The sequence below is a fragment of the Legionella taurinensis genome (assembly GCF_900452865.1).
Taxonomy (GTDB): domain Bacteria; phylum Pseudomonadota; class Gammaproteobacteria; order Legionellales; family Legionellaceae; genus Legionella_C; species Legionella_C taurinensis.
In genome coordinates this window covers 345,338-806,710 of record NZ_UGOZ01000001.1, presented here as the reverse complement: position 1 = coordinate 806,710, position 461,373 = coordinate 345,338, and the positions used below count along the sequence as shown (strand labels likewise).

Below are 461,373 nucleotides of genomic sequence, written 5' to 3'. Positions count from 1 at the left end.
CGGATCCAGGCTCCCACACCGGGTACCCATGGGCAGGCCGTCAAGCGCAGTCATGCCCATGGTGGTATCCACGCTGCAGCCATTGTTCATGGCGCACAGGCTGGCGCCATTCCCCAGATGGGCGGCGACCAGGCGTTTTTTAATCAACTCCGGTTCGTTCTGGCGCAATGAATGAGCCAGCCATTCGTAGGACAGACCATGAAAACCATAACGACGAATGCCCTGATCACGAAGGGTTTGCGGGAGCGCATAGGCCGTCAATAAAGGATCATGCCCCGCGTGAAAGGCGGTATCAAAACAGGCAATTTGCACTAATTCCGGCTTAAAGGCGCTGAAAATATCGACCGCCATCAGGTTGTGCGGCTGGTGTAAGGGGGCTAAAGGACATAATTGCCGCAAATAAGCCATTACTTCTGGCGTGATCACCACACTGGATGTGTAGCGTTCACCGCCATGGACGATGCGATGCGTCACCGTGTTAATCGGCCCTCCCTGATTCTGCTCCTGAAACCAACGGAAGAGAAAATGCAAGGCCTCTTCGTGATTGCAATCGGCCGGAAGGGCAAGAGTCTGTGCCTGATTTGCACTATCCATGGCCATAAAGGAAGGGTTTAAGCCTAAATCAACAATCTTACCCTTGCGCAGGCATTTTAACACGGGCCTGCAGTTGAATACCTGAAATTTAATGCTCGAAGACCCTGTATTAATCACTAAAATCGAGTCGCTCATTTAATTTTCCCCGCTTTGCGGGCAGCGGCCATTTTAACCGCCAACGCGCAGGATAAAAGCCGGGTGCGCAGGGAGTCGGCACGGCTGGTTAAAATAATGGGAACACGCGCCCCCAAAACAATACCGCCCGCATCGGCATTCCCTAAGAAGGTCAGCTGTTTGGCCAGAATGTTTCCTGAATCAATGTCGGGAGCGAGCAGAATATCGGCATCCCCCGCCACCAGCGAGACAATGCCCTTCTCTTCGGCGGCCTGCCTGTTGATGGCATTATCAAAGGCCAGCGGTCCATCCAGAATGCCATCCACGATTTGGCCGCGATCCGCCATTTTGCACAGGATGGCCGCATCCACGGTCGCCTGCATGATCGGATTAACCGACTCAATGGCGGCTAAAATAGCCACTTTGGGCTTTTCCGCCTCGCCAAATAAAACCCGCCAAAGACTAATTGCATTTTGACAGATGTCCGCCTTCTCGAGCGCATTCGGTGCGATATTGATAGCCGCATCGGTGATAATGAGCGGTTTATGGTAGGAGGGTACATCCATGACATAGGCATGACTGATGCGGTATTTGGTTCGCAGGTTGGCGCTGGCTGGGACAACGGCGGTTAATAACTCGTGAGTACTCAACGACCCTTTCATGATGGCATCGGCATTTCCCGCCGCGGCCAGTTCCACCGCTCTGCCCGCGGCAGCGTCACTGTGCGGTGTATCAATCAACTCCCATTGACTGATATCAATCCCCGCCAGCCTGGCGGCGTCCTGAATTTTAACCTTTGGACCGATGAGGACAGGGGTAATCAGGCCGGCTTTCACGGCATCCGCTACCGCGGCAAGCACTGTGTCCTTGACAGGATGAACCACCGCCGTGCGCACAGCCTCCATCGTCTGGCAGGATTGGATAATGGCCTGAAAGCGGTCATGGTTATGAATTTCAACATGCGGCAAATCCGCTTTGGCCACGCGGATTTTTTTCGTCGGTGCAAGCACGGTGGCTAATCCTTCAATCACCGTCTCCCCGCGTTGGTTTACCCCTCGGCAATCCAGCGTCACAATGGATTTCGCCGGGAATTTATCCCGTACCGTAAGGGTAATGGTGACGGTGTCGCCTAAGCGGACTGGCTTTCGAAACTGGATATCCTGCTCAAGGTAAATGGTCCCCGGCCCTGGCAAGACTGTGCCAAGCAAGGCGGAAATGAGCGAGCCAGACCACATGCCATGGCCAACGATGCCGCGAAACATGTCGCTTTTGGCAAAATCAGCATCGAGATGAGCCGGGTTAACATCCCCTGACATCACCGCAAACAGGGCAATGTCATTCGGATTCAGCGTTCTGCTCAAACTGGCCTGCTGGCCCGGCATGAGCTCCTCAAAGGTGATGTTTTCCAGAAATTCCTTGTCCATTGACCCGTCCTTTTTTCATAACCTGACCCTGATTTAAAGATGATTTGACAGGATCGTGAGCGGCTTGAGGGAGGTGTTGTATTTTTCCAACCACTGCCTCTTGCCTGGTTACCTTATTATTTTCTTATATGATTATATTCCATATGGCGTTAATCCAAGCAAACAAACGAGAGATTTGTTCAACGCCAGCCTAAACGCCTTACCACGCTGTCATCGTAAAGGAGCTCCAAAACTGACAATGACTTTAAACTGTTCAAAAAAGAAGCTGACAAGCCCATTGCAGCGAAGGGCTATTTTGAGAGTGGACACGATGCCACGTTGTACCTATGCCGCAAAGACAAGTAATTAATTACGTTTGACTTAATCCAACCCATCCTGAAAATAGGGTAGAGAACGCCTCTATGGTAACTTATCGAGCGCGTCATGATCGCAGTTGAAATTAACATTTTTTTTACAAATTAATAATTTCTTAATCTAAGTCAGGTAATCTATTCATCTGCAATTAACTAGTCGTTAACAAATCCCTTAAGGGCGTAAACGAACGGAGGACTGGTAACTTATTAAAAATTTCTTATCTACGCTGGATTGTATTGAGAGATTTTAAGTTATCCGGTTTTTAAGACCTTCTTAATGCCAGTCATTGCAAGTCAATGTGACTGTGCCTGCCTTATTCTCACGATCAAAATCCAGTCTGACTTAATTTTAAATTCCAAGGTGCAAAATGACGATACGGTATTTATCTTTTGCTTTTGATGGCTGTTTATTGAATACGAGGTATTTAGAGCGTGTTTCCAAACAAGGCATCGGCAAAGCGGTTCAATCCGCCAATAAAATGCTTCTTAAACAATTAAAAAAAGAAGGCAAGGCTTTTACTCAAACGAACGTCTTCATTGGCTCGACGCGACGTGATTTTAACCCCAGCCATTGCCCGGCAGCGCTGGCAATCAGCAAGGCCCTGGGTGCCAGGCCAGACCCTTTGTTAATGGACGACATCCTCAAGGAGCGTCAGCCTGGAGAATCGTTTCATCGCACCATCAAAAGCCTGATTGACAACACCTTCAGCATCCCGCAGCCCGCCGAGGGAAAGGCTGGTCATTCCATTATCCCCCTGCTTTTTGCGCAACTCTACAAAGCAGCACAGGATAATCCGGATGAGGCGATTGTTTTTGAGGTATGGACAGGACGTCGTGAAGACATCGATCAAATTGAACAAGTGTTTGGGAATTATCGCAATTTTATTCCCTCCGGCATTCAACTACACATCAGACTGTATGATGGTGAAATGTATGAACTGGACATAGCATTGGACAGCAATGACTCCATTACTGCCCTTCCGGGCTACCTCCGTTTAGCCGCCATCATGGACATGAACCTTGAGCGGCTGGCTTTGTTTTCAAACGGGCTGCCTGATTTTGTGCAATCGGTATCCTCCGCCATCTACCCTCAGGTTAAAACCCTGTCACCCCCGACGCATGCGGATGACGACGACACAGTCGAAACCATTTCTTCCTGCCTTTTCTTTTCGCATAAACCGTCAAAACACCGCGACATTGACACAACCACCCTGTCCGCCCCAGGACCGAAGTAATAAAGCCTCCCCACTGCAAAAGCCTGATACATCAGGCTTTTGCCCATCATTGCCCGGTTCGTTTATTACATAAGGTATGGTAATGCTTTTCGAGCGATTTTAATTCCTCATCACTGAGTTTATTCAGATCAATCGAGGTATTGCTTGCCCCCTTATGGGATTTGATTAACTCATCGAGCTTCAAATTGATTATTTTGGTTTCGCGGTTCTGAGTGTTCTGAATTAAAAAAACCATCAGGAAAGTCACAATGGTTGTGCCGGTATTGATGACTAATTGCCATCCTTCGGAAAAATGAAACAGAGGGCCTGTCACCACCCAGAGCAACACAAAGCTTAACGCCAATAAGAAACACCAAGAGGTACCCACCGCCACGGATACTTTTTCTGCAAACGTGGCAAAATCAGTGTTCCCCTTCTTTTTCCGTCGTTTAGGTTGTTTAGCCATCACCTTTCCTTTCCATGATTGATTTCCTATCTTATGAAATTACGGACGAAAAATGAATGGCTATTCGCCCCCCCAATACTCATCCCAGAGGGTCAATTGGTGCGGGCCTTCCTTTTCAGGCCGTTTTCTAAAGTGATGCAGGGCCAGTTCCGATGCAGGCTGGCAATTTAACTGATAGCGTTTACAGGCCAGACGAAAGCGGGTTTGCAGTAATTTCGCGTACTCCCCCTCCCCGCGCATGCGTTTGCCGAATGTCGCATCGTAATCCTTGCCGCCGCGCATCTGGTTAATCAGGCTCATCACATGGTCAGCCCTGTCGGGAAAATGCTCAGTCAGCCATTCACGAAACAGGATTTTCACTTCATAGGGGAGACGGACAAGCACGTAACTGGCGTAACGAGCGCCGGCATCGCTTACCGCGTTAAGGATCTGTTCCAGTTCCATGTCATTGATCATCGGAATAACCGGCGCCACCATGGCCTGCACCGGAATACCTCGCTCAGTCAACTGGCGGATGGCGCGAAGCCTTCCTGACGGCGCTGACGTACGCGGCTCCATGATGTGTTTTAATTGGGGGGATAATGAGGTGACACTGACAGCGACTTTCACCAGATTCAGACGAGCCATTTCCGATAAAAGATCCAAGTCACGTTCAATCATGGCATTTTTGGTAATAATCACCACTGGATGACGGTGATCAAGCAACACCTCAAGAATACGGCGGGTAATGGTTAATTTCGACTCTGCCGGCTGATAAGGGTCGGTATTGGCGCCTAAGACCAGAGTCTCACACCGGTATCGCGGTGCATTAAGGGCGTTTTTAAGCAGCGTGGCTGCGTCCTTTTTATAAACGATTTTGGTTTCAAAATCGATCCCTGGCGAGAAGTTCATGTACGCATGGCTGGGACGGGCATAGCAATAAATACAGCCGTGCTCACAGCCGCGATAAGGATTAATGGATTGATTAAACCTCAGGTCGGGTGAATCATTGTGGGTAATGATGCTTTTGGAGGTCTCCGGTATCAACAGGGTTTCAAGCGGCGGCAACCGCTCCTCTTCCAAATCCCAACCATCATCAAACCGCTCGGAAACTGTTTTTTCAAAACGACCTTCGGGATTGCTGATCGCACCGCGATTTTTGAGCGTCTGATTGTATTTCACAGCGAGAAAACATGGCGATTTATTTACCATATTGAATCATATGGTCGCTTTATTTGGAACTCTTTTTTTATTATTTACGTCACAGGCAGCGTGAATACGAAGCACGCGCCCTGCGCGACTTTGTGTACCGATAAAACCCCGCCATGGGCCATGATGATGGTCCGGCAAATGGACAGACCCAGCCCTGTGCCTTGTGGTTTGGTGGTGAAGTAGGAATGAAGAATCTTATCCTGGATTTCGGGTGGAATACCCGGGCCATTGTCCTGAAAATACACCACAATATGATCGTTGGTTAAATGAGTGGCTAACGTGATTTCAGGATTCTCGACATCAGCCCCTTTCAACGCTTCAATGCTGTTACGGCCCAGATTTAAAATCACCTGCATGATTTTAACCCGATCCACCATGGTACTGGGTATGTTACTCAAAAAATTAAAGTTGAATTTTAACCGGGCTAAATCATGGTATAAAAAGCCAATGGTCTTGCGGATTAAATAATTAATGTTCGTTTGCTCAAGATAAAGCACACCCTCTTTAAAATTTCGCATTTTATGAATAATTTCTCCGGCATGTTCTGCCTGGCGTTCAATTTGTTTAAGCGGAAATTCAAGCGGATGTTCCTCACTGTCCTTTACTTTTTTTAAGCAGCTGCGAGTGTAGGCTTTGATGGCTGTCAATGGCTGGTTAATCTCGTGGGCCAGTGCAGACGTTAATTCGCCAATGAGATTGAAACGACTGACACGTTCAATTTCAGCCCGTTGTTTGCCGTCCTGGTAATCTTTTAACCGGGCATGGCTTAAATCGCTTATCTTAAAAATAATTTCATTTTTATGGGTTGATTTGTCAGGCAGGAAAAAATGAAATTCATAGCAGTAATAGGCATCGGCTTTATGCGTTTTATTTTCAACCAGAATAAAATTCCTGTGGCCGCGAGCCGCCTGTGAACAGGCCGCAACGACTTTATTTTTCAGCTCAGGAAAATCAGCCAGAACCCTCATGAGGTTATCATTTACCTTGATTCTGCATGAAAAAATTCTTGAAAAGGCCATCGCGAAAGCCTGATTTAAGGTTTGCAAATAAAAATCCTTATCCAGGAGAGCAATCGCGCTGCTTATGTTTTGATAAATACTATTGAGGGAATTAACCGATTTCTCTAGCTCCATGAGTTTTAATTCATGCAGTTTTTCCTTCGTGACATCAAATAAGTAGCCGTGAATGAGCTGCTTTCGGCAAAGAATAAATTGCAACTGCACGTATTTAATTCCCTTAGCCGAAAAAATTTCAAGCTCGTATTTTCGGCTGTATTTTTCTTCCAGAAAAACCTCGACGCACCTCATCAATTTGGCAGCGGAATTCTCACTTAAAAAATTAAGAAATGATTTCCCTACCAGGCCATTGGCCTCTCGACCCAGCAGTACGGTGGTTTGCACATTAATTTCATGAATAACAAACGAACGATCAAAGACCAAAAACCCACAGGGATTAAATGCCTGCGCTTCTTTAGCTATGCCTTTTACTTCATGCAATTCCGAGCTGAGTGTCTGAATTTCATCCGACTGCCTTTGTATTATTTTTTCGTAGAGGGTCAGTTTTAAATTCAGTTCATTTACTTTATTTTCGTCCAAAGAATTAACTAGCATATACATCCTTAAACCATCTAAATTAACTCATTGATTGGATAAATAGTGTTATTGCCCTCATACCTCGTCAAACAGACAAAGCAGTATCATTGATTGAGGGTATTTATACGTGCTCACCAACTTGCTTTTATTATTAAAAATGTTAATTTTATTATCCAGATTCTCCGGCAATTGCGTTCCCTGATTCAGTAATTGCTTCAATTTTTCGTGATCCCAATTTATTTTTAACTTAAACAAGGAGTACCCCGTTAACTTGCTGTTAACGAGGCCCGCTAAACTTTCAAATTTGGGGTTAGCAAAAACCACTTTGTAGTCTGAGGTTAATAACACAGCCGCTTCCGGCAATCTGTTCAATAACATTTGGTTGATTTCACTGAGCGTCAGCACCTCTTTTTCTAATGCAAGGGATGCATTTTCTGCTTTCTTTTGCGCATGGATATTAAGGAAGGTGATGACGACGCCATCAATCACATTGGTTACCGTGCGGTAGGGAATGATGCGAACCACATACCAGTGTTCACTTTTATCCATGACTTCCCTCGTCGTCGGTTCCAGGGTCTGTAACACCGTCCTCGCATCATCAACCAGATTGTCGTATTGCAGATTGGAGACAATATGGCTGATGGGGCGGCCAACATCGGATGAAATCAAATTAATGATTTCCGTGGCTTTGGGGGTAAATCGCTTAATGCACAAGTCTTTATCAAGAAAGATGGTAGCGATTTCGGTATTATCCAGCAGGTTTTTAATGTCGTCATTGGCGCTGGATAATTGTTCGATACGGCTTTCAAGTTCTGCATTGACCGTGGTCAATTCCTCATTTAATGACTGCAATTCTTCTTTGGACGTTTCAATCTCTTCATTGGTACTCTGCAGCTCTTCATTGGTACTCTGCAGTTCCTCATTACTCGATTTCAGTTCTTCATTGGAAGTTTCCAGTTCTTCAATGGTCGTCTGCAGGCTTTCCTTGGTGTATTTTAATTCCTGATCAAGCTGGGTAATCTTTTTTTCAAGTTCATCCTTGGTTTCCAGCCGTCTGCGCCCTTTTTCATGGTTTTGCCCAAAAGTCGCTATTTCTTCAAAAACAATCATCAGTAATTTTTTATGCAATGCCTCGGCTTCAAAAATAGGCCTGACCTTGAGATTCAGGTATTTAATTTCTGCATGGTCTTTGTATTGCAGGGCATTAAAAACAATTTCCTTTTTTTGAGAGGCCGCATTGCGTATGGCTAACGATACTTTGGCCTTCAGTTCGGGGCGAACCATTTCCAGGAAATGCAACCTCGCTTCTCCTGCAGCGAACTCCAGAAAGCGGCTTGTCCGACCGTAGATGTAGACAATACTTCCGTCGTCATCGATAACCACACAAGGATGCGTGTACTTTTTAAGCAACAATTGCTCAATAATTAATGTCAGATTGGGTTCATTTTCGTACATAATCTTTTCCGTAACTTTCATACTCGAAAATTCAGATAATGGCGTGCTCGAAGGCAAATCAATGACTGCCTGAAATGATGTGGCGCCCCCTTTTCGTTCAAAAATTTTCCATCGCCTATCCAGAATAGTAAATAAATCCCCAGAGCCTCCAATCGTCTCGGATGTGCCAAGAAACAACACGCCATTGGGTTTTAAACTGTAATGAAATAAAGGCAGAATTCTTTTTTGAAGCTGCGATGTTAAATAAATTAATAAATTTCGACAACTCAAAAGATCGAGTTTGGTAAACGGTGGATCTTTTATCAAATTCTGTGCCGCAAAAATGATCATTTTGCGTGTGTCGATATTGATTTTATAAGTGTCTCCTTCCTTTACAAAAAAACGCTCCAGCCGCTCTTGGGAAACTTCGGAAGAAATGCTGGATGGAAACACGCCTGTTCTGGCAATTTCAATGGCATCCTGATCAATATCCGTCCCGAAAATCTGTATATTAAACCGCTGCTTTACCCTATCCATACACTCCTGTAAAAGGATAGCGATGGAATACGCTTCCTCGCCAGTGGAGCACCCGGGTATCCAGACCCGTAACGAATAATCCTGGGGCTTGTTGTCCATGACTTTTTCAAGGATGATTTTTTTAAGAACCTCAAACGCCTCAGGATCCCGGAAAAAATTCGTAACATTGATTAATAATTCTTTAAACAAAGTATCCAGTTCATTGGGATTTTGATAAAGGTATTTGATATAAAAGAAAAGATCATCAATCTGCAGAATATGGAGTCGCTTTTGGATGCGGCGAAAAATAGTGTTCGGTTTATAGAGGGAAAAATCATGGCCGGTATGGTTATTCAATAACACCAGTATCTGGTTGATTTCTTCCGCCACGCTATCGAGTAATACAATGTTCTTATCGTGGAAATGCGCAATGTAATCCAACAAAAAGGGATACATTTTTTCTGGCAGCAAAATATAATCAACAAGGCCGGTATTAATCGCGCTTTTTGGCATGCCGTCATAGCGGGCAGACGCGGCTGATTGAACAATAATTAGTCCGCCCTGTTCCCTCAACGTTCTTAATCCGGCTGTGCCGTCATTGCCAGTACCTGACAGGATAATACAAATCCCTTTTCCTTTTTTATCCAGCGCCAGAAAGCGAAGAAAATAATCTATGGGCATTTTTAATTCATCGGGTGTTTTAGGCTCGATAAGCCTTAAAATACCGTGATGAATCATGACATTCTTACCCGGAGGGAGTACATAGACATGATTGGGCCGTACGACTTCCTCGTTACTGATGGACACAACCGTCAAAGCAGTGCAACTCTGCAAAAGTTCAGGCAGCATACTCGGTTGCTTTGGATTTAAGTGGGTTATAACAACAAACGCCATATTCGCCTGAATGGAGGGGCAAGAGAAGAATGTTCTTAAGGTCTCAAGGCCACCGGCTGAGGCGCCAATCGTCACAATAAAAAGATCATCATCCGGTGTTGTTAATTCGTTTACCATACTGTCCACATCAAGGTCGTTTTTTTGGTTATTTTATTCCCCATCCAAAGTCATCACTACAGGGCGATAAAGGTCTGGTATCCTACTTTAAATCAGTAAGAGCAGCACTACGGGTAACCCGAGTCAATTACTTATTGAGTAATAAGCCCCGGATGGTGTCTACATACCGTCGAGCCTCTTCCGCTTTTTGGGCAAAGTATTTTTCATTTTCTGATTTCATTTCCCGTGCTTTTTCAGCCACATTGTGAGCCAGTTTTTCTTTTTCTTCCAATGCCCTCAACGCGGCCCACAAGGCCGTTTCAGTACTTTGTTCATAAGCGTCCACCAAACCGTCCCTGCTGAAGGCATGCCCAACATGGCAACGGTATCGCTCAAAATTGTCGTCTTTAATTTTCCATAAGACACCCTGGCAATCGGGGCAGGTAAAAACCGAAGGCGTAGCAATTTCATCCATATTGACTCGATGCGCAGGCATGTAATTCATGGCAAACTCCAGTTCCAGCATCTGGATATCCGAGGAGGGCGCGCTGTTGTTTTTTATTTTTTTGGTGACTAATTCGATGAGCAGAGCAGCCATTTCCCTGACGTTAAGGCAATAATCGATAGGCACGTTTTTTAAGGCGTTTTTAGGCATATCCGGGTATTCCGCTTCCTTTAAATCCTGAACAAGAGTAATACCCCCGCATTTTTTAATGGCTAAAAGACCGGCACTTCCGTCATCGAGCATGCCGCTTAACAAAATACCAATGGTTTTTTCTTTATAATGCAGTGCCGCGGAATAAAAAAGAGGGTCAATGGCCGGACGCGAATGGTTAACCTTTGGACCTTCCTGCGTTGCAATATGGCCGTCGTCAATCACCATATGAAATTTAGGGGGAGCAATATAAATATGGCCTGGTTGAATGGGTTGATTATTGCGGGCTTCAATGACGGGTAATTTACAAATTCTGCCCAAAAGGGAAGGCAACATATTCTCCACAGTGGACGAAATGTGTTTAACAATCAGAATAGGCGCTGGAAATTCCGCCGGAAGTTCGCTTAAAAGATTTTTTAAGGCATTTAAACCGCCTGCAGATGTCCCGATAACTACAATCGCATTTTCCATACAATGCCCCAGTTCATTTGTTAGCGCTACCTTGAGTTATCAGTAACAACAGGACAAGCATAATACTGTCTGAACCACTTAACAATGGAAAAAAATTGTTTTTCTTCCGGCGGATTGGCATAAAACCCTAACTCGCCAGGGTGATCACATCGCCTGGCTCTTTTTTTTCTTCATTGTTCAGGGGATTTTTACCAAAAAATCCCTGAGATGCGCTCGATTTAGTCCCTTGTAAAAAAGGACTGCTTTGCGATAAGGATTCTTCCTTGAGACCGACCACGGATACTTTTTCATTCGCTGTCGTTGCCTTCAAAAAGGACGGTGATTTTTCCAAAAAATAAGGCGGCTTTTGTGCAACAAAATGCACGGCTTTTTCATTCTCTTTCTCATAGCGTTCTTTATGCTCAACCGTACTTAATGATTGTTGCTCATACTCGCTTTGTGAAAGTTGACATTGTTCTAAAAAAACATTGCCGCTCCACATCGCTGCCTCGTGGGCGATTTGATTGCCGCCATGGCCGTCATAGACGCCAAGAAATACCGGCTCCCCGTACACCAGGGTTTGAACCGCGATGGAGATGTTGTCCGTTGAGTGGGATTCGATGGCACAGGCTGCAAGGAATGCCGCAATATCAGCTTCTGTCTTGAAGCCCGGCTTATTCATCCGTGCAAGGCAGGTCAATAAATACATCACCTGACTTTCAGTGCTGGTGTCTTCAGCACCATCGGTGAAACCATCGCAGGTTGAAATCAGTTGAATTTTGCTGACAGGCTCTTCCTCCTCGTGCAATAGCTGACCGATACTGGCAATGTCCACCGCGGCGTCAGATATCGCTAATTTTTTCCCGTGGATATCGAGGGTATCGTAGTCGCCAATGGCGCGGGAAACCGAAAGAACCCCATTGATTTTGTTGGCATCCATACTGCCGCCGGCTTTAAGAATGCGTTCTTTCTCTGACTGGACAACAGGGTGATGAAGGGTGGCATTTAATCGGGTTGCACTGATGACGTCTCCTTTTTTTCCATAGGCGACCAAAAAGGCAACACTGTCGCCAACGGAGGCAGTAATCACACTGTCCCTGCCATCAAAAACGGTCATGCAGGCCGTTGTTCCTGCTTCCTCAGGCAAGTCTTTCGCCCGCTCATCGAGCAGCTTGCAGGTTGTCCAGAGGCGTTGTCCTATCTGTTGAGGGCTTAATGATCGCAGCTGATTCTCACCCAGGGTATGCCAGGCCAGCGCATCTTCCTGATCGGATCGCTCGTTTTGGGTTTCAAAGTAAGCAAAATGATGTTCCCTGTCTTCACCTTCAACCACCCCTTTTGAGGGTGTGGATATAATCTCTGGCATGGCCAAACCTCATGGTTGGGTCTTCAGGGATTGACGATTACTTTTTTACAATCCCTTGAAAAACCGATAATGTAGACACACTTGATACCATTTTTTATGTTCATAAACAACCACTTTGATCAAAAATGAATAAATTTGAATGGCTCCACCGCCTGATAAGTTTTAATACTGTATCCAGCAACAGCAACCTGGAATTGATTCATGAAATAGCAGGCTGGTTTCAATCTCATCAAATCGAGGCCACCATCATTCCTGGCACAGCGGATGATAAAGCCAACCTGCTCGCCACCCTGCCTGCCAGTGACGGCAGCCGCCAGGGCGGGCTGTTATTATCCGGTCATACCGATGTGGTACCGGTGGCCGGCCAGCTCTGGGAAACGGATCCTTTTCAAGCGGTTGAAAAAGACGGCCGAATTTACGGTCGCGGCGCCTGCGACATGAAAGGGTTCCTGGCTGTCGTGTTGGCCATGGTGCCTGAACTCAAACGCTCCACCCTGAAAAAGCCGGTGCATTTTGCTTTCACCTGCGATGAAGAAATCGGCTGCCTGGGCGTTGATTTTGTGGCCGACTACCTGAAACAGATCACGCTTCAACCCGAAGGCTGCATCATTGGTGAACCCTCCGGCATGAAACCGATTGTGGGGGAAAAGTCGCGGCGTGTTTACCATTGCCAGGTCCAGGGCAAAGCCGCGCATTCCTCCATGGTCACCGAAGGCTGTAATGCCATCGAGTATGCAAGCCGGCTGATTACCTATATCAATGATTTATTTAATCATTTAAAAGCCATAGGGCCTTTCGATGACGCATTTAATATCCCTTACTCCACCATATCCACCAATTTAATCAGTGGCGGTAATGCCTCCAACATCATTCCCGGGATCTGTGAATTCATGCTGGAAGTTCGCTACATTCCCGAATTTCCTTTAGAGCATTTCCGAAGCCAGGTGGAGAACCACATTAACGAGCAATTGTTGCCCGAGATGCAAACGACCTATAAGGAAGCAGCGATTTATTTTGATCAGGTCTCTGACGCCTCCGGTTTTACAGCACGCGAAGACGCACCCATTACCCATTTATTAAGGACTGTTACCGGCGTGAAAGAGCGGCTTAAAGTCTCTTATGCAACCGAAGCCGGCGCCTTTCAGGACATGGGAATTCCCACCATTATCTGCGGTCCGGGCGACATTGCCGAGGCGCATCGCCCCAATGAATTTGTGACATTGGATCAATTGATTATCTGTGAGCATGTCTTAAAAAATGTCATCCAGTTCTTTTGCGGGCAGGCGGGCAGCTAGCGATTGCGAATGCGATAAAATTTGCAATCCATGCCTAGAAAATGCGCTTCTTTATAAAACCGCATACCGCATTTTTGCATGACACGGAATGACGCCACATTCTCTTTATCCGCATACGCAATAATGTAATCCGCCTTGATGTTTTTTTTCGCCCAGTTGAGCAGGGCCTTTAGTACCTCCGTGGCATAGCCGCGATTCCAGAATTGACGATGGAACAGGTAACCGACCTTAATTTCACCGCTTTCGAGCTGGTCAAAATACGCCTCGCCTACGAAACGCCTGTCCTTCAAACGAAAAATCACAAAGCAGGGCAAATTTTTATTTTCATGATTTTCAAGGCTTTCCTGAATAAATTCCCTGATTTCACGCCGGCTTAACGTTCCTTCAGGAAAATATTCTTTAACCACTGGATCCTTGTCAATTTCTTCCAGGTACTTCACATCCTCTTCCCGGATGGGTCGTAACCCTAATTTTTGCGTTTTAATCACATAAGGCTGCATACGTTCTCCTGATCCTTAGGGCTGGCCTCGTATGGCATGACCAACCTTGTGCAAAATAGGCTATTCTTGTAATTATCGCAAAACAAAAGGATTTGAATTGTGAACCACAAGTTAATGGCCTTTATTGTGCTGTTCCTCCTTTTTTGCGCCCATGCCAAAACAGGTCCTCACAATGTCACGGCCTGGGTACAGCAAACCCTGATGGATACCCTGTCTGCCAGTTATGGCGACACCCCCACCGACATCGACAAGGTCAAACGAAATTACTACCCTGCCGCCTGGTGGCCAATGAACCATTTTTTCAGGGACAGGCTTGAGCTCATTAAAGTTAAAAAACTCATTCTTCATCCCAAACCCCTTACCGCCGCCCGCATCACTGCCTCCGGACCTTGCGGTACTTCCCAATGCTGGCGAATCAATCAATCGTATCAAATACCGGAGCTGTCAATCATTATCGATTTTTCACTCTTGGTCGTGCCCGCGAACACCATGTTAAAATCGAAATCGCCATTCCTCATTCAGAGTTTGTCGTTAAAAATCAATGATTATTAACCGACAGGTTTAGGTATCGCGCGTCTGCCTGGTTAATTCGACGGCCAGCGTCGTTTTAATGACAGTGAAATCGGCCAAAAGCCGGGACGATCCGTTCAGCAGATAAGCCCTCTGACGCAATTCCGCATCCATCATTCCATACCGGGTGGATTCCACATTTTGAATGACGCGATGGGTGTGGTTAATCCATTGACTGTCTACGATTAAGCGATTAACCTGCCTGTAAGACGTGGTGGTGATAAACAACAACACAGCGACTGCCAAACGAAGGACGGCATTCAGAACGCCTCGATTCCGGCGTGATTTTTTTAACAACGCGACGGCAAAAGACGAATATGTGCTTGAATTCTGGTTCATCCCTGATTCTTCGAATTCAATGATCCTTAGCAAAGTATAGCTGAATTATATATGGTCAGATTGGGTAAATTTCATTAGTTATGGTCCATGCGGTTTCACACCTTTTAAAGGGCTTGACTATACTGTTCATGAAAAGTCCAATCCATGTGATTAAGCAGGGAGACTCCCATGAGAAATGAGCACCATGTCGTACCCAATGCCAAAGGCGGTTGGGATATTAAAAAAACCAATGTTCAGTCAACCCTTGGCCATTATTCAACTAAAAAAGAAGCGGTAAATCAGGCAAGAATCATGAGCCGAAGCACCCAGTCTGAACTGGTGATTCATAACAAAAACGGACAAATAGCCGTTAAAGACAGCCACGGGCACGATCCGCGCTCCTCGAAAGGATAAGGGATTTAACTGCCCCGGTTAACCCAGAATAAAGAGGGCATTGATGAAAAAACTGCTGGTCATTTCAGTGGTGGCGCTCAGCCTTTGCGGCTTGATTTATTTAAGTCTGCCACTGTTGGGATTTAATATTGCCCTGGGGGAATTAGTTGGCAGAGCCCTTCCTTTTTTAAAAGCAAGCCCTACAGCACTGGCCTCCAAGGCTCAGGTTACGATTAAGCCCTACATTAAACATCTTGAAAATCCACGTTTTATGCACGTCACCAGCACGGGCGATTTACTGGTTAGCGAACCCTTTAAAGGCCGTGTGCTTTTAATCCCTTATCAACAACCACAACAACGGCGGGTTTTGATTGAAGGCCTGCAAAAACCCCACAGCATGGATGTTCATGACGGTTACCTGTACGTGGCTGAAGAGAATGCCATTGGACGCATTGCCTTTCAGGAAGACACCGGAACTACCGTTGGGGAGTATAAGCGACTCATTACCGGCCTGCCCTCCGGCAGCGGGCACTGGACGCGCACGATTCGATTTGGACCTGACGGCTACGCTTATGTCGCTATTGGCTCCTCCTGCAATGCCTGTCTTGAAAAAAATCCGCTGCGCGCCACCCTCAGCCGTTTTAAGCCCGGCGAGTCGCAACTGAGCATTTATGCCCGCGGTCTGCGTAACTCCGTGGGTTTTGACTGGTCGCCTGAGGATGGCAAATTGTATGCCACCGAAAATGGCCGCGATTTATTAGGCGATCATTTCCCCCCTGAGGAACTCAATGTCATTTTAGAAAATCAATTTTATGGCTGGCCCTATGCCAACGGTAACCGCGTACCCGATCCTGACTACGGCCAGGGGCATGAGCAACAGATTAAACAGTCCCTCCCCCCGGTGTTTGAATTTGACGCACACCAGGCGCCTTTAGGCCTGACTTTTATTAAAAACCGGCAATCCCCCTGGTACGGCAAAGCCTTAGTCGCCTTGCATGGTTCCTGGAACAGCTCGGTGAAAGTCGGTTATAAAGTGGTAATGCTCACCGTCGCAGGAGGACACGTAAGCGAAGAGGATTTCATCACCGGCTTTTTAAAGAATGGAAAAGTCATGGGCAGGCCGGTCCACGTGGTGGAAGGTAAAGCAGGGGTGCTTTACCTGTCAGATGACTACAACGGCATCATTTACCTCATTCAAGCCATGAAATAACAGCATTTAAACGAAATAAACGAACAATTATTCATCCACTTGGAAAATAGCTATACTAAGAAAAGCAGAATGGCTTCATGATGAGGCCAGCCACACTAGAGATGACTATGAAAATGGATTTGAACTGGTTCCACACAGGCCCTCTGCCTGACGATCTATTAACAGGCCGCTATGATCTGAAACTCGTCATTTTATCCTATGTCATTGCTGTTTTAGCCTCTTACGTTGCCTTAGACTTTGTGGGCAGGCTTCGCGCGGAAAAATCCCCACAATATAAAATTTACTGGATAACAGGCGGCGCCTTTGCCATGGGCGCCGGCATCTGGTCCATGCACTTTATTGGCATGCTGGCTTTTATCATGGCGATGCCCATGAGTTACGAGCTGATATGGACTATTTCCTCCATGCTGGTTGCCATTGCCGCATCGGCTTTTGCCCTCTATATCTTAAAGGATCAGAAACGTCCCTTCGCCGATATCGCCAAAGGCGGCGTCCTCATTGGGTTGGCGATTGCCACCATGCACTACATGGGCATGGAGGGCATGAAAACCCATGTCAATATTCAATACCTTCCCGGTTTATTTACCCTCTCTATTCTGATTGCTCTTTTTGCCTCGGAAGCGGCCTTATGGCTGACCATTGAAAGCACAAAACGAACCGGAAGGCAGCAGTTACTGTTTAAAACAGGCAGCGCACTGGTCATGGGGATCGCCATTTGCGGCATGCATTACACAGGCATGGCCGCTGCTCTCTTTACCCCCTTGGCCGGCATGAACATGGAGCACGCCACCACCATCCATCCAACCTGGATGGCACTCTTTATTGCCGGAGTGACCAGTTTGATTATTGCACTTGCCCTCACTGTCTCCACCTATTACCGAAAAATGCTCAATGCCATACAAAATGAGAAGGAATTTCTAAATGCCATGCTCAATAATTTGGATGACGGCATCATCGCCTGCGATGCGCAGGGGCGGATTACGGTTTTTAACCAGGCCCTGCACAAATTTGTCGGCGAGATGAAAAACCCGCAGGTGATGGAACAAGTCGATTATTTTGAACTGTATGAATTGAACAAGGAGACGCCACTTGCAGCGGAAGACACGCCGCTTTGCCAGGCACTGCGAGGAAAACGCATCCATGGCAAGGAACTTGTACTGCGATTCAAAAATGGCATCTCCCGCAACGTGGTGATTGACGGACAACCCATTATCCGTGAAGACGGCTATGCCTTAGGGGCAGTGATTGCCATTCACGACATCACCGAACTGAAACAGACTGAAAAAATCAAAAGCGAATTTGTCTCCGTGGTCAGCCATGAATTAAGAACGCCGCTGACGTCCATTTTAGGTTCACTGGGTTTAATCATGGGCGGTACTGTGGGGGAATTTTCAGACAAGGCTAAAAAACTGCTGGACATCGCCAATAAAAACTGCGAGCGCCTATTGCTGCTGATTAACGACATCCTCGATATGGAGAAAATTGAAAGCGGCAAGATGGTGTTTGACATCCAGTCCGTCGAATTAAACAAACTGGTCAACGAAGCCGTCATCGCCAACAAAGCCTATGGCGAAAAATACGGCATCGACATTGAACTCAAAGACGGCCTGCCGGATACCTATGTCCAGGCCGATCCCCACCGTCTCATGCAGGTTTTGGCCAATTTAATTTCCAATGCCGTTAAATTTTCCAACCAGGGCGGTAAAGTGTCCATTTCCTTATCCACCCACGGCGAACAGGTTCGGGTTTCAGTGACGGATCAGGGATCAGGTATTCCGCTTGAATTTCAGCCCCGGATTTTTCAGAAATTTTCTCAGGCTGACTCCTCCTCCACACGCGGAAAAAGCGGTACCGGCTTAGGTTTGAGTATCAGTAAAATCATTATTGAGAAGCTTGGGGGCAGCATCAATTTCAGCAGCCAGCCGGGTGAGGGTACGACCTTCTACTTCGACTTGCCAAGCAGTGCTTACATGCCAGCGGGAGAAATCAGTACGCCTGCCGCCGATGAGAAACGGTTTCTAATCTGCGAAGATGACCTCGACCAGGCGAAGTATTTAAGCCTGCTCATGGAAGCGTCCGGCTGGCAATGCGACATCGCCGGGTCTGTTGGCGAAGCGAAAGTGCTGCTCGAAAAACACAATTACGAAGCCATTCTGCTTGATTTAATCCTGCCGGACCAGGATGGTATTACCTTTATCCGTGAATTGCGCAATTCACCGAAAACCCATGATTTACCCATTATTGTCCTCTCCATCATCGCCGAAACAGGGCAGGCAATCATTAACGGCGATGCCCTCTCCGTCATTGACTGGCTGGAGAAACCCATCAATTTTGGCAAGTTAACGCAGGCCATTTCGCGCATTCACCATCCGCAATCAAACAGTCTGCCCGTGGTTTTACACATTGAAGATGACGCCGATACCCAGAAAATCATTCACGAGGTCTTAAGTAAAACGGTCAATCTCATTGCCGTGGATACCCTTAAAAAAGCCAAGACTCAATTGCTGCAAACCAAGGTGGATGCCGTGATTCTTGATCTCCTCCTGCCTGACGGCAATGGCAGTTCGCTGCTGCCGTTACTTGCCCAGCGCCAGATTCCGGTTATCGTCTATTCAGCGACCGAACTGGATAAGGATTTCTCGCGCTATGTCATTGATGCACTGGTGAAATCAAAAATCACCAATAATGAACTGTTGACTAAAATTAAGAATCTGTTTCCTGAACCATTAAAGGAAGATCACTATGTCCAACAAAACTCTTAATACCATTCTTTATGCCGAGGACGAGTCGGACATCAGGGAAATCGCGCAAATCGCGCTGGAAGATTTAGGCGGCTTTGAGGTGATTTATTGCACGAATGGCTTTGAGGTCCTTAAAGCGGCTAAAGAAACAGCACCCGATTTATTGCTTCTCGACGTCATGATGCCCGGCATGGATGGCCCAACAGCCTTAAGCGAACTGCGTAAAATGCCAGGTTATGTGCAAATCCCAGCGATTTTCATGACCGCAAAAATCCAAAGCGAAGAAATACAGCACTACATGTCCATGGGTGCGTTGGAAGTGATTTCCAAACCTTTTGATCCGATGACATTGGCCGATAAGATTAAATCGGCCTGGGAAAGACAGGCATGAACGAAGATGTACAGCATAAGTTAAACGCGTTATTTGCAACGTATCGCCAAAGCCTGCCCGGTAAAATCGAGACCCTGCGGGAGGAATGGACCGCTTTGCTGAAAGAATGGGATAAAGCGCGTCTGATTGATTTTCATCGCAATGTCCACAGCCTGTGCGGCTCGGCAGGAACCTATGGCTATACTGAATTGGGAAAAGCCGCCCGCGCGCTGGAAGTTTATTTAAAATCCCTGCTGGAGCGCCCTGATCCTCTTTCGTTGAACGAACAACGCGAGATAGAACAATTACTGAAATACCTGGAATTGATCCTGACTGACTGTATCGCCGAGACCCCTTCCCCGGGTCCGGTGAAGGTTGCAAAAAAGCCGCAGGAATCACTGGTGTATTTATTAAGCAATAGCGATTCGCTGGCAGAAGAATTAAAAAAAAATCTGGAGGAATCAGATTTAAAATTACTCAAAATAACTCAGGCGGTATCGCTCAAGGACATGATTGAAAAAAAGATACCCGCAGCCATCCTCATTGATCTGGATTCCCTAAGAGAGAAAGAGACCGAATTCTTAACCGATTTCTTAAGCCAATTTAAACGGTCCATCCCTTTGTTTTGCTTAGCCCGTCAGGGGGATATCCTAACCCGGCTTAGAGCCATCCGTCTTGGCAGCACGGATTTTTATCAAAAACCCCTCGATCCTTTTCTGCTGGCTAAAAAATTAATTCAAATCACCATCGGCCAACCGCGGGAGCCTTACCGCATCCTCATCATTGATGACTCGATCTCGGTTGCGGAATACTACACCCTGATTTTAAAAGAAGCCGGCATGGAGGCGCGCTTTATTACCAACCCGCTGGCACTCATTGAATCCATTGAAGATTTTCAACCGGATTTGCTGCTTATGGATATCTATATGCCGGAATGCACAGGCCTTGAACTGGCCGTCCTGCTGCGGCAGGAACCGCAATACACCGGGATTCCCATTGTTTTTCTCTCCAGCGAAGGCGATCGCGTCAAACAATTGTCCGCGTTGAACCTTGGCGGTGATGATTTCCTGTTAAAACCCGTTGAGCCTCAGGATTTGATTCATGTCCTGACGTCCCGTGCCAAACGGGCCCGGGTACTGGGATCACTCATGGTCAAAGACAGCTTTACCGGACTGTATAACCACACCAACATTATCCAGCGTCTTGAAAATGAAGTATCGCGTGCTCAGCGTAATAAAAGGCCCCTGTCGTTTGCCATGCTGGACATCGATCATTTTAAATTAATCAATGACAATTTCGGCCACCCCGTGGGCGATCAGGTCATCCGTAAAATTGCTATTCTGCTGCAGAATTCCTTTCGGCGCTCAGACATTATCGGCCGTTATGGCGGTGAGGAGTTTGCTGTCGTCCTGCCTGAAGTGCAGCAGGCCCATGCCATTCGCATCTGCGACAATTTTCGTCACCAGGTGTCCCAGTTGCAATTTGAGGCCGACAATCACCATTTCGTGGTCACGCTCAGCGTGGGGATTGCCTGCTGCCCGCCGCTCAAGGAGGTTCAACCCTTGATTAATGCCGCGGATAAAGCGTTGTATATCGCCAAACACAATGGCAGAAATCAGGTCGTTGCCTTCAATGAATCAATCGATTCGCTCTAAGGCCCGCAGCGGCTATCTCAAGCCTTTAGGTTGTTTTATCAATTGTCTGGGTGTTTTTTAAGGTGCTTTGCTTTATTTTGTCCATAAGCGCCCCGAGCTTCTTATTTTCCACCTCGGATAACAGCTCCTGACTCTGTAATTGGCTATAATTGATTTCTGCTTCTTCCAGTTTGGCCATCACCTGTTTATCCGGTGTTTCTTTTTTCGCTTCATTCGCTATCTGCGTCAGGATGCCTTCACAATGATTATACCGGATCTTATCCTTTAATTTTTTAACCTCAGGTAAGGACTCATCCTGACGCTTTAACCATTGTAAAGCCAGATTATTGTAATTTTCCAACAAGTTATATTGCTCTTGTTGTTTGGCAATGATTAATAAATTGGAATATATTTTCACTAACTCCAAGGAGTATTCCGCTGAAAAAAAGGTGCCTAACAGGTTAGCCGCGGCCTTGTAATAAATCTTCGCAGTCGCTTTCTGGTCATTTAGAAAAAGCCGGCCGGCAACCTCCTTGTAACTCCTCGCCAAATCAAGCAATTCGTCTTTAACAACGTTCTGTTTATGGGCTGGCATCAATTCCAGGGCACTAAATAAGGCTTTCTCGCAATCGCGCAAGGCTTCCTCCTGAAGAACGACACTGGTTTTGGATAGACGAATTCGTCGGATAGGCTGTTGGTCGCTTTTTTCATGTGCGGCAATCGCAAAATGCTCTCTGGCCAGAGCCAGCTGTTCCAGTGCGAGTTGTGTATTGATGTCATCCAGGCCAGCCTCAAGCGTTAACCGGTCGATATCGGTCTCGGCCTGGGATAAAGCCGCCATGTACATTTTTTTCGTTTGGGGCAGGGCATTTTTTATTTTTTCTTTCTCCAGGCGGTACTCCGATTGCAGGGTCTGCTCATGCCATCCCATGGGATTTTGCACCAACACCTCATAGGGTTTTAATGCCCCAGGTATAATTCCGCCGCTTTTAACCAATGCCGTAATAAACGATTCTGCTCTTAAAACGCCGCTGCGAATTCCTATTCCCAGGCGAAAATCCGGTTTGATGTGCGCATCACCCATAGGTAACGCAATGAAGGGCAAGGCACTGGTTTGCAGATAGACTTCATTCACCTTGTCCGGATCGACAACAAAAGCGCTGAATTTCAGAGGATCGTCTTCGACGTGGAACTTAAGCGCATGGCCTGTCTTGAATTCGATTAACGCCGACAACCACTCCTTCTGTTTGGATTGGGAAATCGAATTAAACTGCGGCGGGGTTTCATAATAAAGATAAAAAAGCACCGACTCGTCAGTGGTGTAGCGGCGTTGACTGAGTTCCGGCTCAACAAATTCAGGCCATTTAAATTCACTGCGCAAACGCTGCAACCCCAATGCACGCTGCAAAGGATCCCTTTTGGTGTCTTCAATCATTCGTGCAGCATTGGTGGTATCCATGGTCACATAGGCAACAAAATGATTTTTCCTGGGATTATCAGCCACCGTTGAAACCGTGAATTTGGTCCCAGGTGACAACTGGCTGTTGACTGAGGAAATCAGTTTGCGCCTTGCTCCCGTGCAATCAAACGCGTAATCACACGTCAGGCGCTGGCCATTATCAAGCAGTAAATCCCCCTGCGGGCTCATGCCGGTCAGAGCGGCTTTTACAAACTGGATGGGGTAATGCTTTGCCTCCTTGAGCAAAGCCGCTTCCAGCCGGCCGATGAAGATGGAACTGTCACTGTCATCACTGGCTTTCAGTACCTCATTACCGAGTTTGATGTGCCGTTCAATCAAGTCCAGCACATTCTTTGCAACAATGCCCGGCCGATTGTAATCATTGAGTTTCGGTTCAATGATGATGATTTTAAATTCACTCAATTGACTGCCTAAGACCTGGCTCAACCGGATGGCCAGATACAAACCGATGGGACCGCCGCCTACAATAGCAATTGTTTTCATTTTTGCAACAAAATAATCAAAACATAATCTAATTGTAATTAAAAATTATTATGTGATTATTAACAGATCAAAATGTTGCCCTGTCGCCCGCGGCTCGGCCCCAGCGTCTATAGTTATAAAAAGGACTTCTTGCAGGCTCATCATGGAAAAAAAGGGGGTTCATATCGGCACGTCAGGCTGGAGCTATCCTGGCTGGATAGGGATTTTCTATCCTGAAAAAATAAAACCCGACCAGGTTTTGCCCTGTTATACCCAGACGTTTGCTTCCGTTGAACTCAACAACAGTTTTTATCAGGTTCCCAAAGAAAAAAATGTCAGGAAATGGGTGGCCATGACGCCACCGGACTTTGTTTTTTCCTGCAAAGCCAACCGTTACATCACCCACATCAAGCGTTTACGCGACATAACTGAAAGTACCGTCAACCTGCTCCAGGCATTCAGTCATTTTGAGGAAAAACTAGGGGCCATACTTTTCCAGTTTCCACCCTATTGGCCTGTCAATATCCCGGTACTTCAGGCTTTTGTTGAAAGTCTGCCCAAGCAATACCTGTACACCTTTGAGTTTCGTCATAAAAGCTGGTTTTGCGACGCGCTTTATGAATTACTGCACCAGCATGGCATGAGCCTGTGTTTTTATGACTTTAAAACTTACCAGTCTCCGGAGGTGGTGACCGGCTCCTTTATCTACATTCGCATGCACGGCCCTGACCCTTCGGCCTATCAGGGTTCTTACGACGACGAGACGCTCAAACGTTACGCCAGTAAGATAGTCGCCTGGCACGACGAAGGAAAACCGGTCTTCTGTTATTTTGATAATGATGAAAAATGTTGCGCCCCCAACGACGCCTTTCGACTTAAAACGTTAATCCATTCAATTGCCTAGCGGTCTTCACACCTCCTCCTGGAAAAGAAGTGTAGATTTTTTTACCTAACCCCTTTACATTAAAACGAGGGATGATCTAAAAGGACTGATGATGATTTCGATGACTGTTTATTGGCAATGCTTTAAAGACGTAATCAACCAACTCCCCCAGGTCAAAACCAATCCAGAGTACACACGGCAAATTCAAATCGCCAGGAACTTAATTCGTATCGGGCTTCAGATCGAGACGCAGGGGATCACCGAAATTAAGGAAGTGGCTAATCACCTGCATCAAGAGGCAGTGAAATTTAACAATAAAATCGCATTCAAAACAGAAGAAGCGGATTACGAATTTCATTTACCGAAGATCACCAGCCGGGAAAGCTTAATTTTTGCCATTGTCTACTACCAGCACCTGAAAAATTACCGCGACGTTCAGTATGAAGGCACGATTTGGATGCTTCGCTCGTTTGTCGTTAAATCCGTCGAGGACAAGAAAAAATCGACCGCCTGCCAAGCCTTAGCCCTTCTCGATGAGATTAAACCCTATTGCGTACAGAATGGCATTCCTCTCATCAATGAGCAGTTAGACAGGGGAGATACGGAAAGTCCCAAGGATTACATTACCCGGCTGGTCAAGCTGTTCGCTTCCGTGCCCGCCCCGCAAGAAAAAGAAATACTACCCATTGAACCCATTGAGCTCAAGCCTTTATCGATCCCTCCTGAAGACACCTCAGGACTTGAAGCCTGCAAAAAACTTGAAAAAAAGCTCACCGTTTTTGCGTCCCAACGTTCCGAAATTCAGGCAAAGATTGCCTCATTCGAACAAAAAATAAATCATTTCAACGCAGCCAGTAAACATTATTACTCCTGCCGAAGCCGCTGGGAGCAACTGTCCTGGTACACACAATGCTATTACTGGATAAAATCCTGTTTTTTTTCTGTTGAACTCATCGAATCACTCCAGGACTCCGCCCTGCACTACGAAAACGCGGAAAAAGCCCTGCATCTTGAAATCAATGACGATGAACTCAAGCAAATTACCATCAGCCAAAACGAGGAATTGTCCTCGGCCAGGGATTGGGAACGATACCGCCATCAATTGCAATACCATCTTCAGGAGGTACAGAAAAATTATGAACAAACCCACGAGCGACTTCAAAAGGTTAAATTAACCCAACAGGAACAAAAAAATCAGGCACTGCTCCAGCAATTGCGCGATTTACAGGAGGAAAAGCAACTCCTTAAGGATCAATACCACAAACTGCTGGCCCAACAGGCGATGCAAACGCCGACCACACAGGAGGAAACGGCAGATACCCAACAAGGCCTCAGCGAAGAAGCATCAGAGACAAGCACTGATGATGACCTCAACGAATTGCACACCAGCCCCCCGCCGAATGAACCCGATTATTATGGCTTTTTTAAAAGCTACCTGCCGAGCAATGCCACGATAAGCCACATTACGGTGGCATTGGGCGCCATTGCTACCCAGCAGTTGATGACTTAATGACGCTTGGGCGTGAATCATTTTTCACGCCCGCACCTTAGGGCTTGAAGGGTTGGCCATTGACCATCAATTGCTCATTTTCCAACTTAAAGGTTAACACGTAGTCTTCCCCTTCCTGTTTTAAAATACCCCGGCTGACGTAATCCTTAAGCAGTTGATCGGCCTGTTGTTCGACATCCGGGTGTTCATTGGCAGGGACAGGGTTAGCCGCCTCTAAGGTCAGGGCCTGCTCCCTTGAAGCCGCAGGGACAGACGTCTTAGCATGCTGTGTCAGTGACGCCATCAACAGGGCTTTGACAACCTTCGCCGGCGCGCGGAATTGCCCTTCACCGTGCACTTTTTTCATGAATGTTGCATCGTCTTTGGGATGAACCTCAGGGAAAATCACTTTAAAATGGCCAAGAACCTTGCCCTCAGGCAGGGTTAAATCAAACGCCGACAGTTCGATAACAGGCCCTTTGGCGAGCAAGTCAGGCAATGCCATCATGACGGCCATCATCGCCCTGTCCGGGTTGCTTTGCGCCGCGGAATTCCATAGCTGCTGGTTGATTTTCGCAAAAGCGGCCATATCCACCCTGCGAATGCTCAATTTCATCGTGGCCGGACCATAGGTCTTGTTGTTTGCAAACAGCGATTGCAGGGACAATTGCCAATCAAAGCGCAGGCTGTCATCTTCCACCTGATTGGTGACGGTCAAATCAAAGTGCTTCAGATCAAACCACGTCTGCCCGGGGGTATTAAAGCTTAGGGAAGGAAGGAAAAGCCGGGTTTTCCCCACCCACAACCACTCCTGATAGCGTGTTGATTCCGTCTCACTGACGATTTTCTGAAGTTTTAACTTAAAATCCTTGGAGTGAATGGTTAAACCACCCGCCTTAAGATGGCTTTCAAACCCGTTTAAATGCGGCGACAACCCCAGCCAGAGGCGAAGCCCTTGCCAATCGAACTGAAAACCGCCCAGCGAAGGATTGATCTCCGTGTACAGCGTCATCGCAGGCAGGGTATATGTCATGATGGTTTTGTTCAGGTAACTGATCAATGCGCCATAATGGGTTGCGGGACGGGTCGTTACCTGCGCTGTTCCAAAACGAAGGCCCGTCTCGGTCACGATGACAGGGCCATGCTGAATCAGCAGAGGAAATCCAAGCCGAATGGTCACAGGCGGCCCCATGGTCGTCTGCCCATCCGCCCCGGTGATGGCCTGGGGTGGAACATGGAGCTTGAAGTGCAACAGAGCATGCGATGAAAACCAGCCGCGATGGTATTTTTCCAGTTCGATGGTAAAGACAGGGCTGTCAGGCAGGGCGTTGATATTTTGGCTTAACGTACGCATGGCCATCCATCCCATCACGTAATAAGCCCCCAAAACCATTATCGTCAGCACGATAAGAAAACCAGTCCATTTTTTCATGCGGTACTTAATTGGATTTCCTTGGTATATTATTTGGTTGAGATCGCGCATTTTGCAAATTAAAGCTTAAACCCCGGTAAAAGGCCAGGATATACTCTCACCAATCTGCATTAAAAAAAACTGACTGTATTTCTATTGACCGTACTCCGAGAGAACAATATAGTGCTTAGACGTTGACTGACCGATAGCACAGGAAGAATAGATGAAGCTGTACCGCTCCCTTTCAGAAACAATGGCCGTTTTGCAACGCAAACCCAACGAAGTGATCGCCATCATTAGTTTAAACGGGCAGGCTTATTTTGTTTTTCGAAGTAATCCATCCCCGCAAATTGCCACTCTCAAACAGGCTAAAGCCAAAATAGGCATCAGCAACGAATTGTCAGGTCCGACCTCAAAGCATGAGGATGAGGAAAAAACACAACGCCTTTATCGGTTCATGCTGGCAGATAACGTACCCTCAGTATTTCCAGAGTCCAATCACGCAGAAGAAAATCTGATTCGCGGTTTTCCTGACGTACTAACCCAGTTTAAAGCCACGTTTCCCGAACAAAAAATCATTAACATCACCATTTTTCTGTCGCATTCCCCCTGCGCTGCAGAGGGTGAAAAAAAACACAGCGAGGCACGCAGTATTAATGGTTTTTTCCTTCCACCCGGCTGCAATAAAAAATTGTCAGCGTTCTTTGACAAGGGGAATTACAAGGCGATTGATGAGCCGTTGTTTGTAAACACCAAATTTAAAGTGCAATACCTTTATCGGTTTAACCACACCGTTGAAGAGCAAGCCCCGTTTATTCAACAGGCGGATCCGCTTCTTCATAGCGTATTGGCAAAAATGGAACGTTGCGGGCAGTGAATTTTAATCTTTTTATACTATGCTTAAATAAGTCAAGAAACTTGGATTAACAGTATGAAAAAGACACCCGCTCACTCCCAAAAACGCTTAAATAAAACCAAAAAAATTGCTGAAAAAGATCTTCAAAAAATTTCTGGCGGCTCCGGAAAATGGAACGACAGCTGGAGAGAAGATCAGCGAAGCAAAGAAGAAAATGACTACAACAATACCCATTTTAAAGATTAGTCGCGTTCTCTTCATGCTCATTGCACCGCCCTCTTCCCCGCAAGAGGGTTATTCCTATTCCGGCAAAAGTGTCTGGAAATTCCTTAATTCGACAGCCAGATAACCCCATTGAGGTAAGCTGCAAACGCGAGCCAGACCAGGTAAGGAATTAACAAGACGGCAAGGGTCCTTTTTTCAGGATACAGCCGATAAATCATTATCCCTGTCAGACTGGCAATGAGAATAATCCACAGCAGACTAAAACCTGTCCAATGCCACTGAAAGAAGAAAGGCGTCCAACTCCAGTTCATAACCAGTTGTAACAAATAAAGGTAAAACAATGGCCTGACACGCGGCTCTTTCCTATCAGTCCACAAGGCCCATCCGACGATGGCAAGCAGCAGGTACAACAGACTCCAGACCGTTGGAAATGCCCAGGGCGGAGGCGTTAAACTCGACTTATTCAAGTGTTCATACCAGGAAATATTGGCTTTGGTTAACAGGCCGAAAAGAAACCCCATGCCCTGAATGGCAATAATCCAGAGAATGAATTGAACTCCCTTCTTTATTTTCAACTGTTTCTCCTGTAAAGGTTTGACAAAAAGCCTGTTTACCCCTGCTTAAACAGGCGGAAGGAATAAAAAAACCACACCAGCGTGAGCAGGCCATTAAAAATGAAGAGGGCATGCAGCGAAAAAAACTGATCAATTACCCCCGCACATACTCCGCCAAGGAAAAAGCCAAAAAACTGATAGCTGTTAAATAAGCCAAGCACCGTTCCGCGGGTAGCAGGTGAACTATGGTTCGAAATGAAAGCGTATAAATTGCTTTCAATGAAATTAAAGGCGACAAAATACAGCGTAAACAACAAAATAAGGGTGAGAATTCCCGGCTTAAAACCCATGCTGAACTGAATGACACTGTATATCGCAATGGCTAAGAGAAAAAACGGTTTGGCCAGCCGGTATTTTTCAGAAAGTCGGATGAGGGGGACTATCAAAACAAAGCTCAGACTCAGCGCAGGGGCATAAAAATAAAACACACTGCTTAACTCACCTCGTTGGACTAAATGTTTTAATACAATAGGAACTGCATAAAACGTCGAACACACCAGCAGGTGCTGAATCAAAATACTGTGGTTAAGAACCGATAATTTTTTGTCCTTAAGCAAGTCCCTTATCGAAGCGCGCTCAATACTCGGAATAAGGTTTTTGCCCGGATTGGGGATGACATACTGATTAATCATAAGCCCTATCAATGACAACCCTGCCAGAATATAAAATAAAACCGATAAACCGAAATAATCCACGAGAAGCGGCGAGGTAACCATACACACCATGAACAAAATAGCAATCATAATGCCGATAAAAACAAACGCTCTCAACCGGACAGATTCAGGAGTCAAATCCACCATCAAAGCGCTTAAAACAGCCGAAATGGCGCCCAACCCCTGAACAACGCGGGCAAGGATCAGCGTGTAGATCGAGCCCGCCATAATCCCCAACACACTCCCCAGCAGGTAACTGTACAAACCAATGTTGATTAATTTTTTCCTGCCGAATTTATCCGACCACAGACCAAAAGGGATTTGAAGGATGGCTTGTGTCAAGCCGAATATTCCTATCGCCACACCCACTAAAAAAGGGGTGGCGTGAGAAATGTTTTCAATCGAAGCAGAAAAAATAGGCGTAAACAAAAAAACACCCATTATCCTTACGAGGTAAAGGTAAGTAATCGGGAAGACTATGCCTGTCCATACGTTCGTCATACACTATTCCGCTTAAGGTTGACTTAAACTGTGCGTTTAAGCGTTTAACTTTATGAAGCGTCTTATCCATTGTCAATTTAAATCGATTTACACCTTAAGACTCGCTCTGCCGCAGGCAACACAGGTTGGGCCAGGGTTTCTGCCAGGATTGATTGAAACCTGGATGATTTCCAATGACAACCCTACACAGTCTGGATCGGTGATATTTAAAATTTCCCCATAACTGACTTGTCCGCTGTCTTTACTGAATCAGCGTCATTTATTCTTTTCTCTGCTGCCGCAAAGAGTTTCTCCACGGCCTTATTTGAATCGGTTTTAAGGTTAAGTTTGTGCGTGAATTTACCTTGTGGCGTATTCAGAATGTCCATTTCGGGCGAGCTTAAGAAGCGGGTTTTAATTCCCAGAAGCTCCTCTTTTGTCTCTGCTTCAGCCAGTTCATCTTTAAGGGCTCTAAGAATGCTTCTTTTTAAAGCATCGCCTTTTATCCCCTTGTAGTCGCTTTTAAAGCGATCATGAGTCGTATCTTCCACGCTGACTTCATGAAAAGCATGGGTCCTGTTTTCTTTGCTTCCAGCACGGTATTCCTCCACTGCCTTCTCTGAATTTTTAAGATGAAGTTCATTGACAATGCTGGCAGGTAAAGCAATTTTGCCTTGATGATGAAGCGTTAACAGCGCTGGAAGATGATCAGACAGCGCCTGCCCTTTGTGTTTGTTATACCAATTTTCAATTTCCTGGCGCCATTGATTATGTACCGTGTTTTCAGGAGGAAAGCGATAGTTATAAACATACAACCATTGATCTCTGCCAAACACTTTCTTTTCGTCACTGGACTCATTGGAACAAAATCCTTCATCCAAATCAATTGCCTTAATGCCCTCAGCGGTGGGAAGCAGATTTTGCGGGCTGGTATGCCAGGGATGATTGGCTAAATCAGGATGATGATAACCCCGCTCGTTTAATTTTTTCAGACCAAGAACAAACTGCTCATACAGGGGTTTTAAATGGTCTTTCGTTGGGTTCTTAAGCGACAGCTTCGGCATATTAAAAACCACATGGCTTTTGTCTTTAATGTTCCAGAGGCCTAAGACAAAATACTCGTCAATGCCCTGCTCCTTCAGTAAAAATTTCTGCTCGAGAATAGTCAGGTTTTTTTTAATTTCCGTCCCTTTGTAGTGTCTGGAGCCTAGTTCTTTAAACGCTTTATCCTCTGTTTTCTTAAATACCTGACCAAATACTCCCGCACCCAGGTATTCATTTTTACTCTGCATCTCCCCTTTATGACTCCCCCAGAGGTGGACAAAATCAATCGCGTCCTCGCCGTCATAACGGACTGCATAAACCGCTTTTTCGTAGCGAAAAATTTTAAACGACTGATTCTCACTCCCCAGGTAATGAGGGGTTACATCGACTCCGTAGGAGGTAATGTTTTTGGCTGACAGAGGCATAAATACTCTGCAATAAGTGAATCTATTAAAATTGTAGTAAAAAAATGCAATTAATCAAAAAATTGATATTTTTTACCCTATTCGACTCCCTTCTTGACAACGTGGCAGCACCCAATGATTGCTTTTCAGTTGACACTCCTAAAGACCCGCCGCCGGACTTGGCTTAATCGCCTCTTTTTCATCCTGCGCTTTAGTACTCATAAAATCGGCAATCTTTTCCAGCACGTGCGCCCTTTCTTCAGGCCGTGGCAATTGACTGTGAACCGCCTTGACCAGATGAATTCGGGCTTTATTGAATTGGATTTGGTTTAAATCGAATTGATCCAGCGCGGATAATGCGGCATTGAATTCGTTAATCAAGGAATCAGGGACTGGTAACGAATTGGCTTTAAGAATGGTATTTATTTCTTCCGCATAAGAAGTTAATCTAAGGTAGCCTTTATGTTCTTGCGAGTAGTAGGAGTAAAAAGGCGACGTCAATTGCGCTTCCTCAATCAGCTTCCCAGCCATTTCACCCAATCGGTCGCTTAGGATTTTCAATTGTGATTCTGAAAACTGGTGATTCTTTGTCAGTCCCTCCAATTCTTTGATTAACTTAAACCAATAGGAAAGCTGCACATAAGGCCTGGGTTGCATGTTGTAATGGAGTTTTTGCACCAGCACGTTGAACAATTCCAGGTTCTCGTCGTTGAACGTAAAATCTAAGTTTTTAAAGGCAATCAGCAGTTCCTCCCCATTGTAAATCTTGTCTTCATACTCGGCGATCCAGCGGGTAATCACGGGGGCTGGCTCTTCTTTTAATAATTTGATTACCTTGACGTAATAAGTCCAGTCCGACGGACGAAGCGCCGGGAGCACCTCATTCACTTTATCAAAAACAACACGGAAGTCGTCTTGATACTGAGACCTGGGGTAGCCCGCCGCGTGAAGGGTTTTTATCAGCAGATGACTTGATTGCAAATAGGATTTGTTACCCGCATACTCAGTGATTAGTTGACTAACCAACGCCTGCACGCTGGCATCTATCGCCGGTAATAACGGATTTTCAGGATCCATTAACATCATCAACTGCCGTAACTTAAGCCGTTTATTCAGTGCTGATTCGCCCGAATCGTTATTACTCAGAAGTTGTTCGGCCCACTCACCCAGTTTATTGCGAATCAGTTGAGCTTCATTGTCTAATCCTGATTGTTGACACAAAATAAAGGCTTTTATCAGCTTACTTTTACAAAAGGCATTCCTTGCTTTTGCATTGCAGTGAGGGATATCCAGGGTCGAAATCGGTACATCCGGCAGGCTTATGCTGGCTAGTTGGCAGGCATCCAACTCTCCTGAATAAACAAAGTCAAGCAGATCCGCTTTGATTTTATCGGCAGCCTGTTCCCTGAGGTGCGGGCTGTATTGGAGCACTAAAAAGCCTGTTGTGGATAAGGCAGACTCTTGATTGTTCCCCAGTTTTTCTAACAGGCTGTGTTCGTATTCAGCGACTATGTTCTCTCTGGCCTTTTCAATGGCATCCGACACCTGTTTTCTTAGAGGCTCATCGTAACTTAAATCAGCCGGTTGATTTTTTTGTGCGAGGGTGTTTACCTTGATCTTGTACATACTGCACACCTTGATGTCCTCGACGTTTAACGAATAGAAAAATGAATCATGAACATAATGGCTCGTGTCCTCATCCAAATGGAGCAGGCTATCCCTCATGAAATCAGAGCACATGTCCACCCACATGTGCACAATGTTTTCCTCTGTCAATAACGCCGCATCACAAGGAACCAGGCTATTGTTTAAGCCGGAATATTCATGAATGGGCAACCGTGGGTCAGAGCCAAATCGTTGGAGGAACAATGCCTCACCTTCTTCACCGTAGCGTTCGCGATAGGCCGCCCGTGTGGCTTCGTATTGCCTTTCGTATTGTTTCTGTAAATAAACAGCCTGCAATAATGGCGAGAACCGGTGAGCAGGATTAAAATCATCATAAGCAATGTAATTGCCTATGGTTGGATCGTTGGTAAAGAAAATCGCGTCGTACCGGTCGATGTCATATAAAATTTCAACGTAATTTGAACCCTGCTGGTTTTTTTTGCCAAATAAACCCAATTTCATTTTCTGGCGAAGATCGTCCAGTTCCTGCCCGACCATCTCTTGGGATTCGTTGTATTCTTTCTCCTGCAAATGGGCTAAATGCGCTTTTTGACCTCGGCCGCTGTCAAAATCTTCGATTGACACGCGCCGGATCTGCTTCAAGTTGGGGTTAAAAATTAACAGGCCCGCCGCGGGATAAACGCCGCTCCCGTACCCCAGAATGGATGTAGAACGCAGTGGGTTTTTGTCTTTTGGGTTTGGAGGCTCTTTTCTGCTTTTGGTGTTAATTCCATCAGCGCGCATTGATTTTCTTATTTCTTTTTCAGCCAGTGTTTCGTCAGGCAGGATCGGCTTATTGGCTTTGGGTTTCGGCAAAGCGCTCGGCGTGGTAACGCCGCGAGCCAGAATCCGTCCTTCCCTGAGCGCCGCCGTCAGGTTTTGTTCAGTCATCGGCGCTGTTTCATCAAAAGGCGTGAGATCAACCAGAGTAAGGGTTTGCAATTCTTCGACGGATAATAATCGCTCGTGCAAGGCCTGAAGGACAGGGTAAGCGCCGGAATCCATGTCTGCAATGATTCGTGCATGCGCCTCTTCATTTTCATATTCAAGCTTACTCGCCTCGTCTTTGGTGATATAGGAATCACCCTGGTGATGAATAAGACCCCTGGCTTCAATAATGAGTTCAGCCATTTCTTCCAAAGCCAGCTCATTCTGGCTGGCGATCTCCTTATAAAAATCAAGGTAGTTGGCATCGTATTGGTTTCTCGCCCTGATAATATCAAGGCAATCGCAGTCATGAATTATTTTTTGATAAATGGTTTTTGGGGGGAACAATCCCTCTTCAAATTGAGAAAACTGCCAGGAGAGTTGTCCGTCTTCGTCCTCATTGAGTTCAAAATAGCCTTTCTCAGGACTGGGGTCCTTATTGGCAGTGGCTTCAGCAACCTGCTTTGCTGTCTGTCTATCCACATGCAAAACGCGGGTGAGATAATAATACAACAGAATGGCACTTTCGTGGTCCCATAAATCCTCGTTATCTCCTTCGCGCGCCGAATCATGAAATAACAGAGCAATTTGAATGAGCTTTATATCGTTTTCGGTTAAATGCTGTGCTTCCTCATCACCGTATTTCCTGTACAAATTAGCAAATACACGCGCATAGTTAGCCGCCCGGGTCACATGCTGGATGCCATGATGGAATCGTGCAATGGGGGTTTCTTCGTACGAGGTGGGATAGGCGTACTGATAAATATAATTGTAGGCCCATTGCACATGCTCGTGAAGGTCATGCTCAAGCGTTAAATCCGTTTCAGCGGGATCAAACAAATTACCCGGAATCCCTTTGGATTCAATGAGCTCTTGAACAGAAGGGCAAACCCACGTTTGTTCATCGACGTATGGCTCCCTCTTCTCCGTAAGGATATCCACGGGTGAGGGTGTAATCAGGCTACTTTCCCGCATGGAAAAATCAATCGAACCCTCTTCTTGTATTACGTAATTAAATAATTGCTGGGTTTCGCCCTTTTTTGATAATTCGTTACACTGAGTTCCCAATATATTGAGCATTTTAAGACGGGTTTCGGCTGTCTCTCCCTCGCGCTGGTAATCCTCACTGGCTTTGAGCGCATTTAACTGGTCAATGATCGTGCCTATAATGGTTATATTTTTTTGTGTGACTTTCGGCTGAAAAAAAGGATTTTTGTCGAACCGTAATCCGATCCCAAAGTACCCAAGCTTATTCTGGTTAATCCAGTCTTCCCGGTTCTGCTTTAGGGTATTTAAGGTGAGAAGAAGCGAATCAATGGTCGAATGCCCTTCGTATTTATGCTGTTCATAAAGCTCAATGTACTCGTTCACCTTCATTACCCCTGAATGCCTAACCCATTAAAATAGTAGCACCAAGGAATATTATTGGGCAAATTATTCTTTTTTTGGTCAACTGCAAAATCCCTACTCCTTTGAGCCAGGACAGCATTTCCACGCCTAGCGATCGAGCCCCTTTGGCCAATCGTTGTCTGCCTTCTCGGAGGGCATGAACGCCCTGCCCGCGCAGGCGGGCATCCATCAGGTCAGTAAATTAGAATAACTGGCGGTCAATTCCTGGAAGAAGCCGGTATCCAAACGGGTAAGGGCCAACAGGCTGTCTAGTTCGCTTAAGAATTCTTTCCCCAAGGTGTATTCCATTTCTTTTTTATCCATTACCTGAAGCGCTGAAGTCAACTGCAGCAAATGACCATCGCCTTTAAATTGTTCAAATAATTTCTTGATTTGAATGAGTAGCGTGTTATTTATATGCGTTGAGAACAGACGTTGATCAGACGCTGACTGTTCCAGCATTTTTTCCAGTTTTTTAAGATGCGCTTCATACCGCTGCGTAAACTCAGCGATTACGTTATTGAGTTTGGTTGACAGGTTCTCGTAAAGTTCAGCACTGGATTTTTTCCCCAACCAGTCGGCATTCATTTCCCCTAATTCACTGGCCTCAGCGATTACATAATCAAAACGATGCATGCCTTGCTTTACCTGTTCTTCAAGCTCTGCAACACTGTACAAATCCAAACGATTGGGGTTGTAAAGCATGGTGGCTTTCAGGCCGAGTTTGAGCAATGCCTCGTTAAGCAGGAAATAATTGGTACGGCAATTGGCATCATGGAACAGGTGGAGCAACTCCAATTCATGCACCAGGGATACAATGCAGCGAATCGCCTCGTCGGGGGTTCTTACGTTAATGAGGTCCTTGTTATATTGCTCAATGGCTTTTTGTGCCAGAGACACCGCTGTTTTAGCTTCTGGCGTTAAAATGGATAACGGTTGTCTGCTCAATTCAGCCATTAAGGTTTTGGCCATGGACTCCAGTTCTTCATCCGTTTTTTTCGCTACAACGCCAGGATTGACCAGAGCATGTTGACGGGCAAGCGCCAATTCCATTTTTAACTCTGACTGAGACGGCCTAACTTTGGTTTGTGAAGCCAGGTGTAACAGGTGAAACGATGTAGAATCGAACAAGCTTAAGCCATGCTTTTTGTATTTTTCTTCATTGAGGCATCCGTCCTCAATCCGGTTGGTTTGCCACTCCGATAAAATCACTTCTCTTATCACGGATTCGGAGACATGTGGATGCTGTCGAGTAATTGCCTTGACTGTGTCTTTCACAACCCGTTCTTTTAATTCAATAAAAACCTTGCTGTAAGCCGTAAAGGATAAGGGGGTTTTGGTTTGTAAATAGAATACACGCAACGCATCGGACATCGCAGTGTAAAACTGGCTCATGACGTCAAGTTGTTTTAACTCGCCAATCATAAAACCATCGTCATTATTATCGTTTCTTATCCTTTTTAACAGTTCAATCAACCCCTTGAGCGACACGGCATCCCTAAGAATTGGAAATGAGTTATGTCCTTCACGCAGAGCGCCGCTTCGGCTCGTGACTTCTTTAGCGAACAAATTCTGACTCAATGCCGATTGCAATGCCTGAATGTATTTTAAGGTTAATGGCTCTGACTGCCCGTCTAAAAAAAGCCGTTGACATAATTGAGCATGGGCATTAAACAAGTCCCGTACGGATCCGGGTTCCCGCTGATGGTAAGCCGTCCAGGTCTCATTAAAATGATGAAACAACGCATAATCTATAAAACAAAGGAAACGCAGGGAAGCCGGCATCCTGGATAAAACACGCAGGTAAGGTTCTTTAAGCAACAACTCTTCTGACTTAAAAGCCTGGTACTTCATGTCCATTAATTGCTGTTTTTCATGCTCTTTAATGTCAAGCCACTGTGCATTCATTCGTTTTTCTTTAACAATGAAAGCACTCAGAGCTTTCTCAAGGTGTTCAGGCTGGGATTGTATGATTTTAAAATCGTCTTTGTGCTTTACATCCAACTCCACAAACCCATAACTGTACTTTGCCCGGTAATCAGGGGACATTAACTTGAATTCGTTATCGATGTAGGTACGAGCGCTCGCAAAACTATCAAAAACCAACTTTGGTTTTACTTTAGAAACGGCTTCATTGATTGCCTGCTGGGGATCATTACCGGCTAACAGTTCCGGTAAATTTTTAATTAAAACATAGACCATCGTGATTTCTGCCCACCCATTAATGGATTAAAATTAATCATTGCGGGCCATTTTATTATACTATGAGCAAAGTGTCTGCAAAAATAATGCCTACGCATTCTGTATAGAAAAATAACGAATAAGGCGTTGCTCTAATACCGTGAACGCAGCATACTCGTTGCCTCAAAGGCACCGTCTCAGGACGGCTAATTAACCAGGGAGCTGTTGATGTTATCCAGTATGGAAATAAAGCGATTGTTAACCTCTGACCCGAAAGCGTTTGAAGACCTGCTTAAAACAGAAGAAAACGCCTTAAGCCCAACGTTTGCGTCAGAGCTGGACAAGAACGATCCTCTTAATTTAAACAAGTTATTTGATTTAGGGCCAATCACGCCTTTTGCCGGTCACTCCTTAGGACCGGTATTTGTACCGGCTATCCATGCCATCGAAGCCATTTTAAAATTGCAGCGTGAACAACTTCACTCAGGCCATTTTCCTGACACCGCATCCATTGGGGGTAATTGGTTTGATTGCGATGAAGACCCGGAATCCATTTTAGCCATGCAAAAGCTGTTGGGTTTTAACGATCCCTGCGAGTTTGTCTTTACCCAGGCAGGATTATCCACCAATTTAGGCAATCTGCTGGACACGTTTTACAAGCCCACCTTAAAAGACTGGAAAACAGGAAAAACAAAAATCTGCCATCTGGCAACCGAATTTTTTTCTGATCAGGCTGTTGTTCATTCCGTCATTAAACGGCAAATACAAACTGCAAAAAATTTTGAATTGTTTCAGGATAATCAGGCTCCCACTCCGGATGCACTCACATTAAAATTGGCAGCGGATGAAAATGGATTGTACAGTTCACAAGCCATTATTGATTTTGTAAAGCAACACGCTCATGAAATCCAGGTATTGCACTTATCGGATCTGGTCTTTAATACAGGACAGCGTCTTAATCTTGCCGCTATTTTAGCGGAACTGAAAAAGACCATCGAAGAAAACCACATTATCGTGGGCCTTGATTTAGCCCACACCGCAGGCAATCGCTCCATTGACCTTAAAAAACTTGAGATAGTCACTTATGCTGTAGGCTGTAGTTATAAACATTGCAGCGGCACGGCCGGCAGTCCTTTTGGTATTTATGTTAACCAAAACACGGACCTCAATGCGTATCCTCCAATCCAGGGCTGGAAAGCCGCTGAGTCCGGAAAAGTGTTTAGCTGTATTAACGGCTTCACACCGGCCATCATGGCAACAAAGGGGGCTAAGGCTTTTCGGACAAGCAATGCGTCTCCTGTCACCTTGGCCCCTATTCAAACCTATGTCAAAACCATGTCTGCCATTGGGTGGGATAAATTAATGGCCAAGTCGGAATGCCTCACCCTCTACCTGCTCGCGCTTCTCAAGAAGCATTTGGGGGATACGATTCAACTGATCACCCCTGAACAGCCCGAAGAGCGAGGGGCTACCATTGTATTTCGCATTAAGGGACTTAAAAATGTCAGCCTTGTGGAAGAGGAATTGAAAAAACCAAGCTCGCTGGGTCAGTTTGAAGTGGACACCAGACCCCCCAATAATATTCGTATCACGGCCCATTACGGCTACATCGGGTTTAGCGATATTCAAAAGATGACCCTGCGACTTAAGGAAGTCGTGGCTCAGGTCCTTGAGGCGGAGGCGAAAGTGGCAAGTTCTCTCAGTAAAGTCGGTTTATTTCATGAGGTAAAACCGACTTCTTCATCGGATGAAGTTAAGCAACCCGGTAACTCGCCCGTTAACCATTAATGGCGAATGCAGAGCCAACAGGCTAAGAAGAACCTTTTTAACGCCAGGATAACGCCTGTTGCCCTGGCTGTTATTCCATTGGATTTGTTCTCGCTGCTTCAACCCTGTCAAAAATAACAGTAACCCATCCATGGTCTAAAAAACTACAATCGGCTCCATGCAAACGACTGAGAATGACCGATGACTATTTTCCGGCGGCCCCTGACTGCCTTGATACTGAGCCTGGCGACTCCGGTTGCCCTGGCATGGACTCCGTACTGCGCTGTGCAACAACAAAACCACCAGCGGGTCATCGCCTATCTGGGCGCTGATTCATCCTGGGGATTGAAAGACAAGGACCTCGCTAAATTAAACGAGCAATTAGATAAAGTCACCCTGGTGAATTATGCCTTTGCACGTTTTGCCAGAGACGAGGCAGGCAATACAGTGGTTAAGCTCAATGCTGACGACGTTCAAACCATTCAACAATTACGCCAGTTAAGGCCGAATTTACCCATCATGATTGCCATAGGCGGATGGGGTGACCGCGACAGCTTTCGATTTTTAGAGAATGACGAGCAAATCACGGTGTTCGTGAATTCAGTAAAAAAAATACTTGAGCACTATCAACTCGATGGAATCGATGTCGATTGGGAAAACGAGTTATTGGCCAGTGAAAATGAAATCGCGGGGGTAACCACCCTGCTTCAACAGTTACATGAGGCGCTTCAGGATGACGGCTACTGTGTCAGTAATGCCGTACCCGCCACCCGCGCTTATTGGCGCCACTACCCCCATGCGCGGGAATGGCAAGCCTATGTGAACTGGACAACAATAATGGCCTATGATCATTACGGTACATTTGGCCCGCGTACCGAGCTTGGGGCAGCGCTCTATGAGACTCATCGTCAGGAAGACACAACCTACCCCTACCCAGGGACTTCCGGTAATAAGGCGGTCAATCATTATTACACCCAGGGATTGGCGGCCGATCAGCTGATTTTAGGATTGCCTTTTTATTGTCACTCCTATTATGTGGAGAATCATCAAATAAACGCCAATACCCGCTATCCAGGTCTTCATGTGCCTGTCCTGGATGCCAACATCAGCAGCCAGATCAGTTACGATGACGCCTATCAACGGTATGGAGACCAATTGTTTAACCAGGCAATCCATGAGGGTAACAACGGTAGGCAGGCGGTGACTTTTTACGGTTTGATCGCCTTGGAAAATACGTCGAAAACCCGCTTCCTCAGTTGCGACAGCCCCCAATCCGTGCTGGCTAAAATTGATTATGTTGAAGGGAATAATCCGTTGACTGACAAAGCAAACGAAACGGTGCGCCTGGGCGGGGTTTCATTCTGGAGTCTGCAGCAGGACCTGCCTTTTTCCAACGAAAAATCCTTATTGCGTGCGCTGACTCGTGGTTTTGCCGGAAGAGGCGACTCATGAGGGGACCTGTTCGACCATTGCACAGTACCCTTGAATGATTTTTACATCGAGGTGGTTATCAATCTTTGGAGTATAAAACACCGGTTGAGGTGTATTTTATTGGGAATATCAACCAGAATTTAAATGAAGCGCTTTTTTTTACTGGATTTTTTATGGAAAATTCGCCTTGTTTTTTTTCTCGAGACGGTAAAAAACAGTTGGCTTATGCTGAATTTGGCGATCCCCACGGCTATCCCATCATTTTTGCCCATGGCGCTCCAGGGTGTCATGTCGAAGGGGCGCTTTTCGATACGGAAGCGAAAAATTATGGGTTTCGCTTTATTGTGCTTGATCGACCGGGAATGGGGTCTTCTGATTTTAACCCTGCACAAACCCTGTTGGCTTATCCATTGGATGTCAAGGCCCTGGCAGACCATCTCGGCCTGAAACGCTTTGGGGTCATGGGGTGGTCTGGCGGCGGCGCTCCGACAATGGCCTGCGGATATGCCATTGCGGATTTAATTGATTTCTGTATTGTGCTGGCGGGGTATACACCGCTTGATACGCCTGAACTGCTCGCCTTGCTTCCCAAGGCTGATCAATTCGGTTATCGGTTACTCAACAAACCCTGGCTATTTAACAGTATGTTCTGGCTCATGCAGTGGATGGTTCAATGGACTCCGGGCAGGTATTACGCGCTTATCAAAAAAGCCGTCAACGAGTCGGACCTTGCCCTCTTAATGGATCCTGTCACTCAACAGCGTTTTATGCTGGATCAAATTCATTGCTTTAAAAAAGGCTATCAGGGAACAGCGATGGATGCGCGTTTGACTTATCAGCCATGGAACTACGATATACGGGCCATGATGACCCGGATTGATATTTTTCACGGCACCGATGACAAGCTAGTGCCCTTTGCTTTTGCGGAACGTAACGCATCACTGATACCCAATTGCCATTTACACCCATTGCCAAAACAAGGGCATTTATTTCCTTTCTCGCATCAACAATTGATTTTTGACCAGGCAAAAGCGTGTGAGCAATTATCAAAAGCGAGGTCAACGTAACTGGAAAGGCGGATTCAACTTACCAATGCACATTACCGGTAATCCACCTCCTCATTAGCCTGCGCGAGCAAGACAGGAGGCGATTAGCGAGGACCCCATTTTTGTCATGATTTTTTTACATACTGTGATTTCAGTTTCATCGCGCCGATACCCTCAATTTTGCAATCGATATCATGATCACCTGATACCAGGCGAATGTTTTTCACTTTGGTTCCCACCTTGAGAGTAAGGGATGAGCCTTTAACCTTTAAATCCTTAATGACCGTCACGGTATCACCGTCTTGCAAAATGTTGCCATGGGCATCTTTTATAACTGATTCTGATTGCGTGTCGGGTTGTTCCACAGTGTGGACCCATTCATGCGAACATTCGGGACAAATGCATTGGGCACCGTCCTCGTAAGTATACGTTGAGTGGCATTGAGGGCATGGGGGTAAGTTTGACATGATTATCCTGGTTGGTTTAAGGGAGAGGGTCAAAAGGAGTAAGGTGAATTATAATCGGTCAATCACGGATACACCAGATCAGCTCCCACACGCAAGAGGGCTCTATTCCAGAGTATTAATAGACATACCGGAGGACAGGGTAAGTCTCGTTAATAGCCGCTTCTTAATCTAGAAATAATAATATTGCACAATATAAAATTGATCTGTGTTTATAATAATTAGCGTGGCACTTCCTGCAGATCAAAATTGGCTCAATGAATAAACAACTATCGTCTTTCCTTCATATTCATCTTGTCTCAAATAAATCATCCCGGATTTTCTTAATACCTCAATTGAAGCGTTATTTTCCGGGTCAGCGAATGCTATTAGTGGGCGTTGGATATTGGCCTTTCCCCAAGCCAGCAAGGCTTGCAATACTTCAGTAGCAAATCCATTTCCCCAATATTGGGGAAAGAATTTAAAACCGACTTCAACCTCACCCGTTGTGTCCATCGAAGCCCAACCAGCTCGCCCTATAAAATCACCGGTGTCTTTTAAAAACACAGCCCATTTGCTAAAACCATGATTTTCTTGATGGGCAATATCGTCATGGAGATCAAGCCATGTTTCCTCCATTGTTCTTATTCCGCTAGGGATGTATTTCATTACAGTTGGATTAGAGTGAAGGTGGTAGAGCAATTTCAAATCACTTAATGTGAATGGTCTTAACGTGAGTCGTTTTGTAGATATATTCATATACTTTTATTGGGAAAGTGGGACTTCTGTTACTCTACAATTTTAAGTTAAACAACGGTAAATAGGGTAGCGCATTATCTTAGTATACCTATAAATCACTAACTCAAGATAGAACTACTGTGGTTCTTAAGTTCTTATGCAGCAATAGTCAAGTGATATAAAACCGATCACCATGGCTTTAGCGGTTTGCGTTTACGTCGAACCCAGAACCCCCGCCGTAGTGAAGCCTCTCTATGCCTCAAGAATAAGAAGCGCCCTTTCTTAAAGTGCAGATTAAAAAGGAGTTGCAAAAGCGGATTAGCCATTACACTATCGGCACACCCAGATTTCAAAAAAAGAAAGTAAGCATTAAATCCAGGGTTTCTGATGACCAATGTATTAAATTGTAACCTTATTGCACGAACGGGATTGAGTGGACGGGAACAACTCATTGCACTAACCGAGAAACACGCTGCCATTTCAAAACACAGGGTCTTTCATTTCGATTTTGAAGGGAACTGCTACGTTGTTAAAAAGCAACTCATGAAGCGCAGTAAAATTGGATATTCTATTTTAACCCTGATAACAAAAGCCCTTTCCATCCCTGCTCTACAAGGCATTCCTGTTCCTGGCGGCAAACTCACTCAAGACATTGAAATAAAACGCTTGATTTCATTGTCTGCTGCGGGTGTCCCGGTACCGAAGGTGGTTTCTGTGGGGAACGACTACTTTGTGATGTCTTGTCTGGGGCACTCTAACGTCGAGGCTTGTTTGAAAAATCCCGGTGAAAAGTCTTTCCTTGTTTATTGGGAACAAGCACTGGCCGCGATTCTTGAGGTTCATCGCAAAGGAGCCTACTTAAGCCAGGCCTTTATTCGTAATATGATTGCCGAGCACGGGGCTGTTGCCTTTGTTGATTTTGAAGACGACCCCGGTGCGGTAATGCCTGTCCATTGCGCCCAGGCACGTGACTGGTTATTGTATTTGTTGTCCTCTTCTCTGCGGCTCAACCTCAGTCCCCAGGCGCAGGCTGATGTCATTTTAAGTTATTTGCAACAAGAGCGCATTGAAGTGGTGGAGGAAGTGTTCGCCTGCGCATCTAAAATTGCGTTGTTTCGTTTTATTTTTCGAAGAAAAAAGCCCTACCATAACCGCGATCTGCAATCATTTAAAGTATTCATTCAGCTGATGCAAGCGCTCAGTTCTCGTCGTTCCACAACGGGTTAAACTCATAAGCACGCATGCCCGCATTACAAGATAACCTGGGATACGGGGCTGTGCCCTACTTCCCAGGCTTCGCTGGCTAGAGCTACCCCGGGATTCGTCCGTCTAACCCTTTGAATGCAGGTTTTTTCCGTTATTTCCTTATTGGCAACTGAGAGTGGCCGATCGTTTGCATCGGCTTAAGCGAGAAACTCAGGTCTGAACGAATTAACCGCTGGCGGGGGGGAGTTTGTGCATGAAATTAATGTATGGAATTAAGAATTTCATTTAACTTACGCACGACATCTCTAATTGAGGAAAACCGGGTTTGTTTAGGAGGTAGCGAATGATTTACAGGCAAGCGCCCCCCCTCGTCATAAGTCTCCAAATACCTAATGATTTCTTGTAGAGACTCCCTTATTTGTTTATTTTCCATGATATCAACCTTTACATCCATTCATTTAATTATAGATCAATAAAAGACCTGTTTGAACTTAAATAATACTATAATTAAAGTATGAAGGGTTGCTTTAAGGAAAGCCATCATGTTAGGAACAATTTTACTCATTCTGCTCATCCTGTTGCTTTTAGGCAGCGCACCGAGATGGGGATATAGCAGAAGCTGGGGATATACACCGATGGGTCTTATTGGACTTATCCTGGTTATCTATCTGATCCTTGTTCTACTGGGTAGAATACCTATTGGGTTCTAATTGAAATGAGCCTTATACACAACCAGGTAGACCATGCAATAGATACAATTGCAGTAACGCACTGTATCCAATCGTGCAGATAATGTGGTACAAGGGTTGACTTAAGCACAGAGAATGGAGGCTCCCCCATGATTTTTGGTATTTTAAACATGACAGTTTGGGGGTATATTTTAGCAACTTTTGTTCTAACTCAAATCACCATTGCTTCGGTCACTCTTTACTTGCATCGTTATCAAACCCATCGTGCTCTAACCATGCACCCAATCGTGAGCCATTTTTTCCGATTCTGGATTTGGTTAACAACGGGCATGGTAACAAGAGTATGGGTTGCTATACATCGTAAACACCATGCAATGACCGATGTTGAGGGAGACCCGCATAGCCCACAACTCTTTAGTATTAAAAAGGTCTTTTGGCAGGTTCCTGAATTGTACCGGGAAGCAGCAAAAGATAAAGACATGATTGAAAAGTATTCCCATGGCACTCCAAACGACTGGATTGAGCGCAATCTGTACTCTCGCTATTCCAACAAGGGTTTATTACTTATGTTTTTCATTGACTTGCTGCTGTTTGGTTTGCCTGGAATTACTATTTGGGCAATACAAATGAGTTGGATTCCGCTCTCTGCAGGTGTAGTGAATGGCGTGGGGCATTATTGGGGATATCGCAATTTTGAATGCTCTGATAGATCAACCAATGTATTTCCTTTGGGCTTACTGATAGGGGGGGAAGAACTTCATAACAATCACCATACCTACGCTTCGTCTGCAAAATTTTCGGTGAAATGGTGGGAATTCGATTTAGGCTGGTTTTATATCCGTTGCCTATCCTTTTTAGGGCTTGCCAAGGTAAAAAAACTACCCCCCAAATTGGCAAGAGTCGATACCAAAGAGTATGTTGATTTAAATACCATAAAAGCCATTATCAGTAATCGTTTTCAAATTATGTCGGATTACTACAAAAAGGTTACTATTCCCATCTTGAAAAATGAAAAACGTAACTATACCCGTATTAAAAATAAAAAAGATTGGTATTTATTTAAGGGGGCTAAACGTTTATTACGTCAGGAAACCACAAACGCTAATTCTCATTTGCTAGCCCTACTCAATCGCTTTGAGCAATTACAGCTTGTTTATAATTATCGTCAATCATTGCAGCAAATTTGGTTAAAAAAAGTATCGTCTCAAAAGGAGTTAATTGACTCGTTAAACCAATGGTGCAAAAAAGCGGAAGAATCAGGTCTGGATGTATTGCATCAATTTTCTCTGAGGATAAAAAGCTACGTTTTGCGCGAGAGTTTACTGGAACTGGAAACAGGCAGGGATTTCTAAGGCTTGGCTGGTGAATTTTGCGACCTGGGATAGTGTTGCAGATAAAAAGCAAGTAGTTTAGGAACTTGTGGTGCCAAACATGACTGTCGTCGATTAATAAATCGTTGCAGCACATAGGTCAAATGTTACGATACATTGACACCCCATATCCATCATCAAGTATTACTCGATCAATTTTCCTATATCTATCAATGGCACTCATGGATTAAATGGCTCCTCATGATCTATAGTGTATGAAAACGATAAAGAAATTTACTATTTATTCAGGCCATGGAATGAAAAAAATTTTAAGCAAATTTTTATTATTCAAGCATCAATTCGATCAGAATGAGCAAAATATAAGACATCAGTCTATTTTTCTTAATAATGTTTTCTCCTTTGCCGGTATTGTAGCGTTTGGGATGGGTTTTTTACGTTGGCAACATAGTGTACTCATGGGGATGATTGATTTTGGATTTTCAATTGTTTGTTTTAGTGTGCTTTACTATTATCGCCGTCATAGAGAGCAAATAGAGTTCATAAGTACCCTGGCCTTGGTTCTGACGTTCATCATTTTTTATTCAATTTATCTATTAGCACCCTACAATACATCCCGATTATCTCTTTTTCTGCTCTTATCTGCCTCAGCGTATTTTTTAAAAGGCCGAAGAATAGGCTTTCGATGGATACTCTTTATTATGGTTGCAATCGTCTTAGGGCGCATGGTTCCATTTTTTGATACCGCCTATTCATGGTTTGATATCCTGTTTATTTGTATCAATCTAATCGGATTGTTTTTTATCTTTGATAATTATGAACTCATAAAAGAAGAGCAAACCGAGCGATTAGAATCTCTAAATCATCGGCTTGAGGAAAAAGTACGTGAACGAACAAAAGAGTTGCATCGGGTCAATCAAATTTTAGCAGAAAGTGAGAAACGATTTCGTTCGGCCTTTGATTATGCAGCAATCGGTATGGCTTTAGTTTCCTTGGAAGGACGCTGGCTTAAGGTTAATAAATCGCTGTGCCAAATAACAGGCTATACAAAAGAAGAGCTGTTACAACTCGATTTTCAGCGGATAACCTATCCTGACGATTTGCAAACCGATTTAAGCCATGTACGCCAATTGTTGAATGGCACAATCAAATATTACCAGATGGAAAAACGTTATATTCGTAAAAATGGAGACATAGTTTGGATTTTATTAAGTGGTTCATTAGTTAGGGATGCACATGGTGCTCCCCTGTATTTTATTGCTCAAATTCAAAACATTGATGCTCAAAAAAGGGCCGAACACGAGCTGGTTAGGATGGCCTACCATGATGCATTGACAGGACTGGCAAACCGCAAGCAATTGGAACAATCATTTCAATTATTTATGGCGTATGCAAAGCGCCATAAACGTAGCATCGCCTTGTTGTTTATGGATCTGGATGACTTTAAAAAGATTAATGATACGTTTGGTCATGATGCGGGCGATTTGTTATTAATAGAGATCGCATCTCGTCTAACAGCATCCGTGCGCTCTTCAGATGTCGTGGGGCGACAAGGTGGGGACGAATTTTTAATCATCCTGTCAGAGATTAGTAATCAAGAAGAAGTGTGTACCGTGATTAATCACGTGTTTCATGCTATTCAACAGCCTGTCTTTATAAAAGAACAGGCTATCTTTATCTCGTTGAGTATGGGAGTTAGCCTTTATCCTCAAGACGGCTCTGATTTGGATACGTTGATTCAACATGCGGATGCTGCTTTATATCAAGTGAAATCTAAAGGAAAAAATAATTTTGAGTTCTATAAGCCCTCCCATTGATTTGAAAACACAGCGCGCCCCCCGGAGCAACTACGTTAAATGTTCTGTAACGTTGGCCACCCATCAACGCATCACCCATAAAGCCCATACTAGATGCTGGTATACTCAAGGATTCAGGCGAGCGATTGATGTTTACAGGCAGGCACGTACACTGGGAGATCTTTCAATATCTAACTGTACACTAAGAAAAACAGGATAAAGCAACGGTCTCATGACAGTTGCTTGCTATGGGCTCAACTGGAAATAAAGCGTTTCTTTTCATGCTCAGACGACGTTAAAACTACAGAAGAATTAGCCTTTTGTTGTTTAGGAAAAAATTCGAAAGGATTATTTTGATTTTCTAAGTGACTCTCCGCCTCACTCAGTTTTTCTTTTATTGGACCTTGAAGCCGTTCAAAAAACCAGCTTGTTTCATCAGTGCTTTCTTGTTTAATTTGTTTAAACGCGGAAACTGATCGTTTATAATCCTTGTTGTTAAGATAATAACAACCAACAAAAAAATAATAAGCAGTTAAATAAGTAGGAAGACTGATTTGAGTTACATATTTCTCATCAATTTCAAGCATCAACTGCTTTGCTTTATCTTGGTCCTGCATGTAATTTGTATATAGCCAGAACCGACTTAACATAACACCAAAAAGCATGTCTGCATTGGCTTGTCGATTCACTTTGTCTTCAGCAAGTAATTTTAAAAGAATTTTTTCACTTTTAAGGAAGAATTCCTCACTTAACTTAAAATCTTCCTTTGGCTTATAATTTCGATATTGGTAAGCTAATGTATCAAAATATTGTGCGGCGATTCTATCATTTTGGAACGCTGAAATTTCATCGCTACAATCCTTTAATTGATTTATAATTCCAGCATGAATAAAATCACAAACGTCAAAATTTCGCATGCAACTATAATAATTAAATAACTTCACTCGTAATGTCAAAATAGATTTAGCAGGATATTTTGCTTCATCTTCAAAATACCTGGCTATCTCAGGGAGTAGAGCATTGTTGTTTATATGCCCGGTCATGGTCACATCATCTTGTGATAAATGTTTTTCGATAAATTCGTCTATTGAAATTAAATCCTTCATTCGCTTCATTCCTAATTTGACAATGTGTTAATAATTAATCTTGCGAGCCTATGGGTCAATGATTTCTATCGCTTCATTAACGCATAGTATTATCTCTGATAGGCATTATCGAACTCTCTAACTTAGTGGCGGAAGGTTCGATAGCGTAAATCGTTTCCTTCGGACACAAGATTTCTACACTATTTATTTTGTGAAATCGACTCCCTCAAGCAGCGCACGCGCCGTCCAGTTAAAGGATGGGCTGTTCCTGGTTACCCAGAAATCAAGTACAGACGACATGATTGCTATCTGGAAAAAAACTCGTGGGCAATTGCGGAGAGCCACCCGTGTCCTGCCCGCGGAGGCGGGCATCGATCAGGTACTCTTGAGCTTAGTCCCGGGGCAAGAAAACAACCGGGATCCGAATGGTTGCCCGCCTCCGCGGGCAAGACAGGGTTCTCTCAAGTAACCATCGATTTGCAATCCGTACAAGTGATTCTCACCGTCCGCTAAAGCATTCTGTAGCTCGAGTTTACAGTTTTATCTGCCCATCTTTTCGGACAGGTTTCATTAGTTCGTCCATTACAGGATTGGCTGTTAAAGCCGCGCGGATTTTTCGAAAATCGCAACAGCTTGGTTTGGCAAATGCCTGGACGATGTCGTTCGCATGCTCATTGTAATGATTGTCGTTGTTTTCAGCTATTTTCCTTTTGATTTCAATAAGAGCATTGCTTATATTTTCTTCTTTAGAAGGGTCGATATTCGCCACCATGTCGCGTATGGTCTTGATAATCGCTGGGACGGTTCCATTGGCATCCCTTAGTAATTCATCATTCGTTAACACCGTATAAACCGCCAAAATATTTTCTTCTCTTTCATTCAATGGGATCTTCGTAATACTCATGGTCACTTTATTTTTATTGGGTATAGTGGAACTCTCTTGTTTACTGTCGGTATCATGTTTAATTGCAATAGTTTCAAGCTTGGGGAGGACTATTCTATCGGGTTCCCCTTTTTCTGTTTTAGCAATTTCCTTTGCAGCCTGCTCCCAACGTTCAATTGTTTTCTCGTCCGTGTTTTCTGGATTTACAAGTCCATTACTCTTGATAACGTTTAACGCATTATTAATTACTTTCTCCTTATCCATCGTGTCCGTGCAACTAATAAAATTATCCCGACAAATTTGTTTTGCAATATCGAATTGTAAATTTTTATTTTTAGAAAACTGCAATATCGTCAAAACAAGGAGAGTTTTTTGTTCCGGGCTATCCGCTTTGTTAAAGAGAGAAAAATAATAATTTGATGTTTTGGCTAATAAATCTTTTTGTGGATTCAAAAAAGTTAATACGGGTGGTTTATTATTCGTTGCATGGTCTTTTAGTATGCTGTTAATTGCCATTTCATCGAGTTCATACCGACTATTGTCTGGTTGTCGTTGGAATTGGGTAAATAAACAGTGCATTTGTTGCGCGATAGAGCGTTTTTCTAAATCAGGTAGATTAGTAAATGACCTCAAGTGTTTAGGAATAGTGGATGAATCAAAAAAGTAGGGGAAAATTTTTTTATAGGTTTCTAATGGAAATGTAATGTTTAATACGTCCAATTGTGGAAAATCATTTTTGAGAACAGGCGGGTTTAAACCATGATGAACATGCATCAATGCAACTACCGTTTCAGCAAAGCTACCCGTGCCGCGTTGCAGAGGTTGGGTGTTTCCAATTAACCACGATAATTCGGCCAGTTTCTCATAAAACACCGTTAGCTTATCCTGATAGTCAGAATATTTTCCCGCAGCAGATAAATCCATAGACCAGATTTCTGCAAACAAGTTTTCAATAGTAGGCCAGGTGGCATTTAAGGATGCCATCCCATGTCTCCATTGTAAGTTGGGTTTTGCTATAACATCCTCAGCATCCCCACTCCAGATCGATTTAGTTTCCTCAACATTATTCACTTGCAGATCATTATAAAACAGGCCATAACTGACCGAGAAATCCTGTTTACGTATTCTCACATGATCTGAAGAATGGAACACTGTTGTAATAAGAGGTAGTGCAAAGGCATACTGCGATAGAACAGGTGTGCCATAATCATTAGACTCTCGTAATTCACCTACTGCTTTACTTCGTCCCGTCTGAAGAAGCTGATCGGATACTTTTTCAAGAACGAAAGCCGCGAATTGCGACTTACTGCCGGGGGGTAAGGTGTCAAAAGGTGGCTTGCTGGGTGTGGCCCGTGTTGAATTAGATAATAAACGATTAAGTTCATGAACTAATTCCATGCGTTTAGCGCCAAATTGGATATCCTCGTTGATACTCCCTGCATTTTTTCCGTAAAACTGTTTAAGTTTCTTGGTATGATTCGGTTTAACATAGCGCGAAAAACAGGGCGCCGCACCACAATATTTCGTTTTAACCTCTTCATAAACTTCTATGATGGTTTGCCGATGCGGATGATCTTTAGGAATGGAGTTAACTAATTCTCTTATTTTGTCGAAAGAAGTAGATGAAAATAAATTTAAAAATGGATATTCCATTGCCTCCTTTACTTTTTTTGTATCATCTGATTTTATTTCAGATAAGTTAAACAATTCAATTGCTGCAAGGCGATAGTTATTTTTAAATAGAGCAAGTAAAATCTCACCATTATGCCTAATTTTAAATCGTGTAAAATCACCTGTCCTCATGGCATTAAATTGATCTTTAGAACTTATTGTTCTTAAATTGTGAATGTGCTTTATGACTTCGTCATTGATCTCTAAATTTTCCATAACCACTGCAAGACATTTATAGGCTTGATCATGATAAAGCGCCGTAATTTTAGAAAAAATTTGCTCCTGAGTCCTGTTTTTCATGTTCTCGAGCCAAATTTTCCTGAATATCTCAGGATTGTCCTCTTGTATAGCCAGCCCTTCCCAAACCTCTATTGATCGTGCGAGAACAGGAAATTCGCGGAGTGATTGGAACGATATCAGGCTATCACTTTTCACGATAGTTTCCATTAAATGCCAAAAAGAGGACTGATAACCTTGCAAAAATTCAAATTCAGGTGCCTGGGTATAATCGATTTGATTTTCTTTTAAAAAATTAAAAATAAGGTCTAAACATTTTTTAAAAGCAGGGCCATTTTTATCCGGGAAGCCTAATACGGAATAGCTGTACAGCATCGCACGAAGATTTTTTTGCAGAAAATCACTGTAGACCGGGAATGAAACGGTATCGATTTTTTTTTGGAAATTATCAATAATCTTATACGCTGTATCAGGATATTCCATAAACAAACGATGAAAAATACCCTCAGGTAATGTGTAAATGTCAAGCGACAATCCTTGGTCAATCAGGCCGCCTAAAATCTGAACTGCCTTGCCGAACGAGCGACGGTGTTCATTAATTTTAGAATCAGTGAGAATGCCCGTAATTAATTCTGAAAATTCATTTATATCACTTACTTTGTTCTCATTTAAAAGGTCGTTACACTGTTCAACATCAAGATTCATAATCGCAGTGTAAATCAAGGGATTCGATGCGGAGGGGTTATGCATTATTGCTCCTGGAAACACATTATTAGTTTAGTATAGTTGCATCATGTGGTTTTTCTAGGTATCCGTTAAGGGTTGCCGCGTGTGAGAGTTTAGCCAAACACGCTGAGTCAGGCTTTCACTCATCACCCCCCCTCCTCTTTGCACCAGCTTTTTACTTAAATAGACTCGGTGCATCGATGGTGTAGAGGTGGTTAACGGATGGGTCACACTTGTTTTTTTCCGCTGTAAATTCTCTTTAAGCTCGGATAAACGTTGCTTCATGCCCTCAAAAGAAATACAAACATCCTCGTATTTATGCCAACGTTTGTTATGGGCTTTAACTAACCATTCGATTTCTGTCTCTGGGATGAGCGTCATGAATTCAGCAAATTGTTTTGAATGCCTAAGTGCTCTTAGCAAATTATTTTTACGCCTAACAACATGTTCAATGATTTTTTCACTGTAACTGGGTTTAAAAAAAAGCGTCCCCATTGAACGAATCGTTGATCAGGTGTGACTGCGATAGCAAGCCAGGTGGTGTAAGCGCGCTTTTTAAATTCTTCCTGGTCCAGCAACTGATGGAACCAATCCGGGTAATAATTATCATCCTCACGGGAAGGCCAAAACCGTGGAGGATTGGTTCGCTTGGGAAACTCATCAATATCCTGGGATGAAATGGATTGGTGATTAGCAATGACTCCCTTACTCTTTGGCTCATATAAACCCATGTCGACTAATAAAGTATGACTGATTTCCCATAAGCAACGTTCGTGATCAATTTTTAAAATCTTATACTCTTTGGTATCAACAAGAATGTCACGCGCTTTAAAACTCCATTCCCCCAAAGCGTAACCCACTGCCATAATTTCAGGTAGACCGTTTTTCATTAAATAATGTTCATAATTTTTTATCAGTTCAACCTTAACAGGATCGAGTTGCTTCTGACAAAAATCTTCCAAAGCGGTGTTATAATAGGCTCTCAGCTTTTCATTTATTTCGTAAGCAGACAAATTGCCTTCCTTGGTAAACTGACTTTCGTATTCCGCTAACATGAACAACAACGCGTGTTTTGTTTTTCCCAGGAAATCCACAAACGTCGCTTTCAGCGCCAGGAAACCCTTTTCCTCCATCACCCTTTGATAGGGATCCAATGTTTCATGGGTACGCTGAATTGCACGCTCATGCCACTCATCCATTTGTTTTATGGCGTTGACAAAATAGTTTTTCTTATCGGCCTCACCGTAATAGTACCCGACGTAGGGCGCGCTAAAGGGGACACCATCATTTCCCAAATACCTCAGAAATTTAAAAACCTGCTCAAGAGTAAGCGAATTCTCAATTTTTTGAGTAATAAAGCGTTCTGAAACATAATCATCAAATAGGTGGTAATGCGTGCTGTAGGTACCAAATACTAACGCGCGTCGTCTATCATAAACAGAACGGTATTTTGGACTATGACCATCGGTAAAAAGCCGATAATATTCACTCGCAAACGCCGATATTTCACTTTTTAGACTGTAATATTTTGCATCACTGGTGCCGTCTTTTTTCCCAAAAAATCCAAATAACCAAGGCTTTTTACGGTAAGTTAGCTCACAGAAAGCATTGTCTGATTCCAGAGATTGCTTTACTTCCGCAGCCGTTATTTCATCAGGTAATTTTGCTTTAGGCGGTAAATCGTTACTGAATCTTGTACGGAACATCGCTGTCAATCCTTAATACTTATCAAGTCATCTACTCGTTTAATTTGAATTCTTGCCAATTCGTTCGTTGTCGCTAAGTTTTTCATTATACTGCAATAAAGTTAAGCAATTCCAAATGATTAAGCGGTTGTGTGTTGAAAATGGTTGACTTGCTGTTGGTCCTGGGAGCCTCATTGAAAGTGCGAAGAGCGGCGTTCTATTTGATAACATCGCCAGTTTTGTTATCGCCGGTGCATCCTCATTTCGACCCAGGGACAAGTGGAAACGCATTTCTCGTTTTTCTTATGTCATTATCGTATACAATACCCACATAATGATTACTTAATAAACTTTTAGTACAATAAATACTCTTAAATCCTAAGGACGACCCCATGAATAGAGAAATAATTGCTCAGTTAGTCAACGAAGCACTTACTATACGTTTTAAACGCTACTCCGCTGAGTCGCATGACTGGCATGATTCGACTCTGTACGGATATTACGGTGCCAAGATGGTTAAAAAAACCATGAGAACATTAGACAGTGGCGATATCGACACCATCCTCTTACTGATTAAAGAAATTACTAAACGTATCGGGGTCTGCGAAGAAAATGACTATGTCTTTTATGAAGAGTTATATCAATATCAGCGTGTTTATGATGTGGCGCGCCATAACCCCGTGACCTATTATACTCATAAGCCAGCTCATCTGATTGAATCTCATCAAAAAACCATGGCACGATTGAAAGTCATTTCTGCTCAATTAAAAACGGAATTAACTATTCCAACGGCGCAAACTCAAGAAGAGCAAGGGACTGAAAATAAAAATTATATTATTTCTTTACTCATGGAAGCGATTTATCAAGTCCGCATGCCTGCGCTTGGCAACTCAAGGCAAGCCAACGATTTTACTCAAATAAGAGATTTAATTTCTTTTGAACAAATTGAGCATGCCATTGAAGCTTTACACGATGGGAATCTGGACCCTGTCCTTGATTTAATTCGACTGATTGGTCAAACCATTTCTGACCATGTTGAAAACGAACCGCTGTTTTTGCAAGCTCTCGAAGAATACAGAGCGAAGTATAACCCTGAATTTTACATTGCAACTACCTCACCTGATGAGGTAGCCAGGACTCATCAGGAAAGCCTGGCGCGATTGAAAGAAATTCATGCTTTATTGCAGAGCGCAGCGCTTGCTCCATCCTTGCAATTCTTAGCCGTAGTCGGCGATAACCAGGCGGATAAATCCAACCCCAACCCAGCCCATTTATTTTTCAAAGACGGTGCTAATCACGATCTTCTCAAAATGGTTATGCAATACGCAGGTTTCTTTAAAATGAGGCTTGCCGAACAATCAAGTATGGACACTCCGGGAATAAACACCTCACTCCAAGGCTGAGTATCCCTGTCATCTTTCCTAACTACCGGGTCTGGGTCAGCGATATGGACAAACTCAGCCTGGTAGCAAGGAGCCTGTATTGATCCCGTTCGGGCTTGAAAAAGCTCGTTGTGCAGGTTTTTCAGGGTATTGCCGTGTTCCTAATTCACCTCATCGCTGACATAGGCTGTTTTAATCCCAACCAGGTGGTTACTTGCCATTGCAGACCGAGTCTATTTTATACTGCTATACCTAACAGTGAGCCAATGCCTGCACTTACAATCATCGCTATTGTCCCCCAGATTACAACGCGCAATGATCCTAATGCTATTGGAGCTCCGCCAACTTTTGCAGCCATTGCTCCGAGTAATGCTAAAAATAGAACCGCCATTATTGATACGGATGGAATAAGGTAGATTCTAGGAACAAGAAAAATAATTAACAAAGGTAATAATGAGCCAAGCGTAAAACTGCCGGCAGAAAAAATTGCAGCCTGAAGTGGGCGCGCCGTTGTTATTTCTGTAATACCAAGCTCGTCGCGAGCATGAGCGCCCAGTGCATCTTTGGACATCAATTGTTTCACAACTTCCTGGGCAAAACTGCGTTCCAATCCACGATTAACGTATATAGCGGTTAACTCTTCAACTTCATTCGGTAAGCTCTCTTCGAGTTCTTTCTTCTCACGCTGTAAAGCTGATTTTTCTGTATCCGCTTGAGAGCTTACTGATATATATTCACCTGCAGCCATCGACATGGCCCCCGCAATTAAACCGGCAATCCCTGCTACAAATATCCCATTATAGGGCGTATGGGCAGCAGCAACACCAATCAACAAGCTAGCTGTAGAGATAATACCGTCATTCGCACCCAAAACTGCAGCACGCAACCAGCCAATTCGTTCTATTCGATGATATTCTTCATGTTTCATATATAAGAACTCCAAGAGGGAATCGATTTAAGCCAACTTGATCACATTCATGTGTTTCGAATAGCCAATCTGATTGTTGAGGTTGGTCATGAAGTGATATTCATCAAACTGCGCGTCGTTACCAATCACCCGTGCTAACCTCCCGTTTTCAGAGCTGCCTCAAGACCGCCATACCCCGGTGATTCGGTCTGTGTGCCGAACCCCGGCTTAGCACGGTAGTGCCGCAGCCATCTCCTCTTTCCCGGCAGAATAATTCTTCTCAGGCTTATTCATTACTCGCTTCTCGTCAAAGCCAAAATCCTTACAGAGTTTTATCACCAGGGCATGGGAGCTTGTCTCATGAGGTTTAAAGAAACGGCCTGTCTGTTGAGTAATTGGCTGATTTATTGTTTCACCGTATTTAAGGTACCACTGCCTTAGATCATCTTCGATAAAGGTATCCTGCTCAAAGAGAATGGTTTTAAGTATAACGCTTCTATTTACCGTCCGCTCTGCTTCGAAACAGGTAGAATGTCATAATGAATGGATCAGGATACCATAAGGATTTAATGAGTTCTTGAGATTTTTTATCCAAGTGCACTGCTTGCCCATTGTTTATCTGATTGTCTGGTGGTCAATGAGGGTGCAAATTCTGGCTTCATGTGCTGACTGATTTAAAACGCATTTTTCAGTGCAAATACGCTCATTGAGGCTGAAATGGCATTGGATGCTATAGTTGTAATATTGAGCCAGTAGTCCCGAGGAGCTGAGTAATGAGTAACAAAACAGATGAGACTGACTTTGCAAACCGCGTGAGGTCTCATTTTCCTGAAGGATTAACGGGAGTAATCAGCCCAGGAGGAACCCGTTCAGCCTACATACTGGCGTATAATAGGCACAACAAAAACCCAGGTAAAATCGATTTTGCCGATTATGCTGAAAAAACGTTTATCTCGTATTGTCAATTGCTTCTCAATTTTTTTGAACTCGGGGGCCAAAACATCATCGATGCCGCTCCCCCCCTTGGCCTTGCCTTAACTAGAAGTCCAGAATACATCCAGACGATGACCCGTTATTATTTGACCTACATTAGCCAACCCTTGCAAGACGCTTATAAAAAAATGCAAATTGATCCTTATTTTGTTGGCCTGGAGGCCATAATGGATAGCAATTCGACTTCAGTACTACATCAATATGGGCAACGTTTAATTGATTTTATGCAAACCTGGCCTTACAACGCTGGTAATCGAAAATTGATTTTTGAAATCTCCCCTATTCCTTTATATTCCCTTTGGCATCGTTTCCAAGCCATGTCGGCATCAGACCGCGAACACCTCGATAACCAATTACGCTCTGAAGTGGAGACTGATTTTAATAAAGTGAACAACACCTTGTATCGCTATTTTATTCGAGCTATCTATGGTTTTGAATTACCACCTCCCCATTTTACCTTATCGACCAATGCCAAAGGGTCCTGCAAGGCCTATCTCTCCATGCCAACCTTGTTTTCAAGTGGCATCAACATGAAATTTTTCTACACTCCCTATTCCCCTATTCATATGAAGCGAGGGGCATTAAAACGTATTATCGAAGATCTGATTGCGCCGAAACAATCCGTATCACATGAGATGGATTACAGAACCCAGAGCCTCTCTTCACAAAATATGGCAACAGCCTTTGTGGCGATGCAAGAGCTCATTGATGATTTCGATTCTATTCTTGGGCTGACTAAATAGTCACCTCTCCCCCCTAAAAAACAAGACCATAAAATGATGGGATTTCCATTAAAACGGCACCATTGGCTGATTGTAATTGATGATTCGTTTGGTCCGGCTGTCTTAGGTGGAAATGAATAAAAGTAAGGTATGGGAGCAGGCAGCTCAAAAAAGAATGCCACTTAAGCTGTGCCCCCAAATTTGACAATAACTCTCCAAAGACCCACACTTTTGAAAGGTTATATTAACTATTCAAGTGTATGAATGTACAACAACCGCCAGATGGCCAGAGCGCCGAATTAGCTGATCATTTGTTAGAAAATAAACAAAAATTACAACAACTTATTCAACAGTTAAATGATGCTGATAAATTAGATCAGCAGGCTGATTGTGTTAAATTAATGCAGCAACTCATCACGGAAATCCTAAACTATATTCCATCTCCAAAAATGAGTCCTGAACAAATTGAAACGATGGCATTAGCTTATGATTGGGGAGGTGAGACAAGTCCAAATAAAGCACTATTTGGTAGAGTTATTAATACAATAGTTGAAGAAATAATTGCAACCAGGGGAAAAAATGAACCCGTTTTAATCTATGAAATGGGTAGTGGAGAAGGTCAGATTACACTTGAAATAGTAAGTAACAGAAGCCAAACAAGTGCGGTACTTGTAGAAATTTATCCGCCTTTGGCTGAAAAAGCTGCAGCAACTATAGATAAACGATTACTTTCTAAACGGGCTAAAGCCTACAATGCAAGATATGATGAGTTACCCGACGTTGTGGCAGGTTTAGTGAATGGTAAGGCAGACTTAATAATAAATGCGGGTTCTACCGATTTTCAGAACTTTACAAAATTTCTTGCTTTACAAATGATTGCCGGAAAATTTGGTGCGAGAATTATAAATATTGACTACTACAAAGGAAATGATACAGCTGTAGATGGAGTGAATGCAAAAGAAGCGCTAAAGGCTGCAAACCCAGGGAATTTACTAGGCTTATATCGTGAATTTGGAGTACCTCATCGATTCCGGAGTGTACTTGCCAGTTACTGGAATCTACTCGCTAGTTATGGTAGAGCATGGCTTAAGCAAGATGCAAATGGTAAGGCCAGATGGCAAAAACTTTCAGAAATGATAAAGGCAATCCCAGCTCCTTCAAAAGATGAGATTTTTCAAATGAAAGGGATTGCTAAACGAATGATGGAAGTTGATCTTGCGTTGTTTCATCCAATCGTTTCAGAATTTGTTGTTGACAAAAGAACGGTCAAAACCATTTTGGAAAAGCTTATTTTAACGCATAAAGGCAATATTCCAGCGGAAGTATTCAGTGAATTGACACAGGCATTAAAAATTACTGAAGCCTAGTCTTCAAATTTTTTCGATTTAAATAATCGACCACTGTTATCAACACCTAGATTACTGACAGGCAATTTTCAAATTATTCGAATTAGTTACAAATCCGAATGAAACACGAGTTGATTAATAATGTTCGGAAATTTGGACGGTTTACATTACGCCTAAACCTCTTCTTGGCCTGGTGTATACGTACCCCCATTCCCTGTCAAAATCATAGGTTGTTTCTCACACATAATGCTGAGTGTTTATATTTTGGAATCTTAGTTAACTTCGACTCCTTTAGCCAACCGTGGTGTTTGTCGATGAGTACAATCGATTCAGAGAAATTCGCTCCGAGGTGTTGTCGGATTTATGTGAAGCATAAAAAATCCCTCCCACCAGGAAGGGATGATGCTGTTCAATCACCAACTGCTGGAGCAGCCATAGGTGGAAATTTTAACTAATACAAATACGGGTTTATGTTTAATTTCAGCAGGTTGTGATAATAAAGAGGGCCGTGCACACATCCCAAGACAATGATCGCCTGGCGGAAAGATTATGTTAGACGGTTGGGAGGAATAGAAAGCCCGAGGATGGCCAACGAAAAGAAAGATGTCATGCATTGGCGAACATTGAAAGGATAAGCTACACTTAAAATCATGTGTGAATAAAATTTAAACAAAAAATAAAAGATTATTCAGTAAACCATTTGAGTTATTGATTTTTCTTCAAAATAAGGTTGTTAATGAACATGATGAGAGGAAACAAGGCATTTGTTCAGTGTTGTCAGGAAAACAATATTCCTTATTTTGATAAGGAAATTGACTTAAGGATCCAGGATCTACCTCACCCCTCCAAAATTGAATGGTGGTATTTCAATACCCACTTTCATGAAAAAGTAAGTTTGAAAAAATACAGTTTTTTCTTTAGTTTTTTCAAAGTCAAAGCGCAAAATTCACTCGATGACAACCTGTTTATTATTTACGTTCTGGTTGACCATGAAACTAAAACTCATCAGCACTGGGCGATTTGCGATGAAGAAATACCCAAACGGTACAGCAAAAAAATCAGAGAAAGCACAGGAAAAAATGAACTGTTGGATTACCTTGCGGATATGATGGAGCAAAATAGAGAAATTTATCCTGATGTGTCTATGCCTATTGACTTTGAAGTGAATGAAGAAAATTTTGCCGCACACTTTGGTGAATCCAGTTTTTTTAAAAAAGACGGTTTGTATTGCATTGAAATTAATCATGACTCGCAGGTGCTCTATTTAGAGTTTTGCATGGATAAAAAAACGATTCGGCATGGTCAAGAGGGTATCGCTTTATTGGGTGATTATGACAATGTTGATCAGATGTTTTATTATTTTATCCCCCACGGCTCAGTCAAGGGGAGGTTAAATAATAAGGAAATTGAAGGCATGGGCTGGTACGATCATGAATTCAGTCTTAATAATAAAAAATCCACTAAAGCCATCGGAGACAAAGGTTGGATATGGTTTTCCATTCAACTGGAGGATGGTCGTCAACTTTCCATTTATCAAGTGTTTGATAAAGAAACAGCAGAGGTCGTTGAATCCATTGCTAAAGTGATTGACGAGGTAGGTAATTATAAAACGTATACCCATTTTTCAATTCAAGTGCTCGATACCTGGCAGAGTAACCGCACGTTAAATACCTATCCTGTGAAATGGCAAATCAAACTCGATGAGTGCGATGCAGAATTGTATATTGAAGCCTTGATTGATAACCAGGAGGTGATCACAATCCTCACTGCGTTCGCTTTTTACGAGGGTGTTATCAACATTCGTTACCGAGAGAACATGAAAGAGACCGAGGGAGTGGGATTTGTTGAGATTTATGGAAACAACGAAAAAATTCTCCGAAGTAAGACCCGGTTGATGGAGGAGATGGCGGGATTAGTCTTGAACGAGATTAACCGTTACTATTTACCCGCACAGGCAAGCGATCTCGGGATGACCTTGGTTAAAGATGAACAGTTGCAACAAATTATTCACAATGTGTCTGCTGTTAAAATTTACGATGCGGGGGTCAATCCTTTGCGCGACATGCTACTCCGTAAAGGCAAAGGCTGGCGCTCTTTCTTTTGTCTTGTGGTGATCAATGCAGTAGGTGGTAACTCTGAGCAGTGCCGGGAGTGGCCAGTAATCGCAGAAATACTGCAGTCTTCCACGCTGATTTTTGATGACATTCAGGATAATTCCAAATTAAGGCGTGGTAAACCAACGGTTCATGAATTATACGGGATAGACAGAGCCATCAATGGGGGGTTATTGGGGTATTTTCTTTTCAATCGCCTTATGAACACAACGAACTTAACCCCAGAGCAACTGTTAAAAATTTATAAAATTTATTTTGATACCGCTGTTTCGTCTATTGTGGGTCAATGTGCAGACATAGCCGGTATGCAGGATCTGCTGCTCCAGGCTGTTGATCAGGGTGATAATACCGACTTATTAAAGGCAATCGAGGCTACGCACAATTTAAAAACGGGGCTCAATATCAAATCATTGGCGGAAATCGGTGCTATTTTGGGGCATGCGTCAGAGGAACAAGTGACCCAAGTGGGTCATTATGCACTGAATGTAGGTTTAGCCTACCAATACATGGATGATGTGAGGGCTTACCGCGGCGATGCGCGCGCCCTGGAAGAAGATGTCATGTCTGGGAAAATTACCATACCGATTGCTCTTGCCATCACGCAATTAGACGCGTCTCAGCGGCGGTGGCTCTATGAGAGTTTAATTCATAAAAAAAGAGAGGCGTTGAATCAGGTGGTCGTTTTGCTGAATGAAATAGGCGTCATTGATCATTGCGTTCAAACTGCAAAAAATCTTGTGGCGGAGGGCTGGAAAGCGGTAGAACCTGTCATTGACCTATCCCCCAAAAATAAGCCCATGACAAAGATGAGAAATCCATTAAAATTGTGACAATGGAGAACTCAAAATGAAAAGACGTTACAGCGAAGAGCAGATAATCAAAGCAATCAAAGAGCATGAGGCTGGCGCTAAGGTTGGTGATATCTGTCGTAGTATGGGGATAACAAGCGGTTGCTTCTATAATTGGCGTAGCAAGTATGCGGGCTTAGAGGTCAACGAAGCGAAGCGCTTACGCGAGCTGGAATCAGAGAACCAGAAGCTGAAAAAACTTCTTGCAGAAAAGCTACTGGAGAATGAAGCGCTAAAGGACGTTGTTTCAAAAAAGTGGTAAAGCCCACCAGTAAGAAACGTGTTGCAAAGCATTTGGTAACTCACTTTAAGCTCAGTGAGCGAGTTGCCTGCAAACTGGTTGGGCTAAGTCGCACGGCGTACCGCTACCTAAAGAAAAAACGCTCGGATGATGGGTTGAAAGCACGTATGAAAGAGTTGGCCGTTCAATATCCTCGTTATGGCTATTTGTTGCTGCATAGCTTGTTACGAAGAGAAGGTTTAGTTCAGAACAAGAAGCGCACCTATCGGATTTACCTTGAGGAAGGTCTGCAGATTCGTACTAAAACACGAAAAAAACTCCAACGTCCTCGCTTGATTATGGATGTGCCAACTCAGAAGAACAAGCGTTGGTCGATGGACTTTGTCTCGGACCAATTGGCGAGTGGTCGTCGTTTTCGTGTATTGAACGTCATTGACAATTTTAACCGCGAACTGTTGGGGCAACTTGTTGCACTCTCTATTTCTGGACAACAAGTTACACGCTTTTTAGAACAACTTGGTGAAGAGCGCGGTTACCCTGAACAGATTGTCTGTGACAATGGCACCGAATTTACCTCTAAGGCTATGTTTTTCTGGTCTAAATCAACCAATGTACGGTTGAACTTTATCCAGCCTGGCAAACCAACACAAAACGGTTTCGTTGAAAGCCTTAATGGGAAATTCCGTAACGAATGCCTCAACCAAAATTGGTTTAGAACATTGGAAGAGGCGCGTTTTGAAATTGGTAAATGGCGGCATCATTACAACCATGTGAGGCCACATAGTGCATTAAATTATTTTCCACCAGTGGACTTTGCTCAACAGGTGGCTTAATGTTGGTTTTCTCATCGAGAAACTGGTACTAATTGAGGGGATAGGTCAGTTCGAAGCCTATACTCCTTTTATAATTTACAATAAAATCAATAACTTGCGATGCGTCACAACCCCTAAAAAACAGCCAAAAATGACCAAAAACAGCGTTATACTGTCACAGTTACGTCACGTTTTCGGCACTGCAAATTGTGGAACTGGCAGGGGCGAAAGTCTGCTTACGCATTGAATCCCTAGTAAATATCGGAGTTAAAAAATTATCTGAAGAAGGGGGGCTCTGTTCTCTCGTTGTTATAATTCTTATAAATTGAAATTTAATATTTTTATCATTTAAGCCAATCAACGTGTTGAATATTAAGTCAAATACACTTTTATCTATCAGCCAAACATTCTGTCCAAAACCAGAACTATAGTGATTAAACATCATTTGGCTGGGCGTTTTTTCATAATAGCTGTTAAATACATGCATAACATCTCTGTTAAATTGGGAAAACATGAATCCATATGCGTTAATCCTATCTAGATAGCAAACAGTAATGACTAAAGGTTTGTTTCTAATTTTTTTACAATTATCTTCGTATTGTTTACGATTAATTTTTGCAATGGCGAATATTAACTCTCTTTTTTCTTCGCCCTCTTGTTTGTTAATTTTTTTGGCAAATCCTATTGGATCTTGCGCTCCCTTTTTGAAATTACATGTTGGACAGGATATAACGATATTTTCAATACAATTAGGCCCCCCAAGTGCCAAAGGAACATAATGGTCTGCATGCCACATTTTATTTCGGGTACACTGCCCACACCAATAACAATACCCCTTTACGTCAGTATATAATTTGCCTAATTCATAATCATCAAATTGTCCCCCTGCACTTTTTATGCGCGCCCTCCGTCTATGGCCGCTTTCTCTGTTAGTGGGTGGACGGGAAGAGTGGTAAGCGTTAAATCGAAGAGCGGATCTAAACTGTCCTATGTAATTTACTAAAACAACCTTTCTTGTGTCCCTTAATGCCATCTGGTCCTCAGCTGATTCATTAGCTGGAGTTTTAATCTAATTAGAAACTGGAAAATTAAACTCGTTATCATCCATTGTTTGATTTAATTCGGCCCGATTTAATTGGATTGTGTAGGATAATTTGCCCTCACGGTAATGCTGCAAACGAAATGGTAACTTAATGTTACCTACACTCCGCCAGTCATCAACCAAGCGGTATTCTTCATTACTGCCAAGAGCACTTAATAAACCAGTTTTAGAATCAAAACAATAAAGGCGCATCTCAGATTCCTTTCGTTTTGTTCCTTTAATGCATTGATTATTAATAGGTACCCAATCGGGCTGTTCTGTGGTGATTTGTAGATGAACATATTCTTTTTCTAACCATAGCAGATCGCGATTAGCACGCTCAATGGTCTCCAACATATAATCCTTTAACCACTCCTCATTAACATAATCGTATTGGCTGCCCGTCCAAAACCAAAAGACATTGCCATCGGTACCCCGATCAACAACGATGTTACGGCCTTTGATTTCCTCATGCAGTTTTTTAAAGTAAATAAGGGCGGTATGGTAGTTATATCGTTCTGGTATGCCTCCCTTATACAACGTGATAGAACCATACCGAGATATCGACTGCATCTGCATTAACGCATCCTCACCACCAGCAGCATCAATACCACGACTGATTAATCGCTCAACCTCGGATGATGCCGTGAATACAGGCAGAGCTTTTACGGTAATAGAAAAGATGGAAAGAAGTAGAACCAGTATTAAAGGCATCTTTTTACCTAAATAATTAAGCTGCATTTTCCACATCGACAATTAGTGTCAAGCCTTCTCGATCAAGCAAATCCTGCAAACAAAGTCGAACGAATTGCTTTTTGGAGTAACCTAACTTCTCAGCATATTCGGCTGCCATTTTAGGACTTACAAATCGCCGCCCATGCTCAATGTCACATAGATTTGACGTGGTCAACCAAATTTGTACACTCCAGTTAAGCCACTTTTTTCAATAGCCCCCAATAGTGGTTTTCAAATTGATTTGGGCTTTGATAATCCAAAGACGAATGTAATCTTTGATTGTTATAAAAGATAGTAATGTAATCGAGGATATCCTGCTTTGCCTCCTTCCGGGTTTGATAATTACGCCAATGTACTCGCTCGTCTTTCAAGCGACCGAAAAAACTTTCAGCAACGCTATTGTCCCAGCAGTCACCTTTTTTGCTCATGCTGCCCACTAGACCATATTGATTGAGAAGGTCACGATATTGTTTACTGGCATATTGTGAGCCTCTGTCGGAATGCACAATAAGGCCTGAACTTGGATTTCTCTGCCAAATGGCCATTGTTAATGCATCACAAACCGTATCAGTCTTCATTCTCGAACTCATGTTCCAACCCACTACTTTCCGAGAAAACAAATCAATCACCACGGTCAGGTATAACCAGCCCTCATGGGTTGAGATATAAGTAATATCGGACACATAGGCACGATTGGGCTCATTGACCTGAAACCTCCTGTTTAACACATTATCAAAAACAGGTTGCTTGTGATTGCTGTTTGTTGTCACTTTGTATTTCTTTTTATATCGAACAAAAATACCAGCCTCACGCATCAAACTACGGGTTTTTCTTCGACCAACCGGATAACCAAGAGCATTCAGTGCTTTCCTTATCCTGCGATTTCCATACGAGAACTTGCTGGATTCCGAGATTTTTTTAACCCACTCCAATAGCTCTTGATGTTCTGGTTCATTGTTCGGGTTTGTTTGTTTCCGCTTTTGATAACTATAGTATCCAGAAGGAGTAACGCCCATGAGGTGGCACATCATGCCAACCGGCCAGGTCTTCTTGTGTTGGGCGATAAACGAATATTTTATTTCGCTTCTTTCGCAAAGAAGACCGTGGCTTTTTTTAGTATTTCTTTCTCCATTGTCAGCCTTCTGACTTCTTCTCGTAACTGGCGAATCTCAAGTTGCTCTTCCGTCAATTTACCATTTCCACGAAAAGCATTTTCATTATTCTCTGCTGCCTCTCGAATCCAGCGACTCAAAATATTCGAATTAATTCCCAAGCTCCTGGCAGCGTCTAAACATGCGTATCCTTGTTCAGTTACTAAGCTAACCGCATCCAGTTTAAATTCCTTTGTATATTTTCTTCTTGTAGACATTGTGACCTCCAATTAAGCAAATTATCTCTTAACTGGTATGTCCAAATCAATTGAACCACATCAATTTTGTCGTGATATACCCAATGTTTTAGCAAATGCGGCCTGGATCTCTCCGTCGCCTTGGCGAATAGACATGAGAAAACTGCCAAGAGTAAGCTTTTGTCCCACTAACGATTCAATGTATTGCATTGAATCTTTGGATTGTTTAGTAATCATGTTTATTCACCTCCACAATTTCAACGATCTCCATTTTGCCTTGTTGGCCTAGCTCATAAATAGCTCGGTAGGCTCTACTTAATCGTATTGAACGCTGCCCTACTCTGTTTCCCTTAAGTGGCTCGTCATGAAAGCCAGGAATTTTTCTAACCTCCATTAAACCATTCTCGGCTCGTTCATCGGGAAGAAAATCGAGGGTTTTGGTGAATGATGATTAATATCAATCCTCGTCAAATTCAAATTGTGCATTTTCAAACTGAGGATACATGGAATTTCGTATCTCTTCCTCAAAGGAGATATCCTTTCGCCCAAAATAGGTATTAATGATTTGAGGTAATGAGGGAGGATAATGTAGTCCTGAGTCAACAATCTGCTGAATAGCTTCCGTCAGCTTTCTTTATCGGTTAATTTATTGCGCATGAATTTTAATTTTTTAATATATCAGACTGGATATGCGCGAAACCCTTCATTCAAATTCTTCTTTAAAAAATTGGTGGTGTTTTCTACACAGAACTTCATCTCGAGTAAATTCAATAATATTTTGATTCGCAATACAACGCCAATTTTGCATATCTGCTATATATTGATTATCCTTCATCTTAAATACATCTGGTGTAAATGCAGCCACATTTTTTCCAAACGTCTTATCTCTTGCTGAAGTAAAAATAAAAGCTTCTATATTTGCATCCCTCATCTCTGCACCCAGCTTCTGACTATCCGCATAACTTGTTTTATTAGAAATTCTATCTTGGTATTTTTTAAAATGAGGTGTTGTTAGATCAATACCATTTTCTGTTTGTATATATGCTTTAAAAGCTGTCATTGGAATTTCAATATACTCGAGATCAGCTGAAGTATCAGCAAAAAATTTTAGACGGTAAAAGGCAACTTCTGCTAATGCCGTAAGGAGATTTATAGAACCATACCAAAGAGATTGTTCATAAGTATTACCAAATCTAGATCCATACTTAAGTGGTGGATATCTGAAAGGAGTATAGATTAAATAGTGCTTATTATTTGCTATTCTCGGCTTTGAATTTTCTAGCAATTCCTCTAAGAGATCGTGCTCTTCCCTACTTTCAACCAAGTCTCGGGAACTTGAAATATGTTGAGACTCAACCATTCTCCATGGTTCCAAATTAAGGCTTTTAACTAATTTTATTCCTTCAGATTCTGTCCATATACTCATAGTTTTCCGCGCATTGCATCTAGATAATTAAGTACACCAATTAAACCTGGAATAGTTTTTATTTCCTCAATTGGTGTATTTCTAAAGTATTTATTCTGACTATTCAGCCATAACTTAGCCTTTTCGTGATTATTTCCAACCATTGCATTTAGACTTCGGTATACTCTTAAAAGTAATAAAGCCATTTCGCCCTCCTTAGTATGAGGTGAAATTAATTTAGTCCCTTGACTAATACGGGAGGCACTAGATTCGCTTATACCAATTATTTTGCTTAAATCCTTTCCAGTTAAAGAATAAAATTTTGCCACGTTGCTTACAGCTTTAGTCAAAACATTTTCTTCTTGATGAAGTATATTATTTGAAGTTTTCATTGGCACACCTCCTTTCAAATGAAATTATAGTCAAATTTAATTTCATTTGCAAATTGCGTAGCATTAAAATCACTTATCCCAATAAATAATTTGATATTTGAGCGCTAATAAACCGAAGGAAAAAATTACACAACCAATTCTAACCCTAAAACCTTTCTAGTGGTTGTTTATAGCCTCACGCAGGGAATCCTGGTTAAGTAATGATCATTTTGTTGCGATTCCACCTCTTGCTGTGTATTATTATTGACCTTTCTATTATCACTTGGTCTTTTTATGTTATGGGGTGGAAGTAAATGATAAATATCTGCAAAGATCGAGAGCTTAAGCTATGGCTCAACATAGCCTTATTTACTTTGCTTATTTTTTATATCTCCTTGTGCCTCATAGATTATCAATCACGAAATAAATTATACAACTCTCGAATATCGGTACGATTAATGAGTTTTTGTAATCAAATACTTCAAGACACATATGGTCAAAATCTCGGTCCTAGTAGGGCCGACACCAGCGAACTAAGCGAAGGCACTTATAGACAAGTAGCCGAGGTCTACTTCCCTGATATAGCTCCGCAAACTGTCTCGTGTTATATTCAGCAAGATAAAACTTGGATTGGCTACAATGCAAAAACCAAAGTTTATATAAATCTCAATGGGGTTCATTATGCCCCAGCATGGTTTGACCAGCATAGAGAATTAAGATATTCAGGACTAAAGATTGCACTGGAAAAACTAGAGAAGAAATATATTACGCTACCAATAGAACCAACAAAGAAGCCTACATTTCGATTCCTTTCTCCAGTAGAGTTAATATTTGCCCTTATATAATGACGTGGTCAACCAAATTTGTACACTCCAGTTAAGCCACTTTTTTCAATAGCCCCCAATAGTGGTTTTCAAATTGATTTGGGCTTTGATAATCCAAAGACGAATGTAATCTTTGATTGTTATAAAAGATAGTAATGTAATCGAGGATATCCTGCTTTGCCTCCTTCCGGGTTTGATAATTACGCCAATGTACTCGCTCGTCTTTCAAGCGACCGAAAAAACTTTCAGCAACGCTATTGTCCCAGCAGTCACCTTTTTTGCTCATGCTGCCCACTAGACCATATTGATTGAGAAGGTCACGATATTGTTTACTGGCATATTGTGAGCCTCTGTCGGAATGCACAATAAGGCCTGAACTTGGATTTCTCTGCCAAATGGCCATTGTTAATGCATCACAAACCGTATCAGTCTTCATTCTCGAACTCATGTTCCAACCCACTACTTTCCGAGAAAACAAATCAATCACCACGGTCAGGTATAACCAGCCCTCATGGGTTGAGATATAAGTAATATCGGACACATAGGCACGATTGGGCTCATTGACCTGAAACCTCCTGTTTAACACATTATCAAAAACAGGTTGCTTGTGATTGCTGTTTGTTGTCACTTTGTATTTCTTTTTATATCGAACAAAAATACCAGCCTCACGCATCAAACTACGGGTTTTTCTTCGACCAACCGGATAACCAAGAGCATTCAGTGCTTTCCTTATCCTGCGATTTCCATACGAGAACTTGCTGGATTCCGAGATTTTTTTAACCCACTCCAATAGCTCTTGATGTTCTGGTTCATTGTTCGGGTTTGTTTGTTTCCGCTTTTGATAACTATAGTATCCAGAAGGAGTAACGCCCATGAGGTGGCACATCATGCCAACCGGCCAGGTCTTCTTGTGTTGGGCGATAAACGAATATTTTATTTCGCTTCTTTCGCAAAGAAGACCGTGGCTTTTTTTAGTATTTCTTGGCTCTTTCTCATTTAAGGGGGCACTTTAATCTAAGTTAGAGTAATCTAACTCCTTGATTTGACGATCAAAAGGAGATTAAAGTGCCGAAGTATGATCTTATCCTAAATTTACCCGGATTTTCTATAAGGAAAGTGAAAGGTTATCAACCATTGTGGTTAGAACTTTCTTATAATCGACTTCCTCGTTGTGGTCATTGCAAAAGTAAGGTAGTTCGTAAAAAAGCTTCTTATATGAGAAAAGTTCATCATGAACTTATAGGGCATCGAAGAAGTATCTTAAGTTTTAAGGCTTATAAATTGTATTGCCACACCTGTAAGCGTTATGGCAATCAACAGTTCCCTGGAATTAATAAGCATCAACGTTCAACATGGCGGCTCCAAGCCGCTGTCTTTCATGAGCATACGCGGGGTGTTTCGCAAAAAGATTTGGCTGAGCAATTCAAAAAAGGTAAGGCCACAATTGAGCGTTGGTATCAAAAACAATACCAAGAGCAACATAAAGAGCTAAGCAATGCATTATGTCCTACAGTCCTTGGGATAGACGAACATTTCTTTAGTCGTAAGCAAGGATTTGCAACAACCTTGTGTGATTTAAAAAAAAGAAAAATATTCGATATTGTAAAAGGCAGGAGCGAGAGTACGCTCAAAAGCTATCTGTCTTCTCTCCCGGGAAAAGAAAGAGTTAAAGTCATTTGTATGGACCTAAGTAGCACCTATCGTTCCATAGTTAAAAAATACTTTCCCAATGCCAAAATAGTCGCAGACCGATTCCATGTCATACGACTATTACAGCATCAATGCATGCTAACCTATCGGGAACTATCAACAAAAATAAAAAGTAATCGGCTCTTTCTCATTTAAGGGGGCACTTTAATCTAAGTTAGAGTAATCTAACTCCTTGATTTGACGATCAAAAGGAGATTAAAGTGCCGAAGTATGATCTTATCCTAAATTTACCCGGATTTTCTATAAGGAAAGTGAAAGGTTATCAACCATTGTGGTTAGAACTTTCTTATAATCGACTTCCTCGTTGTGGTCATTGCAAAAGTAAGGTAGTTCGTAAAAAAGCTTCTTATATGAGAAAAGTTCATCATGAACTTATAGGGCATCGAAGAAGTATCTTAAGTTTTAAGGCTTATAAATTGTATTGCCACACCTGTAAGCGTTATGGCAATCAACAGTTCCCTGGAATTAATAAGCATCAACGTTCAACATGGCGGCTCCAAGCCGCTGTCTTTCATGAGCATACGCGGGGTGTTTCGCAAAAAGATTTGGCTGAGCAATTCAAAAAAGGTAAGGCCACAATTGAGCGTTGGTATCAAAAACAATACCAAGAGCAACATAAAGAGCTAAGCAATGCATTATGTCCTACAGTCCTTGGGATAGACGAACATTTCTTTAGTCGTAAGCAAGGATTTGCAACAACCTTGTGTGATTTAAAAAAAAGAAAAATATTCGATATTGTAAAAGGCAGGAGCGAGAGTACGCTCAAAAGCTATCTGTCTTCTCTCCCGGGAAAAGAAAGAGTTAAAGTCATTTGTATGGACCTAAGTAGCACCTATCGTTCCATAGTTAAAAAATACTTTCCCAATGCCAAAATAGTCGCAGACCGATTCCATGTCATACGACTATTACAGCATCAATGCATGCTAACCTATCGGGAACTATCAACAAAAATAAAAAGTAATCGCGGCCTATTAGCTCTACTTCGCAAGAAACCCGACAAATTAACCATTCAGCAACTCATTACCAGAGACGCTTTCTTTAAAGAGAATCCCGCTATTGAATCCATCTATCATTTTCAACAAAGTCTTTATGAAATATTAATGAAGAAAACATTAGATAAGCCTCGCTGTCGTCAGCTCATCCCTCAATTCCTGGACATGCTCAACTCACTAAAAAACAGCGCTTTCAAATCATTATGCGCTCTTGGTAAAACCTTAGATTCTTGGAAAGAAGAGATCGTGAGAATGTGGCGATTCAGCAAGTCTAACGGCATTACCGAAGGCTTCCATAGAAAAATGAAATTGATTCAAAGACGAGCCTATGGCTTTAAAAACTTTGAAAATTATAGAACCAGAGTTAGAGTACTATGCTGTTGATTGAGTGCCCCCGTAATTGGGAAAGACCCAAAGACCCGAAAGACCCCGTAATTGGGAAAGACCCCCCATTTTAAATGGCGCGCTCGGAGGGACTCGAACCCCCGACACCTTGGTTCGAAGCCAAGTACTCTATCCAGCTGAGCTACGAGCGCAAAGGGGAAACTGGTGGGCCGTATAGGATTCGAACCTATGACACAAAGGTTAAAAGCCTTCTGCTCTACCGACTGAGCTAACGGCCCGATACGGGTGTACGACAACTTTTTATTTTGGGACTTTTGTCCACCAAAACTGGTGGGCCGTATAGGATTCGAACCTATGACACAAAGGTTAAAAGCCTTCTGCTCTACCGACTGAGCTAACGGCCCAAAGAGGCTGGAATAATACCTTATCAGGGTAAAATTTCAAGTGTTTTAGGTGGATTATTTTTTAAAAGGGCTTTGCCGGTGTGTAATTCATGATTGCTGGCTAAGACCGTCCACCCTTCTTCAATTAATTTCTTTTGTTGTTCAACCAAGGATTCGCTGGGTACAATGAGCAATAAAACATCCGCCCCCATGGCGCCGCAGCCCTTGGCCGCCAGGATTTGATTATTGGCTCTCAAGGTCTGCAGGTAATTGAGCGTATGGGGCGCCATTAAACGCAATTCCGTCAACTGCTGCTGGTAGTCATTCACGGCATGGAGCAATTTTTCGTCATCAGCCTCGATAAAGGCCTGGCGCGCCGTTTCAGCGATGTCCGATAGCCTGGCCGTCGACTGCGGCAAGGCCACGCGTTGCAAATGGTAATGCGTGGCCAGCTTCTGACCGCTGTGCAGCAACAAAAAAGACAGGCTTTTAAAAGGCCAATCGTAATTTTCAATCACGTCTTTCTGGCGATGGATGTAAACACAGCGATGCTGGGTTTGGGCCACCACATCATAACCACTGGGGCGAATCCCCTCCCCTCGCCAACTGGTCTGATAATAGGCTTCCAGTAACACCTGACGACTGGCTTTGACATGCAGCAGACCGCAACTGGCGAGGTAGGCCCCGATGAATTGGGCGCTCGAAGCGCCAAGGCCGCCTTTACCGGCATAGGGATCATACCAGAGAAGACTTTTTGCCGGGATGCGATGCGTCGCCCACCAGTGACCTGCCGGGGAATCCGGATGAATCCCCTCATGGCGATCCCCATCCACCAGGGTCATTTCAAAACAGGGAAACGTGGTTAACACCATGGCCGGACCGCCGGCGACGGCGGCGTATTCACCGACCAGAAAGGTTTTTGCCGGGATAGACCATTTCATATTAGCCCGCCGCCTGCCGGATTTCCGCCAGCAATTCGCAGGCATTATTCACACTGATTCGTTTATTAATACGAAGCCAGCTTTTTAATTTTTCTTTCAAAACCGGCATTTCCTTGTCGGTGGCACCGGCAACCAGCACCAGATTATCAATGTGCAGTTTCATATGCCCCTGAATAATCCCTTCCGTACAAAGTGCCCGTAAAGCGCCTAAGTTTTGCGCCAATCCCACAGCGGCAATAACACGGGATAAATGGTTGGCTGATTCAATCCCCATCATGCGCAAACACATCTTTGCCGTGGGATGAAGAGCGGTTACGCCCCCGACAGTGCCCACCACAATGGGTGCCGTGAGCTGTCCAATCAATTGCCCCTGCTGGTAACGCCACTGTGAAATCGCCTGGTAACGACCAGAACGGGTAGCATAGGCATGAACACCCGCCTCAACCGCCCGCCAGTCATTGCCCGTGGCAATCAATACGGGATCGATGCCATTCATAACCCCTTTGTTATGCGTAGCCGCCCGATAGGGATCCGATTCTGCGAATAAAGACGCTTCCTGCAGGCGCTCGCCCAGTTCCGGATCAATGCTGTTGATGGTCACCCTGGCCGTCGTTAATTTCTGATCATTTAAATTGGACAGGATGCACATGGTCACCTGTTCGCCGGTTAGTCGTTCAAGCGGCGTTTTTAAATACTCAAGCACCTGATTGATAATGTTTGCACCCATGGCATCGCAGCTGTTCATGGTCAGGTGAATAATGGCCATGTCGCCGCCGTCTTCACGGGGTAAATGACGCAGCGCCAGATCAACCACGCCACCGCCGCGCTTCACCATGGTCATGGCCACGTCTTCGTTCGCTTTTTCAATGAGAAATTGCTTGTTTTCCTCGAAGATAGCTGCAAGATTGGCAAAATTTTTCACTTTGGCGAACTGGATTTGGCCCAGAATACATTCCCCTTCCACCCAAGTCTCAATCTCACCGTATTGCCTTATCCACTTGGCCGTTTTCGACAGGGCGGCGATAATGGAGGTTTCTTCCACGGCAAGGGGAATCACGTAATCGCGCCCATCAATGCGGAAGTTGGTGGCCACACCGAGCGGCAATTGAAAATAACCAATCACGTTTTCAATCAATTTATCAGCAAGCAGGGTATTCTGCACCCCGCCTTCACGGAGAAAATGAATATCTTCTTTGGTTAATGCACCGAGTTGGAGCAACCGTTGAAATCGCTCTTCACGGTTTAACCTGGAGAAGCCCTGAAATAACTCATCAGCCAAATGGTTCATGGACATGCCTTCCCCTTTAAATCAGACAAATGTAAGCTACCCGTACAAAACATAGCGACTTTTAACTCGTATTCTATTGTGGTCATGCGTTCCACTACCTGCTCAAACCCCTTTAACGCCACCTCAAGCATGGGCTTGGCAAAGCCCACCGTCGAGGCGCCCAGCGCAATTAATCGGGCCGCGTCCAACCCATGGCGTACCCCGCCGGAACCCCATAGTTCATATTGAGGATTCAGCGCTGCCGCCTGCCGAACGCTGGCGACGGTGGTAATGCCCCAATTGGCAAATGTTTTTGCCGCCTGTTGCCGTTTTGGCGAAGCCGCCGCGCGATGGCCTTCAATGCGCCCCCAGTGCGTGCCGCCCAAACCACTGACATCCACCGCGGCAATCCCCAGATTGTTCAGACGGCTTAAGGTGGAAGCCGAAAAGCCACAACCGGTTTCTTTGATGACCACGGGAATGGTTAAAGCGGCCACCACACGCTCAATGGCCTGCCAGCATCCTTTAAATTGCGGCGTGCCTTCCGGCTGAATAACTTCCTGTAAAGGATTGCAATGCACAATCAAAGCCCGGGCCTCAAGGGCTTCCGTCAACTGTTGGATGCGCTTAACCGGCGTATCAATCAGCTGGGCGATGCCAATATTGCTCATTAACGTGACCTGCGGGTAATCACGCCTCAACGGCAACCATTCAAAAGCCGCCTCATCATCCATCAATTCCCGGCGTTGTGATCCCACCCCCATTGCCCAGCCCTTGTCTGCACAGGCCGCAATCAGGCAGCGATTAATGCGGGCAGCGTCCTGATGCCCTGCGGTCATGGAACTGACCAGAAAAGGGGTATTGACCGGTTCGCCAAAACGGACGCCGCGCAAGGAAATGTCGGCAAAATCAAGATCAGGAAGCGCTTCATGGACCAAGTGAATGGTATCAAGATCATTCATTTCATCAGTCTGGTTACACGGCATGAGGGCCAGTTCAATATGGTCCTGCTTGCGTTTTTCAAATTGGCTGTAACGATTTTGCATGCTGGCTCACAACGCCACAGAAAATGGTAGCGATCTTATCACAATCGGCGGGCATCAACCATAAAACTACAAAACTAATCCTTGCTTTTGTCAAGCAGCCTGTAAATGTCATTTAAACGGGTATTTAACCGGGTGAAAAAATGCATCAGATTAAAATAACCTAACCCCTGATTGTCGAGATGAGCAAAGCGTGTCGGGTCTTCTTCAATGGCCTTAGTCACCAGGTCAATCATATCACAGGGCGGCTTCATGGCGTCATGCGGTTCCTGTTTTAACTGTTTGATTAGGGTTTCAATATTATGCTGGGTCGTTTCCACCACTTGCCGGATACGCTGTTTGTCTTCCCTGCTTAAATAATTCATCAGCCACTGGTACGCATCGAGCACCCCGACAACGTATTGGGTGCAAATCGCCGTCTGGGTTAACAGCACACCAAAATCATGGCGATTAATGTAATGAAACAACACTTCGTAACGTATGGCGATGGCCTTTTTGCGAATGGCCTGGAAGTCAGCGGCCAAAGGGAAACTGATAACGGGCAAGCTAAGCGGCGATTGATTGAGAAAGCCAAGGCTTAACGATGCCTTCATTTTTTCGAAATGGCCGATAAACAAGCCGGCAATGTCGGTTTTAACCGGTAAAAAAAAGCAGCCAACCAGCACGGCAATCAATGCGCCCAAGGCCGTATCAAGAATACGCTCCTCCAGTAAAACCAGATTCCAGGCGCCGATCATGGCAAACAAAAAGACAATAAAGCCGGTCAGGGCAAAGACGGCAAGCAGGTGGTAGATGGGGAAAAAAAACACGGTAAAAAACACAAAAATTAACAGTATCACTGGAATCAGGGCACTTTCAGTCGGGAGTAGAAAATAAAGCATTGTCCCGGCCACGCCGCCTAAAATGGTCATGCTGACCCGTTCAAGGGAGCGTTTCACGCTTTCTCCCCAGGTCTGGGTGGTCAGCACCATGGCGGTCAGGGTGGTCCAGTATCCCCGTTCCAGATTCAGAGTCAGGCTGATTAACTCCGCAATGCTGATGGCAATGGCTGCCTGCCAGGCCATGCGTGTTGTTCCTCTAAGTTCCATTATGGCCCCGTACCAATTCACAGAGATGCCGGTTAATCAGGGTAAAGCTTAATTTGAGATGCAAAAGGGCAATCACCAGCGTGGGATCGCGCAGTGACACGTCATTGAATTTTTCAGCGAGCGTGTTGATGTCGACTTTGATTGTGCTGCCTGCTACCAGGAAATTACCTCGCATGCGCATCATGAAAAACAAACGAGCAAACTGCTTGCTGATTCGACTTAAGCAGCAACGGCCGGCGCGTGACAGAGGGTACGCTTTGGCATGCAGGGCACGATAAGCCTCAAGCATCATCAGGTAAGCGTTAACCAGGACGTAGAGATGAATAAGGATATCATCCACCCTTTTTTGATCATCCAGGTCGCAGTTTTCTTCAATGGTCTGATTGCTGTCGAGCAGGTGATGCAAATTGGTTTTAATTTTCGCAAAAGGCAGGGTCTCAAAATCCGTGGCCTTCACCCCGAGTAACAGGTAACGGCGCACATCCAGCATGCCCTGTCCCAAGGTTTTAAACAGCTGATTGCTATTACTAACGAATAAACGCCGGTAATTTTGCGGAAACAACAGCATCATCACCGCGGCCGCGATTAGCAAACCAGCCAATAACCCGTAAATATGCAACAGGGCCTGGGTCGTTGATTGAAACGGCAGAATTGTGGCCACAAAACAAAGCATCCAGGCAATCATCGGCGCCATGCTGGTTTGCAGGCCAAAACGCCTGGCATAGTTCACCGCAAATCCTAAAATCACAAGGACAACGGCAGTGAGCTCCTGCGAGTCTCGTATCAGCAGCCCCACAAGGAACAGGGCAAAATAAAGGCTGTTAAATAACAAAACCTGATAAAGACGCGACAGCCAGGTGGTCGCGACGATGCCCTGCATGGACATCCCGGCAGCAAAAGCCGCCATGACCTGCGTTAACTGGGTTTCATGACGCATAAACCACAACGCGATAAGAATGGCCACCAGTGTTTTAACGGCTTGTTTTAATTGAAAATAACCCGGATCGATACTCCAAAGCAGGGTTTGCCAGCGTTTTAAATAAATCACGTCGTTTTTTGCGAACGCAGGGGATTTCGTATTATCCTAGGCTATTTCTCGTGTAAATGACAATTATGGCTAAACGAGCGGCTGCGGCTGAGTTTGTTTTCAACAAGAAAAAAAAGGCGTTCCTCTGCAAAGGCCCCTGGTCTGTTCTCAAACTGGATGGGCTGGTCGACTCCTTTCATACCATTGAATTACCCGATGACCCGGAGGTGACCGTCAGCGGGGCGGACTTGTCTCAGTTCGATAGCGCAGGGGCTCTGGCGTTGGTCGATTGCATGGCCATATTTAAATCACGCGGCAAAGCAACCCAACTGGTTGGTTTTAATCAAGAGCAACACGCTTTACTGGAACTGATTCAATCCAAGCAGGAGGCCATTGAATACAAAATTGCACCCGTGAAACAGGAGAATATTCTCCATCGTATCGGGAAGGAGACGGTCCATAAGCTCACTCAGGCAGATGGCTTTATCATCCTCTTGGGTGATCTAACCACTAAATTCTTCGAAGCCTGCGCGCAATGGCGGCGTTTTCAATTTCCCAGCATCGCCTCCATCATCGATTCAGCGGGGATTCAGTCGCTGCCCATTGTCGGCCTGCTGTCTTTTTTGATTGGGGTGGTACTGGCCTACCAGATGGGGCTACAGCTTCAGACCTATGGCGCCAACATTTTTATTGCCTACCTGTCGGGCATGGCTATTTTTCGTGAATTTGCTCCCTTAATCACCGCCATTATTGTCGCCGGCCGCACCAGCTCAGCCTTTACTGCGCAAATCGGCAGCATGAAAATCAATGAGGAAGTGGATGCCCTGCTCACCATGGGCTTATCGCCGGTAGAACTGTTAGTCATGCCCAAAGTCATGGGCCTTTTACTCATTTTCCCTTTACTGATTTTCTGGTCCGATATTTTCAGCATCATCGGTGCGATGATGATGTCGAAATCCATGCTCAATGTCAGTTACGTTGATTTTCTTGCACGCCTTAAAGACTCCGTGGGCCTTGATCAATTGATGCTTGGGCTCTATAAAGCACCGGCGTTTGCTTTAATCGTGTCATTAGTGGGCTGCTTTCAGGGTTTTCTGGTCGAGGCCAATGCCGACAGTGTCGGCAGCCAGACCACCCGCAGTGTCGTGCAGGCTTTGTTTCTTATCATTATTGCCGATGCCATTTTCTCCGTGGTTTACAGCTGGATGGGTATTTAAATGGCCGAACCCATCATTGAAATTGAAGGATTAAAAAATTGCCTCGCCGGACAGTGGGTGCATACCGATGTCAATTTAACCGTGGAAAAAGGGGAAATCTTAGCCATCATTGGCGGCAGCGGCAGCGGCAAGACCACGATACTTCGCAGTTTATTGATGCTGCTTAAGCCCACAGCGGGCACACTTAAAATTTTTGGCGAGGATTTATCAACGCTGGACAGCCGCCAGGCAGACGCCCTTCGCAGGCGTTGGGGCATGCTCTTTCAGCACAGCGCCCTCTTTTCAGCCATGACGGTACTGGAAAACATCACGTTCCCCATGCGCGAATTTACGGATCTTGAGAAAAATTTCATGGACGAACTGGCCATGCTTAAAATCGCCATGGTCGGCCTTCCCAAAGAGTCTGCCAGCAAATTTCCAGCCCAGTTAAGCGGCGGGATGCAGCGGCGGGCAGCGGCGGCCCGGGCCATTGCCATGGATCCCGAATTGTTGTTTCTTGATGAGCCGACAACCGGTCTTGATCCCCGAAGCGCAAGGCAGTTTGATGAACTCATCCGTTTTTTGCGGGATGCATTGAATCTCACCGTGGTGATGGTGAGCCATGATATCCAGTCGTTAAAAAACATCACCGATCGAGTCGCTTTTGTCGGCGAAGGCAAGATTTTATGTGTCGCACCGATTGAAGAATTGCAGAAAAATCCTCATCCGCTGATTGCTGATTACTTCAGTAAACTCTAAACTGGTGGGATAGAACTACAGGAGCATCCTTTTGGAAGCGAAAACCAACTACACCATGGTCGGCTTAACCGTGCTGATCCTGACCGCGGCGCTGCTTGCAGCCGCGCTGTGGTTATCGGTTGGATTTGACCAGAAAAAATACACCATTTACGCCGTCTATATCCATGAGGCCGTATCGGGTCTAAGTGAAGAATCACCGGTTAAATACAATGGGGTGCAGGTGGGTTATGTGCGAAAAATTGAATTAAACCGCCTTGACCCGCAACAGGTCAAAATCCTGCTCGACATTGAAGACGGTACTCCCATTACCACCAGCACCACGGCCACCTTAATTTCCCAGGGCATCACCGGCACCACTTACGTGGGGTTGTCAGCCACGTCGTCTGATCTGACGCCCTTAAAAAAAATCCCCAAGGAGCCCTACCCGATTATCCCAGCCCGCCCGTCCCTGTTTAATCAACTCGACAGCGTGCTTAAAGAAGTGTCTGAGAATATCAACAGCGTGAGTGTCGAGATTAAACGCATTTTCGATAAAAAAAATGCCGAAAGCCTGCACAATACCCTGGTTAACCTCGAAAAATTTACCGGTGTGCTGGCTGAAAACAAACAGCACATTGACCGCACCCTTGAAAATACCGACATCATGGTGAAGAACATTGCTCAGGTCAGTAAAGAATTGCCGCGATTAAGCCAGGATCTGAAAATCAGCATCACCCACATTACGCGCATGGCTGACAGCATATCCAATGCCGGCGACAGGGTGTCTTTGGCCATGGATTCCGGCAAATCCACCATCGACAAGATCTCGCAGCAGACCATTCCGCCAGCCATTATTCTGTTAAGGCGATTGAATGCCATTGCTGCCAATCTTGAACAAGTCAGCAACCAGATGCGGCAAAATCCGTCCGTACTCATACGGGGCACCAAACCCTTAAAACCAGGTCCGGGAGAATAGACGTGAAAAAAGTGCTTATTGCTTCACTGATTCTCACCCTGCTTGGGGGATGTTCCGTCAAGCAGTCGGTGACCAACCAGTACAAACTCGATGCTTACAGCCAGAAACAGTATGGACGCCCTGCGGGCCGCGTATCCATTCTGGTGACCGCACCGGAAGCGGTATCCGGATACGGCACATCGCAAATGGTCTATGTCAAAAAACCCTTTGAAGTCTTGCCTTTTGTTCACAATGCCTGGATAGAGCCGCCCGCGGACATGCTGTTCCCGCTCATTTCGCAAAGCCTGCAGCGCAGCGGCTATTTTTACGCCGTCGCCACAAGCCCCATCTCGGATAAAACCGATTACCGTCTCGATACTCAGTTAATCGAGCTTGAACAAAGTTTCCTGACCTGCCCCAGTACAATGACTTTCGTCGCCAAGGCGGTTCTTACCCGCATCAGCGACAACCAGGTCTTAGCTTCGCGCGATTTTCGCTTTAAAATCCCCTGTCCAGCCGATACGCCCTACGGTGGGGTGCTGGCCGCCAATCAGATCACCGTGCGGTTTACGGAAGAGCTGACGGAATTTATTGTCAGCCATATCCGGCATGATCGGCACAAATAACAAAAACCTGGCCTGATTTGCGTTTGTTGATGGCGAAATCGTTAAAACAATTGTACAATGACCCGCCATTGTGGCGCTTTAACTTATCTGTATATTACGAATAACAAGGAGAAAAGGATGAAAGGCAAATCGTTTCTAAAACTGGGTCTTGTTGCTGCTAGCATCGTCCTGCTCGCTGCCTGTGCGAAAAAAACACCAGGTAGTGCAGACATGATGGGTGATAGCGAAGCATCAGCTCACGGTTTGGGGCAATTTAGTCGATTTGCAGGTCAAGAACCTGGTGAATCCTACACGACCCAGGCACCTCATAACCAACTGTACCTGTTTGCTTATGATGACAGTACTTTCAATCCGAAATACATGGCTTCTCTCGATGCTCAGTCTGATTACCTGAAATCCCATCCAGGCGCACGCATCCTGCTGGCCGGTCACACCGACGAGCGCGGCAGCCGCGAGTACAACATTGCCCTGGGCGAGCGACGTGCCAACACCGTGGCAGAACTGATGCGTATGGCCGGTGTAAGCCGCAGCCAAATCCGTGTGGTCAGCTATGGTAAAGAGCGTCCGGCCAACTACGGTCATGACGACGCCTCACACCGTCAAAACCGACGTGTTGAGCTCACTTACGAGGCCACCCGATGATGAGCGCACATCAACGCTTACTTGCACTGTTTTTCTGTTGTCTCCTGCCTTTGCATAGCCATGCAGAAGCACCCGTGGTGGATGACAGCGAAAACTTTGCAATTCTTGATGAACAACAGGCTGCCATGGAGCAGTCTGTTGCCAAAGCACAATTGGACATGGACGAAGAAATTCCTCTGGCTAAGGATGACAACCAGGGTAACGGCGACAATGCTGAACTCTTAGACAAAATTCAAGGCATGCAGCAGGAAATTCAAGAGTTGCGCGGTCAACTCGAAGTGCAGGCCCATGATTTAAAATTATTGCAGCAACAACAATTGGCTTTTTATAAAGATTTGGACGCCCGGTTGAGAAATAATCCCGCCGTGGCCAAATCAGCCCAGGCTTCAACTCCGGCGGCCCCCACTGAATTATCCATGGGCAGCACGGCACCGGCGGTTAAAACACCCGAACCGGCCCCAACACCGACGGCAACACCCGCTACTCAGCCCACACCCACGCCCGTTGCAGCCGCCGTTCCCGGTAAAAGCAACCCCGCTGATGAGCAAATCAGTTACCTTGCCGCTTACGAACTGGTTAAAAACAAACGGTTTGATGAAGCGTTAATCGCCATGAAAAATTTTGTGACCAGTTACCCTCAGGGAGGTTACACTGCCAATGCGCATTATTGGTTAGGCGAACTGTACATGGTCAAGAAAAACTACCCTGAGGCTATCCAGCATTTTGACGTGGTACTGAAACAGTTCCCCACATCCAGCAAGGCGGCCGCTTGCAGCTTGAAAATTGGTTATGCACTCGCTGCTTCCGGCAAACCCGCTGAAGCGAAAAAACGCTTACAGCAGGTTATCAGCAATTACCCTGACACCCCCACAGCCCAATTGGCTGCGGCAAAATTAAAATCGCTTAATGCCTCATGAGCCGTACAGCCAGTCAATTACGAATTACGGAAATATTTCACTCATTACAGGGCGAATCCACCACGGTAGGTCTTCCTACCGTGTTTATTCGTTTAACCGGCTGCCCCCTACGCTGCCAGTATTGCGATACGGCTTATGCGTTTTCGGGCGGGGAATTAAAGCCCATCACCGGCATTCTTGACGAAATCAGCCGTTATCGCTGCCGCCATGTCTGTGTCACTGGCGGCGAGCCCCTGGCACAACCTGGCTGCATTCCTCTGTTGACGCATCTCTGCGATGCAGGCTATCAGGTCTCCTTGGAAACCAGTGGCGCACGAGACATTGCAGAGGTAGACTCTCGGGTCATGGTGGTCATGGATCTTAAGACACCCGATTCCAACGAGTGCACTAAAAACCGCTTTGACAACATCCCTTACCTCAAAGCCACCGATCAAATCAAATTTGTCATCTGCAGCCGTGAAGATTATCTTTGGGCATGCGAAATCATCAAAAAATACCAGTTGACTGAGAAGGTCCAGATTCTTTTTTCACCGAGCTGGGAAGAAATGAATCCCACCACGCTGGCCGATTGGATAATACAGGATCAATTGCCTGTCCGCTTCCAGATTCAATTGCATAAAATTTTATGGAATGACGCCAAAGGCCACTAAGCGAAGGAGACTACCAATGCCCTGGTTTGCCCAAGCCCCAGCAAACATTGCACTGATTAAGTACATGGGAAAACAGGATGAGGGAAACAACATTCCTGATAATCCATCCCTGTCTTATACACTGAATAACCTCCTCACCAGTGTACAACTCGAACACCATCACGGCAAAGACGACATCTGGGAACCTTTGCCATTCCCTGGCCAAAAACCGTTCAGTCTTTCTGAACCGGCGCAGCAGCGCTACCTTAAACACCTCGCCTTTCTAAAAAAGAGCTTTGATTACGAAGGTGCGTTTCGCGTGCGTTCGTCAAATAATTTTCCTCATGGCAGCGGCCTTGCCAGCTCAGCCTCCAGTTTTGCAGCCCTGACCTTGTGTGCGGTGAAAGCCTTAAGCGAATTAAGCGGCAAACCGCTGCCGCCCATCGAAGATCAGGCAAAGCTAAGCCGTGTAGGCTCCGGTTCTTCCTGCCGCTCCTTTTTTTCACCCTGGGCCATTTGGGAGGGGGAGACGGTGAAGGGGATAGCATTACCCTACCAGGAGCTGATTCACCAGGTTGTGATTATCAGTCATGCCGAAAAGGAAGTGCCCTCAAGCCAGGCCCACCGTAGGATAAAAAGCAGCCCGTTTTATCCCAACCGCAGTCACCGGGCTTCAGACAACTTAAACGCCTTATTGAATGCCTTTCATGCGAAAGACTGGAAAAGCGCCTATGAAATTTGTTGGCGGGAATTTCAGGACATGCACCGTCTGTTTTCAACCTGCGAAAAACCCTTTACCTACATGACTGAACAAGGGGATAAAATCCTTAACGAATTGCAGGATTTTTGGCAGCGTGAGGGTGACGGCCCGCTGGTGACCATGGATGCAGGGCCAAACATCCATTTGCTCTACCGTGTCGATCAGGCAGACCTGGCCAGGCAATTCAAGCAGGATCATTTAGCAGGACATTACGATGTATTATGATTTTGACACAGCAACCCATGGTAAATGGATACTCGCTGGTGAGCATGCCGTCTTACGCGGCAAGGGCGCCCTGGTCTTTCCAATCAAGGAAAAAAAACTGTCCCTGCGATACACGCCCTCTCCCTCAAAACTAAGTGCGGACAGCGAAGGCAGCAGCGGTGCTGAAATGCGGATGTTGTTCTGGAGTGTTCTCGAGCATGGTCATCAACTCCTTGGGACGTCGCTTCATCAACTCACCGGGCATTTTCACCTGGACAGCAACATTCCTATCGGCGTGGGAATGGGCGCTTCCGCGGTTCTATGCGTGGCCATGGCGCGTTGGTTTGCCGCACAACAATTGATTCAATCAGAGGACATTGCCCGTTTTGCCCAACAACTGGAAAATTTATTTCATGGTCAAAGCAGCGGCCTGGACATTGCCGGTGTGGCAGCCAATAAGCCTGTTTTTTTTCAAAATGGCCGGGTTGAACCCGTTCAACAAAGGTGGCAGCCTCATTGGTATTTATCGTCATGCGGCCAAATTGGCATTACCTCGCATTGCATTCAACAGGTGAACTCCCTTTGGGCTAAAGATAAACAGCAGGCTCAACGGATTGATGCGTTAATGGAAGAGGCCGTCAATAAAGCTCGACAAGCGCTTGGCCGCGTCGATGACCATGCGTTGCCCTTACTGGCCGAGGCAATTCGTCTGGGTGGGGAGTGCTTTAAACAATGGGGATTAGTCAGTGAAACGCTGCACCAGCACATGGCCATGCTCTATGATCATGGGGCGCTGGCTGTCAAACCAACCGGCTCCGGCAGTGGCGGCTATGTATTGAGTTTATGGCAGACCCCGCCTGCTACTGTACCCGTTGAACTAATAAATGTTTAAAATTTTTGCAAATGCCTTGAGTACAAATCAACCACAGGTTACCATCATCATCAATTCATTCTGGCCCAGATGGTTAACTGACCCTGTCCGATAAGGAATCCTCATGTTTGAATGGCTTACCACCTATTTTTCTGGCACCAAAAAGAGACACGGCACGCTTGGTACTGTTCATGACAAATCAATCGCCCAACCATTAGAAAAAAAAATCGCAGATAAACAAGACTATCCGCCAAACGGTAATGCCGCTTCCACCGACGTACCGCCGACACAGCCTCCATCAAAAAAGCAGCAGAATTCCTATGTTTACATATGGCTTAAAACCTTAAATGGGCCAGGACATGCCGCGATTCAAATTGGCGGTTCAGAACCTAAACTCAATGCCGGTGATGAAGGCGATTATGGCAGCATCCACCCCCAAAACCTTCCCTCCATGGGCCCACTGGCTGTCCTGCCGCTTAAAGCCGATATGGCGGAATCATTGACGCAGGATATGCTATTGGAAGCCAGCGCCGATCAAAAAATGGTTACAAACGACATGGATACACCCCCGTTTTTCACACAGGAAGAGAGAATGCCCAAACAACCGGATTTGACATTCGAAATTGATCATCTTGATACCAACGCCATGCATCAACGGCTTCAGCAGCTCAAAGCAGACATTGCTGAAGGTCGCATGCGTTACCAATTACTGCCCCGGGTTGATGTAGCCCGATTTTTTCAGGACACGCCTCATTTCATTGCTTATGATCCCATCGATATTCATTTGCAGATGGTGAAACAGCGGCAATTGCCTGCCCCGCCGTCTAAGGTAACCAATTGCAGCACACTGGTGGCTGATGTTTTAAATGCCGGGGGAGCCAGCATTCAAACGAATAAACCCTGGGGAATTACGCCTGACAGCCTCGCGGATGCGCTTCAGCATTCAGGCGCTAAATTAAACTGAGAGCCAGGCTATTCACCCGTCTGCGAACGGGTGAATAGCCAATCATTACAGGCTGGAGGAGAAAGGCGTGGGTGCGCCTGGGAAACTCGAAGGCGTCTCAGCGGTTGACGTCTGGCTGTCGAAGAACCGGCCGGTAAACTCCTTCTTGTCCATGCGGGTAAAACCAGTATTTTCCAACCTCGGTGTATAAAAAGAAGGCACTAAAGTCTCAGGTACTTCCACACCAGCGCCACGCAACACTTCTCCCACGGTGGAAGTGCAATTATGAACCTCGACGGGTTCGACAACATGGGAATGATTCGGGTAAACAACTATACCGCACATGTCCTCCGGGGGATGCACGCCTAAATGCTCCTGGTAGCGTCTGATGGTTTTATGAGCACTTTTATGCGCTTCAAACAGTCTGGAAGTCATGGTGGCAAGGGGATTGAATCGACCAAATACACCATACATCGTATGCCCATTGGAAGCACGATGTTCAATCTGCTGTTGGGTGGCTTTGGCTTCTTTATAGGCTGTTTCATCCACGGACTTCAACAGCACATGATCCGATTCATCCAAATCCTGTTCATGCGTTGTCGCCAACATAGCCCGCACCGGAACAGAGCCAAAAAGCATGCCGTTAATCAAAGAACCCACCGGGCCAGGATAAATGCTGGTGTGCGTGACTTTGGTTTCGCCATCCGCTTTTTTTTTCACGGTACAAACAGAGGCATGGCCAGGACCTTCTTTGGTGTCTTTAATAAACACGCCGATAAAATGTTGATCATCTCTCGTTTCTTCTGATTTAGTCTGCATAGTACCTCCCTGCGCCAGAGCCTTTGCTTTAAAGGACTAAGACGGCATTTAACGAAGCGGTTATTTTATTGCCTGAACATTACGTAAACCTTAAGGAAAGGCGACATCTGCGCATTTAATTGGCGAATTGTTATTTCCTTTGATTTTATTTGAGCGCAGACAGCCTCTTGCCGAAGCCTGATTTAGGTTTTATCTCGTTATGAATTTAGGTAAAATCAACTTATTCTTTGCACTATGACAATTGAGATGAACAGGAATAATCGGAAAAAAAACAGGCATGCGATTTTTTCTGTCGGGTTGCTTTTAGCAACACTGTCGTTGGCCGGGTGTCTGGATCTGGCGACTACCCGGAGCACCATTGCAGGGAAATCCAATGAGAGCAACCAGGCGGCGAGAGTGTATGTCATGCGGGGCGGTCTGGGAGGCATCTTCAGCACCGGCATGAATCAACTGCAGGCTACTCTTGAAAAAAAACATCACATTAAAACGGAAAGTACGGTTTGGTTTCGATCCAGTGAATTAGGCAGAAGCATCGTGCAGCAATACCGCGCCGGCCATTTACATCCCCCGGTTATCCTAGTCGGCCACTCCCTGGGCGCCAATGACCAGATTAAAGTAGCCCGTATCTTAAATGCCGCCAATATTCCGGTCGCTTTGTTGATTACCGTCGATGCCGTATCGCCTTTAGCCGTACCGCCCAACGTCAAGCATGTGATTAATCTTTACAAGCCGTCTTTTGTTCCCATGTTTAGTGGCCTTCGCGTCAAGGCTGCCGATCCTCGGTATACCCAGGTGGATAACATCGACGTCACCACCTTAAAAAACGTCGGCGTTAACCATTTCACCATTGAGAAAAACAAAGAGATTCAACAGCTCATGCTGAATAATATTCTGGCTGTCATGCACAAGTCTCAAAAGACTCGACAGCACTAACATTTTAAATTGAAATAAGTATTTTTATGAAACCAGGTAATGATTCACCCAGTATTTGTGTGGTGGGCGCAGGCCCAAGCGGTATCACAACGGCTAAAAATTTACTCGAGCAGGGGTTAACCAATTTTCAGGTTTTTGAAAAAAACGCACGTCTCGGAGGCAACTGGGTGTTTGATGAAAACAACCAGCATTCCAGCGTCTATGAAACCACGCACATCATCAGTTCCAAATACCTTTCACAATTCGAAGACTTCCCCATGCTGCCGGGATACCCGGAATACCCCTCCCATCAGCAAATTCTGACCTATTTTGAAAAATATGCCGAGCATTTTGGGATTGGTGAATACATCGCCTTCAATACCACCGTTGAAAAAATACAGTTGCGACAGGATAAAAAATGGCAGGTCATTTATCGCAATCAGGACGGATTACATGAGCGCGAGTTTGATTACTTGCTGATTGCCAATGGTCACCATTGGGATCCGCGCATGCCGGAATACCCCGGACAGTTTAGCGGCGAGATCCTCCATGCCCATCATTATAAAAAAGCAGCACCCTTTAAAGACAAGCGGGTTCTGGTTGTCGGCGGCGGCAATTCCGCCTGCGATATTGCCGTAGAAATCTCACGTCTGTCCCCCAAAACCTGCATCAGCATGCGCCGGGGTCAGCATATTTTTCCGAAATTCATTTTTGGCAAACCGACGGACATCGCCTTTAACAAAATCCGCTGGATACCCGATTGGCCCAAACAGCTTCTGGCTGCGGGTATTATCCGCATCCTGCAGGGCCGCTACCCGAAATACAAATTACAAAAGCCGCATTGCAGGCCCTTGGCCATTCATCCCACCATCAATTCTGAATTGCTTTATTTTATTCGTCACGGCAAAATTTTTCCGAAGCCGGGCATTGCCCGTTTTGAAGGCAACACTGTGCATTTTGTGGATGGCCGTCAGGATGAGTTTGATGTGATCATTTTTGCCACAGGCTACCAAATCAGTTTCCCTTTTTTTGACAAAGCGTTTCTTGATTACAGCCAGCTGACCCACATTCCGCTTTACCGCAAGATGATGCATGCCACCTGGGATAATCTGTATTTTATTGGCTTGTTTCAGCCACAGGGATGCATCTGGCCTCTGGCGGACTACCAGGCCAAAATTGCGGCCAAAATCATCGCCGGTACCTTGCCCCGTCCCGCGGATTTGAGTACTAAAATCAGCCGGGAAATCAAAGCGTCCCGCTCCCGTTTCAAGACCAGTGTACGTCATGCGCTGGAAGTGGATTATCAGAAATTTCGCAGGCAACTGAAACGCGAATTAAAAAAAGCAACATCAGATCTTGGGGAATGACGGGATAAGCCTCCCTCGGTGTGCCCGGTCACAGAGGGGGGGGAGATAAAATACGCCACATGGCGCTGTCCCCAATCCAGCATAACAATGCTTAGATGGTCGCCCCAGGACGAATTACTCTACAAACTGATAATACACTTCGTCATTTTTAATCATGCCCAGTTCATACCGGGCCTGCTCTTCCAGGGCCTGCTCACCACTTTTGAGCTCGAGGATGTCGGCTTCAATGGCGCGATTGCGAGCAGCCACTTTTTTATTTTCTTTTTGCTGTTCGACTATTTTTTGCTCAAGTTGTCGCCACTGTAAAACACTGCCATCGCCTAGCCACAATTTGTATTGCAGGCCGATGAGTGCCAGTATCAAAATGACCACAATGGATCGCATGGATTAGCCAGAAAGAATTGTTTTCTTCATTATACACGCGCAAGTGACCGTTTGGCGAGAATTTGTACCTTTTCGATGGGCTTATCCGATCCTTTTACCTAAGCTTTTGATTTTTAATTTTTTCCCTGAGTTTGGCTGCCGGTTAATTCTGGCAGCCAGAATACCAAACCCTCTCTTAGCCCCTGGCCAAGGCCGTTTTTCCGGCATAGGGTAATTTTGCCAACTCATCAATTCTTAATAACTGGTTGTACTTCGCCACTCGATCCGTGCGGCATAGGGAACCGGTTTTAATTTGGCCGCACCCCGTGGCGACAGCCAAATCAGCAATAAATGCATCTTCCGTTTCGCCGGAGCGATGCGACATAATGCAGCGATACTGGTTCGCCTGCGCCAAACGAATTGCCTCACGCGTCTCAGTTAAAGTGCCGATTTGATTGAGTTTGATTAAAATGGCATTGGCCAGTTTCTGATTAATCCCCTGCTGCAGGATGGCTGGGTTTGTTACGAACAAATCATCGCCAACCAATTGGATTTTCTCGCCCAATGCAGCAGTTAGACGCTGCCACCCTGCCCAATCGCTTTCATCAAGACCGTCTTCGATACTGACAATGGGGTAGCTATCCACCAACTCCTGGTAATAAGCAATCAATCCATCACTATCCAGTTGCTTATGATCCGAGGCGAGATGATACACTTCATTGGTGTAAAGTTCGGACGCAGCGACATCGAGGGCAAACACCATGTCACGGCCTAACTTGAATCCAGCCGTTTCCACAGCCTGCGATAACACATCCAGTGCCTGACGATTTGATTTTAAATCGGGTGCAAAACCGCCCTCATCGCCAACGGCCGTGTTTAAACCCAGCTTTTTGAGGACCGATTTCAATACATGGAAGGTTTCCGTGCCCATCTGCAACGCCGTCGTAAAATCAGGCGCACCCACCGGCATAATCATGAACTCCTGAATGTCAACGTTATTGTCGGCATGGGCTCCGCCATTGAGTACATTCATCATGGGGACCGGCATGGTCATCATTTCACCTTGGTTTAAGGCGACAAACAATGGCTGCTGTCTGGCCTGGGCATAGGCGCGGGCGCACGCCAAAGACACCGCTAAAATGGCATTGGCGCCGAGGCGTGACTTATTTTCCGTGCCATCGAGTTGGCAGAGTTGCTGATCAATGGCTTCCTGTCTATCCACTGACATGCCTTTTAAGGCCTGGTTTATTTCCTGATTAATATGACCAACCGCACGCCGCACGCCTTTGCCCAGATAACGATTGGGCTCGCCATCCCGTAATTCGCAGGCTTCACGGCTGCCTGTAGACGCGCCAGAGGGAACACAGGCTCGGCCCATGAGCCCATTTTCAAGATAAACATCGGCTTCAACGGTGGGATTTCCCCGTGAATCAAGAATTTCACGCCCTGAAATACTGGCAATTTGCATCATCATCCTCTTGCTGTCTGCTCATTAGGAGGATCATTGTTTTGCCATTGGTTTCTCTTGTCAAGTTAACAGACTGAAAAACGTGTTATCTACGTTGATATTTCTTATAAGGAGCAATAAAAATCATCACAACCCAGGCAATAAAGCTCACTATCGTACTCCACAAGGCCGCCGTGTACAGCGCTCTTAGTCCCGGATTGGCTTTTTTTACAATGGTAAACTGCGATAAATAGATGGTTTCACAGGCCCCATTACCGGTATCATCGCGGCTGACGCTGGTTCCACGTTTAAAGCGGGTGTCCTGATTGGCATACTCAGCCAGCACGCCGCGCAGACGAATCTGATCGCCAACTTCAGCCTGCATCAATGCTCTTTTAATGGCCAGATTGTCCGTAAGCAAATGATTGTTAGACAAAGCATTGCCTTTAAACAGTTCTCCGGTCTGACGGTCTGACCAGGACACCCAGCACGTCCAGCTGTCGCTGTTGAACTGCACTTTTTTATAAACCCCGGTACGGACATTGTCGCCCCACACCACGCAAAGATCGCGAAGATTAATAAAATCCTGCCAGCGCTTATGATGCCAGATATCCCCAAAACCATCCGAATTGTTATACGACACCACCACCCCGTTCAATTGGTATTCATACTGCGGACGAATAACATAATGCTGATGATTCACGCTTAGAGTAAACGCTTTCTGGCTGGTTGGTTCCTGCAGGGGCGGCGACAGCGTGGTCATATCATAATAACCCGGCTCGGGTAATCGATCCTTTAATAAATAAGTTGCCGTTAACACCAGTAGGCTTAGGAAAAACAACATTCGGCAATACTTTTCGGTGGTTAGTGAAATCAAATTGCCCCCGCCTATTCCTTGTTAATCCCCGAACTTTTCTTCGAGAGGATCTTAACCTTGATGTAGAGCGTTGAATTTTGCGCAAAAGGTGTTCCTGCGCGAATGACTTCCGTTCCCGGCTCCGCCGGGGCACTACCCTGCGCACTGGCCAGAGCGACCCATTGATCAAGGGGAATCAGCATGGTCGTTTCCACTTTCTGTTCATGAAACACCTGATTACTCATGTTACTGGTCTGCTCCCGAACCCGTTTGATTACTATTTTCACTCGATTGCCCTGCAGAATCGGTTCAATAAGCAAGCCGCTTTGCACCAGCCGGCGATCGAAACTGACGCCTGTCCATAATCCCAGACCCACTGAACGAATCACCGGCTGATTTTCACCCGTACTGACAAAGGCTGATTCACCGTTCATCACGGTAATGGATTGGCGGCGACGCTGGTTGATTTGGGAAGGGGTACTGATGGTCATGGTTTGGCCGTCCTGAGTGGATAACCAATCAGGGTCACCCTGAAAAACGGTAATTTCAAACACCACGGGCGGTGTATCGAGTTTATGAAGTATCACGCGAAGCGTCGTCAGGGTATCGGGCGACACCTTGACAATTAAGGTTTGTCTTGTACCCGTAACCTGCTCCCCCGCTTTCAAGAGCGGTTTAATCAATGGAATCACCTCGGCGGCATTCTGATAATGCAGCTCAATCACCTTGGTTATCATTGGCTCTGCAAAAACGCTGCCGACAACCAGTGAGAACAACAGATACCATTTTTTCATGATGCCCACTCCTGTGAGATATTATTAGTGTAGCAGGACAAATGCCCGAATCGCGCGAATTTTGCAGTAATGGTTTAGTTCTTACAAAAGTTTCGCTATAATCAGCCCAACTCTTCCAGCGTGCATAATGACTATGGGTAGCATATTTAATATGTTTGGGCCTTCTCCAATCCGGCCTATCGAACAGCACATGCGAAAAACCTATCATTGTGCCAAGCAGCTGCATCCTTTTTTTGAGGCGGTACTCAAACTGGACTGGCCTGCCGCTGCAGCCATCAAAGAGAAAATTTCCCAAATTGAAAAAGAAGCCGATTTAATCAAGCGCGACCTGCGTCTGCATTTACCCACTGGCCTTTTTCTTCCTGTGTCCCGTACCGATCTTCTTGAACTCCTCAGTGCCCAGGATCGTATTGCCAACCGCACTGAGGACATTGCCGGGCTCATCGTCAGCCGGCAAATGGTGATTCCTGAAGCCCTTTCTTCAGTCTTCATGCCTTTTCTGGAGCGATGCCTTGATGCCGCCAAACAAGCCTGCAAAGCCATCAATGAACTTGATGAATTGCTGGAAAGCGGTTTTCGCGGCAGCGAAGTCAAAATTGTTGAGGAAATGATTGTCACCCTCGATGAAATTGAACACGACAGCGACGAAAAGCTTGCTGACATCCGTCACCGCATTTTTGAGTTGGAAAAAGAACTGCCCGCGCTCGAGATTATTTTTCTCTACAAGCTGGTTCAATGGATTGGTGACTTGGCAGATTATGCTCAAACAGTCGGCGGCCGTTTACAGATTTTAATTGCCCGGTAATTTTGTCTATGGATTATTCTATTTATCTGTTATTTGCTGCGCTTGCGCTTTGTTTTTTAATGAATTGGGGCGTGGGCGCCAATGATCTCGCCAACGTCATGAGTACAACCATGGGTTCCAAAGCGGTTACTGTCCGCCAGGCCATGTTCATTGCCATTGTGTTTGAGTTCGCCGGCGCTTTTCTGGGCGGCAGCGGCGTGACTGAAACCATGCGTGACGGCATCATTACCAGCAGCGAGTTATCCAGCCAGCCCTTAATACTCATTGAAGGCATGCTGGGCGTCTTACTGGCCTGTACCGTATGGATGAATCTGGCCAGCTATCTTGGCGTACCCGTATCGATTACCAATGCCCTGGTGGGTTCCATGGTAGGATTCGGTGCCGTGGTACTCGGCCCTGAAGCCATTCAATGGAGCCAGGTTTACCATATTGCCATTGGCTGGGTTACGTCGCCGCTGATTGCCGGTATTACCGCGTATACCCTGTTTATCAGCATTCAGCAAACCATTTTTGTCAAATCTGACCCGTTGGAGAAAGCCAAGCTTTACATTCCCATTTACCTGTTTTTAGTCGGATCGGTTCTGTCGTTCATTACCGTCTTTAAAGGCTTAAATCATTTTGATATCCATTTGAATTTAAAGCAGGATTTGGCAGTTACCCTGGCGACCAGCATCACCATCACCATCATTGGGGTTCTTTTCATTAAACGCATCCCTGAAATGCCGCGAATTCGCCGCCGGGAACGCTTCATTCAGGTGGAAAAGTATTTTGCCGTGCTCATGGCCTTAACCGCTTGCGCCATGGTCTTTGCCCACGGCTCCAATGACGTGGCCCTGGCTGTCGGGCCGCTGACTATTGTCCATAGCCTGGTCATGCATCCGGATAATTCGTTTGCAGCGACCAATTACCCGGCCTGGATTATTTTTCTGGGTTGTTTTGGCGTCGTAACCGGATTTCTCATGTATGGGCGCCGCGTCATCGAAACGGTAGGCAGTTCCATTACCGCCTTAACACCCAGCCGCGCATTCGCTGCGACTTTGGCTGCCGCGACAACCGTGGTTGTCGCAACCAGCACGGGAATCCCGGTCTCCGCAACTCAGACGCTGGTGGGCGCCGTCTTAGGGGTGGGGTTGGCACGCGGTATTGGCGCGTTGAATTTAATTGTGATTCGTAATATTTTTATGTCCTGGGTACTGACTCTGCCGGCGGCGTCATTGCTGACCATCATGGCTTACAAGCTGTTGCACTTGATGATTGGTTAATGCCCCTCACAAGTCACTGAACAAACGGACTGTCTCTAAAAATCACGCCAGATTTCGCTTTCTACTTCAGGCAAATCGGGATTATCACGCAGGGCATTGAGGCGCTCGTATTTCCTGATTTCTTTCAATTGCGATGCTGATTTTTCATGATCGGCGTCAAATTGATACAAAAATTTGTCTATTGGGCTGACATAGGCTTTATCAAGGTCATGTTTGTTCATAATGAATCCTACAAAATTTAGCGAACCATTTTAGCGGTTTTTATGGTAAGTTACCATTGATTATACATTAACTCAGGGATTATCCGTATGACCATTAAAAAAGCCGAGTTGCATGTTCATCTGGAAGGAACCATCAGCCCGCAATTGGCGCAAAAGCTGGCCAACCGCAATCAGCTGCAATTGCCAGCCGGCCTCATTAATGCCAATGGCACCAGTTACAACTACGGCGATTTCATGGATTTTTTAAAAGCCTATGATCAGATTGCCGCCCTTATTGCCTCTCCTCAGGATTACTATGATGTAACCTTTGAATACCTCAAAGACAGTGCCTTAGGCGGCGGCATTTATACCGAAATGATGTATTCGCCCGATCACGCGGAAATGGTCAGCGGCATTCCATCGAGTGAACACCTGAAAGCCATTCAGCAAGCCATTGACGATGCCGAACATCAACACGGCATTGTCGGGCGTATCATTATCACGGCGGTGCGTCATTTCGGCGAAGAAGCCGCGGTAAAGGTGGCAAAACAAGGCATTAAGGAAGATTTACCCTGCATCGTGGGTTTTGGCCTCGGCGGTGATGAAGTCAACTATCCTCCCAAACGCTTTGCCGAAGCTTATCAGATTGCAGTCGATGGCGGCCTTCAGGCCACGGTGCATGCCGGAGAATTTGCCTCGGCGGATGGCATGAATGAGGCCATGGATTATTTGCCGATTAAACGCATTGGCCATGGCGTGCAGAGCATTCATTCGCCTGAAACCATCGCACGCCTCAAAGACAACCAGATTGCGCTTGAAATCTGCCCATCCAGCAATGTGCGGCTTGGCCTCTTTAAGGATATCCCCAATCACCCCATACGCCGTCTTAAGGATGCCGGATTGATGTTAAGCATCAATTCCGATGATCCGCCCTTTTTTAATACCAACCTGGCCAATGAGTACGAGCGTGTACAGCAGACCTTCCATTACTCGGATAACGACATGCTTCATTTTACACGCATGGCCCTTGAAACCGCCTTCGTTGATGAGGCGACGCGCAAAAGACTCTTGCAGCATTTGAATTAGAAGTTCGGAGAAAGAGAGCTTTGTAAACTGATTTGGCTGTTCCTGTAAAGGCAGGAACAGCCTGATAACATGAACATGTTGATATTGGCAGTATAACGCGCTGAAGCTGAATCGCTTATGCCCTGGCGGGCATAAGGCTTAGGCAGACACTTCTTCCATGTATTGACGCAGTTTTTTCATGGCATTTTTTTCCAGCTGACGCACGCGTTCAGCGGAAACGCCGTATTTATCAGCGAGATCATGCAGGGTGACTTTGTCATCGGCTAACCAGCGTTGCTGTAGAATGTCCTGGCTGCGCTCATCCAGGCAGTCGAGCGCTTGGAATAACTGATCGCGTCCCTGAACCCCGCTGCGCTCCTGTTCAATCAGCAGAGCCGGATCATTACTGCTGTCATGCAGATAATGCACGGGGGCTTTAAACGCCTCATCGTCCTCGTCATTGGCTGAAGCGTCATAAGACGCATCCATGGCATTCAAGCGCTGTTCCATCATCACCACGTCTTCGCGGCTGACACCCAGATCATTGGCCACCGCATCAATTTCCTCGCTGTTAAACCAGCCGAGGCGTTTTTTCATTTGTCTTAAATTAAAGAACAGCTTGCGTTGTGCTTTGGTGGTCGCGATTTTCACGATGCGCCAGTTACGCAACACGTATTCATGGATTTCCGCTTTAATCCAGTGAACGGCAAACGAAACCAAACGGACTCCCATTTTGGGGTCAAACCGCTTGACGGCTTTCATTAAGCCAATATTACCTTCCTGAATTAAGTCGTTTAAGGGTAAACCGTAACCCAGATAGCCTCGGGCTACCCGAACGACATAGCGTAAATGTGCCAGCACGAGCTGACGGGCGCTCTCAATGTCGCCTTCGCTATGGTATTTTTCAGCATAGTTCAATTCTTCTTCAGCAGAAAGCATCGGAATCTGATTGACCCGATAAATGTACGCATCAATACTGCCTATAGGCAAATTTAACGATGCCAATTGCAGTTGTTGACTCATAGGGTACTTCCTCCAGTTATCAAAACCATAACAGGGTTAATGAACTGTCTGTCGGTTTCCTTACAGACAGCCTTATTATACACGAATTTAAACGGTTATTGAATTTAACCCATCAATTAAGTATAGATTGTTTTTTGTACAATTCAAATACTTTTAATAGATTAAACTTTGCTAGTATCTGTTGATGCGGGTTAATCTCACTGCCACTTCCATTGACGCAATAACTTAAAAACCATTATAGAACCATCAAATGACTAGAAATTACCTTGAATCTTAGAATTAACTTATAATGAGGATATATTTTGTTTAATCTATGGCAAGCCCATTATTAGAAGTGAGGATACAGTTGCCCAAAATTCTCCTCTCAGATATTAGACATGATAAATCTGGTTTTGAAGAACTTACCAATTTATATGCTAAAGCAAAAGAGTATACTTTTGAAACCATTCAAATTGACATGAGCACCACAGCCTGGCTTGATGCAGATATGTGCTCATCATTTGGAGCCATACTCTATCATGTGACAAGTAACCTCAATAATGTCGACTTAGTTAATTTACAGCCACAGGTAGAAAGCATTTTGTTGAAGAATAGATTTCTTAGCCATTATGGTAAAAAAAGCATCGTTGATAGCTGGAAAACCACGATAAAATATCGTCATTTTGACGTTAAAGATGGGCGTTCATTTGCAGAATATGTAGAAAGTGAATTTATTGACCGAGACGAAGTACCTAAGATGTCTATTGGACTGAAAAAGAAATTCAAAGAAAGTATTTTTGAAATATTTAGTATTCGGTGCTCCACTCAAAAACGAAACTAGGGATTTTCACCTGTGGTCAATTTTTCCCAAAACGTAATAGCTTAAATTTTTCTATTTCCGATCTAGGTATAGGGATTCGCACGAATATTAAAGAAAGCATAGGTATTAATTTGCAGGCTGATGAGGCAATTGTTTGGGCTACGAGAGGTAGTAATACTACAAAAAAAGGCGAAATTCCTGGGGGACTGGGACTCAAACTGTTATGCGAATTTATTGATTTAAATGGTGGTAGAATACAGATAGTCTCAGAAAATGGGTATTTTTGTAGAGAAAATAGCTCATATAGGGCAAGTCAATTGCTACACCCATTTCCTGGTACAGTAGTAAATATTGAAATTGCTACCCATGATGATGTTTCCTACACTTTATCAGAGGAAATATCACCCACTGATATATTTTGAGGACTAATAATGAAATCAACTATTACAATTTCAGTATACGAAATTGTTGGCAGTCCCTTATGTGTTGCCGCTGATGATGGGCAAAAAGTTTATGAGCGGATTTGCCCAGCATTAAGAGAGGAACGAAAAATTGAACTTTCTTTTCTCAATGTGCAGCTTTTGACATCAGCATTTTTAAATGCAGCTATTGGTCAATTGTATGGTGAGTTTAGTGAAACACAGATACCCAAGTTATTAAGCGTCACAGATTGTAATAAGGATGATTTAAGGTTATTGAAACGTGTAGTAGATACTGCCAAGCAATATTTTAAAAATCCCAAAAAATTTAAAGATTCTTTAAAAGAAGCTGGGGAAATAGATGAAGAATGTACAAAACATAGATAACTATAATTTTAAACCCTCTGATAATGTGATTTTAGATACAAATATTTGGCTATATAACAATGGTCCCCAACCTCCTAATGAACCATACGTGGGCATATACTCACGAGCACTTTTTAAGATTTTAAATGCCAAATGTCAAATCTTTATTGATGCATTAATCCTTTCTGAATTTATAAATAGGTATTCAAGGATTAAATATAGGTTGCATTTGGATGCACATCAATTAAAGGAGAAAGACTTATCCTTTAAAGACTTCAGAAAAACTTCAGATTTTACAACTATTGCATCCGATATAGGATCGGATGTTCGAAAAATATTAAGATTTTGCAAATGCATTGAAAGTGGTTTTGAATTGTTAGACATTAATCAAGTTATGTCAGAGTTTGAGCAAGGAAACACTGATTTCAATGATCAAATTTTGTCTGAGCTGTGCAAAAACAAGGGAATTACCTTTGTTACTCATGATAGTGATTTTTGTAACTCTCATATTCACATTTTGACAGCGAATACTAAATTATTACAACGTACCTCATAACCTATAAGTTATCATCCCTAACATTGATTAGAATAGAGACCGCTTACGGCAGCCTCTAAACATTTTAATGATAAGGCTCTATCGCCGCCAACTGCCTTTTGACCGACAATCGCGCCCCCAACCAACCGAGAAGGATGGCCGCAAAAACGATGAGATAAGCCTGCTTGACCGACAAGCCAAGCAGCGGGTAGTGCATTTGATAGGATGAAGCCAACTCCTGAACGGCGACCGCGATGCTTAGCATGAAAATATTAACCAGCAACACGGCAAAGATAGCCCCGACCAGACCATACCAGACCCCGGAATACAGAAAAGGACGGACAATAAAGGCATCGGTGGCGCCGATCAGTTTCAGAACCTGAATTTCCTCATGACGGTTATGAATGGCTAAACGCAGGGTGTTGCCAACGATAAGGACTACCGCGCAGGCAAGCAGCGCCATTAAGGCATGTGCCGTTTTGGAGGCAAACCCGAGAATGGCATGAAGCCGGGTTACCCATTCAATGTCAAGCTTGGCCTGCTCCACGTCGGGTAAGGCCTTCAAGCGGGCATAGAGCTGATCCACCTTAAGCGGTGTGTCTATCCCCACCGCCGGAATCACCTCAATCACTGCCGGCAGAGGATTTTCAGGAAGGTAGCGCATGATGTCATTCATCCCTTCCTGTTTTTGCAGTTCCTGCATGCCTTCTTCCGGTGTTTTCAGGGTGGCGTGGCCGACTCCCTCGGTTTCCTGAATCTGAATCAGGGTTTTATTTTGATCCGCTGCGGTTAAAGGCTGTTTTAAATAAAGAGAGATGTGGCCGCCACGCTGCCAATCGGCGGTCAATTGATTCAAGCTGTCGCTGAAAACCCAAAAGAGCGCAGGAAGAGCCAGGGCAATGGCGATCACAATCACCGTCATCATCGTCGCCAGCGGGCGGCGACAGAGAAAATTAAAGCTGTTGGTTGCTGCCTGCAGGTGATAGGCTGCCTGTGCGCGGATGCTTTTTAACATACCCGCCCTCCCTTCAACATGATGATACGATGCCTCATGCCGGCTATCAGAGCCAAATCATGGGTAGCAATCAAGACACTCACCCCCACCTGATTAAACTGTTCAAACAGTCTCATGATTTCCGATGATAGGCTGGGGTCTAAGTTTCCAGTCGGTTCGTCAGCCAGCAGCAAGGCAGGCTTATGCACAACAGCCCGGGCAATCCCGACACGCTGCTGCTCCCCGCCGGACAGATGAATGGGTTGCATTTTTTCCTTAGTCAATAAGCCGACCATGTCCAGCGCTGCATGCACACGCTTGGCGATCATGGCGGGTTGCACGCCCTGAATCTGCAAAGGCAAGGCAACATTATCAAACACGGTGCGATCATTTAGAAGGTTGGGCGATTGGAACGTAATGCCCAGACTGCTGCGATAATAAGCGATTTCCCGTTTTTTAAGCTGGTTAAGCCGCACGCCATTGACCGTCAGCTGCCCGGAAGACGGGGACTCCAGCTTGGCAATTAATTTAAGCAGCGTGCTTTTGCCCGCTCCCGAATGACCGGTAATAAAGGCCATCTCGCCTTTCTGCAGGGTAAAGTCAACCTGACTTAGCGCTTCAAAGCCGCCGGGATAACGTTTGCTCACTTGATCGAATTTAATCATCATTGAATATGGCTCTGACAAATTGTTCTGCGTCAAAGGGACGTAGATCGTCAATCCCTTCACCAATCCCCAGATAACGAAATGGTATCCCTAATTCATTGGCAATGGCAAACAGTATTCCTCCTTTTGCCGTGCCGTCGAGTTTCGTCATGGTAATTCCGGTTAAACCGATGGCCTGATGGAATTCACGTGCCTGATTAAGTGCATTTTGCCCAATACTGGCATCCAATACCAGCATTGTTTCATGCGGCGCCTGGGGTTCAAGCTTCTGAAGCACCCGTTTGACTTTTTTCAACTCGTCCATCAGATTGCCCTGCGTATGCAGACGCCCCGCCGTGTCGGCAATCAGAATATCAATACCACGCGCTTTAGCCGCCTGCAACGCATCATAAATGACAGACGCGCTGTCCGCGCCGGTATGCTGGGCAATGACCGGAATCTGGTTACGCTCCCCCCAGACCTGTAATTGTTCAACCGCCGCGGCGCGAAAGGTATCGCCAGCGGCCAGCATGACTTTTTTCCCCTGCTGCTGGAACTGCCTGGCCAGCTTGCCAATGGTGGTGGTTTTTCCAGCGCCATTGACCCCAACCGTTAAAATAACAAACGGGGTACCCTCATTGGTCTGCGGGATTAAAGGCTGGCTTTTTGCCGCCAGCAAGGCGGTGAGACGCTCCTTCAGCAGCCCAAACACGGCCTCTCCGTCTGCCAGCTGTTTGCGGGCAAGGCTCTCACTTACCTGCTTCAACACAGCCTGTGACGTCTCAATGCCCAGATCCGCACTGAGGAGCAGGGTTTCGATATCCTCCATCAGCGACGCGTCAAGTTCCTTGCGGCCAAGCAGCAGACGGCCAATGCCCTCGCCCAATTGATGGCGGGTTTTGCTCATGCTTTGCTTCAGGCGGGCGTAGAATCCCGGTTTGCTCTGCGTCTCGTTGTCAGCAGGCAGCGCCTGTCCCGCGTCGGTGGGCAACTTTTCTACAGTCAAATCCTCGCCCTGTGCTGCATCAGCCGCAGACGGTGGCGTGGTCCCATCCTGATTTCTTTTAAACCATTTAATCATAAGGTGTACAAAACGAAGGAAATGTGAAATTCTATCACTTTTTTTGGTTCGGAGTTAATCCATGCGGCTTGCATTATTGCTTTTTTGCGCTGCTTTATCCTCTTATGCGGCTGACAATGTTCATCAGTACACCCTGGATAACGGCTTGAAAATTGTTGTCAAGGAAGATCACCGCGCGCCCGTGGCCGTGACAATGATTTGGTACAACATTGGCTCGGCGGATGAGCCGGGCGGGATCACCGGCGTTTCACATGCGCTGGAACACATCATGTTTAAAGGGACAGAAAAATACCCCCTGGGCACCTTTTCGAAAACCATTGCCAATGTCGGCGGGGAAGAAAATGCCTTTACCAATTATGATTACACCGCCTATTTTGAAAAAATAGCCGCGTCGCAATTACCGACAACCTTTGAACTCGAAGCCGATCGCATGCGCAATCTGCTGCTTGATAAAGACGAATTCGCCAAGGAAATGAAAGTCATCCAGGAGGAACGCCGCCTGCGTACGGACGATAATCCCCAGGCGTTAACGTTTGAACGTTATCTCGCGGCGGCTCACCTGGCCGATCCTTACCATCACCCGGTGATTGGCTGGATGAGCGACATTAAACAAATGAATATCGAGGATTTAAAATCCTGGTATCAAAATTTTTACGCACCCAACAATGCCACCCTGGTGGTGGTCGGCGATGTCAACGCCGACAAGGTGTATGAACTCGCCAAACTGTATTTTGGTCAGATTCCAAGACGGCCTGACTTCATTCGTAAACCTCAGCAGGAGCCGCCAGCCTTAGGCACCAAGTCGGTTGAAATCCATGCGCCAGCTAAACTGCCCATGCTGATGTTCGGCTACAGCGTGCCCAGTGTAAAAACAGCCGAAAACGAGTGGGAGCCTTATGCCCTGGAAGTCATTGCGGCGATTCTTGACGCCGGTGAGAGCGCCCGTTTCGCACGCAATCTGGTGCGCGGTTCGCACGTGGCCAGCAATGTTGATGTTTACTACGATCTTTATACCCGTTACCAGACGCAGTTTACACTGTTTGGTATTCCAACCCAGTCGCACAGCATTGCAGAACTGAAAGCCGGGATACTGAAAGAGTTGCAGCGTCTGCAGAAAGAACCGGTCAGCGCCCAGGAACTGCAACGGATAAAGACCCAGATCATTGCTCAGAAAACCTTTGAAAAAGACTCTATCTTTGGTCAGGCCATGGAAATTGGCGTTCTGGAAACCTTAGGCCTGGGCTGGAAAACCGCCGATGTCTACACGGATAGAATCAACAGCATTACTCCCCAACAGATTCAGGACGCGGCAAAAAAATACTTCCGCGCTGAATCCATGACTGAAGCCCAGTTATTCCCAGTGTCCCAACCTGAGAGACGATAATGAAACGATTGTTTTTGATTGCCTTCCTTTTTTCATGCGCCGCTGCGACAGAGGCTAATACATTCAAGACCAAAAAATGGGAAACCAGCCATGGCGCCAAAGTGGTCTTTTATCAGGCGAAAGAAGTACCGATGCTGGACATCAATGTCGCCTTTGCCGCCGGCTCCGCTTACGATGACCGGCAATTTGGCCTGGCTTCGCTGACGGCCAGCATGCTCGATCAGGGCAGCGGCCGCCTGGATGCCTCGCAGATTGCAGAAACCATCGCAGACACCGGGGCCCAGTACAATTATGAAACCAGCCGGGACATGGCGGTATTCCGTTTGAAGACTCTGACCTCGGAAGCGGCGTTAAAGCAGTCGGTCGACGCCTTTTCCCTCATCATTAATAAGCCCGCTTTCCGACAGGAAGCCTTTAACCGCCAGAAGAATCAGTTATTGATGACCATTGCGCAAATGCAGGAATCACCGGATGACGTCGCTAACATGACATTCTTCAAGCAGCTTTATAAAAATCATCCCTACGCCCATCCGGTCAATGGCACTACAGAAACCGTAAGAATGCTGAATGCCTGGCAGGTGCGCAATTTTTACAAACGTTACTATGTCGGCGCCAATGCCGTCATAGTTCTGGTTGGCGCCATCGATGAGGAAAAAGCGCATCAGATCACGGAGCAGCTGACTGAATTTTTACCCAAAGGCGAACACGCGGCCCCGATTCCAAAAGCCGAGTCATTGGCCGCAGCAGAAAAAGTGGATGTTGTTTTTCCCTCATCCCAGACCATGCTGCGCCTGGGTCAGGTGGGTATTAACCATGCCTCCCCCAATTACTTCCCGCTCATGGTGGGCAATTACATTCTTGGCGGTGGCGCCCTGGTGTCTCGACTGGCCACTGAGGTTCGGGAAAAACGCGGATTAACTTATGGCATTTACAGCCAATTTGTCCCCATGCCGGGTGACGGTCCGTTTATTATCAGCCTGGCAACCGAAAATAATCAGGCGAACACGGCGTTACAGGTTACCCGTGAAACGCTGGACGGCTTTTTAAAAATGGGGCCGAGCGAGGACGAATTGACGGCCGCCAAGCAATACTTGGCCGGTAATTTTCCTTTATCCTTAGCCAGCAATAACAGCATTGCCGGCATGCTGCTTCGCATTGCTTTTTACAATCTTCCCGATGATTATTTAGACACGTATGTGGCTCGAATTGAAGCCGTCAGTGTTGAAGACATTAAAAAAGCATTCGATGAAGCGCTGAAACCCTCGCAAATGCTGTTAGTCACCGTAGGGAAAAAGTGAAACAGCAGATTCGCATCATCGGCGGCAAATTTCGCGGGAGAAAAATCGATTTTCCCGATGCACAGGGGTTAAGGCCCACCCCGGACAGGGTGCGCGAAACCCTGTTCAACTGGTTGATGCACGACATCCGCGGCGCCCGTTGCCTTGATGCCTTTGCCGGCAGCGGCGCCCTGGGTTTTGAAGCCCTCTCCCGCGGGGCTGCCCGGGTCACCCTGGTGGAGCAAAATCGCCTTGTTTTTAATCACTTATTGACCGTCAGTCGCTCGTTCGATGCGTCCCATCTGTCGGTTATTCACAGCGATGCCCTGGCGTTTTTAAGCAGTACGCGGGACACCTTTGATCTTGTTTTTCTCGATCCTCCCTTTGCCAAATCCCTCCATGCGGCGTGTTTCACCCTCCTTGAGCAGCATGATTGCCTGCCTTCGGGCGGTTTGGTTTATGCAGAATCGCCCGAATTAATCGCCCTTGATCCAACCAAATGGCAGACCTTGAAAAGCAAACAGGCAGGCCAGGTTTTTTATGCCCTCTACAAAAAGAGCTAAGAGTTTGAAATACCGTGACTTGTGCTTGACAAGGGGGGCATGCTCCTGTTTCAATCAATGCAGTACTTATCGATAATAAAGCACCGACGATGAACAACAAGCTTGTTATGCTTTTAGCCACCTCTTTTTTATTAGCAGGTTGTCATAGCACGTTTAAAAAACCCCCCATTAACGCCCCTGCCGATGATGCCAGCATCAAACTCGCCGAAGCCGCTTCCTCTGTCAGTGATTCCATGCTGGAAATGGCTCGCGTCGAAAAAGTCATTACCCCCCCTGTGCGGGATAATACCCTGACCATTCCTAACGCCTACACTTTGCAGGCACGGGCATCAGTAGACTGGTCCGGACCGATTGAAGAACTTACTGCACGCATTGCCAAAGCCGCTCACTTTCGCATGCGGATTCTTGGAAAAGAGCCGGCTGTCCCGGTACTAATCAGCATTACCGCCAAGGACGAGAGCCTGGCTGAAATTCTGCGTGATATCGATTATCAGGCAGGTCGAAAAGCCAGCATTCACGTTTACCCTAACAGTCAGGTTGTAGAATTACGCTATGCTAAAATTTATTCCTAGTCTTGCTTTGACCTGCGCAACCGCCCTGCTGGCGAGTTGTTACTCTTCTTCGCATCAGACAACCGTAGTGATCAATGGCGATACAGCCTCATTGGCTGGCCTGCAGGCCATGGCCAATACACGCGGCGTCACGTCCAATAAAAACGGCATGAGTAAGATTCGCGAAATGGCGCTTCGAGAAACGGCCTTGAGTCTCGGCGCACAATCCGGTTTAGCCTGCCGTGCCAAGATCATTGACGAAGAATTAACCCAAAAGGCCCGCGACCTGGACGCTGTGTTTGATTTCAATGCGCTGGTCCTTGAGCACAATATTCTGCCGCCTGTATTACTTGAGGGACGCAATACCCTTAACCTGGCGGACATGCAAACCATCCGAATTTCTGACCGCACCTACAAGGTGGCGAAGCAGGCGCATTTTATAACCACGCCGCCCAATTGGCGCCAGTACCTGTGGATGGATTATAAAAAACCCGAATACCCCAACATTACCCTTCTGCCCAAAACCAAAGAAGAGCGGCAGTTGTGGAGTTTTTATGTCGCCAAAGGGTGGAAAAACGGCATTGAGCAGGCCAATACCATTCTTGAAGAAAGCGTAGCCCGAATCAAAGAAGATTATAACGGCATGATTTTGTACCGTAAGCTGTTAGCCATGAACATGGTATCGCCCCCCTACGTTTCACACACCGACCTCGGCGTAACCGGCGATGGTTCGGAAATTCACATCGATGATCGTGTACTGCGCATCACAGCGCTGCCAGCCCTTAATATTAACAGCAAGGAGTGGCGTGCGGCGGTGGCTAAGGACGAGGAAGCGCTAGAGCATTTCCGCACCATGGAAAAACTGGCGCAAAATGCCAAGATTGTGATTACCAACAAGTCCTGGCAGCCTACTATTGCCCCGGTCAATAAGGACATTACCCCCGTTAATTAGCGATTTCGCCATGCTTGCAACCCTTGTTAGTATATACTTTTAACAACAAGGGGTTATCCCTGACCGGCCTTGCAGTGCGGCTGCAAGGTCAATAAACCCGTTTCGATTCATTATTCTATTCAGCCAAGGCTAATTTATGAGCAGCAATATTAATTTAATGCCCGATGAACCCACGCGATTTACACCGGTCTTTATGGACAAAATGCTTGAACATGCGGAGCGTTTAAAGGCCTCGGATATTACCATTCAAACCGGCTCGCCCATTTTTGCTGAAGTGTATGGCCGCCTGCTTAAAATCACTAACCGCAGCCTTTCCAACACCGAGTTGGGCGATTTGATTAACTCCATTTACGGACCGAACGCCACCACGCAATTACTCTCCGGTAAGGACATTGATACCCATTACGAATTCCGACCCAATCGCGGCGTGCGTTACCGCTATCGGGTAAACGCGACCTCCTGCCTGGTGGAAGGGCATGATGCCATTCAGATTACCTTACGAACCATTCCCACCACGCCGCCAAAACTGGAAACCATGGGTTTGCCCGATAATATCATTAAAGCCATTGCTCCGCAGGAAGGCATTGTGTTCATCACCGGTGCTACGGGTTCGGGTAAATCGACGCTGCTGGCATCCATTATCCGTGATTTGATTGAAAAGGATGATTCTAACCGCAAAGTGCTGACGTATGAGGCGCCGATTGAATTTGTCTATGACGAAATTGAAACCATTTCTTCTGTCGTCAGCCAATCCGAAATTCCCCGCCACCTGCCTGACTTTGCTGACGGGGTGCGTAACGCCCTGCGCCGCAAGCCTCGCCTCATCATGGTGGGGGAATGCCGGGATGCTGAAACCATCAGCGCGGCACTGGAGGCGGCATTAACAGGCCATCCGGTCTATACCACACTGCATACCTCCGGCGTAGCAGAAACCATGCGCCGTCTGGTAACCTCCTTTTCCGGCGAAGAGCGCCTGGGCCGCACCATTGATATTCTTGAAACCATTCGTCTTTGTATCTGGCAAAAGTTGGTACCGACAGTGGATGAAAAACGGGTCGCCTTACGCGAATACCTGGTTTTTGATGAAGAGGTAAGGGATATCCTGCTGGAAAGCGATCCCAATGAAGTGACGTCCACCACGAGGAAACTGGTCAGGCAACGCGGCCAGTTAATGACCATTGATGCCAAGGATAAATTTGAGCAGGGCATCATCAGTGAGCGGGTTTATAAACTCATATTGGCCGGTACCAAGGAGCAATACGACTAGAGAGACACCCTTTGGATAGGGGGCTGTTAAACCCTTCATACACCAGCGACTCCTTTCATCAGCAATAAAGCCAGTTGAAGCTGGCTTTATGCGGGATTCCGTTACTCAACCGGAGGTTTGCTAGGAGTCGCTTCCGTCTTTTTTGAGCTATCTCCTCCTTTACCACTGACACTGGCACCTTTGGAAGCCCCTTGGCCAGTGAGTTTCTTCATACCCTTCATTGCATAACCCTGCAGCTGTTGATCCATTTGACCTGCAGCCTTCATCGTGCTGGAACCGGCACCCTCGACTTGTTTTTTGCCTTCTTCAGCCCATTGCGACGTTTCCTGGCCGATGCTCTCACCCTGACCGCCAATCCAGCGCAACACCTTGTCGGGGAGGTAGGTAATCAAGGTAAACGATTTCTGCACCGCCGTAATGTACATGGTGGTATAGATGAGAATGGCAAAGAAGAACCCGTAAATGCCCGCCCAGCCCGTGTAACCAATGGTCGTATCAATTCTTGCTGCTTTCTGAGCTGCATAATTTTGATTGGGTTGATAGGACGAGCCATTGCCAGTAGGCGCCCCGGCAATGATGGAGTTGCCAAAATCAGAAGCCCCGGTGACATTCCAGGTGGGTGCATTGGGATCGCCCTGAACGAACGTGACCGCATTGGCAAAACCGGCATTAATCACCCACACCGCCACATAGGAGAGGGCAATGGCTGAAATATAACCGATGATCATCATGGCGGGTCTCAGGAAAACGTTCATCAGGATCATGATCGCCTGCTCGCCCTTACCGAAGGCATCATGCCCTTCAGGGTGAGTCACACCCAAAGCAACAATGGGTGCAGCCACCATGGCTTCAATCACCGCAATCAGCCAGGCGATGGTTCCAAAGGTGAAAATCATGTACGGCAGGAACGGAATGTAGTAGGCCGTCAGGAAACCGATGCTCACCATGGTGCTTAACCAGGCAAACAGCAGGGGCATGACCATGGCCAGCAAGGGGAAAATAAAGATACCGAACCAGGGAATAATGGCGCTCATGATGGCAAGACCCATCAGGTAAATCCATAATTCATTAGCGAAGTTAATGTAGTTAACTCCCATGTTGGCCAGCGCCACCACGGGGTTAACCGTCGGCTGCTGAATGAAGGACACCCCGTGCTTGAAGATTTCCGCCATACCGAGTAACGGCAGGGACAGGAACGACATGACAATCATGTTAATAATGGTTGACATCATGGTCAGGAAGAAGTTGAACAGGTTCCTGATGATGAGGTTGTAGAAGATGTCCCCTAACAATTGCCCCAGGCAGAATTTAAAGAAGACAATCTTGACTTCACCACAAGGGAAATCCTGCGATTTTAAGTACATGGGTCCAGGCGACAAATCCATATTAAACTTCATGGCAAACTGGGGCGGATTCAGTCCGGGTTGGCCCGGCAGATTGACCATAACCGAGTTATTGATGAAGCCATAAACGGTTGAGGAAAGAACCCCGCTTTGTGCTTTTTGAGCCGCATTGTTACCAAAGGTCGGTGGGCTCAGCGGCGGGTTATTGGGACCGACCAGTGTGGAACCGTTAATCAATCCCACCATGTTCTGGATTGCCGTCTGGTTACCGCCTAACCATTGACACAAGGCCGCATAGGTCCCGCTGCATTGCTTGTTCTGGCTAAACGCGTTGAGTGGAATCTGACTGTCAAACTGGCTACCCTCCAAGCCGGTGTTGGTGTCGGTCTGATTGGCGGTCTGCAAATCAGAGGCATTCAGACGGGCCAAGTCAAAGAAGTAGCTGCCGGCCATGAGCCACCCCTGTTGCTGCGCCTGGGCAATAAAGGCGCGCTGCTTATTGGCGTTACTGCTGTCCTGGGCCTGTCGGATAAGATTCAACGTAGGCATCATGATGCCGTTATAATCCGTTATGGCGCCCTGAAATTCGGTGCCGCTAAACAAGGGGGCGTTGGAATTGGAGGAATCAGGACCCCAACTGACGCAATCGGTCGAAGGGCTATCGCAGGCCGAACCGGAGTTGAGGTAAGGCACGCCAAACTGTTGCTGGGCAACACCGGGTGCGAAGGGTTTATTGTTGGTGTTCGCGCCAGACGAAGAAGGGTTCAGCGAAGGGTTATTATTGACCATTACCTGGGCCACCATGGCCAAGTCCAGGTACATCTGCTGAATAGCAATGGCACGGGACATTTTCGCGGTTTCCAGGTCATTGTTCTTCACCACGCCGGACACCGTATTGATGTTGGCAATCGAACTCCAGGTGATCGAGCCGCAAATCCCGTTTAAAACCGCATAGGGATTATTGGAATCAAAATTTGGCATCTTGGCCGTGAACGTGTTTTTGGAAGGATCCGCATTCTGAACCGCGACCATGTTCACGGAATTTATGAAGTCAGGCACAGCTGTATTACAGAAAGGCGCCATGGCTGCAGAAGGCGTACCGGAACACACCCCTTCGCCGCTGCTTTTTTGACTCATTAAGGTTTGACGTTGACTCTCCAGGGCTTGTTGAATGCCGGCCATGCACACCTGACCGGCCAAAATCTTGGATGCCCCGGTAGCCACACTGTTACCACCGGCCTGCAACGACGTCAATGGATTAATCTGGGTCTGAACAATCACACCCCCACGGTTTAAATAGCTTAAGGCCGCTTCCCACACTTTATCCGCGGCGCCCACGCCCTGCAGCACCACCCACATCACAAAAATTTGCATCAGACAATAGCCGGAAGCCTTGGGAATTAATAAGGCCAAACCTAAAGTCGAACGAACGGGAACCCAGATGGATGACCATTTCTGGCCAAGCATCTGCCCTTCCTGCGCGGTATTCATAGTCGATACCAGCAGGGTATACATGATGACAATACCGCCTAACGCCAATACCGCCGAGTTAAACACGGAAAACATACTGCCCATGATCTGACTGCCGCTGCCATGCAGCACGCCGTCGACAATACCAAAAATATTGCCAAGGAAAACCACAGAGTAATCACTGGGAGGCGGGGCAAAACTCAGTGAACCAGAGGAACTGTCTGCCGCTAAAGCCAGCGCAGGGAACAACGTCATTAACAACGTACTAACAATTTTATTCATGGTTTTTCACCCATCAAACCTTGCCTGAACCATTCCCTGAAGGTGCATCCAAGTTTTCGTACTTTAATCTGGTAATACCAAAAATGATAACGAAATGCCAAAGTCAGGGCGATGAGCATCACCACGAGGCTGATGATAACCGCGCTGATTGATCCATAAATCACATGATAAACGGCGTAGGAAAAGACCAGAATGGCCGCAATAAACATTAAAACACTCAATCGGAAAAGCGCTTTTTGTTGAGCGATTAAATCTTTTTCAGAGAGATTGTATTTGGCCATGGCCATCTTAAATGACTCACCGCTGCCGGTTGTTTTTTGCGGCACGAAAAGCCGCTTGAAGCCATCTCCCAGATACAATGTAAACGACTTCATTCTGTCGAAATCAGACCATTTGCGAACATCAAAAATGTTCTTTAAAACAGTCACTATTCTTGACGGCGACTCTTTTTTCATAAAATTTACTTTTCACTATTAGACTTTTACCCTTCTTACTATACTATAGTAGTTAGAACATGCGCAGTCCATCAATTCATAACACCGTAAAAAAAGAGTAAAATATGCCCGATCTCAGCCACCAGGCCTCCGCTCAATACTGGTTTGAATACGTGGATCCGATGATCTATCGGGTGATCACTTTTATGGAAAGTGTCGAAGACTGGACCCTGGATGGTGACCCGGCTCTTGAAGAAGCGTTAAACCGTTTGGGAAACGAACTGGATGACATCGAAAAAATCGATTTAGGCGTCCTTGGCCAGGAAGATGTCTTTATCCGTCTGGTGGGTAATATCAAGGCGGGACGCGGCCTTCGTTTGCTGCAAGCCATTGACACGGTCCATCCGGGCAGTGCCTCACGCATTTTAATTCACGCCGAGGAAAACAGCGCCGGCAGCTTTGACCCCGCCGGATTTTTTCTAAAGCGCAATATCACATTTGAACGGCTGCGCCTGCTTGCCCGTGTATTTTCTGAATATCGCTTAAAACTTGTTGCACGCGCTCTTGAAGGGGAAGAATGATGAAAAAAACGTTGCGCCACGTTGTACTGCCCGGTCTGTTGGTATTGAGCTCCTATGCCGGTGCCCAAAATCCCAACGACAATAACCAGCAAAGCATCGATGGTTTATCCCATCGCCTTAAAGTACTGGGTGAATACCTCGGGTATGATTTAAATTCATTCTGCCCCACAGTAGGCGGCCAATGCCAGCTGGAGCCGAATCAAACCCAGAGCGCTTTCAGTAATTTCCTCATCGACACCAATACCGCTTCCCAATACCAGATTAATCTGCTGGCCTCCTACATTGGTGCGTTGTTGCCAGCCAACAGCACCTCAGGCGCCACCCAGGATCAGGGCAGCCAATCGTCCTTGATTCCGGCCACCATGACGACTTATCAGTCGCTGTTTCAAAACTTTGCCAGTAAAACGTTTCCCAATTACAACTCGCCGTCCAATGCGAACGTTTCCGTCTCCCAGTTAGTCGATCAGACTCCCTACCAAACGGATCCGGTTAATCAGGCCATTTTAAACATCCTCTCAACCCCCGATGCCAGTTACTGCATGGATCAAAACGGTGGTTATGTACAGGGCGATTGCTTCACCGGCCAAAACAATTCCGGCAACAATGGCGGCGGACCGGTTATTTCACAAAACCAGGTGATGATCAATGTGATCGGCACACCGCCGGGCACCGGGTTTTTCCCTCTGGGTAAACAAAACGAGAATTTGGTTGCGCAATTGAGCATGGACAGTTTGCTTGGCCCGCTGTTATTCAGCACAGGCAGTTCATCCAGTCAACCCGGCAGCAATACCGGGTTAGTGGCCAACAATCAATTGCAGACGGCGACTAATTTTATCCGTTACGCCTCCGGCATGGTGGCTCCTCTGACATTGCCAAGCCGTGATGCCTACAGCCAACTTTACCTCACGGCCACCACACCGGTTGATAAGAATAACCCCAACCAGACTCAGGCCCTGAAAGATCAGGCCATGGCGACTTTATCCAACTACCTGACTAACCTGAGAATCTACGCGGCACAGAGCTCTGTCGGCATCAGCAACCTGTATTACATCCTCTCCAAGCGCATGCCTCAACAAAGCGCCGCGTCCGGTCAAAATCAGGGGCAGACAAGCAGCCAGGCCTTGAATGAATTCAACATGGCCACCTGGCGGCTTTACAATACCAATACGACCTCCGGCTCTGAAAACCAGCAATGGATTCAGCGCATTAATACCGCGTCGTCAGCCACCGTCCAAAAAGAGATTGCCATTCTTCTGGCAGAAATTAATTACCAGATGTACTTAAGCCGTCAGCAACAGGAGCGTATCCTGTTAACCAACACCATGCTGCTGATTCAAAACGCACGCGCCGCTCAACCCAGCCCATCCCTGTCTTCATCGGCTCTGGATGGCGGTAACAGCACAGGCAGCAGCCAATAACCCGAAAAATCAGCAATGGACAGCAGGAACCTAGGTTCCTGCTTTTTTATGTGCGGGTAATGAGTAATACGTTGTAAAGAGCTGTTCAAGTTTAGCCAACACCGCTTCAACACTCACTAATTTCATGGTGTCTTCACCGTGGGCATGCGTTCCCCAGACATTGGTCTCTTCGGTTTTTTTAAGGACGTCAGTCACGGCCTGCGGATAACAATCGACAGCCAAATGGCGAAAAGTATAGGGGCCGGAGACATTGGAACTGGTCACAGCGTGCAAGGCCACAACCGGAGTACCCACGGCCGCCGCCATGTGCGAGGGGCCGGTATCCGGACAAAGCATGGCCTGGCTCTGTTGAATCACCGCCAATAACTGTTTTGGTCGGGTTTTACCCACCAGATCGATGCAGTGAACCTGCTGCAAAATGGCGTCAGCCAGTTGCCGATCATAATCCCCAGGACCGCCCGTCAGAACCACCTGCACGTTCCATCGCTGCTGTGCTTCGTTAATAACTGCCACATACCGATCAACTGGCCAGCTGCGCTCGGGTTTACTGGCCGCCGGATTCACCAATAAAATCGGTCCCTGTGAAGGCAAATGTTCACGTGCCCATTGCGCCTGCTCGTCAGCGATAGGCAAATCCCAGCGAATAGTCATAGAAGATAAATCAAGCGCTTGCGCAAAACGCAAAAAGCCGTCAAGCGTGTGATCATGACCTGGCGTAATGGTTTCTTTGATAAACAGAGCATGACCATCCTTCGCGCGCAGGCGGTCATAACCAATTTTACGCTTCGCTTTAATAAAGGGGTAAAGCAGGTTGGCGCGAAAACTGGATTGAATGGCCAACAGCACATCAAATTGCCGATGACGCATTTGTTTTCGGAAATGCCAATAGTCCTTAAACGTATCGGGTTTGGGAATTACGATGAATTCAACGCCGTCCATGCCTTCAACCAGATCATAGGCCGGGCGGCAGATAACCCAGGTGATTTTAGCCTGAGGATAATGCGTCTGCAGGGTGCGTATCAATGGCACCGCCATTAAGACATCACCCAACGCCGAAATACGAACAACACAAATGGAATTAATCATCTTGCAACAAAAATCGGGATCCGCAATAAGGGCATACTTCCTGGCCTGTTTTTTCAATGGGCAAATACACCTTGGGATGCGCATTCCATAATTGCATTTCATCCGTTGGACAGCTCAACGGCAGATCACCGGGATGAACCACATACATTTTTTCAGTGCAGGCAGGCTGTTTTTTTTCATTTTCCGACATGTCTATCCTCATTAATCATTCGTTTTTTGCGGGCTATTATCCAATATTTCCGCAAGCTTTGCCATGAATTCGCCGGTGATGTCCGGTTTGTCACAAGAAAAAAAACACCCGTCCGGCCATCCGCGCAACCAGGTTAACTGGCGCTTGGCCAATTGCCGTGTCGCGGCCATGCCTTTGTCGCGAAACTGCTCATGATCATCCCTTCCCGCAAGATAATCCAACGCCTGACGGTAACCCACCAGACGCATCGAAGGGTTGGCCGGCGTTAACAGCGGCCAGCGCGCCATCAATTGCCTGACTTCCTCAACAAAACCCTGTTTAAGCATGGCATCAAAACGCAGAGCAATGCGTTCATGCAGCCAGGCGCGTTCATTTGGAAAAAGAATGCAATTGACAAAATGATGGCGCGGTCGGCCTTTTCCCTGTTCTAAAAAATGGGACAAGGGTTTACCCGTTAAGTAAAAGACCTCCAGGGCCCGTTGAATCCGCTGCGTATCATTGGGGTGTATACGCGCGGCAGCGACGGCATCGACATCAGCCAATTCACGGTGCATGGCCGCCCACCCTTTGTCCTCGGCCTGCTTCAGTAATTGCTGACGCAACAGATCATCGGCTTCGGGTAAATCAGACAATCCCTGTTGCAAGGCATGGAAATACATCATGGTTCCGCCGACGAGCAGTGGAATTTTTCCACGGGCATGAATGCCCTCAATCAAGTGATTCGCCGCCTGGCAAAACTCAGCGGCAGAAAACGAATCAGGCGGATCAAGAATGTCCAGCAACTGGTGCGGTGCGCGCAGCAGTTCATCAGGAGTGGGCTTGGCTGTACCAATGTCCATGCCGCGATAAATCATGGCCGAATCCACACTGATGATTTCCACAGGAAACCGTTGCGCCAGATCACAGGCTAAGGCGGTTTTTCCCGAGGCCGTCGGCCCCATTAAACACAACACCGTCTCAGGCATGCAGCAATTCCCGGCAAAACAAAGTCGACAAGGGTTTACAGAATAACGTCTCTGCGGCCAACGTTTCAGCCTGGTGATGCAGGAAGTCTTTAAAATCGCCGTGTGCGCTGCTGTTAAGATCCGGCAATTTCTGACTCGCTGTCAGTAAATGAATTAATTCGCTCTCAGTCGGCATGGGTGCGTTCAACAACCTGGAAAAAAAATCGCTAATGGCCAGATGCGGGGTTAACAAGGGCAGGGTTTGAACGAGGATTTGCGACTCGTTAAACCACTCCACCCGGATACCGATTTGACCGAGCAGCTGACTATAGCGTTGCCGCTGCAAATTGTCCATTATTTTTTCATATTGATAACGAACTGGTACAAGCAGCGGGCGAAAGGCCAAGGGCAGGGGTTGAACCGCCAATTGCTTCAACAGCCATTCCCGATAGAGGGCTCGCCAATCGGCGAGATACACCTGCCCCCTGGCGCTTTGAAACACCATAAATTGTTCATCGATAGCCAGCATGGAGCAAGGGGTCGTCGCGGCGGGCATCGCCGCCGACGTCAAAAAAACGGGGATCTTTTCCTGAAGCGGCGGGACAGGGTTCTTCCTGCCTAACGCGTTTGACAAATCAATACCAGGGCTTTCACGCCGATCCAGGACTTTTTGCAATTGAGATACCAGAAAATCATGGATGAATCGCGGTTGTTGAAAACGTATCTCGTGTTTGGTGGGGTGAACATTGATGTCGATGTCCGCCGGATTAAGGGTTAAATACAGCAGGCAGGACGGATGTTTACCCGGATAAAGCACCGGTTCATAGGCGAGTTTGATGGCATGATGAATCAACTTGTCTTTGACCATGCGCCCATTAATGTACACCCATTGCTTGTCGTTTTGATTGCGCTGGTAGTCGGCTTTGCCCACCCACCCCCGCAAGCGGACACCGGCATGTTCCACGTCCACGTACACAGCCTGTTCAACGAATTCCTTGCCAAGGATTTTTCTGATGCGCCACAACGCCCCCTGCTCGTCCTTTGCCGCAGGTAAATCGACGTGCTTTTTACCATTATGGGTTAAGTGAATGGCTAAATGCGGTGCGCTTAAGGCAAACCGTTTAATCAATAATTCGATGGCTTGAAATTCCTGCCGTTCGCCCTTTAAAAATTTCTTGCGTACCGGCGCATTAAAAAAAAGATCCTTCACATCCACAGTCGTGCCCTGGCTGCGGGCGCAGGGGTTGATTTGCAGGATGCCGTTTTCAGCCGTCAATTGCATGGCATGCGCCTGTTCTGCCGTTTTCGAGGTAATGCTTAAACGACTGACCGAAGCAATGCTGGCTAACGCCTCGCCGCGAAATCCCATGCTGTGGATCATGTAGAGATCATTCAGTTGACTGATTTTGCTGGTGGCGTGAGGGGCAATGGCCAAGGGCAAATCGTCCGCGACAATCCCTAAGCCGTTATCACTGACTTTTATCTGATTCAAACCGCCAAAACCAATGTCCACATGAATGGTATCGGCCTTTGCATCATAGGCATTTTCCAGTAATTCCTTTACCACCGATGCCGGGCGTTCAATCACCTCACCCGCCGCGATTTGATTAGCCACGGTAATGGGCAGTTCCTTGATCCTTACGACCATGATGAAGGAATAACCAAACGTTGGCCGGCTCTTACCTGATTTCCTGACAAATGATTGGCACTTTTTAAAGCGGCCATGGACACATGGTATTGAGACGCGATAGTAGGCAGGGTTTCACCCCGTCTGACCAGGTGCAGGCTGTTGCCGGACATGGCTTCAATGCGGCTGCCGTGCGGCGGATAATCCCAGAAGTAGCGTTTAAGACCCTGGAAAATGGATTGCGTTAACCGCGTTTGGTAACGGGAATCGGTTAGGTTTCTCTCTTCTCTGGGATTTGAAATAAATCCTGTCTCAATCAGAATGGAGGGGATATCGGGTGATTTAAGCACCATAAACCGTGCCTGCTCGACTTTGTGATTATGCAGTTTAGTGACGGTATTCAGATTGCGTAAAACCCGCTCGCCCATATGCAGGCTGGCACCGATGGTTGCCGTTTGCGATAAATCAATGAGCACCTCTCGCACAAGGCCGCTTTGGTCATCCAGATCTTTAAGATTAACGCCGCCTAATTCCGAATAGTTTTCCTTCTCTGCCAACCAGCGTGCCGCTTCACTGGTGGCGCCGCGTTGCGACAGGGCAAACACGGAGGCACCGCTCGATTGCTGATTAATAAACGCATCCGCATGAATGGAGACAAACACATCGCCATTGTATTGGCGGGCAATGTTCAATCGTTCACGCAATCCGACATAATAATCGCCGCGCCGCGTCAATACGGCCCGCATCCCGGGTTGCCTGTCGATGATTTGTTTTAACTTAAGGGCGATGGCCAGGGTGATGTTTTTTTCCGCGGTGCGGTGCGGCCCACTGGCCCCAGGATCTTTACCGCCATGACCAGGATCAAGCACAATGACCACGTCCCTCAAGGGTTTTTTAGGCATGCTGCGTACAGGTACGGGTTTGCTTACCGGTTGGCGAGAAACGGCGAGCGGTTTTACGCTCGGCGGGGAATAGGGTTTAACGCCATTGGCAGAAATATCCAGCGCAAAGGCATGCTTGCCCCCTTTCCAGGGATTAGCGCGCAGTTTAACCGCATCACGCACTTCAAACACCAGCCGCAGCGTGTGTGGATTAGGATGGCCGCTTCGCACCAATTTGATTAATTCATTATTGAGATTGAGCTGGTTCAGATTAAAGGCGAGGTTCGTGTTTTCAAAATCCACCACCACGCGATCAGGATTGGTTAATGTAAACACTTTATGGGCGATCGCACTGTCTAACGTAAAAAACAACGACGTCTTACCCGCCTGCTGCTTGACTTGCACGGATTGCAGGCGCGCGGCCATGGCGTGATTCGCCCAAATCAGTACCAAACTTAATAAAACAACTATTCTGCTTTTCATTGTTGGTCCGCCAGGCAAGTTAATATCGCTTCTCCAGCGACGGTTGATGCATACAAACTCATTAAACGCCCGTCCCCTTTCATTGCTAACAAACCATGTATATCCACATGCACCAAACTGTGCGGCGCCCGTTCTGGCCATTCGATACAACAAAATGACCGCCCAGTAAAAAATTCTCTAAAACCAATATAATCCAATTCAGCCTCATCATGAATACGATACAGATCAAAGTGGTGAATTGACAAGTCCTGACACTGGTAACTCTCAACCAGAGAAAATGTTGGACTTTTAATCGCCCCTGTCACACCCAACGCACGCAGCAGGGAACGCATAAAACTGGTTTTGCCTGCACCTATTTCGCCGCTTAGCGTGAGTGTCAGTGGAAAGGTTAAACACGAGGCCAGTCTAAAAGCCAGCGCCATGGTGTCATTTTCATCGGCAAGGTAATAGCTTTGTACAGTCATACATCGGTTTCTTTTTGATTCACCAGCCTTTGCAGGTAGGGCAGAAGATCACTGGCCAGCAAACCCCGTTCACCCTGCTTCGCCGCAGCCCAATCCGCCGCCTGCGCATGCAGCTGCACGCCCAGTTTCAAAGCATTGCTTAAGGACAACCCCTGAGCCGCCAATGCGGCGAGAATACCGCTTAACACATCGCCCATTCCCGGGCTCGACATGCCGGGATTGCCGGCTGCACAGAGGTAGGTTTCTATTTTATCGGTTTTAATTAACGAACCTACGCCTTTAAGAACAACATTACCGCCATAGCGTTGTTGAATCTCCGACACAGCCCCGCAACGATCACATTGGATGTCCGCTGTACTTAATCCCAACAGGGCAGCAGCTTCTCCGGGGTGAGGTGTCAATATCCAATTGTCATCATGTTGCGGGTTTTGAGCGAGAAGATGGAGGGCTGACGCATCAATGACCATCGGTAATTGCGACGCAATGACCAGATTAAACAAATGAACCGCCCATTCATCCATGCCAAGGCCTGGGCCAATCAGACAAACCGTCGCTTTGGCAAGCAGCGGCAAAAGCGCCTGCACATCATCAATGCCGACCGCCATCACCTCGGGGAATGCAGCAGGAATCATCACCGCATGTTCCGGACGTGTCGCCACGGTCACCAGGCCTGCCCCCGCACGCAAGGCAGCTGAAGCGGCCAGACAAACAGCCCCGGGCATGCCCGGCCCGCCGCCAATAATTAACACATGACCAAACAGGCCTTTGTGTGAATTGCGTGGCCGAGGAGTTAATAACGACTTTAATTGTTGGCCATGAAGCACTTCAACCTCTGGAACCAGCGAGGAAAGGCAGGTTTCCAATTGCAGCGTATCCACCAGAATAGTACCGCAATGGTCAGGGCCATCCAGGGTCATCAGCCCTATTTTTTTACCAATGAACGTGACGGTGGCCGCCGCTTTCACGCAAACCCCCATTGCTTCACCGGTATCGCTGTTTAAACCAGAAGGAATATCCATCGCCAGAACGGGACAACCGCTGCTGTTGATTTGGGTAATGGCCAAAGCCAAGGGACCTTGCACCTCACCCTGTAACCCGATCCCCAGCAAGGCATCAATAATCACATCCGTTTCTTCATCAATGGGCTCGTCCAAATCCTGGCAGAGAATGCCGGTCGCCACCGTCCGCAAGGCCGCGTGACGCGCTGTGTCAGGGAGTTGTTCAATGGCACGGTATTGATGAATAATCACGCGATAGCCCTCTGCCTGTGCCAATCGGGCCAGAACATAGCCATCGCCGGCATTGTTGCCGCCACCGCAAAAAACCGTCAGGACTCGTGCCGCAGGAAATCTGTTTTTTAAGCACCGAAAAGCAGCCTGCCCGGCTCGTTCCATTAACTCATCGGCCGAAATGGCGAGGCGATGAATCGCTTCGCTTTCACACAGGCGGATTTGTCGGGTGGTGTACAGTGAATGGGCAGGGCTGGTCATGGCAGACTCCTTTTAAGAATCAGTCTTTTTTGACCAACGTTAATGCAGGTTTGGTTTTTCCCCGATGCTCTATTTTGCCCACAGGCGGGGGGGGAGGCGGTTCACTGGTTTCAACACCAAACTCCATACCGCGGCCATTCTCTTTGGCATAAATAGCAATCACTGCGGCAGGAACCACAAAAATCTGCACAGTCTGCCCTGAAAACCGTGCGGTAAACACAATCCGATCATTTTCGAGGTGCAAACCACGGCATGCCTGCGGCGAAATGTTGAGAACGATACGCCCATTGTTCACATGAGCGACAGGGACCTGAACGCCTGGATAATCCGCATTAACCAGAATATAGGGGGTTAAATTGTTATCCACTATCCAGTCATAGATAGCTCGAATTAAATACGGCTTGTTCGGAGTCATATTCAAGCTCATGATTATGCTGCCCTTAGCTGCCTCTCGGTATCCGTTAAACTTAACTGAAACGACTCGCGTTTGAAGATGCGTTGCATGTAGGCATTCAAGGCTTTTGATTTGGCAGGTACATCAATCCCCAATTGTGGAAGACGCCAAAGCAGCGGTGCAAGGGCGCAATCAAGCAAAGAAAATTCGTCGCTGAGGAAATAGGGTTTGTCATTAAAAATCGGCTCCAAGCTGATTAAGCTTTCCAAAAGGAGCGCTCTTGCTTCATCGGCATTGATTTCGGCTCTGATATCCTGCATGAGTCGATACCAATCCTGCTCAATGCGATGCATCATTTTACGGGCTTCAGCACGCGCGACAGGGTAAACGGGTAACAGCGGAGGATGAGGGAAACGTTCGTCCAGGTATTCCATAATGATTCGGGCTTCGTACAATACCAGTTCTCTATCCAGCAACGTAGGAACAGTACCGTAGGGATTAACCGCTAATAAATCGGAAGTTGGCTCGTCACGTTTTGCCAGTAAAATTTCAGCATTGACCCCTTTTTCGGCTAAAACGATTCGAACTTGATGACTGTATACATCATCATTATCTGAATACAAAGACATAATTGTACGCTTCGCTACAATAGCCATCAGCAACTCCTCGTCAATCGTTAGTTCACGCCTAATTGCGCTCAAAGGCAAGCATTTTATCACAATTTGTCGGATGATTGCCGATTACTACATAATTTTATTCTTTTGGGCAAATTTTATTCAAAAGAATCACTTATGCAACCGGCGCCAATAGACTTTCTTGAGCAGGTAGACCAATACCAGAAAAACACCGAGGTAAATCAAAACGCCTTTGCCTATATCATAACGCACCAGCTGGGCGGGTTCTGACACATAGGCTAAGAAAGTCACCAAATCCTGAACAGCACTTTCAAATTCTGCTAAATTCATTTCCCCTTTTTCCACCTGCAGAAGATGCGAGATGGCTGTCAGGTTCGGGTTATTGTTATCATCCACAGCAATGATTTTTCCTGCCAAGGGTTCCAGTACATTGGGCATGGCCACGTCGGGTTTTAATAAATTGTTAGAACCGAAAGGCCGGGTTTTATCAGCATAAAAACTGGTCAAATAGGTATAAATCCAAAACGGTCCCTTTTCTCTTGCACTCAACGACAAATCAGGCGGAACAATACCAAACCATTGCATGGCATCTTCAGGCGGCATGCTGATTTGGATGGGGTCAAATACTTTGGCCTGGGTGAAAATTAAATTACTGAATAGTAAGTCCGTGTCCAATTCACCGTCAAAGGTGGTCAACCCCAGATCATGCGCCATGCGGTTATAACGCATAAACCGCAGGGAATGGCAACCGGAGCAATAATTCATGTACATTTTTGCACCACGCTGCAGACGCGTTTCATCCTGCACGTTGAGGTCGAAGGTTTTTAATGCCACTTCATGGCCAACCGAGGCATGGCTTACCGAAATGAACAACCCAAACAATACGGTCAATAGTCCTTTCATGATTATCTCTCTATCCTGTCAGGGACAGTGCGGTGTGTTTCAAAACGGGTATACAGGGGCATCAATAAAAAGTACCCAAAATAAATGACCGTGCAGAGAAAAGCGATTGTCTGCTTAAGCGGAGTCACAATCACCGTACCAAGGTAACCCAGGACAATGAAACTGACAATGAATGCCGCCAGGGCCAGGCGCGACAGGTTGCCTTTGTAGCGCATGGAACGGACAGGACTTCTGTCAAGCCAGGGCAGGAAAAACAGAATGACAATGGAAGCCCCCATGGCAGTAACACCTAATAATTTATTCGGTATGGCCCGCAAAATGGTATAAAATGGCGTCATGTACCAGACAGGCGCAATATGCTCAGGCGTCACCATCGGATTGGCCGGCGCAAAGTTGGCATGCTCCAGAAAATAGCCGCCCATTTCCGGGATAAAGAAGACGACAGCTGCGAAAGCAATTAAAAAGACAACCACGCCCACCAAATCCTTGACGGTGTAGTAAGGATGAAAAGGAATACCATCCAGGGGCCTGCCTTCCTCATCCACGTGTTTCTTGATGTCAATTCCTTCGGGATTATTGGAGCCGACTTTGTGCAAAGCCACCATGTGCAGGAAAACCAGAATCACCAGCAGCAGAGGAACACCAATCACGTGCAGGGCAAAAAAACGCTGCAGGGTTGCATTAGCGACGTTAAAATCGCCACGAAGCCAGGTGGCCAACGTTTCCCCAATAAAAGGAATCGCCCCAAACAGCGAGGTAATAACCTGTGCCCCCCAATAAGACATTTGTCCCCAGGGCAAAAGATAACCAAAAAAAGCTTCTGCCATCAGCAGAATAAAAATCACCATGCCAATTAACCAGAGCAATTCCCTGGGTTTTTGATAAGACCCATACAGCAGGGCACGAAACATGTGCAAGTAAATCACAATGAAAAAAGCCGACGCGCCGGTCGAATGCATGTAACGCAAAAGCCAACCGTAATTGACCTCGCGCATGATGAATTCCACGGAATTAAAGGCCTGCTCGGAACTGGGCGTATAAAACATGGTCAACCACAGGCCGGTGACAAGTTGATTCACCAAAACCAGTAAAGCCAGCGAGCCGAAAAAATAGAAAAAATTAAAGTTCTTTGGAGCATAATACTCACTGACGTGATGTTTCCACGTGCTGATGAGCGGAAAACGTGCGTCTATCCAGTTTAAAAAAGCGCCCATGCTTGATTATCCTTGTTTTTCATCTTCACCAATAATAACGACACGCTCGCTGACAAAGCGGTATGGCGGCACTTCCAGATTAATGGGAGCAGGAACCCCCTTAAATACCCGTCCGGACAGGTCAAACGTGGAACCATGGCAGGGGCAGTAAAAGCCGCCCGGCCAATCAGGACCCAGGGTATTTTCATTGGGCGTGTATTTGGGTGAACAACCGAGGTGCGTGCACACACCAATCAGCACCAGGTATTCCGGGTTGATGGCGCGGTATTTGTTCTTCGCATACTCAGGCTGCTGGTCGACCAACGAGTCCGGATCGCGTAATTGATCATTATGAGCATCCAGCTGCTTAAGCATTTCCGGCGTCCGTCTGATGATCCACACCGGTCTTCCCCGCCATTCCACTGTGGCTTGCTGACCCGGTTCAAGATGGCTCAAATCGACCTCAACCGGCGCTCCAGCGGCCTGAGCCTTGGCACTGGGAAGCCAGGAGGAAACAAAAGGGGTTAACGCACAGGCCACGCCTACTCCGCCAAGGATGCCCGTACTGGTCAAAAGAAATTTTCGTCGCTGCTCGTCAATGATTTCTTCATTGACTTCATTAGGGGGTTCAGTGTGACCGGGTATGCTGGTGTCTGTCACGGCTATCGTCCTGTTCAAATTCCCTGAAATGCTGCCTGCAGTGAGGAGCAGGTAATGTATCTTCTGTTATATCAAAGAATTAGACATTTGGAAATGCCCGGCCAGACATCCCGGGCCTAAGTAACAGAAATCAGAGCGTCGCTGTCTCGCTGCGGTTCACGCTGCCAACCGAAGATTTCATGGGCTGTGGGTTAAGTCCTTTGATGAATGGAAAAAGAGAGCTAAAAAAAACCCCGCCGAAGCGGGGTTGGAATCGCGATTAACGTTTTGAGTATTGGGTCGCACGACGTGCTTTGTGCAAACCCACTTTTTTACGTTCAACACGACGTGAATCACGGGTCAGCAATCCGCGAGCGCGTAATTTTCTACGGTAAGAAGTGGGATTGGCTTCTGCGTCTTCCGCCAGACCTTCTTCATCATAAGCGACCAATGCACGGGCTATACCCAGGCGAATAGCACCAGCCTGACCAGAGATACCGCCGCCGGTTACTGTAATGTAAAGATCAAAATTGTCTAATTGGTCAACAGTCTCAAGGGGCTGACGAACGATCATGCAAGACGTTTCACGGCCGAAATATTCTTCCAGCTTGCGATTATTAATGGTGATTTCACCTTTGCCCTGGCGTAAAAACACACGAGCCGTTGAACTTTTTCTACGACCAGTGCCATAGTATTGCTGCATTTCAGCCATAATACTTATTCCTCAATCTCTAGTTGCTTAGGTTGTTGTGCAGCATGGGGATGCTCATTGCCTGCGTAAACCTTTAATTTTCGATACATTTCTCTACCTAAAGGATTTTTAGGCAGCATGCCCTTTACAGCCAGTTCGATAATGCGCTCGGGCTTGCGGGCCTGCATTTTTTCGAAGGATTCTGACTTGATACCACCCGGGAAGCCGGTGTGATGATAATACATCTTGTTTTTGAATTTTCGGCCTGTTACTGTCACCTTTTCAGCATTTGTTACAACGATATAATCGCCTGTATCAACATGCGGGGTATATTCAGGCTTATGCTTGCCTCTCAAACGACGTGCAATTTCAGTAGCCAGGCGACCTAATGTTTTATCACTCGCATCGACTACGTACCAGTCACGTTTGACTTCGTGAGACTTGGCGCTAAATGTCTTCATTAATTAACTCCGTACCGCCTACATTGGTAATCTTTCAATCTTGGACGGGCGATTTTAACCAAAACTGCAATAACCTACAAGTCAATTACAAATAAAACTTGTAATTAATGGTCATCAATAATTAAAGTTCTTGTTTAACTCCGATACAACCTCGTCGCAGATGCCCCGCTGGAGCAGCTGGATTTGAATACAATTTGGAAGAAAACAATACTTATAAACCCTCGAAGAATACTGAACTATGAATCATTTTTCAAGTCCTGTTTTCTTTTTCCAGTTCAGAGGCGTCTAAACCGCCTTTCAATTCCCTTACCCCTGAATCAACAGGCGCTCCACCGTGCCATTCTTCAGCAAGTGAGTATCAATAATTTCATCGATGTCTTCAAAGGATGAATAGGTATACCACACGCCCTCGGGGTAAATTACAACGCAAGGCCCCTGGCTGCAACGGCCGAGACAACCGGATTTGCTGACACGGATCTTGCCGGGACCGTGAACGTCAAGTTCCAGCAATCTCTCTTTCAGATAGGCAAAATAAGGCTCGCCACCGTGATTGGCGCAGCAGGTTTTACCTGCCGGCTTCTGATTGGTGCACAGAAAAACATGTCGGGTGTAATGATTCAACGGTTACTTGCCTCGTTCTTCAATTTTTGTTTTTAACTTCAACCCGGGTTTGAAGGTCACCACCCTTCGGGCAACGACTGGAATTTCTTCCCCGGTCTTGGGGTTTCTGCCTGGACGCTGCGGTTTGTCGCGCAGGGTAAAATTACCAAAACCAGAGAGTTTCACATGCCTGCCGTTTTCTAAGGCATGGCGAATGGTTTCAAAAAACTGTTCAACCATGATTTTGGCTTCCGGCTTGGGCAGCCCCAATTCATTGCATAATGTTTCTGCGATCATTGCTTTACTTAGAGCGTTCACGATTACTCCCTCAATGTTATAGCAAATTTCTCATCCAGTTTTTTGATTATAGCACTGATTATCTCATTGATCTCATGATCAATCAGGGTGCGCTTATCGTCCTGCAGGGTCAGAGCGATGGCAATGCTTTTCTTGCCAGCCGGGATTGAACCGCCGGTGTAGACGTCAAATACATCAAATGATTTAAGCCAGCCGTTGGCAACTGTACCCTGAATCAGGGCTTCAATGTCGGCCACAGAGACATGCTCATCGACAAGGAGGGATAAATCGCGGCGGATTTGCGGGAATTTCGAAATCGGCTGATACCTGACCGGCTCTACCTGAACCAGCGATGCCAATGTCACCTCAAACAGGATGACTTCGTCGCTAACATCCAGCGCCTGTGCCAATCGAGGGTGAAGCACACCGCACCAGCCGATGGGTTGCCCATCCCGCATTAAGCGGGCAGATTTACCGGGGTGAAGCGCGTCATGTTCTGCTTTTTGGAAGGCAATGTCTTTAAGATGCAACGAAGCAAACAGCGCTTCCAAATCCCCTTTGGCGTCATAAAAGTCAAAAGCACGCGTCTGCTCAAGCCAATTTAACGCCCCGCTCTGGCCGGTTAACAGTCCGGCAAAACACGCTTGCTCGGTCAGCTTGCCGTCCTTCACGTCAAAAATAACGCCGTTTTCAAAAAATTTGATCGTTGGCTGCTGGCGATGGATGTTATACACCATCGATGCAATGAGGCCAGGCCACATGCCCGCCCGCATCTGCGACAGTTCCGAAGAGATGGGATTAAGCAGGGTCATGAACTCCTGAGCCGGGTAAAGGGCAGCCTGCAATTCAGGGTCAACAAAGCTGTAGCTGATGGTTTCATGATAACCGCGCGCCATAAAAAACTGTGATAATTGCTTGCCCAGGGTTTCCAGCGGATTAATTATGCCGGCCTGCACGGTGGTAATCATTTTATCGCCAGGAATCCGATCATAACCGTATAAACGCACGATTTCTTCAATCAGATCAACATCCAGGCGCATGTCAAAACGGTGAGTCGGTGGGGTCACTTTCCAGACGGCGCCCTGATTATCAACCGTCATGCCCAGCCCCTGCAGCATGTGCAGCATCTCCTGGGGTCCCACCTCAAGGCCAGTCAATTGTTTAACCTTGCCGGGTTTCAATTCAATGACTTTGCTTTGCGGTAAGTATTCCGCCTGGCTGACCCGCGATACCGGACCGGCCTTTCCGCCTGTGATATTCAGCAGCAATTCGGTAGCCCTTTCAATGGCTAAGCCTTGTAAAGCAGGATCCACACCCCGTTCAAAACGCTGTGAGGAATCAGTACTCAAACCGTAGCGACGTGCAACGCCAGCAATGGTAACCGGATTGAAGAATGCACTTTCCAGAAAGAGATCGACTGTGTCTTCTGTCACACCGCTGTGGGCGCCGCCCATAACTCCGGCAATAGCCACTGGCTGGCTGGCATTGGCAATGACCAGTTCATTGCCGGTCAGTTCGGCCTGCTGACCATCGAGCAACTCGATCACCTCGCCGTTCTGACTCTTTCGCACCCGGATGCCACTGTCGACCAGTCTTAAATCAAAAGCGTGCATAGGTTGCCCAAGTTCCAGCATCACGTAGTTGGTGATATCAACGACCGGATGAATGGTGCGAATCCCTGAACGGCGAAGTTTTTCACGCATCCACAAAGGCGTTTTCGCCTGCGGGTTAATGCCGCGGATAATGCGGCCGTAATATTGCGGGCAACCTTCCCTGTCGAGCAATTCGATGCTGATTTCTTCATCAATGGCGGGCGGGCAATGAGCCGCGGCCGGTTTTTTTAACGGTAACCGGCTGATGGCCGCTACCTCGCGGGCTATCCCCAACACACTCAGGCAATCCGCACGGTTGGGAGTCAAATCAATGTCCAGTACCTGATCATTAAGCATCAGGTAGTCTCTAAGATCCTGTCCTATGGGAGCGTCTTCATCCAACTCGATGATGCCCTCTGACGCATCCGCCAACCCCAGTTCAGACGCAGAGCACAGCATGCCCTGTGACAGTTCACCGCGCAGGGTCGATTCCTTGATAGTCAATCCTCCCGGGAGTGTGGCGCCCACCTGGGCCAAAGCCACCTTTAAGCCCGTGCGGACATTGGAGGCACCGCAAACCACTTTAAGTCGCTTGCTGCCTGTATCCACCTCACACAAAGTCAGCTTATCGGCCTGCGGATGGGGCGTCGTCTGCTTCACCTGCGCCACAATGACTTTATCAAAAGCCCCGGCCACCGGATTGACTGCGTCGACTTCCAAACCTGCCATTGTTAAAAGTGCAGCCAGTTCTTCTGCGTTTTTTGCAGGATTTACCCATTCACGTAACCATAATTCACTAACTTTCATCGTCAATACCTGTCCACTGTTTGGAGACTTTCCATCCGTTGCCGAGCTTGGCAACGACTAGAATTGCTTTAAAAAGGTTAAATCGTTTTCAAACATCATGCGCAGATCGTCAATGCCAAAATACAGCATGGCCAATCGGTCCATACCCATACCAAACGCCCAGCCCTGATAGTCTTCGGGTGAAATATTCACCGCTGCCAACACGTTAGGATGCACCATGCCGCAGCCTAAGACTTCGAGCCAACCGGTGAATTTGCAGGAACGGCAACCTGTTCCAGAACACTGGGTGCATTCGATATCGACTTCCGCTGAAGGTTCTGTAAAAGGGAAATAAGACGGCCTGAATCGTAATGCCAGCTCGCGGCCAAAAAAAGCAGCGAAGAAATCGTGCAGTAAACCACGGAGTCCAGTTAAGGTCGCTTCCTTATCCACCAGCAATCCTTCAACCTGATGAAACATGGGGGTGTGCGTTAAGTCGGAATCACAGCGGTAAACGCGTCCCGGCGCAATGAGACGCAGGGGCGGTTGACGGTTTTCCATAGTGCGGATTTGCACCGGGGACGTGTGCGTACGCAGTAAATGGCCATCACCAAAATAAAAGGTATCATGCATCGCGCGCGCGGGGTGATGTCCGGGAATATTCAATGCTTCGAAATTGTAAAATTCAGTTTCAATTTCCGGGCCACTGACGATATCGAAGCCTAATCGGCTGAAATAATCATTGATGAATTGCTTGACCTGGGTGACTGGGTGCTGAGAGCCATACTTGGGCTGCCGGCCTTTTAAGGTGATATCAATGCGTTCTGATTCGAGTTTTTTCTGGAGCAGATCTTCTTTTAATGCCAGCATCTTTTCTTCAATCAGCGCGCTGATGGCTTGTTTAGCCTGATTAACCAATTGACCTACGCGCGGCTTTTCCTCGGGCGTCAAGGAGGCTAATCCTTTCAGAATTTCCGTAAGCCGGCCTTTCTTACCCAAATAGTCAACACGTATTCCTTCCAGCGCATTGATATCCTGGGCCTGGCGGATGGCTTCCGACGCATGTTGCTGCAACTCGATAATATCTTGCATGATTTTGCCTACATGTAAAAAAGGAGGCCAAAGCCTCCTCGTTATTCAACAAACACTCAGTTCATTTTGCAAGGGCGGCTTTCGCTTGCTCAGCAAGAGCTGCAAATGCAGGTTTATCATAGACAGCCATGTCGGCGAGGATTTTGCGATCCAGCTCGATTGTGGCCTTTTTCAAACCATTGATCAGTTGGCTGTAAGAAATACCGCACTCACGTGCCTGCGCATTGATACGGGTAATCCATAAAGCACGGAACTGACGTTTTTTCTGGCGTCTGTCGCGGTAAGCATACTGGCCTGCTTTGATAACGGCCTGCTTGGCTACACGATAGGTCCGGCTCCGGGCACCGTAATACCCTTTGGCTTGATCTAATATTTTCTTGTGACGGGCTTTCGCAGTCACACCACGTTTAACTCTTGGCATTTTCTATCCTCCCCTTAACTACCATGCAACATACGAGCGGCCAACTTGGCATCACAATCTTTCAACCGACTGGACGCAACACGCAAATGGCGCTTTTGCTTGGTGGATTTTTTAGTGAGGATGTGGTTCCTGTAGGCGCCGCGACGCTTGATAGAACCACTCGCTGTCTTACGGAAGCGTTTACTCGCTCCACGATGTGACTTTAACTTAGGCATAAAAATATACTCCGCATTTTTATTTCGCTACATACACAATGAAGTGACTGCTGGACAACTGGGGTGATTACATCCCGGACGTCAGAAAACCACTCTACTTTTTCTTAGGCGACAACACCATCAATAACTGGCGTCCTTCACGTTTCGCCTGCTGTTCAACCACGCCGTATTCGGCGGTGTCTTGTTGCAAACGTTCCATGATCTTCATACCAATATCCTGGTGAGCCATTTCACGACCACGGAACCGCAGCGTGACTTTGACTTTGTCCCCATGATTTAGGAAACGTATCAGGTTGCGTAGCTTGACCTGATAATCCCCATCTTCCGTCGTAGGACGGAATTTCAGCTCTTTAACTTGAATCTGCTTCTGCTTTTTACGTGCTTCAGCCTGTTTTTTACTCAACTCAAAGAGAAATTTACCATAATCCATGATGCGGCAAACAGGAGGTTTGGCTGTAGGTGAAATTTCCACCAAATCTAAACCGCTTTCCTCCGCTGCGCGCAACGCTTCACGCGTTGAAATAATACCTGCTTGGTTGCCATCAGCATCAATTAAACGTACTTCGGGTACATTGATCTGTTCATTAACTCGTGCGCGATCACTATCACGCTTGTTTGTTACACTAATGGTCTTATCCTCCAAACTTGGGTTTACATGCGGCTCTTCGCAGCGATTTCCTGCTGCAGAGTTTCGCCAATTTTATCAATAGTCATTACTCCCAAATCAGCTCCTTCACGAGTCCGGACAGCAACCGAGCCGCTTTCGACTTCTTTGTCGCCTATTACCAGCAAATAGGGAACCTTTTGCAGAGTATGCTCGCGAATTTTAAAGCCTATTTTCTCATTTCTCAAGTCAAAATTTGCGCGAATGCCTTGTTTTTGCAAAATTTCGGTTACTTTCGTCGCAAAAGCATCCTGCTTTTCACTGATGGTCAGCACCATTGCCTGAACCGGCGCCAGCCACAAAGGGAACTTCCCAGCGTAATGTTCGATGAGAATGCCCATGAAGCGTTCAAACGAACCTAAAATGGCTCGGTGCAGCATGACCGGTGTTTTTTTACTGCCGTCTTCCGCGACATAACTGGCCTCCAAACGATCCGGCATGGAGAAATCAACCTGAATTGTACCACACTGCCAGATACGGCCTAATGAATCAGCCAGAGAGCATTCAATTTTAGGGCCATAAAAAGCGCCTTCGCCCGGCGCGTCAATCCAGGTAATGCCGCGGCTGCGCATCGCGTCCTGCAAAGCACCTTCCGCTTTATCCCATACGGCGTTACTGCCCACTCGTTTTTCAGGGCGCAACGCAAGACGGTACTTGATTTCATTAAAACCGAAATCAGCATAAACCGATTGCACAAGCTCAAGCATCATCGTCACTTCTGACTGAATTTGTTCTTCCGTACAAAAAATGTGTGCATCATCCTGCACCATGTTGCGTACCCGCATCAAACCATGCAGTGAGCCGGAAGGTTCACAGCGGTGACAGTTGCCAAATTCGGAAAAGCGCAAAGGCAAATCCCGATAACTCTTTAAACCATTATTGTAGACCTGAACATGGCAGGGACAGTTCATGGGTTTGACTGCGTAATGACGGTTTTCCGTCTCCGTGACGAACATTTCTTCACGGAAATTATCCCAGTGACCTGATTTCTCCCACAAGGTTCTATCCACCAATTGGGGTGTTCTGATTTCCTGATAGCCAAAATGACGCAGGCGCTCCCGCATGTACTGCTCAAGCATTTGATAAATTGTCCAACCCTTCGGGTGCCAGAATACCATTCCCGGAGCAATTTCCTGAAAATGAAACAAATCCAGGGCCTTGCCCAGTTTGCGATGGTCGCGCTTTTCAGCTTCCTCAATGCGATGCAGGTAACTTTCCAGCGCTTTTTTATCACCCCAGGCCGTACCGTAAATGCGCTGCAGCATTTCATTATTGGAATCACCGCGCCAGTAGGCACCGGCCACCTTGGTGAGTTTAAACGCTTTTAAACGGCCGGTAGAGGGCACATGCGGGCCACGGCATAAATCTTCAAAGTCGCCTTGTTTGTAAAGGGAAATCACTTCACCGGCAGGAATGTCGGCAATGATTTTTGCTTTATACTCTTCGCCTAAACCACGAAAATAGCGAATGGCTTCATCACGCGGCATTTCCCGCCGCGTGACGGGGTAATCGGCTTTGGCCAACTCGGCCATTTTCGCTTCGATACGTTCGAGATCGTCCGGAGTAAATGGACGGCCAAAGGCGAAATCGTAATAAAAACCGTCTTCAATCACAGGACCGATGGTGACCTGAGCACTGGGGAATAAACTTTTCACTGCCTGGGCGAGCAGGTGGGCAGTCGAATGGCGGATAACCTCAAGACTTTCTTCCTGTTTGTCGGTAATTAACAGCAAATCACTGTCATTTTCAATGATAAAACTGGTATCCACTAATTGATTGTTGACCTTGCCGGCGAGCGTGGCTTTAGCCAGGCCCGGGCTGATGCTGTTAGCCACATCAAAGACAGAAACAGCCTGTTCAAAATGCTTTATTTGACCGTCAGGCAGTTTAATGTTTGGCATGTTGTTCTCCTTCCCCTACCAGGCTCTCATTTATACTGAATTTAGGGATCGATAGCAATCGGGTTTTACAAACGGTCATTGGACCTCTCCCATCCATTTTTTTGTCAAACGCCAGACCAAAAAAAAACCCTGCAAAGCAGGGTTAAGATGGTAGGCACGAGTGGGATCGAACCACCGACCACCACCATGTCAAGGTGGTGCTCTACCACTGAGCTACGTGCCTAGAATTCGTCACTATTTGCGAATGGCGAGATTATATAAAAGCTATCTCGACAAAGCAAACATTATTTTCATCCCGCCATCCGCCTTATCCCTTGAAAAACAAGCCAGGCCCCAGGGCCCGGCTTGGCGAGGTTAACCGCTATGGTTAAACCACTTCGTTCTGGAAGGTGAGGCATTCCCTGCATCACCCTCCTGCTGGACTGAAACACTGGGTTTCGCGGCAATGGTAGCAAACGCCACCGATTTGTCAACCGTTGATTTCCAATCGAAACCACCGGTTTCGTTTTGTTATGATTTACAGCCAAACTCAAGCTTTGCTACACTCCATTCATTTACCCTTGAAGTTGAAGCATGGACAAAACCGGTTTAGCCAAACAATTTGCCTGTCGTCTGAAGGAGGCCATGATAAGTGCCGGCCTAACCTCCACCCGTTCGACTTCCGGCGTCTGTATTCATCAACTGGCCGAAATTACCCGTTACTCCTTACAGATTTGCCGGCGCTACCTGCGGGGGGAAGCCATTCCTGAACCGGTCAAGCTGGTTGAAATGGCCGAAAAATTAAATACTTCACCGGGGTGGTTGCTTTTTGGTGAGTCCTACCCTTCACAAAATGCGCAAAAACTGACAATTGACAAGAAACTACTTCACTATATTTTTTTACAGGCCGGGGCTTTATATAATGCCGCTGAAACGGAAGATACTGCGGCCTTTCTAACCAATCTGGTCAATGATGTCAGTTTGATCAGCGCCTCTGAGGAGCAATCAAAAAAGATCATTGATCTCGCCCTCTCTTCCGTGACTTACTTTAACCATTAGCATGGACGTCACAGGAACTCATGAATACCGGCTGCAACCCAATAACACCCCACCCCCAACTTCTGGAGATGTTGTTTGCCTGCAGGCAACGCAGCGCGCGTGTGTTTAACGATGTGCTGGGCCTGCACGACGTGGATCACCTTGCCATAAGCTTCATCAGCCCACAGCAGGAACTGCTTATCCTGTCTTCCACACCGGCTCTCGAATTTAATCTCTTCAGTCAGCCCCTGTGGCGCTTCGATCAAAGTTATTCGCTTGCCTGGATGGCCAAACAGGGCTTTGCCGGGTGGCAGAGTCTTTATCATCCGGCCTGCTACCACGAATTGTTCTACTACAAACAGGTAAAAACCCATTACCGGCGGGGGCACTCATTGGCCGTTGCCTTTAACCATCGGCCGCTGGTTTTTTCTTATGCCAGCCGCAAGGACACTGAGACAGGTGACATCAGTCGGGATCTCTGGAAAATGGGTTTTTACTGTGCGCAGTTATTGCAACCGCTGGTAGAACCATTGGGGTTTTAACACGACCAATGCAAAGCCAACCGCCTTACGGCGGTTGACTTGACGCGATCAATTCGTACAGGCATAGGAGGGGTGGGTTGCGATGACATTTTGATAGAGTTCGAGGGTTAAATCGGGAATGCCATCCCCTTGTTTCGAGTCGGGATTGCCTTCTCCGGCCTTGCTGTTAAGCGCCACAGCCACCGTGATGTTATTGCATTCACTCCAGACGTACATCACGCGGTAACCCAAGGTACTCCCCTCGTAAACCCAGAAACGGGTTTTCATTGATTTATCGTAATAGTAACCCACGCCGAGTCCAAACCCGCGCGGATCATCGGCAGTGACCGTGTCGATGGGGTTGCCCGTTTCCATAGAGACGACCGATTTTAATTCCTGCAAGGCTTTTTCACGGTGTTCAGGACGAAACAATTTGCCATGGTAGAGGAGTTGCACCCAGTGAATCACATCCGGCATGTCGGCAATGATAGCCCCAGCGCCGCCTGCCCAGGATAAATTATTTTCAGTGATGTCCACCAGCGCTTTTTTATCGGTGTCGTAAACATAGCCATGCGCCATACGCGGCATGACTTGCTCATGCACTTTCTCGCCTTCCGCACCCGCGGGGTAAAAGGTGTTTTGCAGGTGATGCGGCTTGATAATCCGCTCCTGCAATTCCTGTGCAAGTGGATTGCCAGTCACCGTTTCAATGATGAGGGCCGCGAGAATATAATTGGAATTGGAATAATCAAAACGATTCTTTGGCGGAGGCGGCAACGGTTTGTTAGGAGAAGCATAATTTAAAAGCTCCGTGTCAGTCCATTGCATTTTAAAATCAGACTCGTCTTCTTTCTTTCCAAATTCGTCACTTGCGGTGTAATTAGGGATGCCGCTGGTCATGTTCAGTAATTGTTCAATGGTGACGTCCTTCCAGTGGGGGTATTGCGGCAACCATTTACCCACCGGATCCTTAATGGATAATCGCCCCTCGCCTTCCAGTTGTAAAATAATCGCGGCCACAAACGACTTGGTTATGCTGCCAATCTCAAACAGGCTGCTTGAATTGACCGGCTTATTGTAGGGTGAGCGCCCGCTGACGCCTGCATAAAAGCCATAAACAGAGCCCTTGTCAGCCCCTTTTTGCTCAGGCAAAAAAACAGCAGCGGCAATCCCTGTGACATCTTCGGTTTTCCCTTTGTGGGCCAAATAATTGTCAATGACTTTCTGCAACCCCTGTTTCGACAATTGTTCACTGTCATGATTAGCCATTGTGGGGATCACATACCCTGCTGCGACAGTCAATAAGGCTAAACCAAGAATTTTATTTTTCATACCCTATCCTTATAGTACAAGCGACATGATGGTCGCTAAAGACGCCAAGCTCCCGTACGAGTATGGCATAACTTAACAGAGCACTCCATGTCAGCCTGAGTTGGTTGGTTTTTTTTGCGATAAGGTGCGCAGGGTTTCCAGCGACTCGGCGAGCTCCGCGGTTCTCACCTTCTCCAGACGACCAATCGCCGCAAGATCAATGGCGACCCAATCGCAATGAGGGTGCGGCAGCGCCTCAACCTGATGGCTTATCGCGCGCAGGTAGGCAACCTTAGTCCCCAGGTCGCTGGAATAAAAACAAGGATTATTTTTGCCCGTCCCATATTTGTAAAGGGAGAGTTTTCTAGGCAGTACCTGGTGAACAAAGGTGGACGATTGAAACGGCAGATCGTCCCGGCAATATTCATTGGCTACATGGACAGGTACGTCGTATTGAACCTTACCAACTTTTAACCAGGCTTGATGTTGTTCCTCCGTGTCCTCCTTGAGGCGTCTGATGTCCATGTACTCTTTCATTGCGGCTTTAAGCGGGGTGAAATTAAAACCAGTCGAGCCTTTCACTTTCACTCCGTGTTGCGTGTAACTCACCCCATTCTTATCTATGTCCTCACAGCGCTTAAGCATCTCGGCGCTCGTATTGGCATCCATGTACTTCTCAAGCATGCGGCGCATGTGGGTATCCTTTGCCCAGTAGGCGTACTCATAGGCAGTTATCTGTTTGAAGGTTCGCAAAGAATAGTCAGTGACTTTACCCGGGTCTAGCAGTAATTCAGGATGCATGGCCACGATGGCCTCTGCCTTTTTCTGGTTTCCCATGACAACATGCTGTAGTAACCGGTCAACAAGTCTCGCTGGCTGCAGGAAGGTATGGGGTTGTTTGTGGGTTGTAATAAAGGCACTGATATCCTTCTCTGTAAGATAAGAGCCAATGACATTCAGGGCATCCTTTGGCAGAGCCTGAAAATAGGGATAGCAGGTCAGATCTTTTATTGCTTTGGGTAAATTGTTAATCGCCGATAAATCACTGACTAATTCCAACTGTTCATTCGACGGCAAATTAAAAAAATCACCTATTTTTTTCCGGTATTTTTCCAATTCACTGGGAGTAAGTTCTGTTTTTCCATCCATCCATTGTACTGCTTTCTCCTGTAAGGTTTGAAAATGAAGGGAGTGTGTTTCATTTTTGGAGAGTCCCATTGCTTACCTGCCCGGCTTTATTTGTGAAGAATATTATCGAAATGTTCATTATATAACATCCAGGTAACCAAATGGTATAAAACTTGCCTGCCTTTGAGGATGACGTCTATGAACGAGGATCACGCATGAGCGACTTTAAACCCCAGCACATGAATGCCACGATGGATGACCTTCTTGGCAACGGTGACAAGGGACGCTACCTGTTCCTGACAGGTTCGGATGAGAGAGCACAGCAGATCAGCGATCGATTTACTGACCCTGTCGTCAAACGCCACCCTCGCCAGCATAATTTTTATTTAGGCACCCTACCGGGCCAAAACGGCATTATCGACGTCGGCGCCATTTCCACCGGAATGGGGGGACCGAGCGCCGACATCATTATTAATGAACTGGCTGCATTGGGCGCCCGTCGTTTATTACGTATCGGCACCGCCGCCTCCCTTCAATCTGAGCGGGTCAATGTCGGGGATCTGGTCATCGCTACCGGCGCCGTTCGTGACGACAAATCCTCCTGGGACTACATTTATCGTGAATACCCGGCCGTGGCTTCTCTGGAATTTCTAGTCGCCTCAGGCCGGGCGATTAAAAAAAAGACGCTTCCCATTAACGCCCATTTTGGCCTGGTGCATTCTAAAAGTTCGCTGTTTGCACGGGAATTTAATTTAAGCCTGACAGAAGAAAACCGCCATTACATGGAGGGGATACGTCAGGCTGGGGTGTTGGCCACCGAAATGGAATGCGCCCAGCTTTTTACCTTGTCGTCGTTATTGTCTGCACGTCAGCAGCAATTGCACCCGCAAAGCCAAGCTCAGAACATTCTGGCAGGCGCCATTCTTGCCATCATTGGCGATGACAGGGTGTCCTTTTCCGATAACAAGGAGGCAACAAGCCGCGCCGTGACTGCTGCCATTGAACTGGGTTTGGAAACCATAATGGAAATGCAGGCGATTGATGAAAACCCGCACAGCCTGTTTTAGCCGGTTCGGCCAACTAGAAGTTTTCCCTAATCCTGGCCAGTTGATCAACGCTTTCTTTGAGCATGGTACTGAAGGAGTGGAGATCATCACCGCTAAAACCGTATTGATCAGGACCAGTGGTCATGCTGACCAGGGTTTTGATCGCCTCAATGGCCTTTTGCACTTCCTCCGCGAGGGTTTGCAGGCGTTGGCGTCGTTCGTCTGTTTGTGGCGTGGCAGGCTCCATCGCCAACGCGTCCATTTTAGCTTCAATTTCAACCTGAAGGCCTTTTAATTTTTGATTAAGACGCATGATATTATCGTGGGTCTCTTTATCCACATTCTGAATTTGAACAGCTGGATTATCACTCATTCTCTATCTCCATCATCACGCAGTTTATGTATTTAGATTAGCGTATGCAGCCTGGTTTGTCAGTCTGGCAATAAATGCTATCATTGTCTTTTTTACGAACAGTGCTCATCATGTTACTGCATTTGTTATTCATTATCGGGATTTGTGTTGAGGCCATGACCGGCGCCATTGCGGCCGGGCGCAAAAAAATGGACTTTTTTGGTGTGATGGTGATTGCCTGCATCACTGCACTGGGTGGTGGAACCGTTCGAGACATGTTGTTTAATACCCATCCAATAACCTGGGTCGCTCATCCCGAATACCTGTTGTACACCTGCCTTTTTGCCTTCCTAACCATTTTTATTGCCAGCTCATTAGCCCGTATCATGAAAGTCTTTTTAATTCTTGATGCCTTAGGCCTCTCTACGTTTGTGATCATTGGTACACAAAAGGCGCTGGCCAATGGGTTAACGCCGAGTATTGCCGTCATCAGCGGCATGTTAACCGGCATCAGCGGCGGGATGTTACGCGACATTCTGTGCAACGACATTCCCTTAGTGCTTCGCAAAGAACTTTACGCCGTCATCGCACTGGCTGGCGCCGTACTGTACATTACCCTTGAACATTTTCAAGTCAGCAACCATTTGACCATTTTAATCACCATGGCGGCCATTTTTGTCACGCGATTATTGGCCATTTTCTTTCATATTGAAATGCCAAAATTTGATTACTCTGCCAGTTTAAGCAAACGGCGCAGGCAATAAACAGGTTGTTTATTGCCATTCCTTCATCAGGCTTCGCGGACCTCGCGAATGACCACGTCTTCAAGCGGCACATCGCCATGCCCCATGCGTTGGCCTGTTTTGACTTTGACGATTGCATCGACCACATCCATGCCCTCAACCACTTCGCCAAATACGCAGTAACCATAGCCCTGCGGATGCTCCCCGGTAAAATTCAGGAACGCATTATCAACCACATTGATGAAGAATTGGGAGGTGGCGGAATGCGGATCCATGGTTCTTGCCATGGCAATCGTCCCGCGCTTGTTCGGCTTGGCATTCTTTGCTTCGTTCTGGATCGGCGCATTGCCTTTTTTCTGCTCCATGTCCGCGGTCAACCCACCGCCCTGGATCATGAATTTATCAATCACGCGATGAAACAGGGTATCGTTATAAAACCCGCTGCGAACGTACTCCAGAAAATTATCGGCGGTGACCGGGGTATTTTCCTTATCCAGTTCGACATGGATATCGCCCATTGACGTTGAAATAATGACCATTGTTACTCCTCTTCAGTTAAACATGACGCTCGTCATTGGACGACGATAAAATCAAATCACGCATTTTAGCACAAACATCGTGCATGACATGAATATTATGAATACTCGCCAGGGCGGTAAATAACGTGGCTTTCTGTTTGAACAGATGGTGCAGGAACGCCCGTGAATAATGTCGGCAGGTGTAGCATTGGCATCCCGGCATGACTGGGTTATCGTCCTTGGCATAATGCGACTTTTTTATCTGGATCCGTTGATTTTCATAAGGGCTGTCAAACTTAAGCCAATGCCCTTCTTTAATCACTTCGCCGCAATACAAGGCGCCATGGCGGGCATTGCGGGTAGGCGCCACACAATCAAACATGTCAATGCCTTCTTTGACGACATCGAGTAAATCCTGGGGCGACATGCCAACCCCCATGGTATAACGCGGTTTGTTTTCGGAAAGAAACTCATGGACCCAACGGATGATTTCGACCGTTTTTTCCATATCAAAGCCAACGGTTTCCCCGCCAATTGCCACGCCGTCGGTAGTGACTGAGCTCACAAACGCGGCACTCTCCCGGCGTAACTCCTCGTAAATGCCGCCCTGGATAATGCCAAACAAGGCCTGGGAATACCCGTAGCGTGAATGGGGATGTGCCTGATGGTAGGCAATGGATTGTTCCAACCAGCGGTGGGTGCGCGTCATGACCTGCCGTGCTTCCTCCCTGCTTAACGCATCGGGTGTGCATTGATCAAAAGCCATGATGATATCCGCACCAATGATTTTCTGGGTTTCAAGCGACATTTCCGGGGTCATGTGAATAACCCGATCGCCATCAGGCAATTTAAAATGCGCCCCCTCTTCATCAATGGTACAAATCTCCTTGTTTCGTGAGAGGCTGAATACCTGGAAACCGCCGCTATCGGTCAACATCGGCCCATGCCAATTCATAAACGGGTGCATGCCGCCTGCTTTTTCAATGACTGTCATTCCGGGTGCGCAAAGCATGTGGTAGGTGTTGCCGCCCAGTATGATTTGACTGCCTGCCTGAATTAACTCTTCAGGCATCATATTATTGACGCCGGCACGGGTTCCTACCGGCATGAAGACTGGCGTGATGAATTCGCCATGGGCTGTTTTAACGCGAGTCACCCGGGCTTTATTGTGGGGATAGGCGTGCAGGACTTCGCAGTGAAATGAACTCATGATGGGTTAATGCCTGTTGTAAATAAGCCATGATAGCCAAGTGCGCGCCATTTGACCAGAAGCTCTAGCGTTTGCTCAACACTAGCCAGTTAATGACTCCGGCCAGGATCATGGCAAAAAAATAAAGTGCAGACCAGGCCGGCATGGACAATCCCAACCAGGACCAGGTAATCTCGGCACAGTCCCCAGCGCCTAAGAGCAAGGCATGCACCACATCCTGCCAGGGAAAATAGCGGATTAAGACATCCAGCCCCGGCAGGCAAGCCGGGGTTTGTTCCGGCGGCAGGGATTGCAGCCAAATCTGGCGCGCTGCAAAATAAAACCCCGCCGCCGCAAAAGCAATGATCAATCCCGCAATGTATTTTCCGCCACGGCTCATTCCCCAAAACCAGGACATCATGGTGAAAGCCAATAAGGCCATGACACTGAAACGCTGCATCAGGCAAAGGGGGCAGGGCGTCAAGTCCTTGACCAGTTGAAAATAGAAGGAGGCCGCAAGCACAAACAGGGTGACAAACACCAATAACAATTGCCAGTAACGGTAAAACGTAGAATTCATGATTGGGGCAACATGTATAAAATCGCGTTTTTAATGTCCTCGTCGCTGCAATCCACACAGGTTCCTTTCGCCGGCATGGCATTGATGCCCTTGATTGCGGAGGCTGTCAGACCATTGATGTCTTTTCGAGCGGCAATGCGTGCCTTCCATTCGGCTTCGACACGAAATTTAGGCGCCCCGGCCACACCGTCACGATGGCAGACACTGCAATACTGATCATAAACCGCCTGCCCCGGCTCCTTTTTTTCTACGGCGGCGGTCTGCACGGGCTGCGTGGATGGGGTTTGCGCCTCCCCATCTTTCTGGACGCGCACGCTGCCTACCGGTTTGATGCGATTAATGATTTGCTGCTTGTCAAAATCATCCACCGCATGGACGCCTGATGATAAGGCTATGAGCAAAATAAGAATGCCAAAGCGCATGGCGTATTCCTCATAAAATAAATTAATCAAAATGATACCGGCAAGCTGGACACATTTCCAGTCAAGTCACCCCTGAGTTGGCATTAAAGCAACAGCAATTCCTCAGCATCCACCTCTTCAAGGTGACGATGGTAAGAGAGTATTCTGTCTTCCTGGACATCAAACAATGCCTTGCCTTGGACATAGGCATAATAATAGGTGTCCTCGCCCTTGAGTGGATGGGCAGGCACGAGATTATTCTCCCAGTTTGAATTTAAACTGTTGACCTGCCAGAGGCAGGGGATTTTTTCCCCGCTTAATAGTTGCTCCAGGACCGGCCCATTCAACCCGTTGTCACGCGCCAGATCATAGTGCAACCGTAAATCCGACTGGTTTTTTACAATCAGGAAGCTCACACGGGCATCATCATCCAGTAACAGGAAACTGCCGGAATTGTCCGCAAGGTAATATTCGACAATGCCCTTTTCTTCGCGCAATTGCTTAAAAAATTCGGCAAAATGTTTATCATGAAGGCAACTTGGCGACGTCACTGACAGCATGTGCACGATCATTTCCGACATCGCCTGAAAATACTGCCATTGCAGTTCATAAATGCTCTTCGTGATCAATTCGGCTGCCAGCGGATCACTTTTCTGAATGTAGCGATGGATCAACCCTTCATTGAAGGCTTCAATTGCTACTTTTTCATCCGCCTTACCAGTCAGCAGTATTTTTTTAATGTTGGTGTCGGCAATGCGGCGGCAAAATTCAATGCCATCCATGCCGGGCATGGCATAATCCACAACCACCACGGAAATTTCCGAGAACCGCTGAGGGTTGTAAATTTCAGCGTGAATGGCCGCCAGATTCAAATTGATGGTTTGATTGGTCAGTGGGCAATGCTTGGCTTCCGTGTATTCGCTTAAGCAGCGCTGGCTCAGCATCTCGGATTCACCCCGTTTCCTGTGAATGCAATCCAGTGCATCAAACGGGGAATCGAACATGCGATAAGCCAATCCTTCATCCAGTTGCAACACGAAATTCAGCAAAAAATCGCGGCTGTCGTCTATAAACAAGGCAGTACTTGGAAAATAACAGGTGGGAATTGAATAATGTTGCATAGCTCCTCCTGAGCAAGCGTTCCAATAACAATACCAGTTATAAGCGCTGACAAAATGGTATTTACTGCGGAACAGGTGATGTCCGTGTCACCTGACTGATCAGGCCTTACAACGTGTCTATAAAAAATAACATAGGCTAATCTTTTTGCCAAATAAAAATCAGTCGTACTTGGGAAATGTCAACAAGAATTGAGTGTAGGCCCCTTCCTGCGATTCACACTGAATATCTCCCCCAAAACGCTGCATGACCAGTTTGCAAAAAGACAATCCTAGACCCGTTCCCATAAACGTGGTGGTATAAAAATGATTAAACAAACGCGCCAATTGTTGTTCAGACATGCCTTTTGCGGAATCCCTGAAATAAAGGAAATTGCACTTTTCCCCTTGCTCAGCCCAGATCACCACATCCCCTTTTTGCACCGTGGCGATGGCATACAACGCATTTTTAATGAGATTAAACAACACATGCTGCATTAACAGCCTTGACCCGTAAAAATTAAAATCGCCATGCCAGCTGATGAGCTGACGCTCTTCCGCGCTTTTGAACGGATAACGTTCCAGAGCCTGCTCAAGGCAATCCGCAATGGAGCAGGCCTCCAGTTTACAGTTTTGCAGCGAGTTTTCACGGCCGGCTTTAACCAGCAGCATGTCAATGATGGTATTGGCATAATCAATTTCACTGACGATGCGCTCATGGATGCCGGCTAATTGTTGCAATCGGTTGGGCCTAATGGCGTTGTTGAGCAACCCCTTTTCACTGGCTAAATGATAGGCTTGAACGAGTTGCGGCGAATACCGCGCCATGGCTACAGCCCCGCTTTTAATGCCGAGCAGCGGCGTTCGCAATTCATGCGCAATCATCCCGGCAGCCGCTGCCATCCCGTCCAAACGCTGCTGTTGCAGCATGGCCGTTTTGTAGTTTACCGTTGAACCAACAATAATGACAAAGCTCACCACTAAGAGCATTTCGACGTGCTCTTCGCCAAAATAGACCATGGGCGCTGACAGGTAATGGCAAAGCAGCGCCAATCCCCAACCCAGCACCAGCAGAATAATCATCGTCGGCACATCAACGAGCAGTACCAGAAGAAACACACTGCATAAAAGTGACATCGCCGATATCACGCTGGCATGGCTCATTAAAAAGAAATAGGCGTAAAAGAACGGCAACGCATAAAGAATGGTTATAAACCAATACCAGGGCAGGTACGGCTTTAATCGCAACGGCCAGTAAGGCGTTAAGGCCAGACCCAATCCCAGCAGGCTTGCAACAAGCCTTAAACTTAAATTTTCATAGGGTTGCGGGAACCAGTCTGTCCAAATCCAGTAGAATAAAGGGAATCCTGCAAAAGCAAGTATTCCTACGGCAACGAGCTGGTGTGCGGCATGCGACAGGCTGCGCTGCATTGAATGATCAAGGTAGGTCACCGCCTTTTTGAAATTGCCCATCCGCATCCCTTCAGACTGACTGTAACAGCAAGAATTGACTACCGCCCGGTCAATGTCAAGCCTAAGCCGTGACAACAGGCGCCCTTCATCTTACGTAAAAATTTGCATAAACGGCGTGGCGCAATGACCCCTTGGATATTATACTAAAGACAGGTTATAACTTCCTGTTTCTTATAGGAACAATTATCGTCCGTCACTTCACGCGATAATGGATATTCAATCAAATTCAACAAGGACTTGCCCATGACTAAACACCGTGATGACGCTCATCCCTCTTTGCCATCCGAAGCAAGGCCTGAGCGTCCTGAAGCAAAAAGCGAGTCTCGTCGTTTACACTGGTCGCCGCTTTCTTTTGCCGCCCTGGGTGTCGCAGCCCTGTCACTGATTTTAGCCTGGTATGCCCTTTCAGAGTCCCGTCAGTTCAACGAAGAGAAGCAGCGTCTCCAGACGGCTTTTGAAACCCTCAGCCAGGAGCAGCAAAGCCACGTGCAGCAGCTTAATCAGTTACAACAACAGCTTAAAAGCGCGCAAACCCGGTTGCAGGAGCGCCTGACTGAGTTAAACACCCACGTGAACACCGCCATGGCACAGCGTCTCTACCAGAAGCAGGATTGGGTCTTGCTTAAGGCGCGTTATTATCTTGAACTGGCGCAAATCAATGCGCATTGGACAGACAATCAGGCAACCACCGCCGCTCTTTTGCAACAGGCCGATGAGTTGCTGAAAACCCTATCTGATCAGCGCATCTATGAGATCCGTCAGGCCATTGCCAAAGAAATTGCCGATGTGAAATCCTCCCCCACCCTGGATATTGCTGGATTAATGAGCCAGCTCGATGCCGCGCAAAGCCTCGTATCCAAGTTACCGATTAAGCAAAGCATCAGCAGCCCTTCTGCTAATACGCTGCCCGCTGCTCAACAAGGGACACCCTCCGCCTGGCGAGAAAGGCTCAGGGAAAGCCTGAACCTCCTTGAAAAACTGGTCGTGGTCCGCCATCAAACGGACGACATCAGGCCCATTCTTTCACCGCTTCATCAGGCCTTGCTCAGGGAAAGCATCCGCATGAATCTGCAGGAAGCCCAGTGGGCATTGCTGCAGAATAATGAGCAGGTTTATCAGCAATCGCTGGCCCAGGCATTGAAAGACATCCACCGCACCTTTGAAAAAAAGGCGCCAGCCACTCAATCGTTGGTCAACGAACTGCATGCCTTAAAACAAACGGCATTAAATCCCGCCCGCCCGGTGATTGGTCAATCCCTGCCGCTTTTGAATCAATTGATTGAAAGTAACACGGCCGCCACGCCTTCTGCCGCTCAACCGGCTTCCACCCAAGAGGATAATTGATGATGATACGGCTCTTTTTCATTTTCATTGTCCTCTTAGCCTCCGTCTGGCTGGGCATTCAGTTAAGCCACGACCCGGGCTATCTGCTGATTGCTATTAACCACTGGACTGTGGAAACCACCCTGTGGGTCGCGATAATCCTGGCGTTGCTTGGTTTTTTTCTGCTTCATTACCTGCTTCTTTTGGGCGCCCGCTTAAGCCGCACTCCCCGCGCCTACAAGGCCTGGCGGCATAAACGGCGTACCCAGCATGCACAGGAACAGACCCGGCGCGGCTTGATTGAATTCAGTGAAGGCTATTGGTCGGAGGCCCGCAGTAACCTGATAAAGGCCCTTCCCAATGCGGAAACCCCTTTACTGAATTACCTGACTGCTGCGCGTGCGGCGCAGGAAATGGGCGACAATCAACTGCGCGATGATTATTTGCGCGAGGCTCAGCAATCCATGCCTGAAGCCAAAATTGCCGTTGAATTAACCCAGGCTCAATTGCAGTTGGCCAACAAGCAATGGGAACAGGCCCTGGCCACGTTAAGGCACCTGCAGGATTTAGCACCTAAACACCCTTACGTTTTAAAACTGTTAATTCATCTTTACCGGGAAGTGCGGGATTGGCCGCAATTGATTGCGCTTTTGCCGGAATTGAAAAAATACCATGTGCTAACCGGTGCCGACTATGACAATTTACGGCATCAGACTTACCTGCAGGCCCTGTGCGATCTGGCAAAAGCCGGTCAAAGCGAAGCCTTGACCCAGTTGGTAAACAGCCTGCCCAGGGCCTTGACTCATGATCCTGAACTGATGGCTGAATATAGCCGCTACTTAGCCAAACAGGGTCAGGAAACACAGGCAGAATCCATTTTAAGACAGACCCTGCGAAAACAATACAGTCCGCTTTTAGTTACCCTGTATGGGCAGTTGAAGGTCAGCGAATCCCAACTGACCTTCGCGGAATCCCTGTTAAAAAAACACCCCGACTCCCCGGAGTTGTTGCTTTGTCTCGGCCGATTAAGTACGCACAATCATTTATGGGGAAAAGCGCGCACCTATTTTGAAAAGAGTCTGGAGCTGGAACCGACACCCCAGGCTTATAACGAGTTGGGTAAATTGCTGCAGGAATTAAATGATGCAGCAGGTGCCTGCCAGGCCTATCGACAGGGGTTAACGCTGGTCATTAATAAAAAGTAATCATGGCGCGCCTGGAGTCATACGCACGACCCCGCCGGAGGCCCTGTTTTTCTGTCTCATAAAGGCCACAGCCCACCATAAGGCGCAGTAAAACAAGGCATAGAGCAACGAGGCATTTTCTGCTTTCGCCCAGCCAAACAACGTCCGGGTGATCATCAGTTTTGCACTCACCACCGTTCCGTCAGCCAGTGTCCATTTTACCATTGCCTGGAGTTTTAAAAACAGGACATGGAGAACATAAACCGCCAGCGCCTGGGTACCCAACACCCTGAGCGGTTGCCCCCAGGATTTTAAGCCTTTGACATCCATAAGCCAGTAACAACCGCTGAAAAGGAGTAAGGCCACACCACCCGTCCACAGCACGTAGGAGCTTGTCCATAACGCCTTGTTAATGGGAAAAAGCAGGCCCCAGCCCCCCCCGACAAGCATTAAACCCAACCCGCTCAGCAGGATGAGGAAGGTTTTTTGAGCAGGGCGCGATTCGCCCAGCAGCCCTACGCCTAATAAGTTTCCTATCAGGGCCGTGGCGATTGCAGGAAGGGTACTCAGTAAACCTTCCGGATCAAAAAGCCCGCTATATAAATGAGCCGGGGCAAGTAACACACGATCAACATACCCTACCCAGTTTCCCTTAAGGCTTAAGCTAATGAAACCCTGGTCAGGCACAGGAATAAAACAAAGAAGAAGCCAATACCCCAGCAATAAAGCAGCAGCGATAAAAGCTTGAGCTCTTACTGTGCAGGTTAAATACAGCAGGGACGCCGCAAAATAGCACAGGGCAATACGCTGCAATACACCATAAACGCGCAGATGCGACCAATCAAAACGGGGAAAGGCATTAAGCAGCAGACCAATTAAAAACAGCATGGCCGCACGTTGCATGATTTTTGGCAGCAATTGCCTGACAGTAAGACCGCGTGACTGGGCATATGACAAGCTGAACACAGCGGACGTCCCCGCCACCAGAATAAAAAACGGAAAAACCAGATCCGCCAGGGTACAACCATGCCAGAGGGAATGCTCAAGCCAGGGATAAGCCGTTTGGTTTCCAGGACTGTTGACAATGACCATCAAAGCCACTGTCAATCCGCGAAACACATCCAGGGCCATGCAACGCGCCAGTGTTTTCTGCAATTGTAATTAATCCTTTTTAAGTGAACGCTTCAAAGCAACGATGTGCCGATACGCCTCGTCAATGCGTTTTTCGCTGATTTCACCTGACTTGACTTTCGCCTCAATGAGATCAACCAGGGCTTTGGTTTCCTGAGGCTTATCGCTTAACTGATTACCAAACATAATCATGTCAGCGCCGGCATTAATCGCCAGCGTCACTGCCTTCTCAAGACCATAATGATCGCTGATGGCTTTCATTTGCATATCATCGGTGACAATCACGCCATCGAATTTTAACTTGTCACGTAAAAGTCCGGTTAGTACTTTATGGGACAAGGTCGCGGGTAAACCCGACTCGTCGAGTTGACGGTTAACGATATGAGCAGTCATGATCATACCGCAGGAAAACGGTTGATGCAGTAATTGTTGATAAGGGCGTAATTCCATGGTTTTCCAGGTGTGAGACACATCGACAAATCCGACATGCGAGTCAGCGGTCGAACTGCCATGACCGGGAAAATGCTTGTAGGCGCATTGCAGACCATGCGCCCGTAAATGGCTGGCCACGACACCGGCATAATGAGCCACCACCGTGGGATCAGAGGAAAAACTGCGGTGCAATTGACCAATTACAGGGTTATCCGGGTTTACATTGACGTCAATCAACGGGGCAAAATCCAGATTAAAGCCGTTGCGGGTTAAGGTCATCGCCATGGTTTCGGCGAGTTGATGCGCCTTGGCCTCGTCTAGTTTCGCGAAAGCCTCCGCTGAAGGGATAGCTGGAAAGCCGTATTTCGCATCCAGGCGGTTCACTTCGCCGCCCTCGTAATCGACTGAAATCAACAAAGGCAAGGGTAGGCGATGGTGGAGGCGGTTGGCCTTGTCTGCGGCACGCTGCAGTGTTTGGTTTAAGCGTTGAACCTGTTTGGGACTTTCAATGTTTTTATTAAAGGTCTCGGTTTGGTCGCTGTAGTCAAATAAAATCACCCCACCAATGTTTTCTTCTGCAATGGCCTGAAGGATGGGGGAGTGCGCCCCCATGGTTTTTCCCTCAAAACCCACGATAAGCATTTGTCCAATCTTGTCCCGCAAACGGCTGTCTGCTGCCGCCGTTTCGCTGATCGTGAACAGACTAAGCACCACAGCCAATGCCCTGGCTAAATAGTTCATCGCCGCCCCAAAAGGTTAAAAATTTAACAAATAATATCAAAATAAATCACAGCAGGGCAATTAAAAATTAAGAAAGAAGTTATTATTCAAGGCTTAAGGTCAGTTTCACCCGCGTATAGACACACTGAAACCCTGCTTTTTGGCAATTTAATTCAGACACCGATCCGGGTGCGGTCGTCACCGCTGCAAGCTGAACGCCCTGCTCTTTTGCAAATTGCAGCCGGCTAAAAAGCAGGGCTTTTTGCAGGCCTTTCCCCCGGTAAAGAGGCAGGGTACTGGTCACGCCCAAATCACCAATGCCATCGTGAATGGCGATCGTTCCTCCCGCCACCAGGTTGTTATCAACCAGGGCTGCAAATGCCGTGACATTCGCTGCACTGGCATAACGATAGAAGTGCTCCTCTGCTTCCAGGCAGTTGAAGCCATGCGCAACCACGCGCGCCCAGGCACTCATTTCCCTTTTTTCCACCGGGCGGATAAGGCAGGAGGTATTGTTTGAATGCCATTGCACCCCCTGCTGCCTTAAGTCAATAATCGAAATGGTATTCATTTCCGTTAACCGGTAACCCCGTTTCCCGAGTTGCAAAGGCAACCAATGAGGCACTAAGGGGCAAAGCTCGATGTCCACCTGGGGATGACCCTGTTGGCGATAAAAGTGTTCTATGTCTGCAATGTCATCACCAAACTGGTCTCTTTCAGTGGCAAACCCCCAACCAATCACCTGCGTCAGAAACGAGTCTGTTCCAGAAAAACAGGCCGCCCCGCCGGATATATTCAAAACAGCGTGCACAGGATAGGAGCAGGTGACATCGATGTGAGTCTGTTTGATGCAGTTTTCAATCAGAACAGCGGTTTGTTTCGATACCAGCATAGCATCCAAGATCACGATTACAGGGGCGATAGCATAGCATTTTCTTGAAGCCACATTAAGGGGTCGACATGAACGGCCGTGATTTTCAGATGCCATAGCCAGGGTGTAGTGCTGCAACCCAAGACTAAAAAAAAGCATGCCAATAGTCTAAAATAAAAATAGCCCCTGATCGGATTGTTGTAACGCATGGCAGTAAAAATTAACCCTGAACGGTTGATTCGCGCATCAGGAAATGGCTTAATCAACACCGTTCAATCCCTTTGCGATCCCCTTAAGTCGATTCACATTCCACAGGATGTATTGGACCAAGCCGTTTTGAGCGCCCTGCAGGGAACGGTTCATTTTAAGGACACACATCCCCTAAAAGCTGAGCAGTGCTGGCAAATTGTTGACCGGTTATGCCATGTCCGATGCAACGACCATCATGTCAGCGAGGAATGCCTCGACAAGGTTCTGCTTGCGGCGGTTGCGGCGCAACGTACCGGGATAGTCAAAAGTCTTTTGCATCTTAAGCCCCCTCCTTTGCCCAGCATTGACGCCATCCACGCTGGCTTGCAGCAAACGATCACATTGCATTCCTCACACAAATGGGAACTGATGATCGACTTATGCCGCATGGGAGTCAGCGAAGACGGGCGTACTCTGGTTTTTACAGAGCTCGCCAAAGCCTTGCAATGGCAAGCCATTGACAGTCTCTATGCTGCGGGATTAAGACCGCAGCAAGTCGGTGTCGATTTCATGCTTCATCATGCGGCGAAAAACGCACAATGGGATGCTTTTCAGACAATAATCGCCCTGCAGGAACCTGGCAGACAGGCTGCAGGTCAGTTTTTAAAAATGGCCGTCCGTGCCGGACAACGTGCGGTTGTGTTGCAACTTTGCAAGTTGACTACGGATAACGCCATTGCGAAAGACATTCTTTTGGAAGCCATGGCCATTGCCACAGCCACCAAACAACCTGCGATAGCCTTCTACCTTAAAGCCCACTTTATTGCCTCGGACTGCCTTAAACCGTTGACGGCTGTTTTTTCCCTGTTGAAAGACTATCTCCCGCCGGAAAATCACCACAGCGGGTTTTTTAAAGCAAGCGAAGATTCGATTGAACGCCTAAAAGAGGTGGTGCTTTCCATGGCCAGAGGCGATGCACAGGACGAAGAAGACAGTCAAATCATCCGCGACATCGTTTTTACTTTGAAAAGCAACCCCCTTTACCTCACCGATTTGCCCTTCATTGCGATGGTCAATTACATTGTCGAGCACTACACCGATGATCACTACGTGGGCCATTCTGGCACCCACACCTTACAGTAAATAACCGCCAAGCCTTCATCCCGGACACTCATCTCCCTGAAAATAAATATTTTTTTAGGCGGATTGACAACGCTTTCGCCCTCCCCCATTATTTATTTTCACTTTACGGAAGCGGTATTAACAACAGAAGGACCGATAATGAAAAAGAAAGCGTTGGTGTCGTTAATTTCTGGTTTGGCGTTAACTTCCTTTGTCCATGCCAGCCCTATTGGCGTGACCGTGGATATTTTCTGCCCTATGGCGATGGGAAGCAACGCGTTAACCAATTTCGGTGATTACATTGCCGGTTACGGTTATGAAAATTTATTGTCACAGAATAATCTGATTTATTTTAAATCCGATTCCGTGCCCACCGACTTACCGGCACAGTTGACTAATTATTTCAATGAGATGGTTAATTACAACAGTACCACAGGCCGTGTCACCTGCGGTTACGTCAGCAATCTGCCGACGGAACCCCGCTTTACCGTCTCCTATTACCTGACCAATGGCAAAGGCGGTGCGGTGCAATGGCAATCCGGCAACTCCATTAATATTATCCTGCCCCTGGGCATCACGGCTTAAGTTTTTTAGCGTGCCTTTCAGCTACGGAATGGCACGCGCTTACACAAGGCCGGTGTTCACATTCGATTGTTATGAAACTTTCGGCTGTAGTCATTGACTGTTTCAACCAGTGCCGTGACGTGTTCAGGCGGAATGTGAGGAAGGATGCCGTGGCCGAGATTAAAAACATGGCCAGATCCCTCACCGTAATCGTCCAGTAATTGTTTGGTTTTTTCGATTATTACAGAGGGAGGTGCCAATAAGGTCACGGGATCGAGATTACCCTGCAAGGAAACCTGCTTTCCTACGCGGCGTTTCGCGTCATTAATGTCCGTGGTCCAATCCAGCCCCACACACTGGCAACCCGTTTCCGCGATAGTCTCCAACCATCCCCCCCCGCCTTTGGTAAAAAGAATGATGGGAATATCCGGGGCATGGTGTTTAAGATAATGGACGATGTTCTGCATATAAACCAACGAAAACTGTTGGTAATCCCGCGTTGAAAGCACCCCGCCCCAGGTATCAAAAACCATGACCGCATCCACACCGTGGCTGATTTGTGCGTGCAGGTAAGACTGAATGGAGACTGTTAATTTGGTAAGCAGCCGGTGCAGGACCTCCGGAGCGCTGTAAAGCATTTTTTTAATGGCATAAAAGGCATGAGTCGCCTGCCCTTCCACCATGTACGTTGCCAGGGTAAACGGGCTGCCGGAGAAACCGATGAGCGGCAGGCGGCCTGCCAGGGAGGATTTAATCAACTGGACTGCGTCCATGACATACTTCAGCTCACTGCCCGGATCGATGGACGGCAATTCCTCAACGTCAGCCGCCGATTGAATGGTTTTCGCAAAGACCGGTCCCCGCTGTTCGATGATACTCACGCCCATGCCCATGGCATCGGGAATGGTTAAAATATCAGAAAACAAAATGGCCGCATCCAACTCATACCGGGTAATGGGCTGCAGGGTCACTTCGCAGGCCAACTCGGGCGTTTTGCAAAGCGTCATAAAATCACCGGCCTTGTCGCGGGTCTTTAAGTATTCCGGTAAATACCGCCCGGCCTGCCTCATAATCCAGATGGGGGTTTTATCCACCGGCTCTCGTTTTAATGCCCGAATGAATCGATAATTCGTATCCATACCGCTCCTCAGTAGTGTCAATGCTCAGATCGATTTAAGCCAGGCCGCAATCTGCCTGGCTGAATAGGTAATGATTAAATCCGCACCGGCTCTTTTGACTGCCAGCGTCTGTTCCAGTACCACGTCACGCTCATTAATCCACCCGGCTTTGGCTGCCGCTTTTATCATGGCGTATTCCCCCCCCACGCAATAAGCGGCCAAGGGGACATGGGGAAACGACATTTTCATTTTGGCAATGATATCCAGATAGAACAGCGCCGGCTTCACCATCACGATGTCCGCGCCTTCGGCAATGTCCAATGCGGTTTCACTGAAAGCTTGAGCACTATTGGCCGGATCCATCTGATAGGATTTTCGATTGCCCTGCGAAGGCATCGAATCCACCGCCGTTCGAAAAGGACTGTAGAGGGACGAGGCATATTTGGCGGAATAACTCATAATGGGAAGATGTGAAAAACCGGCCGCATCTAATCCTTTGCGAATGGAATCAATCATGCCATCCATCATTCCGCTCGGCGCCACGACATCCACGCCCGCTTCAGCATGGACAACGGCTTGTTTTGCCAACAGCGGCAGGGTGGCATCGTTGTTAACGTCCGGATGACCCAGCAGATTGTCAACCACACCGCAATGGCCGTGGGTGGTGTATTCGCAAAAACACAGATCGGTCATCACCACTAATTCAGGAAATTCCTTTTTGATGGCGGCAACCGCCTGAGGGATGACTTCTTCTTTATTCCAGGCACCGGAGCCCAGATCGTCTTTATGCTCCGGCAGGCCGAATAATAGAACCGCGTTGACACCCAAGGCAACGACCTCCTTCAGTTCCAGTAGCAGCATGTCTTTCGAGAATTGAAAACAACCCGGCATGGCCGATATTTCTTTTTTTATTTTTTTACCGTGAGTCACAAAAAGGGGGTAAATCAGGTGGTCTAACTGGATGTGGTTTTCTCGTACCAGGTCTCTTATACCGGGGTTGTAGCGCAGTCTTCTCAGGCGGGTAGCGGGGAAAAAAGACATAAACTCTCCACGAGAAAACATGTGGAATAATTATAGACAATAACTGATAAATTTTCTTGCTATGTGTACAATAATTGTCTATAACCTGTGTATGTCCCTTAAATCTTATCCCTAATTGCCGAGTACTTTTTAACTTTTAAGGTGGCGGTATGTATGAAGAGATTGCATTGTATCAGCTTATCTCATAAAAATTATGATATTCAAGTGCGTAGTCGATTTAGCATGTCTCCAGAACAGTGTTCAATCGCGTTGAATGAGTTATGCGAGCTTGAGACAGTCAATGAGGCGTGCATTCTTAATACCTGTAACCGGTTTGAGATTGTCTGCATCGTCTCCGATCCCGGCATTGTCTTTTCATGGCTTTCATTAAGAACGAAGACCAATCTTAATGAGTTATTGAACTATTTTGTTGATCTGTCCGGCATTGATGCCTTAAAGCACATCATGCGTGTTGTTGCTGGGCTGGAAGCTAAAATCTACGGTGAAAAAAACATCAATGGCCAGGTCAAACAGGCATTTCTGGAAGCAAAAAAGAATAACCTCATAGGCCATACCCTGGAAACCATCTACGCCTACAGCTTTCAGGTGTCAAAAGCCATTCAAAATCACATTGCGTTACCCATGTCATCCATTACGCAATGTTTTTTTCATGAGCTTGATGCGCAATACAGCGACCGGTATAACAAAAATTTCCTTTTTATAGGCACCGGTAAACTGGTCAAAGAAGTGTTGACGAACCTTATTCCTTATGAACCGAGCCAAATTGTTGTCGCATCCCATAATCCGGAAAGAGTTTGCGACGAGTTACGGCGAGTAGCCACGGTGATTCACATCAACGACATTGCACCGTATCTTTTCAATACCGATGTTATTTTTTCCGCAACGAATACCACCGAACCCATTTTAAAAGACAGTGACTATGGTCATTTTAATCCGAAAAGGCAAATTTATATCGCGGATGCGTCTTTGCCTCGCAGTTTCGACACGTCAATCCGACGTTACACCAATGTAAGGTACTTTGATGTCGATGACTTAGCCTCTCTCTCTGAAAAAGAGAATAAAAGCAAATATGGCAATCTTGACCAATACCTCGACGGGCTTATTAATAAAGAAGTCCTTTCATTGCAGCAGATACTCGACAAATCCTACATGAGTAAAATCATTGAACCGCAACGGGAAATTCTCAGACAATACCTAGACAATGTGGTGGCTAAGACCATTAACGATGCCGATTTCAAGGTGAATCCTGAAAAACATGTCAAAAAACTAACCAAAGAATTATCCGGCACCATGCTGCATTTGTGTACTATACTGTTACGGCGTTGTTGTAAAGACAATGACATGAAAACCATCAATGACTTACGGACCTTGATTGAAAAACACAACAACAGCTACTTGTTGACCCAAAAAGTCGATGACCGCTGAAGACAAGTGACCAGCAAAGGGAATGACATGCATTTAAAACAGTTGATTTACACCAGCAAAGCCTTGCCTCAGGTAAATACACAGGACATTGAAGACATCTGGGAGCAATCATCAGCGAATAATAAAAATTGCGGCATCACCGGTGTCTTACTGTTTAATAAGTTTAAATTTGTGCAGATACTGGAGGGTGATTGCGCCGCCCTTTCGAATTTGTATAATCTTATCACCCAGGATAAAAGGCATCATGATGTCTTACTGGTTGGCTGTCAAGACATCATCGAAAGGGATTTTCCCTTCTGGTCTATGGGATACATTGCTGAAATCATGGTCAATAAATCCATTATCCTGAGGTATTCGCCAGACGAGGAATTTCACCCTGAACAGATGAGATACGAGTCGTTAAGGCGCATGCTGATCCAACTGTCAGCCAGCAAGATGAACATGACTTGATTTGAATTCATCCTGTGAAGATGGTATATCATTTATAAGAATGCTCAGGCTTCGGCCTCAAGTTCCATTACTAACAATAAAAAACCATCGGTATAAAAAAAGGAACAGGTATGTGGTTTTTATGGGTTAAATCATTTCACATCGTGGCCATTGTCACCTGGTTTGGCGGCTTGCTCTATTTACCCCGGTTATTCGTTTACCATACGCAAAGCACTGATCAAATCAGCATTGAGCGTTTTAAGATCATGGAGCGGCGTTTATATTACGGCATTATTTACCCTGCCGGCATTACAGCTACTGTCTTGGGTTTAATCCTGTTGTACGCCAATTGGCCTTATTACCTGTCCCAAGCCTGGATGCATGTCAAGCTCACAGCCGTGGTGATATTGTGGGCTTATCACCTGCTGTCCGGGCATTATCGGCGTTTGTTTGCTGAGGATAAAAATACCCGATCCACCCTTTTTTTTCGGGCGTTTAATGAATTTCCAACGATCCTGTTGATATTAATCGTCATTATGGTGGAAGTCCGGCCTTTTTAAAAGCACCCTGCCATTACAAGAGACATGTGACATGAAAAAAATAGTCTTCATGGCTTTATTTCTACTGGTTGGTTTCTCCCTTTACTTTTTTCTGCGTACGAAAGAAATAGAAACCATCCAACCCCGGGTAGAAAAAGCCGAAAAAATTGTCTATGCCACGGGCGAAGTCGAGCCGGTCAAGTGGGCCAAGATTGCGGCCAGCAAAACCGCAACGGTCGAACAAATCAATGTGGTCGAAGGCCAGGAAATTAAAGCAGGCCAGGTGTTGGCCTACCAGAATAACCGGGTTGAAAAAGCCGCACTGACAAGTTTTCTCTCACGACTGGATTACTTAAAAAAGGAAAATGAACGGTATCAGACGCTGCTCAAAAAAAATTTAGTCAGCGTCACTGCCGCAGAGGAAGCGCTTAGCAATTATGAACAGGCTCTGGCCAATTATGAGGGCCAGAAGAAATTGCTTGACCGGATAACACTGGTGTCACCCATTGACGGCATCCTGTTACGAAAAGACATTGAACTCGGTGAGCTGGCAAAAAGCGGCACCACCATTTTTTGGGTGGGCAAGCCCAAACCACTGCAAATCACCGCCCTCGTGGATGAGGAAGACATTCCCTTAGTGCACATTGGCCAATTGGTCCTCATTAAATCAGATGCCTACCCCAATCAGGTCATGACTGGGAAAATAAAGAAAATGACACCCAAGGGGGATCCTGAAACCCGCCAATTCCGGGTGCGGATCAGTCTGCCCAACAACACCCCGCTATTGATAGGCATGACAGTGGAAATCAACATCGTGACCGAGGTGGTGGATGATGCGCTGATGGTTCCCTTAAGCGCCGTCTATGAAGGGAAAGTCTTTCGTAAAACCGCACAGGGTTATGAACCGATTGCCGTAAAGACCGGCATTACCACCCTGCAAAAAGTCCAACTCATCAGCGACAATGTTAAAGCCACAGACCGTTTGGTATTAAATCCCGCCCAATCGTTGAGGCACTGATTATGTTCTTCCTGTTGTCGATTGCAAACAAGTATTTAAATTATCATCGCCGGGCAACCATCGTGGCGGTGCTTGGGGTAGCGATTGGGGTGGGATTCTACATCGCACTCGCGGCCCTGCTGCAGGGACTGCAACAGTATTTTACCGAGCAGGTGATTAATAACTCGCCGCATATTGTCCTGAAAGACGAGTTCCGTACCGTGTCCAAACAACCGTCCGAACTCTATTTTACCAATCCGGATAATGTCCAGATGATGGGTTTAAAACCCAAAAACGATAACCGCGGCATCCGCGGCTCTCAAAAGATCATCAGCGGCTTGACGCAGCGGGCAGACATTGAAATATCCCCGGTATTGAGTGAGGAAATCTTTTTACAGGTGGGCAGCCGGACGGTGACTGCGTTGTTGTATGGCATCATTCCTAAAAAAGAAGAAAAGATCACCCACCTCAATGAACAACTCCTCAACGGCGCCAAATTATCGGATTTCTATACCACGCCCAATGGCATTATTCTCGGCGAGGGACTGGCCAGAAAGCTTGGCGTTAAACAAGGGGACAGCCTGTTTGCGACATCCAATCAGGGAAATAAACTGAACACCAAAGTCATCGGCTTATTCCGCAGTGGCATAGCCTCTCAGGACGATCAGCACTGTTACATGCTGCTGAATAAGGTTCAGGTGTTGGTTAAGAAAAAAAACACGTTAAACCAGATTAAAATGCGGGTGACTGGCGATGTCCAACAAGCCAACACCATTGCCAAGGAGATTGAAAACACGTATTTGTATAAAACCCAAAGCTGGCAAGAGCTTAATCAAAACATTTTTAGAGTCTTCACCATTCAGAATGGTGTGCTGTACACCTGTACCGCGGCCTTGTTGGCCATCGCTCTGTTCAGTATGTACAACATTATTTCCACCATCGTCAATGAAAAAAAGAAAGACATCGCCATACTAAAATCCATGGGTTTTCAGGTAACCGACATTCGAACCATTTTTTTACTTCAGGGCATCACCATCGGCGTGACCGGCTGTCTGCTGGGTTGGTTAATCGGTTTTACCCTGGTGGAAGGCTTATCCGCCATTCGCTTTGAGAACTCTGGGTTTACCCGAACACAAGGGTTTGTTCTGAACAAAAGTTACTCCAATTACCTCATCTCCGCTTTTTTTGCTTTCAGCATCTCCATCTTGGCGGCCATCCTGCCCGCTCGAAAGGCCTCGGCGTTATTGCCAGTCGATATTATTCGGGGGGACACCTGATGAGCCAGCAACAACCCGTACTGCAAGCGGTAGCATTAAATAAAGTCCTGGACCTGAGACCGCAACCCGTTCAGTTGGTAAGAGGGGTGGATCTGGCCATCTACCCCGGGGAATTTGTCACCATCACCGGGCCATCCGGATCGGGTAAATCCTCCCTGCTTTTTCTATTGGGGCTGCTGGACAAACCCACCTCCGGCACCTTGATCATTGACAACCAGGTCACCAATCAAATGAATGCGGAACAATTGGCGCAGTTGCGGCTTGAAAAAATAGGCTTTGTGTTTCAATTTCATTTTCTGATCCAGGAATTTACGGCCATTGAAAATGTCTTGTTGCCGATGCGAAAACTCAATCGCTACGGAGAAAGCGCAGCTTATGATCGGGCCAAAAGCCTGTTGGCTCATTTTGGGCTTGAGAAAAAAATCAACCGCCGACCCAATGAACTTTCAGGAGGAGAACGGCAACGCGTGGCCATAGCCAGAGCATTGGCGAATAATCCCGCCATTATTATCGCGGATGAACCGACAGGAAACCTAGACTCCACGAATGCCGAAATCGTCATCAATCTGTTGACGACGCTTGCGCATGAGGAACAAAAAGCCGTGCTGGTGGTCACTCACAACCTGGATTACGCCAGGACTGCCGATAAAGACATTAAGCTGATGGACGGGGCCCTCCGCGATACCGGCGGCGCTTAACTCACAGGCTTTATTTTTTCAGGGTTTCTTTTAAAGTATCTTCAGCCGCCGACAAGGTTTTTTCTATCTCCTGACGGCCATGGCAGATGGAAACAAATCCGGCCTCAAACATGGAGGGAGCCAGGTAGACTCCTTTGTTAAGCATGCCATGGAAAAAAAGGTTAAATAAGGTTTCATCGCCCTTTGCCACATCATCAAAATTGGCAATCCGTTTATCGGGGTTAAAAAAGTAACCAAACATCCCCCCTCTCGAAGCACCATGCAGAGGAACCCCCAGCCGCTCGCCCAGATCGTTAAAGCCCTGGATTAATGACTCCGTGGTTTGCGAGAGACGGTCAAAAAAGCCAGGCTCAGTCAATTGATTAATCGTAGCCAACCCCACGGTCATGACAAAGGGATTACCCGACAGGGTTCCAGCCTGGTAAACGCCACCTACCGGGGCCAGGCAGTCCATGATGTCCGCACGGCCGCCCAACGCCCCCACCGGCATCCCGCCGCCGATGACTTTACCGAGGGTAGTCAGGTCCGGCCTGATGTTAAACAGGGATTGCGCACCGCCTAAGGCCACCCGAAATCCGGTCATCACTTCATCAAATATCAATACGGCGTTGTGCTGGTCGCATAAGGCCCTAAGCCCTTGCAAAAACCCATCCTCAGGCAATACAAATCCCATGTTGCCGCAGATGGGCTCGACAATGATGGCGGCGATATCCTCACTGTAAGTGTCAAACAGCATGGCCACCTCATCCAACCGGTTGTAATTGGCAATGAGCGTATGTTCGGTCACGCTGGCCGGAACACCCGGGGTTGAGGGGATGCCTAAGGTCAACACACCCGATCCGGCTTTTGCCAGCAGGCAATCGCTGTGACCATGGTAACAGCCTTTGAATTTAATGATTTTATTGCGTCCGGTGTAGCCCCGCGCCAGCCGAATGGCGGTCATTGCCGCCTCCGTGCCCGAATTCATCATGCGGATTTTTTCAAGGGCAGGCATCAATTCGGTGATTCGTTCCCCTAATTGTATTTCCTGTACGCTCGGTGCGCCAAAACTTAAAAAATGACCCAGCGCTTCACGGGCCGCTTCAATCACCGCCTTATTGCAATGCCCTAAAATCATGGGTCCCCAGGATCCGACATAATCAATGTATTCATGGCCATCGACATCGATCAGATAAGCCCCTCGCCCTTCCTTAAAAAAAACAGGTGTTCCACCCACTGACTTAAAGGCTCTCACCGGGGAGTTCACACCGCCCGGGAAAAGGGCTTGTGCCTGTTCAAAGTATTGAGTAGATAAGGTCATGATTAATTCCTTATGCAGCGGCTTGATAATTCAACAAGTTAATTAACTATAGAACATGGGCATCACTTCCTCCATGGCAGCGAACTGTGCCTCCCCCTCTGGCTACGGGTGTTCAGCCTTCTGTTCACAATAAACCCGGATGGCTTCTATGGTCCCTGCCAGTGAACTTTCTCTGGGCAACAAGACATTGCCATCATAATAGTTGTTAATGGTTTGAAGCGTTGACTGCCCCAGAGCCACTGGAATAATGTGGGGTAATTCCCCCTGGGATTCAAAAAAAAATCTGGCAATCAGGCTGCTGCTGAACACGATAAAATCATGGTCCTTCAGTGTCAGAGGCGACGCGTGGGAGACCGGCACACTCTGGTAAACAGGGAGTGCCGTCACTTTGGCGTGGCGTTCGCGCAACACGTCTTCCAGATGCTTTCTTGAATCGAGGTTATTGGGCAGCAATATTCTCCATCCGTCCAGATTATGCGGTAAAGCCGCGAGAATGCCTTCCTGGCTGTATTCATCAGGTACCAAAGACGGCTTAATGTGCAGGGAAAGCAAATGGTTGGCTGTTTCCTGGCCTACCGGAATGATGCGGTGATTGACCAGAAGTCCCTGAGGATTGTCAGTCTCTTGTTGAAGCCGGGTAAGAAAAAAATCGACGGCATTGGCGCTTGCAAAGATGATGGTGTCATGCGCCTTGATGAACTCGCTGGTGATTTTTTCAAGAAATGATGTGGGAACTAAGTCCAGCACCGGATGAAACAGGGGCGTCCCGCCCCATTTTCTGACCATGTCGGCTATTTTCTGGCTTTTCTCCGCACTGCGAAGCAGGATAATACGCCGATTGTCCAAGGGAAGCGGGTTAGTGTCCATGCGCTTTAAGCCACTCCAAGGTGTTCCTGGCCAATTCATCGATGGCTCGTAAACGGTCTTTTTTGGGGAAATCCACTTCATTGAGATAAAAATGAGTGAGTTTTTCATTGGACAAAAACAATTTCATCCTTAATGAATCTCCCTCTTCCGTGGTATATAAACCCAGCGGCGCTTTGCAGTCGAGGCCTACATGACTTAAAAAATGAAGATCGGAGGTGGAGATCAGCTCCTGATGGCTGTCATTGATGGCTTGACAACAGTCGATGGCGAACTCATCCCCTTGACGGGTTTGCAACGCGATAACCCCTTGCCCTGGTGCCGGAATAAAACGCGTGGGATCGAGTGCCTCCTGAATCAGATCGGTTAATTCAAGGCGAATCAACCCTGCTTCCGATAACAGGATTCCCTGAACGGGCATTTCTTTTATTTTATCCAGGCGGGTCAATACATTGCCACGAATGGGAAGCGTCTGGATATCCGGACGTAAATACTTCAACAGGGCTTTGCGTCTTAAACTGCCGGTGGCAATGAGGGCCCCTTCCGGCAAGGTATCGAATGTCACATCGTTTTCTTTAAACACCAGAACATCCCGCTGCCCTTCCGGTTTTAAATACCCCGACAACTGCAACCCTTTGGCAAGATTGGTGGTAATGTCCTTCAGGCTATGCACCGCGATATCCGCCAGATCATCAAGCAATGCCTGTTCTATTTCCTTAATAAAAATCCCCTTACCGCCAATTTCATGCAGGGGTTTGGTTAAATCCCTGTCGCCTTGGGTGGTTAAAGGCACGATCGAGACGGTTGTGCGCTTGTCGAGAAACTGCTCCAGCCTGCTTTTTACAATCTCGGCCTGAATCAGGGCCAGTTTCGATGCTCGTGTAGCCAAACGAATGTTCTTTGTCATCATAAACCCTCTGGGTTATTCGCTAGAAAATGTAAGTATAGAAGGGTTAAAGATTAATCCAATCCCTGGTTTTTAAATAATAATCCACTAATTCTGCCTCAGCACTCTGTTTCTGCACTGAGTATTCATAAGACCAGCTCACATACGGCGGCAGTGACATCAGAATGGACTCCGTCCTGCCGCCAAACTGCAGTCCAAACAAGGTACCCCGGTCATAGACCAGATTGAATTCCACATAACGTCCGCGGCGGTACAATTGAAATTGACGCTCCCGCTCCCCATACTCCATGGTGTGTCTTTTGGCCACGATGGGGAGATAGGCCTCCAGGTATTTTTCGCCTACCCGTTTAACAAACGCAAACGTCGTGTCGAAATCCCAACGGTTTAAATCATCAAAAAAAAGCCCCCCTATTCCTCTCGGCTCGCGACGATGCTTAATGTAAAAATACTCATCGGCCCTCTCTTTAAACTCCAAATAACAATCCTTGCCAAAGGGTTCACACGCCTCCAGTGCTTTTTGATGCCATAACTGGCAATCCTCAACGAAACCATAGTAAGGGGTTAAATCGAAGCCGCCGCCAAACCACCAAAGCGGCGCCTTGTTTTCCCTTTCCATATAAAATAGCCGCAGATTAGCATGGGAAGTGGGTGCGTAAGGATTTTGCGGGTGAATGACAATGGAAATGCCCGTGCTGGAGAAGGGTAACCCGGTCAGGTCTTTTCGATGCACCAGGGATGCAGGCGGCAGGGTCGCTGAATGGACATAAGAGACGTTCGCGCCCCCCTTCTCAATGACTAAGCCGTGCTCCAGTACACAAGTCAATCCTTCGCCCACCCCGCTGGTCCAGGCGTCTTTTTTAAATTCCTGCTCGGGCTCAAACCGGCTAAGCTCTGCGCAGACTCTGCGTTGTAAATCCAGAAAATAGGCTTTTGCATTGGTTATCCGATCATTTCCCATACTCATTTCCTTTTAACGCAAGGCTTGACAGATTACTGAAACCAATACGATTCCAGGGCTGTGCCTCGATAATGAGGCAGGTATTGCAGGAAGAATTTCCGAGCCTCGTCTTTTTTATGCAACTTTAACAAACAGGTTAAATAAGTCTGGGTAAATAACTCACCCTGAGCATCGCTTCCCCCCAATTGATTAAATTTCATGATGATGGGCGCTAACAACTGATGCGCGCGGGGATAATCGTCGTGAGTGTAGGCATAAGTCGCCTGGCAAAAAGGCAGGATGATGTGCTGCCAGAGATAATGATTTTTCCCTTGCGGTAAATTCCTGGCGTACTCCATGACGGACTCGATGGCACGCTGTGCCTGCGCTTCCTGCTCAGCGCGGGCCAGGCAGTAGATGTAATGAATGTTATTAAACCCGGTGTACTGCTCGTAAGGATAATTATCAAGGTATTGTGCAATGTAGGTCGTGCCATAGGCCTGCGGCAGGCCGGCCAGTTCGAGCCGCCACAACAGGGAAATGCCGTCTAACTGCTCGGTACACAGTTCAGGCAGCGAACCAAAAATCTGCGGAAACAACAGCATGACCTGCTCTTCATCCCGCATGGCTAAATAAAACAAGGCGATATGCCAGGTATTGTGGCCTTTAAGCAGGGGCAGAATACTGTCCCAGGTGGGTTTAAAGTCTTCCAGGTGTTTACGCCCTGATTCAATCTGATTGGTATTTAAATAATAATGTGCAAGGGTATGATGCGCCCAGGGGGACACACGCTCAATCGCTACCGCTTCCTGAGCCACCGCACAGGCCCGCGTCAGGTGGCCGCTTAACTCCAGAGCAAAGGAATACATGGCCAGAAAATGCGGGTCGGTCTTATTTTCATTGACCATGCTTTCACAGAGCGCTAAATAGCGTTTCGCCTGATAAGCCTGACCCGTGCAGTAAAACAGCCATTCCGAAAATTTTAAGGCGAGTGTGTCGCGCGGGTACAGACGGATTAAAGCGGTCAAGCCAATGATCGCCGCGTCATAATCCAGATTCATCCAGCTTTTAACCGCTTCAAAAAACAATTGTTCCCGTAAATTAGCGCTGCTTAAATATTTTTCAGCCTTAAGCAGATGCGTGCGGGCCAGCGCCGTGGCTTCGCTGTTCTGGCCATAAAGATAAAAAGCAGCACTGTAAACCTGCACCAGCACCTCCTGAGGATTATTTTCTGCCGTAGACAGGATGTCATTCGCCAGGGGGCCAGAAGCAATAATTTGGTGGTGAAAGTGATCAAGCGCGGCCGCAATTTCCATTGAAGTGGTAGAAACAGGTAATCCAAAACGTGTATCCATATTCAATTCCGACTTACAACACTCTTTAAGAATAGTCGAGGAATTGGCATTTTGCGAACAGGGGGATTACGCGTTACATTCCGCAAAAATACCCTGAGTAGCCGCTATTCTTTGAGTGAATAAGGTCATTTATTGTTAAATACTCCCCCTGAACCCGGTTGTTGGCTGCGGATAAGCAGGCGTCCAGGAAGTGAGGCCTTCCTTGATTTTGCTGCTGGTTAATTTCTCATTCACATGGTCAATGTCTTTAATGAGTTTATCCATAGCCATTTTTAGTTCCTGACGACTATCATCGCTTAAGTCCACACTGTGTTGCAGGAAGAAGGAGGATTTTTTAATCTCAGTTAAGGTTTCATCCATAAACGTACGCGAATTGGTTTTGCGGATTTCCTTCAATACAGTGGAGAAATAGTACAGCAAGGCCGGTATGCCCGTCGTCTCATTAATGGTCTTAGGACTTAAACTGAATGCTTCTTTGTTTTTATTCCAGAAATGCGGTTTATAGTGTTTTTTAACAATGTCCATGACCGTGAGCAGGGTCTGCTTTAAATCATCGCAAACCCCTTTTTCAAACTCGCTTTCATCAAACAAACTGGCTTGATAGGCCATAACAAACCGGTTATCGGCCAAATAACTCTTGATTAAATCCTGTTTGGTCGGTCGGGTAAGGGACATGGAGATGACCATGGAGCCGAATTGGCTTTGCACATGGGGTTTATCAGCAAAGGTAGAGATGGCTTTTTCTGCGCTGATGCCGTCAACATAGGCATCGCTGACGTGACGCAGAAAAATCTGTAAACCCAATTCCTGAGGAGTGAAGGGTCTGTCTTTGAGCATGGAACTGGTGATCGCGTTGAAGAGGTACCCTTTAGCGACATCTTTTGCTGACAACGAGCCATATGATAATTGCCAATCAAAGGCACTGTTTTTTACCAGTTCATTCAACACTGGTTCAAGCAAAAGATAGATACCTTTTACGATCATTTCTCGAGGTGGGATTATCTGTTCCATGGGAATGTCAGGAATTTTCAGTGCTTTCGCTTCCGGTCCCATTACTGCGGTAATATCGGATTTTTTATCGAAGGGTCTGGATGTACGATATTCACCAGACAGCAAGGTCGTAAGATACTCTTCCAATTCCAGTTTCTCAGTCATGGCCAACTCCATTTGTCCACCATGTCTAATTATAGAACATAATGACTGCTTTTTTTATTTAAATCAGTCAAATTGTTTTATTAGTGAACAAAATATTGATTTTATCAAGCCCTTATAGATTAAAAATGACTCATAAAAGACAAAAATAAGTCACAACCAACTGGCAACTATTGACTAAATATTATACACTTATGCTTAGTGAATAAGGCTGGGAGAATTCATCATGAAAGGGATCATTTTAGCACCTATTATCATGGGCTTAACGGCCTGTGGTTACGTCAATACCTCCGTTAATGATTATGTCGTCACCAAGCCGTGTTGCGGCACAAACTACGTGTCCAGTGCCTGTTGCCCCACCACCGTCGTCAGACCCGTTGTCAAGCGATGCTGCACCTCCGTGGTCACTACACCGGTCGTGACAAACGCCTGCTGCGGCTCCACTGTTGTACGCAGTACGCCGGTTTACAATTCAGTCACCTACATTGAACAGGAACCAATGGATACTTACACGGACATCTCCGCGACCTCCATTGATTATGACTATTATTAACAGCGAAGCCGGGTTTGCGCGAGGAGTTTAGCGCGCAAACCCGTTGATTTTGCCAAGCAAGGAAACACAGTTATCACTCAAGACTCGATTCGATGGCCTGCAAGAGATTTTGTAAAAATAAACAGGCCTCGTCCTCACTGAAAAAGTGTGGGTTGAAGGCCAGTCCCATTCGGTCTCCCAATGGACTGCTTCGCACCAGCAGATTCAATTTTTCAGGGTTAGGGTAATTCCAAATGGTGACTTTCCTGTCGCCTTTTTCAAGGAGAGAAGGAATCAGGTAATCGGCTGACTGAAACAGCCGGCTTTCCTGATCCACTTTGTATTGATTGAAAATAAACGGCGGTTGCCGGTAATCCATGGTTTTCATGTCCTCTTCCAAAAACGCCTGCTGGTACTGCTCAATCAATTCAATCACCCTCATCTGGGTTTGCTTTATCTGATTCACCAAATCGAGAGAATCAGGCATGGACAGGACAGCCGGAATATTATCGGCGTAATACCCTATTCGGGTCTGCTGCGCCTTAACAAGACGGTTTGATTTGACGAGACTGATGTAAACCGCTTCCCGTCGGGTAAGGGCAGTCAGCGCCTTACAGAACAGGTGAAGATAAAAGGCATAGCTTGAAAACTGATTTTTCTGGCAGAACGCCAGTATTTTTGCCGTGAGTTCTTTGGGGATTTGCTGATAAACAACACCACTCATAAACTGAGGTTCCTGACACCCCTGCGGCAGCCAATCACCTTCAGAAAGCAGCGCATTGGTTTTGGCAAGGTAACGGGCATAGTCACTTAGATTTTGATGATAGGCCGATTGTTCCTGCTGATACTGGCTTAAATAATCCGCGTCTTTTTCGGCGCGGTCGACTGCCTCATCAGGCGCGTCATACCATCGTTCAAGCTCTTTAAGAAAGAGTTCAGCCCCCACGCCATCACAGACCAGGTGATGCAGCTTGAAAAATAAAATCCTGTTTTCCTGGTCCTTCGGCACTAGCAGACAAGCCTTAAGCAGTGGCGGTTTTTCTGGATCAATCGGTTCAGCTAACAAGCCACCCAAGGTTTCATCAAGGTTCGTGGTGTCAATGCGTTGGATAGACAAGGCCGCCTCGGGGTGAATTTGCCATTGCAGGCCGTGATTCCCCTCGCGGAAAGAGACACGCAAGGCCGGGTTGTTTTGAATGGTTTTTTGCAACGCCTTATTCAATTGAGGAATGTCCACCGAAGCGTCCAGTACTTTGAATAAGGGGATTGAATAGGGTAAGCCATTCGGGTGGTTTTTTAGTAATTGCCACAGGTTGACTTGCAAGGCGGACGCTGGATGACTGCGCCTGTTTTCCACGGCATCCTGGTTAACGGAGCCTGTTTTTTCATGGCTCTGCAAATAAGCCAGCCACTTATCCAGCAAGGCCTGCGCTGTTTCTTTCTTAATTTTATCCGCGCGGTATTTCAACGCGAATTTCAAGTGATTTTCAGCCAGGGACACTTTAAACGATAACAACCGTGGCTCGTCCCCCCATAAATAATTCTGCACATTGCTGGTTTTAAGAATGGTCATGGGCAGGCTGGTTTTAAGATTCAGTTCAATGCCGCGCTGAAAATCAAACGAAATTGTGGGTTTTTCCAATCCGAGCGCCTTTAAAAGCGCCAGACGGAAATACTGCTTGTCTTCCAATGATAAAATCTGCTCCTGCAGTAATTGGCTATGGGTAAAAATACTGGTTTCGCGCCTGGATGTGATGACCACATCGTTGGACGTATCGCCAAAAACCGTGGTGAATTCACCGTCCCCCCGACCGGAAAAAAAGACCACAATACCCAGCTGTTCCTGTTGAAAAGCGGCAAGCAACACCTCAAACAGGTTAGCCAATAAAAAATTACTCATGGACAGATTGTGCTTTTCAATTACCGTTACGCTGCGTTTTATTTTTTCCAGCGGCAGGGATTCAGAGAGGATGCGGGCCTCCATGGGTTCGTTGGTTTCCGTGGCGAGCGGAACGGTTACCGGGATCGCTTTCAGCGTTTGATACCAATGGGTTTTCAACCCCTCATTCAAGGCAGGATAGACCGTATCCCATTGCCAGGCAATGAACTCGCCGTATTGCGGCGGTTTTCCATCAAGCATTTCCCCTTCATAGGCTCGACAGGTTTCATGGATAAATGATGTCACCGTGTAGCCATCTCCGATGAGATGATGAAAATTAAGCAACCATAAATACCGCCCCTCTCCCTGCTTAATGAGTCGGGTCCGGATTAATGGGGCTTTGGCCAAATCAAAAGGCAGGCGGAAAAAAGCGGCCGCGTCCGCTTCATTGGCGGAATCCAACAATTCAAGGTGAAGCTGACAGTCTTCATGAACCTGTTGATGGACCTGTCCTGACACCTCATGAAAACTGCAGCGCAACACATCGTGACGGGCCAGGACCTGAGACAGGGCTTTCTGCAACCTTTCGCTGCATACGGTGGTTTCAATGCGTATGGCAATGGGCAGATGGTAGGCCTCTGGTTCAGGGGATTTTTTGATGAAATTCCATACTTCCTGTTGCTGTAAGGAAAGAGGGACTGTCCTTGCTAAACGGGCTCTGCCCATGGACTGCGCCGGCGAGGCCTGAGCATCCTGCAAGGCCTGATGGATTTTTTCTGCCAACTGCGCAGCGGAGGAGTAAGTAAAAATGTCTTTGGCGGTCAGGCATTTTTTTTGGTATTTTCGATTAAGCTGATGCGCCAGTTGCGCGGCCATAATCGAATCCATGCCCGCTTCAAACCAGTTGTCATGGATCGATAAATCACCGGCGGCCACGCAAAGAATACCTTGCGCCGACTTAAGAATATCCTCTGCCCTGACAACCTTGCCATCGCCCGCTTCGTCACGGCCGACCTCACTGGCCTGAGCCGCCTCGGTAACGGAATCCAGCTCATCCAAGGGTTTTAAAAAATGCCCGACAATCAGTTGCGGACAAGCCAACTGCTGTTTAACAACGGATTGAAGCTCGCTTAAGGTTATGGGCGCGATGCCTCGCTCGGCCAAATAAGCGGTCAGCGCTTTTTCATTCTTTTTAAATAAACCGGTGTTTTTTACCGGACCTAAAATCAACGACTGTGCGGCACGATGCTGATGGCGTCGTAAAGTGACCAACGCTTTTAAATACGCATTGGCAGCAGCATAAAGTGCCTGGCCCTGGTTACCGAATAACGCGCTTAGGGAAGAAATGCAAATGAACGCTTTGAGTGAATAACGGAGGGTGGCCTGATGGAGAAACCAGGCCCCCAGGGCTTTTGCCCTGAGGATGATGCTTATTTCCTCTTCGGTGGTTTTAAGCCATGGCTGGTCAATGGTGGTACCGGCCGCATGAATGATCATGGTCAGGGGAGGACAAGAGACCGGCAGATTTTTCAGCAGGTTTTCCACATCATCGGCCTTGGATACATCACAGCAACAATAATGCAGCTGCAACCCCTGAGCCCTTTTTTGCTGAATAACCACCGACCATTGCGGTTCCGTTTCGCGCCGCCCCACCGCAATCACATGGGTTAAACCAAGCGTTGACAACGCCTCGATGAGCGCTTGGCCAATATCGCCCGAAGCACCGGTAATCAAACACACATCCTCTGCCGAGAGTTTAAACTCAGTCGGCGTCACCGCATTCAGCGGCTTGATTAGTTTCCGCTCGTAGCAGCCGGTTGCACCATAGCGCAATGCCACAGACGGTGTCTGCCTGGCGAAGATGAAATCAAGCCCGGGACAGGCGGTTTCATCGGCTACCTGTAAACAACGCACCGGCCAGGCGGGGTACTCCTGTTTCACGGACTGAAGTAAGGCGCCTAAGGCGGCACCGATCAGCGAGTTGTCCGCAGTTAATAAAAGCAGGGGTTTTTTCGGGTCGTGCGTTACCAATTCCTGCGACAACGCCATCATGAACGCCGTTTCGTCTTCAACGTTACCTTCTTCTTTAAAGCAGAGATAAACAAGGAAGTCAGCCTGCTTCAGACAGGTGGACAACGCACTTCTGGGCGGCACCTCGCCGCGATAAACCAGAATGTGCGCATTGTCACCGTCTGATTTTAAAAAGGTACAGTAGTCATCCAGGCGCTGGTTTTCATTCCACCCTATCAGTAAGACCCTGCTCTGCAAAGCAGGGTGTGGCTCTGGCTGCCAGTCCAGCGTTTGCCAGCCAGGCTCATAAAGGCAGGATTTCCAGGTGTTTTCTGCAGTCTCCCTGTCGGAGTAGCGAGTCCCTTCCGGCAGCCAGTGATGTTTTCCTTTGAAGGGGTATTTAAGGAGTGGCTCGTCAACCAACGTCTGGTGTTTATCCAGAACCGGCCAATGAATGGGAACGCCTTTCAGGTATAAATGGCCCAGGGTAGTCAGCAAGCCTGGCCAGGGCCTTGAACAGTCGGAAACGGCGGCTAAACCAAGCACATCATCCATGCCCTGGAGTTGGGAAACAAGCACCGCTTTAGGACCAATTTCCAAAAAGAGTTGCATGCCTTTGTCACGAAGGGTCTTGAGCCCCCGATGGTATTCCACGGGTTGAAGCATGTGTCGACACCAATAATCCGCATTGATTTCACCCTCTTGCAGTTCAACGCCGGTGACGTTGGATATCACCGGGATTTTGGCAGGCTTGTAATGAATGGCGGCGGCCATTTTGGCAAATTCCTGAGCAACAGGCTGCATCAGGGGTGAATGGAAGGCATGCGAGGTCGCCAGTGTCTTACAGCGTAGATTGTGTTGCTGACAAGCCCGCTGACAGGCGGCTATGGCTTCATGCGTACCGGACACAACCATTTGTTCCGGGCCATTTTTTAAAGCAATCACCAGGTCGTCAATCGGTTTAATTAACGACTCCACAAGCGATTGCTCAGCAAAAACAGCCAGCATGGCCCCATCACCCGGTAATTGAGCAAACAGCATGGCCCGTTGGCAGACCAGCATCAGCGCCTCATCAAGCGACATGATTTCGGCAAAGCAGGCAGCGACATACTCTCCCAAGCTATGGCCCAACAGGCAATGCGGCCGCAAACCCAAAGCCCATAGCCATTGGGCCAGGGCATATTCATAGACAAAAAGCGCCGGTTGTGCGTATTGGGTGTGATTGATATCGACTGACTCCGGGGTCTTCAGCAGCATTTCTTTCAGATCATAAGGCAGCCATTTCTGGGAAAGCAGACAGCAGTGATCAATAATGGCTGCAAACTGGGGGATTGTGGCATACAACGGAGCGGCCACGTCAGGCCGTAAGCAACCCTGGCCGGTAAAGAGCCAGGCCATGGCATGGGACTCCGTAACCTCCCCATCGTACCAGTCGTTGTCCTTTAATTTAGCCAGCCATTGCGCCGTATTGTCTGCCACAATGAACGCACGCTGCGGCAAATGCGCCCGTGCCGTTAAGAGTTGATGGCAGAAGGAGGCGAAATGGATGGTGTCTGCCTGTTGTTGCCCGTAGGCAAGGTAATGGTTCAGGTAGGTCTGTAATGTGTCTTTGTCCTGAGCGCTCACCACCCACAAATGCGTGGAGCGAGTCACTTTTTCAACCTTTGGCGCTGCTTTGGGCGCTTCCCCTAAAATCACGTGGGCATTGGTCCCGCTAAATCCAAATGAACTGACGCCGGCATAACGGCTTTCGACATGCCAGTCGGTCAATTCCCCCGGCACCTTCATGGTGTCCTGCTGATGCAATTTGGGATTAAATTGGTGCAGGTGAAGATGAGCCGGGATTTGCCCCTGTTGAATCGCCAGGGCGGTTTTTATCAGTCCGGCTATTCCGGCCGCTGCTTCGAGGTGGCCAATGCGGGTCTTTAATGACGTGATATAAAGCGGCGTTTTGCGCGTGAGACCATAGGTGCGGCGAATGCCTTCCCACTCAATGGGATCACCCAGTTCGGTGCCTGTGCCATGTGCTTCCACATGGGTAATCTGCTCCGCTTTAAGGTTGGCCCGCTGAAGCGCCGTTTGGATCACTTCCATTTGTGCCTGCAAATTGGGCGCGGTCAAACCATTGCTTGCGCCATCCTGATCCACGGCACTGCCATGAATGACGGCATAAATGGTATTGCCATCACGAAGCGCATCCGAAAGTTTTTTTAAAATAACAATGCCGCACCCTTCACCGCGTACATAACCGTCCGCGCTGATGTCAAACGTAGAACAACGATTTTTTGCTGATAACATGTTGCTTTTACAGAAAATAATGTTGCCTTCCGGCGCTAAAATCAGATTAACGCCCCCGGCGATGGCCAAACGGCAATCGCCGTCCTGTAAGCTGCGGCAGGCCTGATGAACGCTCACCAGCGACGAGGAACAGGCGGTATCGATGGCCATGCAGGGGCCTTGGGTTCCTAAAAAATAAGCCAGACGCCCGGCAGCGGTTGAGAAACTGGTCCCCGTCGCCTGATAAAGGTTTAATTCATCAAGGGGAACCTGTTTGTGAATTAACTGATCGTAATCGTGCGTACTAAGGCCAATGTAAATCCCTGTCCTGGAATGCTTTAGACTGTCAGGAGCAAGTTTCGCGTCCTCCAACGCATGCCAGGTCACTTGAAGCAATAATCGCTGTTGCGGATCAAGGTAAGCCGCTTCCCGGGGAGAAATAGCAAAAAATTTGGCATCGAACTGGTCAATACGGCTTAAGAAACCACCGGCAGAACAATACATGTGGCCTTTTTTCTCCCGATCGGCATCGAAGTACAGACGATTATCCCACCGATCCAGTGGGATGGGGGTGATGTTATCCGTGTTGCCTTTGAGATTTTCCCAGAACGCGGCCACCCCATCGAGGTTGTTGGCGTCCTGTCCGGGGAAAAGACAATGCATGCCGATGAGTGCAATCGGCTCATACGAGGCCGTTTCCTCTTCCTGCACCTCGTGCCTGGCTTTGGCCACAAGCTGCTCACTTAGCTGGCTAATCGTGGGAAACTCCCAGACCAGCCATGGATCCAGAGGCTTTTGCAGGACGGTTTCAAGCTCGCCCACCATGGTGACCAAGGCCACCGAACTCAGGCCGTATTCAGCAAAGGCCCTGTGACTGTCAATTTGTTCCAGGGGAATTTTCATCTGCAGAGAAACCCATTGCTTCAACCAGTGAATCACCTCATTCTCGCCCCGAACCGGATTAAGGGTAATGGTGCTTTGAAGGCTTTCCTGCACGGGATGCAAACGGGCAATGACCTCAAATTCGTCTTGAAGATACGCTTTTTTACAGGCTCGGCGCTGAATTTTACCGCTGCTTGTTTTAAATATTTTTCGTGGGGGGATAAGCACAATGTCGTTGGGAACAACATCCACACTGTCAAATACCGCTTTTTTGATTTGCTGAAGAATGCGCTGATAGACTGCTTCATCAAGATCAGGGGTCACTTCCGCAATAATGACACAGCCTTCAGACTGTTCATTCTCCACGGAAAAAGCCGCCGCACTGTTCATTAATAATGCGGGATCGCATTCATAACAGGCTGCTTCGATGTCCTGAGGATAAATATTACGCCCATTGACGATCAGCAAATCTTTGACGCGGCCGCAAACAACCAGTACGCGATCCTGGGTGACAAACCCCAAATCGCCTGTCCTTAAGAACGGGCCTTCGCGGGTGTCGCTGGTCATCGCGTGGAAGGTTTCGCGGGTTTGCTCCGGATCGTTATAATAGCCTCTCGCCACAGAATCCCCCTGAACCCAGATTTCTCCCACCTGATTTGGGGAAAGGACCTGCCGTGTAGACGGGTCGACTATCCTTAACTGGTATGAATTCGGGATGACCCCGCAGCACACCAGTTCTGTATGTGCTGACTCGGGCTCGCTCTCGGTAACAATCCCCTGTTCCCATGTGCGTTTATCCACTTTAACAAAGCGTTTTTTTCTGGATTCAAACGAGATACAGAGGGTTGTTTCAGCCATACCATAACCCGTCCGCATCGTGTTTTTTGCTAATCCATACGGTGCCAGTAATTGCTCAAAGCGTTTCACGGTTTTGGGTTTAACCGGCTCAGCGCCGTTTACCAGGCAACGCACACTGGAAAAATCCAGGTGAAGAGTGGATGCATCAGTCGCTGCCAGCGCGTCAGCAGCCAAATCGTAGGCAAAATTGGGCGCCATGGTATACGTGCCTTTCTCTTGGCTTAGGGTCGTCAACCAGAAAAGCGGGTTTTTTATAAACGTCAGCGGCGCCATAAACACACTGGTGGAGCCAAGATACAACGGCAGCAGGGTGTTCCCCATGAGCCCCATGTCATGAAAAATGGGGAGCCAGGAGACGCATCGTTTCAATGTTCCTTCACCGACCAAGTCCGTCATGAGGGCGAGATTGGCAACGATATTTCTGTGCGTAACGATAACCCCTTTGGGTGTTCCGGTGGAGCCGGAGGTGTACTGTAAAAAAGCAGTCAAATCGGGACTGACAACGGGTTTTTCGCCCTCAAAATTAACCCGTTTTTCCTGTAAGGTTTCAATGGCAATCACGGTGCTGCTTTGAGGAAAGGCAAATTGATTGAGCTCACAGTAATGTTTAATCTGCTCCGTGGTTAAGACCAGCGACGTATGGGAATTTTCAATGATTTTTAACAGCCGATTTAAATGCCTTAGCTGACGAGGGGGATAGGCCGTGATGGCAATATTTCCAGAGTGTATTACCGCTAAAAAGGAAATGATGTATTCAATGCCTGAATCAAAAATCAATACTATCGATTGCTGGGTTAAAGGCAGGTTTCTTTGCTGCTGAGCTTGAAGTATGGCGTTGGTTAAAGACTCCACCTGTTCAGCAAGTTGAGCGTAAGTCAGCGTCTGGGTGGTTTTATAATCCTCTTTTAGAAATTTTAAGGCTATCTTTTCGGGTTGGGTTTGCGCATAGCGAAGGATTTGATCAAGTAACAAGGTTTCTAACTGATTGGTCATCATTAAAACCAAAACAAGACATAATGTTTAACTATAGAGCATTTTTGTCACAGAAGCTGATTCCATGCGCTTCGGCTGCATGAAGCCTGGTCACAGAATACGCTATAATCAATGCAGGTATCGGCAGAGTCAACGGCTTAGCAAAGCAAGAGAGTAGACATGATTGAGCAACCAGGTGAGAGGCAACCGGTGGCTATTTTTGATTTTGACGGGACCATCACGCGAAAAAGCACCACCGTGCCGTTTCTGCGCTTTGTCTTTGGTCCCTCTGTCTTTACCAAAGCGGCGCGTCAATTGCACGCGTTGCTGTTATATCACCTCAATCGCATGGCGCTTGATGAGTTAAACCACCGCATCGCCCGCTCCTTTTTTACCAACCTCTCCCGCGATTATCTTTTTCAGCAGGGTCAACTGTTCTCGGACACCGTGCTGCCTTCCTTGATAAGGGACAGCGCCTGTCAACGCTTAAACTGGCATAAAAGCCAGGGCCATTATTGCATCCTGGCTACGGCGGCCTACGATTTGTACATGACGCATTGGTCACTCAGTCATGCGTTTAATGCCCTGGTTTCCACAAAAATTGCCTTTGATGGAAACGGGCAGGCCACCGGGGCCCTGGAAGGAAAAAGTTGTAATGGTGAAGAAAAACTGCAACAGGTTCTTCAATTAATCGGTCATGCGCCCCGAACCGTTTATGCATATGGCGACAGCAGCGGGGACAAGGCCATCCTTGATTATGCGACCCATCCTTACTATAAGTACTTTAAATAATCAGCAAGGACCACGTCTTTTATGCTTAAACCGGAGGAACTGACGTTTATAACCCAAGCTTTGGGTTTGCCGCATCCACTCAAAATCATCAAGCCACTCGGCGGCGGCGATGTCAATTCGGCTTATCAGGCAACCTGCGGTTCAACACGTTACGTGGTCAAGACGATTAATAAAGCAAAGTACGTTCAGGATTACGCGGTCGAACTTGAAAAACTGATGGAATCGCTTCGGTTTAGCGAACAGATTGCCTCGCAGTTATCCGGGACAGGGCATGTGATGTCGGCCTATTTCGCGGGAGAGGATTGCCTTGTTCAGACAGCCAATGATTTAATTTTACTCTATCCAGAGCTTGATGCCGTGGTGCGCGAAAATCAGGACCTGTCGAGCAGCCATGTGCAGCAGATGGCTGCGTTTCTCGCTCACCTGCATCAGACGTCCTTGCAGTTTAATGAGGCCTTGGCGCAGGAAAAATTTACCGTCTACAAGCAGATTGGTGAAAAAATTATAACCCTTTCGCTGTGGGATAAACTGTCGTCATGTACTCATCCCTCTTATTTTTTCCCCAAAATCAATGCCCTCTCGACTTACCTCGTAACCCACAGAGATCGGTTACTGAATGCCCTGAGCGCGCTCAAAGGCACCGTCCTTTGTCATAATGATTTAAAACCTAAAAACGTGCTTTGGGAAAACGGCCATTTTTGGGTGGTCGACTGGGAAACGGCGGGCCTGTTTGACCCAACGGCTGATTACCTCGATACGTTGCTCGCCTGGTGCACGGTTTATGATAATCGCAGCGTGTCACTGGATACAACGAAATTGCAGGCATTCATGGAAACCTACCCTCTTCCCACAGAAAACCCGTTGTCTGAAAGCCTCTCCGTTGTTTTAATCAAATGGTATTTCTGGCTCGCCTTCTGCCTGAAGAAGTTGTTGACAAATCCCCGAAAATTCAAGACTAACCTGTGGCATATTCGCTACTCCATTCGCTTTATTTGTTTTTTGATGGATGGGGCGGTTATTTCCAGGATAGAAACACAGGGCAATCCCAAGGCTTGTAACCCAGACTAGAGGAAGAACACTTGATTGGTTTAGACTCTGTCAAGCAGACAATGGCCGTTGTCTTCCATGATAAGTTTCATGTTTTGAAACCCTTTGACCTTTATACTTATCACAATCTGATCATCCACTAACGACATGCGGTCAGTGAAAAGATAAGTAGACAAGGGTGTGTCTAATCGAGCACCAACTACTTTTGTACCGTGTATGATTAATGATTTTCCATCTTGAGACCATTGCAATTGTTTATGATCGAAATAAGTGACTTGCGGGCGTGTATTACTTTCCGAATATAAGCTATCCCCCACGATAAATAGTTTATTGCCAAATTTGATGTATTCGGCTGTATTTTTAATAATAACGGTTTCTTCCGTTTCATAATCATTGAATGCGCACTTGCCTTTCCAGGTACCTGAAAAATCGATGAACGTCGTTTGTTTGGATTGACCAACAGCAACTCCTGACGCTTTACTTTTAACTTTAACGGGGTGGATAGGTGTAAATGCAAAGGACGAATGGATCATACTACCAACTAATAAAACAATGCTTACCCCTTTTTTTGTGTTCATTGGAATCCCCGTTCGTCAATTGTTCGAGCTTATAGCAAAAGGAGGGTTGGGACCAGTGTGTGTAGGAAAATAGATGGGAGTATGGATTCGAAATCATTGTGGTGAATGATTATTATTAAAGGTTCTACTAAATGCCGCAAAAAACGGGTTAAAGAGTAATAATGCCGGCTTTATAAAATAATGTTGTACAGATTAACCTACATAAATAATCTGAATCTTGCAGCTAACAGTCGTTCTTAACGAGCGCCACCACCTTCACAGGATGCTTAAGACGATAATCATTCGGGTGTAATAAATAAGTGTCTTTACCCCAGACAGCCTCAAGAAGATAGATATGCCAATTTTCCTTACTGTCCAATAAACCTGATGCCAGTTGCGTTTTGAGTAATTGGCAGGCTTCTGCAATAGAACAAGTTACTTCCCCACCCCCATAGGAACCATCATTTTCTAAAAACGAGGGTGGTATTGCAGGCGGTACTTCCGAAGCGGGGATTGCTCCCAGTTTTGAAACCACAGCATGGCTCTCAAACGCTTCGTCGTAAGCGCCAATGGTATAAACCTGACTGCAATCACCCGCCCAGGCATTGAAAGACATTAAACCCATCGTTACTATTTGAAATAAAAAAAATTTCATTGTTATACCCAATAAAATGCAGCCCTCAATGGACTCTGTTGAGCGATAGTATGGAAAAATTTACCTAATTGCCAATTTAACGGACTACTGCAATCGCCTCTTTACCTGAATGATCATTCTCAGGATTAGCCGTGATTCGTTGCTCATCAAAGCCAAAATCCTTACAGATGTTTCTCACCAATGCGCGGGAGGCCGTTTCACGTGTTTTGAAAAAAAACCCAGTCAAGGTATTGGTTTGTCGGTTAACTGACTCTTGGTGCTCCAGATACCACTGCCGTAAGTCGTTTTCAGTAAACGTATCGGCCTTAAGGATTAATGCCTTAAGATCAGACATGGCGTGCCGTTTAAGCTGAGCCACTTTCTTGTTGATAAAACAGACGCGAAATCCAGTTAATGTCTCCGATTTAATTTTAAAGTCCAGGATTTTTCCTTTCGCGGCCAAAGCAGCATCATGTTTTAAAGGAATGCTGTTGTTATAGATTTTATAAAACTGCGCTTTGATGTCTTTCTCTGGAATACGGGGCGAAATGGCCTGGGCAGCCGTTGTGAACAGGGCTAATAACGCGTCTTTTGATAAAGGGCAGGTTCGCGCACCTGTTTTATCCTGTTGACATAAAACAGTAAAATCGTCACTCAGCTTGTTCAGTCGAAGAATGATCACTTCATTCTTTTCAAGTAACTTCTCTATTTCATCCATTAGCTCACTGAAATAGGGGTATACCACACTCGTTAATGTGTAATTGCTTTGAAGCGCCTCGCGCAGAGTAGAAAGAGCAGTGGCATTTTCAGCGGTTAAACGGCTGAAATTGATTTCGCTGGGGTTACCGCAAAGGGCCAAGGCCAGATTGAGTTGCTCTCCATTACCGGAATGCGCGGCAGCGATTAAGAAAGTATCCCGAGCATTCTTATCCATCAATAATGCCTCAAGGTGATTTTTTTTAATCCATCGCAATACCTTAGGGTTGCCCGAATGTGCGGCATAATGCGCGATAGTCCAGCCCGCCTTGTCAATTGTGTTCAATAAGGCAGGCTTATTGTCTTTAATCCATTGCAACACCACAAGGTTGCCTGACAGGGCGGCATAATGCGCGGCGCCTCTTTTCTCTGCATCAAATTGATAAAAAAGAGTGGGCCTTTGCGCCAGAACCTGATTCAATCGCTGGAGATCGCCAGACAAAACAGCGTAATGCGCCATGTTCAAATCATAACTGTCTTTTCGATCGACATTTTTATACGTTGCTTCATCACCAAGAATCGCCAATAATTGCCATGTTTCCCCAATCCAGGAGATGCGGAAAAATTTTAATTTGTTAAACAGCACCTGGCATTGATCATTAGTCAGCGCGGGAGGGATTAAATTCCGTTTAATGCCGTTTTGGATGAGCTTTTCTCTGTAATCAATAGTGTCTGGGGGCATGGCTGTCTCAATTGATTTTGCGCAGAATTATAACATAAAGAAATCCATATATGCACTTTGAATAGCATGGTATCATTTATGCAAAAGAACGACCAAGGGTTAAAAATGTAGGAGTACCTCATGAACTTGATTGTACTCTCAGCAACATCCCAGCCTACTGTTTGCAAATTGGAAAGAAGCAGCGCTTTTGTAAATGCCAAAGGTAAAAAACCCAAACCACTTCAATTAAATCTCTGCGCATAAATTGTTTGTCCTGAATACCGGCCAGTGACATGCGGCGGGGATCGTCGCAACTTCCGTTTCAAGCGTATAAGCTCTACTGCGACACGTGCCGTCGCTCGGCAATCAGGGGGTAGCAGGTTTTTAAGTTACGGCAGGCCATCCGGTGAAGTATAACTTCCTCAAGTTCTCTGCCAGTCACTTCAACAATTGATCGTTAATTAAGCATCTTACTGGTAGTTCTAGACAATAATACTTCCTGAATTATTGAAATGAACACCCAAAAAATTCGAATATTAATTTTATTTAATAAAAATTTATTGTTTTTCGATAATTAATCACTTATATTCTCCGCGTCATCGATGATAAATTATATTTCTATAAACTAAAGAGGTCGAAATGAAATTAAGAAAATTAAGTGTTTTAGCTTGTGGTTTAATAGGTATAACCATGGGCGTTCATGCTAATGAGGTACTATTTACTGCAAATCAGCCAATGAAAATTATATTTCGCATTGCTCATCTAAATCATAACAGTCAGCCTGTTCTTGGTGAGCCTCAATTGATGGAGATCAATAAAAACACTACTGTCCCAATTGATATGAATAATTATGATTTAGCTGGAGTAGTTATTCTGTCAGTAAATGGCCATGAGTTACCCTTATCCGCGAATCAATTCAATCAACCAAAGCAATGCTCAATGACGACAGATAAAACAAAAGCTACTGGCGCATTAGCGTTTTCGTTATCAGCGCATGAAATGAGCTGTCGTTCTTATGGTGGCGTGTTTGGGTAAGCAATGGGCACATAATGTGCCCAGTTTTAGTTAACTGAGGAGATCAAGATGGAAAAAATTCAACGAATAAGTTTATTTTTCAGAGTGTTATTTCAAGTGTTATTTATTGCTTTACCTCTATTTTTAATTACAGCATGGGTCAAATCGTCAGGAACTCTTGTGATCATGGGTGGGGCTATTAATCTCAATTATATTCCCGCTGCTTATGCTAATAGTATTTTACATACACTGAGTGGCTCAGAGAAATTCTTGGGTTTATGCCTTAGCAGTATTCCAATGTTTGTTCAATTATACATTTTATTTGCGTTAATCAATTTATTTAAGTTATACGAAAAAGGCGAAATCTTCTCCATTAATAATGTTCGCTCTATTCGGAATATCGGATATGCCTTATTAATAACACAAATCATTGATCCCATCTATCAAGGGGCGATGGGCTTTGTCTTAACAAGATATAACCCGTCAGGGCATCGTTTTGCGGCGATAACTTTAGATCAAACAAACATTGGAGTGGTATTAATAGCACTGATTGTAATTCTAATTTCCTGGATTATGGTAGAAGGATGTAAATTACGCGAAGAACAACAGCTGACTGTATAAGGAAACACCCATGCCTATTATAGTAAATTTAGATGTCATGTTAGCTAAACGAAAAATTCGCTCAAAAGAACTTTCAGAAGCAATTGGCATTACGGAACAAAATTTATCAATATTAAAAACCGGTAAGGCTAAGGCAATTCGTTTATCAACTCTGGATGCAATTTGTAATTATTTATCTTGCCAACCAGGAGATATTTTGGAATATACAACAGATTGTACTGAATAGAAGTTGATGGTCGGGACGGAAGGATTTGAACCTTCGACCACTAGCACCCCATTCTTAAAAAGACCCTTTTCAAATGGTTTCAATTGATATCAAAAAACATCATTAACTTATTGTTATTTAATAATTTTTACTATCTGTTATACTTCAAAAAATATCAAACGACTTCATGTGAGAACTCACGAAAGTACACCTAGAAGTACACCTATTTTTTGCAAGGTGCAATGATGGAAAGACAATTTACAGACGCTTATATTCGATCACTAAAACCAATATCTGCTCGCTATGAAGAATTCAGAGATGGCGGTTTTGGTATTCGAGTCACCCCCAACGGGCTAAAGACATTTCTATACCGTTATAAAATCAACGGCCAAAGGCATTCATTACCATAGGTCACTACCCTGCTATGAGTTTATCGGAAGCGAAGAAACGTTTTATCGATTTAAGTGACATACGCCATGGCGAGGTAAATCCCAAAGAACAGATCGCAGAACAAAAACAGAAAGATCAAAGCACAGTGAAAAATCTGATACTCCACTGGTACGCCAACTACATTGAAAAACACCGTGCTCAGCCTCTGCAAATCTGGCAGCATATAAAAGTAGACATCATTCCCCTATTGGGCAATAAAAAACTCGAGCATTTAAAAACTCGTGAGATAACTCAAGCCCTCGATAAGATTGTAGGTCGCGGCTCCCCTGTTCATGCAAACAAAGTACTAAGCACACTAAAACAAGCCTTTAACTACGCAGTAAGCCGAGGCGAAATGCTGCTTAACCCTGCCATGACCATACGTGCCAGAGACATAGGTGGCATAGAAAAACCCAGAGAACGCTATTTAACTCTCGATGAAGTAAAAACACTATGGCAATTCCTCGACAGCGAAGAACACGGAACCTCCTTCCAGATCCGAGCAGCCCTGAAAATTATCCTACTAACAGGTGTAAGAACAGGAGAAATACGAGTAGCAAAATGGTCAGAATTCGATTTTGAAAACTCCTTATGGACTATTCCAGCCGAAAATACTAAAACCAACATAGTCATGAGAATTCACCTAACAGAATTGACTAAAAAGGTATTGCGAGAACTCAAAGCACACAGCAATTCGGAATACGTCATCAGGCGCAGACGACCAAAGTATTTTATCCGACCGAGCTATGCCAAGAGCCGTAATCAGAATACAATCACGAGTCGGCATCCCGCACTGGACAGCACATGATTTAAGACGAACCTTTGCAACTCAGCTTGGAGAGACTTTGCATGTTGATCCGGTGGTGATTGAGAAATGTCTAGGGCATAAGATGCCTAAAATAATGGCCACCTATAATAAGAATGAAATGCCGCCTCAAAGAAAAGAAGCATTGGAAAGGTGGAGCCAACAAATTCAATCCTTATCTCACGACAATTCAGACGTAGCCTGGATGAAACAACGTGAAATCCAGGAACCCATGAGCGCAGCGAATTCATTCTAATAAGCATCTATTCATAGATTAATAGCAATGCCCAAGGATGGAGATAATTTGTCCCTACCCTTGGTTAATGAACATAATTGAGTAGTAAGCAACTGTTTCCAAATTGGAAAGAGTTCAATATTAAATCATTATTCGAAGATAGAACTACAAAAAATGCACATGTTCCATAATGGAACATGTGATATTTATATACAATCAGCTACAATCTTTGATAAATTTTAAATCAAATCTTGTAAACTAAGTTTACAAAAACTATAATAACAATATGGAATAGAAGTAATGGTTACAAAACCTTCTAAAAAAACAGGCCAAGAGCTTTTTGCTTTGATTGAGCAGAAAATTAAAGACAGAAATTATATCTTTGTAAAGCATGCAAAAGAGAGGCAACAACAAAGAAATATTTCAGATCTTGATGTGCTCAATATTTTAGAGGGTAAACCAGGCTATGATAGAAAAAGAAACAAGAGCAAGGATTCTTATGAATCCAACTACATACATGAAAAACCGCAGGATTGGAAATACTGTATTGAAGGTAAAGATATAGATGGGAAAAAAACAAGAATTATTCTTACATTTACTGATGATCTAATGCCCATTATTACAGTGATCAATTTAAGCGAGGAGGAAACACCATGAAAACTAAAATTGAACCCACATTCCTTTACGAAGGACTTGGTTTTCCTATTGAATTAGAAAATGTAACAATGATTAACATCAATGACGAATGGCATCCCAAAATTGATGTCCGCTACGTTGCTGATGAAATTATAAAAAAATTAGCTATCCAAGAAGAAAGATTAACGGGCAATCAAGTTAAATTCATTCGCTCCTATTTTTCCATGCCTCTACGTGAATTTGGTGAAACCGTGGTTCATGAATCGCACACAGCTGTCAGCAAATGGGAAAAATGTGAAGATGAAATAACTAATATGAATGAAAACACCGAACAAGTATTACGACTCTATATTATCGAACAAACTCAAACCAAGACCAAAGCTGATCAAAAGAATTTTTATTCAAACTTTAGAAAAAGCAGAGAGTTTGTAAAGGCTAAAGGTAAAAAACCCAAACCACTTCAATTAAAACTCTGCGCATAAATTGTTTGCACTAACCACCAGTCGGTGACATTTTGTCACCGACTGGTGCTAGCAATAATGATCAAAATTGACCTGACAAACACTTCTGAAAAACCGGCAACTGTTAGATCAAATTTGAACTACTACAAGACATAAGCGCATATCAAATTAATCCTTGTTAAGAGGCGTTAATAAAAACTAAAATGAGTCTCCAATCTCATAATAAGTTTTTCTGTTTGCTGAACTCTATTATGACAAAAAGGAATTATGCTATTGAAAGATTGGGCATGTAAAAATTTTATGACAAAATAGTAAAAGTAAACGGGCAAAGATAAGGATAGGAATCACATGAACGATATCAAGTCATTTAAAATAAAAAAAGTAATCCTTCTTAAAATGATTTTTGCAGCAATTTTTTCCTGCCTGATGCTCAATGCCTATGCCGGCATGCAATCCTATCACATCCAATACCATAAGGATTCCAAAATAAACAATGTGTCCTTATCCAATACTGAAGTATTAATAGAGTTCCACCGTGGTGGCAATTCACTAGGAAGACTCCTGACCAAAACGAATGAGGCTCAAGACATCACCATCGACAACACTTATGGGAACAATTTGGTTATTCACGTACTATTCATCGATAAAGAGGGAAAAAGAATACGATGTTGGGGGGTATCTACTGCTAAAATAAATATCATTGAGATTCAGTGTGATAAAGTGGTTTCATTGAAAAAAGTAAAGGGAAACACCGAAGTGACTACTGATTCAACTCATTAAACCACTAATAGCTCTGGTTAACAAGTATTGACATAGACAGCCACATCGCAGGACACTTATACATTCCGTTATAAGGAAATAAACAAAAATGACCAATAAAATTCGTGGTAAAGTTAAATGGTTTAATAAAGACAAGGGATTCGGTTTTATTGAAAGCAGTGGCAAAGACTACTTTGTCCACTTTAGTTCGATTCAAAGTGACGGCTTCAAAATACTTCCCGATGGGGCAACCGTTCTTTTTAAAATGAGAAAAGGACAGAAAGGACTTGAGGCCGAGGAAGTAGAAATTATCAAATAAATGGCAACCATTAGGCCTAGGCAAGACCCGTTCTGATGACAATAACACTTATTTTTACTGCATGAAACCATCAAGGAGGAGAGAAGTGAATCAACGAGTTGCTTTAGTCACAGGGGGCACTGGCGGTATTGGTACCGCCATATGCCAAGAAATGCAAAAGTTAGATTATCAAGTCATTGCCTGTTATTTCAAACAGGGCAATCATGACTTAGCGAAAGAGTGGCAGAAAAAACAAGCCATGCAAGGCTTTGATATCGACATTATCTACGCCGATATTTCTTCCTTCAATGATTGTGAGAAAGTGACTGAATTGGTCATCGAAAAATACGGTACAATCGATATTCTAGTGAACAATGCCGGTGTTACAAACGATGCCACTTTGAAAAAGATGACACAAGAACAATGGCAGGATGTCATCAATGCCAATTTAAATAGTGTTTTTAATATGACAAAAACCGTGTTATCCAACATGTTGGATAATAGTTACGGACGTATCATCACCATTTCTTCTGTTAATGGACGCAAAGGTCAATTCGGTCAGTGCAATTACGCCGCCACAAAAGCCGCATTATACGGTTTTACCAAAAGTCTGGCACAAGAAGTCGCAAAGAAAGGAATCACGGTGAATACCGTCTCCCCTGGCTATATTAATACCGAGATGCTCGCCTCTCTGAGGGACGATATTTTAGAAGCGATTGTTGCTCAAATTCCTGTAGGACGATTAGGTAAACCTCAGGAAATTGCTCGTGTTGTTGCTTTCCTTGCGGATGAGCAAAGTGGTTTTATTACTGGTGCTAATTTCGATGTTAATGGTGGGCAATACATGTAACTCACTCAAAAGTCCATTAGCGTTTTTATTTTAAGCCTTGATAAGATAGCCGCTATCCACTTAGAGGATTTGCCTAGTAATGGATGCGGCTTTATCGGATACTAAGAAAGAAACCACCTTACCGATGTCCTCAATGGTAACCAGTTGATGTAAAGGGGCTTCGATAATGGCCTTATCCACCAACTTATCAAAATCGGTTAATCCCGATGCCGCACGAGTATTGATTGGTCCAGATGAAACAGAGTTTTATTTCTGAAGCACATAAGTTCCTGGTGCTGCCAGCAGTGACAGATTCATGACAGGTGGCGGAATGCGTTTTTTAGTGTTCTGCCGTACTAACCACTCATGCCATTCTTGCCACCAGGAGCCCTCTCGCTTCTTTGCCATTGCAAGCCAACTCTCAGGATTTAAGTACGCCTCGCCTTGTTTCTGCTCATGAACACGATAAGAGCGTCCTGGGTGACCCGGCTCACTGATGATGCCCGCATTATGTCCACCATTAGTCAAAACAAAGGTCACATCTCCTTCTGTCATCAAATGGATTTTATAGACGGATTGCCAAGGGGCTACATGGTCTTTTTCAGTGCTCACTGCAAAAACAGGCCACTCGATGTTCTCACAAGCCACCGGCTTTCCTTCCACTGTATAACGCCCTTCGGCAAAATCATTCTTTAAGAAGAGTTTTTCAAGGTATTCACTGTGCATTTTATAAGGCATCCGTGTGGCATCCGCATTCCAAGCTGTTAAATCAATCATCCCTCGCCGCATTCCATGCATGTAATCTTGGACCATTTTGGACCATATTAAGTCGTAAGCGCGTAACATCTGAAAAGAACCCGCCATTTGCTTAGTATCCAGATATCCCTGTTCCCTCATCATACTTTTAAGAAAATCCACTTGACTTTCAGTCACAAAAAGCATTAATTCCCCCGCCTCGGTAAAATCCCCTTGGGCCGCTAAGAGCGTGAGGCTGTTCAAACGTTCGTCCTTGTCTCTTCCCATGGCAGCCGCCGTAATCATGGCTAAGGTGCCACCTAAACAATAACCCATCAGATTGATTTTTGTTTCTGGCAAAAGCGTTGATACCGCATCAATGGCTGCCATTGCGCCTTGCCGATAATAATCGTCCATTCCCAAATCACAGTCTTCTTTATCAGGATTGCGCCAAGAGATGATAAATACAGTGTGTCCCTGCCTTACAAGCCATTTCACTAAGGAGTTATGCGGTGATAAATCCAAAATATAATATTTCATAATCCAGGCAGGTAGGATGAGTATTGGCTCTTTATATACCGTCTTGGTTTGGGCTTCGTATTGAATCAATTCCATCAAATGATTTTGGAACACCACTCGTCCTGGGGTAATGGCCACGTGTTGGCCTGGGATAAAATGTTCAGAGCCTTTAGGCGGTGTGCCCGTTAACTTTTCTAACCAATCCTCGAATGCGATTTGACTGCCTTGGATAAGATTAAATCCCCCAGTGCGCATGGCTTCATGGAATAAATCAGGATTAGACCAAACAAAATTGGAAGGTGACAGGGCATCAAGACATTGGCGTGCCCAAAACGAAACAGTACGTTCCACCGGGTTGGGCAATCCTGGCACGTCCGTTGTGGCACGTCGCCACCAATCTTCCATTTGCAAAAACCCTTCGGCGAATAAACGCCAAGGCATGGGCTGCCAACTGTCTTTTTTAAAACGCACGTCGTTACCATCCGCTGCCCGCTCAACACAAACGATATTATTAATGCAATCCTTGGCATGAAAAACCGGATAAAAAGCAAGTTCCCATAAGACCCCGGGGGATTGGGCTAATTGCCAAAACCAGGTGGAATAGGAAGAGCCAATGGCAGCAGGACTTATTCCTGCTGTCCATTTAGCCAAGTTGGCTTGCACCAATCGAGTAAAAAACGGAAAAAGGCTATCAGAAGTGTTCGCGTCAGTCGGAACACAACAAGAAAAATCCACCTCTTCTTGCAAGTCTTGGCTCTGAGTGAGGCTCCTTTCCTTAGGACAGCATTGTTTTTCAAGTCCCTTCATGGCCAACATCCCTAGCATTACGCCCTATAATCAATAAGATATAATACAGCATAGCACAAGATTAACCCATCAATTCCGTGCAGTATAAGACCAACGGTTGACTGCAATCACAGTAAAGCGAGACTTATTAACTCACTTGATCTATTTTGGACTCAATCACTCACTATTTTTGTAACCCAATTGGTGTTGCTTTTCGATAGGAATGAAACGACACGAAACTACAGTCCTTTGCAATTCCTTCCCTCGATAAATTGTGTCATTTGTCCCACTGTTAACGGTTTACTGCTGTAATAGCCTTGCACTTCCAAACAGTGACTTGACCGTAAAAAATTGAGTTGCTCTTCTGTTTCGACACCACCCACAACGACATTCAATCCTAACTCTTTCGACAAAGCAATCGTCGATTTGATAATTAAGTTATCATTCTCTCTGAGATGCGCATCTTCAATTAAAGCTTGCTTCAGTTTGATGGATTGGACGGGTGAATTTTTTAAGTGCGATAAAAAAGAATACCCTGAGCCAAAATTATCAAAAGCAAGTTTTATCCCCATATTGCGAAGCGCACTTAATGTCTCTTCAATTTTTCCCAAAAAATTGACCACCGTTGCTTCCGTAATTTCAAGCTCTAACCAATCAGATGGCATTTGATATTCCTGTAAAATGTGCTTAACAGAGGAAATAAACGCTTTGTGTTGAAATTGATGAAGCGAAATATTAATCGCCAAGGTACAATTGAAAGGAGCGTATCTCTTTTTCCAATCCACATACTGCCTGCACGCTGTTTGTAAGACCCATTCACCAATTGGAATAATCAAGTTAAAATGCTCTGCAACAGAGATGAACTCATCAGGAAAAACAACACCCCGCTTTGGATGTTGCCAACGTAATAAGACCTCCATCCCAACCATAGAATTCGTTTTTAAATCAACCCGGGGCTGATAAACGAGAAAAAATTCTTGTCGCTCTAAGGCAAGATGCAACTCAGTTCCTATTCCCAAGCGTTTTGAATATTGTTTTCTAAGGGACGGTGTGAAGAGTTGACAATTATTGCGGCCACATTCTTTGGCGTTGTATAAAGCAATATCGGCATTCTTACGGAGGGTTATTGCCTCATCACCAGCATCAGGAAAGCAAGCAATTCCTATACTGATTCCAATCATCACGGTATGGCCTTTAATAAGGAATGGCTTACCCATCTTTTGAATCATATTATTGGCAACTAATTTTGCCTGTTGTGGATTATTAATTTCGGTCAAAATAACAGCAAACTCATCTCCTCCCAATCGAGCCACACAATCTTCTTCACGAATACTAGAGCAGAGACGCTTCGCTACTTCACGCAATAGACCATCACCGACATCATGACCGAAGCGATCATTCACATTTTTAAAAAAATCCAAATCGATGCTTAACAGAGCCAGATGACGGCTATATCTTTTTGACCTGGCAATCTCGCGTTTTAAATCCAGTTCAAACTGCAATCGATTGGGTAATCGGCTTAATACATCAAAATGAGCTAATTTTGATAATTTTTTTTGTACTCTCTCTAGGTCTTTTAGCGTTTTTACCAGTTCGGAATTCTTTTTTTCCAAATCCTGGTTGAGTAAATAAAGTTCCCTTGTCTTATTTTCCAACAATAATTCAGCTTCCTCGCGAGCTTTTCTTTCGCGATAATAAGAGCGCTCAAATAATGCTTTTTTACCATCACTCAAAGGTAATCTCCAAACGACAATGATCATCTTTTTTTAACATGCAGTGAGTCTGATTAATGGTAATGTTCTTTTTAAAATGTTGAGCTGCTCCCTGGATGAGACCCATTGCAAAATGACAGAGTCTTCTATGCGATCGATACAACATAATCAGTTGGTTTGCAGCAGGCTCTTCATAGCTAATGGTAGGTAATTTTTCATCCGGGTATAGCTTTTCTACTTCCACATGAATTGTTCCATCAATACTTTTTAAAAATTCTTTTAATGTCATGTCCTTTTTTAAAAAAATTGAGTACTTACTTGATAAGATAGGAAACATGTATTCACCAAAGGATTCTAAAAGAACTGAAGCTCGCTGATTTGTCCTCTTCGCTATGGCCTGAATTAATTGCTGAAGCTCTGTATCAGAGTAAGTACCACCTGCTGTATAACTACCGCCACTAGGAAGTTCCAGTGAGGTGACTAATTCATCCCATAGTTCTATCCCAAATTTTTCTATAATCATGTCATTTAATGAGGTAAAAACGATGCCCTTCATCTATGGTCTCCAACATAAAACAGATTTTTAAATCCCTTTTAATTAAGTAGCATATCATTTCTCAATACTATAATTTGTTTATGTTAACCTGAGTGATTAAAGCAAAAAATAGTATTTCATTTATAAACATGAATTTCTCGTGAGTTCGATCAATTAAACTAAAGAACTCCATGTTACTTAATTCTCAGTAACTCTTCATTGAATCAGGTATTATGTTCTTCTTCTCATCGTATCAATATAGTCCAAATAGAGATTATTTAAAGTTAAAAATCAACAAAATAGGATTCTATTTTTACCATTTCTTAACCGCCGCCCAAAAAATGATAGACATACCGTGTGGCCATATATGAAGCATAGCACATATGCTTTTTGAATGAAAAAACAAACCGACTTAATTTTACTAGGCAAGCAAATTCGCAAAATCAGAAAAGAAAAAGGTTTTTCTCAAGAGGGTTTTGCCAATTTCATTGAAATGAATCGAGGATACTACGGAACTGTGGAACGTGGCGAAGCCAATATGACCATTATAAATCTTCTAAAAATTCTTAAAGGTTTGGATGTCACACCCAATGAGTTATTTCCGCCCTCAACTTATGTGAACTTGGAGAAGAAAATAACTAAAAACTCAGCCAAATCATGAGTAAGGGGCTAATCTAATACTAAATTTTTTATAAATTACTTCCCATGACCGAATGAAACATAAACAATTCATACTAGGCCTATTAGAAAACATTATAAGCATTATCAAGCCATGGCTCCGTCGACCCCAGGTATTCACGTGACAGTGTGAGATCGGCGGTTCTTACTTTATCAAGGCTGTCTATAGCCTCCCACTCAGTCAAGGCTTTAAGCTTGGCATTTGCCGGCCCCAGTGCCCCTCCTGGCCCGCCCGCACCCAGTCCAGTATTCGCATCGTATCGAATTAATGCAAAATCAACTCCGAGGCCAGAAGAATCAGAAATAACTAATGGAAACCACAGCTCATTTTTATGCGTTTGAAGATTATAGAATGTGAGCTCCCGCGGCAAATTATCTTCATTAAACGTAGGTGTTGGTTTAAAAGAGCGGTCTTTCCGACAATATTCATTAGCCACATGGACTGGAACATCGCGCTGCGCTATACCCACTTGCATCCAAGCCGCATCCAGAGCCGCCCAATTGTTCGTGCTGTACCAATTATCATAACCATCGATATAATTTCTTAGTGCCTTTTTGAGTGGTGTAAAGTCAAAATGCTTTGAACCCTTAACCTCAACTCCATTCTGCGTATACGTTAATCCATTCTTTTCTATTGCCTTGCAGCGTTTGAGCATGTCCGCTTTGGTATCGGCGTCCATATGTTGTTCCAGCATCCGACACATGTGAGTATCCTTTGCCCAATAGGCGTATTCGTAAGCAGAAATAGCTTCGAATGCTCTACCCGAATAATCGGTGACTGTACCCGTGCGAAGTAACACATCTTGTTTTTTTTCCTCCGAGTTCACTACTGTAAATACTTGCTCTGCTTTATCCTGCTTTCCATACACCACGTGTTGGAGGAATGTAGCGAATATTCTGTTCGGTTGGAATAGGGAATAGGCTCTCTCGTCTGTAAGTGCCAGAGCCTTCATTTCTTGCTCATTTTCTATATAAGTGCCAGTTTCTTTGAAGATGTCGTTAGGTAATGTATCGAAATAGCGAGGTTGTTTGAGCTTGATTAAATCAAGCACTATTGTGGGCAGGCCCTTAAGCATTGAGAGCTGGTTTATCAGCTCAAGCTGCTTAGTACTCGATAGCTCGTTAAACTCCAAAAAAGCCTTCTTCAGATCAGGTGGCAATACAAGCTCTCCTTTGTCGATGAGTGCAACAGCCTGTGCATGTAACCATATAACCTTTTCATTTGGTGTTGTTTCTTTATTTGTGGACTCGTTCATGGCTGCTTCCTGGTAAGGTAATTTAGAGTAATTAATATTCATTATAAACAAAATATAATGCAGTAGTACATTTATTGTTATTTATCGTTAAGTAAACATTAGCGTGATAGAGGTGTCACTTAGTGCTTTAAATTATCTCATAGCCGGTTTTGAAAAATCGCTAAAGCTCAGTAAGTGGCTCCCACGAAAATTAAGAGGCACGCTTAATCCTATCGTTGAATACTAATCCATTGAGAATGGCCCGACGTACACACCAGGCCTTAGAGGATTGACTGGATAACCCGTTAAATCAGTCCCAGTGTAGGGCTTCATTAATTCCAATAATTGGCCTTTATTACATTGCGTGTTATCAAACCAGAGCGCTTGCTTTTCTTCATTAAAATCACAGGCATCCGATGATGCACGGGTTTCATGAAATGATTCGCATCAGTCGTTATTAAACAGCAGGAATGGATAACTTCATCACCACCCTTAAGTATCCTAAAGTGCAGCTACGGCTAAAAGCTCATTATTGTTTTTTTGAACATAATAAGGCTGTTTCCCCATACTCTTCTTTATGGGGTTCTAGGCCGGAACCCCAGAAATTTCCGGGCAGTTTTTAGCCATGATTCCAAGGGAAACCCCTCAGTTGCAAGATAAAAGTGTCTTAACTCAGTCGTCATTAGAAACGCAGGGACATGATTATAGATCCATTGTTCCAAATCCATTTGATATTAATGGATCAAAATCTTGTGGATGGGATAATAAATAGTTTAGTGTACTAATCATACTATTAAGTTTGAAAAAGGAGATGGCGAACTATTTTTTTCTACCGCTTCTTCAGCAGCCGAAGGTTCTACCTCCTCATGTCTAACATTGTCTAAAGCTTTTCGAAATCGTTGAGTTAAATCCTGAGCGGATTCTAACTTAGTCCCTTTTTGTGTTTCATGCACAGGCACATCAACCCCATCAGTATTTTGTGCCTGCACTTCATGAGCAGGCTGATGGCCTGACAATTTTGAAATAGCAGCAAAAAATGAAGAGTGTTCACGAGATTCTGGTAAAGACTGTTCAAATAAGAATTTCGGATCGCTATGGATAAAATGAATGGTCACTTGATCTCCCTTAATGCTTATTTTGAAATCTTGATTCTTTTCAGGTAAAAAGTCAGTATCTGAGATTCGTACAAGTTTTATTTCACGGTCAAATTCTTTGCATATTAAAGCGCCATCTTTGCTGTATATTTCTCGCTTTTCGCTGAAGGGGTTCTTATATACTCCCTCAAATGTTTCCAATGATGGGGTGAATTCTTTCTCTTCATGCGTGGATTGATGTGCTAAATTAAACCATTCCAAACGCAGTTGTTTGGATTTGTCATTAGGCGATGACACAATCGCTTCTGCAAAGCAACTTCTAGCCCTTTCAACACTTTCAACATCGCCTTGATCTTCGGCGAGCATCCCCTCAATCGTTTCTTTCCATCCAGGCTCATCACTTTGAGTATAATGAGGCATGTGTTTAAATAGCTCTTGTATGTCACCAATAGGCGCTAAATCAGGAGAACTCAATATTTGGGTTGCAATACTCATCCCATGTTCAGAATTTGTAAAAAATGCTGCCCCTTTTTTATCTGTAACATTGATTGCAATAAAAGATCGCGTATTGAGGTTTTCACCATATTGATATGCGATTACCTTATCTGCATTTTTATATAAATGCCAACCTAACCCACATGTTTTCGTGATGCTGTAAGTCCTTGTTGGCTCAAACACAAGTTTCGCACTTAAATCCTTGATTTCTGCTTGTGTAGATTCGTCTATTGCACGTTTTAAGTCATCAAACTCTGTTTGGTTGAAAGGAACACGCTTATAATTCTTATCTGTTGCACTCTTGAGGTATTTTTGGGTGTTATCATCGTTTCTTAGACGATGGAGTTCTTCTGGTGTCAAACCTGAAAGCGCTAAACTCGTTTCAAATTCAAATGCTTGTTGGAAGGTGGGATCGTCCATATTCTTTAACCAGGCGGTCATGAATTTTGAAAAATCATCGGCACTTGTAAGTAGTGTACCGGCGGCATTAAGATGAGGGGTATGACCTGCTTTTGATGTCATCGCCAAGATATCGCTTTTGAATGAAAGATTATTAAGTTTAGTTGCCAAGTTTGTTAAATCAATCTCTGGAGGAATGGACGCTGGTTCACTCATTCCTTTTACATAGTACTCACGGGGATTTTCAGATAAATAAATTTTACCGTTTTCAGATTGGCTGAGAGTTGACAATGATGACATCAATTCAAGACCATACCTAAGGTTAGGGATACTCTCGTAGATTGATGTTGGTTTTCCTAGCTCAGTATGAACTGATACAATATTGGTGTCGCTATCTGGTTGTGGCAGAAACGTAGAGCGATCCATTTTTAGAGGATCAAAAACATATTCTTTAGCCAGAGTCTCTAAATTTTTACCCATTTTGGTCTCGATGACTTTTTGTAAGTAAAGAATAGCTTCACCTGAATAGGAATATCCCTTGCCCAGTTCTGAATCATCAGCAAACGATAGTGGAGAAGATAAATCAGACCCTGCTCCAAAATTTGGCAAGCCTGTGGTGTGTGACAATACCTGTCGCGCTGTTAATTGTGTGGCTTTTTCAGGATATTCACCATTTACCTTGAATCTTTCATATTCCTGACCTTCTTGTTGCAGAATAGAAAGTAATGGCTCATCCAAATCGATTTGATTATCTTTGACCAGCTGTAACACCAAATAAGTAAATACAATTTTACTCAGTGAAGAGGCTGGAAATTGGGTATCATTATCTACTCCATTCATGCCAGCATCGGTGGCCTTTTTGCCAATAGCAAGTGAAGTGCTTACAAATTCATGTTCACTTCCTTCTTTGGGTTCAACATAAGAATAACTTACGCCTGGGATATGAGCAGGCTCAGCTATTTTTTGTAGCGTAGATACGGATGGTTTGGGCATATTATTGAAATTGATCTAAAGATAGATTAATTATAGAACAAACCTCCGTACAGGAGTATGGGGTCTGGCTGAACCTCAGGAATTTACGGACAATTTTTAGTCATTCCAGAAGCCTTTGAAACGAGTTGCAGCCATTTCTGTATATCGTACCGTATTCTGAATGTTTTTATGTCCCAAGTAATGGGGTTCTAGGCAGGAACCCCTTTATGCCATTCAAAAAACCACTCATCAACATCAAGCACCGTTTTGATTTCATCGCAGAACGAAAAGCAGGTAGTTCAAAAACAGTTTCTGCACGGGCATTAATCAGGCTTCCTATTTTTTTTCTATTATTTGCCCAAGAAGGAATAAGACCCCAATGTAATGCAACACAATGAATGTTTTGTGGTTCAATGGCCACAAGACACACTACCACCATCTCTTCCACAGCTTGCTACGGCATACCCCCGTTTCTGTAATTTAACCCAAATTTTTATTAACACAAATATATATGCAATATCTATAAACTTAATACTTGTCGCAAGCCATCATCAAGAGAATTTAAATCTTTATCAGAAAGTGCACCTACAAAACCCTTTAATCTACTTTTATCAACGGTTCGAATTTGATCACAAACAGCAGTTACCTGTTTATTAAGACAAGAAACTAATATAGTTATTGGAGGCCTAGCTTTTGCTGAGGTGGAAAGAGGCACAACAACTACAGTATGACGCGCCTGATTTATTGGCGTTGCACCTACTAGCACGCATGGACGTTGTTTATTGATTTCTGACCCAGTAGTCGGATTAAGATCTATCCAATAAATATCACCACGATTCATCAGATAATCCATCTTGGATAGTTACATCCCACTCTTTCATCTCTTGATTCAACTCGGTATCTTGCTCAACAGCGGCGGCACACTCATAAAGTGCTTTTTCCCGCTTTTCAATTTCCCTTTCTATTAATTGAACAATAACTTTACTGCGTTGCTTTTGTGGTATAGAAGCTCGCATTCGAGAAGCAATTTTATCAGGCATTGAAATAAGAACTTTACTCATAATATCCTCCAACTATATACAATATAGTATATCCTATATCTTATATCAATTAAAAGCGAAAAATAAACGGTCGTTTTATGAGACCGTCCCATCAATCACTAGGGTGTACGCAATTTATTGAGAAGAAAACTTAATTAAATATGCTGTAAATTTTTAGCTCACCATATGGCATCTAATGCAGGCAAATCACTTAAGTCAAACCTTACATAAACTAAAGTATCAGTAACTTCGCCGGTAACAGGTTTTACACGATTTGATTTCATAATCGATTCAAGTTGATACCCTAAACGCTCTGGAATTTTCTTACTCTGCTCATTATCAATATCACAGGTAATAGTTATCCATTTTACATTTAACACTTTAAAAGCATATTGGGTGATGACATTTGTTGCTTCTGTTATTAATCCCTGGCCCATATATTTTTTACGAACCCAATACCCAGTTTCTACACAAGGAACATCCCAATCTATATTATGAAAACCAGTTGCTCCAATAAAATCATTAGTTTTTTTGTCTAAAATTAATAACATTAATTCAGGGTCTTCTTTCTTCTTAAACAACCAATTTGTAGCCTCTCTCCTTACAATTTCTTCAGAATCATTCAAAGATGGTTTTTCATTTGCCCATAACATAAACTTATTTAGTAAATCGAAACTCTCTAGAACTGCGGAATTTAACATTGCTCCATCCCTGCTTTAGGAGGTCGCAATATAAGCCTTGGAGTCTCAATTGGTACTGGCAAATCAATTATATGGGGTTAACATTTTTCATATCAAAGTCCTGCGTTTTTAGAATAGAAACTTCTACTTAACTCATCAATACACAATTGCATTTTATAGTGAGGTACTGGATGCCATGAAGGCCTAGTGTGTACGTCCAGCGTGTTTTGTGACAACATTTTAGATCAAAATATTCCCATAAAATCTAGTATTTTACTAATTAGTCAATCCCATTACCATTTAAATACCTAGAGGTTTTTATTGTCATATTAAAAAATAGGCAATCTGTATGATTAAATAATTTTAAACTTTAATAATGGCAACTATTTCATCGTAAAAGGAACTAAGTTGTCACAAAACACGCTACTAGGATTTAATCAAGAAGGATCACCAAATATCCTCTCTTTAGCTTTTAATAGTTGTCTTTCGGATAAGATCGTCATAGACGAATAATGAGTTACGTCATAATGCTTGATAAAGAAGTGGAAAAGTTCTTGATGCCGTTAAAGGAAGATTAATAAAGCCATAACAAATGTACTTGTCTTTGTGGACTAAATAGTAAGATATCATGCATTAATTATCTATAATAATTAGCGTTCGTTGGGTCATTGCTAATGGTGTTAATGCCCATGTCTGTGGGGATGATGGGATGATAGCCACCAAATCGCTTCTTAACTGGCATGTCACTTTTTGAGTCCTCCTTAGAAATGGAGGAACTGCAGGAAAACAATAAAAAGGATAAACAAATAAAAAACAGCCCTATTAATTTTTTTACTACAGCAAAATGTTTCATACTTATTTCCCTTTTTAAGTTTATTATTGGATATTAAGAATATGGTCTATTTGATTGTGGCATTTAAAATACTTTTAGCCAAACCATAATGCCTGAAATTGAAAGATTAATCATAAACAATGGTATAATTTCCAAGCTCATATTTACCATCATGACCATTAATATGAACACGTTTTTAGCGTGTAAATTGTTTCAGTTTGCCCCCTGTTATCCAATCCATTCTCGATTGAAATAGATTAACTAATTCTAATTGAGCACTAAGTCCTTATTTAACAAACAGTGCTATATTATAAAAATGATTTATAAAATGAGGTGGGTTGTTTTTATATTGATTCAGCCATCACTTTATTTCATTGCAAGGAGCATTGACATGCCAAAGCAGAGACTTTTCAAAGCAGTTATTGTGTTAAGCGCGATACTTCTGTTGGCCTCTTGTGCCCCATCAACAACGACCAATAATTCACACGGTGTTTCTCATACTTATGAAGGACACAACACGGGAGGAAAAGGTTGGCATTAATATTAAGCAGGTATGCCTTTTGCTTTTCATACCCAGCTCATGTAGTGCTATGATAGGATGTTCAGTCCAAACAATTCATTGAAAAAATAATAAGGAGATTTCATTATGTTAAAACGGAATGTATTCATTTTATTGACCGCTTGCAGTTTGGTGGCCACGCCACTCTTTGCAGAAGAAATGTCTTCTGGTTCTCAAATGAATAACATGGGAATGCAAAGCACTAATCAGCAGTCAACCCAGCTCCAAGAAGAAATGAAACAAATGCAAGAAGCACTAAAACAAATGCAACAGATGCATGATAAGCTTATGAATGCGAAAACAACAGAAGAAAAGACATCCTTGATGCAAACACAAATGCCCATGATGGAGGAAGGCATGCACACGATGCAAAAAGGCATGAAGATGATGAAAAATATGCACGATGACACAGCAAAACAACCCGAAACGATGGAACAGCGTATGAAAATGATGCAAATGATGATGCAAATGATGCAGATGATGATGGACAGTAAAATGATGGGATGCCCCATGATGAAAAACCAATAAATTCTGCAAGAGGATTATCCATAGGATAGTTGAGTCAAATTACTGGGGCTCTTATTGACATGTCTTAAGAGTCCTATCATTAAGTTTAAGAAGGTCAGTAATCCATTAAGATTTGCCCATTCAGAAAAGACCTACGGCATCGACCCCTTTTACAGGGCACCTTGGGGTATCATTTCACCTAATAACTCACGTGTAGACCGATTAATTAGTCCTTCAATCCTTCAATATGGCCTTGCTTTTTAGACTGCCATCTTGGATAGGACGATTCGCATTTTGCTATCTGTTTTCAAACTCTGTTATATTAAAGTTCCGTAAAGTGATGTAAAAATAGAAAGAACAGGATGACACCTAATTCATGGGACAAGAATAAAACTGGAAGATAATGGATAAAAACACGGCTGTTGCTCAAAGTCATGGAACACCAATCGGCAGGATAATTGAAATCAATGGCCCTGTTGTCAAAATACGTTGTGATATTTTACCTTCTTTGCATCAATCTCTTAAAACCCACACGAACAGCGATGAATACATTTTAGAAGTGTGTCAGCATCTTGATGAGCATCATGTGAGAGCCATTACGCTCCACCGCGCCTCAGGATTGCAAAGAGGTTTAATAGTTTATGATCAAGGCACGTCATTACAAATTCCCGTTTCAAAAGAGTGCTTGGGCCGCCTTTTAAATATTTTTGGTGAGCCGTTAGATGGTGCCCCGCCACTAGAAACCAATGAATATCGTGATGTTCTGGCCAAACCCGAACCACTTCAAATGACGAGCACTCAAGAAACCATTCTTGAGACAGGAATTAAAGTCATTGATTTACTTTGTCCTTTCGTCAGAGGGTGTAAAACGGGATTGTTTGGTGGCGCAGGAGTTGGAAAAACCGTCCTACTGATGGAATTGATGCATGCCATTATCCAATTACATCAAGGAACCTCTGTCTTTGCTGGGGTGGGGGAACGCATTCGGGAAGGCCATGAATTATGGCATGAGATGAAATCCGCAGGCGTCATGGATAAAACTCTCATGGTGTTTGGTCAAATGGATGAATCGCCAGGGGTGCGTTTTCGCACAGGGTTATCGGCATTAACTTATGCCGAATATTTACGTGATACGCTGGGACATGAGGTTCTTTTTCTTGTGGATAATATTTATCGTTTTGTGCAAGCCGGCAGTGAAATTTCGGGGCTACTCGGCCGAATGCCGGCAAGTGTCGGTTATCAACCCACCTTAATGACTGAGATAGCGGAACTTGAAGAGCGCATGACGTCAACTGCCAAAGGAGCAGTGACTTCGGTACAAGCGGTTTATGTTCCGGCCGATGACATGAGCGATCCGGCTGTGACTGGGATTATTACTCATTTGGATTCCATTATAGTACTCTCTCGCTCGCAAGCAAGCAAAGGCATTTATCCTGCCGTGGATCCCTTAGCTTCCAAGAGTCAATTTATGGATAAAATCATACTTGGAGAACGACATTATTCGATTGCTCAAGCCGTACGAGAACATCTGGAACGTTATCAAGAGTTAGAAGACATCATTTCCATGATGGGAATTGATGAGCTTTCTCCTAAAGACCGTGCTATCGTGTTAAGAGCACGCAAACTGCAACGCTACCTTAGCCAGCCCTTTCATGTCACAAAGCTTCAAACAGGCATTGAAGGGACGTCGGTTTCATTAGAGCACACATTAACCGATTGTGAATCGCTCCTAAGAGGCGATTACGATGAATTTTCAGAAGAAGAGTGTTACATGATAGGGGCTATGAATAAAGGGAGATAACGACGGACATGGAGCTTTTTACCATCCATCTTAAGAGTGCCACACACTATGAAACAATGGATAAAGTGGTGAGTTTTGTTGGCGAAGACCACTCTGGGCAATTCGGGATTTTAGCTCATCATGGCCGAATGATGACGTGCTTAAAATTCGGCTTGGCCTGGTTTCGTTATGAAAATGATGAGACGGAATATCTGGCCTTACCAGGAGCTGTGGTTTATTTCATTGAAAATCAATTGCATATCGCAACAAGACATTATGTACGCCATAAAGAGTACCAAGCCATACAAAGGGCCATAGAGGAAGAGTTACATTGGGAAGAAGACAACCTATTACGTACTAAAGAAAGCGTACATCGTTTGGATGAAGAAATGTTAAAGCGGTTTTGGGAATTAAAACGGCAGAACACCTATGGAATTTAAAAATTCGAAAAAGGAACTGGAACAACAAGTGAAACGGAATGTCCGCAAAATGAATAAAGCCAAAAAGGAGAAATCGACTTTATTAGCCCAAACGGTTTACCTTGGTACTTTAGGCTTTGTTTTTGTTTTACCCATCATCGCAGGAGCCTATCTCGGGGTTTGGCTCGATGAAAAAATAAAAGGGTATTCCATTAGTTGGACCATCAATTTAATCATCGTCGGGGTGATTATTGGCGCCATTAACGTGTATCTTTTAATTAAGGATTAACCGTGGGAGAAGAAGGATTTTTAGCGTATTTTGCCTTTTCAATCGGGTGGCTGCACATCACACAAAGCGTCTTGACCACGTGGTTCATTATGATGGCTTTATTTCTTTTAGCATGGAGCTCCACTCGCAAAAGCACGCTATTACAACCAAGCACGTACCAAGTCATTTGGGAGGGCATTTTGAGCACCATGCAGGATGCGATGAACGAAGTATTGCCTGACCACGTTGAGCTGATATTTCCATTTGTAGCCACCTTGTGGATTTTTATCCTGGTTTCCAATTTAATCGGTGTGATTCCGGGATTTTATTCACCAACGGCTGATTTATCGGTGACGGCATCAATTGCGATGATGACTTTTTTATCGGTACACTGGTTTGGAATTCGTATAGAAGGATGGCGAAACTATTTGAAGCATTATATTAAGCCAACTCCTTTTTTGTTGCCTTTTCATTTAATCAGCGAAATATCTCGAACGTTAGCATTGGCCGTCCGCTTGTTTGGTAATATCATGAGCTTGCAGTTAACTGCCCTCATTGTCCTCATGATTGCCGGATTTTTAGCTCCTATTCCAATACTCATTTTACATATTATTGAAGCCATCATCCAAGCTTATATTTTTGGTATGCTGGCTTTAATTTACATTGCTGGGGGTATTCAAGCCCATGAGCTTAAAAGCCAAGGAGAATCGTTATGAATGACATGAGTTGGTTTAGTTTGGCGTCAACCGTTATTGCAGCAATAGCCATTGCCATAGGTACCATAGGGCCAGCCCTGGCCATGGGGCGTGCGATTAGTCACGCTCTGGATGCGTTGGCAAGGCAACCTGAAGCCGAAAAATCCATCACCAGAACCTTATTTATTGGTTTGGCCATGATCGAATCGTTAGCCATTTATTGTTTGGTGATTGTTTTGATTATTCTCTTTAGAAATCCATTATTGTCTTATTTGGTAACGCAACAGGGATAAAGCCAATGGAACTCTCTTGGACCACTTTTTCATTAGAACTCATTAATTTTCTTATTCTTATTTGGATTTTAAAACGCTTTCTTTATGCGCCCATACAAAAAACCCTATTAGAACGAAAAAAAAGAGTGCAAGAACAATTAGAAAATGCTGAAGCACTTCACAAGGAAGCAAAACAATTGCAAACAACCTATGAAAATCGTCTTACCGATTGGCAACAAGAGAAAGCGACCCTACAAAACGAGTGGCACGAGGCGATAGAACAATGGAAATCGGAAGAAAGGCTCCATTTTGAAAAACAATTGCGTCAAGAAAAAGAGCAGATTTTTTCCCATGAAATGCAACGAGCCTCAGCCCTCATTGAAAACAATGCCAAGGAAGCGTTCCTTTTGGCTGGGAAATTTGCTGAAAAATTGTTAATCCCTTTTGCGGATGCACATCTTGAAGAGAAAATCATTGAAAAAACCATCGAGGAGCTCCATCATTTCCCAGTGGAACAATGGCAATGGCTAAATACTGTACCTGAGGAAGAAACCGTTTCGATACAAACGGCCTACCCCATCAAAGAACACCAAAAGCAGAATCTGTTACACGTCATTGAACAATTGGTGCCAAAGAAACTCACAGTGTGCTTTACAGAAAATCCAAAGCTTCTCGCAGGAGTAACCCTTCAAATGGGTCCCATGTGCTTGCAAGCCAATCTTCGTGATGAATTAAAATTCTTTACAGAGACAAAAAATGAACTGGCCTAACACCTCTTCTTTTCTTGAGAAGCAACGACAACGTCTTGAGAGCTATCAATTTCAAATCAAGGCATCCGAACAGGGACAGGTGGTTTCTGTCGGAGATGGCATTATCTGGATTAAGGGCTTGCCTTCTGCCACCATTGATGAAATTCTTATTTCAGAGGATGAGTGCTGTATCGCTATGGTGTTCCATCTCACGGAAGACCTGGTTGGCGCTGTTATGTTGGTACAAACCAAAAAATTAAAAGCAGGCACCTCTATTTTTCCTCTGAAGCGAGCATTGAGTATTCCTGTAGGCGATAAATTGCTTGGACGAGTGATTGATCCTCTAGGCAATCCATTAGATGGCGGTGAGATTCCTCCCTATGAGGAACAAGGGTTGCTCGATAGGTTGTCACCACCTATTCTTCACCGCGACTTTGTGAATCAGCCATTGTACACAGGCAATAAGATTATTGATAATTTAATCCCCATTGGAAAAGGACAAAGGGAGTTACTTATCGGGGATAATGGGCTTGGTAAAAGCGCTCTGGCCATTGACATGGTGATGAATCAAAATGATAAAAAAGTGTATTGTGTCTATGTGTTGATTGGCCAAAAGCGTTCCACAGTGAGCACTACGATTCAATTATTAAAAAAAAACAACGCCTTGGACTATACGACTGTTGTGGTGGCCCAAGCGACGGCTTTACCAGGATTACTTTATCTGGCTCCTTTTGCAGGGTGTGCCATTGCCGAACACTGGATGAAAAAAGGTTTCGATACGCTGGTGGTCTATGATGATTTGAGTGCTCATGCCAATAGTTATCGTGAACTGTCTCTTCTACTGCGTAGACCTCCTGGACGTGAAGCGTTTCCTGCGGACATTTTTTATCTGCATTCCCGTTTATTAGAGCGCTCAACCTGCCTTTCCCCTGAAATGGGCGGCGGCAGTATGACAGCGCTTCCTATTATCGAAACCAAAGAAGGTGAAATGGCCACTTATATTCCTACGAATCTCATCTCAATCACCGATGGGCAAATCTTTTTTGATGAATCATTATTCTCTTCTGGATTTCTTCCAGCCATTGATATCACCAAATCAGTCTCACGCATCGGTGGTAAAGCTCAGCATCCGCAAATTAAAAAAGAAGCCGGTCGAATGAAACTCGATTACATGCAATTTCTTGATTTGGAAATGTTCACTCGCTTTGGGGCGAAACTGGATGCCAAAATGCAAAAGCAAATTCAAAAAGGGCGAATTTTAAGAGAAATTCTGAAACAAGAGCGATGTTCACCACTACCTATTGAATTTCAACTCGCATGGCTTATTGCCTACAACGAGGGTTTCTTTGACGAATTGAATTTAGAAGACATCCCCAAAATCCTCAACAAAATAGAGGAAGAAATAAAACAGAGCAATTTCTCATTGGGAAGCCCGCGAGAACAATGGAAAAAGGCTGTCAAAGAGTGGCTAATGGCATAGAACGGACTTCTTATCCATTCCAAAATAATCAGTATCATTGACCACTGGGATGGGATTATGACTAAGCGAACGAAACTAAAAGAACATGTTCATACCCTAGAAGAAATTGGCAACATCATGACGGCCATGAAAAATCTTTCTTTAATTGAAATAGGCAAAATCACCCAATTTCTTGCCATGCAGGACCAAGTCATTAAAACCATTCGTGAGGTGAGCAGTGATTTTTTAAGTTTCTATCCCATGCCCCCCATGAATCAACAAGGGCATCAGCTGTTGGTTTCTATTGTTATTGGCTCAGAACGAGGCTTTTGTGGTCCTTTTAATGATAATGTGCTTCATCAGTTAGAAGCTCGCAAAGAGCAACATTCTGAATTGGAACCAGCGCTCGTTCTTGTGGGGCATAAACTGGCATTAAAAATGGCTAATGATTCTCGTGTCTTAGCAACAATAGATGGACCCAATGCCATTGAAGAAATCCCAGGCGTGATTGCAAACGTGTTAGAAGCATTAGAAAAAGCCTTATTACAAAGAAATAAGACATGGCATTCTTGGCAATGGAATATTCTTTGCAATGAGGAAGAGCAAAATCAAATTCAAGTAAAAACCTGGCAGCCCTTTAAAGAATTTGATACAAGACCTGCGCATCATTTTTCTGTGCCACCCGTTTTGAATTTATCCAAAGACCAGTTTTTCGCTGACTTGGTGGAGCATTATTTACTGGCCATGTGTTATTCGATTTTTTACCAATCGTTTTTTGCGGAGAATCATCAAAGAATGTTTCATTTAAACCAGGCATTAGATCGCTTAGAAAATAAAAAAAATGCATTAAACAATCGTCTCAATTTACTGCGCCAAGAAGAAATTACTGAAGAAATTCAGAATATTTTGCAAAGTGCGGAAGTGATTATTGGTCATGAGCTCACTTAGAAATACGAGGCAAACAGTCACACCACCTCTTTATGAGTTCTTTTTCTTATACGGCATACAAACGACTATTAATTTCGACTGCCCTGGTTTCGATTCTCCACGGCATAAGGCTTTATATTGTTCTTGTCCCGAAATCGCAATGAGTTCAAGAGCAATTTGATATTGATCATCATAACCCATGATGAAATGTTGCTTTTCATCAGTGAGCACTGAGGAATGCCCTCTTGGATAGCCATAATAATAGATTTTGATTATTAATGTGGCTTTTTTAAGAGGAGTATTTTTTATAGGAGAGGCTTTTGAGTACTCCACCGAAAACACGACATTTCGATATTGTGCTAACGAAACAGTCGTCAATAAACTTAAGACCACGCACCCTATGAAAACTATCCATTGCCTTCCCATTGGCAATTCCTCCATCCTGGCGTCATCATGTTCTCTGCTGTGGCTGAATTGGCACTTAACCGATTGAACTCAATAGGGTTATCAAAGCGTGTGTCTTCTCTTCATTCTTTAAGATTCGCAGAGGACATCTCTTAAAAAAGCGTCTATTATAGAATAGACAAAACCTCAAAAAAGAGCAAATAACGTACTGATTGGACTGAGTTTCTAATCAATGGAATGAATTACTCCAGAATTCATAGTCATACCCTTTTGAGTTATTGGAAATTTGTTACAGAATATGGGATAAACTAATAGAAGACAGGAAAACAAATAATCTCAGCTTAAAATACAGAAGGGTCTTTTAGTGAATAAGAAAAATACTTGTGCGGACTGCTCCACTTAAGCCATTTCATGAATCGACCTTTTAAGTGAGCTTTTGGAGGGAAAGGATGCTGTTTCAATACATTAAAAAGTTTACCCGACTTCGAGGGTTTCAAACATTATCCGTTGCGTTCCTGTTGGCAGTGGCTTCTGTTTCCTTTGCTCAACCCACAACAGACGAGCATGCCGCACATCATCCTGGAGGAAAGGAGAAAGAAGGCGAGGGAATGAGCGGCATGATGAAAAACATAGGGACTCCCTCTAAGGAACTTTACCCCTCTTTAATGAATTTACCCACATTATCCCCCGAAAAACGCCTTGAAATTCAACAAAAGGCACATCAGCGCATCACATCAGGCATTGCGCTCATGAAAGGTGGGCTTAGCGAGCTTTTGTCCGCATCCAACAATAACGATTACGCTAAAATGCAGAAGGCCTTGGAAAAATTACGGGAAGGAATTGCGCAATACGAGAGTGCCCTGGCCACACTTCGTGCACTGACGGAAGGAAAAAATACTCGCTACATCGCCTTGCAGTGGTTTAAACGCGAAATGAATCTTCTTCCAAGCGTCCCTCAAGCTGAGAACATCTTAGGTGGTCCTTTTTTTCATTTAACGATTATTGGCCTATTTGGTCTGTTTTTTTTGGTCATGATTTGGATGTATTTTTTCAAAATGAGAAGAGCTGCTGCTTTGCTTGACCATTTAGTAAATCAACCTTCGATTTCGTCTTCGGAGGTATCCCCTCAATCTTCAAAAACACCTGTGCCAACTCCTTCAGTAGAGCCCATGAAGTCCTCTAAAGTTTCTGAGGCACCATCAGAAACCACCCCAACTGCTCCTCCTACCTGCCCCGTTCATAAATGTCCAGTTCCACAATTTCCAGTCATGCGATCGCTCACCGAACCGGAAGAGAAATGGGAAGGAAAACTTCGTGTTTGTCGTATCTTTCAAGAAGCACCAGGAATAAAAACGTATCATTTGGCGTCACTACATGAGGTGGCGTTGCCATTTACCTATTATCCTGGTCAGTTCATTACGCTTACTGCGGTGATTGATGGTAAAACGGTCAGGCGCAGTTACACCATGGCATCCACCCCAACCCAATTGCATTATTGTGCCATTACCGTCAAGCGAGAAGAACAAGGCTTGTTTTCTCGTTATTTGCATGACGAAATTAAGGAAGGGGATTTACTGGAGGTAATGGGACCTAATGGTAAATTTACTTTTACTGGTGAAGAAGCACAAAGCATTGTACTGATTTGTGGAGGGGTTGGTATTACTCCGATGATGGGTATCATCCGCTACCTCACCGATATTGGATGGCACAATGACATTTATTTGCTTTACTGTTGCCGCACTACAGATGAGTTTATCTTTCGCGAAGAATTAGAGCAACTTCAAGAAAGATACTTAAATCTCCATGTGTATGCGTCGATGCTGCGTTCAGAGGGAGCCGTTTGGATGGGGTTACAAGGCTTATTTACCAAGAACATCATCAGCCATCTTGTCCCTGATATTGCCTCTCATCGCATCCATGTTTGTGGTCCTCCTGCGATGATGAAAGCCATCCTTGGTATCTTAAAAGAGCTTAACGTACCCGCTGATTTGATTTTAACGGAAGCGTTTGGACCAGAAAAGAAACCAGAAATTGTACAAGAAGATTTCATCAAAGCAGATACCCGTGCGATGGTTTCATTTAGGAAATCTGAAAAAACAGTTCCGATTTTGCCAGACCGTACGCTTCTTGAAATCGCTGAAGCCAATGGTGTTACTATTGATAATGCGTGTCGAACCGGTCAATGCGGGTTATGTAAAGTGACCTTGTTGTCAGGAGAGGTGACCATGGCTTGTGATGATGCTCTTTCAAAGGAAGACAAGCAACAGGGGCTTATTTTAGCCTGTCAGGCCAAGGCGACTCAAAATATTGAGGTGGATGCTTAATGAATACGCAAGGACGTATGATGGTTTTGGGCTTAATATTGTTAATGCTTGTCACGTGGCTAGGCTTTGCCGTCCATACATCCCCTCGTTTTGCCGGGAGTTTTTGGGGTGGTGTGTTTGGCGTGAGTGGCTCGATATTGATGCTGATTCCGCTCCTCTATCTCTTTGTTAAGCGCATTTCATTTTTGAAAAATTGGGTAACGCAGTATGTGTCCATGAATACCCTATTGTCATGGCATATTTACACAGGCATCATCGGCTCTATTTTAGTCTTGATTCATACAGGGCATAAATTCAATAGCGCGCTGGGTATAGCCCTTACTGCAATGACACTCATTGTCACGCTTAGTGGTTTTATTGGCCGTTATCTCATGGGCTTTATGACTCATGAAATCGATGAAAAAAAGACAATCCTGATGGGATTACAAAAGCAATACCAAGTCGTGGCTCAAGAATTACAATCGAGTGCACACTCCAATCAAAACATCGGGAAATTTTATCTTATGAAAGCTCGCTTTCTTTCCTGGTTGCTGGAAGACAGTGTACTTAATGGTCATTTAATCAAATCAGCAGAGGTCCGTGCTTTGTGCTTAGCGGATGCCATCTCTGAGCTGGAGTACGCCATCCGTTTTCATGAGCACTTCAAACGCCTGTTTCAAAAATGGTTAACGTGTCACATTATTACAGCACTGATATTGTATGTTCTGCTGGGTCTGCACGTGTGGTCTGGAATTTATTTTGGATTAAGGTGGTTTCGATGAAGCTGAGCTGGGCTACACTACTTGCCCTGACCCTAATCGCGGCACTGTCTTTTGTCGCCTATTACCGGTCTTATCATGGAGAGGAGGTAAGCAGTTTGACTCACTTGGCCGAGTGGCAAAGAATGGCAAGCCCTGGAGAACTTTCCAAGGCCCACGCTTTCTTAAGTCACAACTGCAATGCGTGCCATACTCCAGTCAAAGGGGTTGAAGCGGTGAATTGTATCGTCTGCCATGCCAACAATGAGTCTCTATTAAAACGCCAGCCGACTTCATTTCATGCCAACATAGGCCGTTGTGTCGAGTGTCATACAGAACATCAGGGTAAAAACGCACGCCTGACTCAGATGGATCATAATGCTTTGGTTTCGTTAGGATTGCAGCAACTCCATTCTTTTTCAAATGCAAATGATGAGGAAGAACAGTTGATTATTAATCAGGTTACACTCTTTTTAGAACAGAATGAATCCAATAGGCCAACACTACTGGTCAACCCCCATTTATCACCTCAAGAACAGACTTTACGCTGTGCCTCTTGTCATCAAAACAAGGACACGCACTTTAAGTTATTTGGTGACGATTGTTCTGCTTGTCATGAAACGGCTCATTGGAGCATCCCTGAATTCAGACACCCATCCCCGCGCTCCATGGATTGTGCTCAATGCCATCAAGCACCACCCAGTCACTATATGGAACATTTTAATATGATTTCAAAAAAAGTGGCTCATGAGCATGAAGCCCGTGTAGATCAATGTTTCCTTTGCCATCAAACCACTTCCTGGACTGATATTAAGGGCGTTGGATTTTATAAGCATCATTGAGGAAAGGTTTAGACAATGGAAAATTATAAAGTACCGTAACAATTTGTTATGGCACTTACCAAGACTAGGGTGACTGTTTCTGTATTGGCATTTGATGTGACATCAACATAGACATACCAGCAGGTGTTTGAATATATCCTTTATACCAATACACAGTGGCATAATAACCACTACAGATCATGCCCAAAATCGCAAAGATCACGACCAACCAACCAAAGACTTTTGCCAGCGACATGCCACGTCCTTCGTTACGTGAAGCCCATGCTATCAAAACAATACCCAGTGCTATTGCGATGAGAGACAACATCTGAGCTATATGGAATAGGAATGCCTCACCTGACATCGTTGGCATCTGGAAATAACCTGCATACCAGTATTTAATAGCGTAATAAGTACTGCATAATTCCCCTAAAATCCCGCTAATGACAATCAGCCATCCAAATACTTTGGTTAATCCAATACTTTTCCCTTCATTACGTAATGCCCAGACGACCAACATGATTCCAAGCGCAATTGCGATAAGGCCGAGCATCTCGGCACTATGAAACATAAACATCATGGCGTACCTCCTTTGCTCTCTTGTTGTTTGCTAAAACGAGGTATAAACCCAGGAGTAACCGCAGCATAGCGTTTATATTCCTCACCAAATTCCGCCAACGCATCTTTTTCTTCTCTACGTGCAAGACGAACATACATATAAACTAATATAGGAAACATCACCAAGGTTATCAAAGTCGGCCATTGTAATAAAAAACCAACCATGACTAAGATAAAACCATCATACTGAGGATGACGCATTTTGGCGTAAAGTCCTGTTGTGGCCAGTTGATGGTTCTTTTGAGCGCGATAAAGAGTACCCCAGGCCGAGGCAATCACCCAAAGACCACCAATAATAAAGACAAAACTTAAGATATGAAAGACATCAAAATGGGGATCTCCTTTCAAGCCAAGGAGGGTATGGAGTAAATGACCGCTATCATGACCATATAAATCGACTCCAGGATAATATTTAGAAAGCCATCCAGACAGTAAATAAATGGTTAAAGGAAAACCATACATTTCAGTAAAATAGGCAACCACGAAAGCAGAAAAAGCCCCAAAAGCGCGCCAATCTCTCTTTGCCTTAAACGTGGTGGTAAAACTGTAAGCAAATAAAATAAAAATCGCCGAATTGACAATGACCAACAGCCAGAAACCATAGGCATAAGAAGTATGTTCCATTTTCGATTAATCCTTATTCTCAGAAGAATTGTTGTCTTCGTTATCCGATTTATGGTGATGATCCTCTCTATGCCCACCATGTCCTCCATGCATAAACAGATGCATGAGTGGACAGAGTAAGACTAACAGCAAAAAAGGCGAAGCCCCAAGAAAACTCGCAATGTGAGCACCATGCTCTACAATCAAGAAATAGCCAATAATCCCAATAATAATGATGGCAACCATGCCAGAAGGAGAACTCCAAAAGCGCGTCTCTTTTTGTGGCTTTGGTGGCTTGGGGTGATGCTTAGGTTCAGGCGACACGATGTGCACTCCTTTGCTCATTAATTTTTATTAGTATAGTCCATCCTTATAAAAGAGTGCGCCAGTACAGTATGCCTCTCATACTGTTTAAAATTTGAACTAATATCGTGTCTTATCTATACTTAAAAAGATAAGTACTGGTTTTATAGTCGTTTGGAATAACGCAATCACATCCTTTACAAGGAGCGGCACTATGTGGACTTTAAAGACGTTGAAGCTGTTTGTTGCTGTAGCCACTTTGATAGGTTCAACTGCTGTAGCTGCTGCCTTTGATACCTCCGTCAAAAATGATTCGCCATTAGGTTCTATGATATTGGCTTCCAATATACCTCATCCACCTCATTGGAAACCTCATGGTGGACAGGGCCAGTGGCATTGGAATGGACATCAATGGCATTGGATTCAATATCACTACAAGTGGCATCAAAATTGGCACCAACAAAACTGGCATCATGGTGGACAAGGTGGACACGGCTGGCAAGGTGGGCATGGCGGACAAGGTGGCGGACATTAAGAGTGGGGAATTCATTCCCAAATCTTGATGCGTTACTAAGAGTATTAACATTTTGTTAAGAAGATTTTTTGCGCCAAATAGAACCCGTCAGATAAATCAGCCGCCGTGGTAAAGCGTCTTAGATTCTAGTAGCACGATTAGTAGGTCTTTCCCATTTACGAAAACAGCTTTAATCATCCCTAGAGTCCCATAACACGAGCTCTGTAATTTCAAAATTTCAAAAGCCCTAAGCTCTTCGATTAGTCAAATTATTGTAATTAAAACCGATTGTTGTATATAATTCGCACATTTAAGAAACAGGGAAGCGAATAGTTGGGTCGGTTGACCTGAGGTATCCTCAGGTCAACCGACCCAACCTTGCTTTTATCACTTATGGCCAACCCTTGAGCTAATTAAGTGAGACTACGATCTTTGCTTTTACGATAGCGGTATTATGATATGTCAATTTAATGAGGTTAAAATATTATGAGTAAATGGGTTAAAGAAAAAAAAGGGGAATTGCATTTCCCGTCTATGGGTATTACTTATTACAATGAGAACAAAGATGAAGCTATTTCATTTGTTTGGATTTCTCACGCACAACATAATCAGTTTAAAATTGTTATTTCAACACGAAATGAAAATACAGCAACAAAGCTTGCCAAAAAAATACCCTCGCAAATTGCATTATTCACAAATGTCGATAGCGGCTCTTTATCATTCATTGATGAGAAAACAGAAAATTTTCTTGGCCTTTTAAGCACAGAGAAAATTGGATTTAGCGGTCTTGATATGAAGGATATTTATGATGAACTCAATCAATATCTCCAACACATCTGCGTTCAATTACTTGTCGATAGAAAGGTAACGGAAGCTGTATCATTAGTACAAAATATATTACCTTGTTTCACCATAAACCTAATTGAATTAGAGAATACTTTTTTAAAAAAAATGCAAGAAGTGGGTAACGTTCAACCTCTCATTGATTATTATGATTCGTTAGGGTATGGCCAAAAAATTGTTGACTTTCTGACCTATCCCCTCAATTAGTACCAGTTTCTCGATGAGAAAACCAACATTAAGCCACCTGTTGAGCAAAGTCCACTGGTGGAAAATAATTTAATGCACTATGTGGCCTCACATGGTTGTAATGATGCCGCCATTTACCAATTTCAAAACGCGCCTCTTCCAATGTTCTAAACCAATTTTGGTTGAGGCATTCGTTACGGAATTTCCCATTAAGGCTTTCAACGAAACCGTTTTGTGTTGGTTTGCCAGGCTGGATAAAGTTCAACCGTACATTGGTTGATTTAGACCAGAAAAACATAGCCTTAGAGGTAAATTCGGTGCCATTGTCACAGACAATCTGTTCAGGGTAACCGCGCTCTTCACCAAGTTGTTCTAAAAAGCGTGTAACTTGTTGTCCAGAAATAGAGAGTGCAACAAGTTGCCCCAACAGTTCGCGGTTAAAATTGTCAATGACGTTCAATACACGAAAACGACGACCACTCGCCAATTGGTCCGAGACAAAGTCCATCGACCAACGCTTGTTCTTCTGAGTTGGCACATCCATAATCAAGCGAGGACGTTGGAGTTTTTTTCGTGTTTTAGTACGAATCTGCAGACCTTCCTCAAGGTAAATCCGATAGGTGCGCTTCTTGTTCTGAACTAAACCTTCTCTTCGTAACAAGCTATGCAGCAACAAATAGCCATAACGAGGATATTGAACGGCCAACTCTTTCATACGTGCTTTCAACCCATCATCCGAGCGTTTTTTCTTTAGGTAGCGGTACGCCGTGCGACTTAGCCCAACCAGTTTGCAGGCAACTCGCTCACTGAGCTTAAAGTGAGTTACCAAATGCTTTGCAACACGTTTCTTACTGGTGGGCTTTACCACTTTTTTGAAACAACGTCCTTTAGCGCTTCATTCTCCAGTAGCTTTTCTGCAAGAAGTTTTTTCAGCTTCTGGTTCTCTGATTCCAGCTCGCGTAAGCGCTTCGCTTCGTTGACCTCTAAGCCCGCATACTTGCTACGCCAATTATAGAAGCAACCGCTTGTTATCCCCATACTACGACAGATATCACCAACCTTAGCGCCAGCCTCATGCTCTTTGATTGCTTTGATTATCTGCTCTTCGCTGTAACGTCTTTTCATTTTGAGTTCTCCATTGTCACAATTTTAATGGATTTCTCATCTTTGTCATGGGCTTATTTTTGGGGGATAGGTCATTTCTATTAAGAATTGAACCTGTAGATCAGAATCAATCTCGTGAAATAAAACAATCGATACTTTATTATGCAGTAAAGTACAATATTCCCCATCCGTTGAGGTTGTTGTTGGGCAATACAATCAATTTATCTGATCCGAATTCATTCAGTAATTATTTCAGTGCACATGAAAAAGGAGACGTATGGGAAATAATAAATTTATCGATGAATCAATTAAAATCTGAGAATGAGCAACTCAAACAGACGGTCGCTCAGTTGCAGCTAGAAAACAATGAATTGAAAAAATCACTAGAACAGGAAAAATGTAACACATCCGCTAAGACGATGACGGCGAGTGTGCAGCAACTCACCCTATTTGCTCCTACCCCTAAAGAAATTGTCTTACATGGTAAAACAATTGGTGAAGGTATGGAGACAAGTGACAAGTGTAGCAGCCCTCATTAGAATGAAGATTAGATTTCATTATGTAGCCTGGGTTTGGATACATTGTAGGTTCGAGTGCAGCCCAACACTATGGAGGTCCTCGCGCTCCATTGTTGGGCTTCGCAGGCTCAGCGCCAACCTACATTTGATCTACCCCCAAGTTCCAAAACCCTCAGTAGTCACTGCCAGTTTAATCAAACCTTATCCTCGAAGGATCGTAAAATAAAGTTTATTGTTGAAGCCGAACCTTTAGTAATGGAAGAGGTTTTATATCGAATTATTCCCTTAATAGGTGCCGATAGGCCTTTTCAAGAGCCTGAGTAACAATAGCTTTAGCGATTAATTATCCAATGGAATTTTATTCGCACCGTTCTCTATTGTCAAAACTCATGTGGAAAATTTGCGTATTTGAGTACGACACTGTTATACATCGTAGGACAATTGTAGTGGTTTCCTGCGATAAAATTGATAATAATATCAAAAAGTTAATTATTGACTAGGTGATTGAAAATCCTCGTGTCGGTGGTTCGATTCCGCCTCTGGCCACCATGTTAATCAAAGGCTTACATGGTGGCCCAAATTCGATAAAATCTCATGTAGACGCAATGTAGACATAAGTTAAGACGTGAGAAAGGACCTTCTATTCTTTGAGAAGAGTAAGCCTAATATCCCAATCAACAAGCCCGCTCATTGAGAAGTGATAATGTGCCTCATCACTGGTATAGTAATCACATCATTTATATATGCTATCCGCCTTTAGCTACTAAAAATGGGATAATGAGTCCCAGTGAGAAGCAACATGAGACTCAAGCAGGATAATTCTCCTTATAGGCTTAGCCTTAAATTTGAAAAATATCCGCGAGTTCCTTGGGCCGTAACTGCTTTGTCGTATCGACTTAAGGCATGAATGTAAGCTGCTTGCCGCATGTCTGTTTGATGTTGTTCCATCAGCTGCCAAATATTCTTGAATTCACGGGATATAATCGTCTGTAATTCTTCTTGAACTTTTTCCATACTCCAATAATAACCTGATTTATTTTGCACCCACTCAAAATAGCTTACGATTACCCCACCGGTATTGGCTAATATATCGGGTACAATTAATAGTCCCTTTTTCTGCAATAGTGCATCGGCCTCTAAGGTTATTGGACCATTTGCAATTTCAATGATTATAGGAGCCTTAATTCTAGCTGCATTTTCTTGGGTAATTTGATTTTGTGCAGCAGCTGGGATAAGTAAGTCGACCTCGAGTTCCAATAATTCTTCATTCGTGATTGTGGCTTCCTTCGCAAGGTCACAAATAGATTTTTTGCAATAGATAGACTGCACTTCTTTAGAGTTGCTTTTTATTTCAATCATGCGCGGTATATCGATGCCTTTGGGATTATAAATGCCTCCTTTCGAATCACTTATCGCAACAATTTTATAGCCATTGTCGTAAAGCAGCTTAGCGATACTTTGTCCCGCATTACCAAATCCTTGAACAGCAACTCGTAACTCAGAAGACTTCCATTTTTTCTTTTGTTCAAGAATTTTAATGCAATAGTAGGCACCTAGACCGGTCGCACCCTCACGCCCAAAGCTCCCTCCCAAAGGAATAGGCTTGCCTGTGATTACCGCTGGACTATTTTTCCGAACAATGGTGGCATACTCATCCATCATCCAGCCCATGATCATCTCATTGGTATACATATCAGGGGCTGGAATGTCTTTGTCTGGCCCAATAAAATCCGCGATTAACTCAATGTAGCTTCGGCTTAACCGCTCCAATTCCATGCGGGATAACTGTTTTGGATCAACAATTACCCCGCCTTTTGCGCCACCAAAGGGGATGTCAACGACAGCGCATTTTATTGTCATCCATAATGCAAGCGTTTTCATCTCGTCTAAATCCAATTTCGGATGAAAACGTATGCCGCCTTTCATAGGGCCACGGCTGTCATTATGATGGACTCGATACGCTGGAAAAATTTTTAATTCACCATTATCCATCCGAACCGGGAGAGATACTTCCAGACAGGATTTAGGGTGTTTCAGTTTCTCCAAAGCTTCTAGGTCAATACGACAAAATGAAGCGGCCTTATCAAGCCGTGAAAGAGCATCCAAGTACATACATTCCTCCAATTAGTGCATTCACGAGGTTTCTTCTGAAAAAACCACGAGTACTAACTCTTTGTTATTTGGCCTACTCTGAACTCAAAATAATTTCAAACCAGTGAGCAAGAACGTGGGCTTAAACAGGTGCTTTTATTTATTGCACTATAACTCCGGTATCTGAGTATAAGTAACTAACATGACTGTTTAAAAAAGAACAGCGACCCCAAAAGTTAGTGTATTTTGAGTGGTAGCCTCTCCTTGACTTCGAAGAATCCGCTTAAGAGCACCATACTCTTCATCATGTTCGTACTCTGTAAAAATATTAAGCCCTGGCTTAATACGATAATAAGGTCTAAGGATATAACGCATTTGGTTTAAGCCATTGCCAATCTCATTCTTGACCACGGTATGAGTGGCCAGAATGCTGCGAAGTCCTGTTAGGAAGAAGAAGTTATTGGTCAGCTGAGTAGCCCGCGCTAACTGAATATCAAATTTCACACTGCCGTCCCGGTAATACGTTCTAATGTTGGTGTCAATGTAATAAGGCATCACCCCTTCAATACCAATACCAGGTTGCCAATAAGGTCCTCCCGGGCGATAAAAATAATTGACTCCACCTTTAATAGCCCAAAATTGACTAATCAAATGCCAATAGAACACATCGATGTCCGCATTTTCAACGGATCCTTTATAAATTTCCGCATCCTCAGTATACAGCTGGAGCTTATTATAATCTGGGCCATAGAGGCCTCTGAAAGACATTTCCTGAGCATTATGAAAGGGATCTTCACCCAGTTCGAGATAACTTGAGCGATAGAAGCCTTTATGATGCCCTGCGGGGTGTTTGATGAGTGACGCATCCAGTGGCATAACTTCGTCTTCTCTTACAATCGGTCGATTGATGTAGGCTTGCTGAACAGCGTAATTCTCTGGCTTTCGAGTGCCGTTGGCAATCTCAATGATGGTGGTGTATTGAAATACGCGCGCCATGCCCGCCGTCATGTGCAGAAGATGGTGGCAATGGAAAAACCACTGACCGCTGGCCTCAGTATCAAAATCGGCAACGGCAGTAGCCCCAGGAGCCACCTCAATGGTATGCAATAACGGATCGTAAGACCCATGACCATTGCGTAAAATAAACCAATGACCATGAATATGCATGGGGTGACGCATCATCGAATTGTTAGTAAAAATAATCCGATAACGCTTTCCTGGCTCAATCAGAATCGGCTTGGCCTTGTATTCCGGTAGGCCATTAATAAACCAAATATAACGATCCATATAACCAAACAATTCCATTTTAATAATGCCATCGACTGGTTTATTAGGATTGTTGGTTTTTACTGCGGCTTTTAACTCTTGATATTTGGTTCCCAGGGTGGTGGCTTTTGATGAACCTGGCGGCTCTATCTTATCACCGATGATGGTCGGCTCAATAGGCATCTGCATATTCATGGAATCATTCATTGACATGCCCTGTTCCATAGGCATATCAGGCTTCATGTTCCTATTCGTAGATATGTCGTTGTCATGAGCAGAGTTAGACGTCTTACTCTGGTTCATTGCGCTATGATTCATGTCCGACATAGCCATGCTCTTATTCATTGAGGTCGAAGAGGAGTCAGATTTCATTTGAGCAGAGTTAGACGTCTTACTCTGGCTCATTGCACTATGATTCATGTCCGACATAGCCATGCTCTTATTCATTGAGGTCGAAGAGGAGTCAGATTTCATTTGAGCAGAGTTAGACATCTTACTCTGGCTCATTGCACTATGACTCATGTCCGACATAGCCATGCTCTTGTTCATTGAGGTCGAAGAGGAGTCAGATTTCATTTGAGCAGAGTTAGACGTCTTACTCTGGCTCATTGCGCTATGATTCATACCCGGCATAGCCATGCTCTTGTTCATTGAGGTCGAAGAGGAGTCAGATTTCATTTGAGCAGAGTTAGACGTCTTACTCTGGCTCATTGCGCTATGATTCATACCCGGCATAGCCATGCTCTTGTTCATTGAGGTCGAAGAGGAGTCAGATTTTATTGAGGATGAGGTGTGAGCTGAATGATTTGATACATTGTCCTTTTTCTTTTGGGGAGTCATGGAGGACATGGAGTGCTTAGGACTTTGTGAACTCATGGTCTTAGAATGCGAAGGCATGGTCATTGATGGGTTTATCGCCATTGATGATTTATTTTTGTTCATCATGCCATGCAGTTGGTTTCCATCCATCGCCCCGCCATTCATAGACTGCATCATGTTGGCCATCATCTCTCTTGTGACAGGAAGTGGCTCAGGAAAAGGAGTCACTTGCTGATAGTTGACGACTTGATTCGGGGAAGTCACTAAGGCACCATAAGCTTTGCCCAGCGTGTCAATCGACTCGGCATAAATAATGTAAGGCTTGTTTTTTTGAATGTTCACCAAGATATCATAGGTTTCACCCGGTGCAATCCAAAAATCCTCAATGGGATAAGGGGTCACATCATTTCCCTGAATGTGCACCATGTTCACTTTGGCGTCAGGAATTTTGACACGATAGATGGTGCTTGCTCCCGCGCCAATGAAGCGTAGCCGGACGGTATCCCCTGCCTTCACAGGAGCAGTCCAAGGATGAGATTTAGGGTAACCATTTAATAAATACGCATCATAAGCCACGTCACTTAAATCATAGATACTCATGCGCATTTGTTGCATCATTTTATAATCGGCAATTAACTTTTTACGCTCTTGTGGAGAGGCTTTACGATAATCATGAAGAAACTTCATGAGTGAGGGTTGGAGGGGAAATCGAGGACTGTAATAATCGCCGTCTTTTTTTAAATTTGCAAGCACTTGTTCAGCAGGGCTGTTGCTCCAATCGGATAACACCACCACATAATCTTTGGTGTAGTGATAGTTTGGAGGATTGGGTGGATCAATAATAAACGTACCATACAAACCTTCTTGTTCTTGAACCTTGGCATGAGCGTGGTACCAATAGGTTCCTCTTTGATACAGCTTAAAGCGATAATGGAATACGCCTCCCGGAGGAATTGGTTTTTGACTCACCTCGTCTACCCCATCCATTTGCCAAGGGACTAAAAGACCATGCCAATGAATGGATGTTCCCTCATCCAAATGGTTATACACATTGATGGTAACCTCATCCCCTTCTTTAAAATGCAAAGTCGGCGCTGGAATTTGCCCATTGACGGCAATGGCGCGTCTGAGTTTGCCTGCAAAATTCACCATTTTGTAAGCAACCACCAAATTCACCGTATGCTTTGCTCCGCCTGTCATGGTTAGAGGCGTCACCGTTTTAACAGATTGCTTTTTAGCGGTAGGTTGTTCCGTTTTGTATTGTGTAGGTTTAGGCTGAAGCTTTGTTGTCTTGGGAGAAGTTAACGGTTGTGTTGAAACATTGTGCTGTTCATGCTGGGCAAACAAAGCAGAAGAACTGAACAATAAAAAGGAAAAAAGAAAAAAACAATATCTTATTGAATAACGCAAGTCCTTTTGTAACATGTCTCCATCCCTCTATAAAAATCGTATTAATGCGGCGATACCGCTTTTTCTGCTTTGACAGGCAGAACACCATACCCATAACGATAGACTAATTCCCCTCCATGCCAAGCCGTCGTGAGTAACAGCACTTGGATAATGAATAACGTCATTAAGAAGGTCAGAGTCGGTTTTTGAGTTTTAATATAACGCCAAACCGTCCAGAAAGCCATAAGTAACATGGCACTTGCGGTAGCGAGGGCCCAGTTGCGGTGAATCACTTTTGCAGCATGCGCCAAAGCACCGTGTTTCACCGTATAAAAGGCATACAACCCAGCGGACACAGTGGTAATTGTGCTCAATGCGGCCAGCCATAAACACCAACGAGCCACTATGTCCAATTCAACAACAAACAAGCTCGTGTTCCATCGACTATAAGAGGCCAAATAGATAACGGTATAAAGAATCACGGAAACAGTGAATAAAGCCACGGTAAAATGAACAAAAATGGGGTGCCAATTGGGGATAATTTCTATCATGGTTGATGTATTCCTTATTCCAGTTTGGGGAACCAACATCCCCCTAATCCTTGATTTCCTATAAAAAACAGCCATTCTATGGGCATGCTATGGATGGCTCTTTTATCCCTTACTTTTGTCAATTGATATAGTATATCCGTTATGCTAAATGTCGGCTATGGAAATAGCAACAATAAAATGGGTTGTTTCTAGTCGTTGGCAGAGACAAAAAAAATAATTTTAAAGGAATTGTTATGAACGCTAAGGATTGCTTTGCAGAGAAGGAATACGAAGAACAGGCAAGAGAAACTATCCCTCTTTTTGATGAGAAAGAGTGTCACAAAACCAAGGACTTAGAGAATGAGATGGACCTTGATGAGGAGTTTTATGCCATACGCTCCATGAATTAACACCCTCAATATTAATCGGGATCCTTATAGAGCGCGTCAAACCAATTCGTCATGACGTCATTACGCATGATTCGAACAGTTTCCAACGAATCCCTCATCATCTGTGCCCACGCATGCTCTGTTTTTTTAAAGAAATTACTCTCTGTTACCATTCGGCGATTGGCTTGAATGGGTGGGTCTAATAGTTCGATTGCTTTCATCAGCGGATTCACTTTTTCAGAAAAAATATAGCGACTCAGGCGCATGGGATGAGTTTTCTCAAGCCACCAGGATAAGAAAGGATTACTTAAGCTTTGCACCAAGGGCTGTGTTATTTTTTGGTAAATCGAATCATTGGCTTCGGATGTTTGACGGACTTTTTCAAAAGGCTCTGTGGAGCTACTTGTGCAAAGTTCTGTGAGCTCACGCTCTTCAAAACGCACCTGATATTGTTCTTTACTGCAATCGGGATTGCCCGTTGGGTTAATAATCATCATTTCATAAAGCCCTGGTGGCAATTGTTCAATGGCCGCACCATGCTCTAAAATGGCACGATGGTGCAAGCGCACGACTTTGGCTGAGACAAAAATTCCTAAATGCCCAACGGAAGGATGAAGGAGATAAACCACTCGCTGTTTGGCTTCCTTCAATGCTTGTGTCGTAGGATAAATCGTTCTTATCCAATGCAAAGCCTGCCTGGGTGGGGTAATTTGATCACCCTGGGAAGCAAAGAGAACAATGGGACTTTGAATGCGTTTCAAATCGTAAACACATCCTTTATGAATCCGCATTTCACCGCGCTCGAGTTGATTGCCAATAAAAAGAGTATTCACTGTGGCCATTATCTCTTCCTGGCTAAATTGGTAAAAACCATTCCACCAGCGTTCAAATTCTAAAAATCGCTCACGTACCCCATCGATTTCATCAAATAAATTATAATACTTATCCCAAATGGCCGTGGTGGGATTGAGTAACTCAAAATTAGAGACCAACCACGCCCCATCCAATATCCCTTCTTTTAAATCCGATAGAAAACGGGCACTCCAGGCACCACCCAAGAGTCCCCCTAATAACTGCATGGGATTGGCTTCTTCTTCGATGTTGGACCAATAAGAAACGGGTGAACCATTCATGACCGTCAAGCCAACCGAACCCACGCAATCAGAAGCCAATAAGGCAAGCATCCAACCTGCTTGACAATTACCATAAAGAATAGGCAATTTGCCTTCATGCCAAGTTTGAACTTTTTTAACAAAATGGCGCAATGTTGCTAAAACATCAGCCAGTGTTTGATGAGGAACAGGGTTAGGATAAAAAATAACAAAATACACAGGATGGCCACTATGAAGTGCAATGCCCACTTCAGAATCCCGTTTGAAACCCCCAATCCCTGGTCCATGGCCTGATCTGGGATCAATGATAATGACTGGATGAGCATTCGGATCAAAACACGCTTCAAAACAAACATCGCCGACCTCAAGAATTTTAACTAAGGCATAATTCGTTTTAGGCTCCAATGATTTCCCATCCAGGACTAATTCGTATTTAAAATTAAGCAGTGGGGGTAATCCTTCTTGTTCGTGCTCCATCATGTTATTAGCCCGTTCACGCAAGGTATCAAAAAACAAAACAGAACGCTGCCAATAATCCAGTTGATAAGAAAAAAAATCATGCCCAATTTGATAAGGCGAGTCGATGCTTTGCTTGTCCATGCGTCACCACCATCCTGAATCATCAATCTCTTTATCTATTTTGGACCAGGGATAAGATTTTTACAAAAGTTTTCACGCAATTGGATTCCTGCTATTTATAAAGATAAATAGGAGACAATTCTTTTTCAATGAGGGGATTAAGAGGATGAAATAATAAAAAAATCAGGCCTTAACCGTTTGTTGTTGCACTGTAGATAATCTATTATTGTAATACCTCATTTGATAAAGAAGAGTCTAATGAAAAAGATAAATTTACTATTGTATTTATTAACCATGCTCGCTATATCCTTTGTCACCATGGGTCATGAAACCACTCAAGCTACAGACACTACAGACCAAACAAAACACATGTATCGCGGCTCCTCGATTACTCTTGAAGAGTTAGCGGCTGTTGCGGATTTATCTACAGCACGGGATCAAAAAGGCAATCCAGTGACCCTAGAAGAAGAAAGCTACCAAGTGGGCTCTTTTACAAAAGGCACAGTGACTATCATTCCTAAAAGTGGGAAAGCGGATGAGGTCATTACCTTGGATTTAAAACCCAAATAACTCATAAACATTTTACCTGTGCAATCTCAACATTGGACAAAATCCAATTTTATTCATGAAAATAAGCCAACAGAAAAGAATAACCAAAAATGGTTCTTGTTATTTTTTTATTTTTAATCTAAATAACTAAATTCTATCACCGATAAATCAAGTTCAAGGGCTAGCTGTTGATTTGTTATTGCTCATTGGGGTGCGCAGCTGAGAGTAATTCTCCCTGTCTGAATAAAAGATCATCGTGAGACTAGAGAATGCAAAATGAAGCAAGTCTGTTTATGAATGGTGAAAATTTATGAATTGTGAATGTCAGCAAGCTACTAAATTTGCAGATCAAAAAGTACTAATCATTGCCTTGGCATTAAATCTTACTATGTTTTTTGTAGGCTTGACCGCTGGGATAATTGCTCAATCTACTGGACTCATTGCTGATTCACTCGATATGCTTGCCGATGCATCAGCTTACATGTTAAGTCTTCTAGCAGTTGGTCGTGGTATGCGCTTCAAAACCACAACGGCTGGGTTGAGTAGAAGTTTACTATTAATTTTAGGTGTTGGAGTACTGATTGATGTAGGACGCAGAGCGTTACTAGGCAGCTCTCCTATCAGCACGGTAATAATAAGTATTGCTTGTATTTCTCTGGTAGTAAACAGTGTGGTTTTGTATTTACTTCGCTCATTTCGTAATGGAGAAATTCATTTACGCGCCACATGGATTTTTACTCGTGCAGACGTAATTGCCAATATAGGGGTTATTCTATCGGGTGGATTAATCGCACTCACAAAATCACGATATCCAGATCTAATTGTTGGGTTTATTATTTCCTTATACGTCATTAAAGAAGCTTTTCAAATCTTAGGTGAAGCACGCAAAACGCAGCTGACCACCAATAATCTAGTCTAAGGGGAACAGGCAGTATCTCGAATTGGAATTCGTAGTCGTAATTCTCAGTGCACTCACTAATGAACTGTGACAGAAGGAATCATGGCTTGCATGATCGAGTGCATCCAATAAGACATTTACCCTGTGGCCTGGCTATGTAAGACAAAAGTAATCCCTGAAAAACCGCGAACCACAGAGTACCCTCATGACCCATTCCTTGATTAATTAGGGGCATTGGGAGTATACAGCGCACGCAGCTGTGCTAACACTTTTTGCAATTTTTGCCAATTGGCTTCGGTCCCTTCTTTATCATTGGCATCGCCTGTTTTATCAAGACGAGTCGCCAATTGACCAACATAGCTTAGATTTTGTTGCAGTGTTTTTTTCTGCTCCTCTGATAAATCCTTGCTTAAAGCTGGTAATGCGTTGGCTAAATCACGAATGGCAAAAGCATGCTCATGTATTGAAGTCAAATGGTTGTCACTCAAGGCCTGATTAATGGAAGCACCATGCTTATCTATTGCCTCCCAAATGGCTGGAATGGTTTTAGGAATAGATTGCGCTGGTTCTTCAGTAGAATCAGCAAATGCTTGAGAATACCCACAGACCAGTAAAACACTGGCGATAAGCCCCAACCAAAAATACCTTTTTTGTTTCAAAGCAGCCATATATTTCATTTTGTTTCTCCTTGTTTTGTTTTATTCAAACTCCGTTTTTCTCGCCACACTTCAATGGCATGATACACGGTAGGCACCACAAACATATTTAAAACCGTTGACGTCAATAACCCTCCCAAAAGCACCTGAGCTAAAGGACGTTCCAATTCTTTACCCGCAGGTGAACCCCACAACAAAGGAATTAAGCCAAGTGCCGCTGTTGCAGCCGTCATTAATACCGGCACCAAACGGTCCAGGGTGCCATCAATAACCACTTGTTCCCGAGTTTTTCCCTGCAATCGTAATTGATTGTAGTGGCTCACCAAAATAATGCCATTTCTCGCAGCGATTCCAAACAAAGTAATAAACCCAATCATGGCCGCTACACTCATCTCACCACTGGCTATAAACAATGAAATAACCCCACCAATGAGTGCCAAGGGCAAATTAAACATCACTAATAAAGCCTCTCGAAACGTCCCAAACGCTTTATGCAGCAAAATCAACATCACAAAAATCACCAAGCCACCAAAAACCAAAATCACTCTGGAGGCTTGCTGCTGGCTTTCAAATTGGCCGCCGTATTGAATAAAATAACCCGTGGGCAGTTTGATTTTTTCTTGTACTTCTTGTTGCACTTCGGCAATCACGCTGCCTAAATCACGTCCCTGCACATTAAAAGAAATCACCAACAACCGTTGCACGTTCTCGCGATTAATTGCAAAAGGTTGCGGTTCCAATGCAATCTCAGCCACAGCCCGCAAGGGGATTTGCGCATTGCTGTCTTCCCCCACCCCATGAGCATCAATCAACATGTTTTGAATGTCCTTGACGCTATCACGGCCTGGTTTATCCATTCTAAGATACAAATCAAACGTGCGTTGTCCCTCTAAAACACTGGAAACACTCACGCCATTCAGAAGCACTTGCACGTCTTCTGAAATCTGCCCCACATTAACCCCATAACGCGCTGCTTTTTCGCGATCGAGCTGAATCACCAATTGGGGTACTTTAATCTGTTGTTCCTTATTCACATCCACCACCCCTGGTACTGATTGCAACAAAGTCTCCATCGACTGCCCAAGCTCATTGAGTGTGGATAGATTATCCCCAAAAATCTTAACGGCCACTTGAGCTCGAACGCCTGAAAGCACTTCATCCATGCGATGAGCAATGAATTGCCCCACATTAAAGACTGTTCCTGGAATATTCGCTAAATCGGCTCGGATGCGACGCAGCAATTCATCAGGTGGCATGGAAGCGTCTTTATCAAAATTAAGAAGCACATCAAATTCACTGATGTTGGGAGGTAAGGCATCTTCATCCAATTCACTGCGCCCGGCTCGCTGCGCAATGGAAATCACTTGCGGATAGCGAAGTAATGCTTTTTGCACCTGTTGGCCTAAACGCATGGATTCATCCAACGAGGTTCCCGGCAACGTACTCATCACGACAATAAAGTTGCCTTCATGAAACTCCGGCAAAAAAGAAGTGCCAAAAAAAGGAAGTAACGCCAGGGCAAAGACAAAAGCCGATAAAGCTAAGGCAAGAACCGTTTTGCAGTGTGCAATAGACCATTGGAGTGCCGTTAAAAAATGCTTTTTAAGCCACAAGACAAAGCGAGTTTCGGACTCCGCTTCATGGCCACCTTCCTTTTCCACCGCATAATGCCGTTCCTTATTCGATAAAGCATGCAAGCTCACTTCATCGTCTTGTTGTTTTTCTTGGCGATGTACCAGTAACAGGTAGCACAAAGCAGGAACCATGGTGATGGACACCACTAAAGAGCCTAATACCGAGGCAATGTAGGCAATAGCTAAGGGACTAAAAATATGCTCAGCAATGCCTGACAAAAAGAAAATGGGTAAGAACACCAAACTAATGATAATCGTGGCATAAACCACCGAACTTCGAATTTCAAGCACCGCATCAAAAACTACTTGCATGGTGGGTAAAGGATGGGCTTCCTGACGATTAATCCGTAAGCGATGCACGACGTTTTCCACCGTAATGATGCCGTCATCAACCACCTCACCAATAGCAATCGCCATACCGCCTAAGGTCATGGAATTAATCCCAATGCCAAAGTAATGAAGAACTAAAATACCAACTACGAACGAAACTGGCATAGAAAGGAACGTAATAAATGAAGCGCGCCAATTCATCAAAAAAACAAAAAGAACCGCAATAACAATCACAGCCCCTTCAAGCAGGGCGCGAGTTAAATTGTGAATGGCGGATTCAATAAAACTGGCTTGACGAAACACATTAGTCATTAAAGTCACACCGTGAGGTAAGGACTTTTTAATTTCAGCCAGTGCTTTTTCGACTTTCGCTGTGGTCGTAACCGTATCAGCCCCATACGCTTTAGAAATTGTCCCAATCACCGCTTTTTGGGTATTATAAGCTCCATCCCCACGCTTAATCTCACCACCAAAAGCAACGTGTGCCACATTATTAATGGTAATCGGCACCCCATTACGAACCACAATTGATGTTTTTTTGATGTCCTCAAGCGTCTTAATCCTCCCAACGGTACTCACTACGAATTCGGTTCCTGCCTGATGGACAAAAGCACCGGGTACGTTTTGATTCGCAGAAGTCAGCGCTTGTCGCACCTCTTCGACCGTGATTCGGTAAGCCAACATGCGCTCAGGAATAAGACGGACCTGGTATTGCTTGACCTCACCACCTAAGGAGACCACAGAAGCTACCCCACCTAGAGCTAAGATACGGGGACGAATTGTCCAATCGGAAATGGTACGCAAGGTTTCAGGACTTGCGGTATCACTCACTAACGCGTATTTAACCAGCCACCCCACGGCCGATGTAACCGGTAACATGATGGGTGAGTCAACGCCAGGAGGGAGGCGATTCACTGCTTGTTGAATGCGTTCATTAACCAACTGGCGATCACGGTAGATGTCGGTTTGGTCGTCAAACACCACCGTGATGGTGGACAACCCCACCGAGGTTTTAGAGCGCACACTGACCACCCCTGGCGTGCCATTAATCGCACTTTCCAAAGGATAGGTAATTAAGGTTTCCACATCTTGGGTTGCCATGCCAGGTGCTTGGGTTTGTACCACCACTTGCGGTGGGGCAAATTCTGGAAACACATCCACTGGCATTTGTTTTAAGGTATAACCACCCAGCAAACAAAGAATAATCGTTAAGGCCAAAATCAAGGGACGATTATGCAAAGACCAGGCAATTAAGTGTGTAAACATTTAGTGAGGCTCCTCTTGGCCTGATGGCGGTTTACTACCTCCACTCAACCACAAAGTATAAAGCTCACGCTGCCCTTGCATCACAACGAGGTCGCCAGGAACTAACCCGTCTTTAATTTCTGAGTACTCATCATCCACAGCACCTATTTGAACTATGACGCGATCATAAATATCCTTATTTTGCACAAAAACGAATTGCTCGCCATCCGCCTGTAAAAGAGCCGCATTAGGCACAGCAAGTGCTGCCTCATTACGAGCTAAAATCACATTGGCACGAACAAACATCCCGGGCTTAAGGAGCCTGTCTTCATTATCCAAGGTGATGCGCACATTCACGGTGCGGGTTAAGGGATCAAGATTGGGTTCAATCAAAGTCACTTGGCCTGGAAAAGTTCGTTTAGGATAACTTAAGGCATGAATAGTCACTTCTTGCCCTACCTTAATCTTACCCAAATCTTCTTCATACACTTGGGCTACGACTAATAATTTATCGCGATTGCTGATGTGAAAAAGAACCGTGTTCGGTTCAACGGCTTGACCTAAGTTAATGTTCCTGGCATCAATGATGCCCGCAATCGGAGCCATAACCGCAACACTTGGTGGAGGATTACCCACTAATCTTGATTGCACTGTGGCTAAGCGTTGTCCTGCCTTGATGCTGTCTCCTAAATTCACATCAATCGCTGTCACACTCCCACTAATCCGAATGCTGACATCGGCTTGCGCATCAGGTAACAATTGTACTTGACCATTCAAACCCAGCATTTGCGCCATAGAACGATTAGTTGCTTCCACCACCTTAATGCCAAGCATCTTGGTTTGTGCCGGTGTTAAATGAACTGGGCCTTTGGCTCCTCCCTCACTCACCTCGATTTCCTCCCCATGAGCAAAGCACCCTTGTATAGGAACGAGTAGACTAAGAAAAAGACTAATCAAGGCCATCCTTCTCATGCGCTGTTGCCATCTCATTTGCTATCCCCATTCCTTTGATACACCAAATACGGACAAAACCCCTGGGTCTTGCCAGGACCAATAGCCGTACATAAGGCCACATACACTTGTAAATACTTTTCTAGAGTATTGAGATAAGTAGTCTGCAACTCATTTTGTTGCTTTTGCACTTGCAGCACATTCAAAAAAGAAATTTGTCCGTTCTCATAAGAGTCACGAGCCAGTTTGACATTCTCAACTGCTAATTTCAGAGAAACCTGTTGCGTTTCCTTAAGACTCATTTGTAGGGCTTTTAATTGTTCATAGTTACTGGCTACTTCTGTCGCAATACTTAAATCCAAAGCACGCAAGGCCATTATTGCCTGAGTCCCTGTGTGACTTGCTTCTAAAATTCGCCCCTGATTACGATTTGAAAGAGGAAGAGGCACAGACAGTGTTACCCCTAAAGTCCGATCGGCAGGTTGTGGAGGCCCTTCTTCCACCACAATTTTATCTTGCTGTACCCCAAGCCCTACCGTCCAATCAGCAAAACGCTCGGCTTTGGCCAAACGACGATCGGCATTGGCACGCTCAATCGATAACACAATGCCTTGACGGTCTGGACGATTTTTAAGCGCTAGTGCTTTTAAGAGTGGTAATTTAAGGAGTTTTCTTTCGGCGATAAAATCCATCTTCAGAGATAAGGGGGAATTGGCTTCTCGCCCCATCAATTGGTTCAGTGTCGCATATTGGCTAATACGAAGACTATGCAAAAGGTGCTTTTCTTGCCCAATACGCAGGTACTCAATGCGTGCTGCATTCTCATCCAGCTTTGAAATTTCAGCCGCATGATAACGATTATGGATAACATCGACGAGTTCGTGGTTTATCCGTAATAAGTAATTCACCTGTTGCATGCGACGCTCTGTAATTATTGCCGTATAAAAGGCATTGGCCACTTTGCCACTTAATTGACGCTCGGCTTCCCTGATTTCTGCCATGGCTTTCAACACATCTAAGCGAGCCACTGTCTTTTGCTTTGCAATACGCCCAGAAATAGGAAATGCTTGATTAAAACCAGCACTGCGTGAATATTCCCCTTCATCATTAAACAAGCGATCGTCGTTATTGGAGAGGTTGAGACTTGGATTGGGCCAAAGGCCTGCTTGTAGCAAACGGGCCTTGGCAATAGCCACATTATAACGAGCGGCTTTTAAATCCTTGTTGTTCACTAAAGCCATTTGAGTTATTTCCTGAAGAGTCAATGCCTTCCCCGCTGTTGCCCAAGAGGCGTACAGCAACAGAAGGACTACCCAATAAGAAAACCGCCAGATACGATGATATTCCATAAACGATAGCTCAAGAAGTCTATCTATTGTTTTATCTTACATCGATAGGCTCGGCCTACCATCCAATGGTCTGCCACGAAATCATTTTTGGGATTACCCTCATAAGTTTGTTGATGTTGACTCACCAAAACCGTATTGGCACCTAATAGCGCCGCTTCATTTCTTAGGATATTCCGTTCATCCTTAATCAAATGCTCGTGTGATTGATAGGATTGGCTCATGCCATTGCGATCGTAGGCTCTGACTTCTCCTAAAAAAGTACAGCCTTTTGAGATCTGATCTGACTGGAGGATGGTTACTTTTTCTCCTTCAGGGGTTAACTTGGCATTATAGGAACACCCCACAAGAAGTGCGGGAATTATCAATAGGAGAGTGCGTTTCATCAGATAATGAGCCATGAATTAATACCTTCTTTTTATTATTTTATTTTTCTAGTATCTCCCACCCAATGCCATTAAACAATGGGCTGTAAAATAATAGATTATGTCGTACACACTACTGCAGTAAGATGACTGTTTTATGCGTTCTCTTTTTCTATTCAGCGATTGGATGGATACTCGTGTCGATGGGATGGTTTGTTGTCGCAAGCATTGGACTATAGACACAAGAACCATTGATTTTTCTTTCCTTCGCCGCGTAACAAGCCAAATCCGCTTCTTTGATGACGGCAGACTTGATTTTTCTTCATTGAAGTGACTGTGATGATTTTTGTTTAGCGAATGCAATAAAGACGAAACACATCTTTAGCCCAGCTGGCCATACTTTTTTCATAGTGTCACCCTCTTTAGTCTCAACGCATTGATAATCACTGACACCGAAGACAGTGCCATCGCGGCTGCAGCAATAATAGGACTTAAGAGCAAACCGGTTAGGGGGTACAAAACCCCAGCAGCCAAGGGCACACCCAGCACATTATAAATAAATGCGAAGAAAAGATTTTGGCGAATATTGCTCATGGTATGTTTTGACAAACGTCGAGCTTTGACGATACCACGCAAATCCCCATGCAACAAGGTAACACCAGCACTTTCGATTGCCACATCAGTCCCTGTCCCCATGGCAATACCAATATCCGCTTTTGCCAACGCTGGGGCATCATTCACTCCATCTCCTGCCATGGCAACAATAAGACCTTTGTCTTTTAATTCACTCACGATGCGGCTTTTATCTTCAGGCATGATTTCAGCAACTACGTTTTTAATACCGAGGGTACCTGCCACCGCTTCTGCTGTTTTTTTGCTATCTCCAGTGAGTATAACGATTTCGATACCACTTTGCTGCAACTCGTAAATGGTTTCTGGAGTAGTCGATTTAATGGGATCTTCTACCACCAAAAGAGCTACCGTTTTACCATCCACTGCCATGAACATGACGGATGCGCCTTTGCTGCGAAATTCATCCGCTTTTTCAAGAAGAGAAGCATTGTCACTTCCGTGCTCCTGCATTAATCTCATGTTACCAATGGCGATGCGATGGCCATTCACCTTCCCTATTACTCCCTTTCCGGTAGGTGCTTCAAAATCTTCTACTGAGCCAAAGGACAACTGTTTTTCTTTCGCAGCCGTTACGATGGCATTGGCAAGAGGATGCTCACTTTGGTGCTCAAGAGTAGCCGCAAACCCTAAAATAACCGCTTCATCAAACTCATCGTCAGTCACAATACGGGTCAGTTTAGGACGTCCCTCCGTTAGGGTGCCTGTTTTATCAACCACTAACGTATTGACCTTTTCCATACGCTCCAAGCTTTCGGCATTTTTAATTAAAACTCCATTTTGAGCTCCTTTTCCAACTCCTACCATAATCGACATGGGTGTTGCCAAACCAAGAGCACAAGGACAAGCAATAATAAGTACGGATACAGCGGCAATTAAACCATAACTCAATGACGGTTGTGGACCGAGAAGGGCCCATAGAACAAAAGACAATACCGCAACCAAAATCACTGCAGGAACAAACCATCCTGAAACAGTATCCGCCAATCGCTGGATAGGAGCACGGCTTCTTTGGGCTTCACTCACCATTTGGACAATACGAGCCAACATGGTATCACTGCCCACATGCAACGCGCTCATCACAAAACTACCCGTCTGGTTTATAGTAGCCCCAATGACTTTGGCCCCCGCTTCTTTAGTCACCGGAATGGGTTCGCCTGTTACCATAGACTCATCGACAAAACTTCGCCCTTCCAATACTTCACCATCCACTGGTATTTTGTCACCAGGACGAACACGCAATTTGTCCCCGACATGGATCTTGTCGAGTGATACTTCTTCTTCACTGCCATCCTCTTTAATAAGATGAGCACTTTCAGGAGCCAATTTCAACAAAGCACGGATGGCACTACCTGTTTGCTCTCGTGCTTTGAGTTCCAGCACTTGCCCTAATAAGACTAAAGTCGTAATCACTGCTGCCGCTTCAAAATAAACAGCGACCACCCCTTCTTGATTTCGAAAGGCATTGGGAAATACATCGGGCCAAAAGACAGCCACTACACTGTAAATCCACGCCACACCAATGCCCATAGCAATCAAGGTAAACATATTTAATTGACGTGTTTTTAGAGATTGCCAACCACGCTTGAAAAAAGGCCAACCTCCCCATAGCACCACTGGTGTGGCAAGCAGCAATTGAATCCAACTGGAAACATTGCCGGAAATAAAATGCTTCAAACCATGCCCACCCATCTCCAATATCACGACAGGCACAGTCAAAATCAACGCAATCCAAAATCGACGTCTCATATCGAGATACTCAGGGCTTGCAACCTCCGAAACCATCACCGTTTTCGGCTCTAAAGCCATGCCACACAAAGGGCAATGACCAGGGGCCGATTGGCGAATTTCTGGATGCATGGGACAGGTATAAACGATTGATCCCTCCATTTTGGAAGAAGCTTGCTGAGGCTTGGGTGCCTTATGTTCGTGATGACAAGCATCCCCTTTACTAGAGTTGGTATGTCCTTGATGATAGTCGTGTTTCATTTAGTCATCCTAGTCGAATTGTTTAATGCCCAACAGGGTCTATAGGCCCACCCACATTATGTCGCCAATAACCTTCATGAGTCTCTTATGAGTCTTGCTTCCCTGTACCATGGCAAAGAGTTCAAAAAAAATAAGACGCCAACCAGCCCAATGAAAACAACCAAGTTCATGGTTTTAACAATTGACATGGTATACCCTTTATATAATAAATAGCCGTTCCAACGGCCTTCCAAAATTTCTGTATAGTTCGTTTCAAAAATCCTGCTTAAGTCAACTCACTCAATGCCCCCCACCGCCATGGCCACCATGCCCACCCGCACTGTGTCCTCCATAACCCCCATCCACTTCTTGCGAACTCTGTTTGACTCCACTATGGCAGGAACTTAAAAAGAACGTTCCTCCGATTAACCCTACCCACACGACAAACATTCCAATGGCTTTGGACATGAATACTCCTTGTTAATAATCAACTCATTGACGCTTACTTTTTAAAGTGGCCAGTTTGTTTTTGACTAAAACGTCTACAAACAAATCACTCACATCAATCGCATTGGTGACATGATGAATGGTATTACACGTGATGACTTGCACCCCTTCCATTCCTGATAACAGAGAATAAGCCTCTTCTGCAAACAGCGCATGCACACCAATACAAAGGACAGACTTAGCCCCGGCACTTTTTAAATGCATGACCGTCTCTATCATGGTTCTGGCGGTAGAGATGATGTCATCGACTAATACGGGGGTAGACGATTTAAGCTCAGAAATGGTCGGGACTGAAATAGTTACTTCTTTATCACCATGACGAATCTTTTCCAAAATCACATAAGGAAAAGAACCTTTTTCGGCAATCTCAGCAACCCACTGCTCACTTTCCACATCAGGGCCAATAATCATGGGTTTTGGAACATGAGTTTTAATCCAGGTGGCGATAGGGCGTATGGTATGCAGAGCAAAGGTAGGAATAGAGTAGATTTCATCTAGAGAATGGTAGCGATGCAAATGAGGATCGACCGTCATGAGCCAATCGAAAGAATTCGATAACAGTTCAGCAAAATAACGTGAGGTAATCGCTTCGCCTTGATGAAAGCGCTTGTCTTGGCGTAAATAGGAGAGGTAAGGAGCAATCAAGCCGATTTTTTTAGCGCCTAATTCTCTGGCTGTTTTGGCAAAAAACAGCAAAGGCAGTATTTTTTCATCAGGATGGTTTAAATTATCCACTACCAACAGATTGCGATTTTTAATTTCCGAATTGATTTTGACATAGCTTTCCTTATCTGGAAAACGATGCAGGCTAACCTCACCCACGTCCACGTGCAGTGTCTCTTGTAATCGCCTACTGATTTCTGAAGAGTCAAATAATGAAAATAATAGTGGTTTCAATTATTCTCTCCCAAAACAAGGATATCTTGCTTGTCGCGCAAAAAATCACGGACATAGTTTAGCTCCCCTAAAGACTCCGAATGAATCGTAAACAAAGGCTCGCCTTGTTCAACCGATGTACCCACATGAACATGCAAATCCACCCCTGCCGCTTGAGACTTGGGAGCGCCAGCAAGCTTGGCTATTTGGGCAAGTTTTCGATTGTCAATAAGCAATACCTGGCCTGCTTTTTGAGCCACAATAGGATGAGTAAACCGTGCTGCTTTCAACTCCTTCATTCCTCCTTGGGCTTCGCAAATGGCCTGAAATTTCTTAAACGCTTGCCCACTGTCCAATACTTGTTGCGCTACAGATTGGCCTAAGCCTTCTGGCACTTTGGATGACAATTCAAGAAGAGCACCCGCTACCCTCAACGCTCTTTCGCATAAATCCGTTGGGGCATCAGGCAATCCTTGCAATACGGCAAGAACATCACGCGCTTCTAACGACGGACCAATGCCGTTTCCCACCGGTTGCGACCCATCAGTCAATAAAGTACGAACCACAAGCCCTAACTGTTGCCCTACCTCCTCAAGCGATTGTTTCAGAAGTAACGCCATAGACTTATCCCTGACTTTGGCCGTTGGTCCTACCGGGATGTCAATGACGGCGTGCGTGGCTCCCGTTGCAATTTTTTTAGAAAGAATCGACGCGACTAATTGTCCTTCGCTATCCAAATCTATGGCTCGTTCCACACGAATGAGCACGTCATCGGCTGGGCTTAAACTCACAGCACCGCCCCACACGATGCAGCCGTTTTCTTTTTCTACCACGTGACGCATGGCCTTTGGCCTTAAGTGAACTGGAGCTAAAGTTTCCATCGTATCGGCAGTTCCTGCAGGAGAGGTAATGGCGCGGGAGGATGTTTTAGGAATCATCAACCCAAAAGCCGCAACAATAGGCACCACAATCAGGGTCGTACGATTTCCTGGAAGTCCTCCTACACAATGCTTATCCATCACCAGAGGCGAAGACCAGGATAAACGCTCGCCACTGTCTATCATGGCTTTGGTCAGTTTCATGATTTCAGTACTCGTGAGACGTCCGGCGCTACTTGCCGCTAAAAACGCTGAAATTTGCACATCAGACAGTCGACCGCTTAACACATCCGCCACAATCTCCTTGAGTTGTTCAAAAGACAGTTCATTACCATAAATCTTGGCATGCACAAAGCTTAATGATTCCAGCGGTTTAGGATGCGAGAGTTGAATTTCATCGCCTTCTTTGGCCTGTAAAGAATCCCAAGCGTAATGGGACAAACTGGCTTCACCGGGCTTTAAAAGCTCGGAAGTCACGACATTGAGGGTGGCCATAATAGAGCGATTGCCTAAGGTCACTTGAATACGCGTCTGCACTTCAAACCCTTCCGAATGACAGACATGACAATCCTCTCGCATGTAAATAATGGCTTCATGATAGGTTTTAATCCCTAAATACTTTAAACGAAGCACATGACCAGTATCATGACTCACGACAAATCCTCCGTTTGCAGATAAGAAGGAATGGTGCATGAAAAACCGAATTGTTTCTCAATCTTTTCTTTTAATGAAAGAGCTGCGTGGTGCTCACCATGAGTGATGAACACTTTTTTAGGCGGTCGAATAAAGTGTTTCAGCCAGCCTAACAGTTCTTGATAATCGGCATGGGCTGACGTACTGCTCATGACCACGACTTTGGCTCGTACAGGAACAAACTCACCATGAATTTTAACTTCCTTCTCACCACTCACAATCCTCGCCCCACGCGTACCACCTGCTTGAAAACCAGTAAACAACAACGTGCTTTTAGAATCTGGGGCAAACGCTTTCAAATGATGCAAAATGCGACCCCCTTGGGCCATGCCACTGGCAGAGATAATGATTTGCGGCGTTTTCTGGCGATCAATCGCCTTGGATTCCTCGGGCGTATGAACATACGTGGCCGCCTGACATAACCCTCGACATTGTTCCTCATTTAAATGATGATCGTCTTTATAGGTACACAACAAATGAGTGGCATCAATCGCCATAGGGCTGTCTAAGAACACCGGAACGTCTTTGGGAATTTCCCCTGTTCGTTTCAACTCATAAATAAAATAAAGAAGACTTTGCGCGCGACCCACCGCAAACGCAGGGATCACGACCGACCCGCCTCGTTTGATGGTTTCATTAATCACTTGGCTAATTTGGGGCATGGGATCCATGACCCCATGCAAGCGGTCTCCGTAAGTGGATTCCATCACCAGATAATCGACTTCTTGAATGAGGGTGGGGGCTTTCATGACGGGATCGTGGGGACGGCCTAAGTCTCCCGTAAATAAAATCGAGCCTTCCTTTGTTTTTATTTTTACCATCGCAGCACCGACGATGTGGCCGGCACGATGAAATTCAAAACTTAATTCACTGAACAATTGGTGTGGTGTATCAAAATCCATCGTTTCAAAATAGTTTAAGGTCTCTCTTGCCTCTTTTTCAGTATAAAGAGGCAACGCCGGTTGATGCTTGGAAAACCCATATTGATTGGCCAATCGGGCTTCTTCTTCCTGCAGATGACCACTATCTGGTAATAAAATGGAGCACAACGCTTTAGTGCCGGGCGTTGCATAAATTTTGCCTCGAAACCCATGTTTCACTAATAAAGGAAGATAACCCGTATGGTCAATGTGTGCATGGGTGAGAATGACTGCATCGATATCACGTGGGTTGATAGGCAAGGGAGCCCAATTGCGTAAGCGCAATTCTTTATAACCTTGAAAAAGACCACAATCAATAAGGATTTTTTTAGAATTCACCCTCAAAAGATATTTTGAACCAGTCACCGTCTGGGTTGCCCCTAAAAAGGTTAATTTCATTTTGCCTCCGTTAGACTTCCTTGTTTTTTCAAATCGACTTGGCCCCGCCACATCACATACACCACGGGAATCACAATCAAGGTCAGCACCAGCGCTGAAAAAACGCCACCCACCATGGGGGCTGCAAGACGTTTCATGACATCAGCCCCAATGCCTGTGGCCCACATCACAGGGAGTAGTCCAATGATGTTGGCAAGACCCGCCATGACCATGGGGCGAATACGAGACACCGCACACTCTCGCACCATTTGAATCAAATCCGGCAAAGTGTTGAGTAATCCCTTTTCTTTTTGTTCCTTGTAATCGGAGTCCAGGTAAGCAAGCATCACCGCACTCGTTTCAGCCGCAACGCCTGCGAGCGCAATCATCCCTACCCAAACCGCAATGCTCATGTTGTATCCCAATACATAAAGCAATAAAAAGCCGCCAAATAAAGCAAAGGGAACCCCTAACATCACCATTAAAGTCTCAGTGATGGTGCGGAAGGTAAAGTAAAATAAAACAAAAATAATCGCTAAAGTAAGCGGCACGAAAATTTTAAGCCGCTCGTATACCCGCTGCATAAACTCGTATTGACCTGACCACGCCAACGTGTAGCCCGCAGGCAATTTCACCTTGGCTTTGACTGCTTGCTTTAATTCTTCCACGTAACCACCAATGTCTCGCCCACTAATATCAATAAAGACATAACCTGCTAACATGGCATTCTCATCGCGAACCATGGCAGGGCCTGAACGAAAAGTCAAAGTCACCAATTGCGCCACAGGGACTTCAGCACCACTCGGTGTTTTGACTAAAATGCGATTGAGTTTATCCGGATCGTCGCGTAATTCGCGTAAATAACGCACGTTCACGGGATAGCGCTCACGCCCTTCAATCGTGGTGGTAATGTTTTCCCCACCCACAGCCGACTCAATAATGCGATTGACATCCATAATCGTTAAACCATAACGCGCCAATTGGTCACGATTGATTTGAAAATCAAGGAAATACCCACCAGCAACCCGTTCAGCATAGACCGTACTTGTCCCCTTCACTTCTTTGGCCACCATTTCAATTTCTTTTCCAATGGCTTCTATCTTTTTAATGTCCGGACCAAAAATTTTAATCCCGACCGCGGTTCGAATTCCTGTGGTGAGCATGTCATTGCGTGCCTTAATGGGCATGGTCCAAGCGTTGCTTACGCCTGGAAATTGCAACGCTTTATCCATCTCAGCCACCAAACGGTCATAAGTCATTCCTTGTCGCCAAAATTCTTTAGACTTTAATTCCACAATGACTTCCATCATGTTAAATGGGGAAGGATCGGTTGAGGTTTCTGCTCTTCCTGTCTTTCCAAACACATGCGCTACTTCGGGAAAGGCTTTTAATTTTTTATCCATTTCTTGAAGCAAGGTCGTGGCTTGAGTGACGGAAATCCCAGGTAACGTCACCGGCATATACAAAATTGTTCCTTCATAAAGAGGAGGCATAAACTCAGAGCCAATCAGCTTGTAAAGAGGAATAATACTTAAGGCAATCACCACTGCAATTCCCATCACAAGCTTCCGATATTTTAAGGCAAACTTTAACACCGGTGCGTACATTGCTTGCATAAACCGGGTAATCGGATGTTTTTGCTCAGGGATAATTCGTCCACGCACCAAAAGAGGCAAAAGTACAGGAATCAAGGTAATTGCGAGCAAAGCGCTCATGAAAATAGCCAAGTTTTTAGTATAAGCTAAGGGCGAAAACAGCCGTCCTTCTTGGGCTTCCAAAGTAAAAACCGGCATGAAAGAAATAGCAATCACTAAAAGCGAGGAAAAAATAGCAGGTCCTACCTCTTTGGCCGAATCAATCAGCACTTGGGTGCGATCGCCCGGACTTCCTTTCGCTTCCCAATCCGCTAAGCGCTTATGAGCATTATCCACCATGATGATGGCCGCATCGACCATATCCCCAACAGCGACAATAATCCCACCAATGGACATGATGTTAAGACCAATATGTAAAAAATAGATGGGAATAAAGGATATCAAAATCGCCAGTGGTAACGTAATAATGGGAATCAACGCCGAACGAAAATGGCCTAAAAACACGATGATGAGCAGCCCCACCACGGCAAGCTCTTCAATCAAATTCCAATTGGCGGTGGAAATCGCCTCTTGAATTAAGTTACTTCTGTCATACACAGTAACCATTTTTATCCCTTCCGGGATGGCGGTGGCTAATTCTTTTAGCTTCTCCTTAATGCGGCCAATCACTTGCAACACGTCTTCACCAAAGCGCATGATGACAATGCCTCCGACTGCCTCTCCCTGACCGTTTAAATCCACCACACCCCGGCGCATATCAGAGCCCAGCTGAACACTCGCCACATCCCGTAATAGAATCGGTGTCCCATTGGCATTAGTGCCTATTGCAATTTTTTCAATGTCCTCAGTCGATTTAATGTACCCTCGACCGCGGATCATGTACTCTACCCCTGAGAATTCAAGTACTCGCCCACCGGTATCGTTATTGCTCATGCGAATTTTTTCGATGATCTCAGGAACCGATAGATTATAAGCAAGGATTTTGACTGGATCTAAGTTGACTTGATATTGCCTGACAAATCCACCCACGCTGGCTACTTCCGACACCCCTGGAACTGCTCTTAACCAGTAGCGTAAATACCAATCCTGAAACGTGCGAAGCTCAGCCAGATTATGCTTGCCGTTTTCATCCACCAAGGCGTATTGATAAATCCACCCCACCGGGGTCGCATCAGGTCCTAATTGAGGCGTCACCCCTTCGGGCAATTTCCCAGCCAATTGGCTCATGTACTCCAAAACGCGTGAACGCGCCCAATAAATATCCGTACCGTCCTCAAAAATAATGTACACATAAGAAAAGCCAAAATCAGAAAATCCCCGCACAGCAACAACCTTTGGTGCCGACAAAAGTGCGGTTACAATAGGATAAGTGACTTGGTCTTCCATGAGATCGGGCGAGCGCCCCATCCAGGTGCTGTACACAATCACCTGCGTGTCTGAAATGTCAGGCAGGGCATCCATGCGGGTATTCTTCAAGGCCACATAGCCCATAAAAGAAAACCCAAGCACAAAAAGCAACACCATGAAGCGATTGCGTGCACAAAATTCAATAATCCGCTCAACCATACCATCCCTTTATTCCAAAGGCCAATCATGCCTTTTTATTATTAGAATTTCTTTCCTACCCCAGTAGAGTTTAGAAATGTCTATTGATGTTGCATGCCTCCCATGGCCGCTTTCAACTGGCTCTCCGAATCAATAAGGAAATTAGCCGATGTGATAATTTTATCTCCTTCCTTGACTCCTTTTACTATCTCAAGCAAATCACCTGCCCGTACCCCTATCGTGACGTCTCGCCATTCAATTTTTCCATTGCCATGATAAATAAAGACGACTGCTCGTTCACCCGTGAGTAAAACAGCATTTTTAGGCACGACAAGTCGTTCACCCAATGGGATTTTGAGCTCCAGATTCACATACATACCCGGTTTTAATTGGTCTTTTTGATTATCCACTTCAAAGCGAACTTTGGCTGTGCGCGTTTTCATCTCGATGGTGGGATAAATAAAATCAAGCTTGGCTTTAAATAATTCATTGGGCAAATAGGTCAGAGTCAAATCAGCCGTTTGACCAAGACGAATGTAAGGAAGCTCGTATTCGTAAATGTCCCCTAAAACCCACAGGCGTGATAAATCAGCAATGGTGTACAATTCATCCCCCGGCTCAATGCGCATGCCTATTAATGCCATTTTTTTAAGAACTGTTCCTTGAATAGGTGAATGAATCGTCATGGTCCGGGTGATTTTGCTGGTGCGCCTTAACTGTTCAATGTCTTTTTCAGTAATCCCCCACAGCAACAACCTTTGGTGAGCTGCTTGAAAAGCCCCTTGGGCGCCTTTGGCAGCGCTGGATGTCGTATTTTGGCTTAAGATTTTTTGTGCGTTGAAGGCGAGTAAATATTCTTGTTGAGTAGAAACCAAATCAGGACTATACACGGTAAAAAGGGCCTGTCCTGCTTTGACTTTTTCGCCTGTGAAATTGATGAATAATTTCTCAATCCAACCGTCAAAGCGCACATGGATATGGGCAATACGCCGTTCATCAGCCTCAACTCGCCCTACGGTGCGAATGATTTTTTCAACCTTTTGACGACGTACCGGCTCTGAAGTAATGCCAATGGCTTGTAAGCGAACGGGATCAATCACTATCTCATTTTTTTGAGTGGACTGTTTCATGTCCATCTTGCCATGAGTGTCCGTGGTGTTTTGAGCATGGGTTAGTGGTATTAAAGACAGCAGGCTCAAAATGAGTACACTCTTTATCATCGCCTTACAATTCATAGGTACGTCCCTGTGGTTTCTTCGATTTGCGTGATGGCTTTTTCATGCTCAGCAAGCTCACTGTGCCATTCCAATTCGTTTTCTTGCAACGTTAATAAATTATTCAGCATTGTTAAAAAATCCACTTTGCCTACCCCATAATTGGCTTGGGAAGAAGTAAAGGTTAAGGTGGCTTGCGGAATAATGGTGTGTTGAATCAAATGAATAAGCTTGGCAGAACGCTCTGCCAACAAATAAGCGTTTTTCACTTGAAAAGACAGAGTGCGATAAGTTGTCTGCAAATCTTCAATATCCGCATTGTAGCGGGCCAATGATTCACGTACGGCATTATTTTGCTTTTGCATGAAATAAAGAGGAACCGTTGCTTTTAACAACACTTGATAGCCTTTGGTATGCATTCCCGTATCATGAAGCCGTCCTCCTTCGATTTCAACATCCGGAAAATACTCCATTTTACTTAAGCGGATGGCTTGCCGTCCTTTTTGGACACTGCGCTGCTGCATGATTAATTGCGGCGCTCGGCTCTTCAGCAGAGTATAAAAATACTCTAAGTTATGACCCATTGGTGTTATAGAAAGTGTCGTGGGTGTGTTTACTGTTATTTCTAAGGAACGATTTAAAAGGCGATTGATGTCGGCTTGCAGGGATTCTCGTTGTTGCTTTAAGATGACTAAACGCATTAAAAGGCGAGAAATCTCGGTTTGGGCACGATAAATGTCTTGTTGCGGGGTTTTTCCTACACTGTAATTGACCTCGGCACTCTTTTCCATTTCATGAAGAAGCGCTTGGTTTCTTTGCACGATCACAATGGATTTATTGACAAAATAAAGATCATAATAAAGTCGTTTTAGTTCCGCAATGACCGCGAAACAAGTCGCTTGGTACTCCGCTTTAGCGCGTTTGGCCTCTATTGTTGCTATCCTTCCTCGCACAATGAGTTTGCCAGGAAAAGGAATTTCTTGTTGGCCACCCAACATTTGCTCGCGTCTTGGATCTACATCCATAGGGAGATTCTCCGACATATTGATGTATCCGGCATTAAGCTTAGGGTCAGGCAATGCTTTGGATTGGGGAATCACATGGATTGCAGCAAGTAATCGGTCACGTGCGGCACGAATCTGCGGATTGTTGTGCTTGGCTGTCTCAATTAATTGCGATAAGCCAGGCGTTGGCGTGGCATAAGCCAAGGCCCCATTCACACAGGAACTTAAGAACATAGTCCAAATGATTTTTTTAATACTAAAACGCTTCATTGGGTGCCTTCCTTAGCATTTTCTGAATTTCCAAGACCAATAAGGGCAGCATCCCCACAATCACCCAGAGGAGGCATTCCATTAACGATACCGTGCTAATACCAAAAAGCTCACGCAAAATAGGAATATGGTGAATCACTATCTGCAGCGAAAAACTAATACTGACAATAAAGAACAAACGCAGATTGGAAAAAAAGCCAAGCTGCCAAATGGTTTTGGTCTGGCTGCGCGCGCTAAAGGCGCGCAGTAATTCTTCAGTAACTAAAACAGAAAAAGCCGCATCTTGGGCTTGAGTCAAATCATTATTGACTAAGTACTCGTAAGCAAAAATACCCAGGGTCACCAATGCAGTCATACAGCCGATAAAAGAGACGCGCTTAAAAAAAGAGAAATCCATAAAAGGTTTTTGCGACTCCCTTGGCGGACGCTTAAGAATTCCGGGTTCCGACATATCTGTTGCCAAGCCAATGGCCGGTAGTCCATCGGTAACTAAGTTAATCCATAACAGTTGAATGGGTAACAGGGGTAATGGCCATCCAATTAACAGGGCAATGAAAACGACCAACAACTCACCCATATTCCCGGCCAATAAATAAGCAAGCGTTTTAGAAATGTTGTCATAAATGGTACGACCTTCTTCAATGCCCGCGACAATGGAGGTAAAATTATTATCCATGACAATGATGTCAGAGGCTTCCTTGGTGACAGCAGTCCCTGTTTTTCCCATCGCAATCCCCACAGACGCTTCTTTTAAAGCAGGAGCATCATTCACTCCATCACCAGTCATCGCGACCACCCTATTTTGTTTTTTCCAGGCACGTACGATTTTTAATTTATGCAGAGCGGTCACACGGGCATAGACCGCGATTTCTTTGACGCAATGGTTAAATTCATCCTCTGACATAGTATCCAGTTCATTGCCAGTGAGTAATCGATCCCCTGCTTCCAAAATACCGAGTTCTTGTGCAATGGCCTTTGCCGTATCAGGATGGTCTCCTGTAATCATCACCGGTTTGATGCCTGCCTTTTTACAACGACCGACTGATTCTTTGACACTCGCATGAGGCGGGTCTTGTAGACCAATGAGACCTAAGAAAATGAGGTTATTTTCAATGTCTTCCTCTCCCTTTTCTAACGTTGCGGAGTCTAATTGGCGATTAGCCAATGCCAAAAGACGCAACGCCTCACTCGCCATGAATTCACACGACTGTTTCATACGTGCTCTATCATTCGGCGTTAATTTTTTAATACCGTCTTTGGTCAAAACGTGGGTGCATCGTTCCAAAATGATTTCTGGCGCTCCTTTTACATAAGCTACAAATTCACTGTCTTGTTGACCTATCACGGTCATCCGTTTTCGTTCGGAATTAAAGGGTAACTCCTTCCTGCGAGGATAAGTGGATTGCCATTTTTCTTGCCGAATACCCCCTTTGGCTGCCGCAACTAAGAGTGCTATTTCAGTTGGGTCTCCCACTGTGGCCAACCGTCCATTTTGGCTCTCAAAGCTCGCGTTATTGCAAGCCACCATGGCTTGCAAAGTAGTTTGCAATACCTTGTCTTCAGACACATTAATTTCTTGACCTTGAAGTGAAAATCCTCCCGTGAGGTGATATCCTTCTCCACGAATGCTGTACACGTTATCTGCTGTAATAAGCTTACGTGCGGTCATTTCACCTACTGTCAATGTTCCTGTTTTATCAGTACATATGACTTGTAAACAGCCGAGCGTTTCAACCGCCGATAATCGTCTTACAAGCACCTCACGTCGCACCATACGCTGCACACCAAGTGCTAACGCCACTGTGACTACGGCAGGCAAGCCTTCAGGAATCGCAGCCACGGCAAGACTCACAGAACTCATGAACAGTTTAAAAAGGGGAATCTGACGCAGTAAACCCAATCCAAAAATGGCAATCACAATGAAAAAACAAAGCCATAATAAGCGAGAACCCACTTGATTGAGCCTTTTCTGTAAAGGCGTTTCATCACTAGAGGCTTCACCCAGCATTTTAGCTATATGCCCCATTTCTGTTTGCATGCCGCTCGCCACAACCAGCGCTCTGCCTGTACCATCGGCAATGGATGTTCCCATAAACACCATATTTTTGCGATCAGCCAGAGGAGTGTCTTTAGCACAAAGATCAAGATTTTTAGCAACCGGTAGGGATTCTCCCGTGAGTGGTGCCTCATTGATCTTAAGTGCGGACAATTCAAAAAGACGAGCGTCTGCTGCAATTAAATCACCACTTTCAAAAAGAATAATATCACCAGGGACGACATCAGACGCAGCAATTATTTTGGCATGACCATCACGCAATACAGTAGCTTTGGGTGCCGCCATTTGTTGCAGGGCAAGCATGGCACGATCGGCGCGGTATTCTAAAACAAATCCAATGATGGCATTTAAAATCACAATGGCCAAAATGGCAATGGCATCGGCTTTTTCATCCAACAAAAAAGAAACCACAACAGCACCTAAAAGTACCCAGGTGACCACACTTTCAAATTGTTGCAAAAAAATGACGAAAGAAGATGTTTTTTTCTGTTGACTCAGCAGGTTGGGTCCTATTTCTTTTAATCGCTGTTCCGCTTCTTTCTCGGATAGTCCTATAGATAAGTCGGTTTTAAACAACAATGCCGTATCTGCGGGTGATTTTTCGTGCCACTGTTCTACCATGACCGCCATCCTTTGCGTTCGCCTATCCATTATGATTTGGGAAGCATCATTTTATCTCAATTTTTAGTGCCCAAATAGTTCTTATTTAATAGAGTGAGCGCTCATGTTATCCTGTACAGTTGAAAAAAAACATTTTCGTGTTAGCGACCACCGCCGCCACCATGGCCAACATGACCTTGAGCGACATGCTCTTCCAGACTTTTAGTATACTTACTGGTAGTGCCACTACTCATGCAAGCAGTAAGAACGAAACAACAAACCAAAACCATCCAATAATTTTGTTTCATAATGATTTCCATCCTTGATTTTAAAGAGAAATAATTACAATATAGACTCTTTAGCATGGATAAGTCAAAACAGAGTGTTCTATGCTTTGACAGACGATTAGCTAGGAATAACCTTTGCTAAACTTAATGAGAATGCTTTGATGTGTTCCTAACAAAAACTCTTAACAATTATTTAGCGTGTGAAAGAAAATTTTTCCCTTTGTTTTGAATTAATTGAATGATAGCTGAATTGATTTTAGTTCACTTTTTCGTGTCCTAAACCGATTCAAAATTTGAGTTATCTTTTGAAATAGTACACTAATTAATTGACACGTATCACATCATTTTCGTCATCCCAATCAATAACGTCGATGACGCTCCTAACCATCATTTTTGGTAAATTGCTTTCTGAAAGATATCCAATAATCGAATGAACAATTAAACGCAAAATGAAGTTACAAAAAAACGTTTAGGATACCTCTACTTATATTTAATACTTATATTTAATGCCTGTCTTAAAAAGACAATCATGATATCATTCTATGTGCTGATTAAAATAAATAGCATACAGAATATGACCATAAGAAATTATTTTATAACCAATTGGTTTTCTTGGAGACGAAATTATTGTGAAGAAATTTGCCATCACCCTAATTAGCTTGATATTCATTAATTTATTTTATTCTACTGCTTTCTCAGAAAAGCCTAATCAACGCATGATGAAAAATCAAGCGGCACATTCTTTGAAATCAAAAAATACCATGCAATTATCTATTCAAGAGATCATTGATAAAAAGGACAAAAAACTGGTGTTAATCAAATTAATTGACACGAACCGCAATAAACCAATCACCTTAAACGATCTTATTGAAGCACATACACAAAAGATTCATTTGTTAATTATCGATGATAGCCTCCATGACTATAGTCATGTCCATCCAGTCGAAACAACTAATCCAGGTATCTATCAATTTGAATGGCAGCCTACTCTTAAGAGCGCCTCCTATCGAGCATGGGCTGATCTTATACCAACTAATACAAAAACCCAAGAATATGTAGTTGCTGATTTACCTTCCCCAAAGACCAAAAAGAGATTGGGAAATCCTATTCATCGACAACCATTATTTGAAAGTATTGTTGATGGCTACCAATTCAAATTGTCTTTTGATAAAACACCATTGCACGTCGGTCAAGCAGTCATGGGCAAAATTGATGTCACTGATGCAAAGGAAAACCCAGTTCATACCTTAGAACCCATTATGGGTGCTTATGCTCACATCGTTGGTTTTAATGAGGACTTTAAAACAGTAACTCATGTCCATCCAATGGGCAAGGAACCTACAAATAATACTGAACGAGGAGGACCTGAATTGCTATTTCATATAGAGCCCAACAAAGTTGGATTTATTAAAATGTTTGTTCAAGTACAAATCAATGGGAAAACCCTTTTCGTTCCATTCGGTGTCACAGTAAACTCATAAAGATCTTGCTGGATTGTGAACTTACAGGGCCTTAAAATAAGACAAAGTCCCCCCCAAAAAAAAGATTATTTTCCTATATTACATGACTCCCAGAATAATGATATCCACCAATTGCCCAGTATTAGTTCGGCATAACAGTTTGTATTATTATCCCTAAATTTATAAATTTTAAAAGTGTAAGAATCTTAATTTAAGATGGCGTTATCTCAACACTTGCGCCAAGAGGTGATTTTTTAAAGATGCCCGCCAAAACCAAAGCGCTCATTGCTATGGTTTCAGGGATTGACCTATCCCCCAAAAATAAGCCCATGACAAAGATGAGAAATCCATTAAAATTGTGACAATGGAGAACTCAAAATGAAAAGACGTTACAGCGAAGAGCAGATAATCAAAGCAATCAAAGAGCATGAGGCTGGCGCTAAGGTTGGTGATATCTGTCGTAGTATGGGGATAACAAGCGGTTGCTTCTATAATTGGCGTAGCAAGTATGCGGGCTTAGAGGTCAACGAAGCGAAGCGCTTACGCGAGCTGGAATCAGAGAACCAGAAGCTGAAAAAACTTCTTGCAGAAAAGCTACTGGAGAATGAAGCGCTAAAGGACGTTGTTTCAAAAAAGTGGTAAAGCCCACCAGTAAGAAACGTGTTGCAAAGCATTTGGTAACTCACTTTAAGCTCAGTGAGCGAGTTGCCTGCAAACTGGTTGGGCTAAGTCGCACGGCGTACCGCTACCTAAAGAAAAAACGCTCGGATGATGGGTTGAAAGCACGTATGAAAGAGTTGGCCGTTCAATATCCTCGTTATGGCTATTTGTTGCTGCATAGCTTGTTACGAAGAGAAGGTTTAGTTCAGAACAAGAAGCGCACCTATCGGATTTACCTTGAGGAAGGTCTGCAGATTCGTACTAAAACACGAAAAAAACTCCAACGTCCTCGCTTGATTATGGATGTGCCAACTCAGAAGAACAAGCGTTGGTCGATGGACTTTGTCTCGGACCAATTGGCGAGTGGTCGTCGTTTTCGTGTATTGAACGTCATTGACAATTTTAACCGCGAACTGTTGGGGCAACTTGTTGCACTCTCTATTTCTGGACAACAAGTTACACGCTTTTTAGAACAACTTGGTGAAGAGCGCGGTTACCCTGAACAGATTGTCTGTGACAATGGCACCGAATTTACCTCTAAGGCTATGTTTTTCTGGTCTAAATCAACCAATGTACGGTTGAACTTTATCCAGCCTGGCAAACCAACACAAAACGGTTTCGTTGAAAGCCTTAATGGGAAATTCCGTAACGAATGCCTCAACCAAAATTGGTTTAGAACATTGGAAGAGGCGCGTTTTGAAATTGGTAAATGGCGGCATCATTACAACCATGTGAGGCCACATAGTGCATTAAATTATTTTCCACCAGTGGACTTTGCTCAACAGGTGGCTTAATGTTGGTTTTCTCATCGAGAAACTGGTACTAATTGAGGGGATAGGTCAAACCTATCCCATCGCCCATATAATGATTCAACTCAGAGCTATTAAGGTGAAACCCTATTCTTTTCTTCTCATTGTTAATTAATGCGACTTCGGGATATTCAAAATTAAGTTGGGGTATAGGATTAATTAATAATTCAGCCCCCCAATTCATGTCCCAGACAGGATGGCAGTAATATACATAAGCACCTGAAATTTTGAATTTTCCGTCAGTATGCCAAGAAAGGCCGGAACCTCTTGGATAAAGGTAGGGTCTAGCATAAAAAAAATCCCAATCTCGATCTTTAAACCCTATTAAATGAGAAAATTCGGAAGATGTTGCAATTAATTGCTGTATAAATAAATCAATTGTTGTAGCGGTAGGATAAATTTGCTCTGTAGTGCAAGGTTCGGGCCTGGGATGAGAAATAGTAACGTTGCCCCATAAAGGGGCGCCATCTTCAAGACTAAAAGCATTGACCCATCTGGAAGAATGGATAAACTTAAACTTTTCAGTTTGAATAAAATTCCAAATTTTCTCAAAACCTGACGGCTCTAAAAAATCGTCAATTACTGCAAACACATCATTGTTTAAGATTAATTTCATATACTTCTACAGCAAAAATATCAGATGGAATACTGTTTATCTTCTTTAATTACCAGGGCATATACTCATCTTTATCTTCTTCTGCGTCGATTCTATTAATATAAAATTCTTTCATAACATCTCCTTGTTAAAAATTATTTTTTTAGCAGAGTGCCGATTATAAATTCAATAGATCAAAGAGGCAATGGATTGCGTACCTATTTTTATACACACTAACCTATGAGGGCGCTTAAAATTTATTTCTTTGCCGTAACGAACGAATCGCACAAGCATTTCATGCGCGTAAATTTATTGAGCGCTTTGGTGGTGGTACCAGGCGTATTTTACGTCTTTATGCAGAACAAGCTCGACCTGAACCAATATTTTCTGAGGAAGGCAATGACTTTCAGGTAAAATTCTTTTTTTAAAAAGCCAATCGGAGCTCAAAAGAAGTCTCGAATAATTGAACAGGAGTTATCTCCAAGACAAATTGAAATCATTAATGTTTTAGGTACGCACGGAGGGCTAACAACAAAAATGTTAAGAAATAACTTAACCAACCAACAGAACGGTGGCTAAGAGACGAGCTTAACACTCTTAGCAAGAAAGTAATTGTAAACCAGAAGGCGCAACGACAAATAGAAAATGGATCCTTATTAAGAAACAATAGACTTCGGAACTTCTTCGGAAGCGCTTCAGAACTTTCTGATTATAGACTTTTCTACTTTAGCAAGCCTTACATATCTATCGATATAGTTACTCCAATTATTGAGAAACTATAACAATACTGTAAATTCAACCTCTAGGAGTATTCTCATTATTATAATTAGCAATATAGAACATGCAATCAAATCCTAACGAAATTGGTATTTTAGGCTCTCCTACATGGTCCCAGTACTACTATTTTTTCTTCTATGCATAATTAGGTACAACCCTGGTAAAACAAGTAAAGTCAAGAAGGTCGATGACAAAATACCACCAATAACCACCGTTGCAAGCGGTCGTTGCACTTCGGAACCGGCTCCTACATTTATCGCCATCGGTACAAAACCAAGGCTTGCAACAAGAGCCGTCATTAAGATAGGTCTTAAACGAGTGAGCGCCCCTTGAACAATAGCATTTTTTAGCTCTTGTCCTTCTTCAATCAAGCTGCGGATAAACGACACCATCACCACGCCATTTAATACCGCCACACCGGACAATGCAATAAAGCCGACACCGGCCGAGATGGAAAAAGGAATGCCCCTCAACCAGAGTGCTACGATTCCTCCCGTTAATGCTAATGGAACACCTGAGAAAATAAGTAAGGCTGCCGGCGCTGAACCAAAGGCCATAAATAAAAGGCCTAAGATAAGCAACAAAGTAATAGGCACCACTATCATTAATCGCTCTTCTGCTGAAATAAGCTGCTCAAACGTACCGCCATAATTTATCCAAGTGCCGGCGGGCAAGGTAATTTTTTCACCAATAACGCGTTTAACTTCTTCAACAAAACTCCCTAAATCACGCCCTCGAACATTCGCTGTAACTACTACACGGCGCTTCCCATTTTCACGGCTAATTTGATTAGGGCCATAGGAGAACGTTAATTTCGCCACCTCTTTCAAAGGGACATAGTTGGGATTTGATTTACTAGTATCACTCTGCAACGTTAATGGAATGGGTAATTCTTCTAAAATATTAATGTCTGTTCGAAGGGACTCAGGCAATCTCACCACAATGTCAAAACGTTTATCGCCTTCGAATAACTGCCCTGCCTCTTTACCACCCAAAGCAATTTGAATCACATTTTGGACATCTGTGATATTGAGTCCATAACGCTGGAGGGCTGTTTTGTTAGGAATGATGGATAACACCGGTAAACCACTAGCTTGCTCAATTTTAATGTCAGCAGCACCCGGGATTTTTTGCAACACCCCTTTGACTTGCTTAGCTAACGCCAGTAATTGCTCAATATCATCACCAAAAATTTTTATCGCCAAATCACTTCTTACTCCAGAAATCAGCTCATTAAATCGCATTTGAATGGGCTGAGTAAATTCATAATTATTTCCCGGAATTTCTTTGACTGCGGTTTCCAGCTCATGAACCAGGACCTCTTTCGGCTTGTTAGGATTAGGCCATTGAGAGCGCGGTTTTAACATAACAAAAGTATCTGCTACATTAGGAGGCATCGGGTCAGTCGCAACTTCTGCAGTACCAATTTTACTAAAAACTTCGTACACCTCTGGAAATTGTTTAATCCGCTTTTCTAAAGTAGTCTGCATCGACACAGCTTGGGATAAACTTGTACCAGGAACTCGCATGGCATGTAATGCAATGTCTCCTTCATCAAGACTTGGGATAAACTCAGCACCGATGCGTAACAGCAATAATAGGCTTAGCGCTGTTACTATCACCGCCCCACTGACCATTCTCCATGGATTATCCATACTCCAGTTTAATAAAGGTTCATACCCTTTTTTAATAAAGCGGATAATAAAATTTTCTTTTTCCTCTACTCGACCACTAATAAATAGTGCGACAGCAGCGGGTACAAAGGTTAACGAAAGCACCAAAGCTGATAAAAGCGCCATAACCACAGTCAAGGCCATTGGGTGAAACATCTTCCCCTCAACCCCTGATAAAGTAAAAATGGGAAGATAAACAACCGTGATAATGACTACCCCAAAGATACTCGGGCGAATTACTTCGGCAGCCGCTTCTGAAGTTAACCTAAATCGCTCCTTTTTCGTTAAAACGCGACCTAGTTCATGTTGCGCCAAACCAAAGCGGCGGATGCAATTTTCAATAATAATGACTGCCCCGTCCACAATTAAACCAAAGTCTAATGCCCCTAAACTCATTAAATTCCCAGATACCCCTTGTGCTACCATACCGGTAATGGTCATGAGCATTGAAATGGGAATAACGGCAGCCGTAATTAAAGCCGCGCGAATATTGCCGAGTAAAAGAAAGAGAATAACAATAACCAGCAAAGCCCCTTCCAATAAATTTTTCTCAACCGTGGCTATCGTTCTATCCACAAGCTTAGTTCTATCGTAAACCGGTCTAACGATAACGCCTTTGGGGAGACTGCGGTTTATTTCTTCTAGTTTTGTAGCCACTCGAACAGACACTTCGCGGCTATTTTCACCAATGAGCATCATGGCGGTTCCTAGAACCACTTCCTTGCTGTTTTGAGTGGCAGCACCCGTTCTCAACGGTGAACCTAACTTAACATCAGCCACTTCACCAATACGAATAATCACTTCATCTCTTTTAGCCACAATTATCTTTTGGATATCTTCAATCGTTTTCACCTGTCCTGGTATTCTAATCAAATATTGTTCACCATTTTTTTCGATGTAACCTGCACCCATATTGGCATTGTTTTTTTCTAATGCTTGAAGTAGATCGTTAATCGTTAATTGATAGGCCAGTAATTTTTGTGGATAGGGCATGACATGAAATTGCTTTTCATAACCGCCGATGGAATTGACTTCTATTACCCCTTTGGTGTTGCGCAGTTGCGGCAAGATAATCCATTTCTGTACCGTTAATAAATCCATCGGCGTATAAGCACTACCATCTTCTTTGACCGCCCCAGGGATTGCTTCCACGGCGTACATGAAAATCTCGCCAAGTCCTGTAGCTATAGGCCCCATTTCAGGCTCCAAGCCAGGAGGCAATTGACTTTTGATTTGTTGTAGTCTTTCTGCGATTAATTGTCGTGCAAAATAAATATTAGTGCCTTCGTCAAACACCACCGTCACTTGAGAAAGTCCGTAGCGGGAAAGAGAGCGCGTGTAATCAAGTTTAGGAATTCCTGCCAAGGCTGTTTCAATGGGATAAGTGATGCGCTGCTCTACCTCTAAGGGCGAATAACCTTCAGCCTCTGTGTTAATTTGCACTTGCACATTGGTAATATCTGGGACGGCATCAATAGGCAATTTTTTAAAATTGTAGACACTAAATCCCATAAGACCAACAACAACCAATAGGACAAACCAACGGTGGCGAATGGAGAAATGAATAATATGTTCTAACATAATCGTCCTAATTTAATGCTCATGCTCAGCACCTGACTTCTCAATATCAGCCTTAATTAAAAAACTGTTGCTGACTACATAATTTGTTCCTGGTTTTAAACCACTTGTCACTTCCACCCACTGATCATCTTTTTCACCCAATCCTACTTTACGCATTTCATATTGATTACCCACCTTAATAAAAATAACCGTATCCTCTTTGACATTTTGCAGTGCGGAGGCTTGGACCATTAATGAGACCTGTTTTTCTGCAATGAGTACATCGGCTTTAACAATAGTCCCAGGACGCCATTCTTCAGAGGAGTTAGCGATGGTGACAATGGCGATAACGGTTTGACTCAGTGGATCGGTAGTAGGAAGAATCATAGTAATGGGTGCACTCACCTCTCTATCCTCTTCTTGAGAATGAATGGTAACCATTTGACCTTCATTGATTTTACCTAAATCACGTGGAAAAACATGAAGTTCAGCCCAAACATTGGACAAATTAGCAATGGTAAAAAGAGGCTCTGTTCCGGCTACATTTCCAGGCGTGATATTTCGGGTAAGAATACGGCCATCGGTTGGCGCACGCACCTCATACTCTTTCAAACTCTCGTTACTTTCAATCGTGGCTAACAAATCGCCTTTTTTAACCGAATCACCCCATTTGACGAATACATTTTTGACCACCCCTTGGAAGCGGGCACGAACTTCGGTAGTGGTATTGCGATTAAGCGTGATACGTCCATTAAGGTGGGCATATTTTTTTATTACACCTGGTCCTGCCGTTTTGACTTTAATTCCTTCTTCTTGGGCTGTTTTATCACTCAACGTAATCCTTCCTTCGTAGGAAGAATAGGTCCAGTTGTAGGGCTTATTCTCATAAATTGCTTTAATTGTTACATCAAAAGAGTGAGGTTCTTGAATCTCTTGATTACTGACTAAAGCGTCACTTTGAGGTACAAAGGTAATCGTAGTCACATCTCCTTCAAGACGTTTTAATTCGACAGTAAGACTTACTTTGGATGGTGAAACAGTATCCCCTTTATTGGATGAGACATACGCTTTAAATTTAGGTGATGCACCCTCTTCTGTTAGAACCAGTTCCAAGGTGAAATCCTTGTTATGGAATAAGCGACCATTATGTGGGCCGTGTTCTTCTGCCTCTGAAGAAGAACTACTTCCACTTGATGATGCTTCCGTGGCAAACGTAAATCGGATTGAAAGCCAGCATAAAACGCCAACTAGCAGGATTGCTGTGATGATTAGAAAATAATGGTACTTTTTCACATAAATTCCTTTTAACTTGTTATTTTTCCTGAGACTTATCACTCATCAACAGTCCCTGTATTTTAATAATGGCTTTATGGTAATCCGCATGTGCTTTGGTGTAATGCTCTTCCTCACGATTTAGCATGAGCATTGAATTATTAAGGATAAGGTAACTATAACGCCCCTGCTCAAAACCTTCACGGGCCAATTCAACCGCTTTATTGGCATTGGGTAACATTCTTGTTGTAACTTTCTGTACCTCTTCTTTAAATTGCAAGCCATCTAAAAAGGCCGCGTATAATGTGGTATCTAAGTTTAATTTTATTTTGTGTAACTCCTTAATCGACTCATTACGTTTCGCAAGAGCGGAATAGACATTACCCTGGTTTCGGTTAAAAACTGGAATAGGAGCCGAAGCAGAAACCACAGCGGCTTTTTGATCGTTTAGCTTAAAATGGCGAAATCCTAATTGGAGATTTAAATCAGGCCAAACTTGCTTAGCGGTTGCCGTAATGCGTGACCCCATCGCCTTCACCAAGGCCATTTGCGCTTTAATTAGATTGCTCGTCAAGATGCGTTTTTTAATGGAAGGCCAAGTATCTAGTTGATGGGAAAGGCCTTTTTCAGTTAAAACACACTTGCTAAGGCTCGTCACACCAACTAAATTAGCTAAAGCAATCTTGCTTTTTAATTCATCTCGACGTGCTCTATCAAACACAATGATCGCTTCATCAAGGGCTATCTCAGCTAACCTCAAATCAACTTCGGAATTCGCCCCTATCTCTAATCGTTTTTTAATGCTCGAAACCACTAACTCATTGAGTTGAACCAGGCGTTTTGACGCTTTGGTCCAATACTGAGCATAAAAGGCATCTACAAAGGCATTTCCTACATCGATATAGAGTGATGAACGGGTAGCTTCTAATTTTAGGCTGGCCGCAAAATATTCCATTTTGGCAGCTTCGCCCTGATAATATAACCGGTTCCCTAAGGGGATTGGTTGCTCGATTGAAATGGTTGTTTCTGTGCCATTATATCCTGACTCTAGCGTAGAGGGGACGCCTATATTGGCAGCATCTACAGCTAAAGAAGGGTTTGGATATAACCTCGATTGGATAAACTGCCCTTTTGCTTGTTCAACGACAGCCACTTGGGCTTGTAACGTAGGATTGTTTTGATAGGCTAATATTAACGCACGATGAAATGTTAAAGTGCTTGCTTGAGCTACTAGCGCACTTATCATTAAGAAGACAATAAACCAAAAGTTACGGCACATTTAATCAATCCTTTATCATTCAACTGTATTAACTTAGCGATTTAATACACTCGTGTAGAAATAAATGACAAGTGCCATAAATGCTACAATGGAAACAATAAACCCAATATTTTTAGCTAATTTTACGCTTTTTCCTTGTCGACGTCTCATAACAACAAACCAAGCCATCCCAATAGCAAATAGTATAAGCACTAAGGTAATCATTAGACCCGCGTTCATCCTTCTCTCCTCAATGAGCAACTTATAATCATTAAACTTATGAACATAGGCTGCTGCATGTAAAGTTCCTTTATCGAGACAGTAACGAGTACTCACTTACTATGGATACCAACTTTCTTAAAGGTCAATAATCGCAAACCATTGGCAACCACGAGGAGGCTAGCCCCCATATCTGCAAATACAGCCATCCATAACGTAGCTAAACCTGCCAGTGCCAAACCAAAAAAAATAATTTTAACCACAATAGACAAACTAATATTTTGGAACAGCACACTTGCCGTTTTACGGCTTAAATCAATAAATAGAGGTAACTTAACTAAATTATCATTCATGATGGCGATATCAGCGGTTTCAAGCGCGATATCGGTACCTTTTCCCATTGCAAAGCCTATGGTCGCCTTGGCAAGTGCAGGTGCATCATTAATCCCATCCCCTACCATGCCTACTGCACCATAACGCGTGATTAACTCGGCAATTGCTTTGAGTTTATCAACGGGTAACACATTTGCGCGAACTTCATCGATACCCACCTGATTAGCAATGGCAAGTGCTGTAGTCGCATTATCCCCTGTTAACATGCAGGTTTTAATTCCTTGTTGATGTAATGCTTTGATAGCCAATTGACTGGTAGGACGCAAAGTATCTGCCACAGCAAAAATTGCCAATACGTGTTTTGAATCACTTAAAATAATGGTAGTTTGCCCTGTTTGCTCAAGCTCTTTAAGTTGAGCTTCAATCTTTGGATTACAAACCTGATTGTCTTCAGCCAATTGATGGTTACCGACATAATACCGTGTGCCCTCTATTAATCCCGTCACTCCACGTCCAGGAAGGGCTTTAAAATCAGTTACTGAAAGTAATGCCGCTGGTTGCTGTTTTTGCCATTGTTTAACAATAGCCTTGGCAATAGGATGTTCTGAATGATCATCCAAACTGGCTGCAAGTTGCAGAGCATTCGTGTTTCCTTGGTCACTTATTTGAATCAATTTCGTAACAACTGGCTTACCTTCGGTAAGGGTACCTGTTTTATCCAACGCAATGGCTTTTAAGCGATGTCCTTGCTCCAAATAGGTTCCTCCTTTAATAAGAATACCGTTTTTAGCGGCAGCAGCAAGACCACTAACGACAGTGACAGGGGTAGAAATAACTAATGCACAGGGGCAAGCAATGACAAGTAAGGTTAAGGCTTTATAAAGCCATAAGGACCATGCCCCTCCTAAGAAAAGAGAAGGTATAATAGCAATTAAAACAGCAATTATTACCATAAGAGGCGTATAGTAATGAGCAAATTGATCTACAAAACGCTGGGTAGGCGCACGCTCCGCTTGGGCTTGCGCAATCGTTTTTCCAATCTTTGCAAGAACTGTATCGCCTGCTGCGACATTCACTTTAAACTGGAAAGAGCCATGTTCATTGAGAGTTCCCGCATACACCTTATCCCCTACTCCTTTATCAACAGGCATGGACTCACCGGTAATGGGGGCTTGATTTATACTGCTTTTCCCTACGATTATTTCACCATCTAAAGGAATTCGTTCACCAGGCTTTACCCAGATGATATTGCCTAAAGCCACTTGACTGACCGGGATACTCTGCCAACTGCCATCAACCGCTTTAACAGTAGCCACATCAGGTGCAATTTCCATCAGCTTTCGAATAGCCTCTCGTGCCTTATCCAATGAATACACTTCAATTCGTTCAGCAAGGGCAAATAAGACAGTCACCATAGCAGCTTCCGGCCACTCACCAATTAATACAGCACCTGTAATGGCTATCAGCATTAGACTACTAATATTAAGGGTTTTGGTACGAAGTGCTAACCATCCTTTTTTAAGTGTGATTTTTCCACTTAAGGCCATGGCAATGAGCGCAAGTACTGCAACCCATAGTGATTGCTCATCAGATAGGCTATAAGCAATGACTTCGGCCATGAGTGCCAAAAACCCTGCTATGCCTATTATCCACCATGAAGGATGTGGATTTTCTTCCAAATGCTCTTTATCTCGTTCAGTTTTTAATGTGACGTTCATTCCCAGCGCTTCAATCTTATTCAAGAAAAGGGCAGGTGTATTTAAATAATGTTGAATGGTTACTTCTTGGGTGATAAAGTTAAAAGTTAATTGTTCCACTTCGGGAATAGATTCCAATTGTCCCCGAATCAGCTTTTCTTCTGATGGACAATCCAATCCGCTAACGAATAATGTTGTTATTGTACTGGTCATAGAATCTTTCCGCTGTAATTACACTCACTTGTTCTGGCTATGCAGGGACTATCTAGAGTATTGTTTAAAGATTTATTGCTAGTAGCAAAAGCCTCAATACCATCATGAGTTTTTATAAGTTTTATAATAAATGGATTAAACAAGCTCATGATTACCCTCTAAATCTTCTGTAAAATGACTAATCATATCCATTAAAATGCAGCGGACATGCTCATCATCTATTTCATAAAAAATATGCTTCCCTTCTCGTTTTGCACACACTAATCGTGCTGAACGAAGCAGACGCAAATGATGGCTAACTAGAGGCACAGAAAGTTGTAATTGTTCTGCTAAATCGCTAACTGCTTGTGGTTTTTCAAGACAAGCCAATAAGAGTTTTAACCGATTAGGCTCACCCATTAATCGCAGAATATCTGCTATCACTATGACTATGTTATCTGAGGGCAGTTTCATATAATTCAACAGTTAAACAAGTGTTTAATTATAAAATAGATAAACTTGTTTGAATTGTCAATAAACACTAAGAAAACTGGTTAAAGCAAAATAGTCGCTTCATTCTTTATTAGTAAAACTACAAAAACCTTCTTCGTTCAAATGCTTTTTACTTTCATGCTGTAAGGTTGTGTGAGCAATATCAAATCGCGCTAATAAGAGTTTCCTAATTTTCGTTAATAGTTCTTCATAATCATAAGCCGGGTCGATAATTACATGTGCTGTTAAACTCATTTTATCACTGGTAATTGCCCATACGTGAAGATCGTGAATATCTCTGACGCCTTCGACTGCAGAGATCAGAGCAGTAATCTTCCCAATATCTATACCTTGAGGAATACCTTCCAGTAAAATATTAATACTCTCTTTAAGTAACACCCAAGTGCGGGGTAATACCCATAAGCCAATCAATACGGCAATGGCTGAATCAACCCATCCCCATCCCGTAAAACGGATGATAAGCGCTGCACTGATAACACCTAAAGAACCCAACATATCACTCCATACCTCAAGATAGGCACTTTTGAGATTCAAACTTTTTTCCTTATCTTCGGATAAGAGATACATAGAGACCAAATTAATCACTAATCCGATGCTTGCAATGATTAGCATCCCCATGGAGTAAATTTCTGGAGGTTGTTTTAATCGTTGATAAGCTTCGAACAAAATATAAAGAGCAACTAGAAATAACAAACCAGCGTTAAATGCTGCAGCTAAAATTTCAAATCTGTAGTAACCAAAGGTGCGGCGTGCATCAGCGGGGCGCTTACCTATTCGAATAGCAATTAAAGCAATAATGAGTGCGGTGACATCTGTCAGCATGTGTGCTGCATCAGATATTAATGCAAGGCTTCCAGTTATAATTCCACCGATTACTTCGGCTATTAGGAAGCTTCCTGTGAGTAATAGGGCCAACCAAAGTGATTGCTCTTTAGTGAATTTTTTAATATCTTGATGAGCCTCCCTATTCATCAATTACTCCTTGTTAAATTAGTTTACATAGATAACAAACCAAATATGGAAGTGATTTTGTTCAATAATTAATCTTATTTCGTAAAATGGATTGATGCGTCGTGTTTGTTTCAACCTAATAATAACTGGATAATATATCGGATACAAATAGGTTTAGATGATTATCCTTATATGGAATAGCCTCCTTTATAATCTTTAAATGAGACATGAATTTTAAGGTAATCTAAATGAAACTCCATACAAAAAAATAGCTGCCAGAATGAGGGTAACAATTATAGCGATGTAAAAATGCATGGTTTTCTTATGTTTTATAAAAAAAATTATTAGACCTGATAGTAAAATAATTAGTATCCCTACAGCACCTAAAAACCATGCATTTAATTCCATTCTTTATCCTATTGAACGTAGTATTATTTATTGGGATGTGTATGCCCACCGTCTCCACCAAAACCACCCTCATAACTATTCTCAGGATGAGTTTCAGTTGAAACCGCTTTTGTTGTACACGATGACATACTTAATCCTAGAATAAGTGCTCCTAAAAAAAAGATTATTTTAAATGCAGTATTCTTCATGTACTTCTCCTTTTAACCCAATAAAAAGTGGCTATGCCTATGTTAACATGTTGAATAATAGAATATAAGATGGAGATATTCTGTATTTGAGGTAACTATTGGCTCTGGCAATGGGATGAGCCAATTGATTTCATAAGATCAAATTTTTGGAAAGTGTAGCCAGAAGTGTAGCCAAGAATTTTTATTAGGGGAGGGATGTTTCTTATAAGCCTTACTGGTATTGGTCGGGACGGAAGGATTTGAACCTTCGACCACTAGCACCCCATCCTCTTTCCATCGATATTTAAAGTAATAACTTAAGCTATCAAATATAACAAAAAACCCTTGATCGGTAAAGGATTAACGCCTAATATGGGTATAATTTAGTAACTTTCGATAACATTCAAAAACAAAATTAAGTACCCACCAAAGTACCCATTAGTGCCACTTATATGCATGGGAGAAAATATGGCAAAGTTCACAGACACTTACATTAAAAATCTCAAACCTAAAGAAAAACGTGATGAAAAATATGAAGGCGGTGGCTTTGGTATATTCATTTATCCAACGGGATCTAAAACATGGATCTATCGTTATAAAATTGACGATAAAAAAGATTATATGATCATTGGGCATTATCCTGAAATGAGTTTGGCTGAGGCAAAAAAGAAATTCATTGATCTACGTGTCATCCGTCGAACTGGAACAAACCCAAAACTGGTGGCCAAGCAAGAAGAAGATCAAGCTAAATACACAGTCAAAGAATTCGTATTGAATTGGTATACTAACTATATTGAACGCCATCGAAAGCAACCCCAGCAAATCAAACAACATATTTATTCAGATATTATCCCTTCATTAGGTGATATAGAGCTTCAAAATATCCAAACAAGACATATCACTAAAGAATTAGACAAAATAGTTAAACGTGGCTCCCCTGTTCATGCTAATAAAGTGCTTAGCACAATAAAACAGGCATTCAACTATGCGGTAAGTCGTGGAGAACTGTCAGTAAATCCAGCTGCCAATATTCGATCTCGAGATATTGGTGGTCAAGAGAAACCACGAGACCGATATTTAACTCTGGATGAAGTCAAAACTATATGGTTATTTTTAGATAGTGATAAAAACGCTATATCACTGCAAATTAAAAATGCACTCAAAATTATACTGTTAACTGGTGTTCGCACAGGAGAACTGAGGCTAGCAACATGGAAAGAGTTGGATTTTGAGAGATCACTTTGGACTATCCCTCCTGCTCATACCAAAACTGGACTAATCATGCGAGTGCACTTAACTGAGCTTGTCAAATCATTATTTCAGGATCTGAATAATTGTAGTACAGGAGAATATGTTATCAGTGGTGCTGATGGCATATCTCCACTTTCAGATAAAGCCTTACCAAAAGCCGTGTTACGAATACAAGATCGAATAGGCATCCCTCAATGGACAGCTCATGATCTGCGCCGTACATTTGCCACACAACTTGGCGAAACACTCCAGGTAGATCCCGTAGTGATAGAAAAATGTCTCGGCCATAAAATGCCTAAGATAATGGCAACCTATAACAAAAATGAAATGCTCCCACAACGTCAAGAAGCACTAGAAAAATGGGCTAATTTTATTGAAAAACTTATTTTAGTGCTAGATCACAATGATTATACTGAAGCTTCTTTAATGGATAAATTAATGAATATTGAGCAGTTAGATACGCACGGAACCATCTTTAATTCACAATAAGTTAAATCTTTCTTGGAATTTTTTTTCATTAATCAAATAATCCGGTGACTTTATTTATCAAAATAAAAAAATACTTCATTCATCGCCATCGGGAAACAACCCAAAACCAAATAAATTAGGGTATCAATAACGTGATACCCTAAATTAACAACTTAGAATGGACCATAAAAAAAATTGCCATTAAATATGTATGTAACTAAGCTAATTCAAGATCTTTATGAAGAGGTCTATTAGACAATTGAAATATTTGATCTGTTTTAAGTTTTTCATTTATATATAAATTAGAATATTCTTTAATAGCACTCGCAATAAATGTACCTAATTTAACTGGAACCGCATTACCAATCATCTGCTCTAAATTGGTTTTACATCCTACGAATTTAAAGTTTTCTGGAAATGTTTGTAGCCAACTTCGCTCAATCGTGGTTAGTGGTCTAATATCTTCTAAAATTACGTTCGCAGGATCGCATGTATTCAGTTTATACCCCTTTGGAACCGGACGGTTGACTCCCCGAACAGTCGGACTAGGTTCATCAATAGAAAACACACCCCTTCGGTTATAATTTCGTGGATGACGATAATAATTCTCTAAACCAAGTTTATCTCCTAGATAATCTCTAATCGTTGTAGGTTTATCAGAAAGGTTTTTTTTGATAATACCCTTCAACTGATTGTGCTTATCCCCATAATGGCCAATTAGAAAAAACCGAGTTCTTGCTTGAGGTATACCGCAATAAGATGCATCAAGTATTATGGATGTTAAACCATAACCTGTAGCCTCAAATTGGTCAATTATATCGACAAGTATATGGCTTTTCTTGATTTGCTCCACATTCTCCATAACAAACCATTCTGGTTTCACTGCACAAACAATGTTCGCAAAATTATATGTTAGGTCGGCACGTCCCCCGTTAATATCGCGTTTTCCTGCACTAGAAAAATCTTGGCACGGAGGTCCTCCCATTATAAGATCTGGTAAATATTCTTTTATTTTTTCAATAGCATTTTTCTCATCCGTTAAGTCTTGTTCAAAAATTGGATGATGAAAATTTTCCTTATATACATTAATTGCAGGTTTCCAATTCTCAAATGCAGCCATAATTGTAAAACCAGCGTTCTGGAAACCTAAAGACATCCCCCCACATCCTGCAAAAAGATCAATGCATCTCATTCGAATAACCTCGGTGAACTAAATATTATGGCATCAAAACGCCTTTCTGGACTTAATAAATTCTGCCCACCACCTAAAATGATTTCTTTGATTTCATTTTTTAGAATAGCAGGTTTAACTAATCTTTCACATTTCATATATTTGTTGGTTATATTTCCCGCTGAAGCAAAAGCCTTATCATTCTTTGTATTATATGAAAGTGAATCTATAATAACTTTATGATCAAAATGCCCTTTATTCTTTATATCGCTAAGCATTTTAAATAACCAAACAGCTGTTCTTGTTTGCCGAGTAATATAGGGTGCTTTAGTGTCTCCCTTAGCAATTTTTGATATGAAATTACAAAAACCAGCATCACTCCAAATAAACATATCCAGACAATTTTCAGCTAAAACCGAGACTTTTCCAATAGTTTTCCAAATTGGCTGGAGGAGGAAAGGACGCTGTTTATCTTCTAATACCACAGATATTTTGGCAATAGCATTTACTATTTCAACTATATTTTCTAATACATATTTTGCTTCTGTCCAATCTTGAATTGCAATTTCTGGAATTAGATCATTCAAAGATGATGAAAGTCCCGAAGCAATGCTACAGGCTAAATAGACTATCGTATCTGGCCTAACTACTATCTCACATCCGTATAACCCTTCATCCAGATTGCAAGTTGTATTGTCGGGAAGTGCGGTCAACTTGACTTCTAATCCAGATAAACATTCTCCGGTACTTTTTCTTTGTATAACTAAATCTGTTCTTGGCAAGGTGCCAAGTACATGTTTTTGATAAGGAGTATGCTGCGATTCAAAAGCAAAAAAAGTATCTTCATCGTTAAAGCTTATTCCAAATACATTATCTATAGATATTAAATCATGCTTAAAAATCCCTTTTGAAATAGAAAGATAGTTCGCTAGCATATTCTTTGAGGCCATATAACAACATAAAGCAGCAGGAAAAGATGAGTTAAATTGGTTCTTACCCCATGTTTCTTTGCGTGTAAAATCTCTATTTGTATTAATTAAACCAAATAGTCCAGGTTCAACATTCATATAATACCTTCTATTAAAACCTAAAACTGCCTCATACCATCTAGGTAGAAACAATAAATTCACTATACTTGAATGTAAAATAAATCACTTGTTGAGCTTACATACGAAATATATCATCATCGATAAACACTTTACCCAATGTAAAATTGGGTAAAATCAAATACTAATTCAAAAGAGTGAGGAATGCATTCTTGAAAATTCCAATCTAAATTTTACCTACAAAATAGGTAACGCGAAGATTATACTCTTCTTTCGCAATAAGGGGCTATTTTGATTTTTTCATTATATTCAGGAATAAATTACTAAAAATCCCACTCAATTTGTTAATTATTTTATTAACACTAACATTCTACAACTGATATTTGAATATCCTCTTACGGTGATTGCTATTATTTAATATAAATAGATCTGATTATCATTATCAATTATCAATCTAATCAGCTACCCATGGTTCATTTATTAAACAATAAAAAAGCCCCGAAAATGGGGCTTAGTACCTTGAAAAAACATGAGTCATTCCATTTCCTTCTACCGAACAATAATCACTGATAAAAAGATCACGAGCAAAAGCCTCACAATCAAAATAACACATCAAATTATCTGGTATCGCATTACTATAGCATTCTTCAAAAAGATGCCAGGCAAAATCAACTTCTGAATCGTAACAGCCATGATAACAATCAGTTACCATCTTTTCTGCATCTTCAAGCCCATATTCAGCAAGCAAAGCCTGTCCAAGTTCGTCATGCTCAACTATAAATTCCGCATAAGCTACCACTGTTGCAATAGACTCATACTCATCAAGCCTGAGATTACCAAATCCTTCAAAATCATGGATCGCAAATTCCTCGGCATTCTCTATTGGACTATTTGCTAACAGGGTTTGTATATCTGCCATTACTTCGCTTTCGCTTTGGGTAGCATCTATCCATTCACCATATAAAATACCATTATTGTAAGATGCCAAGCAGGCTACATAAATTTTAGGTTTATCCATGGGCTTGTTCTCCTGAAATTATAAAGAGAGCAAGTCCCTGCGGGAGCATGCTCCCGCATTAGGTTGTTATTAGATTTGAAAATAGATATATTTTGCTAATTAAATTACAACAAGCCTTAAAGGATTCCTGTGATTTCTGATAAATGAAATCAGCGATTCCAATTTGCTTAAACTTAGTTCTGCCTGATTAGCATCATCCATAGTTAACTTCTGGCGATAAACCTGAAGATCATTGACGCACAAAGCTAATTCAACTAACAGATGTTCAATTTCCAAAGAGTTAGGATTAATTGTTTGCATGGTATTGCTCCTTGATTTAAAGAGGATTACCTATCCCCATTGGGATAAAAAATCCCCAATGGGTTTGCAAAACAAAATCACCGAAACGGTGGTTGATTTGCCTGATTGTTAAAGAAGTTATGCTTATAGCATTCCTGGGCATAAAGCCATGAATCATATCCATGAAATTGAATCTTGAGATAAACAAGATTCAAAAGTTTCCCGACTAAACGTTCCACCATTAAATTAAGGAAGAAGATGGTGTTATCACAAGACCCGAAAAATTTAATCAGGTTTCACCAGACTCACACTGGATCATCAGTTGTGTAGCCTCAATTTTATCTGGCCTTATTGGAAAATCAATACTTTTTCTGATGCTGTTATCAAATGAATCTATTTGATATTAATTGATATTTTAACAACAACCTGCATGATGATTTAACTCAGCATATCAAACCATGCTTCAACAATCATAACCATTGCCAAGGTGTCCAACTCGCAGTATCTTAAAAGTGCTTTTCTCAGCTCATCACGCTCAAAATCACTCATATGAGTAAATTGTAATTTGGCATAAGCAATGGTTGCAGCCCCTCCTTCCTTTAATTGATCATCTTCAAATAACAGTTCAATTTTCTCATTTGGTATTTCTTTATTGATGGGGGCAAGCAATGAATAAGGATCTTTAATTTCGTTGTGATCAAAAACAATCCATTGTTGATCTGTAAAATTTTTACTGGAGACTCCATTTTTAGCTCCATAAATGGGTTTACTGTATTTATCCTGTAAAAACTTAGAACGCTTTATGATTGTTGGAAATATTGTTTTAATAGAGTTTGACCCTTTAGTAAAAGGATCATAATAAAATCGTTTTACCAGCTCCCATAAATCAACCATGCATCGAGCTCCCTCCCATTGTTCACGACTTTTACCAGACGATTTAGTAATTGATTTTATGAAGTCACATAGTTCTTCTTTATCGGGAGGTGATTCGGACATTTCTTCAAGTTGGCGCAAAATAAAATTGAGGTATGTATTTTCATGATTGCTGTAACGAAAAATGGTCCCGGTATCTTTTTCTAATTCTTTTTTAAGAGCCCGAACAAACTCGATAGAAGGATCGATGCCTGGATCAGTATTTAAGTATTCACCAAAATGCTCAATATTCCCTTGCTGGTCAATGATATGATGTGAAAACTGGAATGCAACACCTTGATATGGATGCATGCCTTTTTTAAAGGGAATTGGCATCATAGCTGTTTCAAAATCAATAAAATGTAATGGGTAAGTCCATGAAGCGATTTCATCTTCTAGCCCTTGCTTGTCCAACCATACCTCATTATCAACATTTTTAACTTTTTCTATCTGAAGCCATTGCCGCTCAGATTGAGAAAGACCTGGCTTACCGTCACTTTTAGTTTGAAAATCAGACTCATCAAAATCTTTGAGCTTAATAAGTCCTGATTTTAAGCATTCATCTTTTTTGGGATAAGCCCATAAATCAAGTATGGTGGAATCTTGAAAATCAGAGTCACTATACTGCAAAGCTTCAGTCCAACACTCCTTAAATCCTGATTTAAAACCTGCCTCATCTTGAAGTGTTCTAAATTGGCATTTAGCGCATTCCTTTTTTAGAATAGGTGGTGATTTTTTATCTCTGAAATAATAGTCACTGAATTCCTGGAATTGATTTTTAAAATCAATGCCTTTTTCATCGCGTTCAGTCCAAATTTTTTCAATTAGATCGTCTACATTCATTTCTTTTAAGAGTGGGACAGATAAATCCTCAGCAGATAAAGTATCTGCTATTTTCACGCGTGGCTTTCCAAATTGATCTTTCTCCAAAATAAACTTTTGGTTCAATCCATCCGTTGGACAAAGGCTATCTTTATCAATAAGCATCAGATAGCTTGAGATTCGGTAATTTGGATAAGCGTTCTGTAATACCCATTTCTGAAAAGCAATATCTGCAATGTACGATTTCCAATCAGCATTAATTGTTCCATCTCTTTTTTCAATATTGGTTCTTGTGTTTTTATCAATAGATTTTGCTTTTACCTCAATGAGCTTAAGGTGATTCTTCTCTTTGATTAAAATATCTGCTCGAACAAAATACCTCTTATATTGAATGGCTGCTTCAAATAATATTATGGATTCATCAAGCAGCAATTTTTGAGTAGCGGTTATTGATGATTTATTGTCATCTTCTTTAATCAGAATGCCTTGAGGGTAATAGCATCGGGCTAAAGCCTCAACTTGATAACCCCCTTCTGCTAGTGCTTTGAGAAATGCATCTTCTGTTAGTTGGTTTGCGTATTCACGTTTATCGACATAATAAAGCTTAGTGGGGCATTCGAGTGCCAACTTAAATTTAGATTTAGTTAGGTTAGAAGACATCAATATCTCTATTCGTCTATTCATATCAAAGTGTAGCAAAACAAAAGAGATAAAATTTTTAACCAATATAAATGTTATGGAAAGCTTTGCATAAAACTTATTGTGGAAAGTAAGTGATTATGTAAAGTAGTTCAATAAAATCTAATAATTTCATGGCTCATCCACCAAATTACATTACATAATATCTAAAAAATTACAGGTGGTTCTCGATTAAAATAGCGCATGTATGTGTCCTCTATAAAGATTGCAGCCACTGCAATAATGATTTATTTTCTTTCCATGAAGGTATTTTTGGTATTGGTGCCGTACTGACTTTTTCAATTGCTGCTCGTTTCATTTCAAGATTAGCTCTGGCATAAATCTCTGTGGTTTTTATGTCTACGTGGCCTAAGAAGTCGCGAATAATATCTAAAGAGACGCCACCTTGTAGCAAATGCATACCTTTTGTATGTCGAAGCGTATGCGGACTGATTCTTTGTTTATACTGGGGAGAAGCTTCACGTACTAACCGTTCATATTTTTGTAGAATATAATTAACCCCTACACGTGTTAATTTGTTACCTTGATTGTTCCGGAACAATGGATAATCAAACGTCTCAGGAAGCAATAAATTATTTTCATGCAAATAGCTCTGCAAAAGATTAGCTGTATTATCCATAAGAGGAACTACACGTATTTTTCTTCCTTTGCCTAAAATACGAACTTGGGCTGGCGTCTTTAATCGTACATCCCCCACGGTAAGGTCAATTAATTCCTGAACTCGCGCACCAGTATCGTAAAGAGTACTTAATAGCACAACATCTCTCCTACCCTCAGGTTTTCCAAGATTTGGTTGTGCTAAAAGAGCAGCAAGATGATCTTTAGAGAGATAGCTCACTTCAGGACGGACAAACCGGCGCAACGGAATGGCCAGTATCCGCTGGCATTGCAGCAAATATAGTGGATCTTCTACTTGAATATACCGAAAAAATGCATGCAGTGTGGTTAGACGATGATTTAATGTGCGTGGCGTACAGTGTCGATCTTTTTCAATATGATCGAGAAATGCCTCTATTAAAACCACATCAACCTGTTCAAGTTGTAGTTTTTCAATCGGAATATTTTTTACATCACGACAAAATCGCAATAGTAGAATAAAGACATCACGGTATGCTTTTATAGTATTCGGGCTTAAGTTCCTTTGGCCAGCCAGATAGTTGCTCAAGAAGCGGCTTAAATAAATTGAAAAATCTGTTGGTTTCATGATTGTCTCCCTTTTGGTATTACACCGCCAAACTGTTCATTCATGCGTTCAGTCAGGTTAGGAAATAACTCAGCAGTCAGATGAAGATATTTCTGTGTACCTGTAAAATTTTTATGGCCAAGATAGGCTACAAGAAAAGGTAGCTTCGCATTCAGATCACAACCTTCCTCATACCACTGAACCAGTCTGTGTACCGCAAAAGTGTGGCGAAGATCATGGACTCTTGGTCCTTTCCCTCTGCCTCCATGAGGAATACCACATTGGAGTAACATCTTTCGGAATAGGGTATAAATGGTTCCTTTGCCCCAACAACTTTCTGACGGTGAGGGGAAAAAGAAAGTGTCTTCAGTTCGTTTTTCCAGAGAGTTAGTATCTATGCTTTCAGCATATACTCGCAAGCGTTCTACCATGTCCAACGCAGGTGGAACCAGCCGGTCTTTACCATGCTTACCTTCTCGAATAGTGATAACACCTTGTTTCAAATCAACATCACGAACACGTAAATTCAATACCTCACTTAATCGAAATCCACATCCATACAATAAGCGAAATATCTCTGGAATAATAAGATGTCGCAGGGGCGAACTTGCTGCTGGCTTAAGTTGATCTACAGCATGAAGAATTTTTTGAATCTCAATTTGTGTAAAAATATAGGGTGAGAAAGCATATGACCGTTGAGCGCCAAAGCGATAAGGAGGTACATAGGCTGGGTAACCCAATCGTATCATTAATCGCGCAAGTTGCCGAACGAGAATAATTCGACGTTGTTGTGTTGAAGCTTGCTCATCAGGTTGTTTCTCCAGCCATTGCAATACAAGTTCTTTAGGTAACTCATTTTGCTTTATTGTCGTATGGCACAGGAAGTGATCAAAGCACTTTAAAATACGGTCTAGTTTTTCATATTTATATCCACTGGCTCGTTTTTCCAGAATCAGTTGATTCATCATTGGTGCAAGTGGGCTTTCAAACTGAATAGCTTTGCTGTTAGTTGACATGATTCACCTCATTGATACTCAATGCCACTTGACGTAATGTTTCAACGCTCGCTTTAGCGTAGATCATCGTTGTATTCATGGAGGCATGACCTAAAATATCAGCAATCAGCGAAAATGGAATATTATCCTCTAGCAAATAAGTGGCTAAACTATGTCGTAGTGAATGCAGACCTTGGTGTTGTTGGCTTCTAAATTTAATACCAGATAAATCGCGCCAGTATCTAACTATGTTATAAAAATGAGTATTTTTGCTATAGGGAGTGAAAGGCTGTGTTAACTTCAGAAATACTTGCCTATAATTTGTTTCGGGACGAGCGAATTTAATATAATCGATCAGAGCATTACCCACTTCATTGGTTAAAGGGAGACATAAAGGAGCTTTAGTTTTGCCTTGAGTGATTGAGATCATTTCTGCTTCCCAGTCAATATTATCTAATGTAAGCTCACGAATATCGCCTAACCTTAACCCTAATCGGCAGGCCAGTAGCAACATAGCGTAATCACGTTTTCCTCTGGGTGAGCTTCTATCGACTGTATCAAGTAATTTAGTTATCAATTCGCGGTCCCAAACGGATGGTATTTTTGCCTGATAAGGAACAGAAACACTAGGTACTGACTGGCTCAAATCATTTTTCAAGTCACCTCGATAAATCAGGAATTTGAAGTACATACGTAGATAGGAAGCAATTCCTGAAATAGTTTTTTGACTGTAACGCGATAATGAACAGATAAAATCGGATATGTCTTTGGGTTGTATCTGGCGAAATGTTTTAATATCTCGTTTTCCCATGAAATTAAGAAATAAACTTATTTGGCTAATAGATACACTTGCAGTGTTGGGACTCAAGTAACGTTTCTCTATGCAATATTTTTTATATTCATATAGACTTTTCTGCATTGCAAATGGGATTTCGAGTTTGTCTAATACAATTTTGCAACGCTCGAAATAGCCAAAACGGGCATAATTCCACAGTATTTTAAGGCTAAATTCTGCATGTCTTCGCCAATCATTGTATGCAGCAGTTGGCAAATCAGAGCGAATATCATAAAGTGCTAAAAATTCAAGAATAAGCTTTTCACAAAGCTGATTTTTGAAGCCATACTTTTTGGCAAACGTTATTAGCCTTGTCCAAGTGGACTGATAACGACGAATTGAGCGAGCGTTATATTTAAGTACTTGTAATTGACTTAAAGCACCAAAAACTAATTCATCTAGTGATAACTTTTTTGATTTAACCTTATTCATAGATAATCCTCCTTTAAGTGCGGCGGTCTTTTATGGCCGCATAGAAGGATTATCGGAGATATTATGTAAAGTATTTAGGCATCTATATATTGATAGTACTGTTCTTTTTCGAGTTACTTTACATAATCACTTACTTTCCACAATAGGTTTTGATGATCCCTAAACGAGAATGCCCCAATTGGCGGCTAAGTATTTCCCTCGCACTTCTATCCCATTCGCGTTCATGACCCTTGAGGTTTTTTGAAGATTTACCACCGTTTATAGGACAAATTAATCCTTTCCCATTTACATCAAAACTTTTAGTCAATTCCACGTATAGCCGCTGAGCATAGGCATGGCGCAGGCCATGGCATTTGCTAAGGCCCATATTTTGTGTTTGAACTTGATAATGACTAAGGTGCTGTTTGTAGGTTCGGTTTTTGGGAATCAACGAGTGTCCTGGTAACACTAACTGCATGGTTTTAGCAATCCACTGACGTTGTTCCTCATTAGTGATTTCAACAATTCGTCCAATACCCCCTTTTGTCCAGCTAGGTTTTATTTTAAGACAATCACCTTGCCAGGCATCGCTAATAACCAATTTCATTGATTCTTCCCGACGTAATCCAAAAAGCGATTGGGCTTCAAGGGATAATTGAATCATAGGATCGGTACATTTTGAAAAATCTATCTGATGTATAGCTTTGCTATGAGTAGGAATGTAGCTACGCTTTGAGATTTGATATGCGTCATTATCGGGTTTAACCAGATGAGGCTTATCCAGCAAAATGCTTAGTTTGCGTAATTTTGCCATGTAGTTTTTTATTGTTGCAGGATTTTTGTCCTGGGTTTTCCAATGCTCGACCAAAATATGAATATGCTTGGGTTTGAGGCCATTAATGTGTCCTACCTGATATCCTAATTCATGTAAGTCTTTAATGCAGCGATTTAACATGAGGCGCATATCGGCTTTGCTGGCAAAGGAGTATACCTTGATACTTTTAACGCATTCATTTATCGAGAACTGTGCGCTTTTTAGTTTTGATTTACTCATTTAAGTAGAGCCATAGTGTATTAGGGGATTTAATCCCCATTTCATCGCGAATGAGCCAATTCGTTTGGTAATTACCAAGAATGGGCTGCAGTTCTTTTTTTAATTGTTGAGCATAAAGGTATCGGTAAGTTTTATTGGTTGGTAATTTATAAGCACTTAGTGCCATACCCCAAAGGGTGCGAATGGTATTATAGCGATGCATATCTAACAAACTTTGACGGCCTTTGCTGTATTGAATCAATGCCTGAAGAATCACGAGTTGGCTCTTGTGACGAATGGGGATTTTTCTATCCTCTGAATTAAAGGCAACTTCACGGGTGAGCAAAAGTTTGTGTTCTTTAATGTGTATGTCTGGTCTTAGATTAATGGCTTCATTGAAGGTCAAACCGAATTGGATTTGACAGGCCATAATAATTTTCGCGACCGGCTCATTTATATTTGTCCAAATATCTGGAGAAACTATTTTTTTTCTTTTGGACGAATAAATTCGACCCAATCCCAAGGATTTATTATCGATTCCTTGTAATGGACAATCGATGTTGTTTAAGAAACTTCGAATCGTGGTCATGTAATCCATAATAGTAGCAGGCTTAACTTTATTGTCTTGCCAAAGCTGAATCAGGTTTTGGATATGTTGAATTTTTAAAACAGACCAAGAACTGGGGATCTCACCATTCGTGAATAAATCATCAATCATTTTGTGAATGACGAAAGCTCGATTTTGTTTATCCTTGAAGCTGCCTCGTGTATCCGATTTTAAGTAGCGATTGGCAGATCGCCTCAAAGACTCTTTTCGCATGATATTGTTCTCTAAAATACTTGCCCTGACTTTGGTTTAGTGTTGATCGAGCGGCTCACTCAAAAGCGATACCAGGCTTACGCCACAAGGCTCCAACTGGGGGGCAAATCAATCGTTATAAGGCAAACGATATAGCCTGTTTACTGCGGTTTTTTAGTGTTGTTCTCCTTTTTTATTTAAATAGGTAGATGAATACGCAAAGAAGTAACTCTGCGCTTAGACTGAGTCATAACAAGGTGTTGTGATGACAGTAAATTTCTTTAGAAATTTACGCTGCCGAATGACAGATATCCATGAAGGGTTTCCCGACTCAAACGTCCAGCCATTAGGTTAGGGAACAGGATGGCTTAGCATAAGACCTTAATAAGGTTTCGCCTGAACTGCCCAGGCTCATCAGTTATGCTTTATTTAAAACTATCAAAATGGTGCTTGCTGGGCAAGGGGTTATGAAAGGAAATTTTATCCTATCGGATTTGGTCCGATAGGATAAAATGGCTGAATGTGTTGCTTTTACTGGGTAAAATCAAGTACTGGGTTCTGCGTCACTGCTGATAAATTGCAGTGACTCAGAACTAATATTGAGAATTTTCTAACCATTTAATCAAATGAGGGGGCAATGGAAGCTTATAATGCCTACAAACAATAAAAATCATCGGCCAGAAATCCGCTTTTACTGCGGATAACTCTGAAAAAGAATTATTTAGTTCGCATTCATCGAAGATTTGCTTGATGAAAGGAGCACTACTTTCATGTATATCTATATTTACTAAAGATACCCCATGAATAGAACTATTAGTATAAATATGTGTTTCAGAAAGCTGATCGGGATACCATAATTGAAAATTACAATGTGTAAGATGTTTGGTTTTTAATGCTTGTAATTGATTATAAATATCATCAAATTTGAGAATAACCGCAAACATTGCAATAATCGGATATAAAGTACTACTTGCAGTTGCTGATGTATAGTAGTTTTCTAAAGCTTTAGGATGTTCAATCAATTCTTCATAAGAATTAAACATAATTGGATAATGGCTTTTAAGCTGAAAATTTAAATCAATACGCTTAATCATTTCGGATAGCCATGTATGCAAATCCTTTCTATTTGACGACTCCCTAGATAAAAACCATAGGGCTAATGCTATATCAACCGCCTGATTATCAGTATAAGGTGTAAATAATATGGGGTTAAATTGAATTAGCTCTTTTACAGCAGTTGAACAATTATTCAGTTGTAATTGAATTTCCTTAGTTTTGACTTCATCACCAATTCCAGAATTTTTAATAAACTGCCAATAAAGCCATATACCATAGATAGAGATTCGTCCTAGAATATCGAATAATTTTAAATTTATATCTATTGGATTAGGTGATTTAATACCAAAAGAAAGAGCATGTAACTTATCAAAATGAGGCAGTAATTTATTTAAAAATTGAATGGAAATGGTGATATATAAAGATAGAATAGACAAAAACACATTCTGAACCTGACCTATCCCCCAAAAATAAGCCCATGACAAAGATGAGAAATCCATTAAAATTGTGACAATGGAGAACTCAAAATGAAAAGACGTTACAGCGAAGAGCAGATAATCAAAGCAATCAAAGAGCATGAGGCTGGCGCTAAGGTTGGTGATATCTGTCGTAGTATGGGGATAACAAGCGGTTGCTTCTATAATTGGCGTAGCAAGTATGCGGGCTTAGAGGTCAACGAAGCGAAGCGCTTACGCGAGCTGGAATCAGAGAACCAGAAGCTGAAAAAACTTCTTGCAGAAAAGCTACTGGAGAATGAAGCGCTAAAGGACGTTGTTTCAAAAAAGTGGTAAAGCCCACCAGTAAGAAACGTGTTGCAAAGCATTTGGTAACTCACTTTAAGCTCAGTGAGCGAGTTGCCTGCAAACTGGTTGGGCTAAGTCGCACGGCGTACCGCTACCTAAAGAAAAAACGCTCGGATGATGGGTTGAAAGCACGTATGAAAGAGTTGGCCGTTCAATATCCTCGTTATGGCTATTTGTTGCTGCATAGCTTGTTACGAAGAGAAGGTTTAGTTCAGAACAAGAAGCGCACCTATCGGATTTACCTTGAGGAAGGTCTGCAGATTCGTACTAAAACACGAAAAAAACTCCAACGTCCTCGCTTGATTATGGATGTGCCAACTCAGAAGAACAAGCGTTGGTCGATGGACTTTGTCTCGGACCAATTGGCGAGTGGTCGTCGTTTTCGTGTATTGAACGTCATTGACAATTTTAACCGCGAACTGTTGGGGCAACTTGTTGCACTCTCTATTTCTGGACAACAAGTTACACGCTTTTTAGAACAACTTGGTGAAGAGCGCGGTTACCCTGAACAGATTGTCTGTGACAATGGCACCGAATTTACCTCTAAGGCTATGTTTTTCTGGTCTAAATCAACCAATGTACGGTTGAACTTTATCCAGCCTGGCAAACCAACACAAAACGGTTTCGTTGAAAGCCTTAATGGGAAATTCCGTAACGAATGCCTCAACCAAAATTGGTTTAGAACATTGGAAGAGGCGCGTTTTGAAATTGGTAAATGGCGGCATCATTACAACCATGTGAGGCCACATAGTGCATTAAATTATTTTCCACCAGTGGACTTTGCTCAACAGGTGGCTTAATGTTGGTTTTCTCATCGAGAAACTGGTACTAATTGAGGGGATAGGTCAAATAAGTTTTGCATTCTTTCCACGTTTCCCAAATGTTTTTTTACAAATCTCCCATGATTTAAGAACAACTATTTCACTGCATAAATAGGCTGACTCTAGATTGTTTGACTCACGACACCAGGTAAATAATGTCCACAAACAGATATTAATTTGTCTTAATGATGTTAAATCTCTTTTTGTATCATTTGCGGCACTTTTATCTATACAAAGAATACTATTAATTAGGTTGTTGAAATATTTATATGATGTTTGAGGCTCATCCAGCATTGATAAAGATTTTCTAAATAAATGACGGGCAGCCGTTGGCATCAAATTCTCATTTAAAAAATATTTAATTATATGAGAAGACAATTCCTCACCACCCCATTCAGAAAAAGATATTTTGTCACTGGTGTTTTCTTTTTCAAAAGTTGATATATCTAATCTTATTTGTTCTTTAATATCTCCACCAAAACAGATACATATCTCAATTGGAACATTAGAATATTTACTTGGTAAATGAGTCGGAATATAAGTATGTATAATTTGTTGTATCGAAGGGAGTAAATCTTGTGGTGAGCCACTACACCAATCTTGTCTACCCAAATCACCCGCTTTAATAGAAAACAAATAGACTTTTGGCGGTTCTCCATTAAGAGAGCCAAAAGCTGCTATGTCTACACCATATTGTTTAGTGCCTCTTCCTGGCTTAGAGAAAACAACTAAACCCATTTGTGAGAGAAGATCCGGTAACAAAGCATCAAGTTCATCACGTTCTTTAAGTGAAGCAAGATACTCTCTAATGATTAACTTCATCATTCACATCCTTCGTAACGAAAATTATAACGTAAGATATAAAGTCCATGGGGATCTAGATACCCAAGTGCAGGAAATTCGGTAGTATAACTTAAACTATTGAGGGGGATTTCGATACGCTCTTTAGCCTCATTTCTTCCAGTAACATAATTAATTGCACCTCGGCCATATAATATTTGAAATGTATTACACATACTCATTAAAGTTGATTCTTTTTGCGCTTTTTTCCATTCTTCTTCCATCACTTTTTGAGTATATCTGGCATAGGATTCACGGTGGTTAAGATATGGATTTAATTCTTTTATTTCATAGGTAGTTGAAATATTTTTGAAATATTCATCAAATTTTTTGAGGAGCTTAGTAATTAATGGTTTTGTCTTTTTGTCTAAATTCTTTTTTTCATTTTTAAGGAAATCTTTTACTGTAGAAGGGTACGATATCAATATCGGATCGAATAACAATGCTATCATTTCCTCCTTTTCGCTATCCGAAGAATTTAGAGGATGAGTGAGAAGTGACATTATGTAACTACAAGCTGTCAAAGGAAAATCATACATCCAGCCAATGGTTTTTTTTGTCAAAAAAACAAAGGTACCATTGGCGGTGTTAGTATTTTGTGGAAGTTCTGCATGTAAATTAGTATTTTTTTTATTAAGAGTATTTAATATATCTGACACAGAGTGGCAAAGCCTTTTCTTTTTGGACAAAAACCATCTGGTAGTTAAATCACTTAAATTTTTATCTGATAGGTGACTTATAGTTAACTCAAATTGAGTGATAGAAATTTTGCTTGGATTATTCAATAAAATTCTTTCGATAAGCTCAATTGCATCGATAAATTTTTTTTCCTTTTCAAAAAGCTCACATAAAAAAAGATCTATTTGCCTTATTATTGTCTCATTTAAAAATTTTTTTTCACGTAACATTTTTATCATCATTGATGAAATACTTAAGGGCAATTGGCCCATTTTTTTTGCCAATATATCCGAGGCTACGTAATTAATTTCATAATCATCATAATTTAATAGATGCTTTATAGTTTCTGAAACGTCTTGCTCTACGGTATTTTCATTGGCTACTAGTAGCAGAGCTGAATGAAGAATATTAGAGAATAAGAAACTATCAAAATCCGAATTTAGTAAGTTACTTAATGTTTCACAAGATTTTTTTAGTAATTCCTTTTCACAAGCATAATACAACTTCCCTAATGCAAAAACTGATGTAACTTGTACATGCCTATTTTTGTCTCCTGACAACGTTATAGTTTTATCTAAATATTCTACCGGGTTTAAGTAGGAACCAGCCACTAATGTTGGACAAATGAATTCAATCCATTCATTTTGTTGAGAAAGTTCTAAAGCTTGATTTACTCGATCTGATCCAACTTGACAAAAATTGCAGAATGCTTCAAATAACGTATTTGTTGCTGGGTTTTTTCCATATTTATCAACTAAATATTTGATGCAAGTAATAACAGACAACACAGTAGCATTTAATTTGGGTAATATTTTACCGAATAAATCCAGAACAAAATAAAAGTTATAATCAACACTCTGTGTTATTAGATTATTAAACTCACTAATAACATTAATTTTATTCTCATTATGAAGATTTATAATCAGAGTGATAAGTTCTTCTTTGTTATATTCACTTTGATTACGCTCCAATAATAATATTTCTATAAAATTACCATTTTTACTGGCGGATATTAAACGCTCATTTAAATTCACTAAAATCCTTGTAATTTATTCAGCCACTTAAGTCTTAATTATATGGTAATTTATGTTTAATATTATATTTTAATTCGATAAATAAAAGATAAAAACCATGATTACTCCACTTAAAATAGGCGACACCATTTGTCTTGTTACTCCTTCAAGCCCTATAAGGTATACTTACGCTATAAAAAATAAATTAAGTTGCACTTATTCTAATGAATTCTGATAGTCCAATACCCAATGAACAAATTACGTCTTCTGTTGTACATTCAATGACAGGAGAGCAAGTGCTATCTGCCACAAGATTGGCAACTGGTGATCAGAATTTTGTATATTCTGTAAAGACTACTGCTGCAGAATATGTACTCCGTTTGACTGATATCAGTCACAAACATAAATTTCACGCTGCTATTGCATGGCAGAAAATGCTAATCCCTCTTGGAGTCCCTCTAGCTGAGTTTATTAATTCAGATTTAGATGGCAAGTATTCCCCTTTTCCTTCATTACTGATGATGCGTTTGCCTGGCGATGATCTAATTAATGTTTACCAAGAACTAACGAATACAGAAAAGAGAAATTTAGCTAATGAAATGGTTAATATCCAGGCTGTATGTGCCAGCCTTCCTGACGGGCCAGGTTATGGTATTTTGGACAGTTATGACGTAATCCCAACAGAAAAAACCTGGTATGAATTTTTGACAAAAAGATTGGAGCTATACAAAGAGCATATAACCAAAAACGCTGTTTTTAATCCAGATATGGTTACACAAGTTCTTAACGTAGCTCAAAAAATGAAAGAGAACTTTAGCATTATTCGACCAACACCTTTTTTATGGGATGCCAGCGAGCGTAACGTATTGATCCATGATGGTCAGATCGCAGGGATTGTAGATGTTGATGAAATTTGTTTTGGTGACCCCTTACTGGTAATTGCGCTAACAAGTACATGTCTTGAACTTGAAGGGCTTGATACTATTTATACTGATTACTGGGCAGCAGCTTTAAATCTTGATAAATCAGCACAAGAAAGGCTTGATTTTTATAGGTTATTTTATTCTATAGCTTTTATGCGAAAACACTCAATGCTAACAGCCAATAGCAAGAAAGTTATGTTTGATATTGAGAAGCTGTTAAACATTTTTCATCAATCAGGGGATAGGCTTAAAAAATAAGTATTATATTAGGAAATATATTGAAATTAGGAGTCTGTATGAGTATCAAATTGATCCTCCGTATTATTTTCTTTTTAACAATTAGCCTAATAAGTATGGTTGTTTTGGCTGGGCAAAGTGAAAGAAAAATAGATGAAAAAAATGTTATTAATACCGTTAAACAAGCAAAAGCTTATATCCAGCAATATGGAAAAAATAAAGCCATCAGTAAATTTAAAAAGAATTCTAGCCTTATTTTTGCAATTGAATTTAGTGGTACTGTTCTAGCCTCTCCAATCCATCCTGAAACAGTTGGAACTAATCAAATCAATTTTAAAGATTCATCTGGTGCTTTAGTAGTTAAACAAGAAATTGATAAGGCGATAGCAGGAGGGGGTTGGCTTAAGGGACGATATAGAAAAAATCATAAAACTGGTCAAAATGAATGTAGAAGACTTTATATTCTTCCAATGAAGGGCAATTATTTGATAGGTTCATGGTATTACTATGCGATGACCAAAAAGGGAAAATGTTTAATTTAAATCATTTAAGTGTTTTAAATCTTCAATAATATATTTGGGCCAGATTAAGGCTTAATCAGGCTTTAATTTATAATTTTTTATTATCTAATTGTTGCAAAAATTGTATGGCTCTCTCTATGGCTATAGGATAATAGTATCTCAGGCCAGGGTTATTTTTTTGAGCTTCAAGCCAGGCTATAGTCATTAATCTTCTAGCAAGCATGAAATATGGGTTTAATTGAATATCTTCCTCAGATAATGGCATATACCTGGAATAGCCGTTGAATAAAGATTCTTTTAATTTCGTAAAACTCTTATGCTTATTCCCCTCGGCAACATGTTCAAAAGCGCCTAATGCTACAGCCAGATCATCTCCGTAAAAACCAATCCCGCATTCATCAAAATCAATCACTGAATAATGTCCTTGATGAACAAGAATATTATTCGGTTGTACATCAGAGTGTATTACTCCTGTTTTATCTTTATGAACCATTTCATATTGTTTCAATTGTTCATAAACAAGTTTTCTTGCTGTAGTGATATGTTTTTGTTCTTCGATAGAAACATCTGTTAATTGTTCCAGATTGTAGAATCTAGCTTTATCCGTGCCAGCCAGTCCCTCTGTCAGCCAATAATTACGATGCTGCATCTCTATGACTTGTCCACTTTTTTGCAATTGGGCAATCATTGTTCCCAGCTCATAGGCATATTGTTCATTGATGCTATTCCATCTTTTTTTGCCAGGCAACCATTCAAAAACCATGCAAAATCTGTTCGAAGGAATATCTGTTTTAACGACATAGTTTTCATCAATCGTTTTTACAGGTTTTGGCACAAGTAAATCTGTTGAATTAGTAATGTGATTTAGCCACCTGATTTCTTCTAAAATGGCCTGGTGGGTATGATGTTCAATTGGGTTAATTCTGAGGACGTATTGTTTGTTTTGAGTATCAGTTATTTTAAATATGGCATTGGCACTGTATTTAATAAACTCGAGTGCTTTAATCTTAAATGGATAGAGTTTGGCAACTTCAACAGCCAGAGCTCTCAGTCTTCTGACCTGGGCTAGATAAGAGGGCTGTCCAACTGATTTTGTCATAAATCTGCTATTTCTACTAAACCAACCATAAGAATAGACTATTATTAGCTGATTCAAAACCTCAAATTTATGTTCTTCACATAGATTATAAGTGCAACCACCGGATTTAAAACCTAACACCATTGACTAGATTAGTAATGTTGGTGAAGTTTTTAATTGATCTTTTATTATTCGATGGTAACGGAATTCGAATTTTATAAAGTTCGCCTCCATTCACCAAAATAAATGCCTGCCCCTTAGGTAAAGAAATAAGGTCATTTACGTCAACCATGGGTACAGAGGTAGTTTGTACACGATCTTCATTTGTAGTATTAAAATAAATTCCATCCTCTCCATTTGGAGTATCATTAACCATAGATACTTGAGTATGATCGACGACACCAACTTGAGGTAAGGCTTTAACCAATAAATTAGCGGTTTCCTCATTTTTAACTCTAAGCATAATCAGAGTATTAAAATTACCCTCGGTTACTGCTGCTTTAGCTTTTGAGCCAAGAGAGACTTCCATATCTTGTATAGTTTGCGCATAGGCGGTTACTTGAAAGCCAGCACCACCAGCTTTATTGAGAATTTTTACGAACGAATCCTGTATGATTTCTGATAACTCATCACAATGTAGATTTAAACGATAATTGGCATTACTTTCTTTATAGATCTTTCCTGCAGTAGAGACTAAATCTGATAAGAATGCTTTACCCACTGCTTGGGCTATATTCGGATTAGTCAGACTATCTAGGCCTATGTAAATGACTTTTTTTTCTTTAATTGCAGTCATTAATTCAATTTCATTAGGACTTTTGTTAAATGAGAAAATAGCAGAAGCGTTACTTTTATTGATCTCAGATAAAACGGGCCCCACGCTTGCGGTAATTTTGTCATAATAATGTTTATCCATGATCGCAGCATCATACAGATCTATTAGAACTTGATCATGGAGGCTTTCTACATTTCCTGCAGCGATAGTTTTATTTATATAATTTTTTAAGTACTCAGCAACTGCTTTGGGTCTATCCATAGGAGCTGTATTTTTATTTTTACGGCTTTGGCGTTCTTCATAGTTGGTTAGGATAGCCTCTATCTGATCATTATAATCAGGATAGTGGTTTGGCATGATGGTGTCTGAATAGGCCATGAGTAGTTGATCTAGTCGGCTGATGTAGAATGCTATTGATTTATAGGTGATGGGTTGTTGCATATCCTCTAAGCAAATTGCGACTATGTTAACGTATTTCCATGCGAAGGCTGCGAATTGTTTGCCTTCTCCTTCTGCAGCAATTGCATCAGTTATTCGTGTTGGAACTTCGCTTACCTGATCATAATTTTTTAAGGGATTGTAATGGGCTGATAACTCGGGAAATCCTAAATGCACTATACGAAAATCCTCTAGACGTCCTGATGCTTCGCAGGCTGCGTACATGTCACGTACTAGATCTAGATCCCCCTTGGGATCTACTACAATCACTGCATCACCATTTCGGATATCCTGATTAATCAGAATACTGGCCAACCTTGTTTTTCCGACCCGTGTTGTACCTACAACAAAGGTATGACCTACACGCACGTCCTGAGGTATATAAACTGAACTATCCTTTTCACCTAATCCATGCAGATAAGGGCTACCACCTACAGGTGGATCTGGTCTGAAAGGATTTAGTTTAGATGAACTACTTAACAGTTTTGCCAATATTGTTTTTTCATGGTTTTGGCAAAATTCTCTTACTGCTCTGTAGCATTTTCCTCTTTGCATAAATGATTCATTCTTTATTTGTTTAATCTGATGCAAGCGCTGGGTGTGATGGGGGAACCAACGAAACCCTTTGCCAACAAATAGCCATTTTTGAGATAAGGGCACTTGAATGGTTGATAATGCATAATACGGCATAGTAATTAATCGACGATGATAGCGTTTGATTTTAAAGGCTTGCCATCCTCTGACTAAACTTAAACAACCTAGACTCACTCCTGCGTAATATCCCATGCCTTGGGTTAATAAAAATAAATGCGGTTTCGTAACAGCAAGTAAGGCAAGGGCAGTACAAGTAATACTGGTATAGATCTCGGTTGGCTCACGTAACAGATTTTCAACAGGATAATTAGTCATAATTATTTCCACCAAACCATTAGCTCAAAAAAAGCCATTGCTACTAACAAGTACCATTTAGCCTTCAAAGCTGTTTGAACTTGCTCAGCAGTAATTTCGATATTGGTTCGCTTAACATAGAAGTAAATGATTCTTCGCCATAATCCAAACAGTGCCAGGTAAAAGATTATATGAATAATGAGGAAGCCAATTTTATGGGTTATAAAAAAGTTACTGGCTTGATTGAACTCATGACTAAATTGCAACAGTTGAGGAGCAATCATTAAAAGCAGCAACACTGGCAGGATTACTTGAATCATGACTATAATAGTTGAACGGATGTATTTTTTTAACATTGGAAATCTCCTTATGATTAGGAAAAGTTATAAGTCCATAGCCTTTATGGCATTTAAAATCCTTGGGAAGTTTGCTCTTTTTGCTTTGCAATTTATTATTGCTTTTGCCTCAGACAAACCCATCAGGAAACGTTACTCAGCACTTACTGCCCAACATCTTCATGATGAGGGATTAATTAGTGATAAGGAGTATGCTAAATCCGTTTTTCCTGGAAATGGTTAAGTCTGTTTTCTTCATTATTTTCCCATACGGGCGATTCTTGCTCCTTGCTCCATAACTTGTGCTCCCGAACGAGCCACCTTATCACTTTGCTCACCTGATGCTGCTACTAACCCTGTTAATGCTGCACCTGCCTCTCCACCAAAATGGCTAGATACTCTTAAGAGCAACATAGGTGCGATAAAATAAAACAGTACAGCCGCATTTCTCATGGCAGATACCGCATCGTTTTGGCCTAGGGGATCAAGAACACTCCGTTCAACGAAACCCACAAGATGCCAGAGGTATTGCATAAAAATCGCCATGATAAAAAGTCCGCATATGCTGCCTAAGGCTTTAGGGTTATATCCACTTAAGGCAAGAACTACAGGAGTGATAATAATAAGAAAAAAATAAAGGAAGGCTTGCATCACGGGGAGTGTTTGCATTATTGCTTCTCGTTTTAATGGAGTAGAAGTCCATGATTTTGTCCATTGCCCCATGTTAACCAGTCCATGCGATATGGCACCACCGAATGCACCATTAGTATTATCCATAAGATTTTTAACACTGTTGGCTTGCATATCACGGCTATCATTAAGCAGCATTTTGGCGATGTAATCTTCTGAACTTAATTGCGATCCCCACGCTTTGGGATGGTTAGTTTTAAAAGTCCGAACTCTGTCTAACACAGCGAAATAATTCAAATGGCTATCAAAAACACTGGCTTCATTAGCGACTTTCACCAAATCTGTTTTTAGTTTACCCCACCATTGATTACATGTTGGATAACCTTCCTCTGGCAAGTGTTTTGAATCAATATCACCTCGTTGAGCAGCCTTTTCCAAATTGCTATTCGGAGCCTCTTTAAAACTAAATCCTGGTACAGGTTGTCGGGCATGAATTTTTCCGTAATACAGAGTTTGATAGACTTTTGAACCTATCCATTTCAGATCTTCTTCACCACCATATTTTTTCAGGATTTCTTTTACCTTGGCCTTGTCATATGGTTCATTGTGATAACTATTTCTGGCTTCCAAAAAACATTGCCTATGAAATTTTAGGGCTTGTTCCCGAACTTCTGTTGGTAGATACGTGGAAATTAAATCGCCTTCGATGGCTTGTAAGCTATCGGTACACCCTGTTACTTTCATTAAGCCATAAGTGATCCCAGTCATATAGTTTTGCAAAATGGCAAATCCTATAGGCATTTTGACACTAGGGGTCAATACATCTGCAAATGCTTCATCATAAGTAGTACCTGTATCTTTTAAAGTAGAGGTCTTTGCATCTGAACCTTTTTTAATCCCGCACATAGGTTTAAAGCTCAATGCTTTTTCTTCTAAAGGCACACAGGGATAAACAAAGATTCCACATATTAAGAATGTCATGGCCAGTTCGTAAAGAAAATTATTCAATGCATGTTCAGCTGCATGATGAGTGGATCCGGCTGGAGCCAGGACATTTTTCAAAAATCGATATGCCACCATGAGAAAGCCAAGATAAAGTAGCCCTGTTTGCCACAGGGCATTGAACAACACCTCATATTGCTGCCAACCTAAATAAGTGGTGTAGAGGGATAATGGACTAAAAACTACCATATCAATCTCCTTTGAAGTTGGTTTGGGGTTTCACATACACAGCTCCATTTTTCACACTTGATTGCTCATGATCATCACCTGGTAAACCTTTGGCTATTTCATTGGAGCGCATGTCCATTAACATAGTTAGAGTTTCTGTCATCATTTTTTTGCGTACTTCACTTTCAAATGCCAATGAATGAATATCGTCATCCAGCTTTTTTAATGCAAACCGCACCATATCCAAGGCAGGTTTCAGGTTTTGTACTTCTTGTACTTGTAATCCAGCTTGAAGAATTTTGCGCATCATCAATGCCTTATCCAGCATGTTTTGCACAGCAATTTGCTCCGCTAGTTTAGATACCGTGAGTATTTGTTCTTCACGAGGTAAACGCTGAATGGTGATGATAATTTCATCAGTAATCATCAAATTAGATGCACTGACTAACTTAAGTTTTTCTTCAGTCAAAGGCCATTGTTTATCTACCAATTTCCACAGTGCTTTGGCTACATTAGAGGTGCATGTGTTGCTACTGTCGCAGCTTTGCAATAAAGCAGATAATCCTATACCTGCTTTGGCATCATGTTTGGTTTTATCGTTTTTGTCTTCACTGGCGCTGACATGAATATCTCCTAAAACTTTTACTGCCCAGTCAGCAGCCTCCTTTGGGGTTTTCCAGTTCTGAGTCATTGGTGTGATTACATCAGCTTTTTTATCGTTATTTAAGGGTTTTCGGTTTAATAGAATGTTGTAACCAGCTATCACCACATCATTAATAACTTTAATTGGTCTTTGATACTTACCACCTGCATTACCTGCTTCATGTCCAATCCAAGGTAAGCCATATTCATCTCTTTTCTTTGCGATGTTTTTGGCGGTTGCAGTAACATCTACATTTTCTGTTTTTGCACGTCTAGCAGCATCTAGCCAACCTTGACTGTCTGAAACTGATAACATACTTTCCATAGGCGATTGACCTTCTTCCAGAGTCTGTTTAACGTCCTGGCAATCTTTCACTTTGACGGCAAATTCATTCAACGCACCAGAAGCAGTATTTTGTAAAACGTTATAAAGAGCTGGCATGGATTGCTGTAGCTTATACATCGGGTAACCAGCTACTGAGCCTTTCAAATTATCAATAATTCCACCAGGTATATTCATTGCTGAAGATTTCATATCCTGAAAAGTATTGGTGATAGATACGACGGGATTAAAGCCACTACAGGTAAAACCCAGACGAGCATCAACATTTCCTCCTATAGTGATGGTTTGATCGTTATTAACTGGAGGTATGTACAAGTTAGATGAACCACCCAATTTATAATAGTAGTCTGACTCATTGGGCATAAATGAATCGGCAAATAAGATTGTTGGGAGGAAACAAATTAGTGCAATTGTTATTTTATTCATAATATCTTCCTATCTTTTTTGAGGTTGGCCTACTTTAGGGAATGATAGAGCGCGGATGTACTTTCCTTCATGATGAATACAGCCACGATATTTACGCCAAACCACAAAGACATAATTTCCATTTCCTGCTTTATCATCTTCTATGCCCATATCACTTGTGTCAGTGGGGTTTATATTACGATTCTTGGGATAGACTTCCTGCCAAATTACCTGCTTACGTTTTGGGTCAAAAATCACGTTGGAAACAACACAATTTGGACCACAAGAATTACTGGTACTTTGAGTGACATGCAGACTGTTTTTATTGGTAACGATATCAGCAGCATGCATTGCAGCAACAATTGATGCACGAAATCGTGAAGGTTGAGTTACCCTCATTAATCGTGGAATTTCATGTCCCCAGATATCAGCCTGACTGCCAATATCGTGGTTAAACAGTAATTGAGGATGAGTAGCCATATAAGCAATTTCAGCTATTTCAGTTCTATCAGATACAGCATCAGCTTCACTAATGTAATAGGGAAATCCGAATCGTGTTTCGGGACGGTGCGAAAGGTAAGGAAAACGATACAATCCAGCAGGACTGCCTATCACATCTACGATTCTGGTTCGCTCATCATTGAGGTGCATTGAGTTAATCTGTCCTGCATCATCACCAAAACCCAAATCTGAACCTGTCGCCAACTTATAAGTTTGTTTATACAACGCCTGACTGGCAGGATTTTCAAACAAAGCTTTAGCCTCTATCCATGGGTTGGTTTCAGGTCTATTAGCAACGGTGACTATTAAATCAGGAAGAAACTGTTCCACTGCAGGTACAGGAACCAGTTTGGGTGGCAACTTGCCAACCGCCCAAGTGCAACTGCCTATAACTTTATAATGGCTATTGGTAAATATTTTACTAATAACTTTGGTTGCAATACCAAAACTACTAATAGGATTAGGTGGTTTAATACTTTCCTGTGCATACAGGACTGTGGAACCAAAGAACAATGCAAGTAATATAGAATGGTTAATCCTCATAAAAATAACCTCCATCATTTTGATTGCGTACTTTGTTCTCCAATCTGCTAGCCACAATCTCAGCTGCTTTAAGAACATCGTATTGTTCTTCTAGTGCATGACGTTCGGCCTTTTCTGCTTTTTCATTGAGTAGTAACGCCAAGATGTAGCGCGTTGGAATGACGCGAAATAATCCTTGATAACGTGAACCGAGTAAGACTGCCTCAGCGTAAAGTCCTTTTTGCGAATCAATGTCACGAATAAGCGCTATTTGCTCAGGAGTTAATTGTTTGAATTTTTGGACATCAACCAGTTCCTTTTCATCAATGCCTAATAAAATCCATGTTTCAATCAGTGATAAAATCTTGGTGGCCATTTCAGAATTCATGTCAGCGACATTTTGAGTACTGGGAACCAGCCACAAGCCCAGTTTACGTGCAACTTTAGCTACAAGCAGTGCGCATGTGACCACAGATGGAATTTGAAACTGGATATGAGCTTCGTCAAAAAAGAGAAAAGTCGGGCGATTATTATTTTGGTTTTCTTCAGCCATAGCAAGAATTCGTGGTAAGAGCGATACCATAACCAAAGCCAATTTCCCTTTATCATCTTTAATAGCTGACACATCGACATGGAAAATATCAAAATCACCCAAAGGTTCTGTTGGTACATTAAAAAAGCGTGATTTATTGCTATTAATTACATAACTTTTTAATCGGTCATGCATATCTAAAATACGATCTTTTTTGCGAGGAACTGTCTCTTTTTCCATTCTTCTGGCAAAGGCAGCTAATACATGTTCAGTTAGCATCTGCGGAATATTGGCATTGAAGGAAGTTAATATGGCATCACTTAAGACTTCAATTAGTATGGTTTCATCAGCTAGAGTGAAGCTTTTTTCTTCTAAATCATTAGCCTCAGTAATCATGGTACGCAAAGCAAGTGACAACTCAGCCAAATAGTTACGTGATTCTTCGTTACAAGCCTGCTCAGCAGAATTTGCAGCCTCATGTAATCCTTCTTTCAATTGCATTATTTTTTCGGCCAAGTGTTTGGCTTTTTCATCACTTAAATTACTACTGATTTCATCAAGTGCTTTGTAGGCTTCACAAAATGGATTTAATGGAACTGCTTTGCTTTTTTGATTGCTTAATAATAATTGTTTGACACTTTTTCCCTTAGCTCGGCAATGGGTGAGAAAACGGTCAAAAGAATTACCCATCTCAAACAGCACTATACGTGCATTTTTAGTGGCCATTAGTGTATTAATTATCCATCCCGCTGCTACAGACTTTCCTCCGCCTGAGTTAGCAAAAAGCGCCATATGGGAATTTTGGCTAATAAAGTCAGTGTGTAATGGATCAAACAATACCGGCTCACCCAGACGATTAAAAAACGTAAGGCAAGGCAAATGTCGCGCACCTTGATTACGACCATAGACTGGAAGTAAAGCCGCTAACTCTGAGGCATAGATTAAACGGTCAAATCGTAAATACTGACGTGCAAAAGTGGGCACAAAATTAAAGGGTAATGCATTAAGGTAACTGTTGATTGGGTGAAGATCATAACTGGAAGGTATTAAAGGCATTTTGGCATCAATGAACAAGTCCTTTAGGTCTTTTTCAATTTGGATTGCCTGTTCTTCAGTTTTTGCACGATAGAATATTGCCTGATTAACCCAAAATAGTCTGTTACCCATTGATAATTCATCTCGGGCAGTTTTAATATCATCTCTGACCTGTTGCGGTTTTAAACTGGTACCAATGATTCCTTTTTCAAGTCGCATTAAATGAGCATCAAGAGCGTCATCATTACTAAAAGTGACCTGAATTGTGTAGATTGCTCCCTCTGGTAATCTGTCTAATAATGCATAACGATGTTTGGGATTTGCTTGAGGTTTTTCACGAGATAACAAACCTGTTTCAGGCGCTTCTCTTAAGCCATCTACATATAATATTCGATGTTGATAACCATCAAATACAAACCCTTTTTCATTACTTTCAGGTGGGGTAAAAAATATAGCCTGACTTAGATTGTATCCAGTGGGTTGTTTTTCTTTAGGGTAGGGAAAGTGACTGAGTAATTCATCAATATTGCTATTAGTCATTGCAGGTTCAGGATTAAACCAGCGTACCCACCATTGATAATAGTCCTTACCTGTTAGTCTTTTCAGTTGTAGGCCTGGTGATTTTAACTTGCTTTCAATCTGCGCCATCACTTCCTGATGTTCCAGCAATGCCTGATCTCGTGTTGTTTGAACTTGTTTGTATAAGCGATAAAATAAAACACGAACGCGTCTTCTTCGGCCTCGATAAGGCATATCAGTTTTTGGATCTAAAAATAATCCCTCTGGTCTTACCATCTTGGTGAATAGATCATCGAGTCTGGCCAGATAATCCTGAGTAAAGGACATTTGAGCGATTTTGGGGTCAAGATTATTTGTTATGTGATTCAAAACAGGTTTTAAGCTGTACTCATCATTCACATACATTTGCATTACCCAAGGATCGTCTTTATGTAAGGGAACTACTGCTGCAAAAGTGTCACGAATTTTATTAAATACGGACTCCAGATGAGCAGGAGATGCGGCTTCTGCAGGTATGCTGGCTAATTCGAATCCTGAGCCGATACTGATTCCATCATTTAACAAAAACAGATTTTGTTTATCACAAAAATCGACTATAGCGAGTTGATCAGGTAATGAAGGATGGGGATTGTTATACCCTTTTTTAACTTCCTTCTCTGTAATAGCACTCCTGGATTTAGAACCTAACAACCAATCGCTGGCTTCATTTAATAATAGCTTCATACCATCCCCTCAATATTGTTCAGATGCCAAAGCAAACTGGTTTTGTTTGTAGAGAAAAAAACCTGTGGTGTAGCCAGGTTTAATCAATTGCTCATCACCAATTAAAGCCACATGAGGAAACACATAAATTGGGATTTGTGGGTTATCCAGAGGCTTAAATAAATTCTGAATTTCATTAGAGGCATCACGGGTATACCCTTCATAATTGACAGGCTTGTTTAGTGTTCGTTTTACAGACCAACTTTGTGTAGGTTCACTAATGCTTTGCTGATAGAGCTGACTGACGGTCAAACCTCCTTCAGGTATTGCTTTGGAGGCTACTATCGAAGAAGCACATGCGCTCAAAGTCAATGTGCTACCTAAGGCTAAAATCATGCGTAGTTTGTTGTGAGTGGCCATAATCTATTACTCTCCCCTTCGCTTCTTTATCGAGTTTGATGGTTTGTGTTAAATGAAATGAAAACTGATTGGGTCGATACCCTGATTTATAAGCGACACTGGCAGGAACAAATACCATGTCAAAACTGCCCTGAATCCTTTTTTCCAGCCAATCAGCTGCTTTAACTGAACTTTGAGATAGCGCCCCACCTAAAGCGTACTTACCCATAGATCCTGTTGGTATAGCAGTTCCGCCATTGTCATTGGCCGTGTAGGTCATTTGCCATTGAGACAGTGCATTACCAAACCCTTTAAATCCATCTGTTGCAATCATGGCTGTTAATACACGCGGAGCATTGGTAAAATATTGGCCTTTGATGCATGGGTTACCGAAGGCAGTCGTCAGATAACCCAGACTTTCATTATTAATCATCTCAGCGGTTCCATTCATTTGCTCCTTGCCGATGGTTACAAAATGGCCGTCCTCAAAGACAAATAAAGCAGAGGTGACATAAGCTCGTGCACAACTGATGTTATCGAGAAATGAGCCTACTCCTATGGCATAGCCATTGACCTTCATCCCTGAAATATTAGGCGGTAAAGGAATACCATTAGCAGCCATTAGATCTCCTCGATTAATGACCGCTGAAAAGGGAAAGAGTGGTTGCATTAATTTTCCTTCCACTGGAACTTCACCAATTAATGCGGATAATAAAGTGGTGTGACCAAGATCCGATCCGGCTGGAATGGTGTAGAAAGGAATAGCTTTTTTTACTTCTGTTTTTTTCAGATTGATTTTAGTTTTTTCGGTTAAAGATTTACGCTTGGCATTGAGTCTGTCCCAATAAGCAAGTTCGGTTTGATTGTTTTCATGTTTCATAAGTAACTGATCTATGTCTTTAATAGTGCTTTTTTTAATTGGTTTTTTTGCTGGTTCACCATTAATTGAATAAGGTTGATCCGGAGGTTGTTGTTCCTGTGAGGATTTAAGTTCTGCGATTTGTTCTTTTAGGGCATCAAGCTCTTTGGTTAATTCTGGATTGTTGGTTTGTGGTGCATTAATGTTTCCTTGAGTGTTTTGCTCCTTGAGCATTTTATTCTGCGCCTCAAGACTTGCCAGTTTCTTTTCAGTCTCTTGCTGTCTGGCCGCAACATCACGAATATTGTCATTGAATTGACTGGCTATGGCTTCATTTAAGTTATTAGGATCACTTTGTTGTTTATCAGGTGCAGATGAATGATGGCCACTATTCATTAGTATCAAAGCAGCGACTCCTACTACAGCACCAGTTAATACTTTTAATCCGGCATTTTTCTTCATCGTACAAACTCCCTACCAGTAGCTAAGGCTTCATTAAATGGTCTGTCCGAAACCAGAAATACGGTAGTTGTGTCTTCTTTACCTCGCGCTGCTAATGTATTGGTGGGATAGAAGGTAGCGGTTTGCCAATTTCCCACCATCCGACGAGGATCAACAACTACCTCTTTATTCAACAGATTTTTTAATTCGACCGCTGTGACATAAAAGGCACCTCCATGCCATGAAATCAAAGGACGAGACTCCATACTGGCACCATAAATCAGACTTATTTGTTTTCTGGTTTGCATGGGAATACGACCAACCCCTTCAGGAATGACTAATAGTCTTTGTGGGGCATATAGGGATTGGATAGCGAAACGGGTCAGTGTGATTGAGTTGATATCAAAACTATTAGCCGTTTCCGGTTGATTGTTGTTAGATTCTTCTTTATTTTCCAACAAGATTTCTACAGGTTTATTGGCGGTGATTTTCTCATTGGCAGATAAGTTAAGAATAATCACTTCGCCTTGGGGCATAAGCTGAACGAGCAGGCGTTTGTTATCAAAAGATTCCTTTCCTTTAAGATAAAGAGTATCCTGAATTTTTAATACTGAGATTTTTTCGCCAGCTTCGTTGTCGATAATGCTAATGGCTTGGGGGAAATGAACTAATCGTTCCTCATTTAAAGAAATACTCAAATGAATAGGCGTTTTATCCCATAACACATGCTCGGCATCGAGTGCGAAAACCTCCATACTGACCAAAACACTGATTAATACGAACAACCATTTATACTTTGTCATGTTGTTTTTCCTCCAATGGTGTAGCTAACAAATCTTTGACCAGGGCTTCAGGTTGGGTATAACCATCCAGAGCTAATTGAAAGGGATTTTGCAGACGAGATAAGGTCACTTTGACTACTCGAAGATGGTAATCAACCACCTTGTCAGCGATGACCATAGGACTGTTGTCTTTAAGTCTTTGCGTGATACGCAAGACCAGATGCACTTCCCACATGTTATTACCTAAAGCTTTCACATCACTGTCTTCCATAAAACGATAAAGACTGGCCACTTGAACTCTATTGAAGAGTTGAGCATCTTTATAAGCTGCCAGTGTTTGCTCCATTAAATGTCTATGACGTGGGGTGAAGTAATAGTGGAAACTGGCGAGGTTATTAGTGAACTCACTTTTACCTGCTTTGGACCAAGTATTTAAAGCAGGCATTAACGTTGCAACAAACCCTTGCACATACTCAGCAGGAATTTGCTCTGCTTTAATTAATCCACCATTTGTTGCCATTGAAGGGGTTAGCCAAAACTCATAATGATTAGGGGATTTGGCCAAAGTGATAATCAGTCCAGCTACAATGAATACAAGCACTGAGACAAAGGCCAATAAAAGGCGGTTGTGATGATTTAAGCTATCGATTTTCTTCCAGTAATTAAACATGAGGTTCACCTACTAATTTGGATTTTTGCCAGATGCCTTTATGAGAAAGATAAGGCGAAGTTCTTATGCCCCAACGTGCAAACCCTAAAATGGTTTTCTTCATTAGATAACCATGAGGTTTGCCCGCTTTTAATCGGGCAACACGCTTTGGACAAACCGTAATGGACAAGACAAAGCCCACCAAAAAACCGACGCAACCAAATGCCAGAGGGTAGCCTGCAAGTATCCCACTTAAGGTAAATAGGAGACTGGTCAATGGTGTTGCTACAATGACAATCCAGAACAGTTCCCGCAGACTTAACCCTTTGTAGGCTTCGTAATCATGAGACAAATGGCGTGATGAAGGTCGGTTCATGGCAGTCACCTTAAATCTTGAATTTGGTAATCATGGTGTAACCCACATAACCTGCAACAATACTGATTGCCAGATAAGTAATACCCATCACTGCAAAAGTACCAAAGGCCACCATAGAACCATCATTTTTCTTGGATTCCTCTATGCCGTGCTGAACGGTTGTGATGAACTTGATAAAACTCATTACAGCAGCAATAAAGAGTAATAATCCCAATCCTTGCCTGACGTAATTTCCTGTCACCGTCATCATGCTTTTATTACCGTCACTAATATCATCGGCATTAGAAATTTTGGGGAACCAGTTATCAGCAAACAGGGCTGGTGCGTAGTTTAAAGTGATAAAACCCGTACCGATTTTTTGCCACCATTGGGCGTTTTTATTTTTCATGGTTAATTCCCCTTTACGATTAAAATTAGAATGAATAGGCAAAGTCCCATTACAATGCGGATTGAACGAGAACCAAGACGAATGAGAAAACCATCTTGTTCTCTTTCTTCATTGCCCATAAAGTGATTGATGCACCAGATCACTGCGATAATGACCATCATGATCGCGATGAACCGAATGCAACTTGAGTACACCCCAGCAGCTGTATTACCTGCTGCTTGCTTGAAACTGGCCGCAAATGTTTTAGCGATATCCACTTTGCCCATGGCTACTTACCAATGAAATCAAGCGCTAAAGGCTTGATAGTTTTAGGTTCAATGGCAGGTTTATTGATGTAATCAATTAGGGCATTGCGGATAACCAATAAATCATTACGCAAGCCAGGATGCGACTTGCCATCAGATCCTTCAAAAGATTCAATGTGTAATTGGATACGGGTATTAGGTTCAATTTCCGTTTCGGCTTCATCAAGCAAAGGCATGATGGCGTTGATTTGGTTAATAACTCTGACCAAAGTTTGATTTAGAGCTTCTTCACTGGCGTGTGTCGCAAAGCAAGTCGTACTCAGCATTAAAATCAAAAACAATCTTTTCATTTTTTCTCCTTACAAATATTTCTTAAAGCGACTGGCTGTAATGGAAACCATCACACTTAATAAGATACTGACGGGTATGAACATTAGTGCTGGGGTAATACACAAAGGAACTGCTAGCCATAAGGCCAATAACATCAGCAAACCACGTTTGAAGTAGCGATTTAGTTGATGGAATACATAAGAGGATTCACGTCCTAAAGACGCGGTGCGAATGGCTCGTTGATTCAAACCATCGACCAAACCTGCTGTCATAGCTAAAGCAAATAATGGAATGCTTGCCAGAAGAATCATCAGCTTGATAAACATCACATGAGCAGTCAGGCTGATAAGCAACCCAACTTGTTTTGTAATGGTAAATAAGTCATCCACTATCTGATCCAATTCAGAGTTGTTTTCGGGTAAAACCGTATTTAATTCATTTTTAATAACGGTAGTGACTTTTGCTACTTTGTCAGTCATCTTTTCAGTTGGTACTGAGGTAACCCATGATTTGAAACGCTCAGCCACTGAAGCATCATTAAATTCTGCGACTGCTATAGTTTGTTGTTTAGATAGTTCATAGATGGTTTCCCAGGCTGAATCAAAGCCAGTCATTCCCCATAGACTCAATGCCCAACCCAATAAAATCAACCAACCTATAAAGACAAGTAACAGCAAGCTCATGATGATTCTTTTGGATTTCTTTTGGGTTTGAGTCTTTATTGCCATATCTCACCCTCATGAAAAATTAGTGGGTAATGGCTTTCATTGAAGATGGCTAAAAGATCATCTACATTAGCAGGCAATAATGGTGCTTTGGTTAATTCCTGAAGTTCCTGCAGACTGGAACTGCTGTCTATATTAGTAATAAAACCCAGTGCATTTATTTTTTCTAACTCTTGTGCATGATCTTTTAACCATTCACGGGATGCAGCATCATCACCAATGATAAAGATAGAATAAGAAAAGTTTACCAATTCTAATTTGCGTTTTAATACTTTGCCCGCTGTTGCTTTGCTGGTAGCAGGTAATCGTGCATCCAGTTTTACCTGAAGTTTCAGTGATTCCTCTGATAGTTGCTCTTGCGATTCTTTGATGTAATGTTCCATATCGATGACTTGATACGCATAGCAGGAAGTAATCATCAATAAACCCGCAATCAGTGATATCTTTCTCATCTTAAAACCTCCCCAGATCAACAACGCTTGAACTGCCATTTTTAGAAAGTAATAACAACGGGGTGGTTTTTTTATTTGCCTTTAAAGATTGATAATTCAGGTCACCATGATTAAGCGTAAGACGACCACTGTTTATCAGATGTTGTGGGATTTGATTCTTGTTAGCCCATAATTGAATTGATAAATCATCACTATCCAAAAGCATGAGGTGTAAGCGAGTATCCGGAGTATTTTCAACTGCTTCAGTTAAAATCATCAAAATAGTTTTGACTGCTTCATCTGGTTTCATAAACAGATAAAGGATGTCTCCCTGATTTAGTTGAACAGACTTATAGACATAGGGTGAGTAAGGAGACGGATCAAAATCACCAACAACAGGTACATTAGCAAAGAGCTTGTTATATGCTTTATAAAATGCATTATTCCAGGCAATATTTTTAGAGACTTTCTGGGCTTCCTGAGCTGCTGCAAGTTCTGCAAAATGATTGCGTTCGTCTTCATTTCTGGCATTAAGCCCCAGTATATCCAGTGGGGTTTGTCTTAATCCCTGATAATAGATCTTGCTGCGATTCTTCATGAGGAATACATAACGCTTTTCTTCCTCAAGGGTTAGCTCCCAAACTTTGGCTTCATGAAGTTGTTGTTCATTGAGCTTTAATTTGTTTACGTCTTGTTCCAAAGTTAGATCGTCATTATTTACAGTTAACCCAGCTCTCGCTAAAGTTTGGTCTTGTGCACTTTGAGTATTCAATGATTGAGTATTAATGCCAGGGATATTCAATTCAGCGTGTACTGCATGAGTTGATAGCAAAGTGAGAGTGAGTACTGTTTGTTTAAACATGTTGCTCACCTTGTTCCATATTCACTGGAACACGATCTTTATTACTGTTTTCAAATACAAGGTGTTGCCTGCCAAAATCAATTTCTAAGACAGACCATCCTGCCAGGGTATCCCCTCTTTCCATTGGGACAGTTTTAAAATCATAGATAACACTAGCTACACTGACTTGTTGAATGCTGTCTATGCTCAGAACTTTAAAGGGCAAAGCAGTAACGGGTAGATATTTGATGGGGTGTTCTTTCTTATCCAGAGTGTTAACGACCTTATGGATAGTATCGAGCTTCTGGGTTAATTCTGATCTGCTTTCAAGCACCAACTGATTTAATTTGCTTTCATCTGTAGATTTCAATTGTTCAATTAATCCGGCCAGTTTATTAAAATCCTGATTGATGGAACTTAAATCAATTTTTTCTACTGGCTTTTTAATTTCTGTTTGAAGAGTAATGAGTTGAGATTGAATGTCGTTTAAACGAGAACTAATGACATCATTGTCTGTGGTATTGTCATTCGAATGCATTACTCCAAGGACAATGCCACTAACAATCGCTACATTAACTAATGCAATAAATACCCATTTACTCACGGATTTATTTAACGAAATCATGATTTACTCCTTACTATTTTTTTAACAACAGGTAGATAGCCAGGTTTCAATTTGAAATTCACTTCCCGTAGCAACGGATTAACAACCAGCATAAAGACTTGCTGTCCCGCAAGGACTTCAAGTCCATCCTTAACGCTTAAAGGGCCTAAATTTCTATCGATTTGAGGTAAGGTCTGCAGCATTACTGCCTGTAAACTTTGGGGTTGCTTTTCTTTTACAGCTAAGGAATAACCAGAGTATTGCAACCACCATTCTATTGCCTGACCAACAGTTTTAACTTCTTGGGGGAAATGAATTTGTTGCACTGCCAATAAAGGATTAACTTGAGCAGCTAAAGGTTTATTAGCGACTGTGGCATAACGATTAATCTGAGTAACATCTGCCAGCGCATGGGTCGTAAAAGTTAAGATGCTTAGTGAAGTAGCAAGTAACATTTTGAACATAACAAACTCCATCAGGGCTTCATGCCCTGAGTTGATAATTAATTGGTTTCTGAAACAATTTCTTGCTGTGTGACAACCTCAGGATTAGCCTTCTTCCTTAAATAGATTTCTTTACGATCAACATCCACATTTGACGGCGCATGAATCCCTACCGCAATGTGACCTCTACGAACGTATAAAATTTTGATTTGAATCTGGCCTTTGTCTATGAGGATTTCCTCTCCAACACGGCGAGTAAGTACTAGCATGGCAACACTCCTGTTTTGATTAACTGTTTAATTTTTTTAACATGGCTTTGATATGCATCTCAGCGACTTCACGGCTCGCTGGTTTGTTGGAATCTTGATTCATAGGGCGAGGAATTCTGCGACCCTGGATTGCTTTACAATCTTCAATAAACTGAGGCAGTGTTGGTGGATACCCTCTCCCCTCACGAAGCATGAGCAAAACCTCTTTCAGGATTTGGTTGTCAAAACGCAATAAAGCGTCAAACCACTCTTTTTTAGCACCAGCCAACCCACGTTCATTTTGGAAATTACTCCACCAGATATGGCCATAAATCGCCCCAAGACGGCTAAACAGGGTATCTATACGCTTGTCATGAACTTCGGGAGCTGCTGAACTGGACGATGTTACTTGATGATTGCCCGGGCTCTTCATCGTTGAAATCGAAGTCCGTGTCTCCGCATGAGTCCCAGAAAATTTCGATTGGAGATTTTTTTGCACGAGTTGCTGTATGTTTTGCATTGCTATGCTCCTGTTTTCTGACAGCGGAAATTTCATCATCCCAGCAGTGTTGAGCTAACCAGTTGGCTGGATACTTCCATGGAGGAACCCAATCACCTGCAAGGGCTTGCTCATCCCAATTCTTCACTTGTGCAATCAGAGCGCTGATTATTTTGTCCACTAGAAAATCATCGGGATTGATTTGTTTAAACTCCTGCCATGCTTTTTGTTTGGATTTTTTGCTTGGGTAATGCGACCAAAATTTTTCAAATTGCGTAAATAAATATAAATAATTATTCTCTTTATGAGGTATGTCGGCTTTTGCACATTTAGCTATGTCGGCTTTAACTGGTTCGAAGTTCGATTGGCTACTATTATCAAGGACATCTTGAAATTCAGGACTGATGCCTTGCTGTGACGGCTTTGTGACGGCTTTTTTCTGGACATAATAATCCCTTGTCGCTAAAAGGCATTTTAAAATTAATTGATGATCTCTGGATTCGAATTTAATAAGACCCGCTCTTTCAAGACCAGCGATTGCACGGCGTGTTTGTGCACGAGAAAAGCTAACACTTTTGATGCCTTGATGTGGTTCGATATACAGTTGTTCGGCAATGGATTGATAGCTTATCCCCCTATCAATCCCTACTATCCCGGTTTTCACATTCATATAAGGCCTAATCCCTCTAAAATAAGCTAATTGCTGAATGTGCGGTAAGCCACACAATGCAACCATTTCGTTGTCATTAACAGTGAACTCCATTGATCCCTCTTCTTCCGTTGACTTAATTAATCATCAATTTTGCTGTATGTTATATTTTGAAAATTAATGACCCATATTAATGCTCTTATTGTGCATTATTACTCGAATCGAGCAACTATAATTAGAACTTAACACATATTGAGAATGTGTCAATATCTGGTATCATATTTATTAAGTATTTTTATGGACGTAACATGGAATGAACATCAAAGAGAAAATAGGACAACGAATTAGACATGAACGAACCACTAAAGGCCTAACGAGAAAGGCTCTAGCAGAGTTAACAGAGGATTTAAAAGTCTCTCGCATCAACAATTACGAACGCGGCGAAAGAACCCCTGGCCCCGAAGAAATCAAACAACTAGCTAAAGCACTAGAGGTATCTCCATCCTTTTTAATGTGTTTGTCCGATGACAAGCAAGGAAGATTAAATAAAACTCCTGGCTTGGGTGCTCTAATTCCAGTGCTGGATTACAAGCAGGCTGTAAATCCTGCACTACTTATTCAACAAATCAAAGAGGAACACTACTCTGAAAAGGTTGCATTAATCCCAGTTAGTTCAGGACTGACTGAGCGTATCGGTCCAAATGCCTTTGCGATGGAAGTAAGGGATGACAGTATGACTCCAGAATTCAGAGTGAATGATGTGCTCATCATTGATCCTGATACCACTCCAAATCCAGGAGATTTTGTGGTGGCTAAGCTTGATTCTGAAAATGAAGTGATTATTCGCAAATATAAGCAGCTTTCTACTTCTAAAACATCTCCAGCATTTGAATTAATTGCGCTTAATGAAGATTGGGCAAGTGTTCGAGTCGATCCCGACACCAGCTGTGAATTAGTTGGGGCGGTTATAAGTCTGAATAGATTTATTAAATTATGATCTATTTAAGATGAATCCAAGGATAATTAATGAAACCGATTTTGATAAACCTACCCATGCCGATAATAACCCCTAGGTTATTAATAAGACCCACCCAAGTAAATGACGGTAAGGCAGTGAATGCCGCTATTTTAGAATCCTATGAAGAACTCCATCGATTTATGGATTGGGCTAAAACAAAGCCCTCTGTAGAAGACTCAGAAGAACAGGCTCGACTCGCTGCCGCCAACTGGATTCTAAAGAGAAATGAAGAACCGTGGCTTCAACTATTTATTTATGACAAAACCACTGGAGAATTTATTGGCGGGACCGGATATCATCATATTCTTTGGGAAGTACCCTCTGTTGAGACAGGATATTGGATACGCAGCTCTCGTGCAAAAGAAGGTTTGATGACCGAAGCGATTAATGCCATTACACAATATGCGTTCAAACAATTAGGCGTAAAACGAATGGCCATTACCTGTGACCTTGATAATAGCAGAAGTCGAATGATTCCCGAGCGACTGAATTACACTTTAGAGGCAACCCTAAAATCAAATAGAAAAAAACCAATTACAGGTGAAATCAGCGATACACTTGTCTACGCAAAATATGATCTTGATAATCTACCCAATCTAAACGTGAATTGGCCTACAGAATGAACTCTCTCCAATTCAAGAACCTATGCGAAAATGACCTGGAGCTTCTCTACACTTGGTTCAAAGAACCAACGATTAACCAATTGTATGCTAGAAACGAAACTTGGTCGCTTGAAGATATTCAAAAGAAATACTTACCCAGAATTTTAGGTCAAGAAAATGTACCCAGCTTTATCATTATCAAAAATGATAAGGCCATAGGATTTATACAATATTATTGCCTGACTGTATCTTTACCTGAATGTATAGAAGGTTATAACAATCCTTTATTTAAAGAATACACTCCAAATCAACTTGCCGGAGTAGATCTTTTTATCGCACAAGCAAAAGATCGTGGCAAAGGTATAGGGGAATCTATAATAAACAGCTTTATCTCAAAATATTTAACTCAGTTCCGGGCTGTTCTCGTTGATCCAAACAGTAATAATCTCCACGCAATTCGATGCTATGAAAAAGCGGGGTTTGTAACATCAACGTTCAGCCAAGACCTAGATTATATTGTTATGATTAGAGCTTTAACTCCATTTTCATAGGATGCATCTAACAAATGAATGATGAAGCCAAAACCATACTAAATGATCTAACAAGTGACATAAACCAGTTATTAGGTTTTCATGAGGGCACCCCTAGAATTAATTACGGTCCTTGTGGTGTATTTGCTCAGTTATTTTATGAAGCATGGAATAATCGTTTCCCTGAAAAAGCACATATCTGCTTTGTTATGATGCCTTCAGGTGATGAGTGTGATCATGTCGTTATTAGACTCCCAACAAGGAACTTATACGATGGTGGTGTAGGTGTTCATTCTGATGATTTCTATACTCCACAATTTATCATAGAAGAGATGCTGGAATATGATCATGCCCTATTGGAAAAATGGTCTTATGGTCTTGACCGTACTTACCCAAGATTCTGCCCAGAATTTGATAAAAACAAAGTAAAAAAATTGATTGATTATCACCTAGATCGCTTATCCAAGTTATCAATATTGAATTCATAAAGATAGGTATAACGAAATGAACTGGGAAACAACCTTAAAAAAAATAACTGACGAATCAGCTTATAATGCTGCAATGATGTGGGTTGATAAACCTACAAATCTAAAGCTTATAAATAACCAAATTAACTGTGTTTACCGCTTTGAATTCGAAGATCAAGGCTATTATTTACGTATCACTCATGAGCAGATAAGACCCTATAACGAACTAGCAGCCGCAATTGATTTTCAAAACCACCTATTTTTCAACGATGCCCCTGTTTGCCAAGCGATTAACTCTAAAAACAATGCATTTATTGAAACAATCAAGCAAGTGGAATTGGAATTTTTAGCCCATGTTTGTATTGAAGTACCAGGCAATGTTATCGATTTTGACGACACAAGCAAAGAAAAATATTTCAAGTGGGGCAAGAGCCTTGCAACGCTTCATCGTGCATCACAATCCTACCAACCTAAAGAGCATCATTTTAGAACCTGGCGTGATTTATGGAAGGAAACAGAGGACTATTTACATGGTGAAAGTAATGAAATAAAAGACCTTCATCAAAAAATTGCTTCATTCTTTAATCAGCTTACACCTACACCATCAAATTTTGGCCTGACCCACGGCGATCACAGACCAGGAAATGTCCTTTATGATGGGAATAAAGTTTATATTATTGATTTTGATGAACCCGTACATCATTGGTATATGGCTGACATAGCCAAACCATATCTGGATTTATGTGCCAAGCCCCATGAAACATGGAAACAGTTGTTCGATTGGTATATCGAGGGGTATTGCACCATACTTCCTATAAATAATACTGAATTAAAGCAAATCAACTGGTTTACACAAATGAAAAGCTTGGATATTTACCTTTGGTGCAAAAACAATTGGTATGAGCCCACAGCCCCAGACGGAAAACCAAGGGATCAATGGCTAAGTGAACTTAAACAGATGACGCTATGCTCCCTCTTTAACTTTTAAAAATACAAAGAGGAACCTATGACAACTAGTACATTGATTCGCAAAGCAGAGCCTAGTGATGCAGAAGCAATAAGTCATCTTATCATCCAAACATTAACAGAAGTTAATTCAAAAGATTATTCTAATGTAATCATAAAAAGGGTAATTGAAAATTTCTCTCCAGATCAAATATCAAAACTTATGACTCAGAGACAGGTTTTTGTCATAACAGAATTAGATTGCATCATAGGTACTGCAAGCCTTGAGGAAAATGTCATACGCTCCGTTTTTGTGTTACCCGGCAAGCAAGGTAAAAATATAGGATTTTTATTAATGTGTTATTTAGAAAAGATCGCACGGGAACAGAATATTCAGAGCCTCACAGTTCCCTCTTCAGTTACTGCAGAAGGATTTTATCGAAAACTTGGTTATAAAGCTTTACGTAATGAATACTATGGAGAAGAAAGGACCATCATCATGGAAAAACATCTTTAACTTTTGATATTAATTTGATAAACCGAACAACAGGATTGATTATGCGACAAGATCCCCAGTTAACAATAAAGAATGAAGAAATCTACAATCTAGAGTTATTGCTCTTAACGCCCTCTGTAAGACAATCTACAGATCAATTAAGACTGTTAATTGCCGATGATTTTGTTGAATATGGCAGCTCAGGCAGGATTTATAATAAATTAGATTTGCTTGAATCCCTCCCTGAAGAAAAACAGGAATGTTATGCTGTTGAGGATTTCACCTCATCAGAGCTTTCAAAAAATGTCATTCTTGCAACTTACAAAGTAACTATTGGCACTCGGCAGTCATTACGCTCTTCCATATGGAGACATAATGGAAGCAATTGGCAAATGATTTTTCATCAGGGAACAAATTGTCAAACTTAGGCTTTAAAATAAATTGCTAATGAGAGACTCAACAACCAAACTATTTTTTGGAGAACAAAATGCGATCTCTTTATCCTGCGCCATTAAGACCAGGTGACACCATAGGATTAGTTACTCCCTCAAGCCCCTTAATGCCTGGTGCTATTGAAGCGGGTGTGCAATTTTTAGAGAAAAATGGATTTAAAGTGAAACTTGGAAATCATATTTATGATTCAGATCGATTTCTAGCAGGTAGTGATATAGATCGCACAAAGGACCTCATGGATTTTTTTACAGATTCTACGGTTAAAGCGATTATAGCAACGCGTGGCGGCCAAGGTTCCCAGCGACTATTACCTTTACTTGATTATGATGTAATTCGCTCTCACCCCAAAATATTGGTTGGATTTAGTGATACAACTGCTTTACAACTCGGTTTGTTGAAAAAAACCAAGCTTGCCACCTACACAGGGTTTACCTTAACCGTTCAGCCCAATACCCTGATTGAACAAACATTAATGGCTTGTTTATCTGGAAAATCTTATCGAATCACTGAAGGAATAGGCGTTTGTCCAGGAATTGCTAAAGGCCCTATAGTTGGAGGGAATTTAACGTTACTCACAACGTTAATGGGAACTCCTTTTCAACCTGAATTTGAAGGAAGTATTCTACTGATAGAAGATATTAATATTGAGCCTTACAATCTTGATAGAATGTTCTCTCAATTGGACTTAGCTGGTATTTTTAATCAAGTAGCGGGTATTATCATTGGTCAATTTGAAAATTCCACAGGAAAAGATTCAAATTCTCTAGAAGGTACTGTTGATGACGTAATTAATGAATGGATCTCTCATTTTAAAGTCCCTTGCATTAAAGACTTTCCTTATGGTCACGGCGCAAAACGATGCGTTCTACCAATTGGGAAAGAGGTTATATTAGATGCGGGGAAATGCACTCTTTCCATTTATTAAATTCAGGTTAAGGGTCGGGAATCTTCTTGGCCTCCTTAGAACATCAATATGCTATCATTAAAAATGACTATTTATTTGAGATGTCATATGAATTTTAAAATTACCGAACATTATGCAAGAGGCGAAGAAAAACTTATTGCTGAGTGTGATGAATTAAATGACGCAAAATTCTTTATGTCAGAAAAATCATCTATAGATGATATGGAAAGAAAAAAAGTTATTTATAGACTATATGATGACCATGAACTATTGCATGAATTAAATAAAGAGAACATTTCTATTACCCATGCCAAATATGCAGAGGGTAATGGTGATTTTAATAATGCAACCCCATTTATTTTCCAAGTCATGATAAAAACCATGGACTCTTTGGAAAGAAAAACAATTGCTCAATTTAATGATAAAAATGATGCCTATCTATTTGTCGTTTGTAAATTCGAGCATGATAATAGGATACAAGATAACGATTTGCTCTTAATACTTAAGGATAAAATTTTAATTGATACGGCAAACAAAACCATCTTTGCAAATCGAAAAAAAGAATCTAGCGGATCCAGTGGTAACGAGAAAGGATCAACATATAAGCTAAGTCCATTATCAACCAGGCCAACACCTGGCGGTGGCCCTGCCGATTATTGGGTTAAGAATGAAGATGAGGATGAATAAAGCATTGCGCATGGAACAGGTTGTACAGTCATATGTAGCAGATAAACAATTCATGGGATCAATTCTTGTCGCACAACATGGGCATATTATTCTGGATAAAGGTTATGGCTACGCCAATCTTGAATGGCAAATACCTAATACAACAACTACAAAATTTCGCATCGCTTCGCTCACAAAGCAGTTTACAGCCGTAGCAATTTTATTGCTTGAAGAACAGGGTAAGCTTAAAATAAGCGATTTCATTAATAAATACATGCCAGATGCACCTTCTGCTTGGGACAAGGTAACACTCTTCCATTTGTTAAACCACACCTCAGGGATTCCTAGTTACACTAGTTTTCCTGATTTTGCTGCATTTACAACAAGTACCAAAACACCAGAACAACAAATCGAATTTTTTCGCAACAAACCATTAAATTTCCAACCTGGATCAGACTTTGAGTACAATAATTCGGCCTATGTGCTCCTAGGATATCTAATTGAAAAAATAAGTGGTCTGATGTGGTTCAATTGATTTGGACATACCAGTTAAGAGATAATTTGCTTAATTGGAGGTCACAATGTCTACAAGAAGAAAATATACAAAGGAATTTAAACTGGATGCGGTTAGCTTAGTAACTGAACAAGGATACGCATGTTTAGACGCTGCCAGGAGCTTGGGAATTAATTCGAATATTTTGAGTCGCTGGATTCGAGAGGCAGCAGAGAATAATGAAAATGCTTTTCGTGGAAATGGTAAATTGACGGAAGAGCAACTTGAGATTCGCCAGTTACGAGAAGAAGTCAGAAGGCTGACAATGGAGAAAGAAATACTAAAAAAAGCCACGGTCTTCTTTGCGAAAGAAGCGAAATAAAATATTCGTTTATCGCCCAACACAAGAAGACCTGGCCGGTTGGCATGATGTGCCACCTCATGGGCGTTACTCCTTCTGGATACTATAGTTATCAAAAGCGGAAACAAACAAACCCGAACAATGAACCAGAACATCAAGAGCTATTGGAGTGGGTTAAAAAAATCTCGGAATCCAGCAAGTTCTCGTATGGAAATCGCAGGATAAGGAAAGCACTGAATGCTCTTGGTTATCCGGTTGGTCGAAGAAAAACCCGTAGTTTGATGCGTGAGGCTGGTATTTTTGTTCGATATAAAAAGAAATACAAAGTGACAACAAACAGCAATCACAAGCAACCTGTTTTTGATAATGTGTTAAACAGGAGGTTTCAGGTCAATGAGCCCAATCGTGCCTATGTGTCCGATATTACTTATATCTCAACCCATGAGGGCTGGTTATACCTGACCGTGGTGATTGATTTGTTTTCTCGGAAAGTAGTGGGTTGGAACATGAGTTCGAGAATGAAGACTGATACGGTTTGTGATGCATTAACAATGGCCATTTGGCAGAGAAATCCAAGTTCAGGCCTTATTGTGCATTCCGACAGAGGCTCACAATATGCCAGTAAACAATATCGTGACCTTCTCAATCAATATGGTCTAGTGGGCAGCATGAGCAAAAAAGGTGACTGCTGGGACAATAGCATTGCTGAAAGTTTTTTCGGTCGCTTGAAAGACGAGCGAGTACATTGGCGTAATTATCAAACCCGGAAGGAGGCAAAGCAGGATATCCTCGATTACATTACTATCTTTTATAACAATCAAAGATTACATTCGTCTTTGGATTATCAAAGCCCAAATCAATTTGAAAACCACTATTGGGGGCTATTGAAAAAAGTGGCTTAACTGGAGTGTACAAATTTGGTTGACCACGTCAGTCAAAGCTATGCAGATTTTGTTATTCATAATATCTTCAAACCTCTTGATATGAACGATTCAGGATATGACTCCCATTCTGAGATAATATTACATCGCGCGTCTGGCTATATGGTGAGTCCCAATGGACTTTGTAATGCAGATTTCTTAGATATGAGCATACCCTATTCAGCAGGTTCTCTTTACTCCACAACTCACGATTTACTGCTATGGGAACAAGGATTGTTTGGAGGGAAAATACTATCATCGGCATCACTAGAGAAAATGATTGAACCTTTTAAAAATGATTATGGCTTCGGAGTAAGAGTACATTCTTTAGATGGGCATAAATCAATAACACATGCCGGTGGCACCAGTGGATTCAATACAAAACTAATCTACTCGCCAGATGACAAGTTAACTGTAATCGTATTGGCCAATCTAAATGCATTAGGATATGTTGCGCAGGATCTTGCTTTGAAAATGGTGACCCTAGCTCATGGCAAGACAGTTACATTACCCTCAGAAAGAAAAGAAATAAACGTATCATCTGAAACACTTGCTAACTATGTTGGTACTTACAACGTTGCTCCCTATGTTGGTCCATACGGCTTAACACCCTTAAAGCAACTCGTTATTTCTCTAGAAAATGGTTTCTTAGTCACACAAGAAACAAATCAACCAAAAACACAACTTTTTCCCGAATCAGAAACTCAATTTTTTGGGAAAATACCAGATATCCAAATTAATTTTTTCAAAAATAAACAAGGACAAATCTCTCACTTGGAATTGCACCAAGATGGGGAAATTTCAACTGGAATAAATCATCATTTATACTAAGCATAGATATGAGACTAATGGCTTAATAATATGATTGACCCCATAAAACAACTCAATATATGGATAGATGAGGAGCGCCATAAAGGTGCGCCCAATCCTCAACAAGCAGTCCTGTCTACTGCAACAAAAAAGTCCATTCCCCATGCACGGGTGGTCGCTATTCGTGAGATTAGTGAACAAAGCTTATTGTTTTTCACTCAAAAAGGCACCCGAAAGGTGGCCGAGTTAACCACTAATCCGATTGCCTCGCTCACTTTTTGGTTCGAGTTGTTACAGCGTGAAGTAATTATTGATGGCGTAGTTGAGTCCTTATTGCCTGAGGAAAATGAACTATATTGGCAAACATATCCCCGCGAGGCGCAGATTAGATTTTATAGCTATGCAGCTACTTCATCCCAACCCATTTTAAACAAGCATCAACTCGAAAAGAAAAAGAAGGACATTGACGTTAATTATCAGGACAAACCGCTACCAATGAGCGAATTTTATTGTGGATTTAGAATAAAACCTGTACGTATGGTATTTTATGCTTATCGGACTGATGAATTATCAGATGTGCTTGAATATCGCTTTGTCGATAATAGCTGGATTAAAACGTTGTTGTCGCCATAACTTACCTCTTTTTTTGGTTAAATTATTTGGAACAATAACACTCTGAACAATGCCCAATCATTTCATATTATGGTAAAACCGAGAATACTAATGAATTACAAAATTGAACACATTTCAGCTGATGAAGCTGAGCTGTTGTGTCGTCAGATTACAACAGACTTACCTGAATATTTTGGATTGCCAGAGTGTAATGAACATTATGCGTTAGGGGTTCGATCACGCATTAATTTTGCGGCCAAATCAAATGAGGCTTATGTGGGGCTATTAAGCCTTGATTTTCCATACCCTGCAAACAGCAATATCTATTGGATGGGAGTTTTACGAGCATTTCATAGCCAAGGAATAGGATACCTATTAATCCAGGAAGCTGTACAATATGCACGACAACAAAGTGGCTCTACCATGACCGTTGAAACTTTGGCTCCAGCAGAATCTGATGAAAATTATCTAAAAACCTATAACTTTTATAAACATATAGGTTTTAATCCCTTACTGAATTTAAAACCCGCAGATTATGAATGGAATATGGTTTATATGGCTTTGAATCTAAATCAATTCAAAAGCCGACCAAATAATGAAACCATCTCTATAAGAGCATTTGTTGCTGAGGATATTCCCCTTATCGTAAGTAATTTCGCCAAACACCACTGGCCCAAACCGCCATCTACTTTTGAAGCCTACCTTCATGAACAAAAGCTTAATGAACGTATCGTCTGGATCGCTTTTTATAAAAATGAATTTGCTGGCTACATCACATTGAAATGGAATTCTTTATATCAATCATTTAAAAATCAAGGCATCCCTGAAATTATGGATCTAAACGTCCTACCCCCTTATCGAAACCACGGGATTGCTTCATCGTTACTTGATATAGCAGAGCTTGAGGCAGTTAAAAAACAAAATAAAGTAGGTATTGGAGTTGGACTTTATGATGGCTATGGCAGTGCGCAGAGATTGTATATTAAAAGAGGTTATATACCCGATGGGTTGGGTGTTACTTACAATTATAATCATGTTACCCCCGGTGCCAATGTTTGCCTTGATGACGATTTAGTACTTTGGTTTACTAAGGAATTTTTGTGAAACTAAAAGTGAATTATGGCTACTGAACCTGTGCCAGGAAATGACAATGTGAATAAAGAAATCATCCAATGGGGTTGTAAATATCTTTCCTCTCATGGGTATACGCTAAAAAGTAACCTGCCAGAACGTGTGCAAGAAACACCTTGGTCTTACGTGGTCCGTTTTGCAACATCTGATGGGTACATTTATTTGAAACATACTCCAGAGCTCCTTGCATTGGAGGCGACCATTATCCAAACTTTGCATGATCAATTCCATGCTTCTGTTCCAAAAGTTATCGCGCACAATACTGAATTAAACTGCTTTTTAATGAAAGATGCGGGCAAATCACTAAGAGGAATGCTAAAACAGAAATTCGATGAAGCATTGCTTTGCAAAGCTATTGACCAATTTACATCACTTCAAATATCAGTTGCAGATCGCGTAGATGTTTTTCTTGATATTGGAGTTCCAGATTGGCGATTAGATATATTTCCTGATTTATACAACGAACTGATTTCACAAAAAGATTTATTGATCGCAGATGGACTATCAGAAATAGAAATTAGTCAGTTGGAGGCGCTGCTTCCAAAAGTTTCACATTTATGTAAAAAATTATCTGACTATTCTATCAAACAAACCATTGTTCAACCTGATTTTAATGACAATAACACGCTCATAGACCATATATCGCAAGATATCACCATCATTGATTTGGGTGAAACAGTGATTTCGCATCCATTTTTTTCACTGTTAAACTGTTTACTACAAATTAAAAAACATCATGCACTAACAGACAAAGATGATACCTATCTGAGGCTCAAGGATTGTTGTCTTAAAAATTATTTGCATTTTGAATCTAAAAAGCACTTGTTAGATGCTTTTTCAACGGCTGGCATATTATTTTTTATTTATGGAGCATTGAGCAGTAATCGATTGATGAGCGCATGTGATAAAGCAAAATTTACATCATCATTTCAAAGACATGCAAAGCCCAGTAATCCATTGAAAGAATTTATAGCCGCATGTAATGCGAAGGATTAATAATGAATACATCTACAACTGGATAATGCATTATGAATACTCACAGAATAATTGAAGTTGTCCCCTATAATCCAGAGTGGCCCAATTTATATAGAATGGAAGCAAGTCGTATCAAAGAAGCTCTTGGAGAAAATTGCATTGGCATTCATCACATTGGATCTACTTCTGTGCCAGGCCTGGCAGCGAAACCGGTGATTGATATGATTCCAGTAGTTCGTGACATCATGAAAGTCGACAACTCTAACAATGCTATGCAGCTATTGGGTTATGAAGCAAAGGGTGAGTATGGAATTGCATTTAGGCGATACTTTCAGAAAGGGGCTGAATTTAGAACCCATCATGCTCATGTATTTGAAGAAGGCAGTCCTGAAATTGAAAGGCACTTAAAATTTCGTGATTTGATGAGATCCCATCCCACTGACCGGGATGCTTATGCAGCACTGAAACAAGAGTTGGCTAAAAATCATCCCAATGACATCATGGCTTATTGTCTAGGCAAAGAGGCATTTATTGCAGACATTGATAATAAAGCAGGGTGTTTTGGTCTTCGCATAGTGAAATCATTAACTCCCCGTGAATGGGAAGCAGTGCGTCATTTTCGTCAACACTATTTTTTTGATAAAGTGCCCGTATCAGATCCATATACCTGGACTTTTGATCACGAAGATCATGTCCACTTTATTCTTTACAAAGGAACACAGATTAAGGGTTATGCTCATATTCAATTTTGGCCAGAGCATAGAGCCGCACTTCGTATCATGGTCATTGAAGAACATTCAAGGAATCAGGGAATAGGCGGAGCATTTCTAAATCTTTGTGAACGTTGGTTATATCGACAAGGCATTGTTGTATTGCAAATGGAGTCTTCACCCGAAGCGAAAAAATTTTATGTGCGCCAAGGATATATTGAAATGCCATTTAACGACCCTGAACAGGGCTTAAGTTTCCCGCAAGATATCCCTATGGGTAAAGTGCTAGTTAAAAATAATATTATATAGAGATAGAAAATCATGGCGAAAATGCATGAAAATGAGCTTGAAATAGACGAAGTTCTTGTCCACAAACTTCTTAAAAATCAGTGCCCTGAATGGGCTAATCTCCCTATAAAACCTATATTATCAAGTGGAACAGACAATGCGTTATTTCGTTTAGGTAGTGAGTACGTTGTTCGTCTTCCTCGAATCGAATGGGCTCCAGGAAGTATCAATAAAAGTATTAATAAAGAATATGAATGGATTCCAAAAATTGCTAAATTTTTGAAAATATCGGTCTCTGAACCTTTGTTCAAAGGTAATCCTGAAGAGTTCTATCCTTGGTTTTGGACAGTGACCAAATGGAATGAGGGGAATAACCCTAATTTTGAAGAAGATAAGGAATATGAACTTCTTGCTAAAGACTTGGCTTTGTTTTTAAACGATCTACACGACATAAAACTATCAAACGGCCCTGCTTCCCGTCGCGGTATTCTCCTAAAAACAAAAGAACTCGATGAAGAGACACGGAAAGCTATAGGAGAACTTGAAGGAGAAATTGATGTTCAATCCATAACTTCTTTATGGAATCAGCTATCGAATGTCCTCTATTGGAACAAGGAACCCGTATGGGTACATGGAGACTTTTTACCAGGAAATATTTTAGTTCAAAACAATCGACTCAGTGCGGTAATTGATTTTTCCGATTTAGGTATAGGTGATCCTGCTTGTGATCTGGTTATCGCTTGGAGTTTACTTAACTCACATTCAAGAAGAATCTTTAGGGAAAATCTACAACATATCGATGATGATACATGGGAAAGAGGTAAGGGCTGGGCTCTATCAATAGCACTTATTATGTTGCCGTATTATAAGAATTCAAATCCTGTTTTAGCAACGCTCGCAAGACGAATGCTGGAAAATATGAAAGAGAAAAACTTATGATTATTAAAGACATCGAATTCCAACTCAAAATAATTAAAGCGACTATAGATGATTATCCAACCGTTCAAAATATGGCGCGATTTTATGTTTATGATATGTCCAGAAGTTGCGGTTTCATCAGTGATGATTGGGCCTGTCCATCTGATGGGCTTTATGAAAGTTATGACTTTAAAGTGTATTTTGATAATCCCCAAAGGCAAGCATTTCTAATCAAAGTCCATGATGAATTAGCAGGCTTTGTTCTACTGAATAAAGAAGGTACACAACCCAACATTGATTGGAATATGGGAGAATTTTTTATCCTCGCTAAATTTCAAGGGAGTGGTATAGGGAGCCGTGCAGCCCATGAGATTTGGAAAACACATCCTGGCCTTTGGGAAGTATCTGTCATTCCTGAGAATAAGCCCGCTTTAGCATTTTGGCGTAAAACCATCTCGACTTTTACAGTAGGTAACTATACTGAAGAACTCAAAGCAATTACATATGATTCACATCAACCAGAACGTTATATTTTAAGCTTTGATACGCACAGCAATTCATCAATTAATAACACTGATGATGACAGCAGCTTAAAAATTTCCTTTGTTGATAGCATAAGTGATGAGCTTGACAAGCGTATGACAGATGGGTTCATCACTTATGAAACAAGCCATGGAATCGATGTGAATTACAAACGCTTTTCAGTAATACTATCAAAGGAAAATAATATTGTTTGCGGCGTGATCAATGCCTTCACTGCCTTTGCCGAAATCTATGTTGATGATATTTGGGTAGATAGTGCCTATCGTGGCAGAGGGTATGGAAAAAAATTATTACAGACTCTTGAAGATCATTTTAAAGGACAAGGATTTAATAACATCAATCTTGTGACCAGTGCTTTTCAAGCACCAGAGTTTTATAAAAAATGCGGGTTCACAGCCGAATTTACCCGAATAAATAAAATTAATCCCCAGCTTTCAAAAACATTCTTTGTTAAATTTTTTGAAGAAGAAAACCAAACTCAAGGTTTACTTAAGTATTCAGAGTAATAATTATGAATAGCAACAATGATGATTTTAACATTGAAACCCAAAGATTAGTACTTCGTCCATTTAACCTTGAGGATTTAGATGCTTTTTCTTTAATATGTTCAGATCCGAAGGTAATGCGTTTTATAGGAGATGGACAACCTCTTGATAAAGAGACCGTTAGAGAGCGAATGGAATCCTGGATAACTTCATATGAAGAGCAAGGATTCGGATTGTTAGCTCTCACCTTAAAAGAAAACGGCAAACTTTTAGGATTTTGTGGCTTAATGCCACAAATTGTTGATGGCGAGTCCTATATTGAACTTGGCTATAGACTGGATAGTGCTTTTTGGGGGCAAGGAATTGCAAGTGAGGCAGCCACAGCCGTAAGAAACTACGCATTCAAACAATTAGGGCTAACTAAACTTATTTCTATCATCCACGTGGATAATTTAGCTTCAAAAAAAGTAGCACAAAATATTGGAATGAATCATTTGAAACGTACTCATTTTAAGAGTGTTCTAGTCGATGTTTATTTTATGAAATCTAATATTTTTTTGGATAAAAAATGATAACAATTAATCTCCTTAAAAATCACCAAGACTCAATTCCCAGACTTGCCACAATTTGGCATGAGGTTCTTGGTAAAATATGGGTACCTGATGTTCCTATTGAACAAGTCATTAAAAAATATGATTCCCATTTAAATGACACTCAATTACCTATAACTTTTGTGGCAACAGATGGTGAGAAGCCTGTAGGCATGTGTAGTTTAAGAGAAAATGATGGAATACGACCAGACCTAACACCTTGGCTAGGATCACTTGTTGTATCTCCTGCCTATCAAAAGAAAGGGATAGCCTCATTGCTTATTGAGACAACCCAACAAAAAGCAAAGGATTTGGGTTTTAAAAAAATTTATCTATTCGCCTTTGATCCTACCATTCCTGATTATTATTCTCGTCTTGGATGGAGCGTAATAGGAATTGATGAATTCAAAGGACACACTGTGACCGTAATGGAGTTTCACTTATGACAAAATCCTTGGATAGATAGGTGCACCCAAATAATCGGAGAGTCGCTCAATCAGTCCTTGTTCTCGAAATTTTTCTAATAATGCAGGGGTTTGCTCTCTATGTAGTATCTCAATGACTTGGTCAACACCATGTCTACCAAGATCTCGAACCAGGCATCACAGATAGTTGATCTTCCTGCACTGGATGGTCACTAGTAATATTACAAGTTTCATCAACTAGCTTCCCTCTTAAATTCGCTTTTAAATTATAGTAGAAATGAAAAATCCATCTCTACTATTTAAATAGTAGACTCTACTATAAAACTAGTATAGTATGGCTATTATTATATAGCTGGAGAAAAAAATGCCAAATAAACCAATCATCTCATCTTCTGATCGCCTGCTAACGGAAGTTGAATTTGAATTAATGACGATTATTTGGGGACTTAATAAGGTAACCATTAAAGAGGTGCACTCACATTTACCCAAAGAACGAAATTTAGCGTATACCACTGTGGCGACTGTCGTAAAAGTATTAGAGCAAAAAGGGTTTCTTGCTTGTCAAAAAGACTCGTTTGCCCACGTTTTTTTGCCTCTGGTATCCAAAGAGGATTACGCAAACACCAGTATTGAACATGTGCTTACCCATAATTTTGATGGCAACCCAGTAGCTTTACTACAAAGATTACTTTGTGCTAAGAAATTACGGCAAGATGAAATTCAATCCATTGAAGATGCCTTAAAAAAATTAACTCCGGTGAGCGAGTAAATATGAATAATCTAATACTCTTTATTGAAATATTTTTCAGTATCCATGCATTATTATTTTTGAGTTCATTTTTTGTGGGAGGACGATGGCTGAGCAATGAGCCTTCGTTTAAATTGAAATGTGTTCGTCTTCTATTAATTAGTTGTGTGGTATCCCCACTAGCAGTTCATTGTATAAAACCTGCAGAAAAACCGCTGATACTTAAATTTGTTTCTTTGGACGCGATGCAAGACTATGCAAGCCAGTCCCTTGTAGCACCTCAAAAATCAGATCTTGGCTTACAGGTTACACCTAACTCAAAACTAAGCGATCTAAACTATACCCAACTTTTATTTATCCTTCTTGGAATAGTGGTTTTATGGCGGGGCTCTCGTCTTACTAGAGATCTAAGGCAGTTGAATTTAATATTGCATTCAGCGATTCCCTATCGAACTTGCGGTAGGCTGATGATTAAGGTATCACCTCTTTGCCATATTCCTTTTTCAATCCGCTTATTTAATAAGGCCTATATCATATTGCCTGTTTCCTTATTGTCCTCTTCACAGGATGTAAAAATAGCTATCGCTCATGAAGGGCAACATCATCGCAATGGGGATTGCTTATGGGCTTATTTTATAGAAGGAATACGCATTATTTTTTTAGGGAATCCTGGTGTTGCTCGATGGCATAGGATTCTCAGTGAATTACAAGAATTATCATGCGATGAAGCCTTGGTTGGCCACCAAAAAATTTCAGCTCATGATTATGGCCACTGCCTGTTCCATGTGGTTCAGGCAGTTTCTCAATCTCCTAAGCATTCTCAGCGAGAATTTGCATGCACCGTTGGGATGGCTTGGGGAGGAGGAAAACAAGAAAGTACATTCATCATTAGGAGAATTAATATGTTAACCAATTATAAGGTCAATAAGTCCAAACACTTATTATTAGGTACTCTATTTGTGGGAATTGCGATTACAGCACCTATCTGTACAGCTTATGCTGCGCTGGGTTCTCTTTCTGGCTCTAAAGCTAAGGAAGTAGATACTTCCTTACTAAATCCTGAAATTCAAAACATAGCTGTTGATGAAATTACAGCTGCCGTAAAAAAATATCATGCTAAATCAGGGGCTATTGCAATAGTAGAGCCGAGTACTGGAAAAATCATCGCATTTGCGGAAGCAGGAACAAGCAATGGTGCAGCAAGCTGGAAGTCACGTATTTTTGCTCCGGCATCTACTATAAAGCCTTTTGTTGCAGCGGCTGCAATTGATTCTGGTGTCGTTTCCGAAACAACAAGTTATGATTGTCATTCACCTTATTATGTTGATGGCGTAAAATTTACTAATTATAACTCTGATTTTGGTTCTGTCTCGGTAACAGATGCACTCGCCAAATCCGTTAATGTGTGTTTGATTAAAATTGCCCAAAATACAGGACCGGTTGTATTTCGTGAAAAACTAGCAGGGTTTGGTTTTAATATGAACAACTGGCCGCAAAAAGGTAAAAGTGAAGCCTTACAGCTTGCAACAGCTTCACTAGGTGACATTCCTGTTACTCTTGAAACCCTTACAAAAACCTATGCTGTTCTTGCCAATAAAGGGCATTTACCTCAAGCAAATGCAGGCTCTGTAATTTTGGAGACTACTGCAAATTCAGTAACCCGCATGCTTGAAAGGTCTGTTACCTTGGGAACGGGAAAACAAGCGGCTATTGATGGTATTTCAGTTGCAGGTAAAACTGGAACTCTTGTTGATGAAACTAATGGCACACACTTGGCGCTATTTGGAGGATATGTTCCTGCTAATGCACCACGTTTTGCTATGGTAGTCATTCTGGAGGATGGTTATAGCACCGAAAAGAATGGAGAGAAATCAACTACGGGTGGAACGCTTGCAGCCCCTGTATTCCATAATGTTGCAATAAAGGCTCTCTAAAAAGTTTTATAAAAGCTGAAGTTTGGGTACAAAACCATCAACTCTTGTACCCAAATGAGAGACTTAAGTATCAATTTTGTATGGTCAACCTCAGTATTCAGGTAAAGAAAACGGCTGTACTTCTGCCACCGTCAATACATTTGATTGGGAAGCTCTTGTTTTTAAGATTGAATTTGAAAGGCATGGATTCCTCAAAGATTCAGTATTTTATTTTTTACGCAAGAATTTCTGATCTTTATATCAATCTTCGCCTGGAAGTTTTGGTTTGAGTGTAGTTTGAAAGGGAGACGGTGAACTATGCTCTTTTCCCTGTTGGCTTTCAGTTACCTCTGGCTCAACAGGACGTATTTCGTCTAAAACACGGCTCTTAAATCTTTGAGTTATTTTTTGCCCAGTTGGAGCTACTTTATAAGTTTCTGTGCTGTGCTTATGCTCTAAAGTCACCGCTCTATCTTCTGATTCAGTACCTAAATCGGAAAGATTATCTTTTCTTGTTGGCTCCATGACCAGCGTTTTTTTCAGTTCAACAGATGAATTAAGCGCAGAAAGTCGAGACTCTACATATTTACCAATAACAGCAGTACGTTCTTCCTCGCCTTCTTTCCATCCAGGCTCTACATTTTTAGCAAGACCAAATTTTTGAAAAAACCAATTAAAGGCATGTTCTAATTTCACTTCTGGACCCACAATTAATTCAGCAAGGACATGTCCATATCCGTGGGGAGACTTATTAAGCTCCTCGTTACCATTAGCAAGTAAAACAACAGAAGATTTGGTTTCCATATCCATTGCAACCCACCCGCGCCACTGGTTCATGTCACCACTATGGAAAGCTGTTGTGACCTTACCCTGCTCATCTAATTGCAATCCAAAACCTAATCCCCATGCGAGGTGTTGTCTGTCTTTATCTGATACCTTCAAATCTTTAGCCCATTGATCTGTCATCAAGGATATTTGAGGCTTAAAAGCTTCATGCAATGTTTCATTTTTATGAGTATGCTCTGTAACTAAAGTTACCTCAGCAAGTTGCTCATCTGATAGATTATTAATTGGTTTGTCTTCAGTTACTTCAGCGAATCTATGCTGTAGTTCCTCTAATTTGGACTGATCTAATTTGATCTGGTGCAGGGTACTATCTAACTTATTGTAGTAAAAAAAGCCCGTTTCAGTAAGAATATATCTTGAGGTTATTGAGTCTTTTTGATTTTCATTTGTCGGATTTTCAGACATTTTTATCAGACCACATACTTGCATCCAGGCTGAGGTTAAACGAGCATAATCACTTGGCGTAGTATGAAGGGTATTCGCTGCATGGGATTTATCCTCAGTACTTCCGGGAGCTACAAAGCTGCTATGTACCATATTCAAAGGTTGAAAAATCTCTGCCTTGGCAAGCTTTTCAAGTGACATGTTTTGATCTTTTTCGATGGCCTTTTGCAAATAGTATAAGGCCGTATTTCCATAGGAATAGGCTGTTCCTGGTGGAAACTCTAATCTTGGTGCGCCATTAATAGGTATGCCTGAACTGTGTGATAAAACCATACGAGGAGTTATTTTATTTGCTTCTTCAATAAAATCTTTACTAACTCCCTTACCTAAATTATTTTTATAGAAGTCTTGTATTGGTAGAATTTCTGAAATAGGGGTGTCTAAAGTAAATGGCTTGGTAAATTTTTTATCAGATATCATTTTAAGTACTAAATAGGAAAATACAGCCTTACTAAGGGATGCAGCTCCAAATTTTGTATCTGGCTCTACTTTGGCTCCTGGAGTTTCAAAGTATACATCGGTTTTTCCTATTACCTCGGGTCTAATAGGCTCTCCTGGTTTAAAATATGCAATAGATGCACCCGGAATTCCTCCTTTAATCATTCTCTCGTCAATTTCTTCTTTATATTTCATAGTGATTTTATTCGCTAGGTGCCATTAGCTTATTATATAATATTTTGGTGAGACTGATTTTGAACAACCCCTCTTGTTACAATTTATTTACGATATAATTTGTCAAATTCTATAAAGAACCATAGAGGCATACAGAATGAGCACAGTTAATATATTGGTTGATAATAATCCTAGTGATGAAAGTAATGCTCGTTTAAGAAATGGAATAGTAGATTTTAATGCTAAATACCTCCATGAAAAAGCCAGTCCATTTAGTATTTTCGCTCAAAACAATAAAAATGAAATCATAGGTGGTGCTACTATTTGGGAACATAGTGATGCATTTTACATTGACATATTATGGGTTGAGGAGAATTACAGAGAACAAGGGGTAGGCTCTCGATTACTCAATGAACTATTTAATCAAGCAACCATTAAAAATGTAAAAAAAATCTTTGTTGATACCTATGAGTTCCAAGCCGTTGATTTTTATAAAAAACAAGGTTTTTTTGTAATTGGACGACTTGAAGACTATTTATTAGGGCATGACAGAATTTATTTAAGAAAAAACTTAGGTTAATTAAAAAAATTATTTCTCTGAAATTCAGTAATAAGATTAATCAAATCAACTCCTCTATTATTATAAAGATAAAATTCAATTTGATGGCGGGATCAGGATTTAATTATGCAAAGATAATCAATTGGGTCAGACTTGATTGATTATTGATAACTCAAATTGTTAACTTTTTGTAAAAAATTTAAAATTCAAAAATGACACCCCCTGAATTGTGTAAAATAAAAGCAATTATAATTTATGGGCTAATGAGCCCCAAAAAAAACATTTTATTGGCTGCAGTGGTGTTTTATGCAAGAACGACAAGAGTTAATGAAAGAGCTACTTGATAATGCAAATATTCCTGCATTATCGTTATCTTGGTGTCAAAAAGGCACTCGACATACTGTGGCTAATGGAGAGACTGACACATCAGCACCAACCCATGTTGATACAAATACTTTATTTCAAGCGGCATCCCTAAGTAAACCCGTATCATCGGCTATTGTTTTAGATTTGGTTGATCAGGGTAAATGGGATTTAGACACACCTCTAGCGGATATTGCTGACTATGGACCCTCAGAACTTAAGCAAGACCCACATTATCGAGCACTTACAACTCGTATGATTATTGGACAATGTTCTGGTTTAGCAAACTTTGGCCAGGATGGTGATGACGGAACAAAATTTATCGCAACACCTAACACTCGATTTACCTATTCAGGGGTAGCACTTGATTTTTTAAAGCAGGTTGTTGAGGAAAAAACGGGCAAGAAATGGGAAGAAATTGCTCAATATTTTTTTAAAAAAGCGGGTATGAAGAGCTCTACCTTTATGAGGCAGTTGTCAGACGGTCATCTCAATGGTACCCCTCGGGATGTTGCCAAAGCGCACCAGCCAGATCCCTATCCTGATGGTCCTCATACCCCTTTACCCCCATTAGCAGACGATGTACCAGGGATCGCTGCAGGTTCTATGCTTACAACCTCAGAGGACTACATCACCTTTCTACAGTATTGTTTTAAAAATGAGTATCTTAAATCAACACTATTGACAGGCGCTCTATCAAAACTCCCTCCCACTACTTCACCCGAAACCTCACAAGTCCAATGGGGTTTGGGAATGGGGGTTTACAGTAACAAAGAGTCAGATAAAACTACTGCCTTTCATTGGGGAAATAATACTGGATCTATTTCATTTTGTGCTATGGATATGGAAACTGGTGATTGTGTGGTAAGTTTTGCAAATTCAATGAACGGCCCTTCTGTGTTTCAACTGGTAGCAGAGCCTGTTGTTGGCAATATAAAACCATTATTTGAATGGTTATCTACCTATTGTGGCTTTAATGATGTGAACCCACCCAAAGTACCAGACGCTATAACAGAAACAGTTAATTCAATTCGCTCATTAGCCAAAATAAGTCCTGTTGATAATGGCCCAGAAATAACAAATCATTTCAAACAAAGTGTGAAGCAATTACAAAACAATGATATAGCTCCAAATATTTCTTCCGACGACAATATGGTGACTAAGTATGGTCTTTAAAAACTATATTTACTCCAGTGAGCAAGTAAAACACATTAAGAAGTCTGCATTAATATCAACTGAATTACATCTCATCAACACTAACAGATTACTTGCCTCAATTAGCTTCACTCACCAATAAAAATAAAGAACCACTCAAGCAACCTTAAAGCAACCGCATCCTCAAGATAGCTAGATCCGCTAACAACTTTACTGAGCAAAAGCGGGCTCACATCAAGAACTTCAGCGAGGGTTTTCAAATCATAATTACCGTGTGTCAGAATAAATTCAATTAAATATTTTTGCGCTTCTTTTCTACGCTCAAAATGTACAACAACTTCTGATGCCAAAACTTCGGCTAAACATCCCATGTAACAATCTCCCCTTTATTCAAACAACAGGGGCTCATTCACTACCCCTGAAAGCAGTAAAACATAATGCAGTAGGTAAAAAAATTAGTTTTTTTACCTAGAGAATGTTGGGAATAAAATGCAGAATTGTATTACTAATAGTCAATATAAACTTTTAGTCCAGGGCGCCTGTTAAGCAGTAATTGTTTCAATTATTGTGCTTTCTGGTGCTTTTGTATTATCAATGAGATTACGAATTTTTCCAGCAATGAAATACAAAAATACTGCGGCTACTAATGCCCAGCCCCCCAGTTGATTGAAGACATAAAGATAATCAGCATTCGTCGATAAAGGATCAATAGAATCTGTTTTCATCATCGCGTTAGAAAAATAAGTTGATAAAGAAGCTGAAACCCCAGAAACCATCATCCAGGTACCCATTAAAATCCCTTGTAATTTGGGAGGGGCAATTCGTCCTATCATTGCATACCCTACTGGACCAATAAGTAACTCAGCAATGGATTGAGTCACTAAATGCAATATCACCCAATTAATACTGCTAAAACCATGACTATCAGAAAACATCACACCACAAGCTAATAAAAAGAAAGAAAGTGCCAGAAATATAAAGGCCCATACAAACTGCATGGAAACAGAGAAATTAAAGCCTTTTGATTGTAACTTATTAATAACTAGTGCAGTAATTGGAGCACCAACGATGATAATTATGGCATTGATATTTAAAATCCATTGAGTTGCCAATTCATAACTTAAAATATGCTTATCAACATTATTTTTAATGAAAATGGTTATACCCATGGGACCGGTGTAATAAATCATCCAGAAGATTATAGAAGTTACCGTCAGGATTAAATAAGCTTTAATTTTTTGTTTATCTGCCTTTAGCGGTTGCTTCTGTCTTAAAAAAACAATAACAAAGAACATGATAATACTTACCACCAAAACCATTCCGTTACTAAAATCCGCTGAGTTAAAACAGACCATCAGGAAAGGGACAAGTAGAACTGTGCCTGTTATACCTAACAAATGCTTCATTCTCCGGCTACTGCGATCCTTCAATTCCATCAAAGGTGTATTTTTATCAGCAAGATCAGCCCAACTAAAAGCCATTAAAAGTAACGTAATAATATTGATAAAGAGGCTTGCGGAAAATATTTGTTGATATTGATTAGAATAATCATAAAACCCACTAATAATAAAACCTGCAAAAAACCCAACATTCATTGCTGAATAGCTCATAAAGAAGGCTTTATCCCTTCTATTATCATCTGGATCAAAGCGCTGGGTTAAAATAGTGTTATAACAAGTGGTATTGAGTCCACATCCCACTAAAAATAAACTTAAGCCCAAATAAAGAGTTGAGGCTTGGGAAAAAATCAAAAACAAAATGCCCAAACTTTGTATGATGGTAGTAATAAAAAATAAGGCACGGTTGCTAAGATAGCGTCCTCCCATTAATCCGCCTACCAAATGCAGTACGAAATTAAAGGCTAAAAATAGGCCAACGATACTATTTGAAACTGTATTGGATAAACCAAGCTGTTTCGTGATATAGAGCGATAGGGATGAATAGAGAATAGCGTATGAAAATGTTGAAAAAGCCTGTATGAAATATAGCGGGGTCACTCCCTTCGGCATTCGTTGCAATGATTTAATCATTTTTTCTCCCTGGATTCCTTTTGGTGGGTGACTCTACCATTAAAATTGGCTAGTATTAAGTCTTTTCAGCATTTATCTATTTTTATAAATTGAGATAATTGTAAGTGCATTGATTTATAAGGTGTTTAGGAATGAACAGCATTCAAAAAGTTTCATGGGAAGAAATCAAGCACAAAGTAAAAACAATCAACCCCTCTATATACCAAGTAATTGAGCAAATTACCCCTGATGATGGAATCCCATTTTTTCTTGCCAAATATGAGTTCGGTGAACATTTTGGTGTTAAAAATCATGCTTACTTACCAACTGCTTCGGGCAAATTGGAAAAAATTGATAGCAAGCATACTGACAACGATCTTTTTAAGCACTTAGGCTATGGTAAAAATAGCCTGCCTTTAGGCATGATCCTGGATAAATACTGTGAATGGCATTACTTTGGAGAAAATGAGCGTATATTTCCTGACTGTGTACAAGGTCCGGGCGCTATTTTCAATATGCAAGTTGTATTTGATGAAGACAAAACTATTGATAACAACGTGTTATCGGTATCTTCCGGTGCATTATCATCATTCTTGTTACCAAATATTGGTTGCCAAAGAAAACACGTAAGAATTCAAAAACATTTTAATGTATCTGTTTCCGCACCTAAATCACCTTATGAGCACTACCAAATATTCAAAGAAATTCTGCAGGATAAGAATACTCAACCTAATTGGTATAGCCAAATTCTTTATTTTTCAGAACAGTTTATTAAAGAAGTCCAAAACAATGATAAATGGCTTAAGTTAAAACTCTATTTTTCAGAGTCGTTGAGAAAAAAAATCACCCAAAATACTTATGATGCTTCTTGTAACGATCTGTTTTTAAGCGCAAAAAAAGTTAATCGGTTTAGACCCACTCCTTTTATTATGGATACAGCGAAGTATATCTTTAATATTTGTATGGGATCAGGCATCGGAGTTAAACCGGCTATTGATGACCAATATTTCCCAGTTCAAGCTATCCAAAAAATTTATAATCAATGCTATGGTCTTGAATATACTCCTACGCTAATGGTTCCCTCTTCTTTGAGTGAAAAAAATGACAGCGTTTATTATCCATTACAATGCCCTTTTGCCAAAATAAATACCTTTAAAACGAACCAAAGTAACAGCACATTAACTGAACTGGAAACCCTGAAAAATGTTTTACTTGCCTATCAAGAGGAATTTACAGAAGAGAATGGTGATGCCTTCGGTAGCTCCCTGTATCATGTGAGCATGGAAACCGAATTTTCATTTTACCATTACAAATCAACAGGAAAACAAACCATAAAAAATCCATTAGAACTGTTAGAGTCTGATAAACGGTTTGCTTTCTCACATTGTAATAACGTCACCAGCTTTTCCAGTGATGCCAAATTATTTAGAGGATGTGTGCGACTTGTTAGATAGCTTAAAATTCTGAGCATCCATTTCCAAAAGATCCAGATATTTTTGACTAACACCTTGCTTTGTTATAGGGGGTATATATAGAGTTGAAACTGCGGTAACCACGGCTTGTTTTAATTCTCGCAGTTTAATCCATTCAATTCTTGGTTTTTGCGTAGGCAGAATGGCTGCCTCATAAATACACACCAGCTGTTCATCAAGATAATAAGTTCGTAGGTAATCACAAAGAATATTTAGTTTTTGAGTTTGCTTTGTGTCATGCATACCCAGATTGGAAATTTGCCAAAGAATGATGTGCGCATATACATCTATTCGCCTTTCATAAATTAGCAACTCTGTTGCATCAATAGCAAAACAACCTTGATCCCCGGGATCAACTTGTAAATCTGAAAAGAGACAATCCATAGAGGATACTGCTGGCAATATTACTGCATTTCCGTTCTCAGCTCTGATTTTTTTTACCGCACTCAAGGCAGATTCAGCAAAAACTGTAGGATGTCCATAAAAAACTACGCAAAGATTTTTAATCCGTTGATACTCGCTAATTATATGGGTGGTGATATTGTGATAAGCATCAACTCGTTTATCAGAATTAAAATAAATAGACTCTAACGACTCAGATTCTTTAGTCTCACGAACAATCCATTCTTTCAGGCTGTCTTCATTAACTAAATATAGAACCTTATCCGCTCTTTGAATAACTCGTTTAGTCTCTTCCGTCAAATGAGCAATTGACTTTATTCCAGACCCTACAACAATAAGTGTGTGCATTAATTATTTTATATTTACAATTTTATTGGCATTGGGCTGATGAAGTAGATTTAATAAAAGTGATAGATTGGTATCTATTTTTTGCAAATCCAAACACATTTCTGAGTGCTCACCGTCATTAAAATACTCATTACCTACCGATTTTTCTACTGCATCTAGTAAATTCATCCCTAATTCCTCTGTAAATATTACTCCTATGGCGAATTGTATAAACAAAATGATCAAAGGTATAGCGTCTTTTGAAAATTCATTTTTTATTTAAAAAAACAATAACAAAACAATTATAGAAAACATATTGCATGGAACTACTCGTTATGATTAAATCAATGCACGAATCGAGCATTTTGATAAATGGAAATATAAGAATATCAGGCTAGGAGTTAATTATGCTGCAGACCGAATTCAAACAACAAATTTTATTTATGGGTGATATCGAACAAATCATCGGGGTCAACCGAATCACTCTTCGACGATGGTGGTTAACTGGAAAATTCCCCAAACCGATTAAATTAAACGGTTCACTTTTATCCTGGCACTTTGAAGTGATCCAGCAATGGATCAATCAGCATATGAACATCACTAACGAATTGAACTCTCCAGCTCAATAGTCCCGCAATCTAGATCTTTTAAAGACAGGCAATCGCCTGTTTTTTTGCTTATAATAATTCTTGAAAAATTTATTTTTGCCACTTTTGATTTCAAATTTTTCATTTGTCCAAGGGATTTAAAATCAATGTATGTATTGCTTTATTCATAATACTTCTGCATTACTGCCTTAATACCCGACATATCGAGACCATTTGATGATGAAAAATCAATAAGATCTGCCTCTATAAACTGTAGAAGAATTTGAGCCTGTTCGGTAATACCCTTAATCTTATGAAAGAGCCTATTCTTGCTAGTTTCAAAGTACACATCCTCCCTGTTTTGAGGCATGCATTTATGCACTAACCAATTCCTTTCCGATAAAAAAATCTCTAAATTTTGCAGCAGTGACTCAGTGTATATACCCTCTTTTTTAGCAAGACTGATAGCTCTCCCAAGGGTATAAAAGCGATATCCTTCTAAAAGCTCATTGGCTTTTATTAAAGGCATACTATAAGGTTTTTTCACATCCCTTTTTAATGTGATTGAATGACTAAGTGCATCTTCTAAATGCTGAACCATGCATAAAGCCTCCCCGACCAAGCAGTACAGTTTGATTTCATCTTGATTCGCAGGCTTTCTTGGCTCTTTCTCATTTAAGGGGGCACTTTAATCTAAGTTAGAGTAATCTAACTCCTTGATTTGACGATCAAAAGGAGATTAAAGTGCCGAAGTATGATCTTATCCTAAATTTACCCGGATTTTCTATAAGGAAAGTGAAAGGTTATCAACCATTGTGGTTAGAACTTTCTTATAATCGACTTCCTCGTTGTGGTCATTGCAAAAGTAAGGTAGTTCGTAAAAAAGCTTCTTATATGAGAAAAGTTCATCATGAACTTATAGGGCATCGAAGAAGTATCTTAAGTTTTAAGGCTTATAAATTGTATTGCCACACCTGTAAGCGTTATGGCAATCAACAGTTCCCTGGAATTAATAAGCATCAACGTTCAACATGGCGGCTCCAAGCCGCTGTCTTTCATGAGCATACGCGGGGTGTTTCGCAAAAAGATTTGGCTGAGCAATTCAAAAAAGGTAAGGCCACAATTGAGCGTTGGTATCAAAAACAATACCAAGAGCAACATAAAGAGCTAAGCAATGCATTATGTCCTACAGTCCTTGGGATAGACGAACATTTCTTTAGTCGTAAGCAAGGATTTGCAACAACCTTGTGTGATTTAAAAAAAAGAAAAATATTCGATATTGTAAAAGGCAGGAGCGAGAGTACGCTCAAAAGCTATCTGTCTTCTCTCCCGGGAAAAGAAAGAGTTAAAGTCATTTGTATGGACCTAAGTAGCACCTATCGTTCCATAGTTAAAAAATACTTTCCCAATGCCAAAATAGTCGCAGACCGATTCCATGTCATACGACTATTACAGCATCAATGCATGCTAACCTATCGGGAACTATCAACAAAAATAAAAAGTAATCGCGGCCTATTAGCTCTACTTCGCAAGAAACCCGACAAATTAACCATTCAGCAACTCATTACCAGAGACGCTTTCTTTAAAGAGAATCCCGCTATTGAATCCATCTATCATTTTCAACAAAGTCTTTATGAAATATTAATGAAGAAAACATTAGATAAGCCTCGCTGTCGTCAGCTCATCCCTCAATTCCTGGACATGCTCAACTCACTAAAAAACAGCGCTTTCAAATCATTATGCGCTCTTGGTAAAACCTTAGATTCTTGGAAAGAAGAGATCGTGAGAATGTGGCGATTCAGCAAGTCTAACGGCATTACCGAAGGCTTCCATAGAAAAATGAAATTGATTCAAAGACGAGCCTATGGCTTTAAAAACTTTGAAAATTATAGAACCAGAGTTAGAGTACTATGCTGTTGATTGAGTGCCCCCGTAATTGGGAAAGACCCGCTTTCTTTTATATTCCGGGGACATATTATTATTTAATTAATCATTATGCATTTGTGAAGATCTGATTTTCTAAGTACCCACTAAAGTGCCCATTAAAATCTTTTGAGGAGGGAGGGAAACTCTTAAAGCCCTTACTGGGCTTGGTCGGGACGGAAGGATTTGAACCTTCGACCACTAGCACCCCATGCTAGTACGCTACCAGGCTGCGCTACGCCCCGAACTGGATGGCAATAATACCGTGACCGGCGAGAAATAACAAGCCTCTCGTCGTTAAATGCCCGCGGGTCATGCGGGCATTGTTATTCCACTTTATTTCGTGCCCGATTGCCAGAATGCAATGTTGGCGCCGGCAGGATCCCTAAGGATAATAAAACGACCCATCTCACCTGCCTGGGTAATGGGCATGATGACCTGTGCACCCAGTTTTTCCGCCTTAGCCAAGGTCTTTTCAAGGTCATCCACCAGAATATACCCCATCCAGTGCGGCGGAATCTCCTTTTGCCGGTCATTAGGGATTTGCCAGAGGCCGCCAAACTCCTGATCACGGTTTTTTATCATCGTGTAGGTGAACTCGCCCAGGTCATGATCAGTGAATGTCCAGCCCAACAATTGACCATAAAACGATTGAGCCGCCTCTTTGTCAGCGACAGCCAGTTCATTCCAGCAAAACTCCCCTGTCTGCGGTTGGTTCATTTTTACCTCCTTGTGGTTGGATGTAATTGAGTATAGTCAACGGCGCTATTTTTTGGCGTTAGCCTTTTTAAGCATTAACAAACTCGGGTATGATGGAGTCCATTAAATTGACAGGTAACCGAGGGATCCTTATGCCAATTCAATTAACTCCGCTCCAACGCCGTACCTGGGCTTCATCCCCCAGTGAGTTGTCTGCTTTTTTAATTAATATCAGCGAATTTATAATTGAAATTAGCAAACCCAAAGCACTGAAAGATAACAAACCAGAATACACCCAGCTTTTTTCGCAGGTTTCCACTAAAATTCTGCAATACATCAGCAGTGAAAACTCGAACGCCCTGGCCCTTTCCGGTGCCTACTTTCGCTACCTTAAAAAAGAAGGGTTGATGACCTGGACTGTGGCCGATAATAACGCTTTGAATGCGCTGCTCGGCCCCTACCGGCAGGAAGCCAGCGCCTCAGTCTATCTAAAGAGCTTCTGCACGGAAGAAAGAAGTGCAAGCGATGCTCATTGTGCTTTCCTTCGTACCATTTTATTCGCTGACCTTGAGCCCTTGGTTGCCAAGAATAAACAGTTAGATGATTTCCTTGCGTCCGCCATTAAAGTGATTGATTTTCTAACCACGCCCTATATTGTTCTTTTTGAAGAAGCGGAGGCCCATAAAAAAACCACTTCCGGGACTGATTTACAGTGGAGCAGCATGCAAAAGGGCTTAAAAGGTGCACGGGATGCCCTTTTAAATTTGATTCCCAAATCGGTCCCCCCATTTAAAAAGCCAATCAGCTCGAAGCTACAGGCGCAAACGGCACAGATGGATAAGGATTTACAGATTTTTCAGTCCTGCCTTGCCGTAGAAAATGTCCGTCTGGAAACCCAGGCTCATTACCAGGCGCTTTTGGAAAAATACCAGCGCTTGCAGCAAAGGCATGAGGAACTCAGCGTTTTCATCCGTGCCCTCTTGAAAGAGCCGCTTGGAACAAACGCCACCCTTGAGGATTACATTCGCGCTTATGGTGAACACTGGCAGGCCAGTTACGAAAAACTGAAAGTGCAACAGTTTAAACAACAGTACGAGGCTTCCCTGGCTGAACAGGAAAACTTGCGTAAACAAATCAAAGAGCAACAGGCTGAAATTGAAAAACTGGTGCATAAGACACCTCCCTTGCCGCTGAAACAACCCCTGGAAGACTTAAAGGTGAAATGCGACAAACTCGCCCAGGAAAACAAAGCCCTGATCGACAAAGCCTCTGAGCTGGCAAACGCCCAATCTTTGATGACATCTCAGAATAACCCGCAAAAAATGTCGTTCATTGCCTGGATAAAAAACCTGTTAAATCAATTAAAAAACCTGCAACAAACCCAGCAACAGTCAGACAAAGCGATAGCCACCCTGAAACAGAACAATAAAGAGTTAGCAGCGCAAAACCAACAGTTAAAGGATCAATTACAGACCGGGTTCGACAGTTCGCCCGCCGTGATGCACCCCCAAGAAACCTTACCGCAACTGGAAACCTGGGAAAAGCTGTTGCAGCAGCACTGCACTGGAACCAACAGCGCCGGGGTGAAAGAAATCATGGCGGAAATAAAAAAACTGCAAAAAAAGGCATGGCCCGAAACGGAAAAATTATCGATGCTTAGCCTGAAAATGCGCGAAATCGCCGCATCGCGCAAAGACAGCCATTGGTCAAAGTCTCATTTTTTTGGTAAAGGGCGTCATCAGGGGGTACAGTCGCTTTATACACTGATGGCGGATGAAGCGTTTTCCCTGCACAACAAAGCGTATTGCAACCAATTACAGGATTTATTCACTAAAACTCACTTTGTTCATGACAAAGAGGAAAACAGAGAGGAACAAAAGCCTCTGCTCATTCAATGATGGGAATGGGCCGCTGTAGAAATAAGTATCACGCGTAACCCGGATAGGCCATTAGGCCGTGTCCGGGTTAGCAAGCATTTATTCCTCAGTTTTGACTTCAATTTTCTTTTGTACAGCCATGGGCTTTTTAGGGATGGAAATTTCCAGAACGCCGTGCTTGTAGGTGGCACTGATTTGTGACTCATCGGCCGTTTGCGGCAGGCTGAATCGGCGGTAAAACTGGCCCTGCACGCGCTCTACCCGGGAATAACCATTCTTCTCTTCCTTGCTTTCAAATTTTCTTTCACCGCTGATGGTCAGCACGTTATTTTCGAGAGCAATATGGATATCATCCTTATTAACGCCAGGGATATCCGCCACCACCAGGAATTTTTCCTTTTCTTCTTTGATATCAACAGCCGGAGCCCAGGTGCCTGTGTCTACAAACGAAGAGTCTGCACCATTATCGCGAAAGAAATGGTCAAAAATATTACTTAAATCTTTTTGCAAGGGATAATAACTACGTATGTTCATCATTTTCTCCTGAAAGTTTAAGAAGGGGTGATATTAAACATAGGGGTTACGGTCTGTTTTTCAAGGGATTGGCAAAAATTATTTAACAGGATTTGACGGGTTCAGGTTCTGGCTACGATTTGGGACTATTGACCAGGATATCATTGCCAATCTGATCGAGCGGATCACTTTCACCGGTGGTTTCATAGCCCGGGACGCCATCGCCCAACAAATCCACTTCGTCACCGCTGATAAACTGGTTCTGGTTTGATTCATTGGACGAGTCTTCCAGTGAGAGTTCATCGCCAAAATCCGGCTCCGGTTTAACCAGGGTATCCACGGTTTCTTTTTCAAGATTACTCATCGATTTTCTCCGCTACCTCAATTTATTATAGACTTTGTGGCTGTTTTTCTTTATCAAAGGGTTCCATTTGTTACCCTTGGCCAGTAACCGCGTACACACATCAACATCCAGCGGTTCGCTGTAATAAAAGCCCTGAACCTGATCACTGTGATGTTTGCGCAGGTAGTTTAACTGCTCCCGGGTTTCCACCCCTTCGGCAAGAACCTCCAGGTTCATTTGTTTAGCCAGATTAATGATGGCTTCGACAATGTATTGTTCATTGTTATTAGAGGTAATTTCATCAATAAACAATTTGTCAATTTTAAGTTTGTCGAAGGGAAAATGTTTTAAATAACCGAGATTGGAATACCCGGTGCCAAAATCATCGATCACAAAGTGCACCCCTATCTCCTTTAATTCACTCATCTTTTGCGCGCACTCATGGAAATTGGTGGTGATCGATGATTCCGAAATTTCCAGTTCCAGTCGGGAGGGATCGACCTGCGTTTCCTGGATAATATTTTTCATGGTGTCAACAAAATGAGGGTGCTGCAATTGACTGATGGCAATGTTGATTGCCATGTGCAGGGGGGCATAGCCTTCTTCCTGCCACTGTCGACTTTGCATGCAGGCCTCGCGCATGACCCATTCGCCAATGGGATTAATCAAGCCGTTTTTCTCAGCCAGCGGAATAAACACCTTGGGTGGAATATTGCCCCATTGCGGATGATACCAACGCAGGAGCGCTTCAACACCCATCATGACATCGCCATCCAGGCTGATTAAAGGCTGGTACTGCAACCTGAACTGATTATTGGACAGGGCTTCGTACAAATCGAGTGTTAAATGAGTGTAACGCAGGACGTCATCGACGTATTCCGCACGGTAAAATTGGTAGGTGTTACGGCCATTCTTTTTTGCATTGTACATGGCGATGTCGGCTTCTTTACTTAATTGCTCCGACGGACGCATGGAATCAAAGTTGGCAAAGCTGATGCCTATGCTGGTCGACATCTGGCATTTGTACTCATTAAGGATGAAAGGTTCTGACAGAATGGCAATGATTTTATCAGCTAGATGCGACACCTGATCTTCATTAATATGGCCGTCAACCACCACAATGAATTCATCACCGCCCAAGCGATAAATATTATCGACTTTACGCAGGTTTTTTCTCAGCCGCTTCGCCACCTGCCTCAATAACAAATCCCCGTAACTGTGTCCCCAGGCGTCATTGATCTGCTTAAACTCATCCAGATCAAGAAACAGCACGGCCAGGGATAATTTTTGCCGCATGCACCGCTCAATGATGAAAGGAAGCTGGTTGTTGAACTGATTGCGATTGGCAAGGCCCGTTAACAGGTCATAATTGGCGAGATACTGCAATTGCTGATTGACTTTGGTTAACTGATCTTCACTTTTTTTGCGCTCAATCGTATAGCGGATAACCCGATCGAGCAACTGCCCGTTCAGCTCCTGCTTATTAAGGCAATCACTGGCTCCTGCATCGCTGGCTTCTGTACTGTCTTCTTCGGAAGCTAAAACAACAAAAGGCACCTCACTGCCTTTGCCGATGGCCTTCCTTACCAGATTAAACCCATCGAGGGGCTCGGTCACAAAATCAACCAGGCAGACATCCACATGGCCACCCAGGGTTTCGGCCAGCGCATTGTCAGGATTAAGAACCACATGCACCCGGAAACGGCTTTTTTTGATGGTACTCAACAGCTTTTTGATGCGTAATAATTCCTTCTTTTCATCACCGGCCAATAACACCTGGATTTCCATAATTAACTCCCTACGCCAATAAGATTAACACGCAGCCGTTTCATTGCGTGAACTAAGCATGTACGACGGGGTTTCAAATTGCCTGGGTTTATGCGGTGAGTCATTCTGCGTCCCTTCATGGTCAATCCTAAGCCGGCGCTTCCTATCCAAGCCAGAATATATGTAAAAGTATAGTCAACGCAGGGTGAATTGCTTGGGTTCAGGAGGACAGTGGATGCTTTAGGGATCGCCGCAGGCAACCGCCTTGCCATAAAAGCAAAGGACGTTGCCTGCGGTTTATGTGGGACAAAGTGAATTAGCTGAAGGCATTGATGCCGGTAATGTGACGGCCTAATACCAGCGTGTGCACATTATCCGTTCCTTCGTAGGTAAACACGGATTCCAGATTCAGCATGTGACGGATGACGCTGTATTCAAGGCTAATCCCGTTGCCGCCTAATAAATTACGGCATTGGCGGGCTATTTTCAGCGCCTCGCGGCAGGCATTGCCTTTAGCGAGTGAAATCATAACCGGCGTTTCACGCTGCTGATCTTTCAAGCGACCAATCTGCAGGTTTAAGCACTGGGCTTTGATAATTTCCGTGTACATTGCGGCTAAGTCTTTCTGAATCAACTGGAACGAGGCCAATGGGCGGTCAAATTGCTTACGCTCCAGCAGGTAGTCGCGGGTTTCATTGAAGCAGGCCATGGCCGCCCCCATCGCTCCCCAGGCAATGCCGTAACGGGCCTGACTGAGGCAGCTTAAAGCCGCGCCCAAGCCCTTTTCGGTCCCCGGCAACAAGTTTTCATCGGGAACAAAAACGTCTTCAAACACCAGTTCGCCGGTGATGGAAGCCCTTAACGACATCTTGTGTTTAATTTCCGGGGCGCTGAAGCCTTTACTGCCTTTTTCAACAATAAAACCGCGAATGCCGCCCTCGGTCTTGGCCCAGACGATGGCAATGTCAGCAATCGGCGCATTGGTAATCCACATTTTACTGCCGTTTAAACGCCAACCGCCGTCCACTTTCTTAGCCTGAGTGCGCATGCTGGCTGGATCAGAGCCTGAATCGGGTTCCGTCAGTCCAAAGCAGCCAATGACCTCACCGGCCGCCATGGCCGGTAAAAAGCGCATTTTTTGCTCTTCATTGCCGTAACGGAAGATGGGGTACATGCACAGTGAACTTTGTACCGAGACAAAACTGCGCAAACCGCTGTCGCCCTTTTCCAATTCCTGGCAAACGATGCCATAGGCCACATAAGAGGCTTCCGCACCGCCATATTGCGCCGGCAGGGTTAAACCCAACAGACCCAAATCCGCTGATTTTTTAATCAATTGACGGGGAAACTGCCCGTGTTCGAACGATTCAGCCATTAAGGGAATCACATCGTTGTTGACAAAACGCGCGACGCTGTCGCGAATCATGCGCTCATCGTCATGCAATTGTTCGTCAAGAAATAACAAGTCGTCCACCTTCTTTCTCCCTTTTTACTGAATGCAATGCCAAAACGGCCGCAATAATTGAATCCCGGCTGGGCAATAAGTATTGCCAGGCGGTACCTAACGGAATAAAGCAGTCTTCCCCGGTGATGCGTTTGATTTTCAAACGCGAGGGGGCTTCTTCCATCAACAGTGTCATTAATCCCTCACTGATGGAAGCGCTGCGTCGGCCTTCATCAACAATAAGCACCCGTTTGGCTTTCGCCACCTCTTTGATAATGGCGGCTGCAGGCAAGGGGCTTAACCAGCGCAAATCCACGATTTTGGTTTTAATGTTGTACTGCTCTTCTAATAGTTTAGCGGCCTGCCGGGATAAATAGTAACCATTGGCATAGGTTAGGATGACGGTATCCCCCTGCCCATAAACGCCGACCTCCCCGGGTTCAATGGTTTGTTCAGGTGAGGGATAGTCAAACAGCCAGCCGTTGTCGCCGTTTTCGTGCAAATCCTTGGTCATGTAAAGGGCAATGGGCTCAAGGAACACCACAATGCGACCTTCCTTGTAAGCCAGGCGCATGGCCGTACGTAACATTTTCGCCGCATCCGGCCCATTGGAAGGGCAAGCGACGATGACACCGGGCAAATCACGCAGCACCGCAATGGAGTTGTCATTATGGAAATGACCGCCAAAGCCTTTCTGGTAGGCTAAGGAAGCGATGCGGATAACCATGGGATTCTGGTATTGGCCGCTTGAAAAAAAGGACAGCGTCGCCGCTTCACCCCGTAACTGGTCCTCGGCATTGTGCAAATAAGCTAAAAACTGAATTTCAGGTACTGGAATAAAGCCATTGTGCGCGAGGCCAATGGCAGTACCCAGGATGGTGGTTTCATCCAACAGGCTGTCAAAGACGCGGCGCTGACCGAAGCGGGCCTGCAAATCAGCGGTGACCCGGTAAACGCCGCCTTTTTTACCCACATCCTCGCCAAAAACCAGCATATTGGGGTATTGCATCATCAAGTCAGTTAACGCGAAATTAATCTGTTGGCAAAGGTTGCGCTTTAATTTCAACTGACTGGCCGCGGCACCATAGACCGCCAGGCGTTGGGTTTCATCCGGCAAGGGGAAATCGGCTTTCGCCTGCGTTTTTGGCGTGATCGACGCCATGATCTGCCGGGCGCTGGTCATGCGCGGCAGGCGTATGGCCTCGGTGGCCTTGGCTTCGATTAAAGCCCGGTTATCACGGTACAAATCAATCATGGCTTTTTGCGACATCCAGCCGCCATCGTATAAAATGCGGGCGGAGTGCAGCAGCGGGTCATGGCTTTCAATGAGCTCAATTTTACTCTGGCTGTGGTATTGCGATTCAATGTCTGAACCGGCATGACCCAGCAGGCGCACGCAGCGCATGTGCAAAAAAACAGGTTGTTTTTTATGGCGGGCGATGGCTTCTGCCTGACGCGCTTTCAGGTAAACATCGGCCATGTTCAGACCATCGCAATGCAGGTAGTGAATACCGGGACGCTGTTTCACTGAGGACTCGATCCAGCTTTCAGGGGTCGGCACCGAAATGCCGATGCCATTGTCTTCGCAAATGAACACAATGGGCAGAGGGTAATTCTGACTGGCTATCCAGGAACAGGCATTTAACGTGGTTTGACTCGACGCATGATTGGTTGAAGCATCGCCGAACGAGCAGAGGATGACGCTGTCCGGCGATAAATTTGCTGTAATCCCGAGCTCTTTGGCACGGGTGATGGACAAGGCCGCGCCCAGTGCCTTCGGCAGGTGCGACGCAATCGTCGAAGTTTGCGGCGGGATATTCAAAGCAACACTGCCAAATACTTTATGACGGCCGCCTGAAATCGGATCGTCTGCGGCGGCCACCAACGACAGGAGAATGTCCCTCACCCCATCGCACCCCGCCGCCTGCTTGGACCGCTGCAGGTAAAAACCGCCGCTTCGGTAGTGCAGAAACGCCATATCGGACGGTGAGAAAACCTCGCCAAACACGGCATTGCCTTCATGGCCGCTGCTGCCAATAGTGTAAAAGGACAAACCCTTTTCTTTAAGCTGGCGGGCAATTAAATCAAGCAGGCGCGATTTCATCTGCGAATCGAAAATCTCAATGCTTGTTTTTTTATCCATGCCGGCCTGAGAGGGAGTCAATACGCTTCGGGGAGCAGGAAAGTCACCCTTTTGAACGCGCTTTATAAATTGTTCGTCGACAACACTCGCTCTATCTAACATCTTCCACACCCTGTTTTGTTAGTATCCCTATGTTACCCAAGCTTTGGTGAGCCACGACGCCTTTTCATGGACAACCATCAAGAAAAGGATTTTCCAGCCGATAACAAAGGCATCAGTATAGTGAAATGACTTTAGAAAAGACAAGAAAAATTGGTGGTGAGCGCAGATAAAGGATGCCGTTATGGCCTTTGACATTGGTGCGGTGCAAAGCGTACGCTTAAATCCGGTGCAAGAACTCAAACTTGCAAAACCGGCCGTGGACCTGTACGTCGGCCAGATCCTTAAAAGCGTTGTCGTTGGAGCCTTGAAAGATGATCAGGTCACCATCCAGATCAACGGCCAGAATATCAATGCCAAAACCGCGCACCATTTTGCCCGGGGGAAGTGCTGGATGTGAAGGTGCTGCAAATCGGAGAAGAAACCATTCTGCAGGTGTTAAGCGATAAAGCACCGCCCTCCCCCATTCAAACGGCCCTGGCCCAGAACCTGCCGCGGCAGGCCCCGGCCACGGCCCTGCTGGCCACACTCAATGCGCTGGTGGAGCATCCGAAGCTTCCAGTCAATGTCAAAGAGCAGATAAACCACATCCTTTCAAGCCTTCCGACCATTTCGCAATTGCCGAAACAGATCATGCAGGCGGTCAATCAAAGCGGCCTGTTTCTGGAAGCCAATCTGCTGACGGCAGCCGCTACGCCAACGGCCGTACCGCCGGCAGCCCTTGCCAGTGACTTGAAAGCACAATACCTGCGCCTGTTAAACACCTTGGCGCAACAGGGTATTACCCCGCCTGCCAAACCCATGGCCATCACAGGGTATGAAATGGCCGAGAATGATTCCCTGCCACTGCCCGGTGCGGTGCCGCAACCCCACCATCGCCTGGAGCCTAAATCCCTGCAATCCATGGCTGACATGCCGGTGGAAAAACTCCTGTCCGTGCTGAGCGAACACACGGAGCATGCGCTTGCCCGCATCAATACCAGTCAATACGCTCACTTGATGAAAACGCCAGATCAACCTTACAGCCTGATGCTGGATTTACCGATAAGAACGCCCGATGGTCAGGAAGCCATTCCTCTGCTGATTAATGAAGAACATCAGAACAACCTGATACCACCGCGCTACAGTATTTCATTTGCCTTAAGCTTAAATGATCTCGGCGATTTGCAGGGCACAGTGACGCTGCATCAGAATACCATTGATATCCACATCAACGCTGACAAGCCGGCCACCCTGGATCTGTTACAAGATCATCATGATGAATTTACGCAATTGGTCAGCGACCTGGGGTTGAATTTAGGCGCCTTTGGCCTGCACCTTGGGCTTGAAGACAACAAAATCGACGGCAGCCGCTTCTCTTTACTGGACTTGAAAGTATGAACAAGACACCGCCACAGGCCGTAGCCCTGCAATACGATGGTGAATCAGCCCCGCGGGTGGTGGCCAAAGGCGAGGGATTCATTGCCGAGCAAATCATCAAAGTCGCCCAGGAAAATGGCATCCCGCTTGAAAAAGACCCAGAGTTGACAGCCATGTTATCCAAAGTCAAATTAAACGATGAGATTCCCCCATCCCTTTATCTCGCCGTCGCACAATTACTGGCTTTCCTTTATTATCTTAATGATAAAAAGCCCGAAGGCTACGCAAACGAAGAACGGCGGGGATGATTGGCAAACAATAAACAATCAAACTACAATTTGAGCTAAATGACGAAGAAGGAATAACAACATGAAATGGATGGCTTTAATACCCTTCGTTTTACTGACTGGCTGTAACTACACCAATACCGAGTTTGTTCAATACCAGCAGGTCCTGGTGGTTCCGCCTCATCAAACCATCACCATTGTCAAAGACGCACCGGTGGATGTGACCACAACGCGCGTGGAGTGTTATTGATTTTTATCGGAAAATTACAACAGACGATGCAATTTAAAGGGCAAATGAACATCCGGTTCCTTATCCCAGAGGCTTATCACATGACCGCCATACCCTGCGCCGACAATTTTGCAGGCTCTGGCGTGTTTTTTTAATTCCTGAACATGCTGATGAAGTTTGTCAGAAACCAGTCCCCAGTCATAAAAGCATTGATTGCCTTTGTTTAAGGCACTTTCCAACAAAAAAACCCCTTCCGTCGCTTCGCTTTCCAAAGCCATCTGGATTTCCCTGGAGGAATCAAGCATCCGTTCATCAATGCGGTTGGCCAATTCAGGATTGGTTTTGCGCAGTGTATTCACCGTCTTGACGCAGCTGTCAGTGATGCTTTTTTCACCGGAAGACGACACATAAAGGTGGGGTCTCCAGCGCGGTTCAATGGGTTGTATTTCATGATTGGCTGAATACTTAATCACCCCGCTGGACATGACTCCGGCGATATCCAGACCGCTGCTTTTGATATGAAACTCGTTTTCAAGCTGAATGGCAAATTCAAAGAGTTCCGCCTGACTGATTAAACCGTAATAAAGGCACCAGCGGGCGACGGCTACGCAAATGGCTGCGGAGAATCCGAGGCCTGCACCGATGGGAATTGAGGAGTGAATAGTAAAAAAACCAGTCAGATCCGCGGGGTTTTTCTCCGCGAGCATCAGTGCGTGGCTGACGACAGGCCACAACATGATGGAGAGCGAGTTTTCACCCTCAGTGGAAATCGTTTGAATGGTACGGACAGAGTCCTTGGTGTAACCCAGGGTGAGCGTGTAATTGCTAAATGGGGTGACAAAGGCAAAACCACGATGAACAATCACATGCTCCCCGGCCAGTATGCATTTGGCAGGCACAGAGGTATGAAAATCCATAAATACCGCTTCTGATAAATTAACCTAATTAACTATAGCATAGCACCATCAATTTGATTAATTTTTATTCAAAAAAGCCTGGCGCACAGTCTATACTCTTAATACCCATCGGGTGAACGGGGACGAATGAATGAATAATCCTCATGTGGTGCTGATTACACCAGATGATGAAGTACTGGGAACCATCGACAAGTTGTCGGCGCATCAATACGCCATGCTGCACCGCGCTTTTTCCGTGTTTATTTACCGAAGACGGCAAGACCAGTTTGAAATTCTTTTACAACAACGTCAACAGAGCAAATACCATTCTGGCGGTTTATGGACCAATACTTGCTGTTCGCATCCGACGCCAGACGAAAGCATTGTTTCAGCCGCTGAACGCCGCCTTTATGAAGAGATGGGGATTAAAACCACGCTTCATACCGTGGGTAAATTTCATTATGTGGCGGTATTTAATAATGGTTTATTCGAAAACGAACTCGATTACGTGCTGGCGGGCACTTACGAGAGCGACATCATCCCCTTTAATCAGGACGAGGCGCAAGCCGTGCAATGGATTACGCTGACAGATCTTAAGCAATGGGTCCATGACGAACCAGAGCAGCTCACGCCCTGGTTCCAGCAGGCCTTACGCTTGTTTATCCCTTATCTGGAAAGCCGGGTGACGGATAAAACCGTCAGTTAATCCATCAGGAAAACTTCAGTACGCTGGTCGCAGGACTGAGCGTCGGCTTTGGTTCTTTCTTGAAAAACCCCAGCTGTTTTTTGGATGCAGTCTCCGACTGGTGCGCAATTTTCACTGTGGGCAGTTTATTTTTAAGGATCTCCCTGTCCTCCTCCGAAAAGCATTTACCCAAAATGACAGTCTTTAAGCTGCTGCTGTTTTTCTGCAAAAAGCCCACCAGCACGGCAAAATTGGATTTAGATTGATTATCAATAAAATCATCGATAATGACACTTTCAAGCTTAGGCAACTCAAGAGCATTCAGCCAGTTGAGTATATCAGCAAATTCAAAAGGGTAAGGATGAGACAAATAGCCTTCGCCGTGCGGTGAGTTTTCTTTAAAACCATCAATCGTTAGATATTTAATGTGTGCAAATTGCCCCCTATCCAGGTCAGACTGCGAAAGCTGCTTTTCAATTTGCTTTAAATCTCGAACGACCTGTTCTAAAAAAAACACCCTGATGTCTTTCTTGGACTTTTCATCGGCAAATAGTGCAAAAAAAGAAATGATCATCTTGTAAGTCTCAATCTCATGCACAGTCACGTTGATTAGGCGTAAGACGTGAGCCAATCCCTGAGTTGGCAGCCACTGATGCATATTCATTATGGGTAAAGGCTCGGCAAACTTTTTCCCCGTGGTAGAATCAAAAAGTTGGATTACCGCACTAATCTCCGTTAAAAGAAGCAACCAGTTCAGCGAACGCTGTCTGCCTTCATCAAGGTTAATTCTACTTTTTTCAATCGCTTTAAGATTTTTATAGAGGCTGTTCTCCAGTAGATGCTCAAGCAGTTTGCGAAGTTCCTGAATCGATTCAAGCCTGGACTTCTGTTTATACAACTTGACATTTTCACGAACAAAGCCCGTGTTGTCATGCCAGCAGGTATAGCTATTGAGTGAAAAATTGGTTTTAAATTCATTCCCGGGAGCTGGCACTTTTTTTATGATGAACTGGCTGATGGCAGCGTCTGGCATAAGTTGAGGGTGTTGCCCTGCTTCCATGCCAGGCTCTTCAGGCGGCTTACGCGAAGGAGGTGTGCAATCAGTGGTCATGGACGCCTTAAACCCTGCTTCATCGATGGAAGCCTGCCGCGACAGCAGGTAACTTGGCGCCGAGGGATCGACTGTAACCAGTTCCATTTGCGAATTTTTTCGAGTCAGTGAATCAATAAAATAAGGCGTTACGGTGCTGTCCACCGTGTCAGCCCGGGTGAGTTGGGAAAACGACGCGGGCGGCTCACTGTTCTTGCGGGGCAGATCGTTTGGTTTCTCTTTTGAAATATAAAGCTGCTCTAAGCTTTTGAGTTCCCTTAATTTCTTTGACGTGAGTGAGGCCGTATAGGCCAACGTCCTTTCACTCTTTACCGCTATCTCGCTTGTGGCTCGAGGGATTATAGTTTCAGTTCTTTCGACTTTTTTAAAGGCCGGCTCTGACAGTGAGAACTTGCTGTGTAATATCGCAGCCGCTGCTGTCATCTTGCTGTCCGTCATCTCACTTTTGGTCAAAGCATTTACCTGTTCGGTACCTCCGACTTTCTTAATTGTCGGTTCTGGGGAAAATGTGGGGGCGGGTAATGCAGCAGCCGTTGTAATCTCACTGTCGGTGTGAAATAGTATGCTCTCGTTCTCTTCGAGGATTTCATCCCGTTCACCTAAGGTTTTTCCAGTTTCCTCGGAGGCATTTTTCGTTTGAAAGTCCTCAATGGATGGAATCAGTTCTTCCGGGGACTCCTGAAGCCTATCCTGCAGGAATTCTTTTTTCTGATTTTTTTTAAGAATAAGATCGATAAACCCCGTGCCAGTCTTTTCAGTTGCTGTCTTTTTCATAATCACTACTGCCAATCAAAAAATGTCATAAAGTAGTCAATTTGGAAAAAAATTACAAGAACAGACAAGGTATTTTTGCACTATTTTCTGACTAACGTCCGTATTCTTACCGCTTGCCAACGTTTGAAAAGATTGATTATAGTTAGTCTTCCCGTAATCACTGGCAGGACGCCATGCGCCCTTTGTTCATTACCCTGCTCACCTCGTTATGGACTGCCTCAGCCACTGCCCTGCCGGCAGGTTTTGTCTATCTGCACCAAGTGGCACCCGAAATCATTGAAGACCTGCGCTATGCCAGCGCCAACAATTTTACTGGACAGCGCGTTCCCGGTTATCAAACGGGGCGGTGTATTCTGACCCGGGAAGCTGCAAGGCAACTCGCCTTAGTCGAAAAAGCCGCTTTAAGAAAAGGGTATACATTAAAAGTCTACGATTGTTACCGTCCACGCCGCGCAGTGAAAGCCTTTTACCGATGGAGTCAATCAAGCAACACCGCCACCAAAATGTTTTATTACCCACGCGAAGAAAAAAACACCCTGTTTGCCAAAGGCTATATTTCACTCGCTTCAGGCCACAGCCGCGGCAGCACGGTCGATTTAACCCTGGTGAAACTGACCCAGCGTGGCCACTACCCGGCACGCGTCAATGGTACCTGTTACAGTAAAACCAATCAGCATGTCGACGATGACGCCATCAACACCGGCACCCGTTTCGATTGCCTGGACCGGAGCGCGCATATTTTTTATCCTGAATTAACAGCCGTGCAGCGACAAAACCGCCTGCTGCTCAGGCAATTCATGATGGCTCAGGGATTTAAACCCTATGGTAAGGAATGGTGGCACTTCACCTTGAGGAAAGAACCCTACCCCCAGACCTATTTTGATTTTACTGTTCATTAGCCAGGTTTTATGATGAAAACAAACAATGCTCATTCCCTGCTGAAACGACTGGTCTGCCTGACCTTGATGCTCCTGATACCGCACGCTTTTGGCCGCAGCGTCAATGTCTATGTCGAGTTGGATAATCTCGCTGTTTATCAATCCATTGAGCAGTTTAATCAGTTTTTAAAAAGCAAGGGGGTTTTTAAGAAGTACCAGATAGAGCCTTTTCTTCACGCTTACCCGCTGCATGTCACCCTTTACCTTGCCGATTACCCCGATAAAAACATCCCGCAGCTGGTTAAACGAGTGGCCTTTCTGGCCAAATTCTGGCACGCAGTGGAGCTAAAAACCACCTCGCTCTATGTCACCGAGGGAAATTACGTCATGCTTGGCATTGATTTACCGCCTCAGGAGAACAGCGGTAACCATTACCTGCAGCAGATGAGCGATGAAACCGTGCTGCAATTGAATTCGCTGCGGGACAACAAGATGCCTATCCCCGATTGGGCAATGAAGAACGCCGTTAAACGTCAGGCTTTCAGCCTTTACGGCAGTCCCAATGTGTTTTTTGAATACGCCCCCCACATCACCCTGATGGCCAAGCCGTTTAACAATGCCACCGAAGCGGCGGCTTTTCACGAGGAAATGAACGCTTTAATTCAAGAATACCGGCAATTGAAACCCCTGCAATTCAAGGTATCCGCGATTGGCATTGGCTATGCGGATGCATTGGGGCAAATCACGCAGCCGTTTGCACATTTCAAACTGTCACTGCGTACAAAAGAAAAGCCTAGGGTTTAAGCCGCTTGGAGGGGGTCTTACTGTAACGGGTCAACTCCTTGTCAAAATTTTTTACCTGCGCCTTTTGCCGGCTTTGTTCCTGTTCCATGAGGCTTTGCAGACGCAGCAGTTCATTTTTAACCCCGGAAGTTTCGGTTTTAACCTGCTGAATTTCTTCCCTCAGATGAAGGGCCTCTTTATTGCGTGTAACAAATTCCTGCCTTAATGCTTCCAGCAGATTGGCTTCAATTTTAAGTTGCTGCTTGAGCTGTTGATTTTCACTGCGCAGCTTTTTTATTTCTTTTTGCAGGCCGCTGGCTTTTTCCGACGCCTCACCCAGGGCTTTTTTCTTGGCCGCCAGACGTTCTTTCACCAGTTTCAACGAGCGCTCCGAGGATTTCAGGGTGAATTCAATTGCTAACTGGGATGCGGCGTTAACAACCGTCAACGCCTGACGCTCAATGTCAGTCTGGTTTTTTCGCAGAAACACCGTTTGCCGGCAGGCATCGGCCACACCCACCGCGGCATCGCGAAGACGGGTGGTCACCGTTTGAATTTGTTTGCCGCTTTTTAAATGGGAATAATATTTATTGTCTTTTCTTAACACAGCAAGCGGCGTCAGCGCCATGCCCACGGCCTTTAAAAAATAAATGATCAGCACAGTGACCGCCTTGGTTAACTTGGACATCTCCTCTGCTTTTTTGGGTGAGGCGTGAAATGAATTAAGGTAAGCAGTCAACTGCTCCTGAAAAAGTAACTGGTGAATGCCTGCCGCCATGATGTCATTCGGTTTGGGGCTTTTTTTATTCAGACTGGCTGTTGCAATAAAATGCTGAAGTTCATTCAGGCATCGCGACTTACGCTCAGCCGTTGTCCCTGTGAAGGAAGGCACCAGTATGTTGTGTAAGACAGCCCAGTCCTCCTCCTCAAAAGCAACCCACCCCTCTTTACCGCTGCGGATGAATTTGGCAAGGCATCCCATACTCTCCGGGGAGCCACTGTCAAAACACAGGGAAACGGTACGTAAGATGTTTTGCAGCCATTGCTCAACCAAGGCCTGAGTGGCCTTGCTTTCATGGCGGGCGATGAGAGCCAGGAGCAAAAGCACTTCATTCATGAGATTTAACAGGCTTTTCCTGTTAAACCATCCCTCATTCGACAGCGTGGTTGATTTTATTCGTGCTGTTGAAAGCATAATGTCGGCTAATTTTTATAGGAACACTTTGAATTATAGCAAAAATTGGATTTTGACAAGGCAGCGTTGAGAAAAACCGCCGGCTTATCCTGCCTTTAACGGATTGATCTGATAAAAACGCGGGCAGACCTTAGAGGCAACTTTCTCGCTTTTTACACCGTAATAATGGCCCTCATCCAGACGACGGCAGACCGTCGCGGGGCTTAAGGAATTCAGGCAGGAAGCCAGCGTTGACGAGGCGCATTGGGGAAAAATCGCATCCGGACCTTTAAGCGCCGCATAACGATCATTGTTCCAGGCTGTAAAGGAGCGGGTATAGAACGTCGTAAAATCGGCAAGGATGCCCTGTTCGTCAAGCTTAAACAGCTTCATTCCCGAGTAATTATGGTGATCGCGGCTGATGGAGGGCGTGGAGTAGGCATACACCATGGCGTTGGACAGCCGGATTTGCCGGATTTCATCCATGTGGGTATGGGATGTCAGCAGGGTTATTTGACCATAATGGGGCTGAGCGTCCTCCAGCAGACGGAGAAACGCCTGTTGGTACGCGTCATGCCACATCGGCTCGCCCTTGGGATTGTTGCCTGGCGGAACATGCATGGCGATCAGCAATTGCCTGGCTTTGTACGTGGATAACTGTTTTTTCAACCACCGCAATTGCCTGTTCGCCGCATCCTGTTGATGCGGGTAGGATGGCAGGAAAAAAGGGGTGTGGCTGAACAGGGTTGAGTTTAATGCAATGAGGATAATGGACTTATCACCCGGAATGACATAACTGGCATAATAGCCATCACGGCCCATGCCGCTGTCATTCAGCACCAGGCCGTCACAATAAGCGCAGGCTCCCTCCCAGTCAGCCGCCAAATCGAGCGGCGTTTTTTCTGCTGCATTAAAAGGTTGGTAATTGCCTTTCAGGGCGTCATTGTTCCCGGGAACATAAAACAGGGGCCGCTTACCCTTATCAGCCTCATACAGGGCGTGGAATACTGCCTGTTCATAGTCTGCCTTAACCGGCACCTGCCCGAATAAATGGGTGGGAAGGTCGCCCAGCGTGATAATAAAATCGGCCTTTCGCGACAATTGTGCGTATTTTTTCATGGCCAGCTTCAGCAGGGAGGGGCTGGTATCATGGCCGTCGCCATCCGTATTGCCGGCGCCGTAATGAATATCGGAGATGGTTAAAAAGCGAATGGCTGCCTGGCCGGAAAACGAGGCCAGCAACACAAGAATAAACAGCATAACACGAATCATGATAAGCCTTGGTCAAGCGCCTGTTAATCAGGCGCTTTCGAGTCTTTAACTGGTGGCTTCACGGATAGTCCAAACCCGTTGAGCGGTGAGCGGCGCTTCGTCTATCCACATCACCAGCGGCTTACCGGTTAAACCGGGCTTGTTTTTAGACGCCAGCGCCACGGCAAAGGGGTATTTTTTGCGAAGACCCTGCAGAGCATTCATGACCCGATTGGCATCGGACTGATTATCCTTCAGTACCAGTTCATTGCCACGGTACAGGATGGTCACCGCCTGCCCTCGAAGGGCTTGCTTAACCACGGTTTCCAGACGGCGCCACTTTGCCTGTCGGCTGCGCTGCAGTTCAGTCTGGGTTGGGTTTTGCTGATACTTGATTCGCGGGTGTTTGGAAAAGACCTTGGCCCAGGAATTATTGCTTGGCTTTTGCTGCAGGAAATACGTGCACAGGGCATCGACCACATAACGGTAACGGCCAGACACGGAAGGCTTGGTTCCCGGCAGACGATTAATGTAGATAGCAAAGGCTAAGGTGTGCGCATTGGCAGTGTAAAGGTAGCCGGACAAACTAATGACGCCCGTCATGGTGCCTGTTTTAGCGCGCACCAGATCCTGTTGATCAGGCCGCTTAAAGCGGCGCTGCAAGGTACCATCACGCCCCGAGATTGGCAAGGCGGCGATGTATTCGTACGAGAGCGGGAAACGCTCGTATAAAAATTTAAGCAGGCTTACGGTTTGATTCGGCGTTAACAAATCGTGCCGGGACAAGCCGGAACCGTCAGTCAGGATGGCATTCTGCAGCGGGATACCGGTTTGTTGCTGCAGGAATTTTTTAATGATGCTTTGCGCATCGGCCCAATTAACCGGCGTGCCCTGTAATTTCGCGGCAGCATGCAGGAACAGGCTGTCGGCATAGAGGTTATCGGAGGGCTTTAAGGTATCGGCCATGAGCTGAGCAATGGGCTTGGACGTGTCGGTGGCCAGCAACAAGGAACCGGCGGGTGCCCTGCCCAGGGTGACATTGCCTTCATGAACGATGTTGAGTTGATTCAGTTGCTGTTTGATCAACCCCTGGGCGTAAATCAGCGGGTTCTGGATGGCCATCTTCTGCTGTACCGCCCATTGGCCCACGCCGACACAGCCGCGCACCGTCAGTTGATTTTGCTTGTTCATGGAAAAATCCACGCCGCAACGGGAGGCTTTGTCTTTGGTGGTAACCTGATTATTAATGACAATACCGCCCTTGTCGCCTTCCACTTCAACAATGGCCGGCGCCCCGGGTTTATCGCCGGGATTGACTGTCACGATCATGCGGTTGGCATCAATCACTACGGGCGCCAGCGGCGCACCATAACTGTAAACCAGATCCTGCACCATCCAGCCTGGCGGGTAAGGGTTCACATTGGCATGGCTGCTGTCAATGACCACATTGCCGACGATGCGGTCGATGTGCCATGTTTTTAAGGAGGCCAACAGGCTGGCCAAGCGCTCGCGGCTGAAGGACGGATCACCGGGTAAATGCAGGTACAGCGTGCCGTTCAGTACGCCATTCTGCAAGGTGCCAATCCCTGCACTGAGTTGATTTTTAAACCGGTAATCCGGTCCTAAAACCATCAGCGCCGCGGCATCCGAAAACAGTTTCATGTTGCTGGCGGGAATGAAAGAACGTGCCTGATTGCGGCGATAAATCGTCGTGCCGCTGGTTAAGTCCACCACTTCGACACCGATGTTCATGGCGGGATCGACCTGATTGATAATTTTGTCCGCGCCGCTTTGAAAACTGGCATGCAGGCTGGTTGTAAACAACGCGCCCACAATCAAACCTGATAAGGTCCTTTTCATCAATTTCGCTTCCTTAAAGTAGGTGATTGAAATAACATCTGTCTGACACTCTGATTAGCCAAGACACCGACACGTCAGTGCAAAAGTGCTAATCATAACGCAAGCCCATGCGCTCAAGAAGCCCTGCCAGGGTATCATTATCAAAAAATTTTATCTGCAGCCATCCCCCGCTGCCGTCATCGTTTACAATTTGAACAGGCGCTCCGACTTGTTCCGCCAGCTGACTCTGCAGACGCTCAATATCCCGATCGCGCCGCCGATCGGTTAATGGGGCCGGGGCGGCTTTCGCCTGGCGCACTTTTTCTTCCAGTTGGCGCACAGACCATTGCCCGTCAATGATTTCATCAGCCCAGCGCATCTGCTCAAAAGGCGTCATGCCTACCAGGTTGCGCGCATGCCCCAGGGATAGCGCGCCACTGCAGATTTTATCCTGCACGGATTGAGTGAGCGTCAGTAAACGCAGAATATTGGCAATGTGACTTCGCGATTTGCCCACCAGCACGGCAATTTCATCCTGCTGGAAGTGAAATTCATCACAGAGACGACGATAGCCTGTCGCTTCTTCAATCAAATTCAGTTCCTGACGCTGAATGTTTTCAACCAGCGTTAACGCCGCGGCCTGTTGATCGGTGTACTGACCAATCAGGCAGGGAATGTCGCTTAATCCAGCCAGTTTCGCCGCGCGCCAGCGGCGTTCACCGGCAATGATTTCATAGCGTCCCGCCGCAATGGATCTGACCACCAGCGGTTCAATCAGACCCTGGGAAGTAATGGATTGGGCCAACTCCCGAAGCGCCGTCTCTTCAAAATGGATTCGCGGTTGATAGCGCCCCGGCTGCAGGGAATCTAAAGGCAATAACTGATACTGGGCAGGTGTTTGCATTATCCAAATCGGACTGGAAGACAAGTGCGAAAAATTGTTTCACAAGTGCCGCCCGTTTGGCAAATCAAAATGCTTAGGCTGCCCCGTCAGGAACAATCGGTTTTGGAGCAGGATCATAAAGATACCAGCCAATATGAAAAAGAACATGACCGGCGATGGCTGCGAGAAGCCCGTATTGCCAGAACAACCAGCCAAATAAAGCGGTCTGCCAGAGATTTAACAGCACCATGGCATATGCAAAACGACGGCTGGGTGTGCACCCTGCCGCGATGTAGGCGGGTAAATGCCCCAGACTGAGCAACAAGCCGCTGCTTAACATGGCAAAGCCAATAACGCCTGCCGAAATTCGCCCGGTAAACAGGGCGCCGAAATAGGCAATGACATTCATCAGCCCAAAACGGCCAATGATTTCTTCCACGACGCCGCCATACAGAATACAGCCGTCAAGCCGCAAGGCCGCACGCACGGTGTATAAAACCGTCAGGCTTTTGTCATCGAGAATACTGACAACAACGCCGTAATAGAGGAAAAAGAAGACCAACAGCCCGCCAAGAACACTTAGAAATACCGGCAACAGCATCTCCTGCAACAAGCCCGCCACCGGTTGATTGTGAAGCAAACCCTGCAGGATGGGTTCGTTTAACCCTGTTTTAAGCGATAAAATCGTACCGGCAAAACTCATCAGGATGACCATCATCAAGGTTTGCAGCATCGCAAAGCGGCTGATTTTTTTCCTTAACTCCTCGCTGTTTTTCGGCAACAGCAGATGAATCAGGCGGGGAATGGCGATGACAATGCCCGGTAAAGACAAACCGGTGAGGATGATAATCAGCGGCCAGTTAATCAGCATTTCGTTTATCCTTTGCGTAACACACTGTAGAAAAAACCATCCCGGTTTCCGTCCCCGGGCATGATTTGCCAGCCATGACCGGTAAAAAGTCCCCAGGGTTGTTCACCCGTTAAGACGTCACAATCGGAATACTGTGCTGCAAAGGCTGCAATCTGCTGTTCATTTTCAACTGGAAGAATGGAGCAGGTGGCATAAACCAGCACCCCCTGCGGTGCCAGCAGGGGCCAGAGTGCTTGCAGCAAGGCCTTTTGCAGGGCGGCCACCTCGCGGATGTCCTTTTCGCTGCGCAAAAGCTTGATGTCCGGGTGCCGGCGGATAACGCCCAGGGCGGAACAGGGGGCATCCAGTAAAATGCGATCAAAGCACTCGCCATCCCACCACGACGAAGGATCCAGGCCGTTGCCCTGGAGCACAGTCGCTTTCAGGTGCAGGCGTGACAGATTCTCGTTCACGCGCGTCAGCCGTTTTTCATCCACATCCAGCGCGACACAGGCTTTAAGCCGGGTTTCAGTTTCCAGAATATGGCAAGTCTTGCCGCCGGGCGCACAGCAGGCGTCAAGCACGCGCAGTCCGGATTGTAAATCAAGCAGGGTCACGGCCAGTTGCGCCGACTCGTCCTGCACAGAGACATCCCCCTCTGCAAAGCCGGGCAAGTCCCAAACATCACAGGCCTGCTCCAATGCGATGCCTTGCGCTGCCTGCGAGTGGGCGTGCGCTGCGATGCCGTTATCCTGTAGCCGCTTTAAGTAGTCTTCGCGGGAGGAGCGAAGTTGATTGACGCGCAGACTCATCGGCGGATGCTGATCATTGGCCTTCACTATCGCCTGCCAGTGTTGCGGCCAATCCTGTTGCAAGCGTTTAACCAACCAATCGGGGTGACCCGACAGGTACTCGGGCCGGGTGTGTACCTTTGCCAATAAATCGTCCTTTTCACGGCAGAAATTTCGGAGGACCGCATTGACTAACCCCTTAGCCCAGGCTTGTTTCACCAAGGTAAGCAACGCCACCGTTTCCTTGACTGTTGCATAGATAGGTTTGTTCAGATACATCAACTGGTAAAGCCCCATCAACACCACAATCCAGACCTCCAGCGGTTTGGGACGCTTTTTCAGCAGGCTATCGCCCAGGCACTGTAACCGAAAATAATGGCGACAGACGCCATAGGCAATTTCTTTAGCCAGTGGAGAGGCATTGGACAGGCTGTAGGATAGGGGGGTGTTTTCCTTAAACACAGCCATCAGGGCGTCTAAGGCCTGCAGGCGATCATTTTTACTCATTGAAGGACCTGATTAATCAATTGTCCGGCGCGGCCGGCATTCAGCCAATCGGCAACACGCATGGCTTTGCCGCCGGGAAACTGCAGAATTTCAATGCACAGCGCCCCTTCGCCCGTTGCTACCCGCAGGCCGTGCTTGTCGATGCTTAACACCGTGCCCGGGGCTTTACCGTGGGAATCGGGCTCACTACGGGCCTGATAAATCCGCAGGTTTTCCTCACCCATTCGGGTATACGCCACAGGCCAGGGATTATAGGCGCGGATTTGCCTGTCAATGACGTCAGCCGTCTGATGCCAGTCAATGCGGGCATCGTCTTTGTCAATTTTCGATGCGTAGGTGGCGAGCGCATGGTTTTGCACAACCGGTTTGGCGCGTCCTTCAGCCAACGCATCAATGGCTTCAAGCAGGGCTTTTGGCGCTAGTTGCGCCAGTTTATCGTGCAGACTGGCTGCCGTTTCCCTTGCCGTCAATTCACAGGCAGTTTCAACCAGACTGTCACCGGTATCCAGGCCAACGTCCATCTGCATGATGGTCACGCCGGATTGCTTGTCCCCATGCAGGATGGCCTGTTGAATGGGCGAAGCGCCTCGCCAGCGGGGCAACAGCGACGCATGCACATTGATGCAGCCCAAACGGGGGATGGTTAACACGTTCCTCGGCAGGATGAGGCCGTAAGCGATCACGACCATTAAGTCCGGTTTTAAGGCGGCCAGTTCGTCTACCGCTTCGGGGGTTTTAAAATTGAGTGGTTGATAAACCGGCAGGCCGTGATCGACAGCCCAGCGCTTGACAGCGGAAGGCTGCAGGTGGCGGCCGCGTCCCGCCGGCCTGTCCGGTTGGGTGTAAACGGCGGTGAGACGGTGCACCGAACCAGCCAGCGCCTCCAGACAGGGCAAACCAAACTCAGGTGTGCCTGCAAAAACAATCGACAGCGACGTCATTATTTGCGCGCCATCTGACGCTTGAATTTTTCAAGCTTGCGCCTTGCCATGCTGCGTTTGAGCGGCGACAGTAAATCCACATAGAGTTTGCCGTTTAAATGGTCAATCTCGTGCTGGAAACACTCGCCGAGCAAACCGTCAGCAGTCATTTCATACGCCTTGCCGTTTCTGTCCAGTGCCCGAATGGTGACCTTGTCGGCGCGCACCACCGTGTCGTATACCCCAGGCACAGACAGGCAGCCTTCCTGGTATTCTTTTTGCCCTTCGGAAGCGATAATTTCGGGATTGATGAGGACGAGCTGCTGTTTTTTGTCGCCAATCACATCAATAACCGACAAACGGAGGCTCACGCCGATTTGCGGAGCGGCAAGGCCTACGCCATTGACACTGTACATGGTCTCAAACATGTCATCGATGAGCGTTTGCAATGCGTCGTCGAACTGTTCAACCGGTTTGGCGACCTGGCGCAACACCGCATCAGGCAGGTAAATAATCTTGCGAATAGCCATAAGACATCTGTTTTAAAAGGTGAATTGCGTGGTATTATCGCTAATACCCTGTGCAGCTGCAAGATGCCAACAATTGGACCAAGGACTGATCAATGCGATACTTGCTGATTCTTTTATGCTTTTTTCTCTCATTTGACCTGCAAGCCTTCTCTTCAGCACCGCACGTGACATCCCTTCGCTCCGATTACCCCAGACGGTACGTTGTTCAGCCCGGCGATACATTGTGGTCAATTGCCACCAAGTATTTAAACCGTCCCTGGGAATGGAAAGCCCTATGGCATGCCAATCCGACCATTAAAAACCCGAACCGGCTTTATCCCGGTGCCGTTCTGGAACTCCGTTTTTACCAACGTCACCCCTACCTGAAAGTCTTATCCAACGGCACGATTAAACTGTCGCCGCATATGCGGCCCATGCCCAGTGACGCAGCGATTCCTCCCATCCCGCTCATGGACATCAAACCCTTCCTGAATGCGTCCCTGGTCATGGACAAGAACCTGCTGGCCCAGGCGCCCTACATCGTGGCTTTTACCGGCGAACACATGCTGGGCGGTCAGGGGGATGAAGTCTATGTGAAAAAACTGCATCCTTCACGTAAAATGCCAAGAGGTGCGACGATTTCCTATGCCGTGTACCGACCCGAGTGCCCCTACCTTGAGCCAGTGACCCATCGGCAATTAGGTTATAAAGCGACTTTAGTTGGCTATGGCGAATTGGTACGGGGCGGTGAGCCGGCCACCATCCTTTTGACGGAAATTACCGAGGGCGTCAAAATAAGAGACCGGGTCATGCTCAATGATTTCCCGGAATTCAAACTGAACTTTCTACCCAAAACGCCGAGCTATCCCATACGGGGCTCCATCATTGATTTACCCGGCGGCTTGCCCAGCGGTTCCACTCAGGGCGCTGTGGGGCTGGTGGCCGTTATCGACCGCGGAGATGACGCGGGGCTTGAATCAGGCGACGTGCTGGCGATTTACTCCGAGCAGCGCTTAATCCGCGATCCGCTCAATCGTCAGGAGGAAATCCTTCTGCCCCGCGAACGGGTGGGAGAAATGATGATTTTCAGAGTCTTTAGCAAAACCAGTTTTGCCTTGGTCGTGCGTTCAACCCGAGCCGTTCATTTGATGGATAAAGTTACCAATCCATGATCAACAAGCCTTACCTCCTCGCCTTAAACCGCATCCCTGCCATCGGCCCACGCACTGTCATGAAATTACTGCGACAATGGCCGGTATTGGCGGATCTGTTCAACACGCCTTATGCGGCCCTGCTTGACGCCGGTTTGCCGCCTAAAATGGCGCGGGCCATTGAGCGGTTTGAGCACAGAACCATCGACGCAGATACCGCCTGGCAGCAGTCTTCGCCCCACCACCATGTGTTGACCTGGGAGGATGACGCCTACCCGGCCCTGCTTCGCGAAATCCATGATCCGCCGGTGGTCCTCTATGCGATGGGGGACTTAGCCGCACTCAAGCAGCCCTGCATTGCCATGGTTGGAACCCGCAAGCCTTCCGTCAGCGGCAGTGAGACTGCCGAACACTTTGCCTTTGAATTGGCAAGCCGGCAAATCACCGTTGTCAGCGGGCTGGCATTGGGCATCGACGCCCGGGCACATGCCGGTTGCGTGGCTGCGGGAGGAAAAACCATTGCCGTCATGGGGACAGGCATTGATCGCGTCTATCCGCGCCAACACCAGCAACTGGCTGATAAATTAAGTAAAAACGGCTTGTTGCTGAGTGAGTTTCCGCTAAATAGTCCATCCAGTGCTGGACATTTTCCACGCAGAAATCGTATAATAAGTGGCTTATCCTTGGCCACCTTGGTTGTAGAAGCGGCACTTCGCAGCGGTTCGTTGATCACTGCGCGCCTGGCACTGGAGCAAAATCGGGAGGTGATGGCTGTACCTGGCTCAATCCATAACCCGCAATCCAGGGGGTGTCATTTTCTTTTACAGCAGGGCGCTAAGCTGGTTACCTCGACGGAGGACATCCTGGAAGAGTTAAAATTAACCATTCCGGATAAAAAAGCAAATCAATCCAGGTCATCCCTTGCAACCAACAATAAAAACCTAGTAAAGTGCATTGGCTTTGAGACGACGACGGTCGATCAGATCGTCGACCGCAGCGGCTTAAACGTTGAGGACGTTGTCTCTGACCTGGCCATATTGGAATTAGAGGGCATTGTCAAATCAGTACCCGGCGGTTACATGAGGTGTGCATATGAAAGATAGCTTGTTTGAGATGTTGATGAATTTCTTTGAGAAAAGTTTGTCTCAGTTAAAGGAAAACAAATCTCAGCAAAACGCAGAGACAGCCCAGCCAGACGGGGAAAATGGTCTTGATTCTACCAACCCTGAGAAAAGTACGCTCGTGGTCAGGCCAGCCAACATGACTGCCACGCGGGTGTTTACCGTTGATGAACAAATGAAACTGACCAAAGCCAGCCATCAGTTTATCGTGCGCATGATGCTTTGGGGCGTTATCGCGACTGAGACCATGGAGCAAATCATTAATCAACTGCTTTTTTCCGAATCCCGCTTTGTCACGTTGCAGGAGACGAAATGGACTATTCGCAATACTTTGGCAGAGCATCTTGATTCCGCACAACTTGCTTTTCTTGATCTTGTGCTCTATCAAAAAGAAGATGAACTACCCTTACATTGATAACACAAAAAAGTTAAGGCCAACTTTCTATGAACAAACATTTGGTTATCGTGGAGTCTCCCGCGAAGGCTAAAACTATTCAAAAATACCTGGGCAAAGACTACGATGTCCTGGCCTCCTATGGCCACGTCAGGGATTTGCCGCCGCGCAAGGGATCGGTCAATCCCGATAACCACTTCACCATGACCTACACTCCCATTGAAAAAAACGCGCGACACATCGAATCCATCGCCAAAGCGCTTAAAAATTCAGACTCACTCCTTCTGGCAACCGACCCTGACCGCGAAGGCGAAGCCATTTCCTGGCACGTTTACGAATTAATGAAAGAACGTAATCTGTTAAAAAACAAAGAAGTTCACCGTATTTTTTTCAATGAGATTACCAAATCGGCCATTCAGGAAGCCATTAATAATCCCCGCTCCATTTCCATGGATTTGGTGAATGCGCAGCAGGCACGCCGGGCGCTGGACTATCTGGTGGGTTTTAATCTTTCCCCGCTGTTATGGAAAAAAATCAGACGCGGCCTTTCCGCAGGCCGTGTGCAAAGTCCGGCTTTGCGCCTGATTGTGGAGCGCGAAGAAGAAATCGAACGCTTTATCGCCCAGGAATACTGGCGAATTATTGCCCACTGCCAGCATGAAAAAGCCGCGTTTGAAGCCCGCCTCACCCACTCTCAGAGTGAAAAGCTGCACCAGTTCAGCATCACCCAGGGTGACGAGGCCCACCGTCTGCGCGACACGTTATTGCAGCAGGCCCAGGGGGTTCTGGTTGTTGATAACATCGAAAAGAAACAGCGCAAACGCAAACCCGCCGCCCCCTTCATTACCTCCACCCTGCAACAGGAAGCGGCTCGCAAACTGGGCTTTACGGCGCGAAAAACCATGATGATCGCCCAACAGTTATACGAGGGGATTGATATTGGTTCAGGGACCGTCGGTCTTATTTCGTATATGCGTACCGACTCGGTCAATCTTTCCAACGAAGCGTTGGACGACATCCGGGAATTCATTATTAACCGCTACGGCAATGACAATTACCCCGGAAGCCCGCGTCTTTACAAAACCAAATCCAAAAATGCTCAGGAAGCGCATGAAGCCATTCGCCCCACGTCCATTAAACGGACGCCTGAAATGGTGCAGGAATCACTGTCCACCGATCAATTCAAGCTCTACAGCCTGATCTGGAAACGTACCGTCGCCTGTCAGATGGCCGATGCCGTTTTAGATACGGTCGCGATTGATTTCACCTGTGGTCAGGGCAACATCTTCCGTGCCAATGGCGCCACCATTACGTTTCCCGGTTTTCTTACCGTGTATGAAGAAGGGCAGGATGATCTGGCGGAAGACGAGCAACATGGCATTTTATTGCCCAATCTTAAACTCGGTGAAAAGGTGATGCTTCAGGATATCCAGGCTAGTCAGCACTTTACCGAACCACCGCCTCGCTATTCGGAAGCCTCGCTGGTTAAAGCCCTGGAAGAATACGACATTGGCCGTCCATCGACTTATGCCACCATTATTCATACCCTGCAGCAGCGCGAATACGTGATTGTCGATAAAAAACGCTTTGTCCCAACGGACGTGGGACGTATTGTTAACCGTTTTCTCACGGGCCATTTTACCCGCTACGTGGATTACAAGTTCACCGCCGAACTGGAAGACACGCTGGATGCCGTGTCGCGCGGCGAGCGGGAATGGGTGCCCGTGCTGGAAGAATTCTGGAAGCCGTTTATTCACCAGGTCCATCAAACCGATGAACAAGTGCAACGCAAAGACGTGACCACCGAGACCCTGGATGAACAATGCCCCAAATGCAGTAAACCCTTAGCCATTCGTCTGGGTAAACGCGGGCGTTTCATTGGTTGTACCGGGTATCCAGAATGCGATTACACCCAGGATTTAGGCCATGCTGAAGGGGAAAAAGCCGAACCGGATGTCGTGGAGGGTCGAAGCTGTCCCGAGTGTCAGGGAGCTTTGCACATTAAAACCGGACGCTACGGCCGCTTCATTGGCTGCAGTAATTACCCCGATTGTAAATTCATTGAACCGCTGGAAAAACCAGCCGATACCGGTGTGGAATGCCCCAAATGCCATGAGGCCACCCTTTTGAAACGGAAGTCGCGCAAAGGCAAAATTTTCTATTCCTGCGGCAACTACCCCAAATGCGACTATGCCTTGTGGAATGAGCCGGTGGCAACACCCTGTCCTCAATGCGCCTGGCCCTTGTTGACGGTCAAGGAAACCAAACGCTCAGGCAAACAAATCCTTTGCCCCCGCGAAGGCTGCGGCTACAGCGCCGACGCGGAAGAGTAACCGCTTAATAAGGGAAGTGACTCCCTTTGTTTTTTCTAATCGCATTCTCGAATGAGAAATCAAGTTCCGGCGCAGGGTTTTCTAAAGCCTGCGTCAAGGTAATGAATTGATAGCCGTTTTTCCGGTACATGGCAATGATATCGCCCAGCACATAACTGTTCAGTACATTGGCATGCAACAACAGAATTTGCCTGGCATTCTTGTTTTTGGCCTTCTTTTCTGCGCGCAGCGTGCGGTTCCAGATGTAGGCTAAGTAACGGGGTTTGAGTTTTTGAATGTAGGCTTCCCTTGAACGATAGGGCACGCGATAAACCATCTCGTTAAAGCGGAAATCATCGCTGTCAATGGTCACCGGCGCGATGACATAATGCTGTTCAGCCAAGTATTGATGGACCTTTTCCCGCGTTTGGTTAGCCCCTTCGGCCAGGTAGGGGTAACGGAAATACTTCGGCTCCGTCATCAGCGGGTTAAGGATTTTATCGGCTTTTTCGATGTCGGCAATGTAACGGTCCGCGCCAATCTGATTTAAGCTGCGGTGCGAATAGGTGTGATTGCCCAACTCAAAACCGGCCTGACGGAATTGCTCAAGAAAAGCCCATTGCCCTTTTTCGATGGCGCCGGCAATCACAAACCCGGTGGCAGGCACTTTATTATCCACAAGGGCTTGAACAATTTTACTGAAACGCTCCGTGGCACGCTGTTGATTGCCTGGGGTATCCATTCGCGAGGCCACCAGCGGCAAATCATCGATGGTAATGGCAATTTCCTTTTCAGCAAAAACCAGGCTGGATGCCAGACACAACACAATGAATAACGTACGCATAATAATCCTTTATTCAGCATTCGTTTGATCAGTTTAACAGATGATAGAAGAATTTCGAGGGGGATCAATCACTTATGTCAACCGTCTTTTTCTCCCTTTGTAAACAAAATGAGCTATAATCCATCATTTTTTCACCGGACACTTCTGAGTTCCCCTCATGCCAACAGACCATTCGCCAACCCATGCCCGTGATTTGCAACGATTCAATCAATTAAAAGCCTTGATCATTAAACGGCGAGCCTTTGAAGCAGCCCATCCTTACCCGCCTTATTGCCTCTACAAAACCGATTTCAATTTTACCGATGTGCACGGTAACTCGTTATTGCATTATGCCGCTGCATTGGGAGACATGGATAAACTAAGGGAATGCCTAAAAAACAACATCGACATCGATAGAAAAAACAACCTCTCCCAACAAGCCATACATCTGGCTCTGGAAAACGGTCACTTGGCCGTAGCACAGAAGCTGTTCATGGAGAATGCGGATTGCAGCGATGTCCATTTAAGCCAATGCCAGAGAAATCCTGAACAGACGGCCTGGTTTAAAGAAGCGATCGAGCAGTGGTTAAAAGCCGCATTCCCTTCGGCCAAAAATTACCGCACGCCCCGCTGCACGGGTCAATTTTTCAAGCAAAAGGGCGAAATCCACCCTGTCTCACTAAGACGCGTCGCAGAAACGGGCAATACCTCTTTTCTGAAATCTGCCATAAGGCAACACGCCTTACCACCCGACGTCGTTAATCACTTACTGGTCGTTGCGGCAGCCAATGGCCAATTGCACACCGTGAAATACCTGCTTGAAGAGGCGCGGGCAATCAGCGCACCGGGTGGAACAACGGCATTGATTGAGGCAGTAAAAAACGGCCATGGCCCTGTTGTTGATTATTTATTAAGTCAGAACGTGGCCATTAATCAACAGGACAGCTTAAAAAACACAGCCTTAAGCTATGCCATCACCCGTCACGACAAAGGCACAGCGAAGCGATTGCTGGCGCTTGGCGCAACCTGCCAGCACGAGAACTTAATCGGGAATAGCCTTCTTCACCTTGCCGTGAAAAGCGGCTGTCCCTTTTTAAGCGACCTGCTTGGCTTGCCGGGCTTTGCGGATCGGCGTCATCACAGGAACATGTACGGTTTTACTCCTTTTGATCTTGCCGTTCAACATCAGCGGGATGAATGGCTGCCCTTGCTGGCGGAAGGACAGGATTTAACAGCGATTAAACAAAGCGCGGCTTACGGCCACCCCCCAGTCCCTATCCATCAGGCAGCTGTATTGGATAACATGCTTTACCGTCTGAAGCTCAACTACCGTGATACCCGTTATTTTGATCACGATGGCCACTGTCACGGGTTTTCCTTTCTCCATTCCCTTTATGCCGACCGCGAGGATTATTATTTTGCCACCTTACGCTTGATGAGTCATTGGAATGGCAGCGAGGACGATTTATTCAAGCCGTTGAATCCGGCACTGCCCCAGGCCGCCTGGTATAAAAACCTGGATGAGTTGTTTGAACAATGGACGAATGATCTCCTTTGGTTCCAACACACCCAACTGCGAACGATTGATTCGTTGCGGCAAACGGATCGCCAGAACCAATTTGACCTGATTAAGGGGAGTTCGCAGGAAAACAGCCAGTATCTTCCCCTTTATGTGGAACCTGAACACAACCGTGATGAACAGGGAAAACCCGTTAATTATGCGCGCGGCGAGGCAGAGCTTCTGGAAATTCTGTCCTACATGACGCGTATGCCCTCCGGCATTCATTTTGAATTCATCGGCGGCGGGCATACCACGTCCGCTTATAATAAAAAGCCCCATTCGCTGGCTTATTACGACAGCAATTTTACGTTTAAATTACAGGGGAATACCCACGCCCAGGCGGTCATCCGAAAGCGATTGGACTGGGTAGAAGGCGCAGGTACTCAGGCAAGGTATTTAATCACCGCCTTCTGTTTTCAGAAAGACGTTAATGAACTTAAGCTGTCGACGTTTACTGTTTTTGATGAGCAGGAATTTCCCAAAAGCGCGGCTGAGGCGATGCAGTTTCAGCAACACTCAGCCAATCAGTTTACCCCCTTGCACATTGCCGTCATGACGCGCAGTTTACCTGCCATCAAACGGCTGCTCTGCGATGGCTTTTGCGACATTCACGCCCGGGATCGCTCAGGCCGCTCAGCCCTAAAAATGGCCCTAGACAGCCATTTTTATGATGCCCTGGGTTTGTTTTTAACCTCACCGGACATCCCTCTTGATGAGTTAAGCGGTTTTATTCGTCAAGCCTATCGAACTAACGAAAAGGACATTCTTCAAGCGGCACTTGCCCATCCAAAGGCCCGGCAGTTAATCGGTTTGTTGCTGGAGGCTATTCAGAAAGAAGACCTGCCCTTAATCCAACGTCTTCTGTCTCAAGCGAAAATAGATGTCAATCAGAGCGTTTCTGACACCCTGCCCCTCATTGAAGCCTTACAAACCGGCCATGAAGGCATCATACAGACGTTTTTCAATCATGGCGCTTCGCTGTTTATAACCTGCGGCTATGCGAAAACGCCGTTGAAAACGGCTTTTCTCAGCCATTCCCGTTGCATGGACGTGGTGATTGCCCGCTTAAACGGCAACCTCCACCGCCTTGATGCAACGGGCATGGCGGCCATTCATCATGCGGCGGAGCAGGCCAATGCCCTGGCCTTGCGGAAATTAATCAGTGCAGGGGCGGATGTGCGGCAGGTCACGGCAGGCGGTAAAAGCGTTTTTCAACTGCTTGGCGATTCGTCCTGGGGGATTCATGATCAACGGGAATGTTACCGCTTACTTATCGGTCAGTATCAGTTTGACTTATCAACGGAGTCTGATCGTCAAATCCTGCAACAGCTGTTAGTAAAACTGGCTCTGTCTTACGATGAACACGTGTATCAACTGCTTCTGCGCCAATGCAGGCCGGAAATCATCGATGGCCTTCGCATTCATGGCCAACCGTTTTTGCATTACTTAATTCGCAACCGCTGCCTTGCACCCTTAGCTTCCCTGCTTGCACATGGCGTTCAGGTGGACCCTCTCTCCGAGGACGGCAATACGCCATTGATGGCGCTGATTCAAGCCACCACCTTACCCAATCGACACAAGATCATTGCGATGTTCATTGACTTTGGCGCCGAGGTCACCCTCAAAAACAATCAGGGTAAATGCGCGCTTTTGCTCATGCAGCAAAGCACGGATGACCACATCAGGCAAATTGCAGAGGATGCCCGTTCAGAATCCCCATTGCGTATGGGTTAATGGCTATTGACGGCTGGCATCAATGCTTTTCACCCGACCGTTTTCAAACGTCAGTTCGTAGACAAACTCGTTGGGGGAGTTCTGGTATGTCCATACCTCAATTTGCCGGATGCTTTCACCCACCGGGTTACCCCAGGCATCCAGCAGCAATTGCCGATCTTCACGGATTTCTTTGGCCAAGGGCTCACCGCATTTTTTAAGGACCGCAAATTTGGTGTCTCCTTCATACACCAGGGATTGTTGGCAACGCATGGCCTGCGCAGCCATTGGGCTTAACGCCATTAACAGGCCAGCCAGCAGCATCAATCGTTTCATATCGCCTCGCCTTGGACGTTCAACTCCTAGATTGAGTATAGAACTTTTTCACTTCCTGAATGGTTCGTTCGATGTCGTCGCGGTGAATGTCCAAATGAGTGACTAAACGCAAGTGGCCGCTTTTATTGGGATTTTTGGGCCAAACAATGCCCTGGCTTTGCAGATGGGTCTGCAGTTTCGGGTAGTGTTTATCCGCTTTGACAAAAAGAATATTGGTTGCAACGCTCTCCACCTGAATGGATTCAATCCCTGCCAATTGCTCGGCCAACCGCAGGGCGTGCTCATGGTCCTCTCGTAACCGCGCCACGTGATGCTCGAGCGCATAAATCCCGGCCGCGGCCAGCAATCCGGCCTGCCGCATGCCGCCGCCCAGCACTTTGCGCCAACGCCGTGCTTTACCAATCAACTCGCGGGAACCGCATAAAACCGAGCCTACGGGTGCCCCCAATCCTTTGGACAGGCAGATGGAAATGGAATCGAAGTGCCGGCTTATTTCCTGCAGTTCAACCCCTGAATGCACCACGGCGTTAAACACCCGCGCACCGTCTAAATGCGCGCTTAAGCCCTGTTCGCGGCAAAAAGAAGGGATGGTTTTCAGGTAGTCAAGCGGCAAGGCTTTACCGGACAAGGTATTTTCCAGGCACAATAGCCGACTACGGGGATGGTGATCTTCCACCGGCTTGATGACCAAGGCTACTTTAGACAGCAACAGGGTGCCGTCCGTCTCAAAATCAAGGGGTTGCGGCTGCACACTGCCCAATACAGCAGCCCCTCCGCCTTCCCACACGTAAGTATGCGCTGTCTGACCGACAATGTATTCATCGCCGCGCTCACAATGCGCCATGATTGCCATCAGGTTGGTCTGGGTACCTGATGGCGCAAAAACAGCAGCCTCCATTCCGGCGCGCTCAGCGAGAATGGATTCAAGCGTTTTGACGGTTGGATCTTCACCAAACACATCGTCGCCTAACTCTGCATCCATCATCGCTTTCATCATGCCGGCCGTCGGTTGGGTGACCGTATCGCTTCGAAAATCAATTCGTTTCATTTTCACGTCTCGCTTATCGTGGTGTAGATTGCTTTCAGGGAAGGAAGTAATTTCTGTAAATGACTGACTGTGGTAAGGATCGCCTCGGCCTCTTGATGTTTTCCCTGCTTCAGACAGTAGGCATACCAGAGCAGCCAGCTATGGAAAATCTGGCACCACAGGGTGTCATCGGCTTTATGGCGGTGCGATACGCGTTCATAATAACCGGTCAGCACCGCTGTGTATAACGACGCTTCGAAGCGTTGTTCTACCACGCCGGCACAATTCAGTGCAAGGCCCAGCAACTCCACCAGCGGGTGAATTAAACCCGCACTTTCCCAATCCAGCAGACACAGGCGTTTGTTGTCCTGCCAGACGACGTTATGGCTGTGCAGGTCGCGATGGCTGACGACCCATTCATGGTCACGGTGATTGCGTTGCTGATTGCATTCGTCAATCAGTGAAGAAACCCCACTCAAGCCGGAGGCGTCATCAACCTCGATGGCTGGAAAGGGTTGCGCCAGATGATGCTTAAATCCCAATTGATGAAGGGCAGCCAGCGCTCTGCCTGAACAGGCTGCCCGATGGGGTGATGACCGCTCATGGATTTTGCCGGGACAATAGGGTTTAAGTAAACCGACCCGGTTCCCGACCGGGGTAAGAAATCCGGAGGGATGCGGGCGTAATGCACGCTGTGTCAGCCCAAGACGGGTGGCGACGACCGCCGCCAATTCCTCTGTGAATTCAAGATGATCGGCATGGGTGGGACCTAACCAGGTCGATGAAGCAAACAATTTGGCCACCCACAGGCTACCGTCCTGTAACCGCAGTAACTCATTGTGGTGCTGAAGCCCTTGGCTTAACGAGGTCACCCACACCAGAGGCTCAGGGAGGAAGGGCATCGCCCAATGATTTACAGCAGCTGTTGGCATGTCGGTTTAAGCACGGGCAGGTGAGCGGTTATTGCTCATTCATTAATTGTTCGATGTAACGTCGACAGGTTAATGGTTTATCCAGGTAATTGATCAAATAGCGTGTTCCGCCTGTCCCGGTAATAACGAGCGATCCATAGCGTAAAAGACTGCCTAAGATGGACTGGCGAATGTCTATGGTTTCAATTTTAGTCAGCGGAATATCCACCGTCTGGCGCACCAGCACGCCCGTGCGCAATATCACCTGCTTTTTTTTAATTGTCAGAGAGGAAAAATGATAAGTCACCCAGGTAATCCCTATCCAGGCTAAGGCGAAAAGAACAACGAACAGAGACAAGACTTTTAATTGTTCAAACTCGATACCGAGGAGCATGCCCGCCAATGCCAGCATCGCCGGCCAGAAAAAAAGGACTAAATGGAGTCCTGCTTCATAGACAACATTCGTATCGGCTTTTTCCTTCATTGGTATCCTCATTATTCTTATTGCCATATCATAGAGGAGATGCAATAAATTTGCTATGCTCCCAAATCGGTTCATTTAAGCCCGGCTACCTCTCTGTATGCGCCCCGTTAATCAGTGCCTGAATAAGCAACTGGCTTCTCTCTGCGAGCAGAGCATGAAATTGAGTGAGTTGAATGACAAGCTGACCTTGTATTTAAGTCCTTCGCTTCGTGCTCATTGCACTGTGGGCAGTTTTAATCGCGGCTGTCTGGTATTGGCACTCACTGACCCTGCCTTTGCTACACCGCTTCGCTACGAGCTTCCGGCGTTGCGCGATCGATTGCGCAAAGAGGCGGGGTTTTATCAACTCCTCTCCATCCAGATTAAAATGATCGTGCCGCAAGTGAAATTGAGTCCGGATATCCAAAGAAAATGCCGGCCGCTCTCAGACAAGGCGCGTGCAGCCATTCAACAGGCGGGAGAAACCTGCCCTTATCCGCCGCTTCAGGAGGCACTTTACAAACTGGCACAGGACAATAAAGCCTAGAGGCGCATCGGCATTGAGGATTACTGCAGAGGCAAGGACGTGTGATTAGGCTTCAACAGGGAAGAAATCAGGGACAACCGCGGGTTGGTAATTTTCAGCATCAAAATAGGTGTATTCCCAGGCATCCTGACGAACCATCAATTCCCTGAGCAGGCGATTGTTCAATTCATGCCCGGATTTGTAGCCTTCGAACGCGCCAATCAAGCCGCATCCCAATAAATACAAATCGCCAATGGCATCAAGGACCTTGTGAGCGACAAACTCACCTTCGAAGCGCAAGCCGTCATCATTGAGCACGCGGTAATCGTCTACCACGATGGCATTGTCCATGCTGCCGCCTTTCGCCAAATCATTTTCACGCAGTTTTTCATAATCGGACAAGAAGCCAAAAGTTCTGGCACGGCATACTTCTTTGACATAGGACGTATCGGAAAAATCGAAGCTCGCCTTTTGCGGCCGACCGTTAAACGCCGGATGATCAAAATCGATGGTAAATGAGATTTTATAGCCATTGTACGGCAAAAATTGCACGTACTTGTCCTTGTCTTCCACGCGAATGGGTTTCAATATGCGGATAAAACGCTTGGCAGCGCTCTGTTCACGGATTCCTGCGGATTGAATTAAAAAGACAAAGGGAGCCGCACTGCCATCCATGATGGGGATTTCCGGCGCATTGACATCCACATAGGCATTATCAATGCCCAATCCAGCCAGAGCTGAGAGCAAGTGCTCAACGGTTGCAACCTTCACGCCGTTACGGTGCAGCGAGGTGCAGAGCATGGTGTCGCCCACGTTGTCGTAGGAAGCAGGGATTTCAACGGGTGGATTTAAATCAGTGCGTCTGAAAACAATACCGGTATTGATGGGTGCCGGGCGCAGAGTAAGAAGAACTTTTTCGCCTGAATGCAAGCCTACACCTGTTGCTTGAATTACTTTCTTAGGAGTTCTTTGTTTTATCATGCAATGATCACCTTTTCTCGATACCCTTTTTGTTGACGCGCAATAAACGACCAAATCATAACAGCAATTGATTGATTAGTCTAATTTTTTCATGCTTTTCCACAAAAAACGGCCCGAAGGCCGTCCATTATTTAATCAACATGCTCTTCTTGTCGACGAAGAAACGCTGGTATATCAAGGTAATCAACATCCGGTACAGACTCCGATACGGCCTTGGTTGACGTGGTGGTTGCAGGGGCGGCAGCCTGCTTGCGAATCACTGCTGGACGATCCAGTTGGTGATAATCCAGGGACCCGTCACTGCGGGTAGACTCTGCAAAACGGGATTTGGCCGGTTGTTGGCTTGAGGCCGATTGCTGTTGACCGCGCGGACGTGAGTCGCCAAGGCCTGTTACAATCACCGTCACTCTCATTTCGTCCGTCATGTCAGGATCAATCACGGTACCGACCACCACGGTCGCATCATCGGAAATGAATTCTTTCACCACATCGCCCACTTCTTCAAATTCGCCAATGGACATGTCAAGACCCGCAGTAATGTTTACCAGAATCCCTTTTGCCCCGGAGAAGTTCACATCCTCAAGCAACGGGGACGCAATCGCCGCTTCGGCGGCCTGGCGGGCGCGCTGTTCGCCTGTGGCACTGCCTGTACCCATCATCGCCATGCCCATTTCAGACATCACGGTGCGAACGTCAGCGAAGTCGACGTTAATCAGACCAGGGCGGGTAATCAGATCGGAAATCCCTTTTACCGCACCCAACAAGACGTTATTCGCTGCTTTAAAGGCGTTGAGCAGACTGATGTTTTTGCCGAGTACGCTGAGCAGTTTATTGTTGGGGATGGTGATTAATGAATCGACATGTTCAGCCAGCCGGCGAATGCCTTCCTCAGCCGCCAAGGCACGCTGTTTGCCTTCAAACGAGAACGGTTTGGTTACCACAGCCACGGTTAAGATGTTCAATTCTTTGGCTACTTCAGCAAAGACTGGAGCCGCTCCCGTACCGGTACCACCGCCCATACCGGCCGTAATAAAGACCATGTCTGCGCCTTCCAGCACTTCACGGATACGCTCGCGGTCTTCTTCAGCCGCTTCGCGGCCAATGCGTGGATTGGCGCCGGCGCCGAGGCCTTTGGTTAGATTATCACCAAGCTGAATATGAATTTTAGCATTGGAATTTTTCAATGCCTGGGCATCGGTGTTCGCGCAAATAAACTCTACACCGTCAATATTTTCAGCGACCATATGCTCCAGCGCGTTACCACCGCCGCCGCCGACACCCACAACCTTAATGACGGCACTGTTATCTTGGCTTTCCATTAGTTCAAACATTACTGCCTCTCCCCTCTTCAATTCTTATTATTCTGTGGGTAATTTAAAAATTACCTTGAAACCATTCTCTCATGCGAGACCAGAGCCCTTTACCGCTGACATTCAATGCCGGAACTGCATAACCGCCTTCATACTGCTGTTGGTATCCGTGCAATAATAAACCAACTCCTGTTGCTAAAGAAGGGTTTACTGTCGCTTCTGCCAATCCTGACACATGGTGAGCACACCCATGGCGTACCGGCATTTCAAAACACATTTCCGCCAACTCGATAGCGCCCATGACGCTTGAACCGCCGCCGGTCATGACCATGCCGGCCGCCAAACGCTGCTCAAACCCGCTGCGGCGCAATTCATTTCTGACTAAGGTAAATAATTCCTCGTAGCGGGCGGACACGACATCAGACAAAGCCTTGGCTGAAATTTTACGGCCAGGGCGGTTATCATTCATGCTGGTGACTTCAATCATTTCATTGGCACTGGCCAGCTCAGGCATGGCACAGGCATGTTTAACCTTGATGGCTTCCGCCGCCTTGGTTGGTGTCCGCAACGCCATGGCAATGTCATTGGTGACCTGGTCGCCGGCGATAGGAATGACCGCCGTGTACTGGATGGCCCCTTCGGCAAAAACAACAATGTCGGTTGTCCCGCCGCCGATATCAATCAGGCAAACGCCCAATTCCTTTTCGTCATCCGTTAAGACGGCATGACTGGAGGCTAACTGTTCAAGGATAATGTCACTGACTTCAAGTCCGCAACGGCGCACGCATTTGGCAATGTTTTGCGCGGCACTGACGGCACCCGTCACAATGTGAACCCGTGCCTCAAGCCGGACACCGGCCATGCCAGCGGGCTCACGAATGCTTCCCTGATTATCAATAATGAATTCCTGGGGCAGAATGTGGAGAATTTTCTGATCCGCAGGGATGGCAACGGCCTTGGCCGCATCAATCACCCGCTCGACATCCGCCTGCGACACTTCCTGATCGCGGATGGCGACAATGCCGTGCGAATTGAGGCTGCGGATATGACTGCCGGCAATTCCGGCAAACACCGTACGGACTTCACAGCCCGCCATTAATTCTGCTTCCTGGACGGCACGTTGAATGGAATTGACCGTGGCCTCAATGTCCACCACCACGCCTCGTTTGAGGCCGCGGGAAGGGTGGCGCCCTATGCCGATGACTTCAATGGTTCCGTCAGCCGTGATTTCGCCCACTAAGGCAACAACTTTTGAGGTGCCAATATCCAAACCGGTGATGATGTTTTTTTCTGATTTTTTTGCCATTATCTTCCCGCTTATTTTTTCCATTGCACCGCCATGCCGCGCGGATACCGTAAATCAACACTTGCCAACTGCTCCGGTTTATCTGCAAAAACAGCAGGATATGCTTTACAGAATCGTGTAATTCGCATTTCTAGATCTCGTTTTCCCAGGCGTAACTGTACACCATTTGCCAGAGTGAGGTCCCAAGCATGGTTGTCGCGCCATTCCAGCGAGGCGGCGTGCAAGCCATAGATTGATAATATCTTACTCATTTTTTTGTAAACTTGTAAGACTTCCTGTTGTTGATTCGCAGGACCTCGTAAATGAGGCAGAGTAGAATCATCCACCTGCCCCCCGTTAAATGTCTCGCCATCCCTGGTTAGCATGGCATCATTCCAGGTCGCCACCGGTTCTTTTTCAACCAACGTAATTTTTAAGGTGTCCGGCCAAATTCGCTCTATTTCCACCTGCGCTGCCCACTCCAGGGCGCTTAATTCGGCATGCAATTGATTGACCGACAGGGAAAAAAAACTCGCGTCCAGGTATCTGGATAGTATTTCTTCCAGTTGCTGATGGGAAACATGCTGATAGGTTGCCGCAATTTTAATGGTATTGACCGGAAAACGTCCAGGGTCAGCGATAAAGACATAGACAAGCCGCGCCCCTAAAAAAAGCGCGCAGGCGACCAACAGCGTCAGCACGCCGGCATAACCTAACTGCCCCTTACCGCTTCCGTCCATCCATCGACCTCAATTATTGGTAATTAGTTACCAGTTGCTCCCTGCAACGATGATGTATCCTGGCAAGGGAAATCAATTCCTCAAGCAGCTCAGGGTAACCAAGCCCACTGGCCTGCCATAACTTGGGATACATGCTGATGGGCGTAAAACCGGGCAGAGTATTGATTTCATTAAAATAAATATCACCCGTTTTGTCATTGACAAAGAAATCCACACGCGCCATGCCCTTACATTTTAAGCGGGTAAATATCTCGCCGGCAATGGCTTGTAACTCCTTCAACAAGGAATTGTCCAATTGAGCAGGAACATGAAGATCCGTTGCGGCGCTTTCGATGTATTTAGCCGCGTAGGAATAAAACCCATCCGCATGATGGACACAAATCTCCCCGGCAACACTGACGCGCGGCGCAGCGGAGGGATTGGTATTTTCAAGTACGGACAATTCAATTTCACGCCCTTGAATAAACTCTTCGACCAGAATGGTCTCATCGTAGCGTAACGCATCTTCGACAGCGTGAGCGAGTTCGGTCATCGTCTTCGCTTTGTGAATACCCACACTGGACCCTAACGAACAGGGTTTAACAAACAAAGGCCAGCCAAGATCAGACACCACATTCTGGCAGAATTGTTGACGCTCGGCTGCATTGCTGTGCCAGGATAAAAGACGGTAACGGGCGGAACGGATACGCGTATCGCAGGCCAGGCGACGAGCCATGTCCTTGTCCATGCCGATGGCTGATGACAGAACATCCGATCCAACATAGGCGACACCGGCCAACTCCAGCAGTCCCTGTAAACAACCGTCTTCATGCAGGGGACCATGCACAACAGGAAATACCACGTCCGCATCCACAGCCAAACGCCCATCAATCAAGAGGCTGGGTAATGCCTGGGAGGAAGCGGTTTTTACCGGTAAGCTGTGCTTATGCGCCAACAGTTCCTGATAATCATTCAGGTAACAGCGCCCTTCTTTATCCATGCCGATAGGAATAATACGATACTTTCGGGCATCGAGTTGGGCTAAAACGGAGGCAGCGGAAACAAGGGAAACTTCATGCTCCCCCGATTTGCCCCCATAAAGTAAGGCCAGGTTGACCAGTTCAGACATGATTAGTCTCCAATAATGTGTACTTCACGGATCAGTTCGACGGCGGTCTGCTGATGAACGGTGTGTTGCACCAGTTCAATCAATGATTCAATGTCATGCGCCGACGCATTGCCTTCGTGATTGATAATAAAGTTAGCGTGCTTGGTGGATACCACAGCACCCCCCAGTTGTTTTCCTTTCAACCCGCATTCTTCAATGAGGCGAGCGGCAAAATTGCCGGTGGGATTGCGGAATACGGAGCCGCAATTGTATTCATTCGTCGGCTGCGTTTCAGCACGGCGAGCCAGTAACTCTTTAATCATCTGCAGTGATTTATCTTTTTCGCCGGGTGAAAGCCGGCAGGTGGCCGCAATAAACCATTCATCCTCCAGTCCGGCGACATGACGATAGGCAATGGCGAATTCGGACGGTTTGCGTACCCGTCTCTCGCCATGCCGGGTCATGGTTTCGACCTCAACAACCGATTGCCAGGTTTCACCGCCGAAACAGCCCGCATTCATACGCAAAGCCCCGCCCATGGTCCCTGGAATGCCGGCCCAGAATTCGCCGCCGGCTAACTGATTCCTGGCGCAGAAACGGGCCATGGTGGCGCAGGAAACGCCGGCCTCAACACGCACGAGGCGATCGCCAACCAGACTGACTTCTTTAAGGCAGCCCTGAGTGAGGATCACCGTTCCTGCAAACCCGCTGTCGCGGATGAGGGAGTTACTTCCAAGCCCCAACCACAACAAGGGTTCATTGCTCGGCAGGTGCTTTAAAAACAGAGCCAGATCATCGATGCCAGCCGGCTTGTAGAGTTGACGGGCAAGCCCACCCACCCGCCAGGTGGTATAGTCTGCCAATGGCTCATCGCTGAGCAATTGCCCTTGAAAAGCAACACCCTGACCATTTAACCCGTTGATTGTTTTCACGCTGGTTCTCGCACGGTTTGCATTAAATTTTGCGCCATCTGACCTATACTGCCAGCCCCCTGCATGAGGATAACATCGCCATTGGCAATCAATTCATCCAGGGTTTTGACCAGGTTCTGATCATTCACCAATCGGGCATTGGGGCGGATGGTGCGGATTTTCTTTAACAAGGCTTCGCTGCTGATCCCGGGAATGGGTTCTTCGCCGGCAGAATAAATATCCAGCAACAATAATTCCTCAGCGATACTCAATACATCCACGAACTGATCAAACAAATCTTTGGTACGGCTGTAACGGTGTGGCTGAAAAATATGAACCAGACGCTTGTCGGGCCACACGCGGCGGAAAGCATCGAGCGTCGTTCGAATCTCCTGCGGGTGATGGCCATAATCATCAACCACCGTCGCGCTGGCGTGTTCAAACTGGCGTTCGCCTAAAATCTGGAAGCGTCGTCCCACGCCCTGGAATTTAGCCAGACCGCAGACAATGGCGTCATCATTGACATTGAGCTCAGAAGCAATGGCAATGGCTGCCAGGGCATTAAGCACGTTATGGCGTCCCGGCCACTGGAATTTAATGTCCAGAGGCTTTAATCCTCTGGGTCTTAACACCGTAAATTCACTGCTTAAACCCGTTTGAGTCCAATTGATGGCGCGATAATGGGCTTCTTCACGAAAACCATACGTCATGGTCGGGCGCTGAATCAACGGCAGGATACGGCGAACCTCTTCGTCTTCAAGGCATAACACGGCAAGGCCGTAGAAAGGCAGGTGATGCAGAAACTCCACAAACGTGTTACGCAGCTTATCGAAGTTATCTTCATACGTGCTCATGTGGTCAGCGTCAATGTTGGTCACGACCGCCATCATCGGTTTTAAGAACAGAAACGAGGCATCGCTTTCATCGGCTTCCGCCACAAAATAAGCGGAATGTCCCAATTGCGCATTGCTGCCGGAGCTGTTTAATTTTCCGCCAATAACATAACTCGGATCCAGGCCGCCTTCCGCCAGAAGACTGCTGACCAAGCTGGTGGTGGTGGTTTTGCCGTGCGTCCCCGCGATGGCAATGCCGTGACGGAAACGCATCAATTCAGCCAACATGGCCGCGCGTGGAATAACCGGGATTAACTGTTCTTTGGCCGCAATGATTTCCGGATTATCTGAGCTGACGGCAGTGGACCGAACAACGACATCGGCTCCCTGGATGTTTTCCACACGATGGCCAATGGCCACCGCAATGCCCAGGGATTGCAAACGGGCAACCACTTTGTTTTCGCTGATATCCGATCCGGTAATGCGATATCCTTCATTATGAAGCACTTCAGCAATGCCGCACATGCCGGCACCGCCGATCCCGACGAAATGAATCTGTTCTACACGCCCCATCCTTGGCGAAAGAAATTGTCCTGAGCTATCCACCACGTTCCCCTTGTTATGAAGTCGGCTTTCTCAATCCCAAAGATTGCCAACGATTTTCATGATCAATCCGCAATAACAATGCGATAACCACACAATTAACCACCATACTCGCACCGCCATAACTTAACAGCGGCAAGGTTAATCCCTTTGTTGGCAGCAAACCTGAATTGACCCCCATGTTAATTGTTGCCTGCAACCCTAACCAGAAGGTCAAGCCATAAGCCGTAAATGCGGCGAAGAGCCGATCCTGACAAAAGGCGGTGTAGCCAATCATCAGTCCTCTAAGCACCAGTATACTATACAAAATTAATACGAACAGGACGCCCAGCAACCCTAATTCTTCAGCCAGCACAGCAAATAGAAAATCCGTGTGCGCTTCCGGCAAATAAAACAATTTTTGAACACTATCCCCGAGACCAGTCCCCAGCCAGCCACCACGGCCAAACGCAATCAGCGATTGGGTCAACTGGTAACCGCTGTTAAATTGATCCGCCCAGGGATCGAGAAACGCGGTTAATCGTGCGACCCGGTAAGGCGACGACACCGCGAGCATGGCAAGGCAGCAGCCGACTAAGATAACCAAACCAATGTAATAACGCAGCTTCACCCCGGCTAAAAAGAGCATGGCCATGATGGTACCGGCGATGACCACGGTGGCGCCGAAATCAGGCTCCAGTAACAACAGAACCGAGACCATGCCCAGAATGATCATGGGCTTGATAAAACCCAAAATACTGGCGCCTATCTGTTTTTGTTGACGAACGAGATAGCCCGCCACGTAAAAAATCATGGTCATTTTCGCCAATTCAGACACCTGAATGCCAATGGGACCCAAAGCCAGCCAGCGGCGGCTGCCGTTGACGGAACGTCCGATACCGGGGATTAAAACCAGCATCAGCATCACCAGGCAGGCCAGCAGCAGCGGCATGCTCAGTTTTTCCCAGATTTGACTGTCAATGCGCATCACCACCAGCGCCACCAGAAAGCCGGCCGCCAGATAGCAGCATTGACGAATGAGAAAATGAAAGGGTTGATGATAATACTTGGTGGAAATCATGACGGAACTGGAAGCCACCATCATCAGACCAATGATCAGCAGGCCCAGCACCGCCCCCATCATCCATTTGTCATAAAGGGCTAAGGGTTTGTGGGTTGGTTTTCCACGTTGCGTGTAATGACGGGGTTGCATGGCGCTCACAATTTCCCTACCAGGTTGGCAAACAGTTCGCCGCGATGATTAAAATCACGAAACATGTCCATGCTGGCGCAGGCTGGCGACAACAGCACCACGTCCCCCGCCTGAGCCTGACGCTTCGCCTGATGAATCGCTTCGTCCAAAGAAGCGGCACGGGAGACAGGCAATAAATCCCCCACCGCCTTCTCAATCTTGTCGGCATCGGTACCAATCAACACCATTGAGCGGACATAGCGGCTGACGGGCTGACGTAACTCGGTAAAATCCGCGCCCTTACCCAAACCGCCGGCAATCAGAACAATTTTACCCTGCATGGCGCCGCCAATGCCGGTAATGGCTGATTGGGTAGCGCCGATATTGGTTCCCTTGGAGTCATTAATCCAGTCCACCCCCTGCAGGGCTCTTACCCACTGGCAACGGTGCGGTAAGCCGGCAAAGGTTTTTAATACGGTGATCATGGCGTCGCGATCAATGCCTGCGGCACGGGCTAAGGCACAGGCGGCCAAGGCATTCTGCCAATTGTGGGTGCCTTTAATGCGCAACTCGTCCACGGCAAGCCATCGTTCTTCGCCATAGGCCAAAAAAGCGTCTGTACCGTCATAAACAATTCCCCAGTGCCCCGTCTCTGGCTTATCCAACCCGAAACTTGTGCGTTGGGCATCGTCCGTTTCAGGCACTGTCGCCTTGTCCTCGCGATTGTAAATAAGCAACTCAGCCTGCTTGTAAATACGCTGTTTGGACTCGGTATAAGCCGCCATGGTGTGGTGTCTGTCGAGATGGTCCGGGGTAACATTTAAAATCGTGGCCGCCCTTGCCGCCAGAGAATGGGTTAAATCCAGTTGAAAGCTCGACAATTCAAGCACCCACAGATCATAGTCCATGCCCTTATCCAGCAGATCGAGAACAGGCGTGCCAATATTCCCAGCCACCGCCGCATGGAGGCCTGCGGCTTTAGCCATCTCGCCGACCAGCATGGTGACGGTGGATTTGCCGTTGGTTCCGGTTATGGCAATCACCGGCGCTGTGATTTCGCGCACCAGGCATTCAATGTCGCCATACACAGGAATACCGCGTTCATAGGCCTGCGTCAGGAAGGGTTCCTCAAGCGACACGCCTGGACTGGTAATGATGGCTTTAAGATGAGGGTAAACGGTCGATGGCAATTGCCCTAAAAACACGTCAACGCCAGGAAACTCCGAGTGGAAATCGGCCAATCCTTCGACTTGATTTCGCGTATCAAACGCAATGAACGGCTCATTACGCCGCTTGAGATAACGGGCGATGGACTGTCCTGTTTTACCGAGACCTGCAACGAGATAACATGGTTGATTCATGATTCGCCTATCGTAATTTTAAGGTTGCCAAACCACAAAGGACAAAAATAACCGTCATAATCCAGAACCGCACAATCACTTTAGGCTCAGACCAGCCTTTTAATTCAAAATGATGATGCAAGGGCGCCATACGGAACAGGCGTTTACCACCGGTGTACTTGAAATAGCCTACCTGCAGGATAACCGACAGGGTTTCAATCACAAAAAGGCCGCCCATGATTAAAAGCACCAGTTCCTGCCTGACCACGATAGCGACAATCCCCAGGGCTGCACCTAAAGCGAGTGACCCGACATCGCCCATGAAAACCTGGGCGGGGTAAGTGTTATACCACAAAAAGCCCAATCCCGCGCCGACGATGGCCGAACAGAAAATCGTCAACTCGCCGGTATTGGGAATGTAGGGGATGGCCAGGTAATGAGCATACAAGGCATTGCTGCTGGCGTAGGCAAAAATCCCCAGCGCACCGGCAACCATGACAATCGGCATGATGGCCAGACCATCCAGGCCGTCGGTCAAATTCACCGCGTTACTGCTGCCGACGACCACGAAATACGCCAGAACCGGGAATAAAGGGCCTAAGGTAATGAGCCAGTTTTTAAAGAAAGGAATAGACAATTGGGTCTGAACCGGGATGCTGGCATTAAAATATAGGAAAGTGACTGCGAGGATGGCGACCACGGATTGCCAGAAATATTTCCAGCGCGCAGGTAAGCCACGGCTGTTTTTACGCACCACCTTGCGGTAATCATCAACCCAGCCAATGGCGCCGAATCCTAAGGTGACCAATAGCACCAACCAAAGCGCCGGTTGCCGCAAATCGCCCCACAACAGGCAACTGGAGGTAATGGCCACTAAAATCAGCAGCCCGCCCATGGTGGGCGTCCCGGCTTTGGATAAATGCGTTTGCGGACCATCGTTGCGGACCATTTGGCCGATCTGGAGATTTCTCAGCCATTTAATCATCATGGGGCCGCAAAACAATCCCACCAGCAACGCGGTTAACGCCGCGAGGATGGAGCGAAACGTAATGTATTGGAAAACCCTGAACGCATGATATTGTCCTTGAAATAACTGCGTTAACCAGTAAAGCATGTTGTCTGTTCCTCTTTGTCAGATTGATTCGATTGCAGCCGGTATCAGGCCGTGCAAAAAGTTGCCAAGCATAGCATAATTGGATTCATCAACCCACCAGTCTATGCACAATTTTCTCCATCGCCGCCGACCGTGACCCCTTCACCAGCACCGTGGTGTCTTTATTCAGATGCGGCAGCAAATCCCGGGCCAGATCGTCCTGCGTCTGATAGTGGCAAGCCGGCTTTCCGAAGGCCTTACTGCTGAACTCACTGTGCTTGCCGCAGGTCATCAGCAAATCAATGCCTTTGCTTTGCGCCACCCGCCCGATTTCTTCATGATGCTGCTGTGTCCATGCACCCAGTTCCCCCATGTCGCCCAACACCAGAATACGGCGGCCCTGCCGTTTAGACAGGACATCAACGGCCGTCAGAACCGAACGCAGGTTGGCATTGTAGGTGTCATCAATGACAAGGGCATCATTATGGCCGTGCAGATAGGTCATGCGTCCCGCCACCCCTTGAAACTGGTTTAAGCCGCGGGCAATGTCCGGCAACCCTATACCGGCGGCGAAGCAGCACAACGCCGCCGCCAGGGCATTACGAATGGTGTGTTCGCCGGGAACCTGTAACTGGATTTGAGCCTCACCGCAAGGCAATACCAGAGTAAACCGGGCACAACCCCGTTCATCAAACACGGTATCGCGGGCATAGGCATCAACCGGCTTGTTCAGAGAAAAGCGCAACACGTTTTTACCGTCTAAGAGACCATCCCAAAAATGGGCATACTCGTCATCGTCATTCACCACGGCCGTACCCTCGCAAGGCAGGCCCTCATAGATCTCGCCTTTAGCCCTGGCAACGCCGTCAATCGAGCCAAACCCTTCAATATGCGCGGGGGCAATGTTATTGATGAGCGCCACTTGCGGTTGCACAACCGCCACAGTATGAGCAATTTCCTTCGGGTGATTGGCACCAAGCTCAAACACGGCATAACGGTGTTCCGGTTTAAGTTCAAGGGCCGTTAAGGGCGCACCAATGTGGTTATTGCGATTGCCGCGGGTTGCCAGAGAAGGCGGCGGAAGAATGGCTGCAATCATTTCCTTGACCGTGGTTTTACCGTTGCTGCCGGTCAACGCAATTACCCGGCAATCCATGCGGCGGCGATGGCTGGCGGCCAGTTTAGCCAGGGCATCAAGACTTGAGGGAACAACCCATTGCGGTACGGCAATTCCAGGGCAGGCCTGCTCGCAAACAATCGCTGCCGCGCCTTTGGCTGCCGCCTCGGCAATGAAATCATGACCATCAAAGCGGTCACCTCGCAGGGCAATGAATAATTCACCCGGTTTTACCAGGCGGCTGTCGATGGCGATGCCATGGATTTCCATGTCTGGCGCAGGAGCGCAACCCAAAAGCTCGGCAATTGTTTTTAAGTTCATAATGATTGCAAGGGGTTAAAATGCTTAGTGTAATGGTTATTGTGCCAACTCACCAGAGTAGCCCTCAACCTCTGAGCAAATTGTGCAAAATTTATAAAATCAGGCCATGGTGAGCACTTTATCCAGGCGCTGGATGACCTGATTTTGCCGAGCCTCTTCGACCAGCAGGCGAATTTTTTTATCCCGCGCATGATGGCCGCTGCCAATCACCACCTGTTTTTGTGTCAACCCCAGCAATCGGGCGAGGTAAACCACCAGTTCTTTATTGGCTTTGCCCTCTTGCGGGCTGGCTTTGAGTTCAAGTAAAAGATCCTGGTTGTTATTTAGGAACAAGGCATTGACGCGGCTGGCCGGTTTGACCTTGAGCGTCAATTGCATGAATTGAGGACGGCAATCAAGCCAGGGCCGAGAGTTCGTGTTCACTGGGAATATTCAGTACACGACGGTAACGGGCCAGGCTTTCGTCATTTAAAGGACGCCGCATGTCGTCCAACAGATGCGTATCGAGGCCATCGCTTAATTGTTTGGCGGTTTCAAGCATGATGGTAAAGCGTTCAGCATCAATGGTGGAATTACCGGAGGTGTGCATGAACAGGCACAGGCCGCGTACACTGAATGCGCCGATATTCTGCAAATCAAACACCCCGCTCGCGGTCGCGGCGGCCAGACTGCATAACACAGGCCCCTGACCATTGGCCTGCTGATGACGGTGAAACAAATGCCCTTCACCAAAACGAAGACCAGCTGCCAATACGGTTTGCAGCAGTTCATAGCCTGCCAACTGGCGGTTTTCTTTTGCCAGCAGAAACATCATGATCGATTGACCAGGATCATTTTTAGTGACAGGTCTTGCTTCCATGGGGCGTGAATCGAGCGCAGGCCGGTTCTCGCTACGGGCCTCGATTGGGCGGATATCGACACGCGTTTCAACCGTACCGGGGGTGTCCTGTTCATCCAGAGCAATGGATGGACCCTCCGTTGACTGGGTTTTTATAGTGAATTCAGGCAGTTCGTCAACATCTTCCTTCGGTTGAAGGTTGACTTTACGAATGGCAATTATATCATCGTAATGCTTCGGTTCGGCGGCCTGACCCAGTGAGGGTTGATAAGCCGTGTGGTTTAAACTCTGCCTTCTGGCTTTCATCAGGCGGCCAATAGCAACCACTACACCAATGAGTAATAACACATTGAGTATCAGACTCCAGTTTGCCTGCATGGTTTACTCCTCGTAAGTAAAGAGCCCTTGACTTCGCTCTTGGTATTTATCAAGTCTCGCTCATTGACAAGGCTTGTTCAACATCAACTGCAACAACGCGCGACACACCGGGTTCACGCATGGTTACTCCAATTAAATGATCCGCCAGTTCCATGGTTACCTTGTTATGGGTAATAAACAGGAATTGTACGAATTGTGACATTTCTTTCACTAAAGTACAAAATCGTCCGACATTGACATCATCCAGGGGCGCATCCACTTCGTCTAACATACAGAAAGGAGACGGGTTCAGTTGGAAAATGGCAAAAACCAATGCCACAGCCGTCATCGCTTTCTCTCCCCCGGACAATAAATGAATCGTACTGTTCCGTTTACCCGGCGGTTGTGCCATTACCACAATACCAGCTTCCAACAGATTATCACAAGTCAGCTCAAGCAGGGCACGTCCACCGCCAAAAAGACGCGGAAACAAGACCTGAAACCGCTGATTGACTTCATCAAAGGTGCTTTGAAACCGTTGCCGGGTTTCCTTATCCATTTTTTCAATCGCGGTTTGCAGTGTCGCCAGCGCTTCCTGCAAATCGTCGTATTGGGCGTCCAAATGGTGTTTGCGCTGCGATTCGGTCTCGTATTCGTCAATAGCAGCCAGGTTAATCGCGCCCAAACGCTGGATTTTATTGACCACCTCAACCAGGGCTTCCTCGTGCAAACTCAGCGAAGCCTGAGGCGCAAGTCCTGTCAATACATCCTGAAGCCTTACGCCAAGCTCCGTTAAGGAATCAAGCAATCCTGCCGCGCGCACTTTGAGTGTTTGCTCTTCGATTTGCGCCTGCTGGATGACGTTTTGCAAGTCGCGGCTTTGCTTGTCTAGGGTTTTCATCTGTTCGGTAAGTCCCTCAATCTGCTGGTTAAGCTGATTAAGCTGTTCACGGTGCTGTGCAAGCAACTCGTCCAGTTCGTGATGCTGAAGCAGTTTTTCTTCAAGCAGGGGCTTAAGGGTAGTATCGGGATTCTTAAGAGTCAGTAACTGGCATTGCACTTCTTCCAGGCGATCATGAAGAACCTGCAGGCGATCGTCGTTTCGTTTTAATGCGTCCTGCAACTGACTCACTTTCAATTTTTCACGTTCGGCATTTAATTCCGCCTGATGCAGGAGGGTACGGACTGTGTCGACAGCGGCCTTGCTTAACGGCAGTTCGGAAAGCCAGGCCGTTTTGCCATCCTGTAACTGCTGATAGCGATGCGTCTGTTCGTCGACAATACGCGCCGCTTCCTGCGAGCGGGCTGTTAATTCATGGTGCTCTTCAGCTAAGGTTTGCAGTTTGAGCAGCAAGTCTTCTTTTTCTTCCCTAAGCTGCACCCTTTTTTGCTCAGTCTGCCGCAGTGCCTGTTCCTGCTGTTGGCTTTGCGTTTCCGCCCGGCGCAGGCTCTCCTTCGTTTCGATGAGGATTTGTTGGCGGTTGGCTGTCCGTTCCTGCACAGCCGCCAGTTGCTCCTGTTGTTCATCGCGTTGCGTCATCAGGCGGCTTAACAGAAGACGCGACTGTTCAAGCTGGTCGGTCAGTTCAGCCAATTCCTGCTGTTTCACTAAAATACCCTGATTGTCGCTGCGTGCAAGCGGCGCCGCTTTTAACCAACCATGCCCCAACCAGTAACCCTCCGGCGTCAGAATGGATTCCTCCGCGGTAATCGCAGGCAGCCAGGCGATGGCTTCATCCCAATCGGCTGCGGCCAGGATTTTAGTGAAATCGAGGCTGCCACAGGCGGTAAAACCCTGTATTTTATCGGATAAACGCGGTTGTTTCCGGGGCGATGCAGGACAGGATTTCGGGGTCAAAAACCAGCAATCACCCGGCAAAGAATCGGTTTTAAGTCGGCTGTACAGCGCGGAGATGTCATCCATGACCACGGCCTGAAGCCGATCCCCCAACACCATTTCACAGGCAGCCTGCCAGTCTTTATCGACCTGCAGCACTTCCGCCAGACGCGGTTGATCGTTCCAGTCACCATCAAGCGCATTGTCCTCATGACGCCCCAAGGCCGTTTGAATCATGGCTGACAAGGCCGCATGCCGGGCGTGCAGGGAGTACCCTTCATCCTGCGCTGTACGGATGGCCTGCTCAATGGTTTTTAATTCCTGAGCCATGCCTTGCGCCTGTAAAGACTGCGCCTCGTAATCCCGTTCCTGCTCCTGAACCTGCAGGCGAAGATTCTGCGCCTCGTCCTTTACGCGTTCCAATTCCACCATTAAACCGGCAGTGTCCTGGCTGGTTTCATCCCTCATCAGGTTGTCGAGGCGGGTTTGGGTGTCCTGACGGCGCTGCATCAGATGCTGCAGACTGAGCGCTGTCATCTGCTGTTCATGGCGCGCGTCATTAAGGGCCTGTTGAACCGTATCGGCCTGCTCCTGCCAATCGCTTTGCTGTTGCTGACACCGCTTTAACAGCGCGTCTTTGGCGGCCAGTTCATCCTGCAGCAACAGGACATTGGTCAGGCATTGTTCGCGAATATCCTGGCTGTGGTGCAGGGCGTCTTTATCCTGCGTCTGCTGGGCAGATAATGACTGCCAATCGTCCTGCAACTGGTTACGCGTATCCATCAGGCGCTGCCTGTCCCGCTGATGCTGCTGAAGATTTTCCTCCAGCCGGGCAATTTCTGTTCCCAGCTGATAATAACGAGTCTGGACATTCCGCAGCCGCTCGTCTTCCTCATGCCGTTTTTCGCGCAGGGCAACGCTTTGTTGATAAATTTCGGTTGATTGGGCCTGCTGCGCTTCGTAGGCGACGCGGTGCTGCTGAATGGTGTGCTCCATGCGCTCCTGTTCTTCGCAAAGCGCCTGCCACTTCAGGACCAGAATGTCTGCTTTAAGGCGGCGCTCTTCCTGTTTAAGTTGTTGATAGCGTTCCGCCGCTTTGGCCTGACGCTCCAGACGCTGCAGTTGCTTATCGAGCTCGTCGCGGATATCGGCGACCCGGGCAAGGTTGTCATGCGTATGCTGGATACGGGTCAGGGTTTCGCGGCGGCGTTCTTTGTACTTGGAAACCCCGGCTGCCTCTTCAAGGTAAGCCCGTAATTCATCAGGTCGTGCTTCGACCAAGCGGGAAATCGTGCCCTGGCCGATAATCGAATAACCGCGGGCGCCAGCCCCTGTGCCTAAAAAAATGTCGGTGATGTCGCGCCGTCGGCAACGGGTGCCATTGAGGTAATAAAGGGATTCGCCATCGCGGGTAACGACCCGCTTGACTGCCAGTTCCTGATAGCTTGCGTATTGACCGGTTAAACGGCCTAAACTGTTATCAAACAGCAACTCGACGGAAGCCTGACCCAGTGCCTTGCGATTGGAGGATCCATTAAAAATAACATCCGTCATGGATTCGCCGCGCAGATTTTTAGCCGAACTCTCACCCATTACCCAACGGACCGCATCGATGATATTGGATTTACCGCAGCCATTGGGACCTACGACTGCGACCAGTTGACTTGGGAAAGGAACTGTCGTGGGATCAACAAAAGACTTAAAACCCGCCAGTTTTAACTGTTTGAGGTGCATCAGGACTTAGCTTAAACGAAATAGCGGGAATTATAGCCTGAAATGTGGGAAATAGAGAAGAATCCGCACATCGGATCGCCGACATGCGGATGAGCAACTACTTAGGGGCAGGTGCAGAAGGGACTAAGTTGCCCAACCCAAAAGGCTTTGCCAGCTTATCAATCAGTTCCAGGGTTGTGGTGTGGGTATTGGAATTAAATAAGCCCAGGAAGCGGCTGGTAATGCCCTGGCCCTGATTCAGCTTTTCATACAAAGTGCCTTCCCGCCCTTTCCCTGCATAAAAGTCGCTTAAAATATGTTTAATATCGGTCTCGGATTTAGCACCATCCAGCGCATCGATAAGGATAGCCAGATTATCTGCTTTATCGGGAACTTTATACCAATGCTTTCGGGGGTCCTTGCTTAGAAATGTCTGGTATTTGCAAAGGGTTACATACGAAGCACTCGCTTTAAATGCGTTGACCTCCTCCAACCCCTTCATTTCTTCATCAGATAAAGGTTTAATGGCTTGGGGGTTATTAAAAAAAATCCCGCCCATTCGGCTGGCAACAGCCACTTTTTCTTCTTCGGAAAAATGCTGTTTGATTTCAACCGCTTGTTCCGGGATGCTGGGCGTCGGGGAGGGTTTGGTTCTATCATGAAATTGAGGCTGCTTAAACGGCTTAAGCGCTTCAAAATGCTTTGCCTCCTCAAGAGCGCCGCCAATATAGACGTCCAGTGCGCTGCGGTAATTGGGGTGTTTATCCACATAGTTCACTGCCCTTGCAATCGCAATCATCAGCAAGGCAAATAAGCGTTGACGTTCTTCATGCGAAGTAATACCCGGAATTACTCCTTTCAATTGCAGGGCGGCTGCATTTATTCCCTGTTTTGCCTGTTGCCAGCTTGTCAACTCGGCTGAATGCGGGATTGCAACTTGAAACAGACTACATACTTTCTGTGTGTAACTCAGTACTTCAATTGAATTGTACGACATCATGGTTCTCTTTTGGATTATCTGAACCAATTATAACCCGAGAACCTTATCAAAAAATTAACTGTTTGGTGTTTCCGATTCATTCAGCCTTAATAACAGTTTCTCAATGAAATCAAGACTCGCCTGATAGTCCTGCTGCAGAGTTTCATGCGCGGTTTTTAATTCTTCGTACTCCTTGCTAAGGTCAGGGAGGAATTTTTGCATTGGAGCTGTCTCCTGAGGCGTGCCCACACGCTTTTTTTCTATGTCGTCTTCATGCCGGGGAAGCTGTTGCAGGGCCCGTTCCTCTTCGAGTTGTTCAATGCGCCTTCGGGCCTGATTTAAGGTAGCTTCATGCCAGAGCAAGGTTAAGCCAATTCCTACGGCGAGAGGAAAAGCCCACAGCGGCCATACGGACAGGAAGAAATGCAACCCGGTCTGCGAGCGTTGGACGAGGTAGCCTTCGTGGGTGAACCCGCCGAGGTAATAATTGAACAGGTAATATTCCCAAAAATAATACAGAACGGCTAAAACCACCACGGTCGTAACTAATAAGGTATACCAGCTTATTTTTCGTGTTTTAGCATTTGTTTTCACTTCTTAGCCTCTACGTAAATTCCCTACTTGCTAATCTAGCCTAAAAAGCGTGAGAATAGAACAGCAAAAGGATAGCAGGAGCAAGGATGACTCACGACGCGGAACTTAGCCATATCATGCAGGTCGTGGCTGAAAAAAGTCTTAAACTGATGACTGAGTTTCAGACGCAGCCCACGCAGGTACTGGATTTAATCAAGCAGTATTCCGATGTAACCAATGATTTCATTTCGCTGATGCTGACATTGCTTAAAAATCCCGAGCAGGTCTGGCAAATGCAGGTCGCCTACTGGAAAGACGCCATGAGTCTGGCGCAGGACCAGTTCAGTCACTGGCTTGAAGGCAAAGCCATGCCGATAGACGACAAACGGTTCAGCGGCGAGGAATGGGTCAATAATCCTTTTTTTAATCTGCTAAGCCAGCATTACCTTTTAGCCAGCGAACACATGAACTGCCTGCTTGAACAAATCGATTACGGCGACAAGCAACTGGCAAAACGCATTCAGTTTTTTACCCGTCAATACCTCGATGCGCTGTCACCGGCGAATTACCTGCACACCAACCCCCAGCTAATGGCTGAAACCATTCAAAGCCATGGCAAAAATTTATTGAAAGGATTACAGAATCTGCTCACGGACATGGAGTCTGGCTCCACCCGTCTCATTATCAAAATGACGGACACCGATGCGTTTAAAATCGGGGAAAATCTGGCAACCACACCCGGCAAAGTCATTTTCCGCAACGACATGATGGAGCTCATCCAGTATTCGCCGCAAACGGAAAAGGTCAATTCAATTCCGCTGCTGATTATTCCGCCCTGGATCAATAAATACTACATCCTGGATCTAAGCCAGCATAATTCCTTTGTTAAATGGATAGTGGAGCAGGGGATTACTGTGTTCATGATTTCCTGGGTCAATCCGGATGCCAGCTATGCCAATAAAGGCCTGTACAATTACCTCGACGAAGGCCCAATGACCGCCATTGACATTATCCGTAAGCAATTAAAAGTCAAGAAAGTCAACACCCTGGGCTTTTGTATCGGCGGCACCTTATTGGCCTGCCTTCTGGCCTATTACAATGCCAGCAAAACCATGCCGGTTCACAGTGCAACCTTCCTCGCCTCGATGATTGATTTCAGCGACCCGGGGGATATTTCCGTCTTCATAGATGAACACCAAATAGCACGTCTTGAAGAGCAGATGAAGCTGAAAGGTTATCTGGATGGGCGGTTTATGGCCAGTACGTTTAATTCCCTGCGGGCCAATGATTTGGTCTGGAGCTTTTTCATTAAAAATTACCTGCAGGGCAAAAATCCGGTTCCCTTTGATATTCTCTACTGGAATGCCGATGCCACTAACATGCCGGCAAAGATGCATTCGACTTATTTGCGCTGGATGTATTTGCATAATTACCTGGTTAAGCCCGGTAAAGTGCTGCTCAATCACGTCCCGATTGATGTCACCCAGATTACTATTCCCACTTTCTTTGTCTCCACATTGAAAGACCACATTGCGCCCTGGAAAACCACCTACAAGGGCTTTGAGTTGATGAAAGGCAAAAAGCGCTTTCTCCTGGGTGGCTCAGGCCACATTGCTGGCATTGTCAACCCGCCCAATGTAGAAAAGTACGGGTATTACCGTAATTACGATACCCACCAGACAGCGGATGAATGGTTCAATGATGCGATGCATCTTGCCGGCTCCTGGTGGCCCGAATGGATGTCCTGGCTTAAAAAAGAGTCAGGGCGCATGGTCGAGGCGCCGGTGTTCAGTGAGTTGCCCTACCCTGGCATCGTCAATGCCCCTGGAACGTATGTGTTTAAAACATACACAAGCGAAGTGACGACCAGTCCTGCAGCAACCACCGGTTAACGGTTACTGAATCCCAAACCAACCGCCTGTATCGCCGCCGGCCCAGCAATCGCCGGCGGCACAGCTTTTGATTTTCTGAGCACAGAGTTGATTAAAGGCGGCTATTTGACTGATGTCCTGCCATTCATAGGCTTTAGGCTGGCAAATGCGGCCAATGTATTCCCCAGGCACACGCACCTGCCCCATGACGCTGATGTCCGGTGAGACGGCGTAAATTCCAGAACGATGCGAATAGCAGGCCACGTAGCAGCCTGATTTGCCGCTGTAGCTGTTGTCCGTGGGCAACATCACTTTCTTTGCCCCAGGGTAGGAATGATTCACCACCCCTTGATTTTCAATGACATAGACTGGAAAGGGCGACGGCAGCACCTGATCATTGTAAGGGGACTTGAAACTCAGCGGCTCCAACGCCTGACTTTCAGACGCCAGCAACAAAGCAAGCAACGGTAGTAGGTGTTTATTCATCATTTTTTTCCATAGCGAGATTGCCTTTTAATTATAGCAAGTGTCAAAATCGGTTATACTTCCTGCTTTTTAATCATGATGAATCATTCTGAAGAGGTCATTGCTCAAACCCGGCATTGGGTTCGGCATTTTATAATCGAATACGGGGTTTGCCCCTTTGCCAAACGGGAAGTGGATCGCCAGACGCTTCGCCTTGCGGTTGCAGACAGCCAGGATACAGAACAGGCCTTGTTCCAATTAATGGACGAGGTGTCTCTACTGGATAAGGATCCTGCCATTGCCACCACCCTGCTCATTTTCCCCCGGCAATTCCATTCCTTTTTTGACTACCTGGATTTCCTGGATTTAGCCGAGCAGCTCTTAAACGACAGCGGCTATGAAGGCCTTTATCAACTGGCCAGTTTTCATCCTGATTATTGTTTCGACGGCGTTGATTTTAATGATGCCGGCAATTACACCAACCGCTCCCCTTACCCCATGCTGCATCTTTTGCGCGAAGACCAGGTTGAACAGGCCATTGCCTATTATGGCGACACCTCGCTAATTCCTCTGCGCAACATTGAAAAAATGCGTGAGCTCGGCGTCACTCAACTGGAAGAACTGCTTTCTTCCTGCCGTCTTGGGAGCGAAAATGGAGAAAAATAACACTTTTTGTGGTATTTTTACGGTCTTACCTCGTCGGCAAAAGCAACTTCATGGCTAAGAAAGAACGAATCATCATCGGCATCAGCGGCGCTTCAGGCATTATTTATGGCATTCGACTGCTTGAAATTTTACGGCAACTGTCGGTGGAAACCCATCTGATTGTGACGAAAGCGGCTCAGCAGACCCGCCATTATGAAACCACCTACACGGCCTCGGATCTTGAACAGCTGGCCAGTCATTATTACAACATCAATGACGTTGCCGCCTGCCTCGCCAGCGGCTCCTATAAAACCTTGGGCATGATCATTGCCCCCTGTTCCATGCGCACGCTGGCTGACATTGCCAGCGGTTGTACCAGTAATTTATTAACCCGGGCAGCCGATGTGATCTTGAAAGAGCGGCGCAAACTCATCCTCCTGGCGAGAGAAACCCCGCTGCATTTGGGGCATCTTCGGAACATGGTGAGCGTGACGGAAATGGGAGCCATTATCGCCCCACCCGTGCCTGCCTTCTATACAAAACCCGCCACGTTGGATGATGTGGTCAATCACACGGTAGGGCGCATTCTCGATCTTTTTGATTTTGACCTCGATCTTGTGAGACGATGGGGAGACAACCTTCATAAAGCGGACTAACGATGTGGATAGTATTTGCTTTATTGGCAGCCCTGCTCTGGGGTTTAAATTATTCTCTCGCAGAAAAGCTCCTGCACAGCTTGTCCATTTTTACCCTGCTGGCGCTGGAGATGCTCCTTGGCGCGGTGGTCTTTTCCCTGCTTGCCGGCCTGACCTCCTTTAAAAAAGATTGGCATACCTTGAGCAATCAGCCTGATTTACTGATTCTTACGCTGACTCAGATTGTCGTGGTCAGCGTGGCAAGTTACCTGATTGCACTGTCTGTGCGGGCTAAAAATGCCACTGCTGCAGGCATCATTGAATTAATTTATCCCCTGTTCACCATTTTCTTCACCTGGCTGCTGTTTCGTGAAAATCATGCCAATTCCTCCGTGTTGATTGGCGGCACCCTCATCTTCATCGGGGTGTTGATTATCAGTCAGGGCTAGTATCAGGCCAGGTAATGATGCAAAGCCCAACCAATGACATAGGCCAACGCCGCCGTGACAGCGCCTAAGGTAAGCGTTTCTAAGCCTGAATAATGCCAGGATTTGGGGGACCAGTGGCTCTTAATCGCACCAATGATGAAAAACGTGCATCCAGTGAATAGACAGGAGTAGAAAAAAGCAGAAGGCCTGTTAAAAACATAGGGTAGCAGAGGGATTGCCCCAAAAATCAGAAATGAAATGAATGTCCAGGCAGCCGACTTTAAGGGCGATGGCACAACTTTCGGCAATCCGTATTCTTCCTGGAGCATGGTTTTTAACCACAAGCCCTGATTGGATGTAATCGCCTCAACCACCCGTTCAAGCGCCTCCCCCTGTAATCCTTGGTCCGCAAACATTGCACGTATTTCGGCTTTTTCGCCTTCGGGTACAAGGCGGAGGTGTTTTTCCTCTATGGCTTTGTCTTGTTGATAGCGTTCCCGTTCGGCTTTTGTCCCCAGGTAATTGCTTGCTGCCATGGAAAATCCATCCGCAAGTAAATTAGCAAAACCCAAGATCAGGATAACAAGCGATGACAGCTGACCTCCTACTACACCAGAAACAATCGCAAAGGTGGTGACTGCCCCGTCGATACCGCCATAAATCCAATCCCGCAGGTAATTTTGCGGGTTGGTACTTAGCCGGCGTTTAATGTCCATGGGCGAATGGCTGTGTTCCATGGGTTGGCCTCTATCGGTAGTAAACCTATAAACTGACATAATTCCCAGTTAATGGGTAGGGAGCAAGAGACTTAGGGCGGCTGATGAGCCAATAGAAAAACAGCCGCATAAGCGGCTGTTCAGAACGGGCGGTGAAGAATTATTTAACCGCTTGTTCCGTTTTTTTAACGTCTTTAGCGAAATTTAACATAGCCTTTTCAATGATTTGAAAGGATTTTTGCATGTAATCCAATGCCTTGTGGCCGTTTTCCAGCGCAATATTCATTTGCTTGTCAAACAACTCTTCCGGCTTTTTCAAATTAGCCAACTCATCGGGCTTAATGTAAGACAGGTTTTGCAAGGTCTTGACATTTAACTCAGCGATGGCTTGAACAGGTTCTTGAACCTTCTTGGCGATTTCGCTCCATTTTTCAAAATAAGCTTGGTTTACCATTTCATTTCTCCCCAATATGTTGCAGTGCACAATAATAGAATAGTTCCTTATCACCATGCCTGTCAAGGTATTCAGCGACTTTTTTTGCAGTGCAGCATAAATTATTTAAAAAATCCCTGCCACTGCTTGAGGAATTGCTGCATTTGTTGAGACCAGAGATCACTGGTGGTTTTATAATCACTTAAATAGGGGTTACCCTGCAGTGATTTTTCCAGGGTCACAAACAGTTGTTCCAGCATCTTTTTAAAAGACTGACTCATCGGGTGATTGGCCAGAATAATGAGTTGCTTTAACATGTCGGCCGACAAAAACTGGCTGGCGCCGCTTTCCATTTCTACAAAAATCTGCAGTAAGGTTGCATTGGTTATGTCGTTGTTGGTGACAGAATCTTCCACTCGAAAAGCGATTCCATCGATAATATAACGCTGTAACTCTTCAACGGTGATGTATTGGCTTTTTTCGGTATCGTATAATCGTCTGTTTTTGTATTTCTTGATAAGTCTAGTCATTTAATCCTCTAAAGCAGCCTGTTCCGCTTAATACATGTGCAGGCCGCCGTTAATGCTTAAATTGGCGCCGGTAATGTAGCGGCTTCGCTCATCAATTAAAAATTCAACAGCCCAGGCTATTTCTTGCGGCTCTGCCAGACGTTTTGCCGGGATTAAATTAATGATTGAATCCAGAATATCAGGCCGGATACCCTTCATAAGACGAGTATTGACATAACCGGGAGAAATGCTGTTTACCGTGATGTTTTTACTCATCAACTCCTGCGCCAGGCTCTTTGTAAAACCATAAATACCGGCCTTGGAGGCGGCATAATTGGCCTGAGAAAATTGCCCTTTCTGCGCATTCACGGACGACACATTGACGATGCGGCCACCGCCCTGATTACGCATGATCTCAACCACAGGACGAGTCACGTTAAACATGCCATCGAGATTAACACGCAAGACCTCGTCCCATTGTTGTTTGGTCATTTTATGGAATACGGCATCGCGGGTAATTCCCGCGTTATTAATCAACACGTCGATTTGTCCGTATTCGACAAGAATATCGGCAACAGTTTGCTGGCATTCGTCAAAGCGGGTCACATCCATGTGCCGGAAAGCGATTTGCTCATGGCCTTCTTGTTTCAGATGATTCAGCCACTCCGTGGCCTGCGCCTGTGAAACCACATCCAACGCAATGATTTGACCATAACGTTTGCTCAACTCAATGGCAATGGCAGTACCAATATCCCCAGTGCCCCCTGTTACCAATATAACCTTGTCTTTTTCCATTTTGTTCTCTTTCTGCTAACCATGAGAAAACAGGTAATTACATGTATTGACCGCCATTAATATCCAGATTGGCACCGGTAATAAAGCCTGATTCACGAGCAGCCAGAAACGCCACGGCATCGGCAATTTCTTCAGGTCGCCCTAAACGTCCGACAGGAATATTGGCAACAATACTTTTTAATACATCCTCTTTCACTCCCGCCAGCATCGGCGTTTCAATGTACCCGGGCGAAATGGTATTGACAGTAATGCCTTTGCTGGCCACTTCCAATGCCAGACTTTTAGTGAAACCAAACAAGGCGGCCTTGCTGGCGGCATAGTTACACTGACCAAACTGGCCCTTACGGCCATTGATTGACGAGATGGTAATGATACGGCCATAGCCCTTGTCAAGCATGGCAGGCAATACATTGCGGGTAATATTAAAGACGCTGGTCAGATTGGCATCGAGTACCTGCTGCCACTGCTGAGGGGTCATTTTTCTAAGACTGCAATCGGCGGTAATCCCGGCATTATTAACCAGAACATCGATGTGGCCATAACGTTCGTTCACCAGGGAAACCAGCTTTTCGCAATCAGCAAAACTTGCCATGTCCGCATAAACAATATCGACGTTAAAACCGGCTTTGCGTTGCTGCTCTTGCCAGGCTTTGGCTTCTTCATGCTTTCCATCCTTGAAGTAGCAAGCGATCACCTGGTACTCGGAAGCTAATTTTTGGCAAATCGCTGTGCCAATTCCTCCTGTACCTCCAGTTACAACGGCTGTCATTTTTTCCATAAACAACTCCTTTCAATTTTGTGACTGGTAATTCATTACTTCAAAGCAAAACCAGAGGAAAGTCAATCATGAGTTACCATAATTTGATGTCTTATTGAAAGTATAGCCAGAGAACCCATGCAGGTCGGGCTTAAATAGAAAAAAGGGAGGCTCAGCCTCCCTTTAGAATCAGATTTTGACGGGTTTGGGTACAAAGCCTTTCATTTGCTGGGCAAATTGCTTTAACACTTCAAGGCCAGATTCCTCTGCCTGCTTGCACCATTGCTGCAACGCGTCGACCAGCTCACGTTGTGAGCTTGCGGTCTTAAGCCAGATGTTCTGCAGGGATTGCCGGTAAGTATAAACCAGGCGCAATTGCTCACAGCTTTCCAGTAACGCCTGCAATCTCGTGTTTGCACGCGGCGATAACAAACTGTCCTGGAGACGCAGGAGACGTCCGGCACGCTGGAACAGTTTTTTATCACTATTGTTCTCGGTATGGATACGCTTTTCCATCTTGAGAATAGGGCGGACCACCCGCTTGTAATAGTAGGACATCACCTGAAACCGATTACTGACAACCGCTTTCACTGTCTCCAAATCCACGTTCAGCTTGCCTTCTTCCATCGCCAGTTTCGGAGGCAGTTTTTTAACCTTGGCCAATTTCAGAAAAGACAGGCAGCGAATGTAGAACCAGCCGATATCAAACTCCCACCATTTCACAGAAAACTTGGCAGAGGAAGCGAAGGTGTGGTGATTATTATGCAATTCTTCACCGCCAATCCAGAAACCCCAGGGAAAAATGTTGGTCGCAGCATCCGGGCATTCAAAATTGCGATACCCCCAGTAATGGCCAATTCCATTGACGACGCCTGCCGCGTGCAGTGGAATCCACATCATCTGAATGGCCCAGATGGTAATGCCGGGAATGCCAAATAGAATCAAGTCGGCCAACAGCATAATGAGAATGCCTTTGGAACTGAAACGGCTGTAAACATTGCGTTCCACCCAGTCAGTCGGCGTCCCATGGGAATATTTTTTTACCATCTCCTGGTCTTTGGAGGCGGCGCGGTACAATTCAGCGCCCTGCCAGAATACCTTTTTAATCCCGAGAACTTTGGGACTGTGAGGATCGCCTTCAACATCCGTGGTGGCGTGGTGTTTACGGTGAATAGCGACCCATTGGGCCGTCACCATCCCGGTAGTCAACCAGAGCCAAAAACGAAAAAAGTGACTGACGACAGGATGAAGGGTCAATGCTCTGTGTGTCTGATAGCGATGCAGATAGATGGTAACCCCGGCAATCGTGATTTGCGTTAACACGATGGTCGCGATGACATATCCCCAAAATGAAAGGTTCAAAACCCCATAAATCATTCGGTAACTCCCCAAAAAAGAATTATTTGCCAGAGACTTAACAGCTGATTAAACTATCCGCTCAGCTTCGACATGAGATCGAATCCTCTATTAAGCCAAGGCGTGTGCGAAGGTATACAATTACACCCCACTCTTATGATCATACCACAAATTGCACAAACCGCATTGCATCAGGCCGACTTGTGAACGATAATTTTAATTAAAACAGGAAATAAATTGAAGTACATCGAGAACAGGACTCCATAATGAATGACAATATAAAACGAATCATAGAAAGCATTGTGCCTTTTTTGGTCATCGGCGTGGCCGTTTCCTTGTTAATTGGTCTGTTTATCATGTTTTCCTATGTCCTGGTCTGGGGATTGTTTATCGGCGGCTTACTCTGGGTAGCCACCCTGATTAAAAACGCACTATTCCCGCCGCCCAAGGTTAAACAGGATACGCCGCAAGGCCGGATTATAGAACATAAAGATCAAGACTGATGCCGGAATTACCTGAAGTCGAAACCACCAAGGAAGGCATTAAACCGTTTCTGATGGCACGAGAAATCAGCGGCTTGGCCGTCAGGGATTCACGCCTGCGTAAGCCGGTGCCGCCCCAGCTAGCCGCCTACTGCATCGGCAAAAAAATCATTGAGGTCAGCCGGCGTGCTAAATACATTCTCATTCACCTCGAAGAGGGGTATCTTCTTATTCATCTGGGCATGACCGGGCATCTGCGTCTGCTTAAAAACAACGCTCCCCCGCCTAAAAAGCATGATCACATCGACTTGCTGTTAACCGATGGCGGGCTTCTTCGATACAACGATCCGCGCCGTTTTGGCTTGTGGCTGTACCTTGCCGATGCTCCGGACGATCACCCCCTGTTCCGTCACCTGGGACCGGAGCCTTTAAGCGAAGCGTTCCATGGCGACTATTTATTTGAAAAAGCAAAACGCAAAACCCAAACCATCAAATCCTTCATCATGGACAACCGGATTGTGGTAGGAGTGGGCAACATTTACGCCACCGAAAGTCTGTTTCTGGCGGGCCTTCACCCATTCACACCCGCAGGACGCGTAAGCCGCGAACAATTCAACCGCCTGAGTCTGCACATCCAGGCTGTATTGCGGCGCGCCATTGAAGCCGGCGGCACCACGCTTCGCGATTTTTATGATAAAGACGGCAAGCCCGGCTATTTTACCCAGAAGCTTCAAGTCTATGGCCGTAAAAACCAACCCTGCTTTCACTGCCGCTGTGCCATTGAGGTCAAAATCATTGGTGGCAGAAGTTCGGCCTTCTGCCCTCAATGCCAGCCTGTGCCGGCCGCGGAATGAATGCCTTTCGCCCCTCGTTTCTTACTGTATAATCGGTATATAATTCTTACCCTGTTTCATACCAGAGAAGGACAGCTGTATGTTAGTTAAATTTAAAAGCGACGCTTATGAAAATATCACCATGTTAGGGGATATTGCGCAGCGACTGTTAAAGATGATGGGGCACAGTGGCATCATCCCTGGCGCCCTGGTCGCTGATGAAATACCGGAAGCCCTTGACCACTTGAAAGAAGCCATCGACAGGGAAACCCAAAAGCAGCCGTTAAATCCGGAAGACGATGACGATCAGGTGAGTCTTGCCAATCGCGCCTATCCTTTAGTCCAGCTCCTGACCGCGGCTGTTAAGAAAAACTGCAATGTGCGCTGGGATAAAGTGTAAGAGTATGGGCAACTTCCTGCTCTTACAGTATGATTCCCCACCCAATGATAGAAACGAGTTCCAATGAAAATCAGTAAACTCCGCACGTTCTGGATTATGCTGCTGTCAGCGCTTTATACGGTGAATGCATGCAGCCGCTCCGTCCTCATGCGTCTGTTCGGTAAAACCAACCGTGCCTGGGTAGACACGACGATTCATCGCTGGGTTAACCGCCTGCTTAACCTCGTGGGGGTCCAATGCAAAATCATCAATCCCCACGGCGTGGTTCCTCAGCCAGGAAAGGCCTACATCATCATGTGTAACCACAGCAGCCTTTACGATATTCCCATCAGCTTTAAAGCCTTCCCCAATCACTCCATACGCATGCTGGCTAAAAAGGAACTGTCCAAAATTCCTATTATGGGAAAAGGCATGACGGCAGCGGAATTTCCTTTTATCGATAGAAAAAACCGCAATCAGGCGATTAAAGATCTCGAAGCCATGCGTCAACTGCTGGAAAGCGGCATCATCATGTGGATAGCGCCCGAAGGCACCCGTTCGAAGGATGGTAAACTTGCCCCCTTTAAAAAAGGCGCCTTTGTCACCGCCATCGAAGCCAAAGCCATCATCATCCCCATTGGTATTCGCGGTGCTTATAACATCCTGCCGGCAAGAACCCTGCAATTTAACATCAATCAAACGGCTGAAATTCATATCGGTGAACCCATTGATGCGAGTGCCTATACCACAGACCAGAAAGAGGAACTGATCAAACGCGTTCATCAGTCCATGGAAAAGCTGGTTGGCGAAACACAGGAATAAACCCTAATGCGATACGCCGTAGCTCTCCTGGCTTTGCGTGGCGGTCACTGTAGCGGCGAGTCCAATGTGCCTCGGATCGGATGCGGCGGTGAGTACATTGTCCTGCCTGTCCCAGGTAACCCCCTGCATGTCACCATAGTACTGCAGTAAAGGCATCAGCACATACCCCATGCTTTTTAATTGCGACTGCAATTGCGGCGAAAAGGTTTCCGGTTCAAACTGCAACACATCGGGCAGGTATTGGTGATGGAAACGCATACGGGAAACCATGCTGATTGCCCCCTCCGAGTTATAAAAAACCAGGCTGGCTAACAAAACCATAGTGGGAATTCGGCTGCCGCCCGGGGTCCCTATCACGGCCACGCGCCCCGGCATTTCCAGAAACGTTGGACACATACTGGATAACGGCCGTTTACCCGGTTCAATGATGTTGGCCTGACTGCCGACAATACCGAAGACATTCGATGCCCCAGGCTGGCTGGCAAAATCATCCATTTCATCATTCAACAGCACGCCCGTACCTTCAGCCATCACACTGGAACCAAAAATATAATTCACCGTCATGGTCGCCGCCACGCGATTGCCCTCGGCATCCATAATCGACAAATGGGTGGTATTGGAAACATCGTCCATCACCTTTTTGGACTCAAGCCGGCGGCTGGGGGTTGCCTGCATCGGTGAAATGAACTGACGCAGTTTTTTGGCATTGGCAGCCGAAATCATGTCCTCAATCGGTACGCTGATAAAATCAGGATCGGCTATGGCATCACCGCGCTGCCAGTAAGCCATTCGCATTGCCTCCACGGTATAATGAATCGTCATCGGCAGGGGTAGGCTCTCCAGCGAATAACCAGAAAGAATATTCAACATGGTCAACAACGCCACTCCGCCCGCGGATGGGGGAGGCGAGGTAATGATCAGCATGGTATGGTAGGCCCCCTGCAGGGGTTCCCGGACTTTAATCTGATAATGCGCAAGATCGGAGAGAGTCCAGATTCCACCGGCCGCACGCACCCCCTTGACCAGACGTTCAGCCACCTCCCCCTGATAAAAGCCCTCATGCCCCTTTTCAGCTAGCAGGCGCAGGGTTTTAGCCAGATCGGGCTGACGCAGAATGTCGCCAATGGCGTAAGGGTTACCGTTTTTCAAATACACAGCCGCTGTCGCCGGGAAACGGCGCAACTGCTTAAGCCTGTCCGTCTGGCTCGAAAAATAACGAAACTGATAATCGACAGGAAAGCCTTCTTCCGCGAGACGGATGGCCGGTGCCAGTGTTTTTGACAGGGGAAGACGTCCGTAATGGCTGGCAATATAAACCAAAGCAGCCGGTTCGCCCGGTATGGCCGCAGCAAGTCCTCCATTGAGAGAAAGCTCGGGAACAGGTTTACCGTCCTTCCCAAGAAACATGTCTTTGTGGGCCGCCCGGGGCGCGGTTTCCCGCCCATCGATAAACCAGTTTTTCTTTTCTTTTTCAAGGTGCAATAACCAGAATCCACCGCCTCCGAGGCCAGAGTGGTAAGGTTCAACGACTGCCAGAGCCGCGCTTGCCGCCACCGCAGCGTCAAAAGCATTACCACCCGCTGCCAGAATTTCAAGCCCCGCATTCGTCGCTAACGGATGAGCGGTGGCGATTGCATAGCCAGGCGGCGTGTCATGAAAGGGGGAAGCAAAACCAGGGCAAACATTCCAAAGACTACTGACCAGGATCAACAGACTTGTGCGTGCATTCATGATTTTTGTTTTTTATCCTTAAGAGCCCGTACAACGGCAGCCGGAACAAATTGGGACACATCGCCATTGAATGCGGCGATTTCCCGAACCAGACTGGACGATATAAACATCAAGTGCTCGGAAGGCGTTAAAAACAGCGTTTCAATGTCGGGTGATAATTTACGGTTCATGCCTGCCAGCTGAAACTCGTATTCAAAATCATTTACCGCCCGTAAACCACGCAAAATGATTGTCGCCTGCTGTTCACGGACAAAATCAATTAAAAGCGTGCTAAAACCGACCACCTTCACACCGGGTACGTCGTGCAATGCCTCGCGCAGCAGGGCAATGCGTTCGTCGAGGGAGAAGAACGGTTTTTTTGCCGAGCTGTTAGCTACACCCACGATAATATCCGGAAAAATGGATGCCGCCCGCTGGATGATATCCACATGACCATTGGTGACCGGATCAAAAGTACCGGGGTATATTGCTCGTGGTTTCATAAGGTTTGTCATTAATTGCAACTTCCCGCAGTCTAGCGTATTGTGATTTAAAAAACTATGATTGAGATTTAACGGAATGGAGAGTTGGCAATGAATGCTTTGAAATGCTCGTCGCTTTGTTTGCTTTTACTTTTAACAGCCTGCGCACCTCGTCATCATCAGGCGCTTCATTCAGGAACAGAGGGTAGCCTGCCCGGCGAGGGCGCTGTCAATGGCCAGCCCTTAACGACCGAGGAAGCGGCGGCATCGCCCGCAGTCAACGTCTCGCCCGCTGAACAGGCGAAACAAACCGCCAGTATTTCGTCATGGGAATTATCCGGCGCCATGGCGGCACGTGGTAAGAAAAAAAGCTGGACGGCGTCCGTGAACTGGTTGCAGAATGGTCCTGGCAGTTACCAAATCCGCCTTTTCGGTCCCTTAGGCAGCGGTACGGTGATGATTGACAAAAAAGGCGGCGTGGTCACGTTGCGTGACGGGCCGAAAAAAGTCTCTTCCAGCAGTGCGGACGCCTTGTTGCGAAAAGAAACGGGCGTTGGCCTGCCTGTAGCCAACCTGTATTACTGGGTTCGCGGCCTGCCTGCCCCCGGCGCTGTACAAACCGCGCAGCGCGATCCTCAAAACCGCCTGCTGCTGCTTCGCCAAGCCGGTTACACTATTCAATACTTAGGCTACAGTGCTGTCGGCAAAGCGGCGTTGCCAAGCCAAATCCGACTTCAGGGCCATGACATCTTTATCAAGATGGTGATCAAAAAGTGGCGAGTCTAATTTATGTTCTTAAAATGAGCAATAAAATGAAGAAATTGGCCTGTGAAAATAATTTCGCAGGTCAACGTTGACATTGCCCTCATTTCTCTGCAAAATACGCAGCACATTGCAGCGACAACTGCAGATGATTCATGGATGATTAAGAATCTAAGCATATTGGGGTGTCGCCAAGTGGTAAGGCACAGGGTTTTGATCCCTGCATACCTAGGTTCGAATCCTAGCACCCCAGCCATTTTCTTGTTGATTCAAGTAAACAGACGGCAGAAGATAACCGGGAAGGATGCGTTCACCGGATCGCTAAAATAATAATTATATCTTTCTGGCTGTCTTCTGCTATGTGTTTAAGTTAACTGATTATAAACAATCGAAGGTTTCTTACACATGTCAACGATGATGATCTTTACCGGCAATGCCAACCCCGAACTGGCACTTAAAATTGCTTCCCACTTACAAATTCCGATAGGCCAAGCCACTGTAGGCACCTTCAGCGATGGTGAAACCATGGTTGAAATTCTGGAAAATGTCCGTGGACGCGATGTCTTTATTGTCCAATCCACCTGTGCGCCAACCAATAATAACCTCATGGAATTATTGACCATGGCCGATGCCCTGCGACGTTCTTCCGCAGGCCGAATCACAGCTGTTGTTCCCTATTTTGGCTATGCGAGACAGGATCGACGTGTTCGCTCCGCCCGCGTTCCGATTACTGCCAAGGTTGTCGCTGACATGATGGCTTCGGTAGGAATATGCCGGGTTCTGACCGTTGATTTGCATGCTGATCAGATACAGGGATTTTTCTACATGCCGGTCGATAACGTGTATTCAACCCCCATTCTGCTCGAAGACATCAAGCAGCAGAATCTGGCGAACCTGATGGTTGTTTCCCCGGATGTCGGCGGTGTGGTCCGTGCCAGAGCCATGGCCAAACGCTTGAATGATGCGGAACTATCCATTATCGACAAACGCCGCAGTGGCCCCAATAAGTCCGAAGTGATGCACATTATCGGAGAACCTGCGGGTAGAAACTGCATCATTATCGATGACATTGTCGATACCGCCGGTACGCTCTGTTCAGCTGCCATGCACTTGAAACGCAATGGCGCCAACAGTGTCCGAGCCTACATCACCCATCCCGTGCTCTCAGGTCCGGCTGTTGAAAACATCATTCACTCCTCCCTGGATGAGGTCGTAGTAACCGATACGATTCCTCTCTCTCAGGCCGCCAAACAGTGTAAAAAAATTCGGGTAGTGAGTTTAGCTGACATGCTGGCTCAGGCCATTAAACGAGTCAATGTCGAAGAATCGGTGAGCTCCATGTTTGCTGAATAAAGGCCAATGACACCAATAAAAAAGGAAGCCTGAGCTTCCTTTTTTATTGGGTCTACTTAACCTTAATCACGTGTTCCAACGTATTTATCATCAAAATAGCGACGTAATTTGGTGCGTAACGTTCCTCGACTAATACCCAACATAACCGCTGCACGAGATTGATTGTACTTGCAGTGCTCCATTACTGCACGAAACAGAGGTGTCTCTATTTCTTCCAAAACAAACTTGTACAGATCAACAGGATCAGTTCCCTTCAGCTCGGAGAAATACCTTTGCACTGATTGAGTTACGCTCTCGGCCAGTGACGCAGTTGTATCCCCGGCTTCATTACTGATTGTTGTCATTATTATTAACTCCTCCTTTAAAAACATGAATCTTACCCAATTGGACAATTCCTGACAAGTAAAACAACCGAAAAATTGACTGATAATCAGGTATTATTGAGCAGGTTTAATTCAAACTCAACCTGCTCACAAGGTATTGATAAGACTTAGAATTTCATCATGGCAGGATTGAAAGGCTTGCCATTTACAACAAGTTGGCCCTGATTCAGACTGACTTCAACCACGTAGTCCGTGCTTTGTTGAACCAGTAAGCCTGATTGAACCATGGCATTGATTTGTTGATCCGTTTGAGCCGCAACCTGTTGTTCCATATCCGGTGTTGCCGTTGTGTCAGTGTTAGCCGGCGCATTGGGATCGGTAGCCGTAGTATCCGGAGTTGACGTCACCTGAGCGGAACCGGCGGCCAATCGTTGTCTGACGGTTTGGCTGATGATCTGCTTCAGTACCGCACCTGGAACCTTCAAACGGCCGTTACCCTGAACTTTCTGCATCATCTCGACCGGATTATTGTTATCTCCTTTTGGCAGAGTAATAATCAGGTTGCCTTCGACTGTACCCTCAGGCATGGTAAATGTCATTTCTGAAATTTCAAATTCCGCACCACGGCTAAACAGTTTAGGAATCTCAGGCATAATGGCCATCAACGCCTGCTGTTTCTCCGCATCAGAACCCTGCTGCATTTTATTGGCTTGTTCATTAATACGGGCCAACGCGTCTGCATCAAGATTACGTACAGCCATTTCCAGGTTACCGGGGCCATAGGTTTTACCCTGAGTAACGATCTTGTCCAATGAGCTTTTGAAATGAGAATTGAAGAGACCACTCTCAATGTCACTGCTGGTATTGATGTCGAGATCATTCAGTTCAAACAGTTTTTGAGTTTTATCCTGGATGAGCAGAGAAGGGAAAGAAACACTGGCATCACCAAGGAATAAACCGGAGTCTGTTCGGTGCAGGTTGTATTCGCTGGAGATTTCCCCCATGGTAGCTGTCACTTGATCTTTTACAAAGCTCATGCCTTCAATGGTCAGGTCGCCTGCCACTTCGTCCATGGAAGACGTCACATTGACGGTGCTGCTCATGCCTTTCCAGTCAAACTGGGAATTACCTTGTTTGGCAATCAGTTTAAACTCAGGAATGGACATATTGACCTTGCTGTTATTCAAGTAGTTAATCAGCAGACTTAAATCCAGTTTGGGTTTGGTGGAATCACCGGTAAACGTGTTATTGAACTGTTCAGCATAGGTTTGTGGTAAGGTTAAGTCCGTTTTAGCGTAACCTAAGCCTAATTTAACGCCGTTATCAGCAAATATAATGGGGCCATGATAAATGGTTAATGGCATTTGCATCTGGTAATCTTGTGCAGGCATGGTTTGCGGTTGGCCATCAGCACCTCTGACGATGCGCTCGGGCACATGTAAACGCCAGTTTAATGTAGCCTGGGATTTAAACCAGCCTCTATGGTATTCCGTGATATCGGCAAACAGGCCATTCGACTGATTAACGATATCGACGTTTTTTCTCACTGTGTGTTCAGTGATAATGCCCATACCATAATATCCGCCAAGGACTAGAACGGCCAGGATAACCACTAATCCTATGATTTTTTTCATTATTATCTCCGTGTTAGTGACATCTCACTGCAAAACTGCATAGAAGATGCGGTAAGTAGTACCCGCCCTAATTAAAGCACGAGATACACCAACTAGCAAAAGAAATAACAAAAAAAACTCAACAAAATCAGATCAGTTAACCTGCCTTATGGGCTTGCAATACGTTTCCTTTACAGTGAATGCCAGAATGAGTGCAATCAGGGAACACAGCGGCAAAATACGCAGGCCGGCCTGGAAGTCGCTCAACAGCAAGGTTTCCACATTGAAAGCCCGCGCTCCGGCTGACAAATCCACCAGACGCCCCACCAGGGGCTGCATTAACGCACCCACAAAAATAGAAGTCATGTTGGTAAAAGCGATGCAGGTACCGATGACTTTGCTTTCCTGAATTTCAGTGGAAACCGCATAAGCGATAGCCACGCCTGTGTTGGTCAACCCAAAGAGAAAGAAAAGCACATAGGCGGATGTTTTGTTCATGTCGGGGTAGAAAACAAACAGGGTCGTCAGTACAACGCCGCACAGCGCTGAGAAAATCATAAAGGGTTTGCGGCGTCCCATGCGATCGGAAACCCATCCCGACAACGGGCCGCTGATGCCCCAACCTATAAAAATGAGCCCGGTTGCAAAAGCTGCCGCATGAGCTGAAAGGCCGCGACCATATTGCAGGTAAGCCGGACCAATGGCTTCGCCAATGACAGCGGTGGGGCCAAAAAGGAAACCCGCATACAAGGCATTAAGCCAGGTTTGTCGATGCGATAAAATAATTTTCAGACTTTCAAGGATACTGATGTGGGGTTGTGCCTTAATCTCACGGCGCTTGGTGCCTGGCTTATCCTGAACAAATTGATACAAAAGACCGGCTAAAACGATAAACAGGAATGCAATAATCAACATACTGTGGCGCCAGCCCACATTGGACACCAGAAAAGACACAGGCGCCTCACCCGCTGCAGCACCCAACATGCCCAGCGCCTGAGTTAAACCCGACAACAGACCCAACATGGCCGGCGGGAACCAGGAGGTCGCAAGACGCAGCGCGCTGACAAAGGCAAATGCAGCACTAAAACCAATCAGCATACGTCCAACGGAGGCCATCATCAAACCGTCTGCCAAACCAAAGACCCCACAGCCTAACGCAGTAATCAGGGACATCACGGTTAAAATACCGCGGATACTCAAACGGTCAACAGTCAGGCCAACCGGAACCTGCATAATAATATAAGGTATGTAAAACGACGCGGTCAGAATCCCAAACCCGACCTCATTGATGCCAAAATCAATCTGCAGACTGCGATGCATCACCCCGGGTGCTACTCTGGCGAGATAATCAGAAAAATAAAACGCCGCCGCCAACCCCCAGACGATCCATGCAAAACTCAGTTGACCGAAACGTCCTGAGGAATCTGCATTTTGAGATACTGCTATTTTATTCATAAATACACACTCGGTAACTGTATCCAGAAGCAACGTCCATTCCGACCATCTTATGCTCCCTACCAACAGCAATTAGCTCAAAAAATTTACAAACCCAAGCACCCATTATACTGCTACAAATGTTTATTTCAACACCAGAGTGGCATGGAAAACCCCTCCATCTCCTTTGCAGAAGGAAGGTGGGGTATAATTATACGCAATGAATGCGTATAATCTGACCTTTTATTGACATTGTCGGTTATGAACAGTCTCGAACTTGCTGTAAAAAATGCCCTGGATTCGCAAGGGGATAGTCAACAGGCGAATAAAGCTTACCTTGAATTCATCAAGGCTAATTTCATCATCCCGGTGGATATTCATTCTGCGCCGGACAATCCGGAAGTGCTTTACCTTAACGAAGGTGAACACACGTTTTTGCCGGTCTTTAGTGAAATGAGCTACCTTGATGCCTGGGCACAGGACATTCGTGATGCCATTCAGATCCTGCGCCTTTCTGGCGTTGATCTGCTGAAAGGGATAGGGGATGACGTGACGGTCTGTTTGAATATTGGCAGTGAAATTTACAAAGAATTTAACGCATCCGAGATCGCCAGGATGCGCAGCATGGTTTTAAAATTGTTTAAATGAAGGCGGGTTTGCCCCGCCTCCACGGTTATGCGACTAAATCAAGCACCTGGTAGCCGACAAAGGCCGAAGCGGCGATGGCCCCGGTAATACGCAACACTTTTACCAGAAATGATTTATTGTGAATAGAAAATAAACCGTCATTGGCGGCTGACACGGCTGACTTTTCTTCCTCATCCTTCTTAAAGGTTGCTGCGTCTAAATCATAAAGCGGTTCTTCGCCATAAAAACCTGCCCACCAGCCTTCCTGCCATTGTTCATTTTCGCTTGTGCCCTGACGGTAAGGATTCTCCTGCTCGCCCAATTCGGACAGCGCGCATTGATACCCCTCAGCATAGCAATCCTCCAGATTAGGATGCTCAATGTTAAATCGCAATTTAATATGTGGTAATAAGGCTGAAGTATCGTTCATGTTCGTACCCTCTCTTAGCTCGTCTTCCTCTTACTTGAATGGTAGCAACTTCCGTACCATCGCCAGGGATTCGTGATTCAATCCACTTAGAAACTATTTTACGCCTTGAGCAATCCAGGAGGGGATAAGCGAGATTAATTTACTATTTCTTGACAATATAGTTAAAAATAATACACATTGTCCTTGTAAGTATATGATTTATCTCACTATGGCGCCAGGCGGCAACCAATCCATTCATCGCCCTGTTGGCGATACAGCACGCGATCATGCAACCGGTTATCTCTCCCCTGCCAAAATTCAATGGTCGACGGTTTGAGTTGGTATCCGCCCCAGTTTTCCGGGCGAACTATGGGTTGCTGATTCCATTGCGCCAGCAGGCGGTTAAAGGCAATCTCCAATTCTTGCCGGGTGGCAATGGGGCGGCTCTGAGGCGAAGCCATGGCACTAAGCTGACTGGCTGGCGGCCGACTGGCAAAGTAGGCGTCTGACATTTCCCGGCTGGTTTTTTCCACCGCGCCCCGGATTCTCACTTGCCGGGCCATTTCCGGCCAATAAAAATTCAAGGCGGCAAACGGGTGTTTTTGCAATTGCACGGCTTTCGCGCTTTCATAATTGGTATAAAAAATAAAACACCCCTCTTCGATTCCCTTGAGTAATACCACTCTTGAATCAGGCATTCCTTCTTCATCGACCGTGGACAGAACCATGGCCGTGGGATCCTGCTTCTCGCTGGCAAGCACTTCTTTAAACCAGAGCTGAAACTGCAGTAAGGGATCGCCCCCGATCTGGTGGTCATCAATCCTTAAATCCCCATAATCACGCCGTATATCCGCTAAAGTCCGCCACCCAGTCATGTTACATCCCCTCTTTGAATGCCTTCAAAAAAACCAAAATTTTCATATAATTAACAAAAAGAAAGCATCTTATACTTCACTTAAGACGCGACTTATATTATAACTGCACCACGATCGCATCGGTAACTACCTATGATAGAACGATTTTTGCGCTTGTTGGATACTTTTAAGGAAAATCAGATTTCCACGCTGTTGCGCAGCAATCGTGAATTTATCACAACTCAACTGAAAGGCCCCTATTTTTCAAGCCACGCTCGCGATTATTTTGCCGACACCCAGTCCTCAGGCGAGCCCTATGTTGATTTCGCCGATGAACCCCGCCGCATCGTCCAGATTAAACAACTCATTAATGCCTTGTACCATGCGGAAATGGCCTTCATCGATCTGGAAAATGTCAATCTGCGCAACGGCCAGCAAAAAACCCTTGATTTGAAAAAACTCTATTTTAATACCATTCACCACGCCTATCAGGCCAGTTACCTGTTGACGCACGTCGATGTGGATTTTATGGAGGTGTTTGGCCATGAGCTTGTGCAATTGCAGCACATTCTGCATCTTGTCAAACAGCAGGCGGATGGTTATGAAAAGCAGGCAAATGACCTGGCTGGCCGCATTCTGGATTTTCCACTGAGTTATAATACCGGCTGGTATACAGGCATTGCTGTGGATCAAATGAAACCTCGGCAGGAGGGATTTGATTACAATTTTATCAGTAAATTCAGTGCCAAACTCCCAGGCTACATTCAGGAATTACGCCTCCACCTGCATCATTATTCTGCAAAAATTTCCCTTGAAGCACCGGAAATTAATGAGCAAAAATTACAGGAACTTCAGGAAAATGCGATCAAGATTATTTTTGCGCTGGATGATTTGAGGGACAACAATTTCTTCATTGCATTTAAGCTGCTGAAATACATTAATATTGTACGTCACATTATCAGCCTAACCACCAGCACCTTTCAGCAGATGGTGCAATTCAATGAAACATCCCAGAATGTGGTACGTGATAATCTAGCCAAATTAAAATACGACCTGCTGCCGCGGTTATTTGCCCTGGTCGATCGTATCGAAGATCAAGCCCTGCTGCATCCAGGAACCCTCTCCAGGCCGATGATGCAACAGATAAAACCGCTTTATGACCTGCTCATCACGTATGCCCGGAAGCCCGTTAATTTTGAAACCTGCGGCAAGGAATTGTTGACGCTGGAAGATGCCCGATTCCTTGATTTGCGCCTTAGTGAAACGCGTGAGCGGCTAAGCAAAACGCGGACGGCCTCGGTCAAAGCGCAACGCCTGCAGAGTGCATTTAACACGTTCTATGCCATTCTTGCCCGGCCAGAATACCAGGGGCTTCGTTTAAACCAACTGCCTGAGATCGTCAAAAAGGAATTAGCCCGACACTACCGATACATCCGTCCTGTGATCGAGCATCATCATGTTGACTTAAGTAATGCCATTATCAATGGTTTGACGCAACCTCGCGGCTGGCTGGGCACCCTAAAAACACCTTTTGACTGGTATTACAATTACGAAAACACGGATAAAATCAGTCACCTTCAGGCTAAGTACACCACGCTCGCTGCCTTGTTTGCCCAGGAAACAGTCACCGCCAGGTTCCATAAACAGCTTAATAAAGCGCTTTTTCAACACATTATCGACCAGAGCGACCTGGCTTTAGCGCCTTACCCGGGCGAAGACGTGTTCAAGCTCAACGAGAAAGCCGCTCTCGGCATAAAAGACGAGGCCCAGGGGTTTGAATTTACCGTGTCCGACGAAGGGCATTGCCTTTTAAAACAGCCAGCCCCCTTAACCACCGATCAGGTGTTTCTTCTTGCGCAACATTATGATCAGCGCGTAGTCGCCTTAACCCAGGCCCAAAAAGCGTATCGGCAATTCATGGCTATCCTTGATCAGCAGGACGTGGCCACCCTCTCTGCACTACCGGAGGGCGAGAAGAAAAAATTACGGCCTCTCTATGCCCGTTTTCAACCTTATTTTATGACGATCAAAGCGTCTGATGCAGGAATTGCCGCACTGGATAAGAAAATCATCCAGTCTCTGACCGACAAAGAGTCTACTTTGCCGTTGACTGTCGATGAATTAATTTCAATGGAACTGGATATTAATACAGGCTTCGCAGTCACAAAGACGCGTTGGAAGGCCTATCGTGACAATTACCTTGATGACGGTAAAAAGCGCTATGAGAAGGACGTGGAGTCCCCGCCGCTGGCTGTGAATACACAGCATGCCAATCGAGCGCATTACCTGCTTAAAAAAGACACCTGTTCGAAACACATAGCGGATTACCGCAAATCGCTTTTTCAATTCACTGCGGCGTTGAATCTTCCCGCCAGACAGCATCTTAAACCGCAGGAAAAGGGTGTTCCTTTTCCCCAATTGGAAACGAAGCAATCCCTGCTGGCAGAGCCTCAGCAGTTGCTTAACATTAAACGCCTGTTTAATGCCCTGTATTACCTTGAACAAATGGTCATTGAACTTGAGAAACTCAATGACAAAAGCAGTGAATCAACCTATGTTTATCATCTGCTGCAGGTTTATCATGCCATCAACACCATCTATCAGTTGTCACTTTCCTTTTATCATGATCCTCACTCACGCCTGGTTTGCCGTGATCTGATGATGAAAGCCCAGCAACTGTATCAATTCACACGCGATCAGACCCAACCCTACCTAGTCCACCCCGAGGAGGTAGAGCCGAAGGAAGAACCCCTTCATTACAATGGATTATGGTATACAATCCAGGCCTTTATGGTGGTTCCCGAACACATTCAAGCCTTGAATTATCAAACACCGATACCGGCGGACAGGCTTGAAAAAATCCGTCTCAATACCAAACGCATCGCGATGAACATTGAGAAGATTATCCACGACTCGCCCTCCCATTTCAGATTACTGCTGGACACGCCTGTCATGTATGAGCTGTTCATGGAGTTAAAAACCAAATTGATCCAGTTTTCTCAAACTTCTCATGACGCAGTCATGGATCATCTGGACGAAATCAATTCGGTGTTATTCACTCGTCTATTAATGGAAACGGATCATTTTGAGGCCAAACTGGCCTTAAAGCCTGGTGTATTGGCTACCTCCATGAAAGCCATTCTGGATCAATTTTACCAGGGTTTGGTTGAACCGGCAGGTCTGGTTTCGGCTCAGCACCTTGAATTGGTTTTCTCCATGACGCCCATCCAGAAACGGCAAGTGGCGGCGAAACAACGAGCAACCCTGGCTGAATTGAAGCTTAAACAAATCAGCCGTGAGCAGCGTGTCTTTAAGGAATTGAATAAATCCCTGCAATTGTATAGCCGTCTTAAACAACCCGCCTTATCCTACATACCAGGCCCCCCGGTGCGACCGGATGTGCTGGAATTGGGCAGACAGGACGCAGTCAAGCATTACCGCGAGGCATTGCCTTTTCTTAAACAGGCAGCAAAGGAATTACCTCATTTACTCCCACAGGGAATGGCAAACACCCCTGTAATCGATGGGTTATTTCTCAAAAGCGACCTCACAATCATCCCTGTGATTGACAACATTGCCGGCCTGACAACCGGTGCACTCATTTACTGGAAGAAACAATCCGCCTCGCCCGACCGCGATAAAAAAATCCGTATTTACAGCCAGTTCAATGACCAATTAAACGACTACCTGCAATTTACGTCAGGGTACCTTCCCTCAACGCCTGAAATTCTTAAGGCCATCGAGAACCAATTGCTCGCTCAATACACCAGTCTTTTACCCGACCTGTATGAACATCAGGACCACTACCAGGCAGGACAAAGCGCATCAGGCCGCCATCCTCACGTGGATACCTTGCTCAATGGCGCGCAACTGCCTGTGTGCATGGCCATACCTTCCGGTGTCGCTGATTGGGTTGCCAATTTAAATGCTCATTACGCGGGCTTGCAGGCCAGTTACCAATTCGAGAAGGAAACTGCCGAAGAACAAACGCACTATTTGTTAGCCGCTCAGACAAAAGACGCTGAGCTGAACCAACAGTATAAGGCTCAGTACCTGCAATCCACCTTTGAGGAACTCGTGACCAGGATGGCAGGACGCCGCCTTGGTTTACTGCACATTCACAGTGAATATGAGAAAAAACTGCATGCCCACCTGATGTCGTTTAATCAGGAAATCATTGAGCAGACGAAATCGTCTAATCATATCCGCCAAAGCATGATTCGTTTATTAATTAAAAAAACCCGAGCCTTTCAGAATGACGAATTGCGTCACTATGTGCATCTGGATAAAATCCTGTCAGCCATTCAAGCCTTTTACCTGTACCTGGACAGCGCAAAAGGCAACGGGGTGGATGACACTTCCGTCTATGAGATACAGGATCTCATTCATGAGAAAAGCAGACTGCTTACTCTATTAAAAGACATTGCCCTCAATGATAAAAACTCGCCGAGCGAGCGGCTTTTTCAATTACAAACCGCCTGTAACAAGGTCGAGTTCTCAATTCCCTTAACCAAACAGCGCTCATTCACAGAGTCTGACTGGTTGTGGTTTAAGAGTTGCCTCATTAATCTGCTGTCGCTTCTGCATCTTTATACGCCCACGCCACTTAAGCGTTTTAATGCCCTGCGTGATATCGCTGCAGAAAAAAATAAACCGCCAATGCCCTCGTTTGCCAATCAGTTCGGTCTCTTTACCAGGACCGAGCGCGCCTACCATGACCCTGGATTGCACGCAGCCGATGAGGACTCAGAAGCCATGCCGCCAGCAGCGGCCCCTGTTGCCTGATCAGTGACGGCCACCCTGCAATAAACGCTTCAACTGCTCGATTTCGTTCATCAATTCCAATGCCAATGCTGCACCGGCAACGTTTACACCAAGATCGCGGTGCAATTGCAAAACGGTTCGAATGCGTCGCAGGTCTTCATTGCCAAAATAAAATTCATTCCGCTCATTTTTTTGCGATGAAATAATCCCTTCATCCATAATTTCAAGAATGACTTCGGCACTCACCCCAAAAGAACCGGTCACCTCATGCAGGGACAAGGTATACCATTCTTCGCACACCACCGTGGTTTCGTTGTCCTTAGCCATGGTTGACTCCTAATTTTTCCCGCGGGTTAAACGGGGTTGCTTTTGCCATTTCTTCATACAAATGACGCAGTGCCTCATTGTCACCGGGAGGGATAACAATGTCGAGACTCACATACTGATCACCCGCCGGATTACCGGGTAGCCCCCTGCCTTTAAGCCGCATTTGTTTGCCGGATTGGGACTGCGCCGGAACTTTAAGATTGACCACGCCCCCCAGCGTAGGCACCTGGACAGTCGCTCCCAATGCCGCTTCCCAGGGTGCCACAGGCAATTGCAGATAGATGTCTTTTTTATCCACACGGAACCAAGGGTGCGGCAACAGGTTGATTTCGATGTACAGATCACCCGGCGGCTGGCCGTCTACCCTGCCCCCCTGGCCTTTGAGGCGAATTTGCTGCTTATCGCCGATACCCGCAGGAATTTTCACCTTGACCGCGCGCGTCTGATACTCGCCATGCCCATGACGATCATAAACCGGCACTTTAAGTTGCAGGCTTTTTTCAGCGCCGCGGTAACTGTCTTCCAGACTGATGGGTAATTTGGCATGAATATCCTGTTGGCCAAAATCATAAAAATTAGCATGTTGCTGCTGCTGACGCTGGCGGAAAATGCTGTTGATAAAATCCTCAAAATCAGCGGCATCGCCTTCATTGAAGGAGTCATGACGGTACGGAGTTTCACCGGGTCTGAAACCGGATTGTCCCTGTTGTTTCCAGTATTGACCGTATTGATCATACTTGGCCTTTTTTTCAGGATCTTTCAATACCTCGTAGGCTTCGCCCAGTTCTTTAAATTTTTCCTCAGCACCGGGCTCTTTACTGACATCAGGATGGTACTTGCGGGCCAGTTTTCTATAGGCCCGTTTAATTTCTTCAGGTGACGCACCGCGCTCCAATCCCATAATTTGATAGTAGTCTTTATAGTCCATGCGTTTTTTTTCTCATCGTCATCACATTAAACCTTGGGCTTGATGATTTGCACTTCATCACTCAATGCCTTGAAGTAGTCGTACGACATGTAATAATTGCCGCGGTTGCCGCTGTTGCTGCCCCAGGAATTACGCAAGATTAACATGCCTTTGCTGACGTGGCCAAAGTTATCCATAATCAACGCCGTGTCATCATAACCTGTGATAATCATTTCATGGCCGCCATTCACTCGTCCCTGTTTGGCATGACGGATGATTTCAGGAGTGAGCATCCAGGAATCAAACGCCTTTGCGTATTTGCCCATGGCCCCGGCATGATTCAATTCCACATCCAGCAGGACGCCAAAGGTCAACCGATGCCCCTCACTCAAACTTTTTTTAATGGCTTGTAACACCTGAGCTGGATTGTGATTGACGGTGAAAACCTCATCAATGTCCACCAGACTTTCCCAGGCCATTTGGTCATTAATAGCCAGGGCATTGGCGCTGTACTCACTCACGGACATGGCTTTACCCTGGTTTTTTTCATTATCCGCCGGGTAAAGCTTCACGCCGGCACAGCCTTTGCTGCGTTGATGGCTGGTGGTGATAATGCCGTACTGGTCAAGCTGGTTTAAGACGATTTTTCCAAAGGAGCCGTCCCAACCGCTGTAGGGGATCTGTTTTTTATTCAGGAGGTAAGTGCCTAACTCCAGGCTGCATAATTGACTGATGTAATCCCCTTTAGCCAACAGGGCATCCAGGGCAGCCGTCACGGCAAAGGTTACGCAGGTCCCGTGCACGCCTTGATTCAGTACCGGCGTTTTATTCATTCCTAAATCCAGCTTTGCCGGCAGGCCTGTGGGCAGCAGCGATGCCTCGTCACTGGCAGTATCCATTATCTCCTGCACCCGCTCGCTCAGCACCGCTTGAGCCTCCTTGGATAGCTGCACGTTCTGCACCAGCACAACCCGGGATTGCTGCAGGCCGGTCTCCGATTCATCACTGATAAGGATAGGAATCTGGCCTGTAATTTCAAACGGTTTTGCCCCAACCGAGGCCGATAAGAGTAAACTGATAATCCATAAAATTCCCTTTTTCATCGCCTTTTCCTCATGCTTGTCCTGTGGATTGCAACTATAGCGACAGAAGTCACCTATTAACAATAGACTATCTGAAATTGATTGGAGCCAGTGAAAATAAAAATACTTTCTGCCCAGAGATTGTCATTGATGAGAAAATAATGTAACGTGAATTAATGGTTTCGTTTGATTTTAACCCATGACTTTGTTCCTCTGCGCCATCCTCATTACCCGTTCAATTATTATCGGCTGAATAGCCGATCACTTTCCTCACACCGTTTTTCTGCCTTTCGTTTTAACCCGCTTTCCAGTGAGGACAGTATGTTTCGTTCACAACGCCATTTACCCTTTGTCATGTGGTTTTTCCCCGTGGTCTTTTTTGCCTATCAATTCATTCTCCGTCTCTGGCCTGGATTGATGATGCAGGGAATTATGGAGCAGTTGACTATCGATGCCAGCCAGTTCGGGCTACTGGCTGCTTTTTATTACTACGGTTACGCCGGCATGCAGATCCCTGTGGCTGTTTTACTTGATCGCTATGGCGCACGCCGCGTAATTTTGTTTTTTGCTCTACTCTGCAGTGTCGGCACGCTGATGTTTACCCTCACCCACCACTGGCTGATTGCTTGTCTCAGCCGTTTCTTAATTGGTGCGGGATCGGCCGTGGGATTCCTTGGTGTTTCGAAAGTGATCTCTGACTGGTTTCCTGAAACACACTACGCGCGCATGGTGGGGTTTTCTTTCAGCCTGGGCTTATTAGGCGCCATTTATGGCGGTAAGCCGATAAGCCTGCTTGCGCTTTATTACGACTGGCATGCGCTGGCCCTTGTTCTCGCATTGCTGGCTGTGGTTTTAGGCCTTGCCGTCACTGTGTTTCTTCGTACGCCGCCACAACCGCTGGCCACGGGGACAACTGGCTTCAGCCTCAGGAAGTTCAAGGCCCTTCTTTCCGCACCTTCCATTTGGGTATTGGCCATTGCCAATGCATTAATGGTCGGTTCGCTGGAAGGATTTGCCGATGTTTGGGGCGTCCCTTATCTGATGACAGCCTATAGTATTCCCAAAAGCGAGGCGGCCCTGGTCATTTCGTTTCTGTTTGTCGGCATGTTATTTGGTGGGCCGCTGTTGTCTTTCGCGAGCAAAAAAATGGGCCATTACCCCGTAATAAGTCTTTGCGGACTTGGCATGGCGGCCGTATTTTTCATGCTGCTTTCACACCCTTTCTATCAAAAAGCCGCATTTGCTCTGGTGTTTTTTATCATCGGCCTTCTCTGCTGCTATCAGGTTCTCGTGTTTGCTGCCGGCGCCAGGCTCGTTCATCCGGAACTTTTAAGCGTGACGGTGGCCTTTCTTAATTGCGTTAATATGCTGGGCGGCTCATTCTTTCATACTTTGATTGGCCACGTCATGGAAACCTACTGGTCGGGAACTCTCTCAGTCGATGGCGTGCATGTCTATTCTCTGACGAGTTACCTTCTGGCTTTAAAAGTCATTCCCTGCGGTGCATTAGTGGGCGCTCTGCTGACAGGTATGCTGCAATGGCGTTTTCGTAAACAAACAATGGGCTCTCTGGCAGGTGCCTGACAGCCTCGGCGCGAGAAAAAGGTCTCGCGCCATAGCGGTTAATCCAGTTTAATGGTGTAGGAATAACTGCCAAAGCCATCATAATCCAAACCGATGTAGTGTATGCCATGGCAGGATGCGCTAATAGAAGGGTGCTGCATATAAGGACCGTCCTTAATGTCAAGGACACACCAATTGGCTGCATCATACGCCACCGTCACATGCGCATAGCCAGAACGGCATTGGGGGGTATCGCGAATAACAAAGCTGCGCGGACCGACCAGTTGTAAATTAAGATCCTGATCACTGTAACCGCTAACAATATAAATGGCCGGGTGTGCCTTATTGCTCAAATGGAAATAATCTTTGTAACCACAAAGCCCTTCATTTGCCTGAGCATTGACCATGAACACACTGCCTGCCGCCATCAACATCCATTTTTTCATTGTTTTACCTTTCTCTTGTTATTGTTAAAATGGGGAATAGGCATTATATGGAAATGCTAGATAGTGAACAATCATATTGTTTAGCTTTTTCGCAAAAATTGGCTATTTAATCAACGTGTTGATTTAATTCAATGAAATTTATAACTTGGCTTGCAGCAGGATTCCTTATGAGCAACTCGGCTTCCCCCCTCCATCTCATCCACATTGAACAACTGGAACACCAGCAGGTTCTCAAAACACCGGCCAAGCCGGTTCAATTCCCTTTAAGTGCCGACGACAAACAATTGATCGCGGCAATGAAAGAGAAGCTCCATGCCCTGGAGGGGGTGGGCCTTGCCGCCCCGCAAGTCAACCAATCCAGGCGGATTATTGCCGTCTATATACCCGAGAGCGCTGCCCTGTTACGCGATCAGGTCAAACCCTACCCTATGCATATTATGATTAATCCCAGCTATGAGGGAGTCGCGGGTTTACCCCTGCAGGCTGATTTTGAAGCCTGTTATTCCGTCGCTGACAAAGCAGGTAAGGTGCCGCGTTTTCAGCAAATCACCGTTACCTATTATGATGAAGACGGGGAGTTTCACCGCCAACAGGAGAGTGGTTTCTACGCCCGTGTTTTACAACATGAAATTGATCATCTCAATGGCGTCCTGATTATTGATCGACTAACGCCCGATTGCGTGCAGGGAAGCCCAGACGACATGCGGGCTTTGCGTCGTGCGGAATTGCCCGAAGCCAAACGCCCATTGTTTGATGATTTAATGAGCAAAAAAGCGAAGAAATAACCTTGATAAGCCTTGGCTTATCAAGGTTTGGATGAATTACCAGCCAGTGACTTCGGCAATGGCATCACCAAGATCAGCCGGAGAATGAACGGTACGGACACCGGCTGCTTCAAGAGCGGCAAATTTTTCTGCCGCAGTCCCTTTACCGCCGGAAATGATGGCGCCGGCATGCCCCATGCGTTTACCTGCTGGCGCTGTCACACCCGCGATGTAGGAAACAACAGGCTTTTTCACATTGGATTGAATGAATTCAGCCGCTTCTTCTTCAGCAGAACCACCGATTTCGCCGACCATGATGATCGCTTCTGTTTGTGGATCTTGTTCGAATAAAGTCAGTGCATCAATGAAATTGGTTCCGGGAATAGGATCACCGCCAATGCCGATGCAAGTGCTTTGGCCAAAGCCTTTGTCCGTTGTCTGCTTGACTGCTTCATACGTCAGTGTACCGGATCGGGAGACAATCCCTACTTTGCCGGGCAGGTGAATGGAGCCGGGCATAATCCCAATCTTGCATTCGCCAGGCGTAATGATACCGGGGCAATTGGGACCAATCAGACGGGCGTTGGTGTTGTTTTCCAGATAGACTTTGACTTCCAACATGTCCAGAACGGGAACGCCTTCAGTGATACAGACAATCAATTGAATGCCGGCATCGGCCGCTTCCAGTATGGAATCCTTGCAGAATGCAGCGGGAACATAAATCACGCTGGCATCCGCACCCGTTTCTTCCACCGCTTCGCGCACGGTATTGAAAACAGGCAAATTCAAGTGCGTCTGACCGCCTTTACCGGGAGTAACGCCGCCTACCATGCGCGTACCATAAGCAATCGCCTGCTCGGAGTGATAGGTGCCTTGTTTACCAGTAAAACCCTGGCAAATGACTTTGGTGTGTTTATTAACTAATACGCTCATTGCTAACCTCAATTTAGTTTGGAGCGCCCATGCGCCCCTTCTGGTGATTACGCGACTGCTGCAACGATTTTCTTTGCAGCATCAGTTAAACTGTTGGCCGCAATGACGTTTAAGCCACTCTTGTTCAGAATGTCAGCACCCAACGGGGCATTATTGCCCTCCAGACGCACAACCACAGGGATTTTTACGCCGACTTCTTTTACAGCCGCAAGGATACCCTCGGCAATCAAATCGCAACGCACAATGCCGCCAAAGATATTGACCAGAATGCCTTTGACGTTTTCATCCGACAGGATGATTTTAAAGGCTTCGCTGACACGTTCTTTGGTTGCACCGCCACCCACATCGAGGAAGTTGGCTGGTTCGCCACCATGCAGCTTAATCACATCCATGGTAGCCATGGCAAGACCGGCGCCATTCACCATACAGCCAATAGAACCGTCAAGCGGAATGTAATTGAGTTCCCAATCGGTGGCGCGATTTTCACGCTCGTCTTCCTGCGATTTATCCCGCATGCTTTTCAGTTCAGGCTGGCGGTAGAGGGCATTGCCGTCAATATTGATCTTGCCGTCCAAGCAAAGGATTTGTCCGCTTTGAGTGACAACCAGCGGGTTGATTTCCAGAAGGCTTAAGTCGCATTCCACAAACATCTTCCCGAGCCCCATCATCAGCTGAGTGAATTGCTTGATTTGCTCGTCGTTTAAACCCAGCTTAAATCCGATGTCGCGGCATTGGAAAGGCATAATCCCGACTAAAGGATCCATGATGACTTTAAAAATTTTCTCCGGTGTTTCATGGGCCACTTTTTCAATTTCCACACCACCCTCTGTGGAAGCCATAAACACCACACGGCGGCTGGAACGATCCACCACCGCACCGAGATACAGCTCACGGCCAATGTCGCAGGTCTCTTCCACCAATACCGCGTTGACCGGCTGGCCTTTGGCATCGGTTTGGTAAGTGACTAAGCGGGTTCCTAACAATGATTGGGTGACAGATGCCAGTTCTTCTTTGCTGGATACCAGTTTTACACCGCCTGCTTTTCCGCGTCCGCCGGCATGCACCTGGGCTTTCACTACCCATCTGGGCGTGGATAACTGTTCAGCCGCTTTCACTGCCTCGTCAACACTGTAGGCAACCTGGCCCTTTGGAACAGGCAGACCATAGCGGGCAAACAGCTGCTTGGCTTGGTATTCATGTAAATTCATCGTTAGTACCTTTAAAAAAGCAACACCCGGCAAGCCGGGTTATGCGGTTAAAATGTCAATCGTTACACATTGAGCAGCAAGCGGGCGGGATCTTCGAGCAACTCCTTGACGCTTACTAAAAACTGCACAGACTCTCGACCGTCAATCAGGCGATGGTCGTAAGACAGGGCGACATACATCATCGGACGAATCACAATTTGCCCTTTTTCAACCACCGGCCGGTCTTCAATTTTATGCATGCCGAGAATACCCGTTTGCGGCGGATTAATGATGGGCGTAGCCAGCAGGGAACCAAAAACACCGCCATTGGTGATGGTAAAGGTACCGCCCTGCATTTCTTCTAACGAGAGTTTGCCTAAACGGGCACGGCTGGCTGAATCCGCAATGACTTTTTCAATTTCAGCCAGACTGAGCTGATCAGCATCACGAACAACGGGCACCACGAGGCCTTTATCCGTCGAAACGGCAATCCCGACATCATAATAACCGTGATAAACAATATCCTGCCCATCAATGGACGCATTAACGGCCGGGAAGCGTTTCAATGACTCAACCACGGCTTTAGTAAAGAGAGACATAAAGCCCAGTTTTACGCCGTGTTTTTTCTCAAAAAGATCTTTGTACTGTGCACGCAAATCCATGACGGCCTTAAGATTGACTTCGTTGAACGTCGTCAGCATGGCCGCATTGTGCTGAGCCTGGACTAAGCGTTCCGCAATTTTGGCACGCAGACGTGTCATCGGAACACGGCGTTCCTCACGAGCGCCCATGGGCGGCATATAAGCGGCTTCGCTTCGACTGGGCGCGGCCGTTGCACCGGCCGATTTTTCGCGGTTGGATTCAATAAAAGCCACGACGTCTTCTTTCGTCAGACGCCCGTCTTTACCAGAGCCGGATAACTGCTCTGGCTGCAGATTGTTTTCAGCCAGCATGCGGCGTACGGCAGGACCCGTCGCCTTGGTCGCCTGGCTTTGGGCAGGAGCCTGCGCACTCACTGGCGTCTGCTGTGGCTCGGCGGCTGCCGCTTTGGGTTCCGTCGGTGCTGCAGCCGCAGCGCTTCCCGCTTCAATACGGGCCAGTAATTGTGCTGAGTTGACCGTATCACCTTCTTTAAACAGGATTTCTGTCAGTATGCCGTCAGCTGGGGCCGGGACTTCCAAAACCACTTTGTCGGTTTCCAGGTCAACCAGATTTTCATCACGAGCCACCTTGTCACCCACTTTTTTATGCCAGGCGGCAATGGTGGCATCCGCCACGGATTCGGGCAGAGCCGGTACTTTAACTTCAATAGACATGGTTAGTCCTTCTTTGGTTATTTATTGTAATTCGTTATCAAGCCAGAGCCTGGTTAACCAGATCCTGTTGTTCTTTCGCATGAAGCAGAGGGCTTCCGACGGCGGGAGCCGCGGCAAATCCTCGACCGGCGTAACTTAAACGTTGATCCGGACGTAAACAGTCAATGATATTGTGCTGCGATGAGAACCAAACCCCCTGGTTTTGCGGTTCTTCCTGACACCAGACAACCTGCTTCGCCTTGGTAAATTTCGCCAGTTCCTGCTCCAGTTCCTTTTTCGGGAATGGGTATAATTGCTCGATGCGAATAATGGCAATGTGATTTAGCTGTTCGTCACGGCGTTTTTGCAACAGATCATAGTAAACTTTTCCGCAGCATAACACGACTTTCGTGACTTTAGCCGCATCCAGAGCATCGATTTCTGGAATCACATCATGGAATTTACCTTTCAATAAATCCTCAACCGGTGATACCGCCAATTTATGACGCAGCAAGCTCTTTGGCGTCATAACAATCAATGGCTTACGGAAATTGCGGATCATTTGTCGACGCAGGAGATGGAAAATCTGGGCAGGGGTCGTCGGGGTGCAAACCTGCATGTTCTGTTGCGCACAAAGCTGCATGTAGCGCTCAAGACGGGCGGAGGAATGCTCAGGACCCTGGCCTTCGTAGCCATGCGGCAATAGCATCACCAGACCGCAGAGGCGACCCCATTTTTGCTCGCCGGAACTGATGAATTGATCAATCACCACCTGGGCGCCATTGGCAAAATCCCCAAACTGCGCTTCCCAGAGCACCAGTGAATTGGGTTCGGAAGAAGCATAACCGTATTCGAACGCAAGTACCGCCTCTTCAGACAACACCGAATCAATGACCACAAACGGTTTGCTGGTGGCGGCTTTCTCCAAAGGCACGAACGTATTGCCGGTTTGAATATCGTGCAACACGGCGTGACGATGAGCAAAGGTACCACGGCCACAGTCCTGCCCTGACAAACGGACGCCATATCCTTCCTGCAACAGACTGGCATAGGCCATGGTTTCAGCAAATCCCCAGTTCATGGGCAATTCACCCGTCGCCATTTTTTCGCGCTCGGCAAGCAACCGTTTAACCACCGGGTGCAACTCAAAGCCGTCAGGCAGGGTATGCAGCGTTTTCGCCAGGGTCTTAAGCATCGCGGGGCTGATGGTGGTATCCGCCTTATCGGTCCACTTGGCATTAAAATAGGGGGTCCAATCAATGGACATTTTGCCATCATAATTCCCTTGCACGGTATCCACTACCGCCTGTCCCCTGTCCAGACGGTTACGGTAATCTTCCGCTAACTGGTCAACCTCGGCCGCCGTCGTTAACCCTTCCTGAATCAGCTCCTCGGCATAGATTTCCCTTAAGGGACGCATGCTTTTGATTTTTTTATACATGGTGGGCTGAGTCACTGACGGCTCATCGGCTTCGTTGTGCCCATGGCGGCGATAGCAGACCAAATCAATCACCACATCGCGCTTGAAGGTCATGCGGAAATCGACTGCAATTTGCGTGGCGAACACAACGGCTTCGGGATCATCCCCATTGACATGAATAACCGGCGCCTGCACCATTTTAGCCACATCGGTGCAATAAAGGGTTGAACGGGCATCCAGTGGATTGCTGGTGGTGAAGCCTATCTGGTTATTGATGACAATGTGCACGGTGCCGCCGGTGGAATAGCCGCGGGCCTGGGAAAAGTTAAAGGTTTCCATGACCACACCCTGCCCGGCGAAGGCTGCATCCCCATGGATCACGACGGGCACGACCTTGTCCTTTTTCTCAAGATCATGGCGGCGTCCCAGGCGTGAACGCACCGACCCCTCAACCACAGGTCCGATAATTTCAAGATGCGACGGGTTAAAAGCCAGTGCCAGATGAACAATGGCCCCGGTTTCGGTGCGAATGTCGGATGAAAAGCCCATGTGGTACTTCACATCCCCTGAGCGCTCAGCCGAACCGAGCTTGCCTTCAAATTCCTGGAATAATTGATCAGGCTCTTTTCCAAGCACATTCACGAGGACATTCAGACGGCCGCGGTGAGCCATCCCGATCACAATTTCCTGCACCCCTTCTGCACCGCCCTTACGGATAATTTCCTTCATCATCGGGATAAACGCATCCCCGCCTTCGAGCGAAAAGCGCTTCTGGCCAACGTAACGGGTACCCAGATAACGTTCCAGGCCATCCGCAGCAATCAAATCACTTAAAATCTGCCGTTTCTTTTCTGCGTCAAAATTGGGACGGCCGCGAACGGTTTCCAGCTTTTTCTGCAGCCATTCGGTTTCCTCAATGTTGGAGATATGCATGTATTCGATGCCAATGCTGCCACAATAGGTAGCCCGCAGGGCCTGATAAATTTCAGCCAGAGGCATTTCAGTACCATTAAAATTCTTACCGGCATAAAAAGAGCGGTTTAAATCAGCATCGGATAATTTATGGTAACTAAGTTCCAAGCTGGGTACCTGAACCCGCTCCGCCATTTCGAGCGGATCAAGCTTGGCGGCATGATGGCCATGAGCACGGTAGGCATTGATTAAATGAGCAACCTGGAACTGTTTGCTGGCCTCTGCGTTTTCTGCCGGGGCGCGTTTGCGGTTAGCATTCACCAGAAAGTAATCGCGAATGTCACGGTGAGGAATATCCTGAGCGACATGATTAATCTGGGGTAATGTGCTGAAAACAGCGCGCCAGTCGGCCGGCACTGAATTGGGATCATTCAGAAAATCTTCGTACAGACTATCCACATAGGCCATACTCCCACCCGAGAGGTAGGATGAAGCTAATTGATTCTGAAAGTCGTTACTGCTCATTGTATTGGTTCTCCAAAGGGGCGCGTCCTGGGTTCAGACGCTGGATAATCGTCATCAAGTTTCTTGATTCAACATCTGTTTACGGATATCGGCAATCGCTTGCGTCGGATTGAGTCCCTTCGGGCAAACATTCGCGCAATTCATAATGGAACGGCAGCGAAATACACTAAATGGATCCTGTAATTTATCCAAACGATGCCGTTTTGCTGTATCACGGCTGTCCGCTAAAAAGCGTCTGGCCTGAAGCAGACCGGCAGGGCCGACAAATTTTTCCGGGTTCCACCAGAACGAGGGGCAAGAACTGGTGCAGCAGGCGCACAGAATGCACTCGTACAAGCCATCCAGCTGTGCACGCTCTTCCGGCGATTGCAGCCGTTCACGCGCCGGAGCAACCTGATCGTTTTGCAGATAAGGCTCAATGCGCTCGTATTGTTGGTAAAACTGGGTCATGTCAACGACCAGGTCACGCACCACGGGAAATCCCGGCAGCGGACGAATCACAATGCGATCGGTGTTTAACTGTGAAAGCGAGGTGATGCAGGCCAAGCCATTGGTGCCGTTGATGTTCATACCGTCTGACCCGCACACGCCCTCGCGGCAGGAGCGGCGATAGGCAATGGTTGGGTCCTGCTCGGCTTTCAGGCGTTCAAGCAGGGTCAGCAGCATGGGATCGCTCTTGGCCGGTACGGCGATTTCATAGTCCTTCATGTAAGGAGACTCATCGAGCTCAGGATTGTAACGGTAAATAGACAGGCTCAGAATTCGATTATCAGCCATGGCTTATCCTCTTTTAATAAACGCGTTCTTTCGGCTCAAAAGGCTCGACATAGTTAGGTTTCGCATTGACGGGGCGATAATCAATCGCATCATCATGCGCAGAATAGAGCGTGTGTTTAATCCAGTTGGCATCGTCACGCTGTGGGTAATCTTCCCGGCTATGCGCGCCGCGGCTTTCTGTTCTGGCCAGGGCAGATTGAGCTGTCGCATAGGCCGTTGCCATTAAATTATCCAATTCCAGTGCAGTGACCAATTCGGTATTGAATACTTTGGTCTTATCCACCAGCCTGGCATGCTGCAAACGCTCGCGCAGGGCCTGCAGACGATGGAGGCCCTCCTCCATGACCTTGCCGGTACGGAATACACCAAAATCTTCCTGCATGACACGCTGCATGTCATCACGGATGGCTGACGGCATCTCGCCGTCGGTTGATTCCTGCCAGCGGTTATAACGGGCCATGGCTTCGGCGATGTTCTCTTCCGTTACATAAGCCATGTCGGGCATTTGATTGGATTGCCACAACTCTTCGACGTGAAGTCCTGCCGCACGACCAAACACCACGAGATCAAGCAGGGAATTGCCGCCGAGGCGGTTGGCGCCATGCACGGAGACGCAGGCGCACTCGCCTACGGCATACAAGCCCTCAACCACGGTGTCAACGCCATTTTTATGGGTAATCACCTGCCCGTGCATGTTCGTGGGAATACCGCCCATGCTGTAATGACAGGTTGGTACAACGGGAATGGGTTCAACAATCGGATCCACCCCGGCAAATTTTAAGGACAATTCGCGAATACCGGGCAATCGGGACATGATTAAATCCGCTCCCAGGTGATCGAGTTTCAGCTTGACGTGATCGACGCCTTTGGGATCAAAGCCACGGCCAGCACGGATTTCCAGTGCCATGGAGCGAGCGACGACATCCCTCGAAGCCAAATCTTTTACCCGGGGGGCATACCGCTCCATGAAGCGCTCCCCATCCTTATTGATCAGATAACCGCCTTCACCGCGGCATCCTTCCGTCACCAGCGTGCCGGCCCCGGCAATACCGGTAGGGTGGAATTGCCACATTTCCATGTCCTGCAACGGCAGGCCGGCACGCAATGCCATGCCAAAGCCGTCGCCCGTATTGATGTGGGCATTGGTCGTTGATTGGTAAATACGTCCAGCTCCGCCTGTCGCTAAAATGCAGACGCGGGTTTGATAAAACACGACTTCGCCGGTTTCTATGCACAGTGCCGTCACGCCCGCGATGCGGCCGTGATTGTCTTTAACGAAATCCAAAGCCAGCCATTCGCTGAACACATGCGTTTTGGCTTTCAGGTTCTGCTGGTAAAGGGTATGTAACAGGGCATGACCGGTTCTGTCTGCCGCCGCACAGGTTCGAGCCGCCTGTTCACCGCCGAAATGCTTGGATTGACCGCCAAACTGGCGCTGGTAAATCTTGCCATTGTCCATCCTTGAGAAAGGCAGTCCCATGTGCTCGAGCTCATAAACGGCTTCCGGGCCTGTTTTACACAGGTATTCAATGCAATCCTGATCGCCGATGTAATCAGCGCCCTTGACCGTATCGTACATGTGCCAGCGCCAATCGTCTTCATCCGCGTTGCCAAGCGCGGCAGTGATACCGCCCTGTGCAGAAACCGTATGGGAACGGGTGGGAAAGACTTTGGACAGCAAGGCCACCTGCAATCCTGAATTGGCCAGCTGCAGGGCAGCCCGCATGCCAGCCCCGCCCGCACCAATAATTACCGCATCAAATTTGTGTCGTGGAAATGCCATGCTTATTGTCCCCAAACAATCATCAAACCCCAAATAAATTGTCCCAGCAACCAGACAACCACACCCATTTGCACCGATACTCTAAGCATGGTGCATTTCATGTAATCCGTGGTGACGGTCCAGACGCCTATCCAGGCATGTAAAGAAATGGCGCCTAATGCGATAACACTGGCGACTTTAAACCAGTTGCAGGCAAACAGGGACTGCCACTGGTGATAGGCCATTTGCGGATGAGCGATTAAAAAGCCCATTAAAAATAATGTATAGAATAGAAGATACGCGGCCGTGGCGCGCTGTATCAGCCAATCCTTTAACCCGTTGCCCGTCAGGCTGGTGACATTGGTTACCATATCCAGACCCCTAACAAAAGTGAGAAAATAACAGAAAGGATAATCACGAACACGGCGCTGCGGCGGCCCGACTCGAGATGCTCTCCCCACCCAAGATCCATCAGCATATGGCGAATACCGGCCAACAAATGGTAAGTCCATGCCGCCAAGAAAGCCCACAGGGTTACTTTGCACAAGGGGTGGGCCAAGGTGGCCTGCAGGTTAGTGAACGTGCCGGCATTGCGCAATGATAAATCAAGAAAATACATCATGACGGGCAGAAGCAGAAATAACACCATGCCAGAAACGCGATGCAGTATCGATGCAATCGCCATGGGCGGAAATTTTAACGTTCGCAGGTCCAGATTCACCGGTCTTTTTTTATTCACGGCATCCCTCAACTAAAATTAGTAATATAGCATAACAAAGCTAACCCTCATGCCTCCCTGATAACAGAAAAGCACGGCATGCTGCTTAAATCGAAACAACAAATCAGGCTGTAATTTACACAAAGCAAGCAGAAAACTGGCGAAGTATACCACTCTGTATTTTTAGCGCAAAGCTACTGCGTTAAAAGCATATCATGTGTTCCCATCCATTGCCTCAATAAATCTATTTTATAATCAAAAAGAATAATTTGAACTCAACTTGAATGGAAACAAACAACCAGCCATACTATCATTGATAATATCGGTTAAGCGAAGGACTGAGTAACCATGTTAATTAAACGACCAATCTATAATCAAAAATTGAAATGTGTCGCCATGGAGATTATCGCTAACCAACAAGCCAAACAACCCATTGAATTGCTGCCTTATTTCACCACGGTGACCCACAACATTGACAGCAACCTGCCGTTGTTTGTGCCTTATGCGCTCAATTCACTGCTCGAACTCGCCGATCCCCCCCTTGAAAATCCGGTGATATTAAAATTGCATGCTGCAGACATTAACCAGACCTACACGGCAGAGGAGTTAAACGACGCAGCCCACTCCATTGCGCTCATGATTGACAGCCCCGACCAATTGGCCTGGCTCAATTTTGCCGAATACATCGCCTTGAGCGAGCACCTGATGGGCATGGCTGATTTGACCAAAGTGGTCAAATACAGTCAGGCCAAGCAGCGCAAGGTCATTGCCTATAATATTTCCGACCCGAACCGCTTTATCAATTGCAAAGACATGACCATGGATTATTATTGCGGTGACTTTCTCTTTCAGCCTGAGGTCAAGGAAGTGAAGGAAATTGCCGCCAATAAACTAAACCTGCTGATGCTGATTGAAAAACTGCAGCACCCCGATACCCATTTTAACGAGATAATCCCGTTAATTCAGACGGATCCACTGTTAAGTTATCAGTTGTTGCGTGTCGCCAATTCGGCGGCCTTCTCCGGTTATCAGGCCATTGAATCCATCCAGCAGGCCGTCACCCGCTTAGGCATTCTTAATTTAAAAAACTGGGTCATGGTGCTGTCGATGAAAAACGTGTCCAATAAGCCCATCGAAATTGTCGAGTCCGGGCTTATCCGCGCCCAGATGGCTGAAAAACTGGCTAAAGCCAATTCGAAGTTATCGGCTGAAAGCGCTTACACGGCCGGGTTGCTCTCGGTGCTTGACAGCCTGCTGGATACCCCCATGAACGCATTGATTGAAAAAATCACGCTCGCAGACGACATTAAAGGGGCGCTCATGGCACGCGAAGGGGAGTTGGGAAAGTTACTGTCCATGGTCATAGCCTATGAGGAAGGCCACTGGGAACAATTAGACGGCAATGACTACTACGGCCTCGATTTAAGTCAGATTTACATCGATTGCCTGGAGCATGTCTCCATCGGCAAAAAAGCAATGTCTGAACACTAACCGTCTTGCACTGCGGCAGGCAAGGCATTACCCTTAAATTCTCCTTTTTTTGAGTAAATAATCATGTTTTTTCGTCTTTTAGCCGCTCTGTTCTATGATCTGATTGTATTGTGCAGTCTGTTCATGCTGGCCACGGCAATCACCGTGTATTTTAATCAGGGGCAGGCTATTCCACCCGCCTCGCGCGGATACCAAAGCCTGTTGGCCGCGATCATGGGGGCTTATTTTATTCTGTCCTTTCGTTACGGGGGGCAGACCATCGGGTTTAAATCCTGGCGTCTGCGATTAATCAGGGGAGAAGGTTTCAAATTACGTCTGGTTAACGCTGCATAGAGGGTCCCGTACCGCGATGATGCCGGTAAACATCCCTGGGCGCTTCCGCAGGGTAGCCGTAGCCGCGATCGGCTAAACGCTTGACGATTTCAAGGTAGCGCTCACCCCAGGAACCCGGATCGAAATTGGTCACCACGACGTTGTAACTTAAGTTAATCACCGATTCAAAGGCCTTGCGCTGGGCAAGCTCATGCCCGCCAAAGGCGACCTGCACTTCAGTTTCAGCACTCACGCCGCCCGCCTTAAGGCGTTCGACCAGCATAAAAATCATTTTTTCAATGGTGTAGAATAATTTGCACATGGACGTGCCGGCGATGTACATGTCCTGCGCTTTGGAGGCACTTAATTTATAGCCGTGATCATGAATGGGGTAAACGAATTCATACTCGTTGGTTTCCGGCACCAGTTCAGGGGGGACGATAATCGGCGGTGAAATCACTTCGATGGTCGGGGTCACGATAAAAAGGGAAAAATCAGCCCAATGCCACCATAGCCTGTAGACTTTTTCAACCAGGCTCAGCGGATCATTGAAATCCTCGACAATCCGCTGGCGAGCCTCTTCGGCCAGTTTTAAAAAATCTTCTTCAGGGAGTGATGCGTTTTCCGCCATCCTAGTCAACCGATAAAACTCGTCATATTGCTATCTTAGCCCAATTTAATTGATTCAGCACAGGGCTTTGCGGTACAAAAAGAGAAAAAAATCAGTAAATAGGGAATCACTGCGCCAAGTCAGGACTTAAGGATTTTAACAATCCGCCAGGTAGCGGTAATAAACAGGGGGCTGTTTGCATTTAAAACAGCGGCTCTGGCACGACGCTTTCTCGTCGCAGCGGGCAATCACTCCCTTTTTAAGCCAGATCTCAAGCATCGGCTGCAACGCCTGGAAGTCAATATGGAATTCACGGCTCACCTGCTGGCTGCTCACCACCTTGTGCTGGCGAATGAAATCACGGATTTGTAACAGCATCGCGTCTCCTCACAAGCAGATGTTGTCCGCGCAATACCGCGATAAACGCGAGAATGCCCCCCACCATGACCGCAATCCACAGCAACGATTCCTGAGGATGACGGTAAAACACCGCACTCTGATAAAAAATCACCGCAGACGCGTAGGCAATCAGGAAAGACCAGATCACGGAAAACCACATCAGCCGGCGTGTCGTCTCCTGCCGGATAGCCGCCATGGTTGAAACACAGGGGATGTAAAGCAGGATAAAGAGAAGGTAGGCAAACGCTCCGGCTTTGCCGTCAAATCGTTCGGCCATCATGCCATACACCGTTTGTGACAATTCGCTGTCGGGTGCACTGGCTAAAACCGGATTGAGTAAAGCCTGTCCCAATGACGAAAGGTTCTCAGGCACCGACCAGAATGCCTGCGCCATGGAACCTAAGAAATCAAAATGAGCGGCCTGCGTCTGCGCCAGATGACCTAATTGCGCGTAGAGCGAATTTAAAGAGCCAACCACCACTTCTTTCGCCAGCATGCCGGTTAATAAACCGACCGTGGCCGGCCAGTTATCCTGATGCAGGCCCATGGGGGCAAACAAAGGCGTCAACCATTGGCCAAGCCAGGACAGAACAGAATGGGTACTGGCTTCATCCGTATTCAACCCGCCGTCAATGGTCAAGGCGTTCAAAGTGCCAAGGATAATGCAAATGGGGATAATCAGGCGTCCGGCCCTGACAACAAAATAACGTAGACGCAGGCTGGTTTCACGCCAGAGGCGTTTAAACGAGGGCTTATGATAGGCGGGCAACTCAAGAATCAAGGGGGACGCCTCCCCTTCCAGCGTGGTTTTACGCAAAATAAACCCGGTAAAAACCGCCATTAAAATGCCGATGACATACAGAGCAAACACCACATTCTGCCCGCCGCTTGGGAAAAACGCCGCAACAAACACAGCATAAATAGCCAATCGGGCGCTGCAGGACATGAAGGGGCTCATCAGCACAGTTAATAACCGATCACGCTCGGAATCCAGCGTTCTTGCCGCCATGATCCCGGGCACATTACAACCAAATCCCACAATCATCGGCACAAAGGATTTTCCAGGCAAGCCCAGCATACGCATGGCCTTATCCACCACAAACGCAGCACGGGCCATGTACCCTGACGCCTCCAGTAACGCCAGAAAGAAAAACATCGCCGCAATCACCGGAATGAAAGTCAGGGTGGTATTAATACCCATACCCAGACCATTCGCCACCACGGCAATAAGCCATTGCGGGGAATGCAGCTGCTGCAGTACCCAGGCGCTGCCCTGAACAAAAATCGTATCGGTGGAGATATCAAAAAAATCCTGAAAGGCCCCGCCAATGTTGATGGCGAACAAAAACATCAGGTACATCATGGCAAAAAACAGGGGTAAAGCCAGGAATCGATTCAGCACAATGCGGTCAATTTTAGCCGTCAGATGGTCGCTGGCATCACTGGCCCGAGTTTGAATCAGACTAATCACGTCGTGGATTTTCTGGTAACGGATATCCGCCAGGACAACATCGGTATCCTTCTCTCCGATCAGTGCGGGATCCAAAGCCTGTAACCTTGCTGCCTCGACCAGCAAGGTATCGCCTTCCAGTATACGCCGGGCATAATAAATTGCCCGTTCAGGGGCGATACTGCAAACAGCGATCAGCTGCTTTCTGAGATTCTCCATGAGCGACTCGATGGAGGCTGGGTAATCAAAAGGCAGCGACACAGCAGCAGCCAGTGGCTTAATGATGGTTTTTTTTAATTCAGCAAGGCCTATGCCTTTGTGCGCTTCAAGCGGCAGAACACAGCAATTCAATTGCCGGGACAAGGCCGGAATATCAAGGGTGATGCCGCGTTGTCTCGCGATGTCCATCATGTTGAGGACAACAATCATGGGTTTACCCAGTTCCAGCAGCTGGCTGGTTAAGTAAAGGTGGCGTTCAAGATGACAGGCATCAATAACATTAATAATTAACTCAGACTCGCAGGTGGCCACCGTCTTAGCGGAAATCTGCTCATCCTGACTGCTGCCCCGCCCGGTCAGGGCGAGGGAATAAATACCGGGTAAATCCGTCACCTCAATGCACTGGCCCTCGACAACCAATTCCCCGGTTTTTTTCTCCACCGTAACGCCGGGCCAGTTACCCACGCGCTGATTATCACCCGTTAAGGCATTAAATAAGGTGGTTTTGCCGCAATTGGGATTGCCTACCAGTAAAAGAGAGGTCATACACGCTCCAGATTAAGGTGGATTGCTTCTTCTTTTCTCAAGGTCAGGGATGTTCCCCGGACTTCAACCTGCACTGGACACCCCAGGGGAGCGGTTCTTACAATCGTCAATTCCACACCGCGAGTAATACCCAACGACAGCAAACGCCGCCGATACTGCGCATCGGTGCGGCCAAAATCAAGCAATCGGACTTTATCGCCACGGGTTAACTCGGTAATGTGCATGGTGGTAACACTCAATCCAAAATTCCATTAGTTTAACACAAATGATATCGAGAATCATTCTCATTTTAGAACAAATTTTGTCATTCTGGCGGTATCAACAGCGAATTCACTGGCCGACGAGGATGACGACGCAGGTAATCCTGGGATTGCATTTCCTGCAAACGGCTTAAGGTTCGCTTGAAGGCCTGACTCATCTCTCCCTTGAGGTACAGTTCAGTCAACGGGACTTCGGCTGAAAGAATCAGCCGCACGCCGCGATCGTAGAGTACATCAATGAAATGCACAAATAAAATCGCATAGACCGTATCGCGCTCATGGAGTTGCGGCATGTCGCTGACAAATACAGTGGAAAACCGATCCACCAACTCAAGGTAGTCCAGCTGGCTGCGCGGCAGGTTGCAAATCACTTTAAAATCAAACCAGATGGCTTCCTCACCGCAACGAACATAAGGAATGTCACGGTTTTGCACCGTCACAGTCCCTGCGGACTGAGCCGCCGGTTCCATCAGGGCAAATTGCGCGCTGAAGCGGCTCTGGTTGGCTTCATTTAGAGGGCAGAAAAAGGTTTCCACCTGAATTTCACGGCCGACCCGGTAATCGCGCGACTGATTGAGGGCGAGTACCTGGCACTGGGATTTAATCAGGGCAATGGCCGGTAAAAAACGCGCCCGCTGCACGCCGTTTAAATACAGGTCATCCGGTTTGATGTTGGATGTCGCCACCAGCACAATGCCGTTGGCAAACAAAGCCTTCAACAATTCGGCAAGAATCATCGCATGGGCAACGTCGTGCACCAAAAATTCGTCAAAACACAACAGGCGGGTTGTTTTAGCCAAATTTTTTGCAATCACTTGCAGGGGATCTTTCTGCCCCTGCAGACGCCGGAGCTGCGCATCAATCTGTTGCATGAAATGATGGAAGTGGAACCGGACTTTTTCGCGGGTTTTAACCTGTTCGAAAAAAAGATCCATCAGAAAAGTCTTGCCCACGCCAACACTGCCATAAAGATAAATGCCTTTGACCACATGCGTGCGCCGCCAGCTGAAAAAGGATTTTTTGGGTTGACTTAAGGCACTGGCCAAATCGTCCATGACGCCAATGATCTGCCGTTGCAAAGGATCATTTTCAATTTCACCCCGGGCAATTGCCGCATCATAACTGGCTGAAACACTCATGGGTGCAACACCTTTTCATTGAGGACCCTGATTAATTCCTCTTTCAGTTCCAGCAGTTTTCCATGAAAAAAATGGCTGGTGCCCGCAAATGTAGTCACTGCAAGCGGCGGGGAGATGCTTGAGGCAAAATCCATCACCAGGGACTCGGGTACAACCTCATCATTATCCCCCTGAAAAACATGCCAGGGTGACGGTGCGGGCTGATACGCCCGGTAATCGTAATGATGAACCGGCGGGGCCACGGTGATTAACAACTCATGGGCGTGCTGCGCGGCGGCGCGATAAGCCACATAGGAACCAAAGGAAAACCCAGCAAACAGGTAACGGCTTTGCGGACATTCCGCGGCCCACAGTCGACAAAGGGCAAGCATGTCGTCGCTTTCACCAATGCCTTCGTCATAGCGTCCCTGAGAATGGCCAACGCCGCGGAAATTGAAGCGGAGGCTCGGAATACCGGATTCTTTAAAGGCACGCGCCATCGTGGTGACGACTTTGTTATTCATCGTGCCGCCCTGCAGGGAATGAGGATGCCCCAGCACCGCAATGAACGGGGAGCCGCCGGTCAAAGGCACCGTCAACACGCCTTCGAGTTCGCCCGCTTCCGTATTAAACACAAAGGGGTGTTCGCCCGGTTTGTCTAATTTGTCAGCAAATACCATGCACGTCTCGCAGTTGAGGACAATTTTTGTCCATTTTTCTCTTGAATGAGGCAAGATAGTAACATAATTAAGCCGGCATCTTGCAATTTAGTGTCTGTACTTTAAGATCAGAAAGGCGCCGACCGCCTGAAGGGCAGCGGCGACTTATCAAACCATTTAAACGGAGGACTTGATCCATGAGACAGGTACCTGTAGCACCACTTATCCGCACTTTCCGGTTACAGGGAGGCGCGCAATGAAAATTTCCGACTTTAAACGCAAAAAACAACACGGTGAGAAAATAACCGTATTAACCTGTTACGATTACCCTTCGGCAAGAACCATTGCTGAATCGAAACTCGATTGCGTGCTGGTGGGCGATTCCGTGGCCATGGCAGTGCACGGGCATGACACCACGGTCATGGCGACATTGGACATGATGATTCTGCATACCCAAGCGGTCGCCCGCGGCCTGACCCAGCAATTTTTAATCAGTGATTTGCCTTTTTTATGCCATCGCCTTTCTTTACGCGACACGGTTGAAAGTGTCAGACAACTCATGCAGGCAGGCGCTCATGCCGTAAAAATTGAAGGCGGCGATGAGGACACCTGTCAAACAATTGCTCATTTGGTCACCGCTGGGGTGCCTGTCATCGGCCACATCGGTTTAACACCGCAATCGTTTTACCAATTGGGCGGCTATAAAGTTCAGGGTCGAGAAGAAAAACAGGCCACCGAGCTACTGCGTCAGGCGCAACGCCTGGAAGCGGCCGGTTGTACCGCGCTGGTGATTGAGTGTGTTCCATTGTCCGTCGCAGAAACCATCACACAGGCACTTTCCATTCCCACCATCGGCATTGGCGCCGGGGTCGGCACGGACGGGCAGGTTCTTGTCTGGCATGACATGTTGGGCCTGCAATCGGAATTCAGGCCTAAGTTTTTAAAGCAATACCTGAATGGGAAGGCGCTAACCTTAAACGCCATCAATGCTTACGTGGATGAGGTTCGACAAGCCGCATTCCCAACGCCTGATCATGCCTTTTAATTACAAGCCCCGGTTGCGGGGCTTTCATCAACAGGATTAACCATGCGCATTTTTCATCACCTGGATGAGTGGATTCAGTTCCGCCGAACGCTGCCGGCTGACTCAAGCCTGGGCTTTGTCCCTACCATGGGCAATCTCCATGCCGGCCATGCGTCCTTGTATGCCATCAGCCAACAGCAGAATCATTACACTGCAGCCAGCCTTTTTATTAATCCGACTCAATTTAACCGGCCGGACGACTTCACCCACTACCCGCGCACCCTTGAAGCGGATTTACACTTATTGGAAAAAAGCGGCGTCGATTTCTGTTTATTGCCTACCGAGCAGGAAATCTATCAAGACGGGTATCATTATCAGGTGCATGAGACTCATTTAAGCCAGTGCATGGAAGGCATTCACCGCCCCGGCCATTTCACCGGCGTATTAACCATTGTTTTAAAATTATTGAATTTAGTCAGACCGCAAAAGGCTTATTTTGGCGAAAAAGATTATCAGCAATACCGGCTCATTCGCGGCATGGTTGACGCTTTTTTTCTGCCGATTGCGATTATCCCCTGCCCCACCATCCGGGAGCCCAGCGGTTTGGCTTTCAGTTCGCGTAACAATCGCCTCAACAACGCCCAGCGTCTTAAAGCGGAAACCTTCGCTCGCCTTTTTCACCAGGATAAAACGATAGACGCGTTGCAAAAAGACATGCAGGCTGCCGGCATTGAGGTGGAGTACCTTCACGAGCAGGACGGTCGCCGCTTTGCCGCCGTCCTCATTGATGATATCCGTCTGATTGACAATTACGCGCTCAGCTAATTCTTTTTCATGCCCAGGCGGGCAATGGCCGCGGCAATCACCGCGGCTTTATGCTGAGGCAGCGATTTATTGGAATACTGCAGCCATTCTGGATGGGACTCCACGAGTCCTGTATTTAACTGCCCTTGCAAGAACTCCTCGGATTTAATCATCTCAAGGTAATAAGGGATGGTGGTTTTTATTCCAAACAGGCGCATTTCTTCCAGGGCCCGGCGTGCGCGGCGGATAGCCGACGGCCAATCCAGACTCCATACGGTCAGTTTGGCGCAAAGCGAATCATAATAAGGCGGAATGGAATAGCCGGTATAAATGGCACTGTCCGTTCTTACTCCAGGCCCTCCTGGGGCATAATAACGGGTCACCCGTCCAAAACTGGGCAGAAAATCATTCTGGGGATCTTCAGCGTTAATGCGGAATTCAATGGCAAAACCATTGCGGTTAATCTGTTCCTGCTGCATCGGGAGGGGTTCGCCTGCGGCGATTTTAATCTGTTCCTGAACCAAATCAATCCCGGTGATTTGTTCCGTGACTGGATGCTCCACCTGCAGGCGGGTATTCATCTCAAGAAAATAAGCCTGATTGTCCTCATCAAGAATGAACTCGACCGTACCGGCATTGGTATAACCGACTTCTTTTGCGGCTTTAATGGCGTAAGCATACAACATCTCGCGTGTGGCCTGATTCAGCTGTACCGCCGGCGCAATTTCGACCAGTTTCTGATGCCGGCGTTGAATAGAGCAATCACGTTCGAACAGATGAAGGACCTTTCCATAATGATCCGCCAGAATCTGGACTTCGATGTGGCGCGGATTGGCAATGAATTTCTCCATAAACACATGGTTATCACCAAACGCTTTTTCCGCCTCGGATTGCGCGCGCGCAAACTGCTGCCGAACATGGTCAGGCTCGTAACACAGACGAATACCGCGGCCGCCCCCGCCAAATGTCGCTTTAAGCATCACCGGGTAGCCGAGTCGTTCGGCAGAGGCTAATGCGTCCTCGACCGATTCAAGATTGCCTTCGCTGCCCGGGATGACCGGAATGCCGGCGCGCTGCATGGCTTTGCGTGCGGCCACTTTGGATCCCATGATGGCTATCACGTCTGCGCGAGGACCGATAAACACAAGACCAGCCTGTTCACAGGCCAGGGCAAAATCCGCATTTTCCGATAAAAAACCATACCCGGGATGTATCGCTTCACAACCGGCTGCCTTGGCGCATTCAATGATGCGATGGCCATTCAGATAAGCATCCAGAGGCTTGCTGCTCAAGCAATGGGAGTGAGAAGCCCGCTTGACATGCAGGGAGTAACGATCAGCCTCACTGTGAATGGCCACAGCGGCAATCCCCATTTCCTTGCAGGCACGCACAATGCGTAAAGCAATTTCGCCCCGATTGCTGATTAAAATTTTCTTGAACATCGTTTCTTCCTGAATTAAAACAGGGTTGTTTATTTCATGTTAAAGCCAAATTCGGTCTTATTGGCATTCACGTTTTTTAATGCCTCTGCACCACCTCCTCTCAAGCGGCGCTCTCGTTCGGCAATGACCGCTTTAAGCTCAAGCGTCAACGCGCTGGGTATCTCCGGCGGCAGCCAATGGTTCTCTTCTTTCCAGAATTCGCCGCTGGCGATTGGAATCCCTTTATCATCGACAAACGATTCCAGCGCGTTGGTGCGTGCCTGATAATCCAAAAGAAAAGCCTCGACACAGGCCTTAAACTGCGGTGCCTTCTCAACACGGGAAGCTGAATGGCACAACAGCAGAAGAATGTCGCTGTCAGTACAGGTTTTCAATTTATGCGAGGAGCGGCCTGTTTTCTGTAATAAAGCCAGCAAATCCTGGTAATGGGTATCGCTGCTGCCTGTTTTCTTATAGTTTTGTAACATGGTTTTTAATGAGGTAAGGCATGCATAACTGATTGGCATCTGGTTGCTCCAGTTGATGATCCCTTTTTTATTACAGTTCAAAATGCATAAAAGCGCAATTTTTACTTTCGTGGCTTCGCAACGATTGTACAGAATTCAACCTTCTATTTGCTGCTTAATGGCTCTTGCATTGAGTAAGCCCTGCGAGCGACTCACTTCGCGCGGTCCCCGGTAAACAATCAAGGTGTCGTGAAAAGTGACATCAAATTGCTTCACAAGTTCAGCATCATCAAAATCTGCGATCAACAGGCGCAAGGCTAAAAATTCAGGCGACAGGGCCAGTTCATTTAAAATTTGTTGCTGCTTTTTGCAGCGTGCACACCCTTTTTTATGAAAGGCCACAATAAATCGAAGATTGCTGCGTTTCGCTTTTTCAAATTGTGACGGGGTAAAATGCACCGCTTGTACGGTGGCTTGGTGCGCTGTGTCTGACGCCCATCCCAGGCTTGGCAGGCTGCAGGCCATTAATCCAATCAACAGTCGCTTCATGTATCCCATCCCTTTAAAAAGACCTAACTCAACCCTTCCAGCAATAAAATGATTAAAAACCCGGCAAAGAAACACGCCGTAACCCAGGGCGCTTCAACCCCTTCATGCGCTTCGGTTAATAATTCTTCAGTCACCAGATAAAGCAGCGCCGCCACGCCAAAGGACAATACACCATCGGTCATGACCGGCGGCAAATGGGCCAGCAGGCTTGCGCCAAGCATGGCTCCTGTCGGAATCAACAGGGCTAACAGCAGGGTAATTCCTGCCCGTTTTGCCTTAGAAATACGGCGCGACGCCAGAGTGGCTGTGGTGGATAAACCGAGGAAGAATATTTCGATGGCTAGAGCGACAGCCACCAGAACACCCCCTTGAGCCCCTGCTAAAAAGCAACGCCAATTAAAATGCCATCGAGTAATAAATCAATCCCTACCGCATAAATTAACCCCAAGGGCATCCCAGGAAGGCCTTCCTCGCGTTCTTCAAGCCTGCCGGTTAACCATTTCAACACCAGCATGCCGAGGACGCCTGACGAGAATCCTGCGGCCAATGCCAGAGGGGCATTGGCCGCACTGATTTCCGGTAATAACTCTTTGGCCACTGCCGCAAAGACGACACCGGCAGCAAAATGCTGGGTTGCACTCGTCAGTTGACGGCTGGGCTGATAAAAACTGGTGATCCCTCCACCGAGAATCATCATCAAGGCCGGCAGGATTGAATAAAGAAAGAGGGTGGCCATGGACGCGGTCATAAGAATCCTTTCGCTAAAATTAGAGCATAATGAAAGCGGGGGTATTGTTCAAGGCGTTCCCTTCTATCCATCGGGTTGCTTAAAGGTCGCAAACGCACTATGATGCTTGCGCCTTAAGCGCTATCACATCAAGGAAAGACCATGGACTTATCGCCAGTACAGATCGACGACTTCCTCACCCAGGGTTATCTGGTCATTGAAGACTTTTTCAGCAAGGCAACCTGTGAGCAACTCATGCAGCGCATGAATCACCTGATTGCAGAAAACAAAGACCTCATCCCGGCTACTGTCTTTTCTACCCAAACCAATGAGCATGCGGCGTCTGAGTATTTTCTTGAATCCGGCGATAAAATTCACTTTTTCTTTGAGCCTGACGCGTTTAACGACGATGGCACCCTGGCACAACCGATTGAGCATTCTTTAAACAAAGTGGGGCATGCTCTGCATGAGCATGATCCCGTTTTCAGACATTATTCTCATGATGCGCGTATCCAGTCCATGTGCCGGCAACTGGGCTTTAAAACCCCCTGCCTGCTGCAATCCATGTACCTGTTTAAACAACCAGCCATCGGCGCGGAAGTCAATTGCCATCAGGATGCCACCTACCTGCACAGCGAGCAAGAGGTGTTGGGTTTCTGGTTCGCGCTTGAGGATGCGACCCTGGAAAATGGCTGTTTACAGGTGATACCGAGTCCTCATACGATACCCCTGAAGCAAAAAATGATCAGGGAAAACACCCGCATTTACTTCGAAGAGCATGATAAAACCCCCTGGTGTCAGGATGATTGCGTGCCACTTGAAGTGAGGCAAGGCAGCCTTGTTCTTCTGCATGGCCGCGTCCCGCATAAAAGCGACGCCAATAGGTCATCCAAGTCAAGGCATGCCTATACCCTGCATGCGATTGATGCCAGCTCTCCTTATCCACAGAGCAACTGGTTGCAGCGAGCCAACGGGTTACCCGTTTGGCCAGAGAGGACTGAATAAAGAAACAGTCTGACAATTTTTTTCAACAATTGTATACTCTTCTCTGAGTTGACTGTATGGAGATGACAATGCTGGTTTCTTCACAACCCCCGATGGCCTTAATTGCAGCGCCCGAAGTATTGGCTATTCCCATCGTTGAGAATCATGATCCGCTCATCGACATTAAACACAGCGACGAACTCTTCATCGGCCCTTCCCCTGAAATCCCCAATAACACCGATTACACTAAAATGCGCAATGACGTGTATCAGCGGTTGCTGGCCGCGCAGCAATTGCTGCCTGCAAATCTGCGATTCTGCCTGTACGAGGGGTTTCGCAGTCTGGCATTACAAAAGAAACTGTTTGACGCGCGGTATGCCGAATTGCAGCAATTACATCCCCATTGGGCGCGGGAACAGCTTTTTAACGAAACAACCAAGCTTATCTCCCCAGTGCTGAATCTGGACGGCAGCCCCAATATCCCCCCGCATACCACCGGTGCTGCCATTGATGTTTACCTGGTGGATAAAGAAGGACAACCCGTGGACATGGGCATCCATCCCAAAGACTGGATGTCCGATACCCATGTCGAGCTTTCGCCGACGAATTCCGCCCTGGTTTCCCCTGAAGCGGCGCACTATCGCCGTGTGATGAGTCATGCACTGCTATTGGCAGGTTTTGTCAATTACCCGACAGAGTATTGGCATTGGTCTTACGGGGATCGCTATTGGGCCTTCATCAGCGGCAAACCTCAAGCCTGTTACGGCAGTGTAGCCGAGTGACGTCCCGACACCCTTTTTTTACAGCAGACTGTAATTGATAGAGGGGGGAGTATTATTTTCTGCGATGGTCTCCTTGAAAAAAGAATGCCGGGTAATGGTTGTCTGGTATTCTTCATTCAATTCAGAGGTTAAAGTAAGTCCAAAGCGACGACCTGACTGGCTTTGGGAAGAGTCGTTATCATACCCGGAAATGACTTGCCGTTGGCCGCTTTCAAGTAAAATTTCCTCGTCGCCCAAAGGTCTGACCTCAGCAAAAGTATCCACATCAAGAAGCTCCTGAACAGCATAAGTCTTCGCCGGATCGCTGACGTAACTTCGGTAATACCTTAAATGGTAATCGCTGGCCGAATGCAATGCCTTAATAACAGCCAACATCTGTTCATCCGTCGGTCGATAATGACCGCTGTTATTGGTGAGTCCAATCAGTATCCCCTGACTAAAGATCAGTGAGCCGGCAGCCAATACTTTTTTACCATTGGCCAGGAATGAGTGATTCAGTTTTTTATCCACCAATAATTGCGGCTTCTCCTCACAGGTTAATACGAAATTAAATTCCTCATTCATTTCATCCTGGTCTAAGGATTCACCTGTCATCAGGGATACAAAATGCTCCTCCGCAGGAACAATGGCGTAAGCGGCCTGATTCTCTTGAGCAATGTATTTGCACTCTTCGGTTTGCCGCTGCAGCAGACGCATGGCTTTTCTTTCGGCCGCAAATTGTGGCTTTAGCGCAATAAAATCCGAGGGCAGGAATCGCTGATCGTAATAATTAATTTCTTTAGGATAATCTTTAGACATAACAAACTCTTCATCAATAAGAGCCTGTTAGTGTAGTGACTATAAATTAACCTGGTATTAAGGATTAATCATCAGGTTGTAATATTTTTGATAAAATATATTACTGAATCGGTTGTTTTTGTCGTACTCGCGTTTAAGTGCGTTCAGTTCTGCAAAGCGGGGATAGGCTTGTTCAAATTGCGATTGACTGGCGAAATTCTGATACGTCAGGTAATAAGAACCTCCTGACGCCAGTGCGGCATTGATTACGTTTTCTGTCCATTGCCTTGTCTTTTCTATCGCCGGTGGCGACAAAGTCTGATTAAAGTAAAGCACAACAGAAAGGCTGTCTTTTCTGACTTGCGACAACAGCAAATCCGGCTCAGCAGGCACATAACGTACCGTCACATTCAATAAATCAATGGAAGCGCTTAAGGTTAACCTGCGCAATTGGTCGATGAATGACGGAAACTGCTCCACTGGAATAAAGTATTCCTGAAGCCAATCCGCCGTACCGGGTTTGTAATCGGCGGCAAAACGCACAGGCTTCTCCATGGCATTGTTACGGGTAACGGTTTTATCCCTGTATCGTTTTCTAAACAGGCGTTTTTCCATTTTCCAGCGCCAGCGTTTGCCATAAAAACTGTTGCGAGAAACATTAAACAAGGGTGTCAGCACCGCATTCCAGCGTTCTGGATTTTCAAGTGTGACCACTTTGGAGGGCAATTGGCCTGTGTCGGTGTAGGTAATGACATACATGTCGTTAAGAAACGACGCATCGGGGACGATGTTCATATGGGCATAAAAAAGAACCACCTGACGATCGTTTAAAATGTGATGGCGAAAATAATCCGGGAATGTGCGTGTCAACGTTTCATTGTAGTGACTGGTTAACAGCGTATTGTCTGTTAGTTGCAGCGTGACGTCTGTGACCACCCCCAATACACCGTAGCCACCCCTGACCGCACGCCACAAATCCGGATAATGTTCCGGCGAAACCCGCAAGCGCCGCCCATCGGCCAGCCTGAGAGAAAAGCGCACAATACTGTTCCCCACCGCCCCCATGCGGAAATCATCGCCATGGGCGTTGACGCTTAAGGAACCACCCACCGTGAAGATATTCGGCGACTGCATGGCAGTAATGGCTAGTTGGTACGGATTGATGGCCTCCTGCAACTTACCCCAGGTGATGCCGCTTTGCACAGTCACCTGCTTTTTAGCCACATCGAATTTCAAAACCTGATTAAAGGGAAGCATGTTTAACTGGATACCCGCTGGCGCGATGGATTGACCGCCCTGGCTGTGTTGAACTCCCATAATTCCCACAGGCAGATGCTGTGCATTGGCTTTCTGTAACGCCGCGGCAATGTCTTCTTCAGACGTCACCTGAATGATTTCTCTGACCGTAGTCGAACTGATATGACCGCTGTCATTGATGGACAAGGCCCACACCGGGCTTAAAACGAACATGCCCAGAAAGGCGATACGGCTTCGAAATCCCGTCATGCTGATTCGTTAAGTAAATGCAGTATCTTATGTCAAAACAGATTAAATGTCATACCCGGGCATGGCATGATTCATCGAGTCGGGCGAGCTTGGCAAGGGACTTTTCAATAAGACATGACCGTAATCACTCAGCAGGGTTTTGACAAAGGGCATTGTCCTGGCTGGGTCATCCGTCTGGTAAAATAAATGGCGATGCTGCGAGACTGTGCCCGGGAGCGTGATGAATCGCAACGACGCGGCCCAGCGATGAATGACATCGGCAATACAGACCTCCTGGCATTCAACCCGCTTGAAAGCTTGTTTTAATAAGCCCAGGGCATGGATTTTAGCCTCCGCTTCCTTTGCAGGCAATACGTCTTTAAGTAGCCGGCTGTGCTCGTCTATTTTTTGCGATACCTGGGCAATGGCTTGTTGGGCCTGAAGGTGAAGGCGATTGGCTGCCGTAAAAAACATGGAAAAATCCTCTCTTCATTTTCAGGTTATCCTAACGCTCAAAACTTAATTGAGGCTTAAATAAAAAGAGCATGCGTATTATTTTACACACCACTGTTCAAAAATAACTCACTTCAGGCGGTGATGGCTTTTTGATAGGTTTCACGCAGCAAGGTCATGCGTTTTTCAAGTTCCCCCAATTCGGCCTGCAGGCGGAGTTGCGCTTCGGCATCGAGGTTTTTTTGATTCCGGTTGAGCAGAGCCTGGTGTTGATTCCTAAGGACCTCCAGGTCATTTTCGAGCGATTGCAGCCACTGTTGACGGGTCATTATCCGTGGCAGGGTGTAACCCGGCTTTTCGATTGGCGCCCTCGACTTTTCGTTGAGTTGACACAGAGTGACTAATACATTGATTTTTTGCTTGATGCGTTCGGCCACAAAACGCGCAGTTTGCAAGTCATCGCGCTCAGCCAACCGATCAATGTCGTGTTTAACTTCCGCAATGAACGCACTCGCTAAAGGGGCATTAGCTGTTTGGAATAATCCCTTGGGTAAACTCAAGGGATTAAAGGCATGCAGATTGGCCAGCTTCCATTCCAACTCGGGAAGACGGGCGTTTAATTCGTTTAACAACCCCTGTACAGTGCTGGTCATTTAAACTAACGTCGATGACTAAGCCGGGGTGCTGTCCAGGACAACGGTGTCCTGCTCACGACGGGACATCATCCAGGAACTGACAAACGGCGGGGCGCACATGAGCAACAAGCCAAACACCAGCGTCGCTTCATAACGGGCGACACTGCCGACATTGATGTCGGCAGGCGGCATGAAACTCACCACCAGGGTAGTCAAGGTGCCCACCATTCCGATGCCGGCAATCAACAACATGCCGCTTAGGCCACCAGGGATACGGAACGCGCGGGGATGGTGCGGGGCGCTGACACGCAGCTTAATGGCGGCGATAAACATTAACAGGTACATCAGCATGTACAATTGCGCCGCCAGCGCAGTTAACAACCAGTACGATCCATTAACGCTTGGCATGAATAAAAACAGAGTCGATAACAACGTGACGATCACCGCCTGGGTAATCAGCATCAATACGGGTGCGCCATGGCGATTGGTGCGCTGGAAGCTGGGAGGCAGGTTGCCCTCTTCTGCCGCAACCAACAAGCCTTTGGTCGGGGCAATAATCCAGTTGCTGACGCCACCTAATCCCCCCATGACCAGCATGAGGGCGACCACAGGCATCATCCAGGACAAATGGTAGCGCGCGAAGAAGGCATCGAATGCCTGCATAATACCGGCCACCAGATTAATGTCGTTATGCGGCAAAACCACCGCAATGGCTAACGAGCCTAAAATCAGGGTGCTGAGAATAATCATCACGGAATAAATCAAGGCCCGTGGGAATGCATGTTGCGGATTTTCGACATCATTGGCGTGAACAGTGGCGATTTCAATACCGCAAAAGGACATCATGATGGCAGTAAGCGACACCCACATGCCTTTATCGTGCAGGTGAGGTGAAATACTCTGTGCATCAAAATGGATCTGCAGGGGGTTGCCACCCACTATCCACGCGGCGCCCAAGCCAATAATTAAGGACATGGGCAACAGTAATCCTGAAAGCGCACAGATGTTGCTAAACAAGGCGGAGGAACTCATGCCGCGCAGATTAACCAAGGTCGCGCCCCAGAAGGAGCTGACAATCACTGCCCAGAGAAAATAAGGGTTACCAGCCAGGGTCGGATTGATGAGGTAACCGACCGTGCCAGCGACAAAGGAAAGAATAGTAGGATACCAGATGACATTCTCAATCCACTGGAGCCAGATGGCTAAAAAGCCGGTGCGCTTCCCGAACGCTTCCTTGACCCAGATATAAATACCGCCCTGCTTGGCCCACCCGGAAGCGAGTTCAGCAGAAACCAAGGCCGTAGGAATTAAAAAAAACAGGGCGCCGAGCATAAAAAAGGCAATGAGTTGACTACCGAACAAGGCCGTGGCAGGCAGATTGCGAATGCTGTCGACCGATCCGACAGTGATCATTGTCAGACTAAAAATAGTTAAGGCATGCTTTTTAGTGCTCATTCCAATCCTTCTCTGTTGGCTAATCCTGTAATGGCAAATTCATTATATTGACCTAAGCTTAAGGTAAGCTTAATAATCGTGTAAAAAATACACAAAAAAGTGTATCCACTCTACTCGAAACCATTTAAATTGTAAATCAGTAATCACCGTGTCAAAAAATTTCAATGTCCAGGCAGACTGTGACCAAAACCAGCAGGGACACAAATGCTTTGCCTCGATTGCATAAGTTAGCTAGGATAAATAAATTGTCTTTACAAGGATAGGTAAATGCATCGCGTCCTCCTGGTTGGCGGCTGTCTTTTTGTGACCATACCGAGTGTCTACTCGCAGAATGACTTCACGCTGTGTCATCATGCCACCGCGTTATTTACCAATGCCCGGTTTATCACCTTAAATCCCAAACAACCCACAGTCGAAGCGGTGGCTATTCGAAACCACCGCATCGTCGCGCTGGGGAAGGAAAAGGATCTGTCTGTTCATTGCCGCGATGAAAATACCCGCATCATTGACCTGAAAGGGGCGACAGTCACCCCTGGGTTGATTGATACCTATTCACAATTTGTCCTTTACGGCTGGCTCGCCACCCACGCCCTGGATTTATCCACGACCAATGTGTTTCAACAACCGGGGTGGCAACCGGTTAAATCCTTAAGTGAATTTTTAACGGCTATCCGTAATAAAATGACAACGGATGATAATTGGCTTGTTGTCAATGGGTATGACAGAGCCCGCATGCCAGGCGCACCGTTAACCCGGACGATGCTGGATGAAATCAGTTCGACGAAGCCCATCCTGGTCATGTATTCGTCCGGGCATGAAGCCTTGTTAAATCAGGCCGCCATGAACCGTTTGCCGGCGCTAAAAAGCACCCTTCCAGTGACCGTGCCTGAAAACGGCCTGTTAAAAGAAGGGGCGCTGCAAAAAGCCCTGATCAAAGTCATTCAATCGGCGCAGTTGCAACAGGCCATTGAAGTTGCAGCCACCCGTTATGCCGCGGCCGGGTATACGACAGTAACTGAGACCCAGGCCTCTCAGGATTGGCTCAATGCCTATTATTCGCTGACAAGCCAACCCTCCTTTCCCGTGGATGTGGTTTTAAATGCAGAGACGGTGGGAGATAAGCAACGTTTTGCCATGAATGAGCTGGACAATCCGAGACTCTACAATGGACCGGTACGCCTCACAGTCGACGGCAACATCCGCGATTACCATGCCTACCTGTCGTCCCCTTATTATAAAGTACCGGATGATTTGCCCACGGCTTGGGCGGGACAACTGCGCTACAACTTACGAAGCCTTGAAAAAATGCTGGTTAAAGCGGCCAGAGCCAACGTTCAGGTTGCGCTCGAATGCCAGGGCGATGCCGCCATCGACGTGGCGTTAAACCTGATTCAAAAAGTCCAACAAACCCAGAATGATTTCACCTTCAGGCCTATTCTCATCAATGCGCAACTCACCAGGCAGGATCAACTCTACCGTATCCGCATGCTGGGATTGAACATCAACTGGTTTTCGCCGCATCTTTATTATTGGGGAGAAAGCATGTGCCGCCAGTACCTTGGCGCACCCAGAGCCCTCAATGAAAACCCGCTGGCACAGGCCCGCAACATTCTGGGCAGCACCCCCATTCAGGCTAATTCGCCAGCAACGCCTCCCTCCCCTCTGGCGATGATGCGGCAAAACCTCACCCGTCAAATCCAGCGCTGGAATGAAAAACCCAATGCGCAATGCCCTGACGTATTCAATTCGCAGCAAAGGCTAAGTTTGGAAGACAGTTTGCGTGCACTGACCATCGAAGCCGCCAAGCTGTATGGCATGGACGACGACAAGGGCACCCTGGAAGTGGGCAAGCTCGCCGACATGACCTTGTTCAGCCATGATCCCCTGCTTGAAAAACAAGTGGACATTCAAGTGCTCGGGACTGTCTCAAGAGGCGTTTTGCACCTTGGTGGTCATGCTGAAGAAAACCCGCCACCTCAGGCTTTGTAGCTGCGCAGGAAAATAAACGGTATAGTTCGATATCGGGTGGGTCCTTGTTACACCCCGTCTTCGTGATCGAACTGACAGAAAGACCAACATGAATAACCATCTCCTAAGCAATGTGTTTATTTTTCTCGCCTCGGCCGCCCTGATTGTGCCGCTGGCCAGCCGTTTTAAACTGGGCTCCGTGCTGGGCTATTTAATCATTGGCGCCCTGATTGGACCCTACGGTTTTAAACTGATTGGCAACCCCAGCCAAATCATGCACTTTGCAGAATTTGGCGTGATCATGATGCTTTTTTTGATTGGCCTTGAACTGGAGCCGGCCACCCTGTGGCGCCTGCGCAAAATGATCGTGGGACTGGGCAGCCTGCAGGTGGTGTTAACCTCCACCATTCTTTGCCTCCTGGGGCTGTTGTTTGGCTATCGCTGGCAAAGCAGCCTGGCAGTGAGCATGGCATTGACGCTTTCTTCTACAGCCCTGGTTATTCAAATGCTTGAAGAAAAAAACCTGCTGAAAACTGCCGAAGGGGAAACCTCGTTTGCCGTACTGCTGTTTCAGGATATTGCGGTTATCCCTATTCTTATCATCATGCCGCTGCTCGCCGCTGCCACCACGACAGCCGCACCGCAGGAAGCCACGCTGCTTGCCCTGTTCCCCTCCTGGGCTCATCCCTTCATCGTCGCCAGCGTCATCGGCACCATGATCATTGCCGGCCACTTTTTCTCAAGCCATCTGTTTTTTATTGTGGCAAGGACTCACCTTCGGGAAGTATTTACAGCCACGTCGCTTGCCCTGATTGTCGGCATTACCCTGTTGATGGAAGCCGTCGGCGTGTCGCCTGCCCTTGGCGCCTTTGTGGCCGGAGTGGTGCTCGCCAACTCAGAATACAAACGTACACTGGAGACTGATATCCAGCCTTTTAAAGGCCTATTGCTGGGTTTATTCTTTATCTCCGTGGGCATGAGCATTAATTTTAACCTGCTTGAGGCACGATGGGGTGAGCTGCTGGGTGCCGTGGGTCTTCTGATTGTGATCAAAGCCGCCGTGCTTTTATTTCTGGGATGGCAATTCGGCCTGACCAAGATTCAACGCATCGGTTTTGCCCTGGCCTTGTCTCAGGGCGGCGAGTTCGCGTTTGTTCTGTTCAAATTCGCTTCCCATTTAAATGTTATCAGCGAGCAGACAGCCGCCTTTTATACACTGGTTGTCGCCCTTTCCATGGCAACGACTCCTTTTATCATGCTGGTTTATCAACGTTTTATTGTGCCTCATTACTTAAGCCTGTTACCCAAACAACCCTTTGATACCATCCACGAACAACAAGACATTATTCTTGTTGGCTATGGGCGCTTTGGTCAAATCATTGGGCGATTTTTAACTGGGCATGGCATTAAATTAACCATATTGGAAAAGGACCCCGAGCAGATTAAATTGTTGCGTAAATTCGGTTACAAGGGGTACTTTGGCGATGCCGCGAGACTCGATTTGCTGCTCAACGCCGGTGTGGCCAAGGCTAAATTACTGGTGATTGCCGTAGGTAATCCAGACGTCAGTCTCGACATTGTCGAAATGACTAGACAGAATTTTCCTCACTTAAAAATTTATGCCCGCGCCCGCAACCGCAGCCATGCCTACCAACTGCATAAAGCCGGGGTGGATTATTTTAAACGGGAAACGTTTGATTCGTCATTGACCATGGCTCAGGAGATTATGGCCTTCCTTGGACATAGCCCTGACACGTTGCGCCGCAAGGCCAAAGCCTTTTTACAACTGGATGAAGCCTCATTAAAGCAATCCTTTGAATTCTTTGAAAAGGAAGCCGAGATGATCAGTTATGTACGTCAGGTGAACGGGGAGTTGGAGCGCATATTAAAAAGCGACCAGGAATTTGAGCATCCCAAAGGCCGCTTTGGAAAAATGGCAACGTCTGAAAATCCGCTAAGGGATTAATTGTCTTTACTGTTAAAACGCTCAACGCTGGCAACAATCTCTTCTCTGGCCGCCTCGGGTCCTTCCCAACCGGTAATTTTTACCCATTTGCCTTCCTCAAGATCCTTGTAGTGCTGGAAGAAATGTTCCAGAGACAATAATAATTGCCGCGGCAAATCCGCATAGGTTTTTACTGACTCATACATTTTGGTGAGCTTGTTGGTGGGGACAGCCAGTAATTTGGCATCCACGCCTGCCTCGTCTGTCATTTTGAGCATACCCACCACCCGACAGGGAATAGCAGAACCGCTTATCAACGGAACAGGGGTCACCACCAGCACATCAACGGGATCCCCGTCTTCAGACAGCGTATTGGGAATGTAGCCGTAGTTAGTGGGGTAAAACATGGCGGTCGTCATGAAGCGATCAACGAATAACGCGCCGGTATGCTTGTCGACTTCGTATTTGACAGGCTCGCCGTGCATGGGAATTTCAATAATGACATTGATTTCATTTGGAACATCACGACCACTTTTAATTTGCATTAAGCCCATTTTAACTATCCATTAAGATATGAAGACGGCGTATTATGCCAAAACCTCACCAAAAGGCAAAATAAGATGTTCAGCGATCAATCAACAGTCAACTATTTTTAATCGCTATAACTCAAGGTATAATGTAGGATTAGCTCATAAATTGAGGATCAATGATGGATTGTCTCTTTTGCAGGATTATCAAAGGGGAGATTCCGGCCACGGTGCTTTTTGATGATCCGGAAGTCATGGTGATTCGTGATATCAGACCACAGGCTCCTACTCACCTGCTGGTGCTGCCTAAAAAACACATTGCAACCATTAATGACACGGACAGTAACGATGAGCAATTGCTTGGCCGCATGATTCTGACTGCCAAAAAGATGGCACATCATGAGCATTTAAGCGATGTCGGATATCGCCTTGTTTTTAATGTGAATGCAGGTGGCGGACAGGAAGTTTATCATATTCACTTACATGTACTGGGTGGCCGGCAAATGACCTGGCCGCCGGGTTAGGGTTTTATTAATGCAAGAATTGTATAAAAAAATATTGGAAGAGATAGGCGAAGACCCTTCACGTGAAGGGTTGCGGGATACACCGGAGCGTGCTGCCAATGCCATGCGTTATCTGACGAAAGGCTATGCGGAAGATTTAAACGACATCATCAATAATGCGCTGTTCGAATCCGACATGAGCGAGATGGTGATTGTGAAAGAAATCGAATTGTACTCGATGTGTGAGCATCACCTGCTGCCCTTCCTCGGGAAATGCCATGTGGGCTATTTACCCAGCGGGAAAGTGCTTGGTCTTTCTAAAATAGCCCGCATTGTTGACTATTTTGCCCGGCGTTTACAAATTCAGGAACGACTGACTACGGAAATTGCCGCCTGCATTGAAAGCATCACTGGTGCACGGGGAGTCGGTGTGGTCATTGAGGCCAAGCACCTGTGTATGATGATGCGCGGGGTCGAAAAGCAAAACTCCATCATGACCACCTCGGTGATGCTGGGTGACATGCGCAACAACTCCAACACGCGCAGCGAGTTTTTAAAGTTAATCCGTTAAGCCATGGTGCTTGTTCGTCATGGCTATAAGTCAGTATCCATGTAAACGGGTGCGAGCTTCATGGCCTGTGTCACACCATTCGCGGCTTTCATGACAGGATTGGATTTAAATAGACCATAGGACACGATGCCGCCTGCAACGCCGCCGATTGCTGAAAGACCCAGTACCGCATTGGCCGCCGCTGCACCGGCAACAATGCCGCTGAAAAATGCACCGGGGCCCGACCAGAGCCCCAGACCAAATCCAACACCAAAACCAATGATCGCGGCGGCAAGGGTCAGTGTAGCAATAATGGCTACCGTCACAATGGCCTGGGCCAACATGTAATGTTTACCGTAAACATGGGCTTGGCATTCGTGAAGAAACGTGGATGTAATCGCGTCTTTATTTTCCATGTTTTCTAACCTCTGCCAGGCCAACATCAATTTTTCAGCTGATTGGGCAATGGCATCCCTTGTTTCCGGGGGAACGCTTTTTAATTCGTGCTCGAGATTTTCAAGCGCATGGTAAAGCACGCTTCCCTGCAAGGCACACCCTTTGGCTCTGGCCATTGCCGTTAATTGGTTCTTGAATAAAAAATAAGGCTCTTGCTCGGAACGCTTTTTTGCCTTGATCATCTGATTAAGCGTCTGAAATAGGCCGTCCCTGTTCATGTCCTCCCTATTAGCCACCCGCAGAACAGGACAGTCAGCGAATGAAGCGACAGCAATCTCATCCTGGTTTTCTATCGCGTCAACAATCAGAATGGGGAGGGAAGAATTGATTTTCTTCAATGCATCAATATCACTGGTGATCTGAGTCTCATCCCAGTGTTCTATAAAATAAAGAACGACAGGCATGTCCCTGCAATAAAGCGCCAAGTACGGTTCATACGATGTATCCAGAATCCAGAAAAGATATTCATTCGCTGAGCCTTCCTCACGGCAGGTCACACATACGGGACGGATGTCCATGTTTTTCAAATTAATTTGAGCGAGCCGCTCAATGAATTGGGTTTTGGCTTTGGTTGTTTTACCGTAAATTAAAATGCTGGATGCGCCCATATTCACTGCAGTGTAGTAATTTCTGGCCACATATTACAGGAAAAGAACCGCAGTCGCCAACACATTAGTCAGGGTGATTAATATAAAAACAAGAGGAGGAGTGCCTGACGAAGGCCAGGCACTTTGAGAGGGTTATTCTTCTTCTTCGGTGGATTTGATTTGCGTCTCGTCCATCTCGTCATGGGAGAGATCAACGGTTTCTTCAGTGGTTACCGGAGCATCCGCTGCTTTTTCTGCCGTCTGCGGTTTATCCTTCCACTCCAGTTTTACACGTCCCTGCTTGTCAACGCCAGCCACGAATACTTCAATTTCCTGACCTTCACTTAAGACCGACTCTACTTTCTGAGAACGATCACTGCAAATCTGTGAAATGTGCAGAAGGCCGTCTTTACCGGGCAGCAGATTAATGAACGCACCGAAATCAACAATCTTGCTGACCTTCCCTTTATAGGTTTGCCCTACTTCAATTTCTGCGATCAGTGCTTTAATCTGGCGTTGTGCTTCTTCCAGCGCCTCGGCATCTGGAGAAAAGAGTTGCACGACACCGCTATCATCGATATCGATAGAAACACCGGTGCTTTCAATCAAGCCTTTGATCGTGGCGCCACCTTTACCAATGATGGTGCGAATTTTGTCTTCCGCCACTTTCATGGTAGTGATGCGTGGTGCATGTTGAGACAGTTCACCACGGTGTTCAGACAACGCATTATTCATCACGCCCAGGATGTGCTTTCGTCCGGCCAGCGCCTGCTCCAGCGCCTGTTCCATGATTTCTTTGGTGATTCCGGTAATTTTGATGTCCATTTGCAGTGCGGTGACGCCCTTTTCGGTTCCGGCCACTTTAAAGTCCATGTCACCCAGATGATCTTCGTCACCCAGAATATCCGTCAGCACAGCAAAACGATCGTTATCCTTGATAAGGCCCATCGCCACACCCGCCACAGGCGCTTTGAGCGGCACTCCCGCATCCATCAGAGCAAGGCTTGTTCCGCAGACGGTCGCCATGGAGCTGGAACCGTTGGACTCAGTAATATCGGACACAACGCGAAGCACATAAGGGAACTCCGAAGCCGTAGGTAATACAGCCATCAGACTTCGTTTTGCCAGGCGGCCATGGCCTATTTCACGGCGTTTGGGACTGCCGACCATACCGACTTCACCGACCGAATAGGGAGGGAAATTATAATGCAGCATGAAGCGATCCTTCGTCTCACCATACAGACCGTCCAGTGTTTGTGCATCGCGCTCGTTACCCAAAGTGGCGGCAACGATGGCCTGCGTTTCACCACGGGTAAACAAGGCGGAACCATGGGTACGCTCAAGAAACTTGGTACGAATAGCAATGGGGCGGACCGTGCGTTGATCACGTCCATCAATACGGGGTTCGCCATCGAGAATACGATTACGTACGATGGTTTTTTCCAGGGATTCCATGATTTCAGCCACAGCATCCACTTTGACATCATCACGTTCCTGGACCAACGTATCAATCACGAATTGACGAGCTTCCTGGAGACGCTGATGACGTTGTTGTTTGTCTTTAATTAAGTACGCTTCGTTAAAGCGAGTGGTTGCCAATTCACCTATTCGGGCAATCAATGAGGTGTCTGTTGCTGGCGCAGTCCAGTTCCAGGCTGGTTTACCCACTTCGCTAGCCATTTCTTTAATCGCGCGAATAACGCCTTTCATCATTTCATGGCCATACAGCACAGCGCCCAGCATTACTTCTTCCGTCAGCTCGCGTGCTTCAGATTCGACCATTAAAATCGCATCTTCTGTTCCGGCAACAACCAAATCCAGATCGGACTGCTGAGTGGCTTTGTAGCTGGGATTTAATAAATAAATGCCATCCTGGTAACCGACACGGGCAGCGCCGATAGGTCCCATAAAGGGGATACCTGAAATAGCCAATGCTGCGGAAGCTGCAATCATGGACACGATATCGGCAGGCACTTCGGGATTTAACGACATCACCGTAGCAATGATTTGCACTTCATTACGGAATCCTTCAGGGAACAGGGGACGCAATGGCCTGTCCATCAGTCGCGAAGTCAAGGTTTCATTTTCACTGGGACGGCCTTCACGCTTGTTAAAGCCACCTGGAATTTTGCCCGCGGCATAGGTCTTTTCCTGGTAATTAACCGTCAAGGGGAAAAAACCATTGTCTTCGGCGCCGTCTTTCTTACCGACCACAGTCACCAATACCTGAGTCCCGCCCATGCTGGCAAAAATAGCTCCATCCGCCTGTCTGGCTATTTCGCCAGTTTCCAAAATCAGGGTGTGTTCCCCGAATTGCACTTCTTTAGTGAATTTTGACACGTAGTCACCTCATGATGTTTTAGCAAAAAAAAGGCGCAGAAAACTGCGCCTTTAACTTAAGTTGGATAGTCGTGTATCTCCTAACATAGGAAAACTCACTATCAATAGGAATCCCGCAGACCAAGCTTCTGGATCAGCGTTTGATAACGGGCTTGATCCTTTCTTTTTAAGTATTTTAACAGCTTGCGTCGCTTGTTAACCAGTTCCTGCAAACCACGGCGTGAATGGAAATCTTTTTTATGGGCCTTAAAGTGGTCTGTCAAGTATTGAATACGATTGGTAATTAAAGAAACCTGCACCTCTGGAGAGCCAGTATCTTTCTCAGTTCGTCTGTTCTGATCCACAATTTCTGCTGTTTGTGCGCTAGTTAGCGACATTGTTCACTCCTGGAAATAAGCTAAGTGTTCTTCTTAAAGGGGAGCATTCTATCAAGAGCGCCTTTAAGACACAAGTCTTTAGTTAATAATTGTGCAAGATTCTCACCCACGTGCGCGGAAGGCCTGCTCACTGAGTAAACGCTTGACCTTAAAAGCACCGGCTTCATCAAAAGCACCGAGACCAGCAAACTGTCCCTTGCTGTCATATAAACGGATTTCAGTTGTGTACGCCGTGGCATTCATCGGAGAAATGACACGTCCAAGCCTCAGATTAGCCAACTCCTCATCGGTTAATTGGAGCGTAGGAAAATGCCGTACCGTGGTTTCCATCGGCAGCAGGCAGGCTGTCAATTGCTCTTGATTGGCTGCCTCCAGCGATTCCAGACTGTGCATGGGGTACTCGGAATAACCGTTTGTGTGCAGGCGATGCAACTGCGTCACGTGCGCGCCTGTACCTAATTTATCACCAATGTCTTCCACCAGGTTTCGAATGTACGTTCCTTTGCTGCAACTCACCCTGATTTTAAACTGTTGTCCGTCAAAATCCAGTAAGCGAAGTTCCTTGATGGTGATTGCGCGTGAAGCACGTTCAATATCAATGCCGTTTCTTGCGTACTTATATAAGGGTGTACCCTTGTGCTTTAAGGCAGAAAACATGGATGGCGTCTGGTGGCTTAAGCCAATGAATTCCTGAATCACAGCCTGAAGGCGTTCCTGGGTCACATGAACAGCGTCCACTTTAGTTAGGATTTCACCCATGGAATCGGCCGTTGTGGTTTTAATTCCTAGCAAACCCGTCGCTTCGTAGGTTTTATCATCGTCAAGCGCGTATTGGCTGAATTTCGTCGCCTCACCAAAACAGACAGGAAGCATGCCGGTAGCCAATGGGTCCAGACTGCCGGTGTGGCCCGCCTTTTCAGCATGATAAAGCCGCTTTACCTTTTGCAGTACGGCATTGGATGACAGACCTTGGGGTTTATTGACCAGCAATATCCCGTCAATGGCTTGTTTACGGCTCACGTTGCTCATCTTGATCGTCAGGGTTGACTTCATCAATTAACTTACTTAAGCGCCGGCCGTATTCAATGGATTCGTCATAGACAAAATGAAGCTGGGGAACCGTGCGCAATTTAATCGTACGGGCTAAGGCAGTGCGCAAATAGCTGGCGGCTGTATTCAAAATCACTGCCGCCTGCTTGTTCTCATCACCCAACACCGTAAAGTACACCTTGGCGTGGCTTAAATCACCTGAAACCTTGACGCCGGAAATGGTGACAAAACTGGGCAGTCGTGGATCTTTAATCTCCTGTTGAATGATCTGCGATAATTTACGCTGCAGCATTTCGGCTACGCGATCCGTTCGTTTAAAGTCATTACTCATAAAGCCCGCTTGATCTCAATTGTTTCAAATACTTCAATCAAATCACCTGCTTTGACATCGTTATAGTTTTTCACACCGATACCGCATTCAAAGCCCTGGCGTACTTCGACCACATCGTCTTTAAAGCGTCGTAAGGATTCCAGTGTTCCCTCATAGATGACAACGTTATTACGTAAAACCCGTATAGGATTGTTGCGTTTGATCATCCCTTCAACCACCATACATCCGGCAATTGCACCCAGCTTCGGCGAACGGAAAACATCCCGTACCTCGGCAATACCAATGATTTCTTCCTTGAATTGAGGAGCCAACATACCGGTTAACGCGCCTTTAACCTGATCCACAATGTCGTAAATTACGCTGTAGTAATGCAGGGAAACCTGTTCGTGTTCGGCCAATCGCTTGGCAGCGCCGTCGGCACGCACGTTAAAGCCAATAAGAATGGCATTGGAGGCAATGGCCAAATGCACATCGGATTCGGTGATACCGCCCACACCACTGGCAATGATTTCAACCTTCACTTCATCGGTCGATAATTTAACCAAGGCATCCGCAATGGCTTCCAGGGAACCCTGGACATCGGCTTTCAATACGATATTCAGTACCTTGGCGTCCGTGGTGGTCATGTTTTCAAAAATGCCTTCAATTGACGATTTTTGACGTCTGGCCAGTTTGACATCACGGAATTTGCCCTGACGGAACAAGGCCACTTCTCGCGCCTTTTTCTCATCCGGCACGACAACGGCTTCATCCCCGGCATGCGGAATGGCAGACAGACCTAAGACTTCCACTGGAATGGAAGGTCCGGCACTGTCAACCAGAGTGCCGTTATCACTGACCAAGGCCCTGACACGGCCATACTGGAAACCAGCCAGCAGAATATCCCCTTTGCGCAGCGTTCCGCTTTGCACCAGAACCGTCGCTACGGGACCGCGCCCTTTGTCGAGACGTGATTCAATGACAACCCCTTTGGCGGCACCATCCGTAAAGGCTTCCAGCTCCAGCACTTCCGATTGCAGCAGTACGGCATCCAGTAGTTCGTCAATGCCCATACCGGTTTTAGCAGAAATATTAACAAACATGGTGTCGCCGCCCCAGGCTTCGGGGATGACTTCATGAATCGATAATTCATTCATGACTTTCTCGGGATCAGCATCGTGCTTATCCATTTTATTAACAGCCACAATAATAGGCACTTTTGCAGCCTTGGCATGTTGAATAGCCTCTATTGTCTGAGGTTTAACGCCATCGTCCGCTGCAACAATCAGGATGACAATGTCCGTGGCCTGAGCACCGCGGGCACGCATGGCCGTAAAGGCAGCATGGCCTGGCGTATCCAGAAACGTGATATCACCCTTCGGTGTACTAACGTGGTAGGCCCCAATGTGCTGGGTAATCCCACCGGCTTCTCCTGCAGCCACCTTAGTGCGGCGGATGTAGTCGAGCAGAGACGTTTTACCATGGTCCACATGCCCCATGATGGTCACCACGGGGGCGCGGCTTTCCGATTGGCTTCCCTTGCTGATGACTTCACCCAGGGTCTGCTCCACCGCATCTTCCTTCAGTGCACGTGCCTTATGGCCCATTTCTTCAACCACAATGACGGCCGTATCCTGATCGATAACCTGGTTAATGGTTGCCATGGCGCCTAAGCCCATCATGACTTTAATGACTTCAGCCACTTTAACCGACATGCGTTTTGCCAATTCACCAACGGTAATGGTTTCAGGAATCAGTACTTCCCGGACAACGGGTGCAGTGGGCATGGCAAAGCCATGGGTTAAGGCATCTTCCGCTTCACGGTACTTGTCCGATTTCTCATTCAGTTTACGCCGTTTGGATTTTGGACGCTTGTGACGGACATGTGAACCTTCCTCGTCTTCACGTTCAGTGATTGAATATTTGGTTTTCTTTTTATTAGCTGCGGCTTTTTTAAACTCCGTCTTGTCAGCTTCCGCTTCAATGTCTTCTTTACTGGAATATTTCTTCTTGGGTTTCTCTTCCCTTTCACGCGCTTCTTTGGCAGCTTCGCGTTTTTCCTGTTCTTCTTTGCTTTCGATAATTTCTTTAGGCTGCGTCGTTTCCATTGGCGAAGAAAGGTTTTCCTCCGCAGTGGCAGCTGCCGCCATGTTTTCAGACTCATCCAATGAGTGTTCCACGGGTTTCATTGCCTCTGGCTCTTGTGTTTCATCAACCACAGCCACATCGGATTCCAGTGCCTGTAGAGCTGCATCTTCCGCCAAAGACGGCAGGGTTTCGGCTGAACCATCAGTCAGTACGGGTTCTGCATCCTGCTCGGTGTCAGTCTGTTGTTCCAGCAAAGCACTGCGCTTAACGTAGGTTCGCTTTTTACGAACTTCCACATTCACGGTTTTTCCGCTGTGCAGATCATGCCCTACCGTGACCTGGGTCAGGCTTTTTCGCTTCAACGTAATTCGCTCAGGTGCAGCTCTTGACTCGTTGCCGGCGTTACCTTTCAAATGATTTAGCAAGACACGCTTTTGTTCTTCATTCACGGTCTGTTCATCGTTATTAAAAGAGAGTCCCGCTTCCTGCAACTGGTTCAATAGACGCTCAACGGGGATTCCCACGACCTGAGCTAATTGTTTAACCGTCACATCCGCCATATTTTACCCCCCTTTAGCAATTTCAATTCAAATTGCCATTGTTCAATACTTGTTATCCACTTACGTTTTAATCAGCAGTCAAACGCTGTCTGATTAAAAGCAAGGGTCACTCATTACAACAATTGATAATTATGAAAACCAGGGTTCACGGGCCTTCATGATCAATTCACCCGCTTTCTTTTCAGTCATTCCAGGTATATCAAGTAATTCATCAACCGATTGCTCAGCCAGGTCGTCCATGGTCGTAATGCCTTTGGCGGCCAGTTTGGCGGCGATATCGTTAGTCATGCCTTCCATCGTTAATAATGATTCGGACGGCTGATCCCCCGACTGCCCGGACGACAAGGCTTGAGTCAGAAGGCAATCATTCGCTCTGTTCCTTAACTCTTCAACAATCTCTTCATCGAATTCCTCAATCGCCATGAGTTCCTCTTTGGGAACATAGGCGATTTCTTCCAGTGAAGAAAAGCCATTCGCCACCAGCAGGGAAGCGATTTCTTCATCAATCTCCAGCGCACTGGTGAATAAGTTGATGGTCTTTTGCGATTCTTCCTGGCTTTTATTGTTAAAATCTTCAACGGTCATGACGTTCAAAGTCCAACCGGTCAATTGACTGGCCAGGCGCACATTCTGACCATTACGTCCGATAGCCTGAGAAAGCTGTTCTTTCTGAACCGCCAGATCCATGGTGTGGCTGTCTTCATCGACGACAATTGAACTGATGTCAGCAGGCGCCATGGCATTAATAACCAATTGGGCCGGGTTGTCATCCCAGAGGATGATATCGACCCGCTCACCACCCAGTTCACTGGATACAGCCTGAACACGCGCACCGCGCATACCGACGCAGGCACCCACAGGGTCAATACGGCCGTCATTGGTCTTCACAGCAATCTTGGCACGATTACCCGGTTCACGGGCAGCCGCTTTCACTTCAATCACGTTTTCGCCAATCTCTGGCACTTCAATGCGGAATAATTCAATCAACATCTCATTGCGTATACGGCTGACATACAATTGCGGACCACGAGACTGAGGGGTAATTTCGTATAAATACGCCCGTACACGATCATTGGGTCTGAACATTTCATTGGGCAGCATTTCCTGTCGAGGCATGAATGCTTCAGCCTTGCCGCCTAAATCAATGATGATGTTATCGCGAGTGACCTTTTTGACTGTACCATAGACCAATTGACCCAGCTTGGACTGGAACTGATCAACCACTTGTTGTCTTTCTGCCTCTCGGACTTTCTGCATAATGACCTGACGGGCAGTTTGCGCCGCAATTCGTCCGAATTCAATGGAGGGCATTGGCTCTTCAATTCGCTCACCGACCTGAATGGAAGGCGATCGTGTTCTGGCCTCGGTAATTCCTATTTCCTGATCCGGGAATTCCACGGCGTCATCTTCAACCACGTCCCAATAACGGAATGTTTCGTACTCGCCAGTGCGGTTATCCAGTTTGACGCGGATGCCCATTTCCTTTTCTGACAGTTTGCGGGTGGCCGATTCCAGGGCTGCCTGGATTGCTTGCAATACTACTTCTTTGCTGACGCCTTTTTCGTTGGATAATGCCTCAGCAATAAATAACAATTCTTTACTCATTGTTCGCCTCACTCGCCTGTCAAATTTGCTTTCACAATATTGGATAATTGCACGTCTACGGGTGTCTCGTTGACCAGTAATTTCAGAGTATCCTCCTCCACTGCGGCAATCGTGCCAGACAGTTTACGGCTTCCATTTACGGGTTTATATAACTTTAACTGTATATCATGCCCAAGGTATCGATGGTAATGTTTTTTATAAAACAGAGGCCTGGGTATACCGGGTGATGATATTTCAAGACTATAATTGCCGGAAATAGGATCTTCAACATCCAGTAAAGCGCTAATCTGCTTACTGACTCGTTCACAGTCACCAATCCCGATGCCTTCTTCTTTATCGATATAAATACGCAATAACGAATGCCGCCCCTGTGACAAATATTCACAGCCCCAGAGTTCATAGCCCAGGCTATTCACCAAAGGTTCCAATAGTTCCTGAATATCTGTTCTTATCATATTCCACTCTCAGCACTTTATTCCGGCAGCGAAAAAATCGCATAGGACAATGACCTGTCGCTTGAGAAACATTAAGCAATAATCGGAGTTTACGGTATATAAAGTTGCCCGCACTCTATAAAGATTGCAAACCGACAGGTGTGTCTGATTACCGGGTAATACATAACAAAAAACCCCAATAATGGGGTCTTTTAGATAGTGGTAGCGGGGGCAGGATTTGAACCTACGACCTTCGGGTTATGAGCCCGACGAGCTACCAGGCTGCTCCACCCCGCATCAACTGAGGCAAGTATACGCACACTTACCCTGCATAGCAAGCAATTTTTGCAAGTTATTAAGCAAACGCATTAATGCAGGCACTGATCAATCCAGAAGGGAAAATTCCCAGGTAAAGGAGTGACAAACAATTAATGGAATAAAAAATTTGTGATGACGTGCTTAACTGAACAGGTGCACTGTCTCTCGCTTCATCAAAGTACATGACCTTGACGATACGGACATAGTAATAAGCGCCTACAACCGCAAAGAGTAAACCTAAGACAGCAACCCAGGTTAAATGCACATCCACCAGGGCTTTCAGCACTAACAGCTTGGTAAAAAAGCCAACGGTAGGAGGAACACCAGCCATGGAAAACATGACAATGAGCATCAGGAAGGCAATCCAGGGGTTGCGTTTATTCAACCCTTTTAAATCATCGACGTTTTCTACTTCCAGCCCATGGTTAGACAGTAAGACAATCAAGCCAAAGGCACCCACCGTCATAATGGAATAAACCAGTACATAATAAAGACCCGCCGCATAGCCCGCTTCGGTCGCGGTAAGGATACCGAAAAGCGCATAACCAACATGGGAAATGGCTGAATAGGCAAGCAGTCGTTTGATGTTGCTTTGGGCGATGGCAAACAGATTTCCAAATCCCGTCGACAACAGCGCCATGATCAACAACAACTGTTGCCATTGGGCTGAAATATCAACCAGGGCAAGAGTCAGCAGACGAAGGGTCATGCCAATGGCAGCAATTTTAGGGGCGGCACTTAAAAACAGTGTGACGGAGGTAGGCGCTCCCTGATAGACATCGGGTGCCCACATATGAAAAGGCATGGAGGCGAGTTTAAAGCCCACACCGACCATAATGAAAACCAGCCCAAAGGAAAGCAGTGTGTCCTGCTCCTGCCAATTGGCCGCGATCGCATTGGCGATATCCAGGAGATCCAATTTTCCGGTAGCACCATAAATTAAAGACAATCCGTACAGCATCATCCCGGAAGCAATGGCACCCATCACAAAGTACTTCATCGCCGCTTCGGCTGCATCACTGTTGGTTCTACGGATAGCAGTCATGGCGTACAAAGGCAGGGATAACAACTCCAAACCAAGATAAATAGTCAATAACGAATGCGCCGAGACTAATACCATCATCCCCAAGGTGGAAAAAAGACCAAGAACATAATAATCCCCGGCAGGCATCTGACGTTCATCGACGTATTGACGCGAATAAATAAACGAAAAAATGGCACACAGGTAAATAAAGATTTTCATTAACTGCGCACTGTCATCGCTGATAAACAAACCACCAAAGATAATGGATTTGTAACTTCCGAGTAACAAGGCACTGATAACCGTACAGAGGACCAATCCAATAATGGACAAAGTCAATGCAATGTTTTTACAGTAATCACGCAAAAACAGGTCGCTGAGCAGAGCCAAAACCGCTGTAATCAACAGGATGATTTCCGGTAAAGCTACGTGGATATTATCAAGCAAGGACGTCATGTTCATTTAACCTTGTAAATTATAGTTTCGATTTATCGGCCTGAGCTAATGTATGGCTCACTGTTTGATGCACATATTCAAGCACGGGCTTGGGATAAACTCCCATCGCCACAACCATGATAACCAGTAACACATAGGCACTGATTTCAAAACCGGACAGATCGTGAAGGGCTGCAATTTTGTCGTTTTTTACGGGTCCGAATATAACCCGCTTATACATCCAGAGTGTGTAAGCTGCGCCCACAATCAATGTCGTGGCGGCCCAGAAAGCAATCCAGAAACCGGCCTTGATACTGCCCAAAATGACCATGAATTCGCCTACAAAACCGGAAGTGCCAGGTAACCCGGCATTGGCCATGGCAAACAACATAAAGAACGAAGCAAAAATAGGCATTGAATGGACAAGCCCGCCAAAATCCCTGACCTGTCGCGTGTGCATGCGATCATAG

General features: G+C 45.2%; 436 protein-coding genes, 7 tRNA genes and 9 pseudogenes (2 of these 452 only partly in view). 173 read left to right on the top strand and 279 right to left on the bottom strand.

The window, feature by feature from the left end:
• Positions 1–729 carry the 5' portion of an acetate/propionate family kinase gene (locus DYE45_RS03800; protein WP_115300482.1) on the bottom strand. Its footprint begins 399 nt before the window's first position, so only the first 729 of its 1,128 coding nucleotides appear in the window; the start codon lies at positions 727–729; its stop codon lies beyond the left edge, outside the window.
• A complete protein-coding gene (locus DYE45_RS03795; protein WP_108294033.1) occupies positions 726–2,132 on the bottom strand; it encodes a bifunctional enoyl-CoA hydratase/phosphate acetyltransferase in 1,407 nt (468 codons plus the stop codon). The genes DYE45_RS03800 and DYE45_RS03795 overlap by 4 nt, the downstream gene beginning before the upstream one ends.
• 721 nt (positions 2,133–2,853) lie before the next feature.
• Here DYE45_RS03795 and DYE45_RS03790 point away from each other — a divergent pair.
• Positions 2,854–3,720, top strand: a complete 867-nt coding sequence (locus DYE45_RS03790; protein WP_115300481.1) for a hypothetical protein — start codon at positions 2,854–2,856, stop codon at positions 3,718–3,720.
• Between the two features lie 46 nt (positions 3,721–3,766).
• On the opposite strand, the gene DYE45_RS03785 is transcribed toward DYE45_RS03790, so the two are convergent.
• The 6 genes from DYE45_RS03785 to DYE45_RS03760 form a co-directional block, all read right to left on the bottom strand.
• A complete protein-coding gene (locus DYE45_RS03785; RefSeq protein ID WP_115300480.1) occupies positions 3,767–4,165 on the bottom strand; it encodes a low affinity iron permease family protein in 399 nt (132 codons plus the stop codon).
• 60 nt (positions 4,166–4,225) lie between these two features.
• The gene (locus DYE45_RS03780) at positions 4,226–5,356 is read right to left on the bottom strand and encodes a PA0069 family radical SAM protein (RefSeq protein ID WP_165481691.1); all 1,131 of its coding nucleotides are present in this window, start codon (positions 5,354–5,356) and stop codon (positions 4,226–4,228) included.
• Between the two features lie 44 nt (positions 5,357–5,400).
• Complete coding sequence (locus tag DYE45_RS03775) at positions 5,401–6,966, bottom strand: PAS domain-containing sensor histidine kinase (protein WP_160160670.1); 1,566 nt, start codon at positions 6,964–6,966, stop codon at positions 5,401–5,403.
• 57 nt (positions 6,967–7,023) lie between these two features.
• Positions 7,024–9,909, bottom strand: coding sequence for a CheR family methyltransferase (locus DYE45_RS03770; RefSeq protein WP_108294025.1), 2,886 nt, complete (start codon positions 9,907–9,909; stop codon positions 7,024–7,026).
• Positions 9,910–10,036: 127 nt separating this feature from the next.
• Positions 10,037–11,014 carry a chemotaxis protein CheB gene (locus DYE45_RS03765; RefSeq protein ID WP_108294023.1) on the bottom strand — a complete coding sequence of 326 codons (978 nt, stop codon included), beginning with the start codon at positions 11,012–11,014 and terminating at the stop codon, positions 10,037–10,039.
• 127 nt (positions 11,015–11,141) lie between these two features.
• The gene (locus DYE45_RS03760; protein ID WP_108294021.1) at positions 11,142–12,359 is read right to left on the bottom strand and encodes a PP2C family serine/threonine-protein phosphatase; all 1,218 of its coding nucleotides are present in this window, start codon (positions 12,357–12,359) and stop codon (positions 11,142–11,144) included.
• A gap of 125 nt (positions 12,360–12,484) precedes the next feature.
• Between DYE45_RS03760 and argE the strand changes: the two genes are divergently transcribed.
• A complete protein-coding gene (gene argE / locus DYE45_RS03755; protein ID WP_108294019.1) occupies positions 12,485–13,654 on the top strand; it encodes an acetylornithine deacetylase in 1,170 nt (389 codons plus the stop codon).
• On the opposite strand, the gene DYE45_RS03750 is transcribed toward argE, so the two are convergent.
• Positions 13,651–14,154 carry a GNAT family N-acetyltransferase gene (locus DYE45_RS03750; RefSeq protein WP_108294017.1) on the bottom strand — a complete coding sequence of 168 codons (504 nt, stop codon included), beginning with the start codon at positions 14,152–14,154 and terminating at the stop codon, positions 13,651–13,653. The genes argE and DYE45_RS03750 overlap by 4 nt on opposite strands.
• 99 nt (positions 14,155–14,253) lie before the next feature.
• Here DYE45_RS03750 and DYE45_RS03745 point away from each other — a divergent pair, with 99 nt between their 5' ends.
• Complete coding sequence (locus tag DYE45_RS03745; RefSeq protein ID WP_242602702.1) at positions 14,254–14,706, top strand: hypothetical protein; 453 nt, start codon at positions 14,254–14,256, stop codon at positions 14,704–14,706.
• A gap of 9 nt (positions 14,707–14,715) precedes the next feature.
• Here DYE45_RS03745 and DYE45_RS03740 read toward each other — a convergent pair whose 3' ends face one another.
• Positions 14,716–15,063, bottom strand: a complete 348-nt coding sequence (locus DYE45_RS03740) for a CHASE3 domain-containing protein (protein WP_115300479.1) — start codon at positions 15,061–15,063, stop codon at positions 14,716–14,718.
• A 168-nt stretch (positions 15,064–15,231) separates the two neighbouring features.
• Here DYE45_RS03740 and DYE45_RS03735 point away from each other — a divergent pair, with 168 nt between their 5' ends.
• The 5 genes from DYE45_RS03735 (at position 15,232) to DYE45_RS03715 (ending at position 21,411) form a co-directional block, all read left to right on the top strand.
• Positions 15,232–15,456 carry a DUF2188 domain-containing protein gene (locus DYE45_RS03735; RefSeq protein ID WP_108294011.1) on the top strand — a complete coding sequence of 75 codons (225 nt, stop codon included), beginning with the start codon at positions 15,232–15,234 and terminating at the stop codon, positions 15,454–15,456.
• 43 nt (positions 15,457–15,499) lie between these two features.
• Complete coding sequence (locus DYE45_RS03730) at positions 15,500–16,645, top strand: PQQ-dependent sugar dehydrogenase (protein WP_115300478.1); 1,146 nt, start codon at positions 15,500–15,502, stop codon at positions 16,643–16,645.
• A 101-nt stretch (positions 16,646–16,746) separates the two neighbouring features.
• Positions 16,747–19,407, top strand: coding sequence for a hybrid sensor histidine kinase/response regulator (locus DYE45_RS03725; protein ID WP_242602703.1), 2,661 nt, complete (start codon positions 16,747–16,749; stop codon positions 19,405–19,407).
• Entirely contained in the window at positions 19,388–19,777 is a 390-nt protein-coding gene (locus tag DYE45_RS03720; protein WP_108294005.1) for a response regulator, read from the top strand. Before DYE45_RS03725 ends, DYE45_RS03720 begins: the two co-directional genes overlap by 20 nt.
• Positions 19,774–21,411, top strand: a complete 1,638-nt coding sequence (locus DYE45_RS03715; protein WP_115300476.1) for a diguanylate cyclase — start codon at positions 19,774–19,776, stop codon at positions 21,409–21,411. Before DYE45_RS03720 ends, DYE45_RS03715 begins: the two co-directional genes overlap by 4 nt.
• Positions 21,412–21,436: 25 nt before the next feature.
• Here the strand turns inward: DYE45_RS03715 and DYE45_RS03710 are convergent, their stop codons facing one another.
• The gene (locus DYE45_RS03710; RefSeq protein WP_115300475.1) at positions 21,437–23,353 is read right to left on the bottom strand and encodes an FAD-dependent oxidoreductase; all 1,917 of its coding nucleotides are present in this window, start codon (positions 23,351–23,353) and stop codon (positions 21,437–21,439) included.
• A gap of 142 nt (positions 23,354–23,495) precedes the next feature.
• Here DYE45_RS03710 and DYE45_RS03705 point away from each other — a divergent pair, with 142 nt between their 5' ends.
• A complete protein-coding gene (locus DYE45_RS03705; protein WP_108293999.1) occupies positions 23,496–24,236 on the top strand; it encodes a DUF72 domain-containing protein in 741 nt (246 codons plus the stop codon).
• A gap of 88 nt (positions 24,237–24,324) precedes the next feature.
• On the top strand, positions 24,325–25,725 hold the full coding sequence (locus DYE45_RS03700) for a hypothetical protein (RefSeq protein WP_136627794.1): 1,401 nt from the start codon (positions 24,325–24,327) through the stop codon (positions 25,723–25,725).
• 37 nt (positions 25,726–25,762) lie between these two features.
• Here DYE45_RS03700 and DYE45_RS03695 read toward each other — a convergent pair whose 3' ends face one another.
• The gene (locus DYE45_RS03695; RefSeq protein WP_160160669.1) at positions 25,763–27,136 is read right to left on the bottom strand and encodes a YdgA family protein; all 1,374 of its coding nucleotides are present in this window, start codon (positions 27,134–27,136) and stop codon (positions 25,763–25,765) included.
• A 202-nt stretch (positions 27,137–27,338) separates the two neighbouring features.
• Here DYE45_RS03695 and DYE45_RS03690 point away from each other — a divergent pair, with 202 nt between their 5' ends.
• Both DYE45_RS03690 and DYE45_RS14640 read left to right on the top strand, forming a co-directional pair.
• On the top strand, positions 27,339–27,992 hold the full coding sequence (locus tag DYE45_RS03690) for an MBL fold metallo-hydrolase (RefSeq protein WP_108293993.1): 654 nt from the start codon (positions 27,339–27,341) through the stop codon (positions 27,990–27,992).
• 54 nt (positions 27,993–28,046) lie between these two features.
• Positions 28,047–28,217 (top strand): hypothetical protein, encoded by a 171-nt coding sequence (locus tag DYE45_RS14640; RefSeq protein WP_160160668.1) that lies wholly within the window; start codon positions 28,047–28,049, stop codon positions 28,215–28,217.
• A gap of 83 nt (positions 28,218–28,300) precedes the next feature.
• Here the strand turns inward: DYE45_RS14640 and DYE45_RS03685 are convergent, their stop codons facing one another.
• The 5 genes from DYE45_RS03685 to DYE45_RS03660 all read right to left on the bottom strand — a co-directional run bounded on the left by DYE45_RS03685 (position 28,301) and on the right by DYE45_RS03660 (position 37,574).
• Positions 28,301–28,771, bottom strand: coding sequence for a TspO/MBR family protein (locus DYE45_RS03685; protein WP_108293991.1), 471 nt, complete (start codon positions 28,769–28,771; stop codon positions 28,301–28,303).
• 35 nt (positions 28,772–28,806) lie between these two features.
• A complete protein-coding gene (locus DYE45_RS03680; protein ID WP_108293989.1) occupies positions 28,807–29,964 on the bottom strand; it encodes an MFS transporter in 1,158 nt (385 codons plus the stop codon).
• 206 nt (positions 29,965–30,170) lie between these two features.
• Positions 30,171–31,412, bottom strand: a complete 1,242-nt coding sequence (locus DYE45_RS03675; RefSeq protein ID WP_108293987.1) for a hypothetical protein — start codon at positions 31,410–31,412, stop codon at positions 30,171–30,173.
• Positions 31,413–31,550: 138 nt separating this feature from the next.
• Positions 31,551–35,360 carry a SidE phosphodiesterase domain-containing protein gene (locus DYE45_RS03670; protein WP_108293985.1) on the bottom strand — a complete coding sequence of 1,270 codons (3,810 nt, stop codon included), beginning with the start codon at positions 35,358–35,360 and terminating at the stop codon, positions 31,551–31,553.
• A 201-nt stretch (positions 35,361–35,561) separates the two neighbouring features.
• Positions 35,562–37,574: a hypothetical protein gene (locus DYE45_RS03660; protein ID WP_108293981.1), complete on the bottom strand. Its 2,013-nt coding sequence runs from the start codon at positions 37,572–37,574 to the stop codon at positions 35,562–35,564.
• Between the two features lie 207 nt (positions 37,575–37,781).
• On the opposite strand from DYE45_RS03660, the gene DYE45_RS03655 reads away from it, so the two are divergent.
• The 3 genes from DYE45_RS03655 (at position 37,782) to DYE45_RS03645 (ending at position 41,818) form a co-directional block, all read left to right on the top strand.
• Positions 37,782–39,341, top strand: coding sequence for a kynureninase/PvdN C-terminal domain-containing protein (locus DYE45_RS03655; protein ID WP_108293979.1), 1,560 nt, complete (start codon positions 37,782–37,784; stop codon positions 39,339–39,341).
• Positions 39,342–39,521: 180 nt separating this feature from the next.
• Positions 39,522–40,772, top strand: coding sequence for a glycosyl hydrolase family 18 protein (locus tag DYE45_RS03650; RefSeq protein ID WP_115300474.1), 1,251 nt, complete (start codon positions 39,522–39,524; stop codon positions 40,770–40,772).
• A 152-nt stretch (positions 40,773–40,924) separates the two neighbouring features.
• Positions 40,925–41,818: an alpha/beta fold hydrolase gene (locus tag DYE45_RS03645; protein WP_133138192.1), complete on the top strand. Its 894-nt coding sequence runs from the start codon at positions 40,925–40,927 to the stop codon at positions 41,816–41,818.
• Between the two features lie 104 nt (positions 41,819–41,922).
• On the opposite strand, the gene DYE45_RS03640 is transcribed toward DYE45_RS03645, so the two are convergent.
• Positions 41,923–42,264 (bottom strand): zinc ribbon domain-containing protein YjdM, encoded by a 342-nt coding sequence (locus tag DYE45_RS03640; RefSeq protein ID WP_108293973.1) that lies wholly within the window; start codon positions 42,262–42,264, stop codon positions 41,923–41,925.
• A 240-nt stretch (positions 42,265–42,504) separates the two neighbouring features.
• Complete coding sequence (locus tag DYE45_RS03635) at positions 42,505–42,999, bottom strand: GNAT family N-acetyltransferase (protein WP_115300472.1); 495 nt, start codon at positions 42,997–42,999, stop codon at positions 42,505–42,507.
• Between the two features lie 366 nt (positions 43,000–43,365).
• On the opposite strand from DYE45_RS03635, the gene DYE45_RS03630 reads away from it, so the two are divergent.
• The 4 genes from DYE45_RS03630 to DYE45_RS14875 all read left to right on the top strand — a co-directional run bounded on the left by DYE45_RS03630 (position 43,366) and on the right by DYE45_RS14875 (position 48,018).
• On the top strand, positions 43,366–44,205 hold the full coding sequence (locus tag DYE45_RS03630; RefSeq protein ID WP_108293969.1) for a BUD32 family EKC/KEOPS complex subunit: 840 nt from the start codon (positions 43,366–43,368) through the stop codon (positions 44,203–44,205).
• 521 nt (positions 44,206–44,726) lie between these two features.
• Positions 44,727–44,894 (top strand): DUF3309 family protein, encoded by a 168-nt coding sequence (locus DYE45_RS03625; protein WP_108293967.1) that lies wholly within the window; start codon positions 44,727–44,729, stop codon positions 44,892–44,894.
• 128 nt (positions 44,895–45,022) lie between these two features.
• Complete coding sequence (locus tag DYE45_RS03620) at positions 45,023–46,225, top strand: DesA family fatty acid desaturase (RefSeq protein ID WP_115300471.1); 1,203 nt, start codon at positions 45,023–45,025, stop codon at positions 46,223–46,225.
• A gap of 233 nt (positions 46,226–46,458) precedes the next feature.
• Positions 46,459–48,018: a GGDEF domain-containing protein gene (locus DYE45_RS14875; protein ID WP_242602704.1), complete on the top strand. Its 1,560-nt coding sequence runs from the start codon at positions 46,459–46,461 to the stop codon at positions 48,016–48,018.
• Between the two features lie 233 nt (positions 48,019–48,251).
• Here the strand turns inward: DYE45_RS14875 and DYE45_RS03610 are convergent, their stop codons facing one another.
• The 4 genes from DYE45_RS03610 to DYE45_RS03600 all read right to left on the bottom strand — a co-directional run bounded on the left by DYE45_RS03610 (position 48,252) and on the right by DYE45_RS03600 (position 54,305).
• Positions 48,252–49,103: a hypothetical protein gene (locus DYE45_RS03610; RefSeq protein WP_108293963.1), complete on the bottom strand. Its 852-nt coding sequence runs from the start codon at positions 49,101–49,103 to the stop codon at positions 48,252–48,254.
• Positions 49,104–49,614: 511 nt separating this feature from the next.
• A complete protein-coding gene (locus DYE45_RS14870; RefSeq protein ID WP_242602705.1) occupies positions 49,615–52,641 on the bottom strand; it encodes a hypothetical protein in 3,027 nt (1,008 codons plus the stop codon).
• Positions 52,642–52,677: 36 nt separating this feature from the next.
• Positions 52,678–52,980 (bottom strand): hypothetical protein, encoded by a 303-nt coding sequence (locus DYE45_RS14570; RefSeq protein WP_120047371.1) that lies wholly within the window; start codon positions 52,978–52,980, stop codon positions 52,678–52,680.
• 35 nt (positions 52,981–53,015) lie between these two features.
• A complete protein-coding gene (locus tag DYE45_RS03600; RefSeq protein WP_115300470.1) occupies positions 53,016–54,305 on the bottom strand; it encodes a hypothetical protein in 1,290 nt (429 codons plus the stop codon).
• A 371-nt stretch (positions 54,306–54,676) separates the two neighbouring features.
• Between DYE45_RS03600 and DYE45_RS03595 the strand changes: the two genes are divergently transcribed.
• Positions 54,677–55,687 (top strand): hypothetical protein, encoded by a 1,011-nt coding sequence (locus tag DYE45_RS03595; RefSeq protein WP_108293959.1) that lies wholly within the window; start codon positions 54,677–54,679, stop codon positions 55,685–55,687.
• A gap of 217 nt (positions 55,688–55,904) precedes the next feature.
• Here the strand turns inward: DYE45_RS03595 and DYE45_RS03590 are convergent, their stop codons facing one another.
• On the bottom strand, positions 55,905–56,594 hold the full coding sequence (locus tag DYE45_RS03590) for a VIT1/CCC1 transporter family protein (protein WP_108293957.1): 690 nt from the start codon (positions 56,592–56,594) through the stop codon (positions 55,905–55,907).
• A gap of 752 nt (positions 56,595–57,346) precedes the next feature.
• Here DYE45_RS03590 and DYE45_RS03585 point away from each other — a divergent pair.
• From DYE45_RS03585 to DYE45_RS03570, 4 genes are all read left to right on the top strand, one after another.
• Positions 57,347–58,309, top strand: a complete 963-nt coding sequence (locus DYE45_RS03585) for a hypothetical protein (protein WP_108293955.1) — start codon at positions 57,347–57,349, stop codon at positions 58,307–58,309.
• Between the two features lie 239 nt (positions 58,310–58,548).
• A complete protein-coding gene (locus DYE45_RS03580) occupies positions 58,549–59,655 on the top strand; it encodes a hypothetical protein (protein ID WP_108293953.1) in 1,107 nt (368 codons plus the stop codon).
• 721 nt (positions 59,656–60,376) lie between these two features.
• Positions 60,377–62,578: a lipocalin-like domain-containing protein gene (locus tag DYE45_RS03575; RefSeq protein ID WP_160160667.1), complete on the top strand. Its 2,202-nt coding sequence runs from the start codon at positions 60,377–60,379 to the stop codon at positions 62,576–62,578.
• A 16-nt stretch (positions 62,579–62,594) separates the two neighbouring features.
• Positions 62,595–63,670 (top strand): IS3 family transposase gene (locus tag DYE45_RS03570; RefSeq protein ID WP_115300371.1). Its coding sequence is split into 2 segments (ribosomal slippage): positions 62,595–62,844 and positions 62,844–63,670, totalling 1,077 coding nucleotides; the frame shifts between segments, so codons are not numbered across the junction.
• Between the two features lie 160 nt (positions 63,671–63,830).
• Here the strand turns inward: DYE45_RS03570 and DYE45_RS03565 are convergent.
• The 6 genes from DYE45_RS03565 to DYE45_RS03540 all read right to left on the bottom strand — a co-directional run bounded on the left by DYE45_RS03565 (position 63,831) and on the right by DYE45_RS03540 (position 68,610).
• A complete protein-coding gene (locus DYE45_RS03565; protein WP_108293949.1) occupies positions 63,831–64,682 on the bottom strand; it encodes an HNH endonuclease in 852 nt (283 codons plus the stop codon).
• Between the two features lie 36 nt (positions 64,683–64,718).
• Positions 64,719–65,480, bottom strand: coding sequence for a hypothetical protein (locus DYE45_RS03560; RefSeq protein WP_108293947.1), 762 nt, complete (start codon positions 65,478–65,480; stop codon positions 64,719–64,721).
• A 179-nt stretch (positions 65,481–65,659) separates the two neighbouring features.
• Positions 65,660–66,834 (bottom strand): IS3 family transposase gene (locus DYE45_RS03550; protein ID WP_108349036.1). Its coding sequence is split into 2 segments (ribosomal slippage): positions 65,660–66,582 and positions 66,582–66,834, totalling 1,176 coding nucleotides; the frame shifts between segments, so codons are not numbered across the junction.
• Between the two features lie 60 nt (positions 66,835–66,894).
• A complete protein-coding gene (locus DYE45_RS14635; RefSeq protein WP_160160665.1) occupies positions 66,895–67,050 on the bottom strand; it encodes a hypothetical protein in 156 nt (51 codons plus the stop codon).
• A gap of 466 nt (positions 67,051–67,516) precedes the next feature.
• Complete coding sequence (locus DYE45_RS03545; RefSeq protein ID WP_108293943.1) at positions 67,517–68,239, bottom strand: RES family NAD+ phosphorylase; 723 nt, start codon at positions 68,237–68,239, stop codon at positions 67,517–67,519.
• Positions 68,236–68,610: an antitoxin Xre/MbcA/ParS toxin-binding domain-containing protein gene (locus tag DYE45_RS03540; protein ID WP_108293941.1), complete on the bottom strand. Its 375-nt coding sequence runs from the start codon at positions 68,608–68,610 to the stop codon at positions 68,236–68,238. Before DYE45_RS03540 ends, DYE45_RS03545 begins: the two co-directional genes overlap by 4 nt.
• A gap of 437 nt (positions 68,611–69,047) precedes the next feature.
• Here DYE45_RS03540 and DYE45_RS03535 point away from each other — a divergent pair, with 437 nt between their 5' ends.
• Positions 69,048–69,434: a hypothetical protein gene (locus DYE45_RS03535; RefSeq protein WP_133138233.1), complete on the top strand. Its 387-nt coding sequence runs from the start codon at positions 69,048–69,050 to the stop codon at positions 69,432–69,434.
• Positions 69,435–69,465: 31 nt separating this feature from the next.
• Here DYE45_RS03535 and DYE45_RS03530 read toward each other — a convergent pair.
• Positions 69,466–70,386, bottom strand: a pseudogene (locus tag DYE45_RS03530) (IS3 family transposase); the annotation flags it as partial.
• Between the two features lie 92 nt (positions 70,387–70,478).
• Between DYE45_RS03530 and DYE45_RS03525 the strand changes: the two are divergent.
• Positions 70,479–71,243 (top strand): annotated as a pseudogene (locus DYE45_RS03525) (ISL3 family transposase); the annotation flags it as partial.
• A gap of 80 nt (positions 71,244–71,323) precedes the next feature.
• Positions 71,324–72,499: an ISL3 family transposase gene (locus DYE45_RS03520; RefSeq protein WP_115300265.1), complete on the top strand. Its 1,176-nt coding sequence runs from the start codon at positions 71,324–71,326 to the stop codon at positions 72,497–72,499.
• Between the two features lie 75 nt (positions 72,500–72,574).
• Here the strand turns inward: DYE45_RS03520 and DYE45_RS03515 are convergent.
• The 8 genes from DYE45_RS03515 to DYE45_RS03480 all read right to left on the bottom strand — a co-directional run bounded on the left by DYE45_RS03515 (position 72,575) and on the right by DYE45_RS03480 (position 78,230).
• Positions 72,575–72,651 (bottom strand) — tRNA-Arg (locus DYE45_RS03515).
• An 11-nt stretch (positions 72,652–72,662) separates the two neighbouring features.
• A tRNA-Lys gene (locus DYE45_RS03510) sits at positions 72,663–72,738 on the bottom strand.
• 50 nt (positions 72,739–72,788) lie between these two features.
• Positions 72,789–72,864, bottom strand: a tRNA-Lys gene (locus DYE45_RS03505).
• A 23-nt stretch (positions 72,865–72,887) separates the two neighbouring features.
• Positions 72,888–73,784: a mevalonate kinase family protein gene (locus tag DYE45_RS03500; RefSeq protein ID WP_058530401.1), complete on the bottom strand. Its 897-nt coding sequence runs from the start codon at positions 73,782–73,784 to the stop codon at positions 72,888–72,890.
• A 1-nt stretch (position 73,785) separates the two neighbouring features.
• On the bottom strand, positions 73,786–75,078 hold the full coding sequence (locus DYE45_RS03495; RefSeq protein WP_108294705.1) for a hydroxymethylglutaryl-CoA reductase, degradative: 1,293 nt from the start codon (positions 75,076–75,078) through the stop codon (positions 73,786–73,788).
• On the bottom strand, positions 75,069–76,097 hold the full coding sequence (gene fni / locus DYE45_RS03490) for a type 2 isopentenyl-diphosphate Delta-isomerase (protein ID WP_108294703.1): 1,029 nt from the start codon (positions 76,095–76,097) through the stop codon (positions 75,069–75,071). Before fni ends, DYE45_RS03495 begins: the two co-directional genes overlap by 10 nt.
• Before the next feature lie 74 nt (positions 76,098–76,171).
• Positions 76,172–77,182, bottom strand: coding sequence for an FUSC family protein (locus DYE45_RS03485; RefSeq protein ID WP_108294701.1), 1,011 nt, complete (start codon positions 77,180–77,182; stop codon positions 76,172–76,174).
• Positions 77,172–78,230, bottom strand: a complete 1,059-nt coding sequence (locus DYE45_RS03480; protein ID WP_108294699.1) for a hypothetical protein — start codon at positions 78,228–78,230, stop codon at positions 77,172–77,174. The genes DYE45_RS03485 and DYE45_RS03480 overlap by 11 nt, the downstream gene beginning before the upstream one ends.
• Positions 78,231–78,295: 65 nt before the next feature.
• Between DYE45_RS03480 and DYE45_RS03475 the strand changes: the two genes are divergently transcribed.
• From DYE45_RS03475 to DYE45_RS03430, 10 genes are all read left to right on the top strand, one after another.
• On the top strand, positions 78,296–79,426 hold the full coding sequence (locus tag DYE45_RS03475) for an MlaE family ABC transporter permease (protein WP_108294697.1): 1,131 nt from the start codon (positions 78,296–78,298) through the stop codon (positions 79,424–79,426).
• Entirely contained in the window at positions 79,427–80,164 is a 738-nt protein-coding gene (locus DYE45_RS03470) for an ABC transporter ATP-binding protein (protein ID WP_108294695.1), read from the top strand. It abuts the gene before it with no gap.
• Positions 80,165–80,195: 31 nt separating this feature from the next.
• A complete protein-coding gene (locus tag DYE45_RS03465) occupies positions 80,196–81,119 on the top strand; it encodes an MlaD family protein (RefSeq protein WP_108294693.1) in 924 nt (307 codons plus the stop codon).
• A 2-nt stretch (positions 81,120–81,121) separates the two neighbouring features.
• Entirely contained in the window at positions 81,122–81,724 is a 603-nt protein-coding gene (locus DYE45_RS03460; RefSeq protein WP_108294691.1) for an ABC-type transport auxiliary lipoprotein family protein, read from the top strand.
• Positions 81,725–81,841: 117 nt separating this feature from the next.
• Positions 81,842–82,366, top strand: coding sequence for a peptidoglycan-associated lipoprotein Pal (gene pal / locus DYE45_RS03455; protein ID WP_108294689.1), 525 nt, complete (start codon positions 81,842–81,844; stop codon positions 82,364–82,366).
• Positions 82,363–83,283 (top strand): tol-pal system protein YbgF, encoded by a 921-nt coding sequence (ybgF, locus tag DYE45_RS03450; protein ID WP_108294687.1) that lies wholly within the window; start codon positions 82,363–82,365, stop codon positions 83,281–83,283. Before pal ends, ybgF begins: the two co-directional genes overlap by 4 nt.
• Positions 83,280–83,933 carry a 7-carboxy-7-deazaguanine synthase QueE gene (gene queE, locus DYE45_RS03445; protein ID WP_115300467.1) on the top strand — a complete coding sequence of 218 codons (654 nt, stop codon included), beginning with the start codon at positions 83,280–83,282 and terminating at the stop codon, positions 83,931–83,933. The genes ybgF and queE overlap by 4 nt, the downstream gene beginning before the upstream one ends.
• Before the next feature lie 16 nt (positions 83,934–83,949).
• Positions 83,950–84,897, top strand: a complete 948-nt coding sequence (locus tag DYE45_RS03440; protein ID WP_108294683.1) for a diphosphomevalonate decarboxylase — start codon at positions 83,950–83,952, stop codon at positions 84,895–84,897.
• The gene (locus DYE45_RS03435) at positions 84,887–85,768 is read left to right on the top strand and encodes a mevalonate kinase family protein (RefSeq protein ID WP_115300466.1); all 882 of its coding nucleotides are present in this window, start codon (positions 84,887–84,889) and stop codon (positions 85,766–85,768) included. The genes DYE45_RS03440 and DYE45_RS03435 overlap by 11 nt, the downstream gene beginning before the upstream one ends.
• Before the next feature lie 103 nt (positions 85,769–85,871).
• Positions 85,872–86,711: a hypothetical protein gene (locus DYE45_RS03430; protein ID WP_115300465.1), complete on the top strand. Its 840-nt coding sequence runs from the start codon at positions 85,872–85,874 to the stop codon at positions 86,709–86,711.
• A gap of 45 nt (positions 86,712–86,756) precedes the next feature.
• On the opposite strand, the gene DYE45_RS03425 is transcribed toward DYE45_RS03430, so the two are convergent.
• Positions 86,757–87,509, bottom strand: a complete 753-nt coding sequence (locus tag DYE45_RS03425; RefSeq protein WP_115300464.1) for a hypothetical protein — start codon at positions 87,507–87,509, stop codon at positions 86,757–86,759.
• Positions 87,510–87,755: 246 nt separating this feature from the next.
• Here DYE45_RS03425 and DYE45_RS03420 point away from each other — a divergent pair, with 246 nt between their 5' ends.
• Both DYE45_RS03420 and DYE45_RS03415 read left to right on the top strand, forming a co-directional pair.
• The gene (locus DYE45_RS03420; RefSeq protein WP_108294675.1) at positions 87,756–88,442 is read left to right on the top strand and encodes a hypothetical protein; all 687 of its coding nucleotides are present in this window, start codon (positions 87,756–87,758) and stop codon (positions 88,440–88,442) included.
• A 26-nt stretch (positions 88,443–88,468) separates the two neighbouring features.
• Positions 88,469–89,788: a flavin-containing monooxygenase gene (locus tag DYE45_RS03415; RefSeq protein WP_108294673.1), complete on the top strand. Its 1,320-nt coding sequence runs from the start codon at positions 88,469–88,471 to the stop codon at positions 89,786–89,788.
• 114 nt (positions 89,789–89,902) lie between these two features.
• Here the strand turns inward: DYE45_RS03415 and ftsB are convergent, their stop codons facing one another.
• From ftsB to DYE45_RS03395, 4 genes are all read right to left on the bottom strand, one after another.
• Positions 89,903–90,172 carry a cell division protein FtsB gene (gene ftsB, locus DYE45_RS03410; protein ID WP_108294671.1) on the bottom strand — a complete coding sequence of 90 codons (270 nt, stop codon included), beginning with the start codon at positions 90,170–90,172 and terminating at the stop codon, positions 89,903–89,905.
• Positions 90,173–90,347: 175 nt separating this feature from the next.
• The gene (eno, locus tag DYE45_RS03405; protein ID WP_425319870.1) at positions 90,348–91,625 is read right to left on the bottom strand and encodes a phosphopyruvate hydratase; all 1,278 of its coding nucleotides are present in this window, start codon (positions 91,623–91,625) and stop codon (positions 90,348–90,350) included.
• 79 nt (positions 91,626–91,704) lie between these two features.
• The gene (locus tag DYE45_RS03400; protein ID WP_207393868.1) at positions 91,705–92,475 is read right to left on the bottom strand and encodes a hypothetical protein; all 771 of its coding nucleotides are present in this window, start codon (positions 92,473–92,475) and stop codon (positions 91,705–91,707) included.
• A gap of 11 nt (positions 92,476–92,486) precedes the next feature.
• Complete coding sequence (locus tag DYE45_RS03395) at positions 92,487–93,248, bottom strand: type II/III secretion system protein (protein ID WP_108294667.1); 762 nt, start codon at positions 93,246–93,248, stop codon at positions 92,487–92,489.
• A gap of 133 nt (positions 93,249–93,381) precedes the next feature.
• Here DYE45_RS03395 and DYE45_RS03390 point away from each other — a divergent pair, with 133 nt between their 5' ends.
• Positions 93,382–94,053 carry a TIGR00153 family protein gene (locus tag DYE45_RS03390; protein WP_058530421.1) on the top strand — a complete coding sequence of 224 codons (672 nt, stop codon included), beginning with the start codon at positions 93,382–93,384 and terminating at the stop codon, positions 94,051–94,053.
• Between the two features lie 8 nt (positions 94,054–94,061).
• Positions 94,062–95,315: an inorganic phosphate transporter gene (locus DYE45_RS03385; protein WP_108294665.1), complete on the top strand. Its 1,254-nt coding sequence runs from the start codon at positions 94,062–94,064 to the stop codon at positions 95,313–95,315.
• A 35-nt stretch (positions 95,316–95,350) separates the two neighbouring features.
• Here DYE45_RS03385 and DYE45_RS03380 read toward each other — a convergent pair whose 3' ends face one another.
• Entirely contained in the window at positions 95,351–95,536 is a 186-nt protein-coding gene (locus DYE45_RS03380; RefSeq protein ID WP_108294663.1) for a CBU_0585 family protein, read from the bottom strand.
• A gap of 87 nt (positions 95,537–95,623) precedes the next feature.
• On the opposite strand from DYE45_RS03380, the gene DYE45_RS03375 reads away from it, so the two are divergent.
• A complete protein-coding gene (locus DYE45_RS03375) occupies positions 95,624–96,601 on the top strand; it encodes an adenosine deaminase (RefSeq protein ID WP_115300463.1) in 978 nt (325 codons plus the stop codon).
• Between the two features lie 138 nt (positions 96,602–96,739).
• Here the strand turns inward: DYE45_RS03375 and rpoH are convergent, their stop codons facing one another.
• Positions 96,740–97,603, bottom strand: a complete 864-nt coding sequence (rpoH, locus tag DYE45_RS03370; protein WP_058530425.1) for an RNA polymerase sigma factor RpoH — start codon at positions 97,601–97,603, stop codon at positions 96,740–96,742.
• Between the two features lie 313 nt (positions 97,604–97,916).
• Between rpoH and DYE45_RS03365 the strand changes: the two genes are divergently transcribed.
• From DYE45_RS03365 to DYE45_RS03355, 4 genes are read left to right on the top strand one after another with little or no spacing between them, the layout of a single operon-like run.
• A complete protein-coding gene (locus tag DYE45_RS03365; RefSeq protein WP_115300462.1) occupies positions 97,917–98,423 on the top strand; it encodes a hypothetical protein in 507 nt (168 codons plus the stop codon).
• Entirely contained in the window at positions 98,399–98,824 is a 426-nt protein-coding gene (locus tag DYE45_RS14565; RefSeq protein WP_133138196.1) for a histidine kinase, read from the top strand. Before DYE45_RS03365 ends, DYE45_RS14565 begins: the two co-directional genes overlap by 25 nt.
• Positions 98,825–98,833: 9 nt before the next feature.
• A complete protein-coding gene (locus tag DYE45_RS03360; protein WP_058530427.1) occupies positions 98,834–99,208 on the top strand; it encodes an STAS-like domain-containing protein in 375 nt (124 codons plus the stop codon).
• Complete coding sequence (locus DYE45_RS03355) at positions 99,183–99,743, top strand: PIN domain-containing protein (RefSeq protein WP_058530428.1); 561 nt, start codon at positions 99,183–99,185, stop codon at positions 99,741–99,743. The genes DYE45_RS03360 and DYE45_RS03355 overlap by 26 nt, the downstream gene beginning before the upstream one ends.
• A gap of 64 nt (positions 99,744–99,807) precedes the next feature.
• Here the strand turns inward: DYE45_RS03355 and ftsX are convergent, their stop codons facing one another.
• The 3 genes from ftsX to ftsY are packed head-to-tail and all read right to left on the bottom strand — an operon-like array spanning position 99,808 to position 102,441.
• Positions 99,808–100,737: a permease-like cell division protein FtsX gene (gene ftsX, locus DYE45_RS03350; protein WP_108294657.1), complete on the bottom strand. Its 930-nt coding sequence runs from the start codon at positions 100,735–100,737 to the stop codon at positions 99,808–99,810.
• Positions 100,731–101,381, bottom strand: a complete 651-nt coding sequence (gene ftsE, locus DYE45_RS03345) for a cell division ATP-binding protein FtsE (protein WP_108294723.1) — start codon at positions 101,379–101,381, stop codon at positions 100,731–100,733. The genes ftsX and ftsE overlap by 7 nt, the downstream gene beginning before the upstream one ends.
• Positions 101,374–102,441 carry a signal recognition particle-docking protein FtsY gene (ftsY, locus tag DYE45_RS03340; protein WP_115300461.1) on the bottom strand — a complete coding sequence of 356 codons (1,068 nt, stop codon included), beginning with the start codon at positions 102,439–102,441 and terminating at the stop codon, positions 101,374–101,376. The genes ftsE and ftsY overlap by 8 nt, the downstream gene beginning before the upstream one ends.
• Before the next feature lie 61 nt (positions 102,442–102,502).
• Between ftsY and DYE45_RS03335 the strand changes: the two genes are divergently transcribed.
• The 6 genes from DYE45_RS03335 (at position 102,503) to dotB (ending at position 108,435) form a co-directional block, all read left to right on the top strand.
• Positions 102,503–103,825: a M16 family metallopeptidase gene (locus tag DYE45_RS03335; RefSeq protein WP_108294653.1), complete on the top strand. Its 1,323-nt coding sequence runs from the start codon at positions 102,503–102,505 to the stop codon at positions 103,823–103,825.
• Positions 103,825–105,123, top strand: a complete 1,299-nt coding sequence (locus tag DYE45_RS03330; protein ID WP_108294651.1) for a M16 family metallopeptidase — start codon at positions 103,825–103,827, stop codon at positions 105,121–105,123. Before DYE45_RS03335 ends, DYE45_RS03330 begins: the two co-directional genes overlap by 1 nt.
• Complete coding sequence (gene rsmD / locus DYE45_RS03325; protein WP_108294649.1) at positions 105,120–105,665, top strand: 16S rRNA (guanine(966)-N(2))-methyltransferase RsmD; 546 nt, start codon at positions 105,120–105,122, stop codon at positions 105,663–105,665. Before DYE45_RS03330 ends, rsmD begins: the two co-directional genes overlap by 4 nt.
• A gap of 89 nt (positions 105,666–105,754) precedes the next feature.
• Complete coding sequence (gene dotD, locus DYE45_RS03320; RefSeq protein WP_108294647.1) at positions 105,755–106,237, top strand: type IVB secretion system lipoprotein DotD; 483 nt, start codon at positions 105,755–105,757, stop codon at positions 106,235–106,237.
• Positions 106,218–107,168, top strand: coding sequence for a type IV secretion system DotC family protein (locus DYE45_RS03315; protein WP_108294645.1), 951 nt, complete (start codon positions 106,218–106,220; stop codon positions 107,166–107,168). The genes dotD and DYE45_RS03315 overlap by 20 nt, the downstream gene beginning before the upstream one ends.
• Before the next feature lie 136 nt (positions 107,169–107,304).
• Positions 107,305–108,435 (top strand): Dot/Icm type IV secretion system ATPase DotB, encoded by a 1,131-nt coding sequence (dotB, locus tag DYE45_RS03310; protein ID WP_108294643.1) that lies wholly within the window; start codon positions 107,305–107,307, stop codon positions 108,433–108,435.
• 101 nt (positions 108,436–108,536) lie between these two features.
• Here the strand turns inward: dotB and dotA are convergent, their stop codons facing one another.
• Positions 108,537–111,530 (bottom strand): type IVB secretion system protein DotA, encoded by a 2,994-nt coding sequence (dotA, locus tag DYE45_RS03305; RefSeq protein ID WP_108294641.1) that lies wholly within the window; start codon positions 111,528–111,530, stop codon positions 108,537–108,539.
• A complete protein-coding gene (gene icmV, locus DYE45_RS03300; protein ID WP_108294639.1) occupies positions 111,527–111,985 on the bottom strand; it encodes a type IVB secretion system protein IcmV in 459 nt (152 codons plus the stop codon). Before icmV ends, dotA begins: the two co-directional genes overlap by 4 nt.
• A gap of 104 nt (positions 111,986–112,089) precedes the next feature.
• Here icmV and icmW point away from each other — a divergent pair, with 104 nt between their 5' ends.
• Together icmW and icmX are read left to right on the top strand one after the other, a co-directional pair.
• Complete coding sequence (gene icmW / locus DYE45_RS03295) at positions 112,090–112,545, top strand: type IVB secretion system protein IcmW (protein ID WP_108294637.1); 456 nt, start codon at positions 112,090–112,092, stop codon at positions 112,543–112,545.
• Positions 112,542–113,963, top strand: coding sequence for a type IVB secretion system protein IcmX (icmX, locus tag DYE45_RS03290; RefSeq protein WP_108294635.1), 1,422 nt, complete (start codon positions 112,542–112,544; stop codon positions 113,961–113,963). The genes icmW and icmX overlap by 4 nt, the downstream gene beginning before the upstream one ends.
• Positions 113,964–113,993: 30 nt before the next feature.
• On the opposite strand, the gene DYE45_RS03285 is transcribed toward icmX, so the two are convergent.
• The 23 genes from DYE45_RS03285 to DYE45_RS03175 form a co-directional block, all read right to left on the bottom strand.
• Positions 113,994–115,049, bottom strand: a complete 1,056-nt coding sequence (locus DYE45_RS03285) for a glycosyltransferase family 9 protein (protein ID WP_115300460.1) — start codon at positions 115,047–115,049, stop codon at positions 113,994–113,996.
• Entirely contained in the window at positions 115,042–115,239 is a 198-nt protein-coding gene (locus DYE45_RS03280) for a zinc-finger domain-containing protein (protein WP_108294631.1), read from the bottom strand. The genes DYE45_RS03285 and DYE45_RS03280 overlap by 8 nt, the downstream gene beginning before the upstream one ends.
• An 11-nt stretch (positions 115,240–115,250) precedes the next feature.
• The gene (gene miaA, locus DYE45_RS03275) at positions 115,251–116,204 is read right to left on the bottom strand and encodes a tRNA (adenosine(37)-N6)-dimethylallyltransferase MiaA (RefSeq protein ID WP_115300459.1); all 954 of its coding nucleotides are present in this window, start codon (positions 116,202–116,204) and stop codon (positions 115,251–115,253) included.
• Positions 116,197–117,831 (bottom strand): DNA mismatch repair endonuclease MutL, encoded by a 1,635-nt coding sequence (gene mutL, locus DYE45_RS03270; RefSeq protein WP_115300458.1) that lies wholly within the window; start codon positions 117,829–117,831, stop codon positions 116,197–116,199. Before mutL ends, miaA begins: the two co-directional genes overlap by 8 nt.
• Complete coding sequence (locus tag DYE45_RS03265; protein WP_115300457.1) at positions 117,822–119,174, bottom strand: N-acetylmuramoyl-L-alanine amidase; 1,353 nt, start codon at positions 119,172–119,174, stop codon at positions 117,822–117,824. Before DYE45_RS03265 ends, mutL begins: the two co-directional genes overlap by 10 nt.
• Complete coding sequence (tsaE, locus tag DYE45_RS03260) at positions 119,171–119,638, bottom strand: tRNA (adenosine(37)-N6)-threonylcarbamoyltransferase complex ATPase subunit type 1 TsaE (RefSeq protein WP_108294623.1); 468 nt, start codon at positions 119,636–119,638, stop codon at positions 119,171–119,173. The genes DYE45_RS03265 and tsaE overlap by 4 nt, the downstream gene beginning before the upstream one ends.
• Complete coding sequence (locus DYE45_RS03255) at positions 119,635–121,128, bottom strand: NAD(P)H-hydrate dehydratase (protein WP_108294621.1); 1,494 nt, start codon at positions 121,126–121,128, stop codon at positions 119,635–119,637. Before DYE45_RS03255 ends, tsaE begins: the two co-directional genes overlap by 4 nt.
• A 19-nt stretch (positions 121,129–121,147) precedes the next feature.
• Positions 121,148–121,549: a ClpXP protease specificity-enhancing factor gene (locus DYE45_RS03250; protein ID WP_108294721.1), complete on the bottom strand. Its 402-nt coding sequence runs from the start codon at positions 121,547–121,549 to the stop codon at positions 121,148–121,150.
• A gap of 8 nt (positions 121,550–121,557) precedes the next feature.
• Positions 121,558–122,178 (bottom strand): stringent starvation protein SspA, encoded by a 621-nt coding sequence (sspA, locus tag DYE45_RS03245; protein ID WP_108294619.1) that lies wholly within the window; start codon positions 122,176–122,178, stop codon positions 121,558–121,560.
• A 129-nt stretch (positions 122,179–122,307) separates the two neighbouring features.
• Positions 122,308–123,063, bottom strand: a complete 756-nt coding sequence (locus DYE45_RS03240) for a cytochrome c1 (RefSeq protein ID WP_370447878.1) — start codon at positions 123,061–123,063, stop codon at positions 122,308–122,310.
• Positions 123,063–124,274 (bottom strand): cytochrome b, encoded by a 1,212-nt coding sequence (locus DYE45_RS03235; protein WP_108294615.1) that lies wholly within the window; start codon positions 124,272–124,274, stop codon positions 123,063–123,065. Before DYE45_RS03235 ends, DYE45_RS03240 begins: the two co-directional genes overlap by 1 nt.
• Positions 124,275–124,280: 6 nt before the next feature.
• Positions 124,281–124,913 carry a ubiquinol-cytochrome c reductase iron-sulfur subunit gene (petA, locus tag DYE45_RS03230; protein ID WP_242602708.1) on the bottom strand — a complete coding sequence of 211 codons (633 nt, stop codon included), beginning with the start codon at positions 124,911–124,913 and terminating at the stop codon, positions 124,281–124,283.
• Between the two features lie 259 nt (positions 124,914–125,172).
• Positions 125,173–125,604, bottom strand: a complete 432-nt coding sequence (gene rpsI, locus DYE45_RS03225; RefSeq protein WP_108294613.1) for a 30S ribosomal protein S9 — start codon at positions 125,602–125,604, stop codon at positions 125,173–125,175.
• A gap of 5 nt (positions 125,605–125,609) precedes the next feature.
• Positions 125,610–126,044, bottom strand: a complete 435-nt coding sequence (rplM, locus tag DYE45_RS03220) for a 50S ribosomal protein L13 (RefSeq protein ID WP_108294611.1) — start codon at positions 126,042–126,044, stop codon at positions 125,610–125,612.
• A 306-nt stretch (positions 126,045–126,350) separates the two neighbouring features.
• Positions 126,351–126,665, bottom strand: a complete 315-nt coding sequence (locus tag DYE45_RS03215) for a (2Fe-2S) ferredoxin domain-containing protein (RefSeq protein WP_108294609.1) — start codon at positions 126,663–126,665, stop codon at positions 126,351–126,353.
• A gap of 3 nt (positions 126,666–126,668) precedes the next feature.
• Positions 126,669–126,962, bottom strand: a complete 294-nt coding sequence (locus DYE45_RS03210) for an integration host factor subunit alpha (protein ID WP_058530454.1) — start codon at positions 126,960–126,962, stop codon at positions 126,669–126,671.
• Positions 126,963–126,964: 2 nt separating this feature from the next.
• Positions 126,965–129,340, bottom strand: a complete 2,376-nt coding sequence (gene pheT / locus DYE45_RS03205) for a phenylalanine--tRNA ligase subunit beta (protein WP_115300456.1) — start codon at positions 129,338–129,340, stop codon at positions 126,965–126,967.
• A 57-nt stretch (positions 129,341–129,397) separates the two neighbouring features.
• Positions 129,398–130,411 (bottom strand): phenylalanine--tRNA ligase subunit alpha, encoded by a 1,014-nt coding sequence (pheS, locus tag DYE45_RS03200; protein WP_108294605.1) that lies wholly within the window; start codon positions 130,409–130,411, stop codon positions 129,398–129,400.
• 61 nt (positions 130,412–130,472) lie between these two features.
• Positions 130,473–130,832, bottom strand: coding sequence for a 50S ribosomal protein L20 (gene rplT / locus DYE45_RS03195; protein WP_108294603.1), 360 nt, complete (start codon positions 130,830–130,832; stop codon positions 130,473–130,475).
• Between the two features lie 14 nt (positions 130,833–130,846).
• Positions 130,847–131,047 (bottom strand): 50S ribosomal protein L35, encoded by a 201-nt coding sequence (rpmI, locus tag DYE45_RS03190; RefSeq protein WP_108294601.1) that lies wholly within the window; start codon positions 131,045–131,047, stop codon positions 130,847–130,849.
• A gap of 94 nt (positions 131,048–131,141) precedes the next feature.
• Positions 131,142–131,675, bottom strand: coding sequence for a translation initiation factor IF-3 (gene infC / locus DYE45_RS03185; RefSeq protein WP_108294717.1), 534 nt, complete (start codon positions 131,673–131,675; stop codon positions 131,142–131,144).
• 23 nt (positions 131,676–131,698) lie between these two features.
• Complete coding sequence (gene thrS / locus DYE45_RS03180; RefSeq protein ID WP_108294599.1) at positions 131,699–133,612, bottom strand: threonine--tRNA ligase; 1,914 nt, start codon at positions 133,610–133,612, stop codon at positions 131,699–131,701.
• A 148-nt stretch (positions 133,613–133,760) separates the two neighbouring features.
• Positions 133,761–133,835, bottom strand: a tRNA-Val gene (locus DYE45_RS03175).
• Positions 133,836–134,185: 350 nt separating this feature from the next.
• Between DYE45_RS03175 and DYE45_RS03170 the strand changes: the two genes are divergently transcribed.
• Both DYE45_RS03170 and DYE45_RS14795 read left to right on the top strand, forming a co-directional pair.
• Entirely contained in the window at positions 134,186–134,650 is a 465-nt protein-coding gene (locus DYE45_RS03170) for a helix-turn-helix domain-containing protein (protein ID WP_108294597.1), read from the top strand.
• A gap of 20 nt (positions 134,651–134,670) precedes the next feature.
• Entirely contained in the window at positions 134,671–135,171 is a 501-nt protein-coding gene (locus tag DYE45_RS14795; protein WP_174703682.1) for a hypothetical protein, read from the top strand.
• 48 nt (positions 135,172–135,219) lie between these two features.
• On the opposite strand, the gene DYE45_RS03160 is transcribed toward DYE45_RS14795, so the two are convergent.
• Both DYE45_RS03160 and DYE45_RS03155 read right to left on the bottom strand, forming a co-directional pair.
• Positions 135,220–136,482: a serine hydrolase domain-containing protein gene (locus DYE45_RS03160; protein WP_108294595.1), complete on the bottom strand. Its 1,263-nt coding sequence runs from the start codon at positions 136,480–136,482 to the stop codon at positions 135,220–135,222.
• A 90-nt stretch (positions 136,483–136,572) separates the two neighbouring features.
• Positions 136,573–137,679 (bottom strand): Dot/Icm T4SS effector CpeA-related protein, encoded by a 1,107-nt coding sequence (locus DYE45_RS03155; RefSeq protein ID WP_108294593.1) that lies wholly within the window; start codon positions 137,677–137,679, stop codon positions 136,573–136,575.
• Between the two features lie 125 nt (positions 137,680–137,804).
• Here DYE45_RS03155 and DYE45_RS03150 point away from each other — a divergent pair, with 125 nt between their 5' ends.
• The gene (locus DYE45_RS03150; RefSeq protein ID WP_115300455.1) at positions 137,805–138,656 is read left to right on the top strand and encodes a nucleoside phosphorylase; all 852 of its coding nucleotides are present in this window, start codon (positions 137,805–137,807) and stop codon (positions 138,654–138,656) included.
• A 13-nt stretch (positions 138,657–138,669) separates the two neighbouring features.
• Here DYE45_RS03150 and DYE45_RS03145 read toward each other — a convergent pair whose 3' ends face one another.
• Positions 138,670–139,008, bottom strand: a complete 339-nt coding sequence (locus tag DYE45_RS03145; RefSeq protein ID WP_108294589.1) for a hypothetical protein — start codon at positions 139,006–139,008, stop codon at positions 138,670–138,672.
• Between the two features lie 110 nt (positions 139,009–139,118).
• On the opposite strand from DYE45_RS03145, the gene DYE45_RS03140 reads away from it, so the two are divergent.
• Positions 139,119–139,751, top strand: coding sequence for a trimeric intracellular cation channel family protein (locus DYE45_RS03140; RefSeq protein ID WP_108294587.1), 633 nt, complete (start codon positions 139,119–139,121; stop codon positions 139,749–139,751).
• A gap of 26 nt (positions 139,752–139,777) precedes the next feature.
• Here DYE45_RS03140 and DYE45_RS03135 read toward each other — a convergent pair whose 3' ends face one another.
• The 6 genes from DYE45_RS03135 to DYE45_RS03110 all read right to left on the bottom strand — a co-directional run bounded on the left by DYE45_RS03135 (position 139,778) and on the right by DYE45_RS03110 (position 144,988).
• Positions 139,778–140,269, bottom strand: coding sequence for a peptidylprolyl isomerase (locus DYE45_RS03135; RefSeq protein ID WP_108294585.1), 492 nt, complete (start codon positions 140,267–140,269; stop codon positions 139,778–139,780).
• Positions 140,270–140,285: 16 nt separating this feature from the next.
• A complete protein-coding gene (gene tgt, locus DYE45_RS03130) occupies positions 140,286–141,458 on the bottom strand; it encodes a tRNA guanosine(34) transglycosylase Tgt (protein WP_108294583.1) in 1,173 nt (390 codons plus the stop codon).
• 64 nt (positions 141,459–141,522) lie between these two features.
• Positions 141,523–142,017, bottom strand: a complete 495-nt coding sequence (locus tag DYE45_RS03125) for a disulfide bond formation protein B (protein ID WP_108294581.1) — start codon at positions 142,015–142,017, stop codon at positions 141,523–141,525.
• Positions 142,014–142,439, bottom strand: coding sequence for a c-type cytochrome (locus DYE45_RS03120; protein ID WP_108294715.1), 426 nt, complete (start codon positions 142,437–142,439; stop codon positions 142,014–142,016). The genes DYE45_RS03125 and DYE45_RS03120 overlap by 4 nt, the downstream gene beginning before the upstream one ends.
• 83 nt (positions 142,440–142,522) lie before the next feature.
• Complete coding sequence (locus DYE45_RS03115) at positions 142,523–143,539, bottom strand: response regulator (protein WP_108294579.1); 1,017 nt, start codon at positions 143,537–143,539, stop codon at positions 142,523–142,525.
• 159 nt (positions 143,540–143,698) lie between these two features.
• A complete protein-coding gene (locus DYE45_RS03110; protein WP_108294577.1) occupies positions 143,699–144,988 on the bottom strand; it encodes a sensor histidine kinase in 1,290 nt (429 codons plus the stop codon).
• A gap of 243 nt (positions 144,989–145,231) precedes the next feature.
• Here DYE45_RS03110 and DYE45_RS03105 point away from each other — a divergent pair, with 243 nt between their 5' ends.
• Positions 145,232–146,332 carry a uroporphyrinogen-III C-methyltransferase gene (locus DYE45_RS03105; RefSeq protein ID WP_108294575.1) on the top strand — a complete coding sequence of 367 codons (1,101 nt, stop codon included), beginning with the start codon at positions 145,232–145,234 and terminating at the stop codon, positions 146,330–146,332.
• A 2-nt stretch (positions 146,333–146,334) separates the two neighbouring features.
• Positions 146,335–147,516 carry a heme biosynthesis HemY N-terminal domain-containing protein gene (locus DYE45_RS03100; protein WP_115301062.1) on the top strand — a complete coding sequence of 394 codons (1,182 nt, stop codon included), beginning with the start codon at positions 146,335–146,337 and terminating at the stop codon, positions 147,514–147,516.
• Here DYE45_RS03100 and DYE45_RS03095 read toward each other — a convergent pair whose 3' ends face one another.
• The 3 genes from DYE45_RS03095 to DYE45_RS03085 form a co-directional block, all read right to left on the bottom strand.
• Positions 147,517–148,650, bottom strand: a complete 1,134-nt coding sequence (locus DYE45_RS03095; RefSeq protein ID WP_133138195.1) for an acyltransferase family protein — start codon at positions 148,648–148,650, stop codon at positions 147,517–147,519.
• A 6-nt stretch (positions 148,651–148,656) separates the two neighbouring features.
• Positions 148,657–149,799, bottom strand: a complete 1,143-nt coding sequence (locus DYE45_RS03090; RefSeq protein WP_108294571.1) for a glycoside hydrolase family 3 protein — start codon at positions 149,797–149,799, stop codon at positions 148,657–148,659.
• Between the two features lie 82 nt (positions 149,800–149,881).
• Positions 149,882–150,670 (bottom strand): GNAT family N-acetyltransferase, encoded by a 789-nt coding sequence (locus DYE45_RS03085; RefSeq protein WP_115301061.1) that lies wholly within the window; start codon positions 150,668–150,670, stop codon positions 149,882–149,884.
• A gap of 186 nt (positions 150,671–150,856) precedes the next feature.
• On the opposite strand from DYE45_RS03085, the gene DYE45_RS03080 reads away from it, so the two are divergent.
• Positions 150,857–151,981, top strand: coding sequence for a hypothetical protein (locus DYE45_RS03080; protein WP_115300454.1), 1,125 nt, complete (start codon positions 150,857–150,859; stop codon positions 151,979–151,981).
• Positions 151,982–152,119: 138 nt separating this feature from the next.
• Complete coding sequence (locus tag DYE45_RS03075) at positions 152,120–152,545, top strand: hypothetical protein (protein WP_108294567.1); 426 nt, start codon at positions 152,120–152,122, stop codon at positions 152,543–152,545.
• 56 nt (positions 152,546–152,601) lie between these two features.
• Here DYE45_RS03075 and hemE read toward each other — a convergent pair whose 3' ends face one another.
• Together hemE and hemB are read right to left on the bottom strand one after the other, a co-directional pair.
• A complete protein-coding gene (gene hemE / locus DYE45_RS03070) occupies positions 152,602–153,663 on the bottom strand; it encodes a uroporphyrinogen decarboxylase (protein ID WP_108294565.1) in 1,062 nt (353 codons plus the stop codon).
• Between the two features lie 24 nt (positions 153,664–153,687).
• Complete coding sequence (gene hemB / locus DYE45_RS03065; RefSeq protein WP_108294563.1) at positions 153,688–154,683, bottom strand: porphobilinogen synthase; 996 nt, start codon at positions 154,681–154,683, stop codon at positions 153,688–153,690.
• 153 nt (positions 154,684–154,836) lie between these two features.
• Here hemB and DYE45_RS03060 point away from each other — a divergent pair, with 153 nt between their 5' ends.
• The 6 genes from DYE45_RS03060 (at position 154,837) to DYE45_RS03035 (ending at position 160,048) form a co-directional block, all read left to right on the top strand.
• Positions 154,837–156,108 carry a glutamyl-tRNA reductase gene (locus DYE45_RS03060; protein ID WP_115300453.1) on the top strand — a complete coding sequence of 424 codons (1,272 nt, stop codon included), beginning with the start codon at positions 154,837–154,839 and terminating at the stop codon, positions 156,106–156,108.
• A gap of 27 nt (positions 156,109–156,135) precedes the next feature.
• On the top strand, positions 156,136–156,558 hold the full coding sequence (locus tag DYE45_RS03055; RefSeq protein WP_108294559.1) for a BLUF domain-containing protein: 423 nt from the start codon (positions 156,136–156,138) through the stop codon (positions 156,556–156,558).
• Positions 156,559–156,668: 110 nt separating this feature from the next.
• Positions 156,669–157,097: a protoporphyrinogen oxidase HemJ gene (gene hemJ / locus DYE45_RS03050; protein WP_108294557.1), complete on the top strand. Its 429-nt coding sequence runs from the start codon at positions 156,669–156,671 to the stop codon at positions 157,095–157,097.
• 31 nt (positions 157,098–157,128) lie between these two features.
• Positions 157,129–158,094 carry an efflux RND transporter periplasmic adaptor subunit gene (locus DYE45_RS03045; RefSeq protein ID WP_108294555.1) on the top strand — a complete coding sequence of 322 codons (966 nt, stop codon included), beginning with the start codon at positions 157,129–157,131 and terminating at the stop codon, positions 158,092–158,094.
• Between the two features lie 2 nt (positions 158,095–158,096).
• On the top strand, positions 158,097–159,350 hold the full coding sequence (locus tag DYE45_RS03040; protein WP_108294553.1) for an ABC transporter permease: 1,254 nt from the start codon (positions 158,097–158,099) through the stop codon (positions 159,348–159,350).
• A complete protein-coding gene (locus DYE45_RS03035; protein ID WP_115300452.1) occupies positions 159,350–160,048 on the top strand; it encodes an ABC transporter ATP-binding protein in 699 nt (232 codons plus the stop codon). The genes DYE45_RS03040 and DYE45_RS03035 overlap by 1 nt, the downstream gene beginning before the upstream one ends.
• A 10-nt stretch (positions 160,049–160,058) precedes the next feature.
• Here the strand turns inward: DYE45_RS03035 and hemL are convergent, their stop codons facing one another.
• The 6 genes from hemL to DYE45_RS03005 all read right to left on the bottom strand — a co-directional run bounded on the left by hemL (position 160,059) and on the right by DYE45_RS03005 (position 166,566).
• A complete protein-coding gene (gene hemL / locus DYE45_RS03030; protein ID WP_108294549.1) occupies positions 160,059–161,348 on the bottom strand; it encodes a glutamate-1-semialdehyde 2,1-aminomutase in 1,290 nt (429 codons plus the stop codon).
• Positions 161,349–161,450: 102 nt separating this feature from the next.
• Positions 161,451–162,215 carry a uroporphyrinogen-III synthase gene (locus DYE45_RS03025; protein WP_160160664.1) on the bottom strand — a complete coding sequence of 255 codons (765 nt, stop codon included), beginning with the start codon at positions 162,213–162,215 and terminating at the stop codon, positions 161,451–161,453.
• Complete coding sequence (gene hemC / locus DYE45_RS03020) at positions 162,205–163,122, bottom strand: hydroxymethylbilane synthase (protein WP_108294545.1); 918 nt, start codon at positions 163,120–163,122, stop codon at positions 162,205–162,207. The genes DYE45_RS03025 and hemC overlap by 11 nt, the downstream gene beginning before the upstream one ends.
• Before the next feature lie 43 nt (positions 163,123–163,165).
• Positions 163,166–164,077: an oxygen-dependent coproporphyrinogen oxidase gene (gene hemF, locus DYE45_RS03015; RefSeq protein WP_115300450.1), complete on the bottom strand. Its 912-nt coding sequence runs from the start codon at positions 164,075–164,077 to the stop codon at positions 163,166–163,168.
• Between the two features lie 32 nt (positions 164,078–164,109).
• Positions 164,110–165,411, bottom strand: a complete 1,302-nt coding sequence (locus DYE45_RS03010; protein WP_115300449.1) for a tetratricopeptide repeat protein — start codon at positions 165,409–165,411, stop codon at positions 164,110–164,112.
• Positions 165,412–165,546: 135 nt separating this feature from the next.
• On the bottom strand, positions 165,547–166,566 hold the full coding sequence (locus DYE45_RS03005) for a hypothetical protein (RefSeq protein ID WP_133138194.1): 1,020 nt from the start codon (positions 166,564–166,566) through the stop codon (positions 165,547–165,549).
• A gap of 223 nt (positions 166,567–166,789) precedes the next feature.
• On the opposite strand from DYE45_RS03005, the gene DYE45_RS03000 reads away from it, so the two are divergent.
• On the top strand, positions 166,790–167,116 hold the full coding sequence (locus DYE45_RS03000; protein WP_108294537.1) for a hypothetical protein: 327 nt from the start codon (positions 166,790–166,792) through the stop codon (positions 167,114–167,116).
• 73 nt (positions 167,117–167,189) lie between these two features.
• Here the strand turns inward: DYE45_RS03000 and DYE45_RS02995 are convergent, their stop codons facing one another.
• Positions 167,190–175,997, bottom strand: coding sequence for a type I polyketide synthase (locus DYE45_RS02995; RefSeq protein WP_256594872.1), 8,808 nt, complete (start codon positions 175,995–175,997; stop codon positions 167,190–167,192).
• A gap of 156 nt (positions 175,998–176,153) precedes the next feature.
• Between DYE45_RS02995 and DYE45_RS02990 the strand changes: the two genes are divergently transcribed.
• Positions 176,154–176,765 carry an HAD-IB family hydrolase gene (locus tag DYE45_RS02990; protein WP_108294535.1) on the top strand — a complete coding sequence of 204 codons (612 nt, stop codon included), beginning with the start codon at positions 176,154–176,156 and terminating at the stop codon, positions 176,763–176,765.
• Positions 176,766–176,786: 21 nt separating this feature from the next.
• Positions 176,787–177,833, top strand: a complete 1,047-nt coding sequence (locus DYE45_RS02985; protein WP_108294533.1) for an aminoglycoside phosphotransferase family protein — start codon at positions 176,787–176,789, stop codon at positions 177,831–177,833.
• 20 nt (positions 177,834–177,853) lie between these two features.
• Here the strand turns inward: DYE45_RS02985 and DYE45_RS02980 are convergent, their stop codons facing one another.
• The 3 genes from DYE45_RS02980 to DYE45_RS02970 all read right to left on the bottom strand — a co-directional run bounded on the left by DYE45_RS02980 (position 177,854) and on the right by DYE45_RS02970 (position 180,441).
• Positions 177,854–178,390: a hypothetical protein gene (locus DYE45_RS02980; RefSeq protein WP_108294531.1), complete on the bottom strand. Its 537-nt coding sequence runs from the start codon at positions 178,388–178,390 to the stop codon at positions 177,854–177,856.
• A gap of 223 nt (positions 178,391–178,613) precedes the next feature.
• The gene (locus DYE45_RS02975; RefSeq protein ID WP_165481699.1) at positions 178,614–178,994 is read right to left on the bottom strand and encodes a DVU_2496 family lipoprotein; all 381 of its coding nucleotides are present in this window, start codon (positions 178,992–178,994) and stop codon (positions 178,614–178,616) included.
• 106 nt (positions 178,995–179,100) lie between these two features.
• The gene (locus DYE45_RS02970; protein ID WP_115300446.1) at positions 179,101–180,441 is read right to left on the bottom strand and encodes an ankyrin repeat domain-containing protein; all 1,341 of its coding nucleotides are present in this window, start codon (positions 180,439–180,441) and stop codon (positions 179,101–179,103) included.
• Positions 180,442–181,059: 618 nt separating this feature from the next.
• On the opposite strand from DYE45_RS02970, the gene DYE45_RS02965 reads away from it, so the two are divergent.
• The 9 genes and pseudogenes from DYE45_RS02965 (at position 181,060) to phbB (DYE45_RS02920) (ending at position 186,733) form a co-directional block, all read left to right on the top strand.
• Positions 181,060–181,455, top strand: coding sequence for a hypothetical protein (locus DYE45_RS02965; protein ID WP_115300445.1), 396 nt, complete (start codon positions 181,060–181,062; stop codon positions 181,453–181,455).
• A 48-nt stretch (positions 181,456–181,503) separates the two neighbouring features.
• Positions 181,504–182,055 (top strand): DUF2975 domain-containing protein, encoded by a 552-nt coding sequence (locus DYE45_RS02960; protein ID WP_115300444.1) that lies wholly within the window; start codon positions 181,504–181,506, stop codon positions 182,053–182,055.
• 10 nt (positions 182,056–182,065) lie between these two features.
• Positions 182,066–182,281: a helix-turn-helix domain-containing protein gene (locus DYE45_RS02955; RefSeq protein WP_115300443.1), complete on the top strand. Its 216-nt coding sequence runs from the start codon at positions 182,066–182,068 to the stop codon at positions 182,279–182,281.
• A gap of 224 nt (positions 182,282–182,505) precedes the next feature.
• Positions 182,506–183,750, top strand: a pseudogene (locus DYE45_RS14865) (tyrosine-type recombinase/integrase).
• A gap of 279 nt (positions 183,751–184,029) precedes the next feature.
• Positions 184,030–184,386 carry a DUF4258 domain-containing protein gene (locus DYE45_RS02940; RefSeq protein ID WP_115300441.1) on the top strand — a complete coding sequence of 119 codons (357 nt, stop codon included), beginning with the start codon at positions 184,030–184,032 and terminating at the stop codon, positions 184,384–184,386.
• Complete coding sequence (locus DYE45_RS02935; RefSeq protein WP_115300440.1) at positions 184,383–184,847, top strand: hypothetical protein; 465 nt, start codon at positions 184,383–184,385, stop codon at positions 184,845–184,847. The genes DYE45_RS02940 and DYE45_RS02935 overlap by 4 nt, the downstream gene beginning before the upstream one ends.
• Before the next feature lie 327 nt (positions 184,848–185,174).
• The gene (locus DYE45_RS02930) at positions 185,175–185,606 is read left to right on the top strand and encodes a hypothetical protein (RefSeq protein ID WP_115300439.1); all 432 of its coding nucleotides are present in this window, start codon (positions 185,175–185,177) and stop codon (positions 185,604–185,606) included.
• Between the two features lie 88 nt (positions 185,607–185,694).
• Complete coding sequence (locus DYE45_RS02925; protein WP_115300438.1) at positions 185,695–185,904, top strand: cold-shock protein; 210 nt, start codon at positions 185,695–185,697, stop codon at positions 185,902–185,904.
• A gap of 85 nt (positions 185,905–185,989) precedes the next feature.
• The gene (phbB, locus tag DYE45_RS02920; protein WP_165481698.1) at positions 185,990–186,733 is read left to right on the top strand and encodes an acetoacetyl-CoA reductase; all 744 of its coding nucleotides are present in this window, start codon (positions 185,990–185,992) and stop codon (positions 186,731–186,733) included.
• A gap of 60 nt (positions 186,734–186,793) precedes the next feature.
• Here the strand turns inward: phbB (DYE45_RS02920) and DYE45_RS02915 are convergent.
• The 4 genes and pseudogenes from DYE45_RS02915 to DYE45_RS02900 all read right to left on the bottom strand — a co-directional run.
• Positions 186,794–186,967 (bottom strand): annotated as a pseudogene (locus tag DYE45_RS02915) (SDR family oxidoreductase); the annotation flags it as partial.
• Positions 186,968–186,979: 12 nt separating this feature from the next.
• Positions 186,980–188,773 carry a PHA/PHB synthase family protein gene (locus DYE45_RS02910; protein WP_165481697.1) on the bottom strand — a complete coding sequence of 598 codons (1,794 nt, stop codon included), beginning with the start codon at positions 188,771–188,773 and terminating at the stop codon, positions 186,980–186,982.
• A gap of 218 nt (positions 188,774–188,991) precedes the next feature.
• Positions 188,992–190,512 carry a putative bifunctional diguanylate cyclase/phosphodiesterase gene (locus tag DYE45_RS02905; RefSeq protein ID WP_115300434.1) on the bottom strand — a complete coding sequence of 507 codons (1,521 nt, stop codon included), beginning with the start codon at positions 190,510–190,512 and terminating at the stop codon, positions 188,992–188,994.
• Positions 190,478–191,020, bottom strand: coding sequence for a heme NO-binding domain-containing protein (locus tag DYE45_RS02900; protein ID WP_115300433.1), 543 nt, complete (start codon positions 191,018–191,020; stop codon positions 190,478–190,480). Before DYE45_RS02900 ends, DYE45_RS02905 begins: the two co-directional genes overlap by 35 nt.
• 373 nt (positions 191,021–191,393) lie before the next feature.
• On the opposite strand from DYE45_RS02900, the gene DYE45_RS02895 reads away from it, so the two are divergent.
• Positions 191,394–191,660, top strand: coding sequence for a helix-turn-helix domain-containing protein (locus DYE45_RS02895; protein ID WP_115300432.1), 267 nt, complete (start codon positions 191,394–191,396; stop codon positions 191,658–191,660).
• Positions 191,661–191,742: 82 nt separating this feature from the next.
• Here DYE45_RS02895 and DYE45_RS02890 read toward each other — a convergent pair whose 3' ends face one another.
• The 8 genes from DYE45_RS02890 to DYE45_RS14765 form a co-directional block, all read right to left on the bottom strand.
• On the bottom strand, positions 191,743–192,933 hold the full coding sequence (locus DYE45_RS02890) for a Dot/Icm T4SS effector CpeA-related protein (protein WP_115300431.1): 1,191 nt from the start codon (positions 192,931–192,933) through the stop codon (positions 191,743–191,745).
• Between the two features lie 311 nt (positions 192,934–193,244).
• Positions 193,245–193,370, bottom strand: coding sequence for an SOS response-associated peptidase (locus tag DYE45_RS14860; protein ID WP_242602711.1), 126 nt, complete (start codon positions 193,368–193,370; stop codon positions 193,245–193,247).
• Between the two features lie 327 nt (positions 193,371–193,697).
• Positions 193,698–195,893, bottom strand: a complete 2,196-nt coding sequence (locus DYE45_RS02880) for a serine hydrolase domain-containing protein (protein ID WP_115300430.1) — start codon at positions 195,891–195,893, stop codon at positions 193,698–193,700.
• Positions 195,894–196,059: 166 nt separating this feature from the next.
• Positions 196,060–196,311, bottom strand: a complete 252-nt coding sequence (locus DYE45_RS02870) for an SOS response-associated peptidase family protein (protein ID WP_115300429.1) — start codon at positions 196,309–196,311, stop codon at positions 196,060–196,062.
• Positions 196,312–196,392: 81 nt separating this feature from the next.
• Positions 196,393–196,713, bottom strand: a complete 321-nt coding sequence (locus DYE45_RS02865) for a type II toxin-antitoxin system PemK/MazF family toxin (protein WP_115300428.1) — start codon at positions 196,711–196,713, stop codon at positions 196,393–196,395.
• Positions 196,700–196,933 carry a DUF8778 family protein gene (locus tag DYE45_RS02860; RefSeq protein ID WP_115300427.1) on the bottom strand — a complete coding sequence of 78 codons (234 nt, stop codon included), beginning with the start codon at positions 196,931–196,933 and terminating at the stop codon, positions 196,700–196,702. The genes DYE45_RS02865 and DYE45_RS02860 overlap by 14 nt, the downstream gene beginning before the upstream one ends.
• A 158-nt stretch (positions 196,934–197,091) precedes the next feature.
• Positions 197,092–197,613, bottom strand: coding sequence for a GNAT family N-acetyltransferase (locus DYE45_RS02855; protein ID WP_115300426.1), 522 nt, complete (start codon positions 197,611–197,613; stop codon positions 197,092–197,094).
• Positions 197,614–198,229: 616 nt separating this feature from the next.
• Positions 198,230–198,445 (bottom strand): hypothetical protein, encoded by a 216-nt coding sequence (locus tag DYE45_RS14765; RefSeq protein ID WP_165481693.1) that lies wholly within the window; start codon positions 198,443–198,445, stop codon positions 198,230–198,232.
• Between the two features lie 625 nt (positions 198,446–199,070).
• Here DYE45_RS14765 and DYE45_RS02845 point away from each other — a divergent pair.
• The 9 genes from DYE45_RS02845 (at position 199,071) to DYE45_RS02805 (ending at position 206,080) form a co-directional block, all read left to right on the top strand.
• Positions 199,071–199,511, top strand: a complete 441-nt coding sequence (locus tag DYE45_RS02845) for a type IV secretion protein Dot (protein WP_115300424.1) — start codon at positions 199,071–199,073, stop codon at positions 199,509–199,511.
• 382 nt (positions 199,512–199,893) lie between these two features.
• Entirely contained in the window at positions 199,894–201,291 is a 1,398-nt protein-coding gene (atpD, locus tag DYE45_RS02840) for a F0F1 ATP synthase subunit beta (RefSeq protein ID WP_115300423.1), read from the top strand.
• A gap of 8 nt (positions 201,292–201,299) precedes the next feature.
• Entirely contained in the window at positions 201,300–201,710 is a 411-nt protein-coding gene (locus DYE45_RS02835; protein ID WP_115300422.1) for a F0F1 ATP synthase subunit delta/epsilon, read from the top strand.
• The gene (locus tag DYE45_RS02830) at positions 201,700–201,978 is read left to right on the top strand and encodes an AtpZ/AtpI family protein (RefSeq protein WP_115300421.1); all 279 of its coding nucleotides are present in this window, start codon (positions 201,700–201,702) and stop codon (positions 201,976–201,978) included. Before DYE45_RS02835 ends, DYE45_RS02830 begins: the two co-directional genes overlap by 11 nt.
• A 2-nt stretch (positions 201,979–201,980) precedes the next feature.
• Positions 201,981–202,673: a F0F1 ATP synthase subunit A gene (locus DYE45_RS02825; RefSeq protein ID WP_115300420.1), complete on the top strand. Its 693-nt coding sequence runs from the start codon at positions 201,981–201,983 to the stop codon at positions 202,671–202,673.
• Positions 202,670–202,945, top strand: coding sequence for a F0F1 ATP synthase subunit C (locus tag DYE45_RS02820; RefSeq protein ID WP_115300419.1), 276 nt, complete (start codon positions 202,670–202,672; stop codon positions 202,943–202,945). Before DYE45_RS02825 ends, DYE45_RS02820 begins: the two co-directional genes overlap by 4 nt.
• Positions 202,946–202,950: 5 nt before the next feature.
• Positions 202,951–203,694 carry a F0F1 ATP synthase subunit delta gene (locus tag DYE45_RS02815; protein ID WP_115300418.1) on the top strand — a complete coding sequence of 248 codons (744 nt, stop codon included), beginning with the start codon at positions 202,951–202,953 and terminating at the stop codon, positions 203,692–203,694.
• Positions 203,681–205,153 carry a F0F1 ATP synthase subunit alpha gene (locus DYE45_RS02810; RefSeq protein ID WP_115300417.1) on the top strand — a complete coding sequence of 491 codons (1,473 nt, stop codon included), beginning with the start codon at positions 203,681–203,683 and terminating at the stop codon, positions 205,151–205,153. Before DYE45_RS02815 ends, DYE45_RS02810 begins: the two co-directional genes overlap by 14 nt.
• A gap of 57 nt (positions 205,154–205,210) precedes the next feature.
• Positions 205,211–206,080: a F0F1 ATP synthase subunit gamma gene (locus DYE45_RS02805; RefSeq protein ID WP_115300416.1), complete on the top strand. Its 870-nt coding sequence runs from the start codon at positions 205,211–205,213 to the stop codon at positions 206,078–206,080.
• A gap of 30 nt (positions 206,081–206,110) precedes the next feature.
• Here the strand turns inward: DYE45_RS02805 and DYE45_RS02800 are convergent, their stop codons facing one another.
• On the bottom strand, positions 206,111–206,485 hold the full coding sequence (locus DYE45_RS02800) for a hypothetical protein (protein ID WP_165481696.1): 375 nt from the start codon (positions 206,483–206,485) through the stop codon (positions 206,111–206,113).
• A gap of 428 nt (positions 206,486–206,913) precedes the next feature.
• On the opposite strand from DYE45_RS02800, the gene DYE45_RS02790 reads away from it, so the two are divergent.
• Genes DYE45_RS02790 through DYE45_RS02780 form a run of 3 tightly spaced genes read left to right on the top strand, consistent with a single transcriptional unit; the run spans position 206,914 to position 210,367 of the window.
• On the top strand, positions 206,914–208,788 hold the full coding sequence (locus DYE45_RS02790; RefSeq protein WP_115300414.1) for a 2Fe-2S iron-sulfur cluster-binding protein: 1,875 nt from the start codon (positions 206,914–206,916) through the stop codon (positions 208,786–208,788).
• Entirely contained in the window at positions 208,788–209,549 is a 762-nt protein-coding gene (locus DYE45_RS02785; protein ID WP_115300413.1) for a hypothetical protein, read from the top strand. The genes DYE45_RS02790 and DYE45_RS02785 overlap by 1 nt, the downstream gene beginning before the upstream one ends.
• Complete coding sequence (locus DYE45_RS02780; protein WP_165481695.1) at positions 209,546–210,367, top strand: cytochrome c3 family protein; 822 nt, start codon at positions 209,546–209,548, stop codon at positions 210,365–210,367. Before DYE45_RS02785 ends, DYE45_RS02780 begins: the two co-directional genes overlap by 4 nt.
• A 64-nt stretch (positions 210,368–210,431) precedes the next feature.
• Here the strand turns inward: DYE45_RS02780 and DYE45_RS02775 are convergent, their stop codons facing one another.
• From DYE45_RS02775 to DYE45_RS02765, 3 genes are read right to left on the bottom strand one after another with little or no spacing between them, the layout of a single operon-like run.
• Complete coding sequence (locus DYE45_RS02775) at positions 210,432–210,926, bottom strand: hypothetical protein (RefSeq protein ID WP_165481694.1); 495 nt, start codon at positions 210,924–210,926, stop codon at positions 210,432–210,434.
• Positions 210,923–211,588: a methyltransferase family protein gene (locus DYE45_RS02770; RefSeq protein WP_115300411.1), complete on the bottom strand. Its 666-nt coding sequence runs from the start codon at positions 211,586–211,588 to the stop codon at positions 210,923–210,925. Before DYE45_RS02770 ends, DYE45_RS02775 begins: the two co-directional genes overlap by 4 nt.
• Before the next feature lie 6 nt (positions 211,589–211,594).
• The gene (locus DYE45_RS02765) at positions 211,595–211,891 is read right to left on the bottom strand and encodes a DUF2933 domain-containing protein (RefSeq protein ID WP_115301058.1); all 297 of its coding nucleotides are present in this window, start codon (positions 211,889–211,891) and stop codon (positions 211,595–211,597) included.
• A 193-nt stretch (positions 211,892–212,084) separates the two neighbouring features.
• Between DYE45_RS02765 and DYE45_RS02760 the strand changes: the two genes are divergently transcribed.
• The gene (locus DYE45_RS02760) at positions 212,085–212,405 is read left to right on the top strand and encodes a VrrB (protein WP_115300410.1); all 321 of its coding nucleotides are present in this window, start codon (positions 212,085–212,087) and stop codon (positions 212,403–212,405) included.
• Between the two features lie 465 nt (positions 212,406–212,870).
• On the top strand, positions 212,871–213,434 hold the full coding sequence (locus DYE45_RS02755) for a hypothetical protein (RefSeq protein ID WP_115300409.1): 564 nt from the start codon (positions 212,871–212,873) through the stop codon (positions 213,432–213,434).
• 28 nt (positions 213,435–213,462) lie between these two features.
• On the opposite strand, the gene DYE45_RS02750 is transcribed toward DYE45_RS02755, so the two are convergent.
• Positions 213,463–214,538 (bottom strand): IS3 family transposase gene (locus DYE45_RS02750; protein WP_115300371.1). Its coding sequence is split into 2 segments (ribosomal slippage): positions 213,463–214,289 and positions 214,289–214,538, totalling 1,077 coding nucleotides; the frame shifts between segments, so codons are not numbered across the junction.
• Between the two features lie 47 nt (positions 214,539–214,585).
• On the opposite strand from DYE45_RS02750, the gene DYE45_RS02745 reads away from it, so the two are divergent.
• Entirely contained in the window at positions 214,586–215,056 is a 471-nt protein-coding gene (locus DYE45_RS02745; RefSeq protein ID WP_115300408.1) for a coiled-coil domain-containing protein, read from the top strand.
• An 804-nt stretch (positions 215,057–215,860) separates the two neighbouring features.
• On the opposite strand, the gene DYE45_RS02735 is transcribed toward DYE45_RS02745, so the two are convergent.
• From DYE45_RS02735 to DYE45_RS02725, 3 genes are all read right to left on the bottom strand, one after another.
• On the bottom strand, positions 215,861–217,147 hold the full coding sequence (locus DYE45_RS02735; protein WP_115300407.1) for a Glu/Leu/Phe/Val family dehydrogenase: 1,287 nt from the start codon (positions 217,145–217,147) through the stop codon (positions 215,861–215,863).
• A gap of 189 nt (positions 217,148–217,336) precedes the next feature.
• Positions 217,337–220,636 (bottom strand): multicopper oxidase domain-containing protein, encoded by a 3,300-nt coding sequence (locus DYE45_RS02730; protein ID WP_115300406.1) that lies wholly within the window; start codon positions 220,634–220,636, stop codon positions 217,337–217,339.
• Positions 220,637–220,662: 26 nt separating this feature from the next.
• Positions 220,663–221,190, bottom strand: a complete 528-nt coding sequence (locus DYE45_RS02725; RefSeq protein ID WP_115300405.1) for a DUF2231 domain-containing protein — start codon at positions 221,188–221,190, stop codon at positions 220,663–220,665.
• A 194-nt stretch (positions 221,191–221,384) separates the two neighbouring features.
• On the opposite strand from DYE45_RS02725, the gene DYE45_RS02720 reads away from it, so the two are divergent.
• On the top strand, positions 221,385–221,540 hold the full coding sequence (locus DYE45_RS02720) for a hypothetical protein (protein ID WP_165481718.1): 156 nt from the start codon (positions 221,385–221,387) through the stop codon (positions 221,538–221,540).
• An 11-nt stretch (positions 221,541–221,551) separates the two neighbouring features.
• Here the strand turns inward: DYE45_RS02720 and DYE45_RS02715 are convergent, their stop codons facing one another.
• Positions 221,552–223,231 carry a DUF3141 domain-containing protein gene (locus tag DYE45_RS02715; RefSeq protein ID WP_115300403.1) on the bottom strand — a complete coding sequence of 560 codons (1,680 nt, stop codon included), beginning with the start codon at positions 223,229–223,231 and terminating at the stop codon, positions 221,552–221,554.
• A gap of 237 nt (positions 223,232–223,468) precedes the next feature.
• On the opposite strand from DYE45_RS02715, the gene DYE45_RS02710 reads away from it, so the two are divergent.
• Together DYE45_RS02710 and DYE45_RS02705 are read left to right on the top strand one after the other, a co-directional pair.
• Entirely contained in the window at positions 223,469–223,780 is a 312-nt protein-coding gene (locus DYE45_RS02710) for a hypothetical protein (RefSeq protein ID WP_165481719.1), read from the top strand.
• A gap of 289 nt (positions 223,781–224,069) precedes the next feature.
• Complete coding sequence (locus DYE45_RS02705; protein ID WP_115300401.1) at positions 224,070–224,678, top strand: cation efflux transmembrane domain-containing protein; 609 nt, start codon at positions 224,070–224,072, stop codon at positions 224,676–224,678.
• A gap of 200 nt (positions 224,679–224,878) precedes the next feature.
• Here the strand turns inward: DYE45_RS02705 and DYE45_RS02700 are convergent, their stop codons facing one another.
• From DYE45_RS02700 to DYE45_RS14755, 16 genes and pseudogenes are all read right to left on the bottom strand, one after another.
• A complete protein-coding gene (locus tag DYE45_RS02700) occupies positions 224,879–225,334 on the bottom strand; it encodes a transporter (protein WP_115300400.1) in 456 nt (151 codons plus the stop codon).
• Positions 225,331–228,543: an efflux RND transporter permease subunit gene (locus DYE45_RS02695; RefSeq protein ID WP_115300399.1), complete on the bottom strand. Its 3,213-nt coding sequence runs from the start codon at positions 228,541–228,543 to the stop codon at positions 225,331–225,333. Before DYE45_RS02695 ends, DYE45_RS02700 begins: the two co-directional genes overlap by 4 nt.
• Positions 228,544–229,512, bottom strand: a complete 969-nt coding sequence (locus DYE45_RS02690) for an efflux RND transporter periplasmic adaptor subunit (protein ID WP_115300398.1) — start codon at positions 229,510–229,512, stop codon at positions 228,544–228,546.
• Positions 229,509–230,822 (bottom strand): TolC family protein, encoded by a 1,314-nt coding sequence (locus DYE45_RS02685; RefSeq protein WP_165481720.1) that lies wholly within the window; start codon positions 230,820–230,822, stop codon positions 229,509–229,511. The genes DYE45_RS02690 and DYE45_RS02685 overlap by 4 nt, the downstream gene beginning before the upstream one ends.
• Before the next feature lie 23 nt (positions 230,823–230,845).
• Positions 230,846–231,220, bottom strand: coding sequence for a DUF4156 domain-containing protein (locus DYE45_RS02680; protein ID WP_115300396.1), 375 nt, complete (start codon positions 231,218–231,220; stop codon positions 230,846–230,848).
• A gap of 136 nt (positions 231,221–231,356) precedes the next feature.
• Positions 231,357–231,494 (bottom strand): annotated as a pseudogene (locus DYE45_RS14855) (GGDEF domain-containing protein); the annotation flags it as partial.
• 95 nt (positions 231,495–231,589) lie between these two features.
• Positions 231,590–233,803 carry a copper-transporting P-type ATPase gene (gene copA, locus DYE45_RS02670; RefSeq protein WP_115300395.1) on the bottom strand — a complete coding sequence of 738 codons (2,214 nt, stop codon included), beginning with the start codon at positions 233,801–233,803 and terminating at the stop codon, positions 231,590–231,592.
• A gap of 279 nt (positions 233,804–234,082) precedes the next feature.
• Positions 234,083–234,250 (bottom strand): hypothetical protein, encoded by a 168-nt coding sequence (locus DYE45_RS14760; protein WP_165481721.1) that lies wholly within the window; start codon positions 234,248–234,250, stop codon positions 234,083–234,085.
• Positions 234,251–234,274: 24 nt separating this feature from the next.
• On the bottom strand, positions 234,275–235,186 hold the full coding sequence (locus DYE45_RS02665) for a ribose-phosphate pyrophosphokinase (RefSeq protein ID WP_115300394.1): 912 nt from the start codon (positions 235,184–235,186) through the stop codon (positions 234,275–234,277).
• Positions 235,183–236,736 carry a thymidine phosphorylase family protein gene (locus DYE45_RS02660; RefSeq protein WP_115300393.1) on the bottom strand — a complete coding sequence of 518 codons (1,554 nt, stop codon included), beginning with the start codon at positions 236,734–236,736 and terminating at the stop codon, positions 235,183–235,185. The genes DYE45_RS02665 and DYE45_RS02660 overlap by 4 nt, the downstream gene beginning before the upstream one ends.
• On the bottom strand, positions 236,694–238,055 hold the full coding sequence (locus DYE45_RS02655) for an MBL fold metallo-hydrolase (protein ID WP_115300392.1): 1,362 nt from the start codon (positions 238,053–238,055) through the stop codon (positions 236,694–236,696). The genes DYE45_RS02660 and DYE45_RS02655 overlap by 43 nt, the downstream gene beginning before the upstream one ends.
• Positions 238,052–241,195, bottom strand: a complete 3,144-nt coding sequence (locus DYE45_RS02650) for an efflux RND transporter permease subunit (RefSeq protein WP_115300391.1) — start codon at positions 241,193–241,195, stop codon at positions 238,052–238,054. Before DYE45_RS02650 ends, DYE45_RS02655 begins: the two co-directional genes overlap by 4 nt.
• An 80-nt stretch (positions 241,196–241,275) precedes the next feature.
• A complete protein-coding gene (locus tag DYE45_RS02645; protein WP_115300390.1) occupies positions 241,276–242,409 on the bottom strand; it encodes an efflux RND transporter periplasmic adaptor subunit in 1,134 nt (377 codons plus the stop codon).
• On the bottom strand, positions 242,406–243,662 hold the full coding sequence (locus tag DYE45_RS02640; RefSeq protein ID WP_115300389.1) for a TolC family protein: 1,257 nt from the start codon (positions 243,660–243,662) through the stop codon (positions 242,406–242,408). Before DYE45_RS02640 ends, DYE45_RS02645 begins: the two co-directional genes overlap by 4 nt.
• A complete protein-coding gene (locus DYE45_RS02635) occupies positions 243,649–246,339 on the bottom strand; it encodes a cation-translocating P-type ATPase (protein WP_115300388.1) in 2,691 nt (896 codons plus the stop codon). Before DYE45_RS02635 ends, DYE45_RS02640 begins: the two co-directional genes overlap by 14 nt.
• Before the next feature lie 140 nt (positions 246,340–246,479).
• Complete coding sequence (locus DYE45_RS14755; RefSeq protein ID WP_165481723.1) at positions 246,480–246,626, bottom strand: hypothetical protein; 147 nt, start codon at positions 246,624–246,626, stop codon at positions 246,480–246,482.
• Positions 246,627–247,234: 608 nt separating this feature from the next.
• On the opposite strand from DYE45_RS14755, the gene DYE45_RS02630 reads away from it, so the two are divergent.
• Both DYE45_RS02630 and DYE45_RS02625 read left to right on the top strand, forming a co-directional pair.
• Positions 247,235–248,086 carry a DUF8832 domain-containing protein gene (locus DYE45_RS02630; protein WP_115300387.1) on the top strand — a complete coding sequence of 284 codons (852 nt, stop codon included), beginning with the start codon at positions 247,235–247,237 and terminating at the stop codon, positions 248,084–248,086.
• A 357-nt stretch (positions 248,087–248,443) separates the two neighbouring features.
• A protein-coding gene (locus DYE45_RS02625; RefSeq protein WP_115300371.1) for an IS3 family transposase occupies positions 248,444–249,519 on the top strand; the annotation gives its coding sequence in 2 pieces (ribosomal slippage) (positions 248,444–248,693 and positions 248,693–249,519; 1,077 coding nt in all).
• Positions 249,520–249,568: 49 nt separating this feature from the next.
• On the opposite strand, the pseudogene DYE45_RS02620 reads toward DYE45_RS02625, so the two are convergent.
• A pseudogene (locus tag DYE45_RS02620) lies at positions 249,569–250,150 on the bottom strand (2OG-Fe(II) oxygenase); the annotation flags it as partial.
• A 257-nt stretch (positions 250,151–250,407) separates the two neighbouring features.
• Here DYE45_RS02620 and DYE45_RS14995 point away from each other — a divergent pair.
• A pseudogene (locus DYE45_RS14995) lies at positions 250,408–250,557 on the top strand (ATP-binding protein); the annotation flags it as partial.
• 453 nt (positions 250,558–251,010) lie between these two features.
• Here the strand turns inward: DYE45_RS14995 and DYE45_RS02610 are convergent.
• From DYE45_RS02610 to DYE45_RS14750, 8 genes are all read right to left on the bottom strand, one after another.
• A complete protein-coding gene (locus tag DYE45_RS02610; RefSeq protein ID WP_115300386.1) occupies positions 251,011–254,160 on the bottom strand; it encodes an efflux RND transporter permease subunit in 3,150 nt (1,049 codons plus the stop codon).
• Positions 254,161–254,172: 12 nt separating this feature from the next.
• On the bottom strand, positions 254,173–255,432 hold the full coding sequence (locus DYE45_RS02605; protein WP_160160662.1) for an efflux RND transporter periplasmic adaptor subunit: 1,260 nt from the start codon (positions 255,430–255,432) through the stop codon (positions 254,173–254,175).
• A 19-nt stretch (positions 255,433–255,451) separates the two neighbouring features.
• On the bottom strand, positions 255,452–256,690 hold the full coding sequence (locus DYE45_RS02600) for a TolC family protein (RefSeq protein WP_115300384.1): 1,239 nt from the start codon (positions 256,688–256,690) through the stop codon (positions 255,452–255,454).
• Positions 256,691–256,723: 33 nt separating this feature from the next.
• Entirely contained in the window at positions 256,724–257,005 is a 282-nt protein-coding gene (locus DYE45_RS02595) for a hypothetical protein (protein ID WP_133138225.1), read from the bottom strand.
• Complete coding sequence (locus tag DYE45_RS02590; protein ID WP_115300382.1) at positions 257,002–259,131, bottom strand: heavy metal translocating P-type ATPase; 2,130 nt, start codon at positions 259,129–259,131, stop codon at positions 257,002–257,004. The genes DYE45_RS02595 and DYE45_RS02590 overlap by 4 nt, the downstream gene beginning before the upstream one ends.
• Positions 259,132–259,266: 135 nt before the next feature.
• Positions 259,267–259,584, bottom strand: a complete 318-nt coding sequence (locus DYE45_RS02585) for an ArsR/SmtB family transcription factor (protein WP_370447864.1) — start codon at positions 259,582–259,584, stop codon at positions 259,267–259,269.
• Positions 259,585–259,683: 99 nt separating this feature from the next.
• Positions 259,684–260,595, bottom strand: coding sequence for a cation diffusion facilitator family transporter (locus tag DYE45_RS02580; RefSeq protein WP_115300381.1), 912 nt, complete (start codon positions 260,593–260,595; stop codon positions 259,684–259,686).
• A 410-nt stretch (positions 260,596–261,005) separates the two neighbouring features.
• Positions 261,006–261,170, bottom strand: a complete 165-nt coding sequence (locus DYE45_RS14750) for a hypothetical protein (RefSeq protein ID WP_165481726.1) — start codon at positions 261,168–261,170, stop codon at positions 261,006–261,008.
• A 447-nt stretch (positions 261,171–261,617) separates the two neighbouring features.
• Between DYE45_RS14750 and DYE45_RS02575 the strand changes: the two genes are divergently transcribed.
• Complete coding sequence (locus tag DYE45_RS02575) at positions 261,618–262,889, top strand: tyrosine-type recombinase/integrase (RefSeq protein ID WP_115300380.1); 1,272 nt, start codon at positions 261,618–261,620, stop codon at positions 262,887–262,889.
• A 196-nt stretch (positions 262,890–263,085) separates the two neighbouring features.
• Here the strand turns inward: DYE45_RS02575 and DYE45_RS02570 are convergent, their stop codons facing one another.
• From DYE45_RS02570 to DYE45_RS02520, 11 genes are all read right to left on the bottom strand, one after another.
• Positions 263,086–264,060, bottom strand: a complete 975-nt coding sequence (locus tag DYE45_RS02570; RefSeq protein ID WP_115300379.1) for a DNA cytosine methyltransferase — start codon at positions 264,058–264,060, stop codon at positions 263,086–263,088.
• Positions 264,057–265,106 carry a HindVP family restriction endonuclease gene (locus DYE45_RS02565; protein ID WP_115300378.1) on the bottom strand — a complete coding sequence of 350 codons (1,050 nt, stop codon included), beginning with the start codon at positions 265,104–265,106 and terminating at the stop codon, positions 264,057–264,059. The genes DYE45_RS02570 and DYE45_RS02565 overlap by 4 nt, the downstream gene beginning before the upstream one ends.
• Positions 265,107–265,596: 490 nt before the next feature.
• Positions 265,597–266,103, bottom strand: coding sequence for an antirestriction protein ArdA (locus DYE45_RS02560; RefSeq protein ID WP_115300377.1), 507 nt, complete (start codon positions 266,101–266,103; stop codon positions 265,597–265,599).
• Between the two features lie 99 nt (positions 266,104–266,202).
• Positions 266,203–266,403, bottom strand: coding sequence for a hypothetical protein (locus DYE45_RS02555; protein WP_115300376.1), 201 nt, complete (start codon positions 266,401–266,403; stop codon positions 266,203–266,205).
• Positions 266,404–266,820: 417 nt separating this feature from the next.
• Positions 266,821–268,776 (bottom strand): DUF2779 domain-containing protein, encoded by a 1,956-nt coding sequence (locus DYE45_RS02550; protein WP_165481725.1) that lies wholly within the window; start codon positions 268,774–268,776, stop codon positions 266,821–266,823.
• A 235-nt stretch (positions 268,777–269,011) separates the two neighbouring features.
• Complete coding sequence (locus DYE45_RS02545) at positions 269,012–270,019, bottom strand: site-specific integrase (protein ID WP_006871350.1); 1,008 nt, start codon at positions 270,017–270,019, stop codon at positions 269,012–269,014.
• Positions 270,016–271,014, bottom strand: a complete 999-nt coding sequence (locus DYE45_RS02540; protein ID WP_115300375.1) for a tyrosine-type recombinase/integrase — start codon at positions 271,012–271,014, stop codon at positions 270,016–270,018. Before DYE45_RS02540 ends, DYE45_RS02545 begins: the two co-directional genes overlap by 4 nt.
• Positions 271,004–272,260 (bottom strand): site-specific integrase, encoded by a 1,257-nt coding sequence (locus DYE45_RS02535; RefSeq protein ID WP_115300374.1) that lies wholly within the window; start codon positions 272,258–272,260, stop codon positions 271,004–271,006. The genes DYE45_RS02540 and DYE45_RS02535 overlap by 11 nt, the downstream gene beginning before the upstream one ends.
• A gap of 130 nt (positions 272,261–272,390) precedes the next feature.
• A complete protein-coding gene (locus DYE45_RS02530; protein WP_115300373.1) occupies positions 272,391–273,293 on the bottom strand; it encodes a phage integrase N-terminal domain-containing protein in 903 nt (300 codons plus the stop codon).
• Positions 273,286–274,092: a phage integrase N-terminal domain-containing protein gene (locus DYE45_RS02525; RefSeq protein ID WP_165481724.1), complete on the bottom strand. Its 807-nt coding sequence runs from the start codon at positions 274,090–274,092 to the stop codon at positions 273,286–273,288. The genes DYE45_RS02530 and DYE45_RS02525 overlap by 8 nt, the downstream gene beginning before the upstream one ends.
• 572 nt (positions 274,093–274,664) lie before the next feature.
• Positions 274,665–275,627 carry a hypothetical protein gene (locus DYE45_RS02520; protein WP_133138224.1) on the bottom strand — a complete coding sequence of 321 codons (963 nt, stop codon included), beginning with the start codon at positions 275,625–275,627 and terminating at the stop codon, positions 274,665–274,667.
• Between the two features lie 27 nt (positions 275,628–275,654).
• Here DYE45_RS02520 and DYE45_RS02515 point away from each other — a divergent pair.
• Positions 275,655–276,730 (top strand): IS3 family transposase gene (locus DYE45_RS02515; protein ID WP_115300371.1). Its coding sequence is split into 2 segments (ribosomal slippage): positions 275,655–275,904 and positions 275,904–276,730, totalling 1,077 coding nucleotides; the frame shifts between segments, so codons are not numbered across the junction.
• A gap of 45 nt (positions 276,731–276,775) precedes the next feature.
• Here DYE45_RS02515 and DYE45_RS02510 read toward each other — a convergent pair.
• Together DYE45_RS02510 and DYE45_RS02505 are read right to left on the bottom strand one after the other, a co-directional pair.
• Positions 276,776–277,576 carry a hypothetical protein gene (locus tag DYE45_RS02510; RefSeq protein ID WP_115300370.1) on the bottom strand — a complete coding sequence of 267 codons (801 nt, stop codon included), beginning with the start codon at positions 277,574–277,576 and terminating at the stop codon, positions 276,776–276,778.
• Positions 277,573–279,303, bottom strand: a complete 1,731-nt coding sequence (locus tag DYE45_RS02505) for a hypothetical protein (protein WP_115300369.1) — start codon at positions 279,301–279,303, stop codon at positions 277,573–277,575. The genes DYE45_RS02510 and DYE45_RS02505 overlap by 4 nt, the downstream gene beginning before the upstream one ends.
• A 203-nt stretch (positions 279,304–279,506) precedes the next feature.
• Between DYE45_RS02505 and DYE45_RS02500 the strand changes: the two genes are divergently transcribed.
• Complete coding sequence (locus DYE45_RS02500; protein WP_115300368.1) at positions 279,507–280,463, top strand: phosphotransferase family protein; 957 nt, start codon at positions 279,507–279,509, stop codon at positions 280,461–280,463.
• 38 nt (positions 280,464–280,501) lie between these two features.
• Positions 280,502–280,984, top strand: a complete 483-nt coding sequence (locus DYE45_RS02495; RefSeq protein ID WP_115300367.1) for a cache domain-containing protein — start codon at positions 280,502–280,504, stop codon at positions 280,982–280,984.
• 67 nt (positions 280,985–281,051) lie between these two features.
• Here DYE45_RS02495 and DYE45_RS02490 read toward each other — a convergent pair whose 3' ends face one another.
• The 3 genes from DYE45_RS02490 to DYE45_RS02480 form a co-directional block, all read right to left on the bottom strand.
• On the bottom strand, positions 281,052–282,062 hold the full coding sequence (locus DYE45_RS02490; protein WP_160160661.1) for a phosphotransferase enzyme family protein: 1,011 nt from the start codon (positions 282,060–282,062) through the stop codon (positions 281,052–281,054).
• A 106-nt stretch (positions 282,063–282,168) separates the two neighbouring features.
• Positions 282,169–284,163, bottom strand: a complete 1,995-nt coding sequence (gene traD / locus DYE45_RS02485) for a type IV conjugative transfer system coupling protein TraD (protein WP_115300365.1) — start codon at positions 284,161–284,163, stop codon at positions 282,169–282,171.
• Positions 284,164–284,165: 2 nt separating this feature from the next.
• The gene (locus DYE45_RS02480) at positions 284,166–284,498 is read right to left on the bottom strand and encodes a hypothetical protein (protein WP_115300364.1); all 333 of its coding nucleotides are present in this window, start codon (positions 284,496–284,498) and stop codon (positions 284,166–284,168) included.
• Between the two features lie 46 nt (positions 284,499–284,544).
• Between DYE45_RS02480 and DYE45_RS02475 the strand changes: the two genes are divergently transcribed.
• Complete coding sequence (locus tag DYE45_RS02475) at positions 284,545–284,721, top strand: hypothetical protein (RefSeq protein ID WP_242602735.1); 177 nt, start codon at positions 284,545–284,547, stop codon at positions 284,719–284,721.
• Between the two features lie 14 nt (positions 284,722–284,735).
• Here DYE45_RS02475 and DYE45_RS02470 read toward each other — a convergent pair whose 3' ends face one another.
• The 20 genes from DYE45_RS02470 to DYE45_RS02375 form a co-directional block, all read right to left on the bottom strand.
• On the bottom strand, positions 284,736–286,298 hold the full coding sequence (locus DYE45_RS02470) for a conjugal transfer protein TraG N-terminal domain-containing protein (protein ID WP_115300362.1): 1,563 nt from the start codon (positions 286,296–286,298) through the stop codon (positions 284,736–284,738).
• Between the two features lies 1 nt (position 286,299).
• A complete protein-coding gene (locus tag DYE45_RS02465) occupies positions 286,300–287,688 on the bottom strand; it encodes an integrating conjugative element protein (RefSeq protein ID WP_115300361.1) in 1,389 nt (462 codons plus the stop codon).
• A gap of 9 nt (positions 287,689–287,697) precedes the next feature.
• Complete coding sequence (locus DYE45_RS02460; RefSeq protein WP_115300360.1) at positions 287,698–288,711, bottom strand: TIGR03756 family integrating conjugative element protein; 1,014 nt, start codon at positions 288,709–288,711, stop codon at positions 287,698–287,700.
• Positions 288,701–291,499: a conjugative transfer ATPase gene (locus tag DYE45_RS02455; protein ID WP_115300359.1), complete on the bottom strand. Its 2,799-nt coding sequence runs from the start codon at positions 291,497–291,499 to the stop codon at positions 288,701–288,703. The genes DYE45_RS02460 and DYE45_RS02455 overlap by 11 nt, the downstream gene beginning before the upstream one ends.
• Before the next feature lie 9 nt (positions 291,500–291,508).
• A complete protein-coding gene (locus tag DYE45_RS02450; RefSeq protein WP_058481519.1) occupies positions 291,509–291,898 on the bottom strand; it encodes a TIGR03751 family conjugal transfer lipoprotein in 390 nt (129 codons plus the stop codon).
• Positions 291,855–293,198, bottom strand: coding sequence for a TIGR03752 family integrating conjugative element protein (locus tag DYE45_RS02445; protein WP_115300358.1), 1,344 nt, complete (start codon positions 293,196–293,198; stop codon positions 291,855–291,857). Before DYE45_RS02445 ends, DYE45_RS02450 begins: the two co-directional genes overlap by 44 nt.
• A complete protein-coding gene (locus DYE45_RS02440) occupies positions 293,195–293,980 on the bottom strand; it encodes a TIGR03749 family integrating conjugative element protein (RefSeq protein WP_115300357.1) in 786 nt (261 codons plus the stop codon). The genes DYE45_RS02445 and DYE45_RS02440 overlap by 4 nt, the downstream gene beginning before the upstream one ends.
• Positions 293,967–294,629, bottom strand: a complete 663-nt coding sequence (locus DYE45_RS02435) for a DUF2895 family protein (protein ID WP_115300356.1) — start codon at positions 294,627–294,629, stop codon at positions 293,967–293,969. The genes DYE45_RS02440 and DYE45_RS02435 overlap by 14 nt, the downstream gene beginning before the upstream one ends.
• Positions 294,622–294,984: a TIGR03750 family conjugal transfer protein gene (locus tag DYE45_RS02430; RefSeq protein ID WP_115300355.1), complete on the bottom strand. Its 363-nt coding sequence runs from the start codon at positions 294,982–294,984 to the stop codon at positions 294,622–294,624. Before DYE45_RS02430 ends, DYE45_RS02435 begins: the two co-directional genes overlap by 8 nt.
• Before the next feature lie 10 nt (positions 294,985–294,994).
• Positions 294,995–295,372, bottom strand: a complete 378-nt coding sequence (locus DYE45_RS02425; RefSeq protein WP_115300354.1) for a hypothetical protein — start codon at positions 295,370–295,372, stop codon at positions 294,995–294,997.
• 2 nt (positions 295,373–295,374) lie between these two features.
• Positions 295,375–295,638, bottom strand: coding sequence for a hypothetical protein (locus tag DYE45_RS02420; RefSeq protein ID WP_040534879.1), 264 nt, complete (start codon positions 295,636–295,638; stop codon positions 295,375–295,377).
• A 2-nt stretch (positions 295,639–295,640) separates the two neighbouring features.
• Complete coding sequence (locus DYE45_RS02415; protein ID WP_115300353.1) at positions 295,641–295,967, bottom strand: hypothetical protein; 327 nt, start codon at positions 295,965–295,967, stop codon at positions 295,641–295,643.
• 9 nt (positions 295,968–295,976) lie between these two features.
• Complete coding sequence (locus DYE45_RS02410) at positions 295,977–296,675, bottom strand: TIGR03747 family integrating conjugative element membrane protein (protein ID WP_115300352.1); 699 nt, start codon at positions 296,673–296,675, stop codon at positions 295,977–295,979.
• Positions 296,666–297,124 carry an integrating conjugative element protein gene (locus DYE45_RS02405; RefSeq protein WP_115300351.1) on the bottom strand — a complete coding sequence of 153 codons (459 nt, stop codon included), beginning with the start codon at positions 297,122–297,124 and terminating at the stop codon, positions 296,666–296,668. The genes DYE45_RS02410 and DYE45_RS02405 overlap by 10 nt, the downstream gene beginning before the upstream one ends.
• Before the next feature lies 1 nt (position 297,125).
• Positions 297,126–297,965, bottom strand: coding sequence for a TIGR03759 family integrating conjugative element protein (locus DYE45_RS02400; RefSeq protein WP_115300350.1), 840 nt, complete (start codon positions 297,963–297,965; stop codon positions 297,126–297,128).
• Positions 297,958–298,569, bottom strand: coding sequence for a hypothetical protein (locus DYE45_RS02395; RefSeq protein ID WP_115300349.1), 612 nt, complete (start codon positions 298,567–298,569; stop codon positions 297,958–297,960). Before DYE45_RS02395 ends, DYE45_RS02400 begins: the two co-directional genes overlap by 8 nt.
• Entirely contained in the window at positions 298,566–299,012 is a 447-nt protein-coding gene (gene pilL2, locus DYE45_RS02390; protein ID WP_370447863.1) for a PFGI-1 class ICE element type IV pilus protein PilL2, read from the bottom strand. The genes DYE45_RS02395 and pilL2 overlap by 4 nt, the downstream gene beginning before the upstream one ends.
• Before the next feature lie 38 nt (positions 299,013–299,050).
• On the bottom strand, positions 299,051–299,260 hold the full coding sequence (locus DYE45_RS02385) for a carbon storage regulator (protein ID WP_115300348.1): 210 nt from the start codon (positions 299,258–299,260) through the stop codon (positions 299,051–299,053).
• Between the two features lie 19 nt (positions 299,261–299,279).
• Positions 299,280–299,528: a Vir protein gene (locus tag DYE45_RS02380; RefSeq protein ID WP_231865837.1), complete on the bottom strand. Its 249-nt coding sequence runs from the start codon at positions 299,526–299,528 to the stop codon at positions 299,280–299,282.
• Between the two features lie 82 nt (positions 299,529–299,610).
• On the bottom strand, positions 299,611–300,501 hold the full coding sequence (locus tag DYE45_RS02375) for an LvrA C-terminal domain-related protein (protein WP_115300347.1): 891 nt from the start codon (positions 300,499–300,501) through the stop codon (positions 299,611–299,613).
• Between the two features lie 199 nt (positions 300,502–300,700).
• Here DYE45_RS02375 and DYE45_RS02370 point away from each other — a divergent pair, with 199 nt between their 5' ends.
• From DYE45_RS02370 to DYE45_RS02265, 22 genes are all read left to right on the top strand, one after another.
• Positions 300,701–301,384, top strand: a complete 684-nt coding sequence (locus tag DYE45_RS02370) for a LexA family protein (RefSeq protein WP_115300346.1) — start codon at positions 300,701–300,703, stop codon at positions 301,382–301,384.
• Positions 301,385–301,413: 29 nt separating this feature from the next.
• Positions 301,414–302,028, top strand: coding sequence for a GNAT family N-acetyltransferase (locus DYE45_RS02365; protein ID WP_115300345.1), 615 nt, complete (start codon positions 301,414–301,416; stop codon positions 302,026–302,028).
• Positions 302,025–302,558, top strand: a complete 534-nt coding sequence (locus DYE45_RS02360) for a GNAT family N-acetyltransferase (protein ID WP_115300344.1) — start codon at positions 302,025–302,027, stop codon at positions 302,556–302,558. Before DYE45_RS02365 ends, DYE45_RS02360 begins: the two co-directional genes overlap by 4 nt.
• Before the next feature lie 14 nt (positions 302,559–302,572).
• Positions 302,573–303,025: a hypothetical protein gene (locus DYE45_RS02355; RefSeq protein ID WP_115300343.1), complete on the top strand. Its 453-nt coding sequence runs from the start codon at positions 302,573–302,575 to the stop codon at positions 303,023–303,025.
• A gap of 16 nt (positions 303,026–303,041) precedes the next feature.
• Positions 303,042–303,992 carry a phosphotransferase enzyme family protein gene (locus tag DYE45_RS02350; RefSeq protein ID WP_115300342.1) on the top strand — a complete coding sequence of 317 codons (951 nt, stop codon included), beginning with the start codon at positions 303,042–303,044 and terminating at the stop codon, positions 303,990–303,992.
• An 18-nt stretch (positions 303,993–304,010) separates the two neighbouring features.
• Complete coding sequence (locus DYE45_RS02345) at positions 304,011–304,466, top strand: GNAT family N-acetyltransferase (RefSeq protein WP_115300341.1); 456 nt, start codon at positions 304,011–304,013, stop codon at positions 304,464–304,466.
• A 41-nt stretch (positions 304,467–304,507) separates the two neighbouring features.
• Entirely contained in the window at positions 304,508–304,873 is a 366-nt protein-coding gene (locus tag DYE45_RS02340) for a nuclear transport factor 2 family protein (RefSeq protein WP_115300340.1), read from the top strand.
• Positions 304,874–304,932: 59 nt separating this feature from the next.
• Positions 304,933–305,823 (top strand): S66 peptidase family protein, encoded by an 891-nt coding sequence (locus DYE45_RS02335; RefSeq protein ID WP_115300339.1) that lies wholly within the window; start codon positions 304,933–304,935, stop codon positions 305,821–305,823.
• A gap of 87 nt (positions 305,824–305,910) precedes the next feature.
• Positions 305,911–306,489, top strand: coding sequence for a hypothetical protein (locus tag DYE45_RS02330; RefSeq protein ID WP_115301052.1), 579 nt, complete (start codon positions 305,911–305,913; stop codon positions 306,487–306,489).
• Positions 306,482–307,003 (top strand): serine hydrolase domain-containing protein, encoded by a 522-nt coding sequence (locus tag DYE45_RS02325; RefSeq protein ID WP_160160660.1) that lies wholly within the window; start codon positions 306,482–306,484, stop codon positions 307,001–307,003. Before DYE45_RS02330 ends, DYE45_RS02325 begins: the two co-directional genes overlap by 8 nt.
• 46 nt (positions 307,004–307,049) lie before the next feature.
• Positions 307,050–308,224 (top strand): IS3 family transposase gene (locus DYE45_RS02320; protein ID WP_115300337.1). Its coding sequence is split into 2 segments (ribosomal slippage): positions 307,050–307,302 and positions 307,302–308,224, totalling 1,176 coding nucleotides; the frame shifts between segments, so codons are not numbered across the junction.
• 15 nt (positions 308,225–308,239) lie between these two features.
• Positions 308,240–309,073 (top strand): serine hydrolase, encoded by an 834-nt coding sequence (locus tag DYE45_RS02315; protein ID WP_115300336.1) that lies wholly within the window; start codon positions 308,240–308,242, stop codon positions 309,071–309,073.
• 30 nt (positions 309,074–309,103) lie between these two features.
• Positions 309,104–309,685 carry a pyridoxine/pyridoxamine 5'-phosphate oxidase gene (locus DYE45_RS02310; RefSeq protein WP_115300335.1) on the top strand — a complete coding sequence of 194 codons (582 nt, stop codon included), beginning with the start codon at positions 309,104–309,106 and terminating at the stop codon, positions 309,683–309,685.
• 90 nt (positions 309,686–309,775) lie between these two features.
• Entirely contained in the window at positions 309,776–310,768 is a 993-nt protein-coding gene (locus DYE45_RS02305) for a GNAT family N-acetyltransferase (protein WP_115301051.1), read from the top strand.
• Positions 310,769–310,783: 15 nt separating this feature from the next.
• Positions 310,784–311,791 carry an aminoglycoside phosphotransferase family protein gene (locus DYE45_RS02300; protein ID WP_242602738.1) on the top strand — a complete coding sequence of 336 codons (1,008 nt, stop codon included), beginning with the start codon at positions 310,784–310,786 and terminating at the stop codon, positions 311,789–311,791.
• Positions 311,792–311,823: 32 nt separating this feature from the next.
• A complete protein-coding gene (locus DYE45_RS02295; RefSeq protein WP_115300334.1) occupies positions 311,824–312,789 on the top strand; it encodes a bifunctional GrpB family protein/GNAT family N-acetyltransferase in 966 nt (321 codons plus the stop codon).
• A gap of 12 nt (positions 312,790–312,801) precedes the next feature.
• Positions 312,802–313,707 carry an aminoglycoside phosphotransferase family protein gene (locus DYE45_RS02290; RefSeq protein WP_115300333.1) on the top strand — a complete coding sequence of 302 codons (906 nt, stop codon included), beginning with the start codon at positions 312,802–312,804 and terminating at the stop codon, positions 313,705–313,707.
• On the top strand, positions 313,704–314,735 hold the full coding sequence (locus tag DYE45_RS02285; protein WP_115300332.1) for a GNAT family N-acetyltransferase: 1,032 nt from the start codon (positions 313,704–313,706) through the stop codon (positions 314,733–314,735). The genes DYE45_RS02290 and DYE45_RS02285 overlap by 4 nt, the downstream gene beginning before the upstream one ends.
• A gap of 5 nt (positions 314,736–314,740) precedes the next feature.
• On the top strand, positions 314,741–315,286 hold the full coding sequence (locus tag DYE45_RS02280) for a GNAT family N-acetyltransferase (protein ID WP_115300331.1): 546 nt from the start codon (positions 314,741–314,743) through the stop codon (positions 315,284–315,286).
• A complete protein-coding gene (locus tag DYE45_RS02275) occupies positions 315,283–315,750 on the top strand; it encodes a GNAT family N-acetyltransferase (RefSeq protein WP_115300330.1) in 468 nt (155 codons plus the stop codon). Before DYE45_RS02280 ends, DYE45_RS02275 begins: the two co-directional genes overlap by 4 nt.
• Positions 315,751–316,093: 343 nt before the next feature.
• Positions 316,094–316,498: a BlaI/MecI/CopY family transcriptional regulator gene (locus DYE45_RS02270; protein WP_115300329.1), complete on the top strand. Its 405-nt coding sequence runs from the start codon at positions 316,094–316,096 to the stop codon at positions 316,496–316,498.
• A 14-nt stretch (positions 316,499–316,512) separates the two neighbouring features.
• Complete coding sequence (locus DYE45_RS02265; protein ID WP_115301049.1) at positions 316,513–318,411, top strand: M56 family metallopeptidase; 1,899 nt, start codon at positions 316,513–316,515, stop codon at positions 318,409–318,411.
• A gap of 240 nt (positions 318,412–318,651) precedes the next feature.
• Here the strand turns inward: DYE45_RS02265 and DYE45_RS02255 are convergent, their stop codons facing one another.
• A complete protein-coding gene (locus DYE45_RS02255; RefSeq protein WP_115300328.1) occupies positions 318,652–320,313 on the bottom strand; it encodes a serine hydrolase domain-containing protein in 1,662 nt (553 codons plus the stop codon).
• Positions 320,314–320,449: 136 nt separating this feature from the next.
• Here DYE45_RS02255 and DYE45_RS02250 point away from each other — a divergent pair, with 136 nt between their 5' ends.
• Positions 320,450–320,872 (top strand): GNAT family N-acetyltransferase, encoded by a 423-nt coding sequence (locus DYE45_RS02250; protein WP_115300327.1) that lies wholly within the window; start codon positions 320,450–320,452, stop codon positions 320,870–320,872.
• A gap of 285 nt (positions 320,873–321,157) precedes the next feature.
• A complete protein-coding gene (locus DYE45_RS02245; RefSeq protein ID WP_115300326.1) occupies positions 321,158–322,390 on the top strand; it encodes a serine hydrolase domain-containing protein in 1,233 nt (410 codons plus the stop codon).
• 107 nt (positions 322,391–322,497) lie between these two features.
• On the opposite strand, the gene DYE45_RS02240 is transcribed toward DYE45_RS02245, so the two are convergent.
• Together DYE45_RS02240 and DYE45_RS02235 are read right to left on the bottom strand one after the other, a co-directional pair.
• On the bottom strand, positions 322,498–322,740 hold the full coding sequence (locus DYE45_RS02240) for a hypothetical protein (RefSeq protein WP_115300325.1): 243 nt from the start codon (positions 322,738–322,740) through the stop codon (positions 322,498–322,500).
• A 171-nt stretch (positions 322,741–322,911) separates the two neighbouring features.
• Positions 322,912–324,399: a peptide MFS transporter gene (locus DYE45_RS02235; protein WP_115300324.1), complete on the bottom strand. Its 1,488-nt coding sequence runs from the start codon at positions 324,397–324,399 to the stop codon at positions 322,912–322,914.
• A 131-nt stretch (positions 324,400–324,530) separates the two neighbouring features.
• Here DYE45_RS02235 and DYE45_RS02230 point away from each other — a divergent pair, with 131 nt between their 5' ends.
• On the top strand, positions 324,531–325,832 hold the full coding sequence (locus DYE45_RS02230; protein ID WP_115300323.1) for a hypothetical protein: 1,302 nt from the start codon (positions 324,531–324,533) through the stop codon (positions 325,830–325,832).
• On the opposite strand, the gene DYE45_RS02225 is transcribed toward DYE45_RS02230, so the two are convergent.
• Both DYE45_RS02225 and DYE45_RS14630 read right to left on the bottom strand, forming a co-directional pair.
• Positions 325,800–326,600 (bottom strand): SAM-dependent methyltransferase, encoded by an 801-nt coding sequence (locus DYE45_RS02225; RefSeq protein WP_115300322.1) that lies wholly within the window; start codon positions 326,598–326,600, stop codon positions 325,800–325,802. The two genes, DYE45_RS02230 and DYE45_RS02225, sit on opposite strands and share 33 nt — an antisense overlap.
• A gap of 3 nt (positions 326,601–326,603) precedes the next feature.
• Positions 326,604–326,768, bottom strand: coding sequence for a hypothetical protein (locus DYE45_RS14630; protein ID WP_160160659.1), 165 nt, complete (start codon positions 326,766–326,768; stop codon positions 326,604–326,606).
• Positions 326,769–326,986: 218 nt separating this feature from the next.
• Between DYE45_RS14630 and DYE45_RS02220 the strand changes: the two genes are divergently transcribed.
• Complete coding sequence (locus DYE45_RS02220) at positions 326,987–327,208, top strand: helix-turn-helix transcriptional regulator (protein ID WP_045096288.1); 222 nt, start codon at positions 326,987–326,989, stop codon at positions 327,206–327,208.
• Positions 327,209–327,347: 139 nt separating this feature from the next.
• On the opposite strand, the gene DYE45_RS02215 is transcribed toward DYE45_RS02220, so the two are convergent.
• Positions 327,348–327,767, bottom strand: a complete 420-nt coding sequence (locus tag DYE45_RS02215; protein WP_115300321.1) for a hypothetical protein — start codon at positions 327,765–327,767, stop codon at positions 327,348–327,350.
• Between the two features lie 143 nt (positions 327,768–327,910).
• On the opposite strand from DYE45_RS02215, the gene DYE45_RS02210 reads away from it, so the two are divergent.
• Complete coding sequence (locus DYE45_RS02210; protein ID WP_115300265.1) at positions 327,911–329,086, top strand: ISL3 family transposase; 1,176 nt, start codon at positions 327,911–327,913, stop codon at positions 329,084–329,086.
• A 171-nt stretch (positions 329,087–329,257) separates the two neighbouring features.
• Here the strand turns inward: DYE45_RS02210 and DYE45_RS02205 are convergent.
• A tRNA-Pro gene (locus DYE45_RS02205) sits at positions 329,258–329,334 on the bottom strand.
• A gap of 91 nt (positions 329,335–329,425) precedes the next feature.
• A complete protein-coding gene (locus DYE45_RS02200; RefSeq protein ID WP_108293118.1) occupies positions 329,426–329,809 on the bottom strand; it encodes a VOC family protein in 384 nt (127 codons plus the stop codon).
• Positions 329,810–329,940: 131 nt separating this feature from the next.
• Between DYE45_RS02200 and DYE45_RS02195 the strand changes: the two genes are divergently transcribed.
• Positions 329,941–331,686, top strand: a complete 1,746-nt coding sequence (locus DYE45_RS02195; RefSeq protein WP_115300320.1) for an AAA family ATPase — start codon at positions 329,941–329,943, stop codon at positions 331,684–331,686.
• A gap of 78 nt (positions 331,687–331,764) precedes the next feature.
• On the opposite strand, the gene DYE45_RS02190 is transcribed toward DYE45_RS02195, so the two are convergent.
• The 5 genes from DYE45_RS02190 to DYE45_RS02170 all read right to left on the bottom strand — a co-directional run bounded on the left by DYE45_RS02190 (position 331,765) and on the right by DYE45_RS02170 (position 337,977).
• Positions 331,765–332,199 (bottom strand): Hsp20/alpha crystallin family protein, encoded by a 435-nt coding sequence (locus DYE45_RS02190; protein WP_108293122.1) that lies wholly within the window; start codon positions 332,197–332,199, stop codon positions 331,765–331,767.
• A gap of 112 nt (positions 332,200–332,311) precedes the next feature.
• Positions 332,312–332,542: a hypothetical protein gene (locus tag DYE45_RS02185; protein ID WP_108293124.1), complete on the bottom strand. Its 231-nt coding sequence runs from the start codon at positions 332,540–332,542 to the stop codon at positions 332,312–332,314.
• 12 nt (positions 332,543–332,554) lie between these two features.
• Positions 332,555–334,309, bottom strand: a complete 1,755-nt coding sequence (locus tag DYE45_RS02180; protein WP_108293126.1) for a GGDEF/EAL domain-containing response regulator — start codon at positions 334,307–334,309, stop codon at positions 332,555–332,557.
• A 295-nt stretch (positions 334,310–334,604) separates the two neighbouring features.
• Entirely contained in the window at positions 334,605–335,762 is a 1,158-nt protein-coding gene (locus DYE45_RS02175; protein WP_108293128.1) for an acyl-CoA dehydrogenase family protein, read from the bottom strand.
• The gene (locus DYE45_RS02170) at positions 335,740–337,977 is read right to left on the bottom strand and encodes a dehydrogenase E1 component subunit alpha/beta (protein ID WP_108293130.1); all 2,238 of its coding nucleotides are present in this window, start codon (positions 337,975–337,977) and stop codon (positions 335,740–335,742) included. The genes DYE45_RS02175 and DYE45_RS02170 overlap by 23 nt, the downstream gene beginning before the upstream one ends.
• Before the next feature lie 181 nt (positions 337,978–338,158).
• Here DYE45_RS02170 and DYE45_RS02165 point away from each other — a divergent pair, with 181 nt between their 5' ends.
• The 4 genes from DYE45_RS02165 (at position 338,159) to DYE45_RS14625 (ending at position 339,870) form a co-directional block, all read left to right on the top strand.
• Positions 338,159–338,374 (top strand): TP0910 N-terminal domain-containing protein, encoded by a 216-nt coding sequence (locus DYE45_RS02165; RefSeq protein WP_115300319.1) that lies wholly within the window; start codon positions 338,159–338,161, stop codon positions 338,372–338,374.
• Positions 338,375–338,376: 2 nt separating this feature from the next.
• Positions 338,377–339,354, top strand: coding sequence for a flagellar hook-length control protein FliK (gene fliK, locus DYE45_RS02160; protein WP_115300318.1), 978 nt, complete (start codon positions 338,377–338,379; stop codon positions 339,352–339,354).
• Complete coding sequence (locus tag DYE45_RS02155) at positions 339,351–339,641, top strand: EscU/YscU/HrcU family type III secretion system export apparatus switch protein (RefSeq protein WP_108293134.1); 291 nt, start codon at positions 339,351–339,353, stop codon at positions 339,639–339,641. The genes fliK and DYE45_RS02155 overlap by 4 nt, the downstream gene beginning before the upstream one ends.
• A 61-nt stretch (positions 339,642–339,702) precedes the next feature.
• The gene (locus DYE45_RS14625; protein WP_160160658.1) at positions 339,703–339,870 is read left to right on the top strand and encodes a hypothetical protein; all 168 of its coding nucleotides are present in this window, start codon (positions 339,703–339,705) and stop codon (positions 339,868–339,870) included.
• A gap of 14 nt (positions 339,871–339,884) precedes the next feature.
• On the opposite strand, the gene DYE45_RS02150 is transcribed toward DYE45_RS14625, so the two are convergent.
• On the bottom strand, positions 339,885–340,766 hold the full coding sequence (locus DYE45_RS02150; RefSeq protein WP_115300317.1) for a mevalonate kinase family protein: 882 nt from the start codon (positions 340,764–340,766) through the stop codon (positions 339,885–339,887).
• 130 nt (positions 340,767–340,896) lie between these two features.
• Between DYE45_RS02150 and idi the strand changes: the two genes are divergently transcribed.
• Positions 340,897–341,451: an isopentenyl-diphosphate Delta-isomerase gene (gene idi, locus DYE45_RS02145; RefSeq protein ID WP_115300316.1), complete on the top strand. Its 555-nt coding sequence runs from the start codon at positions 340,897–340,899 to the stop codon at positions 341,449–341,451.
• A 4-nt stretch (positions 341,452–341,455) separates the two neighbouring features.
• Here idi and DYE45_RS02140 read toward each other — a convergent pair whose 3' ends face one another.
• Positions 341,456–343,315: a hypothetical protein gene (locus DYE45_RS02140; protein WP_108293140.1), complete on the bottom strand. Its 1,860-nt coding sequence runs from the start codon at positions 343,313–343,315 to the stop codon at positions 341,456–341,458.
• Positions 343,316–343,488: 173 nt separating this feature from the next.
• On the opposite strand from DYE45_RS02140, the gene DYE45_RS02135 reads away from it, so the two are divergent.
• Complete coding sequence (locus DYE45_RS02135) at positions 343,489–344,214, top strand: M15 family metallopeptidase (protein ID WP_108293142.1); 726 nt, start codon at positions 343,489–343,491, stop codon at positions 344,212–344,214.
• A 12-nt stretch (positions 344,215–344,226) separates the two neighbouring features.
• On the top strand, positions 344,227–344,997 hold the full coding sequence (locus DYE45_RS02130) for a 2'-5' RNA ligase family protein (protein WP_160160657.1): 771 nt from the start codon (positions 344,227–344,229) through the stop codon (positions 344,995–344,997).
• Here the strand turns inward: DYE45_RS02130 and DYE45_RS02125 are convergent.
• The 8 genes from DYE45_RS02125 to def form a co-directional block, all read right to left on the bottom strand.
• The gene (locus DYE45_RS02125) at positions 344,987–346,171 is read right to left on the bottom strand and encodes a hypothetical protein (protein ID WP_133138161.1); all 1,185 of its coding nucleotides are present in this window, start codon (positions 346,169–346,171) and stop codon (positions 344,987–344,989) included. The genes DYE45_RS02130 and DYE45_RS02125 overlap by 11 nt on opposite strands.
• 84 nt (positions 346,172–346,255) lie before the next feature.
• Positions 346,256–347,422, bottom strand: a complete 1,167-nt coding sequence (locus DYE45_RS02120) for a metallophosphoesterase (protein ID WP_108293148.1) — start codon at positions 347,420–347,422, stop codon at positions 346,256–346,258.
• Between the two features lie 45 nt (positions 347,423–347,467).
• Entirely contained in the window at positions 347,468–349,261 is a 1,794-nt protein-coding gene (gene dacB / locus DYE45_RS02115; RefSeq protein ID WP_108293150.1) for a D-alanyl-D-alanine carboxypeptidase/D-alanyl-D-alanine endopeptidase, read from the bottom strand.
• An 88-nt stretch (positions 349,262–349,349) separates the two neighbouring features.
• Positions 349,350–350,144, bottom strand: a complete 795-nt coding sequence (locus tag DYE45_RS02110) for a ParB/RepB/Spo0J family partition protein (protein ID WP_108293152.1) — start codon at positions 350,142–350,144, stop codon at positions 349,350–349,352.
• Between the two features lie 73 nt (positions 350,145–350,217).
• The gene (locus DYE45_RS02105) at positions 350,218–350,994 is read right to left on the bottom strand and encodes a CPBP family intramembrane metalloprotease (protein ID WP_108293154.1); all 777 of its coding nucleotides are present in this window, start codon (positions 350,992–350,994) and stop codon (positions 350,218–350,220) included.
• Between the two features lie 5 nt (positions 350,995–350,999).
• Positions 351,000–352,271: a 16S rRNA (cytosine(967)-C(5))-methyltransferase RsmB gene (gene rsmB / locus DYE45_RS02100; protein ID WP_108293156.1), complete on the bottom strand. Its 1,272-nt coding sequence runs from the start codon at positions 352,269–352,271 to the stop codon at positions 351,000–351,002.
• Positions 352,268–353,212, bottom strand: coding sequence for a methionyl-tRNA formyltransferase (gene fmt / locus DYE45_RS02095; RefSeq protein WP_108293158.1), 945 nt, complete (start codon positions 353,210–353,212; stop codon positions 352,268–352,270). Before fmt ends, rsmB begins: the two co-directional genes overlap by 4 nt.
• Positions 353,212–353,721, bottom strand: coding sequence for a peptide deformylase (gene def / locus DYE45_RS02090; RefSeq protein WP_108293160.1), 510 nt, complete (start codon positions 353,719–353,721; stop codon positions 353,212–353,214). Before def ends, fmt begins: the two co-directional genes overlap by 1 nt.
• 92 nt (positions 353,722–353,813) lie before the next feature.
• On the opposite strand from def, the gene DYE45_RS02085 reads away from it, so the two are divergent.
• The 4 genes from DYE45_RS02085 to topA are packed head-to-tail and all read left to right on the top strand — an operon-like array spanning position 353,814 to position 358,699.
• Positions 353,814–354,872 carry a LysM peptidoglycan-binding domain-containing protein gene (locus DYE45_RS02085; RefSeq protein ID WP_108293162.1) on the top strand — a complete coding sequence of 353 codons (1,059 nt, stop codon included), beginning with the start codon at positions 353,814–353,816 and terminating at the stop codon, positions 354,870–354,872.
• On the top strand, positions 354,869–355,954 hold the full coding sequence (gene dprA / locus DYE45_RS02080; protein WP_108293164.1) for a DNA-processing protein DprA: 1,086 nt from the start codon (positions 354,869–354,871) through the stop codon (positions 355,952–355,954). The genes DYE45_RS02085 and dprA overlap by 4 nt, the downstream gene beginning before the upstream one ends.
• Positions 355,944–356,387 carry a DUF494 family protein gene (locus DYE45_RS02075; RefSeq protein WP_108293166.1) on the top strand — a complete coding sequence of 148 codons (444 nt, stop codon included), beginning with the start codon at positions 355,944–355,946 and terminating at the stop codon, positions 356,385–356,387. The genes dprA and DYE45_RS02075 overlap by 11 nt, the downstream gene beginning before the upstream one ends.
• 29 nt (positions 356,388–356,416) lie before the next feature.
• Positions 356,417–358,699, top strand: a complete 2,283-nt coding sequence (topA, locus tag DYE45_RS02070) for a type I DNA topoisomerase (RefSeq protein ID WP_108293168.1) — start codon at positions 356,417–356,419, stop codon at positions 358,697–358,699.
• Positions 358,700–358,703: 4 nt separating this feature from the next.
• On the opposite strand, the gene DYE45_RS02065 is transcribed toward topA, so the two are convergent.
• Positions 358,704–359,522 (bottom strand): polysaccharide deacetylase family protein, encoded by an 819-nt coding sequence (locus DYE45_RS02065; RefSeq protein ID WP_370447862.1) that lies wholly within the window; start codon positions 359,520–359,522, stop codon positions 358,704–358,706.
• Between the two features lie 157 nt (positions 359,523–359,679).
• Between DYE45_RS02065 and DYE45_RS02060 the strand changes: the two genes are divergently transcribed.
• Entirely contained in the window at positions 359,680–362,796 is a 3,117-nt protein-coding gene (locus DYE45_RS02060) for an ankyrin repeat domain-containing protein (RefSeq protein ID WP_115300315.1), read from the top strand.
• A gap of 3 nt (positions 362,797–362,799) precedes the next feature.
• Here DYE45_RS02060 and DYE45_RS02055 read toward each other — a convergent pair whose 3' ends face one another.
• From DYE45_RS02055 to DYE45_RS02040, 4 genes are read right to left on the bottom strand one after another with little or no spacing between them, the layout of a single operon-like run.
• A complete protein-coding gene (locus DYE45_RS02055) occupies positions 362,800–363,111 on the bottom strand; it encodes a DUF2845 domain-containing protein (RefSeq protein WP_108293174.1) in 312 nt (103 codons plus the stop codon).
• 19 nt (positions 363,112–363,130) lie between these two features.
• The gene (gene ltaE, locus DYE45_RS02050; RefSeq protein ID WP_108293176.1) at positions 363,131–364,159 is read right to left on the bottom strand and encodes a low-specificity L-threonine aldolase; all 1,029 of its coding nucleotides are present in this window, start codon (positions 364,157–364,159) and stop codon (positions 363,131–363,133) included.
• 2 nt (positions 364,160–364,161) lie between these two features.
• The gene (locus tag DYE45_RS02045) at positions 364,162–365,070 is read right to left on the bottom strand and encodes a phosphotransferase (protein WP_108293178.1); all 909 of its coding nucleotides are present in this window, start codon (positions 365,068–365,070) and stop codon (positions 364,162–364,164) included.
• 28 nt (positions 365,071–365,098) lie between these two features.
• Positions 365,099–365,533, bottom strand: coding sequence for a PH domain-containing protein (locus DYE45_RS02040; RefSeq protein ID WP_108293180.1), 435 nt, complete (start codon positions 365,531–365,533; stop codon positions 365,099–365,101).
• 97 nt (positions 365,534–365,630) lie between these two features.
• On the opposite strand from DYE45_RS02040, the gene DYE45_RS02035 reads away from it, so the two are divergent.
• Positions 365,631–366,059, top strand: a complete 429-nt coding sequence (locus DYE45_RS02035) for a DciA family protein (protein ID WP_108293182.1) — start codon at positions 365,631–365,633, stop codon at positions 366,057–366,059.
• Between the two features lie 45 nt (positions 366,060–366,104).
• Here the strand turns inward: DYE45_RS02035 and lpxC are convergent, their stop codons facing one another.
• From lpxC to DYE45_RS01955, 16 genes are all read right to left on the bottom strand, one after another.
• Positions 366,105–367,019 (bottom strand): UDP-3-O-acyl-N-acetylglucosamine deacetylase, encoded by a 915-nt coding sequence (gene lpxC / locus DYE45_RS02030; RefSeq protein WP_058531819.1) that lies wholly within the window; start codon positions 367,017–367,019, stop codon positions 366,105–366,107.
• Between the two features lie 131 nt (positions 367,020–367,150).
• Positions 367,151–368,350 carry a cell division protein FtsZ gene (ftsZ, locus tag DYE45_RS02025; RefSeq protein WP_108293184.1) on the bottom strand — a complete coding sequence of 400 codons (1,200 nt, stop codon included), beginning with the start codon at positions 368,348–368,350 and terminating at the stop codon, positions 367,151–367,153.
• Between the two features lie 43 nt (positions 368,351–368,393).
• Entirely contained in the window at positions 368,394–369,635 is a 1,242-nt protein-coding gene (gene ftsA, locus DYE45_RS02020; protein WP_058532267.1) for a cell division protein FtsA, read from the bottom strand.
• Between the two features lie 11 nt (positions 369,636–369,646).
• Positions 369,647–370,354: a cell division protein FtsQ/DivIB gene (locus DYE45_RS02015; RefSeq protein ID WP_108293188.1), complete on the bottom strand. Its 708-nt coding sequence runs from the start codon at positions 370,352–370,354 to the stop codon at positions 369,647–369,649.
• 13 nt (positions 370,355–370,367) lie between these two features.
• On the bottom strand, positions 370,368–371,462 hold the full coding sequence (locus DYE45_RS02010; protein ID WP_108293190.1) for a D-alanine--D-alanine ligase family protein: 1,095 nt from the start codon (positions 371,460–371,462) through the stop codon (positions 370,368–370,370).
• Positions 371,463–371,464: 2 nt separating this feature from the next.
• Positions 371,465–372,373: a UDP-N-acetylmuramate dehydrogenase gene (gene murB, locus DYE45_RS02005; RefSeq protein ID WP_115300314.1), complete on the bottom strand. Its 909-nt coding sequence runs from the start codon at positions 372,371–372,373 to the stop codon at positions 371,465–371,467.
• Positions 372,370–373,791: a UDP-N-acetylmuramate--L-alanine ligase gene (gene murC, locus DYE45_RS02000; protein ID WP_108293194.1), complete on the bottom strand. Its 1,422-nt coding sequence runs from the start codon at positions 373,789–373,791 to the stop codon at positions 372,370–372,372. The genes murB and murC overlap by 4 nt, the downstream gene beginning before the upstream one ends.
• 13 nt (positions 373,792–373,804) lie before the next feature.
• Positions 373,805–374,980: a putative lipid II flippase FtsW gene (ftsW, locus tag DYE45_RS01995; RefSeq protein WP_165481677.1), complete on the bottom strand. Its 1,176-nt coding sequence runs from the start codon at positions 374,978–374,980 to the stop codon at positions 373,805–373,807.
• Between the two features lie 5 nt (positions 374,981–374,985).
• Positions 374,986–376,320 carry a UDP-N-acetylmuramoyl-L-alanine--D-glutamate ligase gene (gene murD / locus DYE45_RS01990; RefSeq protein ID WP_108293198.1) on the bottom strand — a complete coding sequence of 445 codons (1,335 nt, stop codon included), beginning with the start codon at positions 376,318–376,320 and terminating at the stop codon, positions 374,986–374,988.
• Between the two features lie 7 nt (positions 376,321–376,327).
• The gene (gene mraY / locus DYE45_RS01985; RefSeq protein WP_108293200.1) at positions 376,328–377,413 is read right to left on the bottom strand and encodes a phospho-N-acetylmuramoyl-pentapeptide-transferase; all 1,086 of its coding nucleotides are present in this window, start codon (positions 377,411–377,413) and stop codon (positions 376,328–376,330) included.
• Positions 377,414–377,501: 88 nt separating this feature from the next.
• Complete coding sequence (locus tag DYE45_RS01980; RefSeq protein WP_108293202.1) at positions 377,502–378,830, bottom strand: UDP-N-acetylmuramoyl-tripeptide--D-alanyl-D-alanine ligase; 1,329 nt, start codon at positions 378,828–378,830, stop codon at positions 377,502–377,504.
• 99 nt (positions 378,831–378,929) lie between these two features.
• The gene (locus tag DYE45_RS01975) at positions 378,930–379,253 is read right to left on the bottom strand and encodes a DUF167 domain-containing protein (RefSeq protein ID WP_133138160.1); all 324 of its coding nucleotides are present in this window, start codon (positions 379,251–379,253) and stop codon (positions 378,930–378,932) included.
• A complete protein-coding gene (locus tag DYE45_RS01970) occupies positions 379,225–380,046 on the bottom strand; it encodes a cell division protein ZipA C-terminal FtsZ-binding domain-containing protein (protein WP_108293206.1) in 822 nt (273 codons plus the stop codon). The genes DYE45_RS01975 and DYE45_RS01970 overlap by 29 nt, the downstream gene beginning before the upstream one ends.
• Positions 380,047–380,095: 49 nt before the next feature.
• Positions 380,096–383,596, bottom strand: coding sequence for a chromosome segregation protein SMC (gene smc, locus DYE45_RS01965; RefSeq protein ID WP_115300313.1), 3,501 nt, complete (start codon positions 383,594–383,596; stop codon positions 380,096–380,098).
• A gap of 97 nt (positions 383,597–383,693) precedes the next feature.
• Positions 383,694–384,575 carry a hypothetical protein gene (locus tag DYE45_RS01960; RefSeq protein ID WP_133138159.1) on the bottom strand — a complete coding sequence of 294 codons (882 nt, stop codon included), beginning with the start codon at positions 384,573–384,575 and terminating at the stop codon, positions 383,694–383,696.
• 54 nt (positions 384,576–384,629) lie between these two features.
• A complete protein-coding gene (locus tag DYE45_RS01955; protein ID WP_108293212.1) occupies positions 384,630–385,148 on the bottom strand; it encodes a hypothetical protein in 519 nt (172 codons plus the stop codon).
• A gap of 86 nt (positions 385,149–385,234) precedes the next feature.
• On the opposite strand from DYE45_RS01955, the gene DYE45_RS01950 reads away from it, so the two are divergent.
• On the top strand, positions 385,235–387,019 hold the full coding sequence (locus DYE45_RS01950; protein ID WP_115300312.1) for a PHA/PHB synthase family protein: 1,785 nt from the start codon (positions 385,235–385,237) through the stop codon (positions 387,017–387,019).
• A 3-nt stretch (positions 387,020–387,022) separates the two neighbouring features.
• On the opposite strand, the gene DYE45_RS01945 is transcribed toward DYE45_RS01950, so the two are convergent.
• Positions 387,023–387,487 (bottom strand): hypothetical protein, encoded by a 465-nt coding sequence (locus tag DYE45_RS01945; RefSeq protein WP_242602657.1) that lies wholly within the window; start codon positions 387,485–387,487, stop codon positions 387,023–387,025.
• A 72-nt stretch (positions 387,488–387,559) separates the two neighbouring features.
• Between DYE45_RS01945 and DYE45_RS01940 the strand changes: the two genes are divergently transcribed.
• Genes DYE45_RS01940 through DYE45_RS01930 form a run of 3 tightly spaced genes read left to right on the top strand, consistent with a single transcriptional unit; the run spans position 387,560 to position 389,192 of the window.
• Complete coding sequence (locus DYE45_RS01940; RefSeq protein WP_108293218.1) at positions 387,560–388,129, top strand: DUF1415 domain-containing protein; 570 nt, start codon at positions 387,560–387,562, stop codon at positions 388,127–388,129.
• Positions 388,130–388,179: 50 nt separating this feature from the next.
• Positions 388,180–388,764 (top strand): UbiX family flavin prenyltransferase, encoded by a 585-nt coding sequence (locus tag DYE45_RS01935; protein WP_108293220.1) that lies wholly within the window; start codon positions 388,180–388,182, stop codon positions 388,762–388,764.
• Between the two features lie 2 nt (positions 388,765–388,766).
• Positions 388,767–389,192, top strand: coding sequence for a DMT family transporter (locus DYE45_RS01930; protein ID WP_108293222.1), 426 nt, complete (start codon positions 388,767–388,769; stop codon positions 389,190–389,192).
• A gap of 2 nt (positions 389,193–389,194) precedes the next feature.
• On the opposite strand, the gene DYE45_RS01925 is transcribed toward DYE45_RS01930, so the two are convergent.
• The 6 genes from DYE45_RS01925 to DYE45_RS01900 form a co-directional block, all read right to left on the bottom strand.
• Entirely contained in the window at positions 389,195–389,908 is a 714-nt protein-coding gene (locus DYE45_RS01925) for a VIT1/CCC1 transporter family protein (protein WP_242602656.1), read from the bottom strand.
• A 139-nt stretch (positions 389,909–390,047) separates the two neighbouring features.
• Positions 390,048–390,341, bottom strand: coding sequence for a phasin family protein (locus DYE45_RS01920; protein WP_165481676.1), 294 nt, complete (start codon positions 390,339–390,341; stop codon positions 390,048–390,050).
• Between the two features lie 101 nt (positions 390,342–390,442).
• Positions 390,443–390,850: a polyhydroxyalkanoate synthesis regulator DNA-binding domain-containing protein gene (locus tag DYE45_RS01915; RefSeq protein ID WP_108293228.1), complete on the bottom strand. Its 408-nt coding sequence runs from the start codon at positions 390,848–390,850 to the stop codon at positions 390,443–390,445.
• A 27-nt stretch (positions 390,851–390,877) separates the two neighbouring features.
• Entirely contained in the window at positions 390,878–391,624 is a 747-nt protein-coding gene (phbB, locus tag DYE45_RS01910; RefSeq protein ID WP_108293230.1) for an acetoacetyl-CoA reductase, read from the bottom strand.
• Between the two features lie 37 nt (positions 391,625–391,661).
• Positions 391,662–392,402, bottom strand: coding sequence for an acetoacetyl-CoA reductase (gene phbB, locus DYE45_RS01905; RefSeq protein WP_165481675.1), 741 nt, complete (start codon positions 392,400–392,402; stop codon positions 391,662–391,664).
• A gap of 168 nt (positions 392,403–392,570) precedes the next feature.
• Positions 392,571–393,758, bottom strand: coding sequence for a DesA family fatty acid desaturase (locus tag DYE45_RS01900; RefSeq protein ID WP_108293234.1), 1,188 nt, complete (start codon positions 393,756–393,758; stop codon positions 392,571–392,573).
• 245 nt (positions 393,759–394,003) lie between these two features.
• Here DYE45_RS01900 and DYE45_RS01895 point away from each other — a divergent pair, with 245 nt between their 5' ends.
• The 4 genes from DYE45_RS01895 (at position 394,004) to DYE45_RS01880 (ending at position 396,253) form a co-directional block, all read left to right on the top strand.
• Positions 394,004–394,240 (top strand): hypothetical protein, encoded by a 237-nt coding sequence (locus DYE45_RS01895; protein ID WP_108293236.1) that lies wholly within the window; start codon positions 394,004–394,006, stop codon positions 394,238–394,240.
• Positions 394,240–395,073: a bifunctional DNA-formamidopyrimidine glycosylase/DNA-(apurinic or apyrimidinic site) lyase gene (gene mutM / locus DYE45_RS01890; protein WP_108293238.1), complete on the top strand. Its 834-nt coding sequence runs from the start codon at positions 394,240–394,242 to the stop codon at positions 395,071–395,073. The genes DYE45_RS01895 and mutM overlap by 1 nt, the downstream gene beginning before the upstream one ends.
• Positions 395,074–395,152: 79 nt before the next feature.
• Positions 395,153–395,452 carry a DUF1840 domain-containing protein gene (locus DYE45_RS01885; RefSeq protein WP_108293240.1) on the top strand — a complete coding sequence of 100 codons (300 nt, stop codon included), beginning with the start codon at positions 395,153–395,155 and terminating at the stop codon, positions 395,450–395,452.
• A gap of 63 nt (positions 395,453–395,515) precedes the next feature.
• Positions 395,516–396,253: a lysophospholipid acyltransferase family protein gene (locus tag DYE45_RS01880; RefSeq protein WP_108293242.1), complete on the top strand. Its 738-nt coding sequence runs from the start codon at positions 395,516–395,518 to the stop codon at positions 396,251–396,253.
• A gap of 3 nt (positions 396,254–396,256) precedes the next feature.
• Here DYE45_RS01880 and ggt read toward each other — a convergent pair whose 3' ends face one another.
• Positions 396,257–397,984, bottom strand: coding sequence for a gamma-glutamyltransferase (ggt, locus tag DYE45_RS01875; protein ID WP_115300311.1), 1,728 nt, complete (start codon positions 397,982–397,984; stop codon positions 396,257–396,259).
• Complete coding sequence (coaD, locus tag DYE45_RS01870) at positions 397,981–398,487, bottom strand: pantetheine-phosphate adenylyltransferase (protein ID WP_115300310.1); 507 nt, start codon at positions 398,485–398,487, stop codon at positions 397,981–397,983. Before coaD ends, ggt begins: the two co-directional genes overlap by 4 nt.
• 69 nt (positions 398,488–398,556) lie before the next feature.
• Here coaD and lolB point away from each other — a divergent pair, with 69 nt between their 5' ends.
• The 3 genes from lolB (at position 398,557) to DYE45_RS01850 (ending at position 400,560) form a co-directional block, all read left to right on the top strand.
• Positions 398,557–399,231 (top strand): lipoprotein insertase outer membrane protein LolB, encoded by a 675-nt coding sequence (gene lolB, locus DYE45_RS01865; RefSeq protein ID WP_108293248.1) that lies wholly within the window; start codon positions 398,557–398,559, stop codon positions 399,229–399,231.
• Positions 399,232–399,388: 157 nt separating this feature from the next.
• A tRNA-Gln gene (locus DYE45_RS01860) sits at positions 399,389–399,463 on the top strand.
• 149 nt (positions 399,464–399,612) lie between these two features.
• Positions 399,613–400,560 carry a ribose-phosphate pyrophosphokinase gene (locus DYE45_RS01850; RefSeq protein WP_108293250.1) on the top strand — a complete coding sequence of 316 codons (948 nt, stop codon included), beginning with the start codon at positions 399,613–399,615 and terminating at the stop codon, positions 400,558–400,560.
• 62 nt (positions 400,561–400,622) lie between these two features.
• Here the strand turns inward: DYE45_RS01850 and fis are convergent, their stop codons facing one another.
• From fis to DYE45_RS01835, 3 genes are all read right to left on the bottom strand, one after another.
• The gene (fis, locus tag DYE45_RS01845) at positions 400,623–400,931 is read right to left on the bottom strand and encodes a DNA-binding transcriptional regulator Fis (RefSeq protein WP_065230301.1); all 309 of its coding nucleotides are present in this window, start codon (positions 400,929–400,931) and stop codon (positions 400,623–400,625) included.
• A gap of 119 nt (positions 400,932–401,050) precedes the next feature.
• Positions 401,051–402,517, bottom strand: a complete 1,467-nt coding sequence (locus tag DYE45_RS01840; protein ID WP_108293252.1) for a YdgA family protein — start codon at positions 402,515–402,517, stop codon at positions 401,051–401,053.
• Positions 402,518–402,649: 132 nt separating this feature from the next.
• Positions 402,650–403,951, bottom strand: coding sequence for an MFS transporter (locus DYE45_RS01835; protein ID WP_108293254.1), 1,302 nt, complete (start codon positions 403,949–403,951; stop codon positions 402,650–402,652).
• A 240-nt stretch (positions 403,952–404,191) separates the two neighbouring features.
• Between DYE45_RS01835 and DYE45_RS01830 the strand changes: the two genes are divergently transcribed.
• Positions 404,192–404,578, top strand: coding sequence for an SseB family protein (locus DYE45_RS01830; protein WP_108293256.1), 387 nt, complete (start codon positions 404,192–404,194; stop codon positions 404,576–404,578).
• Between the two features lie 25 nt (positions 404,579–404,603).
• Here DYE45_RS01830 and DYE45_RS01825 read toward each other — a convergent pair whose 3' ends face one another.
• A complete protein-coding gene (locus DYE45_RS01825; protein ID WP_108293258.1) occupies positions 404,604–404,987 on the bottom strand; it encodes a transmission trait enhancer LetE in 384 nt (127 codons plus the stop codon).
• Positions 404,988–405,193: 206 nt separating this feature from the next.
• A complete protein-coding gene (gene pdxH, locus DYE45_RS01820; protein ID WP_108293260.1) occupies positions 405,194–405,841 on the bottom strand; it encodes a pyridoxamine 5'-phosphate oxidase in 648 nt (215 codons plus the stop codon).
• A 132-nt stretch (positions 405,842–405,973) separates the two neighbouring features.
• Between pdxH and DYE45_RS01815 the strand changes: the two genes are divergently transcribed.
• Complete coding sequence (locus tag DYE45_RS01815; protein ID WP_115300309.1) at positions 405,974–410,605, top strand: hypothetical protein; 4,632 nt, start codon at positions 405,974–405,976, stop codon at positions 410,603–410,605.
• Here DYE45_RS01815 and DYE45_RS01810 read toward each other — a convergent pair whose 3' ends face one another.
• Genes DYE45_RS01810 through DYE45_RS01800 form a run of 3 tightly spaced genes read right to left on the bottom strand, consistent with a single transcriptional unit; the run spans position 410,606 to position 412,921 of the window.
• Entirely contained in the window at positions 410,606–410,911 is a 306-nt protein-coding gene (locus DYE45_RS01810; protein ID WP_108293266.1) for a chaperone modulator CbpM, read from the bottom strand.
• Positions 410,904–411,839, bottom strand: a complete 936-nt coding sequence (locus DYE45_RS01805; protein WP_108293268.1) for a DnaJ C-terminal domain-containing protein — start codon at positions 411,837–411,839, stop codon at positions 410,904–410,906. Before DYE45_RS01805 ends, DYE45_RS01810 begins: the two co-directional genes overlap by 8 nt.
• 26 nt (positions 411,840–411,865) lie before the next feature.
• Positions 411,866–412,921 (bottom strand): C1 family peptidase, encoded by a 1,056-nt coding sequence (locus tag DYE45_RS01800; protein ID WP_115300308.1) that lies wholly within the window; start codon positions 412,919–412,921, stop codon positions 411,866–411,868.
• A gap of 300 nt (positions 412,922–413,221) precedes the next feature.
• Here DYE45_RS01800 and DYE45_RS01795 point away from each other — a divergent pair, with 300 nt between their 5' ends.
• Positions 413,222–414,484 carry an MFS transporter gene (locus tag DYE45_RS01795; protein ID WP_108293272.1) on the top strand — a complete coding sequence of 421 codons (1,263 nt, stop codon included), beginning with the start codon at positions 413,222–413,224 and terminating at the stop codon, positions 414,482–414,484.
• A gap of 38 nt (positions 414,485–414,522) precedes the next feature.
• Here DYE45_RS01795 and DYE45_RS01790 read toward each other — a convergent pair whose 3' ends face one another.
• Positions 414,523–414,909, bottom strand: a complete 387-nt coding sequence (locus tag DYE45_RS01790) for a hypothetical protein (protein ID WP_108293274.1) — start codon at positions 414,907–414,909, stop codon at positions 414,523–414,525.
• A 131-nt stretch (positions 414,910–415,040) separates the two neighbouring features.
• Here DYE45_RS01790 and DYE45_RS01785 point away from each other — a divergent pair, with 131 nt between their 5' ends.
• A complete protein-coding gene (locus DYE45_RS01785; RefSeq protein ID WP_115300307.1) occupies positions 415,041–415,694 on the top strand; it encodes a peptide deformylase in 654 nt (217 codons plus the stop codon).
• A gap of 36 nt (positions 415,695–415,730) precedes the next feature.
• Here DYE45_RS01785 and sucD read toward each other — a convergent pair whose 3' ends face one another.
• From sucD to sdhC, 8 genes are all read right to left on the bottom strand, one after another.
• Positions 415,731–416,606 (bottom strand): succinate--CoA ligase subunit alpha, encoded by an 876-nt coding sequence (sucD, locus tag DYE45_RS01780; protein ID WP_108293278.1) that lies wholly within the window; start codon positions 416,604–416,606, stop codon positions 415,731–415,733.
• A 47-nt stretch (positions 416,607–416,653) separates the two neighbouring features.
• On the bottom strand, positions 416,654–417,814 hold the full coding sequence (gene sucC / locus DYE45_RS01775) for an ADP-forming succinate--CoA ligase subunit beta (RefSeq protein ID WP_115300306.1): 1,161 nt from the start codon (positions 417,812–417,814) through the stop codon (positions 416,654–416,656).
• Between the two features lie 62 nt (positions 417,815–417,876).
• Positions 417,877–419,109, bottom strand: coding sequence for a 2-oxoglutarate dehydrogenase complex dihydrolipoyllysine-residue succinyltransferase (gene odhB, locus DYE45_RS01770; RefSeq protein ID WP_115300305.1), 1,233 nt, complete (start codon positions 419,107–419,109; stop codon positions 417,877–417,879).
• Positions 419,110–419,146: 37 nt separating this feature from the next.
• Positions 419,147–421,945 carry a 2-oxoglutarate dehydrogenase E1 component gene (locus tag DYE45_RS01765; RefSeq protein ID WP_108293284.1) on the bottom strand — a complete coding sequence of 933 codons (2,799 nt, stop codon included), beginning with the start codon at positions 421,943–421,945 and terminating at the stop codon, positions 419,147–419,149.
• Positions 421,946–421,999: 54 nt separating this feature from the next.
• Positions 422,000–422,722, bottom strand: coding sequence for a succinate dehydrogenase iron-sulfur subunit (locus DYE45_RS01760; protein WP_108293286.1), 723 nt, complete (start codon positions 422,720–422,722; stop codon positions 422,000–422,002).
• Between the two features lie 13 nt (positions 422,723–422,735).
• Entirely contained in the window at positions 422,736–424,505 is a 1,770-nt protein-coding gene (gene sdhA / locus DYE45_RS01755; RefSeq protein WP_108293288.1) for a succinate dehydrogenase flavoprotein subunit, read from the bottom strand.
• A gap of 2 nt (positions 424,506–424,507) precedes the next feature.
• A complete protein-coding gene (sdhD, locus tag DYE45_RS01750; RefSeq protein ID WP_108293290.1) occupies positions 424,508–424,855 on the bottom strand; it encodes a succinate dehydrogenase, hydrophobic membrane anchor protein in 348 nt (115 codons plus the stop codon).
• Positions 424,849–425,223 (bottom strand): succinate dehydrogenase, cytochrome b556 subunit, encoded by a 375-nt coding sequence (gene sdhC, locus DYE45_RS01745; protein ID WP_108293430.1) that lies wholly within the window; start codon positions 425,221–425,223, stop codon positions 424,849–424,851. Before sdhC ends, sdhD begins: the two co-directional genes overlap by 7 nt.
• A 327-nt stretch (positions 425,224–425,550) precedes the next feature.
• Here sdhC and DYE45_RS01740 point away from each other — a divergent pair, with 327 nt between their 5' ends.
• The gene (locus tag DYE45_RS01740) at positions 425,551–426,693 is read left to right on the top strand and encodes an EAL and HDOD domain-containing protein (RefSeq protein ID WP_115300304.1); all 1,143 of its coding nucleotides are present in this window, start codon (positions 425,551–425,553) and stop codon (positions 426,691–426,693) included.
• A gap of 63 nt (positions 426,694–426,756) precedes the next feature.
• On the top strand, positions 426,757–427,026 hold the full coding sequence (locus tag DYE45_RS01735) for an RDD family protein (protein WP_108293294.1): 270 nt from the start codon (positions 426,757–426,759) through the stop codon (positions 427,024–427,026).
• Here the strand turns inward: DYE45_RS01735 and DYE45_RS01730 are convergent.
• The 6 genes from DYE45_RS01730 to DYE45_RS01705 all read right to left on the bottom strand — a co-directional run bounded on the left by DYE45_RS01730 (position 427,013) and on the right by DYE45_RS01705 (position 432,287).
• On the bottom strand, positions 427,013–427,636 hold the full coding sequence (locus DYE45_RS01730) for a virulence factor (protein ID WP_108293296.1): 624 nt from the start codon (positions 427,634–427,636) through the stop codon (positions 427,013–427,015). The two genes, DYE45_RS01735 and DYE45_RS01730, sit on opposite strands and share 14 nt — an antisense overlap.
• Before the next feature lie 135 nt (positions 427,637–427,771).
• Complete coding sequence (locus DYE45_RS01725; protein WP_108293298.1) at positions 427,772–427,993, bottom strand: FeoC-like transcriptional regulator; 222 nt, start codon at positions 427,991–427,993, stop codon at positions 427,772–427,774.
• Positions 427,974–430,229, bottom strand: a complete 2,256-nt coding sequence (gene feoB / locus DYE45_RS01720) for a Fe(2+) transporter permease subunit FeoB (protein ID WP_108293300.1) — start codon at positions 430,227–430,229, stop codon at positions 427,974–427,976. Before feoB ends, DYE45_RS01725 begins: the two co-directional genes overlap by 20 nt.
• On the bottom strand, positions 430,226–430,453 hold the full coding sequence (locus DYE45_RS01715; protein WP_058531766.1) for a FeoA family protein: 228 nt from the start codon (positions 430,451–430,453) through the stop codon (positions 430,226–430,228). The genes feoB and DYE45_RS01715 overlap by 4 nt, the downstream gene beginning before the upstream one ends.
• Before the next feature lie 80 nt (positions 430,454–430,533).
• Positions 430,534–431,628 carry a cell division protein ZapE gene (zapE, locus tag DYE45_RS01710; RefSeq protein ID WP_108293302.1) on the bottom strand — a complete coding sequence of 365 codons (1,095 nt, stop codon included), beginning with the start codon at positions 431,626–431,628 and terminating at the stop codon, positions 430,534–430,536.
• Positions 431,625–432,287 carry an alpha/beta hydrolase gene (locus tag DYE45_RS01705; RefSeq protein ID WP_108293304.1) on the bottom strand — a complete coding sequence of 221 codons (663 nt, stop codon included), beginning with the start codon at positions 432,285–432,287 and terminating at the stop codon, positions 431,625–431,627. Before DYE45_RS01705 ends, zapE begins: the two co-directional genes overlap by 4 nt.
• 235 nt (positions 432,288–432,522) lie before the next feature.
• Between DYE45_RS01705 and panB the strand changes: the two genes are divergently transcribed.
• The gene (panB, locus tag DYE45_RS01700; RefSeq protein ID WP_108293306.1) at positions 432,523–433,311 is read left to right on the top strand and encodes a 3-methyl-2-oxobutanoate hydroxymethyltransferase; all 789 of its coding nucleotides are present in this window, start codon (positions 432,523–432,525) and stop codon (positions 433,309–433,311) included.
• 42 nt (positions 433,312–433,353) lie between these two features.
• Entirely contained in the window at positions 433,354–434,115 is a 762-nt protein-coding gene (panC, locus tag DYE45_RS01695) for a pantoate--beta-alanine ligase (RefSeq protein ID WP_108293308.1), read from the top strand.
• On the opposite strand, the gene DYE45_RS01690 is transcribed toward panC, so the two are convergent.
• The 5 genes from DYE45_RS01690 to DYE45_RS14845 all read right to left on the bottom strand — a co-directional run bounded on the left by DYE45_RS01690 (position 434,112) and on the right by DYE45_RS14845 (position 437,279).
• Entirely contained in the window at positions 434,112–435,536 is a 1,425-nt protein-coding gene (locus DYE45_RS01690; protein ID WP_108293310.1) for an acetyl-CoA carboxylase biotin carboxylase subunit, read from the bottom strand. The two genes, panC and DYE45_RS01690, sit on opposite strands and share 4 nt — an antisense overlap.
• 29 nt (positions 435,537–435,565) lie before the next feature.
• Positions 435,566–436,042: a hypothetical protein gene (locus DYE45_RS01685; protein ID WP_108293312.1), complete on the bottom strand. Its 477-nt coding sequence runs from the start codon at positions 436,040–436,042 to the stop codon at positions 435,566–435,568.
• A 96-nt stretch (positions 436,043–436,138) separates the two neighbouring features.
• Complete coding sequence (locus tag DYE45_RS01680) at positions 436,139–436,531, bottom strand: thioredoxin family protein (RefSeq protein WP_160160656.1); 393 nt, start codon at positions 436,529–436,531, stop codon at positions 436,139–436,141.
• Between the two features lie 23 nt (positions 436,532–436,554).
• A complete protein-coding gene (locus DYE45_RS14850; RefSeq protein ID WP_242602655.1) occupies positions 436,555–436,887 on the bottom strand; it encodes a ZIP family metal transporter in 333 nt (110 codons plus the stop codon).
• Positions 436,888–436,910: 23 nt separating this feature from the next.
• A complete protein-coding gene (locus tag DYE45_RS14845) occupies positions 436,911–437,279 on the bottom strand; it encodes a ZIP family metal transporter (protein WP_242602654.1) in 369 nt (122 codons plus the stop codon).
• Positions 437,280–437,420: 141 nt separating this feature from the next.
• On the opposite strand from DYE45_RS14845, the gene DYE45_RS01670 reads away from it, so the two are divergent.
• Together DYE45_RS01670 and DYE45_RS01665 are read left to right on the top strand one after the other, a co-directional pair.
• Positions 437,421–438,263: a phytanoyl-CoA dioxygenase family protein gene (locus DYE45_RS01670; protein WP_108293318.1), complete on the top strand. Its 843-nt coding sequence runs from the start codon at positions 437,421–437,423 to the stop codon at positions 438,261–438,263.
• Between the two features lie 68 nt (positions 438,264–438,331).
• A complete protein-coding gene (locus DYE45_RS01665; RefSeq protein ID WP_108293320.1) occupies positions 438,332–439,024 on the top strand; it encodes a M15 family metallopeptidase in 693 nt (230 codons plus the stop codon).
• 18 nt (positions 439,025–439,042) lie between these two features.
• On the opposite strand, the gene DYE45_RS01660 is transcribed toward DYE45_RS01665, so the two are convergent.
• From DYE45_RS01660 to DYE45_RS01640, 5 genes are all read right to left on the bottom strand, one after another.
• Positions 439,043–439,822: an IQM protein middle domain-containing protein gene (locus tag DYE45_RS01660; protein WP_108293322.1), complete on the bottom strand. Its 780-nt coding sequence runs from the start codon at positions 439,820–439,822 to the stop codon at positions 439,043–439,045.
• 57 nt (positions 439,823–439,879) lie between these two features.
• Positions 439,880–441,307, bottom strand: coding sequence for an FAD-binding oxidoreductase (locus DYE45_RS01655; RefSeq protein ID WP_115300303.1), 1,428 nt, complete (start codon positions 441,305–441,307; stop codon positions 439,880–439,882).
• 42 nt (positions 441,308–441,349) lie between these two features.
• Positions 441,350–441,760 (bottom strand): hypothetical protein, encoded by a 411-nt coding sequence (locus DYE45_RS01650; RefSeq protein WP_108293326.1) that lies wholly within the window; start codon positions 441,758–441,760, stop codon positions 441,350–441,352.
• Positions 441,761–441,873: 113 nt separating this feature from the next.
• Positions 441,874–442,392: a primosomal replication protein PriC gene (priC, locus tag DYE45_RS01645; protein ID WP_108293328.1), complete on the bottom strand. Its 519-nt coding sequence runs from the start codon at positions 442,390–442,392 to the stop codon at positions 441,874–441,876.
• An 18-nt stretch (positions 442,393–442,410) separates the two neighbouring features.
• Positions 442,411–443,829 (bottom strand): APC family permease, encoded by a 1,419-nt coding sequence (locus DYE45_RS01640; protein WP_108293330.1) that lies wholly within the window; start codon positions 443,827–443,829, stop codon positions 442,411–442,413.
• A 267-nt stretch (positions 443,830–444,096) separates the two neighbouring features.
• Here DYE45_RS01640 and DYE45_RS01635 point away from each other — a divergent pair, with 267 nt between their 5' ends.
• Both DYE45_RS01635 and DYE45_RS01630 read left to right on the top strand, forming a co-directional pair.
• Positions 444,097–445,818 carry an amidohydrolase gene (locus tag DYE45_RS01635; protein WP_115300302.1) on the top strand — a complete coding sequence of 574 codons (1,722 nt, stop codon included), beginning with the start codon at positions 444,097–444,099 and terminating at the stop codon, positions 445,816–445,818.
• Between the two features lie 88 nt (positions 445,819–445,906).
• A complete protein-coding gene (locus tag DYE45_RS01630; protein WP_108293334.1) occupies positions 445,907–447,763 on the top strand; it encodes a monovalent cation:proton antiporter-2 (CPA2) family protein in 1,857 nt (618 codons plus the stop codon).
• Here DYE45_RS01630 and ppa read toward each other — a convergent pair.
• Positions 447,760–448,296: an inorganic diphosphatase gene (gene ppa, locus DYE45_RS01625; protein WP_108293336.1), complete on the bottom strand. Its 537-nt coding sequence runs from the start codon at positions 448,294–448,296 to the stop codon at positions 447,760–447,762. The genes DYE45_RS01630 and ppa overlap by 4 nt on opposite strands.
• A 155-nt stretch (positions 448,297–448,451) precedes the next feature.
• On the opposite strand from ppa, the gene DYE45_RS01620 reads away from it, so the two are divergent.
• Together DYE45_RS01620 and folE are read left to right on the top strand one after the other, a co-directional pair.
• Entirely contained in the window at positions 448,452–448,793 is a 342-nt protein-coding gene (locus tag DYE45_RS01620; RefSeq protein ID WP_108293338.1) for a histidine triad nucleotide-binding protein, read from the top strand.
• Positions 448,794–448,803: 10 nt separating this feature from the next.
• Entirely contained in the window at positions 448,804–449,343 is a 540-nt protein-coding gene (gene folE / locus DYE45_RS01615; protein WP_108293340.1) for a GTP cyclohydrolase I FolE, read from the top strand.
• 23 nt (positions 449,344–449,366) lie between these two features.
• Here the strand turns inward: folE and DYE45_RS01610 are convergent, their stop codons facing one another.
• The 12 genes and pseudogenes from DYE45_RS01610 to DYE45_RS01560 all read right to left on the bottom strand — a co-directional run.
• Positions 449,367–450,386 carry a hypothetical protein gene (locus DYE45_RS01610; RefSeq protein ID WP_115300301.1) on the bottom strand — a complete coding sequence of 340 codons (1,020 nt, stop codon included), beginning with the start codon at positions 450,384–450,386 and terminating at the stop codon, positions 449,367–449,369.
• A 132-nt stretch (positions 450,387–450,518) separates the two neighbouring features.
• A complete protein-coding gene (pnp, locus tag DYE45_RS01605; protein WP_108293344.1) occupies positions 450,519–452,705 on the bottom strand; it encodes a polyribonucleotide nucleotidyltransferase in 2,187 nt (728 codons plus the stop codon).
• Positions 452,706–452,806: 101 nt separating this feature from the next.
• Positions 452,807–453,082, bottom strand: a complete 276-nt coding sequence (rpsO, locus tag DYE45_RS01600; RefSeq protein ID WP_108293346.1) for a 30S ribosomal protein S15 — start codon at positions 453,080–453,082, stop codon at positions 452,807–452,809.
• 102 nt (positions 453,083–453,184) lie between these two features.
• Entirely contained in the window at positions 453,185–454,111 is a 927-nt protein-coding gene (gene truB / locus DYE45_RS01595) for a tRNA pseudouridine(55) synthase TruB (protein WP_115300300.1), read from the bottom strand.
• Positions 454,092–454,463: a 30S ribosome-binding factor RbfA gene (gene rbfA / locus DYE45_RS01590; protein WP_108293350.1), complete on the bottom strand. Its 372-nt coding sequence runs from the start codon at positions 454,461–454,463 to the stop codon at positions 454,092–454,094. The genes truB and rbfA overlap by 20 nt, the downstream gene beginning before the upstream one ends.
• Positions 454,460–456,412, bottom strand: a pseudogene (gene infB, locus DYE45_RS01585) (translation initiation factor IF-2); the annotation flags it as partial. The pseudogene infB and the gene rbfA, both read right to left, overlap by 4 nt.
• Before the next feature lie 359 nt (positions 456,413–456,771).
• Positions 456,772–457,090: pseudogene (locus DYE45_RS14990) on the bottom strand (translation initiation factor IF-2 associated domain-containing protein); the annotation flags it as partial.
• A 129-nt stretch (positions 457,091–457,219) separates the two neighbouring features.
• Positions 457,220–458,695 carry a transcription termination factor NusA gene (nusA, locus tag DYE45_RS01580; protein ID WP_108293354.1) on the bottom strand — a complete coding sequence of 492 codons (1,476 nt, stop codon included), beginning with the start codon at positions 458,693–458,695 and terminating at the stop codon, positions 457,220–457,222.
• An 8-nt stretch (positions 458,696–458,703) separates the two neighbouring features.
• A complete protein-coding gene (rimP, locus tag DYE45_RS01575; RefSeq protein ID WP_108293356.1) occupies positions 458,704–459,150 on the bottom strand; it encodes a ribosome maturation factor RimP in 447 nt (148 codons plus the stop codon).
• 199 nt (positions 459,151–459,349) lie between these two features.
• A tRNA-Met gene (locus tag DYE45_RS01570) sits at positions 459,350–459,426 on the bottom strand.
• A gap of 58 nt (positions 459,427–459,484) precedes the next feature.
• A complete protein-coding gene (gene nuoN / locus DYE45_RS01565; RefSeq protein ID WP_108293358.1) occupies positions 459,485–460,924 on the bottom strand; it encodes an NADH-quinone oxidoreductase subunit NuoN in 1,440 nt (479 codons plus the stop codon).
• A 19-nt stretch (positions 460,925–460,943) separates the two neighbouring features.
• Positions 460,944–461,373, bottom strand: partial view of a complex I subunit 4 family protein gene (locus tag DYE45_RS01560; protein WP_108293360.1) — the 3' end only. It continues 1,076 nt past the right edge of the window; the window shows 430 of its 1,506 coding nt (coding positions 1,077–1,506); its start codon lies off the right edge, out of view; its stop codon occupies positions 460,944–460,946.

Excerpts from the sequence above, each read along its gene's own strand:
- DYE45_RS03795 (WP_108294033.1), bottom strand. The coding sequence starts at position 2,132 with ATGGACAAGGAATTTCTGGAAAACATCACCTTTGAGGAGCTCATGCCG.
- DYE45_RS03790 (WP_115300481.1), top strand. The coding sequence starts at position 2,854 with ATGACGATACGGTATTTATCTTTTGCTTTTGATGGCTGTTTATTGAAT.
- DYE45_RS03785 (WP_115300480.1), bottom strand. The coding sequence starts at position 4,165 with ATGGCTAAACAACCTAAACGACGGAAAAAGAAGGGGAACACTGATTTT.
- DYE45_RS03780 (WP_165481691.1), bottom strand. The coding sequence starts at position 5,356 with ATGGTAAATAAATCGCCATGTTTTCTCGCTGTGAAATACAATCAGACG.
- DYE45_RS03775 (WP_160160670.1), bottom strand. The coding sequence starts at position 6,966 with ATGCTAGTTAATTCTTTGGACGAAAATAAAGTAAATGAACTGAATTTA.
- DYE45_RS03770 (WP_108294025.1), bottom strand. The coding sequence starts at position 9,909 with ATGGTAAACGAATTAACAACACCGGATGATGATCTTTTTATTGTGACG.
- DYE45_RS03765 (WP_108294023.1), bottom strand. The coding sequence starts at position 11,014 with ATGGAAAATGCGATTGTAGTTATCGGGACATCTGCAGGCGGTTTAAAT.
- DYE45_RS03760 (WP_108294021.1), bottom strand. The coding sequence starts at position 12,359 with ATGCCAGAGATTATATCCACACCCTCAAAAGGGGTGGTTGAAGGTGAA.
- argE (WP_108294019.1), top strand. The coding sequence starts at position 12,485 with ATGAATAAATTTGAATGGCTCCACCGCCTGATAAGTTTTAATACTGTA.
- DYE45_RS03750 (WP_108294017.1), bottom strand. The coding sequence starts at position 14,154 with ATGCAGCCTTATGTGATTAAAACGCAAAAATTAGGGTTACGACCCATC.
- DYE45_RS03740 (WP_115300479.1), bottom strand. The coding sequence starts at position 15,063 with ATGAACCAGAATTCAAGCACATATTCGTCTTTTGCCGTCGCGTTGTTA.
- DYE45_RS03735 (WP_108294011.1), top strand. The coding sequence starts at position 15,232 with ATGAGAAATGAGCACCATGTCGTACCCAATGCCAAAGGCGGTTGGGAT.
- DYE45_RS03730 (WP_115300478.1), top strand. The coding sequence starts at position 15,500 with ATGAAAAAACTGCTGGTCATTTCAGTGGTGGCGCTCAGCCTTTGCGGC.
- DYE45_RS03725 (WP_242602703.1), top strand. The coding sequence starts at position 16,747 with ATGACTATGAAAATGGATTTGAACTGGTTCCACACAGGCCCTCTGCCT.
- DYE45_RS03720 (WP_108294005.1), top strand. The coding sequence starts at position 19,388 with ATGTCCAACAAAACTCTTAATACCATTCTTTATGCCGAGGACGAGTCG.
- DYE45_RS03715 (WP_115300476.1), top strand. The coding sequence starts at position 19,774 with ATGAACGAAGATGTACAGCATAAGTTAAACGCGTTATTTGCAACGTAT.
- DYE45_RS03710 (WP_115300475.1), bottom strand. The coding sequence starts at position 23,353 with ATGAAAACAATTGCTATTGTAGGCGGCGGTCCCATCGGTTTGTATCTG.
- DYE45_RS03705 (WP_108293999.1), top strand. The coding sequence starts at position 23,496 with ATGGAAAAAAAGGGGGTTCATATCGGCACGTCAGGCTGGAGCTATCCT.
- DYE45_RS03700 (WP_136627794.1), top strand. The coding sequence starts at position 24,325 with ATGATGATTTCGATGACTGTTTATTGGCAATGCTTTAAAGACGTAATC.
- DYE45_RS03695 (WP_160160669.1), bottom strand. The coding sequence starts at position 27,136 with ATGAAAAAATGGACTGGTTTTCTTATCGTGCTGACGATAATGGTTTTG.
- DYE45_RS03690 (WP_108293993.1), top strand. The coding sequence starts at position 27,339 with ATGAAGCTGTACCGCTCCCTTTCAGAAACAATGGCCGTTTTGCAACGC.
- DYE45_RS14640 (WP_160160668.1), top strand. The coding sequence starts at position 28,047 with ATGAAAAAGACACCCGCTCACTCCCAAAAACGCTTAAATAAAACCAAA.
- DYE45_RS03680 (WP_108293989.1), bottom strand. The coding sequence starts at position 29,964 with ATGACGAACGTATGGACAGGCATAGTCTTCCCGATTACTTACCTTTAC.
- DYE45_RS03675 (WP_108293987.1), bottom strand. The coding sequence starts at position 31,412 with ATGCCTCTGTCAGCCAAAAACATTACCTCCTACGGAGTCGATGTAACC.
- DYE45_RS03670 (WP_108293985.1), bottom strand. The coding sequence starts at position 35,360 with ATGAAGGTGAACGAGTACATTGAGCTTTATGAACAGCATAAATACGAA.
- DYE45_RS03660 (WP_108293981.1), bottom strand. The coding sequence starts at position 37,574 with ATGGTCTATGTTTTAATTAAAAATTTACCGGAACTGTTAGCCGGTAAT.
- DYE45_RS03655 (WP_108293979.1), top strand. The coding sequence starts at position 37,782 with ATGTTATCCAGTATGGAAATAAAGCGATTGTTAACCTCTGACCCGAAA.
- DYE45_RS03650 (WP_115300474.1), top strand. The coding sequence starts at position 39,522 with ATGACTATTTTCCGGCGGCCCCTGACTGCCTTGATACTGAGCCTGGCG.
- DYE45_RS03645 (WP_133138192.1), top strand. The coding sequence starts at position 40,925 with ATGGAAAATTCGCCTTGTTTTTTTTCTCGAGACGGTAAAAAACAGTTG.
- DYE45_RS03640 (WP_108293973.1), bottom strand. The coding sequence starts at position 42,264 with ATGTCAAACTTACCCCCATGCCCTCAATGCCACTCAACGTATACTTAC.
- DYE45_RS03635 (WP_115300472.1), bottom strand. The coding sequence starts at position 42,999 with ATGAATATATCTACAAAACGACTCACGTTAAGACCATTCACATTAAGT.
- DYE45_RS03630 (WP_108293969.1), top strand. The coding sequence starts at position 43,366 with ATGACCAATGTATTAAATTGTAACCTTATTGCACGAACGGGATTGAGT.
- DYE45_RS03625 (WP_108293967.1), top strand. The coding sequence starts at position 44,727 with ATGTTAGGAACAATTTTACTCATTCTGCTCATCCTGTTGCTTTTAGGC.
- DYE45_RS03620 (WP_115300471.1), top strand. The coding sequence starts at position 45,023 with ATGATTTTTGGTATTTTAAACATGACAGTTTGGGGGTATATTTTAGCA.
- DYE45_RS14875 (WP_242602704.1), top strand. The coding sequence starts at position 46,459 with ATGAAAACGATAAAGAAATTTACTATTTATTCAGGCCATGGAATGAAA.
- DYE45_RS03610 (WP_108293963.1), bottom strand. The coding sequence starts at position 49,103 with ATGAAGGATTTAATTTCAATAGACGAATTTATCGAAAAACATTTATCA.
- DYE45_RS14570 (WP_120047371.1), bottom strand. The coding sequence starts at position 52,980 with ATGACGCTCATCCCAGAGACAGAAATCGAATGGTTAGTTAAAGCCCAT.
- DYE45_RS03600 (WP_115300470.1), bottom strand. The coding sequence starts at position 54,305 with ATGTTCCGTACAAGATTCAGTAACGATTTACCGCCTAAAGCAAAATTA.
- DYE45_RS03595 (WP_108293959.1), top strand. The coding sequence starts at position 54,677 with ATGAATAGAGAAATAATTGCTCAGTTAGTCAACGAAGCACTTACTATA.
- DYE45_RS03590 (WP_108293957.1), bottom strand. The coding sequence starts at position 56,594 with ATGAAACATGAAGAATATCATCGAATAGAACGAATTGGCTGGTTGCGT.
- DYE45_RS03585 (WP_108293955.1), top strand. The coding sequence starts at position 57,347 with ATGAGTAACAAAACAGATGAGACTGACTTTGCAAACCGCGTGAGGTCT.
- DYE45_RS03580 (WP_108293953.1), top strand. The coding sequence starts at position 58,549 with ATGAATGTACAACAACCGCCAGATGGCCAGAGCGCCGAATTAGCTGAT.
- DYE45_RS03575 (WP_160160667.1), top strand. The coding sequence starts at position 60,377 with ATGATGAGAGGAAACAAGGCATTTGTTCAGTGTTGTCAGGAAAACAAT.
- DYE45_RS03565 (WP_108293949.1), bottom strand. The coding sequence starts at position 64,682 with ATGGCATTAAGGGACACAAGAAAGGTTGTTTTAGTAAATTACATAGGA.
- DYE45_RS03560 (WP_108293947.1), bottom strand. The coding sequence starts at position 65,480 with ATGTGGAAAATGCAGCTTAATTATTTAGGTAAAAAGATGCCTTTAATA.
- DYE45_RS14635 (WP_160160665.1), bottom strand. The coding sequence starts at position 67,050 with ATGATTACTAAACAATCCAAAGATTCAATGCAATACATTGAATCGTTA.
- DYE45_RS03545 (WP_108293943.1), bottom strand. The coding sequence starts at position 68,239 with ATGAGTATATGGACAGAATCTGAAGGAATAAAATTAGTTAAAAGCCTT.
- DYE45_RS03540 (WP_108293941.1), bottom strand. The coding sequence starts at position 68,610 with ATGAAAACTTCAAATAATATACTTCATCAAGAAGAAAATGTTTTGACT.
- DYE45_RS03535 (WP_133138233.1), top strand. The coding sequence starts at position 69,048 with ATGAGTTTTTGTAATCAAATACTTCAAGACACATATGGTCAAAATCTC.
- DYE45_RS03500 (WP_058530401.1), bottom strand. The coding sequence starts at position 73,784 with ATGAAATGGTCTATCCCGGCAAAAACCTTTCTGGTCGGTGAATACGCC.
- DYE45_RS03495 (WP_108294705.1), bottom strand. The coding sequence starts at position 75,078 with ATGTCCATGAACCATTTGGCTGATGAGTTATTTCAGGGCTTCTCCAGG.
- fni (WP_108294703.1), bottom strand. The coding sequence starts at position 76,097 with ATGCAAAATCGTTACAGCCAATTTGAAAAACGCAAGCAGGACCATATT.
- DYE45_RS03485 (WP_108294701.1), bottom strand. The coding sequence starts at position 77,182 with ATGGAACTTAGAGGAACAACACGCATGGCCTGGCAGGCAGCCATTGCC.
- DYE45_RS03475 (WP_108294697.1), top strand. The coding sequence starts at position 78,296 with ATGGCTAAACGAGCGGCTGCGGCTGAGTTTGTTTTCAACAAGAAAAAA.
- DYE45_RS03470 (WP_108294695.1), top strand. The coding sequence starts at position 79,427 with ATGGCCGAACCCATCATTGAAATTGAAGGATTAAAAAATTGCCTCGCC.
- pal (WP_108294689.1), top strand. The coding sequence starts at position 81,842 with ATGAAAGGCAAATCGTTTCTAAAACTGGGTCTTGTTGCTGCTAGCATC.
- ybgF (WP_108294687.1), top strand. The coding sequence starts at position 82,363 with ATGATGAGCGCACATCAACGCTTACTTGCACTGTTTTTCTGTTGTCTC.
- queE (WP_115300467.1), top strand. The coding sequence starts at position 83,280 with ATGAGCCGTACAGCCAGTCAATTACGAATTACGGAAATATTTCACTCA.
- DYE45_RS03440 (WP_108294683.1), top strand. The coding sequence starts at position 83,950 with ATGCCCTGGTTTGCCCAAGCCCCAGCAAACATTGCACTGATTAAGTAC.
- DYE45_RS03435 (WP_115300466.1), top strand. The coding sequence starts at position 84,887 with ATGTATTATGATTTTGACACAGCAACCCATGGTAAATGGATACTCGCT.
- DYE45_RS03430 (WP_115300465.1), top strand. The coding sequence starts at position 85,872 with ATGTTTGAATGGCTTACCACCTATTTTTCTGGCACCAAAAAGAGACAC.
- DYE45_RS03425 (WP_115300464.1), bottom strand. The coding sequence starts at position 87,509 with ATGCAGACTAAATCAGAAGAAACGAGAGATGATCAACATTTTATCGGC.
- DYE45_RS03420 (WP_108294675.1), top strand. The coding sequence starts at position 87,756 with ATGAACAGGAATAATCGGAAAAAAAACAGGCATGCGATTTTTTCTGTC.
- DYE45_RS03415 (WP_108294673.1), top strand. The coding sequence starts at position 88,469 with ATGAAACCAGGTAATGATTCACCCAGTATTTGTGTGGTGGGCGCAGGC.
- ftsB (WP_108294671.1), bottom strand. The coding sequence starts at position 90,172 with ATGCGATCCATTGTGGTCATTTTGATACTGGCACTCATCGGCCTGCAA.
- eno (WP_425319870.1), bottom strand. The coding sequence starts at position 91,625 with ATGATGATGCAAATTGCCAGTATTTCAGGGCGTGAAATTCTTGATTCA.
- DYE45_RS03395 (WP_108294667.1), bottom strand. The coding sequence starts at position 93,248 with ATGAAAAAATGGTATCTGTTGTTCTCACTGGTTGTCGGCAGCGTTTTT.
- DYE45_RS03390 (WP_058530421.1), top strand. The coding sequence starts at position 93,382 with ATGGGTAGCATATTTAATATGTTTGGGCCTTCTCCAATCCGGCCTATC.
- DYE45_RS03385 (WP_108294665.1), top strand. The coding sequence starts at position 94,062 with ATGGATTATTCTATTTATCTGTTATTTGCTGCGCTTGCGCTTTGTTTT.
- DYE45_RS03380 (WP_108294663.1), bottom strand. The coding sequence starts at position 95,536 with ATGAACAAACATGACCTTGATAAAGCCTATGTCAGCCCAATAGACAAA.
- DYE45_RS03375 (WP_115300463.1), top strand. The coding sequence starts at position 95,624 with ATGACCATTAAAAAAGCCGAGTTGCATGTTCATCTGGAAGGAACCATC.
- rpoH (WP_058530425.1), bottom strand. The coding sequence starts at position 97,603 with ATGAGTCAACAACTGCAATTGGCATCGTTAAATTTGCCTATAGGCAGT.
- DYE45_RS03365 (WP_115300462.1), top strand. The coding sequence starts at position 97,917 with ATGGCAAGCCCATTATTAGAAGTGAGGATACAGTTGCCCAAAATTCTC.
- DYE45_RS03360 (WP_058530427.1), top strand. The coding sequence starts at position 98,834 with ATGAAATCAACTATTACAATTTCAGTATACGAAATTGTTGGCAGTCCC.
- DYE45_RS03355 (WP_058530428.1), top strand. The coding sequence starts at position 99,183 with ATGAAGAATGTACAAAACATAGATAACTATAATTTTAAACCCTCTGAT.
- ftsX (WP_108294657.1), bottom strand. The coding sequence starts at position 100,737 with ATGTTAAAAAGCATCCGCGCACAGGCAGCCTATCACCTGCAGGCAGCA.
- ftsE (WP_108294723.1), bottom strand. The coding sequence starts at position 101,381 with ATGATTAAATTCGATCAAGTGAGCAAACGTTATCCCGGCGGCTTTGAA.
- ftsY (WP_115300461.1), bottom strand. The coding sequence starts at position 102,441 with ATGATTAAATGGTTTAAAAGAAATCAGGATGGGACCACGCCACCGTCT.
- DYE45_RS03335 (WP_108294653.1), top strand. The coding sequence starts at position 102,503 with ATGCGGCTTGCATTATTGCTTTTTTGCGCTGCTTTATCCTCTTATGCG.
- DYE45_RS03330 (WP_108294651.1), top strand. The coding sequence starts at position 103,825 with ATGAAACGATTGTTTTTGATTGCCTTCCTTTTTTCATGCGCCGCTGCG.
- dotD (WP_108294647.1), top strand. The coding sequence starts at position 105,755 with ATGAACAACAAGCTTGTTATGCTTTTAGCCACCTCTTTTTTATTAGCA.
- DYE45_RS03315 (WP_108294645.1), top strand. The coding sequence starts at position 106,218 with ATGCTAAAATTTATTCCTAGTCTTGCTTTGACCTGCGCAACCGCCCTG.
- dotB (WP_108294643.1), top strand. The coding sequence starts at position 107,305 with ATGAGCAGCAATATTAATTTAATGCCCGATGAACCCACGCGATTTACA.
- dotA (WP_108294641.1), bottom strand. The coding sequence starts at position 111,530 with ATGAATAAAATTGTTAGTACGTTGTTAATGACGTTGTTCCCTGCGCTG.
- icmV (WP_108294639.1), bottom strand. The coding sequence starts at position 111,985 with ATGAAAAAAGAGTCGCCGTCAAGAATAGTGACTGTTTTAAAGAACATT.
- icmW (WP_108294637.1), top strand. The coding sequence starts at position 112,090 with ATGCCCGATCTCAGCCACCAGGCCTCCGCTCAATACTGGTTTGAATAC.
- icmX (WP_108294635.1), top strand. The coding sequence starts at position 112,542 with ATGATGAAAAAAACGTTGCGCCACGTTGTACTGCCCGGTCTGTTGGTA.
- DYE45_RS03285 (WP_115300460.1), bottom strand. The coding sequence starts at position 115,049 with ATGATTAATTCCATTTGTGTTGTTCGTATTTCGGCGTTGGGTGATGTC.
- DYE45_RS03280 (WP_108294631.1), bottom strand. The coding sequence starts at position 115,239 with ATGTCGGAAAATGAAAAAAAACAGCCTGCCTGCACTGAAAAAATGTAT.
- miaA (WP_115300459.1), bottom strand. The coding sequence starts at position 116,204 with ATGCCTGAGACGGTGTTGTGTTTAATGGGGCCGACGGCCTCGGGAAAA.
- mutL (WP_115300458.1), bottom strand. The coding sequence starts at position 117,831 with ATGGTCGTAAGGATCAAGGAACTGCCCATTACCGTGGCTAATCAAATC.
- DYE45_RS03265 (WP_115300457.1), bottom strand. The coding sequence starts at position 119,174 with ATGAAAAGCAGAATAGTTGTTTTATTAAGTTTGGTACTGATTTGGGCG.
- tsaE (WP_108294623.1), bottom strand. The coding sequence starts at position 119,638 with ATGACTGTACAAAGCTATTACCTTGCCGATGAAAATGACACCATGGCG.
- DYE45_RS03255 (WP_108294621.1), bottom strand. The coding sequence starts at position 121,128 with ATGACCAGCCCTGCCCATTCACTGTACACCACCCGACAAATCCGCCTG.
- sspA (WP_108294619.1), bottom strand. The coding sequence starts at position 122,178 with ATGGCTATTGTAGCGAAGCGTACAATTATGTCTTTGTATTCAGATAAT.
- DYE45_RS03235 (WP_108294615.1), bottom strand. The coding sequence starts at position 124,274 with ATGGGCGCTTTTTTAAACTGGATAGACGCACGTTTTCCGCTCATCAGC.
- rpsI (WP_108294613.1), bottom strand. The coding sequence starts at position 125,604 with ATGGCTGAAATGCAGCAATACTATGGCACTGGTCGTAGAAAAAGTTCA.
- rplM (WP_108294611.1), bottom strand. The coding sequence starts at position 126,044 with ATGAAGACATTTAGCGCCAAGTCTCACGAAGTCAAACGTGACTGGTAC.
- pheT (WP_115300456.1), bottom strand. The coding sequence starts at position 129,340 with ATGAAAGTTAGTGAATTATGGTTACGTGAATGGGTAAATCCTGCAAAA.
- pheS (WP_108294605.1), bottom strand. The coding sequence starts at position 130,411 with ATGCAAGATATTATCGAGTTGCAGCAACATGCGTCGGAAGCCATCCGC.
- rplT (WP_108294603.1), bottom strand. The coding sequence starts at position 130,832 with ATGCCAAGAGTTAAACGTGGTGTGACTGCGAAAGCCCGTCACAAGAAA.
- rpmI (WP_108294601.1), bottom strand. The coding sequence starts at position 131,047 with ATGCCTAAGTTAAAGTCACATCGTGGAGCGAGTAAACGCTTCCGTAAG.
- thrS (WP_108294599.1), bottom strand. The coding sequence starts at position 133,612 with ATGCCAAACATTAAACTGCCTGACGGTCAAATAAAGCATTTTGAACAG.
- DYE45_RS03170 (WP_108294597.1), top strand. The coding sequence starts at position 134,186 with ATGGACAAAACCGGTTTAGCCAAACAATTTGCCTGTCGTCTGAAGGAG.
- DYE45_RS14795 (WP_174703682.1), top strand. The coding sequence starts at position 134,671 with ATGAATACCGGCTGCAACCCAATAACACCCCACCCCCAACTTCTGGAG.
- DYE45_RS03160 (WP_108294595.1), bottom strand. The coding sequence starts at position 136,482 with ATGAAAAATAAAATTCTTGGTTTAGCCTTATTGACTGTCGCAGCAGGG.
- DYE45_RS03155 (WP_108294593.1), bottom strand. The coding sequence starts at position 137,679 with ATGGGACTCTCCAAAAATGAAACACACTCCCTTCATTTTCAAACCTTA.
- DYE45_RS03150 (WP_115300455.1), top strand. The coding sequence starts at position 137,805 with ATGAGCGACTTTAAACCCCAGCACATGAATGCCACGATGGATGACCTT.
- DYE45_RS03145 (WP_108294589.1), bottom strand. The coding sequence starts at position 139,008 with ATGAGTGATAATCCAGCTGTTCAAATTCAGAATGTGGATAAAGAGACC.
- DYE45_RS03140 (WP_108294587.1), top strand. The coding sequence starts at position 139,119 with ATGTTACTGCATTTGTTATTCATTATCGGGATTTGTGTTGAGGCCATG.
- DYE45_RS03135 (WP_108294585.1), bottom strand. The coding sequence starts at position 140,269 with ATGGTCATTATTTCAACGTCAATGGGCGATATCCATGTCGAACTGGAT.
- tgt (WP_108294583.1), bottom strand. The coding sequence starts at position 141,458 with ATGAGTTCATTTCACTGCGAAGTCCTGCACGCCTATCCCCACAATAAA.
- DYE45_RS03125 (WP_108294581.1), bottom strand. The coding sequence starts at position 142,017 with ATGAATTCTACGTTTTACCGTTACTGGCAATTGTTATTGGTGTTTGTC.
- DYE45_RS03120 (WP_108294715.1), bottom strand. The coding sequence starts at position 142,439 with ATGCGCTTTGGCATTCTTATTTTGCTCATAGCCTTATCATCAGGCGTC.
- DYE45_RS03115 (WP_108294579.1), bottom strand. The coding sequence starts at position 143,539 with ATGCAACATTATTCAATTCCCACCTGTTATTTTCCAAGTACTGCCTTG.
- DYE45_RS03110 (WP_108294577.1), bottom strand. The coding sequence starts at position 144,988 with ATGGGCAATTTCAAAAAGGCGGTGACCTACCTTGATCATTCAATGCAG.
- DYE45_RS03105 (WP_108294575.1), top strand. The coding sequence starts at position 145,232 with ATGACTAAACACCGTGATGACGCTCATCCCTCTTTGCCATCCGAAGCA.
- DYE45_RS03100 (WP_115301062.1), top strand. The coding sequence starts at position 146,335 with ATGATACGGCTCTTTTTCATTTTCATTGTCCTCTTAGCCTCCGTCTGG.
- DYE45_RS03090 (WP_108294571.1), bottom strand. The coding sequence starts at position 149,799 with ATGAACTATTTAGCCAGGGCATTGGCTGTGGTGCTTAGTCTGTTCACG.
- DYE45_RS03085 (WP_115301061.1), bottom strand. The coding sequence starts at position 150,670 with ATGCTGGTATCGAAACAAACCGCTGTTCTGATTGAAAACTGCATCAAA.
- DYE45_RS03080 (WP_115300454.1), top strand. The coding sequence starts at position 150,857 with ATGGCAGTAAAAATTAACCCTGAACGGTTGATTCGCGCATCAGGAAAT.
- DYE45_RS03075 (WP_108294567.1), top strand. The coding sequence starts at position 152,120 with ATGAAAAAGAAAGCGTTGGTGTCGTTAATTTCTGGTTTGGCGTTAACT.
- hemE (WP_108294565.1), bottom strand. The coding sequence starts at position 153,663 with ATGGATACGAATTATCGATTCATTCGGGCATTAAAACGAGAGCCGGTG.
- hemB (WP_108294563.1), bottom strand. The coding sequence starts at position 154,683 with ATGTCTTTTTTCCCCGCTACCCGCCTGAGAAGACTGCGCTACAACCCC.
- DYE45_RS03060 (WP_115300453.1), top strand. The coding sequence starts at position 154,837 with ATGAAGAGATTGCATTGTATCAGCTTATCTCATAAAAATTATGATATT.
- DYE45_RS03055 (WP_108294559.1), top strand. The coding sequence starts at position 156,136 with ATGCATTTAAAACAGTTGATTTACACCAGCAAAGCCTTGCCTCAGGTA.
- hemJ (WP_108294557.1), top strand. The coding sequence starts at position 156,669 with ATGTGGTTTTTATGGGTTAAATCATTTCACATCGTGGCCATTGTCACC.
- DYE45_RS03045 (WP_108294555.1), top strand. The coding sequence starts at position 157,129 with ATGAAAAAAATAGTCTTCATGGCTTTATTTCTACTGGTTGGTTTCTCC.
- DYE45_RS03040 (WP_108294553.1), top strand. The coding sequence starts at position 158,097 with ATGTTCTTCCTGTTGTCGATTGCAAACAAGTATTTAAATTATCATCGC.
- DYE45_RS03035 (WP_115300452.1), top strand. The coding sequence starts at position 159,350 with ATGAGCCAGCAACAACCCGTACTGCAAGCGGTAGCATTAAATAAAGTC.
- hemL (WP_108294549.1), bottom strand. The coding sequence starts at position 161,348 with ATGACCTTATCTACTCAATACTTTGAACAGGCACAAGCCCTTTTCCCG.
- DYE45_RS03025 (WP_160160664.1), bottom strand. The coding sequence starts at position 162,215 with ATGGACACTAACCCGCTTCCCTTGGACAATCGGCGTATTATCCTGCTT.
- hemC (WP_108294545.1), bottom strand. The coding sequence starts at position 163,122 with ATGATGACAAAGAACATTCGTTTGGCTACACGAGCATCGAAACTGGCC.
- hemF (WP_115300450.1), bottom strand. The coding sequence starts at position 164,077 with ATGGGAAATGATCGGATAACCAATGCAAAAGCCTATTTTCTGGATTTA.
- DYE45_RS03010 (WP_115300449.1), bottom strand. The coding sequence starts at position 165,411 with ATGGATACACGTTTTGGATTACCTGTTTCTACCACTTCAATGGAAATT.
- DYE45_RS03005 (WP_133138194.1), bottom strand. The coding sequence starts at position 166,566 with ATGACTGAGAAACTGGAATTGGAAGAGTATCTTACGACCTTGCTGTCT.
- DYE45_RS03000 (WP_108294537.1), top strand. The coding sequence starts at position 166,790 with ATGAAAGGGATCATTTTAGCACCTATTATCATGGGCTTAACGGCCTGT.
- DYE45_RS02995 (WP_256594872.1), bottom strand. The coding sequence starts at position 175,997 with ATGATGACCAATCAGTTAGAAACCTTGTTACTTGATCAAATCCTTCGC.
- DYE45_RS02990 (WP_108294535.1), top strand. The coding sequence starts at position 176,154 with ATGATTGAGCAACCAGGTGAGAGGCAACCGGTGGCTATTTTTGATTTT.
- DYE45_RS02985 (WP_108294533.1), top strand. The coding sequence starts at position 176,787 with ATGCTTAAACCGGAGGAACTGACGTTTATAACCCAAGCTTTGGGTTTG.
- DYE45_RS02980 (WP_108294531.1), bottom strand. The coding sequence starts at position 178,390 with ATGAACACAAAAAAAGGGGTAAGCATTGTTTTATTAGTTGGTAGTATG.
- DYE45_RS02975 (WP_165481699.1), bottom strand. The coding sequence starts at position 178,994 with ATGGGTTTAATGTCTTTCAATGCCTGGGCGGGTGATTGCAGTCAGGTT.
- DYE45_RS02970 (WP_115300446.1), bottom strand. The coding sequence starts at position 180,441 with ATGCCCCCAGACACTATTGATTACAGAGAAAAGCTCATCCAAAACGGC.
- DYE45_RS02965 (WP_115300445.1), top strand. The coding sequence starts at position 181,060 with ATGAAATTAAGAAAATTAAGTGTTTTAGCTTGTGGTTTAATAGGTATA.
- DYE45_RS02960 (WP_115300444.1), top strand. The coding sequence starts at position 181,504 with ATGGAAAAAATTCAACGAATAAGTTTATTTTTCAGAGTGTTATTTCAA.
- DYE45_RS02955 (WP_115300443.1), top strand. The coding sequence starts at position 182,066 with ATGCCTATTATAGTAAATTTAGATGTCATGTTAGCTAAACGAAAAATT.
- DYE45_RS02940 (WP_115300441.1), top strand. The coding sequence starts at position 184,030 with ATGGTTACAAAACCTTCTAAAAAAACAGGCCAAGAGCTTTTTGCTTTG.
- DYE45_RS02935 (WP_115300440.1), top strand. The coding sequence starts at position 184,383 with ATGAAAACTAAAATTGAACCCACATTCCTTTACGAAGGACTTGGTTTT.
- DYE45_RS02930 (WP_115300439.1), top strand. The coding sequence starts at position 185,175 with ATGAACGATATCAAGTCATTTAAAATAAAAAAAGTAATCCTTCTTAAA.
- DYE45_RS02925 (WP_115300438.1), top strand. The coding sequence starts at position 185,695 with ATGACCAATAAAATTCGTGGTAAAGTTAAATGGTTTAATAAAGACAAG.
- DYE45_RS02910 (WP_165481697.1), bottom strand. The coding sequence starts at position 188,773 with ATGAAGGGACTTGAAAAACAATGCTGTCCTAAGGAAAGGAGCCTCACT.
- DYE45_RS02905 (WP_115300434.1), bottom strand. The coding sequence starts at position 190,512 with ATGATCATTGTCGTTTGGAGATTACCTTTGAGTGATGGTAAAAAAGCA.
- DYE45_RS02900 (WP_115300433.1), bottom strand. The coding sequence starts at position 191,020 with ATGAAGGGCATCGTTTTTACCTCATTAAATGACATGATTATAGAAAAA.
- DYE45_RS02895 (WP_115300432.1), top strand. The coding sequence starts at position 191,394 with ATGAAAAAACAAACCGACTTAATTTTACTAGGCAAGCAAATTCGCAAA.
- DYE45_RS02890 (WP_115300431.1), bottom strand. The coding sequence starts at position 192,933 with ATGAACGAGTCCACAAATAAAGAAACAACACCAAATGAAAAGGTTATA.
- DYE45_RS02880 (WP_115300430.1), bottom strand. The coding sequence starts at position 195,893 with ATGCCCAAACCATCCGTATCTACGCTACAAAAAATAGCTGAGCCTGCT.
- DYE45_RS02870 (WP_115300429.1), bottom strand. The coding sequence starts at position 196,311 with ATGGTGGTAGTGTGTCTTGTGGCCATTGAACCACAAAACATTCATTGT.
- DYE45_RS02865 (WP_115300428.1), bottom strand. The coding sequence starts at position 196,713 with ATGAATCGTGGTGATATTTATTGGATAGATCTTAATCCGACTACTGGG.
- DYE45_RS02860 (WP_115300427.1), bottom strand. The coding sequence starts at position 196,933 with ATGAGTAAAGTTCTTATTTCAATGCCTGATAAAATTGCTTCTCGAATG.
- DYE45_RS02855 (WP_115300426.1), bottom strand. The coding sequence starts at position 197,613 with ATGTTAAATTCCGCAGTTCTAGAGAGTTTCGATTTACTAAATAAGTTT.
- DYE45_RS14765 (WP_165481693.1), bottom strand. The coding sequence starts at position 198,445 with ATGAAACATTTTGCTGTAGTAAAAAAATTAATAGGGCTGTTTTTTATT.
- DYE45_RS02845 (WP_115300424.1), top strand. The coding sequence starts at position 199,071 with ATGTTAAAACGGAATGTATTCATTTTATTGACCGCTTGCAGTTTGGTG.
- atpD (WP_115300423.1), top strand. The coding sequence starts at position 199,894 with ATGGATAAAAACACGGCTGTTGCTCAAAGTCATGGAACACCAATCGGC.
- DYE45_RS02835 (WP_115300422.1), top strand. The coding sequence starts at position 201,300 with ATGGAGCTTTTTACCATCCATCTTAAGAGTGCCACACACTATGAAACA.
- DYE45_RS02830 (WP_115300421.1), top strand. The coding sequence starts at position 201,700 with ATGGAATTTAAAAATTCGAAAAAGGAACTGGAACAACAAGTGAAACGG.
- DYE45_RS02820 (WP_115300419.1), top strand. The coding sequence starts at position 202,670 with ATGAATGACATGAGTTGGTTTAGTTTGGCGTCAACCGTTATTGCAGCA.
- DYE45_RS02815 (WP_115300418.1), top strand. The coding sequence starts at position 202,951 with ATGGAACTCTCTTGGACCACTTTTTCATTAGAACTCATTAATTTTCTT.
- DYE45_RS02810 (WP_115300417.1), top strand. The coding sequence starts at position 203,681 with ATGAACTGGCCTAACACCTCTTCTTTTCTTGAGAAGCAACGACAACGT.
- DYE45_RS02805 (WP_115300416.1), top strand. The coding sequence starts at position 205,211 with ATGACTAAGCGAACGAAACTAAAAGAACATGTTCATACCCTAGAAGAA.
- DYE45_RS02800 (WP_165481696.1), bottom strand. The coding sequence starts at position 206,485 with ATGGGAAGGCAATGGATAGTTTTCATAGGGTGCGTGGTCTTAAGTTTA.
- DYE45_RS02790 (WP_115300414.1), top strand. The coding sequence starts at position 206,914 with ATGCTGTTTCAATACATTAAAAAGTTTACCCGACTTCGAGGGTTTCAA.
- DYE45_RS02785 (WP_115300413.1), top strand. The coding sequence starts at position 208,788 with ATGAATACGCAAGGACGTATGATGGTTTTGGGCTTAATATTGTTAATG.
- DYE45_RS02780 (WP_165481695.1), top strand. The coding sequence starts at position 209,546 with ATGAAGCTGAGCTGGGCTACACTACTTGCCCTGACCCTAATCGCGGCA.
- DYE45_RS02775 (WP_165481694.1), bottom strand. The coding sequence starts at position 210,926 with ATGATGTTTATGTTTCATAGTGCCGAGATGCTCGGCCTTATCGCAATT.
- DYE45_RS02770 (WP_115300411.1), bottom strand. The coding sequence starts at position 211,588 with ATGGAACATACTTCTTATGCCTATGGTTTCTGGCTGTTGGTCATTGTC.
- DYE45_RS02760 (WP_115300410.1), top strand. The coding sequence starts at position 212,085 with ATGTGGACTTTAAAGACGTTGAAGCTGTTTGTTGCTGTAGCCACTTTG.
- DYE45_RS02755 (WP_115300409.1), top strand. The coding sequence starts at position 212,871 with ATGAGTAAATGGGTTAAAGAAAAAAAAGGGGAATTGCATTTCCCGTCT.
- DYE45_RS02745 (WP_115300408.1), top strand. The coding sequence starts at position 214,586 with ATGGGCTTATTTTTGGGGGATAGGTCATTTCTATTAAGAATTGAACCT.
- DYE45_RS02735 (WP_115300407.1), bottom strand. The coding sequence starts at position 217,147 with ATGTACTTGGATGCTCTTTCACGGCTTGATAAGGCCGCTTCATTTTGT.
- DYE45_RS02730 (WP_115300406.1), bottom strand. The coding sequence starts at position 220,636 with ATGTTACAAAAGGACTTGCGTTATTCAATAAGATATTGTTTTTTTCTT.
- DYE45_RS02725 (WP_115300405.1), bottom strand. The coding sequence starts at position 221,190 with ATGTTGGTTCCCCAAACTGGAATAAGGAATACATCAACCATGATAGAA.
- DYE45_RS02720 (WP_165481718.1), top strand. The coding sequence starts at position 221,385 with ATGAACGCTAAGGATTGCTTTGCAGAGAAGGAATACGAAGAACAGGCA.
- DYE45_RS02715 (WP_115300403.1), bottom strand. The coding sequence starts at position 223,231 with ATGGACAAGCAAAGCATCGACTCGCCTTATCAAATTGGGCATGATTTT.
- DYE45_RS02710 (WP_165481719.1), top strand. The coding sequence starts at position 223,469 with ATGAAAAAGATAAATTTACTATTGTATTTATTAACCATGCTCGCTATA.
- DYE45_RS02705 (WP_115300401.1), top strand. The coding sequence starts at position 224,070 with ATGAATTGTGAATGTCAGCAAGCTACTAAATTTGCAGATCAAAAAGTA.
- DYE45_RS02700 (WP_115300400.1), bottom strand. The coding sequence starts at position 225,334 with ATGAAATATATGGCTGCTTTGAAACAAAAAAGGTATTTTTGGTTGGGG.
- DYE45_RS02695 (WP_115300399.1), bottom strand. The coding sequence starts at position 228,543 with ATGTTTACACACTTAATTGCCTGGTCTTTGCATAATCGTCCCTTGATT.
- DYE45_RS02690 (WP_115300398.1), bottom strand. The coding sequence starts at position 229,512 with ATGAGATGGCAACAGCGCATGAGAAGGATGGCCTTGATTAGTCTTTTT.
- DYE45_RS02685 (WP_165481720.1), bottom strand. The coding sequence starts at position 230,822 with ATGGAATATCATCGTATCTGGCGGTTTTCTTATTGGGTAGTCCTTCTG.
- DYE45_RS02680 (WP_115300396.1), bottom strand. The coding sequence starts at position 231,220 with ATGGCTCATTATCTGATGAAACGCACTCTCCTATTGATAATTCCCGCA.
- copA (WP_115300395.1), bottom strand. The coding sequence starts at position 233,803 with ATGAAACACGACTATCATCAAGGACATACCAACTCTAGTAAAGGGGAT.
- DYE45_RS14760 (WP_165481721.1), bottom strand. The coding sequence starts at position 234,250 with ATGTCCAAAGCCATTGGAATGTTTGTCGTGTGGGTAGGGTTAATCGGA.
- DYE45_RS02660 (WP_115300393.1), bottom strand. The coding sequence starts at position 236,736 with ATGCACCATTCCTTCTTATCTGCAAACGGAGGATTTGTCGTGAGTCAT.
- DYE45_RS02655 (WP_115300392.1), bottom strand. The coding sequence starts at position 238,055 with ATGAAATTAACCTTTTTAGGGGCAACCCAGACGGTGACTGGTTCAAAA.
- DYE45_RS02650 (WP_115300391.1), bottom strand. The coding sequence starts at position 241,195 with ATGGTTGAGCGGATTATTGAATTTTGTGCACGCAATCGCTTCATGGTG.
- DYE45_RS02645 (WP_115300390.1), bottom strand. The coding sequence starts at position 242,409 with ATGAATTGTAAGGCGATGATAAAGAGTGTACTCATTTTGAGCCTGCTG.
- DYE45_RS02640 (WP_115300389.1), bottom strand. The coding sequence starts at position 243,662 with ATGAAGCGTTTTAGTATTAAAAAAATCATTTGGACTATGTTCTTAAGT.
- DYE45_RS02635 (WP_115300388.1), bottom strand. The coding sequence starts at position 246,339 with ATGGTAGAACAGTGGCACGAAAAATCACCCGCAGATACGGCATTGTTG.
- DYE45_RS14755 (WP_165481723.1), bottom strand. The coding sequence starts at position 246,626 with ATGAAACAAAATTATTGGATGGTTTTGGTTTGTTGTTTCGTTCTTACT.
- DYE45_RS02610 (WP_115300386.1), bottom strand. The coding sequence starts at position 254,160 with ATGTTAGAACATATTATTCATTTCTCCATTCGCCACCGTTGGTTTGTC.
- DYE45_RS02600 (WP_115300384.1), bottom strand. The coding sequence starts at position 256,690 with ATGTGCCGTAACTTTTGGTTTATTGTCTTCTTAATGATAAGTGCGCTA.
- DYE45_RS02590 (WP_115300382.1), bottom strand. The coding sequence starts at position 259,131 with ATGACCAGTACAATAACAACATTATTCGTTAGCGGATTGGATTGTCCA.
- DYE45_RS02585 (WP_370447864.1), bottom strand. The coding sequence starts at position 259,584 with ATGAAACTGCCCTCAGATAACATAGTCATAGTGATAGCAGATATTCTG.
- DYE45_RS02580 (WP_115300381.1), bottom strand. The coding sequence starts at position 260,595 with ATGAATAGGGAGGCTCATCAAGATATTAAAAAATTCACTAAAGAGCAA.
- DYE45_RS14750 (WP_165481726.1), bottom strand. The coding sequence starts at position 261,170 with ATGAAGAATACTGCATTTAAAATAATCTTTTTTTTAGGAGCACTTATT.
- DYE45_RS02575 (WP_115300380.1), top strand. The coding sequence starts at position 261,618 with ATGGCAAAGTTCACAGACACTTACATTAAAAATCTCAAACCTAAAGAA.
- DYE45_RS02570 (WP_115300379.1), bottom strand. The coding sequence starts at position 264,060 with ATGAGATGCATTGATCTTTTTGCAGGATGTGGGGGGATGTCTTTAGGT.
- DYE45_RS02565 (WP_115300378.1), bottom strand. The coding sequence starts at position 265,106 with ATGAATGTTGAACCTGGACTATTTGGTTTAATTAATACAAATAGAGAT.
- DYE45_RS02560 (WP_115300377.1), bottom strand. The coding sequence starts at position 266,103 with ATGGATAAACCTAAAATTTATGTAGCCTGCTTGGCATCTTACAATAAT.
- DYE45_RS02555 (WP_115300376.1), bottom strand. The coding sequence starts at position 266,403 with ATGCAAACAATTAATCCTAACTCTTTGGAAATTGAACATCTGTTAGTT.
- DYE45_RS02550 (WP_165481725.1), bottom strand. The coding sequence starts at position 268,776 with ATGTCTTCTAACCTAACTAAATCTAAATTTAAGTTGGCACTCGAATGC.
- DYE45_RS02545 (WP_006871350.1), bottom strand. The coding sequence starts at position 270,019 with ATGAAACCAACAGATTTTTCAATTTATTTAAGCCGCTTCTTGAGCAAC.
- DYE45_RS02540 (WP_115300375.1), bottom strand. The coding sequence starts at position 271,014 with ATGTCAACTAACAGCAAAGCTATTCAGTTTGAAAGCCCACTTGCACCA.
- DYE45_RS02535 (WP_115300374.1), bottom strand. The coding sequence starts at position 272,260 with ATGAATAAGGTTAAATCAAAAAAGTTATCACTAGATGAATTAGTTTTT.
- DYE45_RS02530 (WP_115300373.1), bottom strand. The coding sequence starts at position 273,293 with ATGAGTAAATCAAAACTAAAAAGCGCACAGTTCTCGATAAATGAATGC.
- DYE45_RS02525 (WP_165481724.1), bottom strand. The coding sequence starts at position 274,092 with ATGCGAAAAGAGTCTTTGAGGCGATCTGCCAATCGCTACTTAAAATCG.
- DYE45_RS02520 (WP_133138224.1), bottom strand. The coding sequence starts at position 275,627 with ATGGATTTCTCATCTTTGTCATGGGCTTATTTTTGGGGGATAGGTCAG.
- DYE45_RS02510 (WP_115300370.1), bottom strand. The coding sequence starts at position 277,576 with ATGATGAAGTTAATCATTAGAGAGTATCTTGCTTCACTTAAAGAACGT.
- DYE45_RS02500 (WP_115300368.1), top strand. The coding sequence starts at position 279,507 with ATGAATTCTGATAGTCCAATACCCAATGAACAAATTACGTCTTCTGTT.
- DYE45_RS02495 (WP_115300367.1), top strand. The coding sequence starts at position 280,502 with ATGAGTATCAAATTGATCCTCCGTATTATTTTCTTTTTAACAATTAGC.
- DYE45_RS02490 (WP_160160661.1), bottom strand. The coding sequence starts at position 282,062 with ATGACAAAATCAGTTGGACAGCCCTCTTATCTAGCCCAGGTCAGAAGA.
- traD (WP_115300365.1), bottom strand. The coding sequence starts at position 284,163 with ATGACTAATTATCCTGTTGAAAATCTGTTACGTGAGCCAACCGAGATC.
- DYE45_RS02480 (WP_115300364.1), bottom strand. The coding sequence starts at position 284,498 with ATGTTAAAAAAATACATCCGTTCAACTATTATAGTCATGATTCAAGTA.
- DYE45_RS02475 (WP_242602735.1), top strand. The coding sequence starts at position 284,545 with ATGGCATTTAAAATCCTTGGGAAGTTTGCTCTTTTTGCTTTGCAATTT.
- DYE45_RS02470 (WP_115300362.1), bottom strand. The coding sequence starts at position 286,298 with ATGGTAGTTTTTAGTCCATTATCCCTCTACACCACTTATTTAGGTTGG.
- DYE45_RS02465 (WP_115300361.1), bottom strand. The coding sequence starts at position 287,688 with ATGAATAAAATAACAATTGCACTAATTTGTTTCCTCCCAACAATCTTA.
- DYE45_RS02460 (WP_115300360.1), bottom strand. The coding sequence starts at position 288,711 with ATGAGGATTAACCATTCTATATTACTTGCATTGTTCTTTGGTTCCACA.
- DYE45_RS02455 (WP_115300359.1), bottom strand. The coding sequence starts at position 291,499 with ATGAAGCTATTATTAAATGAAGCCAGCGATTGGTTGTTAGGTTCTAAA.
- DYE45_RS02450 (WP_058481519.1), bottom strand. The coding sequence starts at position 291,898 with ATGGCCACTCACAACAAACTACGCATGATTTTAGCCTTAGGTAGCACA.
- DYE45_RS02445 (WP_115300358.1), bottom strand. The coding sequence starts at position 293,198 with ATGAAGAAAAATGCCGGATTAAAAGTATTAACTGGTGCTGTAGTAGGA.
- DYE45_RS02440 (WP_115300357.1), bottom strand. The coding sequence starts at position 293,980 with ATGACAAAGTATAAATGGTTGTTCGTATTAATCAGTGTTTTGGTCAGT.
- DYE45_RS02435 (WP_115300356.1), bottom strand. The coding sequence starts at position 294,629 with ATGTTTAATTACTGGAAGAAAATCGATAGCTTAAATCATCACAACCGC.
- DYE45_RS02430 (WP_115300355.1), bottom strand. The coding sequence starts at position 294,984 with ATGAACCGACCTTCATCACGCCATTTGTCTCATGATTACGAAGCCTAC.
- DYE45_RS02425 (WP_115300354.1), bottom strand. The coding sequence starts at position 295,372 with ATGAAAAATAAAAACGCCCAATGGTGGCAAAAAATCGGTACGGGTTTT.
- DYE45_RS02420 (WP_040534879.1), bottom strand. The coding sequence starts at position 295,638 with ATGGGCAAAGTGGATATCGCTAAAACATTTGCGGCCAGTTTCAAGCAA.
- DYE45_RS02415 (WP_115300353.1), bottom strand. The coding sequence starts at position 295,967 with ATGAAAAGATTGTTTTTGATTTTAATGCTGAGTACGACTTGCTTTGCG.
- DYE45_RS02410 (WP_115300352.1), bottom strand. The coding sequence starts at position 296,675 with ATGGCAATAAAGACTCAAACCCAAAAGAAATCCAAAAGAATCATCATG.
- DYE45_RS02405 (WP_115300351.1), bottom strand. The coding sequence starts at position 297,124 with ATGAGAAAGATATCACTGATTGCGGGTTTATTGATGATTACTTCCTGC.
- DYE45_RS02400 (WP_115300350.1), bottom strand. The coding sequence starts at position 297,965 with ATGTTTAAACAAACAGTACTCACTCTCACTTTGCTATCAACTCATGCA.
- DYE45_RS02395 (WP_115300349.1), bottom strand. The coding sequence starts at position 298,569 with ATGATTTCGTTAAATAAATCCGTGAGTAAATGGGTATTTATTGCATTA.
- pilL2 (WP_370447863.1), bottom strand. The coding sequence starts at position 299,012 with ATGTTCAAAATGTTACTTGCTACTTCACTAAGCATCTTAACTTTTACG.
- DYE45_RS02385 (WP_115300348.1), bottom strand. The coding sequence starts at position 299,260 with ATGCTAGTACTTACTCGCCGTGTTGGAGAGGAAATCCTCATAGACAAA.
- DYE45_RS02375 (WP_115300347.1), bottom strand. The coding sequence starts at position 300,501 with ATGGAGTTCACTGTTAATGACAACGAAATGGTTGCATTGTGTGGCTTA.
- DYE45_RS02370 (WP_115300346.1), top strand. The coding sequence starts at position 300,701 with ATGAACATCAAAGAGAAAATAGGACAACGAATTAGACATGAACGAACC.
- DYE45_RS02365 (WP_115300345.1), top strand. The coding sequence starts at position 301,414 with ATGAAACCGATTTTGATAAACCTACCCATGCCGATAATAACCCCTAGG.
- DYE45_RS02360 (WP_115300344.1), top strand. The coding sequence starts at position 302,025 with ATGAACTCTCTCCAATTCAAGAACCTATGCGAAAATGACCTGGAGCTT.
- DYE45_RS02355 (WP_115300343.1), top strand. The coding sequence starts at position 302,573 with ATGAATGATGAAGCCAAAACCATACTAAATGATCTAACAAGTGACATA.
- DYE45_RS02350 (WP_115300342.1), top strand. The coding sequence starts at position 303,042 with ATGAACTGGGAAACAACCTTAAAAAAAATAACTGACGAATCAGCTTAT.
- DYE45_RS02345 (WP_115300341.1), top strand. The coding sequence starts at position 304,011 with ATGACAACTAGTACATTGATTCGCAAAGCAGAGCCTAGTGATGCAGAA.
- DYE45_RS02340 (WP_115300340.1), top strand. The coding sequence starts at position 304,508 with ATGCGACAAGATCCCCAGTTAACAATAAAGAATGAAGAAATCTACAAT.
- DYE45_RS02335 (WP_115300339.1), top strand. The coding sequence starts at position 304,933 with ATGCGATCTCTTTATCCTGCGCCATTAAGACCAGGTGACACCATAGGA.
- DYE45_RS02330 (WP_115301052.1), top strand. The coding sequence starts at position 305,911 with ATGAATTTTAAAATTACCGAACATTATGCAAGAGGCGAAGAAAAACTT.
- DYE45_RS02325 (WP_160160660.1), top strand. The coding sequence starts at position 306,482 with ATGAATAAAGCATTGCGCATGGAACAGGTTGTACAGTCATATGTAGCA.
- DYE45_RS02310 (WP_115300335.1), top strand. The coding sequence starts at position 309,104 with ATGATTGACCCCATAAAACAACTCAATATATGGATAGATGAGGAGCGC.
- DYE45_RS02305 (WP_115301051.1), top strand. The coding sequence starts at position 309,776 with ATGAATTACAAAATTGAACACATTTCAGCTGATGAAGCTGAGCTGTTG.
- DYE45_RS02300 (WP_242602738.1), top strand. The coding sequence starts at position 310,784 with ATGGCTACTGAACCTGTGCCAGGAAATGACAATGTGAATAAAGAAATC.
- DYE45_RS02295 (WP_115300334.1), top strand. The coding sequence starts at position 311,824 with ATGAATACTCACAGAATAATTGAAGTTGTCCCCTATAATCCAGAGTGG.
- DYE45_RS02290 (WP_115300333.1), top strand. The coding sequence starts at position 312,802 with ATGGCGAAAATGCATGAAAATGAGCTTGAAATAGACGAAGTTCTTGTC.
- DYE45_RS02285 (WP_115300332.1), top strand. The coding sequence starts at position 313,704 with ATGATTATTAAAGACATCGAATTCCAACTCAAAATAATTAAAGCGACT.
- DYE45_RS02280 (WP_115300331.1), top strand. The coding sequence starts at position 314,741 with ATGAATAGCAACAATGATGATTTTAACATTGAAACCCAAAGATTAGTA.
- DYE45_RS02275 (WP_115300330.1), top strand. The coding sequence starts at position 315,283 with ATGATAACAATTAATCTCCTTAAAAATCACCAAGACTCAATTCCCAGA.
- DYE45_RS02270 (WP_115300329.1), top strand. The coding sequence starts at position 316,094 with ATGCCAAATAAACCAATCATCTCATCTTCTGATCGCCTGCTAACGGAA.
- DYE45_RS02255 (WP_115300328.1), bottom strand. The coding sequence starts at position 320,313 with ATGAAATATAAAGAAGAAATTGACGAGAGAATGATTAAAGGAGGAATT.
- DYE45_RS02250 (WP_115300327.1), top strand. The coding sequence starts at position 320,450 with ATGAGCACAGTTAATATATTGGTTGATAATAATCCTAGTGATGAAAGT.
- DYE45_RS02245 (WP_115300326.1), top strand. The coding sequence starts at position 321,158 with ATGCAAGAACGACAAGAGTTAATGAAAGAGCTACTTGATAATGCAAAT.
- DYE45_RS02240 (WP_115300325.1), bottom strand. The coding sequence starts at position 322,740 with ATGGGATGTTTAGCCGAAGTTTTGGCATCAGAAGTTGTTGTACATTTT.
- DYE45_RS02235 (WP_115300324.1), bottom strand. The coding sequence starts at position 324,399 with ATGATTAAATCATTGCAACGAATGCCGAAGGGAGTGACCCCGCTATAT.
- DYE45_RS02230 (WP_115300323.1), top strand. The coding sequence starts at position 324,531 with ATGAACAGCATTCAAAAAGTTTCATGGGAAGAAATCAAGCACAAAGTA.
- DYE45_RS02225 (WP_115300322.1), bottom strand. The coding sequence starts at position 326,600 with ATGCACACACTTATTGTTGTAGGGTCTGGAATAAAGTCAATTGCTCAT.
- DYE45_RS14630 (WP_160160659.1), bottom strand. The coding sequence starts at position 326,768 with ATGAATTTACTAGATGCAGTAGAAAAATCGGTAGGTAATGAGTATTTT.
- DYE45_RS02220 (WP_045096288.1), top strand. The coding sequence starts at position 326,987 with ATGCTGCAGACCGAATTCAAACAACAAATTTTATTTATGGGTGATATC.
- DYE45_RS02215 (WP_115300321.1), bottom strand. The coding sequence starts at position 327,767 with ATGGTTCAGCATTTAGAAGATGCACTTAGTCATTCAATCACATTAAAA.
- DYE45_RS02200 (WP_108293118.1), bottom strand. The coding sequence starts at position 329,809 with ATGAACCAACCGCAGACAGGGGAGTTTTGCTGGAATGAACTGGCTGTC.
- DYE45_RS02195 (WP_115300320.1), top strand. The coding sequence starts at position 329,941 with ATGCCAATTCAATTAACTCCGCTCCAACGCCGTACCTGGGCTTCATCC.
- DYE45_RS02190 (WP_108293122.1), bottom strand. The coding sequence starts at position 332,199 with ATGAACATACGTAGTTATTATCCCTTGCAAAAAGATTTAAGTAATATT.
- DYE45_RS02185 (WP_108293124.1), bottom strand. The coding sequence starts at position 332,542 with ATGAGTAATCTTGAAAAAGAAACCGTGGATACCCTGGTTAAACCGGAG.
- DYE45_RS02180 (WP_108293126.1), bottom strand. The coding sequence starts at position 334,309 with ATGGAAATCCAGGTGTTATTGGCCGGTGATGAAAAGAAGGAATTATTA.
- DYE45_RS02170 (WP_108293130.1), bottom strand. The coding sequence starts at position 337,977 with ATGTTAGATAGAGCGAGTGTTGTCGACGAACAATTTATAAAGCGCGTT.
- DYE45_RS02165 (WP_115300319.1), top strand. The coding sequence starts at position 338,159 with ATGGCCTTTGACATTGGTGCGGTGCAAAGCGTACGCTTAAATCCGGTG.
- DYE45_RS02155 (WP_108293134.1), top strand. The coding sequence starts at position 339,351 with ATGAACAAGACACCGCCACAGGCCGTAGCCCTGCAATACGATGGTGAA.
- DYE45_RS14625 (WP_160160658.1), top strand. The coding sequence starts at position 339,703 with ATGAAATGGATGGCTTTAATACCCTTCGTTTTACTGACTGGCTGTAAC.
- DYE45_RS02150 (WP_115300317.1), bottom strand. The coding sequence starts at position 340,766 with ATGGATTTTCATACCTCTGTGCCTGCCAAATGCATACTGGCCGGGGAG.
- idi (WP_115300316.1), top strand. The coding sequence starts at position 340,897 with ATGAATAATCCTCATGTGGTGCTGATTACACCAGATGATGAAGTACTG.
- DYE45_RS02140 (WP_108293140.1), bottom strand. The coding sequence starts at position 343,315 with ATGAAAAAGACAGCAACTGAAAAGACTGGCACGGGGTTTATCGATCTT.
- DYE45_RS02135 (WP_108293142.1), top strand. The coding sequence starts at position 343,489 with ATGCGCCCTTTGTTCATTACCCTGCTCACCTCGTTATGGACTGCCTCA.
- DYE45_RS02130 (WP_160160657.1), top strand. The coding sequence starts at position 344,227 with ATGAAAACAAACAATGCTCATTCCCTGCTGAAACGACTGGTCTGCCTG.
- DYE45_RS02125 (WP_133138161.1), bottom strand. The coding sequence starts at position 346,171 with ATGCTTTCAACAGCACGAATAAAATCAACCACGCTGTCGAATGAGGGA.
- DYE45_RS02120 (WP_108293148.1), bottom strand. The coding sequence starts at position 347,422 with ATGATTCGTGTTATGCTGTTTATTCTTGTGTTGCTGGCCTCGTTTTCC.
- dacB (WP_108293150.1), bottom strand. The coding sequence starts at position 349,261 with ATGAAAAGGACCTTATCAGGTTTGATTGTGGGCGCGTTGTTTACAACC.
- DYE45_RS02110 (WP_108293152.1), bottom strand. The coding sequence starts at position 350,144 with ATGCAAACACCTGCCCAGTATCAGTTATTGCCTTTAGATTCCCTGCAG.
- DYE45_RS02105 (WP_108293154.1), bottom strand. The coding sequence starts at position 350,994 with ATGCTGATTAACTGGCCGCTGATTATCATCCTCACCGGTTTGTCTTTA.
- rsmB (WP_108293156.1), bottom strand. The coding sequence starts at position 352,271 with ATGAGTAAAAATGATCGCCTGCAGGCCTTAGACGCCCTGATGGCTGTG.
- fmt (WP_108293158.1), bottom strand. The coding sequence starts at position 353,212 with ATGACGTCGCTGTCGATTGTTTTTGCAGGCACACCTGAGTTTGGTTTG.
- def (WP_108293160.1), bottom strand. The coding sequence starts at position 353,721 with ATGGCTATTCGCAAGATTATTTACCTGCCTGATGCGGTGTTGCGCCAG.
- DYE45_RS02085 (WP_108293162.1), top strand. The coding sequence starts at position 353,814 with ATGCGATACTTGCTGATTCTTTTATGCTTTTTTCTCTCATTTGACCTG.
- dprA (WP_108293164.1), top strand. The coding sequence starts at position 354,869 with ATGATCAACAAGCCTTACCTCCTCGCCTTAAACCGCATCCCTGCCATC.
- DYE45_RS02075 (WP_108293166.1), top strand. The coding sequence starts at position 355,944 with ATGAAAGATAGCTTGTTTGAGATGTTGATGAATTTCTTTGAGAAAAGT.
- topA (WP_108293168.1), top strand. The coding sequence starts at position 356,417 with ATGAACAAACATTTGGTTATCGTGGAGTCTCCCGCGAAGGCTAAAACT.
- DYE45_RS02065 (WP_370447862.1), bottom strand. The coding sequence starts at position 359,522 with ATGCGTACGTTATTCATTGTGTTGTGTCTGGCATCCAGCCTGGTTTTT.
- DYE45_RS02060 (WP_115300315.1), top strand. The coding sequence starts at position 359,680 with ATGCCAACAGACCATTCGCCAACCCATGCCCGTGATTTGCAACGATTC.
- DYE45_RS02055 (WP_108293174.1), bottom strand. The coding sequence starts at position 363,111 with ATGAAACGATTGATGCTGCTGGCTGGCCTGTTAATGGCGTTAAGCCCA.
- ltaE (WP_108293176.1), bottom strand. The coding sequence starts at position 364,159 with ATGAAACGAATTGATTTTCGAAGCGATACGGTCACCCAACCGACGGCC.
- DYE45_RS02045 (WP_108293178.1), bottom strand. The coding sequence starts at position 365,070 with ATGCCAACAGCTGCTGTAAATCATTGGGCGATGCCCTTCCTCCCTGAG.
- DYE45_RS02040 (WP_108293180.1), bottom strand. The coding sequence starts at position 365,533 with ATGAAGGAAAAAGCCGATACGAATGTTGTCTATGAAGCAGGACTCCAT.
- DYE45_RS02035 (WP_108293182.1), top strand. The coding sequence starts at position 365,631 with ATGCGCCCCGTTAATCAGTGCCTGAATAAGCAACTGGCTTCTCTCTGC.
- lpxC (WP_058531819.1), bottom strand. The coding sequence starts at position 367,019 with ATGATAAAACAAAGAACTCCTAAGAAAGTAATTCAAGCAACAGGTGTA.
- ftsZ (WP_108293184.1), bottom strand. The coding sequence starts at position 368,350 with ATGTTTGAACTAATGGAAAGCCAAGATAACAGTGCCGTCATTAAGGTT.
- ftsA (WP_058532267.1), bottom strand. The coding sequence starts at position 369,635 with ATGGCAAAAAAATCAGAAAAAAACATCATCACCGGTTTGGATATTGGC.
- DYE45_RS02015 (WP_108293188.1), bottom strand. The coding sequence starts at position 370,354 with ATGGACGGAAGCGGTAAGGGGCAGTTAGGTTATGCCGGCGTGCTGACG.
- DYE45_RS02010 (WP_108293190.1), bottom strand. The coding sequence starts at position 371,462 with ATGTCTGAACTGGTCAACCTGGCCTTACTTTATGGGGGCAAATCGGGG.
- ftsW (WP_165481677.1), bottom strand. The coding sequence starts at position 374,980 with ATGCAACCCCGTCATTACACGCAACGTGGAAAACCAACCCACAAACCC.
- murD (WP_108293198.1), bottom strand. The coding sequence starts at position 376,320 with ATGAATCAACCATGTTATCTCGTTGCAGGTCTCGGTAAAACAGGACAG.
- mraY (WP_108293200.1), bottom strand. The coding sequence starts at position 377,413 with ATGCTTTACTGGTTAACGCAGTTATTTCAAGGACAATATCATGCGTTC.
- DYE45_RS01980 (WP_108293202.1), bottom strand. The coding sequence starts at position 378,830 with ATGAACTTAAAAACAATTGCCGAGCTTTTGGGTTGCGCTCCTGCGCCA.
- DYE45_RS01970 (WP_108293206.1), bottom strand. The coding sequence starts at position 380,046 with ATGCAGGCAAACTGGAGTCTGATACTCAATGTGTTATTACTCATTGGT.
- smc (WP_115300313.1), bottom strand. The coding sequence starts at position 383,596 with ATGCACCTCAAACAGTTAAAACTGGCGGGTTTTAAGTCTTTTGTTGAT.
- DYE45_RS01960 (WP_133138159.1), bottom strand. The coding sequence starts at position 384,575 with ATGATGTCGTACAATTCAATTGAAGTACTGAGTTACACACAGAAAGTA.
- DYE45_RS01950 (WP_115300312.1), top strand. The coding sequence starts at position 385,235 with ATGACTCACGACGCGGAACTTAGCCATATCATGCAGGTCGTGGCTGAA.
- DYE45_RS01945 (WP_242602657.1), bottom strand. The coding sequence starts at position 387,487 with ATGATGAATAAACACCTACTACCGTTGCTTGCTTTGTTGCTGGCGTCT.
- DYE45_RS01940 (WP_108293218.1), top strand. The coding sequence starts at position 387,560 with ATGATGAATCATTCTGAAGAGGTCATTGCTCAAACCCGGCATTGGGTT.
- DYE45_RS01935 (WP_108293220.1), top strand. The coding sequence starts at position 388,180 with ATGGCTAAGAAAGAACGAATCATCATCGGCATCAGCGGCGCTTCAGGC.
- DYE45_RS01930 (WP_108293222.1), top strand. The coding sequence starts at position 388,767 with ATGTGGATAGTATTTGCTTTATTGGCAGCCCTGCTCTGGGGTTTAAAT.
- DYE45_RS01925 (WP_242602656.1), bottom strand. The coding sequence starts at position 389,908 with ATGGAACACAGCCATTCGCCCATGGACATTAAACGCCGGCTAAGTACC.
- DYE45_RS01920 (WP_165481676.1), bottom strand. The coding sequence starts at position 390,341 with ATGGTAAACCAAGCTTATTTTGAAAAATGGAGCGAAATCGCCAAGAAG.
- DYE45_RS01915 (WP_108293228.1), bottom strand. The coding sequence starts at position 390,850 with ATGACTAGACTTATCAAGAAATACAAAAACAGACGATTATACGATACC.
- phbB (WP_108293230.1), bottom strand. The coding sequence starts at position 391,624 with ATGGAAAAAGACAAGGTTATATTGGTAACAGGGGGCACTGGGGATATT.
- phbB (WP_165481675.1), bottom strand. The coding sequence starts at position 392,402 with ATGGAAAAAATGACAGCCGTTGTAACTGGAGGTACAGGAGGAATTGGC.
- DYE45_RS01900 (WP_108293234.1), bottom strand. The coding sequence starts at position 393,758 with ATGATTTATGGGGTTTTGAACCTTTCATTTTGGGGATATGTCATCGCG.
- DYE45_RS01895 (WP_108293236.1), top strand. The coding sequence starts at position 394,004 with ATGAATGACAATATAAAACGAATCATAGAAAGCATTGTGCCTTTTTTG.
- mutM (WP_108293238.1), top strand. The coding sequence starts at position 394,240 with ATGCCGGAATTACCTGAAGTCGAAACCACCAAGGAAGGCATTAAACCG.
- DYE45_RS01885 (WP_108293240.1), top strand. The coding sequence starts at position 395,153 with ATGTTAGTTAAATTTAAAAGCGACGCTTATGAAAATATCACCATGTTA.
- DYE45_RS01880 (WP_108293242.1), top strand. The coding sequence starts at position 395,516 with ATGAAAATCAGTAAACTCCGCACGTTCTGGATTATGCTGCTGTCAGCG.
- ggt (WP_115300311.1), bottom strand. The coding sequence starts at position 397,984 with ATGAATGCACGCACAAGTCTGTTGATCCTGGTCAGTAGTCTTTGGAAT.
- lolB (WP_108293248.1), top strand. The coding sequence starts at position 398,557 with ATGAATGCTTTGAAATGCTCGTCGCTTTGTTTGCTTTTACTTTTAACA.
- DYE45_RS01850 (WP_108293250.1), top strand. The coding sequence starts at position 399,613 with ATGTCAACGATGATGATCTTTACCGGCAATGCCAACCCCGAACTGGCA.
- fis (WP_065230301.1), bottom strand. The coding sequence starts at position 400,931 with ATGTTTTTAAAGGAGGAGTTAATAATAATGACAACAATCAGTAATGAA.
- DYE45_RS01840 (WP_108293252.1), bottom strand. The coding sequence starts at position 402,517 with ATGAAAAAAATCATAGGATTAGTGGTTATCCTGGCCGTTCTAGTCCTT.
- DYE45_RS01835 (WP_108293254.1), bottom strand. The coding sequence starts at position 403,951 with ATGAATAAAATAGCAGTATCTCAAAATGCAGATTCCTCAGGACGTTTC.
- DYE45_RS01830 (WP_108293256.1), top strand. The coding sequence starts at position 404,192 with ATGAACAGTCTCGAACTTGCTGTAAAAAATGCCCTGGATTCGCAAGGG.
- DYE45_RS01825 (WP_108293258.1), bottom strand. The coding sequence starts at position 404,987 with ATGAACGATACTTCAGCCTTATTACCACATATTAAATTGCGATTTAAC.
- pdxH (WP_108293260.1), bottom strand. The coding sequence starts at position 405,841 with ATGACTGGGTGGCGGACTTTAGCGGATATACGGCGTGATTATGGGGAT.
- DYE45_RS01815 (WP_115300309.1), top strand. The coding sequence starts at position 405,974 with ATGATAGAACGATTTTTGCGCTTGTTGGATACTTTTAAGGAAAATCAG.
- DYE45_RS01810 (WP_108293266.1), bottom strand. The coding sequence starts at position 410,911 with ATGGCTAAGGACAACGAAACCACGGTGGTGTGCGAAGAATGGTATACC.
- DYE45_RS01805 (WP_108293268.1), bottom strand. The coding sequence starts at position 411,839 with ATGGACTATAAAGACTACTATCAAATTATGGGATTGGAGCGCGGTGCG.
- DYE45_RS01800 (WP_115300308.1), bottom strand. The coding sequence starts at position 412,921 with ATGAAAAAGGGAATTTTATGGATTATCAGTTTACTCTTATCGGCCTCG.
- DYE45_RS01795 (WP_108293272.1), top strand. The coding sequence starts at position 413,222 with ATGTTTCGTTCACAACGCCATTTACCCTTTGTCATGTGGTTTTTCCCC.
- DYE45_RS01790 (WP_108293274.1), bottom strand. The coding sequence starts at position 414,909 with ATGAAAAAATGGATGTTGATGGCGGCAGGCAGTGTGTTCATGGTCAAT.
- DYE45_RS01785 (WP_115300307.1), top strand. The coding sequence starts at position 415,041 with ATGAAATTTATAACTTGGCTTGCAGCAGGATTCCTTATGAGCAACTCG.
- sucD (WP_108293278.1), bottom strand. The coding sequence starts at position 416,606 with ATGAGCGTATTAGTTAATAAACACACCAAAGTCATTTGCCAGGGTTTT.
- sucC (WP_115300306.1), bottom strand. The coding sequence starts at position 417,814 with ATGAATTTACATGAATACCAAGCCAAGCAGCTGTTTGCCCGCTATGGT.
- odhB (WP_115300305.1), bottom strand. The coding sequence starts at position 419,109 with ATGTCTATTGAAGTTAAAGTACCGGCTCTGCCCGAATCCGTGGCGGAT.
- DYE45_RS01765 (WP_108293284.1), bottom strand. The coding sequence starts at position 421,945 with ATGAGCAGTAACGACTTTCAGAATCAATTAGCTTCATCCTACCTCTCG.
- DYE45_RS01760 (WP_108293286.1), bottom strand. The coding sequence starts at position 422,722 with ATGGCTGATAATCGAATTCTGAGCCTGTCTATTTACCGTTACAATCCT.
- sdhA (WP_108293288.1), bottom strand. The coding sequence starts at position 424,505 with ATGGCATTTCCACGACACAAATTTGATGCGGTAATTATTGGTGCGGGC.
- sdhD (WP_108293290.1), bottom strand. The coding sequence starts at position 424,855 with ATGGTAACCAATGTCACCAGCCTGACGGGCAACGGGTTAAAGGATTGG.
- DYE45_RS01740 (WP_115300304.1), top strand. The coding sequence starts at position 425,551 with ATGTTAATTAAACGACCAATCTATAATCAAAAATTGAAATGTGTCGCC.
- DYE45_RS01735 (WP_108293294.1), top strand. The coding sequence starts at position 426,757 with ATGTTTTTTCGTCTTTTAGCCGCTCTGTTCTATGATCTGATTGTATTG.
- DYE45_RS01730 (WP_108293296.1), bottom strand. The coding sequence starts at position 427,636 with ATGGCGGAAAACGCATCACTCCCTGAAGAAGATTTTTTAAAACTGGCC.
- DYE45_RS01725 (WP_108293298.1), bottom strand. The coding sequence starts at position 427,993 with ATGCTGTTACAAATCCGTGATTTCATTCGCCAGCACAAGGTGGTGAGC.
- feoB (WP_108293300.1), bottom strand. The coding sequence starts at position 430,229 with ATGACCTCTCTTTTACTGGTAGGCAATCCCAATTGCGGCAAAACCACC.
- DYE45_RS01715 (WP_058531766.1), bottom strand. The coding sequence starts at position 430,453 with ATGCACATTACCGAGTTAACCCGTGGCGATAAAGTCCGATTGCTTGAT.
- zapE (WP_108293302.1), bottom strand. The coding sequence starts at position 431,628 with ATGAGTGTTTCAGCCAGTTATGATGCGGCAATTGCCCGGGGTGAAATT.
- DYE45_RS01705 (WP_108293304.1), bottom strand. The coding sequence starts at position 432,287 with ATGGTATTTGCTGACAAATTAGACAAACCGGGCGAACACCCCTTTGTG.
- panB (WP_108293306.1), top strand. The coding sequence starts at position 432,523 with ATGAAAATTTCCGACTTTAAACGCAAAAAACAACACGGTGAGAAAATA.
- panC (WP_108293308.1), top strand. The coding sequence starts at position 433,354 with ATGCGCATTTTTCATCACCTGGATGAGTGGATTCAGTTCCGCCGAACG.
- DYE45_RS01690 (WP_108293310.1), bottom strand. The coding sequence starts at position 435,536 with ATGTTCAAGAAAATTTTAATCAGCAATCGGGGCGAAATTGCTTTACGC.
- DYE45_RS01685 (WP_108293312.1), bottom strand. The coding sequence starts at position 436,042 with ATGCCAATCAGTTATGCATGCCTTACCTCATTAAAAACCATGTTACAA.
- DYE45_RS01680 (WP_160160656.1), bottom strand. The coding sequence starts at position 436,531 with ATGAAGCGACTGTTGATTGGATTAATGGCCTGCAGCCTGCCAAGCCTG.
- DYE45_RS14845 (WP_242602654.1), bottom strand. The coding sequence starts at position 437,279 with ATGACCGCGTCCATGGCCACCCTCTTTCTTTATTCAATCCTGCCGGCC.
- DYE45_RS01670 (WP_108293318.1), top strand. The coding sequence starts at position 437,421 with ATGGACTTATCGCCAGTACAGATCGACGACTTCCTCACCCAGGGTTAT.
- DYE45_RS01665 (WP_108293320.1), top strand. The coding sequence starts at position 438,332 with ATGCTGGTTTCTTCACAACCCCCGATGGCCTTAATTGCAGCGCCCGAA.
- DYE45_RS01660 (WP_108293322.1), bottom strand. The coding sequence starts at position 439,822 with ATGTCTAAAGATTATCCTAAAGAAATTAATTATTACGATCAGCGATTC.
- DYE45_RS01655 (WP_115300303.1), bottom strand. The coding sequence starts at position 441,307 with ATGACGGGATTTCGAAGCCGTATCGCCTTTCTGGGCATGTTCGTTTTA.
- DYE45_RS01650 (WP_108293326.1), bottom strand. The coding sequence starts at position 441,760 with ATGTTTTTTACGGCAGCCAATCGCCTTCACCTTCAGGCCCAACAAGCC.
- priC (WP_108293328.1), bottom strand. The coding sequence starts at position 442,392 with ATGACCAGCACTGTACAGGGGTTGTTAAACGAATTAAACGCCCGTCTT.
- DYE45_RS01640 (WP_108293330.1), bottom strand. The coding sequence starts at position 443,829 with ATGAGCACTAAAAAGCATGCCTTAACTATTTTTAGTCTGACAATGATC.
- DYE45_RS01635 (WP_115300302.1), top strand. The coding sequence starts at position 444,097 with ATGCATCGCGTCCTCCTGGTTGGCGGCTGTCTTTTTGTGACCATACCG.
- DYE45_RS01630 (WP_108293334.1), top strand. The coding sequence starts at position 445,907 with ATGAATAACCATCTCCTAAGCAATGTGTTTATTTTTCTCGCCTCGGCC.
- ppa (WP_108293336.1), bottom strand. The coding sequence starts at position 448,296 with ATGGGCTTAATGCAAATTAAAAGTGGTCGTGATGTTCCAAATGAAATC.
- DYE45_RS01620 (WP_108293338.1), top strand. The coding sequence starts at position 448,452 with ATGGATTGTCTCTTTTGCAGGATTATCAAAGGGGAGATTCCGGCCACG.
- folE (WP_108293340.1), top strand. The coding sequence starts at position 448,804 with ATGCAAGAATTGTATAAAAAAATATTGGAAGAGATAGGCGAAGACCCT.
- DYE45_RS01610 (WP_115300301.1), bottom strand. The coding sequence starts at position 450,386 with ATGGGCGCATCCAGCATTTTAATTTACGGTAAAACAACCAAAGCCAAA.
- rpsO (WP_108293346.1), bottom strand. The coding sequence starts at position 453,082 with ATGTCGCTAACTAGCGCACAAACAGCAGAAATTGTGGATCAGAACAGA.
- truB (WP_115300300.1), bottom strand. The coding sequence starts at position 454,111 with ATGAGCAACGTGAGCCGTAAACAAGCCATTGACGGGATATTGCTGGTC.
- rbfA (WP_108293350.1), bottom strand. The coding sequence starts at position 454,463 with ATGAGTAATGACTTTAAACGAACGGATCGCGTAGCCGAAATGCTGCAG.
- nusA (WP_108293354.1), bottom strand. The coding sequence starts at position 458,695 with ATGAGTAAAGAATTGTTATTTATTGCTGAGGCATTATCCAACGAAAAA.
- rimP (WP_108293356.1), bottom strand. The coding sequence starts at position 459,150 with ATGATAAGAACAGATATTCAGGAACTATTGGAACCTTTGGTGAATAGC.
- nuoN (WP_108293358.1), bottom strand. The coding sequence starts at position 460,924 with ATGACGTCCTTGCTTGATAATATCCACGTAGCTTTACCGGAAATCATC.